413 protein-coding genes, 4 tRNA genes and 2 pseudogenes (1 of these 419 running past the window's edge) are annotated in these 451072 nt (G+C 60.7%); 208 read left to right on the top strand and 211 right to left on the bottom strand.

Annotation, left to right across the window (positions count from 1 at the left end; all coding sequences use genetic code 11):
* Nucleotides 1-31 precede the first annotated feature (31 nt).
* Both ABFB52_RS20220 and ABFB52_RS20215 read right to left on the bottom strand, forming a co-directional pair.
* A complete protein-coding gene (locus ABFB52_RS20220) occupies nucleotides 32-436 on the bottom strand; it encodes a lysozyme inhibitor LprI family protein (protein WP_007953090.1) in 405 nt (134 codons plus the stop codon).
* 58 nt (nucleotides 437-494) lie between these two features.
* Nucleotides 495-1412 carry an ADP-ribosylglycohydrolase family protein gene (locus ABFB52_RS20215; protein ID WP_129973218.1) on the bottom strand — a complete coding sequence of 306 codons (918 nt, stop codon included), beginning with the start codon at nucleotides 1410-1412 and terminating at the stop codon, nucleotides 495-497.
* A gap of 196 nt (nucleotides 1413-1608) precedes the next feature.
* Between ABFB52_RS20215 and ABFB52_RS20210 the strand changes: the two genes are divergently transcribed.
* Both ABFB52_RS20210 and ABFB52_RS20205 read left to right on the top strand, forming a co-directional pair.
* Nucleotides 1609-2097 (top strand): SRPBCC family protein, encoded by a 489-nt coding sequence (locus ABFB52_RS20210; protein WP_039772808.1) that lies wholly within the window; start codon nucleotides 1609-1611, stop codon nucleotides 2095-2097.
* Nucleotides 2090-2905 (top strand): aminoglycoside phosphotransferase family protein, encoded by an 816-nt coding sequence (locus tag ABFB52_RS20205; protein WP_129973219.1) that lies wholly within the window; start codon nucleotides 2090-2092, stop codon nucleotides 2903-2905. The genes ABFB52_RS20210 and ABFB52_RS20205 overlap by 8 nt, the downstream gene beginning before the upstream one ends.
* 289 nt (nucleotides 2906-3194) lie before the next feature.
* On the opposite strand, the gene acnA is transcribed toward ABFB52_RS20205, so the two are convergent.
* Entirely contained in the window at nucleotides 3195-5936 is a 2742-nt protein-coding gene (gene acnA, locus ABFB52_RS20200; RefSeq protein ID WP_129973220.1) for an aconitate hydratase AcnA, read from the bottom strand.
* Nucleotides 5937-6158: 222 nt separating this feature from the next.
* Here acnA and rlmM point away from each other — a divergent pair, with 222 nt between their 5' ends.
* Complete coding sequence (gene rlmM / locus ABFB52_RS20195) at nucleotides 6159-7232, top strand: 23S rRNA (cytidine(2498)-2'-O)-methyltransferase RlmM (RefSeq protein WP_129973221.1); 1074 nt, start codon at nucleotides 6159-6161, stop codon at nucleotides 7230-7232.
* 65 nt (nucleotides 7233-7297) lie between these two features.
* Nucleotides 7298-7549, top strand: a complete 252-nt coding sequence (gene tusA, locus ABFB52_RS20190; RefSeq protein WP_011335204.1) for a sulfurtransferase TusA — start codon at nucleotides 7298-7300, stop codon at nucleotides 7547-7549.
* Nucleotides 7550-7599: 50 nt separating this feature from the next.
* Here tusA and ABFB52_RS20185 read toward each other — a convergent pair whose 3' ends face one another.
* Nucleotides 7600-9009, bottom strand: coding sequence for an MATE family efflux transporter (locus tag ABFB52_RS20185; protein ID WP_129973222.1), 1410 nt, complete (start codon nucleotides 9007-9009; stop codon nucleotides 7600-7602).
* A 180-nt stretch (nucleotides 9010-9189) separates the two neighbouring features.
* On the opposite strand from ABFB52_RS20185, the gene pdxB reads away from it, so the two are divergent.
* The gene (gene pdxB / locus ABFB52_RS20180; RefSeq protein WP_129973223.1) at nucleotides 9190-10332 is read left to right on the top strand and encodes a 4-phosphoerythronate dehydrogenase PdxB; all 1143 of its coding nucleotides are present in this window, start codon (nucleotides 9190-9192) and stop codon (nucleotides 10330-10332) included.
* 57 nt (nucleotides 10333-10389) lie between these two features.
* Here pdxB and ABFB52_RS20175 read toward each other — a convergent pair whose 3' ends face one another.
* Nucleotides 10390-10569, bottom strand: a complete 180-nt coding sequence (locus ABFB52_RS20175; protein WP_102688099.1) for a PA1571 family protein — start codon at nucleotides 10567-10569, stop codon at nucleotides 10390-10392.
* Nucleotides 10570-10828: 259 nt separating this feature from the next.
* Here ABFB52_RS20175 and ABFB52_RS20170 point away from each other — a divergent pair, with 259 nt between their 5' ends.
* Entirely contained in the window at nucleotides 10829-12622 is a 1794-nt protein-coding gene (locus ABFB52_RS20170; protein WP_165369540.1) for an ABC transporter transmembrane domain-containing protein, read from the top strand.
* 105 nt (nucleotides 12623-12727) lie between these two features.
* On the opposite strand, the gene ABFB52_RS20165 is transcribed toward ABFB52_RS20170, so the two are convergent.
* Entirely contained in the window at nucleotides 12728-14656 is a 1929-nt protein-coding gene (locus ABFB52_RS20165) for a transglycosylase SLT domain-containing protein (protein ID WP_007953066.1), read from the bottom strand.
* Nucleotides 14657-14871: 215 nt separating this feature from the next.
* On the opposite strand from ABFB52_RS20165, the gene ABFB52_RS20160 reads away from it, so the two are divergent.
* On the top strand, nucleotides 14872-16794 hold the full coding sequence (locus ABFB52_RS20160) for an ATP-binding cassette domain-containing protein (protein ID WP_064381114.1): 1923 nt from the start codon (nucleotides 14872-14874) through the stop codon (nucleotides 16792-16794).
* A gap of 76 nt (nucleotides 16795-16870) precedes the next feature.
* Here ABFB52_RS20160 and ABFB52_RS20155 read toward each other — a convergent pair whose 3' ends face one another.
* Entirely contained in the window at nucleotides 16871-17308 is a 438-nt protein-coding gene (locus ABFB52_RS20155) for a universal stress protein (RefSeq protein ID WP_011335197.1), read from the bottom strand.
* A gap of 103 nt (nucleotides 17309-17411) precedes the next feature.
* Here ABFB52_RS20155 and ABFB52_RS20150 point away from each other — a divergent pair, with 103 nt between their 5' ends.
* The 7 genes from ABFB52_RS20150 (at nucleotide 17412) to ABFB52_RS20120 (ending at nucleotide 25859) form a co-directional block, all read left to right on the top strand.
* Nucleotides 17412-17849, top strand: coding sequence for a hypothetical protein (locus ABFB52_RS20150; RefSeq protein WP_129973225.1), 438 nt, complete (start codon nucleotides 17412-17414; stop codon nucleotides 17847-17849).
* A gap of 540 nt (nucleotides 17850-18389) precedes the next feature.
* Nucleotides 18390-20537 carry a fatty acid oxidation complex subunit alpha FadB gene (gene fadB / locus ABFB52_RS20145; protein ID WP_129973226.1) on the top strand — a complete coding sequence of 716 codons (2148 nt, stop codon included), beginning with the start codon at nucleotides 18390-18392 and terminating at the stop codon, nucleotides 20535-20537.
* 29 nt (nucleotides 20538-20566) lie between these two features.
* Nucleotides 20567-21742, top strand: coding sequence for an acetyl-CoA C-acyltransferase FadA (gene fadA, locus ABFB52_RS20140; RefSeq protein ID WP_007953060.1), 1176 nt, complete (start codon nucleotides 20567-20569; stop codon nucleotides 21740-21742).
* A 99-nt stretch (nucleotides 21743-21841) separates the two neighbouring features.
* Nucleotides 21842-22078 (top strand): DUF1653 domain-containing protein, encoded by a 237-nt coding sequence (locus tag ABFB52_RS20135; RefSeq protein ID WP_007953059.1) that lies wholly within the window; start codon nucleotides 21842-21844, stop codon nucleotides 22076-22078.
* A gap of 114 nt (nucleotides 22079-22192) precedes the next feature.
* A complete protein-coding gene (topA, locus tag ABFB52_RS20130; protein ID WP_007953057.1) occupies nucleotides 22193-24823 on the top strand; it encodes a type I DNA topoisomerase in 2631 nt (876 codons plus the stop codon).
* Between the two features lie 171 nt (nucleotides 24824-24994).
* Nucleotides 24995-25519 carry a DUF6586 family protein gene (locus ABFB52_RS20125; RefSeq protein WP_085748342.1) on the top strand — a complete coding sequence of 175 codons (525 nt, stop codon included), beginning with the start codon at nucleotides 24995-24997 and terminating at the stop codon, nucleotides 25517-25519.
* A gap of 106 nt (nucleotides 25520-25625) precedes the next feature.
* Nucleotides 25626-25859 (top strand): hypothetical protein, encoded by a 234-nt coding sequence (locus ABFB52_RS20120; protein WP_007953047.1) that lies wholly within the window; start codon nucleotides 25626-25628, stop codon nucleotides 25857-25859.
* A gap of 86 nt (nucleotides 25860-25945) precedes the next feature.
* Here the strand turns inward: ABFB52_RS20120 and sulA are convergent, their stop codons facing one another.
* Both sulA and lexA read right to left on the bottom strand, forming a co-directional pair.
* Nucleotides 25946-26419 (bottom strand): SOS-induced cell division inhibitor SulA, encoded by a 474-nt coding sequence (sulA, locus tag ABFB52_RS20115; protein WP_085748343.1) that lies wholly within the window; start codon nucleotides 26417-26419, stop codon nucleotides 25946-25948.
* Between the two features lie 10 nt (nucleotides 26420-26429).
* Entirely contained in the window at nucleotides 26430-27038 is a 609-nt protein-coding gene (gene lexA, locus ABFB52_RS20110; protein ID WP_007953044.1) for a transcriptional repressor LexA, read from the bottom strand.
* Nucleotides 27039-27268: 230 nt separating this feature from the next.
* On the opposite strand from lexA, the gene psrA reads away from it, so the two are divergent.
* From psrA to ABFB52_RS20095, 3 genes are all read left to right on the top strand, one after another.
* Nucleotides 27269-27976 (top strand): transcriptional regulator PsrA, encoded by a 708-nt coding sequence (gene psrA / locus ABFB52_RS20105; RefSeq protein WP_085613122.1) that lies wholly within the window; start codon nucleotides 27269-27271, stop codon nucleotides 27974-27976.
* Nucleotides 27977-28146: 170 nt separating this feature from the next.
* Nucleotides 28147-29145 carry a beta-N-acetylhexosaminidase gene (nagZ, locus tag ABFB52_RS20100; RefSeq protein WP_178082625.1) on the top strand — a complete coding sequence of 333 codons (999 nt, stop codon included), beginning with the start codon at nucleotides 28147-28149 and terminating at the stop codon, nucleotides 29143-29145.
* 13 nt (nucleotides 29146-29158) lie between these two features.
* Nucleotides 29159-29896 carry an S-methyl-5'-thioinosine phosphorylase gene (locus tag ABFB52_RS20095; RefSeq protein WP_129973228.1) on the top strand — a complete coding sequence of 246 codons (738 nt, stop codon included), beginning with the start codon at nucleotides 29159-29161 and terminating at the stop codon, nucleotides 29894-29896.
* A 41-nt stretch (nucleotides 29897-29937) separates the two neighbouring features.
* Here the strand turns inward: ABFB52_RS20095 and ABFB52_RS20090 are convergent, their stop codons facing one another.
* The 3 genes from ABFB52_RS20090 to mfd are packed head-to-tail and all read right to left on the bottom strand — an operon-like array spanning nucleotide 29938 to nucleotide 36666.
* On the bottom strand, nucleotides 29938-32628 hold the full coding sequence (locus ABFB52_RS20090; protein WP_129973229.1) for a DEAD/DEAH box helicase: 2691 nt from the start codon (nucleotides 32626-32628) through the stop codon (nucleotides 29938-29940).
* 11 nt (nucleotides 32629-32639) lie between these two features.
* Nucleotides 32640-33206, bottom strand: coding sequence for a CsiV family protein (locus tag ABFB52_RS20085; protein ID WP_007953029.1), 567 nt, complete (start codon nucleotides 33204-33206; stop codon nucleotides 32640-32642).
* A 10-nt stretch (nucleotides 33207-33216) separates the two neighbouring features.
* Nucleotides 33217-36666 carry a transcription-repair coupling factor gene (gene mfd / locus ABFB52_RS20080; protein ID WP_129973230.1) on the bottom strand — a complete coding sequence of 1150 codons (3450 nt, stop codon included), beginning with the start codon at nucleotides 36664-36666 and terminating at the stop codon, nucleotides 33217-33219.
* 354 nt (nucleotides 36667-37020) lie between these two features.
* Here mfd and ABFB52_RS20075 point away from each other — a divergent pair, with 354 nt between their 5' ends.
* Entirely contained in the window at nucleotides 37021-38484 is a 1464-nt protein-coding gene (locus ABFB52_RS20075) for a glyceraldehyde-3-phosphate dehydrogenase (RefSeq protein WP_007953026.1), read from the top strand.
* 65 nt (nucleotides 38485-38549) lie between these two features.
* On the opposite strand, the gene ABFB52_RS20070 is transcribed toward ABFB52_RS20075, so the two are convergent.
* Entirely contained in the window at nucleotides 38550-39842 is a 1293-nt protein-coding gene (locus ABFB52_RS20070; protein ID WP_085654378.1) for an MFS transporter, read from the bottom strand.
* A gap of 53 nt (nucleotides 39843-39895) precedes the next feature.
* On the opposite strand from ABFB52_RS20070, the gene ABFB52_RS20065 reads away from it, so the two are divergent.
* Both ABFB52_RS20065 and sthA read left to right on the top strand, forming a co-directional pair.
* The gene (locus ABFB52_RS20065; protein WP_256656675.1) at nucleotides 39896-40945 is read left to right on the top strand and encodes an FAD:protein FMN transferase; all 1050 of its coding nucleotides are present in this window, start codon (nucleotides 39896-39898) and stop codon (nucleotides 40943-40945) included.
* A 197-nt stretch (nucleotides 40946-41142) separates the two neighbouring features.
* A complete protein-coding gene (gene sthA / locus ABFB52_RS20060) occupies nucleotides 41143-42537 on the top strand; it encodes a Si-specific NAD(P)(+) transhydrogenase (protein WP_007953019.1) in 1395 nt (464 codons plus the stop codon).
* Between the two features lie 42 nt (nucleotides 42538-42579).
* On the opposite strand, the gene ABFB52_RS20055 is transcribed toward sthA, so the two are convergent.
* Nucleotides 42580-43302: a glycerophosphodiester phosphodiesterase gene (locus ABFB52_RS20055; RefSeq protein ID WP_007953017.1), complete on the bottom strand. Its 723-nt coding sequence runs from the start codon at nucleotides 43300-43302 to the stop codon at nucleotides 42580-42582.
* 14 nt (nucleotides 43303-43316) lie between these two features.
* On the bottom strand, nucleotides 43317-43898 hold the full coding sequence (locus ABFB52_RS20050; RefSeq protein ID WP_129973231.1) for a PilZ domain-containing protein: 582 nt from the start codon (nucleotides 43896-43898) through the stop codon (nucleotides 43317-43319).
* 94 nt (nucleotides 43899-43992) lie between these two features.
* Here ABFB52_RS20050 and ABFB52_RS20045 point away from each other — a divergent pair, with 94 nt between their 5' ends.
* The 3 genes from ABFB52_RS20045 to ABFB52_RS20035 all read left to right on the top strand — a co-directional run bounded on the left by ABFB52_RS20045 (nucleotide 43993) and on the right by ABFB52_RS20035 (nucleotide 47242).
* The gene (locus ABFB52_RS20045) at nucleotides 43993-45243 is read left to right on the top strand and encodes a lipoprotein-releasing ABC transporter permease subunit (RefSeq protein WP_039772786.1); all 1251 of its coding nucleotides are present in this window, start codon (nucleotides 43993-43995) and stop codon (nucleotides 45241-45243) included.
* A gap of 7 nt (nucleotides 45244-45250) precedes the next feature.
* Nucleotides 45251-45934: a lipoprotein-releasing ABC transporter ATP-binding protein LolD gene (gene lolD / locus ABFB52_RS20040; RefSeq protein WP_162831788.1), complete on the top strand. Its 684-nt coding sequence runs from the start codon at nucleotides 45251-45253 to the stop codon at nucleotides 45932-45934.
* A gap of 63 nt (nucleotides 45935-45997) precedes the next feature.
* Entirely contained in the window at nucleotides 45998-47242 is a 1245-nt protein-coding gene (locus tag ABFB52_RS20035) for a lipoprotein-releasing ABC transporter permease subunit (RefSeq protein ID WP_011335181.1), read from the top strand.
* Between the two features lie 119 nt (nucleotides 47243-47361).
* On the opposite strand, the gene ABFB52_RS20030 is transcribed toward ABFB52_RS20035, so the two are convergent.
* Together ABFB52_RS20030 and ABFB52_RS20025 are read right to left on the bottom strand one after the other, a co-directional pair.
* Complete coding sequence (locus ABFB52_RS20030) at nucleotides 47362-48699, bottom strand: heavy metal sensor histidine kinase (RefSeq protein WP_129973232.1); 1338 nt, start codon at nucleotides 48697-48699, stop codon at nucleotides 47362-47364.
* Entirely contained in the window at nucleotides 48699-49379 is a 681-nt protein-coding gene (locus ABFB52_RS20025; RefSeq protein ID WP_007951608.1) for a heavy metal response regulator transcription factor, read from the bottom strand. Before ABFB52_RS20025 ends, ABFB52_RS20030 begins: the two co-directional genes overlap by 1 nt.
* 154 nt (nucleotides 49380-49533) lie before the next feature.
* Here ABFB52_RS20025 and ABFB52_RS20020 point away from each other — a divergent pair, with 154 nt between their 5' ends.
* Nucleotides 49534-50067 carry a cupredoxin family protein gene (locus ABFB52_RS20020; protein ID WP_007951609.1) on the top strand — a complete coding sequence of 178 codons (534 nt, stop codon included), beginning with the start codon at nucleotides 49534-49536 and terminating at the stop codon, nucleotides 50065-50067.
* Between the two features lie 61 nt (nucleotides 50068-50128).
* The gene (gene queF / locus ABFB52_RS20015; protein WP_085608218.1) at nucleotides 50129-50959 is read left to right on the top strand and encodes an NADPH-dependent 7-cyano-7-deazaguanine reductase QueF; all 831 of its coding nucleotides are present in this window, start codon (nucleotides 50129-50131) and stop codon (nucleotides 50957-50959) included.
* 63 nt (nucleotides 50960-51022) lie between these two features.
* Here the strand turns inward: queF and ABFB52_RS20010 are convergent, their stop codons facing one another.
* Together ABFB52_RS20010 and ABFB52_RS20005 are read right to left on the bottom strand one after the other, a co-directional pair.
* Nucleotides 51023-51286: a DUF4404 family protein gene (locus ABFB52_RS20010; protein WP_039772780.1), complete on the bottom strand. Its 264-nt coding sequence runs from the start codon at nucleotides 51284-51286 to the stop codon at nucleotides 51023-51025.
* Between the two features lie 108 nt (nucleotides 51287-51394).
* Nucleotides 51395-52015, bottom strand: coding sequence for an HAD family phosphatase (locus ABFB52_RS20005; protein WP_129973233.1), 621 nt, complete (start codon nucleotides 52013-52015; stop codon nucleotides 51395-51397).
* Between the two features lie 186 nt (nucleotides 52016-52201).
* Here ABFB52_RS20005 and ABFB52_RS20000 point away from each other — a divergent pair, with 186 nt between their 5' ends.
* From ABFB52_RS20000 to rssC, 3 genes are all read left to right on the top strand, one after another.
* Nucleotides 52202-52891 (top strand): VacJ family lipoprotein, encoded by a 690-nt coding sequence (locus ABFB52_RS20000; RefSeq protein WP_085748352.1) that lies wholly within the window; start codon nucleotides 52202-52204, stop codon nucleotides 52889-52891.
* Between the two features lie 322 nt (nucleotides 52892-53213).
* The gene (rssB, locus tag ABFB52_RS19995) at nucleotides 53214-54395 is read left to right on the top strand and encodes a two-component system response regulator RssB (protein ID WP_129973234.1); all 1182 of its coding nucleotides are present in this window, start codon (nucleotides 53214-53216) and stop codon (nucleotides 54393-54395) included.
* Nucleotides 54395-54877, top strand: coding sequence for an anti-sigma factor antagonist RssC (gene rssC / locus ABFB52_RS19990; RefSeq protein WP_003226553.1), 483 nt, complete (start codon nucleotides 54395-54397; stop codon nucleotides 54875-54877). Before rssB ends, rssC begins: the two co-directional genes overlap by 1 nt.
* 73 nt (nucleotides 54878-54950) lie before the next feature.
* Here the strand turns inward: rssC and tal are convergent, their stop codons facing one another.
* Together tal and ABFB52_RS19980 are read right to left on the bottom strand one after the other, a co-directional pair.
* On the bottom strand, nucleotides 54951-55877 hold the full coding sequence (gene tal, locus ABFB52_RS19985) for a transaldolase (RefSeq protein WP_129973235.1): 927 nt from the start codon (nucleotides 55875-55877) through the stop codon (nucleotides 54951-54953).
* A 188-nt stretch (nucleotides 55878-56065) separates the two neighbouring features.
* Nucleotides 56066-57010 (bottom strand): glycosyl hydrolase family 5, encoded by a 945-nt coding sequence (locus ABFB52_RS19980; RefSeq protein WP_129973236.1) that lies wholly within the window; start codon nucleotides 57008-57010, stop codon nucleotides 56066-56068.
* Nucleotides 57011-57300: 290 nt separating this feature from the next.
* Here ABFB52_RS19980 and ABFB52_RS19975 point away from each other — a divergent pair, with 290 nt between their 5' ends.
* The 8 genes from ABFB52_RS19975 to ABFB52_RS19940 are packed head-to-tail and all read left to right on the top strand — an operon-like array spanning nucleotide 57301 to nucleotide 66787.
* Nucleotides 57301-57741 (top strand): low molecular weight protein-tyrosine-phosphatase, encoded by a 441-nt coding sequence (locus tag ABFB52_RS19975; RefSeq protein ID WP_129973237.1) that lies wholly within the window; start codon nucleotides 57301-57303, stop codon nucleotides 57739-57741.
* A 38-nt stretch (nucleotides 57742-57779) separates the two neighbouring features.
* The gene (locus tag ABFB52_RS19970) at nucleotides 57780-60002 is read left to right on the top strand and encodes a polysaccharide biosynthesis tyrosine autokinase (protein ID WP_129973238.1); all 2223 of its coding nucleotides are present in this window, start codon (nucleotides 57780-57782) and stop codon (nucleotides 60000-60002) included.
* 41 nt (nucleotides 60003-60043) lie between these two features.
* The gene (locus tag ABFB52_RS19965; RefSeq protein WP_129973239.1) at nucleotides 60044-61120 is read left to right on the top strand and encodes a glycosyltransferase; all 1077 of its coding nucleotides are present in this window, start codon (nucleotides 60044-60046) and stop codon (nucleotides 61118-61120) included.
* A gap of 14 nt (nucleotides 61121-61134) precedes the next feature.
* The gene (locus ABFB52_RS19960) at nucleotides 61135-62247 is read left to right on the top strand and encodes a polysaccharide pyruvyl transferase family protein (RefSeq protein ID WP_007951622.1); all 1113 of its coding nucleotides are present in this window, start codon (nucleotides 61135-61137) and stop codon (nucleotides 62245-62247) included.
* Entirely contained in the window at nucleotides 62244-63476 is a 1233-nt protein-coding gene (locus ABFB52_RS19955; protein ID WP_129973240.1) for a polysaccharide biosynthesis C-terminal domain-containing protein, read from the top strand. Before ABFB52_RS19960 ends, ABFB52_RS19955 begins: the two co-directional genes overlap by 4 nt.
* Nucleotides 63467-64570: a hypothetical protein gene (locus tag ABFB52_RS19950; RefSeq protein ID WP_011335164.1), complete on the top strand. Its 1104-nt coding sequence runs from the start codon at nucleotides 63467-63469 to the stop codon at nucleotides 64568-64570. Before ABFB52_RS19955 ends, ABFB52_RS19950 begins: the two co-directional genes overlap by 10 nt.
* A 12-nt stretch (nucleotides 64571-64582) precedes the next feature.
* Nucleotides 64583-65626 carry an acyltransferase gene (locus ABFB52_RS19945; RefSeq protein WP_129973241.1) on the top strand — a complete coding sequence of 348 codons (1044 nt, stop codon included), beginning with the start codon at nucleotides 64583-64585 and terminating at the stop codon, nucleotides 65624-65626.
* A 12-nt stretch (nucleotides 65627-65638) separates the two neighbouring features.
* Complete coding sequence (locus ABFB52_RS19940; RefSeq protein ID WP_085748360.1) at nucleotides 65639-66787, top strand: SGNH/GDSL hydrolase family protein; 1149 nt, start codon at nucleotides 65639-65641, stop codon at nucleotides 66785-66787.
* A gap of 3 nt (nucleotides 66788-66790) precedes the next feature.
* Here the strand turns inward: ABFB52_RS19940 and ABFB52_RS19935 are convergent, their stop codons facing one another.
* Nucleotides 66791-67198: a mannose-1-phosphate guanylyltransferase gene (locus ABFB52_RS19935; RefSeq protein ID WP_085748361.1), complete on the bottom strand. Its 408-nt coding sequence runs from the start codon at nucleotides 67196-67198 to the stop codon at nucleotides 66791-66793.
* 47 nt (nucleotides 67199-67245) lie between these two features.
* Nucleotides 67246-68079: a UTP--glucose-1-phosphate uridylyltransferase GalU gene (gene galU, locus ABFB52_RS19930; RefSeq protein WP_085613139.1), complete on the bottom strand. Its 834-nt coding sequence runs from the start codon at nucleotides 68077-68079 to the stop codon at nucleotides 67246-67248.
* Nucleotides 68080-68459: 380 nt separating this feature from the next.
* On the opposite strand from galU, the gene galE reads away from it, so the two are divergent.
* The 6 genes from galE to ABFB52_RS19900 all read left to right on the top strand — a co-directional run bounded on the left by galE (nucleotide 68460) and on the right by ABFB52_RS19900 (nucleotide 74658).
* Nucleotides 68460-69476, top strand: coding sequence for a UDP-glucose 4-epimerase GalE (gene galE / locus ABFB52_RS19925; protein WP_039772766.1), 1017 nt, complete (start codon nucleotides 68460-68462; stop codon nucleotides 69474-69476).
* A gap of 226 nt (nucleotides 69477-69702) precedes the next feature.
* On the top strand, nucleotides 69703-69939 hold the full coding sequence (locus ABFB52_RS19920; RefSeq protein ID WP_003226528.1) for a hypothetical protein: 237 nt from the start codon (nucleotides 69703-69705) through the stop codon (nucleotides 69937-69939).
* A 90-nt stretch (nucleotides 69940-70029) separates the two neighbouring features.
* The gene (locus ABFB52_RS19915) at nucleotides 70030-71145 is read left to right on the top strand and encodes a polysaccharide biosynthesis/export family protein (RefSeq protein ID WP_172829496.1); all 1116 of its coding nucleotides are present in this window, start codon (nucleotides 70030-70032) and stop codon (nucleotides 71143-71145) included.
* A gap of 11 nt (nucleotides 71146-71156) precedes the next feature.
* On the top strand, nucleotides 71157-71822 hold the full coding sequence (locus ABFB52_RS19910) for a YjbF family lipoprotein (RefSeq protein ID WP_129973242.1): 666 nt from the start codon (nucleotides 71157-71159) through the stop codon (nucleotides 71820-71822).
* Between the two features lie 29 nt (nucleotides 71823-71851).
* Nucleotides 71852-72583, top strand: a complete 732-nt coding sequence (locus tag ABFB52_RS19905) for a capsule biosynthesis GfcC family protein (protein WP_064381057.1) — start codon at nucleotides 71852-71854, stop codon at nucleotides 72581-72583.
* Complete coding sequence (locus ABFB52_RS19900; protein WP_129973243.1) at nucleotides 72580-74658, top strand: YjbH domain-containing protein; 2079 nt, start codon at nucleotides 72580-72582, stop codon at nucleotides 74656-74658. The genes ABFB52_RS19905 and ABFB52_RS19900 overlap by 4 nt, the downstream gene beginning before the upstream one ends.
* Before the next feature lie 363 nt (nucleotides 74659-75021).
* Here the strand turns inward: ABFB52_RS19900 and ABFB52_RS19895 are convergent, their stop codons facing one another.
* From ABFB52_RS19895 to ABFB52_RS19885, 3 genes are all read right to left on the bottom strand, one after another.
* Nucleotides 75022-76416, bottom strand: a complete 1395-nt coding sequence (locus tag ABFB52_RS19895) for an undecaprenyl-phosphate glucose phosphotransferase (RefSeq protein WP_129973244.1) — start codon at nucleotides 76414-76416, stop codon at nucleotides 75022-75024.
* A gap of 382 nt (nucleotides 76417-76798) precedes the next feature.
* Nucleotides 76799-77458 (bottom strand): helix-turn-helix domain-containing protein, encoded by a 660-nt coding sequence (locus ABFB52_RS19890; protein ID WP_129973245.1) that lies wholly within the window; start codon nucleotides 77456-77458, stop codon nucleotides 76799-76801.
* A gap of 290 nt (nucleotides 77459-77748) precedes the next feature.
* The gene (locus ABFB52_RS19885) at nucleotides 77749-78489 is read right to left on the bottom strand and encodes a winged helix-turn-helix domain-containing protein (protein ID WP_102688122.1); all 741 of its coding nucleotides are present in this window, start codon (nucleotides 78487-78489) and stop codon (nucleotides 77749-77751) included.
* 506 nt (nucleotides 78490-78995) lie between these two features.
* On the opposite strand from ABFB52_RS19885, the gene ABFB52_RS19880 reads away from it, so the two are divergent.
* Nucleotides 78996-79829, top strand: coding sequence for an undecaprenyl-diphosphate phosphatase (locus tag ABFB52_RS19880; RefSeq protein WP_129973246.1), 834 nt, complete (start codon nucleotides 78996-78998; stop codon nucleotides 79827-79829).
* Here ABFB52_RS19880 and ABFB52_RS19875 read toward each other — a convergent pair whose 3' ends face one another.
* Complete coding sequence (locus tag ABFB52_RS19875; protein ID WP_129973247.1) at nucleotides 79830-80201, bottom strand: DUF2388 domain-containing protein; 372 nt, start codon at nucleotides 80199-80201, stop codon at nucleotides 79830-79832.
* Between the two features lie 84 nt (nucleotides 80202-80285).
* The gene (gene dusA / locus ABFB52_RS19870; RefSeq protein ID WP_346836102.1) at nucleotides 80286-81281 is read right to left on the bottom strand and encodes a tRNA dihydrouridine(20/20a) synthase DusA; all 996 of its coding nucleotides are present in this window, start codon (nucleotides 81279-81281) and stop codon (nucleotides 80286-80288) included.
* Between the two features lie 171 nt (nucleotides 81282-81452).
* Between dusA and ABFB52_RS19865 the strand changes: the two are divergent.
* The 3 genes and pseudogenes from ABFB52_RS19865 to ABFB52_RS19855 all read left to right on the top strand — a co-directional run.
* Nucleotides 81453-81659, top strand: a pseudogene (locus ABFB52_RS19865) (tyrosine-type recombinase/integrase); the annotation flags it as partial.
* Between the two features lie 60 nt (nucleotides 81660-81719).
* On the top strand, nucleotides 81720-82634 hold the full coding sequence (locus ABFB52_RS19860) for an endonuclease/exonuclease/phosphatase family protein (RefSeq protein ID WP_129974282.1): 915 nt from the start codon (nucleotides 81720-81722) through the stop codon (nucleotides 82632-82634).
* A 1-nt stretch (nucleotide 82635) separates the two neighbouring features.
* Nucleotides 82636-83700 carry a transcriptional regulator gene (locus tag ABFB52_RS19855; protein ID WP_346836101.1) on the top strand — a complete coding sequence of 355 codons (1065 nt, stop codon included), beginning with the start codon at nucleotides 82636-82638 and terminating at the stop codon, nucleotides 83698-83700.
* A gap of 389 nt (nucleotides 83701-84089) precedes the next feature.
* On the opposite strand, the gene ABFB52_RS19850 is transcribed toward ABFB52_RS19855, so the two are convergent.
* The 4 genes from ABFB52_RS19850 to ABFB52_RS19835 form a co-directional block, all read right to left on the bottom strand.
* Nucleotides 84090-85214 (bottom strand): DUF4238 domain-containing protein, encoded by a 1125-nt coding sequence (locus ABFB52_RS19850; protein WP_129974281.1) that lies wholly within the window; start codon nucleotides 85212-85214, stop codon nucleotides 84090-84092.
* A 184-nt stretch (nucleotides 85215-85398) separates the two neighbouring features.
* Nucleotides 85399-85761 (bottom strand): hypothetical protein, encoded by a 363-nt coding sequence (locus tag ABFB52_RS19845; RefSeq protein ID WP_129974280.1) that lies wholly within the window; start codon nucleotides 85759-85761, stop codon nucleotides 85399-85401.
* Nucleotides 85746-86528, bottom strand: a complete 783-nt coding sequence (locus tag ABFB52_RS19840) for a hypothetical protein (RefSeq protein WP_129974279.1) — start codon at nucleotides 86526-86528, stop codon at nucleotides 85746-85748. The genes ABFB52_RS19845 and ABFB52_RS19840 overlap by 16 nt, the downstream gene beginning before the upstream one ends.
* Nucleotides 86529-86537: 9 nt before the next feature.
* The gene (locus ABFB52_RS19835; RefSeq protein WP_129974278.1) at nucleotides 86538-87083 is read right to left on the bottom strand and encodes a PAAR domain-containing protein; all 546 of its coding nucleotides are present in this window, start codon (nucleotides 87081-87083) and stop codon (nucleotides 86538-86540) included.
* A 465-nt stretch (nucleotides 87084-87548) separates the two neighbouring features.
* Here ABFB52_RS19835 and ABFB52_RS19830 point away from each other — a divergent pair, with 465 nt between their 5' ends.
* Both ABFB52_RS19830 and ABFB52_RS19825 read left to right on the top strand, forming a co-directional pair.
* Nucleotides 87549-87908 (top strand): DUF6124 family protein, encoded by a 360-nt coding sequence (locus ABFB52_RS19830; RefSeq protein ID WP_007955862.1) that lies wholly within the window; start codon nucleotides 87549-87551, stop codon nucleotides 87906-87908.
* Nucleotides 87909-88060: 152 nt separating this feature from the next.
* On the top strand, nucleotides 88061-88270 hold the full coding sequence (locus ABFB52_RS19825; protein WP_129974277.1) for a hypothetical protein: 210 nt from the start codon (nucleotides 88061-88063) through the stop codon (nucleotides 88268-88270).
* A gap of 3 nt (nucleotides 88271-88273) precedes the next feature.
* On the opposite strand, the gene ABFB52_RS19820 is transcribed toward ABFB52_RS19825, so the two are convergent.
* The 6 genes from ABFB52_RS19820 to ABFB52_RS19795 all read right to left on the bottom strand — a co-directional run bounded on the left by ABFB52_RS19820 (nucleotide 88274) and on the right by ABFB52_RS19795 (nucleotide 93549).
* On the bottom strand, nucleotides 88274-89065 hold the full coding sequence (locus tag ABFB52_RS19820) for a transporter substrate-binding domain-containing protein (RefSeq protein WP_178082645.1): 792 nt from the start codon (nucleotides 89063-89065) through the stop codon (nucleotides 88274-88276).
* A 59-nt stretch (nucleotides 89066-89124) separates the two neighbouring features.
* Nucleotides 89125-89988 carry a copper homeostasis membrane protein CopD gene (gene copD / locus ABFB52_RS19815; RefSeq protein WP_129974275.1) on the bottom strand — a complete coding sequence of 288 codons (864 nt, stop codon included), beginning with the start codon at nucleotides 89986-89988 and terminating at the stop codon, nucleotides 89125-89127.
* A gap of 3 nt (nucleotides 89989-89991) precedes the next feature.
* A complete protein-coding gene (gene copC, locus ABFB52_RS19810; protein WP_129974274.1) occupies nucleotides 89992-90366 on the bottom strand; it encodes a copper homeostasis periplasmic binding protein CopC in 375 nt (124 codons plus the stop codon).
* A gap of 31 nt (nucleotides 90367-90397) precedes the next feature.
* Nucleotides 90398-91255 (bottom strand): copper resistance protein B, encoded by an 858-nt coding sequence (locus ABFB52_RS19805; RefSeq protein WP_129974273.1) that lies wholly within the window; start codon nucleotides 91253-91255, stop codon nucleotides 90398-90400.
* Between the two features lie 11 nt (nucleotides 91256-91266).
* Nucleotides 91267-92970 carry a copper resistance system multicopper oxidase gene (locus tag ABFB52_RS19800; RefSeq protein WP_129974272.1) on the bottom strand — a complete coding sequence of 568 codons (1704 nt, stop codon included), beginning with the start codon at nucleotides 92968-92970 and terminating at the stop codon, nucleotides 91267-91269.
* A gap of 96 nt (nucleotides 92971-93066) precedes the next feature.
* Nucleotides 93067-93549: a hypothetical protein gene (locus ABFB52_RS19795; RefSeq protein ID WP_129974271.1), complete on the bottom strand. Its 483-nt coding sequence runs from the start codon at nucleotides 93547-93549 to the stop codon at nucleotides 93067-93069.
* A gap of 165 nt (nucleotides 93550-93714) precedes the next feature.
* On the opposite strand from ABFB52_RS19795, the gene ABFB52_RS19790 reads away from it, so the two are divergent.
* Complete coding sequence (locus ABFB52_RS19790; protein WP_011335138.1) at nucleotides 93715-94374, top strand: ribonuclease T2; 660 nt, start codon at nucleotides 93715-93717, stop codon at nucleotides 94372-94374.
* A gap of 137 nt (nucleotides 94375-94511) precedes the next feature.
* A complete protein-coding gene (locus tag ABFB52_RS19785) occupies nucleotides 94512-95108 on the top strand; it encodes a hypothetical protein (protein ID WP_256656695.1) in 597 nt (198 codons plus the stop codon).
* Nucleotides 95109-95130: 22 nt separating this feature from the next.
* Here the strand turns inward: ABFB52_RS19785 and ABFB52_RS19780 are convergent, their stop codons facing one another.
* A complete protein-coding gene (locus ABFB52_RS19780; protein ID WP_240869106.1) occupies nucleotides 95131-95988 on the bottom strand; it encodes a LysR substrate-binding domain-containing protein in 858 nt (285 codons plus the stop codon).
* A gap of 109 nt (nucleotides 95989-96097) precedes the next feature.
* Between ABFB52_RS19780 and ABFB52_RS19775 the strand changes: the two genes are divergently transcribed.
* The 3 genes from ABFB52_RS19775 to ABFB52_RS19765 all read left to right on the top strand — a co-directional run bounded on the left by ABFB52_RS19775 (nucleotide 96098) and on the right by ABFB52_RS19765 (nucleotide 99350).
* The gene (locus ABFB52_RS19775) at nucleotides 96098-96805 is read left to right on the top strand and encodes a haloacid dehalogenase type II (protein ID WP_129974219.1); all 708 of its coding nucleotides are present in this window, start codon (nucleotides 96098-96100) and stop codon (nucleotides 96803-96805) included.
* A 12-nt stretch (nucleotides 96806-96817) separates the two neighbouring features.
* Nucleotides 96818-97591: an aldolase gene (locus ABFB52_RS19770; protein ID WP_129974220.1), complete on the top strand. Its 774-nt coding sequence runs from the start codon at nucleotides 96818-96820 to the stop codon at nucleotides 97589-97591.
* Nucleotides 97592-97778: 187 nt separating this feature from the next.
* A complete protein-coding gene (locus ABFB52_RS19765; RefSeq protein ID WP_129974221.1) occupies nucleotides 97779-99350 on the top strand; it encodes a GGDEF domain-containing protein in 1572 nt (523 codons plus the stop codon).
* A gap of 60 nt (nucleotides 99351-99410) precedes the next feature.
* On the opposite strand, the gene ABFB52_RS19760 is transcribed toward ABFB52_RS19765, so the two are convergent.
* From ABFB52_RS19760 to ABFB52_RS19745, 4 genes are all read right to left on the bottom strand, one after another.
* A complete protein-coding gene (locus ABFB52_RS19760; protein WP_102688574.1) occupies nucleotides 99411-99701 on the bottom strand; it encodes a hypothetical protein in 291 nt (96 codons plus the stop codon).
* Between the two features lie 78 nt (nucleotides 99702-99779).
* Complete coding sequence (locus ABFB52_RS19755) at nucleotides 99780-102209, bottom strand: TonB-dependent receptor (protein WP_129974222.1); 2430 nt, start codon at nucleotides 102207-102209, stop codon at nucleotides 99780-99782.
* Between the two features lie 99 nt (nucleotides 102210-102308).
* Nucleotides 102309-103268: a FecR domain-containing protein gene (locus ABFB52_RS19750; protein WP_129974223.1), complete on the bottom strand. Its 960-nt coding sequence runs from the start codon at nucleotides 103266-103268 to the stop codon at nucleotides 102309-102311.
* Nucleotides 103268-103774 carry a sigma-70 family RNA polymerase sigma factor gene (locus ABFB52_RS19745; RefSeq protein ID WP_129974224.1) on the bottom strand — a complete coding sequence of 169 codons (507 nt, stop codon included), beginning with the start codon at nucleotides 103772-103774 and terminating at the stop codon, nucleotides 103268-103270. Before ABFB52_RS19745 ends, ABFB52_RS19750 begins: the two co-directional genes overlap by 1 nt.
* 240 nt (nucleotides 103775-104014) lie before the next feature.
* Between ABFB52_RS19745 and ABFB52_RS19740 the strand changes: the two genes are divergently transcribed.
* Complete coding sequence (locus ABFB52_RS19740) at nucleotides 104015-104455, top strand: carboxymuconolactone decarboxylase family protein (RefSeq protein ID WP_129974225.1); 441 nt, start codon at nucleotides 104015-104017, stop codon at nucleotides 104453-104455.
* 4 nt (nucleotides 104456-104459) lie between these two features.
* On the opposite strand, the gene ABFB52_RS19735 is transcribed toward ABFB52_RS19740, so the two are convergent.
* Nucleotides 104460-106052, bottom strand: a complete 1593-nt coding sequence (locus ABFB52_RS19735; RefSeq protein ID WP_102718684.1) for a DHA2 family efflux MFS transporter permease subunit — start codon at nucleotides 106050-106052, stop codon at nucleotides 104460-104462.
* Nucleotides 106049-107170: an HlyD family secretion protein gene (locus ABFB52_RS19730; RefSeq protein WP_064380928.1), complete on the bottom strand. Its 1122-nt coding sequence runs from the start codon at nucleotides 107168-107170 to the stop codon at nucleotides 106049-106051. Before ABFB52_RS19730 ends, ABFB52_RS19735 begins: the two co-directional genes overlap by 4 nt.
* Before the next feature lie 237 nt (nucleotides 107171-107407).
* Between ABFB52_RS19730 and ABFB52_RS19725 the strand changes: the two genes are divergently transcribed.
* The 4 genes from ABFB52_RS19725 to ABFB52_RS19710 all read left to right on the top strand — a co-directional run bounded on the left by ABFB52_RS19725 (nucleotide 107408) and on the right by ABFB52_RS19710 (nucleotide 115197).
* Nucleotides 107408-109135: a ShlB/FhaC/HecB family hemolysin secretion/activation protein gene (locus tag ABFB52_RS19725; RefSeq protein ID WP_129974226.1), complete on the top strand. Its 1728-nt coding sequence runs from the start codon at nucleotides 107408-107410 to the stop codon at nucleotides 109133-109135.
* A 94-nt stretch (nucleotides 109136-109229) separates the two neighbouring features.
* Nucleotides 109230-113699 carry a hemagglutinin repeat-containing protein gene (locus tag ABFB52_RS19720; RefSeq protein WP_346836100.1) on the top strand — a complete coding sequence of 1490 codons (4470 nt, stop codon included), beginning with the start codon at nucleotides 109230-109232 and terminating at the stop codon, nucleotides 113697-113699.
* Between the two features lie 145 nt (nucleotides 113700-113844).
* The gene (locus ABFB52_RS19715) at nucleotides 113845-114579 is read left to right on the top strand and encodes a class II aldolase and adducin N-terminal domain-containing protein (protein ID WP_102718688.1); all 735 of its coding nucleotides are present in this window, start codon (nucleotides 113845-113847) and stop codon (nucleotides 114577-114579) included.
* A gap of 222 nt (nucleotides 114580-114801) precedes the next feature.
* Nucleotides 114802-115197, top strand: a complete 396-nt coding sequence (locus ABFB52_RS19710) for a hypothetical protein (RefSeq protein WP_085748557.1) — start codon at nucleotides 114802-114804, stop codon at nucleotides 115195-115197.
* A gap of 91 nt (nucleotides 115198-115288) precedes the next feature.
* Here the strand turns inward: ABFB52_RS19710 and ABFB52_RS19705 are convergent, their stop codons facing one another.
* From ABFB52_RS19705 to ABFB52_RS19695, 3 genes are read right to left on the bottom strand one after another with little or no spacing between them, the layout of a single operon-like run.
* On the bottom strand, nucleotides 115289-116311 hold the full coding sequence (locus ABFB52_RS19705) for a GlxA family transcriptional regulator (RefSeq protein WP_102718698.1): 1023 nt from the start codon (nucleotides 116309-116311) through the stop codon (nucleotides 115289-115291).
* A gap of 13 nt (nucleotides 116312-116324) precedes the next feature.
* On the bottom strand, nucleotides 116325-117986 hold the full coding sequence (locus ABFB52_RS19700; RefSeq protein ID WP_129974284.1) for a choline dehydrogenase: 1662 nt from the start codon (nucleotides 117984-117986) through the stop codon (nucleotides 116325-116327).
* Between the two features lie 39 nt (nucleotides 117987-118025).
* On the bottom strand, nucleotides 118026-119195 hold the full coding sequence (locus tag ABFB52_RS19695) for an aromatic ring-hydroxylating dioxygenase subunit alpha (protein ID WP_129974285.1): 1170 nt from the start codon (nucleotides 119193-119195) through the stop codon (nucleotides 118026-118028).
* 180 nt (nucleotides 119196-119375) lie between these two features.
* Here ABFB52_RS19695 and ABFB52_RS19690 point away from each other — a divergent pair, with 180 nt between their 5' ends.
* From ABFB52_RS19690 to ABFB52_RS19675, 4 genes are all read left to right on the top strand, one after another.
* A complete protein-coding gene (locus ABFB52_RS19690; RefSeq protein WP_129974286.1) occupies nucleotides 119376-120089 on the top strand; it encodes a class I SAM-dependent methyltransferase in 714 nt (237 codons plus the stop codon).
* A gap of 109 nt (nucleotides 120090-120198) precedes the next feature.
* Complete coding sequence (locus tag ABFB52_RS19685; RefSeq protein WP_102718692.1) at nucleotides 120199-120699, top strand: sigma-70 family RNA polymerase sigma factor; 501 nt, start codon at nucleotides 120199-120201, stop codon at nucleotides 120697-120699.
* A gap of 40 nt (nucleotides 120700-120739) precedes the next feature.
* On the top strand, nucleotides 120740-121723 hold the full coding sequence (locus ABFB52_RS19680; protein ID WP_102718693.1) for a FecR family protein: 984 nt from the start codon (nucleotides 120740-120742) through the stop codon (nucleotides 121721-121723).
* Nucleotides 121724-121821: 98 nt separating this feature from the next.
* Nucleotides 121822-124245, top strand: coding sequence for a TonB-dependent receptor (locus ABFB52_RS19675; protein ID WP_102718694.1), 2424 nt, complete (start codon nucleotides 121822-121824; stop codon nucleotides 124243-124245).
* A 44-nt stretch (nucleotides 124246-124289) separates the two neighbouring features.
* Here ABFB52_RS19675 and ABFB52_RS19670 read toward each other — a convergent pair whose 3' ends face one another.
* The 6 genes from ABFB52_RS19670 to tssI (ABFB52_RS19645) form a co-directional block, all read right to left on the bottom strand.
* Nucleotides 124290-125441: an MFS transporter gene (locus ABFB52_RS19670; protein ID WP_085613177.1), complete on the bottom strand. Its 1152-nt coding sequence runs from the start codon at nucleotides 125439-125441 to the stop codon at nucleotides 124290-124292.
* A 110-nt stretch (nucleotides 125442-125551) separates the two neighbouring features.
* Nucleotides 125552-126658: a hypothetical protein gene (locus ABFB52_RS19665; RefSeq protein WP_346836099.1), complete on the bottom strand. Its 1107-nt coding sequence runs from the start codon at nucleotides 126656-126658 to the stop codon at nucleotides 125552-125554.
* A 45-nt stretch (nucleotides 126659-126703) separates the two neighbouring features.
* A complete protein-coding gene (locus tag ABFB52_RS19660) occupies nucleotides 126704-127810 on the bottom strand; it encodes a hypothetical protein (protein ID WP_346836098.1) in 1107 nt (368 codons plus the stop codon).
* A gap of 45 nt (nucleotides 127811-127855) precedes the next feature.
* Entirely contained in the window at nucleotides 127856-128962 is a 1107-nt protein-coding gene (locus ABFB52_RS19655; RefSeq protein WP_346836097.1) for a hypothetical protein, read from the bottom strand.
* Nucleotides 128959-132207, bottom strand: coding sequence for a phospholipase D-like domain-containing protein (locus ABFB52_RS19650; RefSeq protein ID WP_305955810.1), 3249 nt, complete (start codon nucleotides 132205-132207; stop codon nucleotides 128959-128961). The genes ABFB52_RS19655 and ABFB52_RS19650 overlap by 4 nt, the downstream gene beginning before the upstream one ends.
* A gap of 2 nt (nucleotides 132208-132209) precedes the next feature.
* A complete protein-coding gene (gene tssI / locus ABFB52_RS19645; RefSeq protein ID WP_346836096.1) occupies nucleotides 132210-134639 on the bottom strand; it encodes a type VI secretion system tip protein TssI/VgrG in 2430 nt (809 codons plus the stop codon).
* A gap of 269 nt (nucleotides 134640-134908) precedes the next feature.
* Here tssI (ABFB52_RS19645) and ABFB52_RS19640 point away from each other — a divergent pair, with 269 nt between their 5' ends.
* Nucleotides 134909-135901 (top strand): diaminopimelate epimerase, encoded by a 993-nt coding sequence (locus ABFB52_RS19640; RefSeq protein WP_102688662.1) that lies wholly within the window; start codon nucleotides 134909-134911, stop codon nucleotides 135899-135901.
* A 143-nt stretch (nucleotides 135902-136044) separates the two neighbouring features.
* Here ABFB52_RS19640 and codA read toward each other — a convergent pair whose 3' ends face one another.
* From codA to ABFB52_RS19615, 5 genes are all read right to left on the bottom strand, one after another.
* Nucleotides 136045-137286 (bottom strand): cytosine deaminase, encoded by a 1242-nt coding sequence (gene codA / locus ABFB52_RS19635; RefSeq protein WP_102688663.1) that lies wholly within the window; start codon nucleotides 137284-137286, stop codon nucleotides 136045-136047.
* A 13-nt stretch (nucleotides 137287-137299) separates the two neighbouring features.
* Complete coding sequence (gene codB / locus ABFB52_RS19630; RefSeq protein ID WP_102688664.1) at nucleotides 137300-138571, bottom strand: cytosine permease; 1272 nt, start codon at nucleotides 138569-138571, stop codon at nucleotides 137300-137302.
* A gap of 172 nt (nucleotides 138572-138743) precedes the next feature.
* Nucleotides 138744-139556: an alpha/beta hydrolase gene (locus ABFB52_RS19625; protein ID WP_102688665.1), complete on the bottom strand. Its 813-nt coding sequence runs from the start codon at nucleotides 139554-139556 to the stop codon at nucleotides 138744-138746.
* A gap of 85 nt (nucleotides 139557-139641) precedes the next feature.
* Nucleotides 139642-139998, bottom strand: a complete 357-nt coding sequence (gene queD / locus ABFB52_RS19620) for a 6-carboxytetrahydropterin synthase QueD (RefSeq protein WP_007955941.1) — start codon at nucleotides 139996-139998, stop codon at nucleotides 139642-139644.
* An 86-nt stretch (nucleotides 139999-140084) separates the two neighbouring features.
* Complete coding sequence (locus tag ABFB52_RS19615) at nucleotides 140085-141164, bottom strand: patatin-like phospholipase family protein (protein ID WP_129974348.1); 1080 nt, start codon at nucleotides 141162-141164, stop codon at nucleotides 140085-140087.
* 146 nt (nucleotides 141165-141310) lie between these two features.
* Here ABFB52_RS19615 and ABFB52_RS19610 point away from each other — a divergent pair, with 146 nt between their 5' ends.
* Genes ABFB52_RS19610 through ABFB52_RS19595 form a run of 4 tightly spaced genes read left to right on the top strand, consistent with a single transcriptional unit; the run spans nucleotide 141311 to nucleotide 143912 of the window.
* Nucleotides 141311-141619 (top strand): PepSY domain-containing protein, encoded by a 309-nt coding sequence (locus ABFB52_RS19610; protein ID WP_011335107.1) that lies wholly within the window; start codon nucleotides 141311-141313, stop codon nucleotides 141617-141619.
* On the top strand, nucleotides 141619-141930 hold the full coding sequence (locus ABFB52_RS19605; protein WP_039770259.1) for a PepSY domain-containing protein: 312 nt from the start codon (nucleotides 141619-141621) through the stop codon (nucleotides 141928-141930). Before ABFB52_RS19610 ends, ABFB52_RS19605 begins: the two co-directional genes overlap by 1 nt.
* 3 nt (nucleotides 141931-141933) lie before the next feature.
* Nucleotides 141934-142602, top strand: coding sequence for a response regulator transcription factor (locus tag ABFB52_RS19600; protein ID WP_011335105.1), 669 nt, complete (start codon nucleotides 141934-141936; stop codon nucleotides 142600-142602).
* Nucleotides 142599-143912 (top strand): sensor histidine kinase, encoded by a 1314-nt coding sequence (locus tag ABFB52_RS19595; protein ID WP_346836095.1) that lies wholly within the window; start codon nucleotides 142599-142601, stop codon nucleotides 143910-143912. Before ABFB52_RS19600 ends, ABFB52_RS19595 begins: the two co-directional genes overlap by 4 nt.
* Before the next feature lie 204 nt (nucleotides 143913-144116).
* On the opposite strand, the gene ABFB52_RS19590 is transcribed toward ABFB52_RS19595, so the two are convergent.
* On the bottom strand, nucleotides 144117-146264 hold the full coding sequence (locus ABFB52_RS19590) for a methyl-accepting chemotaxis protein (protein ID WP_346836094.1): 2148 nt from the start codon (nucleotides 146262-146264) through the stop codon (nucleotides 144117-144119).
* Nucleotides 146265-146578: 314 nt separating this feature from the next.
* Between ABFB52_RS19590 and ABFB52_RS19585 the strand changes: the two genes are divergently transcribed.
* Together ABFB52_RS19585 and ABFB52_RS19580 are read left to right on the top strand one after the other, a co-directional pair.
* Nucleotides 146579-147895: a Na+/H+ antiporter NhaC family protein gene (locus tag ABFB52_RS19585; RefSeq protein ID WP_102687106.1), complete on the top strand. Its 1317-nt coding sequence runs from the start codon at nucleotides 146579-146581 to the stop codon at nucleotides 147893-147895.
* A 212-nt stretch (nucleotides 147896-148107) separates the two neighbouring features.
* Nucleotides 148108-149790, top strand: a complete 1683-nt coding sequence (locus tag ABFB52_RS19580; RefSeq protein ID WP_064380901.1) for a methyl-accepting chemotaxis protein — start codon at nucleotides 148108-148110, stop codon at nucleotides 149788-149790.
* Nucleotides 149791-150000: 210 nt separating this feature from the next.
* Here the strand turns inward: ABFB52_RS19580 and ABFB52_RS19575 are convergent, their stop codons facing one another.
* Complete coding sequence (locus ABFB52_RS19575; protein WP_129974361.1) at nucleotides 150001-150936, bottom strand: LysR family transcriptional regulator; 936 nt, start codon at nucleotides 150934-150936, stop codon at nucleotides 150001-150003.
* A gap of 111 nt (nucleotides 150937-151047) precedes the next feature.
* Between ABFB52_RS19575 and ABFB52_RS19570 the strand changes: the two genes are divergently transcribed.
* From ABFB52_RS19570 to ABFB52_RS19560, 3 genes are all read left to right on the top strand, one after another.
* The gene (locus tag ABFB52_RS19570) at nucleotides 151048-151536 is read left to right on the top strand and encodes a DMT family transporter (protein ID WP_039770247.1); all 489 of its coding nucleotides are present in this window, start codon (nucleotides 151048-151050) and stop codon (nucleotides 151534-151536) included.
* 3 nt (nucleotides 151537-151539) lie between these two features.
* On the top strand, nucleotides 151540-151995 hold the full coding sequence (locus tag ABFB52_RS19565) for a DMT family transporter (protein WP_085686889.1): 456 nt from the start codon (nucleotides 151540-151542) through the stop codon (nucleotides 151993-151995).
* A gap of 384 nt (nucleotides 151996-152379) precedes the next feature.
* Nucleotides 152380-152547 carry a metallothionein gene (locus ABFB52_RS19560; RefSeq protein ID WP_074689145.1) on the top strand — a complete coding sequence of 56 codons (168 nt, stop codon included), beginning with the start codon at nucleotides 152380-152382 and terminating at the stop codon, nucleotides 152545-152547.
* Between the two features lie 24 nt (nucleotides 152548-152571).
* Here the strand turns inward: ABFB52_RS19560 and ABFB52_RS19555 are convergent, their stop codons facing one another.
* Both ABFB52_RS19555 and ABFB52_RS19550 read right to left on the bottom strand, forming a co-directional pair.
* Complete coding sequence (locus tag ABFB52_RS19555) at nucleotides 152572-152844, bottom strand: hypothetical protein (protein ID WP_085745874.1); 273 nt, start codon at nucleotides 152842-152844, stop codon at nucleotides 152572-152574.
* 38 nt (nucleotides 152845-152882) lie between these two features.
* Entirely contained in the window at nucleotides 152883-153110 is a 228-nt protein-coding gene (locus tag ABFB52_RS19550; RefSeq protein ID WP_011335095.1) for a DUF6555 family protein, read from the bottom strand.
* A gap of 137 nt (nucleotides 153111-153247) precedes the next feature.
* Here ABFB52_RS19550 and ABFB52_RS19545 point away from each other — a divergent pair, with 137 nt between their 5' ends.
* The 3 genes from ABFB52_RS19545 (at nucleotide 153248) to ABFB52_RS19535 (ending at nucleotide 155287) form a co-directional block, all read left to right on the top strand.
* Nucleotides 153248-154036 carry a helix-turn-helix transcriptional regulator gene (locus ABFB52_RS19545; protein ID WP_085745875.1) on the top strand — a complete coding sequence of 263 codons (789 nt, stop codon included), beginning with the start codon at nucleotides 153248-153250 and terminating at the stop codon, nucleotides 154034-154036.
* Between the two features lie 89 nt (nucleotides 154037-154125).
* On the top strand, nucleotides 154126-154299 hold the full coding sequence (locus ABFB52_RS19540; RefSeq protein ID WP_007958996.1) for a DUF1427 family protein: 174 nt from the start codon (nucleotides 154126-154128) through the stop codon (nucleotides 154297-154299).
* A gap of 31 nt (nucleotides 154300-154330) precedes the next feature.
* Nucleotides 154331-155287, top strand: coding sequence for a zinc-binding alcohol dehydrogenase family protein (locus ABFB52_RS19535; RefSeq protein ID WP_129974359.1), 957 nt, complete (start codon nucleotides 154331-154333; stop codon nucleotides 155285-155287).
* A gap of 139 nt (nucleotides 155288-155426) precedes the next feature.
* Here the strand turns inward: ABFB52_RS19535 and ABFB52_RS19530 are convergent, their stop codons facing one another.
* Both ABFB52_RS19530 and ABFB52_RS19525 read right to left on the bottom strand, forming a co-directional pair.
* Nucleotides 155427-155804: a DUF6124 family protein gene (locus ABFB52_RS19530; protein WP_129974358.1), complete on the bottom strand. Its 378-nt coding sequence runs from the start codon at nucleotides 155802-155804 to the stop codon at nucleotides 155427-155429.
* Between the two features lie 487 nt (nucleotides 155805-156291).
* Nucleotides 156292-157251 carry a nucleoside-specific channel-forming protein Tsx gene (locus ABFB52_RS19525; protein ID WP_085745877.1) on the bottom strand — a complete coding sequence of 320 codons (960 nt, stop codon included), beginning with the start codon at nucleotides 157249-157251 and terminating at the stop codon, nucleotides 156292-156294.
* A gap of 410 nt (nucleotides 157252-157661) precedes the next feature.
* On the opposite strand from ABFB52_RS19525, the gene ABFB52_RS19520 reads away from it, so the two are divergent.
* The 3 genes from ABFB52_RS19520 (at nucleotide 157662) to mnmH (ending at nucleotide 170422) form a co-directional block, all read left to right on the top strand.
* Entirely contained in the window at nucleotides 157662-168185 is a 10524-nt protein-coding gene (locus ABFB52_RS19520; RefSeq protein WP_346836093.1) for an autotransporter-associated beta strand repeat-containing protein, read from the top strand.
* 99 nt (nucleotides 168186-168284) lie between these two features.
* A complete protein-coding gene (gene selD, locus ABFB52_RS19515) occupies nucleotides 168285-169319 on the top strand; it encodes a selenide, water dikinase SelD (protein WP_129974238.1) in 1035 nt (344 codons plus the stop codon).
* Nucleotides 169319-170422, top strand: coding sequence for a tRNA 2-selenouridine(34) synthase MnmH (mnmH, locus tag ABFB52_RS19510; RefSeq protein ID WP_129974239.1), 1104 nt, complete (start codon nucleotides 169319-169321; stop codon nucleotides 170420-170422). Before selD ends, mnmH begins: the two co-directional genes overlap by 1 nt.
* Nucleotides 170423-170449: 27 nt before the next feature.
* On the opposite strand, the gene ABFB52_RS19505 is transcribed toward mnmH, so the two are convergent.
* A complete protein-coding gene (locus ABFB52_RS19505) occupies nucleotides 170450-171124 on the bottom strand; it encodes a histidine phosphatase family protein (protein ID WP_085745881.1) in 675 nt (224 codons plus the stop codon).
* 295 nt (nucleotides 171125-171419) lie between these two features.
* On the opposite strand from ABFB52_RS19505, the gene ABFB52_RS19500 reads away from it, so the two are divergent.
* The gene (locus ABFB52_RS19500; protein ID WP_039770231.1) at nucleotides 171420-172118 is read left to right on the top strand and encodes a glutathione binding-like protein; all 699 of its coding nucleotides are present in this window, start codon (nucleotides 171420-171422) and stop codon (nucleotides 172116-172118) included.
* A 142-nt stretch (nucleotides 172119-172260) separates the two neighbouring features.
* Nucleotides 172261-173235: a porphobilinogen synthase gene (hemB, locus tag ABFB52_RS19495; protein WP_085648205.1), complete on the top strand. Its 975-nt coding sequence runs from the start codon at nucleotides 172261-172263 to the stop codon at nucleotides 173233-173235.
* A gap of 4 nt (nucleotides 173236-173239) precedes the next feature.
* Here the strand turns inward: hemB and ABFB52_RS19490 are convergent, their stop codons facing one another.
* Nucleotides 173240-174775, bottom strand: coding sequence for an FAD-dependent oxidoreductase (locus ABFB52_RS19490; RefSeq protein ID WP_129974240.1), 1536 nt, complete (start codon nucleotides 174773-174775; stop codon nucleotides 173240-173242).
* Nucleotides 174776-174969: 194 nt separating this feature from the next.
* Between ABFB52_RS19490 and ABFB52_RS19485 the strand changes: the two genes are divergently transcribed.
* The gene (locus ABFB52_RS19485; protein ID WP_129974241.1) at nucleotides 174970-176058 is read left to right on the top strand and encodes a DUF1615 domain-containing protein; all 1089 of its coding nucleotides are present in this window, start codon (nucleotides 174970-174972) and stop codon (nucleotides 176056-176058) included.
* A 78-nt stretch (nucleotides 176059-176136) separates the two neighbouring features.
* On the opposite strand, the gene ABFB52_RS19480 is transcribed toward ABFB52_RS19485, so the two are convergent.
* The 12 genes from ABFB52_RS19480 to ABFB52_RS19425 all read right to left on the bottom strand — a co-directional run bounded on the left by ABFB52_RS19480 (nucleotide 176137) and on the right by ABFB52_RS19425 (nucleotide 189182).
* A complete protein-coding gene (locus ABFB52_RS19480) occupies nucleotides 176137-176577 on the bottom strand; it encodes a hypothetical protein (protein ID WP_011335081.1) in 441 nt (146 codons plus the stop codon).
* Between the two features lie 113 nt (nucleotides 176578-176690).
* Complete coding sequence (locus ABFB52_RS19475) at nucleotides 176691-177386, bottom strand: anti-sigma factor (protein ID WP_129974303.1); 696 nt, start codon at nucleotides 177384-177386, stop codon at nucleotides 176691-176693.
* On the bottom strand, nucleotides 177383-177916 hold the full coding sequence (locus ABFB52_RS19470) for a sigma-70 family RNA polymerase sigma factor (protein ID WP_178082648.1): 534 nt from the start codon (nucleotides 177914-177916) through the stop codon (nucleotides 177383-177385). Before ABFB52_RS19470 ends, ABFB52_RS19475 begins: the two co-directional genes overlap by 4 nt.
* Before the next feature lie 42 nt (nucleotides 177917-177958).
* Complete coding sequence (locus tag ABFB52_RS19465) at nucleotides 177959-178480, bottom strand: DUF3455 domain-containing protein (protein ID WP_064597927.1); 522 nt, start codon at nucleotides 178478-178480, stop codon at nucleotides 177959-177961.
* 119 nt (nucleotides 178481-178599) lie between these two features.
* Nucleotides 178600-180213 carry an ABC transporter ATP-binding protein gene (locus tag ABFB52_RS19460; protein ID WP_129974301.1) on the bottom strand — a complete coding sequence of 538 codons (1614 nt, stop codon included), beginning with the start codon at nucleotides 180211-180213 and terminating at the stop codon, nucleotides 178600-178602.
* Nucleotides 180214-180227: 14 nt separating this feature from the next.
* Nucleotides 180228-181250: an ABC transporter permease gene (locus ABFB52_RS19455; protein WP_129974300.1), complete on the bottom strand. Its 1023-nt coding sequence runs from the start codon at nucleotides 181248-181250 to the stop codon at nucleotides 180228-180230.
* Entirely contained in the window at nucleotides 181250-182314 is a 1065-nt protein-coding gene (gene yejB / locus ABFB52_RS19450; protein ID WP_011335075.1) for a microcin C ABC transporter permease YejB, read from the bottom strand. The genes ABFB52_RS19455 and yejB overlap by 1 nt, the downstream gene beginning before the upstream one ends.
* A 1-nt stretch (nucleotide 182315) precedes the next feature.
* Entirely contained in the window at nucleotides 182316-184187 is a 1872-nt protein-coding gene (locus tag ABFB52_RS19445) for an extracellular solute-binding protein (protein WP_129974299.1), read from the bottom strand.
* A gap of 110 nt (nucleotides 184188-184297) precedes the next feature.
* Nucleotides 184298-187003, bottom strand: coding sequence for a TonB-dependent receptor (locus ABFB52_RS19440; protein WP_165369576.1), 2706 nt, complete (start codon nucleotides 187001-187003; stop codon nucleotides 184298-184300).
* Nucleotides 187004-187211: 208 nt separating this feature from the next.
* Nucleotides 187212-187613 carry a biopolymer transporter ExbD gene (locus ABFB52_RS19435; RefSeq protein ID WP_011335072.1) on the bottom strand — a complete coding sequence of 134 codons (402 nt, stop codon included), beginning with the start codon at nucleotides 187611-187613 and terminating at the stop codon, nucleotides 187212-187214.
* On the bottom strand, nucleotides 187613-188317 hold the full coding sequence (locus ABFB52_RS19430) for a MotA/TolQ/ExbB proton channel family protein (protein WP_085608298.1): 705 nt from the start codon (nucleotides 188315-188317) through the stop codon (nucleotides 187613-187615). Before ABFB52_RS19430 ends, ABFB52_RS19435 begins: the two co-directional genes overlap by 1 nt.
* Nucleotides 188318-188366: 49 nt before the next feature.
* Nucleotides 188367-189182, bottom strand: coding sequence for a TonB family protein (locus tag ABFB52_RS19425; protein ID WP_346836092.1), 816 nt, complete (start codon nucleotides 189180-189182; stop codon nucleotides 188367-188369).
* A 1078-nt stretch (nucleotides 189183-190260) separates the two neighbouring features.
* Between ABFB52_RS19425 and ABFB52_RS19420 the strand changes: the two genes are divergently transcribed.
* Nucleotides 190261-190884: a glutathione S-transferase N-terminal domain-containing protein gene (locus tag ABFB52_RS19420; protein ID WP_102717061.1), complete on the top strand. Its 624-nt coding sequence runs from the start codon at nucleotides 190261-190263 to the stop codon at nucleotides 190882-190884.
* Here ABFB52_RS19420 and ABFB52_RS19415 read toward each other — a convergent pair whose 3' ends face one another.
* The gene (locus ABFB52_RS19415) at nucleotides 190885-191325 is read right to left on the bottom strand and encodes a CBS domain-containing protein (protein WP_064380861.1); all 441 of its coding nucleotides are present in this window, start codon (nucleotides 191323-191325) and stop codon (nucleotides 190885-190887) included. It lies immediately after the preceding gene.
* A gap of 189 nt (nucleotides 191326-191514) precedes the next feature.
* On the opposite strand from ABFB52_RS19415, the gene ABFB52_RS19410 reads away from it, so the two are divergent.
* Nucleotides 191515-193875 (top strand): DNA polymerase II, encoded by a 2361-nt coding sequence (locus ABFB52_RS19410; protein WP_165369566.1) that lies wholly within the window; start codon nucleotides 191515-191517, stop codon nucleotides 193873-193875.
* On the opposite strand, the gene ABFB52_RS19405 is transcribed toward ABFB52_RS19410, so the two are convergent.
* The 3 genes from ABFB52_RS19405 to ABFB52_RS19395 all read right to left on the bottom strand — a co-directional run bounded on the left by ABFB52_RS19405 (nucleotide 193840) and on the right by ABFB52_RS19395 (nucleotide 196400).
* Nucleotides 193840-194310, bottom strand: coding sequence for a DUF1810 domain-containing protein (locus tag ABFB52_RS19405; RefSeq protein ID WP_129973741.1), 471 nt, complete (start codon nucleotides 194308-194310; stop codon nucleotides 193840-193842). The two genes, ABFB52_RS19410 and ABFB52_RS19405, sit on opposite strands and share 36 nt — an antisense overlap.
* Before the next feature lie 29 nt (nucleotides 194311-194339).
* Nucleotides 194340-195161 carry an aldo/keto reductase gene (locus ABFB52_RS19400; protein WP_129973742.1) on the bottom strand — a complete coding sequence of 274 codons (822 nt, stop codon included), beginning with the start codon at nucleotides 195159-195161 and terminating at the stop codon, nucleotides 194340-194342.
* A 90-nt stretch (nucleotides 195162-195251) separates the two neighbouring features.
* Nucleotides 195252-196400: an aldose epimerase family protein gene (locus ABFB52_RS19395; protein ID WP_102687119.1), complete on the bottom strand. Its 1149-nt coding sequence runs from the start codon at nucleotides 196398-196400 to the stop codon at nucleotides 195252-195254.
* Between the two features lie 247 nt (nucleotides 196401-196647).
* Here ABFB52_RS19395 and ABFB52_RS19390 point away from each other — a divergent pair, with 247 nt between their 5' ends.
* The 3 genes from ABFB52_RS19390 to ABFB52_RS19380 all read left to right on the top strand — a co-directional run bounded on the left by ABFB52_RS19390 (nucleotide 196648) and on the right by ABFB52_RS19380 (nucleotide 199584).
* The gene (locus tag ABFB52_RS19390) at nucleotides 196648-197397 is read left to right on the top strand and encodes a hypothetical protein (RefSeq protein WP_085746262.1); all 750 of its coding nucleotides are present in this window, start codon (nucleotides 196648-196650) and stop codon (nucleotides 197395-197397) included.
* An 81-nt stretch (nucleotides 197398-197478) separates the two neighbouring features.
* A complete protein-coding gene (locus tag ABFB52_RS19385; protein ID WP_102687120.1) occupies nucleotides 197479-198693 on the top strand; it encodes an MFS transporter in 1215 nt (404 codons plus the stop codon).
* Between the two features lie 105 nt (nucleotides 198694-198798).
* Complete coding sequence (locus ABFB52_RS19380) at nucleotides 198799-199584, top strand: sulfite exporter TauE/SafE family protein (RefSeq protein WP_011335062.1); 786 nt, start codon at nucleotides 198799-198801, stop codon at nucleotides 199582-199584.
* Here ABFB52_RS19380 and ABFB52_RS19375 read toward each other — a convergent pair.
* Nucleotides 199566-200042, bottom strand: coding sequence for a GNAT family N-acetyltransferase (locus ABFB52_RS19375; protein WP_085745894.1), 477 nt, complete (start codon nucleotides 200040-200042; stop codon nucleotides 199566-199568). The genes ABFB52_RS19380 and ABFB52_RS19375 overlap by 19 nt on opposite strands.
* A 210-nt stretch (nucleotides 200043-200252) precedes the next feature.
* Between ABFB52_RS19375 and ABFB52_RS19370 the strand changes: the two genes are divergently transcribed.
* Entirely contained in the window at nucleotides 200253-200819 is a 567-nt protein-coding gene (locus ABFB52_RS19370) for a DUF4174 domain-containing protein (RefSeq protein WP_129973756.1), read from the top strand.
* 171 nt (nucleotides 200820-200990) lie between these two features.
* Here the strand turns inward: ABFB52_RS19370 and ABFB52_RS19365 are convergent, their stop codons facing one another.
* Complete coding sequence (locus ABFB52_RS19365) at nucleotides 200991-202139, bottom strand: AAA family ATPase (RefSeq protein ID WP_085745895.1); 1149 nt, start codon at nucleotides 202137-202139, stop codon at nucleotides 200991-200993.
* 480 nt (nucleotides 202140-202619) lie between these two features.
* Between ABFB52_RS19365 and ABFB52_RS19360 the strand changes: the two genes are divergently transcribed.
* Complete coding sequence (locus tag ABFB52_RS19360) at nucleotides 202620-202952, top strand: hypothetical protein (RefSeq protein WP_240870179.1); 333 nt, start codon at nucleotides 202620-202622, stop codon at nucleotides 202950-202952.
* Nucleotides 202953-203014: 62 nt separating this feature from the next.
* Here the strand turns inward: ABFB52_RS19360 and ampC are convergent, their stop codons facing one another.
* Complete coding sequence (gene ampC, locus ABFB52_RS19355) at nucleotides 203015-204181, bottom strand: class C beta-lactamase (protein WP_129973743.1); 1167 nt, start codon at nucleotides 204179-204181, stop codon at nucleotides 203015-203017.
* Nucleotides 204182-204341: 160 nt separating this feature from the next.
* On the opposite strand from ampC, the gene ABFB52_RS19350 reads away from it, so the two are divergent.
* Nucleotides 204342-205217, top strand: a complete 876-nt coding sequence (locus tag ABFB52_RS19350) for a LysR family transcriptional regulator (protein WP_129973744.1) — start codon at nucleotides 204342-204344, stop codon at nucleotides 205215-205217.
* On the opposite strand, the gene gudD is transcribed toward ABFB52_RS19350, so the two are convergent.
* Both gudD and ABFB52_RS19340 read right to left on the bottom strand, forming a co-directional pair.
* On the bottom strand, nucleotides 205214-206557 hold the full coding sequence (gene gudD / locus ABFB52_RS19345; protein ID WP_085608310.1) for a glucarate dehydratase: 1344 nt from the start codon (nucleotides 206555-206557) through the stop codon (nucleotides 205214-205216). The two genes, ABFB52_RS19350 and gudD, sit on opposite strands and share 4 nt — an antisense overlap.
* 14 nt (nucleotides 206558-206571) lie before the next feature.
* Complete coding sequence (locus tag ABFB52_RS19340) at nucleotides 206572-207918, bottom strand: MFS transporter (RefSeq protein ID WP_129973745.1); 1347 nt, start codon at nucleotides 207916-207918, stop codon at nucleotides 206572-206574.
* 365 nt (nucleotides 207919-208283) lie between these two features.
* Here ABFB52_RS19340 and ABFB52_RS19335 point away from each other — a divergent pair, with 365 nt between their 5' ends.
* A complete protein-coding gene (locus ABFB52_RS19335; RefSeq protein WP_129973746.1) occupies nucleotides 208284-208997 on the top strand; it encodes a FadR/GntR family transcriptional regulator in 714 nt (237 codons plus the stop codon).
* Nucleotides 208998-209025: 28 nt separating this feature from the next.
* Here ABFB52_RS19335 and yegQ read toward each other — a convergent pair whose 3' ends face one another.
* Nucleotides 209026-210354, bottom strand: a complete 1329-nt coding sequence (gene yegQ / locus ABFB52_RS19330) for a tRNA 5-hydroxyuridine modification protein YegQ (protein ID WP_129973747.1) — start codon at nucleotides 210352-210354, stop codon at nucleotides 209026-209028.
* A 156-nt stretch (nucleotides 210355-210510) separates the two neighbouring features.
* Here yegQ and ABFB52_RS19325 point away from each other — a divergent pair, with 156 nt between their 5' ends.
* Nucleotides 210511-211572: an AI-2E family transporter gene (locus ABFB52_RS19325; protein WP_085745902.1), complete on the top strand. Its 1062-nt coding sequence runs from the start codon at nucleotides 210511-210513 to the stop codon at nucleotides 211570-211572.
* Here the strand turns inward: ABFB52_RS19325 and ABFB52_RS19320 are convergent.
* From ABFB52_RS19320 to ABFB52_RS19310, 3 genes are all read right to left on the bottom strand, one after another.
* Nucleotides 211569-211751: a hypothetical protein gene (locus tag ABFB52_RS19320; RefSeq protein WP_085745903.1), complete on the bottom strand. Its 183-nt coding sequence runs from the start codon at nucleotides 211749-211751 to the stop codon at nucleotides 211569-211571. The genes ABFB52_RS19325 and ABFB52_RS19320 overlap by 4 nt on opposite strands.
* Nucleotides 211752-211853: 102 nt before the next feature.
* Nucleotides 211854-212048: a hypothetical protein gene (locus ABFB52_RS19315; protein WP_007951579.1), complete on the bottom strand. Its 195-nt coding sequence runs from the start codon at nucleotides 212046-212048 to the stop codon at nucleotides 211854-211856.
* 257 nt (nucleotides 212049-212305) lie between these two features.
* Nucleotides 212306-212656 carry a hypothetical protein gene (locus tag ABFB52_RS19310; protein WP_007951578.1) on the bottom strand — a complete coding sequence of 117 codons (351 nt, stop codon included), beginning with the start codon at nucleotides 212654-212656 and terminating at the stop codon, nucleotides 212306-212308.
* 254 nt (nucleotides 212657-212910) lie between these two features.
* On the opposite strand from ABFB52_RS19310, the gene ABFB52_RS19305 reads away from it, so the two are divergent.
* Together ABFB52_RS19305 and ABFB52_RS19300 are read left to right on the top strand one after the other, a co-directional pair.
* A complete protein-coding gene (locus tag ABFB52_RS19305; RefSeq protein ID WP_129973748.1) occupies nucleotides 212911-213729 on the top strand; it encodes a shikimate 5-dehydrogenase in 819 nt (272 codons plus the stop codon).
* 97 nt (nucleotides 213730-213826) lie between these two features.
* Nucleotides 213827-214345, top strand: a complete 519-nt coding sequence (locus tag ABFB52_RS19300) for a cupin domain-containing protein (protein ID WP_129973749.1) — start codon at nucleotides 213827-213829, stop codon at nucleotides 214343-214345.
* 16 nt (nucleotides 214346-214361) lie between these two features.
* On the opposite strand, the gene ABFB52_RS19295 is transcribed toward ABFB52_RS19300, so the two are convergent.
* On the bottom strand, nucleotides 214362-215012 hold the full coding sequence (locus ABFB52_RS19295) for a DUF480 domain-containing protein (protein ID WP_085745907.1): 651 nt from the start codon (nucleotides 215010-215012) through the stop codon (nucleotides 214362-214364).
* A gap of 126 nt (nucleotides 215013-215138) precedes the next feature.
* Between ABFB52_RS19295 and ABFB52_RS19290 the strand changes: the two genes are divergently transcribed.
* Nucleotides 215139-215648, top strand: a complete 510-nt coding sequence (locus ABFB52_RS19290; RefSeq protein ID WP_011335046.1) for a DUF1993 domain-containing protein — start codon at nucleotides 215139-215141, stop codon at nucleotides 215646-215648.
* Between the two features lie 65 nt (nucleotides 215649-215713).
* Here the strand turns inward: ABFB52_RS19290 and sstT are convergent, their stop codons facing one another.
* Entirely contained in the window at nucleotides 215714-216946 is a 1233-nt protein-coding gene (gene sstT / locus ABFB52_RS19285) for a serine/threonine transporter SstT (protein WP_085745908.1), read from the bottom strand.
* Nucleotides 216947-217281: 335 nt separating this feature from the next.
* Between sstT and ABFB52_RS19280 the strand changes: the two genes are divergently transcribed.
* The gene (locus ABFB52_RS19280) at nucleotides 217282-218442 is read left to right on the top strand and encodes an MFS transporter (RefSeq protein ID WP_007951570.1); all 1161 of its coding nucleotides are present in this window, start codon (nucleotides 217282-217284) and stop codon (nucleotides 218440-218442) included.
* On the opposite strand, the gene nhaR is transcribed toward ABFB52_RS19280, so the two are convergent.
* Nucleotides 218439-219338, bottom strand: coding sequence for a transcriptional activator NhaR (nhaR, locus tag ABFB52_RS19275; RefSeq protein WP_007951569.1), 900 nt, complete (start codon nucleotides 219336-219338; stop codon nucleotides 218439-218441). The genes ABFB52_RS19280 and nhaR overlap by 4 nt on opposite strands.
* A 146-nt stretch (nucleotides 219339-219484) precedes the next feature.
* Here nhaR and ABFB52_RS19270 point away from each other — a divergent pair, with 146 nt between their 5' ends.
* Nucleotides 219485-219724 (top strand): hypothetical protein, encoded by a 240-nt coding sequence (locus tag ABFB52_RS19270; protein WP_007951568.1) that lies wholly within the window; start codon nucleotides 219485-219487, stop codon nucleotides 219722-219724.
* 29 nt (nucleotides 219725-219753) lie between these two features.
* Nucleotides 219754-220503, top strand: a complete 750-nt coding sequence (locus ABFB52_RS19265; protein WP_085745910.1) for a TerC family protein — start codon at nucleotides 219754-219756, stop codon at nucleotides 220501-220503.
* Nucleotides 220504-220577: 74 nt separating this feature from the next.
* Here the strand turns inward: ABFB52_RS19265 and ABFB52_RS19260 are convergent, their stop codons facing one another.
* Complete coding sequence (locus ABFB52_RS19260; protein ID WP_007951566.1) at nucleotides 220578-220745, bottom strand: hypothetical protein; 168 nt, start codon at nucleotides 220743-220745, stop codon at nucleotides 220578-220580.
* A gap of 231 nt (nucleotides 220746-220976) precedes the next feature.
* Here ABFB52_RS19260 and ABFB52_RS19255 point away from each other — a divergent pair, with 231 nt between their 5' ends.
* From ABFB52_RS19255 to ABFB52_RS19245, 3 genes are all read left to right on the top strand, one after another.
* Nucleotides 220977-221648 carry a peptidase C39 family protein gene (locus ABFB52_RS19255; RefSeq protein WP_129973750.1) on the top strand — a complete coding sequence of 224 codons (672 nt, stop codon included), beginning with the start codon at nucleotides 220977-220979 and terminating at the stop codon, nucleotides 221646-221648.
* A gap of 94 nt (nucleotides 221649-221742) precedes the next feature.
* Nucleotides 221743-221949: a DUF6021 family protein gene (locus tag ABFB52_RS19250; RefSeq protein ID WP_064380821.1), complete on the top strand. Its 207-nt coding sequence runs from the start codon at nucleotides 221743-221745 to the stop codon at nucleotides 221947-221949.
* A gap of 12 nt (nucleotides 221950-221961) precedes the next feature.
* Nucleotides 221962-222168 (top strand): hypothetical protein, encoded by a 207-nt coding sequence (locus tag ABFB52_RS19245; protein WP_085745912.1) that lies wholly within the window; start codon nucleotides 221962-221964, stop codon nucleotides 222166-222168.
* A 52-nt stretch (nucleotides 222169-222220) separates the two neighbouring features.
* Here ABFB52_RS19245 and pbpG read toward each other — a convergent pair whose 3' ends face one another.
* Both pbpG and folD read right to left on the bottom strand, forming a co-directional pair.
* Nucleotides 222221-223159: a D-alanyl-D-alanine endopeptidase gene (pbpG, locus tag ABFB52_RS19240; protein ID WP_007951562.1), complete on the bottom strand. Its 939-nt coding sequence runs from the start codon at nucleotides 223157-223159 to the stop codon at nucleotides 222221-222223.
* A gap of 229 nt (nucleotides 223160-223388) precedes the next feature.
* Nucleotides 223389-224243: a bifunctional methylenetetrahydrofolate dehydrogenase/methenyltetrahydrofolate cyclohydrolase FolD gene (gene folD / locus ABFB52_RS19235; protein ID WP_085608325.1), complete on the bottom strand. Its 855-nt coding sequence runs from the start codon at nucleotides 224241-224243 to the stop codon at nucleotides 223389-223391.
* A 274-nt stretch (nucleotides 224244-224517) separates the two neighbouring features.
* On the opposite strand from folD, the gene ABFB52_RS19230 reads away from it, so the two are divergent.
* The 10 genes from ABFB52_RS19230 (at nucleotide 224518) to ABFB52_RS19185 (ending at nucleotide 233916) form a co-directional block, all read left to right on the top strand.
* Nucleotides 224518-224594 (top strand) — tRNA-Arg (locus ABFB52_RS19230).
* A 32-nt stretch (nucleotides 224595-224626) separates the two neighbouring features.
* Nucleotides 224627-224702 (top strand) — tRNA-His (locus tag ABFB52_RS19225).
* 58 nt (nucleotides 224703-224760) lie between these two features.
* A tRNA-Leu gene (locus ABFB52_RS19220) sits at nucleotides 224761-224845 on the top strand.
* Nucleotides 224846-224921: 76 nt separating this feature from the next.
* Nucleotides 224922-224997 (top strand) — tRNA-His (locus ABFB52_RS19215).
* A gap of 400 nt (nucleotides 224998-225397) precedes the next feature.
* Nucleotides 225398-226708: a trigger factor gene (gene tig, locus ABFB52_RS19210; protein ID WP_011335037.1), complete on the top strand. Its 1311-nt coding sequence runs from the start codon at nucleotides 225398-225400 to the stop codon at nucleotides 226706-226708.
* Nucleotides 226709-226800: 92 nt separating this feature from the next.
* The gene (clpP, locus tag ABFB52_RS19205) at nucleotides 226801-227436 is read left to right on the top strand and encodes an ATP-dependent Clp endopeptidase proteolytic subunit ClpP (protein WP_007951559.1); all 636 of its coding nucleotides are present in this window, start codon (nucleotides 226801-226803) and stop codon (nucleotides 227434-227436) included.
* A 112-nt stretch (nucleotides 227437-227548) separates the two neighbouring features.
* The gene (gene clpX / locus ABFB52_RS19200; protein WP_007951558.1) at nucleotides 227549-228832 is read left to right on the top strand and encodes an ATP-dependent Clp protease ATP-binding subunit ClpX; all 1284 of its coding nucleotides are present in this window, start codon (nucleotides 227549-227551) and stop codon (nucleotides 228830-228832) included.
* 163 nt (nucleotides 228833-228995) lie between these two features.
* Complete coding sequence (gene lon / locus ABFB52_RS19195; RefSeq protein WP_007951557.1) at nucleotides 228996-231392, top strand: endopeptidase La; 2397 nt, start codon at nucleotides 228996-228998, stop codon at nucleotides 231390-231392.
* Nucleotides 231393-231540: 148 nt separating this feature from the next.
* Nucleotides 231541-231813 (top strand): HU family DNA-binding protein, encoded by a 273-nt coding sequence (locus tag ABFB52_RS19190; protein WP_002552737.1) that lies wholly within the window; start codon nucleotides 231541-231543, stop codon nucleotides 231811-231813.
* A 231-nt stretch (nucleotides 231814-232044) separates the two neighbouring features.
* A complete protein-coding gene (locus ABFB52_RS19185; RefSeq protein ID WP_129973751.1) occupies nucleotides 232045-233916 on the top strand; it encodes a SurA N-terminal domain-containing protein in 1872 nt (623 codons plus the stop codon).
* 60 nt (nucleotides 233917-233976) lie between these two features.
* Here the strand turns inward: ABFB52_RS19185 and ABFB52_RS19180 are convergent, their stop codons facing one another.
* Nucleotides 233977-235182: an MFS transporter gene (locus tag ABFB52_RS19180; RefSeq protein WP_129973752.1), complete on the bottom strand. Its 1206-nt coding sequence runs from the start codon at nucleotides 235180-235182 to the stop codon at nucleotides 233977-233979.
* Between the two features lie 122 nt (nucleotides 235183-235304).
* Between ABFB52_RS19180 and ABFB52_RS19175 the strand changes: the two genes are divergently transcribed.
* Together ABFB52_RS19175 and ABFB52_RS19170 are read left to right on the top strand one after the other, a co-directional pair.
* Nucleotides 235305-236204 carry a LysR family transcriptional regulator gene (locus ABFB52_RS19175; RefSeq protein ID WP_085745917.1) on the top strand — a complete coding sequence of 300 codons (900 nt, stop codon included), beginning with the start codon at nucleotides 235305-235307 and terminating at the stop codon, nucleotides 236202-236204.
* 92 nt (nucleotides 236205-236296) lie between these two features.
* Nucleotides 236297-237154: a DUF2242 domain-containing protein gene (locus ABFB52_RS19170; protein ID WP_129973753.1), complete on the top strand. Its 858-nt coding sequence runs from the start codon at nucleotides 236297-236299 to the stop codon at nucleotides 237152-237154.
* A gap of 320 nt (nucleotides 237155-237474) precedes the next feature.
* Here the strand turns inward: ABFB52_RS19170 and ABFB52_RS19165 are convergent, their stop codons facing one another.
* Together ABFB52_RS19165 and ABFB52_RS19160 are read right to left on the bottom strand one after the other, a co-directional pair.
* Entirely contained in the window at nucleotides 237475-238515 is a 1041-nt protein-coding gene (locus ABFB52_RS19165) for an AraC family transcriptional regulator (protein WP_102687139.1), read from the bottom strand.
* 3 nt (nucleotides 238516-238518) lie between these two features.
* Nucleotides 238519-239643, bottom strand: coding sequence for a nitrilase-related carbon-nitrogen hydrolase (locus tag ABFB52_RS19160; protein ID WP_102687140.1), 1125 nt, complete (start codon nucleotides 239641-239643; stop codon nucleotides 238519-238521).
* Nucleotides 239644-239847: 204 nt separating this feature from the next.
* Here ABFB52_RS19160 and ABFB52_RS19155 point away from each other — a divergent pair, with 204 nt between their 5' ends.
* A complete protein-coding gene (locus ABFB52_RS19155) occupies nucleotides 239848-241887 on the top strand; it encodes an NADPH-dependent 2,4-dienoyl-CoA reductase (RefSeq protein WP_085745920.1) in 2040 nt (679 codons plus the stop codon).
* 41 nt (nucleotides 241888-241928) lie between these two features.
* Nucleotides 241929-242837 (top strand): 1-aminocyclopropane-1-carboxylate deaminase, encoded by a 909-nt coding sequence (locus ABFB52_RS19150; protein WP_129973754.1) that lies wholly within the window; start codon nucleotides 241929-241931, stop codon nucleotides 242835-242837.
* Here ABFB52_RS19150 and ABFB52_RS19145 read toward each other — a convergent pair.
* The 3 genes from ABFB52_RS19145 to ABFB52_RS19135 form a co-directional block, all read right to left on the bottom strand.
* Nucleotides 242834-243388 carry a cytochrome b gene (locus ABFB52_RS19145; RefSeq protein WP_102687142.1) on the bottom strand — a complete coding sequence of 185 codons (555 nt, stop codon included), beginning with the start codon at nucleotides 243386-243388 and terminating at the stop codon, nucleotides 242834-242836. The two genes, ABFB52_RS19150 and ABFB52_RS19145, sit on opposite strands and share 4 nt — an antisense overlap.
* A gap of 196 nt (nucleotides 243389-243584) precedes the next feature.
* Nucleotides 243585-244412 carry a phosphonoacetaldehyde hydrolase gene (phnX, locus tag ABFB52_RS19140; RefSeq protein WP_085745923.1) on the bottom strand — a complete coding sequence of 276 codons (828 nt, stop codon included), beginning with the start codon at nucleotides 244410-244412 and terminating at the stop codon, nucleotides 243585-243587.
* Nucleotides 244413-244483: 71 nt separating this feature from the next.
* Nucleotides 244484-245593 carry a 2-aminoethylphosphonate--pyruvate transaminase gene (locus ABFB52_RS19135; RefSeq protein ID WP_129973755.1) on the bottom strand — a complete coding sequence of 370 codons (1110 nt, stop codon included), beginning with the start codon at nucleotides 245591-245593 and terminating at the stop codon, nucleotides 244484-244486.
* A 113-nt stretch (nucleotides 245594-245706) separates the two neighbouring features.
* Between ABFB52_RS19135 and ABFB52_RS19130 the strand changes: the two genes are divergently transcribed.
* Nucleotides 245707-246567, top strand: a complete 861-nt coding sequence (locus ABFB52_RS19130; protein WP_102717039.1) for a LysR substrate-binding domain-containing protein — start codon at nucleotides 245707-245709, stop codon at nucleotides 246565-246567.
* Here the strand turns inward: ABFB52_RS19130 and ABFB52_RS19125 are convergent.
* Nucleotides 246537-247436: a LysR family transcriptional regulator gene (locus ABFB52_RS19125; protein WP_007951543.1), complete on the bottom strand. Its 900-nt coding sequence runs from the start codon at nucleotides 247434-247436 to the stop codon at nucleotides 246537-246539. The genes ABFB52_RS19130 and ABFB52_RS19125 overlap by 31 nt on opposite strands.
* A gap of 289 nt (nucleotides 247437-247725) precedes the next feature.
* On the opposite strand from ABFB52_RS19125, the gene ABFB52_RS19120 reads away from it, so the two are divergent.
* The gene (locus ABFB52_RS19120) at nucleotides 247726-249051 is read left to right on the top strand and encodes an MFS transporter (RefSeq protein WP_007951542.1); all 1326 of its coding nucleotides are present in this window, start codon (nucleotides 247726-247728) and stop codon (nucleotides 249049-249051) included.
* Between the two features lie 73 nt (nucleotides 249052-249124).
* The gene (locus ABFB52_RS19115) at nucleotides 249125-250516 is read left to right on the top strand and encodes an FAD-dependent oxidoreductase (RefSeq protein WP_129972676.1); all 1392 of its coding nucleotides are present in this window, start codon (nucleotides 249125-249127) and stop codon (nucleotides 250514-250516) included.
* Nucleotides 250517-250519: 3 nt separating this feature from the next.
* Here the strand turns inward: ABFB52_RS19115 and tssI (ABFB52_RS19110) are convergent, their stop codons facing one another.
* Entirely contained in the window at nucleotides 250520-251926 is a 1407-nt protein-coding gene (gene tssI / locus ABFB52_RS19110; RefSeq protein WP_129972677.1) for a type VI secretion system tip protein TssI/VgrG, read from the bottom strand.
* Between the two features lie 220 nt (nucleotides 251927-252146).
* Between tssI (ABFB52_RS19110) and ABFB52_RS19105 the strand changes: the two genes are divergently transcribed.
* A complete protein-coding gene (locus tag ABFB52_RS19105) occupies nucleotides 252147-252851 on the top strand; it encodes a YebC/PmpR family DNA-binding transcriptional regulator (protein ID WP_007951538.1) in 705 nt (234 codons plus the stop codon).
* A 132-nt stretch (nucleotides 252852-252983) separates the two neighbouring features.
* On the opposite strand, the gene ABFB52_RS19100 is transcribed toward ABFB52_RS19105, so the two are convergent.
* Nucleotides 252984-254294 (bottom strand): leucine-rich repeat-containing protein kinase family protein, encoded by a 1311-nt coding sequence (locus ABFB52_RS19100; protein ID WP_085745928.1) that lies wholly within the window; start codon nucleotides 254292-254294, stop codon nucleotides 252984-252986.
* A 61-nt stretch (nucleotides 254295-254355) separates the two neighbouring features.
* On the bottom strand, nucleotides 254356-255489 hold the full coding sequence (gene zapE / locus ABFB52_RS19095; protein ID WP_129972678.1) for a cell division protein ZapE: 1134 nt from the start codon (nucleotides 255487-255489) through the stop codon (nucleotides 254356-254358).
* Nucleotides 255490-255775: 286 nt separating this feature from the next.
* Here zapE and ABFB52_RS19090 point away from each other — a divergent pair, with 286 nt between their 5' ends.
* The 7 genes from ABFB52_RS19090 (at nucleotide 255776) to ABFB52_RS19060 (ending at nucleotide 262198) form a co-directional block, all read left to right on the top strand.
* Nucleotides 255776-256285 carry a spore coat U domain-containing protein gene (locus tag ABFB52_RS19090; protein ID WP_129972731.1) on the top strand — a complete coding sequence of 170 codons (510 nt, stop codon included), beginning with the start codon at nucleotides 255776-255778 and terminating at the stop codon, nucleotides 256283-256285.
* Between the two features lie 100 nt (nucleotides 256286-256385).
* Nucleotides 256386-256919 carry a spore coat U domain-containing protein gene (locus ABFB52_RS19085; protein WP_085745931.1) on the top strand — a complete coding sequence of 178 codons (534 nt, stop codon included), beginning with the start codon at nucleotides 256386-256388 and terminating at the stop codon, nucleotides 256917-256919.
* Nucleotides 256920-256939: 20 nt separating this feature from the next.
* Nucleotides 256940-257476 (top strand): spore coat protein U domain-containing protein, encoded by a 537-nt coding sequence (locus ABFB52_RS19080; protein WP_007951533.1) that lies wholly within the window; start codon nucleotides 256940-256942, stop codon nucleotides 257474-257476.
* A 4-nt stretch (nucleotides 257477-257480) separates the two neighbouring features.
* Nucleotides 257481-257981, top strand: a complete 501-nt coding sequence (locus ABFB52_RS19075) for a spore coat U domain-containing protein (protein ID WP_085745932.1) — start codon at nucleotides 257481-257483, stop codon at nucleotides 257979-257981.
* Nucleotides 257982-258005: 24 nt separating this feature from the next.
* On the top strand, nucleotides 258006-258788 hold the full coding sequence (locus tag ABFB52_RS19070; protein WP_085745933.1) for a molecular chaperone: 783 nt from the start codon (nucleotides 258006-258008) through the stop codon (nucleotides 258786-258788).
* A gap of 84 nt (nucleotides 258789-258872) precedes the next feature.
* Nucleotides 258873-261230: a fimbria/pilus outer membrane usher protein gene (locus ABFB52_RS19065; RefSeq protein ID WP_129972679.1), complete on the top strand. Its 2358-nt coding sequence runs from the start codon at nucleotides 258873-258875 to the stop codon at nucleotides 261228-261230.
* On the top strand, nucleotides 261227-262198 hold the full coding sequence (locus ABFB52_RS19060; RefSeq protein WP_129972680.1) for a spore coat U domain-containing protein: 972 nt from the start codon (nucleotides 261227-261229) through the stop codon (nucleotides 262196-262198). The genes ABFB52_RS19065 and ABFB52_RS19060 overlap by 4 nt, the downstream gene beginning before the upstream one ends.
* A gap of 5 nt (nucleotides 262199-262203) precedes the next feature.
* Here ABFB52_RS19060 and ABFB52_RS19055 read toward each other — a convergent pair whose 3' ends face one another.
* Nucleotides 262204-262956, bottom strand: a complete 753-nt coding sequence (locus ABFB52_RS19055; protein WP_129972681.1) for an anti-sigma factor — start codon at nucleotides 262954-262956, stop codon at nucleotides 262204-262206.
* The gene (locus ABFB52_RS19050) at nucleotides 262953-263459 is read right to left on the bottom strand and encodes a sigma-70 family RNA polymerase sigma factor (RefSeq protein ID WP_129972682.1); all 507 of its coding nucleotides are present in this window, start codon (nucleotides 263457-263459) and stop codon (nucleotides 262953-262955) included. Before ABFB52_RS19050 ends, ABFB52_RS19055 begins: the two co-directional genes overlap by 4 nt.
* 257 nt (nucleotides 263460-263716) lie before the next feature.
* Here ABFB52_RS19050 and ABFB52_RS19045 point away from each other — a divergent pair, with 257 nt between their 5' ends.
* From ABFB52_RS19045 to ABFB52_RS19025, 5 genes are all read left to right on the top strand, one after another.
* Nucleotides 263717-265291 carry an amino acid adenylation domain-containing protein gene (locus tag ABFB52_RS19045; protein WP_346836091.1) on the top strand — a complete coding sequence of 525 codons (1575 nt, stop codon included), beginning with the start codon at nucleotides 263717-263719 and terminating at the stop codon, nucleotides 265289-265291.
* Nucleotides 265288-266622, top strand: a complete 1335-nt coding sequence (locus tag ABFB52_RS19040; protein ID WP_085745939.1) for a hypothetical protein — start codon at nucleotides 265288-265290, stop codon at nucleotides 266620-266622. The genes ABFB52_RS19045 and ABFB52_RS19040 overlap by 4 nt, the downstream gene beginning before the upstream one ends.
* A gap of 48 nt (nucleotides 266623-266670) precedes the next feature.
* Nucleotides 266671-267435, top strand: coding sequence for an enoyl-CoA hydratase-related protein (locus ABFB52_RS19035; RefSeq protein WP_129972684.1), 765 nt, complete (start codon nucleotides 266671-266673; stop codon nucleotides 267433-267435).
* A 120-nt stretch (nucleotides 267436-267555) separates the two neighbouring features.
* Nucleotides 267556-268650, top strand: coding sequence for a catalase family peroxidase (locus ABFB52_RS19030; RefSeq protein WP_129972685.1), 1095 nt, complete (start codon nucleotides 267556-267558; stop codon nucleotides 268648-268650).
* Nucleotides 268647-269192: a cytochrome b gene (locus ABFB52_RS19025; RefSeq protein WP_011335009.1), complete on the top strand. Its 546-nt coding sequence runs from the start codon at nucleotides 268647-268649 to the stop codon at nucleotides 269190-269192. Before ABFB52_RS19030 ends, ABFB52_RS19025 begins: the two co-directional genes overlap by 4 nt.
* A gap of 7 nt (nucleotides 269193-269199) precedes the next feature.
* On the opposite strand, the gene ABFB52_RS19020 is transcribed toward ABFB52_RS19025, so the two are convergent.
* Both ABFB52_RS19020 and ABFB52_RS19015 read right to left on the bottom strand, forming a co-directional pair.
* Entirely contained in the window at nucleotides 269200-270408 is a 1209-nt protein-coding gene (locus ABFB52_RS19020; protein WP_129972686.1) for an MFS transporter, read from the bottom strand.
* A 146-nt stretch (nucleotides 270409-270554) separates the two neighbouring features.
* Complete coding sequence (locus tag ABFB52_RS19015; RefSeq protein ID WP_129972687.1) at nucleotides 270555-271706, bottom strand: M14-type cytosolic carboxypeptidase; 1152 nt, start codon at nucleotides 271704-271706, stop codon at nucleotides 270555-270557.
* A gap of 97 nt (nucleotides 271707-271803) precedes the next feature.
* On the opposite strand from ABFB52_RS19015, the gene ABFB52_RS19010 reads away from it, so the two are divergent.
* Nucleotides 271804-272022 (top strand): hypothetical protein, encoded by a 219-nt coding sequence (locus tag ABFB52_RS19010; protein ID WP_129972688.1) that lies wholly within the window; start codon nucleotides 271804-271806, stop codon nucleotides 272020-272022.
* Between the two features lie 163 nt (nucleotides 272023-272185).
* Here the strand turns inward: ABFB52_RS19010 and ABFB52_RS19005 are convergent, their stop codons facing one another.
* Entirely contained in the window at nucleotides 272186-272524 is a 339-nt protein-coding gene (locus tag ABFB52_RS19005) for a DUF3077 domain-containing protein (RefSeq protein WP_039767517.1), read from the bottom strand.
* A gap of 129 nt (nucleotides 272525-272653) precedes the next feature.
* Between ABFB52_RS19005 and ABFB52_RS19000 the strand changes: the two genes are divergently transcribed.
* Nucleotides 272654-273310, top strand: coding sequence for a LexA family transcriptional regulator (locus ABFB52_RS19000; protein ID WP_129972689.1), 657 nt, complete (start codon nucleotides 272654-272656; stop codon nucleotides 273308-273310).
* A 39-nt stretch (nucleotides 273311-273349) separates the two neighbouring features.
* Here the strand turns inward: ABFB52_RS19000 and ABFB52_RS18995 are convergent, their stop codons facing one another.
* From ABFB52_RS18995 to ABFB52_RS18980, 4 genes are read right to left on the bottom strand one after another with little or no spacing between them, the layout of a single operon-like run.
* Nucleotides 273350-275299: an acetyl/propionyl/methylcrotonyl-CoA carboxylase subunit alpha gene (locus ABFB52_RS18995; protein WP_129972690.1), complete on the bottom strand. Its 1950-nt coding sequence runs from the start codon at nucleotides 275297-275299 to the stop codon at nucleotides 273350-273352.
* Nucleotides 275299-276114 carry a gamma-carboxygeranoyl-CoA hydratase gene (locus ABFB52_RS18990; protein WP_129972691.1) on the bottom strand — a complete coding sequence of 272 codons (816 nt, stop codon included), beginning with the start codon at nucleotides 276112-276114 and terminating at the stop codon, nucleotides 275299-275301. Before ABFB52_RS18990 ends, ABFB52_RS18995 begins: the two co-directional genes overlap by 1 nt.
* Nucleotides 276115-276127: 13 nt before the next feature.
* Nucleotides 276128-277735 (bottom strand): carboxyl transferase domain-containing protein, encoded by a 1608-nt coding sequence (locus tag ABFB52_RS18985; protein WP_129972692.1) that lies wholly within the window; start codon nucleotides 277733-277735, stop codon nucleotides 276128-276130.
* Between the two features lie 12 nt (nucleotides 277736-277747).
* Entirely contained in the window at nucleotides 277748-278911 is a 1164-nt protein-coding gene (locus ABFB52_RS18980) for an isovaleryl-CoA dehydrogenase (protein ID WP_129972693.1), read from the bottom strand.
* 201 nt (nucleotides 278912-279112) lie between these two features.
* On the opposite strand from ABFB52_RS18980, the gene ABFB52_RS18975 reads away from it, so the two are divergent.
* Entirely contained in the window at nucleotides 279113-280810 is a 1698-nt protein-coding gene (locus ABFB52_RS18975) for an AMP-binding protein (protein WP_129972694.1), read from the top strand.
* A 51-nt stretch (nucleotides 280811-280861) separates the two neighbouring features.
* Here ABFB52_RS18975 and ABFB52_RS18970 read toward each other — a convergent pair whose 3' ends face one another.
* The 5 genes from ABFB52_RS18970 to ABFB52_RS18950 all read right to left on the bottom strand — a co-directional run bounded on the left by ABFB52_RS18970 (nucleotide 280862) and on the right by ABFB52_RS18950 (nucleotide 285074).
* Nucleotides 280862-281221, bottom strand: a complete 360-nt coding sequence (locus tag ABFB52_RS18970; protein WP_096822298.1) for a DUF6124 family protein — start codon at nucleotides 281219-281221, stop codon at nucleotides 280862-280864.
* Nucleotides 281222-281309: 88 nt separating this feature from the next.
* Nucleotides 281310-281675 carry a DUF6124 family protein gene (locus tag ABFB52_RS18965; RefSeq protein WP_102687163.1) on the bottom strand — a complete coding sequence of 122 codons (366 nt, stop codon included), beginning with the start codon at nucleotides 281673-281675 and terminating at the stop codon, nucleotides 281310-281312.
* 1068 nt (nucleotides 281676-282743) lie between these two features.
* Complete coding sequence (locus tag ABFB52_RS18960) at nucleotides 282744-283643, bottom strand: hydroxymethylglutaryl-CoA lyase (protein WP_129972695.1); 900 nt, start codon at nucleotides 283641-283643, stop codon at nucleotides 282744-282746.
* 29 nt (nucleotides 283644-283672) lie between these two features.
* Nucleotides 283673-284074 carry a MerR family DNA-binding transcriptional regulator gene (locus tag ABFB52_RS18955; protein ID WP_039767497.1) on the bottom strand — a complete coding sequence of 134 codons (402 nt, stop codon included), beginning with the start codon at nucleotides 284072-284074 and terminating at the stop codon, nucleotides 283673-283675.
* 55 nt (nucleotides 284075-284129) lie between these two features.
* Complete coding sequence (locus ABFB52_RS18950) at nucleotides 284130-285074, bottom strand: LysR family transcriptional regulator (RefSeq protein ID WP_011334997.1); 945 nt, start codon at nucleotides 285072-285074, stop codon at nucleotides 284130-284132.
* Nucleotides 285075-285250: 176 nt separating this feature from the next.
* Here ABFB52_RS18950 and ABFB52_RS18945 point away from each other — a divergent pair, with 176 nt between their 5' ends.
* On the top strand, nucleotides 285251-286480 hold the full coding sequence (locus ABFB52_RS18945) for an acyl-CoA dehydrogenase (protein ID WP_129972696.1): 1230 nt from the start codon (nucleotides 285251-285253) through the stop codon (nucleotides 286478-286480).
* A gap of 180 nt (nucleotides 286481-286660) precedes the next feature.
* Here ABFB52_RS18945 and ABFB52_RS18940 read toward each other — a convergent pair whose 3' ends face one another.
* Complete coding sequence (locus tag ABFB52_RS18940; protein WP_129972697.1) at nucleotides 286661-287995, bottom strand: phosphate ABC transporter substrate-binding/OmpA family protein; 1335 nt, start codon at nucleotides 287993-287995, stop codon at nucleotides 286661-286663.
* A 115-nt stretch (nucleotides 287996-288110) separates the two neighbouring features.
* Entirely contained in the window at nucleotides 288111-288923 is an 813-nt protein-coding gene (gene xthA, locus ABFB52_RS18935) for an exodeoxyribonuclease III (RefSeq protein WP_085667520.1), read from the bottom strand.
* 174 nt (nucleotides 288924-289097) lie between these two features.
* Between xthA and ABFB52_RS18930 the strand changes: the two genes are divergently transcribed.
* The 8 genes from ABFB52_RS18930 (at nucleotide 289098) to ABFB52_RS18895 (ending at nucleotide 301748) form a co-directional block, all read left to right on the top strand.
* Entirely contained in the window at nucleotides 289098-289748 is a 651-nt protein-coding gene (locus tag ABFB52_RS18930) for a GNAT family N-acetyltransferase (RefSeq protein WP_007951503.1), read from the top strand.
* Nucleotides 289749-289814: 66 nt separating this feature from the next.
* Nucleotides 289815-291542, top strand: coding sequence for an autotransporter assembly complex family protein (locus tag ABFB52_RS18925; RefSeq protein ID WP_085745954.1), 1728 nt, complete (start codon nucleotides 289815-289817; stop codon nucleotides 291540-291542).
* Complete coding sequence (locus ABFB52_RS18920; protein ID WP_129972698.1) at nucleotides 291539-295213, top strand: translocation/assembly module TamB domain-containing protein; 3675 nt, start codon at nucleotides 291539-291541, stop codon at nucleotides 295211-295213. Before ABFB52_RS18925 ends, ABFB52_RS18920 begins: the two co-directional genes overlap by 4 nt.
* A 118-nt stretch (nucleotides 295214-295331) precedes the next feature.
* Entirely contained in the window at nucleotides 295332-296654 is a 1323-nt protein-coding gene (locus ABFB52_RS18915) for a hypothetical protein (protein WP_346836090.1), read from the top strand.
* A 237-nt stretch (nucleotides 296655-296891) separates the two neighbouring features.
* Nucleotides 296892-297374, top strand: a complete 483-nt coding sequence (locus ABFB52_RS18910) for a MarR family transcriptional regulator (RefSeq protein ID WP_085608360.1) — start codon at nucleotides 296892-296894, stop codon at nucleotides 297372-297374.
* Nucleotides 297364-298833 carry an efflux transporter outer membrane subunit gene (locus ABFB52_RS18905; protein WP_102687171.1) on the top strand — a complete coding sequence of 490 codons (1470 nt, stop codon included), beginning with the start codon at nucleotides 297364-297366 and terminating at the stop codon, nucleotides 298831-298833. The genes ABFB52_RS18910 and ABFB52_RS18905 overlap by 11 nt, the downstream gene beginning before the upstream one ends.
* 15 nt (nucleotides 298834-298848) lie before the next feature.
* Nucleotides 298849-300051 carry an efflux RND transporter periplasmic adaptor subunit gene (locus tag ABFB52_RS18900; RefSeq protein WP_129972700.1) on the top strand — a complete coding sequence of 401 codons (1203 nt, stop codon included), beginning with the start codon at nucleotides 298849-298851 and terminating at the stop codon, nucleotides 300049-300051.
* A gap of 167 nt (nucleotides 300052-300218) precedes the next feature.
* Nucleotides 300219-301748, top strand: coding sequence for a DHA2 family efflux MFS transporter permease subunit (locus tag ABFB52_RS18895; RefSeq protein ID WP_102717016.1), 1530 nt, complete (start codon nucleotides 300219-300221; stop codon nucleotides 301746-301748).
* A 222-nt stretch (nucleotides 301749-301970) separates the two neighbouring features.
* Here ABFB52_RS18895 and lpxH read toward each other — a convergent pair whose 3' ends face one another.
* Nucleotides 301971-302717 carry a UDP-2,3-diacylglucosamine diphosphatase gene (lpxH, locus tag ABFB52_RS18890; protein WP_085745960.1) on the bottom strand — a complete coding sequence of 249 codons (747 nt, stop codon included), beginning with the start codon at nucleotides 302715-302717 and terminating at the stop codon, nucleotides 301971-301973.
* On the bottom strand, nucleotides 302714-303220 hold the full coding sequence (locus ABFB52_RS18885; RefSeq protein WP_129972701.1) for a peptidylprolyl isomerase: 507 nt from the start codon (nucleotides 303218-303220) through the stop codon (nucleotides 302714-302716). Before ABFB52_RS18885 ends, lpxH begins: the two co-directional genes overlap by 4 nt.
* Nucleotides 303221-303472: 252 nt before the next feature.
* On the opposite strand from ABFB52_RS18885, the gene ABFB52_RS18880 reads away from it, so the two are divergent.
* The 3 genes from ABFB52_RS18880 (at nucleotide 303473) to ABFB52_RS18870 (ending at nucleotide 308127) form a co-directional block, all read left to right on the top strand.
* Nucleotides 303473-305173, top strand: coding sequence for a glutamine--tRNA ligase/YqeY domain fusion protein (locus ABFB52_RS18880; RefSeq protein ID WP_129972702.1), 1701 nt, complete (start codon nucleotides 303473-303475; stop codon nucleotides 305171-305173).
* A gap of 20 nt (nucleotides 305174-305193) precedes the next feature.
* The gene (cysS, locus tag ABFB52_RS18875; RefSeq protein WP_085690018.1) at nucleotides 305194-306576 is read left to right on the top strand and encodes a cysteine--tRNA ligase; all 1383 of its coding nucleotides are present in this window, start codon (nucleotides 305194-305196) and stop codon (nucleotides 306574-306576) included.
* Nucleotides 306577-306915: 339 nt separating this feature from the next.
* Nucleotides 306916-308127 (top strand): MFS transporter, encoded by a 1212-nt coding sequence (locus tag ABFB52_RS18870; protein ID WP_129972703.1) that lies wholly within the window; start codon nucleotides 306916-306918, stop codon nucleotides 308125-308127.
* A 16-nt stretch (nucleotides 308128-308143) separates the two neighbouring features.
* On the opposite strand, the gene ABFB52_RS18865 is transcribed toward ABFB52_RS18870, so the two are convergent.
* Nucleotides 308144-309994, bottom strand: a complete 1851-nt coding sequence (locus tag ABFB52_RS18865) for a sigma-54-dependent Fis family transcriptional regulator (protein ID WP_129972704.1) — start codon at nucleotides 309992-309994, stop codon at nucleotides 308144-308146.
* Between the two features lie 270 nt (nucleotides 309995-310264).
* On the opposite strand from ABFB52_RS18865, the gene ABFB52_RS18860 reads away from it, so the two are divergent.
* The 6 genes from ABFB52_RS18860 to ABFB52_RS18835 are packed head-to-tail and all read left to right on the top strand — an operon-like array spanning nucleotide 310265 to nucleotide 316217.
* Complete coding sequence (locus ABFB52_RS18860; protein WP_007951489.1) at nucleotides 310265-311359, top strand: ABC transporter ATP-binding protein; 1095 nt, start codon at nucleotides 310265-310267, stop codon at nucleotides 311357-311359.
* Complete coding sequence (locus ABFB52_RS18855) at nucleotides 311359-312471, top strand: ABC transporter ATP-binding protein (protein ID WP_085745965.1); 1113 nt, start codon at nucleotides 311359-311361, stop codon at nucleotides 312469-312471. Before ABFB52_RS18860 ends, ABFB52_RS18855 begins: the two co-directional genes overlap by 1 nt.
* Nucleotides 312468-313334 carry a sugar ABC transporter permease gene (locus ABFB52_RS18850; protein WP_007951487.1) on the top strand — a complete coding sequence of 289 codons (867 nt, stop codon included), beginning with the start codon at nucleotides 312468-312470 and terminating at the stop codon, nucleotides 313332-313334. The genes ABFB52_RS18855 and ABFB52_RS18850 overlap by 4 nt, the downstream gene beginning before the upstream one ends.
* Before the next feature lie 9 nt (nucleotides 313335-313343).
* Nucleotides 313344-314144, top strand: coding sequence for a carbohydrate ABC transporter permease (locus ABFB52_RS18845; protein ID WP_127798748.1), 801 nt, complete (start codon nucleotides 313344-313346; stop codon nucleotides 314142-314144).
* Nucleotides 314145-314154: 10 nt separating this feature from the next.
* The gene (locus tag ABFB52_RS18840; protein ID WP_039767461.1) at nucleotides 314155-314427 is read left to right on the top strand and encodes a DUF2160 domain-containing protein; all 273 of its coding nucleotides are present in this window, start codon (nucleotides 314155-314157) and stop codon (nucleotides 314425-314427) included.
* 47 nt (nucleotides 314428-314474) lie between these two features.
* Nucleotides 314475-316217: an ABC transporter substrate-binding protein gene (locus tag ABFB52_RS18835; protein ID WP_007951484.1), complete on the top strand. Its 1743-nt coding sequence runs from the start codon at nucleotides 314475-314477 to the stop codon at nucleotides 316215-316217.
* A gap of 42 nt (nucleotides 316218-316259) precedes the next feature.
* On the opposite strand, the gene ABFB52_RS18830 is transcribed toward ABFB52_RS18835, so the two are convergent.
* The 6 genes from ABFB52_RS18830 to ABFB52_RS18805 form a co-directional block, all read right to left on the bottom strand.
* Nucleotides 316260-317138 (bottom strand): alpha/beta fold hydrolase, encoded by an 879-nt coding sequence (locus ABFB52_RS18830; RefSeq protein WP_129972705.1) that lies wholly within the window; start codon nucleotides 317136-317138, stop codon nucleotides 316260-316262.
* Nucleotides 317135-318085, bottom strand: coding sequence for a class I SAM-dependent methyltransferase (locus tag ABFB52_RS18825; RefSeq protein ID WP_129972706.1), 951 nt, complete (start codon nucleotides 318083-318085; stop codon nucleotides 317135-317137). Before ABFB52_RS18825 ends, ABFB52_RS18830 begins: the two co-directional genes overlap by 4 nt.
* Nucleotides 318082-319305 (bottom strand): YcaO-like family protein, encoded by a 1224-nt coding sequence (locus ABFB52_RS18820; RefSeq protein ID WP_129972707.1) that lies wholly within the window; start codon nucleotides 319303-319305, stop codon nucleotides 318082-318084. The genes ABFB52_RS18825 and ABFB52_RS18820 overlap by 4 nt, the downstream gene beginning before the upstream one ends.
* A gap of 50 nt (nucleotides 319306-319355) precedes the next feature.
* Nucleotides 319356-319484, bottom strand: a complete 129-nt coding sequence (locus ABFB52_RS18815; protein WP_007951477.1) for a hypothetical protein — start codon at nucleotides 319482-319484, stop codon at nucleotides 319356-319358.
* A gap of 372 nt (nucleotides 319485-319856) precedes the next feature.
* Nucleotides 319857-321266, bottom strand: a complete 1410-nt coding sequence (locus tag ABFB52_RS18810; protein WP_129972708.1) for a heavy metal sensor histidine kinase — start codon at nucleotides 321264-321266, stop codon at nucleotides 319857-319859.
* Nucleotides 321263-321937 (bottom strand): heavy metal response regulator transcription factor, encoded by a 675-nt coding sequence (locus tag ABFB52_RS18805; protein WP_007951475.1) that lies wholly within the window; start codon nucleotides 321935-321937, stop codon nucleotides 321263-321265. Before ABFB52_RS18805 ends, ABFB52_RS18810 begins: the two co-directional genes overlap by 4 nt.
* Before the next feature lie 408 nt (nucleotides 321938-322345).
* Here ABFB52_RS18805 and ABFB52_RS18800 point away from each other — a divergent pair, with 408 nt between their 5' ends.
* The 5 genes from ABFB52_RS18800 (at nucleotide 322346) to ABFB52_RS18780 (ending at nucleotide 328738) form a co-directional block, all read left to right on the top strand.
* Nucleotides 322346-323593 (top strand): TolC family protein, encoded by a 1248-nt coding sequence (locus ABFB52_RS18800; protein WP_129972709.1) that lies wholly within the window; start codon nucleotides 322346-322348, stop codon nucleotides 323591-323593.
* A 49-nt stretch (nucleotides 323594-323642) separates the two neighbouring features.
* Nucleotides 323643-324836: an efflux RND transporter periplasmic adaptor subunit gene (locus tag ABFB52_RS18795; protein ID WP_129972710.1), complete on the top strand. Its 1194-nt coding sequence runs from the start codon at nucleotides 323643-323645 to the stop codon at nucleotides 324834-324836.
* Between the two features lie 15 nt (nucleotides 324837-324851).
* The gene (locus ABFB52_RS18790) at nucleotides 324852-328004 is read left to right on the top strand and encodes a CusA/CzcA family heavy metal efflux RND transporter (protein WP_129972711.1); all 3153 of its coding nucleotides are present in this window, start codon (nucleotides 324852-324854) and stop codon (nucleotides 328002-328004) included.
* 134 nt (nucleotides 328005-328138) lie between these two features.
* Nucleotides 328139-328339, top strand: a complete 201-nt coding sequence (locus ABFB52_RS18785) for a co-regulatory protein PtrA N-terminal domain-containing protein (RefSeq protein WP_102717003.1) — start codon at nucleotides 328139-328141, stop codon at nucleotides 328337-328339.
* Nucleotides 328340-328405: 66 nt separating this feature from the next.
* A complete protein-coding gene (locus ABFB52_RS18780) occupies nucleotides 328406-328738 on the top strand; it encodes a DUF2790 domain-containing protein (protein WP_102687960.1) in 333 nt (110 codons plus the stop codon).
* An 85-nt stretch (nucleotides 328739-328823) separates the two neighbouring features.
* Here ABFB52_RS18780 and ABFB52_RS18775 read toward each other — a convergent pair whose 3' ends face one another.
* The 25 genes from ABFB52_RS18775 to ABFB52_RS18655 all read right to left on the bottom strand — a co-directional run bounded on the left by ABFB52_RS18775 (nucleotide 328824) and on the right by ABFB52_RS18655 (nucleotide 358119).
* Entirely contained in the window at nucleotides 328824-330005 is a 1182-nt protein-coding gene (locus tag ABFB52_RS18775; protein ID WP_085745976.1) for an acyltransferase, read from the bottom strand.
* Nucleotides 330006-330186: 181 nt separating this feature from the next.
* Nucleotides 330187-331512 carry an OprD family porin gene (locus ABFB52_RS18770; protein WP_129972712.1) on the bottom strand — a complete coding sequence of 442 codons (1326 nt, stop codon included), beginning with the start codon at nucleotides 331510-331512 and terminating at the stop codon, nucleotides 330187-330189.
* Nucleotides 331513-331727: 215 nt separating this feature from the next.
* Nucleotides 331728-331913 (bottom strand): hypothetical protein, encoded by a 186-nt coding sequence (locus tag ABFB52_RS18765; protein ID WP_102687963.1) that lies wholly within the window; start codon nucleotides 331911-331913, stop codon nucleotides 331728-331730.
* A 193-nt stretch (nucleotides 331914-332106) separates the two neighbouring features.
* Nucleotides 332107-333570: an NADH-quinone oxidoreductase subunit NuoN gene (gene nuoN / locus ABFB52_RS18760; RefSeq protein WP_011334964.1), complete on the bottom strand. Its 1464-nt coding sequence runs from the start codon at nucleotides 333568-333570 to the stop codon at nucleotides 332107-332109.
* 7 nt (nucleotides 333571-333577) lie between these two features.
* Nucleotides 333578-335110 (bottom strand): NADH-quinone oxidoreductase subunit M, encoded by a 1533-nt coding sequence (nuoM, locus tag ABFB52_RS18755; protein ID WP_011334963.1) that lies wholly within the window; start codon nucleotides 335108-335110, stop codon nucleotides 333578-333580.
* Nucleotides 335111-335149: 39 nt separating this feature from the next.
* Entirely contained in the window at nucleotides 335150-337003 is a 1854-nt protein-coding gene (gene nuoL, locus ABFB52_RS18750; protein ID WP_007951463.1) for an NADH-quinone oxidoreductase subunit L, read from the bottom strand.
* On the bottom strand, nucleotides 337000-337308 hold the full coding sequence (gene nuoK / locus ABFB52_RS18745) for an NADH-quinone oxidoreductase subunit NuoK (RefSeq protein ID WP_003180046.1): 309 nt from the start codon (nucleotides 337306-337308) through the stop codon (nucleotides 337000-337002). The genes nuoL and nuoK overlap by 4 nt, the downstream gene beginning before the upstream one ends.
* A gap of 3 nt (nucleotides 337309-337311) precedes the next feature.
* Nucleotides 337312-337812, bottom strand: coding sequence for an NADH-quinone oxidoreductase subunit J (gene nuoJ, locus ABFB52_RS18740; RefSeq protein ID WP_007951462.1), 501 nt, complete (start codon nucleotides 337810-337812; stop codon nucleotides 337312-337314).
* Between the two features lie 9 nt (nucleotides 337813-337821).
* A complete protein-coding gene (gene nuoI / locus ABFB52_RS18735; protein ID WP_007951461.1) occupies nucleotides 337822-338370 on the bottom strand; it encodes an NADH-quinone oxidoreductase subunit NuoI in 549 nt (182 codons plus the stop codon).
* A gap of 11 nt (nucleotides 338371-338381) precedes the next feature.
* A complete protein-coding gene (nuoH, locus tag ABFB52_RS18730; RefSeq protein ID WP_007951460.1) occupies nucleotides 338382-339389 on the bottom strand; it encodes an NADH-quinone oxidoreductase subunit NuoH in 1008 nt (335 codons plus the stop codon).
* A complete protein-coding gene (gene nuoG, locus ABFB52_RS18725; RefSeq protein ID WP_085745979.1) occupies nucleotides 339386-342100 on the bottom strand; it encodes an NADH-quinone oxidoreductase subunit NuoG in 2715 nt (904 codons plus the stop codon). The genes nuoH and nuoG overlap by 4 nt, the downstream gene beginning before the upstream one ends.
* Nucleotides 342101-342237: 137 nt before the next feature.
* On the bottom strand, nucleotides 342238-343593 hold the full coding sequence (nuoF, locus tag ABFB52_RS18720) for an NADH-quinone oxidoreductase subunit NuoF (protein WP_085745980.1): 1356 nt from the start codon (nucleotides 343591-343593) through the stop codon (nucleotides 342238-342240).
* On the bottom strand, nucleotides 343590-344087 hold the full coding sequence (gene nuoE / locus ABFB52_RS18715; protein ID WP_003223804.1) for an NADH-quinone oxidoreductase subunit NuoE: 498 nt from the start codon (nucleotides 344085-344087) through the stop codon (nucleotides 343590-343592). The genes nuoF and nuoE overlap by 4 nt, the downstream gene beginning before the upstream one ends.
* Before the next feature lie 2 nt (nucleotides 344088-344089).
* Entirely contained in the window at nucleotides 344090-345874 is a 1785-nt protein-coding gene (gene nuoC, locus ABFB52_RS18710; protein WP_129972713.1) for an NADH-quinone oxidoreductase subunit C/D, read from the bottom strand.
* Nucleotides 345875-345943: 69 nt separating this feature from the next.
* Nucleotides 345944-346618 carry an NADH-quinone oxidoreductase subunit B gene (locus ABFB52_RS18705; protein WP_007951456.1) on the bottom strand — a complete coding sequence of 225 codons (675 nt, stop codon included), beginning with the start codon at nucleotides 346616-346618 and terminating at the stop codon, nucleotides 345944-345946.
* A gap of 10 nt (nucleotides 346619-346628) precedes the next feature.
* The gene (locus ABFB52_RS18700) at nucleotides 346629-347042 is read right to left on the bottom strand and encodes an NADH-quinone oxidoreductase subunit A (protein ID WP_003223812.1); all 414 of its coding nucleotides are present in this window, start codon (nucleotides 347040-347042) and stop codon (nucleotides 346629-346631) included.
* A gap of 547 nt (nucleotides 347043-347589) precedes the next feature.
* On the bottom strand, nucleotides 347590-348915 hold the full coding sequence (gene aceA / locus ABFB52_RS18695; protein ID WP_007951455.1) for an isocitrate lyase: 1326 nt from the start codon (nucleotides 348913-348915) through the stop codon (nucleotides 347590-347592).
* A 476-nt stretch (nucleotides 348916-349391) separates the two neighbouring features.
* Nucleotides 349392-350144, bottom strand: a complete 753-nt coding sequence (locus ABFB52_RS18690; RefSeq protein ID WP_007951453.1) for a secretin N-terminal domain-containing protein — start codon at nucleotides 350142-350144, stop codon at nucleotides 349392-349394.
* A 242-nt stretch (nucleotides 350145-350386) separates the two neighbouring features.
* Nucleotides 350387-350812: a GNAT family N-acetyltransferase gene (locus ABFB52_RS18685; protein ID WP_129972714.1), complete on the bottom strand. Its 426-nt coding sequence runs from the start codon at nucleotides 350810-350812 to the stop codon at nucleotides 350387-350389.
* Nucleotides 350805-351980 (bottom strand): cupin domain-containing protein, encoded by a 1176-nt coding sequence (locus tag ABFB52_RS18680; RefSeq protein WP_007951451.1) that lies wholly within the window; start codon nucleotides 351978-351980, stop codon nucleotides 350805-350807. Before ABFB52_RS18680 ends, ABFB52_RS18685 begins: the two co-directional genes overlap by 8 nt.
* A gap of 86 nt (nucleotides 351981-352066) precedes the next feature.
* On the bottom strand, nucleotides 352067-353437 hold the full coding sequence (gene purB / locus ABFB52_RS18675) for an adenylosuccinate lyase (RefSeq protein ID WP_039767413.1): 1371 nt from the start codon (nucleotides 353435-353437) through the stop codon (nucleotides 352067-352069).
* A gap of 127 nt (nucleotides 353438-353564) precedes the next feature.
* Complete coding sequence (gene hflD / locus ABFB52_RS18670) at nucleotides 353565-354188, bottom strand: high frequency lysogenization protein HflD (RefSeq protein WP_039767411.1); 624 nt, start codon at nucleotides 354186-354188, stop codon at nucleotides 353565-353567.
* Complete coding sequence (gene mnmA / locus ABFB52_RS18665; protein ID WP_085745984.1) at nucleotides 354185-355309, bottom strand: tRNA 2-thiouridine(34) synthase MnmA; 1125 nt, start codon at nucleotides 355307-355309, stop codon at nucleotides 354185-354187. The genes hflD and mnmA overlap by 4 nt, the downstream gene beginning before the upstream one ends.
* Before the next feature lie 59 nt (nucleotides 355310-355368).
* Nucleotides 355369-355815 (bottom strand): NUDIX hydrolase, encoded by a 447-nt coding sequence (locus ABFB52_RS18660; protein ID WP_102687967.1) that lies wholly within the window; start codon nucleotides 355813-355815, stop codon nucleotides 355369-355371.
* A gap of 78 nt (nucleotides 355816-355893) precedes the next feature.
* Nucleotides 355894-358119, bottom strand: coding sequence for an NADP-dependent isocitrate dehydrogenase (locus ABFB52_RS18655; protein WP_102687968.1), 2226 nt, complete (start codon nucleotides 358117-358119; stop codon nucleotides 355894-355896).
* Nucleotides 358120-358600: 481 nt separating this feature from the next.
* Between ABFB52_RS18655 and icd the strand changes: the two genes are divergently transcribed.
* Nucleotides 358601-359857 carry an NADP-dependent isocitrate dehydrogenase gene (gene icd, locus ABFB52_RS18650; RefSeq protein ID WP_129972715.1) on the top strand — a complete coding sequence of 419 codons (1257 nt, stop codon included), beginning with the start codon at nucleotides 358601-358603 and terminating at the stop codon, nucleotides 359855-359857.
* Between the two features lie 79 nt (nucleotides 359858-359936).
* Here the strand turns inward: icd and ABFB52_RS18645 are convergent, their stop codons facing one another.
* Nucleotides 359937-360218, bottom strand: a complete 282-nt coding sequence (locus ABFB52_RS18645) for a cold shock domain-containing protein (protein ID WP_085745987.1) — start codon at nucleotides 360216-360218, stop codon at nucleotides 359937-359939.
* A gap of 224 nt (nucleotides 360219-360442) precedes the next feature.
* Between ABFB52_RS18645 and clpS the strand changes: the two genes are divergently transcribed.
* Both clpS and clpA read left to right on the top strand, forming a co-directional pair.
* The gene (gene clpS / locus ABFB52_RS18640) at nucleotides 360443-360826 is read left to right on the top strand and encodes an ATP-dependent Clp protease adapter ClpS (protein ID WP_011334948.1); all 384 of its coding nucleotides are present in this window, start codon (nucleotides 360443-360445) and stop codon (nucleotides 360824-360826) included.
* A gap of 30 nt (nucleotides 360827-360856) precedes the next feature.
* The gene (gene clpA / locus ABFB52_RS18635; RefSeq protein WP_007951436.1) at nucleotides 360857-363127 is read left to right on the top strand and encodes an ATP-dependent Clp protease ATP-binding subunit ClpA; all 2271 of its coding nucleotides are present in this window, start codon (nucleotides 360857-360859) and stop codon (nucleotides 363125-363127) included.
* Between the two features lie 962 nt (nucleotides 363128-364089).
* On the opposite strand, the gene infA is transcribed toward clpA, so the two are convergent.
* From infA to aat, 3 genes are all read right to left on the bottom strand, one after another.
* Nucleotides 364090-364308 (bottom strand): translation initiation factor IF-1, encoded by a 219-nt coding sequence (gene infA, locus ABFB52_RS18630; protein ID WP_002553999.1) that lies wholly within the window; start codon nucleotides 364306-364308, stop codon nucleotides 364090-364092.
* A 112-nt stretch (nucleotides 364309-364420) separates the two neighbouring features.
* Nucleotides 364421-365128, bottom strand: coding sequence for an arginyltransferase (locus tag ABFB52_RS18625; RefSeq protein ID WP_102718731.1), 708 nt, complete (start codon nucleotides 365126-365128; stop codon nucleotides 364421-364423).
* 58 nt (nucleotides 365129-365186) lie between these two features.
* Nucleotides 365187-365867: a leucyl/phenylalanyl-tRNA--protein transferase gene (gene aat, locus ABFB52_RS18620; RefSeq protein WP_085745989.1), complete on the bottom strand. Its 681-nt coding sequence runs from the start codon at nucleotides 365865-365867 to the stop codon at nucleotides 365187-365189.
* Nucleotides 365868-366389: 522 nt separating this feature from the next.
* On the opposite strand from aat, the gene ABFB52_RS18615 reads away from it, so the two are divergent.
* The 6 genes from ABFB52_RS18615 (at nucleotide 366390) to cysG (ending at nucleotide 373909) form a co-directional block, all read left to right on the top strand.
* Nucleotides 366390-368798, top strand: coding sequence for a DNA translocase FtsK (locus ABFB52_RS18615; protein ID WP_045121862.1), 2409 nt, complete (start codon nucleotides 366390-366392; stop codon nucleotides 368796-368798).
* Between the two features lie 78 nt (nucleotides 368799-368876).
* A complete protein-coding gene (lolA, locus tag ABFB52_RS18610) occupies nucleotides 368877-369497 on the top strand; it encodes an outer membrane lipoprotein chaperone LolA (protein ID WP_007958184.1) in 621 nt (206 codons plus the stop codon).
* Between the two features lie 24 nt (nucleotides 369498-369521).
* Nucleotides 369522-370844, top strand: a complete 1323-nt coding sequence (locus ABFB52_RS18605; RefSeq protein WP_129972717.1) for a replication-associated recombination protein A — start codon at nucleotides 369522-369524, stop codon at nucleotides 370842-370844.
* A complete protein-coding gene (gene crcB / locus ABFB52_RS18600; protein ID WP_007958188.1) occupies nucleotides 370844-371218 on the top strand; it encodes a fluoride efflux transporter CrcB in 375 nt (124 codons plus the stop codon). The genes ABFB52_RS18605 and crcB overlap by 1 nt, the downstream gene beginning before the upstream one ends.
* 15 nt (nucleotides 371219-371233) lie before the next feature.
* Nucleotides 371234-372514, top strand: coding sequence for a serine--tRNA ligase (gene serS, locus ABFB52_RS18595; RefSeq protein ID WP_074688938.1), 1281 nt, complete (start codon nucleotides 371234-371236; stop codon nucleotides 372512-372514).
* A complete protein-coding gene (cysG, locus tag ABFB52_RS18590; protein ID WP_129972718.1) occupies nucleotides 372515-373909 on the top strand; it encodes a siroheme synthase CysG in 1395 nt (464 codons plus the stop codon).
* A gap of 45 nt (nucleotides 373910-373954) precedes the next feature.
* On the opposite strand, the gene ABFB52_RS18585 is transcribed toward cysG, so the two are convergent.
* The 8 genes from ABFB52_RS18585 to ABFB52_RS18550 all read right to left on the bottom strand — a co-directional run bounded on the left by ABFB52_RS18585 (nucleotide 373955) and on the right by ABFB52_RS18550 (nucleotide 378577).
* Complete coding sequence (locus ABFB52_RS18585) at nucleotides 373955-374956, bottom strand: glutathione S-transferase family protein (protein ID WP_129972719.1); 1002 nt, start codon at nucleotides 374954-374956, stop codon at nucleotides 373955-373957.
* A 91-nt stretch (nucleotides 374957-375047) separates the two neighbouring features.
* Nucleotides 375048-376049, bottom strand: a complete 1002-nt coding sequence (locus tag ABFB52_RS18580; RefSeq protein ID WP_129972720.1) for a glycosyl transferase family protein — start codon at nucleotides 376047-376049, stop codon at nucleotides 375048-375050.
* Nucleotides 376046-376381: a TusE/DsrC/DsvC family sulfur relay protein gene (locus ABFB52_RS18575; RefSeq protein ID WP_007958196.1), complete on the bottom strand. Its 336-nt coding sequence runs from the start codon at nucleotides 376379-376381 to the stop codon at nucleotides 376046-376048. The genes ABFB52_RS18580 and ABFB52_RS18575 overlap by 4 nt, the downstream gene beginning before the upstream one ends.
* The gene (gene tusB, locus ABFB52_RS18570) at nucleotides 376378-376671 is read right to left on the bottom strand and encodes a sulfurtransferase complex subunit TusB (protein WP_129972721.1); all 294 of its coding nucleotides are present in this window, start codon (nucleotides 376669-376671) and stop codon (nucleotides 376378-376380) included. The genes ABFB52_RS18575 and tusB overlap by 4 nt, the downstream gene beginning before the upstream one ends.
* Nucleotides 376671-377027, bottom strand: a complete 357-nt coding sequence (gene tusC / locus ABFB52_RS18565; protein WP_129972722.1) for a sulfurtransferase complex subunit TusC — start codon at nucleotides 377025-377027, stop codon at nucleotides 376671-376673. The genes tusB and tusC overlap by 1 nt, the downstream gene beginning before the upstream one ends.
* A gap of 1 nt (nucleotide 377028) precedes the next feature.
* The gene (tusD, locus tag ABFB52_RS18560) at nucleotides 377029-377421 is read right to left on the bottom strand and encodes a sulfurtransferase complex subunit TusD (RefSeq protein WP_074689306.1); all 393 of its coding nucleotides are present in this window, start codon (nucleotides 377419-377421) and stop codon (nucleotides 377029-377031) included.
* A gap of 100 nt (nucleotides 377422-377521) precedes the next feature.
* The gene (locus ABFB52_RS18555; protein WP_007958213.1) at nucleotides 377522-378223 is read right to left on the bottom strand and encodes a YoaK family protein; all 702 of its coding nucleotides are present in this window, start codon (nucleotides 378221-378223) and stop codon (nucleotides 377522-377524) included.
* 24 nt (nucleotides 378224-378247) lie between these two features.
* On the bottom strand, nucleotides 378248-378577 hold the full coding sequence (locus ABFB52_RS18550) for a DUF6388 family protein (protein WP_007958215.1): 330 nt from the start codon (nucleotides 378575-378577) through the stop codon (nucleotides 378248-378250).
* Nucleotides 378578-378712: 135 nt separating this feature from the next.
* Between ABFB52_RS18550 and ABFB52_RS18545 the strand changes: the two genes are divergently transcribed.
* The gene (locus tag ABFB52_RS18545) at nucleotides 378713-379063 is read left to right on the top strand and encodes a hypothetical protein (RefSeq protein ID WP_007958217.1); all 351 of its coding nucleotides are present in this window, start codon (nucleotides 378713-378715) and stop codon (nucleotides 379061-379063) included.
* 62 nt (nucleotides 379064-379125) lie between these two features.
* On the opposite strand, the gene ABFB52_RS18540 is transcribed toward ABFB52_RS18545, so the two are convergent.
* Nucleotides 379126-379551, bottom strand: a complete 426-nt coding sequence (locus ABFB52_RS18540) for a GNAT family N-acetyltransferase (RefSeq protein ID WP_102687824.1) — start codon at nucleotides 379549-379551, stop codon at nucleotides 379126-379128.
* A gap of 137 nt (nucleotides 379552-379688) precedes the next feature.
* Between ABFB52_RS18540 and ABFB52_RS18535 the strand changes: the two genes are divergently transcribed.
* The 4 genes and pseudogenes from ABFB52_RS18535 (at nucleotide 379689) to ABFB52_RS18520 (ending at nucleotide 382786) form a co-directional block, all read left to right on the top strand.
* On the top strand, nucleotides 379689-380126 hold the full coding sequence (locus tag ABFB52_RS18535) for a hemerythrin domain-containing protein (protein ID WP_007958228.1): 438 nt from the start codon (nucleotides 379689-379691) through the stop codon (nucleotides 380124-380126).
* A gap of 223 nt (nucleotides 380127-380349) precedes the next feature.
* The gene (locus ABFB52_RS18530; RefSeq protein ID WP_007958235.1) at nucleotides 380350-380985 is read left to right on the top strand and encodes a lytic polysaccharide monooxygenase auxiliary activity family 9 protein; all 636 of its coding nucleotides are present in this window, start codon (nucleotides 380350-380352) and stop codon (nucleotides 380983-380985) included.
* 40 nt (nucleotides 380986-381025) lie between these two features.
* Nucleotides 381026-382027: pseudogene (locus ABFB52_RS18525) on the top strand (chitinase); the annotation flags it as partial.
* A 168-nt stretch (nucleotides 382028-382195) separates the two neighbouring features.
* The gene (locus tag ABFB52_RS18520) at nucleotides 382196-382786 is read left to right on the top strand and encodes an NUDIX domain-containing protein (RefSeq protein WP_064380653.1); all 591 of its coding nucleotides are present in this window, start codon (nucleotides 382196-382198) and stop codon (nucleotides 382784-382786) included.
* On the opposite strand, the gene ABFB52_RS18515 is transcribed toward ABFB52_RS18520, so the two are convergent.
* Nucleotides 382783-383298, bottom strand: coding sequence for a methylated-DNA--[protein]-cysteine S-methyltransferase (locus ABFB52_RS18515; protein WP_011334927.1), 516 nt, complete (start codon nucleotides 383296-383298; stop codon nucleotides 382783-382785). The genes ABFB52_RS18520 and ABFB52_RS18515 overlap by 4 nt on opposite strands.
* A gap of 136 nt (nucleotides 383299-383434) precedes the next feature.
* Between ABFB52_RS18515 and ggt the strand changes: the two genes are divergently transcribed.
* From ggt to ABFB52_RS18500, 3 genes are all read left to right on the top strand, one after another.
* On the top strand, nucleotides 383435-385162 hold the full coding sequence (gene ggt, locus ABFB52_RS18510) for a gamma-glutamyltransferase (protein WP_129972724.1): 1728 nt from the start codon (nucleotides 383435-383437) through the stop codon (nucleotides 385160-385162).
* 66 nt (nucleotides 385163-385228) lie between these two features.
* On the top strand, nucleotides 385229-385762 hold the full coding sequence (locus ABFB52_RS18505; RefSeq protein ID WP_102687820.1) for a cysteine hydrolase family protein: 534 nt from the start codon (nucleotides 385229-385231) through the stop codon (nucleotides 385760-385762).
* A 109-nt stretch (nucleotides 385763-385871) separates the two neighbouring features.
* Nucleotides 385872-386891, top strand: a complete 1020-nt coding sequence (locus ABFB52_RS18500; protein WP_129972725.1) for a hypothetical protein — start codon at nucleotides 385872-385874, stop codon at nucleotides 386889-386891.
* Between the two features lie 4 nt (nucleotides 386892-386895).
* Here ABFB52_RS18500 and ABFB52_RS18495 read toward each other — a convergent pair whose 3' ends face one another.
* On the bottom strand, nucleotides 386896-387537 hold the full coding sequence (locus ABFB52_RS18495) for a TetR/AcrR family transcriptional regulator (RefSeq protein WP_129972732.1): 642 nt from the start codon (nucleotides 387535-387537) through the stop codon (nucleotides 386896-386898).
* Nucleotides 387538-387661: 124 nt separating this feature from the next.
* Here ABFB52_RS18495 and ABFB52_RS18490 point away from each other — a divergent pair, with 124 nt between their 5' ends.
* Complete coding sequence (locus tag ABFB52_RS18490; RefSeq protein WP_129972726.1) at nucleotides 387662-388120, top strand: GNAT family N-acetyltransferase; 459 nt, start codon at nucleotides 387662-387664, stop codon at nucleotides 388118-388120.
* 7 nt (nucleotides 388121-388127) lie between these two features.
* On the opposite strand, the gene ABFB52_RS18485 is transcribed toward ABFB52_RS18490, so the two are convergent.
* Entirely contained in the window at nucleotides 388128-388427 is a 300-nt protein-coding gene (locus tag ABFB52_RS18485; protein WP_085746267.1) for a hypothetical protein, read from the bottom strand.
* A gap of 174 nt (nucleotides 388428-388601) precedes the next feature.
* On the opposite strand from ABFB52_RS18485, the gene ABFB52_RS18480 reads away from it, so the two are divergent.
* Nucleotides 388602-390047, top strand: coding sequence for a SulP family inorganic anion transporter (locus ABFB52_RS18480; RefSeq protein ID WP_085613247.1), 1446 nt, complete (start codon nucleotides 388602-388604; stop codon nucleotides 390045-390047).
* Nucleotides 390048-390066: 19 nt separating this feature from the next.
* On the opposite strand, the gene ABFB52_RS18475 is transcribed toward ABFB52_RS18480, so the two are convergent.
* The gene (locus ABFB52_RS18475) at nucleotides 390067-390585 is read right to left on the bottom strand and encodes a peroxidase-related enzyme (RefSeq protein WP_085746004.1); all 519 of its coding nucleotides are present in this window, start codon (nucleotides 390583-390585) and stop codon (nucleotides 390067-390069) included.
* A 134-nt stretch (nucleotides 390586-390719) separates the two neighbouring features.
* Between ABFB52_RS18475 and ABFB52_RS18470 the strand changes: the two genes are divergently transcribed.
* Complete coding sequence (locus ABFB52_RS18470) at nucleotides 390720-391541, top strand: AraC family transcriptional regulator (protein WP_102687815.1); 822 nt, start codon at nucleotides 390720-390722, stop codon at nucleotides 391539-391541.
* Between the two features lie 3 nt (nucleotides 391542-391544).
* On the opposite strand, the gene ABFB52_RS18465 is transcribed toward ABFB52_RS18470, so the two are convergent.
* Complete coding sequence (locus ABFB52_RS18465; protein ID WP_085746006.1) at nucleotides 391545-392438, bottom strand: DMT family transporter; 894 nt, start codon at nucleotides 392436-392438, stop codon at nucleotides 391545-391547.
* A gap of 89 nt (nucleotides 392439-392527) precedes the next feature.
* Here ABFB52_RS18465 and ABFB52_RS18460 point away from each other — a divergent pair, with 89 nt between their 5' ends.
* Both ABFB52_RS18460 and ABFB52_RS18455 read left to right on the top strand, forming a co-directional pair.
* Complete coding sequence (locus tag ABFB52_RS18460; protein ID WP_129972727.1) at nucleotides 392528-393859, top strand: PLP-dependent aminotransferase family protein; 1332 nt, start codon at nucleotides 392528-392530, stop codon at nucleotides 393857-393859.
* A gap of 54 nt (nucleotides 393860-393913) precedes the next feature.
* The gene (locus ABFB52_RS18455; protein ID WP_129972733.1) at nucleotides 393914-394300 is read left to right on the top strand and encodes a cytochrome c family protein; all 387 of its coding nucleotides are present in this window, start codon (nucleotides 393914-393916) and stop codon (nucleotides 394298-394300) included.
* Between the two features lie 124 nt (nucleotides 394301-394424).
* On the opposite strand, the gene ABFB52_RS18450 is transcribed toward ABFB52_RS18455, so the two are convergent.
* Nucleotides 394425-396104 carry a diguanylate cyclase gene (locus tag ABFB52_RS18450; protein ID WP_129972728.1) on the bottom strand — a complete coding sequence of 560 codons (1680 nt, stop codon included), beginning with the start codon at nucleotides 396102-396104 and terminating at the stop codon, nucleotides 394425-394427.
* A gap of 174 nt (nucleotides 396105-396278) precedes the next feature.
* Between ABFB52_RS18450 and ABFB52_RS18445 the strand changes: the two genes are divergently transcribed.
* Both ABFB52_RS18445 and ABFB52_RS18440 read left to right on the top strand, forming a co-directional pair.
* Complete coding sequence (locus ABFB52_RS18445) at nucleotides 396279-396614, top strand: hypothetical protein (protein ID WP_039767351.1); 336 nt, start codon at nucleotides 396279-396281, stop codon at nucleotides 396612-396614.
* A 104-nt stretch (nucleotides 396615-396718) separates the two neighbouring features.
* The gene (locus tag ABFB52_RS18440) at nucleotides 396719-398026 is read left to right on the top strand and encodes a PD-(D/E)XK nuclease family protein (protein ID WP_085746011.1); all 1308 of its coding nucleotides are present in this window, start codon (nucleotides 396719-396721) and stop codon (nucleotides 398024-398026) included.
* Between the two features lie 85 nt (nucleotides 398027-398111).
* Here the strand turns inward: ABFB52_RS18440 and ABFB52_RS18435 are convergent, their stop codons facing one another.
* From ABFB52_RS18435 to ABFB52_RS18415, 5 genes are all read right to left on the bottom strand, one after another.
* Nucleotides 398112-398513, bottom strand: a complete 402-nt coding sequence (locus ABFB52_RS18435) for a hypothetical protein (protein ID WP_129972729.1) — start codon at nucleotides 398511-398513, stop codon at nucleotides 398112-398114.
* A gap of 115 nt (nucleotides 398514-398628) precedes the next feature.
* Nucleotides 398629-398946, bottom strand: a complete 318-nt coding sequence (locus tag ABFB52_RS18430) for a hypothetical protein (protein WP_129972730.1) — start codon at nucleotides 398944-398946, stop codon at nucleotides 398629-398631.
* Nucleotides 398947-399035: 89 nt separating this feature from the next.
* A complete protein-coding gene (locus tag ABFB52_RS18425; protein ID WP_085746014.1) occupies nucleotides 399036-399437 on the bottom strand; it encodes a hypothetical protein in 402 nt (133 codons plus the stop codon).
* A 113-nt stretch (nucleotides 399438-399550) separates the two neighbouring features.
* Nucleotides 399551-399952, bottom strand: a complete 402-nt coding sequence (locus ABFB52_RS18420; RefSeq protein WP_346836089.1) for a hypothetical protein — start codon at nucleotides 399950-399952, stop codon at nucleotides 399551-399553.
* 125 nt (nucleotides 399953-400077) lie between these two features.
* Nucleotides 400078-400644 (bottom strand): chorismate mutase, encoded by a 567-nt coding sequence (locus tag ABFB52_RS18415; RefSeq protein WP_085746016.1) that lies wholly within the window; start codon nucleotides 400642-400644, stop codon nucleotides 400078-400080.
* A gap of 147 nt (nucleotides 400645-400791) precedes the next feature.
* Between ABFB52_RS18415 and ABFB52_RS18410 the strand changes: the two genes are divergently transcribed.
* Together ABFB52_RS18410 and ABFB52_RS18405 are read left to right on the top strand one after the other, a co-directional pair.
* Nucleotides 400792-402147 (top strand): MATE family efflux transporter, encoded by a 1356-nt coding sequence (locus ABFB52_RS18410; protein ID WP_085746017.1) that lies wholly within the window; start codon nucleotides 400792-400794, stop codon nucleotides 402145-402147.
* A gap of 91 nt (nucleotides 402148-402238) precedes the next feature.
* A complete protein-coding gene (locus tag ABFB52_RS18405; protein WP_085746018.1) occupies nucleotides 402239-402796 on the top strand; it encodes a YceI family protein in 558 nt (185 codons plus the stop codon).
* 6 nt (nucleotides 402797-402802) lie between these two features.
* Here ABFB52_RS18405 and ABFB52_RS18400 read toward each other — a convergent pair whose 3' ends face one another.
* Entirely contained in the window at nucleotides 402803-403030 is a 228-nt protein-coding gene (locus ABFB52_RS18400; RefSeq protein ID WP_085746019.1) for a YXWGXW repeat-containing protein, read from the bottom strand.
* A 183-nt stretch (nucleotides 403031-403213) separates the two neighbouring features.
* Between ABFB52_RS18400 and ABFB52_RS18395 the strand changes: the two genes are divergently transcribed.
* Nucleotides 403214-403900 carry a GNAT family N-acetyltransferase gene (locus ABFB52_RS18395; protein WP_085746020.1) on the top strand — a complete coding sequence of 229 codons (687 nt, stop codon included), beginning with the start codon at nucleotides 403214-403216 and terminating at the stop codon, nucleotides 403898-403900.
* Nucleotides 403901-403971: 71 nt separating this feature from the next.
* On the opposite strand, the gene ABFB52_RS18390 is transcribed toward ABFB52_RS18395, so the two are convergent.
* Nucleotides 403972-404412, bottom strand: coding sequence for a hotdog fold domain-containing protein (locus ABFB52_RS18390; RefSeq protein WP_011334899.1), 441 nt, complete (start codon nucleotides 404410-404412; stop codon nucleotides 403972-403974).
* A gap of 156 nt (nucleotides 404413-404568) precedes the next feature.
* Between ABFB52_RS18390 and ABFB52_RS18385 the strand changes: the two genes are divergently transcribed.
* On the top strand, nucleotides 404569-405195 hold the full coding sequence (locus ABFB52_RS18385; RefSeq protein ID WP_085746022.1) for a TetR/AcrR family transcriptional regulator: 627 nt from the start codon (nucleotides 404569-404571) through the stop codon (nucleotides 405193-405195).
* Nucleotides 405196-405388: 193 nt separating this feature from the next.
* Here ABFB52_RS18385 and ABFB52_RS18380 read toward each other — a convergent pair whose 3' ends face one another.
* Complete coding sequence (locus tag ABFB52_RS18380) at nucleotides 405389-406021, bottom strand: TetR/AcrR family transcriptional regulator (RefSeq protein WP_129974114.1); 633 nt, start codon at nucleotides 406019-406021, stop codon at nucleotides 405389-405391.
* A gap of 114 nt (nucleotides 406022-406135) precedes the next feature.
* Here ABFB52_RS18380 and ABFB52_RS18375 point away from each other — a divergent pair, with 114 nt between their 5' ends.
* The gene (locus ABFB52_RS18375) at nucleotides 406136-406720 is read left to right on the top strand and encodes an NAD(P)H-dependent oxidoreductase (RefSeq protein ID WP_102687805.1); all 585 of its coding nucleotides are present in this window, start codon (nucleotides 406136-406138) and stop codon (nucleotides 406718-406720) included.
* A 3-nt stretch (nucleotides 406721-406723) separates the two neighbouring features.
* Here the strand turns inward: ABFB52_RS18375 and ABFB52_RS18370 are convergent, their stop codons facing one another.
* Nucleotides 406724-407842 carry a P1 family peptidase gene (locus ABFB52_RS18370; RefSeq protein ID WP_129974115.1) on the bottom strand — a complete coding sequence of 373 codons (1119 nt, stop codon included), beginning with the start codon at nucleotides 407840-407842 and terminating at the stop codon, nucleotides 406724-406726.
* A gap of 38 nt (nucleotides 407843-407880) precedes the next feature.
* Nucleotides 407881-408984, bottom strand: a complete 1104-nt coding sequence (locus ABFB52_RS18365; protein ID WP_129974116.1) for a polyamine ABC transporter substrate-binding protein — start codon at nucleotides 408982-408984, stop codon at nucleotides 407881-407883.
* Between the two features lie 112 nt (nucleotides 408985-409096).
* Between ABFB52_RS18365 and ABFB52_RS18360 the strand changes: the two genes are divergently transcribed.
* The gene (locus ABFB52_RS18360) at nucleotides 409097-409870 is read left to right on the top strand and encodes a helix-turn-helix transcriptional regulator (RefSeq protein ID WP_129974117.1); all 774 of its coding nucleotides are present in this window, start codon (nucleotides 409097-409099) and stop codon (nucleotides 409868-409870) included.
* A gap of 5 nt (nucleotides 409871-409875) precedes the next feature.
* Here ABFB52_RS18360 and ABFB52_RS18355 read toward each other — a convergent pair whose 3' ends face one another.
* On the bottom strand, nucleotides 409876-410817 hold the full coding sequence (locus ABFB52_RS18355) for a class I SAM-dependent methyltransferase (protein WP_129974118.1): 942 nt from the start codon (nucleotides 410815-410817) through the stop codon (nucleotides 409876-409878).
* Nucleotides 410818-411005: 188 nt separating this feature from the next.
* On the opposite strand from ABFB52_RS18355, the gene ABFB52_RS18350 reads away from it, so the two are divergent.
* Both ABFB52_RS18350 and ABFB52_RS18345 read left to right on the top strand, forming a co-directional pair.
* Nucleotides 411006-411419, top strand: a complete 414-nt coding sequence (locus ABFB52_RS18350) for a response regulator (RefSeq protein WP_085746029.1) — start codon at nucleotides 411006-411008, stop codon at nucleotides 411417-411419.
* Between the two features lie 63 nt (nucleotides 411420-411482).
* Complete coding sequence (locus ABFB52_RS18345; protein ID WP_129974119.1) at nucleotides 411483-412151, top strand: HAD family hydrolase; 669 nt, start codon at nucleotides 411483-411485, stop codon at nucleotides 412149-412151.
* On the opposite strand, the gene ABFB52_RS18340 is transcribed toward ABFB52_RS18345, so the two are convergent.
* Nucleotides 412145-412804 (bottom strand): isoprenylcysteine carboxylmethyltransferase family protein, encoded by a 660-nt coding sequence (locus ABFB52_RS18340; RefSeq protein WP_085654273.1) that lies wholly within the window; start codon nucleotides 412802-412804, stop codon nucleotides 412145-412147. The genes ABFB52_RS18345 and ABFB52_RS18340 overlap by 7 nt on opposite strands.
* 132 nt (nucleotides 412805-412936) lie before the next feature.
* Here ABFB52_RS18340 and ABFB52_RS18335 point away from each other — a divergent pair, with 132 nt between their 5' ends.
* Complete coding sequence (locus ABFB52_RS18335; protein WP_129974120.1) at nucleotides 412937-413854, top strand: pyridoxal-phosphate dependent enzyme; 918 nt, start codon at nucleotides 412937-412939, stop codon at nucleotides 413852-413854.
* 418 nt (nucleotides 413855-414272) lie between these two features.
* Here the strand turns inward: ABFB52_RS18335 and ABFB52_RS18330 are convergent, their stop codons facing one another.
* Together ABFB52_RS18330 and ABFB52_RS18325 are read right to left on the bottom strand one after the other, a co-directional pair.
* Nucleotides 414273-414644 (bottom strand): endonuclease domain-containing protein, encoded by a 372-nt coding sequence (locus tag ABFB52_RS18330; protein ID WP_129974121.1) that lies wholly within the window; start codon nucleotides 414642-414644, stop codon nucleotides 414273-414275.
* A 174-nt stretch (nucleotides 414645-414818) separates the two neighbouring features.
* Complete coding sequence (locus ABFB52_RS18325; RefSeq protein WP_129974122.1) at nucleotides 414819-415715, bottom strand: LysR substrate-binding domain-containing protein; 897 nt, start codon at nucleotides 415713-415715, stop codon at nucleotides 414819-414821.
* Between the two features lie 112 nt (nucleotides 415716-415827).
* Between ABFB52_RS18325 and ABFB52_RS18320 the strand changes: the two genes are divergently transcribed.
* The 3 genes from ABFB52_RS18320 to ABFB52_RS18310 are packed head-to-tail and all read left to right on the top strand — an operon-like array spanning nucleotide 415828 to nucleotide 418080.
* Nucleotides 415828-416850, top strand: coding sequence for an aldo/keto reductase (locus ABFB52_RS18320; protein WP_129974123.1), 1023 nt, complete (start codon nucleotides 415828-415830; stop codon nucleotides 416848-416850).
* Nucleotides 416847-417644: an SDR family oxidoreductase gene (locus ABFB52_RS18315; RefSeq protein WP_007952959.1), complete on the top strand. Its 798-nt coding sequence runs from the start codon at nucleotides 416847-416849 to the stop codon at nucleotides 417642-417644. Before ABFB52_RS18320 ends, ABFB52_RS18315 begins: the two co-directional genes overlap by 4 nt.
* 25 nt (nucleotides 417645-417669) lie before the next feature.
* Nucleotides 417670-418080 (top strand): SRPBCC family protein, encoded by a 411-nt coding sequence (locus ABFB52_RS18310; protein WP_129974124.1) that lies wholly within the window; start codon nucleotides 417670-417672, stop codon nucleotides 418078-418080.
* 124 nt (nucleotides 418081-418204) lie between these two features.
* Here the strand turns inward: ABFB52_RS18310 and ABFB52_RS18305 are convergent, their stop codons facing one another.
* Together ABFB52_RS18305 and ABFB52_RS18300 are read right to left on the bottom strand one after the other, a co-directional pair.
* The gene (locus ABFB52_RS18305; protein ID WP_129974125.1) at nucleotides 418205-419599 is read right to left on the bottom strand and encodes a HAMP domain-containing sensor histidine kinase; all 1395 of its coding nucleotides are present in this window, start codon (nucleotides 419597-419599) and stop codon (nucleotides 418205-418207) included.
* Nucleotides 419577-420260, bottom strand: a complete 684-nt coding sequence (locus ABFB52_RS18300) for a response regulator transcription factor (protein WP_007952956.1) — start codon at nucleotides 420258-420260, stop codon at nucleotides 419577-419579. The genes ABFB52_RS18305 and ABFB52_RS18300 overlap by 23 nt, the downstream gene beginning before the upstream one ends.
* Nucleotides 420261-420557: 297 nt before the next feature.
* Between ABFB52_RS18300 and ABFB52_RS18295 the strand changes: the two genes are divergently transcribed.
* The 4 genes from ABFB52_RS18295 to hcnC all read left to right on the top strand — a co-directional run bounded on the left by ABFB52_RS18295 (nucleotide 420558) and on the right by hcnC (nucleotide 424874).
* Complete coding sequence (locus ABFB52_RS18295; protein WP_102687794.1) at nucleotides 420558-421496, top strand: hypothetical protein; 939 nt, start codon at nucleotides 420558-420560, stop codon at nucleotides 421494-421496.
* A gap of 405 nt (nucleotides 421497-421901) precedes the next feature.
* Nucleotides 421902-422216, top strand: coding sequence for a cyanide-forming glycine dehydrogenase subunit HcnA (gene hcnA, locus ABFB52_RS18290; RefSeq protein ID WP_102687833.1), 315 nt, complete (start codon nucleotides 421902-421904; stop codon nucleotides 422214-422216).
* On the top strand, nucleotides 422213-423622 hold the full coding sequence (gene hcnB / locus ABFB52_RS18285) for a cyanide-forming glycine dehydrogenase subunit HcnB (protein WP_129974126.1): 1410 nt from the start codon (nucleotides 422213-422215) through the stop codon (nucleotides 423620-423622). The genes hcnA and hcnB overlap by 4 nt, the downstream gene beginning before the upstream one ends.
* Complete coding sequence (hcnC, locus tag ABFB52_RS18280) at nucleotides 423615-424874, top strand: cyanide-forming glycine dehydrogenase subunit HcnC (RefSeq protein WP_129974127.1); 1260 nt, start codon at nucleotides 423615-423617, stop codon at nucleotides 424872-424874. The genes hcnB and hcnC overlap by 8 nt, the downstream gene beginning before the upstream one ends.
* A gap of 154 nt (nucleotides 424875-425028) precedes the next feature.
* On the opposite strand, the gene ABFB52_RS18275 is transcribed toward hcnC, so the two are convergent.
* Nucleotides 425029-426837 carry a monovalent cation:proton antiporter-2 (CPA2) family protein gene (locus ABFB52_RS18275; protein WP_064380587.1) on the bottom strand — a complete coding sequence of 603 codons (1809 nt, stop codon included), beginning with the start codon at nucleotides 426835-426837 and terminating at the stop codon, nucleotides 425029-425031.
* A gap of 163 nt (nucleotides 426838-427000) precedes the next feature.
* Between ABFB52_RS18275 and ABFB52_RS18270 the strand changes: the two genes are divergently transcribed.
* Entirely contained in the window at nucleotides 427001-427915 is a 915-nt protein-coding gene (locus tag ABFB52_RS18270; RefSeq protein WP_039767273.1) for a LysR family transcriptional regulator, read from the top strand.
* Here ABFB52_RS18270 and ABFB52_RS18265 read toward each other — a convergent pair.
* The 5 genes from ABFB52_RS18265 to ABFB52_RS18245 form a co-directional block, all read right to left on the bottom strand.
* Nucleotides 427905-428675 carry a substrate-binding domain-containing protein gene (locus ABFB52_RS18265; RefSeq protein ID WP_085613216.1) on the bottom strand — a complete coding sequence of 257 codons (771 nt, stop codon included), beginning with the start codon at nucleotides 428673-428675 and terminating at the stop codon, nucleotides 427905-427907. The genes ABFB52_RS18270 and ABFB52_RS18265 overlap by 11 nt on opposite strands.
* A gap of 10 nt (nucleotides 428676-428685) precedes the next feature.
* The gene (locus ABFB52_RS18260) at nucleotides 428686-429978 is read right to left on the bottom strand and encodes an MFS transporter (RefSeq protein ID WP_129973987.1); all 1293 of its coding nucleotides are present in this window, start codon (nucleotides 429976-429978) and stop codon (nucleotides 428686-428688) included.
* Nucleotides 429979-430121: 143 nt separating this feature from the next.
* Nucleotides 430122-431183, bottom strand: coding sequence for a M48 family metallopeptidase (locus ABFB52_RS18255; protein ID WP_129973988.1), 1062 nt, complete (start codon nucleotides 431181-431183; stop codon nucleotides 430122-430124).
* A 28-nt stretch (nucleotides 431184-431211) separates the two neighbouring features.
* A complete protein-coding gene (locus tag ABFB52_RS18250) occupies nucleotides 431212-432258 on the bottom strand; it encodes a M48 family metallopeptidase (RefSeq protein ID WP_129973989.1) in 1047 nt (348 codons plus the stop codon).
* Nucleotides 432259-432282: 24 nt separating this feature from the next.
* On the bottom strand, nucleotides 432283-432879 hold the full coding sequence (locus tag ABFB52_RS18245) for a LemA family protein (protein ID WP_102687787.1): 597 nt from the start codon (nucleotides 432877-432879) through the stop codon (nucleotides 432283-432285).
* A gap of 204 nt (nucleotides 432880-433083) precedes the next feature.
* Between ABFB52_RS18245 and ABFB52_RS18240 the strand changes: the two genes are divergently transcribed.
* Together ABFB52_RS18240 and ABFB52_RS18235 are read left to right on the top strand one after the other, a co-directional pair.
* Nucleotides 433084-433392 carry an RcnB family protein gene (locus ABFB52_RS18240; RefSeq protein WP_064597595.1) on the top strand — a complete coding sequence of 103 codons (309 nt, stop codon included), beginning with the start codon at nucleotides 433084-433086 and terminating at the stop codon, nucleotides 433390-433392.
* 100 nt (nucleotides 433393-433492) lie between these two features.
* A complete protein-coding gene (locus tag ABFB52_RS18235; RefSeq protein WP_129973990.1) occupies nucleotides 433493-433957 on the top strand; it encodes a hypothetical protein in 465 nt (154 codons plus the stop codon).
* A gap of 3 nt (nucleotides 433958-433960) precedes the next feature.
* Here ABFB52_RS18235 and ABFB52_RS18230 read toward each other — a convergent pair whose 3' ends face one another.
* Entirely contained in the window at nucleotides 433961-435037 is a 1077-nt protein-coding gene (locus ABFB52_RS18230) for a sensor domain-containing diguanylate cyclase (protein WP_129973991.1), read from the bottom strand.
* A 141-nt stretch (nucleotides 435038-435178) separates the two neighbouring features.
* On the opposite strand from ABFB52_RS18230, the gene ABFB52_RS18225 reads away from it, so the two are divergent.
* Nucleotides 435179-435517, top strand: a complete 339-nt coding sequence (locus ABFB52_RS18225) for an FKBP-type peptidyl-prolyl cis-trans isomerase (RefSeq protein WP_064380576.1) — start codon at nucleotides 435179-435181, stop codon at nucleotides 435515-435517.
* A gap of 72 nt (nucleotides 435518-435589) precedes the next feature.
* Here the strand turns inward: ABFB52_RS18225 and ABFB52_RS18220 are convergent, their stop codons facing one another.
* The 4 genes from ABFB52_RS18220 to ABFB52_RS18205 all read right to left on the bottom strand — a co-directional run bounded on the left by ABFB52_RS18220 (nucleotide 435590) and on the right by ABFB52_RS18205 (nucleotide 436948).
* Nucleotides 435590-435898: a hypothetical protein gene (locus tag ABFB52_RS18220; RefSeq protein ID WP_240664954.1), complete on the bottom strand. Its 309-nt coding sequence runs from the start codon at nucleotides 435896-435898 to the stop codon at nucleotides 435590-435592.
* A gap of 27 nt (nucleotides 435899-435925) precedes the next feature.
* Nucleotides 435926-436165, bottom strand: coding sequence for a pyocin S6 family toxin immunity protein (locus tag ABFB52_RS18215; protein WP_011334842.1), 240 nt, complete (start codon nucleotides 436163-436165; stop codon nucleotides 435926-435928).
* A 119-nt stretch (nucleotides 436166-436284) separates the two neighbouring features.
* Nucleotides 436285-436566: a hypothetical protein gene (locus ABFB52_RS18210; RefSeq protein WP_129973992.1), complete on the bottom strand. Its 282-nt coding sequence runs from the start codon at nucleotides 436564-436566 to the stop codon at nucleotides 436285-436287.
* A 10-nt stretch (nucleotides 436567-436576) separates the two neighbouring features.
* A complete protein-coding gene (locus ABFB52_RS18205) occupies nucleotides 436577-436948 on the bottom strand; it encodes a DUF6124 family protein (RefSeq protein ID WP_129973993.1) in 372 nt (123 codons plus the stop codon).
* 585 nt (nucleotides 436949-437533) lie between these two features.
* On the opposite strand from ABFB52_RS18205, the gene ABFB52_RS18200 reads away from it, so the two are divergent.
* The 4 genes from ABFB52_RS18200 to dmeF all read left to right on the top strand — a co-directional run bounded on the left by ABFB52_RS18200 (nucleotide 437534) and on the right by dmeF (nucleotide 439574).
* Nucleotides 437534-437857, top strand: a complete 324-nt coding sequence (locus ABFB52_RS18200; protein ID WP_102687780.1) for a type II toxin-antitoxin system RelE/ParE family toxin — start codon at nucleotides 437534-437536, stop codon at nucleotides 437855-437857.
* Between the two features lie 3 nt (nucleotides 437858-437860).
* A complete protein-coding gene (locus ABFB52_RS18195) occupies nucleotides 437861-438172 on the top strand; it encodes an XRE family transcriptional regulator (RefSeq protein ID WP_096822566.1) in 312 nt (103 codons plus the stop codon).
* A 182-nt stretch (nucleotides 438173-438354) separates the two neighbouring features.
* Nucleotides 438355-438630, top strand: coding sequence for a metal/formaldehyde-sensitive transcriptional repressor (locus tag ABFB52_RS18190; protein WP_085746055.1), 276 nt, complete (start codon nucleotides 438355-438357; stop codon nucleotides 438628-438630).
* A gap of 11 nt (nucleotides 438631-438641) precedes the next feature.
* The gene (gene dmeF, locus ABFB52_RS18185; RefSeq protein WP_041475578.1) at nucleotides 438642-439574 is read left to right on the top strand and encodes a CDF family Co(II)/Ni(II) efflux transporter DmeF; all 933 of its coding nucleotides are present in this window, start codon (nucleotides 438642-438644) and stop codon (nucleotides 439572-439574) included.
* On the opposite strand, the gene ABFB52_RS18180 is transcribed toward dmeF, so the two are convergent.
* Nucleotides 439571-440671 carry a cytochrome P450 gene (locus ABFB52_RS18180; RefSeq protein ID WP_129973994.1) on the bottom strand — a complete coding sequence of 367 codons (1101 nt, stop codon included), beginning with the start codon at nucleotides 440669-440671 and terminating at the stop codon, nucleotides 439571-439573. The two genes, dmeF and ABFB52_RS18180, sit on opposite strands and share 4 nt — an antisense overlap.
* A 79-nt stretch (nucleotides 440672-440750) precedes the next feature.
* Between ABFB52_RS18180 and ABFB52_RS18175 the strand changes: the two genes are divergently transcribed.
* Nucleotides 440751-441512: a helix-turn-helix transcriptional regulator gene (locus ABFB52_RS18175; protein ID WP_085746057.1), complete on the top strand. Its 762-nt coding sequence runs from the start codon at nucleotides 440751-440753 to the stop codon at nucleotides 441510-441512.
* Here the strand turns inward: ABFB52_RS18175 and ABFB52_RS18170 are convergent.
* Complete coding sequence (locus ABFB52_RS18170) at nucleotides 441509-442252, bottom strand: SDR family oxidoreductase (RefSeq protein ID WP_085746058.1); 744 nt, start codon at nucleotides 442250-442252, stop codon at nucleotides 441509-441511. The genes ABFB52_RS18175 and ABFB52_RS18170 overlap by 4 nt on opposite strands.
* A gap of 261 nt (nucleotides 442253-442513) precedes the next feature.
* On the opposite strand from ABFB52_RS18170, the gene ABFB52_RS18165 reads away from it, so the two are divergent.
* Nucleotides 442514-443731, top strand: a complete 1218-nt coding sequence (locus ABFB52_RS18165) for a putative DNA modification/repair radical SAM protein (protein ID WP_129973995.1) — start codon at nucleotides 442514-442516, stop codon at nucleotides 443729-443731.
* Nucleotides 443731-444570 carry a TIGR03915 family putative DNA repair protein gene (locus tag ABFB52_RS18160; protein ID WP_064380563.1) on the top strand — a complete coding sequence of 280 codons (840 nt, stop codon included), beginning with the start codon at nucleotides 443731-443733 and terminating at the stop codon, nucleotides 444568-444570. Before ABFB52_RS18165 ends, ABFB52_RS18160 begins: the two co-directional genes overlap by 1 nt.
* Nucleotides 444571-444622: 52 nt before the next feature.
* Here ABFB52_RS18160 and ABFB52_RS18155 read toward each other — a convergent pair whose 3' ends face one another.
* The 5 genes from ABFB52_RS18155 to ABFB52_RS18135 form a co-directional block, all read right to left on the bottom strand.
* On the bottom strand, nucleotides 444623-445642 hold the full coding sequence (locus tag ABFB52_RS18155; RefSeq protein ID WP_011334831.1) for a branched-chain amino acid aminotransferase: 1020 nt from the start codon (nucleotides 445640-445642) through the stop codon (nucleotides 444623-444625).
* A gap of 236 nt (nucleotides 445643-445878) precedes the next feature.
* Nucleotides 445879-447252, bottom strand: a complete 1374-nt coding sequence (gene lpdA, locus ABFB52_RS18150) for a dihydrolipoyl dehydrogenase (protein WP_129973996.1) — start codon at nucleotides 447250-447252, stop codon at nucleotides 445879-445881.
* A gap of 4 nt (nucleotides 447253-447256) precedes the next feature.
* Nucleotides 447257-448537, bottom strand: a complete 1281-nt coding sequence (locus ABFB52_RS18145; protein ID WP_129973997.1) for a dihydrolipoamide acetyltransferase family protein — start codon at nucleotides 448535-448537, stop codon at nucleotides 447257-447259.
* The gene (locus ABFB52_RS18140; RefSeq protein WP_007952909.1) at nucleotides 448538-449596 is read right to left on the bottom strand and encodes an alpha-ketoacid dehydrogenase subunit beta; all 1059 of its coding nucleotides are present in this window, start codon (nucleotides 449594-449596) and stop codon (nucleotides 448538-448540) included.
* 1 nt (nucleotide 449597) lies between these two features.
* Nucleotides 449598-450833, bottom strand: coding sequence for a 3-methyl-2-oxobutanoate dehydrogenase (2-methylpropanoyl-transferring) subunit alpha (locus tag ABFB52_RS18135; RefSeq protein ID WP_007952906.1), 1236 nt, complete (start codon nucleotides 450831-450833; stop codon nucleotides 449598-449600).
* A 185-nt stretch (nucleotides 450834-451018) separates the two neighbouring features.
* On the opposite strand from ABFB52_RS18135, the gene bkdR reads away from it, so the two are divergent.
* On the top strand, nucleotides 451019-451072 hold the 5' portion of the coding sequence (gene bkdR / locus ABFB52_RS18130) for a Bkd operon transcriptional regulator BkdR (RefSeq protein WP_085602691.1). The gene runs 435 nt beyond the window's last position; the window shows 54 of its 489 coding nt (coding positions 1-54); it begins with the start codon at nucleotides 451019-451021; its stop codon lies off the right edge, out of view.

Genomic DNA, 451072 nt, shown 5'->3' with positions numbered 1-451072 from the left:
CGCGAAGGGGCTCTCTAAACCGCCCCGAAAATCAGGCCCCGGGCACTGGGCAGCTCATGTCACCTTCTTCGCATTTCAAATACTGTTTGAGCGCCTCGGTTCGCGTTTTTGTCACCGAGGCGATGCAATTGTTGTAGATCAACGGATAAACACTCCCGCCTGCCACGCCGGATGCCGAAAACTTGCACTCGGCATCGCGAAAGCCGATCCACGCCCGTTGCGCGCTCACCAGCAGTTTTTTGCCATCAGGGTTGTCCTTCAACCGAGCAGTGATCTGCTGATAAACCGTGTTCAACTCCTTGTCCGCCGCCTTGTTTTCCTGCGCAGCGCACTGATTCATCGTCGCCTGATCGCTGGCATTGGCGCAGTCCACGGCAGCGTGAGCAACAGAAGTGAAAAGAAAGGGTGTCAGGGCCAGAAGCAGACGTGGGGACATGAGTCATCTCGCTTTGGTGAATGAACGTGCCGGGCAGTTTAGCGACTTCGTGGCGCCATCAGGATTTATGCTGCCTCGATGCGTTGAGTAACCGCTCCGCTGTCGCGGCAATTTCCTCTCCGTCATGCAGTTTTTCCAGCCACCCTGACGGTATTCCCTGCACGCCGTAATAGGCGCCGGCCAACTGGCCGACGATGGCGGCCGTGGTGTCCGCGTCATCGCCCAGATTCGCCGCTTGCAGGACGGCCGCGGCAAAGCTGTCGGTGTGCTGGAAGCACCATAACGCCGCTTCCAGGGATCCGACGCAGTAACCACTGCCGCGAATGTCGCGCTCGGTTTTGTGCAGGTACTCGCCCCGGGCAATCGCCGCCACCTTGGGCTGACTGAAGGCTGTTTGCGGCAGGGTGCGCAGTTGCGCTTTCGATGCGCCTTCCAGGGCCTTGCCAAGCAGTTCGGCAAACAGCTGGCAACATTCGATGGCCTCGGGCGCCGCGTGGGTGGTGCGTGAACTGTCGGCGGCGAATCGCCCGGATTTCCGGGCATCGGGGAAATAAAACAGCACCACGGGCACCAGTCGCATCAACGAGCCATTGCCGGCGCTGTAGGGATCGGTGGAACCGGCAAACGGCTCTCCGGTGTGTTGATAGCGATCCAGCGCCTGACTCACGGTCATGCCGATATCGAAACATTCGCCGGTCGAACTCAGATAGCCCCATTGCCACCAGTTCAGATAGCGGCCCATCTGGTCAGCGGCATCGAAGCCGTTTTTGTTCAGCAGACTTTCCGCCAGGCACAACGCCATCGAGGTGTCGTCGGTCCATTGGCCGGGCTTCAGGCGAAACGGCCCGCCACCGACCATGTCGGTCAGGGGCTGGAAGCTGCCGCGCGGCTGGAATTCGACGGTGGTTCCCACGGCATCGCCGCAGGCCAGGCCGAGGAGGGCGCCACGGTAACGTTCGGGGAGAGAAGGCTGCATGATGACGTCCTTGTGTCGTTCAGTTCGCTGCGAACGTTATCAGTTTCGCAGCGCTGATCCGTGCGCATTCTGACGAACCGGCGCCGCAAAATACTGCCGGATATTTCAATCAGACCTGACCGTTGCACCGGATTGATACAACTTCGGATTGGACATGTGGTCATACAAGCCTACTGTTCAAAACAGGAGGTGACGTATGAAACCAGTACCCAACAGCTTTGAACGTAAAATCATGCTCAGGTCGCCGCGCTCCCATGTCTGGCGCGCCCTGGTCGATGCCGAAGCGTTCGGCCAGTGGTTCGGCGTTGCGCTGGAGGGCCGGCGGTTTATCGCTGGCGAATGGACGCAGGGGCAGGTCACATACCCCGGTTATGAACATGTGCTCTGGAACGTGCTGGTGGAGCGGGTCGAGCCGCAGCAGCTGTTCTCCTTCCGCTGGCATCCGTATGCGGTGAACCCGAAAATCGACTATTCCCAGGAACCGACCACCCTGGTCAGATTCGAACTGCAGGACTACGAGAACGGCACATTGCTGAAAGTCTCCGAGTCAGGTTTTGCGCACATTCCCGACGTGCGCCAGAAAGAGGCGTACTACATGGACAGTCGGGGCTGGGAGGAACAGTTGAGTCGACTTGAGCACTTCCTCGCGGAGAGTGACCGGGCCCGCGAGCGTGAAGGTGGCTGATCTCGACCTGTTCACGCCGTGGCTGGAACGCTGGGCGCTGGCGCCGGACGGCGAGCCGATCATCACCCCGGGCAGCCGTCTGTTGCCGGTGCGTCAGGGCGATGTGCCAGCAATGCTGAAAGTCGCGGTGGACGACGAAGAAAAGTACGGCAACCTGCTGATGACCTGGTGGGACGGCGACGGCGCCGCCCGGGTGCTCGCCCATCACGACGAAGGCCTGTTGCTGGAGCGGGCGATGGGCCAGCGTTCGTTGATGCACATGGCGCTCAACGGCGAGGACGACGAGGCCACGCGGGTCATGTGCCGATCCTTGGCCCGGCTGCACGCACCGCGTCTGACGCCGCCACCGCCGTTAGTGGAACTGACGCCTTGGTTCGCTTCATTACGAGTGGCCGCAGCCCGATACGGCGGCCCATATGCCGATTGCCTGCAAACCGCCCAGGCCTTGCTTGCCGAATCGCAGGATGTGGTGGTGTTGCACGGCGACATGCACCACGACAACGTCCTCGATTTCGGCCCACGGGGCTGGCTGGCCATCGACCCCAAGCGGGTGCAGGGCGAGCGCGGTTATGACTATGCCAACCTGATCTGCAACCCGGAATTGCCCACCGCCACCGACCCCGAGCGCTTTCGGAGACAAGTCGACGTGATCTGCGAAGCAGCGGGAATCGAGCGAAAACGCCTGCTGCAATGGGTACTGGCGTTCGCCGGACTGTCTGCCGCATGGTTTCTGGAGGATGACGAGCAAACTGCGGCAAAAGGGCAGCTGAAAGTCGCGCAGCTGGCGGCTTCTGCGCTCGATGCCTGACACGTCTAAGGGTTTTCGGAAGGCCCGCTATAGCGAATGTCTTACACGCGATGGTAGCTATTTCGACTATTGCCGATTGGATCCACAGCGTAATCTAGCCTCATCAACTGAAGCACAGGGAGTGTTTCAGGATCACGGATGATCGACCATTAGCAAGGATCGCTGCCGACAGGGAGTCGATAATGGTCTTGGGAAAAACCCGCTTCGGCGGGTTTTTTTTCGTCCACAGGAAAGTGCCGTGCCCAAACAGAAACACCGCCAATTGGCGGTGTTTCTGCATCTGCAGGTTTTACGAGGCGATCAACTGGCGCAACACGTAATGCAGGATCCCGCCGGACTTGAAGTACTCCACCTCGTTCAGGGTGTCGATGCGACACAGCACTTCGATTTTCTCCTGACGCCCGTCTTCACGGGTGATAACCAGGGTCAGGTTCATCCGTGGCGTCAACTCGACACCGCTCAGCCCCTGAATATCCAGGGTTTCCTTGCCGGTAAGGTTCAGGCTTTTGCGGTTCTGATCCAGCTTGAACTGCAATGGCAGCACGCCCATGCCCACCAGATTGGAACGGTGGATGCGCTCGAAGCTTTCGGCGATCACCGCTTTCACCCCCAGCAGATTGGTGCCCTTGGCCGCCCAGTCGCGGCTGGAACCGGTGCCGTATTCTTGCCCGGCAATCACCACCAGCGGCGTGCCTGAGGCCTGATAGCGCATGGCTGCGTCGTAGATCGCCAGTTTCTCGCCGGTCGGAATGTAGATCGTGTTGCCACCTTCTTCGCCGCCGAGCATTTCGTTGCGGATACGGATGTTGGCGAAGGTGCCGCGCATCATCACTTCGTGATTGCCCCGGCGCGAACCGTAGGAGTTGAAGTCCCGTGGCTCGACGCCTTGTTCGCGCAGGTAACGCCCGGCCGGGCTGTCGGCCTTGATGTTGCCGGCGGGGGAGATGTGGTCGGTGGTCACCGAATCGCCCAACAGCGCCAGCACTCGCGCACCTTTCACATCGGCAATCACCGGCAATGGCCCGGCAATGTCGTCGAAGAACGGCGGGTGCTGGATGTAAGTCGAATCCGCCTGCCAGACGTAGGTCGCGGCTTGCGGCACTTCGATGGCTTGCCACTGCTCGTCACCGGCGAACACTTCGGCGTATTCCTTGTGGAACATTGCGGTGTTGACCTGATTCACCGCGTCGGCGATTTCCTTGCTGCTCGGCCAGATGTCACGCAGGTAAACCGGATTGCCCTGCGGGTCATTGCCCAGCGGTTCGCTGCTGATGTCGGTGCGCACACTGCCCGCCAAGGCGTAAGCGACCACCAGCGGCGGCGAGGCCAGCCAGTTGGTTTTCACCAGCGGATGCACCCGACCTTCGAAGTTGCGGTTGCCGGACAGCACCGAAGCCACGGTCAGGTCGGCTTTCTGAATGGCTTTTTCGATCGGTTCCGGCAGCGGCCCGGAGTTGCCGATGCAAGTGGTGCAGCCGTAACCGACCAGCGAAAAACCGAGCTGATCGAGGTACTGAGTCAATCCGGCGGCCTTGTAGTAATCGGTGACGACTTTCGAACCCGGTGCCAGTGAGCTCTTCACCCACGGCTTGCGGGTCAGGCCCTTTTCCACGGCTTTTTTCGCCAGCAGGCCGGCGGCCATCATCACGCTGGGGTTGGAGGTGTTGGTGCAGGAGGTGATCGCGGCAATCACCACGGCGCCGTTTTTCAGGCGATAGGTGTGGCCGTCGTACTCGTAGTCCGTTTCGCCGACCAGATCGGCATTGCCCACCGCCACGCCACCGCCGCCTTCGCTTTCCAGGCGTCCTTCTTCCTTGCTGGTAGGTTTGAATTGCAAGTCGAGGAAGTCACTGAACGCCTGGCCGACATTCGGCAGCGAGACACGGTCTTGCGGACGTTTAGGCCCGGCGAGGCTGGCTTCGACGCTGCCCATGTCCAGCGCCAGACTGTCGGTGAACACTGGTTCCTGACCGGGCAGGCGCCACAGTCCCTGAGCTTTGGTGTAGGCTTCGACCAGCTTCACCACTTCCGGCGGACGGCCGGACAGGCGCAGGTAGTCCAAGGTCACGTCATCCACCGGGAAGAAGCCGCAGGTCGCGCCATATTCCGGGGCCATGTTGGCGATGGTCGCGCGGTCGGCCAGCGGCAGGTCGGCGAGGCCGTCCCCATAGAACTCGACGAATTTGCCGACCACGCCTTTCTTGCGCAGCATCTGGGTCACGGTCAGCACCAGGTCGGTGGCGGTGATGCCTTCCTTGAGCTTGCCGGTGAGTTTGAAGCCGATCACTTCGGGAATCAGCATCGACACCGGTTGCCCGAGCATCGCCGCTTCCGCCTCGATCCCGCCGACGCCCCAACCGAGTACGCCGAGGCCGTTGATCATGGTGGTGTGGGAGTCGGTGCCGACCAGCGTGTCGGGGAAGGCATAGGTGCGGCCGTCTTCGTCCTTGGTCCACACCGTTCGTCCGAGGTATTCGAGGTTGACCTGGTGGCAGATCCCGGTGCCCGGCGGCACCACGCTGAAATTGTCGAACGCACTCTGGCCCCAGCGCAGGAAGGCGTAGCGTTCGCCGTTGCGCTGCATTTCGATGTCGACGTTCTGTTCGAAGGCGCTGGCACTGGCGAATTTGTCGACCATCACCGAGTGGTCGATCACCAGATCCACCGGCGACAGCGGGTTGATTCGTTGCGGATCACCGCCGGCCTTGGCCATAGCGGCGCGCATCGCGGCCAGATCGACCACGGCGGGAACGCCGGTAAAGTCCTGCATCAGCACGCGGGCAGGGCGGTACTGGATTTCGCGATCGGAGCGGCGCTCCTTGAGCCACGCGGCAATGGCCTTGAGGTCGGCGCCGGTGACGGTTTTTTCATCCTCCCAGCGCAGCAGGTTTTCCAGCAGGACTTTCAGCGACATCGGCAACCTGTCGAGATCGCCCAGGCTTTTGGCAGCATCCGGCAGGCTGAAATAGTGGTAAGTCTTGTCATCGACTTTGAGGGTTTTCAGAGAATTCAGACTATCGAGGGACGGCATTACGATCACTCCTTTGAATCCGCACGGCTACGGATTGAGGGGACGGGCAGAGCTATCAACGTAGCCCTGTTTTCAGTAGCTGGCTAATAACTGGACTCTATGGACAGAACCAAGGTTCCGACATGGGCTATCATGCGCCGGTTTTCGTGACAGGCTTTGCTTCAATGCAGGGTCTGGGCATCGCGCAGGGGATGAATGATCGCCCTCTGCCCAGGAGTAAGAATGAACACCCTATTCATGCATTGCCGGCCAGGCTTCGAAGGCGAAGTCTGTTCGGAGATTTCCGACCTCGCCGCCCAACTCAACGTGGCCGGCTATGCCAAGGCCAAACCGGCCACCGCTTGCGCCGAGTTCGTCTGCACCGAAGAAGACGGTGCCGAGCGCCTGATGCGCGGTCAGCGTTTCGCCGAGCTGATCTTCCCGCGCCAGTGGGCGCGCGGGTTTTTCATCGATCTGCCGGAAACCGACCGCATCAGCGTGATCCTCGCGCACATGGCTGAATTCCCGGTGTGTGGCAGCCTGTGGCTGGAAGTCGTCGATACCAACGACGGCAAGGAACTGTCGAACTTTTGCAAGAAGTTCGAAGGCCCGCTGCGCAAGGCGCTGACCGGCGCCGGCAAACTGGTGGAGGACGCCAGCAAGCCGCGTCTGCTGCTGACCTTCAAAAGCGGTCGTGAGGTGTTCCTCGGTCTGGCCGATGCCGGTAACTCGGCGATGTGGCCGATGGGCATTCCTCGTCTGAAGTTCCCGCGCGAGGCGCCGAGCCGTTCGACCCTGAAGCTGGAAGAGGCCTGGCACCACTTCATCCCCCGCGATCAGTGGGACGATCGCCTGCACAGCGATATGACCGGCGTCGACCTCGGCGCGGCGCCGGGCGGCTGGACCTGGCAACTGGTCAATCGCGGCATGCTGGTGACCGCCATCGACAACGGCCCGATGGCCGAAAGCCTGATGGACACCGGTCTGGTGAAGCACTTGATGGCTGACGGCTTCACCTTCAAGCCCAAGCAACCGGTGGACTGGATGGTCTGCGACATCGTCGAGAAGCCGGCGCGCAATGCCGCGATGCTCGAAGAGTGGATCGGCGAGGGGCATTGCCGGGAAGCGGTGGTCAACCTCAAGTTGCCGATGAAGCAGCGTTACGCCGAAGTGAAGCGCCTGCTCGAACGCATCGCCGACGGTTTCAAGGCCCGCGGGATCAAGGTCGACATCGGCTGCAAGCAGCTTTACCACGACCGCGAGGAAGTGACCTGCCATTTGCGCCGCCATGACGTGAAGAAAACCAAAGCCCGCTGAGCGCGCGACAGGTGACCGAACACCCGGCATTGGGCGACAATGCCGGCCAGTTTCAGGAGTGAATCATGAGTGAAATGATCAATACGCCGGTCGACGGCACCCTCGACGCTACGGGCCTCAACTGCCCGGAGCCGGTGATGATGCTGCACCAGCACATCCGTGACCTGGTGCCCGGCGGCCTGCTCAAGGTGATCGCCACCGACCCGTCGACCCGTCGCGACATCCCCAAGTTCTGCGTGTTTCTCGACCATGAACTGGTGGGGCAGCACGAAGAAGCCGGGACCTATCTGTACTGGATTCGCAAGAAGTCCGGTTGATCGGAAGGCAAAAAAAAGACCTGCATGTGCAGGTCTTTTTTTATGGCCGGTCAGCCCATCGAACGGCTGATGCGAATGCGTTTGCGTGCACTGCGCGTCAGGCGGATCGACAGCATCAGCGCCGCGCAGCTCAGGCCGACGATCAGGCCTTCCCACAAGCCGCTCGGGCCGCGTGGCTCGCCGAGCCAGTCGGTCAGGCCGAGGGCGTAACCTACCGGCAGGCCGATGCCCCAATAGGCGAACAGGGTCAGAATCATCGTCACGCGAGTGTCCTGATAACCGCGCAGGGCGCCGGCGGCGGTGACCTGAATCGCGTCGGAAAACTGGAACAGCGCCGAATACACGATCAGCATCGCCGCGATGTGAATCACCATCGGGTCAGAGGTATAGATCGCCGCAATGTGCTCGCGCAACAGCAGCATCATGCTCGCCGACAGGCAGGCGTAAGCCAGTGCAGTGCCCATGCCGACGCCCGCTGCGAATCGCGCTTCACGGGGTTCTTCACGGCCGAGGGCCTGGCCGACCCGCACGGTCACCGCCATGCCCAGCGAATACGGAATCATGAACACCAGCGAGCTGACGTTCAGCGCGATCTGGTGCCCGGCCACCACCGTGGCGCCGAGGCTGCCGATCAGCAGCGCGATCACTGCGAAAATGCTCGACTCGGCAAACACCGCGACGCCGATCGGCAGACCGATGGCCAGCAAACGCTTGATCACTGCCCATTGCGGCCAGTCGAAACGGCTGAACAGTTCGCTCGACTTGTAGGCCGGCGCCCAGCGCTCGTAACCGGCCAGACCCAGCGCCATCACCCACATCACGATGGCCGTGGCCCAGCCGCAACCGACGCCGCCCATGGCCGGAACGCCGAAGTGACCATAAATGAACACGTAGTTGAGCGGAATGTTCAGCGCCAGCCCACACAGGCCCAGCACCATCGCCGGCCGCGTGCGGCCGAGGCCATCACTGGTGCAGCGCAGCACATGGTAGAAGGCAACGGCTGGCAGACCGCTGGCGATGCCGTGCAGGTACTGCATGCACGGGCCGATCAGCTCCGGATCGACTTTCATCAGGTGCAGGATCGGTTCCGCGCTGAACAGCATGGTGGTCGCCATCAGTCCGACTACCAGAGCCAGCCACAGGGCCTGACGCACGATCGGGCCGATTTCGCTGTGAGTGCCGGCGCCGAAGCGCTGAGCGACTTTCGGCGTGGTGGCCAACAGGGTGCCGGTCATCAGCAGGAACACCGGCACCCAGATCGAGTTGCCCAGCGCCACGGCCGCGAGATCCTTCGGCCCGACGCGCCCGGCCATCACCGCATCGACGAAGCCCATGGCGGTGGTCGCCAGTTGCGCGATCATGATCGGCAGGGCCAGGCCGAGCAGATTCTTCAGCTCCAGGCGAACCCGGGCAGGGCGGTTGAGGGAAACGGCAGCGGGGCGGTCAGTCACGGAATTCACAGGCAAAGCGTCCACAGGGGTTGATGCGCAAGGCCGGGCATTCTACGCCGCTGACGTTGTGGTCAGGAAAAATCCTCTGTTGCGGATTTGTAATCGCCTTCGACCGATCAAGAAAGAACAGCCTGCTGGCTCATCGCAGTCCCAGCGCCTACACTGCCGATCCGCCCAAGGAGCCCCGCCATGCTGATTGTTGCCGACGAAAATATCCCGCTGCTCGATGCCTTTTTTGCCGGTTTCGGTGAGATTCGCCGGGTACCGGGCCGTTCCATCGACCGGGCCACGGTCGAACAGGCCGATGTATTGCTGGTGCGCTCGGTGACCAACGTCAACCGCGCACTGCTTGAAGGCAGCAAGGTGCGTTTTGTCGGCACCTGCACCATCGGCACCGATCATCTGGATCTCGATTACTTCAATGAGGCCGGGATCACCTGGTCCAGCGCGCCCGGCTGCAATGCCCGGGGCGTGGTTGATTACGTACTCGGCAGTCTGATGACCCTGGCTGAAATCGAAGGTGTCGATTTGCGTGAGCGCACTTACGGTGTGATCGGCGCCGGTGAGGTCGGCGGTCGCCTGATCAAGGTGCTCAAAGGCCTGGGCTGGAACGTGAAAGTCTGTGACCCGCCGCGTCAGGCGGCCGAGGGCGGCGACTATGTCAGCCTGGAGCAGATCATCGCGCAGTGCGACGTGATCAGCCTGCACACCCCGCTGACCCGCAGCGGCGACGGGGCGACCTGGCATTTGTTCGACGAGCAGCGTTTGCAGCAGCTCAAGCCCGGCGCCTGGCTGATCAACGCGGCTCGCGGTCCGGTGGTGGATAACTCCGCGCTGCGCGAAGTGCTGCTGGAGCGTGAAGACTTGCAAGCGGTGCTCGATGTCTGGGAAGCCGAGCCGCAAGTCGATGTCGCGCTGGCCGAACTCTGCGTGCTGGCAACGCCGCACATTGCCGGTTACAGCCTCGACGGCAAACAGCGCGGCACCGCGCAGATCTATCAGGCGTACTGCGAATTTATCGGTGAGCCCGCCAGCATTCAGCTCGGTGATCTGCTGCCGGCACCATGGTTGTCGGAAGTTTCCCTGCATGCCGACAGCGATCCGGCCTGGGCGCTGGCGATGTTGTGCCGTGGCGTGTACGACCCGCGCCGGGACGATGCGGATTTCCGTCGCACGCTGCTGGGCAGCGTCGGTGAGCAACGTGCCGCGTTTGATTTGCTGCGCAAACAGTATCCGTCGCGACGCGAGATCGAAGGTTTGAAAGTGCGGATCGACGGTGATTCGCCGGCCTTGCGCCAGATCGTGACCGCGTTGGGCGCTGTGGCCGTATAAACAGCGGGCAGAAAAAACCCGGCCTGCAGGGGCCGGGTCAGGAAGACGGTGGCGATATCACTCTTGTTCGGCAGGCTTGACCAATCGCTTCTCCAGTTCGCGGCAGGCGTCCTGGATCATGTCTTCAGTGATTGGCACTTCGCGCCCATCCTTATCGATGATCGAGCAACCCAGAGGTTGGCCGGGCTTGGTGCGGATCACTTCAATTTTGTCATCGCTGCTGTTTTGCAAGGACATGGCCTGTCTCCTCATCAGGTTGTGTGCCTAGATTAAAACCGTCAGGTGACCAGGCTGTGACAACTCCCTGCGGTCGGTCCGGAACGGCATCTCCACTCAAACAGAAATGACCGTCTGTCTCAACCCGGACCTTAGACCAATAGCATCTAGGGAGTAGTCGGACCGGTCATATTTAACCTGACTCATTGTGATTTACAGAGTTCCACCCCATTTGAGTCTGTAGGCTGGCCCTATCCATCAGCACACGACGTGAATCTGAATGATCCCGATGCTTTCCTCGCGCCACCGCCGGGCCTTGCGCCTGACCAGTCATTTCCTTGCTCCTTATCGCTGGCCGGCCTTCGGCGCACTGCTCGCGCTGATCGTCACGGCCGGCATTACCCTGTCGATGGGGCAGGGCATCAAGTTGCTGGTCGATCAAGGCTTCATGACCCAGTCGCCGCACCTGCTCAATCAATCCATAGGCCTGTTCATGCTTTTGGTATTCGGCCTGGCGGTCGGCACGTTTGCGCGGTTTTATCTGGTGTCGTGGATCGGTGAGCGCGTGGTGGCGGACATCCGTCGACAGGTATTCAACCATCTGGTGTACCTGCATCCCGGGTTTTACGAGGACAACCGCAGCTCGGAAATCCAGTCGCGGCTGACCGCTGACACCACGCTGCTGCAATCGGTGATCGGCTCGTCGCTGTCGCTGTTCCTGCGCAATTTGCTGATGGTCATCGGCGGTGTGGTGCTGCTGTTCATCACCAACCCCAAGCTCACCAGCATCGTGGTGATCGCACTGCCGCTGGTGATTGCGCCGATCCTGATTTTCGGCCGCCGCGTGCGTAACCTCTCTCGGCTGAGTCAGGACCGGATCGCCGACATTGGCAGCTATGTTTCGGAGACTCTTGGCCAGATCAAGACCGTACAGGCCTACAACCATCAGGTGCAGGATGAAGAGCGTTTCGCCAGTACTGTCGAGCAGGCGTTCGAAACCGCGCGCAAACGGATTTTCCAGCGGGCCTGGCTGATCACCCTGGTGATCGTGCTGGTGCTCGGCGCCGTCGCGGTGATGTTGTGGGTCGGCGGCATGGACGTAATTGCGGGGCGGATTTCTGCGGGTGAACTGGCGGCGTTCGTGTTCTACAGCCTGATCGTCGGCAGTGCGTTTGGCACGTTGAGTGAGGTCATCGGTGAATTGCAGCGAGCAGCCGGCGCCGCCGAGCGCATCGCCGAACTGCTGCGTTCGGAGAACATCATCCAGCCACCGACCACGGGATTGGTGACGTTGCCGGGGCGGGTCAAAGGCGAGCTGGAATTGCAGGATGTGCGTTTTTCCTACCCTTCGCGTCCCGAAAGCCTCGCCGTCGATGGCTTGAGTCTGACGATCAACGCCGGCGAAACCCTCGCGCTCGTAGGGCCGTCCGGCGCGGGCAAGTCCACGGTGTATGACTTGTTGCTGCGTTTCTACGATCCCCGGGAAGGGCAAATCCTTATTGATGGCGTGCCGCTGACGAGCCTTGATCCGCTGGACCTACGTCGTTGCTTCGCGCTGGTCTCGCAAACTCCGGCGCTGTTCTTCGGCAGTGTCGAAGAAAACATCCGTTATGGCTGCCCGACCGCCACGCTGGAGCAGGTGCGGGAAGCTGCGAAAATTGCCCACGCCCACGACTTCATCGAACAGATGCCCGACGGCTACCAGACCCACCTGGGCGACGGCGGTCTTGGCCTGTCAGGCGGCCAACGCCAGCGCCTGGCCATCGCCCGGGCGCTGTTGGTTGATGCACCGATCCTGTTGCTCGACGAAGCCACCAGCGCCCTCGACGCCCAGAGCGAACACCTGATCCAGCAAGCGCTGCCGAGCCTGATGCAAAACCGCACCACACTGGTCATTGCCCACCGGTTGGCCACGGTGAAAAACGCCGACCGGATCGCGGTGATGGATCAGGGCAAACTGGTTGCGATCGGCACGCATCAGGAGCTGATTGCGAGTAATCCGTTGTATGCGCGGTTGGCGGCGTTGCAGTTCAGTGATGGTCATCAGGCTTCGACCGACCAAGTAACCGACTAAGTAGCCGACCATGTAACCGACCCAGTAGAGCGCTATAAAAAATGCCCGCATCTCTCGATGCGGGCATTTTTGTTTACGTCGATCTATCGGCGAAACACGCCCCGATCACTGATCGTCGAAATACCGCTCATGCCAATCCACCAGCGGTTGCGGCGAATTGAGTTTCTGGCCGTAGATCACCGAGTAGGACAGCACGTTCTGCACGTACTGGCGGGTTTCGTCGAACGGGATGCTTTCCACCCACACGTCGAAGCTCAGGTGGTCGGCGCCACGCAGCCACTGGCGCACGCGGCCGGGGCCGGCGTTGTAGGCGGCGGAGGCGAGCACGCGGTTACCGTTGAACTGGCTGTGCACCTGGCTGAGGTAAGCGGCGCCGAGCTGGATGTTTTTATCCGGATCGAGCACCTGCTGTGGCGAGGCCAATGGAATGCTGAACTTGCGCGCGGTTTCCTTGGCGGTGCCGGGCATCAGTTGCATCAGGCCGCTGGCGCCGACGCTGGAGCGGGCGTCGTCCATGAATGCACTTTCCTGACGGGTGATGGCGAACACCCAGCTCGAATGCAGGCCGCGCACCTTGGCTTCGCGCACCAGAGTGTCGCGGTGGGCCATCGGGAAGCGGATGTCCAGATCATCCCAGTACTGCGCCTGACTGATGGTGCGGATGGCCGGGAAATACCATTTCAGGTCGTAGGCCAGTTTCGCCTGGGCAACCATTTCGTCGCGGCTGAAATGCCGGCTGACGTGATACCACTCGCGGCGGCCGTCGACGATCTGCCCACGGGCGTGGAACTCCAGCGCACGACGCACGCCTGGGGTGTTGCGCACCTTGTTGATCAGCGCCTGACTGAGCACCAGCGGCTTGTTGTTCAGCGAGTACGGCGATTGTGAGCGGTCAGCGGCGAGGAAACCATAGAAATCCCGTTCCCGCGACAGATTTTTGTACAGCGTCTGCGCTTCCGGGTTTTGCGGTTGTGCCAGTTCCAGACTGCGGGCCTGCCAGTAGCGCCAGCGGTTGGTGGTGGCCAGATCCTGCGGCAGACGGCGGGTCAGTTGATAGGCGTCGTCCCAGCGCGCCAGGCGCAGCAGCAGTCGCAGGCGCCATTCGGACACGGTGTTGTCGCGCAGTTCCGGGTCGTACTTGGTCATCACGTCCAGCGCGCGGCTGTCGAAACGCCGAGCGAGGGTCAGGCCGATTTCCCGGGCGATCGCGACTTTTTCATCCCGTGAGAAATGCATGCTGCTGGCATAACCGTCGAGCAGGGCCATGGCCTTGTCCGGGTCCTGACGCGCGAGGCGGCGCAGACCGAGGCTGACCACGTCCGACATCGGTTCATCGGCCGGCGTGAAACGCGACGGCTGATTGAGCAGTTCCGGTTTCTGCGCCACGTCCACCAGCAGGCGGCCGCGCGGGGCGAGGGTGGTCAGGCCGTTGACCAGGCTGTTGGCCAGTGGGTAGTTGCGGTGCTGGGCGGCGAGTTTGGCGCGTTCCCAGCGTTTCTGTTCGGTCAACTGACCTTCGGCGGCCCACATGCCGAACAGCGCATCGCAGGCGGCGGGCTGGGATTTGCCGGTCAGCCAAAGCTTCTCGGCATTGGCGTAGCCCTCGGCCTTCTTGTTGTGGCTGATCTGGTACTGCGCGTTCAGGCAGTCGAGTTCGGTGAAATTCAGCTTAGGGTCGTAATACTTGACGAACGTCGCCCAGTCGCCGCGATCAGCCAGCCAGCGCAGCCAACGCAACTTCATCCAGTTGGCCTGGGGCAGGTCACCGTGTTCGGCGAGGAATTTTTCGATCTCCGCGTTGCTCGCGGTTTTCAGCCGGGCGGTCAGCTCGTCGTAAGCCAGGTATGGCTCCAGAGGATAATCAGCCAGAGCCTGGCTGTAACGGAAATACGGGCCGGTGTCGCCCTTGGCCAGGGCGCGTTTGGCTTCATCGTAATACTGGCGTTGGGTGGACAGGTCCACCGCCTGGGCGGATTGAACGGCAGCGGCGGAAAGCAGCAAACATGACAAAACACTGAAGAGGCGACTGCGCATGAGACATCCGGGCAGAGAAATCATGACAAGTGCCGGCCCAAAACCCGCACTGAATTGTCTGTAGCTTAGCCTTTTGCCAGCAGGGGGCGAAAGCTTTGCCGGCCTTGCAGCACAAGTTCGCAACAATTGTTGTGCAGAGTGCGTCAGCGGCGAAATTGCCGGCCTGCTCGGGCCCCGATTCAGGTAGAATGCGCGCCCGGTTTTTGGAGAAGCTCATGACCCTGCTCAAATTCAGCGATGTGTCCCTTGCATTCGGCGCGATGCCGTTGTTGGACAAGGTGTCCTGGCAGATCGCCCGTGGTGAGCGGGTGTGCATCATCGGCCGCAACGGCACTGGCAAATCCAGCATGATGAAACTGGTCAAGGGCGACCAGAAGCCTGATGACGGCTCGGTGTGGCGTGCCCCCGGTCTGAAAATCGGTGAATTGCCGCAAGAATTGCCGGTGGCCGACGAGCGGACTGTGTTCGACGTGGTTGCCGAAGGCCTCGATGGCGTTGGCGCCTTGCTCGCCGAATACCATCACCTGAGCCAGAACATCGTCACCGACGCCGATCTGGACAAGCTGATGCACGTCCAGCACGACCTCGAAGCCCGCGATGGCTGGCGCTTGCAGACTCTGGTCGACAGCACCCTGAGCCGCCTGCAACTGCCGGCCGACAAGACCCTCGCCGAACTGTCCGGCGGCTGGCGTCGTCGTGTGCTGCTGGCGCAGGCGCTGGTGTCCGAGCCGGATCTGCTGCTGCTCGACGAGCCGACCAACCACCTGGACATCGGTGCGATTGCCTGGCTTGAAGAAGCGCTGAAGGATTTCCAGGGCGCCGTGCTGTTCATCACGCACGACCGTTCCTTCCTGCAAAACCTCGCCACCCGCATCCTCGAACTGGATCGCGGTGGCCTGATCGACTGGAACGGCGACTACGCCAGTTTCCTCGTCCATAAAGAAGCCGCACTGGCCGCCGAAGAAACCGCCAACGCGCTGTTCGACAAGCGTCTGGCCCAGGAAGAAGTGTGGATTCGCCAGGGCATCAAGGCCCGTCGCACCCGTAACGAAGGCCGCGTACGTGCGCTGAAAGCATTGCGCGTGGAGCGCAGCGAGCGTCGCGAGCGCACCGGCAAGGCCAACATCCAGCTGGAAACAGCGGAGAAGTCCGGCAAGCAGGTGATGGTGCTGGATAACGTGAGCTTCGCGCATCCTGGCGGTCCGTTCCTGATCCGTGATTTCTCCATGGTGCTGCAGCGTGGCGACCGGATCGGTCTGCTCGGCGCCAACGGTACCGGCAAGACCACCCTGCTGAAACTGATGCTCAGCGGTCTGCAACCGACCAGCGGCAAAGTGGAAGAGGGCACCAGGATCGACGTGGCCTACTTCGACCAGTTGCGTCATCAGCTGGATCTGGAAAAGACCGTGATCGATAACGTCGCCGAAGGTCGCGACTTCATTGATATCGACGGCCAGAGCCGCCACGTGCTGAGCTACCTCGGCGACTTCCTGTTCAGCCCGCAGCGTGCCCGCACGCCGGTGAAGGCGTTGTCCGGTGGCGAGCGTGCGCGTCTGTTGCTGGCCAAATTGTTCAGCAAGCCGGCGAACCTGCTGGTACTCGACGAACCGACCAACGACCTCGATGTGGAAACCCTCGAGCTGCTCGAAGAAGTGCTGCTGACTTTCAACGGCACTGTGCTGATGGTCAGCCACGACCGGGCATTCCTCGACAACGTGGTCACCAGCACCCTGGTCTTCGAAGGTGAAGGCAAGGTTCGCGAATACGTCGGTGGCTATCAGGACTGGATCCGTCAGGGCGGCTCGCCGCGTCTGCTGGGCGTGACCGAAAGCAAGTCCGGCAAGGCCGACCTGAACTCGGCGGTGGTCACTGCCGAACCGGCTCCGGTTGCCGCGCCGGTTGCTGCGGCACCGGCTGCGAAGAAGAAGTTGAGCTACAAGCTTCAGCGCGAGCTGGAAGCGCTGCCGGGCGACATCGACGCTAAAGAACAGCAGATTGCTGCTGTCGAGGCTGAAATGGCCGAGGCCGGCTTCTATCAGCGTCCGCCGGCCGAGACGGCCAAGGTGATCGCTTCTCTGGAGCAGTTGCAGGCCGAGCTGGATGCACTGGTGGAGCGTTGGGCCGAGCTGGACGCCTGATTGTTTCAAGGCATGAAAAAGCCCGGCGTCCAGTGATGGGCGTCGGGCTTTTTTAGCTTTTCACAAGTGCCTGGGATCAGCGCTTGACCAGATGCACCGCCAGCACATCGCAAGGTGCGCCGTGCAGCACGTCGTTGGCGGTCGAGCCCAGCAACAGCGCCAGACCATGCCGGCCATGGCTGCCGACCACGATCAGGTCGCATTGCTGTTCCTTGGCGAAATGGTGGATTTCCTGACGCGGCTGGCCGTAGGTCAGGTGGCAGTTGGCGCCTTCGAGCTCGGTGTACTTGTGCTTCAGGCGTTCAAGGCGTTCCTTGGCCTGATCGAATTGCTGTTGTTGCAGTTGTGACAGATCCATCGGTACGTCACCGCCGAAGGCCATGGCCATCGGTTCGACGATATGCACCAGCGACAGCTTGGCGCCATTGCTCACCGACAGCTCTCGGGCGCGGTGGATCACAGGGTCGCACTCTTCGGTCAGATCTACGGCGACCAGGATATGGTGGTAGGGCATGAGGTGCTCCTCGTGAGGGATCAATATTGTTAAGTATGGCTGGTTTCAAGCGCATTGGTTCCAAAGTGACGCAATGGGCTCATGACAAAACGGGAGTAGAGATATGACGGTCTGGCTGGTGGTGTCAATCCTGCTGGTGGTGTTGAGTCCGCTGGCGTGGTTGCGTCCGTCACGTGCACAGAGTGGCCGGATAGCCTTGCGCACTGAGGCCCGACGTATCGGTCTGGCCATGCAGCTGGCGCCTCAGGAGTGGCCGCACTGGATGTCTCAGGAGCCGCCAAACCCGTGCGCTCAATACCATCGGCCACGCCGAGGCAAGCAGCCGGCGTGCTGGACGTATTGGCAGAAATCCCCGGGGGTTTGGGTGAATCAGTGGCAGGAAGTCTGTGACGATCCGCTGTTGCTCAATCATTTCGAAAAATTGCCGGGCAACGTTTTCAAGGTCGACGCCGACAAGCAGATGATCGCCCTCTATTGGGGCGAGAAGGGGGATGCGTCGGTTTTGCTGGATATTGATGCCACGCTGAAAGCGCTGGCATGACTTGCGGACTTTTCGCGCTGCAACGGTGCGAAACGTCCGGCAGACGCGCAATAAAAAGCCCGACATGATTCATCGGGCGGGGTTGGCCAGGCAGGCCGGAAATTCTTTTTGGCGTTGAACCGACGTCATCCGGTCAGCAAATCTGCGCCTGTTTTCCTTCGTAGTCCAGCCAGCGTAGCCTGTTAAACAAGGGTTGCGGTGAATTAGGGCGACTTTTCTAACTATTAATCTTATGAATGCCCTCACATGCAAGCGTGTGTGGCCGGGCTGCGTCCTACAGAAATGACCGCAAAGTCGAATTTCAACCCGTATTTGGGGCGATTGACAATTGTCGGAAATTCCGTGAAGGTGGCGTACCCAAATCAAACGGGCGTATGAATTGAGCGTTTGTATTGCAGACTGCTCCTACAGAATCCCGACTATCGCGTTGGCGGGTGTGCCGGGTGGATGAGTGTCAGCATCGACGAAAAAACGTCCTGCCGAGCCATTTGCCTGCGTCCGACGTGTACTGTTCAGCTTCCATATCGTGGAGATCAGTTGATGATTTACGAAGGTAAAGCCATCACGGTTAAAGCTCTTGAAAGTGGCATCGTCGAATTGAAATTCGACCTCAAGGGTGAGTCCGTCAACAAGTTCAACCGTCTTACCCTGAACGAACTGCGTCAGGCCGTAGACACCATCAAGGCAGATGCTTCGATCAAGGGCGTGATCGTCAGCAGTGGCAAGGACGTGTTCATCGTCGGCGCCGACATCACCGAATTTGTCGACAACTTCAAGCTGCCGGATGCCGAGCTGGTTGCTGGCAATCTCGAAGCCAACAAGATCTTCAGCGATTTCGAAGACCTCAACGTTCCGACCGTCGCCGCGATCAACGGCATCGCCCTGGGCGGCGGTCTGGAAATGTGCCTGGCAGCGGACTACCGCGTCATGTCGACCAAGGCCAAGATCGGTCTGCCGGAAGTCAAACTGGGCATCTACCCGGGCTTCGGCGGTACTGTGCGTCTGCCGCGCCTGATCGGTGCCGACAACGCCATCGAGTGGATCGCCGCCGGCAAGGAAAACCGTCCTGAAGACGCGCTGAAAGTCGGCGCCGTCGATGCCGTGGTTGCCCCTGAAAAACTGCAGGATGCCGCCCTTGAGCTGATCAAGCGCGCCGTCTCCGGCGAGTTCGACTACAAGGCCAAGCGCCAGCCTAAGCTGGAAAAGCTCAAGCTGAACGCCATTGAACAAATGATGGCTTTCGAAACCGCCAAAGGTTTCGTGGCTGGCCAGGCCGGCCCGAACTACCCGGCCCCGGTTGAAGCGATCAAGACCATCCAGAAAGCCGCGAACTTCGGTCGTGACAAGGCGCTGGAAGTCGAAGCCGCAGGTTTCGTGAAACTGGCCAAGACCTCTGCCGCGCAGAGCTTGATCGGTCTGTTCCTGAACGATCAGGAACTGAAGAAAAAGGCCAAGGCCTACGACGAAATCGCCAAGGACGTGAAGCAGGCTGCCGTACTGGGCGCCGGCATCATGGGTGGCGGTATCGCCTATCAGTCGGCTTCCAAAGGTACGCCGATCCTGATGAAGGACATCAACGAGCACGGCATCGAGCAAGGTCTGGCTGAAGCCGCCAAGCTGCTGGTCGGTCGCGTTGATAAAGGCCGCATGACCGCCGCGAAAATGGCTGAAGTGCTCAACGGCATTCGTCCTACGCTGTCCTACGGCGATTTCGGTCACGTCGACCTGGTCGTTGAGGCCGTGGTCGAGAACCCGAAAGTCAAGCAAGCCGTTCTGGCGGAAGTCGAAGACAAGGTCAAAGAGGACACCATCCTCGCGTCCAACACCTCGACCATTTCCATCAGCCTGCTGGCCAAGGCCCTCAAGCGTCCGGAAAACTTTGTCGGCATGCACTTCTTCAACCCGGTGCACATGATGCCGCTGGTGGAAGTGATCCGTGGCGAGAAGTCCAGCGAGCTGGCCATCGCCACCACCGTTGCCTACGCCAAGAAAATGGGCAAGAACCCGATCGTCGTCAACGACTGCCCGGGCTTCCTGGTCAACCGCGTACTGTTCCCGTACTTCGGCGGTTTCGCCAAACTGGTCAGCGCCGGTGTGGACTTCGTCCGTATCGACAAGAACATGGAAAAATTCGGCTGGCCGATGGGCCCGGCGTACCTGATGGACGTGGTCGGCATCGACACCGGCCACCACGGTCGCGACGTAATGGCTGAAGGCTTCCCGGACCGGATGAAGGACGACCGTCGTTCGGCCATCGACGTGCTTTACGAAGCCAAGCGTCTGGGTCAGAAGAACGGCAAGGGTTTCTACGCCTACGAGGCCGACAAGAAAGGCAAGCAGAAGAAAGTCGCCGATCCGTCGGTACTGGAAGTGCTCAAGCCGATCGTCTACGAGCAGCGCGAAGTCACTGACGAAGACATCATCAACTGGATGATGATCCCGCTGTGCCTGGAAACCGTGCGTTGCCTGGAAGACGGCATCGTCGAAACCGCCGCCGAAGCCGACATGGGTCTGGTCTACGGTATTGGTTTCCCTCCATTCCGTGGCGGTGCGCTGCGCTACATCGACTCGATCGGTGTTGCCGAGTTCGTTGCCCTGGCCGACCAGTACGCTGATTTGGGCGCGCTGTACCACCCGACCGCGAAGCTGCGCGAAATGGCCAAGAACGGCCAGAGCTTCTTCGGTTAAGCGCCCCCAACTAGAGTGAGAGTGAACTTATGAGCTTGAATCCTAGAGACGTCGTGATTGTCGACTTCGGTCGTACTCCGATGGGCCGCTCCAAGGGCGGCATGCACCGCAACACCCGCGCCGAAGACATGTCGGCGCACCTGATCAGCAAACTGCTGGAACGCAACACCAAGGTCGATCCTGCCGAAGTCGAGGACGTGATCTGGGGCTGCGTCAACCAGACCCTGGAGCAAGGCTGGAACATCGCGCGCATGGCGTCGCTGATGACCCAGATCCCTCACACCTCGGCCGGCCAGACCGTCAGCCGTCTGTGCGGCTCGTCGATGAGCGCGCTGCACACTGCTGCGCAAGCGATCATGACCGGTAACGGTGACGTGTTCGTGGTTGGCGGCGTCGAGCATATGGGTCACGTAAGCATGATGCACGGTGTCGATCCGAACCCGCACATGTCCCTGTACGCGGCGAAAGCCTCGGGCATGATGGGCCTGACCGCTGAAATGCTGGGCAAAATGCACGGCATCACCCGCGAACAGCAGGACGCCTTTGGCGTGCGTTCCCACCAGTTGGCCCACAAGGCGACTGTGGAAGGCAAGTTCAAGGACGAAATCATCCCGATGCAGGGTTACGACGAGAACGGTTTCCTGAAAACCTTCGACTACGACGAAACCATTCGTCCGGAAACCACCCTGGAAAGTCTGGCGGCTCTGAAGCCGGCGTTCAATCCAAAGGGCGGCACCGTAACGGCCGGTACTTCGTCGCAGATCACCGATGGTGCTTCGTGCATGATCGTGATGTCGGCACAGCGTGCGCAAGACCTGGGCATCCAGCCTCTGGCCGTGATTCGCTCGATGGCGGTAGCGGGTGTGGACCCGGCCATCATGGGCTATGGTCCGGTACCGGCTACTCAGAAAGCACTGAAACGTGCCGGCCTGGGTATCAACGATATCGACTTCTTCGAGCTCAATGAAGCGTTCGCCGCACAGGCCCTGCCAGTGCTGAAAGACCTGAAAGTGCTCGACAAGATGAATGAGAAGGTTAACCTGCACGGCGGCGCGATCGCCCTGGGTCACCCGTTCGGTTGCTCCGGTGCCCGTATTTCCGGCACTTTGCTGAACGTGATGAAGCAGAATGGCGGCACCTTCGGGGTGGCCACCATGTGCATTGGCCTCGGCCAAGGCATCTCCACCGTCTTCGAACGCGTTTAAGCGTCTCGTCGATGGAAGCCGGGGCCAAGTGCCCCGGTTTTTGTTTTTGCGGATTTATTTTTGTTTTTATTTTGAAAAAATTTGAGTGAGGGCCGAAGCATGCCGATACAACCTGGGCTCTACCAACATTACAAAGGTCCGCAGTACCGCGTATTCAGTGTTGCGCGGCATTCCGAGACCGAAGAAGAAGTGGTCTTTTACCAAGCCCTGTATGGCGATTACGGCTTTTGGGTGCGTCCCTTGAGCATGTTCCTGGAGTCCGTCGAGGTTGACGGGGAGCAGGTCCCACGCTTTGCTTTGGTGCAAGCCGAACCGAGCCTTTTTTCGAAGCCGTAAGGCGAGTGCGCGCAAAACCCTGCGCTTGACCTCACCTTGTAGCCACTATATATAGCGGTGCCGCGTCAGGCGCCAACCGCCTTTCACTTCTAGAATTCAGGAATTTTCTGATCCATGGGCAAATCGCTGGTCATTGTGGAATCCCCGGCTAAGGCCAAGACCATCAACAAGTATCTGGGCAACCAATACGTGGTGAAGTCGAGTATCGGCCATATCCGAGACCTGCCCACCAGCGGTTCGGCTAGCGCCAGCAAGGAGCCTGCCGCCAAGCGCGGCAAGGCTGCTGCGGGCGAAGCGCCAGCGCTGTCGCCGAAAGAGAAGGCGCGCAAGCAGCTGGTCTCGCGCATGGGTGTCGATCCCGAGCATGGCTGGAAAGCCAAGTACGAGATCCTCCCGGGCAAGGAAAAGGTCATCGAAGAGCTGCGCCGGCTCGCCAAGGATGCTGACACCATCTATCTCGCAACCGACTTGGATCGCGAGGGGGAAGCCATTGCCTGGCACCTGCGCGAAGCCATCGGTGGTGACGACAGCCGCTACAAGCGCGTGGTGTTCAACGAAATCACCAAGAAGGCGATTCAGGAAGCCTTCTCGGAGCCGGGCGAACTCGACATTGATCGAGTGAACGCGCAGCAGGCCCGTCGTTTCCTCGACCGCGTCGTCGGCTACATGGTCTCGCCGCTGCTGTGGGCCAAGATCGCTCGTGGCCTGTCTGCCGGTCGCGTGCAATCGGTTGCCGTGAAACTGGTGGTGGAGCGTGAGCGTGAGATTCGTGCGTTCAACCCGGAAGAGTACTGGGAAGTGCATGCCGATCTCGGCACCGCCAAAGGCTCGACCGTGCGTTTCGAAGTCGCTCGCGAGAAAGGCGAAGCCTTCAAGCCGCTGAACGAAGCCCAAGCCACCGCCGCGCTGGAGAAGCTCAAGTCCTCCAGCTACAGCATCGTCAAGCGTGAAGACAAGCCGACCAGCAGCAAGCCGTCGGCACCGTTCATCACCTCCACGCTGCAACAGGCCGCGAGCAACCGCCTGGGCTTCGGTGTGAAGAAAACCATGATGATGGCCCAGCGTCTCTACGAAGCCGGCTACATCACTTATATGCGTACCGACTCGACCAACCTCTCGGCTGATGCCGTGGCGATGGCGCGCGATTACATCGAAACCGAATTCGGCAAGAAGTACCTGCCAGAGTCGCCGAACGTCTACAGCAGCAAGGAAGGCGCACAAGAGGCTCACGAAGCGATTCGCCCTTCCGACGCCAACACCACGCCAGCCAAGCTGGCCGGCATGGAGCGCGACGCTGAGCGCCTCTACGAGCTGATCTGGCGCCAGTTCCTGGCTTGCCAAATGCTGCCGGCGCAATACCTGTCGACCACCGTCAGCGTCGCTGCCGGCGACTTCGAGCTGCGCGCCAAGGGTCGCATTCTGAAGTTCGACGGTTACACCCGCGTGCTGCCGCAAATCACCAAGCCTGGCGATGACGACGTTTTGCCCGACATGGCGCAGGGCGACGTGATGAAGCTGATCAAGCTCGATCCGTCCCAGCACTTCACCAAGCCGCCGGCCCGTTATTCGGAAGCCAGCCTGGTGAAGGAAATGGAAAAGCGCGGCATCGGTCGTCCTTCGACCTACGCAGCGATCATCTCGACCATTCAGGATCGCGGCTACGTGACCCTGCACAACCGTCGTTTCTATTCGGAAAAGATGGGCGACATCGTTACCGAGCGTCTGTCGGAAAGCTTCTCGAATCTCATGGACTACGGCTTCACCGCCGGCATGGAAGAGAATCTCGATGACGTGGCTCAGGGCGAGCGCGACTGGAAAAACGTGCTGGACGAGTTCTACGGCGACTTCAAGAAAAAACTCGAAGTGGCGGAGAATCCGGAAGCCGGCATGCGTGCCAACCAGCCGGTGATGACCGATATTCCATGCACCACTTGCGGCCGTCCAATGCAGATCCGTACTGCATCGACCGGCGTGTTCCTCGGCTGCTCGGGCTACAGCCTGCCGCCGAAAGAGCGCTGCAAGGCCACCGTCAACCTGGTGCCGGGCGACGAAATCGCGGCGGATGACGAGGGTGAGTCGGAATCCCTGGTACTGCGCGGCAAGCATCGCTGCCCGATCTGCAGCACAGCGATGGACGCCTACCTGCTCGACGAGAAGCGCAAGCTGCACATCTGCGGTAACAACCCTGATTGCGCCGGCTACGAAATCGAAGAAGGCAGCTACCGCATCAAGGGCTACGAAGGTCCGAGCCTGGAATGCGACAAGTGCGGCAGCGAGATGCAGCTCAAGACCGGCCGTTTCGGCAAGTTCTTCGGTTGCACCAACCCGACGTGCAAGAACACCCGCAAGCTGCTGAAGAGCGGTGATGCGGCGCCGCCGAAGATGGATCCGGTGAAGATGCCTGAGCTGAAATGCGAGAAGGTCAACGACACCTACATCCTGCGTGACGGTGCGTCCGGCCTGTTCCTGGCGGCCAGTCAGTTCCCGAAAAACCGCGAGACCCGTGCTCCGCTGGTGATCGAGATTCTGCCGCACAAGGACGAGATCGATCCGAAGTATCACTTCCTGTGTGAAGCGCCGCAGAAGGATCCGGATGGTCTGCCAGCCGTGATCCGCTACAGCCGCAAGACCAAGGAGCAATACGTTCAGACCGAAGTCGACGGCAAGCCGACAGGCTGGAAAGCGTTCTTTGACGGTGGCAAGTGGACGGTTGAAGACAAGCGTCCGGCGAAAGCCAAGGCTTGAGCAGGCGTTGATCTGAAGGTGTCCTGACTGGGCATCTTCAACACAAAAGGCCGCATGACAACCTTCGGGTTTTCATGCGGCCTTTTTGTTTAATGCTTGCGGTCGGATCGGCTGATCCATGACACTGTCCGGCCTGTGTGAAGCAATTATTTCGTTGTGGAGAGTGCCGACATGGCCCACGAGCTCTATACCCGTACCAATCAGAAGATCTATTTCGCGGGTTTGTCGCTGGAAGCGCTGGCCAGGGCCGAAGAGGGGCGGGCGATGAATTCGCTGGCGCTGATTCAGGCCGGGCGCGAATCCGCACTGTTTCATCTCTACGGTGCGTTGTTGGGGCTGTGTCATGAAATCGCCGGCTTCTACCGTCTGCCGCAAGCCAATGCGTCGCGGGCGGAAGCCTTGCTGACCCGCGAAGTGCTGGAGTCGATTGCCATTCCAGAGCTGGCGGAAATGATTGAGCTGGCAGGCAACCCGGAGACTTGGCTGGCTAAATTGCTGGCTGCGCACTCGGCGCTGTTTCAGCCACCACGGGTGCCACACAAACCGAAGGGCGATGTGACGCAGCCGTTGATTCAGACCGTGAATCTGGATGAAGAAGAGGTGGTTGAAGAGCTGAGCCGCGAAGAGCTCGAGAGCTGGCGGCAGAACCTCAAAGGGCTGGCGATTCGCTTCCGTGAAGGCTTGAACGAGTGCTGAGGAACTTTGGACTGGCGGCGACGAGAGGCGTGCTGCTGGTCAAGATCCCGAGCGAAGCCTGAATGATGTCTATATAATCCCTGCCTTTCGTGGAGAACAGACCTATATGCCAACGTCCTTTCTAGAAATTGTCGAGCTACCAGACGGCCGAATCGAACTGCGCAGAGCCGAGGACGAGGGTTCTCTGGTGACTCTGGATTTCTCCGAGGATGCCAAGGCGTTTCTGCAGGGCCAGCACGTTGAAATTGCCAAGGCGATGTTGAGCGTCGGCGTGCAAATGGCGGGGCGTATGGTTGAAGGCGAATTCGATAAGGATGAGGGGCCGCGGGTTCTTCATTGATCCGCTGTCTGTCAGTTACTGCTCCAGATCGGCTTCTCTATCCCTGGAGAAGCCCTGCGCTTTACATGGCGCGCATTGTTGCTGAATCACCCCAAACGAATGTTCAGGCTTTGAGCGTCCCCGGTGCGGGCGGCGCTGATCAGCTGTTGCCGTGACCCTGCGCTCAGTGTGTTCAGCCACGTGACGACCGTGTGGCTGCGGCCCAGGCGTAATGCTTCGCAGGCCAGTTGCTGGGCGCTTTGAGCGCCGCGCGGTTGTAACAGCAGGATGCGTTCGCGATTCAATCCTGCGTCCCGTAACCAGGTCTGGGTCAGGCTGGCAGGCGGTGCAATCAGGGTCAGCCAGCGTGCGTCCTGATCCTCGCTCAGTTCGCGAAGAATCGGTGCCAGCAGGCTCAGGCAGTTCCCGGTCGCGCCGCGCAGTGACAGCTCGCTGAACGCTTCAGGTTCGGTATTCCACGGACGCTCGACGACATCTTTGAGGATGGGGGCGAGGGGCTGCGCCAGAAATGCCTCGAACAACGGCAGTTGTGTTTGCTGAGGTACGTGTGGGAACTGCATAAAGCCTCCTTTAGCGGCGGATTACGCCGACACTCAAGCCTTCGATCACCAGTTCCTGGTCTTTCAGGTTGACTTCGATAGGGGCGAACTCGGGGTTTTCGGCAATCAGCCAGACTTTGCTGCCGTCACGCTTGAAGCGTTTGACGGTAACTTCGTCGCCGATCCGCGCAACCACGATCTGACCGTTGCGCGCCTCGCGGGTGGTGTGAACCGCCAGCAGGTCGCCGTCGAAAATGCCGATGTCCTTCATGCTCATGCCGTGGACGCGCAACAGATAGTCGGCGCGTGGATGGAAGAAGGCGGGGTTGATGTTGCAGGACTCTTCGATGTGCTGCTGGGCGAGAATCGGCGCGCCGGCAGCCACTCGACCGATGATCGGCAGGGTGGATTCGTCGACCTTGGCTTCGAAGCCTGGGATGCGAATGCCGCGAGAGGCACCGGGAGTCATCTCGATTGCGCCTTTGCGAGCGAGCGCCTTGAGGTGCTCTTCGGCCGCGTTGGGCGATTTGAAACCCAGTTCCTGAGCGATTTCCGCACGGGTCGGCGGGTAGCCGTTGTCTTCGAGGCAGCGTTTGATAAAGGCCAGAATCTCGGCTTGGCGTGGCGTCAGCTTAAGCATATTGATCGCTCTGTCTTTTTATACAGTGACTGGGATTATATACAGTGAAGCAGTCTTGGCAATGATCGTTTTTTGCCATGCCGCCGGACGGTCAGTGACGACGCTGATTAATGTGGCGTCCTTGTTGTGGTTAAATAACTGACCGACCATTCCCAAAACGAACTGGCAGGCTTGACAAGGCATAGGCTGAAACGTATGTTTCAAACAAGTGTTTGTCAGGCGGAGTAGCCATGGCCCAGTCGGAAACCGTTGAACGCATTCTTGATGCTGCAGAACAGCTGTTCGCGGAAAAAGGTTTCGCTGAAACCTCATTGCGTCTGATCACCAGCAAGGCAGGGGTCAACCTCGCTGCGGTGAACTATCACTTCGGCTCGAAGAAGGCGCTGATCCAGGCGGTTTTCTCGCGCTTCCTCGGTCCGTTCTGCATCAGCCTCGACAAAGAGCTGGAGCGCCGCCAGGCCAAGCCAGAGAACAAGCCTTCGCTCGAAGAGCTGCTGGAAATCCTCGTCGAGCAAGCGCTGGTGGTTCAGCCACGCAGCGGCAACGATCTGTCGATTTTCATGCGCCTGCTGGGTTTGGCGTTCAGTCAGAGCCAGGGACACTTGCGTCGTTATCTGGAAGACATGTACGGCAAAGTATTCCGCCGCTACATGTTGTTGGTGAACGAAGCTGCACCGCGCATTCCTCCGATCGAACTGTTCTGGCGCGTGCACTTTATGCTCGGCGCTGCGGCGTTCAGCATGTCGGGTATCAAGGCCCTGCGCGCGATTGCCGAGACCGATTTCGGTGTCAACACCTCCATCGAACAGGTGATGCGTCTGATGGTGCCATTCCTGGCAGCCGGCATGCGTGCCGAAACCGGCGTCACCGACACGGCCATGGCCACCGCGCAGTTGCGACCACGCAGCAAGTCCGCACCGGTACCTGCCAAGGTTTAACCGTCCATGGGTGGGCGCGGCAGCTGACATCCGCTAAGCTAGCCGCCCATGTCGACTCTCGTTCTGAACCCGTTTCTCATTGAAATCACCGACCCGCCGGGCAATGCCTCAGGTGGTGATTTCGTGGGCGACGGGTTTTTCGTTTTCAAGGAATCTCTATGACTGCTGGCCTGCAAGGCTCGTTGATGGTGGACGTCGCCGGTACCTGGCTGACGGCCGAAGATCGCCAATTGTTGCGCCAGCCCGAAGTGGGCGGCCTGATCATTTTTGCCCGCAACATTGAGCATCCACGTCAGGTGCGCGAGCTGAGCGCGGCGATCCGTGCCATTCGTCCGGATTTGCTGCTGGCGGTGGATCAGGAAGGCGGTCGCGTCCAGCGTCTGCGTCAGGGCTTCGTCCGTTTGCCGGCCATGCGCGCCATCGCTGATAACCCGAACGCCGAGTATCTGGCCGAGCAATGCGGCTGGATCATGGCCACCGAAGTGCTGGCGGTCGGACTCGACCTGAGCTTCGCGCCGGTGCTGGATCTGGATTACCAGCGCAGTGCCGTCGTCGGCACCCGTTCGTTCGAAGGCGACCCGGAACGCGCCGCGCTACTCGCCGGCGCATTCATCAAAGGCATGAACAGCGCCGGCATGGCCGCCACCGGCAAGCATTTTCCCGGCCATGGCTGGGCGGAAGCCGACTCCCACGTCGCGATCCCCAACGACGAGCGCAGCCTCGAAGAGATCCGCGCCAACGACCTGGTGCCGTTCGCCAGACTCAGCAAGCAACTGGCCGCGGTCATGCCGGCTCACGTGATTTATCCGCAAGTCGACACACAACCTGCCGGTTTCTCCCGGCGCTGGCTGCAGGACATCCTGCGTGGCGAGTTGCAGTTCGACGGCGTGATCTTCAGCGATGATCTGTCGATGGCCGGCGCCCACGTGGTCGGCGACGCCGCCAGCCGTATCGAAGCGGCACTCAGTGCCGGTTGCGACATGGGCCTGGTGTGCAACGACCGCGCAGCTGCCGAGCTGGCCCTGAGTGCCGCGCAGCGCATGAAGGTCAAGCCGTCGCCGCGCATCGCACGCATGCGCGGTCAGGCATTCGCCAATACCGAATACCGTCAGGAGCCGCGCTGGCTGACCGCTGTCGGCGCGCTCAAAGACGCTCAACTGATCGATTAAGGATTTTTTCGCTATGACGGTTTACGCAATCATCGGCGGCACCGGCCTGACCCAGCTGGAAGGCCTGAGCATTCGTCAGTCGCTGGCGGTGGATACGCCTTACGGGGCGCCATCGGCCGAAGTCCAGATTGGCGAATACGCCGGCAAGGAAGTGCTGTTCCTCGCTCGTCACGGTCATCCGCATCGCTTCCCGCCGCACAAGGTCAACTACCGCGCCAACCTGTGGGCGTTGAAGCAGGCCGGGGCCGAAGCGATCATTGCGGTCAACGCCGTGGGCGGGATTCATCCTGCAATGGGCACCGGACATTTCTGCGTGCCGCATCAGATCGTGGACTACACCAGCGGTCGCGAGCACACCTATTTCGCCGATGATCTGGAACATGTCACACACATCGACTTCAGCTTTCCCTACAGCGAACCGCTGCGTCAGCAATTGATTGCTGCGTTGGCCGCCGAAGGTTGCGAGTACAGCGATCAGGGCGTTTACGCCTGCACACAGGGCCCGCGTCTGGAAACCGTGGCCGAGATCGTGCGTCTGGAGCGTGACGGCTGCGACATCGTCGGCATGACCGGCATGCCGGAAGCGGCGCTGGCCCGTGAGCTGGATCTGGATTACGCCTGCCTGTCTCTGGTGGTGAACCCGGCGGCGGGCAAGACCACTGAAGTGATCACCATGACCGAGATCGAGCAGGCATTGCACGATGGCATGGGCAAGGTGAAGTCGACGCTGGCGCGCGTACTCAAGGGCTGATTCTGGCTCCGCAATGACTTGAATGAAAAGCGCTGAGGATCTCAGCGCTTTTCAAACTTGTCCGGCAACGGCGCAAACAGTGCCTCGATATCATCACTCTGCAGCTTCCAGTCCCCGGCCTTGCGCCCATCCAGCACGCCGGCCGCCAGGTCGGACTTTTCCTTCTGCAGATGCTGAATTTTCTCCTCGACCGTGCCCCGGGCAATCATCTTGTAGACAAACACCGGCTTCTCCTGACCAATACGATACGCGCGGTCGGTTGCCTGATTCTCGGTCGCCGGGTTCCACCACGGGTCGTAGTGAATCACCGTGTCCGCTTCCGTCAGGTTCAGGCCCACACCGCCAGCTTTCAGGCTGATGAGAAAGATCTGACGCTTGCCGCTCTGGAATTCCTTCACCGGTGTCCGCCGATCACGGGTCTGTCCCGTCAACAGCGCATAGGCGACGTTGCGTTTTTTCAGTTCGTCCTCGATCAGTGACAGCATCGAAGTGAACTGCGAGAACAGCAGAATCCGCCGGCCTTCCTCAAACAACTCCTCGAGCATTTCCATCAGGCTGTCGAGCTTGCCCGATGTGCTGCCGCGAGCGGGCAGGGTGGCGTCATTGACCAGGCGCAAATCGCAACAGACCTGACGCAGCTTGAGCAGCGCCTCGAGGATGATGATTTGGCTGCGGGCCACGCCTTTGCGGGTGATCTCGTCGCGAACCTTTTTATCCATGGCCAGGCGCATGGTTTCGTACACGTCGCGCTCGGCTTCGTTGAGCTCGACCCAATGAATGATTTCGGTTTTCGGCGGCAGCTCGGTCGCAACCTGCTCCTTGGTGCGGCGCAGCAGGAACGGTTTGATCCGACCGTTGAGGTGCTGAAGTCTGACTTCGCTGGCGCGTTTTTCAATCGGCACGCGGTAATCGGCGTTGAAGCTTTTGACGTCGCCGAGCCAGCCGGGCAGCAAGAAGTGAAACAGTGACCACAGTTCACCCAGATGGTTTTCCAGCGGCGTCCCGCTCAGACATAGGCGCTGACGCGCATTGAGTTCACGGGCAGCCTGGGCGGCTTTGCTGTTCGGGTTCTTGATGTACTGCGCTTCGTCGAGCACCAGTACGTGCAGCGGCTGCTGGGCCAGACGCTCGACATCCTTGGGCAGCAGCGCATAGGTCGTGAGGATCAGGTCGTAGTCGGCCAGATGCTCGAAATGCTTTTTACGGCTGGCACCGTACAGTGCGACAACCTTGAGCTGTGGCGTGAAGTGCGCCGCTTCGTCGAGCCAGTTGGGAATCAGGCTGGTGGGCATTACCACCATGCACGGCCGATCCAGACGCCCGGCGTTCTTTTCGCTGAGAATATGCGCCAGTGTCTGTAGGGTTTTGCCCAGGCCCATGTCGTCCGCGAGAATCCCGCCGACTTCAAGTTGTCGCAGCGACTGCATCCAGCTCAAGCCTTCGAGCTGATAAGGACGCAGCGTCGCATTCAACCCCTTCGGTGCTTTGGCACTGTAATCGCGGATATCACGCAAGCGCTGGGCGAAGCTGCGAATCTGCTCGCCACCCTCCCACAGCAGCGGAATACCTTCCAGCGAATTCAGGCGCGTGGCGTCGGCCTTGCTCAGGCGCAGGGTGGTTTCGCCCGGCTCCTGCAGATAGAACTCGCCAAGGGTCGCCAGTACCGGTTTCAGCCGGCCGAGGGGCAGGGCGACTTGCAATGGTCCGTGCTCGCTGTTGCGTTGCGGGATGTTCACCAGAATCAGCTCATCGTCGCGACGGCGGGCGAGACGTTCCGGATTAAGTATTTCCGTGTGCGAGCGCATCAGGTTGAGCAGGATCGGCAGCAGGCTCAGGCGCTCACCGTTGACGATGATCCCCAGCTCCAGATCGAACCAGTCGCGTTCCGGCGTCTGCTCGACAGTGGCGTACCAGTCGTCGACGGCGGTCAGGTCGAAACCGAATTCATCGTCGACCAACAGCTCCCAGCCTTGGGTGCGCAGTTTCGGCAGATCGTTGAGGGTGAACGTCAGCCACGCGCTGTCGTTGACCATCTCGTAGAGTTCGCCGGCGCTTTCCGGCAGGGCCTTGCTCTGCCGGGTGGCGATGCGGAAGCCGAGAATTCGCAGCTGCTCGCGGTAGCTTTGTTCGACGTCCGGGTGGCGTTTGACCCGCAAGGTCTGGGCTTCCTGGCGAATCAGAATGTCGCTGTTCTTCTGGCCGCTGACGTATTCGTCGAGATAGCTGAAGGACAGCGCCGCACGGTGCTGGATGTAGCGCTGCATCTTGCCGTTGCGCGGTTCGAACGCGCTGAATTCGACGCTGGCCAGCCACAGGCGCGGTACCGGTTGCACATTGTCCACCAGCACTTGCGGTGGCGCCTTCGGGCTGCGGTTTTCCAGGACGGCCTGGAGTTTTTCCAGCAGTTCGGCGTCTTTGGCGGCGGCGGGGTATTCGAGGGTTTCCTGCACTTGCAGCAATACCGCCGCACAGTGTTTGCAGTTGCTGTGGACTGGGCAGGTGCAGGTGGCGTCGACCATCAGCAGCGTGCCTTTGGCTGACTCGCGCAGATGAATCGTCTGACGGTAGACGTTACCGCCAGAGCCTTCGCAGCTGGCGGTAATGGTCGCGTCGCCGACCTGTACGAATCGCACCCGGTTTTCCAGCGCGTAGCGGCGGCCACGTTCCAGGCTTTGTTCCTTGAATCGGCTGACCCAGGAGGAGGCCAGCGGTTTACTCAGTGGCGGGGGCATAAGGACTTCGATCAGTCCGGAACGACTTCAGGCGCTTCCCGAGGCGCGGGCGCCGTCAGTGAAGTGATCTTGATCAGCAGGGCCAGATGACCGTTGTCGAGGTAGTTGAGTTGGCCGTTCTTGGTGTGGCTGTCCTGTTTCAGGCGCTCGCTGGCGGTGACCATGCCGTTGGCGTCGATCTGATTGACCCAGAAGTCGGCGTTCACGTCGGTGAAGCGCCCGAGCTTCATTTCAATCGTGCCTTCGATGGGGAACTGGCCGAATTGCTCCTGACCTTCGCTGACTGCAACCTTCGCCGGTGTCTCGCCCAGCGTCTGTTGCCAGGCTTTGTGCATCAGCACGCTGTACTCGCCGCTGGCGGTGAGTTTGGTCACAACATCGTTCAGCGCCGGGGTGCGTTTGCTGTCATCGCCCAAACGCTGAGCGCCAGCCGCCCAGTCTTCCGGTGCAGCGCGGCTGACAATCGCCGGCACGGCGTTCTGGCGTACCAGAATCATTTCGACCTGATAGAGGTCATCGGCAAACGCCGTAGGTGCCACCAGAGTCAGTAGCAAAGTCAGAGAGCGAAACAGGCGCATGCGGCGTCCTTCAAGCAGTTTTCGGGATGAGGCGCTCGAACAGCGCCTCCACAGTATTAAAGCGCTCTTCCGGGCGCTCCATCGGCACCTGGAACTTGAACATCGTGGCGCCTTCGAATTTGTAGCGTTTTGGCTGGCTCTGGATCAGTTTGATCAGGGTCATCGGATCGACCGGCGTCTGCGCCGCGAACTCGATGCGCCCACCTTGCGGGCCGCCATCGACTTTCTTGATGCCCAGCTGTTCTGCCTGCAATTTCAGCGCCGTGATGCGCACCAGATTCTTGGTCGGCTCCGGCAGCAGACCGAAGCGGTCGATCATCTCCACTTGCAGATCTTTCAGACCTTCCTCGTCGGTGGCCGAAGCGATGCGCTTGTACAGGATCAGGCGTGCATGCACGTCCGGCAGATAATCTTCCGGAATCAGCGCCGGCACCCGCAGGTTGACCTCCGGGCCACCGCCGAGCGGTTGATCGAGGTTCGGCTGTTCGCCCTTGCGGATCGATTTCACCGCGCGCTCGAGCATTTCCATGTACAGCGTGAAACCCACGGCCTGAATCTGACCGCTCTGGCCGTCGCCCAGCAGTTCGCCGGCGCCACGGATTTCCAGGTCGTTGGTGGCCAGCACGAAGCCAGCGCCCAGATCCTGAGTATTGGCAATCGCCTCCAGGCGTTTTTCCGCATCGCCAGTGATTTGCTGGCGCGGCGGGGTCAGCAGGTAGGCGTAAGCCTGGTGGTGACTACGACCAACGCGACCGCGCAACTGGTGCAACTGCGCAAGACCGAACTTGTCGGCACGCTCGATGATGATGGTGTTGGCGCTCGGCACGTCGATGCCGGTCTCGATGATGGTCGAGGCAATCAGCACGTTGAAGCGCTTGTGGTAGAAGTCGCTCATCACCTGTTCGAGTTCGCGCTCGCGCATCTGCCCGTGGCCGATACCGATCCGCGCTTCCGGCACCAGTTCGGCCAGGTCGGCGGCGCACTTCTCGATGGTCTTCACGTCGTTGTGCAGGTAATAGACTTGACCGCCGCGCAACAGCTCACGCAGCAAGGCTTCTTTGACCGTGCTCTTGTTCTGCTCCATGACGAAGGTGCGCACCGACAGGCGTCGTGCTGGCGGTGTAGCGATGATCGACAGGTCGCGCATGCCCGAGACCGCCATGTTCAGCGTGCGCGGAATCGGCGTGGCGGTCAGTGTAAGAATGTCGACTTCGCTGCGCAGGGCCTTGAGCTGTTCCTTCTGACGGACACCGAAACGGTGCTCTTCGTCGATGATTACCAGCCCGAGGTTTTTGATTTTGACGTCGTCCTGCAGCAGCTTGTGCGTGCCGATGACGATGTCGATATTGCCTTCGGCCAGTTGGGCCACCGCAGCGTTCACTTCTTTGGCCGACTTGAAGCGGCTCATCACTTCCACGGTCACCGGCCAGTCGGCGAAACGGTCGCGGAAGCTGTTGTAATGCTGCTGGGCGAGCAGGGTGGTCGGCACCAGGATCGCCACTTGTTTGCCGCCGTGTACGGCGATGAACGCGGCGCGCATGGCGACTTCGGTCTTGCCGAAACCGACGTCGCCGCAGACCAGGCGATCCATCGGTTTCGGCGAAAGCATGTCCTCGCGCACGGCTTCGATAGTGGATTGCTGGTCCGGGGTTTCTTCGAACGGGAAACCGGCGCTGAAGGTTGCGTAATCGGCCTTCGGATCAGCAAACGCATAACCTTCGCGGGCGGCGCGACGGGCGTAGATGTCGAGCAATTCGGCAGCCACGTCACGCACTTGCTCGGCGGCCTTGCGCTTGGCTTTCTGCCAGGTCTCGGAGCCGAGGCGGTGCAACGGAGCCAGCGCATCGTCGCTGCCGGTGTAACGGGCGATCAAATGCAGGTTGGCCACCGGCACGTAAAGCTTGGCGTTCTCGGCGTATTCGAGGGTCAGGAATTCGGCGGCCTGATTGTCGATTTCCAGAATCGTCAGGCCGAGATAGCGACCGACGCCGTGGTCGATGTGCACCACCGGCGCGCCTTCGCGCAGCTCGGTGAGGTTCTTGATCACCGCATCGTTGTTGGCGTCGGCGCGTTTTTCGCGGCGGCGACGCTGCATCACGCGCTGGCCGAACAGCGGACTTTCCGCGACCAGTGCCAGCGCCGGGTCGTCGAGCATCAGGCCTTCGTCGAGCGGGGCGATGGTGATCGCCAGGCGATCCTTGCTCGCGACAAAGTCCGGCCAGCTGTCGACGGTTTTCGGTCGCAGCTTCAGGCGATCCAGCAGCTCCAGCAGCACTTCGCGACGACCGGCGGATTCGGCGGTAAACAGCACGCGTCCGGGAAATTCGTCGAGGAATGCCGAGAGCGCGGCCAGCGGCTGGGTAGCCTTGGCTTCGATCGCCAGATTCGGCAGCGCCTGCGCCGGGAAGCGTTCGCGGCCGGCACCGGTTTCAACGTCCTGCTGGCTGGCGACCACACGCGGCCAGTTCTTCAGGCGGGCAAAGCAGTCTTCCACCGGCAGGAACAGTTCGGCCGGCGGCAATAAAGGACGCGAAGGATCGACGCGGCGCTCTTCATAACGATTGCGTACGTCGTTCCAGAAGTTTTCCGCCGCCTGCTCGATGCCCGGCAGCGAAAACACTTGGGTGTCCTGTGGCAGGTAATCAAACAGGGTCGAGGTTTCTTCGAAGAACAGCGGCAGGTAGTACTCGATACCCGCCGGCGTGATGCCGCTGCTCAGGTCCTGAAAGATCGGGCAGCGACGGAAGTCGACGTCGAAACGCTCGCGAAAGCGCGCCTTGAAGCGGGTGACCGCGTCTTTCTGCAGCGGGAATTCCTTGGCCGGCAGCAGCTTGACCGAATCGACCTTGTCGATGGAACGCTGGTTTTCCGGATCAAAGGTGCGCAGAGTTTCGATTTCGTCGTCGAACAGATCGATGCGATAGGGCAGTTTGCTGCCCATCGGGAACAGGTCGATCAGTGCGCCACGCACCGTGAACTCGCCGTGCTCGTAGACCGTGTCGACGTAGCGATAGCCACTGGCTTCGAGCCGCGAGCGCATTTGCTCGACATCGAGTTTCTGCCCGACATCCAGTACCAGGCTGCTGCCGAGCAGGAATTTGGTCGGCGCCAGACGATGCAGGGCGGTGGTGATTGGCACCACCAGCACGCCATGTTCCAGCTCCGGCAGTCTATAAAGGCTGGCGATGCGCTGGGAGATGATGTCCTGGTGCGGCGAAAACAGGTCGTAGGGCAGGGTTTCCCAGTCGGGGAAATGCAGCACCGGCAAATCCGGGGCGAAGAAGCTCAGCTCCTGCTCCAGCCGTTCGGCACTTTGGCTGTCGGCGGTCAAAAGCAGCGTGAAGCGCTTGGCAGCGCTGGCAGCCTCGGCAATCGCCAGGCTCAGGGCGGCACCGGGGAGGTTGCCCCAGTGCTGTTTACCTGCCGCGGCAGGGAGAAGCGGTAGACGCAGAACAGGCACGGAAGGTTGAGCTCCAGGCGTTGCGACAAAGTCGGTAATTGTAGCGGCGTCCGGTGCCGCCTGTCAGTTGCAGGATGCGTCTATCTGCGCTGTTTCGAAAAAATGTAGTGGTAACCATAAAAACCAGCGCTTTTTTTACGGTTATGTAGTGCCAAATGTTGGTGGTGTTACGGAGGGTTACAGACATCGTCTAACAGTCGTCGAAAAAATGGCTGCGCTGGAAGCCCCGGTTTTACTGGGCTGGCGGGGAGCGTTATTTTTTTGGACGGATTTTTGTTACCGATTGCGCGACAAGCGCGCATTGCTACAAGAGGTTCTCGGCGGCATAATGTAGCCCCTTTTTTCTGCCCCTACATGTGGAAGGTTACCGTGACTCAGAAGCCCGACCAGTGTCTTGGTGAATGGATCGACCGTGAAGCACTCGCAGAAGCGATGATTCCGCTTATCGGTCAGCTCTACCGCAACAACAACGTGGTGAGCTCGATCTATGGCCGCAGCCTGATCAACCAGTCTGTCATCGCGATTCTCAAAGCTCACCGCTTTGCTCGCCACCGTTCTGCCGACGACAGCGAACTCTCCGTCCACGAAACATTCCCACTGCTCAAGGCCATGAGCGAGCTCAAGCTCGGCGCGGCCTCGGTAGATCTGGGCAAGCTGGCGTACAAATTCCGCAACGAAGGCAACGGTCGTACCGCCGAGCAGTTCGTTCGCGAAGAAATGGCTGACGTGGTTGGCCAGCAAAACGCTTCGGCACGCAAGGGCACCGACGTTGTTCTGTACGGCTTCGGTCGTATTGGCCGTCTGCTGGCGCGTATCCTGATCGAGAAAACCGGTGGCGGCGACGGCCTGCGTCTGCGTGCCATCGTGGTGCGCAAGGGCGCCGAAAACGACCTGACCAAACGCGCCAGCCTGCTGCGTCGCGATTCGGTACATGGTTCGTTCAACGGCACCATCACCATCGATGAAGAAAACAACACCATCACCGCCAACGGCAACCTGATCCAGGTTATCTACGCGAAGAACCCTACCGAAGTGGATTACACCCAGTACGGCATCAAAGATGCGCTGCTGGTGGACAACACCGGTGTATGGCGTGATGCCGATGGCCTGGGCCAGCACTTGCAGTGCCCGGGTATCGACCGCGTTGTTCTGACCGCGCCTGGCAAAGGCAAGCTGAAGAACATCGTTCACGGTATCAACCACAACGAAATCACTGCTGACGACAAGATCGTGTCCGCCGCTTCCTGCACCACCAACGCCATCGTGCCGGTGCTGAAAGCCGTGAATGACAAGTTCGGCATCATCAACGGTCACGTCGAAACCGTTCACTCGTACACCAACGACCAGAACCTGATCGACAACTTCCACAAGGGCGATCGCCGTGGCCGTAGCGCCGCGCTGAACATGGTGATCACCGAGACCGGTGCTGCCACCGCTGCTGCCAAGGCCCTGCCTGAGCTGGCCGGCAAGCTGACCGGTAACGCGATCCGTGTTCCGACGCCGAACGTGTCGATGGCCATTCTCAACCTGAACCTTGAGAAAGCCGCCTCTCGTGAAGAGATGAACGAGTACCTGCGCTACATGGCGCTGCACTCCGATCTGCACAAGCAAATCGACTTCGTCAACTCGCAGGAAGTGGTTTCGACCGACTTCGTGGGCTCGCGCCACGCCGGTGTGGTCGATGCTGAAGCGACCATCGTTCAAGACAACCGCGTTGTTCTGTACGTCTGGTACGACAACGAGTTCGGCTACAGCTGCCAGGTGATCCGCGTGATGGAAGACATGGCCGGTGTAAACCCGCCAGCGTTCCCGCGCTAAGCTTTAGCTGCAAATGAAAACGCCCCGACTTAGGTCGGGGCGTTTTTGTTTGTGCGCGATTTGTCTCAGCGGGGGATGGCGGCTTGTGCCGTGCGCAGTTCGTGCCTGTTGCCACGGAACAGCACCAGCGTAGCGATCAGGCCCAATACGGCTGCGCCACTGAGCCAGATCCCCGGTGCCGCCTTGTTGTCCAGCACATGGATCAGGTAAGTGCAGGCCGCCGGCGTAAAGCCACCGAAGGTTGCGGTCGCCAGGCTGTAGGCCAGCGAGAAACCGGTCGTACGAACTTCCACCGGCATGATCTCGGTGAGGGCAACCACCATCGCCCCGTTGTACGAGCCGTACAGGAACGACAGCCACAACTCGACGATCAGCAAGTGGCTGAAGCTCGGGTTCGCCACCAGCCACGACAGTGCCGGGTAAGCGGTCAGGATCGCCAGAATCGTCGCCGCCAACAGTAGGGGTTTACGTCCAACCTTGTCGGACACCGCGCCCATCACCGGCAGCCAGAAGAAGTTCGACAGACCGATGCACACGGTCACCAGCAACGCATCGAAGTCCGACAGGTGCAGTTCCGCCTTGCCGAACGTCGGGGTGTAGGCGGTGATAAGGTAGAACGACACCGTCGTCATGACCACCAGCGCCATGCCGGCGATGACGATGCCAAAGTTCTGACCGATCGAACGGACGATTTCCTGCAGGGTAGGGCGATGTTTGCGCGCCTGGAACTCCGGGGTTTCCTCCAGCGAGCGGCGGATGACGAAGATCACCGGGACGATCATGCAGCCGATCAGGAACGGCACGCGCCAGCCCCATTCTCCCATCTGTTCCGGGCTCAGCCAGTGGTTGAGGCCGACACCGAGCAGCCCGGCGAATACCACCGCCGCTTGCTGGCTGGCTGACTGCCAACTGACGAAAAAGCCCTTGCGGCCGGGCGTGGCGATTTCCGCCAGATACACCGACACACCGCCCAATTCCACGCCGGCCGAGAAGCCTTGCAGCAATCGGCCGAACAGCACGATCAACGGCGCGGCAACCCCAAGGGTGGCGTAGCCCGGCACGCAGGCAATCAGCACGGTGCCGGCCGCCATCAGGGCCAACGTGATGATCAGGCCCTGGCGGCGGCCGTGACGGTCGATGTAGGCGCCGAGAAAAATCGCCCCCAACGGACGCATCAGGAAGCCGGCGCCGAAAGTGGCCAGGGAAAGCATCAGGGACGCGAAGGCGCTGTCGGTGGGAAAGAAGGTCTTGGCAATGGCCGTGGCGTAGAAGCCGTAGACCATGAAGTCGAACATCTCGAGAAAGTTGCCGCTGACAACGCGAAAAATCGCCTTGCCTTTGCCGGTCGTGGAGGACATGGGTAGGTACTCACTCTAAATCTTGTAAGAAAGCGTTGCGCTCGTAGCCCATAATGGCCGGCGCGGTTTTGCGGGGAGATGAAGAATTGTTAACTGGACGGTGGGGAATTCTCGTGCTGCTGGGCTGGGTTTTGGCCGGCTGTGGCAACGGCGATTCCCTTGAGACTTTCGGTGGCCCGACGATGGGCAGCACCTATTTGATCAAGTACGTGCGCCACGCCAATCTGCCTGCCCCGCAGGAGGTGCGTGTCGAAGTGGAAAAAATCCTCGCGGACGTCGACCGGCAAATGTCGACTTACCGCGCAGACACCGACATCTCGCGCTTCAATGCATTGCCGGCTGATCGCTGTCAGATCATGCCCGCACCGATCCTTGAATTGATCCACGTGGGCGAGCAGCTGTCGCAACAAAGCGAAGGCTCCTACGACCTCACGGTTGAGCCGCTGATGAATCTATGGGGATTCGGCCCGCAAGGGCGTGAAGAAAAAGTCCCGGATGCGGCGGCGCTGGCCGAAGTGCGGCAGCGGGTCGGCCATCAGCACCTGCGCATCGACGGCGATCGCTTGTGCAAGGACGCGGCGGTCGAGGTGGATTTCAACAGCATCGCCGCCGGTTACGCGGTCGACACCATTGCCACGCGGCTCGAGGCCCTGGGCATTCATGATTACCTTGCCGAAGCCACCGGCGAGCTCAAGGCGTCCGGAAAAAAGCTTGATGGTTCGCCATGGCGTATCGCTCTGGAAGAACCGCGTGACGATCAGCAGGTGGCAGAGCGAGTCATCAATGTCGATGGCTATGGCCTGTCCACGTCCGGCGACTACCGCAACTATTTTCAGCAAGATGGCCGGCGCTATTCCCACACCTTCGATGCCCGGACCGGTGCGCCGGTCCTACACGATCTGGCGTCGGTCACGGTAATTCATCCTTCAGCGCTGATGGCCGATGGACTATCGACGCTGTTGCTGATTCTCGGGCCTGAAAGGGCCTGGGACTATGCGGAAAAACACGACATTGGTGCATTCTTTGTGATTCGTGCCGATACAGGTTTCGTCACACGCACCAGTCACGCTTTCGAACGGCTCAGTGGCGCAAAAGTTGACTGAGAACAGTACGAAAGCTGGCGTTGTAGTGCAGGCAAAAGTAGCCTACGACGCGACCAAGGGTTAATGTGCGCGGCGTTGACGCTTCTATAGACTGTGTCCGGGTTTTCTACTGGCCCCCAATTGTTCCTTCGCGCCGTCGTTCGGCGTGATTTAGCCGCCGGTGCTGCTGGCACCGCGGCCTGTTCTGAGGAGTACGCATGGCTGTCTACAACTACGACGTGGTGGTGCTGGGTTCCGGCCCGGCGGGAGAAGGCGCGGCAATGAACGCCGCCAAAGCAGGGCGCAAGGTGGCGATGGTCGACAGCCGTCGCCAGGTCGGCGGCAACTGCACCCACCTGGGCACCATCCCGTCCAAGGCCCTGCGTCACTCGGTGCGGCAGATCATGCAGTTCAACACCAACCCGATGTTCCGTGCGATCGGCGAGCCGCGCTGGTTCTCCTTCCCGGACGTGTTGAAAAGCGCCGAGAAAGTCATTTCCAAACAAGTCGCTTCGCGTACCGGCTACTACGCCCGTAACCGCGTCGACGTGTTCTTCGGTACCGGCAGCTTCGCCGACGAGCAAACCATCGAAGTGGTCTGCGCCAACGGCGTGGTCGAGAAACTGGTGGCCAAGCACATCATCATCGCCACCGGTTCGCGTCCTTATCGCCCGGCGGACATCGATTTCCACCACCCGCGTATCTACGATAGCGACACCATCCTCAGCCTCGGCCACACCCCGCGCAAACTGATCGTTTACGGCGCCGGCGTGATCGGCTGTGAATACGCTTCGATCTTCAGCGGTCTGGGTGTGCTGGTCGAACTGGTGGACAACCGCGGTCAGCTGCTGAGCTTCCTCGACTCGGAAATCTCCCAGGCGTTGAGCTACCACTTCAGCAACAACAACATCACCGTGCGTCACAACGAAGAGTATGACCGCGTCGAAGGCGTGGACAACGGCGTGATCCTGCACCTGAAGTCCGGCAAGAAGATCAAGGCCGACGCCTTGCTCTGGTGCAACGGCCGTACCGGTAACACCGACCAGCTGGGTCTGGAAAACATCGGGGTCAAGGTCAACAGCCGTGGTCAGATCGAAGTCGACGAGAACTACCGCACCTGCGTGCAGAACATCTATGGCGCCGGTGACGTGATCGGCTGGCCGAGCCTGGCCAGTGCCGCCCACGACCAGGGCCGTTCGGCCGCCGGCAGCATCGTCGACAATGGCAGCTGGCGTTTCGTGAATGACGTGCCGACCGGCATCTACACCATTCCGGAGATCAGCTCGATCGGCAAGAACGAGCAGGAGCTGACCCAGGCCAAAGTGCCGTACGAAGTGGGCAAGGCGTTCTTCAAGAGCATGGCGCGTGCACAGATCGCCGGCGAGCCGCAAGGCATGCTGAAGATCCTGTTCCACCGTGAAACCCTGGAAGTGCTGGGCGTTCACTGCTTCGGTTATCAGGCGTCGGAGATCGTGCACATCGGTCAGGCGATCATGAACCAGCCGGGCGAACTGAATACCCTGAAGTACTTCGTCAACACGACGTTCAACTACCCGACCATGGCCGAAGCCTATCGGGTAGCGGCGTACGACGGCCTCAATCGGCTTTTTTGACGGGCTCCGGCCGGTGGCCTGAGCCGGCCGGGGAGACCGATTTCAGCAATTCCCGAGGGTGGCAGTGGCCAAACCGGGAAAGTCTGTAATCAGGCTGTCAACGCCGAAGTCGGCGAGTCTGCGCATCAGCGCAGGCTCGTTGACGGTCCACACCGACACATGCAGCCCCTGACGCTGCGCCTTTTGCAGGCGTTCCGGCGTACACAGCGTCCAGTTCAACGCCAGAATCTCGCAACCGTAACTTTGCGCGACCTTCAATGGGTCGAGCCAGGCATATTCGGCCACCAGGCCGCGTGACACGTCGGGCACCAGATCCAGCGCAGCCTTCAATACTTCCCGCGAACTCGAGGTGATTGTCACCTTGTCGAGCAGCCCGTGTCTGACCGCCATTTCACGGATCGCCAGCACGGTGGTCGCGGCGCGGGTGCGCGAAGCGCTTTTGACTTCCAGCTGCCAGTGCTCGAAATCGCACTTTTCGAACAGTTCTTCCAGGGTCGGAATCGGGCATGGCTTGATCCAGCCCGGGCCGCCCTTGCGCGCGTCGTAGGTCACAAGATCGGCGGCGGTGTGCTCGACCACCTTGCCGCGCCGGTCGGTGGTGCGCTTGAGGGTCGGGTCGTGGATGACCATCAGCTCGCCGTCCTTGGACAGGTGCAGGTCCAGCTCGCAGCGGCGCACGCCGTGCTTGAGACATTCCTGAAAACTGCTCAGGGTGTTTTCCGGTGCTTCGCCCTTGGCGCCGCGGTGGCCGTAGATAAGGGTCACGGTTCTTCCTTAATTTAGATGCCTGATTCGTTCTGTTCGCGGGCCAGACGTCGTTCCTGGGCCTGCTTCTGCAAGATATAGCGGGCGAGCAACTGGCGCTGGGCGTCGGTCAGGTGTTCGAACTCGGTGCCGACGTCGTAGCCGTCGCCCTTGCGGTCGCAATGGGTGACGCGTGCGCGCAGCAACAGGCCAAGCGCCTGGGGCATCAGCACCAGTTTCATCGACAGGTGGGCGCCGGTGGCGATCGGGGTCGGGTGCTGGAAGTCGATGCCGCCCTCGGAAATGATCACCGGTTGCGGCTCGCCGATATGGCCGAGCACGGTCAGGGCGACCACCTGGCTGAGCAGGTCGATGCGTTTGTTCTGGGATTTCAGGAACGCCGCGATGGCGCGGTCGCGTTCGCTGATCTGGCGCAGCAGGTGCTGCGACTCGAATTCGCTCAGGTGCAATTCGCTGAGCAGGTTGAATAGTGGAGAAGCATCCTGCAACACTTCCTGGCCTGCGGCTTCGGGAGCGGACAGGGGCCGAATTTCCAGTGCGATCGTGTCCTCGATACGGTAGTATTCGCGGCGATCTTCTTCATCTAATGTCGACATGGCGAACCCATGGTAGCGGCGGTGGTCTGAGTGTAAAGCTGGTTATCGACCCCCGCCACAAGGACGTTCCTTTTCCCTCCGAACAAGCCCCGACATGTTCAGACCTCTCTTCGTATTTATCGGCACGCGTTATACCCGTGCAAAGCGTCGCAATCATTTTGTGTCATTCATTTCCCTGACTTCGATGATCGGGCTCGCCCTTGGCGTGGTCGTGATGATCGTGGTGCTGTCGGTGATGAACGGCTTCGATCATGAGATGCGCACCCGCGTGCTGGGCATGGTGCCCCACGCGACCATCGAGTCCGGTGAAGCCATCAACGACTGGCCGAGCCTGGCCGCCAAGGTCAAGCAGAACCCGCAGGTGGCGGCCGTTGCGCCGTTTACCCAGATGCAGGGATTGCTGACCAACAACGGCCAGGTGTCCAAGGTGTTGCTCAATGCCATCGATCCGGCGCTGGAACGCAACGTCTCGATCATCGACAACTTCATGAAGCAGGGCAAACTCGACGATCTGACGCCGGGCAGCTTCGGCATCGTGATCGGCGACAAGGCCGCGACCAAGCTCGGCGTGGGCCTCGGTGACAAGATCACCTTCGTCGCGCCGGAGGTCAGCGTGACCCCGGCCGGGATGTTCCCGCGCATGAAACGCTTCACCGTGGTCGGCATCTTCCATGTCGGCGCCGGTGAACTCGACGGTTACCTGGGCGTCACCAACCTGCAGGATCTGGCGAAGATGCACCGCTGGAAGCCTGATCAGGTACAGGGCCTGCGCCTGAAGTTCGACGATCTGTTCCAGGCGCCGCGTGAGGCGTGGAACATCGCCCAACGCCTCGGCGAAGACCGTTACTACGCCCGCGACTGGACCCGTACCCACGGCAATCTGTATCAGGCGATCCGCATGGAAAAAGCCATGATTGGCCTGCTGTTGCTGCTGATCGTCGCCGTGGCCGCGTTCAACATCATTTCCACGCTGGTGATGGTGGTGAACGACAAGAAGGGCGACATCGCCATTCTGCGCACACTGGGCGCTACGCCGGGTACGATCATGCGCACGTTCATGGTGCAGGGCACGGTGATCGGCGTGGTCGGCACGGCCATCGGCGCCGTGGTCGGGATCTTCGCCGCGCTCAATGTCAGCGCCGCGATTTCGGCCCTCGAAGGCGTGATCGGACACAAATTCCTCAACGCCGATGTGTATTTCATCGATTACCTGCCGTCGCAGGTGCAGAGCCAGGACGTGGTCATGGTCTGCGCCGCTGCGTTGGTCCTGAGTTTCCTCGCCACCCTGTATCCAGCCTGGCGTGCCGCGCGCACCCAGCCGGCGGAGGCGCTACGTTATGAGTGAGTCGGGCATGAGTGAAAAAGCAATCTTGAGCTGCCGCAACCTGGGTAAATCCTACGAGGAAGGCCCGGAGTCGGTGGAAGTGCTGGCCAACCTGCAACTGGAATTGCATCCGGGTGAGCGGGTGGCGATCGTCGGCAAATCCGGTTCGGGCAAAAGTACCTTGCTCAACCTGCTGGGCGGTCTCGACACGCCGACCAAGGGCGGTGTCTGGCTCGACGGTGAAGAGCTGTCGGCGCTGAGCGAAAAGAAGCGTGGCCTGCTGCGTAACCGCGCCCTCGGGTTCGTGTACCAGTTCCACCACCTGCTGCCGGAATTCACCGCGCTGGAAAACGTCTGCATGCCGCTGCTGATCGGCAAGACCGCGATCCCGGAAGCACGTCAGCGTGCCACGGCGTTGCTGGAGCGAGTGGGTCTGGGCCATCGCCTGGAACACAAGCCGGCAGAACTGTCCGGTGGCGAACGTCAGCGCGTGGCCATCGCCCGTGCGCTGGTGAACAATCCAGGGCTGGTGATGCTCGACGAGCCGACCGGCAACCTCGACTCCCACACCGCCGAAGGCATTCAGGATCTGATGCTGGAACTCAGCACTTCGATGCGCACGGCGTTTCTGGTGGTGACTCACGACATGAACCTGGCTCGCCAGATGGACCGCGTCCTGCAATTGCAGGAAGGTTGCCTGACCCCCATCTGACGGCTTGAAACCCGGTGCCTGAAAAGGCATCGGGTCTTTTATTTTTATACGGTGCCCCAGCGAATGTTCAGACCGTTATCGATCTTTATCGGCACGCGCTATACCCGCGCCAAGCGCCGCAATCGCTTTGTTTCGTTCATATCGATGACCTCGATGATCGGCCTCGCCCTCGGCGTGCTGGCGATGATCGTGGTGCTGTCGGTGATGAACGGCTTCCAGCGCGAAATGAGCTCGCGCATCCTCGGCATGGTGCCTCACGCGACCATCGTCGGCGTCAAGCCGATCGACGACTGGCAGCCAGTGGCCGCCGCTGCGATGAAGAACCCGGAAGTGACCGCCGCCGTGCCGTTCACCGAGATGGAAGGCATGCTGTCCTACAAGGGCATGATGCAGCCGATCCAGATCAGCGGCGTCGACCCGGCTCAGGAAGGCAAGGTGTCGATCGTTGCCCAGCACATTGTTCAGGGCCGTCTCGATGCCTTGAAGCCTGGTGAATTCGGCGTAGTGCTGGGTGAAATCACTGCCCGGCGTTTCCGCCTCAACGTCGGCGACAAGATTACCCTGATCGTGCCGGAAGTCAGCACCGCACCGGGCGGCATCACCCCGCGCATGCAGCGCCTGAACGTGGTCGGCGTGTTCAAGGTCGGTGCCGAACTCGACGGTTCCATGGGCCTGATCCACGTCTCCGACGCCGCGACCATGCAGCACTGGGAGCCGAATCAGGTGCAGAGCGTGCGTCTGGCGGTGAAGGATCTGTACGCCGCGCCGAAGGTTTCGTCGGACATCGCCAGCGGCCTCGGCGCCGACTTCAAGGCTGACGACTGGACCCACACCCAGGGCAGCCTGTTCAGCGCGATGAAGATGGAAAAAACCATGATCGGCCTGTTGCTGCTGATGATCGTCGCGGTGGCGGCGTTCAACATCATCGCGACCCTGATCATGGTGGTAAACGACAAGGGCGCGGACATCGCGATCCTGCGCACTATCGGCGCCACACCACGGCAGATCATGGCGATCTTCATGGTGCAGGGCACGGTGATCGGCATCGTCGGCACCATCATCGGTGGCGTGCTGGGCGTGATTGCTGCGCTGAATGTCAGTGAGATGGTGGGCTGGGTCGAGCGAGTGACCGGGCAGCACATCTTCAGTTCGGACGTTTATTTCGTCAGCAACCTGCCATCGGAATTGCAGGGCGGCGACGTGCTGTTGATCTGCTCGGCGGGCTTCATCCTCAGCTTCCTGGCCACCGTTTACCCGGCCTGGCGAGCGGCGAAGATCGAACCGGCGCACGCGTTGCGCTATTCGTAAGTTCACGCGATGCTCGTTCCCACGCTCCGCGTGGGAATGCATCAACGGACGCTCCGCGTTCGGCTCTTAAGGGGCGCAGAGCGCCCCGGGCTGCATTCCCACGCAGAGCGTGGGAACGATCAGCTTCGAGGCAACTCAATCACAAACCGCGTCCAGCCCTGAGCCGATTCGCAATGAATCTGCCCGCCATGGGCCCGGATGATCGACTGAGTAATCGCCAGCCCCAATCCCGCATGCTCGCTGCTGCCTTCCTGGCGCGCCGGATCCGCCCGGTAGAAGCGGTCGAACAAGCGCGGCAGCAACTCAGCAGAAATCCCTTCGCCACTGTTCTCCACCGTCACGCTCAAGGATTTCGCCTGCTCGGCTACCCGCACGCATACTTCGCCGTTAGCAGGGGTAAAGCGCAACGCGTTATCCAGCAGGTTCGACAGCGCCCGACGCAACATCGCGCGATCCCCTGCAAACCGCCCATAACCGTCACGGCTCAGGCTGACCTGAGCGTCTTCGGCCAGCGGCGCAAAAAACTCCAGCAACGCATCGGCTTCTTCCGCCAGCTCCAGCGGTTCACGCTTGGGCACCAGCAAACCGTGGTCGGCCTTGGCCAGATAAAGCATGTCGTTGACCAGTTGCGCCATCCATTGCAGCTCTTCCAGGTTGCTGTGCAGCGCTTCGCGATAGTCTTCGAGGGGGCGAGGGCGGGTGAGAGTGACCTGCGTGTGGGTCAGCAGGTTCGACAATGGGGTGCGCAGCTCATGGGCGATGTCGGCGGAGAACGCTGACAGTCGCTGAAAGGAGTCATCGAGGCGTCCGAGCATGGCGTTGAAGCTGTGGGCCAGTTCCGCGAGTTCTGCGGGCATCCGCGCTTCCGGCAGTCGGGCATTCAGCGATTGCGCCGAAATCCCACGGGCCACCGCACTCATGCGGCGTAACGGGCGAAGACCGCTGCGGGCCGCCCAGGCGCCGAGCAGCGCAGTAGCCAGCGCCGACAGGCCGACGGTCAGCCAGATCAGATGCTGCATGCGTTGCAGAAAGTGTTGGTGGTGGGTGATGTCAAGCAGCAAGGTCAATTGCGGGGAATCCGGTTTTTCCGGTTCAAGCGCGGCGTTGAGCAGGCGATAGTCGGTGCCGTTGTCGCTGATGGTGGCCAGACCGGGTTGCTGCGGCAGATTCGCCGGCGTATGCAACGAACGGCCGAACCAGCGTTGTCCCTCAGGGCTGCTGATGCGCAGCGAGACATCGCCCTGTTGGCTCAACTCATCGGTGATGTGCGCGGCGTCGCTACCACTCAGCAGTGTCTGACGTACGCTGAGCAGTTTTCCTTCGAGCAGTTGCTGGTCGAGCTCGATGAAGTGACCCTCGCTGGCCCGATTGAAAACGACCCCGGCGACCAGCGAAACCACGGCGGTGCAGCCGGCGAACAACAGCGCCAGCCGACCGCTCAAGGACAGTCGGCGCATCAGTCGGCACGCTCTTCAAGGACGTAACCCATGCCGCGTACGGTGTGAATCAGCTTGTGGGGGAAGTCGTCATCAATCTTCAGACGCAGTCGACGAATCGCCACTTCGATCACATTGGTGTCGCTGTCGAAGTTCATATCCCAGACCTGCGAGGCGATCAGCGATTTGGGCAGCACTTCGCCCTGGCGGCGCAGAAGCATTTCCAGCAGGGCGAACTCTTTGGCGGTGAGGTCGATGCGTTGACCGCTGCGTTCGACCCGGCGGCGGATCAGGTCCAGACTCAGATCGGCCAGGCGCAGGCTGGTTTCCTGGGGCGTGGAGCTGCCGCGACGCAACAGGCTGCGCACCCGGGCCAGCAATTCGGAGAAGGCGAACGGTTTGACCAGGTAGTCGTCGGCGCCCAGTTCGAGGCCGTGAACCCGGTCTTCAACGGTGTCCTTGGCGGTCAAAAACAGGATCGGCGTTTCCAGACCGGCGCTGCGCACCGCTTGCAGAATCTGCCAGCCATTGCGACCGGGCAGCATCACGTCGAGGATCAGCAGCGCATAGTCGCCGCTCAACGCCAATTGCTGGCCGGTGGTGCCGTCGGCCACCAGTTCGGTGTTGAAACCGGCCTCGGTCAGGCCCTGGCGCAGGTACTGGCCGGTTTTGGGTTGGTCTTCGACGATCAGCAGTTTCATGGGCGACTCGGGTTGCGGGAACGAGGACGTTATACCGTGGGCAAACGCGGTGAGCGCCAACCTGACAAAGTTGTAATCTGCCTGTCAGGTCGCTGCCAGCGCAGGCGGGCTAGAGTTTCCCACAGGCTGAACCTTGAATTGTTGGAGTACGACTATGTTTTTGCGCAACCGTCTGGCCCTTGCCGCGTGTCTGCTGGCGCTCAGTTCGCCGCTGTGGGCATCGCCGGCGCACACCTATGACTTCGGCCAGCCGGCCCCGGCGGCCAAGGCCACCCGCAGCATTGAAGTGGTGATGGGCGACATGAGCTTCGATCCGAAGGCGATCGAGATCAAGGCCGGTGAGACCGTTCGTTTTGTGCTGGTGAATAAAGGCCAGTTGCTGCACGAATTCAACCTCGGCGACGCGGCGATGCATGCAAAACATCAGCAGGAAATGTTACAGATGCAGCAAAGCGGCATGCTCACGCCGACCGGCATGAAGGAAATGTCCCACGACATGGCGGGCATGGATCACGGCTCGATGGGCCACGGCATGAAGCATGACGACCCCAACAGTGTGCTGGTGGAGCCCGGTAAAACCGCCGAGTTGACCTGGACCTTCAGCAAAGCGGTGAACCTGGAGTTTGCCTGCAACATTCCCGGGCATTACCAGGCCGGAATGGTCGGCAAACTGACTGTCAGTCAGTAAGCACTCAAAGGCGGGAGCAAAGGCTGGTAGAATCCGCTGATTCTTCAGTCAGGTTTCCGCCATGCATCCCGCAGCCGAACATTCGCCGCTGGGCAAATCCAGCGAATACATCGCCACGTACACGCCGTCCCTGCTGTTCCCGATCCCGCGCACCGCGAAATGGGCCGAGCTGGGCCTGACCGCCGAAACCCTGCCGTATAAAGGCGTGGATTTCTGGAACTGCTTCGAACTGTCGTGGCTGCTGCCGTCGGGCAAACCGGTGGTGGCGATCGGTGAATTCAGCATTCCGGCGGATTCGCCGAACATCATTGAATCCAAGTCGTTCAAGCTCTACCTGAACTCGCTGAACCAGACGCCTTTCGCCGACATCGCGAGCCTTGAAGCGACGCTGGTCAAGGACTTGTCCGCTGCTGCCGGCAAACCGGTGGGCGTGCGGGTTCGCAGCTTGAAAGACGTCGAAGCCGAAGGCGTCGTGGCGTTGCCGGGTGTGTGCATCGACGATCTGGACATCAGCGTCAGCAACTACGAACACCCGCGTCCTGAACTGCTGCGCTGCGACGATTCGCGCGTGGTGGAGGAGAGCGTGCACAGCCATCTGCTCAAATCCAATTGCCCGGTGACCAGCCAGCCGGACTGGGGCAGCGTGGTGGTGGAATACCGTGGCGCGGCGCTGGATCACGCCAGCCTGCTGGAATACATCGTCAGCTTCCGTCAGCACTCGGACTTCCACGAGCAATGCGTGGAGCGGATCTTCCTCGACCTGCAGCGCCTGCTGAAGCCGGAAAAACTCACGGTGTTCGCGCGTTATGTGCGCCGGGGCGGGCTGGACATCAACCCTTATCGCAGCACTGAAAGCGTGCAACTGCCGAACCATCGTCTGGTTCGTCAGTAACCCGCCTCGCGGACATGAAAAAGCCCTGCCAGTGATGGCAGGGCTTTTTTGCATTCGCAGGTTTCAGATGCCCATGCTGACCAGGGAATTCATGATGTTGCGCAGTGTGCCGGCGATGGTGGGGTGATCAACTTCAAAGCGCTCAACGGCCAAGTTTACGCCATCGGCAATGTTGGAGTCCTTGGTTTTGGTTTCCAGTTCAAGTTCCAGTTCGATCTGTTCCATCAGGGCATGTAGATCAGCGCGCTCGGCTTCGGTCAGCGGAGGATTTTGATCCAGTTGCTCGCGCAGGGCATTGAGCTGTTTCTGCAGTTCTTGAGCGGGCATGGTTGTTTCCTTTTATCGAGAGGCACTGGCATAGACCGCAGCCGTGCGCCAAAGGTCTATGGCTCTCCTTAAGACTAATCCACTCTGGGCCAACCTGCATGATCCCGGTCAGGGCTTTTCGCCTTTGAGACGGCGCAGGCTGATGTCCGCCAGACAAGTGTCGAGTTCGCCCAGATGATCGATCACCGAGTGCACGCCGAGGCCGAACAGCTGCACCGTCGCCTTGCCGCGCAGCTGTTCGCGCTCCTTCTGGCTCAGGGCTTGCCATTCGCCCGGCGCCAGGCCGCACAGCGAGCCGCACGACGCCAGGCCAATGGTCCAAAGCCCCGCGTTCAGACCCGATTGCAGCAGGCGCGGTTCGCCGCTGACCAGCACGCAACCGTCGAGGCGATCGACATTCAAGCCCATCAACGCTTGCCAGCAGGCATTGGGCGCCGGCCACGGATTGATTGTTGCCGAATGTTGCGACGGTTTGATCCAGTCAGGCAGCGCCGATGACAGGACTTGAGTGCAGGCCGTCGACAGTTCATCGAGCCAGGCACAGGGGATTTGCTGGCGTTGCAGGCTGCTCAGGCTGTCGAGGGCGCCGGGTGTGACGTCGGCGTGTTCCGGGCCGACGCTGGCGTGATGACGGGCGCGGGCGCCGAAGTCCACCAGACAGCCGCTGAGTCCGAACAGCACGGCGGTCAGCGTCGGTGCCGCGAGGGGCAAGGCTTCGGCTTGAGGCATGGAAAACGTCCCTGAAATAGCGATCAGGCTAGGCAATGTCGGTGACAATTGCATGACAGGCCAATGGCGAAGCGTCCTACAGTGGGTTTCACCGGGGGAACTGCCTAAAGCGCCGTTTCCGTCTTATACTGACGCACTAATCGCCGCGGCCCAGGTGCTGCGTCCGTACTATCCAAGGAGTTTTCTATGCGCTGGAGCCATCCTCTTGCTCAGCTTTGTGTATGTGCCAGCGTGACGCTGGTGCCGTTCGCCGCTCAGGCTGCAACGGAAGAAGACCCTTGGGAAAGCGTCAACCGTCCGATCTTCCAGTTCAACGATTTCGTCGACACCTATGCGCTGAAGCCTCTGGCGCAGGGGTACGAATTTGTTACTCCGCAATTCCTGGAAGACGGCATCCACAACATGTTCCGCAACGTCGGTGATGTCACCAACCTGGCGAACAACATTCTTCAGGCAAAACCGGCCGCCGCTGGCGTCGACACCGCGCGCCTTATCTTCAACACCACTTTTGGTCTGCTCGGTTTCTTCGACGTCGGCACCAAAATGGGCCTGAACCGCAGCGACGAAGACTTCGGCCAGACCCTCGGCTACTGGGGCGTCGGCAGCGGCCCTTACGTGATGCTGCCGCTGATGGGCCCGAGCACCCTGCGCGACGCGCCGTCCAAGTACGTCGACAGCTTCACCGGCCCGTACCGCTACATCAACGATGTGCCGGTGCGTAACTCGATTTTCGGCCTGAACATCGTCGACACCCGCGCCAGCCTGCTGTCGAGCGAGAAGCTGATCAGCGGCGACAAGTACACCTTCATCCGCAACGCCTACCTGCAGAACCGCGAGTTCAAGGTCAAGGACGGGCAGGTTGAAGACGATTTCTGATCTCGATTGATCAGTAAAAAAGGGCGACCGCGAGGTCGCCTTTTTTGTGGGCGCGTCCAATGATTGGGTTACGGTTGAAGCCGTTCTTATAACTGCGAGTGATTTGACAAACAAAGTCTCCAAGCGACCATCGGCGCATGCTTGAAACGCTCGAAGGATGGGAGTACCGTCTGCGCCTTAGAAGGGCACCTCTGGTGCAACCGTGTGCGGGGCAAACGCTCCGAAGCGGTGCAGCAGAGAGGCTAGAAAGCGAATCCAGTAGTCTGCGCCGGGCCGTTGCCCCGCCTGCTACGCCAACCTAATTCTGGCGCCGTTTGCCCACATGCCAAAAACCAGTGCCACGCTGCTGATAATCGATGATGACGAAGTAGTGCGCGCGAGCCTCGCGGCCTATTTGGAAGACAGTGGTTTCAGCGTCTTGCAGGCCAGTAACGGCCAGCAGGGTCTTCAGGTATTCGAGCAAGACACGCCCGACTTGGTCATCTGCGATCTGCGCATGCCGCAGATGGGCGGTCTCGAACTCATCCGTCAGGTCACTGAGCGGTCACCGCAGACTCCGGTGATCGTTGTCTCGGGCGCCGGCGTGATGAACGACGCGGTCGAGGCCCTGCGCCTGGGCGCGGCGGACTACCTGATCAAGCCTCTCGAAGATCTGGCCGTGCTCGAGCACTCCGTGCGCCGGGCCCTGGATCGTGCGCGTCTGCTGCTGGAAAACCAGCGCTACCGCGAGAAACTGGAAAAGGCCAACCGCGAACTCGAAGCCAGCCTGAACCTGCTCCAGGAAGACCAGAACGCCGGTCGCCAGGTGCAGATGAACATGCTGCCGGAAAGTCCATGGGCCATCGACGAATTCAGGTTTGCGCACCAGATCATCCCGTCGCTGTACCTGTCGGGTGATTTTGTCGACTACTTCCGGGTCGACGAGCGCCGGGTAGCGTTCTATCTGGCGGATGTATCGGGTCATGGCGCCTCTTCGGCGTTCGTCACCGTGCTGCTGAAGTTCATGACTACGCGCCTGCTGTTCGAATCCAAGCGCAACGGCACGCTGCCGGAATTCAAGCCTTCGGAAGTCCTCGGTCATATCAACCGGGGGCTGATCAGTTGTAAGCTGGGTAAACACGTCACAATGGTCGGTGGAGTCATCGACGAGGAGACCGGTTTGTTGACCTATAGCATCGGCGGCCATCTGCCGTTGCCTGTGTTGTACACGCCTGACAGTGTTCGCTACCTCGAGGGGCGCGGTCTGCCCGTGGGGCTTTTCAATGAAGCCACCTACGAAGACCACGTGCTCGAACTGCCACCGACGTTCAGCCTGACGCTGATGTCTGATGGCATTCTGGATCTTTTGCCAGAGCCCACACTCAAAGAGAAAGAAGCCACTTTACCGCAAAAGGTGAAGTCGGCGGGCGGCAGCCTGGATGGTCTGCGGCAGGTTTTTGGATTGGCCACGCTAGGGGAGATGCCGGATGATATCGCCCTGTTGGTGTTGAGCAGGAATCTTTAATGAGTACCGGTAGAATCCAGTTCGCCGAGCAGGATGGCACCTTCGTCCTGAAGTTCGTCGGTGAAGTTCGCCTGACCCTGTGTTCGGCGTTGGATGCGACTATTGAAAAAATCTTCACCGCGCTGAATTTCAACGCGATCGTGATCGATTTGACCGAAACCCGCAGCATCGACAGCACCACCTTGGGCCTGTTGGCCAAGCTGTCGATCCTGTCGCGGCAGAAGGTCGGCCTGCTGCCGACCGTGGTCACCACCCACGAGGACATCACCCGTCTGTTGCAGTCGATGGGTTTCGAGCAGGTGTTCAATATCGTCAACCATCCCGTGCCGTGCCCGGAATGCCTCGATGACCTGCCGGATCAGGATCAGTCGGAAGAGGTGGTGCGGATCAAGGTGCTCGAAGCGCACAAGATCCTCATGGGCCTGAACGACTCCAACCGCGAAGCCTTCCATGACCTGGTGAATGCCCTCGAACGGCACTGATCAGCCAGAACGCGAGGCACAAAAAAGGGCGAACCTGTGAGGGTTCGCCCTTTTTGCGTTTGCGCTTCGCCGATTACAGCTTGGCTTGCAGCAGCGCCTCGAGTTTTTCCTGGTCGCGGGCAAACTGACGGATGCCTTCGGCCAGTTTTTCGGTGGCCATCGCGTCTTCGTTGGACAGCCAGCGGAATTGCGCTTCGTTGAGGCTCAGGCGCGCTTCGCCAGCATGGCCTGGAGCGAGTTTGCGCTCCAGCTTGCCGGTGTCGGCCGCCAGTTTCTCGATCAGGTCCGGACTGATGGTCAGGCGGTCGCAGCCGGCCAGTTGCTCGATCTGACTCAGATTGCGGAAGCTCGCGCCCATGACCACGGTCTTGTAGTCATTGGCCTTGTAGTAGTTGTAGATGCGCGTCACGGACTGCACGCCCGGATCGTCGGCACCGGTGTAGTCGTTGCCGTTGGCCTTCTTGTACCAGTCGTAGATGCGGCCCACGAACGGCGAGATCAGGAACACGCCGGCATCGGCGCAGGCAGCGGCCTGAGCGAAGGAGAACAGCAGGGTCAGGTTGGTCTGGATGCCTTCCTTCTCGAGGATCTCGGCAGCGCGGATGCCTTCCCAGGTCGAGGCGATCTTGATCAGTACGCGGTCACGGCCAACGCCGGCCTTGTCGTACAGCTCGATCAGGCGGTGGGCGCGTTTGAGCACTGCGTCCTGGTCGAACGACAGGCGCGCATCCACTTCAGTGGAAATGCGGCCGGGAATGACCTTGAGGATTTCCTGACCGACCGCGACGCCGAAACGGTCGCTGGCCAGGCCGACATCGCCCTTGCAGTCGCCGACGCTGGCGTTCAGCAGTTCAGCGTAAGCCGGGATAGCCGCTGCCTTGAGCAGCAGGGAAGGGTTGGTGGTGGCGTCGACCGGTTTGACCCGGGCAATCGCTTCGAAGTCGCCGGTGTCGGCCACGACGGTGGTGAACTGTTTGAGTTGTTCCAGCTTGGAAGTCATGAGCGTGCTCTGTCCTATGGGTCTGGTGACATTACCCGAGCGTCGACAGCCACTCAAGGGCATGTCGGCGTATCGAGCGCCCCGGCGGCAACAACCTGAAAACGGCTGTTTGAAAGGCGGGGCGCGTTATCGATCAATACGATGCCAAAAAGAACCACAGGTTCAAAGCAACCGACCCGCTGTACGGCTTAATCGGCGTTCAAATGCGTCGAGACCGCCGCCTGTGCCGGTTTCGGCTGGCCATCGGAGGTCAGCAGGCCGAAATTCTTCTCCCGGTCGTTGCTGCCCGACTCGCTGTTCTTCCATTCGTAAATCGACGTCAGCGGGATGTTGAGTTTTTTAACATCGGCGATGAACGCAGAGATTTTACTGGCTTGCCCTTCCGGCCCGCCGTTGGAGGAGAGCGCCGAGACGCCCCACTCACTGATGACCCCCGGCAGGCGGAAGTTTTGCTGGATGAAGGTTTGCGCGTTGCTGATCTGGGTCGCGGTCATGCCGTAGGGGTGATAGGAAATGGCGTCCAGGCATTCAGGATACGCGCCGAGGATGCTGTTTAGTGCCACGGTCGAGGCGGAGCCGGCCGTCGGCGGGCGGGCGAAACCGAATCCCACCAGGGGCGTCGATTGCGGCTTGCCTTGCAGCGTCTTGCACATGGCCGTCATGAACGGCACGAAGGTGTTTTTGAAGTCTCCGGTGGGCCAGTAGGTGTCGAGATCCGGCTCGTTCCAGATTTCGATCCCCACCAGTTGTGTGCTCCATGCTTGCTCAAGCCCGCTCACCGCGTTGGCGAACGCTTCACCGGCGGTTGTCAGGTCGCCGGTCAACGGCTTGGTGGCGCGCACAGTCATCAAGACTGGTAATCCGGCGGCTCGCGCCGCCGCGAACGCATCGCTGATCTGTTTCTGATAGGCCTTGGCGCCGAGGCTGTCGCTCCACACGCCGAAGCGCACGAAACTGAATCCCGCCGCCTTGATCTGCTCGGCGTCGGCCGGGGTGAAGTTCTGGATCTTGACCTGAACGCCGATGGTTCTGGCGGGCAGTGACGGGAACAACGTGCTGGCGTGAACCTGCGCGGTAGCACTGAGCATCAACAGGGCGGCGGCACCAAGATGTTTGAGATGTGCTGATTTCATGTCTGCTCTCCTGATGAGAATGACATCTAGCCAATTGTTATCTCGTTGCCTGTATTTCGATGACGAAGAGGGCGCGAAGTGCACGAATGTTATTTTTTGTCGGAAAACTTTCGCCTGAAAATCACAGTTATTTTTAGTCCGGTAATTCTGGTTGGGGGACTTTTAGAGGCCGTGGTACTTAATGCATCGGTATTAAGGGTGAATCTATTTCCGAGTGAAGGAAGGTCTTGCGGGTTCATTCGAATGTGCAAGGCATGTTGGCCGATTGACATTACACGGGAAAGTAAACCTTGTTCAAAAAGATTCTTGTCGTTTGCGTAGGCAATATCTGCCGAAGTCCGACAGCGGAACTTCTGTTGCGCAATGCACTGACACCCTCGGCGATCAGCGTGACCTCCGCAGGCCTGTCTGCACGGGTCGGCGAAGGCATGGAGTCGACCGCGCGCCGAGTGCTGGAAGACCGTGGGCACAGTGCCGAAGGGTTCACGGCGCGGCAACTGACAGCGGACATCGTCAATGAATCAGACCTGATTCTGGTCATGGAAAAACAACATGTTAATCAAGTACTGAAGATTGCCTCTCACGCCAGGGGCAAAGTGTTTCTGCTGGGCAAGTGGCAGAGCGAACGAGAAATACAGGACCCGTATCGTCAGGGGCAAGCCGCTTTTATTCATGCCCATGCATTGATTGAAGATGCTGTTAGCTCATGGGCGCAACGCCTGGCGCGTTGATGAATATTCTTCAGTTCAGTGAATGGTAAGAAAGACTTATGCAGTTACCGTCAGTAATCGGCACCCGCGACAACGATCAAGACAGTATTGATCTTCTCGGCATCTTCGGCAGCCTGATCGATCAGAAGTGGTTGATCGGTGCGTTCACCGGCGCGTTCATGATGACCGGTGTGGCCTATGCGATCTTGGCCACGCCGGTGTATCTGGCCAACGCGCTGGTACAGGTCGAACCGAAAAAGAACGACATGCTCGGTTTTTCCGACCTCAACAGCATGCTCGGCGGGCAATCGCCGTCGGTGACCGAAATCGGCATCATCAAATCCCGCGCGGTGATCGGCAAAACGGTCGACGATCTGCGCCTGGACATCGACGTCACCCCCAACACCTTCCCGCTGATCGGCGGCTTTCTTTCCCGGCGTTATCGCGGTGAGACCGAACTCAGCGTCGCGCCGCCGCGTTTTGGTCTGAGCAGCTACGCCTGGGGCGGTGAACGCCTGGAGTTTGCCAAGCTCAATCTGCCCAAGGAACTGCTGGGCAAGAAACTCACCCTGATTGCCGGCGAACAACATCGCTTTCAGCTGTTGGACGACAACGACAACCTGCTGGTCGACGGCGTGGCGGGCGAAGCCTTTGCGCAGGACGGCGTAGAAGGGCAGGTCGCGCAACTGTTGGCCAATCCCGGAACCCGTTTCGAAGTGGTGCGCAACCCACGAATCGTGACCATCCAGGGTTATCAGGACGCGCTGGACATCTCCGAGCAAGGCAAGGAGTCCGGCATCATCCGTCTGGCCTTGGCCAGCAGCGACGCCGCCGAAGCGGTGAAGATCCTCAACAAGATCGCCTCGCTGTACGTCGATCAGAACGTGCGCCGCACCTCCGCCGAAGCGGCGCAAAGCCTGGCCTTCCTGCAAAGCCAGTTGCCGCAGGTCAAACGCGATCTGGCCAAGGCCAGCGATGCGCTCAACGCCTACCAGACCCACGGCAAGACCGTGAACATCTCGCTGGAAACCCAATCGGTGCTCGGCCAGTCCGTGGCGCTCGAAACGCGGATTTCCGAGCTGAAACTGCAACAGGCGGAGATGGATCGCAAGTTCACCAAACAGCACCCGGCCTACCGCGCGCTGATGACCCAGATCGGTGAATTGACCCAGCAGCAGCGTTCGCTGGAAGGCAAGGTGCAGGACCTGCCGGCCACGCAGCAGGAACTGCTCAACCTGACCCGCGATGTCGAAGTCGCTTCGCAGATCTACACCCAGTTGCTCAACAAATCCCAGGAGCTGGACATCATTCGCGCCGGTGCCGTGGGTAACGTGCGCCTGGTGGATACGGCGGACGTCGACCTGACCAGCCCGGTCAAACCGAAAAAAGCCCTGATCGTGCTGATCGCCACCTTCCTCGGCGCCTTCGTCGGCGTGGCGCTGGTGCTGTTGCGTAAATCCCTGAGCAAGGGTCTGGAAGGGCCGGAAGCCATCGAGCAGCTTGGCTTGCCGGTCTACGCGTCGATTCCCTACAGCGCCCTGCAACAGGAAGAGGACAGCAAAAAAGTCCGGGCCAAAGTCGCGGCGGACACGCCGGCGTATCTGCTGGCCCTGCGCAACCCGACGGACCTGTCCATCGAATCGATCCGTAGCCTGCGCACCTGCCTGCACTTCGCCGCACTGGATTCGACCAACAACCGCATCATGATTTCCGGCCCGAGCCCGCAGGTCGGCAAGACCTTCGTCTCTTCCAACCTCGCGGCGGTCATGGCCCAGAGCGGGCAGCGCGTGGTGCTGATCGACGCCGACATGCGCAAGGGGCATCTGCACAAGACGCTGAACACGCCGATCACCAACGGCTTGTCGGATCTGCTGGTCAAGCGCTGCACCCTCGATCAGGCGATCAACAAGGTCGAGGTCGACAACCTGCACTTCATCAGCCGTGGCCAGGTTCCGCCCAACCCTTCCGAACTGTTGATGCACGCCAATTTCCGCGAACTGCTGGCGCAACTCAGCGAGCGCTATGACGTGGTGATCATCGACACGCCACCGCTGCTGGCCGTGACCGATGCGGCGATTGTCGGTCGCGAAGCCGGCATCAGCCTGATCGTCGCGCGGTTCGGGGTGAACCCGGCCAAGGAAATCGAAATGACGATCCGTCGTTTCGCCCAGAACGGTATCGAGTTGAAGGGCGCGGTGTTCAACGGCGTCGAGAAGCGTGCGGCCAGCTATTACGGCAACGGCAGCTATTACAACTACGAATACGCGTCCGACCAGTCCTGAAATTCAGCGACGGTCCTTACAGGCATGAAAGTGGGTGGGTTGTGAAAAAAATACTGCACGTGGCGGAAACGATCAAAGGTGGGGTGGCGACGGTCATCCGCACGATTTCGGCGGCTCCCGAAGACGGGCGCTATGAGCTGGTGTATCTGGTCCCGCTCGATCAGAAGAAAGAACTGCACGGCATCGATGCACAGCAGATCCGCACCTTCGCCCGAAGCGGGCGGAATGTGCCGTCGCTGCTGCGTTTTGCCTGGCAACTGGCGCGGGTCCTGCTCAAGGAAAAACCCGATGTGGTGCATCTGCACAGCACCTTTTCCGGGGTGATCGGCCGTTGCGTGTGCGTGCTCCTGCGGCCGTGGCGCAAGCCGAAGATCGTCTACTGCCCCCATGCGTTTTCGTTCCTGATGGAAAGCTCGCCGATCAAGCAGAAAGTCTATGCGTGGATCGAGCGGGTGCTGCAGAAGGTCACGGACAAGATCATCTGCGTCAGCCAGTTCGAGCTGGACAAGGCCGCGAAATTTGGCATCGAGCGCCAGCGCATGACGCTGATCTACAACGGCATCGATCACAAGAATGACGAACGCAAGGCCAACGATCCGGCACCGATTCATCTGCTGTTTGTCGGTCGCCTCGACTACCAGAAAGGCTTCGACGTGTTGCTCAAGGCCTACAGCGAAGCAAAACGCAGCGACCTGAAACTGACGGTGGTGGGCAGTGCGGTGAACGAGGACGTCGTCGAATGTCCGCCGCTGGACGGGGTGGAATACCTGCCTTGGGTGACGCCAACCGAGGTTCACGCGCTGTATCAGAAAGCCGATGCGCTGATCGTCCCGAGCCGCTGGGAAGGTTTTGCGATGGTGCCGCTGGAAGGCATGGCGCTGGGCCTGCCGGTGATCGCCAGCGACTGCACGTCGTTGCCCGAGCTGGTCACCCATGGCGTGTCCGGTTACGTGTTTCCTGCCGGCGATCACCAGGCGCTGGCCGATCGGCTGAAGAAAATCCAGAAGCCTGCGTTGTCGGCCCTCGGCATCGAAGGTCGGCGCATCGTCCGCGAGCGTTTCAGCGCCGCGTTGATGATCCGCCAGACCTACGACGTGTATTCCGCTCCCTCTTATTAAGTAGAACTCCGCTCATGAACGTAACGATTTTGCATGGCTACAGTGCCTCCAACTCCGGCGATGGTCTGCTGGTCGATCTGGCCATTGCGCTGGTGCAGCGCAACTTTGGCGAAGACACCGCGATCAGCGTCGTGGCTTCCGATCCGGACTCTTTCAAGTACCTGCCGCACCCGCGCTTTGATGCGCCGGTGATGGCGGCCAAGGGCCTGGGCCGGGTCAAAGAAGCGGTGTTCCTCAATCAGTCCTACGCAGGGCTGGCGGATCTGCTGAAAAAGACCGATCTGATCGTCGGCGTCGGCGGCGGCTACATGCGTTCGAAGAGTGCCTTCGAGCACATCAAGCTGAAACTCGGCCACGCCAAGCAGCTGGAAACCGCGATCCTCAGCAAAGTGCCGTCGGTGTACCTGCCGCAAAGCATCGGGCCGTTCCACGGCGACAGCGACAAGATTGTCGGCCACTACGCCAGCGCCGACGCGGTGTTCGTGCGCGATAACCGGTCCTCGGCGCTGTTCGATGCTTGCGAGAATGTCTACCGCGCGCCGGACCTCGCGGTGCAGGCGCTGGCCGGCAAGATCCTTCAGCAACCCAAGTTCACCCGCTGCGCCTCGACGCCGGCCACCGTATGCGTGGTGCTGCGCAAGCCGCCGGCGTGGAGCAAGGAAAAGAAACTCGCCTACGTGGCCAACCTGAAAGTGCTGCTGCAGCGCCTGAAGAACAAAAGCAAAGTGGTCTGCGCCGTACAGAGCGCCGTGCGCGGTAACGATGACGGCGCGTTCTATCGCGAACTGGGCATCACCGAAGACCTGCTGCCGTTGAAGGCAACGCTGGCCAAATACCAACCGGACCTTGTGATTTCCGTACGCCTGCACGGCGCGATCGAATCGCTGCTCTCGGGTGTGCCGGCGTATCACATCAGCTACGAACGCAAAGGCTTCGGCGCCTATCAGGACATGGGCGTCGAGGACTGGGTCATCAACGGCGGCGACATCAATGTCGACACCATCATCGACACAGTTTACGCGCCTGACGCGCTGTCGAATTTCGGCAAACGCCTGACCGACACCTGCCGCGAGATTGAGGCGAAAACCGTGGCCATGGACGACATCATCAAGGGCGTCATTCGATGATATTCCGGCTGTTGCTGCGGGGCGGGGCACTGGGCGCGAAGTTCTTGCTGGTGCTCGCCATCACCCATTACCTCGGTTACGAGGCGCTGGGTTTTTACGGCGTAGTGGTCGCGGCGTCGTTGATCGCGTCGAAGTTCTACAGCGTCGGTTTCAGTTCCGAAATCAATCGGCTGATCAGCGTGGGCGGCAGTTCGCGCCGGGTCGTGGACAAGGTGCTGCTGCTGTACCTGGCCGTGGGGCTGGCGTTGTCGGTGCTGACGGTGCTGATTTATTCATTGTTCCAGTCGGTGGAAGCGACCACCGCGCTGATCGCCTGCGTGACGCTGGTGCTGCTCACTGAACACTTGTCGTTCGAGATCAACTCGTTCGTGTTTTCCGCGCAGAAAGCCACGGCGGGTGCGCTGCTGTTTTTCATCAAGACCGGGCTCTGGGCGCTGCTGGCCGTGGGCGGGATGGCGCTCGGCTGGGTGTCCGCAATCGCCAGCGTGCTGTGGCTGTGGGTTATCGCCAACGTGCTGGTGATCGTCGCCGGTTACCTGATTGTGGTGAATGTTCATCGCGGGCGGGAAGAGGGAACCTTGGCGACGGCGGCGGTTTGGAAAGCCGGATTGCCGTTTTACCTCGGCACTGGCCTGATCGCGCTGAGTCAGTACGCCGAGCGCTTTCTGATCATCGACCTCGAACCCTACGCCAGCCTCGGTAAATACGTGTACGCGTGGTCGGCGGCCAACACCTTGCAGGCGCTGTCCTACGCTGTGGTGGCGGTGGTCGGCATTCCGCTGCTCGCCAAGCGTTATCAGGCCGATCAGCAACCGTTCACAGTCCGGCAGTTATTCGTGAATAAATGGGTCGCACGTTCGCTGGCGGTGTCGGCGGCAGTCGCGGTGGGGATTTATCTGTTCTTCAACGTGGTGCTCGATTACGTCGCCACCAGCGTTCCGCGTCCGGACAACGGCATCCTCGGCGTGCTGATTTTCTCCTTCGCCCTGCGCGCCATTGGCGACATCGTCTGGGGCGGCCTGATCGCCTCGAAAAACAGTCGGGTGTCCCTCGCCAGCGCGGCCATTTGTCTGTTGGTTTCAGTGCCGGTCAGTTACCTGCTGATCAAGCATTATTCGATCTACGGCGCGGCCTGGGGCAACGTCTTTGCGATCATCGTGCAGCTCGCCGTGATTGCGCTGCTGACTCGTGCCACGCGCGCGAAAAAGGCTGTCGTGTCATGGGCCTGAAACTGCCGTGCATCGAGTTTCGCGGCCGCCGTCTCGATTCCTCGCTGTCGTTCCTGATCCTGTTCACCGGGCTGTTTCTGTCCGTGGCGATGCCGCTGCTGGTGCCGCGCGATCCGGGCCCGGATGCGATGACCCTGTGGTCGTCCTATGCCCGGGCCGACAACTGTAATTTCTGGAACCCGTTCTCGCCGGATCGCTCGTCCTACGAGTGTTCGGCATTCCTGCTGCGGCCCACCGGGATCAACCTGACCAACGCCTGGGCCTACGGGATGTTCTGCAATTTTTTCCTCACGGCGATTCCCGTGGTGGTGTTCCGGCGCATGCCGCTGACCATCTTCGGAACCCTGTGCCTGTGGGGCATCGTGCGTTCGTTTTTCCTGGAAAACCTGACCAAGGAAATCATCGTGTCGGTGGCGGTCTTGAGCATTCTGTTCAGCTCGTTGACGCGTAAATATCGCGGCGGATTCTTCCTCTCGGCGGTGATCTATGGCGTGCTGATCCGGCCTTACTGGATTCTGTTTTCGCTGTCCTGGGTCGGCGTCTGCGTGATGAAAAAATACGTCTCGCGCACGACCTTCTTCCTGATGCTGTTCCTGTTCTACCTGGCGGTTGCGATGGCGATCCAGCTGGCGCTGGGCTTTCCGGTGTCGTCGATTCGCGCCAGCAACAACGAACTGCGTACGGCGGGCGAGGAGGGCTCCAAATCGCTGATCGTCTCGTGGCTCAGCGGCAGTGACTTCGTCTCGCAGGCCCTGGACTCGATGATCATTTTCTTCCGGTTGTCGTTCCCCGTTGAGCTGATCCTGCTGTCCGGGCCGGGTCAGGTGATCTTCGTGGCGTTGATGATCATGACTGCGCTCCTGCTGTTCAAAGTCATCACCTCGACCGATTACAAGGGCGCGCCTATCCAGACCAAACCCAAGGAACTGATCGCGATTCCGCTGGCGTTCCTGCTGGTCCAGGGCTTGTTCGAACCGGACTTCGGCTCGTTCGCCCGGCACTTTTCGATGGTGGTGCCGGTGTTGTTTGTGGGCCTGGGTCTGATGCTGCGGGCGAACAAACCGGTGAAGGTTGAATCAAGAATTCTGAATTGAGGCGGGTGCTTTATGTCGAGCAAGAAAAAGTCCCTGGAGATTGAAACCCTGCGCGGCCTGGCGTGCCTGTTGCTGGTGCTCTATCACGTGATCGGGCCGTTGGGCGGTGGTTTGAAAATCGACATCGGCTCGCCGTTCCGGGTGATCGCCGATTCGATGGTGTACGTGCGCATGCCGCTGTTCACCTTCATCTCCGGCTACATCTATTCCCTCTACAAGATTCGCGGCAATGACTTTTCCGCGTTCTTCAGCGGCAAGGTGCGGCGCCTGATCGTGCCGCTGTTTTGCGTGGGTGTGCCGTTCTCGGTGTTGCAGGCGGTGGGGCCGGGCGTGAACAAGGACGTCAGCGTGATGGATGCGTTGTTGTCGTTCTACGTGCCGATCAACCACTTCTGGTTTCTGCAGGCGGTGTTCATCATTTTCATGTTCGTCGGCCTGCTGGAATGGCGCGGGTTGCTGCGTACACCGACGCGCCTGTACCTGTTGTTCGCCTTCTCGGCGGCGGTGTTCCTGTTGCCGCCGTTTCCCGTGGATGCGTTCGGCATCAACGGGGCGATTTATCTGCTGCCGTTCTTCGTGGCGGGCATGATCGGCCAGGAGAAAGTCAGCGAGCTGAAGCAGACGTTCAAGGTGATCGGTCCGCTGGTGTTTGTGCTGATCTCGCTGACGCTGCTGTACGTGGCGTCGGTGGACCGCGAGCTGATCGTCGACCGCCGCAGCCTGATCGGCCTGGCGGTGGGCTGCGTGTCGTGCATTGCGTTGCTGTCGAGTGACATGCGCTCGAAGGCGCTGACCTGGCTCGGCGGTTACTCCTATGCGATTTTCCTGTTTCATGTGCTGTTCGCCGCCACGTCGCGCTCGATCCTCGGCCGCTTGGGCGTGAAAGACGAAAGCGTGCTGGTGTTCTGCGGTTTGACGTGTGGTTTGCTCGGGCCTGTGGTGTTGTCGATGATTTTCAGTCGGTTCAACTTCACTTCAGTGTTGTTTCTCGGCGAACGTGCGGCGACGAAAAAGAAACCGGCGGCGACCATCGCTCCGGTGGCGCAGACCCGATGAAGGAAGCGATTCATGCTGGCTGTTGATGAGGTGCCGCCGGTGGCGGCGTCGGTGGTGCAGGTCGGCGACGCTCGCGAGCGGTTTGGCCAGTGGCGCGAAGGCAAGGCCGGCAAGGTGTTGTCGATCTCGGTGATCGGTGACAGCTACAGCGCCGGGCAGGATTTCTACCTGAACAAACTGGTGCAACGGGTGGCCGGGGAGGTCGGGTTTGCCGGGCCGGGTTATGTCGGTTTCAACCACGGCGCAGCGCTCGGCGGCACGCATTTCAAGTACACCCGCAGCAGCGAAAAATACTTCGGCGGCGACTGGCAGGTCTCCGGCCTCGGCCAGGCCAGCCCCGACAGCCGCACGGTGACCGGCCACCCCGGCGCCTGGCTGCAAGTCGAGGCCAGCCCGACGCCTGCCATCAACACCGCAGTCACCCAGGCGAAACTGCTTTACCTCGGCAACGGTGAGTCCAGTGAGTTGCGTTATCGCTGGTCACCCTCCGCCGACTGGCAGCCGTTGAAACTCGCGGGCGAGGGCGTACAGGAAGTCCCGCTGTCCGCTACGTCGGCCGCCACCGACTGGGCCTTCAGACTGGAAGTGCTGAAGGGCGCGCCGACCCTGTTCGGCCTGTGGCTGAGCAACGATCAGGACGGGGTTCGGGTATCGAAACTGGCCGCGTCCGGCGCGGCATCTGCTGATTTCTATCACGACGATGCGCGCTGGCAGGCGCAGTGGAAAGCCGTGGTGTCGAAGATCCCCGCAGACATTTACCTGATCATGCTCGGTGGCAACGACCAGGGTTTTGGCGTAAAGCCCGAGCAGTATCTGCATAACGTTCAGGGTCTGGTCGGCATGCTCCGCGAGATTCAACCGGCGGCAAGCATCAACCTGATCCTGCGTCAGGACACCACCCGCTCCAGCGCCTATCCGATGTCGGCTTATGCGCAGGTCATCGAGCCCTGGGCCCGTGAGCAGCGTCTGGGTTACGCCAATCTGCAATGCGCGTTCGGCACCGACGTCAAACGCTACGCCGCAGCGATGATCGGGCCGGACAAGATTCATCCGGTGCCGGCCACGGGCGGGCGGGTGATTGCCGATTACTTCTATCGTTGGGTCGTGGGCGGACAGCAAAAAGTCTCGCCACAGGACAGCTGTGGCGAGACTTCGAAGTAGCCGTCAGTTGTCGAACAGATCCAGATGGCTCAGCAGCTCTGCGGTTTTCTGCGGCATCAACTGCGTCACGCAACGGGTTTCCACGTTGACGATGATCGCCGGGTCGTTGCAGCAAATCCGCACGCGAAAACGCCAGTCGCTGAAAATCACTTTCAGGCCGTCGCGGTCATCGACCTCCAGCGCCTGTTCGCCGTAGATCCGTTTCAGGTGGGCGAGCAGGGGATACGGATCACGCATCGGTCGGCGTATGTCCCCGGACGACGGAAACACGCCGAGGCGGTCGACCAGCAGCAGGGTGCCCAGCCACGGGCCATTGGCGCTGGGCAATGGCTGATGGCGGGATAACCAGCTCATCACCCCGAGGTTGTCCACCTCACGTTCAATCTCTGCGGAATGTTGTGCAATGTTCATGGTTGCCTCGTTGGATGTGCGTGCGGCGATGAATCAGTGAGGGCCGCTCAGCGGCCCTTCAGATAGACGTTGTCGTAGCAGAAGTTGGTTGCCTGCAGGTAACCTTCGGCGTCGCCGCAGTCGAAGCGCAGACCTTTGAATTTGTAGGCCAGCACGCAACCGTTCTGCGCCTGTTTCATCAAGGCGTCGGTGATCTGGATTTCGCCGCCCTTGCCCGGCTCGGTGTCGGCGATCAGGTCGAAGATGTCCGGCGTGAGGATGTAGCGGCCGATGATCGCCAGGTTCGACGGTGCGTCTTGCGGGGCCGGTTTTTCCACCATGTGGTTGACCCGGTAGATGCCCTCGGAAATCGCCTCGCCGGCGATCACTCCGTACTTGTGGGTCTGGTCGCGCGGGACTTCCTGGATGGCGACGATCGAGCAGCGGAATTTCCTGTACAGCTCGATCATCTGCGTCAGTACGCCGTCGCCTTCGAGGTTCAGGCACAGGTCGTCCGCCAGCACCACGGCGAAGGGCTCGTCGCCGATCAACGGGCGGCCGCTGAGAATCGCGTGGCCCAGGCCTTTCATTTCCACCTGACGGGTGTAGGAGAACGTGCAGGTGTCGATCAGCTCGCGAGTGCCGGCCAGGAACTTCTCTTTCTCGGTGCCACGAATCTGGTGCTCGAGTTCGTAGCTGATGTCGAAGTGGTCTTCCAGTGCGCGCTTGCCCCGGCCGGTGACGATGGCCATGTGTTGCAGGCCGGCGTCCCGTGCTTCTTCAACGGCGTATTCGATCAACGGCTTGTTGACGATCGGCAGCATTTCCTTGGGCATGGCTTTGGTGGCCGGCAAGAAACGCGTGCCATAACCGGCAGCGGGGAACAAACATTTACGGATCATAAAAGTTTCCTGGTCATTCATGGCGCACTGCCATCGTTTATTGCAATAACGAAAGGTTGCAAGTTATTGAAGCTGTACTTTAATACCTGACTCGGGAGATGAGTGGCAAATAGCAATGAGTGTAAAACACGACAATGTTATGAGATGTCGGTTTGACACTTATTGGTTATTTTTAGTCGGCATCCGTTGATAGTGATGAATGCGCGGGAGTGCTAATAAGTACCAGGCAATACAGTTTGGCTTGTAAAAATATTTATAGCCAGTGATTGAACTGTTTTTGTTTCTGGTTGTTGTCGCGTTGTTTGTGTGAATCAAGACACACATTAAACAAACAGCGCTTGACACGCGAGTTGGCACTTTTCCCACTTATGGACCGCGCTATGAAGATTCTGGTAACGGGTGGCGCCGGCTATATCGGCTCGCACACCACACTTGCACTACTTGAAGCAGGTTATGAAGTTGTAGTTCTGGATAATCTTTGCAACAGCAGCGACGCCGCCTTGCACGCGGTGGAAGCCATTTGCGGCAAAAGTGCGCTGATGATTCGCGGGGATGTCTGTGACCGGGCCCTGCTGGACCGGATTTTCCAGCAGCACGCCATCGATGCCGTGCTGCATTTCGCCGGGCTCAAGGCCGTGGGCGAGAGCGTGCGCAAGCCGCTCGAATACTACGAAACCAACGTCAGCGGCAGCATCACGCTGTGCCAGGCGATGGCAGCGGCGGGAGTGTTCCGGCTGGTGTTCAGCTCGTCTGCCACGGTCTACGGCGAGCCGGCGCAGATGCCGATCCGCGAGGATTTCCCGACCGGCACTCCGACCAATCCCTACGGCCAGTCCAAGCTGATCGTCGAGAACGTGCTGCGCGACCTGTGCCAGTCCGAACCGCGCTGGAGCATTGCGCTGCTGCGCTACTTCAACCCGATCGGCGCGCATCACAGCGGCCAGATGGGCGAAGACCCCAACGGCATTCCGAACAATCTGGTGCCTTACATCAGCCAGGTGGCGGTCGGCAGCCTCAAGGAGTTGTCGATCTTCGGCGACGATTACCCGACGGTCGACGGTACCGGCGTGCGTGATTACATCCATGTAGTGGATCTGGCGGACGGGCACCTGAAAGCCCTGCAAACCATCGCCGACCGTACCGGCATTCATACCTGGAACCTCGGCACCGGCGACGGCTACAGCGTGTTGCAGGTGCTGCGGGCCTTCGAGCAGGCCTGCGGGCAGCCGGTGCCTTACCGGGTAATGCCACGGCGTTCCGGGGATATTGCCGAGAGCTGGGCCGACGCCTCGAAAGCGGCGAAGGAACTCGGCTGGAAAGCCACACGCAACTTGCAGGACATGGTCACCGACACCTGGCGCTGGCAATCGAATCATCCCCGGGGTTATCAGGGATGATGGCGTTTTAGTGCAATGTTAGTTTCAGTCAGGTTGTTAGATATCGTCGGGAAATTAGACTGGCAATGCCTTTTGCAAGTCCGTAGATATAAACCTGCCGTTCGACTTTTATCAGTTGTGTAAGACTGTGAAAGAACAACGGATCTTGTTCGCGCTTTTTGCGACTTGAACTCTACCACCTCTAACGAACACCCGATGTTAGGTGCGATGTTAGAAAGGAGTTGATATGAAGAAAGTGATGGCGATCGCCCTGTTGACGATGTTGAGCAACTGGGCCTCCGCAGCTGAAGCGCCGCTTACAGCAGTGACCAATGTATCTGGCAGTGTCGCGGCTTCTACAGCGCCTGCTGCCAGTACTGCCATGGTCGCCAGTGCTGTAGCGGCGTCCAACAGTGGTGGAAGTGCCAACGGCGGTACAACGGGTACCACCGGTACCACGGGTACAACCGGCACGCACAACTAACTGAAGTATCTGTTGGTGCAGTACAGGGTCGCCCGACGAAAGTCGGGTGACTTTGTTTTTGGATTCGCCCTTGAATAGCGTAGTGCCATTATGACCCGTCGTTTTTCTCTTTTATTGTTGGCAAGTATCGCTTTGCAAGGTTGCATGTTCTCCCCCGGCCAGTACCTGAGCACCAGTAGCATCACGCGCCAGGGCGCCAGCGAAAGCAGCCGGGTCGAGCTCATTCCGATCACCCCCAAGCTCATCGCCATGAACCGCGCCACGTACAAGCGTGAGTCGGTGCCGGCGGAGTTGTTGGCGACCCCGGCCGAATACCGCATCGGCAGCAACGATGTGCTGTACATCACGGTCTGGGATCACCCCGAGCTGACCGCCCCCTCGGGTGCGCAACAGCAGATCGACGCCAACGGCCGTCTGGTGCGCTCCGACGGCACCTTGTACTACCCGTACATCAAGGAAGTCCAGGCCGCCGGCAAAACCATCCAGCAGCTGCGTTCGGACATCGAGCAACGTCTCTCGGCGTTCATTGCCGAGCCGCAAGTGGATGTTGCGGTGCTGCGTTTCGCCAGCCAGAAAGTCGTGGTCTCGGGCGCCGTCACCAAGGCCGGCCCCCAGGCGATTTCGACCAACCCGCTGAGCGTGGTCGAAGCCCTCGGTTCGGCCGGTGTCGATACCAACAATGCCGACTTGTCCGGGCTGATGCTGACGCGCAACGGGCGGGTCTATCCGCTCAATCTCGACGCGCTCAATCAGCAGGATTCCGAATTGCAGAACGTCTACCTCAAGGGAGGCGATCAACTGTATCTGCCGTACAACGACAACAAGCGCATCTACGTGATGGGCGAGGTCAACCAGCCCCGTGCGCTGAGCTTCAAGACCGCCACCATGAACCTGTCCGACGTGCTCGGGTCGGTCGGCGGCTTGAGCCAGACCACCTCCAACGGCAACGCCGTGTACGTGATTCGCGGGGTGGAAAACCTCGACGTGGAGCCGGCGAAAATCTATCAGCTGGAAGCCGAGTCGCCGACCGCCATGGCGCTCGCCTCGCACTTCGAAGTGCGGCCTCAGGACGTGGTCTACGTCGGGCCTGCCAACGTGACTCGCTGGAATCGCCTGATCAGCCAGTTGGTGCCGTCGGCATCGATTGTCGGGACCGGGGCTTCCGCTGCGAAGAACTGGAGCGAATACAGTAACAACAGCAAATAAGGCCGCCGACTGTGAAAACGTTGAAAGTGGGCGTGTGCCTGATGGCGGCCGTGTTGCTCAGTGGCTGCAATCCGCTGATGAGCGCTTCGTTGAACAACCTCAAGTCCGCCGTCATCGGGCCGGATGAACTGGACGTGTCGGCGGAGCAGGTCGCGGGGGTCAAGTATCCCCAACTCAAACTGACCACGCCGTCCGGCTCCGGGGTGCTGGCGCTGGTGCGCGAGCGCGAGGACCTGCAGTTCTGGGTCGCCTCCGGCAAGCAGGTGCTGCTGATGCGCGACGGCCTGGCCATGCGCACTGTCGGCCTGGGCGTGGAGGGCGATCTCGACGGCACGCGCCTGTCCGATGACTCGCCGTTCAAACAGGGCCTGCATCGCATCACCGACGGCTACACCAGCCGCCGCTGGATCGACCTCTACAAGGGCCAGGAAGTCGGGATCATCGTCAACAGCCGCTTCTCCCGAAAATCCCTGGAAACCCTCGACATTCTCGACAAGGAATACTCCGTGCTGCGTGTCGATGAGCAGATTGACGCGCCGGCCATCGGCCTGCGCGCAACCAACCGTTACTGGGTCGATCCGGTGGACGGTTTCATTGTGCAGAGTGAACAGCAACTGACCTCGCAGTTGCGGGTCAGGATCGTGCAGCTGACCCCTGACCGCAGGCATCTGCCGTGAAGCGGCTCAGAGCGCTGTCGGCGTGTTTGATGTTACTCACTGGGATCAGCGAGGCAGCGGTTATCGTCAGCGGTGATGTCGCCAACCCGGGCCCGATCGAATTGCCGGCGGGCGGACGTTTGCGCGATGTGATCGGTGAGGCCGTGCCGAATGCCGAAGGCTACTGGCTGGCGGGCGTTCTGCTGCGTCAGTCGTTGCTGGAAGAACAGACGCGACTCAAGGTCGGCGTGCTGTTCGATCTGGACGTGCTGCAGCGCATGGCCATGCTGTTTGACAAGCCGAGTCGAGCGGCGCTGGCCCAGCGACTGGCCGAGCAGGTCCGGCAGATGCCGGTGACCGGGCGGCAGATCGCCGATCTCGATCCGGTGGCGGTGGAAGTCGGCTTCGCCCGCAACATCCGCCTCGACGATGGCGATCAACTGATCTACCCGAAACGGGTCGACGAAGTCGAAGTGCTGGGCGCCGTCGCCGAGCCGTGCCGTTTGCCTTATCAGCCGTTGCAGGAGGCCCGCGAATACCTGCAGGGCTGCACGTTGCTGACGGCGGACGCCGATGCCGACTATCTGTGGCTGATCCAGCCCAACGGCGAATCGCGGCGGGTCGGCATCGCCCACTGGAACCGCGAGAGCGGGCAGATGCCCGTGGCCGGCAGCAAGATTCTGGTGCCGGTGAAAAACGATGATCTGGATCCGCCTGTCCCTGAACTGAATCAGCAGTTGGCCGAATTGATTGCCACGCAGTTGGCTGAGGTGGTTCGTTGAATTTGCGTTTTGCAGCTGTGTTGTTATTGCCATGTGGCCTGGTGCATGCCGAGCCACGGATCACCCAGAATGATTTTGGCGGCGTCGGTCTGTTGCAGACCCCGACCGCGCGCATGTCGCCCGCCGGTGAGTTGAGCGTCAACGCCAACCGCACCGAACCGTACAGCCGATACAGCGTTTCGTTGCAGCCGCTCGACTGGCTGGAAGGTTCGTTTCGCTACACCGCCATCACCAACCGTCCCTACGGTTCCGAAGCGCTGAGCGGCAGCCAGAGCTATAAGGACAAGGCGGTCGACGCCAAGGTCCGGCTGTGGCAGGAAAGCCACTGGGCGCCGGAAGTGGCGCTGGGCTTTCGAGACATCGGCGGTACCGGTCTGTTTGCCAGTGAATTCTTCGTCGCAAACAAGCGCTGGGACAATTTCGATTTCAGCGCCGGCATCGCCTGGGGTTACATCGGTAATCGCGGCGATGTCGACAACCCGTTGGGTTCGATCAGTGACCGCTTCAACACCCGCCCTGACCTGGAGGGCACCGGTGACGTCAACGCCGGCTCGTACTTTCGCGGCAAGCCGTCGTTTTTCGGCGGTGTGAGTTACCAGACGCCCTGGGACCGTCTCAGCCTGAAGCTCGAATACGAAGGCAACGACTACAAGCACGAGCCCAAGGACAACATCATCAAGCAGGACTCGCCGATCAACCTCGGTGCGGTGTTCAAGGTGACCGATTCCGTCGATGTGAGTGCGGCCTGGGAGCGCGGCAACACGGCGATGTTCGGCATCACGTTCCACACCAATTTCGTCAGCCGCAAGGCCCCGGCCAAGACCTTCGACCCACCGGCCGAACCGCTGCCGGCGAAGGCGCCGAGCACGACGATGGAAGAGGTCAATTGGGCCGACGTGTCGCGCCGTTTGCAGCAGAACGCTGGCTACAAGGTCGAGCGCATCACCCAGCGCGATTCCGAACTGATCGTGTACGGCGAGCAGCAGCGCTATTTCCATTCGCCCAAAGCCGTCGGCCGCGCGAGCCGGATTCTCGACAACAGCGTCAACGACGACATCGACTGGTTCACCGTGGTCAACAAGCGCTACGACCTGCCGCTGGAGGAAACCAGCGTGCCCCGGCAGACCTTCCGCGAAGTGATCAACAACGAAGAACCGCTGGAATCGCTGCACCGCACCACCGAGATCAATCCGGCGATGCCGCGCAACGAGAAAACCCTCTACACCGAAGCGCCGCAGCACTTCAATTACGGCGTCGGCCTGGGCTTCAAACAGAACGTCGGCGGCCCCGATGGTTTGCTCTATCAGTTCACGGCGGATCTGGATGCCGAGTACCGCTTCAACCGCAACACCTGGTGGAACGGTTTGCTCAGTCAGAACCTGATCAACAACTTCGACAAATTCACCTACGACGCCCCCAGCGGCCTGCCGCGCGTGCGCACCGACTTGCGTCAGTACCTGACCACGTCGGACACCACCATGCCGCTGTTTCAGGTCAGCCACGCCGAGCAACTGGACAAGGATCTGTACGGCATGGTCTACGGCGGTTATCTGGAATCGATGTTCGCCGGGGTCGGGGGCGAGGTGCTGTTTCGCCCGACCGGCAAGCGCTGGTCGATCGGTGCGGATCTGAACTACGTGCGTCAGCGTGAATTCGACCAGGGTTTCGGTTTGCGCGATTACTCGGTCTGGACCGGCCACATCACCGGCTACACCGACCTGCCGTTCGACACGCTGGCCGCGGTCAGCGTCGGCCGTTATCTGGCGGGCGACTTTGGCGGCACGGTGGACATCTCCCGCGAGTTCTTCAACGGCGTGCGCTTTGGCGCCTGGGCGACGATCACCACTGCCGGCAGCGCCGAGTATGGCGAGGGTAGTTTCGACAAGGGGCTGTACCTGTCGATTCCGTTCGACGAAATGATGAGCATGTCGACCATGCGCCGCGCCAACCTGGTGTGGGCTCCGCTGACCCGTGACGGTGGCGCGCGGCTTAATCGCAGCTTCCAGCTGCACTCCATGACGGATAGTCGGGAAGGGGACATGTTCTACCGCAACTTCGGGAAGATTACTGAGTAGGTTCCGAAGAGCGGGAAGAAAAAGCGGGAGCCCGATGGCTCCCGTTTTTGTTTGTGGTGAAGGGGGATCTTGATCCAGCCATGATTGCGGTGGGAGTCGGTGTATTCCAGGTTCAAACCTGATGTTGAATGAACCGGCGCCTTCGCGGGCAAGCCCGCTCCCACAGGTTAGTGGGTGAGGTCGCAATCTTCAGCATTTCCCTAATCCCTGTGGGAGCGGGCTTGCCCGCGATGGCGTCTGTTCAGCCGACATCAAAACATCAGACTCTCCTTGGCCGCAGAGCCCTCCGCCAACCCCCAAATCCCGCCCACAAAAAAGGGGACTTTCGTCCCCTTGCGGTGTTGCCTTCTCAAGCCCTGCGTCTCAGTAAATATCCTTCGACAACAGGGTGAACGGCGTCTTCACCAGAATTTTCAGATCCAGCCACAGCGACCAGTTGTTGATGTACTTCAGGTCGATCTCGACACGCTTTTCCATTTTGTCGAGGGTGTCTGTCTCGCCCCGGCAACCGCTGATCTGCGCCAGGCCAGTGATGCCCGGTTTGATTCGGTGGCGGGCCATGTAGGCGAGGATCTTGCCCGAGTAGTAGTTGTTGTGCGCCACCGCGTGCGGACGTGGGCCGACCAGTGCCATGTGCCCTTGCAGCACGTTGAACAGTTGCGGCAGCTCATCCAGCGAAGTGCGACGGATGAAGCGACCGACCGCGGTAATGCGCGAATCGTTGCGGCTGGCCTGCTTGACGTCACGGTCATCGTGAACGCGCATCGAGCGGAATTTCCAGACCTTGATCACCTTGCCGTTCCAGCCATGGCGATCCTGCTTGAAGAACACCGGGCCCGGCGAGTTGAGTTTCACCGCCAGGGCCACGGCCAGCAGCACCGGGCTCAACAGGATGATGGCCAGCAGGGCGACGGTTTTTTCCACCAGGCTTTTGCTCAGCGCTGCGGTCGGGCGGCTGGTCAACGGGCTTTCGTTGAGGTAGATCGCCGGCAGGCCATCCACGACTTTCACCGAGTGGTTGAGCAGTGTCAGGCTGTTCAGATCCGGCACCCAGACCACGTCAACGTTGGCATCCAGCAAGTCCACATACATCGCCTCGATCTTGGCGGCTTCCGACAGCGGCAGCGTGATGTACAGGCGGCGGATGTCGTGGTTCTGGATCAGCTCGAGCAGTTCGTCCTGAGCGCCGACAACGCGCGGGGCGTCCGCTTCCAGCGACGCGGTATCGCCGTTGCTGACCAGACCAACCAGCGGCAGGTTTTCGTGCTGGCTCAACTTCTTCGCCAGGCCCAGAGCCAGTTCGCCGGTGCCGACGATCAGGGTCTTGTGTTCGCTTTTGCGCGAACGCTGGTAGAACTTCGAAAACGCATGCAGCGGTGCGTACAGCAGCGCCTGACCGAGGAAACCGTATACCGCCCACTCAAGGATGACCTGGCGAGAGAACAGCGCATCGGCCTTGCAGATGAAGGCGATGAACGCCAGCCCGGCCATGGTCATGAACCAGCCCATGAACAGTCGACCCAGCCCGGTCAAATAATTGTCTCGCTTTCGATACGCGCCGCTGAAGGTATAAGCCGGCACCGAGGCCAGTACCGCCAGGATCGTGCACATCCGATAGTAGAACTCGACGGTGCCAGTGTGCTGTTCGGCCAGTATGAACAACAGGGAAACAATGAAACTCTGTGCCAGCGCCCATTGGCCCCAAAAGGTCAGTCCCTTGAGGCCGGTGTTTCGATTGATACGAAGAGAAAGATCCATACGATATCCCCAAAAGACGTCCGTTCAGGTTTCGACAGTAGAAAACCGAGTTGTTAAGCAGACTTGTTATTGTTGTTTGAGTCAGTGTCCTGAGGTAACAACGCCGGAATGCGGAACTGTCGTCAGTCAATAGACTAAGTTATTGCCGGGGATGCTGTCTGACGAGTTCTAACAAGATGGCACAGTGCCAACTTATTTAAATTTACAATATTCAAACGTTAGAAAAGGTCGAAAGGCAGGGGGTGAATAATCAATATTGTGTTTGCTATCGTAGGTGGGGTCAGGAGGCGGGTATAACCAGGGAGGGGTGAAACCAAACAGAGTGCTTTTTTATTTTTGTAATCGCACTTGTATCTGTTTGTCTTGTAGTGAGGGATGTTGTTTAGGCAACAACTTCCTGGATCAGGCAATAACCGCGATTGCGCACGGCACGAAACAATCGTTCACCGTTGCTGGCGTTCTTGAATTTGTCTTGAAGACGGCTCAGGCACATTTCCAGTCCCCGGTATTGCTCCGGCTCGCGGCCGATGCTGAGGATCAGATCGTCGCGACTGACAACACGATCTTCATGGTGCAGCATCTTGCGCACCAGTGCGGTTTCAAGCCCGGTGAGACTGATCTCGACGCCTTCTTTCGTCAATGCACCCTGATCATTGTCCAGATGCCAGGCTTCGGTGCAGGGCGCGTCGGATTCGATCGTTCGGGAAGTGTCAGTAGGGTTTTCGGACATGGCCGTGGAATTGTGAAATGAATGCGCCGATTGTGCTGCCAGCCATTCCGATTCGAGGGTGGCCAATATGCGCTGGGTATCATGTTCAATGCTGGGTGCGACATGCTTCCTTGTGCCGCGTGGGTAAGTGAACTCCATCAGCATCGGAGTGGAAGAGGGCGAAGCAACACCTTCAATAAACATTTGTGCCTGAGACGTGCCAAACGAATTGAAACGCTCACTGGAGAGAATGCTCTCGAGTTCGCGTTGCGACGCTGAGCTGTTAGTCACGACAACAAAGTATTTTCTTGGGAGGGTCGTGCTGGTTTCCATGTCTCTCTCCTAAAGTACACACCAAATTTGGCGAAAAAATAATGGCAGGCGAGCAATGTTTTCCTCGGAATTAATCGATCAGGCAGGGTCTGGGCCCAAAGATGGCCTCGATAAGTTCCACTCGGTCTGCGTTAGAGTAATGGTTTATTGTTATGTTTAAGTGTTGCAGCGCTCATGCAATTGACAGCTTTTTATTAGATATGTGACGCGGTTAAAACTATGAGAAAGCGGATGTTTGAAGCGTTGCATCAGACGTTCCCTCGTATGCTGCAAAAGAGTGTTTCCCTGAATCAAGGAGTTGAGATCAACCCTCTCATCAGACGATAGCCATACCCGCGAATGCTCTGTATGGCGTTCGTACCGTACACGTCCTTGATTTTCCCACGCAAGCGGCTGATGGATTTTTCCAGCGCCCGAGGGTCGTAGAATTGGGTGTTCAGCCCCATGATGCTGGCGATTTCATCGTGGCTGAGAATGTGATTGCCGGTCTGCGCAAAGGCTTGCAGGATCTTCATTTCGGCAAAGGAGATATCGAGTTTCTTGCTGGTGTCCGAGAGGCAGATGCGGGTGGGGTCCAGCACCAGATTGATATCGCGTTGCCATTCTTCGCTGTCGAAGAACTCACCCAGCAGTTCCGCGCTTTCATCGGACAAGGTATTGAGTTTGATACAGAAGTCGGCACCGGCCAGGAAGTACTTGATCTTGTTGTGGGCGCCGCGACCTGTGATCACTGCACAAATAATCGGCTTCAAGTTGTCGTTGCGCAGGTTTTCCACCAGGGCAAGGTTATCTTCGAGTGCCTGAGGGCTGTCGATGATAATGAAGATCGCCCGATACAGGCCGTGATATTCGTTGTGCTGATATGAACTAATGTAGGCGTCGGCTTCAACAGCCACACCGCTCTGCACATGCTTTGCGATTAGCGCGCTAAAGTGTTCAGCCACGCCACGGGTACGACCCAGGGTGAGAACACCTGGTTCGTCGCTTGTGCGGCGCGGGCTTCTAGTCGCTAAGTTACCTGTGAGCATCATGCATTGACTCGAAAAGGTGCTGACATCGGGATGTTAAAGCACCGGTTCTCATCTGTGACTGACAATTGGTAACATTTGGACGAATTTTAGACGTGGCTCCCGAGTTTTCTAACAATAATTAAGCGATTCAAGCTTTTAGTTGATTTTTTCGGGGCTGTGAACTAACGGAATTGAGGCCGTTAGATGGTGGCAATATGGAATGGTGCCACTATTTTGTAATTATCGCGAGCTGTTTTTATGTCCCTTGGCCATCACTCAACTGCCTACGTATCAGAGCAGTGTGAGGTGGGTCACATTTTAGGGGCAGGCCTGTCTTTTGGCTATAACGTCGACAAGTTCACACACGGACGTTTATTAACATGCCTTGAGTGTGGCTTTTGATAAGACATATTCTCCGTCCCCGAGTCGGGCAATGGGTGTGCATCTGCCAATTGTTTTACTTCAGATACTCAATGCCTGAATGCATTTAACAGGGCGCCCGCAAAGAGCGTTCTGACGGAGGATTAATGGATTTACTGACCTTGTTCAAGGTGCTGATTCTTGGGGCGGTAGAAGGCCTGACCGAGTTCCTGCCCATTTCCAGTACGGGCCACCAGATTATCGTTGCCGACTTGCTGGAGTTCGGCGGTGAACGCGCCATGGCGTTCAACATCATTATTCAACTGGGTGCCATTCTGGCCGTGGTCTGGGAGTTTCGCCCGAAGATCTTCGAGATCGTCAAAGGCCTGCCGACCCAAAGTAATGCCCAGCGTTTTACCCGCAATTTGCTGATCGCCTTTTTCCCGGCGGTCATTCTCGGCGTGTTATTCGCCGACACGATTCATGAATACCTGTTCAACCCGATCACCGTTGCCGTTGCATTGGTCGTGGGCGGCATCTTGATGTTGTGGGCCGAGCAGCGGGATCATGTAGTGAGTGTCGACCATGTGGACGACATGAAGTGGGCCGACGCGCTGAAGATCGGTTGCGTACAGTGCCTGGCGATGATTCCAGGCACGTCGCGCTCCGGTTCCACCATCATCGGCGGTCTGCTGTTCGGCCTGTCACGCAAGGCCGCCACGGAGTTCTCGTTCTTTCTGGCGATGCCGACCATGGTCGGCGCCGCGGTGTATTCCGGCTACAAGTACCGCGAACTGTTCCAGAGCGGCGACCTGCCAGTCTTCGCCCTGGGCTTCGTCGTAGCGTTCATCTTCGCGATGATCGCCGTGCGCGGCCTGCTGAAGTTCATTGCGAACCACAGCTACGCCACTTTCGCTTGGTATCGGATCGGCTTCGGCTTGCTGATCCTTGCCACCTGGCAGTTCGGCTGGGTGAACTGGACGGCGGCCGCAGCCGCCTGATCATTGACTGCTGATCAGTGCGGCGACGGCGAGGTCATTCAATTCAGAGTCGGGCGAATCCTGACGAAACCGCTGCAAGGCTGACGTGAAATACGCAGCCTTCAGCATGCCGTCGCTGGCTAGATAAAGCCGCGCGTCTTCCAGCTCCTCGGGGGAGTAAACGCGTTTATGGCTGTCGGTGGTTTCTTGCGAGGCTGTAAAAGGAGTGAGCAGCAGGGAAGCAAGCGAGAAACCAGACAACTTGGTCACCTCCCATGGCGTATCGGTGTTACCCAGACACAGCCCGTCGCAGTGGGCCTGGGCATTAGGCGTGGCGCAAAACAAGGCAAGGAGGGTGCAACGCTTGAAACCAGAGAAATTCAACGCGGGCATAAACAAAAGACATCCTGTCAGTACATCAAAAGAATTACATCAGCGGGCAACAGTCAGTCGTTGCCCGCATATTCAAAGCATCGATCAACGACCCGCCAGCAACTCCGCCGCCTGATCCAGCAACGCCAGCGGATCCTTGGCCTTGTGGATATCCACCGACAACAACTGACGAAACTTGCGCGCCCCCGGAAACCCGGTGCCCAGGCCCAGCACATGCCGGGTGATGTGATGCATCGCGCCGCCGGCCAGCAAATGCTCGGCTATATAAGGCCGCAACTGCGCCAGCGCCTCGGCCCGGCTGATCACCGGCGCGGCACTGCCGAATAACTGCTGATCCACCTCGGCCAGCAGATAAGGATTGTGATACGCCTCGCGCCCCAGCATCACGCCGTCAAAGGTCTGCAAATGCTCATGGCAGGCCTCCATCGTCTTGATCCCGCCGTTCAGAATGAACTCCAACTCCGGAAAATCCGCCTTCAACCGCGCCGCCACGTCATAACGCAACGGCGGAATGTCCCGGTTCTCCTTCGGCGACAACCCCTCCAGAATCGCAATCCGCGCATGCACCGTAAAACTCGTGCACCCGGCATCCCGCACCGTGCCGACGAAATCGCACAGCTGCTCATAACTGTCCCGCCCATTGATCCCGATCCGATGCTTCACCGTCACCGGAATCGACACCGCATCACGCATCGCCTTCACACAATCCGCCACCAACTGCGGATGCCCCATCAGGCACGCCCCGATCATATTGTTCTGCACCCGATCACTCGGGCAGCCAACGTTCAGATTCACCTCGTCGTAACCGTGTTCCTGCGCCATACGCGCGCAAGCGGCCAGGTCCAGCGGGACGCTACCACCCAACTGCAACGCCAGCGGATGCTCGGCTTCGTTGTGACGCAGGAAACGCTCGTGATCGCCGTTGAGCAGAGCGCCGGTGGTGACCATTTCGGTGTAGAGCAGGGCGTTTTTCGACAGGATGCGTAGGAAGTACCGGCAGTGACGGTCAGTCCAATCCATCATCGGCGCGACGGAGAAACGGCGGGAAAGTGGGGCGGGTGTGGCGGAGATTGGGGGCATTGGGGGTACGGAATCGGTGTGGCTGGGAGGTGGGGGAGTTTATCAGGAATGGCCGGGAGGGGCTTGGGGAGGACCTGAACGCTGTGCTGACGGGGTTTGGTGCCTGAAAAGGGGCACTGATACATAAATCAGTCCCCAGTCTTCCCAGTCTTCCGGGCCAGTCCGCTATTGGGCATTGAAGATCTTCATTTCCATGATCTGCGGCATGAAAGGGTGAGCCGGCTGTTCGAGATGGACTGAGATATTCCCAGAGTTTCGAATGCCTCGGGTCATCGAGACTGGAACTCGTTACGACGTTACACCCATCTGCGCAGGCAAGGTGATAAATATAATAAATGGTTATGGCTAGAAAAAAATCTGTCCGGGAGCTATAAGTAAATGATTGCGCTTTTGAGTGAGAAAAGTTTGCCCGGAAACTTGATGTCTTGAAGGTGATAAATGGAGTTAAAAATTGCGTGGTGGAACACGGGGATGTCTCCGCCGACGACCAAAAAAAGTGCTAAAGGCAAGAGGGAGGCTAAAGGTTTTTTAACCGTGCTGCGGCATCTGCTTGTTGAGGATGAGATTGACTTGCTAGGCTTGTGTGAGGTCAGCCTGGTAGAAATATCCGCAATAAGTTTGCTGCTTGAAGGATTTGAAGAGAAGAATTTAAAAGTTGTTTCTCTTTATAGCGTTAGTGGTAATAGTGTTAATGATTTCTGCGTCATAATAAATGAGCGGAAAGTTGAGTACTTGGATCATCAATTTGTGAATAGGCGAGATGAGGCGCGCGTATTTTATAAGGCGGGGGTTAAAGTTAGGTTTCGCGTTTGTAATGAGTCGGTTTTTACTGTTTATTTGTCGCACTGGCAAAGTCGGCGTTCGGTGCCAGAGAAGCCGCATAGGGCGGAATTAGGAAGCGCCCTGAGGTCATCAATAAATGCGGTGTTTGAAATGGGAGGAGATAATTCCCACATTGTACTTATGGGAGATTTCAATGATGATCCGTACGAAGACTCAATGACGCATCATCTGAAGGCAACCCGTGATAAGAGTTTCGTTTTGGCGAATAAGCGCGTGTTGTATAATCCATTCTGGAGAGAAATGGGAGCCTTGATCCCCTATGTACACACTGATCGGCCATTATGGAATTACCCCTATGGCACCTGCTATTATAAGCAAGGCAAAGAAATGACCTATTGGAAAACGTTCGATCAGATGTTGTTTTCTTCATCGTTTTTTGGTCAGGGTAACTGGCATCTTTCGGAGGGGGCAACTAAAATTTACTCTCTAATTGAATTTGGGCGTTATTTTGATGATTGGAGTGTTGTTTCTGATCATTTGCCGGTTTCAACGAAGCTCATGAGGGTTTGACATGTTTGATTTCGTGGGAGCATTTAAGCGAGGCATTAAAGCCGCAAAGGAGCTTAATAAGTATCAATTAGAGATTGACGAGGTTTTCTTCGAACTTGCAGGTAAGTTTTTGGAGGCGACAGAAGGTGAGTTTGTTATAGAGCGTTTGAGCTCGTACGTATCAGGTGTTTCGGCGGCTTTAGATGTTTTGACTGGAACTCCACCTGTCTCGCAGGTGCAAACTAGTGGGGCGATTTTCATACGATCTACGAACGATGCTAATAAAAAGGCGAAGATTGCCAATTGGATTAAGCACCCTAAAGGTTTTACTTTTGTGCTGCAATTTGAGCAGCGTGAAATAATATCGAAGAGCAAGGTTGAGTTGGGTGCTGCATTGGAAGAGCTCTTGAGTGCTCCTGTTGTAGGTAAAACATATTTGAGTTTGCTGAACTCATCTCTAACTGATCGCAAAGAAAAAGAAGTTGTCAAAGGTCGTCCACTTAGAGTGGTGAAAGGGAGTGCAGTAGCAGCGGCAAAGCCCGGGGCAGTCTGGGCTGCGGCGAAACCAGCAGCGAAACCTGCGGCAGCCAAGGTAGCGGCTAAATCAGCAGCAAAACCTGCGGCAGCCAAGGTAGCGGCTAAATCAGCAGCAAAACCTGCGGCAGCCAAGGTAGCGGCTAAGCCAACAGTAAAACCTGCGGCAGCCAAGGTAGCGGCTCAGCCAACAGTAAAACCTGCGGCATCCAAGGTAGCGGCTAAATCAGCAGCAAAACCTGCGGCAGCCAAGGTAGCGGCTAAGCCAACAGCAAAACCTGCGGCATCCAAGGCCACGGCTAAGCCAGCAGCAAAACCTGCGGCAGGCAAGGCAGAGGCTAATTCAGCAGCAAAACCTGCGGCACCCAAGGCCGCACTTAAGCCGACAGCGAAAAAACCTGCGGCAGTCAAGCCACCAACTGCGCCTAGAGCAATCAAGCCAGCAGCTCCAAGCCCTGCATCAGCTGCGGTGCCAAATGCTGACGCGTTGGGTGACGGCGTAAATGAAGTGAAGCCCGGAAACCCTCAAAGTGAGCTTAATCCAGGGCTCTAAATGATCTGCATTGAGCCCATCAAGCTACGGCATTCTTATTTAGATGAAGGGTCAAATAAGGGGCGTAAGCCCCTTATTTATGCTGCACGCCCCATGAACAATAGGGGGACAGATCTATTCAATCCGGAGGCGATGGCTTTGGGCCTTGTCCGGGAACGGGGCAACTGGTGGGATCGGTGGTGCGGGCGGCTGGCTTTGACATGTGTGACGTCCTGTCAACGGATTTGGGACAAAAGGGACGGGACAAAAGCGGAACAAAAGGACAAAAGGGACAGATTTATTTGTTATTGACTTCTAGGTGATAAATAAATCTCTCCCCATTTTGTTGTGTTTTTTTATTTGTGCTAGTCTTGTAAGGGCTGCTCTTGTTAAGGGTCGATGATCGCATTTTAATTTTGTCCGTTTCTTAAGAACTCAAAAAAGCTTACGTGTTTTTTACTGTCTTTCAAATGTTTACGGTATTCGTTATCAAGTTGCATTAGAGCGGGGCTTCTCACAATTAATGCGGGGTGGGAAGTTTGTTTTGAAAGATTTTTTATTAAGCTAAGTGCTTTCTCTAGTATTTTTATGCATGCTAGAGACATGTTTGTTTTGTTCGACTGTTTAGATGATACCCATAGTTCTGAGCGATGTGTGCTTGTTTCCCAGTTAGGGTGAGTGGAGATTTTGGTTTTGTTAGTCGGGCGCAAAGTAATAGCGGACTTTAGGGTGGAGATTTGTGATTTTTGCGCATCTGAGAAATATATATTTTCGCTGGCGTTAACGAATTGTAGTAGGTTTAGGCTGTCCATGTCGTGCTGCTCAGTTATATGGGTGGTGTTTGATCTGCGATCCCCAGTCTTATAACATTCAGAGTCGTAGTAATATAATAGGATTGATGGCGATATAGGTAGGAAGATTTGTAGGCCTTTGCACGCAAGGCCGATGGCGCTCATGTAAGGAAGCTTTTCAAATAGTTGGTTGTAAAGAACTGCTGGGTTGTCAGATGTTATAAACTCTGTCCCTTCCTTTGCAATTAATATTTTGCACTTTAAGTCTAGAATAAGATGTAGGCCGGAGGTCGCGGTGGCTACTGAAAATGCACCGGCTTCGGTTATGGAGACTTTTAATTTTTCAATGTCGCTTTGGTTTAGAGATTTGTTCGCAGAAAGTAATTTTTTTGCAAATTTGTCAGTCATCTCATTTAGAGCATCTACTGCGTAGGTGGTTCTGCTGTGCTGAATTAAGACAAAAAGCATTAGGCGCATATGTTCTATTGTGAAAGGGCGGGGAGGTATTTTTTCTTTTATTATTGATCTAAATATTCTTGCGGCGACGCCTTCGATTCCGCCTAATGCTTTTTCGACTTTGTCGTCTTTTCCATAGAGATAGTCTTTGTAACACTGATTTTTGAGGTTTGCCTGGGAGATGGTTTTGTTGTGGGTAATGTTGAAAATGTTTATCGATAGATTGTTTTGTGAGAAGTTTTTTAAATAGAATTTAGGGACGTAATGATGTTTTTTATTTGCGGGCATAGGGAGGGCCTTGAGTGTTTTAAGTTTTTTATGGTGTTGTTGCGCTAGTGTTGACGGTTTTTTTGCTGGGTGATAATTGCCTCGATCGAACGGGGGGCAGATTGATTTTAAAATCAAAAGGAGACAGATTTATTTGTTTTGAGTGATGAATATATCTGTCCTCATTTTTTTACTGTTGAGTTGGCTATTTGTTTGTGCTTTTTAAGATTTCCTTCCAAATATAGCGATAGCTGTAACGAAGCCAAAGAATCTTCAGTTTGTCAAAATTTCGCCGCACCTTACTTCGTTGACGAGCTCGCAGTTCTTTTTCAATCTCGTCCAACAACCACTCATCTTTGAACCCCGTCCAAATTGGCGGCACTGGTGTCTCAAGATTGCCAAAGCACACCGGAGCCACTTCTGAATATAGTATGTCTTCAACAATTTTCAGATCGTAGGGTTTAATTCGCTCCGCGATGTATGCATAGTCGACTTCGTTGTCAACGAAGGCTTCAGCCAATGCTATCTGGATTTTGGCTTTATCTTCCGGAGTTAAAATACTTCCCAATGGGAAAGCTCCTCTAATTCTTCGTCAAAAGTATCCGCAACTACGCTTCCGGCAATGCCACCTGCCATGCTACCTATTAAAACCACAGCCACTGCGCATGCTGGTGCTGCTGGGCCGCAAATTGCGCTAACACCCAGGCCCGCAAGGAATCCGCCGGCGGCTCCCGCGCCAAGGATTGTTGCTTGTCGCGCGCTTTCTTTTACTTTGTTGTCAGCGTTCAGAATCTCGTAGGTAGCAAGGGCGGCAGTCATGATGATTCCAACCTTGCCCATGACGGTCATGATTTTTGTACCGGCTGTAAATTTGGCGTTGTCTCGGCCCGATCCTTCAAGGGCTTTATAAAGAATTTCTTTTTGCTGGGTCTTTGAAAGTTCGTTGTAATTTTTGTTGAAGCCGGTTCGAGATTTTTCATCAAGAATATCTGCGTGCGTTTTTCCGCCTTTTTTCTTTTTCTCGGCAACGGCTACGCCTTGGGCGGAGGTGAACTTACGATGTTCAAACATAATTTTGTTGCGCATTTCATTGCTGAATTTTGTACCGTCTTCAACGGTGATATTGCCAGCTCTAACGTCTGCCAATACCTGTTGCGCCATTCGTTTGATATTGCGCTGGTAGCTGGCGCGGACGCGTTCGTCTTTGATCGCGTCGATCGAAAAGCGTGTGGCAGCGCCTTCCATGCCCGCGATTGCCATTTCGAGTGGAGACTGGCTTAGGGTGTGCTCACTCTTGACAACATAAGAGCCGGTTACGAGGTACGGTTCGGTCATGAGAAGTCCTTATCCCAAGATATCTTTAAGCAGTGCATCAATGCTTGATGTAGTGCAGGTGTTTTCGTGCTCTGCAAATTCGAGCGTATGGCACATTTTGCCGGTTGGGTTGGCAAATCGGACTGTGTTATTTGAGTCGAAGGATCCAGTCATTGATGACCCGTCATCAAAGTGCGCGGTGCATGTGAATCCTTGATAGCTCTCAGAAGCTGGGATCTTAAAAGCGATCCAGTTCCCATGAATGATCATCGGCGTCGGTGGCGTAAACGGCGCAGGTGTATGTGAGTCGCCGATAATCACCGTTCCTGATCCTCCGATCACAACGTCTCCATGTGAACCGACTGTGCCAACCAGCGCGGCATTTTTGCCGTTGATGAATACAGTGCTGGATACGGCGGAGGCCAGTGCGCTGCCACAGGTACAGGTGTCGTCTTTTCGGGCGGCGGCGAGTCCGTCGAAGAATACGTCGGGGGATCCGGAGGCAATGGCTTTGGGGCCGTGTCCGGGGATGGGGCAACTGGTGGGATCGGTGATGCGTGCAGCGGGCTTTGCCATGTTTGACTCCCTGTCAACGGATTAGCTGGCACCGACTGTATCAGAGTTGCTTTGGTGGTTGCCTCACGGCGACGTGCCCGGTGTTGGTTATCCATCTAAACAGCAAAATCTGAGTGTGTTTAAACGAAGCTCTCTGACACTACTTTCGGCCCTACGCATCCTTGCGCCACCCCCTACACCTAAGACAGAATCCGCCGGCTTGTGCGTCTAGCACGCGGGTTTTATCGTCTCTACGTCACTGCAAACCAGTGATCGGGTTTGGTAGCCCGCTTCGTTCTAGACTCATGGCGTCACCGTGTGCAGCCCTTTTTCAGGGCTCGGATTTCATGGTGGTCATGCGTGGGGCTCATTCGTGGGCGCCGGGTTCTAGTGCGACCGGTCTACCAACCCGCGTATGGCCGCCACCCAACGTTTGGTAGCGAAGGGTGATGGTTCCTTTTGGTAATCGCGCTAGAGGATTCATCCATGTTCAAACCAACACCCAACCCACCAGAAACCGATCCAGTCTCCCCCTACAAATTCCCCGATTCACGAACCCTGAACGAAGCCGCCGAACGCGCCCTCGATCACTACCTCACCCCACAGCAACGGATCATGGGCAGCCACACCCAACATGACCCGATGTACTTCGCCAACCCGGCCTACGACACCGAATCCCTGCTCGCCAATGCCAGCGAATCCTTGGGTTCAGCCTCCGAAATGCTCAATAACTTCGCCGCCACCCTGGAACCCGCCCACCGCAAAACCGCCATCGGCATTGCGCAGTTGGTGATGTTGGGGTCTTTGGCGGTGAATCAGGCGCTGGATAACGTCGAGCCGAAGTAGATTCGGGCAACCCTTTGCGGTGGAGGGTTGATCGTCAGGCGTGGGTTCAACCTGAACCCACGCTGAAAACCCCACAAGTTTCATCTTCCCGCCACCCGCACAGGCCTACGATCCCTCTACAAGATCCCGACCCCACCCGAGCGCCACACACCATGAACAATCCACTCAAAGCGCTGTTGATCGTCGCCACCGTCTCGGTTTTAAGCGCCTGCTCCGGCTCCGGTGGCTTGACCACCACCAGTTGTTTCTCCAGTGACTGTCAGTCGCTGCAGGCGCGGAACGTGAATACGTTGAAGTTCGGCGGGAGCAATATCGGTAACAGTTTCAACCAGTACAGCTCCGGCCTGATGCATGACGATTGAGGGTTACTGGGCCGCGGGTACGGCGATCCATTCGCTCAGGACTTTCTGGTATTTGCCGGTGACTTTGCTCAGGTGCAGCCACTGGTCGACGTAGAGTTTCCAGCTGATGTCGTCGCGCGGCAGCAGGTAGGCTTTTTCGCCGTATTGCATGAACTGGCTCGGGTTGACGGCGCACAGGCCGGGTTTGAGTTTCTGCTGATAGAGGGCTTCGGAGGCGTCGGTGATCATCACGTCGGCCTTGTTGTCGAGCAGTTGTTCGAAGATGGTCACGTTGTCGTGCAACGCCAGTTGCGCCTTGGGCAGGAAGGCGTGGACGAAGGCTTCGTTGGTGCCGCCGGCGGGTTCGACCAGGCGTACGTTCGGCTGGTTGATCTGGTCGATGGTCTGGTATTTGGACTGGTCGGCGCAGCGCACCAGCGGGATTTTGCCGTCGACGTCGAGGGTGTTGCTGAAGAAGGCTTTTTTCTGGCGTTCGAGGGTCACCGAGATGCCGCCGACGCCGATGTCGCATTTTCCGGCCTGCATGTCCGGCATCAGGGTTTTCCAAGTGGTCTGCACCCATTCGACCTTGACGCCGAGGCTGTCGGCCAGGGATTGCGCCATGGCGATGTCGATGCCTTCGAATCCGCCGTCCGGGCGTTTGAAGGTGTAGGGCTTGTAGTCGCCGGTGGTGCAGACGCGCAACTGGCCTTGTTGCTGAATGGTGTCGAGGTGCGAGGCCGGTTCTTGTGCCTGGGCGGCGCCGGCCATGGCCAGCAGGCCGCAGAAGATCATCGTGCTTTTTGGAATTGTCATGGAGATCGGGCTTGTGCAGTGGGAGTGCAGGCCAGTGTAGTGAATGCGTTTGCCGGGTGTCACCCCGGTTCCGGGCTCAACGTGCCCAGCCACGCCACCAGTCCCACGATCAACAGCGCAATCACCAGCTCCAATGCCACGCTGCGGCGAAGGGCGTTTGCCGCGACTTGATGCTGGCCCGCGCGCAACGATTGCTCGAGCAACGGCCCGAGGTGGAAGCGGTTCAACGCGGCCAGCACCAGCATGCCCCCAAACAACGCAACCTTGATCGCCAGCAGAATCCCGTAGGTGCCGAGCAGGACTTCGCCCAGTGTCGGGCCGACGATGAACAGGTAATTCGCCACGCCGGTGACCGAGAGGATCAGCACAATCGCCGCGCCGACTCCTTCGAAGCGTTTGACGGAATCCGCCAGCGAACGAATGCGCACTTCGCTTAATAGAGCGTCGAGCCGCGCCATCAAGATCAGCGCGAGCATCGCGCCCAGCCACGCACCCGCCGCGAGCAGGTGCAGGATGTCGCTGAGCAGGTGCCACGCGTTATCCATCGCCCCGTGTCCGCTCCAGGCCAGGGAGGCGAGGGCGACGGCGCCGGCCATCGATGTCAGCCACAACCCCGGCCAGATCACCACGGCGATCAGCGCAATCATCCGCAGCGTCCACGCCAGCCCGACGTCGGTTTCCAGCACCATCATTTGCAGGTGCGGCCACAGCGCCGCGAACTCAGTTTCGCCACTCATGGCGCGGGTCATCAGCACCAGTCCCGCCACTGACAGTAGCGCCCCGATCAACGCCATCCCGCGCAGCATCGGCCGAAACCGCAGCACCGCGTCAACGCTGTACAGCCCGAACAACGCCAGTCCGAACAACAACAGCAAATCCACATACAGCGCCAGACGCAGGAGGATGTTGATCAGTTCAGCCATCGCTCACTTCACTTTGAACGTGACGTTGCCGGTGATCGGGTGCGTGTCCGACGACACTGCGCGCCATTCGACCTTGTACGTGCCGGCGGGTAGCGGTGCGAGCGGGGTGACGAGCATGGTTTTCGGGTCGCCGCCAGCGCTGACTTTGGCCTTCATCGGCATCGGCGAATGAGCCATGCCGGGCATTTCGGTCATCACCAGTTTGGCGCCGGAGAACTGGGTCAGCAGATCCTCCGAAAACCGCAGTTCGATCTTGCCGGGCGCCGCGCCGTCGGCACCTTCGGCCGGGGTCGACGACAGCAGTTTCGGATGGGCCTGGGCCAGGGTGCTCAGGAGCAAACCGCTGGCGAGGACGAGGGAGATTTTCAATGTGCGCATGCAAGACCTCTGGGTTGTTTTTTGATGGGATTCAGAACCACAGCCGCACGCCGAGGACGAGTCGCGCTTCGCTGCGATCCTCCCCTTCTTCCCGTGCGTAATCGGCGGTGTGGCCGTAGGTGCGGTTCCAGGTCACGCCGATGTAGGGCGCGAATTCGCGGCGGATTTCATAGCGCAGGCGCAGCCCGGCTTCGGTGTTCGCGAGGCCTGAGCCGATCCCGCGTTGCGGGTCGTTTTTGCCGTAGACGTTGAGTTCGGCGGTCGGCTGAAGGATCAGGCGATTGGTCAGCAGGATGTCGTAGTCGCCCTCCAGCCGCACCGCGCTCTGGCCGTTTTCGCCGAGGAACGCCGTGGCTTCGGCTTCGAAGTTGTACAACGCCATGCCCTGCAGACCGAACGCTGCCCAGGTTTGCGGGGCGCCGGGTTTGAAGTCCTGACGCACGCCGCTGACCACGTCCCACCAAGGTGAAATCGCATGACCCCACAGCGCCTGGATTTCCGCGTCTTCGGTCTTGCCGTTGCTGCGCTCGCCCTCGGAGCGCAACCACAGCCGATCGATGTCGCCGCCGATCCAGCCGGACAAATCCCAGGCCAGGGTGCTGGCATCGTCGGCGTCCTGCCATTCGAGTTTGTCGGCGAGGAAGTACGTGTTGATGGCGCTGTCGTGCACCTGATGCCCGGCGTGGCTGGTGAACACGGCGGCGCGGTCGGCGTCGGTCAGTGCCGGGATCGGTGTGCGGCTTTCGGTCGGCGCGGCGGGCTGCATCATGCCGTCGTCCATGCTTTGCATATCGCCCATCTGGCTGTGATCCATGCCCTGCATGTCGCTGGCGGCGAATGCCGGAGCCATCGACAGGAGCGACAACGAAAACGCGGCAAATCGGGTCATGGTCGGCGTCCTCATTCTTCCACCCGCACTTCGCGGAACATGCCCATTTCCATGTGGTACAGGAGATGGCAGTGATAGGCCCAACGGCCAAGCGCATCGGCAGTCACGCGATAACTGCGGCGCGTGCCGGGCGGCATGTCGATGGTGTGTTTACGCACCTGGAAATCGCCGTTTTCGTCTTCCAGATCGCTCCACATGCCGTGCAGATGAATGGGGTGGGTCATCATCGTGTCGTTGACCAGCACCAGGCGGATCCGCTCGCCGTACTTCAACAGCAGAGGCTCGGCGTCGGAGAACTTGATGCCGTTGAACGACCAGGCGAATTTCTCCATGTGGCCGGTGAGGTGCAGCTCGAGGGTGCGGCTCGGGTCGCGGCCGTCCGGGTCTTCGAAGGTGCTGCGCAGGTCGGCGTAGGTCAGCACGCGGCGACCGTTGTTGCGCAGGCCGAGGCCGGGGTCGTCGAGTTTCGGCGCGGTGGTCATGGCTTGCATGTCTACCAGCGGGTTGTCCTTTTCGCTGTCGGGGTGCGACTGCATCGGGCCCATGTTCATGCTCGAGTGATCCATGCCGCTCATGTCCATCGAACCATGATCCATGCCGCCCATACCCATGTCGTCCATGGTCACCAGCGGTCGCGGATCAAGCGCCGGCACCGGGGCCGACAAACCGGCGCGGGTGGCGAGGGTGCCTCGGGCGTAACCGGTGCGGTCCATGGCCTGGGCGAACAGGGTATAGGCGTCGGCGGCGGGTTCGACGATCACGTCATAGGTTTCCGCCACGGCGATGCGCAACTCGTCGACGTTGACCGGTTTGACGTGCAGGCCGTCGGCGGCGACCACGGTCATTTTCAAGCCGGGGATGCGCACGTCGAAGTAGGTCATGGCCGAACCGTTGATCAGCCGCAGACGCAGCTTTTCGCCGGGACGGAACAGGCCGGTCCAGTTGGTATCCGGGGCGTGGCCGTTCATCAGGAAGGTGTACGTGGCGCCGCTGACGTCGGCGATGTCGGTGGGATTCATGTTCATCTGCGCCCACATCGTGCGATCGGCGACGGTGGCGCCCCAGCCTTTTTCGCCGACGTCGTGGATGAAGTCGCCGACGGTGCGCTTGTGGAAGTTGTAGTAGTCGGACTGCTTTTTCAGGGTCTTCATCAGGCTGGCCGGGTCTTCGTCGGTCCAGTCGCTGAGCATCACCACGTAGTCGCGGTCGTACTGGAACGGCTCCGGTTCCCGGGCGTCGATCACCAGCGGCCCGTAGACCCCGGCCTGTTCCTGCAAGCCGGAATGGCTGTGATACCAGTAGGTGCCGTGCTGGCGGACCTTGAACTGATAGACGTAAACGCCACCCGGCTCGATGCCCTTGAAACTCAGGCCCGGCACGCCGTCCATGTTGGCCGGCAGCAGAATGCCGTGCCAGTGGATCGAGGTGCTGTCCTTGAGCCGGTTGCGCACCCGCAGCGTCACGGTATCGCCTTCGCGCCAGCGCAGCAGCGGGCCGGGCAGGCTGCCGTTGATGGTCTGGGCGGTGCGGTGCTGGCCGGTGAAGTTGACCGGGGTTTCGCCGATGAACAGCTCGAAGTCGGTGCCGCTTAACTCGTTGACCTGGCCGGGGCTATTCAAGGCCCAGACCGGCGTGCGCCACAGGCCGAGGCCGCCGAGCAGACCGCTGGCGGCGAGGCCTTTGACGAAGGTGCGTCTTGAGGTGGTGGAAGGCATGCGCTGGAAGTCCCCGATTGACTAATGACGGGGGAGGCTAACCAGCGGCAGCTTTCAGCTGGCTGAGGCGCGGATTACAGTTGTGTCAGGTTCAACCTACAGACCGAGCCCTTCCTGGACTACCAACAGCAGGTTGTTTTCCGTCAACGCAATCGCATCCAGCTGTTGCCCGGTCTCGAGCGTCTGCAACCACCAATGGCTTTCGCCGTGCTCATCGACCGTGCGCAGCAGCGATGCTTCGCGCCCCGGCAGGACGATTTGCACGCGCCCTGCGCCGTCTTCGGTGAAGCGGGCGATGGGGTCGAATGTCAGGCTGTGGTGGTTGGCTTCGATGATCAACTGGTCGATGGCGTAGTCGTGGGTCTCGCCGTCCGGTGAACTTTCGCAAACATGGGTAGGATTTCGCCGAATCTTCAGGCCTACCTCGGTGACCGGTTGCAACCAGCCTTCGATTCGGTGATACAAGGTGTAGACCTGAGCCGGCCAGCAATCTATCTCCAGTTCGGCGCAGGTGATTTCGTCAGCATGGGTGTGCCGGGTTTGTTTGAGTTTCGCGGCGAGTTCGTCTGCTTTACTCATGTCGGTTCCCTGTGGTGATTTCAACATCATCGTAGTCCTTTCAAAGTAATGCAGGTTTTGCCCTGCGTCATGCGCTTGCAACACGGGCATGACTCAATCAGCGTCTGGCCAAGTGATGGTCAGACCACAGAAACCACGGACGCACGCGTCCCAAGGAACGGGAACATGAAAAAGCTTTTTACAATTATGGCGCTGATTGCGCTGACGGTCGGTAGCATCGGCCTGAGTTCGGCACGCCAGTCGTCCGCCAGCAAGGCGGAATCGGTGGCGGGGGTATTCGATTACTACTTGCTGACGTTGTCCTGGTCGCCGACCTTTTGCCTGACCCACAAGGACGACCCGCAATGCACCGGCAAGGGTTACGGTTTTGTCCTGCATGGCCTCTGGCCGCAATACGCCAAGGGCGGCTGGCCGGAGTCCTGCCCGCCGCTGACTAACCTGTCGGCCGCCGAAACGGCCAAAGGCCTGACGCTGTTCCCGACCAAAAAACTGCTCGATCACGAATGGAGCAAGCACGGCACTTGCAGCGGCCTCGGCGCGATGGGCTATCTGGACGAAGCGGACAAAGCGGTGGGCGCGGTGAAAATCCCGCAAGAGTTGCAACCGTTCAGTAGCTCTTATTACTTCGAAGCGCAGGAAATTGCCGACCTGTTCCGCAGGAGCAATCCGGGCATCCCGTCAGACGGCATCGCCGTGATCTGCAACGGCCCGGAACTCTCGGAAGTGCGCGTGTGCATGGGCAAGGACCTGCAATTCGGCGCCTGCGGCAAGGGCGTGAAAACCCAGTGCCGGGCGGGGGATATCCGGGTGCCGCCATCGCGATAACGCAATCGGTTACTGGCCATAAAAAACAGGCGCCTTTTCAGGCGCCTGTTTTTTTGCAATCGGGTTTGATCAATGGAAGGACTTTGTTCATGCTGCGCGCCCCATGGATGATGACGCGATACTGCAAGGAGCTTTTCATGAGCGGAAAACCCGCTGCCCGAGTGACCGACCCGACGGCTTGCCCATTGCCGGGGCATGGCACCAGCAGCGGTAAGAAAACCTTATTGCTTCTTCTATTGACCATCTTGTGTTCAGCCTGCGCTAAAAACCATACGGTCCAGCCTGCAAATCTCAATTTTCTGACGATAGAGAGAGAACCCAGCAGCCTGTATTACGAAATTTACTACGCCTCTGATGTAAACCTTTTGGATCTGTTTGGGAGAGGAATGAGGGAAGGCGCCGCTTCGACAATGTTGGAGTGTGCACTGGGTGACGATCAGGACTTCTCTATCACTAACCGATTCAGATATTCGGCGTACGGACTGATTGATGTAGATGAGACCAACAAAGCCGGCGGGAAATACAACTACGTGACGAGTGCAACTTTAAGGCAAACCGTAAATAACGGTTCAACTCAGGAATTTCTTTCAATTCAGGAGTTGAATGGCCTGTTGTCCGGAAAGCTCCAGGTCCCCTGCAAAGTCGTCATTACCGCCTGGGGCTACAAACCCTACTACTCAAACACCATGAACCTCCCGGTCGCCGACCTGCTGCGCGAAGTCAACAAGCCCTGAGTTCAGCGCCATTCGGGGGGGATCAAGCAAATCCCCCCGCATCCACCCCCAATTCCCCCCGCAGAAACTCCACCAAACCCCGCTGCAATCCACTCAACACCCCTTCGCGGCTGACCAGCGCCAGCTCCGTCGGCGGCAATGGCGGCAAGTCCGTGCACACCCGATGCTCCGGCAACACCGCCGACGCCGGCAGCACCGAAACGCCGAGCCCTGAGGCCACCGCCGCTTGAATGCCGGTCAGACTGTGGCTGCCGAAGGCCACCCGCCAGGGGCGTTGCGCCACGTCGAGCAGGCGAATCGCCCGTTGCCGGTACAGGCAGCCTTGGGGAAACAGCGCCAGCGGCAACACGCCTCCGGAAGAATCGAACTCCACGCCTTTGACCCACACCAGTCTTTCCGGCCAGGTCGCCCAGGCGGGGCCGCTGTCGGGTTCGCGTTTGATCAGGGCGATGTCGATTTCGCCGCTGTCGAGGCGTTGGCGCAGGTCGAGGCTCATGCCGCTGACGGTTTCCAGTCGCGCTTGCGGGTGGCTGCGGGTGAAGCCGGCGAGGATCAGCGCCATGCGTCGGGCGTCGAAGTCTTCCGGCATGCCGATGCGCAGGATTTCCAGATCCAGATCGCTGGCCAGGGCTTCGCTGGCCTCGGCCGACAAGGCCAGCAGGCGGCGGGCGTAATGAATCAGCAGTTCGCCGTGCTCGGTGACGCTGACGTTCAGCCCGGTGCGGTCGCGCAACAGCAGCGCGTGGCCGACCAGGTCTTCGAGTTTGCGTACCTGTTGGCTGACCGTGGATTGGGTGCGGTGGACGCGTTCGGCGGCGCGGGTGAAGCTGCCTTCATCGACCACGCAGACGAAGGTTTTCAGCAGTTCCAGATCCAGCATGGCGGCGGCCTCGATATTTGTTTGGCAACTGACGGTCGGCTATTTATTTAATTTCACACTATCACCCCGAGTTCATAAGCTGAAGCCCTCACTTGCAGAGGAATTCCCCATGACCTTGATCAACACACCGCGCCCGCAATGGCTGACATTCGATTGCTACGGCACCTTGATTCAATGGGACGAAGGCCTGCGCGCCGTGGCTGGGCGGATCCTGAGCGAGAAGGGCGAACACCGGGTCGACGCCGGGCGCCTGATCGAGGTTTATGACCGCCACGAACATCGCCTGGAACAGACGCCACCGCACCGCTCGTTTCGCGAACTCAGCACTCTCGGCCTGCAACTGGCCCTGGAAGAACTGGGCCTGGCGAGTGCCAGCGAAGACAGTCAGCGCCTGGCCGCCGCGATTCCGCAGATGCCGCCGTTTCCCGAAGTCGTCGAGACCCTCGCGCAGCTCAAGGCCAAGGGTTTCAAGCTGTGCATCGTCTCCAACACCGATGACGACATCATCGCCGGCAACGTCGCTCAACTCGGTGGCCACATCGACCGGGTGATCACCGCGCAACAGGCCGGCGCCTACAAACCGGCGCCGCGGCTGTTCGACTACGCTCATGAGCAATTGGGCGTCAGCCGCGATCAGGTGGTGCACATCTGCGCCAGCCCGATGCTCGATCACACGGCGGCCCGCGACATGCATTTTCGCTGTGTATGGATCGATCGAGGGACCGGTCGTCAGTTGCTGCCGGACTATCGGCCCGACGCGATCCTCAACACGCTGGACGAAGTGCTGCCGCTGTTCGCGTCCCTTGGCTGGTCATAAAGGAGTTTCGCCATGGCCCATACCCTGACCGGCAGCGCCCGACCCACGCGTTGCGCCTCGTTGAACCTCGACAGCGAAGCCATCATCAGTGCTCGCCAAGAGCTGGCGGCGTGCTTTCAACTGGCGGCGCTGCACGGGCTGGAGGAGGGGATCTGTAATCACTTTTCGGCGATGTTGCCGGGCCACGATGACCTGTTTCTGGTCAATCCGTACGGCCATGCGTTTTCCGAAGTGACCGCGCACAACCTGCTGATCTGCGACTTCGCCGGCAACGTGGTGGACGGCGAGGGTCAGCCGGAAGCGACCGCTTTCTATATTCACGCGCGCCTGCACCATCGGCTGCCCCGAGTGAAGGTCGCGTTCCATACCCACATGCCGAACGCGACGGCGTTGTGCCTGCTGGAGGGGCCACCGCTGTTATGGCTGAGTCAGACCGCGCTGAAGTTCTACGGGCGCACGGCAGTGGACGAGCATTACAACGGGCTGGCGCTGGATGAGCGCGAAGGCGACCGGATTGCCGGGGTGATGGGCGAGGCCGACATTCTGTTCCTGAAAAATCACGGGGTGATTGTCGCGGCGCCGACCATCGCCGAAGCCTGGGACGACCTGTATTACCTGGAACGTGCCGCGAGAGTGCAACTATTGGCAATGGCCACGCAACGGGTGTTGAAACCGGTACCGCACGCGGTGGCGCAACGGGCGTACGAGCAGATGCGCGAGGGCGATCCGGAAAGTGCGCGGGCGCATCTGCACAGTGCGATGCGGCGGTTGGCGAGCCTGGGGTAAAAGCGAGGAAAACGGGCAGGCAAAAATAATTCGCGCCGCAGGTCATCCAATTGCCCTGCGCGCCGATAGCAACTGGGTCGGGATCGTAGCGGGGGCACTTGGTTGCCCCACACAACCCGGTGGGCTACGCTCACGAAAACAAGGGTTTCGGGCTTTTGCCCCTGTCGTACCTGCCCAGGACACGCTTTTGCCTATCCCCATTCACGATCCGAACCAAGCCCCCGGCGGCACCCTCAAGCGTTTGCCCCTGCGCAAGGCGGCGGTGTTGTTCATAGTGGCTGTGTGTCTGAGCCTGTCCGGCCTGTTGTATTTGCAGATCGAACAGTCGCGGCGCCAGGATCTGGCCAACGCACAGGTGTCGTCGGCCAACCTGACCCGGGCCATGGCACAGCAGGCTGAAGACACTTTTCTGGCAGCGGATCTGGTGTTGACCAGCCTGGTCGACTGGGTTCAGGACGATGGTTATGGCGCGGCGCAGAAGCCACGTTTGCAGAAAACCCTCGCGCGGCGGGTGCAGCAACTCGAGCAGTTGCACGGCATGTTTCTGTTCGACCGCGAAGGGCAGTGGGTGATTACCTCATTCGCGGATCTGCCGCGCGGCAATGGCGTGGCGGATCGCGAGTACTTCAAGTTTCACCAGCAGAACGTGTCGGGTGTGGCGCACATCGGCCCGGCGATCCGCAGCCGCGAAAACGGCGAGTGGATCATCCCGATCTCGAAACGGGTCAACGACCGCGCCGGCAATTTCCAGGGCGTGTTGCTGGCCGGGATCAAGATGTCGTACTTCGACAAGTTCTTCAAAAGCTTCAGCCTGGACGACAACGGCACCATGTTCCTCGGCCTGACCGACGGCACCTTGCTCGCTCGGCGACCGTTCGACGAGGCCCTTATCGGCACCTCGCTGGCCAAGGGCGAGATCTACCAGAAGTTGCTGCCCAATGCGTCCGCCGGCACTGCGATGATCGATTCGGTGGTCGATGGTGTGACGCGTCTTTATGGTTACCGACAGCTGGAAAGCTACCCGTTGGTGGTCGCGGCGTCTTCGTCCCGGGACACGATCCTCCAGGGCTGGTATGACCGGGCGTTCCAGTCCAGCGTGATCGTGGCGCTGGTGATGCTCGGCGTGGGGCTGTTTGGCTGGGTGTTCATTCATCAGGTGCGCGATGGCGAGCGGATCGAGAAAAACCTGCGCAAGGCCCAGCGGACGCTGGAGCAGATCGCCACCCACGACAGTCTGACCGGGCTGGCCAACCGGCGTCTGTTCGAGCGCTCGCTGGAGGTGGAGTTTGCCCGGGGCGCGCGGCAGTCGAGCCCGGTCAGCCTGATCATGCTCGATATCGATTTCTTCAAAAGCTACAACGATGCCTACGGCCACGTGGCCGGCGACCATTGCCTGACGCAGGTCGCGCAGGTGGTGAAGAACTGCTGCCAGCGCAAGTCCGATCTGGCGGTGCGCTATGGCGGTGAGGAATTCGCGGTGTTGCTGCCGGACACCGACATCAACGGCGCGCTGGCGATTGCCGGGCAGATCCGCCGCAGCGTCATGGACAAACACATCACCCACAGCGGCTCGCCCACCGGTTATCTGACGGTGAGCCTGGGTTGCTATGCATTTATTCCGCTGGGCAACGACAGCCCGGAGCTGTTCATCCAGCGCGCGGATGCAGCGCTGTATCAGGCCAAGAACGCCGGCCGCAATCGCGCGGCCGTGTTGTCGATGGACGTCGGTTTCGGCGAATTGCTACGTTCGGATCGCTGACAAAAAACGGTAGGGTTCAGACACAGGCCATGGCGTTTACCACGGCCTGCTCTTGTTCGTTCAGCCGCCAGTGCCACCGCCGGCACCGCCCGTGCCGCCACCGGCCGAACCGGTGCCACCTCCCGCTCCCGAACCCGAACCGCTGGCGCCGCCGTTGGTGCCGGTGCCGCCCCCCGCGCCGCTGCCGCCGGACGGCGAGCCCGGCGTGTTGTCGGGCGGCATTTGTGAACCACTGGTGGAGCCGGATTTGGTGCCCGTGGCATCGGCGCCGTCGTTGGCGGCGAATGTCGCGGCTGAGCCTGTGGCCAGCAGGCCGATCAACAACAGCGAGGTGAGTTTGCGCGTCATCATGGTCTGTCTCCGGAAAGGGGATTTACCTGATATTGGTCAGACGCGCCGAACCCTTGGTGCCGGCCGGATGACGAGCGGTCAGAAGTCCACGGTGGCCGAAACCTTCAGCGTACGCGGCGTGCCCTGGGTCAGGTAACCGCCGTTGGCCGAGGCCCAATAGGCTTCGTTGGCGACGTTCTCCAGATTGGCCCGCAGGGTGATCTGCTTTTCATCCAGTTTGAAGGCATAACGCGAGCCCAGATCGAAGCGGTTCCACGCCGGAATGCTCTGGGTGTTCGCGGCGTTCAGGTACTGGCCGCCGGTGCGCAACATCCGCGCGCTGAGGGCGGCGCCTTCGAGCCCCGGAATGTCCCAGTCGGCGCCGAGGTTGAACTGGAAGCGCGGCACCCCGACGGCGCGGTTGCCGTCATTCACGCCGTTGCTGCTGCCTTCCAGTTCAGTCTTCATCACGGTTGCGCCGCTGAGCAGGCGCAGGCCGTCGAGCGGTTCGCCGTAGACGTTGAGTTCCACGCCTTTGTTGGTCTGCTGGCCGTCGACCCGGAAGATTCCGTCCTGGGTGTAGCTCGACGGTTGCTCGATGCGATAGACGCCGAGGTTGGCGCCGTAGCTGCCCATGTCCAGGCGCACGCCGGCCTCGATCTGCTTGCTGCGCACCGGGGCGAAGGTTTCGTCGCGGTTGACCGCCGTGGTCGGCGGCGTCGGGCCCTTGGCCAGGCCTTCGATGCGGTTGGCGTAGAACGACACGTGTTCCCACGGCTTGATCACCAGGCCGTAGACCGGGGTGGTGATCGACTCTTCATAGCTCGAAGTGCGGGCGCCGGTGGCGGTGCTCCAGCCGTCGACTTTCAGTGCCTGGCGACGCACGCCGAGGGTCAGCAGGATGCGGTCATCGACGAAGCCGAGGGTGTCGGAAATCGCCTCGCTGCGCAGGATGTTCTTGCCGGTGATGCGCGGGTCGTTGATGTCGCTGGCAAACGAGGTAGGTGCTGGGCGCGGTTTGTCGGTGACGTTGTACAGGTTGGTGCTGTAGCGCCCGGCGGTGCCAATGGTTTCGAACGCCGAGCGCTGCTCGCCCCAGATGCCCGCCCAGCCGAGGTTCAACTGGTGCGTGACGGGGCCGGTGTCGAAGCGGCCGTTGAGCCCGGCCATGGCGCTCTGGTTGTCCTCGTCGTGGGGTGAATAGAGCATGCCGCCACGGGCGTTGCCGTTGAGGTCGGTAACGGTCAGCGACGAATAAACCCCGTTCTCGCGGGTGTGCTTGGCGCCGCCGGACACATAGGCGGTCCAGTTGTCGTTCAGGTCATATTCGGCGCGGGCCATGCCGAAGGTGTCTTCGAGTTGCGAATAGCTCCAGCTCTGGGCGTAGCTGGCGTTGGCGTGCGGCACCTTGGGGGCTTTTGTCAGGTTCGAATCGACATAGACCACCGAGCGGCCCTGGTTGATGACCTGCTTCTGATAGCCGAAATCGGTCGAGACCCGCAGGCGATCGCCGCGATAATCCAGGCCGACGCTGAACAGCGACGAGCGCTGGTCTTCGTCATCGACGGCAGTATCGCCTTCGCGCTGCATCAGGTTGACCCGCGCGCCGAAGCGGTTGTCCTCGCCAAAACGCTGGCCCAGATCCAGATGCCCGCCGACCCGACCGTCGGCGCTGTAATCGAGGGTGACGCTGCGGGTCGGCGTGTCCATCGCGCGTTTGGGTTGCAGGTTGATCCCGCCCCCGATGCCGCTGCCGCTCGGGGTCACGCCGTTGACGAAGGCGTTCGGGCCCTTGAACAGTTCGACCCGGTCCAGCGCTTCGACGGCAATGATCTGCCGGGGCAGCACGCCATAGAGACCGTTATAGGAAATGTCATCGGAGGCCAGCGGCAGGCCGCGGATCATGAACATCTGCGAGAAGTTGCCGAAGCCGTTGGACTGGCGCACCGAGGCATCGTTGAGCAACACATCGCCAACGGTCTGGGCCTGTTGGTCGGCCATGGTCTTGGCGGTGTAGCTGGTGACGCTGAAGGGCAGGTCGTTGACCTCCTGGTTGCCGAGCATGCCGATCTGCGCGCGCCGCGCGACCTGTTCGCCGCCGTAGGTATCGCCGCTGTCGTCGCGCAGGGCGCTGACGTTGGTGGCGCCCAGTTCCAGCGCGCCGTCCGCCGCGACTTTCGGGGCCACGGTGTAACCGTTGTGGCCGGTGCTGATCAGCTCGAAACCGCTGCCTTCCAGCAACCGGGCAAAACCGCTCTGCGCGGTGTAACTGCCTTGCAGGCCGGGGCTCTGGCGATTGCCCAGTTGCGCCGGATCGAACGACAGCGGCACGCCGACGCTGACCGCAAATTGCGCCAGCACATGGCTGAGCAGGCCGGGGCCGATGTTGACGGTGCGGCTGGCGCTTTCACTGACGCTGTCGGCGGCGTGGGCGGCGCTCGGCAGCAGTGCGCTGAAGGCCAGGGCCAGGCTCAGGTTCAGGGCCTTGAGCGCAAACGTGGCGGGGCGGGGCGATGGCATTGCGGTCATTCGGTGTTCCTGTCGGGGGCGTGGAATTGAAAGGTCTATCCACTCACCGGACGAGACGCGAAAAGGTATCAGTGAATACGGAAAATATTTTCCGAGGGCTCAGACACGCGGTTCCACCGACAGCCAATAGCGGGTCAGGCTGTTGATGTTCAGCGGCAGGGTATCGCTGAGCAAACGCAGGCTGGCGTCGGTGTCGCGCAGGGAAAACGCCCCGGACACGCGCATCGCCGCCACGTCCGAATGACAGCGCAGCACGCCCCGGCGATAGCGGCTCAGCTCTCCGAGCAATTCGTCCAGACGCATGTTGCTGGCCAGCAGCATGCCTTTGTCCCAGGCCAGGGACGCGGTGTCGAAGGTTTCGGCGCTGTCGAAGCTGTTGAGTTTGAAGCGCTGACGCTCACCGGCCTGGAGAATCGCACTGTGCTTGAGCAGTTGCGGGGTGATCTGAACCTGGCCTTCAAGCACCGACACCTGACTGCGCGAACCCTCGGTGCGCACGCAGAATCGCGTGCCCAGCGCGCGGGCCACACCCTGCGGGGTTTCGACAATGAACGGACGGGCGCTGGCGTCTGCGGCGGTGTTGATCAGCACTTCGCCGTTGAGCAGCAGGACGCGACGCTCCACCGGGCTGAAAGCGATGTCCACGGCGCTGTCGGTGTTGAGCACCAGTTGGGTGCCGTCCGGCAATTGCAGGTTCTTTTGTTCGCCGACGGCGGTGCGCTGGTCGGCGGTCCATTGCTGCCACGGTACATGCTGCGAGGCGATGCCCAGCGGCCCGGCCATCAACAGCAGGCCGAGGCGGGTAAGGGTCTGACGACGGCTCAGGCCTTCTTTGCGGGACGCGCGTTTCAAGGTCTGGATCGCGACGTTGGCCGGCACGCTGCGTAAATCCCCCAACAGCGCTTCGGCCCGTTGCCAGGCCATGGCGTGCTCGGCGCTGCGGCTGCGCCATTGGGCGATGGCCTGATGGTCGGACGGGGTGGCGGTGCCGGAATGCAGTTGCACCAGCCAGTCGGCGGCTTCGCCGAGAATCTGCGGGTTGATCATCGACGAATTCATCAGGCGACACTCAGGCAGGCAATGAACGCGGCACGCATGTGCCGTTTGACGGTGATCAGCGAAACCCCCAGGCGTGTGGCGATCTGCGCGTAGGTCAGGCCTTCGATCTGCGACAGCAGGAAGGTCTCGCGGGTCTGTTCCGGCAGTTCGCGCAGCAGCGCTTCGATGCGCCACAGGGTTTCGAGAATCAGGTAGCGGGTTTCCGGCGACGGCACTTCGGCGGCGGGCAGGTGCGCGATGGTTTCGAGATACGCGCGCTCCAGGTCCTGGCGCCGCCAGCGGTCGATCACCAGACCTTTGGCGATGTGCGTCAACAGCGCCCGGGGCTCGCTGCCCAACGGCTTGATCACCTGACGGGTGAGCAGGCGCAAAAATGTGTCGTGCGCCAGGTCGGCCGCATCGCAGCGGTTGCCCAGCTTGCGTTGAAGCCAGCCCTGCAGCCACCCGTGGTGTTCGCTGTAGAGCGTCTGGACTTGCTGATTCAACGGCTGATCGAGGGACGACATGGAGGGCAGGTACTCGTTTCGGGCGTCCGTTGCCAGAGATGCATTCGAGAGTGCGATTAGGGTGCAATTAAGAATTGATCGCATTCTAGTGGCGCGCAACGAGTGATGGCAATTGTCCTTTCACACTTTCTTTTCTGACACCAACGCAGTGGCCTACCCATCTTCCGGGAGATTGGCTATTTGCCGGTCCGGGCGCCGGGACTAACGTAGCCCCACATTCACTTGCCCCGGAGATCCCCGATGAAACCTCGTATCGATTTCTACACCGCGTCCCCCGATGCCCTGAAAGCGATGATTGCCCTGGAAACCGCCGTCTCGAAACTGCCGCTGGAAAAGACCCTGATCGAACTGGTCAAGCTGCGCGCTTCGCAGATCAACGGCTGCGCGTTCTGCATCGACATGCACACCGCCGACGCGATCAAGGGCGGCGAAACCCCGCGCCGGTTGTTCGCCGTGACCGCATGGCGTGAAGCGCCGTTCTTCACCGAACGTGAACGCGCCGCGCTGCTGTGGACCGAATCCCTGACCCAACTGAGCCTGACCCACGCCCCGGACGAAGACTACGAAGTTGTCGCTGCGCAGTTCTCGCCCCAGGAAATGGTCGACCTGACGGTCGCGATCAGCACCATCAACAGCTGGAACCGTCTGGGCGTGGGCTTCCGTAAAACCCCACAGGCCTGATCGATCAATGTGCATCGGCACTCGGCGCGGCCGGTGGTTGCACCTTGCGCATCAAGGGCACCATCGCCGTGGCGATGCCGAAGCACACCATGATCATCAGGAACGTGTCGCCGTAGGTTTGCGTCTGCGCTTCACGGTAGGTCAGCAGCCATAGCTGACGCAGGCTGGCGGTGAGGCCGACATCGCCGCTCTGACCCAACGCGGCAAAGTTGCCGCCGACCTGGGCCAGCCACTGATTCACCGCTTCGTTGCTGCTGTTCAGATGCTCCGCCAACCGGGTGAAGTGCAGGTTGGTACGGTCGTTGAGAATGGTCGCGCACGCGGCAATCCCGATTGCACCGCCCAGGTTTCGCATCAGGTTGAACAGGCCCGACGCATGCTTGAGCCGCGCCGGTGCCAGGCCACCCAACGTCAACGTTACCGCCGGCGGCACCGCCAGTTGCTGGGCGATTCCGCGCAGGGCTTGCGGCAGCAGCAATTCTCCGGCGCCCCAGTCATGGGTGATCGGACTGAATTCCCACATCGACAACGCGAACAACGCCAGGCCCGCCATCATGATCCAGCGCAGATCGATGCGATTGGCCAGAAAGGCGTACAGCGGAATCGCCATGATCTGGAACACCCCGGTGGAGAAAACCGCCAGACCAATGTCCAGCGCGCCGTACCCGCGCACCCGGCCGAGAAACAGCGGCGTCAGGTAAATCGTCGCGAACAGGCCGATCCCGGTGACGAAGGAAAAGAAGCAGCCGAGGGCGAAGTTGCGATCCTTGAGCGCGCGCAGGTCGACGATCGGATTAGCCACGTGCAGCGTGCGGCCGATGAAGGCCAGCCCTGCGAGTCCACTGATCCACGCGGTGGTCAGGATGGTCTGATCGCTGAACCAGTTCCAGCGCGGGCCCTCTTCGAGGGTGTATTCCAGGCAGCCGAGAAACAGCGCCAGAAACACCATGCTCAAATAGTCCGCGCCCTTGAGCAGCGACAACTCCGGCTGATCGATCTTGACCAGCATCGGCACCGCCACGGCGACGAAAATTCCCGGCACCAGATTGATGTAGAACAGCCAGTGCCAGGAGGAAATGTCGGTGATCCAGCCGCCGATCACTGGGCCTAATGTTGGCGCCAGCGAAGCCACGGCGCCGATGGTGGCAGCGGCGATTACCCGCTGTTTGCCGGTGAAGAAAAAGAACGCCGTGGTGAACACCAGCGGAATCATCGACCCGCCGAGAAACCCTTGCAGCGCGCGAAAGGCGATCATGCTCTGGATGTTCCAGGCGATGCCGCAGAGCAGGCTGGCGAGGGTGAAGCCGACCGCCGAGGCGCAGAACAGCCAGCGCGTCGAAAACACCCGCGACAGCCAGCCCGACAACGGGATCACGATGATTTCTGCGATCAGGTAACTGGTCTGCACCCACGCCGTTTCATCGGTGCCGGCGGACAACCCGCCGCCGATATCGCGCAGCGAGGCCGAGACGATCTGGATGTCCAGCAGCGCGATGAACATGCCGATGCACATGGTGGCGAAGGCGAACACTTTGGTCGCCGTCGCCATGTCGGCGGCATTGAATGGCTGCGCGGAGGCGGTGAGGGCGGTGCTCATGGCGCGCTGGCCACGGCGGTGGTTTCAGGTTGGGCACGGGTGTCGACTTCAGCCGTCACCGACAGGCCCGGACGCAGGTGGCCGAGCACGCCATCGGCCGGGTCGAGCAGAATCCGCACCGGCACGCGCTGGACGATTTTGGTGAAGTTGCCGGTGGCGTTTTCCGGCGGCAGCACACTGAACTGCGAACCGGTGGCCGGGGCGAGGCTGTCGAGGCGACCGTGGAATTCCTGGCCGGACAACACGTCAGCACGGATGCTCACGCGCTGGCCGGGTTTCATCCGCGCCAGTTGATCTTCCTTGAAATTGGCATCGACCCACAGACCACTGGCCGGCACCACCGACAACTGTTGCGAACCGGCCTGCGCATAGGCGCCGACCCGCGCGCGGCGGTTGCCGATCACGCCGTCGACCGGGGCGCGCAGTTCGGTGTAGCCGAGGTTGAGTTGCGCCAGATCCCGTTCGGCCCGGGCTTGCTGGAGGGCGGCGCGGGCCTGTTGTTTCTGGGTTTCGATCACGGTGAGCTGGCGCTGCGCGGCCAGCAGTTCGGCCTGGGCCTTGGCGCTCAAGGCTTGCGCGGTCTTGAAGGTGGCGTCGGCCCGTTGCGCGCTTTCTACCGAGACCGCGTTGGTGGTCACCAGACGTTTGTAGCGCGCGTTGTCATCCCGCGAACGAGCGGTTTCAGCGCTGGCGGCATCGATACCGGCACGGGCCTGACCGATCACCGCTTGCTGCAGTTGTTCGGTGGCGTCGAGGTTGGCCAGCAGCGCTTCTTCGGCGGCGACCGCGCCTTCGGCTTTGGCCAGATTGGCGCGGTAGTCGCGGGCATCGAGGCGGATCAGCACGTCGCCGGCCTTCACCTTCTGGTTGTCGCTGACCAGTACTTCCTCGATGTAACCGGCGACTTTCGGTCCGATCACCGTCACGTCGCCGCCGATGTAGGCATCGTCGGTTTCCTCGAGAAATCGCCCCGTGCCCCACCAATGCACGGCGTACAGGCCGGCGAACACCAGCGCGGCCAAACCCGCAGTGGGCAACAGCAGGCGTTTGAGCAGGGGAGGTTTGGGAGCACTGACCGGAGCGGCGAGATCGGGTTCTACGGTGGGCATGCTGGTCATGGCGTAATACCTGAAGAAGCGGAATGGCTATTACGACCGTAATATGACGCGAGTAATATTTTGTGGCAATTGATTTTTTCCGCCGATCGTCAGATGAAGACTGTCGAAAGAAGAAGCTGACCATTTGTTTAAGAAATGTAAGCGCCGTAGGAAGCGTCTTGCAATTGTGTAGGAAGGCTCTGACTATCACCGCTATTGATGGGGTGGCATTAAGCCAGTTGATTGCAAGGATGTTGAGTGCCGTATTCGCTTTGCGCTGTTTCTCGTAGTCGTTCCCTGCCGCGCCCGCTGTTGTCGGCCTTGTTGTTGAGTCTGTGTGCGCCCAGCGTTCTCGCCGCCGAAACTCCAGCCCCTGGCCAGGAAGTGCTGCGCCAGCAACAACTGCAACAGCGCGATCTGCAACAGCTGCAACTCGAACAGCGCAAGCGGCAACTGGAGCGCGGCGCGTTCGGCCCGACGCCTGCCACTCCGGCCATTCCTGAGTCGATCAAACCCGATGAGCGCTGCTGGCCCTTGAGCGGTACGCGTATCGGTGGTGTCACGCTGATCGGCAAAGACAAACTCAACGCCCGGATCAAACCGCTGCTGGCGCCGTGCATGGGCGTCGGCCAGATCAACCATCTGCTGGCGACCATTACCGCGCTGTACGTGGAGAAGGGCTACATCGCCAGTCGGCCTTACCTGAGCAGCGCGCCGGTAGCCGGGCAATCGCTGGATATCCTGATCGACGAAGGCTACATCGAGTCCATCGAACTGGCCGACCAGAGCCTGCCGGTGTCCCTCGGCGGTGCATTCCCGGGCATGCTCGGCAAGCCGCTGAACCTGCGGGATCTGGAGCAGGGTCTGGATCAGTTGAACCGCCTGCGCTCGCTCGATCTTACCGCCGACATCGCCCCCGGCAGCCAGCCCGGTGCGTCGAAAATCATCTTGCGATCGCGCACCTCGGGGCAGTCGCGCTGGAGCTTGGGCCTGGGCGTGGACAACCTCGGCAGCGCCAGTACCGGTCGTGATCGCGACACACTGAGCCTGACCCTCGATAGCCCGCTCGAACTCAACGACCTGTTGAGCCTCAGCGCCAGCGACACCCTCAATCAGGGCGACCGCTACAGCCGCAACGCCAGCCTCTATTACGCGATTCCCTACGGTTACTGGACGTTCAGCACTTTCGCCAGCCACGCCGAATACCGCGCGCCGTTCAAGCTCAGCACGCTGACTTTTCACAGCACCGGCATCACCGATCAACTCAGCCTGCGCGCCGACCGGGTGTTGTGGCGCGACCAGAGCCATCAGCTCAGCGCCAATCTGCAACTGGCGCACAAGGATGTCGACAGCTATCTGGAAAGCGTCCGCCTCGGCATCCAGAGCCCGACCCTGACCGTGGCCGAGGCCGGGCTCAATCTGTTCTGGCTCGACCGCGCGGTGTGGAACCTCGACGTCAATTACGCCCAGGGTTTGCGCTGGCTGGGCGCCGACGACGATGCCGATCGTCAGGTCAAAAACCTGCCCAAGGCACAGTTTCGCAAGTACCGCGCCGGCCTCAGCCAGTGGCGCAACGGCCAGCTCGGCGCGCAAGCCTGGCAATGGCAGAGCCAGCTCAATTTGCAGTACAGCCCGGATCCGCTGCCAGCCATCGAACAGTTGCTCGGCACCGACGATTCCGCTGTGCGCGGTTATCGGGTCAGCAGTGCGTCCGGTGCCAGCGGCGCGATCTGGCGCAACACTCTGCGCCTGCCGCTGCGCACCGATTTGCCAGTGCAGCTCACCCCGCGTGTCGGCCTCGACCACGGCTGGATCAAGGCCGATCACGGCGCCCCGGTTCAACGCCTGAGCGGCGCCAGCATCGGCCTCAATCTGGGCTGGAAAAACCTGCAAGTGGACGTCGATTATCAACGCAGCCTGAACACCCCGACCGGCCTGCACCGCGAGCCTGAAACCTGGCTGATGCGGGTCGGATTACAGATATGAACGTCAGTGAACAACAGCCATCGGACCTGAGCGCGACAGCCGTGGCCTTCAACTCAACGCGCAACGTGATGCCGCACTACATGGAGAGTTTTTTATGCCAATGAATACCTTTGCGTTTCATCTTTCCCCACGGGGCAAACTGCGTTGGGCCATCGCCAGCCTGTTCCTGGTCGCTCACCTGCCGGGCGCCATGGCCGGCGGCGTGGTGGTCGCGCCCGGCCCCGGCGGCACCGCGCAACTGCAGACCCAGGGCGGCGTCCCGATCGTCAACATCGTCGCGCCCAACGGCTCGGGGCTTTCGCATAACCAATTCCTCGACTACAACGTCGACCGACAGGGCCTGGTGTTGAACAACGCCTTGCAGGCCGGGCAATCGCAGCTCGCCGGGCAACTGGCGGCCAACCCGCAATTGCAGGGCCAGGCCGCGAGCGTGATCCTCAACGAAGTGATCAGCCGCAACCCTTCGGCCATCAACGGCGCCCAGGAAATCTTCGGTCGCGCCGCCGACTACGTACTCGCCAACCCGAACGGCATTTCGGTGAATGGCGGCAGTTTCATCAACACGCCGAACGCCAATCTGGTGGTCGGCCGGCCCGAGCTGAACGACGGCAAGCTGCAAGCCCTGAGCACCCGCGACGCCACCGGTCAGTTGCAGATCCAGGGCGGCGGGCTGCGTAACGGTGAAGGCTCGATCAACCTGATCGCGCCGCGCATCGACAGCCAGGGCGCAATCAGGGCTCGCGATCAACTGAACCTCACCGTCGGGCGCAATCAGATCGACTACGCCAGCGGCCAGGTGAAAGCCGTGGACCCGGCGGGCAACACCACCGATCAACGGATCGACGCCAGCCTGTTCGGCGCGATGCAGGCCGGGCGCATCAACATCGTCAGCACCGCTGAAGGCGCGGGCGTGAAGGTCGGCGCGGTGCAAGTCGCAGGACGTGACGGCGTGCAGATTCGTTCGGCGGGCGACTTGAGCGTCAGCGGTCAGGCGATTCCGGACAGCCTCGACGTGACCCGCGCCGGCATCCGCAGCAGCCAGGGCGACGTCGGCCTGCACAGCGGCAAGGACCTGACGCTGGCCGCCGCCGACGTCAGCGGTCGCGACGTGAAGGTCGATGCCAAGCGCAATCTGACCCTGACCACCGTCGAAAGCCGCAAGCTTCAGGAACAGCGCGAAAACTGGAACAACAGCACCATCGGCATCACCTGGGAAACTTACGAGCGCACCAAGACCGACAGCGATTCGCGCCAGCACGGCAGCCAGATCGTCGCCAGCCGCGACGCGCAACTCTCGTCCGGCAAAGACACCGAACTGAAAGCCGCCAAGGTCGACGCGAAGAACAACCTCAGCGTGCAAAGCGGCGGCGATCTGCGCCTGACCGCCGCCACTGAAAGCCACACCCAGACCGATCAGGGCAAGCACCGCAAACACCTGTGGAAAGCCGATTGGGACAGCAGCAGCGAAGAGCAGCGCAGCATCACCAGCCAGCTGAAGGCCGGCAACATTGCCCTGCAAACCGCCGCACTGTTGCGCTCCGAAGGCGCTGAATTGAACAGCGCCGGCGATCTGCAACTGGCCGGCAAACAGGTGGAAATCACCGCCGCGACCCGCACCAACCGCAGCAGCGACAACCGCTATTCCGGTGACCTGGTCGGCGGCGGTTTCTTCGGCAAGACCGGCGACGCCGACAAGGGCCAGACCCAGCATCAGGGCAGCAAGGTCAACGCGGCCGGCAAACTGGTGGTCAAGGCTGACGACGTACGCATCAGCGGCAGCCAGGTGCGCGGCGCCAAGGACGCGAGCGTGATCAGCGACAACGGTTCGCTGACCATCGACGGCGTGCAGGACACTTCGCACAGCAACAACCACGACAAGGACAGCAAGTTCTTCGGCATCACCAAGGACGAGTCCCGGCAGAACAGCAAGGACAGCACCACGGTGCGCAGCGAGCTGGCTTCCGACAGCAACCTCAAGCTCAAGAGCGCCAAGGACATCGAACTCGCTGGTTCTACGGTCAAGGCCGGCGGTTCGCTGACGGCGGATGCGGCGGGTGATGTGAAGGTGCATTCGACACAGAACACCCACGACAGCAGCAACAGCACGCAGACCCGTGGTTTCGACGCTTACGCCAAGGAGCAGACGGCGGAGCAGTATCGCGCCGGCGTGCATTACGAAGACAAGGCGCAAACCGTCACCGCCAACGACGTCACCCAGCAGGGCTCCAGCCTCAGCGGCGGCACCGTGCAAGTGAAGGCGGGCGGAGACGTGACGCTCAAGGGCGCCGAGGTGAAATCCACCGCCGGCGACACGACACTGAGCGGCAAGAACGTCTCGCTGCTGGCCGAGCAGGACAGCCACAGCACCTCGACCGAAACCCGCAGCACCGGCGGCGGGTTCTACTACACCGGCGGCCTCGACCGCGCCGGCAGCGGCGTGGATTTCTCGCACAGCACTTCGCAGGACACCACCGGCAAAACCACCGCGCAAACCACCGGCGTGCAGAGCAGCCGCAGCCTGAACATCAACGCTGACAAACTCGCCACCGAGGGCGCGCAACTGAAGGCCGGCAACGGCCTGAACGTCGCCGCTAACCAAGTGGACAACCGTGCCGCCAGCAACACCGAAAGCAGCACTCACAGCGAGAGCAACTGGTCGGCGGACATCGGCGCCAACGTCGAGTACAAAGACATCGCCCGGCCGATTGCCGGTGCGGTGAAAGACGTGCTCGGCGGCAAGGTGCCGGACAAGGACGCACTGACCAATCTCGGTCAGCCGAACGTCGGTATCGACGTGGCAATCGGTCATGCCAGCGCCGATAAAACCGAGCAAGGCAGCAACGCTGTGGTCAGCCGGTTCGACGGCAAGACCGTGGACGTGAAGGTCGGCGGCACGCTGCACGACCAGGGCACCCAGTACAACGCCAGCGCCGGCAAAGTGAACATCGGCGCCGACAAACTGGTGGCCGATGCCGCGAACAACACCCACAGCAGCACCGAAAAAACGGTGGATGCCAAGGTCGACGTGCGCGTCTACACCAAGACTGGTGAAGACGTGAACGTGGCCGGCAGCGGCGCGGGTGGCAGCAGCCAGTCGAGCAAGGATAGCTCTACGGCGGTGGTTGGCGGTTACGCTGGCAATCAGGGCGTGAGCATCAATGTCGGCGGCGATGCACAGTTCGAAGGCAGCCGTTTCGATGGCGGGCAGGGCGGTGTCAGCGTCAAGACCGGCGGTGATCTGGCGCTGAATCAGGCCAACGACCGTCAGAGCAGCGACAGCTCCAGCCTGCGTGGCAACGGTTCGCTGACCGTCGGCACTTTGCCGGGCACCGACGGCACCAATGTCGATCTCGGCGCCGGGTTCCAGCTCGATCACAAAGACAACCAGACCGCCGACAGCCAGGCCCACGTAGCCAGTATCAATGGCAACGGCCCGGTGCAATTGAGCAGCGGCGGCAATCAGGTGCAGCAGGGCACGAAGATCGACAGCGTTGGTGCTATCGACCTGAAAGCCGACGGCAAACTCGACCTGCAAGCGGCCACCGACTCGCACGTCGCCACCGGCAGCAATCTCGGCGGCGGCCTGACGGCCGGCGGCAGCAAAACCAGCAGCGAGAAGAGCCGCGATCAGGGCGGCAACCTCAGCGGTAATTTCAACATCGGTCGGGTCAACGAGAACACCCAGACCCTCAGCGGTGGCCAGCTTAACAGCCAGAACGGCATCGCCCTGAGCGGCAATTCGGTGCACCTGCAAGGCACTCAGGTCGGCGCGCCGAACGTCAGCATCGATGCGCAGAAGGGCGGTTTCGTTCAGGAATCCGCGCAGTCCAGCGACAACCGCAACAACTGGAACGTAGCGCTGAACGCCGGCGGCAATCTGAGCAAAAGCACACCGACCACCGCCGATGAAAAAGTCAGCAGCGATCACGGCTTCAATGCCGGGGCCAAAGTCGGCGTGGATTACCTGCAAGGCACCACCCAGCAGAATAGCCAGATCAAGGCTGACACCGTGGTGTTGAACAGCGCCGGTGATGCGAGCCTGAGCGGCGCGCGGATTGATGCGCGCAACGTCAGCGGCAATGTGGCGGGTGATCTGTCGGTCGAAAGCCGTCAGGACTCCAGCACTCACGCCAAGGTCGACGTGGATCTGAGCCTGACCGCCAAGAAAACCCCGGCCGGCGACAAGGGCAAACTCGCGGGCACCGACTACAAGCCAACGCTGAAAGCCGGAGGCGAATACGCGCACAAGGACAGCGTCAAACAGGCCTCCGGCATCAGCGCTGGTCAGGGTGTGAATCTCACCGTCGGCGGCGCTACCCAGCTGACCGGTGCGCGGATTTCCGCCACCGAAGGCAAGGTCGATCTGGGTGGTTCGAAGGTCAGCAGCACTGACCTGAGTAACCTCGACTACGGCGTAAAAGCCGGCCTGGATCTGCCGCACAAAACTGAAGAAAACGCACCGAAGGTTTCCCTTGAAAACGGCAACCTGAAAGTCGGCCCGGTGACCCTGAGCGGTCATCTGGACAGTCAGCCCCTGCAAGCCGGGATCGACGAAAAAGGCTGATTTACCGTCAGTGAAACCGGCGGGAGCGAGCGTGCTCGCTCCCGTTTCTGATGGACACCCGGCTCAAAACGGCAGCCACTGTCGTTTCCCGTCAAGTCGATGAAAGCATGCGCTCTACACTCGGGTGAAACCGGGAGGCCGCGCCATGCACGACAACGTCGAACACCTGAGAATCCAGCTGGCCTGCGCCCTGCGCTGGGCTGCGCGTTTGAACCTGCACGAATCCATCGCCAATCACTTCAGCGTGGCCACTTCGCAGGACGGTCGCGAGTTTCTGATCAACCCCTACGGCAAACACTTCTCGCGGATCCGTGCTAGTGATCTGCTGTTGCTCAATGCCGACGATCCGTCCAGTCTCGACTGCCCGGACTCCCCGGACAAAACCGCGTGGGCCTTGCACAGTGCCTTGCACCGCAACCAGCCCCAGGCCCGTTGCATCCTCCATACCCACAGCAGATACGCGACGACGCTAGCATGCCTGAAGGACTCGCGCCTGCCACCGATCGAGCAGAACAGCATGCGGTTTTTCGAGCGGGTGGCGATTGACGAAGGATTCGATGGCATGGGTCTTGGGGAAGAGGCGGAGCGGGTGAGCAGGCTGCTCGGTGACAAGCCGATCCTGCTGATGGGCAATCATGGATTGCTGGTCGCGGCGCCGAGCGTGGCCCAGGCGTTTGATGATCTGTATTACTTCGAGCGGGCGTGCGAGGTGTACATCACCGCACTGGCAACCGGGCGGGAATTGCGCGTGGCCAGCGATGAAGTGGCGCGCAAGACGTGTCGGCAATGGCTGGATTATCCGGGGTTTGCGGATAAGCATTTCAATGCATTGATGGGCATCCTCGACGAAGAGGAACCGGTCTATCGCCAGCTGAATTAGCGATGGGTTCTCGGATGGCTGATCCAGAACCCGCGCGGATTCGTGCCACAGTGAAATTGAGTTTGGCTGGAAAGAACAAATTGTTATAGCGAATGGGTATTGAATGACTGTCAGTTCTGACAGTGTGCAAAAAGCTGATAAGGGACGACGATTGGCTTGAGGCGCGTGGTTTCAATTTAACCTGTGCGAGCATCAAACCAATCAATTCATGGAGCAACAGAAATGGCTGATATTCATTTTAAAGACTTGTTTAACGGTGTGATTAACTGCAGCTCAAAACCTCAAATTAACGGCATTTCGGTAGAAGTGGGGGCGTTGTCAAATGAGGCGAAAGTGGGTGACGAGTTCATCGGCAAATTTCAGGGATGCAGTGATTCCGAAGGTGAGGTACCCATCCAGGGCGCTTCGACATCATTGAGCCGAAATGTAACACGGGCTGACATCGAGAATGGCTCCGTTGATTGCTTTAAGGAATGGAACAAAATCAAACTCATTGGAAATGGCTCGGTTCGTTATAACTACCTGATCAATGGCGTAATGGGGAACACTGCATCGGTAGTGGTCCGGTTAATGAATTCAAGTGGTCAATCGTGCGACGAGGTCCGAACGCACAACTGAACGTCCGAGTTTCAACAATGCCTGCCTGTTGCAGGCATTTTTTTGCCAGCAAGGCTTGCGCAACGTCACGGGTGAATGGCCGCTCTTCGTTTCAAGGTGCCTTGCTCAACGGCTGGCGCATCACCGGCGCGCTCCATGCCTGACGCCGATCCTCGCTCGGCGGGCAGCCAAAGCGTGCGCGGTAGGTGCGGGAGAAATGCTCCAGTGAGCCAAACCCGGAACACGCCGCCACCTGGGCCACGCTCATCTGCGTCTGTTGCAACAGGTTGTGCGCCCGGGCCAGGCGCAGGGTGATGTAGTACTTGAGCGGCGAGAGCCCGGTCTGATGCTTGAACTGGCGCTCGAGTTGACGACGTGACAGGCCGACTTCGCTGGCAATTGCTTCGCAGTCCAGCGGTTCTTCCAGAGCCTTTTCCATCAGTTGCACGGCACGGCGGATCTTGTTGCCGTACATCCCGCTGTTGCCCAGACCGCCGTCGAGCTGATTGTCCGCCGGGGCGCGCATCTGGCCCATCAGCAGGTGCAGGCCGATTTCCCGGGCCAGATCAGGATCGATGCGCTGGCCGATCCAGCCCAGCAGCATGTCGAGAATGGTAGTCGCGCCGGCGCAGGTCAGGCGCTGGCGTTCGAGGGTGTAGAGCTGCGGTCGGGCGCGGACCTTGGGGTAACTCTCCTGAAAACCCTGCAGGTTGTCCCAATGCACCGCCGCTTCGTAGCCGTCGAGCACACCAGCGGCGGCCAGCAGTTCGGTGCCGGTTTCCACGCCGATCAAGACCGCGCCGAACAGCGCCTGCTTGCGCAGCCAACTCTTGAGCGCCGGATTGCGGCTGTGTTGATGCACCTCGAAACTGGCCAGTACCACGCAGGCGTCGAAGGCCTGCTCGTTGTTCAAGCCAGCTTCGGCGATGCTCGCCTGACCGTTGCTGGCCGTCACCGGGCCCGGCTGCAACGACAGCAACGTCCACTCGAACAGCGTGCGCTGGCTCAACCAGTTGGCGATGGCCAGCGGTTCGAGCACTGCCGCCAGACCGAAATTGGAAAACGCCGGCAGCAACAGCACCGCCACTCGCAGCGGTGCTTCATTGCGCGGTACAGCTTCAGCGGATCGGGTCATCGCCATCTCTGCTTCATCGTTGTTCGGTCTGCCAGTGCGGGTTGATCCACACCGGTACATCGAGGGCTGGCAACGGCGTGAGGTTACGGATCAGGTCGCTGGCCTTTTCCGCGATCATCACCGTCGGTGCGTTAGTGTTGCCGCTGACGATCGCCGGCATGATCGACGCGTCCACCACCCGCAAGCCGTCGAGGCCATGCACTCGCAGTTGCGGATCGACCACCGCTTCAGGGTCGCCCGCCGGCCCCATCTTGCAGGTGCCGCTGGCATGGTAGCCGGTTTCCGTAACCTGCCGCGCCCAGGCATCGAGTTCGGCGTCGGTCTGCACCGAACGGCCCGGCACCAGCTCTTCGCCCTTGAACGGCGCCATCGCCGGTTGCTCGATGATTTCCCGCACCAGCCGAGCGCCGGCGCGCATGTCGGCACGGTCCTGCGCGGTCTTCAGGTAGTTGAACAGAATCCTCGGCGGCCGCCGCGGTTCGGCGCTGTGCAGGGTCACGCTGCCCAGGCTGGTGGGGCGCATCAGGTCGATGTGGATCTGGAACGCGTGGGTCGGCACCAGCTCGACGCTGCCCGGTTGCACCGCCAGCGGCATGAAGGTCAGTTGCAGGTCCGGGTGTTCGACACCGGCTCGGGAACGCAGGAACGCACCGGCCTCGAAGTGATTGCTCGCCGCCAGGCCGTCGTGACGGACGAACCAGCGCGCGCCAATCCACCATTTACCCGGCGCGGTGGTCCAGCGATACAGCGACACCGGTTGTTTGCAGCGAAATTGCACCACCGCGTCCGGGTGATCGTTGAGGCGTTTACCGACGCCGGGCAGGTCGTGCACGACGCCGATCCCGAGGTCACGCAGTTCCGCCGCCGGGCCGACGCCCGAGAGCAACAGCAACTGCGGCGAATTGATCGCCCCGGCCGTCAGCAACACTTCCCGGCGAGCGCGGACGGTGTTCGTTTCGCCGTTCTGTTCATAATCAATCCCGACCGCTCGCCGGCCCTCGAACAGAATGCGTAGCACCAACGCATCGGTGACCACGCGCACATTGCCCCGAGCCAGTGCTTCGCTCAGATAACCGCGCGAAGCGCTCCAGCGCCGACCGTTGCGTGTAGTGCGATCCACCGGGCCGAAGGCTTCCTGACGATAGCCGTTCAAGTCCTCGCTGACGCCATAACCGGCCTCGGCCCCGGCCGCGATGAACGCCGCGCACAATGGTGTTTCTACATCGCCGGGAGTGACGTGCAAATGGCCGTCGCCGCCGCGATAGTCATCGCCACCGCCGGCGTGAGTCTGCGCTCGCTTGAAGTACGGCAGTACCTCGCGATAGCTCCAGCCAACGCAGCCTTGCTCGGCCCAGCCGTCGTAATCCCGGGCATGGCCACGGATGTAGACCATGCCGTTGATCGACGATGAACCGCCGAGGGTGCGGCCTCTCGGCGTGCCGATTCGGCGGCCGTCGAGGTACGGCTCGGGCTCCGACTGATAACTCCAGTTATAGCGCGACCCACCCACCACAAGGCCCACGGCGGACGGCATGTCGATCGTCCAGCTCTTATCCTCGGGCCCGGCCTCCAGTAGCAGGATGCGCACGTTAGGGTCTTCGCTCAGGCGATTGGCTAATACGCAACCGGCCGAGCCGGCGCCCACGATCAAGTAATCAAACCCGGTTTCGTCCATGGTTTGCTCCGTTCAGACAAATGACGAGGGAAGGGCGGATCAGTCCACGCAATGGCCGTGAATACCGTTGAACACCAGACGATGAAAGTGATGCACCAGATGCTCGCTTTCATTGCTGCGCTGGGCGTCGATCATGTAGCGGCCCTGGTCGTAACCGAGCGAGCGCAGGCCCTTTTGCACCGAGATGTTCAGGGCGATGTCTTCGGGGCCGATGTCTCCGTTCATCCACTTCATGCACGCCGTGCTGACGGCGGCGGTTTCGGGGTTGCTGGAGTAGTAACCGAAGCGCAGCAGCGAGCGCTCGGCGTCGAGCGGAATCATGATGAACGAGCCGAGAAGCTCGGAGAACGGGAAGGTGTAGAAGGTGTTGTTCGGCCACAGGCCGATGTTGAAGAAACATTCCTGCGGGTTCAGTTCGCTTTTCAGCGGCACGCCATAGGCCTCGGTCGCCGACAGATTGGCCGGTGCGGCGTAGGTCCACCAGTTGTCGCGTTTGATCAACTGGTAACCCTTGAAATCGATCAGCCGGGCGAGGTCGATGTGGCACGGGCCGGACAGCTTGAAGTGATAGCCCTCGATGGAATTGTCCATGATCACTTTCCAGTTGGCCGGCACGATCACGTCTTGTTCCTCGATCAGATGCATGTCGGCCAGGTCTGGAAACACCCGGCGCATTTCTTCGTCGGCACCGGGGAACAGATCCCGCAGCGACGGCGCATTCGGATCGAGGTTGAAGTAGACGAAGCCGCCGAGTTCTTCCGTGCGCACCTGTGGAATGTTGAACTGCGCCAGCTCGAAATTCTTCATCCGCTCGCAACGCGGCGCACCGCGCAGGCTGCCGTCCATTTCATAGCACCACGAGTGATAGGCGCAGCGCACCACGCCGCCGGTAGTGCCACGGCGTTCTTCGAGCAGGCGATTGCCGCGATGCTGGCAGACGTTGTGAAAACCATGGATCTGCCCCTGCCGATTCTTCGCCACCACCACGCTCTGGTCGAACAGATCCGTGACGACGAACTGCCCCGGCTCGGCGAACTCACTGACATGCCCGGCGACATGCCAGGCCCTCATGAAAATGTTGTCGCGCTCGGCACGGAACAGGCTGTCGTCGTAGAAATAACGCGAGGGCAGGGTGAAGGCCTGCTCCGGATCCTGCTGATCCCAGGCGTCGACCGGACTGTGCTGCTTGCGGGTCTGGAAACTGTGCATGAGGCGATCTCCACGGCGTGTTGTTGTGGGATCTAATCTAGGGTGCGGCGTGAGGGTGGGGTTGATGGATTGCGACCAGTTGATGGGTGGAATGATCAATCTCAGGCTGTATCGGGGAGGTCTTGACAGCCCTGCGATAATGAAACTTCACCGCGATCATGACGCAGAGGAAGGTTTTCCATGGACAATCAAGCACTCAAGGCCTTGTTCGACCAGCAGTCCGCCGTCTATGACAAACAGTGGAGCGGCATTGCGCCCCTTCGTGATGCCCTGTATCTGCTGCTGGATTCAGTGTTCGCGGGCCTGCCGGAGAATGCCCGGATACTCTGCGTCGGCGTGGGCACCGGTGTGGAAATGGCCCATCTGGCGCAGCAGTTTCCCGGCTGGCAATTCACCGCAGTCGACCCTTCGGGCGCCATGCTCGACGTGTGCCGTCAGCGAGCGACAGAGGGCGGTTTTCTCTCCCGCTGCCATTTTCACGAAGGCTACCTCGATACGCTGACGGATGAATCCGGTTACGACGGCGCAACCTGTTTTCTGGTGTCGCAGTTTTTGCTCGACCCTCAGGTGCGTATCGACTTTTTCCGTGAGATTGCCCGTCGTCTGGTACCGGGTGGGATTCTGGCGAATGCTGATCTGGCCTCGGATACTCAATCCCCGGCCTATGAAGCATTGCTGCGTCACTGGATGACGCTGATGGCTTCGGCCCAGGTGCCGCCGCAAATGCTCGAACGAGCGCGCACGGCGTATGCCCGGGATGTGGCGATTCTGCCGGTGCCGCAGGTCGCCAGTCTGATCGAGTCGGCCGGGTTCGAGGCGCCGGTCCAGTTCTTTCAGGCGGGTCTGATGCACGGGTGGTTCTGCCCGCGCAAGGCAGGGATTGCCGCGGGTTAGAGCGCCGGATTGATAGAAGGAAACAGCTTCGTCGGCATTCCCGAGGAATCCATTGCTTCAGCTTAATAGGAAGCATTACTATTCACGCCCCTTTCTTCAGCACGCCGCAATGATCCCCATGCTGCCCCGCAGACCCGGCTTTCTCGAGCATTACGAAGAGTTGATCGGCACCTGGACCCGTCGCCTGCGCAATCGCTCGCAGGCCGAGGATCTGGCGCACGACACCTTTGTGCGGGTGCTCGAATCCGATTCGTCGGCGGTGCAGCAACCCCGGGCGTATTTGCATCAGACCGCGCGCAACATTGCGGTGGACGGCTATCGGCGTGAGGACCGGCGGGGCGCCATGGAGTCGGAGGCGATCGATCTCAGTGAGTCGCCGAGCGGCGATCCGGAGCATTACATGCATGCGATCCAGCTGGCCGATTCCATCGAACGTGCGCTCACGGAGCTTCCGGTCAACTGCCGACGGATTTTCGTCTGGCAGAAGATCGAAGGCCTGACCCAGGCGGAAATCGCCGAGCGCCTGGGCCTGTCCAAGAACATGGTGGAAAAGTATATGATCCGCACCCTGCGGCATCTGCGTGATCGCCTGGACGGGGCGCAATCATGAGCCGCGGCGTCTTTTCATCCCCAGCCAAACAGGACATTCCATGATGGATACTCGTGATTGCGCGTGCGGGCAAACAACGGTGCGCGATGACGCGGCACGCTGGTTTGTGCGTTTGCAGGAGCCGGCCGTCAGTGCCGACGAACAGCAGCGCTTCGACGCGTGGCTGAACGAACATCCCCAGCACCGTGACGAATTCCAGTTGCTCCAGGGCTTGTGGACGGCGGCGGATCTGCTGCCGGCGCCACGCCTCAAAGCTTTGTGCGAAACCCCGCCGGCGCGGCGCGAACGCCGTCCGTTGTTGCGTTATGCCGTGGCGGCCAGCGTGGTCGCGGTGGCGCTCGGGCTCGGTCTGTTCAGTGGCTTGAATCATCCGGCGGGTTACAGCGCTGAATTCGCCACGGTGCTGGGCGAGCGCAAGCATGTCGCGCTGCCGGACGGTTCGGTGATCGACCTCAACAGCCGCAGCCGTCTGCAGGTGCGTTTCGAGAAGGATCGGCGGCTCATCGAATTGACCGAAGGCGAGGCGATGTTCAGCGTCGAGCACGATACTTCTCGCCCGTTCGTGGTCGAGGCCGGCAGCGGCAAGGTCACGGTGACTGGCACTCGTTTCGATGTGCGCCGCGATGTGACGCAGACCCGGGTCGCGGTGGAGCAGGGCACGGTCAGGGTGCAGGGTCGTGGTGCGGCCGATGCCGATTTCATCAGCCTCACTGCCGGCCTCGGCACGCGGATCGATGCACAGGGCAAAGTAACGCCGGCCTACGCGGTCAACCCGGCGGAGCTGACAGCCTGGCGCAGTGGCAAACTGGTGTTCAACAACGCCAGCCTCAGCGAAGTCGCCGAGGAAGTGTCGCGTTATCGCGACAAGCCGCTGAAGGTCTCTAACCCCGCCGTGGCCAATTTGCGCCTGACCAGCGTGTTCAAATCCGACAATACCGATGCCTTGCTCAGGGCCTTGCCGAGCATCCTTCCAGTGGCCGTGCGCACTCTTGCCGACGGCAGCCAGGAAATAATTTCAAAATAAAATTCAGGTTTTTTTCGAGTTCGTCGTCTTCCTGTTCAACTGCAACTGGTTTGCATTAACAGCCGCACACTCTTGCGATCCACAGGACTCCGTTCGACGTGAAAACCTCCACCGCCAAAAACAAAAAATCCCCTTGGTTACCGCTGGCGCTCGCACTGGCGGTCAACGCCCCCGTACCGATGGCCCTCGCCGCCGAAGCCATTCACATCCGCGCACAGCCGTTGGGTCAGGCCCTGAGTGAACTGGGCCAGCAAACCTCGTTGCAGGTGTTTTTCAGCCCGGACCTGGTCGCCGGCAAACAAGCGCCGGCCGTGGATGGCAATCTTTCTCCGGAGCAGGCCCTGCGCCAATTGCTGCAAGGCAGCGGTCTGGATTATCAGATCAATGAAGGTTCGGTGACCTTGTCCCCAGCCCCGACTTCCGCCGCCAACGGCCCGCTGGAACTAGGCGTGACCGACATCAAAGTGGTCGGAGACTGGCTCGGCGACGCCGACGCCGCCGTGGTGCAGAACCACCCCGGCGCGCGCACGGTGATTCGCCGTGAAGCGATGGTCGAGCAGGGCGCGATGAACGTCGGCGACGTGCTGCGCCGCGTGCCGGGCGTGCAGGTGCAGGAAGCCAACGGCACCGGCGGCAGCGATATTTCGCTGAACGTCGGCGTACGGGGTTTGACGTCGCGCCTGTCGCCACGCTCGACCGTATTGATTGATGGCGTGCCGGCCGCGTTCGCCCCGTACGGTCAGCCACAACTGTCGATGGCGCCGATTTCTTCCGGCAACCTCGACAGCATCGACGTGGTCCGTGGTGCCGGCTCCGTGCGTTACGGACCGCAGAACGTCGGCGGCGTGATCAACTTCGTGACCCGCGCGATCCCGGAAAAAACCACCGGTGAAATCGGCACCACCCTGGAAACCTCGCAGCACGGTGGCTGGAAACACATCGACACCGCGTTCCTCGGCGGCACTGCCGACAACGGCATCGGCATGGCGCTGTTGTACTCGGGCGTCAACGGCAACGGTTACCGCGAGCGCAACAATGGCAACGACATCGACGACGTGATCCTCAAGACCCACTGGGCACCGACCGATCAGGACGATTTCAGCCTCAACTTCCACTACTACGACGCCAGCGCCGACATGCCCGGTGGCCTGACGCAAAAGCAGTACGACGACAAACCGTTCCAGTCCGACCGCGACTACGACGGCTTCAGCGGCCGCCGCAAGGACGTGTCGTTCAAGTGGATCCGGCAGATCGACGAGCGCACCCAGGCAGAAGTGCTGACCTACTATTCCGACAGCTTTCGCGGCAGCACCATCGCCGCCCGCGATCAGAAAACCCTCAGCTCGTTCCCGCGCTCCTACTACACGTTGGGTATCGAGCCGCGTGTTTCGCGTGTGTTTGACGTCGGCCCGACCACCCAGGAAGTCAGCGTCGGTTACCGTTACTTGAAAGAGGCGATGCACGAGCAGTCGAGCCGCCTGGCGCTGGTCAACAACGAGCCGGTGGTCACCAAGACCTCCGACGGTCATGTGTTCCAGGACCGTACCGGCGGCACCGAGGCCAACTCGGTCTACATCGACAACAAGATCGACGTCGGCAACTGGACCGTGACCCCGGGCATTCGCTTCGAACACATCAGCACCGACTGGCATGATCGCGCTGTGCTCGACACCGCCGGCAAACCCGTCCCCGAGAAAAACCGCAGCATCGAAAGCAACGAGCCGTTGCCGGCCCTGAGCGTGATGTATCACCTGTCCGATGCGTGGAAACTGTTCGCCAACTACGAGACGTCGTTCGGCAGCCTGCAATATTTCCAGCTCGGCCAGGGCGGCTCGGGTGACCAGACCGCCAATGGCCTGGAACCGGAGAAAGCCAAGACTTACGAAATCGGCACGCGCTACAACGATGACGTGTGGGGCGGTGAAGTGACGCTGTTCTACATCGACTTCGATGATGAACTGCAATACATCAGCAACGACGTGGGCTGGACCAACCTCGGCGCGACCAAGCACCAGGGGATCGAGGCTTCGGTGCATTACGATATGGCGGCGCTCGATCCACGCCTCGACGGCCTGACCGCCAACGCCGGTTTCACTTATACCCGCGCGACCTATGAAGGCGAAATCCCGGGCTTCAAGGGCCGCGACCTGCCGTTCTACTCGCGTCAGGTGGCCACCGTCGGCCTGCGTTATGACATCAACCGCTGGACCTACAACATCGACGGTTTCGCCCAGTCCAAACAGCGCTCGCCGGGCACCGGCGTGAATGCTGACGGCAGCTTCAATGGCAACTACATCACCGAAGGCACGGCGGACGGGCAGTACGGCGACATTCCGGGCTACGTGACCTGGAACGTGCGCGGCGGCTATGACTTCGGTGCACAGCTGTCGAACCTGAAGCTCGGCGCCGGGGTGAAAAACATCTTCGACAAGCAGTACTTCACCCGCTCCAGCGACAACAACTCGGGGATCTACGTGGGCACGCCGCGGACGTTCTTCGTGCAGGCCAGCGTCGGTTTCTGATCTGCACTGATCGTTCCCGCGTCTCGACGTGGGAACGATCCAGCTCAGACCTTCAGCGCTTTCCCGCCAATCGCCACCGCCACCAGCAACGTCGCCATCAGCCCGAAGGCGAAACTCAAACTGCTGGCATGGGCGACAAAGCCGATCACCGCCGGCCCTGCCAGAATCCCTGCATAACCCAGCGTGGTAATTGCCGGCACGGCGATGCTTTCCGGCATCACCGTCTGTTTGCCCACCGCCGTGTACAGCACCGGCACGATATTCGAACAGCCGGCACCGACCAGCGCATAGCCCAGCAGCGCGGCTTGCCAGCTCGGGGCGAACGTCGCCAGAAACAATCCCGCCGCTGCCAGTAGTCCGCCAAACAGAATGATCCGGGTTGCGCCCAGTGCGCGGACGATCCGGTCACCGGTCAAACGGCCGGCCGTCATGGTCAACGCGAACGCTGCGTAACCCAGCCCGGCATAGGCGGTGTCGATCCCGCGTTCCTGCGCCAGGAACACCGCGCTCCAGTCCAGCGCCGCGCCTTCGGTAAGGAACACGATGAAGCACATGCCGCCGATGAACAGCACGATTCCGTGGGGCACTGCGAACGCCGGGCCCGAGCTCTCACTGCCGTAAGGCAACATGTGCGGCACCGCCTTGAACAGCGCCGCGATCAGCACCACGACCACCACCAGCATCGCCGCCAGTGGCGACAACCCGAGACCGAGCAGGGCGCTCACACCCGCCGCGCCGACGATCCCGCCGAGGCTGAACAGGCCGTGGAACCCCGACATCATGTTCTTGCCGCTGGCCCGCTCGACGATTACCGCTTGCAGGTTCACCGTCGAGTCCACCGTGCCCAGTCCGGCGCCGAACATGAACAACGTGGCGATCAACGCCGGAATCGACGACACCGTCGCCAGCAACGGCAACGCCGCGCAGATCAGCAGCGTGCCGCCGGTAGCCACTTTTCTGCAGCCAAATCGCGTGGCCAGAATCCCCGCCAGCGGCATCGCCAGAATCGAACCGACGCCCAGGCACAGCAACAGCAACCCCAACGTGCCTTCATCGAGCCCGGCCCGCGCCTTGGCGTACGGCACCAACGGCGCCCACGCGGCGATGCCGAGCCCGGCAATGAAGAAAGCGATGCGCGTGGACATCTGTTGCAGACGTCCGGGTGCGAGGGGTGGCGGGGTGTTGATGGCAGTCATGAAACGTCCTTGGTCTTGCGGTCAATGGCGTGATGCAGGGCAACATCGTTGCACATCAGTCCATGGGCCGCGACCTTGAGTTCCCGATTCGGCTGATCGGTGACAGCGTTTCACTGCTCACGGATGCTTTGCGTCAACTTCAAAAAGCGCGGAACGACCGCCTCGGGCGGTGGCACCAGATCTTTCAGGCCGTCGGTGCCTTTCTGGAAAGTGAACATCTGCGCTGCGATCAGCGGGCTCGCGAGACCGCCGACATGGGCGATGGCGGACCAGGCGCGATCCTGTTCGGTGGTTTCCGGGCGCGGATCCAGACGCCAGCCTTCGAGGGTGGTCATGCGATCGCCGATGTAGAACTTCTCCGTGATCTTCGACTTTTTCCAGATTTCGGCGTCGTAACCGGGGCGGTAGTCGGTGTCGTAGGTGCCGTCGGTGGGTTTGGCGTGGTTGCCGAGTGAGGCGTTGATCAGGCTCATGATGACGTTGGGCGTGCTGGTGAAGCGCAGGCTGTTCTTGACACTGAAACCGGTTTTGCCGTCGTCATGGATAAATCCGTAGGGCATACAGACGCCGGGGCCTTCGGGCACTTGATAGAGGTCGCGGGCTTCGAAGCGCGCGGCAAGGTCCTTGATCCGTTGTGCGGAGTTTTCGGCGGGTTTGTTCATGTTGAAGTAGAACACCCGGTTGTTGCGCCAGAGCAGGAATTCGTAGGGGATATTTTCGCCGCCCATGACGTAGGAGTCGGGGATACCTAGATCGTGTTCGTATTTTTTTACTTTGGGTATTTGCTCTTCCAGTTTTTTGATTTGTTCCTCCTGCTTTTTCACTTGGTCACGGGAATAGTTCATCTCCTTGATCGATACCAAAAGGTCCTTGTTGGTTTCAAGCTTGTCCTCGAGGCGCTTTTTGTAGAGTTCGGTTTCGTGAACGATGGCGTTGCGTTGTCTTTCAAAATTTTCACGTGTCGTGGCATCGCTGACTCTGATGGTGAGTTCGTCAAAGTCATAACTAACGTAGTCGCCCACCGCATGCACATTCTTGGAAAATACGTGTCCTCCTGCACCTTTCATGTTGCTACGTTCGATAGCAAACGTTGCCCACTCGAATGCTTCCGGTGACTCGAATCTGGTACGTCCCAGGCATTCGTGCAGGGCAGGTTCTGCAAGTGCTGACTGACTGCCCAGCAGCAGAACTGCGAAGGAAAAGAAGATTCGGTTCATGAACTGTACTTACTTTGATGGGGCTTCATGTTCACGACCCGACTCTCACTGCTCACGGATACTTTGCGTCAACTTCAAAAAGCGCGGAATAACCGTTTCGGGCGGTGGCACCAGATCTTTCAGGCCGTCGGTGCCTTTCTGGAAAGTGAACATCTGCGCTGCGATCAGCGGGCTCGCGAGACCACCGACATGGGCGATGGCGAACCAGGCGCGATCCTGTTCGGTGGTTTCCGGACGAGGGTCAAGACGCCAGCCTTCGAGGGTGGTCATGCGATCGCCGATGTAGAACTTCTCCATGATCTTCGACTTTTTCCAGATTTCGGCGTCGTAGCCGGGGCGGTAGTCGGTGTCGTAGGTGCCGTCGGTGGGTTTGGCGTGGTTGCCGAGTGAGGCATTGATAAGGCTCATGATGACGTTGGGCGTGCTGGTAAAGCGCAGGCTGTTCTTGACGTTGAAACCGGTTTTGCCGTCGTCATGGATAAATCCGTAGGGCATACAGACGCCGGGGCCTTCGGGCACTTGATAGAGGTCGCGGGCTTCGAAGCGCGCGGCAAGGTCCTTGATCCGTTGTGCGGAGTTTTCGGCGGGTTTGTTCATGTTGAAGTAGAACACCCGGTTGTTGCGCCAGAGCAGGAATTCGTAGGGGATATTTTCGCCGCCCATGACGTAGGAGTCGGGGATACCTAGATCGTGTTCGTATTTTTTTACTTTGGGTATTTGCTCTTCCAGTTTTTTGATTTGTTCCTCCTGCTTTTTCACTTGGTCACGGGAATAGTTCATCTCCTTGATCGATACCAAAAGGTCCTTGTTGGTTTCAAGCTTGTCCTCGAGGCGCTTTTTGTAGAGTTCGGTTTCGTGAACGATGGCGTTGCGTTGTCTTTCAAAATTTTCACGTGTCGTGGCATCGCTGACTCTGATGGTGAGTTCGTCAAAGTCATAACTAACGTAGTCGCCCACCGCATGCACATTCTTGGAAAATACGTGTCCTCCTGCACCTTTCATGTTGCTACGTTCGATAGCAAACGTTGCCCACTCGAATGCTTCCGGTGACTCGAATCTGGTACGTCCCAGGCATTCGTGCAGGGCAGGTTCTGCAAGTGCTGACTGACTGCCCAGCAGCAGAACTGCGAAGGAAAAGAAGATTCGGTTCATGAACTGTACTTACTTTGATGGGGCTTCATGTTCACGACCCGACTCTCACTGCTCACGGATACTTTGCGTCAACTTCAAAAAGCGCGGAATAACCGTTTCGGGCGGTGGCACCAGATCTTTCAGGCCGTCGGTGCCTTTCTGGAAAGTGAACATCTGCGCTGCGATCAGCGGGCTCGCGAGACCACCGACATGGGCGATGGCGAACCAGGCGCGATCCTGTTCGGTGGTTTCCGGACGAGGGTCAAGACGCCAGCCTTCGAGGGTGGTCATGCGATCGCCGATGTAGAACTTCTCCATGATCTTCGACTTTTTCCAGATTTCGGCGTCGTAGCCGGGGCGGTAGTCGGTGTCGTAGGTGCCACGGGTTGGTTTGGTCGGATCGTTTTGCGAGGCATTGATCAAACTCATGATCACGTTCGGAGTGCTGGTAAAGCGCAGGCTGTTCTTGACACTGAAACCGGTTTTGCCGTCGTCATGGATAAAGCCGTAAGGCATACAGACGCCGGGGCCTTCGGGTACTTCATAGAGGTCGCGGGCTTCGAAGCGGGCGGCAAGGTCCTTGATCCGTTGTGCGGAGTTTTCGGCGGGTTTGTTCATGTTGAAGTAGAACACCCGGTTGTTGCGCCAGAGCAGGAATTCGTAGGGCGTTTCCTTGCTGCCCAGAACGTGGGAATCGGGGATGCCCAGGTCGTGTTCATAGGTTTTGGTCTGTCGTATCTGGTCTTCCAGTTTGGTGATTTCGTTTTCGTGGTTTTTGACGATGTCGGCGCTGTATTTCATTCGCTTGATCGTTTCCAGCAGACGCTCATTGGTTTTGAGATCTTCCTCTAAGTTTTTTTTATAGAGTTCGGTTTCATGGATGATGGCATTACGTTCCCTGTCGAAATTTTCACGGGTCGTAATATCGCTGACTCTGATGGTCAGATCGTCGTAGTTGTAACTAACGAAGTCGCTCACTGCGTGAACATTTTTCGAAAAAACATGGCCGCCGGCACTTTTCATGTTGCTGCGTTCGATCGCGAAGGTTGCCCACTCAAACTTTTCTGGCGACTGGAATCGCATGCGTCCCAAGCACTCTTGCAGCTTGGATTCAGCCCAAGCTGACTGAGCGCCAAGCAGCAGGCTGGTGAAGGCAATGATGACTCGTATCATGAATTGTGCTCATTTGAATGGGGCGTCTTGCTCGCGCTTGCGATGCGAACATCGTTCTTCTTATCGTCATGGTGAGCAATGATCGTCAGGTTCAATCCCGAATCGTTATTCTCACCTTTTGTCCAGTTGATAGGTAACGCCGTGATGAATCCTTGAATCCCGATAGGGGCGGGATACGTTTTTACTCCAGCCAAGGTCTTGCTTTCCCAAAAACCTTGTTCATGGGGCAATGGGTTCGATATCTGGCCGCCTTGATCGAGATACAAAGTTGAGCGATATGTCCAGGTTGGCCAGATTGGGGCTGGAAATCCGCTCTGGTACATTTGGATCGTGGATGATTCGATTACTTGTAATCGACTGAAATTTCGCGGGATAAAGCTGAAGGCAAGTTCATAAGCTTTGGTGTTGTCAGCAGCCTGATTCTGGATCGCTCTCCAGGTCTTTTCAGCAGCAGGCTGATCGAGAACTTCGTCCGAAACAGAAAAGTGAGCCACAGGGCCATTTTGCTTCGCCTGACTCATTCCGAAGTGCTTCTTCCACAAATCCTTGCGCAACTTATTGATTGTCTTCCCTACCTTCTGGTTGTGTTTGCCGTCCAGCTTGGCGTCAGTCGATTCGCTATCGCGCACAATGACTGCCAGCTCAGAGTCACGTGTCCCGCATTGACTGCGGTCATTGATGTTGGCGCTGCCGAGAATCGCTACACGATCATCCGCGATCAACAACTTGCTGTGCACGTAGATCTGTTCAGTGACCACGCGATCGCCAAGCGTATCCCAAGTGCGCAGGTTGAGCAGGGTCAAATATTTTGACCAGTCCTGTTGGGCGTAGACGGGCTTTTTGTTGGTATCCACCCGCTCAATAATCTTCCCGGCCTCTTCCTTGCTCGCCCCGCGATCCATCATGTCCTTCATCGCCATGTGCCGTTGAATGCGTTTGACCAGACTCTGTTCGCCAAACACCAGACTTTGCATGGTCAGGTGAACCTGGTGCATGAGGTTCAGCACGTTCAGCGCACCTTCCGGATGCACCGGCAAAATCAGGTACACGTGAAACGGACGGTTTTCGGCAATCGCCCGGCCGATGCGGTCGGCCAGCGCCTTGCCGATGGTGTTGGTGAGCTTCTGTTCTTTCCCCAGTTTCTGTGTCAGCCAGCCCTGTGCGTTGGTCTGCCAGATCGTCAGAAAACTTTTGAGGAAGGTGCGGGCCTCTTCGCCGGGTTCCTTGCTGATGGCGTTGACTTCTTTCCAGTCGATCTGGGTGAAGTCCTGGTCTTCCATCGCTTCACGCAGTTTGATCCGGGCGACGAAATTCTCGTTCAAGGTGGACGGGTCGCGCAGGCTGGCCATCGGGCCGGACAGTGGCCGGCCTTCCGCCAGTTCGCCCTCGTCACCGAAGTCGGTCTGGAAGAACTGGTTCTCGATGTAGATGAAGTGCTGGGCACTGGAAATGGTCTGCAGCATGGCGCGCAGGCAGTTGTCCTGGACCCCGCCCACGTTGAAACCCTCGGGCAGCGGCAGGTTGACCCTGGCCATGTCTCGACCCTTGGCTTCCTGAGTGGTCATCGCGGCTGAAGCGCTGCGCAGCACTTGCACGCTGACTCCGCCTTGCGCTGTCTGCGGTGGCGTCGGCAGGGTCGGGGCCTGATCGATCCAGACCGGTTTGGGCATGGGCAGCTTCAGGTTGATCTGATTGTTGAGATCCAGGTGATGGGGCAGGCCGGCGTCCCTGACCAGCGTGTTGACCCACTCCATCAGGGCGACGATGACCGTGGTTTTTTCCAGGCTCTTGATCTCGGCGATGTAAGCCTGTTGGCCGTTCCAGCGGTCGATGAAGTTGCGCGACAGGTCGTACACCGACGGCCCTTCGATGCGGCTATGAACGTCCTGCCACGGCATGCGCGGCTGATCCTTGTCTAGCCGGCTGTAATCTGCCGAAGCCAGCGGCTGCGGTTGGTGTTTGAGATATTCAAAGGGCTCCCGGTGATTGGCCACGCGGTCTTGCAGCAACGCGTAAAAGTGCCCGAGCAATGAAGTGGTCAATTGGCCGATGTTGTTCAGCCAACCCATTTTCTCTGCGGGCATCGCGTCGTAACCCTTGTCGCAGAACATCGCGACAAGGCGGCCGAGATCGGTCGAGTTCGTCCAGTTGTTGATCAGCTCGTAACTCTTCAGACGCACGGAAGCCTGCAAATTGCCGGCGCTGGTTTCGACTTCGCGAATCCACACTTGAGCCTGGCCTTTGAGCGGTTCGGCCAGCGGCAGGCGCGTCCAGTTGTGTTTGATCAGCGCGGTGATATTGCGGATGGCCGCGTCGGTCAGATATTCCCTGGGCCTGGCCAAAGGATCGATGGAGGACACGGACTCCTTCAGACTTTTGCCAGCCTTCATTGCCCGGTCCAGAACGGGCAGTGGGGGACTTGCGAAGAAGTTCTGAATCGCCGCGATGGCGTTGATCACGCTGGCGCGACGGGGCAACGCCAGTTTGATGTTGGTGTTTTCTGTGCCGACGGTCGTTTCGGCCAGTGGTTTGGACAGGTCGAACAGCGTGCCCAGCAGCAGACCGGCTCGACTGACGTGCTTGTTCATGTCCATCCAGCCCAGATGCGGGATCCCCGGGTTATACGCATCGTTACCCTGGCGGTCGACGGCGCTGAGGCTGAAGTTGTTGTCATCTCGACGACCGTAGGCCAGGTCGATACCGCCGACATAGCCGATCTTGTTGTCGATCACCACGCACTTTTGGTGATGGGAAAATGTCGAGCCCAGACCCTTCATGTCGCTTTGCTGGATGGCCGGGGTGCAGAAGGCGCGCGGCACTTTCAGCCCGGCGTTGAGCTGGAAAACCGCGAGCATGGTTTCGAAGTCATGAGTGCCGACGCTTGCCGCCGGGCTCAGCCACGGCATGACAAAGACTTTCAGTGTCGGGTGCGCCTGGAGGGAGTTGTACAAGCACTCCCACAAGGTCTGCTTGCCGTCCAGGGTCACATCGTAGTTGACCTGCCAGCCAGTGATGAAAATCGAGGTTTCGGCCTTGGCGATTTTCTTGGCCAGATCCTTGTAGTAATCCTCGCCAGTGGTGAAAAAACGTACCTGGTTGCCACTGCGCTTCGGCGCGAAGGCGGACTTGTCCTGTATGAAAAAGTCCGGCGCGTTGACGGCGGGCAGCGCTTTGCAGGCGGCCGTGTTGATCTGGCTGACTTCCTTGTGGCGAACGCCGTTGTAGGGGGTAGCGGAATCCGTCATGGTCATTCGTCCGTGCTGTGCAGGCGGCTGTACAAGTCGCCGTCGGTGAGCAAGTCCTGCTTGCTGCGTTCGTTGCTGGCGGTGTTGATGGTGCGGTGGTGGGTGCTGTCATGAAAGTCGAGGGCAGCGAGAGCGAAGCGCTCCTTGTCCGCATCCGCCGGTTCGTCATGCAGGGCCACGGGCACGCGTTGCCCCGGATAGCACAGCCACAACGGGCCGGCTTCGGCATAAGCTTTGGAGAGTTTCAGGCGTTGCGGTTCGTCGATATTGACGCGTCCGTTCTCGTCGGTCTGACCTTCGAGCAACGGTTGATCCACGCCGTCCTGGACGATCTGCCAGAGGGTGTGGGCCAGCGGGAAACCTTCATCGCCGGGCACATCGGTCAGGGTAATGTCGAAGAAGTATTCCCGTGGCTCGGGCTTGGTCGGCAATACGCCCGGTTGCGCGGGCGCCATGAGATTGCCGGCCTTGGCCGACGGCGCAGGGATCGGCAACAGCGGCATCAGGATCGCAATCCCGGAACCTGTTCCCGCCGAACCACCGGCATTGATCTTCACCACCGGCCCGACCACCGTGATGCCGCCGCCATCGAGTTTGATGAAGCTGCCACCCGCCTGGAGGGTCAGTTCGCTGCCGGCCTCGATGACCATTTTGTCCCCGGCCTTGAGGTGGATTTCCTTGCCTGCACTGGTCAACTGAGCGGTGCCGAGTTTGATGTGCTGGTCCTGGTTAACGGTCAGGTGATCGCTGGCTTTCACTTCCACTTTGCGATCGGAAATCGTGGTGCGGTGTTCTTCAGCCTTCAGCTCGGTGTAGGTGTTCTTCACCACAGTGTCGTGACGTTCATTCCCAACGCGGATCTTCTGGTCGTGTTCGACGTTTTCATCCCAGTCGCGCTGGGCGTGGATGAAGATTTGTTCGGCGCCTTTTTTGTCTTCGATGCGCAGTTCGTTGTAGCCACCGCCGCCCGGGGAGCTGAGGGTTTTGAAGACGCTGCGGGTTTTGTTCGCCGGCAGGGCGTACGGCACCGGGTTTTCCTTGTGGTACAGGCAGCCGGTGACGAGGGGCTGGTCGGGGTCGCCTTCGAGGAAGGTGACGAGGACTTCCATGCCGATGCGCGGGATGGAGATGGCGCCGTAGCGGTCGCCGGCCCAGGAGCTGGAGACGCGCAGCCAGCAGCTGGTCTTGTCGTCGGCCTGGCCTTCGCGGTCCCAGTGGAATTGCACCTTGATGCGGCCGTACTGGTCGCAGTGGATTTCTTCGCCTTTGGGGCCGGTGACCATCGCGGTCTGGCTGCCGAGCACGCGGGGTTTCGGGTGTTCGAGCGCGGGGCGGTAGAACACGTCCCACGGGGTGGCGAGGAAGGTGTTGCGGTAGCCCTGGTGGAAGTCATCCTTGTTGTCGGTGGTGTCGCTGGTTACCGACTCTTCGAGGACTTGCGGTTGTTTGCCTTCGTGGAAGATTTCGGTGAGCAGCCACAGGTCGTTCCACTCGCTGCGCGGGTGGTCGGACATTTCCATGAAGTGGCCGCTGACCAGTCTGGTCTGGTCGCCGCGACCTTCGGCCTGACGGTAGTCGGCGCGGTGGCGTTCGAGGGCGCGCTGGCTGAGGAACTTGCCGCGGGCGCGGTCGATGAAGCGGCCGGGGTAGTCGTAGTCTTCCAGATCCGGTTCAGCGTCTTTGCTATCAAGAGCGCCGTCCGGTTTGTACGCGGCCTCCATTTGCAGGCGCGGTTTCTCGAAGTCGTAATCGCGGCGGGTGGTGCGGCTGGTACGGGTTTCCAGGCGCAGCTTGAAGCCTTTGATCACCGGTTCTTCGGCGACCATGCCGCTGCCTTGCACGTACGCGGTCGGTTGGCCGAGGTTCGGGAAAACCGTCTGGTCATCGCCGAACACCAGCAGGTGGCCTTTCTGGCTGTGCTGGAAGTGGTAGTGAATGCCTTCTTCTTCGCACAGGCGCTGGACGAAGTGCAGATCGGTTTCGTCGTACTGCACGCAGTAGTCGCGATCCGGGCACGGCTGGCTGAGCTGGAAGCTGTAGGCGTTGCCCTTGATGCCGTGCTCGTCGAGGATCAGCGCGATGATTTTCGGCGCCGACATCTGCTGGTAGATGCGCTGGTTGGTGCGGTGATGCAGGTATTGCAGCTGCGGCACCAGCGAGACTTTGTAGCGGGTCAGGCGCTTGCCGGCATCGCCCTGGGCGACGCGGTAGATCTGGCCGTGGATGCCCGAGCCCTGCGGATCGAGGGCGAGGAACGCCTGTTTGTGCAGGAGTTTTTCCAGGTCCAGATCCGGGTTTTCGCTGACCAGTTCCAGGTCGAAACGAAACGGCTGGCTGATGCCTTCGGTGCCGGTGAACGACAGCACTTGCAGGTCGCAAACGTAGTCCTCAACGGTCAGGCTGAAGTGCGTTTCGTTGGCTGGACTGAACATTTGACGCTCCTTGAGGTGAAACTGAATCTCCTGAAAGTTCTAACCTCGGCGAAAGCCTGATCCAGAACCGAGTCGGATCATAAAGGCTTAAAGTTGCGCAAAAAGTTGCGCACATGCCCTGAAAGCCGCGGTTCATAAGGCCTGTTCGAAGTTGCTACGAGATGTTTCTTGGCAAAGTGATATCACTTTTGCTGATATTTCCACGTGATTGTGGATCCCGTCAGGCGATAGAGTGGAGCGCTGACAGCAACCTGAACGCAGGAAACGAGATGGCAACGTTTTACGATGCGCGCGGCAATATCTACGGCGTGGTTTCACCCCTACAGGTACGTGAGGCGGGCATCGACCTGCCGGCCAACGCACAAGAGGCGGCGTCATCCAGAGCCATCTGGAGCGAGCAGACCATCGCGACATTCTGCCAATGGCCTGATTCAATCCGGCCCGCCGGAGCCAGGCATCATCGCAGCGATGGCTTGCTGATCGGCCCTTTTCAGTCCTTGGCACCCTTTGATCTGCTGATCGTCAACACCGACGGCACGCTGGCTGAACGCAGCGGCAACGGTCTGACGATTTTTTCTCAGGCACTGCTTGAGCAGGGGCTGATGCCAGAGCAGGGCGCATCGTTGCAGGTGCATCACGACAAACAGGATGCGCAGTCGCCCGTGCCGATCTCGGTCAAGCCGGCTGAGGTCGCGGGCGTGCAGGGCTTCTGGCTGGATCTCGGGCAACCCGGATTCGGCCCGGCAGCCGTCAGTGCGCTCGGCGTTGAACCGGTGCCGTTCAATGGTGTGGAAATCAGCCGTGTTCGACCGTTGGCGCAACTCGATCCCGGCTGGGCACACAGTCAGTTCGTGAGAATCGGCAATCCGCACTGCGTGACGCTGCTGGAGGACGAGGCGGCATTGCCGAGCAACGAACAGATGCTTGAGTCGCCGCTGGCGGACAGTCTGACCGCCATCGCCTTCGCCGTGCCCACCGGCGCCGGCCAGCCGTGCCCGGCCGGGGTAAACCTGCAATGGGCGATACGTGCTGGCGATCAACGCATTGTGGCGCGGGTATTCGAACGGGGCGAAGGCCCGACCGCCTCATCCGGCACCAGCGCCAGTGCAGTGGCAAGCGCGGCGTGGCGGGTGGGCTGGGTGTCTGCGGGAGAAGTGCAGGTGGTGATGCCCGGCGGAACCGCGCCGATCCTGCTGGAGGAGCGCGACGGAGAACTGCTGCGAGTGCGCCTGTTCGGCACGGCGCACACGACAGAAAAGTGAAGTCCCTTTCATGATCGTCCCCCCGGGAACGATGGATCCCTTGGGCTTTACTGTGAGCCGGTTCGAGGCGGTTGTCGCCTGTCAGATCTGACAGGCTGGCTCTTTCGATTCGCGATAAAACCGGCGCGAGCAATAACCGCCACTCAACCCTCCACGAACTCCACCACCGGCATCTGCCGCTTCATCAGCACCTCGCCATTGCGGATCGAGTACAGCGGCAGGCCCTGGCTGCGGATCACTTCGTAGTCGCTGTCCGCCGACAGGATCAGCAAGTTGGCCGGGCGGCCCTGTTCCAGACCGTAGCGTTCGCCAAGGTGCATGGCCTTGGCGCTGTTGTCGGTGACCAGATCCAGCGCGCTCTGCAGGTTGCGATAACCGAGCATGTGGCAGATGTGCAGGCCGGCTTCGAGTACCCGCAGGATGTTGCCGTTGCCCAGCGGATACCACGGATCGACGATCGAATCCTGACCGAAACAGACGTTCATCCCGGCTTCGAGCAGCTCGTTGACGCGGGTCACGCCCCGGCGTTTCGGGAAGTTGTCGAAGCGCCCTTGCAGGTGAATGCTTTCGGTCGGGCAGGAGACAAAACTGATCCCCGAATGCCCGAGCAGGCGGAACAGTTTGGCGCAGTAGGCGTTGTCGTAGGAGCCCATCGCCGTGGTGTGGCTGGCGGTCACGAGGGCGCCCATGTCGCGGCTGCGGGCCTCTTCGGCCAGCACTTCGAGGAAGCGCGAATGCGGGTCGTCGGTTTCGTCGCAGTGCACGTCCACTAGGCAGCCGGTGCGCTCGGCCAGATCCATCAGGAACTTCACCGAGCTGACGCCCTGGTCGCGGGTGTACTCGAAATGCGGAATCCCGCCGACCACGTCAGCGCCCATGCGGATCGCTTCTTCCATCAGCTCGCGCCCGTTGCGGAACGATTCGATGCCTTCCTGAGGGAACGCGACGATCTGCAGGTCGATCAGGTGACGGCTTTCCTCGCGCACTTCGAGCATCGCCTTGAGCGCGGTGAGTTGCGGGTCGGTGACGTCGACGTGGGTGCGCACGTGCTGAATGCCGTGGGCGGCGAGGGTCTGAATGGTTTTCTTCGCCCGGGTCTTGGTGTCTTCCTGGGTGATGGTGACCTTGCGCTCGCCCCAGCACTCGATGCCTTCGAACAGCGTACCGCTCATGTTCCAGCGCGGCTCGCCGGCGGTCAGGGTGGCGTCGAGGTGAATGTGCGGCTCGACGAAGGGCGGCACCACCAGGTTGCCGCCGGCGTCGAGGTCGTCGGGGCCCAGGGTCGGCGCTTCGGTCTGGCGCGCGATGCTGCGGATCAGGCCGTCTTCGAGGTGCAATTCGTGCAGACCTTCCTGGTTGCGCAGTCGGGCGTTGATGATGTGCATCGGGCGAATCCTTTTATAGATCTTGTAGAGGGGCGGCCGCGTTGCGGGCGCCGAGCAGGCCGGTCACTGCGATATACGTTAACGCGGCAACGGCGATGCCGACCAGCGGCGCGACCCACGGCGAGCCGAACGCCGCGACGGTACCGGCCGCGTAAGCCGCGAGCCCCGGCCAGTTGAACGCCGGTAACCGTGCGTCGGCCAGACGCGGATAACGCCCGCGCCAGCGGTAGAAAAAGTCCGCCATGATCACGCCGCCAATCGGCGGGATCACCGTGCCGAGCAGGATCAGATAAGGCACCAGCATGTCGTACATGCCCAGCAACGCGAGCGCGGTGCCGATCACGGCGCCGGCCAGGGTCACGGTCTTGCGGCGACCGGTGCGCAGCAGGTTGCAGCCGGCGACGGCGAAGTTGTAGATGGTGTTGTCCTGGGTACTCCAGATGTTCAGCAACAGCATCGCCATCGCCGCCATGGCGAAGCCCTGCAACAGCAGCACTTCGACCACGTCGGGCTGTTGATAGACGATCGCACCATAGGCACCGATCAGCACCATCAGGCCGTTGCCGATGAAAAAACCGATCAGACTGGCCAGCACCGCGACCCGTGCCGAACGGGAAAAACGCGTCCAGTTGGTGGCCTGGGTCGCGCCGCTGACGAAGGTACCGAATACCAGCGTGATGGCGGTCGACCAGTCCAGCGAACCGCTGGGCACGACGCTGAGCAAACCGTCGAGGCCGCCGACTTTCACGGTCGCGACCCACATCGACAGCATCAGCAGCAACATCATCGCCGGCACCGCGATGTACGACAGAATCTCCAGCCCGCGATAACCGACATACGCCGTGGCGCAGAACACCAGGCCGAACAGCACCATCAGCCCCAGCACCGTGGCTTCGTTCAAATCGAAATACTTGCCGAGCACCACCGCCGCCGTCGCGGTGCCCCAGGCGTACCAGCCGATCTGGGTGAACCCGAGGATCAGGTCGCTGAGCTTGCTGCCGACTTCGCCAAAACAGAAGCGCCCCATCAGCACCGAATTCAGCCCGCTTTTGAAGGCGATGTAACCCAGGCCTGCGGCGTACACGCCGAGCAGCAGGTTGCCGATGATGATGACGGCGAGCATTTCGCCGAAGTTGAACGCCACGCCGAGCTTGCCGCCGGCAAACATGGTTGCGGTGAAGAAGGTGAAGCCCAGCAGCACCATCGCCGTGGAGGCCAGGCCTTTGCGCGCGTGCATCGGCACTTCACTGAGGGGGTAATCGTTGCCGGGATCGTTTTGCGTCATGGGGCGTTCCTTGCTGGAAAGGGGAGGACGCGAAGTGGTTGCAGCGGTCGTGCCAAACGCAATGTTGCGGGTATTTATAGACGAGGCACGGATGATCGGCGCGAAAGCAGTGCATCGGGCGCCGCACCGAACCATGTGGGAGCAGCTGTTCCCACAGGGTCACGGGATTGGATCAGAGGAACCGCAGCAGCGCGGCGACTATGGCTTCAGGCGCATCTTCCTGCACCAGATGCCCGGCATTCGGGACCGGATGAAACTGCGATCCCGGAATCATCTTGTGCAACTCACGCCCGCGTTCGATGGGGATCCACTGATCCTCTTCGCCCCAGAGAATCTGCACCGGGCAACGGATCGTCGGGTACAGCGGCTGCGCCTCCAGCGTGTAGCGCTGATCCATCTGCGCGATCTGCCGGTAGAACGCCGCTTGCCCCGGATCGCCCAGCCACGGCTGGACGTAGGGCGCCAGTTCATCGTCGGGAATATCCCGCTGGATCGCCCCGCGAATATAGGTCGGCACAATGGCGCGCTGGATGTAATCCGGCAGGCCGCCGAACGCCGCTTCATGCTGGCGCACGTGCTGCACGAACGGCGAACCCCAGGGTGTCAGCGCGACTGGGTCGATCAGGGTCAGGCTGCGGTAATCCTTGCCGTTGAGCAGGTGCGCGCGCAGCACGGTGGCGCCGCCGAAGTCGTGGGCGACCACGTCCGGGCGTTGCAGATTCCAGTGATCGAGCAACTGCGCAAGCAATTCGTTCTGCACGCCGAGGGAGACATCGGCGTCCGGTTGCTCGGATTGGCCGTAGCCCAGCAGATCGAAGTAATGCACCCGATGCGTGGCGAAAAAGTGCGGCGCGATGCGGTGCCACACGTAAGACGAGAAGGGCGTGCCGTGCACGAACACCAGCGGCGGGCCGTCGCCGCGCACCCCGTGGCGAATCTGTCGCCCGTTGAAATCAAAGATCTGATCCAGCAGCCAGTCCCTCATGGGCCTGTCCTCTTGGCGGGTTCGAGCCAAAAAGCATAGGCGTAAAAAAACCACCGGTCTCGGTGGTTTTTTTGTGTCGCGGGAATTACTCGCCGCGATAGATGCAACCGCTGGTGCAGGTCTCGTGGATGCGGATCGCACTGAGTTCCGGCAGCAGGGGCTTCAATTCATTCCAGATGAATTTGGCCAGCACTTCGCTGGTCGGGTTCTCGAGGCCCGGAATGTCGTTGAGGTAGTTGTGGTCCAGACGCTCGTACAACGGCTTGAAAATCGCTTTGATCTCGGAGAAATCACGGATCCAGCCGGTGTGCGGATCGAGGTCGCCGCTCAGGTGAATCGCCACTTTGAACGAGTGACCGTGCAGGCGTCCGCACTTGTGGCCGTCCGGTACGTGGGGCAGGCGGTGGGCGGATTCGAACGTAAATTCCTTGAAGATTTCCACAGTGATTTCAGCTCTGTTCAGATGGCGTTCGCCGCAGCGAATTCGGGCAGGCGGCGAGTTTATCAGCTTGTTCCCGGCTGTGCTGACTAAAGGGTCAGCAAGCGCTCGGCGAGGCGACCATTGGCAGTCAGTTCAAGGAACTCATCACCCAATCGGCGACTTTCGTCCATCGCCGCGCGCCAGTATTTCTGCCGGCTCGGCGCATCGCCCATGAAGCGTTTGAAGTCGTTACGGTCGGGGAGTTTGCCGTAGGGCAGGCGCGCCAGGTATTCCTTCGATGGCGCCAGCAACAGCACGTCCTGCAAACGCTCGACCGAAGCTTTGCGCCACGGCAGGGTCTTGTCGAACCAGCCCGGAATCACCCGGTCGGTGAAGTGCGGATACAGCACGATGCCGTCGCCGCTGTAGGGCAGGTCGAGGTGATAGTCCAGCAGACCGCCGTCGCGGAACGTGCCGGCACCGGCGCCCGGCAGGTCGCGCACGCCTTCCATGACCATCGGGATCGAACCGGACGCCAGCAGCGCCTGACGCAGGTTGCCGGCATCGAGGGCGACGAAACGTGACGGGAAGTCATTCAGCGCATGCACCGGCGGCGCCAGGCGCGGGTCGTGGATGATCAGCCGTTCGAAGTGCCGCGACAGCCGCGCACGACCCCGCAGGTTGTCGGCGATCACCGAGCCCAGCGCCAGCCCGAGCCGGCCGCGATGGTCGTCCGCCAGCCCGCCGTGGCTTTTGACCACCATGATGTTCAAGCGGTAATGGGCGTTGGTCAGAAGGCTGGTGTCGCGGCCGTCGAGCAGGTCATCGAGCATTCGCTGCGAACTGCGGCTGACGTCGCCGATGGTCACGCCTTTGTTGAAGTTCTGCTCGGTGTACAGATGACCGAGGCGGCGGATGCCTTCGGCGGCGTCCGGCAGACAAGCGCTGGCGAAGCGCCAGGAACCCACCGACGCACCGATCAGCGAACGCTCGCGCGGCGCCGCCGGCAGCCACTCGCCGAACAACGCCAGATCCAGCCCTTGAATCCCCAGCGCCTTTGGCCCGCCGGCAGCACCGGGCAGGGTGCCGACGTCGGCGGCGCTCAGGCCTTGGGCACGAATACGCGCCATGGCCCTGGGGCCGGCCTTGAGGGTGAGGGCAGGGAACTTGATGTGAATGGCGGTCATACCGGTCTCGATCGTTAGCAAGCGAAAGATTATAAGCACATGTTGCCGTGGCTGCAGGAGCAGGCCCAATGATGGCCATTCAGTTTCAGTTAAGTTCGCACCGTTAAGGTGCCGACCGTAGCGACACATAAAAATACGGAGACACCATGAAAACCCTGACTGCCCTGACCCTCGCCTCGATCATCGGCCTCGCCGCCAGCACCGTTCACGCCCGCGATCTCGGCCCGGATGAAGCCCTGCGCCTGCGCGACGCTGGTACTATCGTCTCCTTCGAGAAGCTCAACGCCACCGCGCTGGCCAAACACCCGGGTTCGACGATCACCGACACCGAGCTGGAAGAACAGTACGGCAAGTACATCTACCAGATCGAACTGCGTGATCCGCAGGGGCTGGAATGGGATCTGGAACTGGATGCGGTGAGCGGGCAAGTGCTCAAGGATCATCAGGATACGTAATGAAGGTTAATGTTCGCGCCACCCGCCGTACGGCATTGGCGCTGGTGATGTTTTGCTCGACGGCGATGGCCCGCGACCTGGGGCCCGACGAAGCCCTCAATCTGCGCAAGCAGGGCGTGATCCTGCCGCTGGAGCAAGTGCTGCAGCAGGCGATGGATCGTTATCCCGGCGCGAAACTGCTGGAAGTCGAGCTGGAAGAAAAACACGACGTCTACATTTATGAAGTCGAGTTGCTGACCGTCGAAGGTGTGGCCCGCGAGCTGCACCTGAAGGCCGACACCGGTGAACTCGTGAAAGACAAGGAAGATTGACCGATGCGCTTGCTTCTGGTGGAAGACCACGTACCGCTGGCTGACGAACTGCTCGCCGGCCTGCAACGTCAGGGCTACGCGGTGGACTGGCTGGCGGACGGGCGCGATGCGGTCTATCAGGGCAGCAGCGAGCCCTACGACCTGATCGTCCTCGACCTCGGTCTGCCCGGCGTGCCGGGGCTTGAGGTGCTGGCGCAATGGCGCGCCGGCGGTCTGACGATTCCGGTGCTGATCCTTACCGCCCGTGATTCCTGGGCCGAGCGCATCGAAGGCCTGAAGGCCGGTGCCGACGATTACCTGACCAAACCTTTCCACCCGGAAGAACTGTATTTGCGCATCCAGTCGCTGCTGCGCCGTTCCAAGGGCCAGGCCAACCAGCCGACGCTCAAGGCCGCCGGTCTGCACCTGGACGAGGGCCGTCAGTGTGTCGTGCGCGACGGTGCCGATATTCAGCTGACCGCCGCCGAATTCCGTCTGTTGCGCTACTTCATGCTGCACCCGGAGCAGATCCTCTCCAAAAGCCACCTCGCCGAACACCTCTACGACGGCGAGACCGAGCGCGATTCCAACGTGCTGGAAGTCCACGTCAATCACCTGCGGCGCAAGCTCGGCAAGAGCGTGATCGAAACCCGTCGCGGCCAGGGTTATCTGTTTGGCGGACAGGCTTCGTGAGATCGATCCAGCGCCGCTTGAGCCTGGGGTTGATCAGTGTGCTGGTGGTCGTCGGCGTGCTGCTGGCGCAAACCAGTCTGTGGTTGTTCGAAGTCGGATTGCAGCGCTATCTCGAAGCCGGCTTGCGTAACGACAGCGAGAGCCTGCTGGTGGCGCTGGTTCGCGGCCCGCAAGGCTTGCAGCTGGATGAGCGGCACTTGTCGCCAGCCTACCAGCGACCGTTTTCCGGGCATTACTTCCGCATCGATTTCGCCGACAGCCATTGGCGCTCCCGCTCGTTGTGGGATCAGGATCTGCCGCTGCTCGAACGCTCCGGCCTGCACAGCAACCTGCAACTGGGGCCGGACGGCCAGCAATTGCTGGTGCTGCGTTCGGACTATCGACGGCTCGGCCAGTCGATTTCCATCAGCGTGGCCCAGGATTACACGCCGGTGCGCGAGAGCTTCCAGCGCATGCGCCAGATCGGTCTCGGCCTCGGGCTGGCCGGGTTGCTGCTGATTCTGTTGCTGCAACGCCTGACCGTGCGCCGCGCGTTGCGTCCGCTGGAAAAGGCTCGTGAACAGATCGCCCAGTTGCAGCAGGGCCAGCGTTCACAACTCGATGAACAAGTACCGGCGGAACTGGAGCCGCTGGTGGCGCAGATCAACCATTTGCTGGCGCACACCGAAGACAGCCTCAAGCGCTCGCGCAATGCCCTGGGCAATCTCGGGCACGCGCTGAAAACCCCGTTGGCGGTGCTGCTCAGTCTGGCATCGAGTGAAAGGCTCGACGCGCATCCGGAACTGCGCAAGATTCTCAAGGAACAACTGGAGCAGGTTCAGCAACGGCTGAACCGCGAGCTCAACCGTGCGCGGCTCTCTGGCGATGCGTTGCCGGGAGCGCTGTTCGATTGCGACGCCGAGCTACCGGGGCTGCTGTCGACGTTGAACATGATCCATGGCGAGCATCTGGAGTTGAGTTACGTGGCACCGCCGGGCCTGCAATTGCCGTGGGATCGTGAGGATCTGCTGGAACTGCTTGGCAACCTGCTGGACAACGCTTGCAAATGGGCGGATGCCGAGGTGCGGTTGAGCGTGGTCGAAACGGCCGAAGGTTTTGTGCTGAGCGTGGAGGATGACGGGCCGGGGATTCCCGAGGCGCAGCGGGCTCAGGTGTTCAGCCGGGGAGCGCGGCTGGATGAGCAGACCCATGGGCATGGGTTGGGGCTGGGGATTGTGCGGGATATTGTCGAGACGTGGGGTGGGGTTTTGGTGTTGGGCGAAAGCGAGTGGGGTGGGTTGAACGTGGAGATTCAGTTGCCTCGGCGGTAGCCTTTAAAAGCCCCCTCACCCTAACCCTCTCCCGGAGGGAGAGGGGACTGACCGAGGCGGATGTATGGGATACATCGACCTGAAAGTCCTGAGTCGAACTCAGGTTTTGAACACCTTGGAGATCTGCTCCCTTTCCCCCTCGCCCCCTGGGGGAGAGGGCTGGGGTGAGGGGGATCGATTTAACTGACACCCCACATTCAAGAATCAAACCCGAAACTGATCCATCAAACTCTGCTGCTGATTCGCCAGGCTATTGAGCGACTGACTCACCCGCGCCGATTCATTCGCCTGTCCCGAGAGCGACTCCGTCACATCACGAATCGTCGCCACGTTGTTGTTGATCTCTTCGGCCACCGCGCTCTGCTCTTCGGCAGCGCTGGCGATCTGCAGGTTCATGTCGCTGATCACCGTCACCGCATCGCCGATCTGACGCAGCGCGGTCACGGCCTGGCCGACCTGTTCGACGCTGCCCTGGGCCTGACGATGGCTGTTGCCCATCGAGCCGACCACGTCCTGGGTGCCGTTCTGCAATTGCTCGATGACCTGACGGGTTTCTTCCACCGACTCTTGGGTGCGGCGGGCGAGGTTGCGCACTTCGTCGGCGACCACCGCAAAACCGCGTCCGGCTTCACCGGCGCGGGCGGCTTCGATGGCGGCGTTGAGAGCCAGCAGGTTGGTCTGTTCGGCGATGGCGCGGATGGTTTCCAGCACGGTGCCGATTTTCTCGCTGTTGGCGGCCAGGCCTTCGACCTGCACCATCGCTGCGCTCATGTCGGCGGCGAGGGTGTCGATGCTGGCGGTGGTGCGGTCGATCACGGTCAGGCCCTGACGGGTGGCGCGGTCGGCATCCTTGGCGGCTTCGGCGGCTTGCGCGGCGCTGCGGGCCACGTCTTGGGCGGTGGCGCTCATTTCGTGGGACGCGGTGGCGACCTGATCGACCTGACGGTATTGCTGCTCCATGCCGGCGCTGGTCTGAGTGGCGATGGCCGAAGACTGATCGGCAGTGTTGCGCGCGTCCTGCACCGAGCGTTTCACCTCGGCGATGATCGGTTGCAGCTTGTCGAGGAAGCGGTTGAACCAGCCAGCCAGTTGACCGAGCTCGTCCTTCTTGTCGTAGGCCAGACGGCGGGTCAGGTCGCCTTCGCCGCTGGCGATGTCTTCCAGCATATGGGCCACGCCGAGGATCGGTTTGGTCACGCTGCGGGCCATCAGCCACACCAGCAGCAGGCCGATCAGCGCGGCGAGCACGCCCAGGCTCAGTTCGATGAGGGTGCCCGAGGTGTTGCTGGCATCCAGTTGCTGCTTGAGCGCTTCGGCGCGGCTGACCAGCACTTTCTCCGGCACATCGAGCAGCACGCCCCACGACGGGCCGCCGGGAATCGGCTGGAACGGCGACAGCACTTTCAGTTGCGCGTTGCTGTGCAGGCTGCTGACGGTGTGGCTCGAAGCGAGCAGGCGCAGCAGCTCGGCGCCGCTGGTGGTGTCCACGGCATCCAGGCGCTGGCTGAGTTTATTGGCATCCGGGCTGTAACCGGCGAGCAGGCCGGCGGGGCTGATGATGCTCACGGCGGTCTGGCCGTCGTAGAGCTTCTTGCTGGCGCTCTGGCTGATCGCTTGCAGGCTGTTGAGGTTGATATCCACCGACAGCGACGCGATGACTTTGCCGTTGACCATCAGCGGGAACACGATGCTGGTCATCAGCACCTTTTGCCCGTCGATCACATAGAAGTAGGGTTCGATCACGCACGGCTTGAGCGTGGTGCGCGGGCAGGTGAACCAGGCGTTGGCGGCCTGGCCGGTGGGGCCGGTGCTGGTGTCGGTCATGTCGCTTTCCGGCAGGGCCATCGAGGTCACCTTACCCGGGGTCGGCTGCGACCAGTACAGGGCGAAGCGGCCCTTGTCGTTGCTGCCGAGTTCTGCCTGGCCGGCAAACAGTTCGTCCTTGCCGTCCAGCGCGTTGGCTTCGAACACCAGCGACAGGCCGAGCAGATCCGGATTGGCCTGCAGCGCCGATTTCACCTGACGGGTCATGTCCTCGCGCAAGTCGAAGGCATCGAGGAAGCGCTTCTCGGCCTGTTCGCGCAGGAACAGCACCTGACGCGAGAACCCGTGGCCATATTGATAGGCGTCCATGAACTGCTGGCGAATGCCCGCTGCCTGGACTTCGCCCTGGGATTCGATGCGGGCCTGGGCCGATTCGGTGAGCATTTCCATGCTCGAAGCTTTCACCAGTTCGGAACTGTGCTCCATGCGATACAGCGAAAGACCCACCAACAGGGTCACGATACCGGCCAGGCAGAGCCCGGCGAGCAGGGTGATTTTCCATTGAATGGAAAGTTGTCTGAGTGACATGGAAACGTCCTTATTCGATAAATATCTGAGACTTTGCACTGTAACGGCCGCGGTTCGGCTTTCTTTATGGCGTAAATGCAATAGGGCGAATTGACGCATGTTGTGGCGGATATGCCTTGTTCAGCGGATTGATCATGGAAAGTTACACAGTGTTGCGACCAGTCGCTTTGACACTGCGCCCGCGCTGCGGCACAGTGCGCGCCCTTCTAATAAGACCCTCTATGCAAATCCGCTGGCGACCCTCGTGGCTTGTCGGCCGGACTCATCCTGTCTGGCGGTGAATGGCTTTACCGTCGTGTTTTCGAGGTAGTGAAATGAATGCAGTGATTGCTGCGGTCGGCGTCATGCTGATCCTCAGCCTGTCCCGGGTGCATGTGGTGATCGCGTTGATCGTCGGTGCGCTGGTTGGTGGCCTGACCGGTGGTCTGGGCATCGACGCCACGCTCAAGGCCTTCAACAGTGGCCTGGGTGGCGGGGCGACAGTGGCGTTGTCCTACGCGTTGCTCGGCGCTTTCGCCGTGGCGATTGCCAAGTCCGGTCTGGCCCACGCGCTGGCCGACAAGGCTCTGGCGATGGTCGACCGCCAGCATGCGACCGGTGGCGGCAGCGTCAAATGGATGCTGATCGGCCTGCTGTGGGTGGTGGCGATCGCGTCGCAGAACATCCTGCCGATTCATATTGCGTTCATTCCGCTGCTGGTGCCGCCGCTTTTATATGTACTGACCAAGCTGCAACTGGACCGCCGGTTGATCGCCTGCGTCATGACCTTCGGCCTGATCACGCCGTACATGTTCCTGCCGGTTGGCTTCGGCAACATTTTCCTCAACGAGATCCTGCTGGCCAACGTTGCCCGCAGTGGCGTGGACATCAGCGGGATCAACGTCACCCATGCCATGGGGATTCCGGCGCTGGGCATGCTGGTGGGGCTGGGCATCGCCTTTATCAGTTACCGCAAGAAGCGCGTATACGACCTGGGAAAAATCGAGCAGGTCGAGCAGGTGGCAGTGCAGTACAACCCGCGCAGTCTGTTGATCGCCGGTGTCGCCATTGCCGCAGCTTTCATTATTCAGTTGCTGCTGGATTCGATGATTATCGGGGCGCTGGCCGGTTTCCTGATCTTTTCGGCGTCGGGCATCGTCAAATGGCGCGAGACGGATGACCTGTTTACCGAAGGCATGAAGATGATGGCGATGATCGGCTTCATCATGATCGCCGCTTCCGGATTCGCCGAAGTGATGAAGGCCACTGGCGAGGTGCAGACGCTGGTCGAGTCTTCGGCGTCGTGGATCAACCACAGCAAGGGCATCGGTGCGTTGCTGATGCTGCTGGTCGGTCTTCTGGTGACCATGGGCATAGGCTCGTCGTTTTCCACGGTGCCGATTCTGGCGGCGATTTTCGTGCCGCTGTGCGTGCAACTGGGTTTCAGCCCGATTGCCATTGTCTGCATCGTCGGCACGGCCGGGGCCTTGGGCGATGCCGGTTCGCCCGCGTCAGACTCGACCCTTGGCCCGACCTCCGGTCTGAACATCGACGGCCAGCACCACCACATCTGGGACACCGTTGTTCCGACCTTCCTGCACTACAACCTGCCGCTGCTGGCGTTTGGCTGGGTGGCTGCGATGGTCCTTTAACTCCCGTGATCGTTCCCACGCTCTGCGTGGGAATGCAGCCCGGGACGCTCCGCGTCCCAAAGCGTGACGCAGAGCGTCACAAGAGGCATTCCCACGCAGAGCGTGGGAACGATCGGCGTCGAGGTGTCGTTCTCAAGCTGCAGCTCAACTTTTGGTTACGCGTGCCGTTAAAGCCTTTAACCACGCCAATAAAACCAAAAGAGTGAGCCCCCATGCGCCTGAGTCTCAAGGCTAAAGTCCTGTCCCTTGCCGTCCTTCCGGTGCTGCTCTTTGCGCTGGTGATCAGCCTGACCACGCTGTTCATCCTTCAGGAACAGGCGCGCAATGAAGTCCAGCAGACCCGCGAACGCCTGCTCGGCGACGCCAAAGCCACGCTGGCCAGTTACGTCGCCGTGGCCATGACCACCATCAAACCGTTGTACGACGCCGCCGCTCCCGGTGACGCCGAGGCGCGGGCGCAGGTGATCAAGCTGCTGTCGAGCATCAAGTACGGCAAGGACGGCTACTTCTTCGGCTACGACTCCGAGACCGTGCGCCTGTTCAAGGCCAACGACCCCGAAGGCGTGGGCAAAAGCTTCAAGGACAACCGCGACCCGAATGGCGTTTACGTCAACCGCGATCTGGTGAAAGTGGCGAAGGACGGCACCCATTACCTGCAATACAGCTCGCCGCTGCCGGGCAACGCGCAAGTGCTGGTGCCGAAACTCGGTTACACCGAATACCTGGCGAAGTGGGACATGGCGGTCGGTACGTCGGTCAACCTCGATGGCATCGAAGCGCAAGTAGCGGTGGTCGAGGCCAAGGTGCAGGAGCGCATGCAGGGCGTGGTGCTGAGCATCGTCGGTGTGGCGGTGGTGGTGCTGCTGGTGATCGCGGCAGCGGGGATGTTGCTGGCCAACACCATCCTGCGACCGCTGACCCTGATGAAAGCCAACCTCGATGACATCGCGGCGGGCGAGGGTGATCTGACCCGGCGCTTGACCATCACCAGCCAGGACGAACTCGGCGAACTGGCCGGCTCGTTTAACCGTTTCGTCGACAAGATCCACGGCCTGGTGCGGCAGATCACCGAAATGACGTCGCAACTGACCGGTTTGGTGACGCAGGTATCGGATCAGGCTCAGCGCTCCGATCAGGCCATGGAGCGTCAGCGCCACGAAACCGATCAGGTCGCCACGGCGATCAATGAAATGTCCGCCGCCGCCCAGGAAGTCGCCAAGAGCGCACAGAACGCCGCCGTCGCCGCGCAGCAGACCGACGAAGAGGGCCAGACCGCCAAGCGTGTGGTGGCCGGCAGCATCAAGCAGATTCATGCGCTGGTGGACGACATCCGCAGCAGCGGCGTGTCCCTCGACAGCCTGCAGCAGGACGTGTCGTCGATTGTCGGCGTGCTCGGGGTGATTCGCTCGATTGCCGAACAGACCAACCTGCTGGCACTCAACGCCGCCATCGAAGCCGCCCGGGCCGGCGAGGCCGGGCGCGGGTTTGCGGTGGTAGCGGATGAAGTGCGGGCGCTGGCTTCGCGCACGCAGATCAGTACGCAGGAAATTCAGGGGATGATCGACCGCTTGCAGGCGGGGACGCAGTCGGCGGTTGAAGCGATGCGCCGTTCCAGCGAGGCGGGTGACGGCACGTCGGCGCAGGCCAATCAGGCGGGGGCTTCGCTGGATGCGATGGCGGATCTGATTGCGACCATCAACTCGATGAACGCGCAGATTGCCAGTGCCGCTGAAGAGCAGACGGCGGTGGCGGAAGAGATCAACCGCAGCGTGCACCAGATTGCGGTGGCGGTGGATAACGTGGCGGATGAGACCCAGTTGGGGGCGCAGACTTCGCGGAGTCTCGCGGAGTTGGGGCAGCGGCTTGGGAAGTTGGTGGGGCAGTTCCGGATCTGACCCCCAAAGGCCCCCTCACCCTAACCCTCTCCCGGAGGGAGAGGGGACTGACCGCAGTGTCTTGCGTCATACATCGACCTGAAAAATCGTGTCGATTATGGATTCACAGCCGATCGCTCATGTCGGCGTATCTCTCGAATATCCCCCGTTCGGTTCCCTCTCCCTCCGGGAGAGGGCTAGGGTGAGGGCCGGCTTTTGACTTTGGCGAGCTCAGGGCCTGTCCCAGTAGGGGACTTCGCCAAAGCACTCGATAAAAAAGTCGATGACCGTCCGCACCTTCACCGACAACCGCCGGCTCCCCGGCCACAGCACCGAAATCTGCTGCGGCTCGACACTGTTCGACACCTGATAATCCCCCAACACCGGCACCAGCGTGCCCTCGCGCACCGCCTCGCCGATCAGCCATGACGGAAACATCACCAGCCCCAGCCCTTGCACAGCGGCCTGGGTCAACGTGTCCGCATGGTTGCCGGTAATCGGGCCCTTGACTGCATAGGGTGTCCACTCGCCCTGACCCTGACGGAAGAACCAGCGCTGCTGACCGGTCGCGCCCTTGTAGGCCAGGCACTGGTGGCGGGCGAGGTCTTCGGGATGCCGGGGCGTGCCGAAACGCTTGAGATACGCGGGACTGGCCGCGACCTGAAACCGGTGCGGCGCGAGGATCCGCGCCTGCATGCTTGAGTCGTGCAGCGGGCCGATGCGAAACAGCAGATCGGCGCCTTCCTGCAGCGGATCGATGTAGTGGTCGGTCTGCTGGATATCCAGTTGCAGCTTCGGATAGCGCTCGCACAAACCGCCGAGCCATGGCGTCAGGTGGCGCTGGCCGAACACCACCGGGGCGTTTATCCGCACCAGGCCGGTCGGCTCGCTTTGCTGTTCCTGCAACGCCTGTTCGGCCTCTTCCAGTTGTACCAGCACCAGCCGGGCGTGGTGGCCGAGCATGCGCCCGGCCTCGGTCGGCGTGACCGCGCGGGTGTGGCGGTAGAGCAGTTGCTGGTTCAGCGCCTGCTCCATCAACTGGATCTGCCGGGAAATCGAGGAGGGCGCCACGCCCTCGCGGCGGGCGACTTCGGAAAAACTGCCGTGGTCGAGCACCGCCACAAACAGCCTTAAAGCCTTGAATCCCAGTTCGTTGAGCCCGTGCATCGTCTGTCCTGCTGTGCGAGTTGCGCAAAAGTGTTGTCCGGATGCTCCCATTTATCGCACAGCTGCGCCAGCCGATAATCCGCGCCATCGTTTCCTTCAGAGGTTTTTCAGATGCAGTCGTTTGATGAAGTGAGTGCCGCGCCGGCGCCGGTAGCGCGGCCTGGTTTGCGTTTGTTGCTGTTGCCGCTGGTGATTCTGGCTGGCATGGGTTTGTCGGTGGAGGCGGGGTTGCTGGGGCCGTTGGGTGAGCAGGTCGGGCATTTGTGGGCGACCTTGAGCATCTTCGGGGTGGGCTCGGCGATTCTGTTTTTGTTGTTGCTGTTTGCGGGGCCGCAGAAGGGGCCGGCGCTGACCGATCTGCCGCGCTGGCAGTTGATCGGCGGTTTTCTGGGGCCGATGTATGTGGTGGTGTTGACGCTGGCGACGCCGCATATCGGGATTGCGATGACGATGATTGCGATTTTGTCGGGGCAGGTTGGCAAGAGTGTGTTGATTGACCATTTCGGTTGGTTTGGGGCTACGCGCAAGAAGGTCAATGCTGAGCGGTGGCTGGCGTTGGGGTTGATTGTCGCGGCTTTGGTTTTGATTGCGCGGGGGTGAGTGATGAGTCTGGTTATTTTGTTGGCGGTGGTGGTGTTGGCCGGTGCGGTGTTGAGTGTGCAGGCGGCGATCAATGGGCGGTTGGGGGAGACCGTTGGGGTGTTGCGCAGCAGTTTGTTGACGTTTGTCGTCGGCGCTGTTTCTACGGGGTTGTTGATTTTGTTTTTTGAGCCTGCTCAGGCGGTGAGTTTGCTGGAGGTGCCGAAGTGGCAGTTGAGCGGGGCGCTGTTTGGGGTGGTTTATATGATGGTGATGGTGGGGGCGGTGCCTCGGGTGGGGACGGCTGTGGCGACGGTGGCGGTGATTGTCGGGCAGTTGGGGATGGGGATGTTGATTGATAATTTTGGGTGGTTGGGGAATCCGGCGATTGAGCTGTCTTCTAGTCGAGTTTTGGCGATGGTTTGTCTCGGGTTGGCGCTGGTTTTCATGTATCGCAGTAGCGTGCGGCAGGCTGATTGATTGAGTGAATATCCGTTTCTTCGGGGGTGGCTGCTTATGGTTCCGCCCTTACGGCGGGTCACTTTTTCCAAACGCCGAAAAAGTAACCAAAAAGGCTTTACCCTGACGTACGGCCCTCGCTGTGGCTCGGGTTCCTTCGCTCCGGGATTGATCCGGGGGCATCGCCTACGGTTTGCTTCGCTGCACCTCCTCTCGATGCATGCGGCTGCGCCGCACGGTCGCTGCGCTCCCACCCCCGGATCAATCCCTCCACTCAGCCTGCCGACGGGCGTTGCGATCAAAAGCGGTACTTGAGCTAACGCTCATCGTGGTCAGCACCTTCTACACTGGTAGCACGGCTTGTTCTTTCGGCCTCAGACAACCACCACCGAAGGAGTCTGTTCCATGGCAGATAGAAAATGCGATTGTCCGGGATGTCGTTGTACGATCAAGGAGGGTGAGCATTCTTATGTGGCGCACGGGAAGCATTATTGCTGTGAGGCCTGTGCGCATCATCACAAGAGTGGTGAGGAGTGTTCGGGCAAGGGGTGTCAGTGTGCGCATCCCAAGTAATCCTAGGTATTGAAAAAGTGGAGCCTAGTCGGGCTCCACTTCCAGTTTCAGGCTGTCGTCGTCCAGGCGTTCGGTGTGGCGGACGTTGCCTTGCAGGCGGCGGCCTTCGACGTTGACGACGATGGTTTTGGCCTTTTCGAGGTCTTCCGGCAAGGGGGCCGGGACGCGCAGGGCGAAGCGGTAGGGGTCGTTTTCGACGGGTTCCAGGCCAACCGGGCAGTCGACGCTTTTGGTGATGCGGCCAAAGAGGGTGTCCAGGCCGTAGTCCAGGTGCGCCGGGCTGTTGATGGTTGTCATGTGTAATCCCCCGAAATAGTCCCCGCCTGCGCGCAAGCTTAGCTTGCCGGTCGCCATGTGACGTTTTCCACGCCGAATTTTTCTGCCATCGGCTTGCTGGTCTTCTGCACTTTCTCCCGGCCGAAACGCGGGATGCGGCCGACCCCTGCGTCGCAGCTTGCCCAGTGCCACGCCTCGGTGTTGTCCATTTTGTCCGAGCGGATAATGAACGACTTTGGCGCGCCGTGAAGGGTGTAATCGATGACGTACAGTTTTGCGTTGTTCATAAAGCCCATCTTCCTCCCTGTGGTAATAGAAGGATCGCTGGGCTCCGGGAAAATTCACTCGGATTGTCCGACGGTATCTATCAATGGCAAGGGACGAGGCGCACTGGTTACCATGGCGCTCTCACCAACCCCGATGAATGCTCGCCATGGCCCTCGCTGCGCCCCCTGATTTGAGTGATACCGATGTGCCGGTGCAGCCGCTGGCGCGCACCTATCCGCGTGGGTTGTTTATCGAGCCGCACGAGCATGTGTGGGGGCAGTTGCTGTATGCGATGAGCGGGGTGATGTGGGTCGAGACCCCGCACGAGGCGCTGGTGGTGCCGCCGCAGCGGGCGGTGTGGTTGCCGCCGGGGGTGCCACACGGGATTCGGGTGGTGTCGGATTTGCAGATGCGCAATATCTACTTGCGCCCGGCGCTGGCGGCGACGCTGGATGAGACGGTGCAGGTGATCGAGGTCGGCGGGCTGCTGCGTGAGTTGATCGTCGGGCTGGTGGCGCAGGGCGACAGCGGCGATGCCGAGTACTACGAGGCACTGGTCGGGCTGGCGCTGCTGGAGCTGAAACGCGCAAGGCGTTCACAGCTGAAGATCCCGCTGCCTGACGATGCCGACCGGCGGTTGATGAGTCTGTGTCAGGCGGTGATGGCCGCGCCGTCGCTGGACATTCCTTTCGAGCAGCACGCGGAAAACGCCGGGGCCAGCGTGCGCACCCTGGCGCGGTTGTTCAAGGAAGGGTTGGGCATGGGCTTCGCCGAGTGGCGGCGGCAGGTGCAGTTGGCGACGGCGGTGGCGGAGTTGATCCAAGGTGTGCCGGTCAGCGCGATTGCCCGTGAGCTGGGTTACTCGCCGAGCAGTTTCAGCGACATGTTCCGCCGGGAACTGGGTGTCGCCCCTTCGCAATTCGATAGCGGGCCGCTTGCCGGCTGATTTGGCCGAAATTCAGAAGTCCTTGGCCGATGCCGGTCGCGACCTTTCCCTAGACTTTGCCCATTCCCTTTGTGTGGCGGAGTGATCCCATGAATTACCTGATTTCACTGGGCGTCGGTCTGGGTGTCGGCCTGCTGTATGGCGCGCTGGATGTCCGTTCTCCGGCGCCGCCGACCATTGCGCTGGTGGGCCTGCTGGGCATGCTGGCGGGCGAGCAGTTGTGGCCGATGGGCCGGCAACTGGTCAGTGGCTGGCTGTCCTGAATCCTGTCTTTTTCCTTCGGTGGAGATTTCCATGAAAGCATTGCAATTCGATAAAACCGGCGACCTGTCGTCCCTGCGCTTCGTCGAGGTGCCGACGCCGGTGCCGGACGCTGACGAGGTGCTGGTGCAGATCAGGGCTGCCGGCCTCAATCCCAGCGACGTCAAGAACGTGCTCGGGCGTTTCCCGTACACCACGCTGCCGCGTATTCCCGGTCGGGACTTTGCCGGTGTGGTGGTCGAAGGGCCGCAGGCGTTGATCGGTCAGGAGGTCTGGGGCACCGGGCGTGAGCTGGGTTTCTTCGCCGATGGCTCCCATGCGCAGTTCGTCAAACTGCCGGCCAGTGGCGTGGCGCATAAACCTTCGCACCTGAGTTTCACCCAGGCCGCCAGCCTCGGTGTGCCTTACACCACGGCGTGGGATGCGCTGGAGCGCAGTCTGGTCAGCGCCGAAACCCGTTTGCTGGTGATTGGCGGCGGGGCGGTGGCGACGGCAGCACTGGCGCTGGCCAGGGTGCGCGGCGCGCAGTTGCTGGCGGCGGCGCGGCGGCCGGAGCAGGTCAAGGACTTGCAGGCGCAGGGTTATCAGACGATTCAGCTGGATAAACCCGAGGATCTGGGTGCGCAGGTCAACGCGGTGTATCGCGGCGGCGCCGACGTGATTTTCGACACCACCGGATTCTGGCTGCCGGCCTCGGTGGCAGCATTGGCGACTTTCGGGCGGATCGCGATCATCGCTGCGCCAGTCGATGGGCATGTGCAGTTGCCGGCACTGGCCCTGTATCGCAAGGGCGGTTCGGTGGTCGGCATCAACTCGTTGCTGTATGGCGTTGAAGCCTGTGCGGCGATGCTCGAGCAGTTCGGCCGGTTCTTCGACGAAGACCTGCTGCCACTGCCGCAAGGGCTGGTGGAAGCGCCGCTGGCCGAAGGGCTGGCGCGCTATGCCGATGTGAATCAGGGCAGTGGCGACAAGGTCATCCTGATTCCCTGAGCGACACCGATGCATTAGATCGTTCCCACGCTCTGCGTGGGAATGCCTCAATGGACGCTCTGCGTCCGCTCTTTGGGACGCGGAGCGTCCCGGGCTGCATTCCCACGCAGAGCGTGGGAACGATCAGTCGATCAATCGATCAGGCTGCAGCGGACACCTCAGTCTTCACTTCCAGATTATCCAGCACCCGATTCATCGCCAGCTCACCCAGCATGATCAGTTGCGCAATCCCCGACAGCACATGCCGCTGCGGGCCATCCACCAGCCCGGCGAAGTCATTGGCCATCACCTTGGCCGAGGTCAGAGTTTCGCAGGCGTCGGCCAGCAGTTCTTCGTTGTCGATGCCGGGGGCGATGAGGTAGCGGGTGTTGTGTTTGAGCAGGGGTTTTCGGGGGAGCAGTGGATTGAGATAGTGATCGAGGGCGCGTTCGGCGGCTTCGTGGAATTTCTTGGAGTCGAGGGTTTCGTAGGGCGAGGTGGGGTCGGTTTCGGGTGGATTGGGTGTGGGTTTGATCATGGTGAAGCTCCTATAAGAGTGGAGCCGCCCGGAGCTGTCGCTAAACAGGAAGGTGGCGGCTGTACGCAGGTTAGCGAACCGGTTATAGGCACCCGGCAGACCCGAGGGTCTCCCGCATACAGCCACCATAGCGGAGTTGCAGACGTTGAGCCTGCGACAAAGCATGGAGCGCTGATGCACCTATTTATGATTCGAGTCGCTAAACCCGATCGCTGTTTTTCAGCGACCGCCAAACAATAGAACCCGCCCCCAAGGCGCACAAGCCGGCGGATTCTGGCGGATGCGTAGGCAAAGGCGCAAGGTCGCGTGGCTTTGCGGACATAATCTTCAACACTCTTCAACACTGCGTTGATTTGTGCCCGAAACGACAAAACCCGCCGTCCCGATCAAACGGGGCGGCGGGTTTGTATACCTGATGCGCTGTATTGTTCTGTAGGCGTCAACGCGAGCAGTCTCGCCAGTATGTTCAGCCTTGAAAGGGGCGGGATCAGAACTGATACCCGACCCCCGCGTAATACCCCCAGCCATTGGAACGCGCCCGGAAGTTGCCGTCGCCGAAGTTCAGCTCGCTGCCGTCCTCCCAGTTGCCGCCGTTGTGGAAGTAACGGCCGACCAAAGTGAAGCGCAAGTGGGTGAACGAGTACAGCAAGACGTTGGTCGCCACCGTGGCATTGGCGGTGCGCGCCGGGTTGTCCTTGTGGATGTCCGAGCCGAAATCGAAGTTGGTGAAGCCGATGTAGGTCAGCGAAGCGCCGTTGCTGAATTTGTCGATCGGCACGATGTACTTGAGCTGCGCGCGGTAGCCGTCCCACGAATATTCGTTGCTGGCCCCGTAGTTTTCCCACTGGTAGCGCCCGTACAGGTTGGCCGACAGATTGACCCGTGAATGGGTGTCGATGTCGGTGCCGAAGCCGCTGTACAGCGTGTTGGCGCGGTTCTCTTTGCGGCTGCCGTGGTCGTAGATCCAGTCGAACGCCACGTACCATTCCTTGAACGGCCCGATGGCCAGGCTGCGGCCGGCGAGGTAGTCGATGGAGATGCGCGGCTCGTGCTCCATGAACACCGGCGAGCCGTGATCCCACACGCCTTTGTCGTGGCTGTTGCCGATGTTGAAGATCTTCGGAATGTCGATGTAGCCGTACAGTTCGAACGGCCCCTTGCGCCCGAAGTACTCGTATTCCAGGTAGATGTCGTCGGCCGGTTGCGGGCCGAAGCTGATGTCCTTGCTGCCGATCAGCATCAGGTCCTGGTTGTACCAGTCCGACAGGTACGCGCCTTTTTTCGGCGGGCTGGCTTCGGGGCTGAGGGCTTCGCCCTGGGCGGATTCATCGGGCAGGGCGGTTTGCGCCATCGCGGAGTGACTGAGAACTCCGGTAACGCCGGCCAGTAGCAGGGAAACAGCAAAGGTGCGCACACCGCGACGACGGTGGCAGGAGAAAACGTGCATTCAAAGTCCTTTTTGCGGATCAAGGCCCGGAACCATGGGGCCTGTACGGTTTTGTAACGAAAAGGCAGTCAACAGCGACTCGCAAACGTTTGCACAAGCCGTACCAGTTTCTCAAGTGGCTGAAAAATCGATTGATTCGCGGGTTTACCTGGCGGCTAGGTCAACTCCCCTCAAAAGCGTCTGAAATAGCCCTCAAGTCCTTGCTCAGAACGGCGGGAAGTATCGACGCGGGGCCTTATCGCACAAAAGTATTAACACTATTTAACCGGTGCCCCATCGCAGGGCATCAACTAGCGTGTGTCTGGAATGGGACGGTTTATCTGATGACCGTCATACGCTTGATACGCGTGTTGGATCTTGCCGCAGTTGCACGCCTTCAAGGACGAAATCGGCCACGAAAGGAGTAACCCGTGGAAGCAAGGTTTGGTGTCGCCCTCGTTTCGCGTTTTTCCCCACTGTCCCTTGCTGTGCAACTGAGCGTCGCCGGACTCTTGTTCGGTGGTGTCAGCGAGCAGGCGTTCGCCACCTGCTCGGCGGCGGGCTCCACGATTACCTGTTCGGGCGTGCCGACCCTGCCGCTGTTTCTCAATGACTACAGCAGTGCCACCAGCGGCCTGACGGTCAACGTCAACTCGGGCGCGCAGATGAATGCGACGCTGGGCGGCAAGGTCATCAACCTGACTGGGGCCAATATCACCCTGAACAACTCCGGCACCGTCGACCCGGCCTTGCTGGGCCTGGTGTCGATCCTCAGTGGCGGTGCATTCATCGGCACCGGCGCGACCAGCACGGTCAGCGTGGTCAACAATGCCAGCGGGATCATGCGTGGCACGGGGATGTTGCTCGGCCTCAACCTGACCAGCATTGACGGCCTGGCTATCGGCGTGAACAACGCGGCGGCGGGTACCACGACCATTACCAACAACGGCACCATTACATCCACAGGGCTGTCGGTCGGCGGCATCACCCTGGCCGATACCCCGGTGGTCGGGGTGTATGGCGGCTCGCAAGTCAACATGACCAACAGTGCCAGCGGCACGATCAACGGCCGGATTGCGTTCGAGACGTCGGCAGCAGGCAACACCTTCACCAACGCCGGTAACATCACCGGCGGTGTGTCGATGGGCGCGGGCAGCACCAACACCTTCTACGCGATCACCGGTTCCAGCGTTAACGTCGGTGACGGTGTGCAAGTGTCCGTCGGCCTCGGTGGCCTGGTCGGCATCAACCTGACCTTCGCCCCGACCGGCACCATCGATGGCGGCGCGGGGGGCACCAACACGCTGATCCTGCAAAACCCGATCGGCGTCGGTGGTGGCGTCACCGGGACCGGCACCGCGTCCAGCGCGACCTACGTCAACTTCAACAACCTGACCCTCAACAGCGGCACCTGGACCTTGCAGGGGCCGTTGGTCAGCGGGGCGACCACACTCAATGGCGGTGTCGCGCAGTTCAACGACAACGCCGCGTTCGGCAGCGGTGTGCTGACGTCCAACGGCGGGATCCTCCAGGCCAGCAACGCGGGACTGTCGCTGGCCAACCAGATCAATCTGGGCGCGAGCGGCCTGACCCTGCAGGGCATCAACGGCACGACCCTCAACGGCGTGATTTCCGGTACTGGCGGCCTGACCAAGATCGGCAGCGGTCAGCTCAACCTCAACGGCATCAACACTTACACCGGCAACACTGTGCTCAACGGCGGCACAGTGCTAGTGGGTAATAACTCGGCATTCAGCACTGGCGGCATTACGGTCGGCGGCGCTTCGAGCATCTCGGCAACGACGCCGATTTCGCTGGCCAACGCGATCACGCTCAACAGCACCCTGACCGCAACCGGCACCGGAGCGCTGACCCTGGGCGGGGTGATCAGCGGTACCAGCAACCTGACCAAGACCGGCAGCGGCAGCCTGACCCTCAACGGCATCAACACCTACACCGGGAACACCAGCCTCAACGCCGGCACCTTGCGCGTCGGCAACAACAACGCCCTGGGCACCGGTGTCCTCAACACCAGCAACGGTACCAGTCTCGACAGCACCGGCAACGTGACGCTGGCCAACAACGTCGGTATCACCGGTACGTTGAACGTGCTCGGCAGCAATGCCCTGACCCTCGCCGGCGTCGTGTCCGGCACCGGGGCGATTACCAAAAGCGGCAGCGCCAGCCTGACCCTGACCGGCAACAACACCAACAGCGGCACCACCGTGCTCAATGGCGGCAGCTTGCTCGTCGGCAGCAACACCGCCCTCGGCACGGGCGCGTTGAACGCAGCGGCCGGCACTACGCTGGATGCGACCACCGCCGTGACCCTGGCCAACGCGGTGGCGCTGGCGGCGGATCTGACCATCGGCGGTACTCAGGCGCTGGGCTTGAGCGGGGTCATCAGCGGCGCCGGCAACCTGATCAAGAACGGCACCGCGAACCTGACCCTCAGCGGCAACAACACCTTCTCCGGCGGCACGGCACTGAATGCCGGGACACTGATCGTCGGCTCCAACACCGCGCTGGGCACCGGCGCGCTGACCACGGCGGCGGGCACCACCCTCGATGCCAGCACCACTGTGGCACTGAGCAACGCCGTCGCCCTCGGCGGCAACCTGAACATTGGCGGCAGCGCCAACCTGACCCTCGGCGGCGTGGTCAGCGGCAGCGGCGGGCTGACCAAGAACGGCGCGGCGAACCTGATTCTCAACGGCACCAACACGTTCCTCGGTGCTATTGCGTTGAACGCAGGCACCATTACGGCGGGCGCCAACGCTGCGCTCGGCAGTGGCAATATCACTGTCGGCGGCGCGGCGACTCTCGACAGCAATACCGCGGTGACGCTGAACAACAACGTCATTCTCAACAATAATCTGGCGATCGGCGGCAGCAATGCACTGACCCTCGGCGGCGTGATCAGCGGCGCCAGTCAATTGATCAAGAACGGCACGGCAAACCTGACCCTCAACGGCGCCAACACCTTCACCGGCGGCGCTGCACTCAACGCCGGCAGCCTGACCGTCGGCAACGGCGCGGCACTCGGCACCGGCACGCTGACCGTGGGCGGGTCGGGCGGCACGCTCAACAGCAGCGCCAACGTGACGCTGAACAACGCCATTGCCCTGAACGCCAACCTGACCGCCGGTGGCGCTAACCCGCTGACCCTCGGCGGCGTGATCAGCGGCGGCAGCAACCTGATCAAGACCGGTGCTTCGACCCTGACCCTGACCGGCAACAACACCTACACCGGCGCTACTTCGCTGAACGCCGGGACGTTGGTGGTTGGTTCCAACACCGCCCTCGGAACCGGCATTCTCAACGCCGCCAACGGCACCACACTGGATGCCAGCACAGCGGCGAGCCTGGCCAACAACGTCAACCTCGGCGGCAACGTGACCATCGGTGGCAGCAACGCGCTGACCCTCGCGGGCGTGGTCTCCGGTGTCGGCGGCCTGACCAAAAGCGGCCCGGCCGATCTGATCCTTAACGGCGCCAACACCTACTTCGGCAACACCGCGCTGAACGTCGGCAAGCTGATTGTCGGCAGCAATACCGCACTGGGCAGCGGTGTACTGAACGCAGCGGCCGGCACCACGCTGGACACCAACACCGCCGTCACTCTGGGCAATCAGGTCAACCTCGCCGGTGCGATGAACATCGATGGCAGCGCCGATCTGACCCTAACCGGAACCGTCGCTGGCGCCGGCAGCCTGGTGAAAAACGGTGCGGCTAACCTGAACCTCAACGGCACCAACACCTACGCCGGCGGCACCACGCTGAACGCCGGTACGCTGACGGTCGGCAATAGCTCGGCGCTCGGCACCGGCGCCTTGACCGTCGGCGGTGCGGCCACCCTCGACAGCAGTTCGCCGCTGGTCAGCCTGACTAACGCGGTCGTGTTGAATGCGGCCCTGAGCGTTGGCGGCACACAGAACCTGACCCTCGGCGGCGTGCTCAGTGGCACCGGCCAACTGGTCAAGAACGGCAGCGCCAACCTGACCGTAAACGGCACCAACACCTTCAGCGGCGGCACCACCCTCAACGCCGGCACCCTGACCCTCGGCGCGCCCGGCGCATTGGGCAGCGGCACGCTCACCGTCGGTGGCGCCGCGACGCTGGACAACAGCAGCGCTTTCACCCTCGGCAACAACATCACCCTCGATGCCGGGCTGACCCTGGCCGGCAACAACGGCCTGACTCTCAGCGGCGTGATCGACGGCGCCGGCAGCCTGACCAAGACCGGCCTGGACGACCTGACCCTCAGCGGCAACAACACCTTCACCGGTGCGCTGAACATTGCCGCCGGCAGCGTCACCACCGTGAGCAGCGGGGCGCTGGGCAACACCTCCGGCGCCAACGTCAGCGCCGGCGCCAGCCTCAATCTGGGCAGCAACGCCAGCCTCAACGGCCTGAGCGGCAGCGGCAGCGTGCAGATCGGCGGCGGCAACACATTGACCGTGGGCGGGGTCAGCAGCACCAGCACCTTCGACGGCGACCTCAGCGGCAACGGCGGCCTGACCAAGGTCGGCACCGGCACCCTGAACCTGACCGGGATCAACGGCATCGTCGGCAACACCGCCGTCAACGGCGGCACCCTGAACCTCAGCGGTTCGCTGGCCAGTGCCCAGGTCAACGTCAATACCGGCGCCACCCTCACTGGTAACGGTTCGGCGCTCGGCGCGATGACCATCAACAGCGGCGGTCACCTGGCCCTGTCGTCGGGTAATACACTCTCGGCCGGATCATTGACGCTCGCAGCCGGCAGCAATGTCGATGCGGCGCTGGGGACGCCATCGACCACGTCACTGATGAACGTCGGCGGCAACCTCACCCTCGACGGTAATCTCAACGTCACCGATGCCGGTGGTTTCGGCGTCGGTGTGTATCGTCTGTTCAACTACACCGGTGCCCTGACCAATCTGGGCCTGGACGTTGCCAGCGTGCCGGTCGGTTATGGGCTGGGCGATCTGGTGGTGCAGACCGGGGTCGCCAATCAGATCAACATTCAGGTTTCGGCGCCGAATTCGGACATTCGTTACTGGGACGGCAGCCAGACCATCGCCAACGGTACTGTCGATGGCGGCAGCGGTACCTGGAACGGCGCCGGCACCAACTGGACCGACGCCAATGGTCTGGTCAATCAGACCTGGGCCGGCGACTTCGCGGTGTTCCAGGGCACGGCCGGCACGGTATCGGTCAATGGCACGCAACTGTTCACCGGCATGCAGTTCCTCACCGATGGCTACAACGTGGTCAACGGCACCTCGGGACTGCTGACCGCCGTCAACGGTGCCGGCGGCACCACGGCGATGCGCGTTGATCCCGGCGTGACCGCCACGGTCGGCGTGAACATCAACGGCAGTGGCATTCTCAATAAACTCGACAGCGGCACCCTGGTGCTCAATGGCGCCAACAGCTACACCGGCGGCACGCAACTCGATGGCGGCAAAATCGTGGTCGGCAACAACACCGCGCTGGGCAGCGGTGCGTTGATCGCCAATGCCGGCACGCAACTGGACAGCAACACCGCCGTGACCCTGGCCAACGCAACCACGCTCAACGGCAACCTGACGATCCTTGGCAGCAACGCGCTGACCCTCAACGGTGTGATCAACGGTACCGGTGGGCTGATCAAGAATGGCGCGGCCAACCTGACCCTTGGCGGCAACAACGCCTTCCTCGGGCCGGTGGCACTGAACGCGGGCGGTCTGATTCTGGCGTCGAACAGCGCGCTGGGCTCGGCCACCCTGAACGCGGCGAACGGCACTACCCTGGATGCCAGCAGTGCTGTCACGGCGGGTAACGCGATCAACCTGGCGGGCAACCTCGGTATCGTCGGCAGCAACGATCTGACACTCAGCGGTGCGATCAACGGCGCCGGCAGCCTGACCAAGAACGGCGCGGCCAACCTGATCCTGAGCGGGGCCAACAACTTCCTCGGCGGCGTCACCCTCAACGCCGGCACCCTGACCGCCGGCAGCAACGGCGCTCTCGGTCTGGGCAACCTGACCGTGGCCGGCGCTTCAGCGCTGGACAGCAACACTTCGGTGTCGCTGGGCAACAACGTAGTGCTCAACGCTAACCTGACCAACACCGGCACCAGCGACGTAGCGCTCGGCGGCGTGGTCAGCGGCACCGGCGGTCTGATCAAGAACGGCGCCTCCAATCTGACCCTCAACGGCATCAACACCTATAGCGGCGGCACCACGCTGAACGCCGGCACCGTGACCCTCGGCACCTCGGCAGGCCTGGGCTCCGGCGCAGTGACCGTGGCGGGCGCTTCGACCCTCGACACCACGGCGCCGCTGGTGCTGGCCAACAACCTCAACGTCAATGCTAACCTGAGCGTGGCCGGCAACAACAACCTGACTCTCGGTGGCGTGATCGCCGGGGCGGGCACCCTGACCAAGAACGGTCTGGCCGACCTGACGCTGTCCGGCAACAACACCTTCAGCGGCACCTTCGACGTGCAATCCGGCAGCCTGACCACCCTGGGCAACTCGGCACTGGGCAGCAATGCCGGGGTCAATCTCGGCGCTGCGGCGACCCTCAATCTCGGCGGCTCCGGCAGCCTCGCCAGCCTGACCGGCAGCGGCACCGCACTGATCGGCGGCGGCAACACGCTGAGCATCGGCGGCAACAACGCCAGCAGCATTTTCGGCGGTGTGCTCACCGGCACCGGCGAACTGAGCAAACTCGGCACCGGCACGCTGACCCTGACCGGCCTCAACAGCCTGACCGGCAACACCACGGTCAACGCCGGCACCCTGAACGTCAGCGGCTCGCTGGACAGCGCCAGTGTGCTGGTCAACAGCGGCGGCACCCTGACCGGCGGCGGCTCGCTCGGTGGAGCCGTGACCGTGGCGGATGGCGGTCATCTGGCCGGCGCCACCGGCAGCACCCTGTCGGTGAATTCGCTGGTGTTCAACGCCAACTCCAACTTCGATGTCGGCCTCGGCACACCGGTGTCCGGTGGCGGTAACCCGCTGGTCAACGTCGGCGGCAACCTGACGCTCGACGGTACCCTCAACGTCAGCGACATCGGCGGCTTCGGCAGCGGCGTGTACCGGTTGATCAACTACACCGGCGGCCTGACCGACAACGGCATGCTGATCGGCACCGTGCCGGGCAGTGTCACCCCGGGCGATCTGACCCTGCAGACCGCGCTGGCCAACCAGATCAACCTGCTGGTCACCGCACCGGGCGTTACCGTGCAGTTCTGGGACGGCAATCAACTCGTTGCCAACGGTTCGGTGGATGGCGGCAGCGGCACCTGGGGCACCGGCACCACCAACTGGACCGACGTCAACGGCACCACCAATCAGGCCTGGACCAACAGCTTCGCGGTATTCCAGGGCACGGCGGGCACCGTCACGGTGAACGGCGCGCAAACCATCACCGGCATGCAGTTCGTCACCGATGGCTACAGCCTGCAGAACGGCACGGCCGGTTCGCTGAATCTGGTCAACGGGTCGCTGGGCAATGCCACCGTGCGGGTCGATCCGAACGTCACCGCCACCGTGGGCGTGGCGCTCAACGGCGCCGGCACACTGGGCAAATACGACACCGGCACCCTGGTGCTCAACGCCGCCAACGGCTACACCGGCGGCACCGCGCTCAATGGCGGCAAAATCGTGGTCGGCAACAACTCAGCCCTCGGCACCGGCGTGTTGACCGCCGCCAACGGCACGGCGCTGGACAGCAACGCAGCGGTCAGTCTGGCCAACGCCGTGGTGCTCAACGGCGGACTCACCGTCGCCGGCTCCAACGCATTGACCCTCGACGGTGTCGTCAGCGGCAGCGGCAGTCTGATCAAGACTGGCGCCTCAAGCCTGACTCTCAACGGTAGCAATACTTACAGCGGCGGTACTCAACTGTCCGGCGGCTCGCTGATCCTGGGCAACAACAGCGCGATCAGCAGCGGCGCTCTCAGCGTGCTGGGCAACGGCACCCTCGACAGTACCTCTGCGCTGCAACTGGCCAATGCCATCAACCTGGGTGCGGAATTGACCCTGGCCGGCAACCAGAACACCACGCTGATCGGTGCAATCACCGGCAGCGGCAGTCTGGTGAAAAACGGCAGTGGCGACCTCGTCCTTAGCGGTGCCAATACCTACAGCGGCGGTACGACGCTGAACGGCGGCAGCACCCGTGGCGACACCAGCAGCCTGCAAGGCGCCATCGCCAACAACGCGACGCTGACCTTCGAGCAGAACAGCGACGGCAGCTACACCGGCAACCTGACGGGCGTCGGCACACTCAACAAAACCGGTACCGGCGCCTTGCTGCTGACCGGCAACAACACCTTTACCGGCAACACCGCGGTGCAGGCCGGTTCGCTGAACGTCAACGGTGTGTTCAACAGTGCCAGCGTCAACGTTGCCAGTGGGGCGGCGATCGGCGGCAGCGGCGTGTTCGCAGGCGCCGTGCAACTGGCCAACGGTGCGACGCTGACGGGCGGCGGCGCTGCAACGCCGTTGTCGGTCGGTTCGCTGGCGTTGTCGTCGGGCACCAACCTGGACTTCACCCTCGGCTCGGCCGCCAGTTCCACCACAGTGGTCAACGTCGCCGGCAACCTGACCCTCGACGGCACGCTGAACATCAGCAATGCCGGCGGCTTCGGCACCGGGGTCTATCAACTGTTCAGCTACGGCGGCAGCCTGACCGACAACGGTCTGGTCTACGGCAGCCTGCCGGTGTCGGCGGCCAACCTGACCCTGCAGACCGCGCTGGCCAATCAGGTCAACCTGCTGGTGCAGAACACCCCGGGTGAAGTGCAGTTCTGGAACGGCGGCACCACCAACCCGGACGGCAGCATCGGTGGCGGCAGCGGCGTGTGGGGGCCGGGCACCAACTGGACCGATCCGAGCGGTACTCAGGCGTTGGCGTCGAACGGTCAGTTCGCCGTGTTCGGCGGGCAGAGCGGCACAGTCACGGTGCAAGGCAATCAGAACTTCACCGGGTTGCAGTTCCTCTCCAGCGGCTACAGCCTGGTTCCAGGCGCTGGCGGTACGCTGACACCGGTCAACGGCCCGGGTGGCAGCCTCGCTCCGGTGCGGGTGAATGCCGGTGGCAGCGCGGAAATTTCCGCACCGCTGGTGGGCAGTGGCGGTATCGAGAAACTGGATTCCGGCACTCTGGTCCTCAGCGGCGCCAACACCTACAGCGGCGGGACCACGGTCAGCGGCGGTACGCTGATCGGTAATACCACCAGCCTGCAGGGCAACATCCTCAACAACGCCTCGCTGGTGTTCCAGCAGAACGCCAACGGCCAGTTCAACGGACGCCTCAGCGGTGTCGGCGCCCTGGCCAAACGCGGTGCCGCGCGCTTGCTGCTGACCGGTGATCAACCCTTCAGCGGCACCGTGGCGGTGGATCAGGGCGTGCTGCAAGTCGGCAGCCGTGCGGCGCGGGCGTCCCTCGCCGGCCAGGTCACCGTGGCCAATGGCGCGGGCCTGAGCGGTAATGGTAGCGTCGGGTCGGTGGTCAACCATGGCGTGGTGGCTTCCGGTGGCGAGGACGGCACCTTGAGTGTCGCCGGCAACCTGACCAACGCCGCCGACGGTGTGCTGGCCCTGACTGTCAGCTCGCCGACCGCCACTCCGCTGGCCGTCGGTGGTACCGCGACTCTGAGCGGTGGTCTGCAGGTCAACAGCCTGGCACCGTTCACCGGCAATACCGTGTACTCGCTGATCACCGCCGGTGGCGGGGTGACCGGCACCTTCAGCGCCGCCGACCTGCCGCAATACGCGTTCCTCAATACTGCGCTGGTGTACGACGCTAACGCGGTGAACCTGGTGGTCAGCCGCAACGGCAACTCGTTCGTCGACGTTGCCGCCACCCGCAACCAGCGCAATACCGCTTCGGCGTTGATGCGCAACGGTGCGGCGGGCGCTGCGTTGCAGAACGAAATCATCAACCTCAGCGTGGCGGGCGCACGTAACGCCTTCGACAGCCTGTCGGGGGAAATCCATGCCAGTACCGCCAGCGCAGTTCTCGAGGATTCGCGCTACGTACGGGACGCGGTCAACGACCGTATGCGCCAGCCATCGTGCAGTGCACCGGATGATCCACGCCGCGCCCTGGCCCCGAGCGACAACCAGCTGAGCAGCAACGGCTGCCACGGCGAAATGGTCGGCTGGGCCCGCGCGCTCGGCGCCTGGGGCGAGTCGGACGGCGACAGCAACAGCGCGAAACTGGATCGCAACCTGAGCGGTTTCATGCTCGGCACCGACAAGCAGCTCGACGACCAATGGCGCGTCGGCATGGCCGCCGGCTACACCCGCAGCGATCTGGATGCCCATGATCGTCGTTCGAATGCCACGGTCGAGAGCTACCACCTGGCGGCGTACCTCAACTCGCAATTCGATGCCTTGGCGGTGCGCCTCGGTGCGGCGTACAGCTGGCATGACATCGAGACCAAACGCGACGTCAGCGTCGGCGCCTACAACGATCGGTTGAAGGCCAATTACGACGCCCGCAGCGCCCAAGTGTTCGGTGAAGTCGGCTATGCCATCGAAGCGGCCGGGATTGCCCTGGAGCCGTTCGCCGGCCTGGCGTACGTCAACTATGACAGCGACAAGGCCAAGGAGAAAGGCGGAGTGGGGCGCCTGCGCGCCGAGTCCGATCAGGACATCACCTTCTCGACCCTGGGCGTGCGCGCCGGCAAGGTCATCACCCTGGCCAACGGCGGGCAGTTCACCCCGCGCGCGGCTCTCGGCTGGCGGCATGCCTTCGGCGACACCAAACCTGACGCCGACCTGACCTTCATCGACGGCGGCGCCTCGTTCAACACCCAGGGCGTGCCGATTGCCAAGGACAGCGCGGTGGTCGAAGCAGGCGTGGACTTCCAGATCAGCCCGACCGGCAAACTCGGCATCGGTTATTCGGGGCAGCTGTCGAACGAGAGCAACGACCATGCGATGACCATCAGCTTCAGCCTTGGGTTCTGATTCAGGAGCGAAGCACTTCAGCCGCCCGTAAGGGCGGCTTTTTTTTGCCCGCCGACCCCTCTGCTAAAATCCCTCCCACTGCCTCCCGGAGACTGCCCCATGACCGAGCCCATCCGTCTGACCCAATACAGCCACGGCGCCGGCTGTGGCTGCAAGATTTCGCCCAAGGTGCTGGAGGTGATTCTGGCCGGCAGCGGGGCGCAGAACCTTGATCCGAAACTGTGGGTCGGCAACGCGTCGCGCGATGATGCGGCGGTGTATGAGATCGATGCCGAGCGCGGGGTGGTGTCGACCACGGATTTCTTCATGCCGATCGTCGACGACCCGTTCGACTTCGGTCGCATCGCCGCCACCAACGCCATCAGTGACATCTACGCCATGGGCGGCGATCCGTTGATGGCGATTGCGATCCTCGGCTGGCCGGTCAACGTGCTGGCGCCGGAAGTGGCGCGAGACGTGATTCGCGGCGGACGTGCGGTGTGCGATGCGGCGGGGATTCCGCTGGCCGGCGGGCATTCGATCGATGCACCGGAGCCGATCTTCGGTCTGGCCGTCACCGGGCTGGTGGAAAAGCGCTTCATGAAACGCAACGACACCGCCACCGCCGGTTGCCTGCTGTACCTGACCAAACCGTTGGGCATCGGCATCCTCACCACCGCCGAGAAGAAGGGCAAGCTGCGCCCCGACGACATCGGCGAGGCCCGGGACTGGATGTGTACGCTGAACAAGCCCGGCAGCCGTTTCGGCAAACTGGCCGGGGTCACTGCCATGACCGACGTCACCGGCTTCGGGCTGCTCGGGCATCTGGTGGAAATGGCCGACGGCAGTCACCTGACGGCGCGCATTTTTTATGACCGGGTACCGCGTCTGGCGAGTGTCGAGTATTACCTCGAGCAGGGCTGCGTACCGGGCGGCACCCTGCGTAATTTCGACAGTTATTCGGGCCGCGTCGGGCGGGTGCAGGAATTGCACAAGCGGGTGCTGTGCGACCCGCAGACCAGCGGCGGATTGCTGGTGGCCGTGACCCCCGAAGGCAATGCCGAATTCCTCGCCGTCGCTGCCGAACTCGGCCTCGCGCTTGAGCCGATCGGTGAGTTGATCGGGCGACAGAGCCACGCGGTCGAGGTGAATTGATGTCCATCGACGTCACCGACTACCGCGACATCTTCCTCAACGACCGGCCGCTGATGGACGCCCGTGCGCCGGTCGAGTTTCACAAGGGCGCGTTTCCCGGGGCGCTCAATCTGCCGCTGATGAACGACATCGAGCGGCAGCGGGTCGGCACTTGCTACAAGCATCACGGTCAGCAGGCCGCCATCGAGCTGGGCCATCAATTGGTGTCCGGCGCGGTCAAGGCCGAGCGTCTGCAAGCGTGGGCGGAATTTGCCCAGGCGCATCCCGACGGGTTTCTTTATTGCTTTCGTGGCGGCCTGCGCTCGCAGATCGTCCAGCAGTGGCTCAAGACAGAAGCCGGCATCGATTACCCGCGTATCGGCGGTGGCTACAAGGCGCTGCGGGGTTTTCTGATCGACACGCTCGAATCCGCCCAGGCCGACTGTGATTTCGTGTTGCTGGGCGGCATGACCGGCACCGGCAAGACCGAAGTGCTGGTGCAACTGCGCAACAGTGTGGATCTGGAAGGCCATGCCAATCACCGGGGCTCGAGTTTCGGCAAGCGCGCCACCGGTCAGCCGTCGAACATCGATTTCGAGAACCGGCTGGCCATCGACTTCCTGAAAAAACGTGCGGCCGGCATCGATCAGTTTGTGCTGGAGGATGAGAGCCGGGTGGTGGGCAGCTGTGCGCTGCCGCTGTCGCTGTATCAGGGCATGCAGCAATACCCGATGGTCTGGCTGGAAGATCGTTTCGAGCAGCGCGTCGAGCGGATCCTGCGCGATTACGTGGTGGATTTGTCCGCCGAATTTCAGGCAGTGCATGGGGACGAGGGTTTCGGGCGGTTTTCCGAGCGGTTGCTGGACAGCCTCGACAACGTGCACAAGCGCCTGGGCGGCGAACGGCATCGACGGATGCGGGTGTGGATGGAAGAGGCGCTGGCGGAGCAGAGCCGCAGCGGGGCGGTGGATTTGCACCGCGCGTGGATCGAGGGTTTGCTGCGCGAGTATTACGACCCGATGTATGTGTTCCAGCGCGAGAAGAAGGGCGGGCGGATCGAATTTGCCGGGGAGCGGCAGGCCGTTATCGAATATTTGCGTCAGCGAATCAAACCCCAGGCCTGACGGGGCCCGAGCGGGCCCCGGGCAAACTCAGGTCGGACAGCTTTCCTGGCCGTTATCCAGCCCCTGTTTGTAGCTGTGGCTCTGCAGGCTGGCCTTGCCGTTGTGCCAGGTCAGGGTCAGCACGTACAGCGAGTCGTAATCGCTGGATTCCCAATCTTCGGTGATCTTCTGCTTCTCGCCGACGGCCTTGCCCGCGACCTTGTTGATCAGCTCCGGCAGGTAGCCGTGGGACCACGCGGTGTAAATGGTCGAGTTGTGGTACTTGTCGTCGGTCAGTTCCCGGGCCAGGTCGCTGGTGTCGTTGGCCGAGAACTCGATGTTCACCGGCAGGCCGAGCTTGATCGCCGCCGGGCTGATGGTCATCAGCGGGCGGATGTAGCTGTAGGAGTTGTCCAGCTCGCCTTCCTCGACATTGCGCGTCGGGTTGGCGGCGAACACATAGTCGGCCTTGCCGAATTTTTCCGGTAGCAGGGTCGACAGGTCGATCGCCCGGTTCAGGCCCTGGCAGTTGAGCTGGCCGAGACCACCGGCGGGTTTCTCGGCATGGCGCAGGAACACCAGGGTCTGGGTGCCGTCCACCGGTTGCGCACGGCTTTCGCTGGATTCCAGCGACAGGAACAGCGCGCTGACTGCCAGCAGGGTGGGCAGGGCCACATACGCGCGATGTTTGAAGCGGTTGGCGACTTTCATCAAGTTCGTCATGGGATAAGGCGTCTTCAGTCTGTTCGGTTAAGGCTGACAAACCTCTGCACCGGTGCGTGGGCGCCGGGTGTTTTCCCTGTCATCACTGGCTTGCTTGGAGCCCCCTGAGGCCCGTTTGGTTCGATTCGGTTACGTGCGCGGCACTTTAGCGTTCAACCTGCGCTATTGAAGGGAAGGTTAACCACAGGATGTTGCGGATTTAAGTAAGCCGGCGGGCGAGGGCGTAAAGAACCCGAGCCAGAGCGCTGATCGTGGATTATGCTCAGGCCTTTCATTTTGTGACTGGATGCTACACATGACTGATCTGTCCGCGTTCCCGATCACCCAGAAATGGCCGGCGCAGTACCCTGACTGGATTCAGCTCTATTCCCTGCCGACCCCCAACGGCGTCAAGGTCTCGATCATGCTCGAAGAGATCGGCCTGCCCTACGAGCCGCACCGCGTGGGCTTCGACACCAATGACCAGATGTCTCCGGAATTCCTCTCTCTGAACCCGAACAACAAGATCCCGGCGATCCTCGACCCCCACGGTCCCGAGGACAAACCGCTGCCGTTGTTCGAATCCGGCGCGATCCTGATCTACCTCGCCGACAAGAGCGGCCAGTTGCTGGCCCAGGAAGGCGCGCTGCGCTACGAAACCATTCAGTGGCTGATGTTCCAGATGGGCGGTATCGGCCCGATGTTCGGCCAGCTCGGTTTCTTCAACAAATTCGCCGGCAAGGACTACGAAGACAAGCGTCCCCGTGACCGCTACGTCGAAGAAAGCCGCCGCCTGCTCAGCGTCCTCAACACCCGCCTGGAAGGCCGCGACTGGATCATGGGCGAGCGCTACACCATCGCCGACATCGCCACGTTCCCGTGGGTGCGCAACCTGATCGGTTTCTACGAAGCCGGCGATCTGGTCGGCATCAACAACTTCCCGAACGTCACCCGGGTGCTGGAGCGCTTCCTGGCGCGGCCGGCCGTTGTGCGCGGCCTGACCATTCCTTCCTGACCCTGTTGCAGCCGGGTGCGCAGATTGTTGCGTGCCCGGTAATGCACTGTTGATTGATCCAGGTTTGTACCCCGTCCCTCGCAAGGCATAAGCTTCGCCCCCTACGACTTTCGTCTCATCCGCTGTTTTCAGGAAAGGCCCCATGTCCAGTCAGTTCCCCGAAGCACGTCCACGCCGTCTGCGCCGCAATGCGAGCCTGCGCAGCCTGTTCCAGGAAACCGAGTTTTCCCTCAACGATCTGGTGCTGCCGATCTTCGTCGAAGAAGAGATCGACGACTTCGTGCCGATCAAGAGCATGCCCGGCGTGATGCGTATTCCCGAGCGCAAACTGGCCGGCGAAATCGAGCGTTACGCCCGGGCCGGGATCAAGTCGGTGATGACGTTTGGCGTGTCTCATCACCTGGACGCCAACGGCAGCGACACCTGGCGTGAGAACGGTCTGGTGTCGCGCATGTCGCGGATCGCCAAGGACGCCGTGCCGGAAATGATCGTGATGTCCGACACCTGCTTCTGCGAGTACACCGATCACGGCCATTGCGGCGTGATGCACAACCATGAAGTCGACAACGACCAGACCCTGATCAACCTCGGCAAGCAAGCGGTAGCGGCAGCCCGTGCCGGTGCCGACGTGATCGCGCCGTCGGCGGCGATGGATGGCCAGGTGCGGGCGATTCGCCGGGCACTGGACGACGCCGGCTTCACGCAGATTCCGATCATGGCCTACTCGACCAAATTCGCCTCGGCGCTCTACGGCCCGTTCCGCGAGGCCGGCGGCAGCGCGCTGAAGGGCGATCGCAAAAGCTATCAGATGAACCCGATGAACCGCCGCGAAGCCCTGCGCGAATCGTTGCTTGACGAGCAGGAAGGCGCCGACGCGCTGATGGTCAAACCGGCCGGCGCGTACCTGGACATCATCCGCGACATCCGCGAAGCCTCGAACCTGCCGCTGGCGGCGTATCAGGTCAGCGGCGAGTACGCGATGATCAAGTTCGGCGCCCAGGCCGGGGCCATCGACGAAGATCGCGTGGTGCGCGAAAGCCTCGGTGCGATCAAGCGCGCGGGCGCGGATCTGATCTTCACCTACTTTGCGATGGACCTGGCCCTGGCCGGGATCTGATCCTTCAGGGACAACTGAAAAACGGCCGGATCCCGTGATCACGGAAATACCGTTCGATCACCTTCGGATCCGCGCTGTTGTCGGCAATCGCCACGTAGGTATCCGGGCGCAGCAGGTAAAAGCCGTTGCGCCCCAAGCCCGCCGTTTCAAATGCCGGGCGCCAGTCGAACACGTGCAGCGGCAAGTGATGTTCATTGCACCAGGCGATCATCTCGTCGCTGGTGTCGCCGTACACATGCACCTGCCAGCACGGGTGGCGCAACGGCTCGTAATTGTCCCCCTCGCCATCATGGGCCCACGGCAAGCGGTCACCGCCGTGGACATGCCCGGCCACGCCTTCGCTCAATGCCATGCCCCGATAGTTGACGGTGATTTGCGACACCGTGCGAAACAGGAATTCGCGGCTGGTCTCGAACGCGGCCATTTTCGGAATCAGGAACGGTGCCAGTCGCGTGCGCAACAGATCGGCCATGCGGCCTTCGGCGGTGACGAAGCTGAAAACTTTGTCGGTGGTCGACACCAGTCGCCGGGCGAAGGCGATGCGTTCGGTTTCGTAGCTGTCGAGCAGTTTGGGCGTGGCCGCGCCGCCGAGCACTGCCGCGAGTTTCCACGCCAGATTGATCGCATCGCCGATGCCGGTGTTCATGCCCTGACCGCCGGCCGGGCTGTGTACGTGCGCCGCATCGCCGAGCAGAAACGCCCGGCCTTTGCGAAAGTGATCCGCCACCCGATGATGCACTCGGTAGGTGGAGAACCAGTTGACGTCCTCGATGTGCACGTTCAGATGTTCGATGGCGCGATTGCTGACATCCGAGAATTCCAGGGTTTCGGCGCGATCCGCACGTTCGTCGCGCACGGTGCCGATCAACCGCGCACGGCCTTCGCCGGCCAGCGGGAACACCGCCAGAAAGTCCGCCTCATCCAGATCCAGATGCAACTCGCCGTTGAGCGCCGGGCCGCTGGCCCGCACATCGGCGACGTAGAAAATCTGCTGATAAGTGCCGCCGGGAAAACCGGTGTCGAGGGTTTTGCGCACGACCGAACGGGCGCCGTCACACCCGGCCAGATAGCAGGCCTGGCAGATTTCCTGCTCGCCATCCGGCAGGCGCAAATGCGCGGTAAGGCCGTCGCCGTTTTCGGTGAAACTCTCCAGCGTCGTGTTGCGCTCGACGGTCACGTCGTAGTCTTCGAGGCGGTCGATCAGCAGCCGCTCGTGTTCGTCCTGCGGGTACATCTCCAGAAAGGCATAGGGCGTCAGGCCTTCACCGATCCGGTTCAGCGGCAGCTGCGCCACGGGTTTGCCCTTGACCCAGAAATTCGCCGCGGCCACCCGGTGACCGTTGCGCACCACCGCGTCGGCCAGATCCAGTTGCCGGTACAGCTCAAGGGTGCGCGCCTGCACCGCCAGCGCCCGCGACGTGGTGCCCGGAGCGGAAGCCTTGTCGATGATGCGCACGCGCACGCCCAGTTTGCTCAGCCACAGGGCCAGCACCAGTCCGGTGGGGCCTGCGCCGATGATCAGAACATCACTGCGGTTCATGGTCTGTCCTCCTCGCGTGTCCTGATCCAAGACTTGCCACTGAGTGTGCAGCAGCAAGTATGGATCAGACGGCGAGGGCGGCCAGTCGGCCTGCCAAACGGGGCGATGGAACAGCGCCGCCGGCCCGCAGTCCTATCCTGCACCCTGCGATTGAGCGTAGGGTTAACCCGGCTCAACGGACTGGATGAAGCGTTATGCACACCCCTCGATTAATCGTCAGCCTCGCCGCGCTGCTGGTACTGGCCGGTTGCGCCGGTCAACGCAGCGAAGAACCGGCGCCGCGCCCGCCCGCCGAGGTCAAGGCGCAGATCGTGCGCCTGCTGCCGGCAAAAACCGTCGACCGTCAGGGCTGGGCCACTGACATCTACGCGGCGTTCGCCGCCCAGGGCATCAGCCCGACCACACAGAATCTGTGTTCGGTGCTGGCCGTCGCCGAGCAGGAATCCACCTTTCAGGTCGATCCGCCGGTGCCCGGACTGGGCAAGATCGCCCGTGATGAAATCGACCGCCGCGCCGCCAAGGTGCATATCCCGAGCCTGTTGATCAGCGGCGCCTTGCAGGTGCGTTCGCCCAACGGCAAGACCTACAGCGAACGCCTGAGCGCCGCCCGCAGCGAAAAGGAATTGAGCGCGATTTTCGACGACTTCATCGGTTCGGTGCCGATGGGCCGTACGCTGTTCAGCGGTTTCAACCCGGTGCACACCGGCGGGCCGATGCAGGTCAGCATCGAATTCGCCGAGAAGCATGCCAAAGACTATCCGTACCCGGTGGACGGGACGATTCGCCGCGAGGTGTTCAGCCGTCGCGGCGGGATGTATTTCGGCATCGCCCATTTGCTCGGTTATCCGGTGAGTTACCGCGAACCTTTGTACCGCTTCGCCGATTTCAACGCCGGCTGGTACGCCAGTCGCAACGCGGCGTTTCAGAACGCGGTCAGCCGGGCGTCGGGCATTCCGCTGGCGCTGGATGGCGACCTGATCCGCCCGGGCGCGATCATGCCGGGCAGCACGGAACTGGCGGTGCGCACCCTCGGCAAATCCCTGGGCATGCGCAATCCGGTGATCCGCGATCAACTGGAGAAGGGCGATAGCCTGGCTTTCGAGGAGACCAAACTGTATCAACGGGTCTTCGAGCTGGCGGAGCGTGCGGAAGGCAAGTCATTGCCCCGTGCGGTGCTGCCGGGCATCGTGCTGCAGAGCCCGAAGATCACCCGCAAGCTGACCACGGCGTGGTTTGCCAAACGGGTCGACGAGCGTTATCGGCGCTGCATGGCCAAGGGCTGAGGACGATCAAAAGGGAATAAAAAAACCCGGCTGACGGGAGCCGGGTTTTTTCTGGGTTGTTGCGATCAAGCCATTCATTCAGGCAACGCGGCGTTCGATCAGACGATCCGAACCACCTTCGGCAACACGGCGTTCGATCAGACGATCCGAACCACCTTCGGCAACACGGCGTTCGATCAGACGGTCCGAACCACCTTCGGCAACGCGGCGTTCGATCAGACGGTCCGAACCACCTTCGGCAACGCGACGTTCAATCAGACGATCCGAGCCACCTTCAGCAACGCGACGTTCAATCAGACGATCCGAACCACCTTCGGCAACGCGGCGTTCGATCAGACGATCCGAGCCACCTTCGGCAACGCGACGCTCGATCAGACGATCCGAACCACCTTCGGCAACGCGACGTTCGATCAGACGATCCGAACCGCCTTCGGCGATCATGGTGTGGGCAGGTTTGGCGGCAAATGCGTTGAAGGCCAGAACCGAGAGGGCAATGCTGAGGATGACTTGGCGTTTCATGATGGTGTGCTCCGGGGGTGTTGTTTGTTTGGTATGGAGCCGATGTTACGCCCGGGATTTTTTAAGAGAACTTCATTGACGTGATGGTGAACATCGACGCCGATGATGGTTTGTCACAGCACCTTCACTGCGCGGCCGATTGCCTGGATCGGCCCGGTAGGTTTGCCGATCGGCGAACCGGTGGCGCCTTCCAGCGTCAGCTCGAACAACTGGTTCGGTTGCAGCGGCGGCAGCTTGTCCAGCGGGATCGACAGCGCCTGGCCCGGTTTGACCAGCCCCAGCGACACCGGACCCTGCCAGCCGTCGGCCTTGGTCCAGAACTCCAGCGCCTTGTCGGCCGGCACCTCGACCACGCCCAGCGGAATCAACTGGATCTCCCGTGGACTGCTGGCCTGTATCACCCAGCCCGGCGCCTTATCCTGCGGGGCGACCAGCACCACCAGAAAGCTCGGTTTCGGTGTGGTCTGGGTCAACAGGATCGAACCCAGCAACAAAGTCGCGGCCAACCCGGCAGCGCTCAATCCGCGCCACAGCGACAGGCGATTCCACCATGAAATCTCGGGCGCCACTTTATGGGCGAGTTGCCCGACACTGCGTTCGATGCGCTGCCACAGCTGCGGCGAGGGCTGATGCGCCGGGGCGAGGTCGGTCAGCTCCAGCAGACGCCGCTCCCAGGCATCCACCGCCGTTTGCAGCTCGGGCTCGTTGGGCAAGCGTCGTTGCACTTCGGCGCGCTCTTGGGCCGAGAGGGTGCCAAGCACGTATTCGCTGGCCAGTTCATCGCGTTCCTGCGCCGATTCGGTGGTCATCCCATGCACTCCCGCAACGCATTGAGGCTGCGTTTGATCCAGGCTTTGACGGTGCCCAGCGGCGTGTCGAGGCGTTGGGCGATCTGCGCGTGGCTGTAACCGTCGACGTAGGCGTGAAGGATGCAGCGGCGGCGTTGCGGTTCCAGTTGATGCAGGCAGCGATGGATGCGGGTCGATTGCGCCAGCGCATCGAAGTCGTCATCAATCGCCAGAGATTCGTTGCTGTCGTTCAACGGCGTTTCCCGGTCGTGATTGCGCAACACATTCAACGCCAGATGGCGGGTCACGCTGAACATCCAGCCCCGGGCCGAACCGCGCGCCGGATCGAAACCCGCCGCGCCGGCCCAGATCTTGATGAATGCGTCGTGAACGATGTCTTCGGCCAGCGCCGTGTCGCGCACCAGACGTCGGGCCACACCGAGCAGCCGCGAGCTTTCCTGCACATACAATTCGCGCAGGGCCCCGCGCTCGCCGCGGGCACAGGCGGCGAGGCGGGCTTCGTAATCGAACGCGGTTTCGGGTAATGGCATGTCCTGCAATCTAGCAAGCATCGAGCAAACGTCCAGTCAGGCTCAGTTCGCGGCCCAGAAAATGTAGTCGGCCTGGTACTTCACCACTTCCTGTTTGCCCTTGTTCGCCGCCGTGCATTCGCTGCCCGGCGCCACGCCGCCCTTGAGCGCGACGCGCTGGATGTAGCTCACGCCGCTCATCGCGCCTTTGCCCTCGGCGGGGTTGGCCTTGACCAATTGATAGGGCAGGTTGCCCGGGCTCGACGGCGCGACGGCCAATTGCGTGCCGGTGACTTTCGAGCCGTCCTTTGCCTGCCAGGTGGCGGGCGGGCCGAAGTAGGTGCCGACCTGTTTGCCGCTGCGATCGTTGAGCACCGCTTTGGGGCCGACGAACACCCACTCGGTCTGGCCGGCGGCATTGGCCTTGTCCCGGCATTCGTAGGTGATCTCGCCGACCCCGGTGGTTTCCATCGCGATCTTGTGACCGTCCGGCACCTTGATCGCATCGGGATAACTGCTTTGGGCAAAGCTTGTCGAGGCGACGGCGAGCAAACCGGTGAAGCCGATCAGTTGGGTGATGTTCATCAGTGTTTCTCCGAAAAAGGGTAAACCGCTGACAGCCGAAAGGGGGCTGTTACAGGGACTACCCGTGACGGAGGCGTTTGGATGCAATGGCCGGAAAATAAATCTGAAAGCACTGAAGGTCAGATTGCTGGAACCCGCTCACCCCCGGTTTTTGCCAATGCCAGGCCGGAGGCTTTCAGCAGTTCCTGGGTATAGACATGCTGCGGCGCCGCAAAAATCTGGCGCGACGCTCCCTGTTCCACCACCTTGCCGTCCTTGATCACCATCAAATCGTGCGCCAGTGCATGCACCACCGCCAGGTCATGGCTGATGAACAGGTACGTCAAGCCATGGCGGATCTGCAACTGCCGCAATAATTCCACCACCTGTTTCTGCACCGTGCGGTCCAGCGCCGAGGTCGGTTCGTCGAGCAGAATCAGCGCCGGTTCCAGCACCAGCGCCCGGGCGATGGAAATGCGCTGGCGCTGGCCACCGGAGAACTCGTGGGGATAGCGATGGCGGCTCTGCGGATCGAGGCCGACTTCCTCCAGCACGCGGATCACCGCCGCTTCGCGTTCTTCGGCCGTGCCGATGCCGTGGGTCAGCAGGCCTTCGGCGATGATCTGCTGCACCGACATCCGTGGGCTGAGGCTGCCGAACGGGTCTTGGAACACCACCTGAATCTGCCGGCGCAACGGGCGCATCAAGCGCTGATTGAGCAGGCTCAAATGCTTGTTGCCGAAGCGAATCTCGCCCTCGGATTCCACCAGCCGCAGAATCGCCTGGCCCAGCGTCGACTTGCCCGAGCCGGACTCGCCGACAATCCCCAGGGTCTTGCCCCGTTGCAGACGGAAACTCACGCCGTCCACGGCCTTGATGTATTCCTGGGTGCGGCTGAACAACGACTTGGGCAGCGGGAACCAGACTTTTAGATCATCCACTTCCAGCAGATTGTGATCGTAGCGACTCGGCACCGGTGCGCCGGACGGTTCCGCCTCGATCAGCAGGCGGCTGTAAGGATGCTGCGGGGTGCGGAACAGCGTTGCGCAGTCGGCCTGTTCGACGATTTCCCCGTGGCGCATCACGCACACCCGTTGGGCGATGCGTCTCACCAGATTGAGGTCGTGACTGATCAGCAGCAGCGACATGCCGAGGCGTTGCTGCAACTCGATCAGCAGCTCGAGAATCTTCTGCTGCACGGTCACGTCCAGCGCCGTGGTCGGTTCGTCGGCGATCAGCAATTGCGGCTCGTTGGCCAGCGCCATGGCGATCATCACCCGTTGCCGCTGGCCACCGGAGAGCTGGTGCGGATAGGCCTTCAAGCGCTGCAACGGCTGGCGAATGCCCACCAACTCCAGCAGCTCCAGCGTGCGCTGGCGTGCGGCGCGACCCTTGAGCCCCTTGTGGATCTCCAGCACTTCGCTGATCTGCTTTTCCACCGTGTGCAGCGGGTTCAGCGAGGTCATCGGCTCCTGGAAAATCATCGCGATGCGGTTGCCGCGCAAGCCGCGCATCTGCTGCTCGCTGGCATGCAGCAAGTCCACGCCGTTGTAGCGGATGCTGCCCGTGCTGCTGACCGTTTTGCCCGGCAGCAAACGCAGGATCGAGTGGGCCGTCACCGACTTGCCCGAGCCGGATTCGCCGACCAGTGCCAGGCACTCGCCACGGCGGATGTCGAGGTTCACGCCGTGCACCACTTCGTGCCCGGCGAAGGCGACGCGCAGGTCGCGGATTTCAATCAGGTTGTCGGTCATTTCAGCTCCGGGGATCAGGATCGCGGATCGAACGCGTCACGGCAGGCTTCGCCGATAAACACCAGCAGGGACAGAATCAGCGCCAGGGCAAAAAACGCCGTCAGCCCCAACCACGGCGCTTGCAGATTGCGCTTGGCCTGGCCGATCAGTTCGCCCAGCGATGCGGTGCCGGCGGGCATGCCGAAGCCGAGAAAATCCAGCGCGGTGAGGGTGGCGATGGCGCCGGTCAGAATGAACGGCAGGTAGGTCAGGGTGGAGGTCATGGCGTTGGGCAGAATGTGCCGGCGCATCAGCTCGCTGTCCGTCAGGCCCAGCGCCCGCGCGGCCTTGACGTATTCCAGGCTGCGCCCGCGCAGGAACTCGGCGCGCACCACGTCCACCAGTGCCAGCCAGGAAAACAGCGCCATGATCCCCAGCAGCCACCAGAAACTCGGCGAGACGAACCCCGACAAAATGATCAGCAGGTACAGCACCGGCAATCCCGACCAGATCTCCAGCACCCGCTGCCCGAGCAAGTCGACCCAGCCGCCGTAATAACCCTGCAACGCCCCGGCGACGATGCCGATCAGCGCACTGACGGCGGTGAGAATCAGCGCAAACAGGATCGAAATCCGCGTGCCGAAAATCACCCGCGCCAACACGTCCCGGGCCTGATCGTCGGTGCCCAGCCAGTTGCTGGAGGACGGCGGACTCGGCGCCGGTTCAGTTAGGTCGTAATTGACCGTGTCGTAGCTGAACGGGATCGGCGGGAACAGCATCCAGCCGCCCTGATCCTCGATCAGTTTGTGTACGTAATTGCTCGCGTAATCCGGCTGGAACGGCAGTTCGCCGCCGAAATCGGTTTCCTGATACTCGCTGAGGATCGGGAAGTAAAAGGCGTTGTGGTAGCGGATTACCAGCGGCTTGTCGTTGGCGATCAGTTCGCCGCCGAGGCAGATCAGGCACAGCCCGATGAACAGCCACAGCGACCAGCGCCCGCGACGGTTGGCCTTGAATTGGGCGATGCGCCGCCGGCCCAGAGGGGAGAGTGTGAACATCAGGCAGTCCTCGCCGAGAAGTCGATGCGCGGGTCGAGCAGGGTGTAGCAGAGGTCGCCGATCAGCTTGATCAACAGGCCGAACAGGGTGAACAGGAACAGCGTGCCGAACACCACCGGGTAGTCCCGCGACACCGCCGCTTCGTAGCTCATGCGCCCGAGGCCGTCGAGGTTGAAGATGGTTTCGATCAGCAGGGAGCCGGCGAAAAACACCTCGATCAACGCCGACGGCACACCGGCGACCACCAGCAGCATCGCGTTGCGAAACACATGGCCGTAGAGCACGCGTCTTTCGGTCAGGCCCTTGGCGCGCGCGGTGATCACATACTGGCGGCTGATCTCGTTGAGGAAGCTGTTCTTGGTCAGGATCGTCAGCGTCGCAAAACCGCCGATCACCAGCGCCGTCACCGGCAACACCAGGTGCCAGAGGTAGTCGCCGACCTTGCCCCACAGGCTCAGGCTGTCGAAATTGTCCGAAACCAGCCCCTGCACCGGAAACCAGTTGACGTAGCTGCCCCCGGCGAACACCACGATCAACAGGATCGCGAACAGAAACGCCGGCATCGCGTAACCGACGATGATCGCCGTGCTGCTCCAGACATCGAATGCGCTGCCGTTTTTGATCGCCTTGCGAATGCCCAGCGGGATCGAAATCAGGTAGGTGATCAAGGTCGCCCACAGGCCGAGGGACAGCGACACCGGCAGCTTCTGCACGATCAGATCCGTCACTTTCGCACCGCGAAAGAAACTGCTGCCCAGGTCCAGTTGCGCGTAGTTTTTCAGCATCAGCCACAGGCGTTCGTGCATCGGTTTGTCGAAGCCGTAGTGGTGCTTGATCTCTTCGATCAGCGCCGGGTCCAGGCCTCGGCTGCTGCGCCCGGCACCGCCGATGGCGGTTACCTCGCTGGCGCCGCCCATGCTGTGCCCGCCGAAACCTTGCAGGCGGGCGATGGCCTGTTCCACCGGGCCGCCGGGCGCGGCCTGCACGATGACGAAGTTGACCACCAGAATGCACAGCAGCGTCGGGATGATCAGTAACAGACGTCGACTCAGATAACGCCACATGTCACTGGCCCCCCGCGAGCTGGCGCAGGGCGCTCATCTGCTGATTGGTCAGCGGCTTGGCCGAGACCTCCCACCAGGTATCGAGGCCTTCGCTGTAAATCGGCTGCACCGGTGGCCTGCCGAAGCGGTTCTGAAACACCGTCGGCGTGCCTTTGGAGTAGTAGTTGGGAATCATGTAGTCACCCCATTGCAGCACCCGGTCTAGGGCGCGGGCGTAACGCACCATAGCGTCGCGGGTATTGGCCTGGACCAGGCCGTCGATCAGCCGGTCCACCGCCGGGTCCGCCAGCACCATCGAATTGGAACTGCCGACCTGCGTGGCGCTCTGCGAGGCATACAGGCTGTACAACTCGCGGCCCGGCGAGACGATCGGATCGCCGCTGCGCGGGAAACTGGTGACGATCATGTCGTAGTCCCGGGCGTTGAGCCGGTTGATGTACTGCGCTGAATCGATACGCCGCAGATTCAGGGTGATGCCGATCTGCGCCAGGGTGCGTTTGTACGGCAGCAGCATGCGGTCGAAACCGCCCTGGCCGTCGAGGAAGGTGAATTCGAAGGGCTCGCCGGCGGCGTTCACCAGCCGGTTGTTTTTCGGCGTCCATCCGGCTTCGGCCAGCAGCTTCAGGGCCTGCAACTGCTTGTCGCGGATGTAGCCGCTGCCATCGGTTTTCGGCGCCTGATAGACCCGGCTGAAAACCTCGTCCGGAATCTGTCCGCGCAGCGGTTCGAGGATCGCCAGTTCGCCGGCGTCGGGCAGGGCGGTGGCGGCCATTTCACTCTTCGGCCAGTAGCTGTTCTGGCGCACGTAGAAGCCGCGCATCATCTGCTTGTTGGTCCACTCGAAATCCCACAGCAGGCTCAGCGCCTGACGCACGCGGCGATCCTTGAACAACGGGTTCTGCAGGTTGAACACGAAACCCTGAGCGCTGGTCGGTTTGTCCGGGGCGAGAATCGCCTGTTGCAGGCGACCGTCACGCAGGGCCGGGCTGTCGTAGCCGACCACGTAACCGGACGAGGAAAACTCGCGGTTGTAGTCGAACGCCCCGGCCTGCAGCAGTTGTCGGGCGACGTCGGTGTCGCCATAGAAATTCACGGTCAGGCTGTCGAAGTTGTACATCCCGCGACTGACCGGCAGGTCTTTGCCCCACCACTGCGGGTCACGCTGGAAACTGATGCTGCGTCCGGCGTCGACCTTGCTCACCCGGTACGGGCCGCTGCCCAGCGGAGGCTCGAAGCCGCCGCCGTTGGCGAAGTCGCGGGTCTTCCACCAGTGCTCGGGCACCGGCCGCAACGACGCCAGATCCAGCGCCAGGGTACGGTTGAGGTTGTTCTTGAAGGTGAAGCGAATCTGCCGCGGGCCTTCGATCAGCACGTCCTGCACGTCGGCGTATTGCTGGCGATAACTCAGGCTGCCCTTGGTCATCAACAGTTCGAAGGTGTAGCGCACGTCCTCGGCGGTGATCGGCGTGCCATCGGCGAAACGCGCCTCGGGATTCAGGTTGAAACGCACCCACAGACCGCCGGGATCGCGCTCCATGGATTGCGCCACCAGACCGTAGACGGTGTAGGGCTCGTCCAGCGAACGGAACGCCAGCGGCGAATACACCCAGTCGTTGACCTGCACCACGGAAATGCCCTGATCGGCATACGGGGTGATGTAGTTGTACTGACCGATCTCCATCGAAGCGCGGCTGAGCGAGCCGCCCTTGGGGGCATCGGGATTGACGAAATCGAAGTGCTGGAAACTGGCGGGGTATTTAGGCGCCTCGCCGTACACCGTCATCGCGTAGCTGCCGCCGGCCAGCGCAGATGACGCGTTGCACAGCAGCGCGCTGCCGAGCAGCAGGCCGGCCATGTTGCGCATGAATGTCATGAAGTCGTTCCTCTGAGCCGGAAAAACCCGAAGCGGCGGCAGGCCGCTGCGGGATGCGAATTCGCAAGGGGAAGGGGCCGGCCGGAGTCTTGCGCGGCCCCGACCGGGACTCAGAAGTGGTACGTCATGCGCGCAAACAGCGTGCGGCCCAGCGGATCGGTGTAGCGCGGGTCATAACCGCTCTGGAAGTTGTAGGCCTGGTTGGAGAACGGCGGATCGCGGTCGAACAGGTTCTTCACCCCGGCATCGACGTCCAGCACCTTGTCGAAGGTGTAGCCGGCCGACAGGTCCCACACCGAATACGACGCGACCCGCGCGTTGGTCTCGCGGTCGTAGTCGTTGTAGCCGGTGGTGAAGCGGTTGGTCAGCGCCGCGCGGGCTGCACCGAAGGTCCAGGAACCGGTCAGGTTGTGTTTCCAGCGGGCAATCACACCGTCGCCCTTGAAGTCGCCGACCTTGTCGGTGAACGGGCCCTTGATGGTGCTCTGGAAGTCGTACTCGTCGACATAGGTGCCTTGCAGGCCCAGGCCGAATTGACCGTACGGCGTGTTCGGGAAGCGATAGTCCAGCGACACATCGACGCCGTTGGTTTCGACGATGCCGAGGTTGGCGTTGCCGGTGACGATGTAGTTGAGCGTGCCGTCGGCGTTGCGCACGAAGCGGTCAGGGTAGCTGCCGGCCTGATCGAACACGGTGGATTCCGGGAACGGCTGGATCTGGTTGGAGATGTGAATCCACCAGAAATCCAGGCCCACGGACAGATTGCTGACCGGCTGATAGACGAAGCCCAGCGTCACGTTGCGCGCCTTCTCCGGGGCCAGGTCTTCGTTGCCGCCGATCTGGTTGAGGAACTGCTGACCGCAATCACGCCCGCCGTTGCCGCCCGGTTGCACCACGCCGCCGGTACACAGCACCGGGTCGTTGTAGTAGCCCTGGGTGAAGGTGATGCTGCGCGGCGAATACAACTCATACAGCGACGGTGCGCGGAAGCCTTCGCTGTAGGCGCCGCGCACCACCAGCTCCTTGAGCGGCTGATAACGGAACGAATATTTCGGGTTGGTGGTGCTGCCGAAGTCGCTGTATCTGTCGTGACGCACCGCAGCGGACAATTCCAGGCTGTCGAGCACCGGCACGTTGATTTCCGCGTAGGCGGCTTTCACGCTGCGGTCGCCTTCGACGCTGCCGGCCGGGTCAATGCCCAGGCTCTGGATGTCGCCGGCGAAGGCTTCGAAGTCCTGGTGGAATTTCTCTTTGCGGTACTCGCCGCCCAGCGCCAGACCCGACGGGCCGGCACCGAACCAGTCACCGATCTCGCGGCTGATCCGCCCGTCGAAACCGGCGACCCGACCGACCGCCGTGGAATAGGCGCCGTGGTACGCGGCCTGATCGATGTATTGCTGACCGGCGCTGGTCTGCGGGCCAAACGGGTTGAGCAGACCGCTGGCCAGACCGTCGATCATCGCCTGATCGCTGACGTAGCCGCTGGTGACGCTGGAGACGATCTTGTTCTGGTTGTACGAGGCGCCGACGTTGTAATCCCAGCCGCCCACCAGACCGTCGAAGCTCAGCAGAAAGCGCTGGCTGGTGTTCTGGTCTTTCGATTCGCGCGGGCCGGCGGCGGTTTCGCGCCAGTTCACGTCCACCGGTTGCGTCGGATCGAGGGCGAAACCGGTGGGCGCCGGGGTGATGCCGTTGCCGGGGTAGTAGGGCGAGGACGAATCCAGGCTCAGGCCGGTCAATGGCGCTGGGCCAATAGCGGTGGCGTTGTTGTTGCGCGACCAGAAGTATTCGAGGTTGACGTTGTGGTCGTCGGCCAGTTTGCCGGTGGTCTTGCCGAAGAACGACGTTTTCTCGGTCTGCGGCACCAGGTCGATGTATTCGCGGGTGCTGAAGCGGCAGAGGCCGTCGCGGGCCACCAGGTTGGGGCCGTTGCAATTGCTGTTGGCCAGCGGGTTGGTGGCGTTGCCGTTCTGGCTGTAGTTGCCGGGGAACGCAGTGCCGGAGGTCTGGTCCAGGCCACGGCCGGGCACATAGTCGCGGGCGAAGGAGCGGTCGTTGGCGTCGAGGTTCTGCTGCTTGTTGTAGTTGAACACGCCGAGCACGTTGAAGCGGTCCTGCTCCAGATCGCCGTAGCCCCAACTGGCGCTCATGTCCTTGGTCGCACCGCCGCCACTGTGGGTCGGGGTTTCGCCGCCGAGGGTGAGTTGGCCGTCGGTCATGGATTTCTTGGTGATGAAGTTGATCACGCCGCCGATGGCGTCGGTACCGTACAGGGCCGAGGCGCCGTCGCGCAGCACTTCCACGCGCTCGATCGCGGCAAACGGGATCATGTTCAGATCCACCGCGCCGCCGGCCGAGTTGGTGCCCGACAGGGCGTTGTTGGCCAGTCGGCGACCGTTGAGCAGCACCAGCGTTTTGTTCGCGCCGATGCCGCGCATGTCGGCGAACGATGCACCGCCGGTGGCCGCGCCGACCGAGCCTGCACTGTTGTTGATCGACTGGCTGCCGGTGATGCGCTGCACCAGTTCGGCGGTGGTGGTCACGCCCTGTTTGCGCAGTTCATCGGCCTTGAGCACGGTGATCGGCACCGCCGTTTCCGCGTCGACCCGACGGATCGCCGAACCGGTCACTTCGACTCGTTGCAGTTGCGTGGTCGGCGCGACCACCGCAGCGGCGGCCGGGACGCTGTTGTCGTCCTCGGCAGCCTGAACCCCGGCGCCCATCCCCATGGCCACCAGGTACAACGGAACGAAACGGTGGCGGGAAATCGTCGCCACCAAGGGTTTGAGCGTGAAGCGTGGAGTGTTCATCAGCATGGTTGTTTCCGACTTTGTTAGACGTTTATCGAAATGGCCTTGTGAGCCCTCTTTGCACGGAGCACGGTGGTGCCGCGCCGCGAAAACCACTTTCTTCAAGCAAGCCGATCCCCTCCGAAGACGCGCTGCGTTTTTTCGGTCGGCCGATTGCGACGGGATTCAACGAACGGTGTCGGGCGCGTCCCTCACTGCGCGCCCGGCACCGCCGTCAGCGGGTGGTCATTACCGATATCTTGGTGATGCCCGAGCGCTCGATGGACGCCATGGCTTTGGCGACCTGGCCGTAATTCACGGCGGAGTCGGCCTGCAGCTGCACGCGTACGTCGGCATCTTTGGCCTTGACCTCCTTGAGGCTGGCCTCCAGTGATTCCGGCGCCAGCTCGGTCTTGGCCAGGAAGAACTTGCCGTCCTGATCGACGCTGACCACCACCGGGTCTTTCTTTTCGGCGGGAGCGACGGCGTCGGTTTTTGGCAGGTTGACCTTGATCGCGTTGGTCATCAGCGGTGCGGTGACGATGAACACCACCAGCAGCACGAGCATCACGTCCACCAGCGGCGTGACGTTCATTTCGCTGAGCACTTCATCGCTGTCTTGAGTGGAAAAGGACATCAGCTGGCCTCCCGCACGGCGGCCGTGGATTTGGCGATGGCCTGGCGGCTGATGGAGAAAGCGCTGCGCGAGGCGAGGGCGTCGAAGTCGTGGGCGAAGTCATCCATGTCCGCCGAGGCCAGTTTCAGGCGCCGCAGGAAGAAGTTGTAAATCAGCACTGCCGGCACCGCGACGGCAATCCCCACACCGGTGGCGATCAGCGCGTGGCCGATCGGCCCGGCCACGGTTTCCAGGCTGGCCGAACCGCTGGCGCCGATGCTTTGCAGGGCTTCCATGATTCCCCACACGGTGCCGAACAGACCGATGAACGGCGCGGTGCTGCCGATACTGGCGAGGATCGCCTGGCCGTTTTCCAGCGAGCGACGTTCCTTCTGGATCTGCTGGCGCAGGTTGCGCTCCAGTCGGTCGGAACGGTTGATGGTGTGTGCCAGTTGCTGGGTGGTGCGCGGGGACTCTTCCACCAGCAAGGCTTCAAAACCGCTGCTGGCGATCCGCGCCAGCGAGCCCGGATACTGGCTGGCGTGTTCGGCGGCGGTGAGCAGATCCGGCGCGCCCCAGAAGGCTTTGCTGAACTGCTTGTTCTGGGTTTTCTGGCGCAAGTATTGCGCCGACTTGACCAGCAGGATCGCCCAGCTGACCACGGAAAACAGCACCAGCCCCCAGAGCACGCCGGGGACAATCATCGAAGACAGAGAATCGTTCATGGCTACACCTCGCTTGCGTTAATCGGTTGTGAGTTCGGTTGTCGCGCCGTCATTGCGGCAATTTGAAATCGATGGTCTGGGTGGCGAAGCCGTCGATCGGTGTGTCGCCGCGCTTGGCCGGTATGAACTTCCAGGCCTTCACCGCCGCGACCGCCGCGTCATCCAGTTGCGGCTTGCCGCTGGATTTGGTCACCGTCACCGAACCGGCGCGACCGTTGGCCAGCACCTGAATCCGCAGCACCACGCTGCCTTCCCAGTTGCGCCGCAGGGCCAGCGACGGGTATTCCGGCGGCGGGTTGCCGAGGCTGGCGAGGCCGGAAATCGCCGCCGACTCTTTCACCGGGCCCGGTGCCGCCGCAGGTGCAGGAGGCGCACTCGGGGTGGCCGGAGCGGCAGGCGCTGCCGGTTGCGCAGGGGCGGGCGGCGCTTTCGGCGGCTCGGCCTTTTTCACCGGTTTGGGTTTCTCGACCGGTTTCGGTTTTTCGATCGGCTTGGGTTTCTCCACCGGTTTGGGCGGCGGCTTGACCGCGTCCTCGTCTTCCACCGGTTGTTCCGGTTCGGGCGGTGGCGGTGGTGGGGGCGGCTCCGGTGTCGGCGGGGCCGGCGGTGTCGGGCTGGTGAGCTCGACGGTCATTTCCGGAATTTCCGGTGGCGTCGGCAGCGGTTCGGCCCGCGCCTGCTGGAAAAACCACCAGGCGCCGCCGTGTATCAACGCCGACACCGCCACCAGCAACAGCATCTGTTGTTTGTTCAGGCCGCCGGGCTGCGAAGTGTTGGCCTTAAACACGGGCCGGCCCGCAACCGACGGGAGCGGCGCTTCCCGCAAGGGCCCCGGCGGACTTCTGTGCTTTACCGCATCGTTCATTAAAGCTCCCTCGGGTGGATGAAGGGCAATAAGGTGCCGTTCGAACAACACAGCGTTGTTCGAGTGAGTGGTCGCAACTTTCATACAGGTGTGTAGAAGCCGATAGTTGAACTATCTATTGAACAGGGCTTGTGCAGCTTATTGCTTCAGTAACGTCGACTTCGATGGTTCATTGATCCGGTCCGTGGCTGTTCTTTTATAAGTGAGTGTGCAATTGAGTGGCGAACATCGTTCTTGCCCTCATGGTTGATGCAATAGCAACCGCTGTGCCAAACAGTAAACAAATGTGTAGCGGTTATTTCACGGATGATACGTATGTCGCATTTATATAAGTTTCATCAGGCACGCCGGTTTTCATGGGCGCATAACCTCCCGACGGCCCTGTTTGCAGGGCTTTTTCAAAGGCGAGACAGGCCTGGCGCGGTATCGCGCTGTTCAGCGAGATAGAGCGGCTGTTCTCGTGTCGGCCAGGACGCGTGATGGTGCGTGGCGGACTGATTTGGTGCGGGTCAGTGTTTTAGCGGGTCACAGGCGATGTTCCTTGTTTTTGTCTAAATAAAATCGGCTCTGGATAATGATTGATAGTGCAGTTTTGGTGCGCTTTGGACATTAACGCCGAACAGCAAAAGTTGTATCGGTGTGCTGTCTGAAAGTTATTGTCGAACAATGTGTTGTTGCATTCATTAATGCAGCGCGCACGCAATGACTTTCTGCGTGCTATTTAAAAAATAAATAGTGCAGGCGTTCAGGTAATAAAAGGAATGCACGGACAGTTCGCAGGACGAACACGGCGCAGGTACAGGGGCACGGAGAGAAGAGTGTGGCGCAGCAGATGAAGATTCACGCGGTGAACTCCTTGTTGCCAGCTCGGATACGCGAACTTTTGGTTCGGTATCGCACCTTACAAGAACGCGGATAGCGTTCGCTGATTGCTCTTGGTGCGGGATGGGCACCGCCAGCGCTGTTTTGCGAAATCAGGGATTCGCAAGCTGCCGATGAATGCGCAATCCGTGCCAAATTCGATACAACAGCTATAAATAGGGCCAGGCAGGATGCCTTTCGCAGTGGAGGAGGGGATATGTATCAGCTCTACGGACATCGCAATTCAGGGGCGGCGGCCATCGAGGCGGCGCTCGAGCTGTGTCAGGTGGCTTACCGCTTCATCGATATCGAGGCCAGCGCGGAAGCGGCGCAGGAGCTGGCGCGGCTCAATCCGCTCAAACAGATCCCGACCCTGCAACTGCCGAACGGCAGTGTCATCACCGAAAGTGCGGCGATCCTGATTCATCTGGGGCAAAGCTTTGCGCAATCCGGCCTGCTGCCGGCCAACGGCGCTGACCGCGATCAGGCGATTCGGGGCCTGGTGTACATCGTCAGCAATTGCTATGCGGCCATCGGGATTATTGATTACCCGGAACGCTGGCTGGTGATGCCGGACGAGGCCTCGCGGCAGAATTTGATGGCGGGGGCGCGGGAACGACTGCACTGGAGCTGGGAGGTGTTTGCCGATCAGTTCTCGGCCGAGCTGTACCTGGACGATGAAACACCGGGCGCACTGGATGTGCTGGCGGCGGTGGTCACGCGCTGGGCCGGTGCCCGCGAACACCTGCGCCAGGCCCGACCCGGTTTCCATGCGTGGCTGCAGCGCATCGACCGACACCCGGTGCTGGCGCCGGTCTTTGCGCGGCATTGGCCCGGCTGATCACTCCCCGCGAATGTACTGCTCCAGCTGTTTGATCAGCTCGGCCTGTTCGGCAATCGCTTCCTTGACCAGGTCGCCGATCGACAGCAGGCCGATCAGTTTGCCGTTCTCCACCACCGGCAAGTGACGCAGGCGTTTGTCGGACATGATGCCAAGGCAAGTGTCGACGGTCTGGTGGGTGTCCACCGTGATCACGTTCGCCACCATGATGTCGCGCACCGGCGTGCCCACCGAGGAGCGCCCGTGCAGCACCAGTTTGCGCGCGTAATCACGCTCGCTGATGATGCCCACCACTTTGTCGTCTTCCACCACGAGCAGGGCGCCGACGTTTTTCTCGGCCATTTTCATCAGCGCTTCGAGCACCATGTGATCGGGTTTGATCTGGTGCACTTCCTGATTTTTCGGATCTTTGAGCTTGAGCAGCTGGGCGACGGTTTTCATGGCGGTTACTCAGGTGTTGTCGTTGTTCTCCAAGCATCGTAGACGCAGGCGCGCAGGGCAAGGCCGCAAAACGGCAGATAACACGCAAAAAACGTCATTTGACCGGGTTTTTCATGGCGAGGCCTTTGTCACGGGTGGCGGCAATGCCGCGTAGAATGCCCGTCTGAATCAATTCCTGAGGTTGCAGTGGTGGATTTACAGCAGGGCTTCGTCCTGACCCGGCATTGGCGCGACACCCCGGCCGGCACCGAAGTCGAGTTCTGGCTGGCGACCGACGCCGGGCCGCGCCGTGTGCGCCTGCCGCATCAGCCGTCGGTGGCATTCATCCCTGCGGCGCAGCGCGAGCAGGCCGAGCGGGTGCTGGCGGACGAAAAGAACGTCGAACTGCGCCCCCTGGCCTTGCAGGATTTCGAGCATCGCCCGGTGCTCGGTCTGTATTGCCAGCAGCACGGTCAGTTGATGCGTCTGGAGACCGCGCTCAACCGCCACAGTGTCGACGTCTTCGAAGCCGATGTGCGACCGCCCGAGCGCTACCTGATGGAGCGTTTCATCACCGCGCCCGTCTGGTTCAGCGGCACGCCCGACGCCGACGGTGTGTTGCTCGACGCCCACCTCAAGCCTGCGCCTGACTATCGTCCGCAACTGCGGCTGGTCTCGCTGGACATCGAAACCACCGAGCAGGGCGAGCTGTATTCCATCGCGCTGGAAGGCTGCGGCGAACGGCAGGTGTACATGCTCGGCGCACCAAACGGCGATGACAGCCTTGTCGACTTCGACCTCGAGTACTGTGAATCGCGCACCCTGATCCTCAAGAAGCTTAATGACTGGTTTGCCCGCCACGACCCCGACGCCATCATCGGCTGGAATCTTGTGCAGTTCGACCTGCGCATCCTTCACGAACACGCCCGGCGTCTCGGCGTGCCGCTCAAGCTCGGGCGTGGCGGCGAGGAAATGCAGTGGCGCGAACACGGCAGCCGCAATCACTACTTCGCTGCAGCGGCGGGACGGTTGATCATCGACGGCATCGAATCCCTGCGTTCGGCGACCTGGAGCTTTCCCTCGTTCAGCCTGGAAAACGTCGCCCAGACTTTGCTTGGCGAAGGCAAATCCATCGACAACCCGTACCAGCGCATGGACGAGATCAACCGCATGTTCGCCGAGGACAAACCGGCGCTGGCCAAATACAACCTCAAGGACTGCGAACTGGTCACGCGGATCTTTGCCAAGACCGAGTTGCTGAAGTTTTTGCTGGAGCGCGCCAGCGTCACCGGCCTGCCGGCGGATCGCAGCGGCGGCTCGGTGGCGGCATTCACGCATTTGTACATGCCGCTGATGCACCGTCAGGGTTTTGTAGCGCCTAACCTCGGCACCAATCCTCCGCAGGCCAGCCCCGGCGGGTTTGTCATGGACTCGCAGCCGGGGTTGTACGAATCGGTGCTGGTGCTCGACTACAAGAGTCTTTATCCGTCGATCATCCGCACCTTTCTGATCGACCCGGTGGGGTTGATCGAAGGCTTGCAGCATCCGGATGACAGCGACTCGGTGCCGGGTTTTCGCGGCGCTCGTTTCTCTCGCACCCGGCATTGCCTGCCGTCCATCGTCGCCCGGGTCGCCGAGGGCCGCGAGACCGCCAAGCGCGAACACAATGCGCCGTTGTCCCAGGCGCTGAAGATCATCATGAACGCCTTCTACGGCGTGCTCGGCTCCAGCGGTTGCCGGTTTTTCGATACGCGGCTGGCGTCATCGATCACCCTGCGCGGCCACGAAATCATGCTGCGCACCCGACAGCTGATCGAGGCTCAGGGGCATGCGGTGATTTATGGCGATACCGACTCGACCTTCGTCTGGCTGCGTCGCCCCCACGGTCAGGAAGAAGCGGCGACCATTGGCCGGGCGCTGGTTGCGCACGTCAACGACTGGTGGCGCGAGCATGTGCGTGAGCAATACGGACTGGAAAGCGCCCTCGAATTGCAGTTCGAAACCCACTACAAGCGCTTCCTGATGCCGACCATCCGTGGCGCGGAAGAGGGCAGCAAAAAGCGCTACGCCGGTCTGGTGACCCGCGCCGACGGCAGCGAAGAAATGGTCTACAAAGGCCTGGAAACCGTGCGCACTGACTGGTCGCTGCTGGCCCGGCAATTTCAGCAGGAACTGTACGAGCGGATCTTCCAGCGCAAGCCGTATCAGGATTACGTGCGCGAGTACGTGCGCAAGACGTTGGCCGGCGCGTTCGACGAACGACTGGTTTACCGCAAGCGCCTGCGCCGCACCCTCGACGACTACGAACGCAACGTGCCGCCCCACGTGCGCGCCGCACGGCTGGCGGACGATTACAACGCGCAGCACGGTCGCCCGCGCCAGTACCAGAACGGCGGCTGGATCAGCTACGTCATCACCCTGGCCGGGCCCGAACCGCTGGAAGTGCGCCGCGCGGCCATCGACTACGACCACTACATCACCCGCCAGCTGCAACCGGTGGCGGATGCGATCCTGCCGTTTGTCGACGACGATTTCTCAACCCTGATCGGGGGACAACTGGGCCTGTTTTGAGTCCAGCAGTTGCAGGGTCCATTCGTCCTGAATGCCGTGGAAGTAACGCTCCAGCGCCTGATGCCAGAGGCTGTCGTCGTCGGCGAACTGGGCGAACAGGGTCATCGATGAGTGGAATTTCAGGTCGTCCGGATGGCCGAAGATCTCGGCAATCGAACGCTGCCGCACATTCAGTACAAGCTGCGCACACGTGCGCAGCCGGGCGCCGAGCAGCTCATGGGCCAGATAGGCCTTGGCCTCACCGGCCGAGCCGATGGCGAACCGCCGCGACATCTCGCTGCCCCCGAGCCCGGCGAACTGGGGGAACACAAACCACATCCAGTGGCTGCGCTTGCGGCCCTCGCCGAGCTCGCGCTGGACCCGTTCGAACACCGGGTCTTGGGCGAGCACGAAGCGTTGCAGATCGAACGGGTCTTCCTGATCAGTGCTTCTCATGGCGAAGCCCTCTGTCAGTCGGCGGTGGCTCAGACCATGGCCAGCCGCTGCTTGCGTTTTGGCGCCTGAAACACCTGGTCCAACGCCGCCAGATCCCCGGCCTCGAGTTGCAGCTGCGCGGCTTGTGCATTGAGCTGCACGTGTTCCGGGCGCACGGCCTTGGGAATCGCAATCACCCCATCCTGACGCAGAATCCACGCCAGCGAAACCTGTGCCGGGGTCACGCCGTGACGAGCGGCAATCTGTTTCAGCACCGGCTCGGCAAGCATGGCGCCGCCCTGGCCGATCGGGCAGTACGCCATTAGCGGCATGCGCTGTTGCTGGCACCACGGCAGCAGGTCGAATTCGATGCCGCGTTCTTCCAGGTTGTACAGCACCTGATTGGTCGCGCAGACCGAACTCGACAGTTCCTCAAGATCATCGACATCGAAGTTCGACACGCCCCAGCGACCGATCTTGCCGTCCTCGCGCAGACGCTCGAAGGCTTCGACGGTTTCTTCCAGCGGATACTGGCCGCGCCAATGCAGCAAATAGAGGTCGATGTAATCGGTGTCGAGCCGGCGCAGACTGCGCTCGCAAGCCTGGGGAATGCCTTTGCGGCTGGCGTTGTGCGGGTAGACCTTGCTCACCAGAAACACTTGATCGCGCAGGCCGGCGATGGCTTCGCCGACCACGCTTTCGGCACCGCCCTCGGCGTACATTTCGGCGGTGTCGATCAGGGTCATGCCCAGCTCGATGCCGCTGCGCAGGGCCGCGACTTCACGCTTGCGCGCCGAGCGGTCTTCGCCCATGCGCCAGGTGCCCTGGCCAATCACCGGAACCTGCACGCCAGCCAATTCGAGGGTACGCATTCAAACCTCCTTTCTGAAACGGTCGATACCTTGGGTGGGCAGCAGGATAGCCCACGGGTTCCGTCCGGTTCCAGAAAGGAGGCCAGGTGCTTACTTGGCGGAGAACTTCAACACCACGCTCTGGGTGTAGGTCTGGCCGGGATCGAGGCGGGTACTCGGGAAGTTCGGCTGGTTCGGCGAATCCGGATAGTGCTGAGTCTCCAGGGTGAACGCGCCCCAGTGCGGATAGACCTTGCCACCTTTGCCCTTGACCGTGCCGTCGAGGAAGTTGCTGGTGTAGAACTGCACGCCCGGTTCGTTGGTGAACAGCTGCAAGTGGCGACCGGATTGTGGGTCGCTGACTTCGGCGGCGAGTTTATTGACGTCACCCTTGGTGTCCAGCGCCCAGTTGAAATCGAAACCGCCCTGTTTTTCTTCGGCGAATTTCAACTGCGGATGGTCGGCCTTGATGTGCTGGCCGATGGCGGTCGGTTTGGTGAAGTCCATCGGTGTGCCGGCCACGGGCGCCAGTTCGCCGGTCGGGATCAGCTTGGCGGTGACCGGGGTGTAGTGACTGGCGTGCAGGGTGGCGACTTGCTTGAGGATGTCGCCATTGCCGGCGCCGGCAAGGTTGAAGTAGCTGTGGTTGGTCAGGTTGAGCACAGTGGGTTTGTCGGTGCTGGCCTTGTAGTCGATGCGCAGCTCGTTGCTGTCGGTGAGGCTGTAGGTCACTTCAGTGGTGAGGTTGCCGGGGAAACCCATTTCGCCATCCGCCGACAGGTAGGTCAGGGTCACGCCGACCGAATCCTTGTCCTTGGTTTCCTTCGCCTTCCAGACCTTTTTGTCGAAGCCCTGAGTGCCGCCATGCAAGGCGTTGGTCTTGTCGTTCTGCGGCACTTGATAGCGCTTGCCGTCGAGTTCGAAGGCGCCGTCGGCCAGGCGATTGCCGAAGCGGCCGATGGTCGCGCCGAAGTACGCGGTGCCTTTCTGGTAACCCTGCACATCGTCGAAACCGAGGACGATGTCGTCGAGCTTGCCGTGTTTGTCCGGCACCTGCAGCGCCTGCAAGGTCGCGCCGTAGGTGATGACGGTGGCTTGCATGCCGTGGCTGTTGCGCAGGATGTATTGTTCGACCGGCGTGCCGTCATTGGTTTTGCCGAAGGCTTTGTGTTCGCTGGACAGACCGGCGGCCTGGGCGGTGAGGGTGGCGATCATCAGGGACAGTCCGAGGCCGCAGAGTGAGTGTCGGGATTGAAGCATGGGTTGACCTTCCTTTTTGTTGTTGTTTTGAAAATCTTTAAATAGTCATGCTAATTAATGGATGAGTGGGAATTTATAGCGGATTAAACGATTAATGCAAAAATAAAGTCGGACTTAATGCCTTAAGCAGTTAGCGCCGAAGGTCGGGAATCCACGCCGGCACTGCACTTTTGCGAAATCCCCGGCTCTATCCATGGCCAGGGTGCGGTGACTTCCGCCGCACAGGAACGTGTCCGTCAAAGAATTCATGCCGAGAGTTTTGCACCCCATCGCTGCATTCATTTATCGCCCGTGCCTGCTGCTGGCCTGCCTGTCGACGCTGTTGCTCGGCGGTTGCAGCCATCAGGACGGCAACAATTTCATCACCCAGATGCGCGAGGGCAGGCCTCAGGAATTTCTCCAGACCAGCGTCGATCGCATGGCCACACTGGCGATGCGCGACAACCTCGACAGCCTCTATCGCTTGATGGGCAAGTTGTACCTGCGCAACCCGGACGAGCTGCGCAAATCCGGGTTCCTCGACGTCAAGACCGCGGTCAAACAAGTGCGGCTGGCCATCGAGCAGCAACAGCCTTTGCCGACCCTCGGCGGCAAAAAAGACCTGGCGGCGCTGAGCTATGCCATGAGCCCGGAGTTCCTCGGCGACCGGGTCGGCGCATTCATCTATGCGATCGGCAGCATGCTGGTCACCGCTCACGGCAATCGCACCGAGTTTTACATGACCGATGCGATCAACCCGACCTTCGTCAACAACGCCGCGCGCAACATCGAGAAAGCCACGTGGATCCTCGCCCAGCGGCAGAACAAGGAAGGCCAGCCGCTGCTGTTTTCCAACGAAATTTCCGAGGAGGGCAGCAACCTGAGTTTCGCCACGGAGTTCGGTAAAGTCGTGGCGCGTCTGGATCTGCTGACCCAGATGCTCGACGAGCGCTACCGGCGCATTGGCCTGAATTACGCCCAGAGCCTGCTGTTTTTGAATTTTTTGCCAGTGCAGTGAGCCAAGTCGGTTAGAGTGGCGGACGATCGTGTTTGTATACAATCCGTCGTCCGATTTGACTCAAAGGGAGCTGCACCTGTCATGACCGACCCCGCAAGCGCCGATTACACGAGCCTGGAACGTGCCACCCGCACCGACAAAATGCCTTACGCCGCGTTGTTGGCGTTTGCCATGACCGGCTTCATCGCCATCCTCACCGAAACCCTGCCGGCCGGTTTGTTGCCGCAGATCGGTGCCGGCCTGAACGTCAGTGAAGTGCTGGCCGGGCAACTGGTGACGCTGTATGCGCTGGGCTCGATTGTCGCGGCGATTCCGCTGACGGTCGCCACCCGTGGCTGGGGGCGCAAACGGGTGCTGCTGATGACGGTCGGCGGGTTTCTGCTGTTCAACACCATCACCACGTTTTCCAGCCATTACGGTTTGACCCTGGCCTCGCGGTTTCTGGCCGGGATGGCGGCGGGGCTGTCGTGGGGGATCATGGCCGGTTACGCGCGCGGGATCGTGCCGGTGCATCAGCAGGGGCGGGCGCTGGCGATTGCCATGCTTGGCACGCCGGTGGCGTTGTCGCTGGGCACGCCGGCCGGCACCTGGCTGGGCAATGTGATCGGCTGGCGCGCCTCGTTCGGGATCATGTCGGCATTGGCGCTGGTGCTGGCGGCGTGGATCGTCATCGCGGTGCCGGATCGTCCGGGTCAGGCCCGCGCCGAGCGTTTGCCGCTGATGCAGTCGCTGCGTTTGCCCGGCGTGCGCCCGGTGCTGTTCGTAGTGCTGACCTGGATGCTTGGCCACAACATTCTCTACACCTACATCGCGCCGTTTCTGACGCAAGCCGGTCTCGGCGAGCGGGTCGATCTGGTACTGCTGGTCTTCGGTCTGTGCTCGCTGCTGGGGATCTGGATTATCGGCCTGCTGGTGGATCGCTGGCTGCGCGGGCTGGCGCTGATCAGCCTCGCGGTGTTTGCCGTGACCGCACTGGTGCTGGCACTGGTCGCGCCGTCGCCTTGGCTGATTTATGCGTGCATGGCGGTGTGGGGCCTGTCGTTCGGTGGCTCGGCGACGTTGCTGCTGACTGCCGCAGCGGACTCCGCCGGAGAACATGTGGATGTGGTGCAAGCGATGCTCACCACTTCGTGGAACGTGGCGATTGCCGGCGGCGGATTGTTCGGTGGTTTGCTGCTGGACCGGGCAGGGGCGATGTCGTTTCCGTGGGCGTTGCTGATCCTGTCGCTGATCGCACTGGCCACGGTCTGGCTGAACAGCACTCACAGTTTCAAACCGGGCCGACGACAGCACTGATGCTGAAGAAATGGCATAACGATAGATCCTATCGATATAGGGCGTTATAAGAAAACTGGTTATCCTGCGGGCCGGATTTTTCCTGTGGTTTGTCTGGACGTCTTAATGGAATTGGCAAATTTCGGCCTGGTGATTGCCGGGCTGGTCGTGGGGTTCATCGTCGGTATGACCGGTGTCGGCGGCGGTTCGTTGATGACGCCGATCCTGCTGTGGTTCGGTATCAATCCGGCCACGGCGGTGGGCACGGATCTGCTGTACGCAGCCATCACCAAATCCAGCGGCGTGCTGGTCCACAGGAAGAACAAGAACATCGACTGGGCCATCACCGGCTGGCTGACCCTGGGCAGTGTCCCGGCGGTGGCGATGACCTTGTGGTTCCTCAGCACCCTGCACACCGCACCGGACGCGATGAACGCCATCATCAAGCAGGCCCTGGGCTTCGTGCTGTTCGCCACGGCGCTGGCGATTCTGTTCAAGAAGCGCCTGCTGGAATTCGCCCACAAACGTGCCGGCGGCAACTACAACCCGAGCGGCGCGCGCCTGAATGTCATGACCGTGATCACCGGTCTGATCCTCGGCACCATGGTCGCCCTGACGTCCATCGGCGCCGGCGCTCTCGGCACCGTCGCGCTGTTCATCCTCTATCCGCTGCTGCCGACCCGTCGTCTGGTCGGCACCGAAATCGCCCACGCCGTACCGCTGACCCTGGTCGCCGGCCTCGGCCACGCGAGCATGGGCAACATGGACTGGGGCGTGCTGGGCTTTCTGCTGGTCGGCTCGCTGCCGGGCATCTGGCTCGGCAGCCACCTGACCGGCCGCGTCTCCGATGAACTGCTGCGCCCGTGCCTCGCGACGATGCTGGTGTTGATCGGTTACAAGCTGGCGTTCTGATCGAGCGCGCGCTTCATCACCGTCACCGGCAATCCGTCGTACTCCGTTTCTTCCAGCACCTCCCAACCCAGCCGCGCATACAGCGACTGCGCGGCATCGGTGTACAGGTACAACTGCGGCACGCCCAGTGCGGCAGCTTCCTCGACGATGCGGTTGACCAGTTGCGAGGCGATGCCGCGACCACGCTGTTCGGCCTTCACGTAGACCCCGGCCAGCCACGGCGTCAGTTGCGGACGGGTGTCCATGTCGCGGTCGATCAGCAGCGCACCGCCGAGCAGTTTTCCGTCTTCGATCGCCACCACCACGCTGGGAATCGCACCTTTGCCGCAGGCGGCGCGCATACGTTCGGTGCGGCTGGCGAGGGTGTCTTCGGGTTTGTATTGGCCCCATTCCTTGAAGTTGAGTTCGGCCAGTTCCTCGATCAGTTGCGGGTGATGGCAGAGGTAGTCGATGTGCATGCGCGTTGAACTCCATTTCACAGGTTGAACAGCCACCCTAATGCGGTCATAAAAGGTAATCAAATGCGCGACATGATCGCGCCCGACCGGTTGCGCAAAATCGGTGCTGACCTAAGCTTTGGGCAAGGCGAAACACTTTTGCCGGGCAGCCCCCGGAACAATCGCCGCGATGCGCAATCATTAGAGCGTGGATATCAAAAGGAGATGCGCATGCTCATCAGGTCACTGACCCTGACACTCTTGCTGGCGATTGCCGGCCCCCTGTTCGCCGCCGACGGCGATTCCCCTCTGGACGTCGACAAGGGCATCAACCGCCCGGTGATCGTGATCGCTTCCAGTACGGTCGATTCTTATTGGGTCAGCCTGAAAAAAGCGCTGGACGACCCGGCCAACAAACAAGGCATCGCCGACCGCAAGATCAAGGTTTACACCATCCTGAGCATGAGCGGACAGGTCGATGGCAAAAGCCTCGAGCAGCAGCAAACCATGGCGCTGCTGCGCTCGCTGAAGCTGGGCGCCGGGGCGTATCCGAAAGTCTTCCTGGTGGGCAAGGATGGCGAGACCAAACTGACGGCTTCGGGGGAGGAAACCGCGGCGGTCGATTTGAAGAAGATCTTCGACACGATTGATGCGCTGCCTGCCGCCGAGAAAGAAACTACTTCCACCGTGGTCACCGCCCCGGCCGCTGCAGAACCGGCGCCGGCCAAGGGCGCGAAAGGGACAAAACCGGCGAAGCCGAACAAACCGGCCAAGCCGCCGGAAATGCCGGATGATTGATTGAGGCAGGCTCTGAATAAAAATGGCGAACGTTATCAAGCGTTCGCCATTTTTTTTGCCCTCGGTGTTTTGATCTGAAGATGACCGCAGGCGGTCATGGAGGACAATCCAACACTGTTCTGCGATGCAGGTTCCTATGGTTTTGATCCGCATCTGACTGGCATCGAGTTTTCAAAGGCTATTGCGCTCGTAGAGCTCGTCGTCATTCAGCACGTAAACCAGAGCATCTTTTGCTTCGCTAACGATCAAGGGAGACTGGGTCGTCAGCACGAATTGGCAGTTCGGAAATGTTTTGCTCAATTGCTGGATAAAGTTGAGCTGCCATTCCGGATGCAGATGAAGGTCCACCTCATCGATGAGGACGATGCCTTCGCCGTGGAGCGGATTGTCCAGTGACGGGTTCATCATGGCCAGTCGGCGGGCGATGTCACCGATCAGCGCCAGCATCGATTTTTCGCCTTGCGACAATTGGGCGACACTGAAAGTGACGCGGTCCTTGTCGATCGCCATGTGCAGGCGAGGTTGTCGCTGTATTCGCAGGTTGGTGAAGCCCGGCATGAAGGCCGTGATGGCGCAGCGGACGGCCGTCAGTTGGGAGTCACGGGACGAAGCTTTGAGCTCGGATAACGTCTTCCAGGCTTCGCTTTCAGGACCAAACTTTTGAGCTATTTCGTTCAATGCGGAATCGGAAATACCGGACTCGTTTTCGCTGTCTTCGCGCTCTCGAAACCATTCAAAGAAGCCACGAAAGTCGGTGCTGTGTTTCTGTGAGTCGTCGTAGCCCGCCAGTTGATCGAAGGTTTGTCCGCTTTTGATTTTCAGCGGGATTTCGAGAACCGATCGCTCCACCGGATAGTAGGCGATCAGGGGGAGTGAGGCGTTGTCATCGGCTGTCAGCAGGGCGCGGTAGTGATCGGCGAGCAGATTTACGTCTTCCAGGGAGCTGCTCAGAGCCGTTTTCCCTTCCTGCTTGCTGTGTAACATACCCCATACAAATACATCGTCTTCTTCATCGGGATCAGACTCGGGATTGACTCGCGGATGTGCAGGTTCTGCTACCGCGATCGAAACGATGGCAGCCGGGGTCCCGTTGCGAATATCGTCTTCTGCAATATGGCTGCCATTGCCTTTATGGGTGCGAATTCTTGCTATCAACCAGCTCAGGCAGGTGATGAGCGCTTTCAGCAGGGTGGTTTTACCGGCGCCGTTGATTCCCACGAACACGGTAACGTTGGAATGGGATCCGTCGACAGGAGCCAAATGAACGGTGATGTCATTGAACCGACCTACATTCGTGAGTTTGAGGCTGTCGATCTTCATTCATTCCCCTCTGTGTTTCAGTCGGTCAGGTGCTTGGCGAACGTCATTTCATCCGCGATAACCCGGCAATGCGGTGCAGTTTAGATGCATCTCTTTCAGCCGGTCACCTTTGAAAATCATTGCTGAATGTGCCCGGAAATTTACGCGGCAACACCCTTCAAATCCGTCGGAAGTTTCCTTCAAACCGCAGCGGCGTTGGTGAACTGGTGGCTTGAGTCGTACGCCGATAATCTCATTGGGCCGCTGCAAAATCAGCGGTCGGATGTGGAAGTCCGGGGATGACAGGGAAGCGTATGTGCGCCTGTGACCACATGTTGGTATTTTTTATGCCACCATCGTTGTTTATGGCAGCTATGCGCAGGAGCACTTTCAAGTGCACCGGGTTTCTCTGACCCCGGACTTCCACACCTGCGCAAAGCTGCCACCCTCTCGTGGAAGGGAGTTCGGCAGTTTCTCTCTTAATGTCAGAGGTATTCACACATGAAAAAAACAGATCCAAACAGGCCGGAAACTCCCACGAATTCAGATTCCCCCGAACACATCTCCAACCCCAAACCCCGCTACATCCCCATCACCGGCATCGACTGCCCGATTCCCTGTCTCCTGATCGACCGAGAAGCCCCGTTAGACGTACTCCACGGCACCGCCGCCTACCGCTTGCGCTGCGTGACTCAACTGCTGGAAACACTTTCATTGAGCGACGGCACCGGCCACGACGCTTTGCTGCTGCAGGACTTCGCCCGGGTGCTTGCGATCCCGCTGCGCGACAGTTGCGATCTGATGGATGTACTGGGCTGGAAGCTACAGGCGTAGTTTTTCAAACCCCCAAACAAAAACGGGCGACCTTCTCAGGTCGCCCGTTTTTTATGGCGTGATTACCGGGTCAATTCACCCAGAATCCTGTGCGCAATCTTCACCCGCTCTCCATTCGGGTAATTGCGGTTCGCCAGAATCACGATACCGACTTTCTTCGACGGCACGAACGCGACATACGCGCCGTAGCCAGCGGTGGAGCCAGTCTTGTTCAGCAGTACGTTCGCCGGTTCAGGCTGTGGCGGATTCAGCCATTTGACCTTGTGCGGTTCCATGGCCATTGGCGTCGAGTTGCCGTCCAGCAGGCGGTCGAGGCTGATCGGGTAGGTGTAGCGTTCCCAGCCCAGGCCCTGGGTCATGTCGCCGACGGTGTAGTAGCCGGTGTGGGTGAGGGCGATGGCTTTTTGCAGGGGGGTCTCGAGTTTGGCGGTATCGAGGTTGGCTTCGACGTATTGCAGCAGGTCGGCGGCGCTGGTTTTCACGCCGTAGGCCTCAGCGTCCAGTGCACCGGGGCTGACTCGAATCGGTTTGTTGTTCTTGTCATAGCCTTGGGCGTAGAGCTTTTGTTCAGACGCCGGCACTGATAGGAAGGTGTGCTTGAGCCCGAGTTTCGGCAGCAGGGTTTCGGTCATGACCTGATTGAATGGCTGACCGAGGCTTTTTGCGGCCAGGTAACCGAACAGACCGATGCTTGGGTTGGAATACAGGCGATGGCTGCCGGCCGGAAAGGTCGGTTTCCACTGTTGGTAATAGCCGAGCACTTTGTCGGCGGAATCCGCGGCGTTCGGGAATTGCAGCGGCAGGCCGCCGGCGCTGTAGGTGCCCAGTTGCAGCAGGCTGATGTGGTCGAAGGCGCTGCCTTTCAGTTCGGGCCAGTGCTGGCTGGCCTTGTCGGAGAACTCCAGTTTGCCGCTGGCCTGGGCGTAGGCGGCGAGGGTTGCGGTGAAGGTTTTGCTCACCGAGCCGATTTCGAACAGGGTGTTTTCATTCACCGCTTGCCCGGTGCTTTTGTCAGCGACACCGTAGTTAAAGTAATGTGCCTTGCCGTCGACGGTCACGGCCACGGCCAGCCCCGCAATGTCCTGTTGTTGCATGACCGGGGTCACGGTGGCCTTGACCAGCGCCTGCAGCTGATCGTCGGTTTGCGGGGCGGCCAGGCAGGTGGCGGCGCTGAAAAAAAGTCCGAAAGCGCTGTAGGACTTGAGTTTGTTCAGGTTGATCGAAGACATGCGTGAACCACTCTCCATGAGTGTTGATGGTGTTATCCCGCTACACTGCGAGCGTTTTCCGTCGGGCCGGCTGATCGGCGCCGCCAAATCTAGGCAGTCCGGCGTCTTTCGACAAACGATGAAAACTCGGATGAGCCATTAGAAAAATTTGGGACCTGGCATGATTCGACCTCAATTGCCCTTGAATGCATTACGCGCCTTTGAAGCTTCTGCGCGTCACCTGAGCTTCACCCGTGCGGCGGTGGAGTTGTGTGTAACTCAGGCGGCCGTCAGCCATCAGGTCAAAAGCCTGGAAGCGCAACTCGGCGTGATCCTGTTCAAACGCCTGCCCCGTGGGTTGATGCTGACCGGCGAGGGCGAAACCCTGCTGCCGGTGCTGACCACGTCGTTCGATCATATCGCGCAGATGCTCGAGCGTCTGGCGGGCGGGCAATATCGGGAAATGCTCACGGTCGGTGCGGTAGGCACCTTCGCGGTGGGCTGGTTGTTGCCGAGGCTGGCGGACTTTCAGGCGAAACATCCGCTCATAGATTTGCGGCTGTCGACCAACAACAATCGGGTGGACGTCGCCGCCGAGGGGCTGGATTACGCGATCCGGTTCGGCGCCGGAGCGTGGCACGGTATCGAGGCGACCCGTTTGCTGGAGGCGCCGTTGTCGGTGCTCTGCGTGCCGGAAATCGCCCGGCAATTGCACACGCCGGGGGATCTTTTGCAGCAGCGTTTGTTGCGTTCCTATCGCACCGATGAGTGGCCGGAATGGTTTCACGCGGCCGGTCTGGCGACCCATGCCGCGCCGCCCCAGAGCATCGTGTTCGACTCGTCGCTGGCGATGATGGAGGCGGCGTTGCAGGGTGGCGGGGTGGCACTGGCGCCGCCGTTGATGTTTGCCCGGCAACTGGCGGCGGACCTGATCCGCCAACCCTTTGCCATCGAAATCACCACCGGCAGCTACTGGCTGACGCGCTTGCAGTCACGGCCTGAGACGTCGGTGATGGCGGCGTTCAGACACTGGTTGCTGGAGGCTGCGCAGGCTTAGCGCACCAGGCACGGCTTCTTGTTATCAAACGTCCAGCCCGGAATCAGAAACTGCATCGCCACGCTGTCATCCCGCGCGCCGAGCCCCATGCCTTTATAGAGTTCGTGGGCCTTGGCCACCTGATCCATGTCCAGCTCGACGCCTAGCCCCGGTTTCTTCGGCACTTGCACGCAGCCGTCGACGATTTGCAGCGGTGCCTTGGTCAGGCGCTGGCCGTCCTGCCAGATCCAGTGGGTGTCGATGGCGGTGATGTCGCCCGGTGCGGCGGCCGCGACGTGGGTGAACATCGCCAGGGAAATGTCGAAGTGGTTGTTGGAGTGCGAGCCCCAGGTCAGGCCCCATTCGTGGCACATCTGCGCCACGCGCACCGAACCCTGCATGGTCCAGAAATGCGGGTCGGCCAGCGGGATGTCCACCGACTGCAACTGGATTGCGTGACCCATTTCGCGCCAGTCGGTGGCGATCATGTTGGTGGCGGTTTTCAGCCCGGTGGCGCGGCGAAATTCAGCCATCACTTCACGGCCCGAATAGCCGTTTTCCGCACCGCACGGGTCTTCGGCGTAGGCCAGCACATGATGCTGGTCGCGGCACAGACGGATCGCTTCTTTCAATGACCACGCACCGTTCGGATCGAGGGTAATGCGGGCGTCGGGGAAGCGTTCGGCCAGTGCGGTCACCGCTTCGATTTCCGCATCGCCGCTGAGCACGCCGCCCTTGAGCTTGAAGTCCTTGAAGCCATAACGCGCGTGGGCAGCCTCGGCCAGGCGCACCACGGCGTCGGCGGTCATGGCTTTCTCGTGACGCACGCGGAACCAGTCATTGTCGGCATCCGGTTCGCTGCGGTAGGCGAGGTCGGTTTCCCGACGATCGCCCACGTAGAACAGGTAACCGAGCATCTTCACTTCATCACGCTGCTGGCCTTCGCCGAGCAATGCTGCCACCGGCACGTCGAGATGCTGGCCAAGCAGGTCGAGCAGGGCGGCTTCGAGCCCGGTGACCGCGTGAATGGTGATGCGCAGGTCGAAGGTTTGCAGGCCACGGCCACCGGCATCGCGGTCAGCGAAGGTCTGGCGTACCTGGTTGAGGATCTTCTGATACGTGCCGATCGGGCTGCCGACCACCAGACTGCGGGCGTCCTCCAACGTCTGGCGGATGCGTTCGCCGCCGGGTACTTCGCCGACGCCGGTGTGGCCGGCGTTGTCCTTGAGAATGACGATGTTGCGGGTGAAAAACGGCCCGTGGGCGCCGCTCAGGTTGAGCAGCATGCCGTCGTGGCCGGCCACCGGAATGACTTGCATCTCGGTGATGATCGGGGCTTTGGCGATGTCGTGTGCGGTCATTTGGGATTGTCCTTTCAAGCGTGTTTTGGCGCGGCATCGGCCACGACGACGTCAGGTGCGGATTTGGGTGTCATACGGGCGGCGAACACGATGATCGCGGCAATGATCGAGGTCGCGGCCAGGCCATAGAGGCCGCCCTGGATCGAGCCGGTGTGTTGTTCCAGCAAGCCGAACGTGGTCGGAGCGACGAAACCGCCGAGGTTGCCCACCGAGTTGATCAGCGCGATCACGGCAGCGGCGATCCGCGCATCGAGATAGGCCTGCGGGATCGGCCAGAACAGCGACGACGCGGATTTGAAACCCAGTGCGGCAAAGCAGATCGCGACGAAGGCAAAGATCGGCCCGCCGGTGGTGGACATGAACATCCCCGCAGCGGCGATCAGCAATGCAGTGGCGACCCACGCCTGCTGGTGTTTCCACTTCGCCGAGAATGAGGCGAACGCATACATGCCGATGATCGACAGCAGCCACGGAATCGAGTTGAACAGGCCGACCTGGAAGTCGCTCATCTCGCCCATCTTCTTGATGATGCTCGGCAGCCAGAACGTCGCGGCGTAGATGGTCAATTGAATGAAGAAGTAGATCAGGCAGAACAGGATGATCTGGCGATCCTTGAGCAGTTTGCCCAGCGACGGCCGGATCGGGGTCGCGGCTTCGCGGGCTTTCTGTTCATCGTCGATCGCTTTGACCAGCGCATCCTGCTCGGCGCGGGTCAGCCATTTCGCATCGTGGGGTTTGGCGTCGAGCCAGAACCAGACGAATACGCACAGGCCAACCGAGAACATCCCTTCAATGAAATACATCCACTGCCAGCCGTGCATGCCCAGACCTTCGATCTGCAACAGCAGACCGGACAACGGGCCGGAAATCAGCGAGGCCACGGCCGAACCGCTGAGGAAGATCGCAATCGCCTTGCCGCGCTCGGCCCCCGGCAACCAGCGGGTGAAGTAGTAGATCACCCCGGGAAAGAATCCGGCCTCGGCCACGCCCAACAGAAATCGCAGGATGTAGAAGTGGGTTTCGTTCTGGATGAACGCCATGCCGGCGGCCACCAGGCCCCAGGTGAGCATGATGCGGGTCAGCCAGATTCGCGCGCCGACCTTTTGCAGCAGCATGTTGGAGGGGACCTCGAACAGCGCGTAACCGATGAAGAACAGTCCGGCACCGAAACCGTAGGCCGCGGCACCGATGCCGAGGTCGTGTTCCATGTGGGTGCGGACGAAGCCGATGTTCACCCGGTCAATGTAATTAACGATGAACATGATGACGAACAGCGGCAGGACGTGGCGTTTGACTTTGGCAATGGCGGAGGACAGCACGGAATCGGCGCCCTCGTTCATCCCGGCAATGGATGATTTCACTTGGTTTTCTCCCACTCGTTATTTTTATGCGGGGTGTGGCTGGGTGCTGCGTTGTTGATAGACATCATACAACTAGATTTTTTTGTCCTACAAGCGGGTGTGCTCAATCAAATTTGTCTACGGGAGGCGGTTTTTATGCTTTTTAAGATTTAAAGTGCCTTGTTTGTTGGCTTTGGTAAGGGTTGTATTAAATATGGCAGAGCATTCTATGCCAGTGATCGTGAGGCGATTGTTCGGCGCAGTGGAAAATTTTCTAGCTAAAATCGAGTGTTGTCATACAAGTTGAGCCCCGAAATTCATAGGAGCTCATACAAGTCATCGCCGCCAGTGCTACGATCGGTTTGCCTCGATCACCGGAACCGACCATGCAAGAAGACCTCGACGCTCCCGCTCGTAAACGCGCGCACAACCTGGCCCATGATCTGGTGGAAAAACTCACCCAGAGCATCCTGCTCGGCCAGATGTTGCCCGGTGACAAGTTGCCGTCGGAAAACTCGATCGTTCAGGAACACGGCGTCAGTCGCACCGTGGTGCGTGAGGCGATTTCAAAATTGCAGGCGTCGGGGCTGGTGGAGACGCGGCACGGGATCGGCACCTTCGTGATCGAGCGCGCTCAGGAGCAGGGGCTACGGCTGAATGTCGACACCGCGCTGGGCGTGCGCAGCATTCTCGAATTGCGCATGGGGCTGGAGACGCAAGCGGCGGCGCTGGCCGCGCAGCGCCGAACCGAGCAACAACTGGGGCAGATGCGTCAGGCGCTGGACGACTATCAGCGTCTATTGGCCAACAACGACAGTTGCGTGGAGGCCGACCGGCGCTTCCACCTGCTGATTGCCGAAGCCACCGGCAATGTCTGCTTCACCGAAATCATGCAGCACCTGGGCAGCGCAATGATCCCGCGCACCCGGGTCAACGCGGCCGAGCGCGGGGCGGTGGATTTGAGCAAGCTCGGGCAACTGGCGAATCTGGAGCATGAGGCGATCCTTAACGCGATCAAGCGTCAGGATCCGGATGCGGCGCGTGCGGCGATGTGGCTGCACCTGACCAACAGTCGCGACCGGTTTTCAGCCACGAACTGAAGCCGCTGGTCCGTTCGATAGCACGAGCCTAAACAGCGCCGATATCGCGCATCAACAAGCCGAAGCGCAAATCCACCGCATCCGGAATCGGCAGATACACCGTATGCCCGTCCCCCGGCGCCACGTCGATGGCTTCACCTTTCAGGTTCTGCAGTTCATGCAGATCAAAATGGAAGTTGCCCTTGGGCGTCATCAGTTCCAGATGATCGCCCAGTGCGAAGCGGTTTTTCACCTTGACCTCGGCCAGTCGATCCCGGCGCTCGCCGGTCAGTTCACCCACAAACTGCTGACGCTCCGACACTGAGCTGCCGTTCTGATAGTTCTGGTATTCGTCATGCACATGGCGGCGCAGGAAACCTTCGGTGTAGCCGCGCTGGGCGAGGGATTCCAGATCGGTCATCAGGCTGCGGTTGAATTCGCGACCGGCCACCGCATCGTCGATGGCGCGGCGATAGACCTGGGTGGTACGTGCGCAATAGAAGTGCGATTTTGTCCGGCCTTCGATCTTCAGTGAGTGCACGCCCATGCGGGTCAGCCGTTCGACGTGCTGCACCGCGCGCAGGTCCTTGGCGTTCATGATGTAGGTGCCGTGTTCGTCTTCGAATGCCGGCATCATCTCGCCGGGACGGTTGGCTTCCTGCAACAGGAACACCTGATCGGTGGGAGCGCCGAAGCCGAGGGTCGGTTGCGGTTCGAAGGTCTGCACGATCTCGCCGAGCTGGTTTTCAGTGGCCTCCTGCGCCGAATATTTCCAGCGGCAGGCATTGGTGCAGGTGCCCTGATTGGCGTCGCGCTTGTTCATGTAACCCGAGAGCAGGCAGCGGCCGGAATAGGCCATGCACAGCGCGCCGTGGACGAACACTTCCAGCTCCATGCCCGGCACTTGCTCGCGGATTTCGCCAATCTCTTCCAGCGACAGTTCTCGGGACAGGATGATCCGGCTCAGTCCTTGTTGCTGCCAGAACTCGACACTCGCCCAGTTCACCGTGTTGGCCTGCACCGACAGGTGGATTGGCATGTGCGGAAAGTGTCGGCGTACCAGCATGATCAGTCCGGGGTCGGACATGATCAGCGCATCCGGCGCCATCTCGATCACCGGCGCCAGGTCCTTGAGGAAGGTCTTGAGCTTGGCGTTGTGCGGCGCGATGTTGACCACCACGTAGAAGCGCTTGCCCTGGGCCTGGGCTTCACGGATGCCGAGCGCGAGATTGGCGTGATCGAACTCGTTGTTGCGCACCCGCAGGCTGTAGCGCGGCTGGCCGGCATACACTGCATCGGCCCCGTAGGCGAAGGCGTAGCGCATGTTTTTCAGGGTGCCGGCGGGGGCGAGCAGTTCGGGGGTGAAGGAGGTCGTCATGGCGGCGTCGGTCGCAAAAGCGCGGCAGGGTAGAGCAGTTGCGCCGAGGGTTTATTGATCTGGATCTATGCTCCATGAAGAAACAGGGCACTCGTGCTGACGCTGGTTGACTAAACGGGACGGGCGCGGGTGGCGCCTGACTGACCTGGACCGGACATGAACCAAAAGAGTCTGCAATTCAAATCCCTCACCGTGCTGCTGTTTCTGGTGACGGTCGCTTTTATCTGGATCCTGCTGCCGTTCTACGGCGCGGTGTTCTGGGCGGTGATCCTCGGCATCCTGTTCGCACCGATGCAGCGCCAGTTGCAACTGAAATTCGGCTGGCAACGCAATCTCACATCGCTGTGTACTTTGAGCATCTGCCTGGTGATCGCGATCCTGCCGGTGATCGTCATCAGCGTGCTGCTGGTGCAGGAAGGGGCGACGCTTTACGACAATATCGAGAGCGGCAAGCTCGATATCGGCGCCTATCTGGCGCAGTTCAAGCACAGCCTGCCGCCGTACTTTCAACACTTGCTCGACCGCTTCGGCATGGGTGAACTCAATGCCTTGCGCGAGAAGATCGTCAAGGCTTCCATGCAGGGCAGTCAGGTGCTGGCAAGCCAGGCTTTCAGTTTCGGCCAGGGCACGTTCGAATTCGTGGTGAGTTTTTTCATCATGTTGTACCTGTTGTTTTTCTTCCTGCGCGACGGCGCCGAACTGGCGCGCAAGGTGCGCACGGCGATACCGCTCGAGGAGCATCACAAACGTCGTTTGCAGCTGAAATTCAATCGGGTGGTGCGCGCGACGGTGAAGGGCAATCTGCTGGTGGCGATCACGCAGGGTGCGCTGGGCGGTGCGATTTTCTGGTTTCTCGACATTCCCAGCTCATTGCTCTGGGCGGTGCTGATGGCGTTTCTGTCGTTGCTGCCGGCGGTGGGGGCGGGAATTGTCTGGGTACCGGTCGCGGCGTACTTTCTGCTCAGCGGGATGATCTGGCAGGGGGTGGTGCTGGGGTTGTTCGGGGTATTCGTGATCGGTCTGGTGGATAACCTGTTGCGCCCGATCCTGGTGGGCAAGGACACCCGGATGCCGGACTACATGATCCTGATCTCGACCCTGGGCGGATTGGCCGTCTTCGGGCTCAACGGCTTTGTGATCGGGCCGCTGATCGCGGCCCTGTTCATGTCGAGCTGGGCGCTGTTCATCGAGAGCAAACCGAAAGTGCAGCTGCCTTAGGCCTTGAACGGATCGTTGACCAGTTGCTGCGACAGTGCCTGGGCGGCCGGCAAGGATGTGAGCGGGCCGCTGACCGGCTCGCCGTCGCGAACCAGATACCAACAGGCGAGCAAGCCCAGCTCTCTGAGCGATGCGGGAACGGCGCTGCCGATAACGGACATGATTTGAACCTGAGCCATGAGAAGTACCTCCATCAATCTATGGAGCTACCTTAGGGAATTGGCCTTTTCAGGAACAATCAACGCTTTCGATAGTGGTCATTGACGCCAGTGAGGACTGGCTCAATCCACCACTTGATCGAGCATGTGCACAATCTCGTGTTCGTTGAGAAAACCCTTGCGCACCAGGTTTTCCGCCAGCAGCGAGAGAAACTTCGCCGTGCGGTGGCCTTCCAGGTGCTTGAGTTCGGTCAGGGCGTTGTAGACCTTGCTCGAGGTGCATAAACCGACGATGCGGTGCGGATTCTGTGTAGGCATTCAAGTCGTCCTTGTTGTTATCAACCTGTTGTTTGCGGACGGATTCAGAGTGCGGTTCCGTCATGACAAATAGATGACCGTTTGTGTTTTGCCCCCGACGGTCGAGTCCATCATGCCGACTTTAGCGGTTGAAACTGTCCTCACAGCGACCTTGGCGAGATTTTTTCAGACCTTGGCCGACGGACGGTTGGCTTTTATGCGGCAATAATATGCGCGCAATAAAAAGCCCCGCTCTCAAGCGGGGCTTCGTGTGCCGGTTACCAGCGCGGGCCACCGTAGTAGTGTGGCCGGCCGTAATAACCGCGCGGCGGGCCGTAATAGACCGGGGCCGGTTGGACGTAGACCGGTTGCTGCACATAAACCGGGGCCGGCTGATAGTAGACCGGTGGCGGCGGTTGCTGCACGTAGACCGGTGCCGGTTGAGCGTAAACAGGCTGTTGGACGTACACCGGCCGATCCTGGTTGATGAGCGCCGAGCCGATGATGGCCGAGCCGACGATCGCACCAAATACCGCCGGGCCCTGCCAGCCACCGCCGTGGGCTTCTGCCTGACCCGTGATCGCGAATGCACCAATCAACAAGGCCACGATGGGGAGTTTACGAATCATGATAATTCCTCGGTTCTTCGACCCGGCGTCCGAACCTGCAACAGGCTCGGGATGGCGCGGGGATACTTCTAAGACAGCAACATTTTGAAAAACAGCACGGCCGCTAGGTAAATTTTGTGTAAGGTCTGTACCGGTTTATTTACCGGACTTCTGCCATCGGCTGTGATGCCCGGAACAGACCGCCTTATGATCGTTCAGAACCCGATGGCCTGGCTAATCCCGTCCATCCGAAAGTGCATTCGAAGGAGCCTCCCATGCAGATGAACCCCAACAAAGACACCCAATTGTGCATGTCCCTGTCTGGGCGTCCCGGGAATTTCGGTCTGCGTTTTCATAACCATTTGTATGAACAACTGGGCCTGAATTTCTACTACAAGGCATTCAGCAGCCAGGACCTGCCCGGTGCGGTCGGCGGGATCCGCGCGCTGGGAATTCGCGGTTGCGGCGTATCGATGCCGTTCAAGGAAGCGAGTATTGCGCTGGTCGATGAACTGGATGCTTCGGCGGCGGCGATCCAGTCGATCAACACCATCGTCAACACCAACGGCCATCTCAAGGCCTACAACACCGATTACATCGCCATCGCTCAGTTGCTGGAAACCCACGCGGTGCCGAAGGGCTCGACCTTTGCCCTGCGTGGCAGCGGCGGCATGGCCAAGGCTGTGGCGAGTGCCTTGCGCGATGGCGGTTACAAAAACGGTTTGATCGTGGCCCGCAACGAGCGCGCCGGCCGTGCGCTGGCGGATTCACTCGGGTATCGCTGGCAGGCGGAACTGGGTGACGAGCGCCCGCAGATGTTGATCAACGTGACTCCGGTCGGGATGGATGGCGGTCCGGAAGCGGGTCAGCTTTCTTTTGACGTGGATGTGATCAAGTCTGCCGACACCGTGTTCGATGTGGTGGCGATCCCCTCGGAAACCCCGCTGATCGTGCGCGGTCGTGCCGAAGGCAAAAAAGTGATCACCGGGCTGGAAGTGATCGCGATCCAGGCGCTTGAGCAGTTCGTGCTGTACACCGGCGTGCGGCCGACGGTCGAGCAGTTCGATGCGGCGGTGGCGTTTGCCCGTAGCTGATGGAGCCTGAGCAACGGCATATCCGCCCGGATTTGCCGTTGCCTATACTGCCGGATCAGCAAGTACAGACTTGCTCATCACAAAAGCCGAGGTTTGCATGCATCCGCCCATTCTCAACCTGAATGACGTCGAACTCGAACCGCTTCCCGAAGCCCTGTCCCCCGAGGGCGAAACCGCCGGACGTTATCAGCAACGGTTCGCCCGGGTCGGTCAGCAACTGGGCGCGCAGAAACTCGGTTACCGCTTGTATGCGTTGCCGCCGGGCATGCGCGGCAGTCCGTTTCACAGTCATCGGGTCAATGAGGAAATGTTTTACGTGGTGGCCGGGGAAGGGGAGGTGCGCCTCGGCGCCGAACGTTTCCCGATCCGCGCCGGTGACGTGGTCGCCTGTCCGCCGGGCGGCCCGGAAGCCGCGCATCAGATCATCAATACCAGTGCTGCGGAGCTGCGCTATCTGGCGGTCAGCACCCAGCAGCAACCGGAAATCTGCGAGTACCCGGATTCGAACAAATACGCGGTGATGGACAACTTCAGCGTCGATGCCGAAGGCAATGCCTCGGGATTCGTCGCGGTGGCGCGGCAGGCGGACGGGGTGGATTACTGGGACGGCGAATAACGCCGCCCCGGTGCGCTTATTCTTCGAGGCGGGCCAGACGCTCTTCCAGTGCCGCAATCCGCGCCTCCAGCTCTTCGATGCGCTCCACTGACACGCCGCTGGCAGCCCCGCGATCACTCGGGTTCTGGCGCGCCGCGATAATCGCCTCGATGTCCGCAGGATCGCCCAGCGCGTGGGTGTAGCGATCTTCGCGCTGGCCGGCCTGACGCGGAATCAATACCGCCAGCTCCCGGGCGATCAGGCGCTCCAGCTGATGCACCACTTGTTCTGAATCTTCGAACTCATGCATGCGACCGCTGCGGGTCAGCAGTTCGTTGACGGTCTGCGGGCCGCGCAGGAACATCAACCCGGTCAGGATCAATTGCGCCGGCACCAGCTCCAGCGCCTTGTCGACCTTGTGCTCCCAGCGGTCGGCGCGACTGCCCATCACCAGTTTGGCGAAACCGCGGCTTTCGAGAGCGCGCAGGCTCTGGCCGACCTGACCCTGGGTCAGGTTCATCACCGGTTCCCGGCTGGTTTTCTGGTTGCAGGCCAGCACCAGCGCGTTGAGGGTCAACGGGTAGGTTTCCGGGCTGGTGGCCTGTTTCTCGATCAACGAGCCCAGAATGCGGATTTCCGTGGCGTTGAGCCGTGGTTCGTCGGAGCGGGTTTCAAATTCGGTGGTCATCGCGCGTTCCCTCTGCAGTCGAAGGCGCCTAGCCTAATCCTTGCTGGATAAAAGACAAGCCGCGCCGCCCTGCGAGCATGGCTATAATCGCCCCCACGATTCAACCAGCCACCACGTGAGACTGCCATGACCATTTCCCTGTACGCCGCATCCGTCCCGGTTTTCCAACAAATGCTCAACGCCCTGAGCGATGTGCTGAAAAAGGCTGAAGCCCACGCCACCGAGAAAAACATCGACCCGAACGCCTTCCTGCAAGCGCGTCTGTACCCGGACATGTTCCCGCTGGTGCGTCAGGTGCAGATCGCCGTGGACTTCGCCAAAGGTGTGTCCTCGCGTCTGGCCGAAATCGAAATCCCGAAATATGACGACACCGAAACCACCTTCGCCGAGCTGCAAGCGCTGATCGCCAAGGTTCTGGCCTTCATCGGCGAGATCAAGCCAGAGCAGATCAATGGCAAGGAAGGCATCGAGATTGTGACTCGTCCGGGCACCCCGAAAGAGAAGCGCTTCAGTGGCCAGGCTTACCTGCTGAGCTACGGCCTGCCGCAGTTCTTCTTCCACGTCACCACCACCTACGCACTGCTGCGTCACAACGGTGTGGAAGTGGGCAAGCGCGATTACATGGGCGCGTTCTAAAACGCTGCGCAATAAAAAGCCCGCCAAGGTTTGCGCCTTGGCGGGCTTTTTGTTGCGTCGGTTTTTTATGCCGGGCGCTGGGTTTTCTGCTCTTCGCCCAGGCACGCGGCGGCGGTGAACAGCACGTCGGTGGAGGAGTTCAGCGCCGTCTCGGCCGAATCCTGCAGCACGCCGATGATGAAACCGACGGCCACCACCTGCATGGCGATTTCGCTCGGGATGCCGAACAGGCTGCACGCCAGCGGGATCAGCAGCAGCGAACCACCGGCCACGCCCGAGGCACCGCAGGCGCAGATCGCAGCGACGACGCTGAGCAGGATCGCGGTCGGGATGTCCACGGCAATGCCCAGGGTGTGCACGGCAGCGAGGGTCAGCACGGTGATGGTGATCGCCGCGCCTGCCATGTTGATGGTGGCGCCGAGCGGGATCGATACCGAGTAGGTGTCTTCATGCAGGCCCAGACGCTTGCTCAATTCCAGGTTGACCGGAATGTTCGCCGCCGAGCTGCGGGTGAAAAACGCGGTGATGCCGCTTTCACGCAGGCACTGAAGCGTCAGTGGATAAGGGTTGCGACGCAGCTTCCAGAACACGATCAGCGGGTTCATCACCAGCGCCACGAACAGCATGCAGCCGAGCAGCACTGCCAGCAGATGCGCATAACCGATCAATGCACCAAATCCGGAGGTGGCCAGGGTCGATGCCACCAGGCCGAAAATACCCAGCGGCGCAAAACGGATCACGACCCGGACAATCACTGTCACGCCATTGGACAGATCGCCCAGCACTTCGCGGGTGGTGTCGCCGGCGTGCCGGATCGCCACGCCCATGCCGATGGCCCAGGCCAGAATGCCGATGAAGTTGGCGTTCATCAGCGCGCTCACCGGGTTGTCGACCACGCTCAGCAACAGGCTTTGCAGCACTTCACTGATGCCGCCCGGCGCGCTCACCGCAATGTTGTCGGTGGACAGCACCAGATGCGACGGGAACATCATGCTGGCAATCACCGCGACCACGGCGGCGGCGAAGGTGCCCAGCAGATACAGGAACAGGATCGGCCGGATGTGGGTTTCCTGGCCGTGCTTGTGGTTGGCGATCGAGGCCATGACCAGCACGAACACCAGGATAGGCGCCACGGCTTTCAGGGCCGAGACGAACACTTTGCCGATGAAGGCTGTGCCTTTGGCCGCTTCCGGCGCGAACAGCGCAAGGGCGATGCCGGCAATCAGGCCGATCAGGATCTGGGTGACCAGGCTGAGGCTTTTAAGACGTTGCAATAGAGAAGGGGATGAAGCGGTCATAACGGCATCTCTGTTTTTATAGGGTGCAAGGTTACGTGATCCGGGCGATTGATCGGGGGCAGGCCACGGACACAAACCGAAAGGACTGACGCGCCAGCCACACCGTTAAACGGGTGGTTGAACAGGGTGTACGTTTTGCAGGGCGCGGACTTTATCACAGCGTCGTCCGGATCCTTCAGACCTGTGACGATCTGCCACCGGATCGATCTACAAGTTAGACAGGTTTGTGCAAGTCACCCGGGAAACACTCTGTTAAGATTGCGCATCCTTATTTTCAAGTTCTGCCAGCGGGCCTTCGGGTCAGCGCTGGTGTCGTCGTTTTGCTGGAGTTCCTCATGCTGTTGCCCATCCTTCTGTTGTCCGCCGCCGGGTTCACGGTGCTGACCACGGAGTTCGTCATCGTCGGCCTGTTGCCGGCGATTGCTCGCGACCTGGCCGTCACCATCCCGCAGGCCGGGCTGCTGGTGACTCTATTCGCTTTCACCGTGGCAATGTTCGGTCCTTTCTTGACCGCATATTTCGCCCGTTTCGAGCGCCGCAAACTGTTCATCACCATCCTGATCATGTTCGGTCTGGCCAATACCGTCGCGGCATTGGCGCCGAACATCTGGGTCATGGCGATTGCCCGACTGATCCCGGCGCTGGGGCTGCCGGTGTTCTGGGCGCTGGCCAGTGAAACGGCGGTGGACATCGTCGGCCCGGACTTCGCCGGTCGCGCGATCGCCAAGATCGGCTTCGGCATCGTCTGCGCCACCGTGTTCGGCATTCCGGTCGGCACGCTGATTTCCGATGCGTTCGGCTGGCGCAGTGCGTTCGCCATTCTGGCGGTGATCGCGTTCGCCAAGGCGCTGCTGCTGTTTGTCTATCTGCCGAAAACCAGTCTGCACCAGCATCAGGTCAGTTTCGCTTCGCAGTTCAAGATCCTGCGCAGCCCGCTGATGCTGGGCCATGTGCTGCTGTCGATCCTGGTGTTCAGCGGCATGTTCACCGCCTACACCTATCTGGCGGACATCCTCGAGCGTCTGGCCGGCTTCAATGGCACCGTGGTCGGCTGGTGCCTGATGGGCTTTGGCGCGGTCGGTCTGATCGGCAACTCGTTGGGTGGTCGTGCGGTGGATCGTCATCCGCTGATGGCCTCGGTGATGTTCTGCGCGTTCATGATCCCGGGGATGGTGGCGCTGGTGCCGAACATCAATTCGTCGCTGGGTCTGGCGGCGGCGATGGGCATCTGGGGCGTGACTCAGGCGGCGCTGTTTCTGGTCAGTCACGTGCGCTTGATGAAAGCCGCACCGGAAGCGCCGGCCTTCGCCGCGTCGCTGAACATTGCCGGGGCCAACCTCGGGATTGGTCTGGGCGCGATCATTGGCGGTCGAGTGATCGACAGCGCCGGCCTCGGCTTTGTGGGCTTCGCCGCTGCCGGGTTCATTCTGCTGTCGATTTTCCTCGCCATGGTGTTGATGGTGCTCAAGCCGCGCGACGTCTGCGCTCCGGCTTAAAACGCTGTAAACAGCTCGCGTCGGGCACCTTCGGTAATCGCTTTGATGCCGGGGTGCTTGACCTTGCGCTCCACCGAGATCGCGTAGAACGACTCGCTCACCGCGTCGGTCTGGCCGATCAACTCGACGCCGTACTGGCGCTTCACCTCATCGGCAATCACGCTCGGGCCAATGAAAATCCCGCTGCCGGATTGGCCGAACGCCTGCATCAAAGCGCTGTCATCGAACTCCCCGACAATCCTTGGCTGAATCTGCTGCTCGGCGAACCAGCGCTGCAAACGGCTGCGCACCACGGTTTCCGCGCCGGGGATCAACAGTGGTGCACCGTGCAGGCTGCGCGGGAAATCCTGTCCGTATTGCGCTGCCAGTTCGGCGGTGGCGAAGAAACTGATCCCGCATTCCCCGAGTTTCTGGCTGTAGCCCTTGATGTCCAGGTGCGAGGGCATCGGGCTGTCGGAGATCACCAGGTCCAGACGCTGGATCGCCAGATCCGCCAGCAGGCGTTCGAGTTTGTCTTCGCGGCAGGTGATGCGCAGTGGCTCGCTCAATTCCATGGTCGGCGCGATCAGGCGATAGACGATGGATTTGGGCACCACATCCGCCACGCCGACCCGGAACAGGATCTGCTGTTCATTGGGCTGGGCGCGCAGCATCAGCTCCAGTTCGCCGCCGAGCTGGAACATTTGCTCGGCGTAGGGCAGGGCCTGGCGCCCGGCCTCGGTGAGCTCCAGTTGCCGGCCGACCCGTTGAAACAACTCGATGCCATAGGTCTGTTCGAGCAGGGAAATCTGCCCGCTGATGGTCTGCGGCGTCAGGTTCAGTTGCTCGCAGGCGCGCACGATGCTGCCGGTCTTGGCCACCACCCAGAAGTAATGCAGTTGTCGGTAATTGAGCATGGGGTTCGGTCCGTCAAATACAGTTCGTATAAATCGAAGTATAGCCGCTAAAAATACGAATTTTCCTGAAGTGTTTGTCTCCCTAGAATGCCCAGCCATCGACGGCCGGTCTGTACGGCGCTGTCTGTTCTATCGAGGGAAGCAGCATGAAACTAAAAACTACGGCGTTGTTGATCGCGTCTTTACTGGTACTGGCCGGTTGCGACCAGGCCGAAAAGAGCGCCCAGCAACTGATGGGGCAGGCGGCTGAAGCGGCCAAGCAAGCCATCGACGACACGCATAAAGCTGCCGAAGAGGCGCTCAGCGATGCCACCGGCAATCTGATCAGCAAGAAAGAACCGAAAGACGACGAAGAAAAATCCGAATCGTCCTCCCAGGAAATCTAAACCGTCTTACACAGAGTCAGGACTGACCCATGGAATATCTGTTAGAACTCGCCGCCAGCCCGACCGCCTGGATTGCCTTGGCCACACTGGTGGTGATGGAGATCGTGCTTGGCATCGATAACCTGATCTTTATCTCGATCCTGACCAACAAATTGCCCGAGCAGTACCGGCAGAAGGCTCGCCGTCTGGGGATCGGCATGGCGCTGATCATGCGTCTGGCCTTGTTGAGCACCATCGCGTTCATCGTTCAGCTGACCGCGCCGGTCATCGAGATTCTCGGCCACGCGTTCTCCTGGAAGGACATGATCCTGATCGCCGGCGGCCTGTTCCTGTTGTGGAAAGCCACCACGGAAATCCATCACAGCATGGACCCGGCACCGGAAGATCCGAAGACCGCGACGTCGAAGGTGACTCTGGGCTTCGCCGCCGCCATCGGGCAGATCCTGATGCTGGACATGGTGTTCTCGATCGACAGCATCATTACCGCTGTCGGCATGACCGAACACTTGCCGATCATGGTGATTGCAGTTGTTGTCTCGGTATTGGTGATGCTGTTTGCGGCTGATCCGCTGGCCAAGTTCATCAACGACAACCCGACGGTGGTGATGCTGGCTCTGGGCTTCCTGATCATGATCGGCATGACGCTGATCGCCGAAGGCTTCGGCGCCCACGTACCAAAAGGTTATGTGTATGCCGCCATGGCGTTCTCGGCTGCGATTGAAGTGCTGAACATGATGTCGCGCCGTGCCAAGCAGAAGAAACTGACTGCCGAAGCGTAAACGCTGGAAAACCAAAGGCCGCCTGAACTCGCGAGAGTCCAGGCGGCCTTTTTGTTTGTGTCGGTTACGGAAAGTCAGTGCGCGGTGGCGTGACGGGCGTCGTGTTTCTCGATCTTCCTGGTCGGTGCAGGTTGTACCGGGTGGTGATGGCGGCGGGAAATCCGCAACACGCCCCACAGCATGGCGGCGGCAACGGCCAGCCAGCCGGCAATCAGCATTACGATGGTCATGGTCAGGCTCATCTGTGCCTCCTCTTTGCCCTGCGTCGGGCGCTCTTTCTTTGGCTCTTGTCTGAGTGACAGTCTAGTCGCTGGCGTGTTTCAGGCTATTGACCAAAGGTCGGTGGTGACCAATCAGTTCGCTCTATGCAACCGATGCATCTGCCGCTTTGGGCTATACCGCAGCGTGGCGCCGTCCTATGATCCTCGACCAAGCCGGAACACGATGACCGGTAACTGATCAAGAGAGTGACGATGGTGCAGCTATTTTCCCGGATTCGCGCGGCGCTGCTGGTGGCCGGTTGCGTGACAGCATTGGTGGGGTGTGCGGGCAGTGTGGCGCCAGAGGTCAAGCGCCTGCCGGAGCGGGTCGAGCTCAGCGGCACCTTCTATCGCGGTGAGGCCTATCAAAGTGGGCCGCAAGTGCTGGCCAGCCTACTGTCGCAGCAGGGCATCGTGATCACGCCGGGTCTGCTGGAAAAACCGCTGCACTTGCCGGGCGCCGAGGACAAGTTGCAACAGAATTTACAGGACCTCGCACGTGAATACGGCATGGTCGTGTATCCGCTGGACAGCAATCTGCCGGCGCTGCTGACTCAAGTGGCGGCCGGGTATCCGGTGATGGTGCGTTTCAGCGAGGGATCGGCGTTTTGGGCGGAGCCGCGTTACGCGATCCTGTCCGGCTACGATCGTCTGAAACAGAAAGTGTTGCTGCGCGCGGGGATGAATCGCCGTGAATTGATGAGCTTCAGCTCGTTCGAGGCGGCCCTCGAAAAATCTGGTGGCTGGGCGGTGTTGATCCAGAAGCCGACGCAGGTTCCGGCGGCGGTCGATCAACAGCGCTGGCTCAAGGCCGCCGATGCACTGGCGCAAGCCGGGCAGGAGCGGGAAGCGGCGCAGGCGAGAAAGGCGCTGGCACAGCACTGAGGTTCCGTTCGTCGCTTGTCGGGCACCCTGGCGGGGGATGCGCTTCTGAACTGTAGCGTCCCGTGTTTTACGGGCCTGGTATCAGGAGATGAACATGGCAATCCCCAATTCACCCAGCGGGCCACATTCTTCCGAGCATGGCAGTGGCGACGACTTGGGTTTCGATCCGGACTCGCCTGACCTGGACGATCCGCAAGTCGATCCCATTGGCCCGGCGAAGGCGCCGAAGGATGTGCAACCGGGCGATGATCCCAAGCGTCCGGCCAAGCCTTACGATCCCTTGGCTGATCTCAAGCCTTGAAGCGAGGTGCGTATGAGTACCGATTCGAGTTTCGACGACCACAAACCTGACAGTGTGCCCACCACCCCTGAGCCGGAAGTTGATCCGGTGCTGGATCCGGACAGCCCCATGCGCGATCCGCTGGCGCGTCCGGCGGTGGTCACGCCAGAGCATTCCCGCGACTCGAGTGCCGGTGACGGCATTCCCGATGACGACAAGATGCCGTTGCCCAACGACTGACTGCATAAATGAAAAAGCCCCGATGATTCGGGGCTTTTTCATGGGTGACGGATTACTTGGAGGCTTCGATCACTCCGCTCTGGCGACTCTTGAGGTTTTTGTCGGCCTTGTATTGCTGAGCCACGGCCGGGACGTTGGCACTCTTGCCGGTTTCCACCCAGCTGCGGATGCGGCTGGCATCGGCGAAGTGGGTGTATTTGCCGAACGCGTCGAGAATCACCAGGGCTACCGGACGGTTGGCCATGCGGGTCACCAGCACCAGGCAGTGACCGGCCGGGTTGGTGAAGCCGGTTTTGGTGATGCGGATATCCCAGTCAGCCTTGTTGACCAGGTGATCTGTGTTGCGGAAACCCAGGGTGTAATTGGGTTTGCGGAACGAGACGGTCTTTTCCTTGGTGGTGGTCAGCTCGATGAGCAGCGGCTGTTTGTGCGCAGCCACCAGCAACTTGCTCAGGTCGCGAGCGGTGGAAACGTTGCGCTCGGACAGGCCGGTGGGTTCCACAAAGTGGGTGCTGGTCATGCCCAGCGCCTTGGCCTTGGCGTTCATTGCGGCGATGAATGCAGCGTAACCGCCCGGGTAGTGGTGAGCCAGGCTGGCGGCGGCGCGGTTTTCCGAGGACATCAGGGCAATCAGCAGCATCTCGCGGCGGGGCAGTTCGCTTCGCAGTTTGACGCGGGAAAACACGCCTTTCATTTCCGGTGTGCGGCTGATGTCGACGTCAATCCATTCGTCCATGTTCTGGTGCGCTTCAACCACTACCAAACCGGTCATCAACTTGCTCACGGAAGCGATGGGCACCACCACGTCCGGGTTGCTGGAATAAATGACTTTGTTGGTCTGCAGATCCATCAGCAGGGCGCTGCCGGAGGCGATCTTCAATTGCGAAGCGTCTCGAGGGGCAGCGGTGGTTTCGGCGGCGTTGACCGTTGGCGTGAGGAGCGTGCCTGAAAATGCAAAAACCAGGCTCAGGATGGACAGACGAATATTCACGCGGGCGAACTCATGAAGGTTGGAAATGCCGTATTTTGTAACGGCCTGTGTCGTAAAAACGACGCATTTTAGGAGTATGGCTGAAGAACTGTCGATGGTTGTTTGAAGGGCATGAAAAAGTCGTGAAAAGCCCTGTAAAAATAGGGGTTTCCGGCGAACGGTAAAGGTTTTTTCGAGGGCATGAAAAACCCCGCACAAGGCGGGGTTCTCGGAGTGTGGAAAACGCGACTCAGGCGTGCAGGGTTTCTGCCGCGTAGAGGGTGTTTTCCAGCAGGCAGGCGCGGGTCATCGGACCGACGCCGCCCGGGACCGGAGTGATCCAGCCAGCGCGGGGCAGGGCGGTTTCATAAACGACGTCACCGACCAGTTTGCCGTCGTCCTGACGGTTGATGCCGACGTCGATCACGATCGCGCCTTCCTTGATCCACTCGCCCTTGACCAGGCCCGGCTTGCCGGCGGCCACGACCACCAGATCGGCGCGGCCGACGTGGCCGGCCAGATCCTTGGTGAAGCGGTGGGTGACGGTCACGGTGCAACCGGCCAGCAGCAGTTCCATCGCCATCGGGCGACCGACGATGTTGGAAGCGCCGACAACGACTGCGTCCATCCCGTACAGATCGGCACCGGTGCTTTCCAGCAGGGTCATGATGCCCTTCGGGGTGCACGGGCGCAGCAGCGGAATGCGCTGGGCCAGACGGCCGACGTTATAAGGATGGAAACCGTCGACGTCCTTGTCCGGGCGGATGCGCTCCAGCAGTTTGGAGGCATCCAGGTGCTCCGGCAGGGGAAGTTGAAGCAGAACGCCGTCGATTGCCGGGTCGTCGTTCAGTCGATCGATCAGATCGGTCAGCGCTTCTTGAGTGGTTTCGGAAGGCAGGTCGTAGGCTTGAGAGAGGAAGCCGACCTCTTCACAGTCTTTACGCTTGTGCGAGACATAAACCTGAGAGGCAGGATCGCTGCCGACCAGGATCACCGCGAGGCCGGGAGTGCGCAAGCCTTGCTCGCGACGTTCGGCTACCCGTTGGGCGATCTGCTGGCGCAGGCTGGCGGCGATTGATTTGCCGTCGATTAGTTGTGCAGTCATTGCGCGTGATTAACCATCGAGAGGGGAAAAAAAGAGAACGCATTCTCGCATGTCAAACGGTGAGGGCAAAGGCGCTTGGTCAGCAAATTCCCCTAAGCCCTTTAATTAAATGAATTTTTTTCAAAAAGGATTTGACGACCTTCAGGTCGCTCTATACTATTCGTCGCACTTGTCGGGCACAGCCTAGCACTGGTTAAGAAGGTCGAGCGAAATCAACGTTTTGCGAGACTGGAAAGCACTTAGTTTGTAGTCCTCCAAGGGTACAGCTAACAAGGCGCCCGTAGCTCAGCTGGATAGAGCATCCGCCTTCTAAGCGGATGGTCGCAGGTTCGAGTCCTGCCGGGTGCGCCATTAGGCAGCATTGGCACAAGTAACGCGATATGGTGGGCGTAGCTCAGTTGGTAGAGCACGGGATTGTGACTCCCGTTGTCGTGGGTTCGATCCCCATCGTCCACCCCATATTTCGAAAGGCGCCAGATGTAACAGTCTGGCGCCTTTGCTTTAAAAAGCTTCATCCGCGGATGTGGTGGAATTGGTAGACACACTGGATTTAGGTTCCAGCGCCGCGAGGCGTAAGAGTTCGAGTCTCTTCATCCGCACCAATCAAAGCTTCATTCATGCCGTTGGCCGGGTGAAGTTCTACAAAGAAGTTGTTTGGCTTCTTTGGCACGCAATATGGTGGGCGTAGCTCAGTTGGTAGAGCACGGGATTGTGACTCCCGTTGTCGTGGGTTCGATCCCCATCGTCCACCCCATATTCCGAAAGGCGCCAGATTTAACAGTCTGGCGCCTTTTTTGTTTTACGGTTTCGGATTTTGGCGGCTGCAGGTTTCGGGTCGCAGGGCAGGGTGCTTCGTCGTATCAATGTTGCTCGATGATGCTGCGCTGCCTGCCGGTCTTGCTTGCGAGGTCGGCTGTCAGGGAGATGATTCAACCGCCTCTATATATAGAAGAGGTTGGCGCAGAGCCCTGGCTTGAATTGGCTGTATTTGCTAACAGGGCGAGGCGCAACCGTTTGTCCCCGCCTTCAAATGGCCTGCTGTTTTTTTACCCGTTTTCAGTAGGGTGACTTCTTGAGTTTGACCTACTAGAATGCTTGCCCTTGATTCTTGGGTCGGAAACGGCCGGCTAACGTCTGTGCAACGAGGAATATCCATGCAAGTTTCTGTTGAAAATACTACTGCTCTTGAGCGCCGCATGAGCATCACCGTGCCGGCTGAGCGCATCGAGACTCAGGTCAACAAGCGTCTGCAGCAGACTGCCCAAAAGGCCAAGATTGCTGGCTTCCGTCCAGGCAAAGTGCCAATGAGCGAAATCAAGCGCCGTTTCGGTGCTGATGCGCGCCAGGAAGCGATCGGCGACGTGATCCAGTCCTCCTTCTACGAAGCTGTGGTTGAGCAGAAGCTGAACCCGGCCGGTTCGCCGTCGATCGAGCCTAAGTCGCTCGAAGCTGGCAAGGACCTGGAATACGTAGCCGTATTCGAAGTGTTCCCCGAGTTCACCGTTGCCGGCTTCGAAGGCATCACCGTCGAGCGCCTGAGCGCTGACGTGGCTGACGCCGATCTGGACAAGATGCTGGACATCCTGCGCAAGCAGAACACCCGTTTTGAAGTAGCCGATCGCGCTGCCCAGAACGAAGACCAGCTGAACATCGATTTCGTTGGCAAGGTTGACGGCGAAGTGTTCGCTGGCGGTTCCGCCAAGGGCACTCAGCTGGTACTGGGTTCCGGCCGCATGATCCCTGGCTTCGAAGAAGGCCTGGTTGGTGCTAAAGCCGGCGAAGAGCGCGTTCTGAACCTGACCTTCCCAGAGGACTATCAGAACCTGGACCTGGCTGGCAAAACCGCCGAGTTCACCGTGACTGTAAATACCGTTTCCGAGCCAAAACTGCCTGAGCTGAACGAAGAGTTCTTCGCTCAATTCGGCATCAAGGAAAGCGGCATCGACGGTTTCCGCACCGAAGTTCGCAAGAACATGGAGCGTGAACTGCGTCAGGCGATCAAATCCAAGGTCAAGAATCAGGTAATGGACGGTCTGCTGGCCACCAACCCGATCGAAGTGCCTAAGGCTCTGCTGTCCAACGAAGTTGATCGTCTGCGCGTGCAGGCTGTTCAGCAGTTCGGTGGCAACATCAAGCCAGACCAACTGCCGGCCGAGCTGTTCGAAGAACAAGCCAAGCGTCGCGTTGTACTGGGTCTGATCGTTGCTGAAGTGGTCAAGCAGTTCGACCTGAAGCCAGACGAAGCCCGCGTTCGCGAAATGATTCAGGAAATGGCTTCGGCTTACCAAGAGCCTGAGCAGGTCGTGTCCTGGTACTACAAGAACGAGCAGCAACTGAACGAAGTCCGTTCGGTTGTGCTGGAAGAACAAGTTGTGGATACTGTTCTGCAGAAAGCTAGCGTGACCGACAAATCGGTCTCTTACGAAGAAGCGGTCAAGCCGGTAGAAGCTCCAAAAGCCGACTGATTGTTTTTGCGTTAGAAGCACACACCATAAGCCAGCCTTCGAGCTGGCTTATGCGTATTCAAGACATGACTATTTGGGAGTGACTGCAGAGCATGTTCCGTAATTCCTATATTCAGCAGAACTCTGATATCCAGGCCGCCGGCGGCCTGGTCCCGATGGTTGTCGAGCAATCTGCTCGTGGCGAGCGCGCCTATGACATCTACTCGCGTCTTCTCAAGGAACGAGTGATCTTTCTGGTGGGTCCTGTAGAGGACTACATGGCCAACCTGATTTGCGCGCAATTGCTGTTCCTTGAAGCGGAAAACCCGGACAAGGACATCCATCTTTACATCAACTCCCCGGGCGGTTCGGTGACAGCGGGCATGTCGATCTACGACACCATGCAGTTCATCAAGCCAAACGTATCGACTACCTGTATCGGTCAGGCGTGCAGCATGGGCGCATTCCTGCTGACGGCCGGTGCACCTGGCAAGCGTTTCTGCCTGCCGAACTCGCGCGTGATGATTCACCAGCCACTGGGCGGTTTCCAGGGCCAGGCATCGGACATCGAAATCCATGCCAAGGAAATCCTCTTCATCCGCGAGCGTCTGAACACGCTGATGGCCAAGCACAGCGGCCGTACGCTTGAAGAAATCGAGCGCGACACCAACCGCGACAACTTCATGAGTGCAGAAGCTGCGAAGGAATATGGTCTGATCGACGAAGTGATCAACCAGCGCCCAGCTTAAAATAAGCAGCTCAAAATAGGCTTGGTCGGCGCGTCTGATCAGCGGCGGGCTTGAAAAAGCCCGCAATAGCCTTCATCTTGTGTTGCAAGCCTATCGGATTTGGATCGAACGAATGACTGACACCCGCAACGGCGAGGACAACGGCAAGCTGCTCTATTGCTCCTTCTGTGGCAAAAGCCAGCATGAAGTGCGCAAATTGATTGCCGGCCCCTCGGTCTTTATCTGCGACGAGTGCGTCGACCTGTGCAATGACATCATCCGCGAGGAGGTGCAGGAAGCACAGGCCGAAAGCAGCGCGCATAAATTGCCTTCGCCTAAAGAAATCAGCGGCATCCTTGATCAGTATGTAATTGGTCAGGAACGTGCCAAAAAGGTTCTGGCAGTAGCGGTGTACAACCACTACAAGCGTCTGAACCAGCGTGACAAAAAGGCTGACGACGTCGAACTCGGCAAGAGCAACATCCTGCTGATCGGCCCGACAGGCTCCGGTAAAACCCTGCTGGCCGAAACCCTGGCCCGCTTGCTGAACGTTCCGTTCACCATCGCCGACGCAACCACCCTCACCGAGGCGGGTTATGTGGGTGAAGACGTCGAGAACATCATTCAGAAGCTGCTGCAGAAGTGTGATTACGACGTAGAGAAAGCCCAGATGGGCATTGTCTACATCGACGAAATCGACAAGATTTCCCGCAAGTCCGACAACCCGTCGATTACCCGGGACGTTTCCGGGGAAGGCGTGCAGCAGGCCTTGCTCAAACTGATCGAAGGCACGGTCGCTTCGGTTCCGCCGCAAGGTGGCCGCAAGCATCCGCAGCAGGAATTCCTTCAGGTTGATACCCGTAACATCCTGTTCATCTGCGGTGGCGCATTCTCCGGTCTGGAGAAGGTCATTCAGAACCGTTCCACCAAGGGTGGCATCGGTTTCAACGCAGAAGTGCGCAGCAAGGAAGAAGGCAAGAAAGTCGGTGAGTCCCTGCGTGAAGTCGAGCCTGACGACCTGGTCAAGTTCGGTCTGATCCCGGAATTTGTCGGTCGTCTGCCGGTCCTCGCGACGCTGGACGAGCTGGATGAGGCTGCGCTGATGCAGATTCTCACCGAGCCGAAAAATGCCCTGACCAAACAGTATGCCAAGCTGTTCGAGATGGAAGGCGTGGATCTGGAATTCCGTTCCGACGCGCTGAAATCGGTCGCCAAGCGTGCCCTGGAGCGTAAAACCGGTGCCCGTGGCCTGCGTTCGATTCTCGAAGGTGTGCTGCTCGACACGATGTATGAAATCCCCTCGCAGTCCGAGGTGAGCAAAGTCGTGATCGATGAAAGCGTGATCGAAGGCAAGTCCAAGCCACTGTATATCTACGAAAACAGTGAGCCGGCTGCCAAGGCTGCACCGGACGCGTAAGCGCCCGGTCTGCCGGAACAAAGAAGGGGCCTTCGGGCCTCTTTTTTTTTATGTCGTTTTTTACATCCGCTTTGCGCTTGTTTTTTTTCAAGGCAGCCCCCATCTTGGTTTCAAGCTTAATTCCATCTGATTACGGCCATATGGCCGCCGTAGAGGCGAAATCATGAAGACCACCATCGAATTGCCTCTCCTGCCATTGCGTGATGTCGTTGTGTATCCGCACATGGTTATCCCGCTGTTCGTGGGGCGCGAGAAATCCATCGAAGCCCTCGAGGCCGCGATGACGGGCGACAAGCAGATCCTGCTGCTGGCCCAGAGAAACCCGGCTGACGACGATCCCGGTGAAGAAGCTCTCTATCGCGTAGGTACCATCGCTACTGTTCTGCAGCTGCTCAAGCTGCCTGACGGCACCGTCAAGGTTCTGGTCGAGGGCGAGCAGCGTGGCGCTGTCGAGCGCTTCAGCGAAGTCGATGGCCACTGCCGTGCCGAAGTCTCGCTGATCGACGAAGTCGACGCCGCCGAGCGCGAATCCGAAGTGTTCGTGCGCAGCCTGCTGTCGCAGTTCGAACAATATGTGCAGCTGGGCAAGAAAGTCCCGGCTGAAGTCCTGTCGTCGCTCAACAGCATCGACGAGCCTGGCCGCCTGGTAGACACCATGGCCGCGCACATGGCGCTGAAGATCGAGCAGAAGCAGGAAATCCTCGAAATCATCGATTTGTCGGCCCGGGTCGAGCACGTTCTGGCCTTGCTGGACGCCGAGATCGACCTGCTGCAAGTCGAAAAACGCATTCGTGGCCGCGTCAAAAAGCAAATGGAGCGCAGTCAGCGCGAGTACTACCTGAACGAGCAGATGAAGGCCATTCAGAAGGAGCTCGGCGACAGCGACGAAGGCCACAACGAAATCGAAGACCTGAAAAAGCGTATCGACGCTGCCGGTCTGCCGAAAGATGCCCTGGCCAAGGCCACTGCCGAGTTGAACAAGCTCAAGCAGATGTCGCCGATGTCTGCCGAAGCCACCGTGGTGCGCTCGTACATCGACTGGCTGGTTCAGGTGCCGTGGAAGGCTCAGAGCAAGGTGCGTCTGGACCTGGCCCGTGCCGAAGACATTCTCGACGCCGATCACTACGGCCTCGAAGAGGTCAAGGAACGCATCCTTGAATACCTCGCCGTGCAGAAGCGCGTGAAGAAAATCCGTGGCCCGGTGTTGTGCCTGGTCGGTCCTCCGGGCGTGGGTAAAACCTCGCTGGCCGAGTCGATCGCCCATGCCACCAACCGCAAATTCGTGCGCATGGCCCTCGGTGGCGTGCGTGATGAAGCGGAAATCCGTGGTCACCGTCGGACTTACATCGGTTCGATGCCAGGAAGATTGATTCAAAAGATGACAAAAGTGGGTGTGCGCAACCCGCTGTTCCTGCTCGATGAAATCGACAAAATGGGCAGCGACATGCGTGGCGACCCGGCGTCGGCGTTGCTGGAAGTGCTCGATCCTGAGCAGAACCACAACTTCAACGACCACTATCTGGAAGTCGATTACGACCTTTCGGATGTGATGTTCCTGTGCACCTCGAACTCGATGAACATTCCGCCGGCGCTGCTGGACCGGATGGAAGTGATCCGTCTGCCGGGTTACACCGAAGACGAGAAGATCAACATTGCGGTCAAGTACCTGTCGCCGAAGCAGATTGCAGCCAACGGCCTGAAGAAGGGCGAGCTGGAATTCGACGAAGAAGCGATCCGCGACATCATCCGTTACTACACCCGCGAAGCCGGTGTGCGTGGCCTCGAGCGGCAGATTGCCAAGGTCTGCCGCAAGGCGGTCAAAGAGCACGCGCTGGAAAAACGCTTCTCGGTAAAAGTGACAGCTGATCTGCTGGAGCATTTCCTCGGCGTTCGCAAGTTCCGATACGGTCTGGCCGAGCAACAGGATCAGATCGGTCAAGTGACCGGCCTGGCCTGGACTCAGGTGGGCGGCGAACTGCTGACCATCGAAGCCGCCGTAGTGCCGGGTAAAGGTCAACTGATCAAGACCGGTTCGCTGGGTGACGTAATGGTCGAATCGATCACTGCGGCCCTGACCGTGGTACGCAGCCGTGCCAAGAGCCTGGGCATTCCGCTGGACTTCCACGAGAAGCGTGACACGCACATCCACATGCCGGAAGGCGCTACGCCGAAAGACGGCCCGAGCGCCGGTGTAGGCATGTGTACTGCGCTGGTGTCGGCTTTGACGGGTATTCCTGTGCGCGCCGATGTTGCCATGACCGGCGAGATCACCCTGCGTGGTCAAGTCCTTGCCATTGGCGGTCTGAAGGAAAAACTGCTGGCCGCTCACCGTGGCGGAATCAAGACAGTGATTATTCCGGAAGAGAACGTGCGCGATCTGAAGGAGATTCCTGACAATATCAAGCAGGATCTGCAGATCAAACCGGTTAAATGGATTGACGAGGTCCTGCAAATTGCGCTGCAATACGCGCCGGAGCCCTTGCCGGATGTGGCTCCGGAGATAGTTGCCAAGGACGAAAAACGTGAGTCTGACTCTAAGGAAAGAATTAGCACGCATTAATACGCTTTTGCCTGGGGGGCTTCCTTGACAGCTTTTTAGAGCCCTTGTTATAAAGCGGCTCTTAAGTGTCTGTAGGCCATTCAGCACTCGTTTTTGCTTTCACCAAAAAACTTAGAATCATACTCAAATAGATATAAGGGGACTTAGAGTGAACAAGTCGGAACTGATTGATGCTATCGCTGCATCCGCTGATATCCCGAAAGCTGCTGCTGGCCGTGCGCTGGACGCTGTAATCGAATCCGTCACTGGCGCTCTCAAGGCTGGCGACTCCGTTGTTCTGGTTGGTTTCGGTACTTTCTCCGTGACTGATCGTCCAGCTCGCATTGGTCGTAACCCACAGACCGGCAAGACTCTGGAAATCGCGGCAGCCAAAAAGCCAGGTTTCAAAGCCGGTAAAGCCCTGAAAGAAGCCGTCAACTAAGTTTGATTCAGGTTTTTACCCATCCGGGTCGGGGTCATGCCTGACTTGGCAGCGGAGCGGTAGAGCAGGCGGTTGGAATAGCTGCCTGTCACACCGGGATCGAGGGTTCGAGCCCTGTCCGCTCCGCCAGTTACGAGAAGGCGCATCCTCGGATGCGCCTTTCTTCTATCCGGATTCTACCCACGCTCCACGGTTGCCTAATTTTGAAGTTCAACCGTTTCTGGGGGACGCATGCTGCAGAATATCAGGGACAATTCACAAGGCTGGATTGCCAAGACCATTATCGGAGTCATCGTTGCACTGATGGCTCTGACCGGTTTCGACGCCATTTTCCAGGCCACGACTCACAAGAATGAGGCGGCCAAGGTCAACGGTGAAGAAATCAGCCAGAACGAGCTGAGCCAGGCGGTGGATATGCAACGCCGTCAGCTGATGCAACAACTGGGCAAGGACTTCGACGCTTCCTTGCTGGACGAAAAAATGCTGCGCGAATCGGCCCTCAAGGGTCTGATCGATCGCAAGCTGCTGCTGCAAGGCGCAGAACAATCGAAATTCGCTTTCTCCGAAGCGGCCCTGGATCAAGTGATCCTGCAGACGCCTGAATTTCAGGTCGACGGCAAGTTCAGCTCCGACCGTTTCGATCAGGTGATCCGTCAACTGGGCTACAGCCGCATGCAGTTCCGCCAGATGCTGGCTCAGGAAATGCTGATCGGCCAACTGCGCGCCGGTGTGGCAGGCAGCGGTTTCGTGACCGATGCTCAGGTGCTGGCCTTCGCCCGTCTGGAAAAACAGACCCGCGATTTCGCCACGCTGAACATCAAGGCTGACCCTTCGGCCGTGAAGCTGACCGATGACGAGGTCAAGGCTTACTACGACGAGCACGCCAAGGAATTCATGACCCCGGATCAAGTGGTCATCGATTACCTGGAGCTGAAGAAGGCTTCGTTCTTCGATCAGGTCGCCGTCAAGGACGAAGACCTGCAGGCGGCGTATCAGAAAGAGATCGCCAACCTGTCGGAACAGCGTCGTGCTGCGCACATTCTGATCGAAGTCAACGACAAGACCACCGAAGCTCAGGCCAAGGCGAAGATCGAAGAAGTCCAGGCGCGTCTGGCCAAGGGCGAGAAATTCGAAGCGCTGGCCAAGGAGTTCTCGCAGGATCCGGGTTCGGCCAACAACGGCGGTGACCTGGGTTATGCCGGTCCTGGCGTTTACGATCCGGCCTTCGAGAAAGCCCTGTACTCGCTGAACAAGGATCAGGTGTCCGAGCCGGTTCGCACCGACTTCGGTTTCCACCTGATCAAGCTGCTGGGTGTCGAGGCGCCTGAAGTGCCGACGCTGGCCAGCCTGAAAGACAAGCTGACCCGCGAGCTGAAAACCCAGCAAGTCGAGCAGCGTTTCGTCGAGGCGACCAAGCAACTGGAAGACTCTTCGTTCGAAGCATCCGACCTGGCCCAGCCAGCGCAGGACCTGAAACTGACCGTGCACACCTCCAAGCCGTTTGGCCGTGAAGGTGGCGAAGGCGTTGCAGCCAACCGTGCCGTTGTGACTGCTGCGTTCAGCACCGAAGTGCTGGAAGAGGGTGCCAACAGCACCGCCATCGAGCTGGATCCGGAAACCGTGATCGTGCTGCGCGCCAAGGAGCACCTGAAGCCTGCTCAATTGCCGCTGGAAAGCGTGGCCACCGCCATTCGCGCCCAGTTGACCAAAGAGCACGCCAGCGCGGCTGCCAAGACCAAGGCGGAGCAACTGATCGCCAGTCTGCGTGATGGCAAGAACCCGCTGGACAAGGCGGTGGACGGTCAGAGCTGGAAAGTTACCGAAGCAGCAAACCGCGCTCAGGAAGGCGTTGATCCGGCGGTGCTGCAAGCGTTGTTCCGCATGCCGAAACCGGCCGCGAAGGACAAGCCGACCTTCACCAGCGTTACGCTGGCGGACGGCAGCCTGACCATCGTGCGCCTGAACGGTGTGAACGAAGCGGCGGCTCCGACCGATGAAGAGAAAGCGCAATACCGTCGCTTCCTCGCATCGCGCGTGGGCCAGCAAGACTTCGCGGCGTACCGCAAACAGCTGGAAGCCGAAGCCGACATCAAGCGTTTCTGATGCCTGGCTGAGCCGCAAGACCCGAGCCCCGGATGCAAATCCGGGGCTTTTTTATGCACGCTATCCGGCGTTCGGGAAATCATGGCTCCGGGCATTGGTGGTCGCATACAGAGTCAGCAGCAACAGACCCGCGACAATCCACGGGTAACTCCCGACGCCCAGGTTGTTCAGCAGCAGACCGCCCGCAAGCCCGCCGCCGGCAATGCCGACATTCCATAGAGTCACCAGCATCGATTGCGCGGTATCGGCAGCCTCCTTGGCAGTTTTCGCCAGGGCTGTCTGCAACAGCGAGGGCATCGCGCCGAACGCCAGACCCCAGACGGCGGTGGCGGTGTAGACCACGCCCGGCGATTCGCGCCACAGGCCCAGTGCGATCGCTGACAGCAGGAACAGCATTGCACTGACCAGCGCCAACTGACGCAGCCAGCGATCAATCAGACTGCCGACGATCCACAGGCTCAGTACTGACGCCAGGCCGAATACCAGCAACACTCGGTCGATTTCTCCGCCAAGTCCCGATGGCTCCAGAAATGGCGCGATGTAGGTGTACAGCAGGTTGTGCGCGACGACGTAGGACAAGGTTACAAACAACACGGATCGCACGCCCGGCAGGGTAAACACCTGGCGCAGTGGCAGGCGTTTGCCGGCGCGTTCACCGGCGAAGTCCGGTACTTGCCAACGCACCCAGATCACCAGCAGCACGGTCAGCCCGGTCATGATCGCGAAGCTCAGGCGCCAGCCGACCGCCGTGCCCAGCAGCGTCCCGGCCGGAATGCCCAGCGACAGCGCAAGGGGTGCCCCGAGCATGGCCACCGTAATGGCCCGGCCTTGCAAGTGGGGTGCGACCATCCGGCTTGCGTAGCCGGCCAGCAACGCCCACAGCAGCCCCGCGAATACGCCCGCGATCAAGCGTGCAATCAGGGTCAGCCAGTACAGCTCCGACAGCGCAGTGATGCTGTTGGCAATGGCGAACCCACCAATGGCCGACAGCAGCAGCGGGCGTCGACGCCAACCCCGGGTGGCAATGGTGAGTGGAATGGCCGCCAGCATCGAACCAATGGCGTACAGCGTGACCAGTTGCCCGATCAGGGCCTGAGAGACATCAAGCCCCGCGCTCATCTGTGGCAACAGGCCGGCGGGCATCGCCTCGGTCAGCACGGTGATAAATCCGGCGGTGGCCAGTGCGAGCAATGCACCCAGCGGTAATCGTTCTGCGGGCTCGACGGTGCCGGCGAGCGTGGGGGAAGTGAGTGGCGCATCGTTCATGGGCGGGTTTCCATTTTGCCAAAGGAGACGAAGGCCATAGGGTAGGGCGCTGCACATTCGGGAAAAACAGGTTAGGGTTCCGAACATCTCGGACAAGAATGTCGTGAATCAGGGAGGGATAAATGGACAGCCTGGGCAGTATTTCGGTGTTCGTGCAGGTGGCGGAAACCCGCAGTTTTACCGAGGCCGGTCGCTTGCAGGGCGTGTCTTCGTCGGCGGTCGGCAAAAGCATCGCCCGCCTGGAGGCACGGCTCAATGTGCGGTTGTTTCACCGCACCACTCGCAGCATCACGCTGACCAGCGAAGGCGCGCTGTTTCTTGAACGTTGCCGCAAGATCCTCGCGGAGGTCGAAGCGGCTGAATTTGAAATGTGCGATGCCGCAGCGGCGCCTCACGGCAAGTTGCGGGTCAGCCTGCCGCAGGTGCATGACCTGGTGATGCCGGTCATGAACGAGTTCATGGCGCTGTATCCGCAGATCGAGCTGGATCTGGACCTGACCGATCGCATGGTGGATGTGGTGGACGAAGGTTTCGATGCGGTGATCCGAACGGGTAAACCGCGAGACTCGCGACTGATGGCACGACCGTTGGGCGAGTTTCATATGGTGTTGGTGGCCAGTCCCGCGTATCTGCGCGAGTGCGGCGAACCTCAGACCCCGGCCGAACTGACGCAGCACGCCTGCCTGCGCCATACGTTTCACGCCACGGGCAAACTGGAGTCCTGGCCGCTCAAACGCGAGGAGGGCGCGCCCGAGCCGACCCTGCCGACACGTCTGGTCAGTACCTCGATCGAAGCCGTGCGGCATGCGGCGCTGGCGGGCATGGGCATCGCCTGTCTGCCGGACTTCATGATCCATGAATCTCAGCAACAGGGTCGCCTGCAGCGCGTACTGGAGGAGCATCTGCAGCACGTCGGGCAGTTCTGGGTTTTGTGGCCGTCGAGCCGGCACGCAACTGCCAAATTGCGGGTGTTCATCGATCATTTATCGGCGCGACTTTTTCCTGTCGCTCATGACCGGTAGAGTTGTAACTGTTTTAAGACACTAATCCATACGCCGCGGGGCAGCGATCTGTTGCACAATACGCCCCGGACCGTTTTCCCTCAGGATGTTTAATGTTGAATTCTATTCCCGTGCGTTTCATCGGGTTGGCGTTGTTGCTGACCGCCGCTGCCGGCTGCTCCAAGGACAAGCCCATCTACGAGCATGAGAATTTCGACGACTCCGGCACCTTTTCGCGCAATTACCCGGTGACCGACACCGCCAGTTGCGAAGCGGCCCGCCGAGCGTTGCTCAGCCAGGGCTACATCATTACCAGCAATGACCCGAAACTGGTCAGCGGGCACAAGAGCTTCCAGCAGACCGGCGAAACCCACCTGGAGATCAGCTTCAACGTGGTGTGCGCCGATGATGGCAGCGCCGGCCATCACGCCACCGTGTTCGCCAACGCCCTGCAGGACCGCTACGCACTGAAGAAGACCAACAACTCGGCCAGCCTCGGTGTCGGAGTGTTGGGTTCGGTGTCGATGCCGATCGGCTCGTCTGACGATTCGATGGTCAAGGTCGCCAGCGAAACCGTGTCGTCGCAGAAGTTCTACGAGCGTTTCTTCACGCTGGTCGAGCTGTTCCTGCCGGCCGATGCGAAGAAAACCGCGCACATCACCGAGAAACCGAAGACCGACCTGGGTGTGCCGGAAGCCAAGGCGACGCCGGCTCCGCTGGCTCCAGCCCCTGCGGCTGAACCGACCCCGGCCCCAGCGCCGGCCGCTGAGCCCGCTGCGGCACCAGCGCCTGCAGAAGCGGCCCCTGCCAGCTCCGAACCTGTAGCACCGCCGGCCGAAGCTGCACCGATCACCCCGGCGCCAGTTGCCGAGCCTGCGCCTGCGACGGAAACCATCACGCCGCCGGCCAACCCGACGGACATGCCGCCGCCCTCCGAGCCGATTCCGGCCATGCCTGCCTCCGGTCAGTAAGCTTTACGCCACGCCTCCGACCTCTGTCGGACGCGTGGCGTTTTGTTATCTCCCTTGAGCTTCTTCCTGCCAGCCCTGTCGAAAAATTTCCCGCGATAAATTCCTGACCGCCTGCTACGTTTATTTCATGAAGGACGCGTTTCATTTTTCCTTCACACGGGCACTTTATGCTCGAGGCACTGGTCATTTGTTCCAGGCCATTTCAAGCAAGCAGTAGGGGGATTACGCAATGGATGACTATCAAGAAGAACTGCTCGAATTCCAGGCCTTTGAGCTGGATTCACCAGAGCCTGCGGAAGACGCCACCGAGCTGTGAGGCGTCAGCCTGTCTTGCGGTGACTGCGGCGAAATTCGCCCGGTGTCTGGCCGTTCCAGCGCTTGAAGGCGCGCTGGAAAGCTTCGGCCGAGGCAAAGCCCAGCAGGTAGGCAATTTCACCGAATGCCAGTTCGGTGTCGCGGATGTAGGTCATCGCCAGATCACGGCGGGTGTCATTGAGGATCGCGCGAAACTGCGTGCCTTCCTCGGCCAGCTTTCGCCGTAACGTCCAGGTCGGCAGCTTCAGGCGTGCCGCCACTTCTTCCAGGTCCGGTTCCCGGCCGCCATTGAGCAATGGCCCGAGCAATTGCGTGATGCGTTCACGCAGGCTGCGGGTGCGGGTCAATTGCTCCAGTTCCCGTTCGCACAGACCGAGCAAATGTTTCCAGGTGCTGGGGCAATGCTCCGGGTTGCGTTGGGCCAGGCTGGTGAGGCTCAGACGCAATTGATTGTGTTCGGCGCCGAACTGTATCGGGCAATCGCCCAGCACCGCATAAGCGTCGCGATAATCCGGGCTATCGAATTCGATCTCGATCCGCTCGGTGCGCAAGGGCTCGGGGCTGACGCTGGACAACTGCTGCAGCCAGCCGGCGATGATCGAATCCACCACAAAGCGGTTGTAGGCGTTGTACGGGCTGATCGAGTAGAAGCGCAGCCACGCACCGCTGGCGTCTTCGTGGAAACTCGACTGGCCGCGATAGTTGGAGCCGTACAAGGGTTCGAAGCGAGTCAGGCAGCGAGCGGCTTCGCGCACGGTTGGCGCCTGCGCGGCGGTCACACCGGCCAGCCCGGCCTGACTCAGGCGACTGAGCCGGCCCATGCGCAAACCCAGTGCCGGATCGCCGGTAAGCTGAATCGCGCCATGCCCCAGGCGCATGTAGCGCGGGATCGACAGGCGCGCCCCGGCTTCGGCCAGTCGTGCGGCATCCAGGCCGTACTGCTCGAGCAATGGCAGCGGATCGACGTCATGGCTGCGCACGGCATCGGCCAGGCTGTGGACGAAGCCCACCGACAGATCCCCGAGACGCATGGGCTGCGGTTTCATGGGTTACAACCAGAGGTTCAGCAGGCGCGCGCCACGGGCTTCGCTGTCAGCGAATTGCTGGCCGTTGCTGCTGAGGAAACTTTGCCCGGAACTCGGTTTGTCCCAGAACTGCCCGCGCAGAAACACACTCATGCCGGCCAGCGCCTTGCTGGCCGACGGTTGCGCGGTCAGGGTCAATTGGTGCCAGGCCTGGCCCTCGCTGACGGCTCCCGGTTTCAGGCTGACCGAGTCCGGCACGCTCAAGCCTTTGTAACCCTTCCACGGTTGATCCCACACGCCATGACCTGTGATCAGCGCCGGGACCGCAATCAGTTGCGCGCCTTGCTCATCCAGTTTGCGGTAGTTGTCCGGATACCAGCTGTCTCTGCCGATGAGCACGCCGAGGCGCCCGGCCGGGGTATCGACCACATTGATCCGGGAAGCCTCGCCGGAGCTGTCGTCCTGATCGAAGATCGGGCGCATCTGCCGTTGTGGCTGGCCGAGCGGGGCACCGTCGCGGCCAAACACTACGGTGCTGTTGTACAGCTCACCACTGCCGGTCTTGAGCCGGCCATCGATGATGTTCGGTTCAGGCAATACGATCGAGCCGGCCACCAGGGTGATGTGGAATTCCTTGGCCAGGCCACCGAACAGCGCCTGATAGTTCTTGGCCATGTCCCGGGATTTCATCCGCAGGTGCGCGTCATCCAGACGGCTGCTGCCCTTGGCGGCGAGCCAGGCGCGAGCAAATTGCACCGGATTGCTCGCGGCCAGCCAGTTCATCGCTTCGGCGAGGGTGGCGGCCTGGTACAGCTCGTCTTTCTCGCCGCTGATCATCAGCCAGGTGCCGACATGCTCGGGCAGGATGACCACGGTTTTATCATTCAACAGCCCCTGATCCTGCGCCTGCTGCAAATAGGCGGCGAGCTTGCGGTGCAGGCGTTCGGGGCTTTGGTAGTCGGTGGGGAACAGCTCGGGCTGGATGCCCAGCAGGTTGCCGCGATCGGCGGGCGTGCCCTGATCGACCGCCAGTTTGATCCGCAGGTCCGACAGGTAATGACCGGCCGGGCGGTCAGCCGCCCACATGGCGTAGAAGGTGAGCGCGGCGATGAGCGCCATGGAAAAAGTCAGGTACAGAAGTTTGCGCATGAAATCCAACAACAACCGGGTACAGGGTGTGCGGACAGGGTAGGGCGCCAGCCCCGGCTTGCCAAGGGGCGCTGCGCATTTGGATCAATAACTTGTCAGTTTCGGTCATTGAGTGACAGCGATGCGACTCCTAATCTGTCGAGCATGACTGACGGGGGACGCAGAGCTCCCGCATTTTCCGTGATCGCTGCTGTGGAGTTAACGATGACCGCCACTCAATACCCGCACCTGTTGGCCCCGCTGGACCTGGGATTCACCACGCTGCGCAACCGCACCCTGATGGGCTCGATGCACACCGGCCTTGAAGAGAAGCCGGGTGGTTTCGAACGCATGGCGGCGTATTTTGCCGAGCGTGCCCGTGGCGGTGTCGGCCTGATGGTCACCGGCGGTATCGGCCCGAACGACGAGGGCGGTGTGTACTCCGGCGCAGCCAAGCTGACCACCGAGGAAGAAGCGCTCAAGCACCGCATAGTCACTCGCGCTGTGCATGATGCGGGCGGCAAGATCTGCATGCAGATCCTCCACGCCGGCCGTTATGCCTACAGCCCGAAACAGGTCGCGCCGAGCGCCATCCAGGCGCCGATCAACCCGTTCAAGCCCAAAGAGCTGGACGAGGAAGGCATCGAGAAGCAGATCAGCGATTTCGTCACCTGCTCGGTACTGGCCCAGACCGCCGAGTACGACGGCGTGGAAATCATGGGCTCGGAAGGTTATTTCATTAACCAGTTCCTCGCCGCCCACACCAACCACCGCACCGACCGTTGGGGCGGCAGCTACGAAAACCGCATGCGCCTGCCGGTGGAAATCGTACGCCGCGTACGTGAAGCGGTCGGCCCGAACTTCATCATCATCTTCCGTCTGTCGATGCTCGATCTGGTGGAAGGCGGCAGCACCTGGGAAGAAATCGTCACCCTGGCCAAAGCCATCGAGCAGGCCGGCGCGACCCTCATCAACACCGGTATCGGCTGGCACGAAGCGCGGATCCCGACCATCGCCACCAAAGTGCCGCGTGCGGCGTTCAGCAAGGTCACCGCCAAGCTGCGTGGCTCGGTGAGTATTCCGCTGATCACCACCAACCGTATCAACACCCCGGAAGTCGCCGAGCAGATCCTCGCCGAAGGCGATGCCGACATGGTCTCGATGGCGCGGCCGTTCCTCGCCGATCCGGACTTCGTCAACAAGGCAGCTGAAGGCCGCGCCGACGAAATTAACACCTGCATTGGTTGCAACCAGGCCTGCCTCGATCACACCTTCGGCGGCAAGCTCACCAGTTGCCTGGTCAACCCGCGTGCCTGCCACGAGACCGAACTCAACTACCTGCCGGTCAAGCAGATCAAGAAGATCGCCGTGGTCGGTGCCGGTCCTGCCGGTCTGTCCGCTGCCACCGTGGCCGCCGAGCGCGGGCATCAGGTGACCTTGTTTGATTCGGCCAGCGAAATCGGTGGCCAGTTCAACGTCGCGAAACGTGTGCCGGGCAAGGAAGAGTTCTACGAAACCCTGCGCTACTTCAAACGCAAACTGCAGACCACCAACGTCGAGGTGTGCCTGAACACCCGCGTCGACGTGGCGAAACTGGTCGAGGGCGGTTACGACGAAGTCATCCTGGCGACCGGCATTGCGCCGCGTCTGCCGGCGATTCCGGGTGTCGAGAACGCCAAGGTGCTGAGCTACCTGGATGTGTTGCTTGAGCGCAAACCGGTCGGCAAGCGTGTGGCGGTGATCGGTGCCGGCGGTATCGGTTTTGACGTCTCGGAATTCCTCGTCCATGAAGGCGTGGCCACCAGTCAGGATCGCGCCGCGTTCTGGAAAGAGTGGGGCATCGACACGAATCTGGAAGCCCGTGGTGGCGTGGCCGGGATCAAGGCTGCACCGCACGCACCGGCGCGCGACGTGTTCCTGCTGCAACGCAAGAAATCCAAGGTCGGCGACGGTCTGGGCAAGACCACCGGCTGGATTCACCGCACCGGTCTCAAGAACAAGCAGGTGCAGATGCTCAACAGCGTCGAATACCTGAAGATCGACGACGAAGGCCTGCACATCCGCATCGGCGAAACCGGCGAGCCGCAAGTGCTGCCGGTGGACAACATCGTCATCTGCGCCGGCCAGGATCCGCTGCGCGAGCTGCACGACGGTCTGGTCGAAGCCGGGCAGAACGTGCACCTGATCGGCGGCGCCGATGTGGCGGCCGAACTGGATGCCAAACGTGCGATCAATCAGGGTTCGCGTCTGGCCGCCGAGCTCTGATCCACCCTAGAATGCCGGCTCTTTGCACAGAGCCGGCCTTTATGTTTCTGCCTCCCACCGACTGGCTACCTCAAGCCCCCCTCGAAGCGCTTCATCTGGACTGGCTCACCGCCGCCGGCATTGAAGTCGCGATCCTGCGTCTCGACCGGATCGATCCGCTGATCAGCGGCAACAAGTGGTTCAAACTCGTCGAACATCTCAAAGCCGCCGACCGCGCGGGCGCCGAAGGCATCATCAGCCTGGGCGGTGCGCACTCCAATCATCTGCATGCACTGGCGGCTGCGGGCAAGCGTCTGGGATTCGCAACGGTCGGGCTGTTGCGCGGGCATCCGCAGGACACGCCGACGGTCAGGGATCTGCAGGATTTCGGCATGCAGCTGCACTGGCTCGGTTACGGCGGCTATAGGGCGCGGCACGAGCCGGGGTTCTGGCAGCCGTGGCTTGCGCAGTATCCGACGCTGCATCCGGTGCCTGAAGGGGGCGGCGGGTTGCCGGGCGCGCAGGGCTGCGCGGCACTGAAGGATCAGGTCAGTCAACAACTCGGCAAGCTCGGCTGGGACGACTACCACGGTTGGTGGCTGGCCTGCGGCACGGGCACCACGCTCGCGGGATTGGTGTTGGCCGAGGCCGGACAACATGCGGTGTACGGCGCAATGGCCGTGCCCGACGATCACGGCGTCGCGGCGAATGTCGAGGCGATTGTCGGTGAGGCCGGGCACTACGAGCTGATCGACGCCAGTCGTGGCGGTTTCGCCAAGGTCAATCCGGCGTTGCTTGAATTCATCGCGCAAACCGAACAGGCCAGCGGCATTCCCCTCGAACCGCTGTACACCGGCAAGGCCTTGCTGGCGCTCAAACAACAGATCGAGACGGGCCGCTTTGCCCGGGGTTCACGCTTGATCTTCGTCCACACCGGCGGCTTGCAGGGCCGGCGCGGATTCGACGGTTAACCCTGGCTGCGCTTGGGCATCATCCGCAGCAACGTGTTATCACGCACCACGTAATGGTGATAGATCCCCGCCAGCGCATGCAGGCCGATCAGCCAGTAGCCGATGGTGCTGATCAGCACATGCCAGTGCTCGACGTCTTTGGCGAACACCTTGTCTTCATTCACCAGCAACGGCAGGTCGAAACCGTAGAACATCACCTGATGACCTTCGGCGCTGGTGATCAGCCAGCCGAGAATCGGCATGCTGATCATGAACAGGTACAAGGCCCAATGCATCAAGCGTGCGAGGGTGGTTTGCCACTGTGGCGAGGCCGGGAAGATTTTCGGTGCCGGGCCCAGGCTGCGGGCAAACAGGCGAAACCAGACCAGCACGAACACGGTCAGCCCGAGCATGTAATGCACTTCGCGGATCAGCGTGCGACCGCCACTGCCCTTGGGAAACAGCCCGCGCAATTCCATGCTGGCGTACACCAGCACCAACAGCACCAGCATCAGCCAGTGCAACAGGATCGACACGGTGCTGTAACGGGATTCGGAATTTGTCCACGGCATACGGCGTTCCTCACGGTTCAGGGCTCAAGCGTGCCGTTCTGCGACGGCATGCCTTAACTGTAACCCCCTTTGGCGCGTTTGCCCGAGGCTAAAAAAGCTTTCACTGAGCTGAGTCAGCGATTTGACTGAAAACGCCCATGAAAAAACGCCAGTGTCGGGCAGACACTGGCGTTTTTGTTTGCGGCAGACGGCGCTATCAGCTGCTTTGCGGCATCTCGCCGTTGGCCAGGCGCTTGTTGATGTCGGCAATCACTTCCGGCAGATCGGTGATGGTGTCGATCATGTAGTGCGGGCGCGAACCTTCGAACAGCGCGTGAATGCGCTTGCGCTCACTGGCCAAGGCGTCGCTGCCCAGTGCGCGATAGCCTTCGTAATCCAGGCCCAGCGCGTTGCCGGAGCAGATCAGCGCCACGGTCCACATGCCGGCGCGACGGCCTTCGAGAATGCCCGGCACGGTGTCGTCGATCTTCACGCAGGCGGCGACATCGTCGATGCCCAGCGCAATCACGTTGGCCAGCGCCTGGGCTGGCCATGGGCGGCCGTTCGGCACTTCGTCGGTGGCGACGACGTGGTCGGCGACGTAGCCGTTGGTGGCGGCGAGTGCCACAACCTTGTCCATCACCTGCTTCGGATAACCCGAGCAGGAACCGATCTTGATCCCTTGCTGACGCAGGTTGGCGATGGTCTCCAGCGCGCCGGGGATCAGCGCCGAATGCTCGGCGATTTTCTCGATCTGCAGCGGCATGAAACGGTTGTAGATCGCGGTGACGTCATCGTCGGTCGGGGTGCGGCCGAACGCCTTGCGATAGCGCTCGGCAACCTGCGGCTGATCGCACAGGGTGCGGATGTGATCCCACTTGCCCATGCCCATCGGGCCACGGGCCTCTTCGATGGAAACCTGGACGTCGAACTCGGCGAAGGCTTCGACGAAGATCTGGGTCGGTGCGAAAGAACCGAAGTCGACCACGGTGCCGGCCCAGTCGAGGATGGCGGCTTGCAGCTGGGTTGGGTTGTTGTAGTTCATGGCAAAAATTCCTGTGATAACACGCAATTCGGAGTTCGCTGTCCCTGTGGGAGCGGGCTTTGAGGTGTGGTTTAAATCTCTAATACTTCCATCTCGCGCAGCACTTCACCCACCGCCGCGACGGCTTCGCGCATCTGCGCCGGGGTGACGTGGCCGATGCAGCCGACGCGGAAGGTTTCGACCTGGGTCAGCTTGCCGGGGTAGAGGATGTAACCCTTGGCCTTGACCCGTTCGTAGAAGTCCTTGAACTGGTAGCGCGGATCTTTCGGTGCGTGGAAGGTCGCGATGATCGGCGCCTGAATCGCAGCAGGCAGGAAGCTGCGCAAGCCGAGTTTGCCCATCTCTTCCATCAGTGCCTGGCAGTTGGCGGCGTAACGCGCATGCCGCGCCGGCAGGCCGCCTTCTTCGTTGTATTGCAGCAGGGCTTCATGCAACGCGGCGACCACGTGGGTCGGCGGGGTGAAGCGCCATTGGCCGGTCTTTTTCATGTAGCTGTGCTGGTCGAACAGGTCCATCGCCAGCGAATGCGAATTGCCGGCGGCTGCGGCCAGAGATTCCTTGCGGGCAAACACGAAGCCCATGCCCGGCACGCCTTCCAGGCATTTGCCGGACGCGGCGATCAGCGCATCGAACGGGACTTTCTGCGCATCCACCGGCAAGGCGCCAAAGGAACTCATGGCATCGATGATCAGGTGTTTGCCGTGTTGCTCGACAACCTGGGCGATCTCCGGCAGCGGATTAAGAATGCCGGTGCTGGTTTCGCAATGGATCAGCGCGACGTGGGTAATGTCGCTGTCGGCGCGCAGCAGGCGGTCGACGTCAGCGGCAGTGGTCGGTTCGTCTTCAGCGGTTTCAAAGGTGCTGAACGAGCGGCCAAGCACTTCGCAGATTTTCGCCAGACGCTTGCCATAGGCGCCGTTGATCAGCACCAGCACCTTGCCGTCGCGGGGGACGAGGGTGCCGATCGCGGCTTCGACAGCGAAGGTGCCGCTGCCCTGCAAAGGTACGCAGTGATGGCTGTCGGCGCCGTTGAGGATCGCCAGCAGTTGTTCGCACAGGCTGGCGGTCAGTTGGTTGAAGCGGTCATCCCATGAACCCCAGTCGACCATCATCGCCTGGCGGGTGCGGGCCGAGGTGGTCAACGGGCCGGGAGTGAGCAGGATGGGTGCGGCAGTACTCATTCGTGTGTCCTCGCGATAGCGCTGTGGGATGAAGCTACGGGGCCTACGTTGCAATTCGGCGGATCATCAATCAAATTGTTTGTTGTTATGCCAGCCATCAGTGAGGGTTATTCATGAACCTGTTCCAGCTCCGCGCCTTCGACGCCGTGGCCCGGGAAGGCAGCTTCACCCGTGCCGCCGCACGCTTGTTCATCAGCCAGCCGGCGGTCACCGGGCACATCAAGGCGCTGGAGGAGCATTACCAGATCACGCTGTTGCGACGGACGGCGCGCCGGGTCGAGCTGACAGAAGAGGGCATCAAACTGGCGGCGATCACCCGGGCGATGTTCGGTATGGCCGAAGAGGCGCAGGCGCTGCTTGAGGCTAATCGGCAATTGCTGACCGGACGCCTTGAGGTGGCGGCGGACGGTCCGCACATGGTCATGCCGATGCTTGCCAGCCTGCGGGCGTGTTATCCGGGGATTACGGTGAATCTGCGGTTGGGCAATGCTCAGGAAACGTTGGCGGCGTTGTTGTCCGAGCATGCCGATGTGGCGGTGCTGACCGAGGTCGAGCCACGCAAGGGCCTGCATCTGCAAGCGCTGAGTGAATCGCGGATTTGCGCGCTGGTGCCGGCCGCGCATCCGTGGGCGACGCGTTCCGGCGAGGTCAGGCTCAAGGAGCTGGATCAGGTGATCATGGTGTTGCGCGAGCCGAGTTCGATTACCCGGCGCACGTTTGATCAGGCCTGTGCGCAGGCGTCGGTCAACCCACGGGTGTTGCTGGAACTGGACAGTCGCGAGGCGGTGACGGAAGCGGTGGCGGCTGAGTTGGGGGTTGGGGTGGTGTCATCGGTGGAGGTCAGTCATGACCCCCGTGTCGTCGCAATTCCCATCGCGGGAGAAGGGCTGGTGAACCGGCACATGATTGGCTGCGTGGAGCGGCGGCGAGAGTTGCGGTTGATTCAGGCGTTTTTCGGGTTGGCGCCGGTCTGAACAAGACTTTCGCGAACCATCTCGAGAAATGTCGCCACTACCCGCCGCGAACTCTGCTCGCGCAGGCACACCAGTGTCTCCGTCAATCGGCGGGTGCAATCGGTGATCGGCAGCGCGCAAACCCGTGAGTCCGCACCAAACTCCGCCGCCGACACCACACCCACGCCAATCCCCACCACCACTGCCTCCCGCGCCGCTTCCCGGCCTTCGACCTGAATCGCCGGGCGGATGCGGAAACCGGCGCGGGCCATTTCTTCTTCCAGGGTCTGGCGGGTGACCGAGCCGTGTTCGCGCAGCACCAGCGGCGTGTCGTCCAGATCCTCCAGGCAGATCGATTCACGCTCGGCCCATGGATGATGGCGCGAGACGAACGCCACCATCGGATCGTTGCGCAGCGGCACGCACAGCAGGCGTTCATCGCTGACATCGCGCCCGAGCAACGCCAGATCAGCCTGATAGTTGAACAGTCGAAACAGCGATTCATCGGTGTTACCGGTCTCGATCTTCACGCTGATCCCCGGATAGCGCTCACAAAACCGGGCAATCTGCGGCAGCACATGCACCGGTGCATCCACCGCCAGAATCAGGCTGCCGGTCTGCAAGGCCTGAGATTCCTGCAGCAACTCTTGGGCTTCGGCCTCGACCACGAACAAGCGCTGGGTGATCGCCAGCAAGCGTTCGCCCAGATCCGTCAGGCGCACCGAGCGCTTGTTGCGATGGAACAGCAACACACCGAAGCGTTCTTCCAGCTTGCGCACCTGGTCGGAAATCGCCGGTTGCGTCAGATAAAGCCGCTCGGCGGCCTTGGTGAAGCTTCCGTGCACGGCCACGGCGTGAAAGGCTTTGAGCTGCGCGTGCGAAACCGACATGGCTGATTCCTCGTTTACAGGCGATGTTCAGTAACAAGCTGAGCTTATGTGTGAAATACGATAAATCGATTTTATTTATTAAACAGTAATTGCTTTGATCGGCTCACGCCAACGCTGACTGCCCGGTCGGGCAGCGACGCTGGCCATGAGCCTGTGCGTGCAACACCAGGACTCATCTGACCGGTATCGCCGAAGGGACGGGGTGATATCGCAGTGCTCAACAATAAAAAACACAGGCGTTTACTCATCGATTCTGCCGGCACACTCACACCCTGAGGTCAGAACCACAATGAACAAGCACATCGGCACCATTGCGCGTTGGCGCATGCAGATCTTCGCTGTCACCTGGCTCGCTTACGCCGCGTTCTATTTCACCCGCAAAGCCTTTTCGGTGGCCAAACTGGGCATCGCCGAAGACCCCAGCTTCACCCTCGACAAAATGGCCATGGCCAACCTCGACGCGATTTACCTGGCGGCCTACGCCATCGGCCAGTTCACCTGGGGCATGCTCGCCGACCGCTTCGGCCCACGGGTCGTGGTGCTTGGCGGTTTGCTGATTTCCGCTGCGGCAGCGCTGGTGATGGGCAGCTTCGCCACCTTGCCGATCTTCGCTACCTGCATGCTGATTCAGGGGCTGGCACAGTCCACCGGCTGGTCGGGGCTGTGCAAGAACCTCGGCAGTTTCTTTCCTTCCGAACAACGCGGGCGAGTGCTCGGGTTGTGGAGTTCCTGTTATGCATTCGGCGGTCTGGTGGCCTCGCCGTTCGCCGGTTGGTGGGCCTACACGCTGATTGGTTCGTGGCACGCGGCGTTCATTTCCAGCGCCGCAGTGGTCGCGGTGGTGGCGGTGTTGTTCTTCATCTTCCAGCGCGACAAACCGGAAGACGTCGGCCTGCCCGCCGTAGAGCCAGAGCCGGTCATCAGCGCCGAGGAAGCCGAAGCCAACAGCAAACTCAGCGTGTGGGAACCGCTCAAGGAAATCCTGCGCAACCGTACGGTGCTGGTACTCGGGCTGGCGTATTTCCTGCTGAAACCGGCGCGTTACGCGATTCTGCTGTGGGGCCCGGTGATCGTGTTCGAACAGATGCCCTCGGTCGGCAAGGTCGGCGCGGCGATCATCCCCACGGCGTTTGAACTGGCCGGTCTGCTGGGTCCGATCATGATTGGCCTGGCCTCGGACAAACTGTTCGGTGCCCGACGCATGCCGGCCTGCGTGTTGAGTCTGCTGGCGCTGACCGTGACCCTTGCGCTGTTCATGGGCGCCTTGCACACCGGCAGCGTGATGCTGGTGGTCGCACTGTTGTTCGTCATGGGCCTGACCCTGTACGGCCCGGACTCGATGATCAGCGGCGCGGCTGCGATCGATTTCGGCAAGGCCAAGGCTGGCGCCACGGCGGCGGGATTCGTCAACGGCTGTGGCTCGGTCGGTGCGGTGCTCGGAGGTTTGCTGCCGGGCTACTTCGACTCGGTGACGGTGTTCATCGTGTTCGCCGGTTGTGCGCTGTTCTCGGCGCTGGTGCTGATTCCACACTGGAACAGCCGCCCGGTCGGCGTCATGGAGCCACGTGCCTACGTGCCCAATCGTGCCCTGACCATCAAACCCCTGCGTAACTGAATAAACCCTGCCTCGCGGCCTGCTGCGGCACTCGCGGCAGGCTGTGCCGTGGCCGACTGACTGGAGAACTTTCATGAGACCGTTTTGGCTGGAGCAGGCTTTGCAGCTCGACACCTCCGAACCTTGCCCGCCGTTGCAAGGCGACGTGCGCACCGACGTGTGCATCGTCGGCGGCGGTTACACCGGGTTGTGGACGGCGATCATGCTCAAGCAGCAGAACCCCGAACTCGATGTGGTGCTGATCGAAGCCGACATCTGCGGCGCCGGCGCCAGTGGGCGTAACGGCGGTTGTGCGTTGTCGTGGTCGGCGAAGTATTTCACCCTCGAGCGGCTGTTCGGCGTCGAAGAGGCGGTGCGGCTGGTCAAGGAGTCGGAGCGCAGCATCCACGCCATCGGCGAGTTCTGCGAGCAGTACGGCGTCGATGCCGATTACCGACTCGATGGCACGCTTTACACCGCCACCAACCGCGCGCAATGCGGCTCGACCGATGCGGTGATTGCGGCGCTCGAGCGCAATGGCATCAACTCGTTTACCCAACGGCCGGTCGCCGATGTACAGCGCATGGCCGGTTCGGCAAAACATCTGGAAGGCTGGTTCTCGCCGGCCGCCGCCAGTGTGCAGCCGGGCAAACTGGTGCGCGGCTTGCGCCGGGTGGCGTTGCAACTGGGCGTGCGGATTCATGAAGGCACGGCGATGACCGGGCTGGAAGAGGGCCGTCCGGCTCGTATTCACACGGCGAACGGCTGCGTGACCGCCGACCGCGTGGTGCTGGCGATGAACGCGTGGATGGCCCGTGCTTTTCCGCAGTTCGAGCGTAGCGTGGCGATCGTTTCCAGCGACATGCTGATCACCGAACCGCGTCCGGATCTGCTGCAGGAAATCGGTTTGACCAGCGGTGTCACCGTGCTCGACTCGCGGATTTTCGTGCATTACTACCACAACACCCCGGACGGCCGGATCATGCTCGGCAAGGGTGGCAATACCTTCGCTTACGGCGGGCGGATGCTGCCGGTGTTCGACCAGCCATCGCCCTATACCGGATTGCTCAAGCGCAGTCTTGATGACTTCTTCCCGGCGTTCGCCGATGTGAAAGTCGACGCAACCTGGAACGGCCCTTCGGATCGCTCGGTCACCGGCCTGCCGTTCTTCGGCCGGATGAGTGCCAGCGGCAACGTGTTCTATGGTTTCGGCTATTCCGGCAGTGGCGTCGGGCCGTGCCACATGGGCGGGCAGATTCTCGCCTCGCTGGTGCAGGGCCTCGACAACCCGTGGACGCGCTCGCCGCTGGTCAATGGGCCGCTGGGCTATTTTCCGCCGGAACCGATCCGCTACCTCGGCTCGCTGATGGTGCGCAACGCCATTCGCCGCAAGGAGCGCGCCGAGGATCACGGTCGGCGGCCCCGGCACCTCGATGTGCGTCTGGCGAAATTTGCGGCGGCGGCGGGCAAGGCCGACAAAGGTTGATCGTCAGCGCGGCGGGGCGGAGCGGTTGAGCAGCCAGTCGAGCAAGAGGTCGTCGTCGGGCTCGGTTTCTTTCGGCTGTGCCGGTCGGGGTCGGCGGACGTCGAGGCAGAGGATCGGCCGGTCGGGATCGCTGTCGAGAAAACTCACCCAGACCTCGCTGCCGGCGCAGGGCAGATCTTCCCGAGGCAGGCCGCCGCCGACGTGGGGCATGACCACTGGCAACCACAGTCCTTCGCTGGCGGTGGCATCAGGTTGGTCAGGCCATAACCGCACGGCGATCCGTCCCTGATCGTCCACCTGCGCCGGTTGCCCCGGCGCGCCAAGCACTTGCGCCGGCTGATACCCCGGAATGCCCGGGCGCGGTTGTTTCGGCGGCGGGCGAAACGGGGTCGACCAGGGCAGCGCGGTGAAGTCGTTGTGATAGCGACGAACCGTCGGCACGGGATCGAGAATCGAAGGTTGCTGGCCCTGATGACGCAAATCGGTGATCAGCCACTGCTCGTTGAACGCGTTTACCGGGTGCTCCATGACTTGCAACAGACGCCCGCTGAGCAGTCGCGGACAATCGCTGCGGCCCTGAATCGAGCGCGACCGGCAGCGTTGGCGTTCCAGCAGTCGACGACTGCGCTGGGCCGCGTGACGTTGTGCAGTCGGCAGAAATCCCGGTGGGGCGACGGGACTGCCCAGCGTGTGATTGGCGGCCTCCTGGCCCGTAATCGAATGCCCTCGCTCACGCACGCCGGCAGGAATCTGAGGCAGCACCGCCTCATGGCGCTGGAACAGGCTGCTGAGGCCGGTTGCCGGCGCATCGATCTGCGTGTTGAAAGCAATCGCCGTCGGTTGCTGCGGCAGGCTCAGACTGTCATCGGCGAACACCACCACATGGCCGTCCGGCTGATGTTCGAAGTGATAGTGGATGCCTTCCTCCTCACAAAGCCGTTGCACAAAGGCCAGATCGGTTTCCTCGTACTGAATGCAGAACGGCCGCGGCGGGTAGTGGCCGACGGTCATCTCGATCCGGTAGCTGTGGGCAGGCAGGTGATGTTCGCTGAGCAGTTGCTCAAGGATGGCCGGCACGTTCAGTTGCGTGAAGACCCGGCGTACGGGATGTTGCTCCAGCGCTTGCAGATGCGGCATCAGCACCAGTTGATAGGCGATCCGGTGCGTCGCGCGGTGTTCACAACTGGCACTTTGGATGATGCCGTGAATCCCGTGGTCGTCATCCAGGTGCAGAAACGCCGCCTGATGCAGCAGCGTGCCGGGTGACCAGGCGGGCGCCAAACCCATGACTTCGATTTCAAACCGAAAGGGCTGATTCAGCGCTTCATGACCGCTGAAGCGCAGGACCGGCAGGCTTATCCCGCCTTCGGCCAGGGTCAGCGAAAACGGACTTTCCTTGTCATTGAGCATTCGGGCGGGCTCTGTTCAGGCAATACGGGCCACAGAGGGTACGAAAACACGACGTTGAATGGACGTGGCAAACCGGTTTTTCAGAATCGCCCTACAAGGCGCGTAGAAGATGTCGATGCGCATCGGAATTTTTGGTCGATTGCCGACTTTAGGCCGTATAAACTTGGCGCCATGCGTCGGCCAATAGATGTCTCGGCGCCACAGATCAAGAGAGTGAGTAATGGGCGCACAGTGGAAGGTTAAACACAAAGAAGCGGCAGCCAACGCCAAGGGCAAGATCTTCGGCAAACTGGTGAAGGAAATCACCATTGCTGCGCGTAACGGTGCCGATACCGCCACCAACGCACACCTGCGTCTGGTGGTCGAACAGGCCAAGAAAGCCTCGATGCCCAAGGAAACCCTGGACCGCGCCATCAAGAAGGGTGCTGGCCTGCTGGGCGAAACCGTTCAATACCATCGCGTGACCTACGAAGGTTTCGCACCGCATCAGGTGCCGCTGATCGTCGAGTGCGTGACCGACAACATCAACCGCACCGTGGCGGAAATCCGCGTGGCGTTCCGCAAGGGCCAACTGGGTGCTTCCGGTTCCGTTGCCTGGGACTTCAACCATGTCGGCATGATCGAAGCGTCGCCGGACACCCCGGACGCCGATCCTGAGATGGCCGCGATCGAAGCCGGCGCCCAGGATTTCGAGCCGGGCGAAGAGGGCGCGACCCTGTTCCTGACCGACCCGACTGATCTGGACTCGGTGCAGAAAGCCCTGCCGGAACAAGGCTTCACCGTGCTGTCGGCCAAACTGGGCTACCAGCCGAAGAACCCGGTCAGCGGCCTGAGCGACGAGCAGATGGCTGAAGTCGAGGCGTTCCTCGAAGGCCTGGACAACCATGACGACGTGCAGGACATGTTCGTCGGTCTGGCCGGCTGATTTTTCGAGTCAGTAACACCGCAATCGCGAGCAGGCTCGCTCCCACACTTGATCAGTGTTGTTCCCCTTTACAGGGGTGATACAAGTCGATCGTGGGAGCGAGCCCGCTCGCGATTGACCGCGCAGCGGTCATTACTGTTGCAGCACCTCAACGATCTCGCCAAACCCCGGCCGCGCCAGCACTTGCGGCTGACAGCAGCGCTGTTCCAGGGCTTCCAGCACCTGTCGCTGTTCATCGCTCAACCCCGAGTCGATGCGCGCCAGCAGTTCCCCCAGCAGAATCCCGAACGCCCGCACTTCGAGGCGTTGCAGTGCACGGGTTTCAGGCGTGTCCGCCGTGGCATGGAACGACGCCGCACCAAAATCCCCCAGCAGACAGTCGCCCTGATCGTTCAACAGAATGTTGTGTCCGTAGAGATCACCGTGGGTGATGCCGTGACGATGCAGATGCCCGGCGACCGACGCAATGCCCCGGGCGATGCGCAGGGCAACATCGGCACTGAAACGGCAATCCTCGGCATACACATCCCGTGAACAGGACGCCAGGCTCGGCAACCCGGCGAGGTTGCGGTAACTCGGATCGATCAACTGCATCACCAGGCCTTGCTGGTCATCGGGATGCTGGTCGATGCGGCCTTCGACGCGGATCAGGTTCGGGTGCAGCCCGGCGGTGATGCACGCGTTCATTTCATGCAGCGGCGAGCCGTCGCTGGTCATCTCGCCCTTGTACAACTTGACCGCCACTGGCGTGGCCGGCTGATTCGCGGGCAGCCACTGCGCCCGGTAAATGACCCCGGAAGCGCCTTCGCCCAGCCGTTGCTCCAGCTGCAGCGCCGACCAGTCGATCAGGGGCGCTTTGTCGAGGGCGGCGGCATCGGCTTCGGTTTCCAGCGGATTGCCGGCGTAGGCCAGCCAGGTCAGGCTCGGCAGGGTCAACAGCCATTGCGGCAACTCGGTCAACTGATTGGCGGCGATGCGGATCAGCTCCAGCCGATGGCACTGACTCAGTGACGGCGGCAGGGTGCGCAGGCGATTGCCGGCAAGCATGAGTTTTTGCAGCAACGGGCGCTCGCCCAGTTCCGTGGGCAGGGTTTCGATGGCGTTGTCGGTCAAGATCAGCCAGCGCAACTGCGGCGGCAGCGCCGCGCCGGGTATCTGAGTGATGCGGTTGGCCTTGAACCCGATCATCGTCAGCGCCTGGCACTGACCCAGGCACGCCGGCAATTGGGTGAACTGATTGTCGGAGCAGAACAGCACACGCAGGCGCGTCAGACGATGCAAGTCGTCCGGCAGGCTGCTCAGGGCGTTGCCGCTCAGATTGAGCACTTCCAGCGTGTCAGCCAGGTTGAAAATCTCCGGCGGAAATTCACTCAGGCCTTCGGCCAGATCCAGCCGGGTGATGCCCGACAGCTCGCCAGCGCGCAGTTGTGCAAGGGTGTGCATGAAAAGGATCGCTTTCGAGAAGGCGCGGGGCGCCGGAAATGGGCCGCATGATAACGGCAAATCAGCCCTGTTCGTGCACTTCGCGCAATTGCCCGAGCCGGCTGCGGGTGCGGGCCAGATCGATGGCCTGGCCGCCGAGGCTTTCGTGTAAGGGGAGTTGGCCGAGCAGGGTCAGGTGTTTGTCCTGGTCGTAGAGCACGTCGATCAGGTTGATAAAGCGCTGCTGGGCGGCGATCGAACATTCGCCCAGCTCCGGCAGTTCGTCGATGATCCAGTGGTCGAAGCGTCGACACAGTTCCAGATAATCCATCACCGCCGTGGGCTGTTCGCAGAGGTCGTTGAAGGTGAAACCGATGCGCCGGTCTTCGCACAGCCGCGCCTGCAAATGCCGGCTGCCGACCGCCAGAGGCAACGGCGTGGCGTCGAGTGGCGGCAGGTTCAAGGCGAGGCGCTGCGCCGGGGTGGCCGGCCAGACGTAATGGCCCTGGGTGAACATTTGATGCGCATGCCGGCGCGCCTGGGTGCGGTAATCGTGCGGGCTACCGACTTCCATGACCTGCATGCGCGCATTGATCAGGTCGATTACCGGTTTGAACCGCGCGTGGTACAGCGGGTTGGGCAGCAAACCTTCGGGCGGGTAGTTGGAGGTCACCAGCAACAGGATTCCGCGCTTGAACAGCGCCTTGAACAGACGGGTGATGAGCATCGCATCGCCGATGTCATGTACATGAAATTCATCGAAACACAGCACCCTACAGTCCGTCAGCAACGCGTCGAGGGTGACGGCGAGGGCGTCATCGCAATCGCGGTTCTCGAACATGCCCTGATGCAACTGGGCAAAGAACCCGTGGAAGTGCAGGCGGCGTTTTTGCTGGATCGGCAGCGCCTGGAAAAATCCATCCAGCAGCCAGCTCTTGCCGCGCCCGACCGCTCCGTGCAGATACAGACTGGGCGGGGTTTTCGCAGGGGTGCCAAACAACAGGCCGGCCTGATGGGCCATGCAGTCGATGACCCGCTGCTGACTGTGGCTGAGGGTGTAGCCCTGGCCATGGGCCTTTTGCCGGAAATAGTCACGCACCGATTGCGCGCTGGCGGCGCACTGGCCCGCGTTTGTAACGGAGCGTTTGCCGAAGAAATGGCGCAAGGCTGACCAGCGCTGGGTCAGACGCGAACGGTCGGGCGGTCGGGCGGGCACAGCAATCACTCCGTCATCATCGGGCCGGCTCCCGCGAGCGCGGCGGGGTAGTTTAACCAGACGGGTAGTTTTGCTTCCACTGCGCCTTATCGTTTTTCCGCAGAGCAATCTGCGGCGTGTACAGGATTTTTCAACGCTTTAAATCGACGTGTTGCCAACCTTTCGAAACAAATCCCGGCGGCTGACTGGATCCAATCGACTGGCGCAATCGGCGTCCGTTGCTAACCTGAAACACTGTAACGACAGAGACGCTGTCGCCATCAAGGAACGGGCGGTGAATGCAGGGATGGTCTGGGCATTGCTGGGCGGACTCGCGATACCGGTTCACGCCGCCGACCTTCAGGTCGAGGTGCGGGTCGATGTGCAGCGCGGTTGCCAGTTGATCGGCCAGCAACGCGAGGCCGGTATCGAGCAACTGGGCGTGCTCGATTTCGGCACCACGGCGCGGCTCGACGACCGGGACGGGCCACTCGGTGCGGCGCTGACCAATTCGCGTCTGCCACGCCTGGAATGCAACCCGGACACCCCGTACCAGTTGCGCGTCGATGGCGGCCTGCACGGTGGCATTGGCGAGGTGCGTTATATGGCGGGAGAGGCCGGCAGCAAGCCGATTCCTTATCGCCTGTATCAGGACCCTGCGCGGCGGGTGCCGCTGGTGGTGGATGTGCCGGTCAGTGGCCGGGTGCCGGACAGCGGCACGGTGGACTTGCCGTTATACGGGCGGATCGAGCGGATGGCGGAGGTGCCACGGGTCAGCCGGTATTCGGATCTGGTGAAGGTGACGGTCACCTGGTGATCGCGGAGTTTTTCAGCCATTCGGTGGGGCCGGGTGGTGCAGGGAAGGGCGTTCAATGACGAGCGCAGTGGTCGAGTAATCCTGAAGGAGTAGGGGCTCAATGATGGGCAGACACGGGCGGGTAATCGCCGCAGCCACATTGCTGTTGTTCACCGAGACCGCGGCAGCGGCAGTCAGTGGGCAGATCCTTGCGCGGCTGACGCTGATTGCCGGCTGCGAGGTGACCAACGCTACCAGCCCCGCCAGCCCGGTGGATGGGCTGGGCTCTCTCGATTTCGGCCAGCAGGGCCCGACCTGGAACGCACCGATCAAGGCCAGTCTCAGCGAAGCGGGCAGCGGCCAGCTGAATGTCGCCTGCAATCCTTCGGTCACCGGGTTTACCGTGACCATCGACGGTGGCGCCCATGGCGACGGCACCACACGCCGCCTGAGCAACGGGCGCCAGACGCTCCCTTACCAGCTGTTCCTCGATGCCTCGGGCAGCCAGAGCTACAGCATCGGTCAACAACACAATTTCGCTGTCACCAGCGGCGCACAGATACCCATCCCGGTATTTGGCTCGGTGGTGGCGAACACCCGTGCGGTACCGGCCGGTGTCTATACCGACACCCTGACGGTGACGCTCGACTGGTAACCCCGTAGAGGACGGACACCATGCGTACGATTGCATCAAGGATAGGTTTGTCGTTGCTCGGCCTGACGCTCGCTTCCAGCGTCAATGCCGCCACCACGGTCACCGGCCAGATCACCTCCAGCCTGATCCTGATCAGCAGTTGCCAGGTCAACGGTTCCGGCGGTTCTACCGGGCTGAACTTCGGTGCGTTGAACTTCGGCACCGCCAACAGCCTGTTCACCACGGCCACCGGGCAGGTGCTGGGCGGCGGGGGCGGGGCGTTGTCGATCCTGTGCTCGGCCGGCACCACGCCGACGGTCAAGGTCCGCGCCGGCGCCCATGACGGGCTCTCGCCGGGTGGTACCCGCGCGTTGTACGACGGGGTTGCCAACTATGTGCCGTACGATCTGTACACCGACGCCGGGCACTCGCAATTGCTGGCCATCGACGGGGTGATCAACCTCGCCGCCAGTACCGGTGTGGCGCAGACCGTGAACATCTACGGTCAGGCGGTGGGCAAGGCCGGGCTGCCGGCGGGCACCTACACCGACACGATTTCCGTTGAACTGACGTTCTAGTGTCATGGGCCGACATCGCTGTGCGGCGCTGCTTCTGCTGTGTGCGGGCAGCTTGCCGCTGCCGTTGGCGGCGGTGACCAGCCAGAGTTTTCAGGTCAGTGCCACGGTGACACCGGGTTGTCTGGTGGTGGGGGGCGTATCGAACTATGGCGGGCTGAATTTCGGTTCGCGTTCGGCGCTGGCTACCGGCACGGTGCAGGTCGCGTTGACCGGTGGCGTCACGCTGCAATGCACGCCGGGGGTGGCGCTGAACATGACGGTCGATGGCGGCCAGTACAACAGCGGCGGGCGACGCATGCAGATCAGTGGAGGCAGCGCGAAGGTGGCGTATGCGCTGTTTCGCGATGCGGCGTACAGCCAGAGCCTGGGCATCGGCCAGAGTGTGGCAGTGGCCTACAGCGATGCGAACAACATCAGTCTGCCGATCTACGGTCAGGTGCAATTGCCGGGCAATCAGCCCGGGGGGACATACAGCGATGTGTTGCAGGTGCAGCTGTCGTGGTGATGTGAAATGACAAGGAGCAGGTTTATGGGGTTTTTCACGTCACGCTATTCGTCCGTTTGTTGCGCCGTGCTGGCGCTGGTCATGTTCGGGACGCTCAAGGCCCAGGCCGCCAGTTCGGTGCTGATCTGGCCGATCGATCCGGTGCTGGAGGCCGATCAGCAGGCCAGTGCGCTGTGGCTGGAAAATCGCGGCACGGAAACCGCCAACCTGCAGATCCGCGTGTTCGGCTGGAGCCAGAGCGGTTTCGAAGAGCAATACCGCAATCAGCGCGAGGTGATCGGCAGCCCGCCGGTGGCGAAGATCGAGCCGGGCCAGAAGCAACTGGTGCGCCTGACCCGCACCAAGGACGTGCCGCCAGGCCAGGAACTGGCGTACCGGATCATCATCGATGAAATCCCCTCGGCTCAGCCCCCCGTTGCCGAAGACGGCAAGACCGCTGCGGCGATTCGCTTCCAGATGCGCTACTCGGTGCCGCTGTTCGCCTATGGCGCGGGTTTGTGGAGCAAGGAAGACAGCGCCCGTCAACGTGACCCCAAGGGCATCGGCCTGCCGCAACTGAGCTGGCGCACGGTGGCGGTGGAGGGGCGTCCTTATGTGGAAGTGCGCAATCAGGGCGCGGTTCATGCGCGACTGACCGACGTGGCCATAAAGCAGGGCAGCCAAAGCAAGCCGCTGGCCGAGGGATTGCTCGGCTACGTATTGCCCGGCGCGGTAATGCGCTGGCCGGCACCGGGACCGGTGACGGGAGAGCTGGCCGGGCGGATCAATGGCGCGGCGAAGGTGCAGAGCATTCCGCCGGCGCGATAGCCGTAGCGAGTCATGTCGAAGTGATCAGGCTTCGGCGCCAGCGGTTTCAGGAGGAATCAGTCCATTGACGGACGTAACACGCTAATGAGTCCAGGATGGGCTCGACGTATTCAGCGTCCGTTGTGGCTCATGACCGGCGCGTGGTGCCTGATGTTCATTCATCCATCCGGGGCCGGCGAATTGCCGCCGCCTCCCAGCGGCATGGAGGCCGTCAGCGATGCACAGTTGTTTCTGGAACTGGTGGTCAACCAGATGAATACCGGCCGGGTGGTGGCGGTGGAGCAGCGCGGCGGGCGCCTGTTCCTGCCGGCCAGCGTATTGCGCGACACCGGCATGAAGCTGCCGGAAGAGGCGGGTACCGAAGTCGATCTCGACGGCCTGCCGGGCCTGCACAGCGATTACGACAGCGTCAGCCAGCGACTGCTGCTCGACGTGCCACCGGACTGGCTGCCGGAGCAGTTCATCGGCAACCGTGAAGTCTATCCGCGCACCCCGGCGCTGAGCAGTTTCGGCGCGTTGTTCAACTATGACCTGTACCTCAATGACACCGACGACGCCGGCACCTATCTGGCGGCGTGGAACGAAGTGCGGGTGTTCGACAGTTGGGGCACGTTGTCGAGCACCGGGCAATATCGCCGTACGTTGTCGGGGGATGCGGTCAGCACGCTGGACAACGGCTATCTGCGTTACGACACCACCTGGCGCTACTCCGATGATGAGCGGATGCTGACCTACGAGGCCGGGGACCTGGTCAGCGGCGCCTTGCCCTGGAGCAGTTCGGTGCGGCTGGGCGGCGTGCAATTCTCGAGGGATTTTGCGGTGCGCCCGGATCTGGTGACCTATCCGCTGCCGCAGTTCGCCGGGGAAGCGGCGGTGCCGTCCTCGGTGGATCTGTTCATCAACGGCTACAAATCCAGCAGCACCGACCTGCAACCGGGGCCGTACACCCTGACCAACATTCCGTTTATCAACGGCGCGGGTGAGGCGGTGGTGGTGACCACCGATGCGCTGGGCCGGCAGGTGTCGACCACGGTGCCGTTCTATGTCACCAGCAGCCTGCTGCAAAAGGGCCTGAGCGATTTTTCGGTGGCCGCCGGTACGCTACGCCGGGATTACGGCCTGAAGGATTTCAGCTATGGGCCGGGCGTCACCTCGGGCAGTTTGCGTTATGGCGTCAGCGACACCTTTACTCTGGAGAGTCACGCCGAGGCGGCGGATACTCTGACGCTCGGCGGGCTGGGCGGTAACTTGCGGCTGGGCAATTTCGGGGTGCTCAACAGCGCGATCAGCCAGAGTCGTTTCGACGGCGATGGCGGTCAGCAATTGAGCCTCGGTTATCAATACAGCGGCCAACGCTACAGCTTTTCCTATCAGCGTTTGCAACGCCGCGACCGTTACGCCGACCTGACCGTGGTCGACAGCCCTTACACCACACTCAGCAAGCGCAGTGAGCAGGCGACCCTGAGCCTCAATCTCGAACGCTGGGGCAGTCTCGGCGTCGGGTATTTTGACATTCGTGCGGCAGACGAAACGCGCACACGGTTGCTCAACCTGAGTTGGAGCAAACCGCTGTGGCGCAACAGCAGTTTCTACCTGTCGGCCAACCGCGAAATCGGCGACAGCAACTGGGCGGTGCAGGCGCAACTGGTGATTCCGTTCGACCTGCGCGGCAGCCTGGCCATCAGCAGCGAACGCAGCAAGACCGGGCAGACGCAGCAGCGGGTCAACTACAGCCGCGCCGTACCGTCCGAGGGCGGGGTGGGCTTCAATCTCGGCTACGCCAAGGGCGACGGCGCCGATTACCGCCAGGCCGACCTGACCTGGCGCCTGCAATCGGTGCAATTGCAGGCGGGCGTCTACGGCACGTCCGACGCCGAAACCCGTTGGGCCGATGCCAGCGGTTCGCTGGTGTGGATGGATGATCAAGTGTTCGCTGCCAATCGCATCGACGATGCGTTCGTGGTGGTCAGCACCGACGGCTACGCGGACATTCCGGTGCGTTACGAGAACCAGCAGGTCGGCCAGACCGACCGTAACGGCCACTTGCTGGTGCCGTGGAGCAGCGCCTATTACCGCGGCAAGTACGAAATCGATCCGCTGAACCTTCCGGCCAACGTACGCAGCCCGAATGTCGAACAGCGTGTAGCGGTGCGCCGGGGCAGTGGCTATCTGCTGGAGTTTCCGCTGAGCCGGGTGATCGCCGCGAGTATCGTGCTGGTGGACGCGCAACAAAAGGAATTGCCGCTGGGCAGCGGCGTGCTGCACGAGCAGAGCGGTACGCGGACGGTGGTCGGCTGGGATGGGCTGGTCTATCTGGAAAATCTTCAGGCGCAGAATTCGCTGCGGGTGACTCTCGCGGACGGCAAGACCTGCAAGGCGCAATTCAGCGTCGACCTGCAGCAGGATGAAGTGCCGCTGATCGGCCCGCTGGTGTGCCAATGATCCGGGCGCGGTTTGTTTTGTGGCTGCTGTTGCTGTTGCCGGGACTGGCGCAGGCGCTGTGTTCGGTGGTCACCACCACACCGGCCGGGTTCGGGAACATCAGTTCGATCGCCGTGCGCACCACCTCGCAACCCAGTTCTACCCTGAACGGAGGCTTGAGTTGCACCGGTTCGCTGCTGTCTCTGTTGACCAACAATGACCATTTCTGGGCCACCGTTACCTCGACCCAGAGCGGTTTGCTCGGCCCCACCGGCGACGTGATCGGTTACACGGTCTACGCCAACAACAGCACCAGTTACCCGCTGACGCGCGGTACCGCCTATGATTTTGCCCGCAACGGTATCATCGATGCCTTGGGATTATTGGGCGGTACGGTGCCGAAAACCGTTCCGCTCTATTTCGGGACCACCATCGGCAGCAATGTGGCGGCTGGGATATATACCGAAACCCTGAGCATTTTCTGGAACTGGAATTATTGCTCGGGCATCGGTGTCGGCGGGCTTTGCCTGGGCCGCGACATCAACAGCGGTACCACGACACTGACGGTCAACCTGACGGTGTCCAACGACTGCACCATCACTGCCCCGAACATCGCTTTCGGCAGCGCGCCGGTGGTCAGCGCGTTCACCCCGGTGACCGGGCAGACCATCAACCTCGCCTGCACCAAGGGCAGTGCCTACACCGTGGGGCTGAACGACGGGCAGAATGCGCTGAGTGTCGGCGGACGGCGGCGGATGATTTCCGGCAGCAACTATCTGGCCTACGACATTTTCAAGAGCGCCGGGACCACCCGTTGGGGCAGTGTCGGTGCGGCCCGTCGGGCCAGCAGCGATGCCGAGGTCAACCCCGGCAACGGGCTGGGCACCGGCAGCCAGATCTTCAATTACAACGCGAAAATCTACACCGACCAGACCACACCACCCGCTGGGACCTATCTGGACAATGTGGTGCTGGATGTGGGGTTCTGAACCGGCTAGAAACTCACGGATTGCTTGAGCATTTTCGCCGCCGGGGTATCGGTCGGGCTGACCATTGCGTAGTTGTAGCCCTTGCCGGACCAGTACTCGGCCTGCAGATCCCCGTCCTGGCGGCTGCCCCGGGGCAGAAAGGTATTTTTAGGTCCCGGTGGGCGCACGTAGAAACTGACCTTGTGCCCGCTCTGGTCTTCATACATCACCATCGCCGCCGGGCCTTCATCGGTGCTCAGCAGACGGCCGCTGACCGGTGCAAAACCGGCCGACGTCAGGTCCGGCAGGCGATTGGCCTGAGTGAAATAACGGTCGAGCCAACGCTGGATATCGCCGTCACCATCGACCTTGTAGTCCGCCGGCAGAAGCCCTTGCTGGGCGATCAAACGGTACGCCTGCAAGGCATCCGTCATCGGTGCCGGGGGATGAAACACAGTCATGTCCCGGGCCTTCCAGCCTCCGACACCGCCGAGGCTGACGGCAATCAGCAGCACCGCCGCGCTGGCCCACTGGCGGCGTGACTGGCGTTTGAGGCGCTGACGGATCAGCGCCGGATCAAGGTCAGGATTGGCCGGTTGTTGCAAGGCACCGCCGAGGGCGGCGCGCAGGTGCTGGGCGTCCTGTTGCCAGGCGCGAACCTGCGCCGCTTCGTCCGGATGGCTGGCGAGCCAGGTTTCCAGCACATGCCGGTCGGCCTCGCTGAGCTGGTGGTCGACGTAGGCGTGCAGGTCACGTTCGTTGGGGGGCAGACTGATCATTTGAGTATCCGCAAGGAAGGGCTGCTGATTTCCCCGTCGCTGAGCTGGCGCAGGGCCTGGCGAGCACGGGACAGGCGCGACATCACGGTGCCGGTGGGGACGTCGAGAATCTCGGCGACCTCCTTATAAGTCAAGCCTTCCACCGACACCATCAGCAGCAGCGCGCGCTGTTCGGTGGGCAGTCGGTCGAAGGCCTGCAGGGTCGATTGGGCAATCACGGTACGTTCCACCGAGGGCTCGGCGTCGTCGCGGCCGGTGAAGAATTCGAGCATCCGCGCATAACGCCGCGAACGCCGATGCGCATCGAGGAATTGCCGGTACAGGATCGAAAACAGCCAGGCCCGCAGATCGCCGTCGGCGCGTTTGTCGCCCCAACCCGACAGCGCCCGCTCGAGGCTGGCTTGCACCAGGTCGTCGGCGCTGCTGCTGTTGCGTGTCAACGACAGCGCGAAGCGGCGCAATCTGGGGATCAGATCGCGTAATTGCTCGTCGAGTGTATTCATGACAGGGACATGCTCTGGGCCAGAAGCGCGGTAGTGGTAGGAAAGACGCCTCTCGACACAGCTTATTCCATTCCAGGAGTTGAAAGATTTCATTACTGGCGACGTAGGAAAGTTCGCCGCGTTCTGTAGTGCGTGTAATGGATTCAAATCTCCCGGCTCAACCCGTCCGACAAGCGCAAGCAGCCATCGATGTCGCCAACAGGCAATCGATGGACGAAGCGGCTGAAACGATGATTTGAGCAAAAGGGATGTTTGAGATGCATGCAATCGTAATGAATACCCCAGCCACACCGAGTGCAGTACCTGACTGGCGGACATTCGGCTGCGGCCCGGTGGCCGAGCCCGAGTTCTCGTTGATCCACCGTGCGATCAAAGCGCGGGCGGCGACTCATCCGCAGCATGTGGCCGCGCGTTTTCAGGGGCAGAGCCTTACCTATGGCGAATTGAACCGCCAGGCCAACCGGTTGGCCAGATTGTTGTCGAGTCATGGCGTAGCCCCGGGCGATCACGTGGCGCTGTTTGTCGAACGTTCGATCCCGATGCTGGTGGGCATGCTCGCGACCCTGAAGGTGGGCGCTGCCTATATTCCCCAGCATGTCGGCATCACCCCGGCCACGCAGTTGAGCCACATCATGTCGATTGCTTCGACGCGGGTGGTGTTGACGCTTTCAACACTGGCCCACGGGATTCCGCTGACGACCGGGCAGCATTGCATTCATCTGGATACGTTCATCGACACGCCGGGCTTGGCCGCCGATGACGTGAATGTGGGGGCGAACATTTCGTCACCGGATGCCCTGTGTTTTGTGCTGTTTACGTCCGGCACGACCGGTCAGCCCAACGGTGTCAGGGTGACCCAACGCAATGTCTGCAACATTCTGCTGACCGGCCCCGGCAATCTCGGCATGGGGCCGGGCATGAACGTCGGGCAGATTCTCAATATCGCCTTTGACATGGCCGCCTGGGAAATCCTCGGGTGCCTGGCCCATGGCGCGACGCTGCTGATCCGGGGCAAGGACATTGCCGAAACCGCCGAGCAGTGTGACGTGCTGATCGCGACCCCATCGATTCTCGCCACGCTGGATCCGGAGCGCTGCAGTCAGGTGAAGGTGGTGGCCCTGGCCGGCGAACCGTGCCCGCAGCCCCTGGCTGATCGCTGGGCGTCCTTTTGCGATTTCTACAATGCTTGCGGCCCCACAGAAACCACTATCGTCAACACCATGCAGCATTACCGAGGCACGGGCCCGTTGACGATCGGCACGCCAACGCCCAACAACACCGTGTATGTGCTGGATGAAACGGGCCAACTGTGCGCGCCGGGTGAGCAGGGCGAAATGTGGGCCGGTGGCGACTGTGTGACGGCCGGGTATCTGGGCAATCCTGCCCTGACTGCCGAGCGTTACCGCCTCGATCCGTTTCTGGGACAGGGCCGCATGATGTTTCGCACCCGTGACCTGGGGCGCTGGACTGCTGACGGCGAACTGGAACACTTGGGCCGGGTGGACGATCAGGTGAAAGTCCGGGGCTTTCGCGTTGAGCTGGACTCGGTGTCGGCTGCGCTGGAGTCTGCACCGGGCTGCGAGCGCGCGGTGACCTTGAAGTTCGATAACCGTCATCTGGTGGCTTTCGTCTTTCCTGCATCCACGGACACCGATGTGGCGCGACGCCGTTGCGAGGAGCGTCTGGCCTATTACTGCGTGCCTTCGATGATTCTGCCGGTGGATGACATCCCGCTGACTTCAAGGGGCAAGGTCGACAAACGCTTGTTGCTTGAGCGGGCACAGGCGCATCAGGCGCAGCTCGCTGCCGCCCGGCAGGAGGCGGGGCAATGAGTCAGGTCGACGACGCTTTTGCCCTGCCACCGCGACGTCCGCTCTGGCGGCGCCTGGGAACGCTGCCGCTGTTTTCACATTACAACCGCCTGGTTGCGCTGGTGTTGCTGGCGAACCTCGGGGCGCTGGTGTACGGGATCACCGTCGGACAGTGGTGGTCGGCCTCGGAGGTTGCGTTGGAGGCATTGTCGCAGCTGGTGTTGGCGAACCTGTCGATGGCGATCCTGATTCGTCAGCAATACTTGATCAATCTGCTGTTCTGGCTGGCGACCCGGGCTCCCACGTGTTGGCCGCTGGCGATTCGTCGCTCGCTGGCCAAGGTTTATCACTTCGGCGGTTTGCACAGTGGCGGGGCGATGGCCGCGATTGTCTGGTTCGTTGCGCTGCTCGGCTCGATGATCTGGCAAAGGACCGACGGGGCAGGTGGGGTTTCGCTGACGCTGCTGGCCATCAGCGCCGCGCTTCTGGGGTTGTTGCTGCTGATGGCGATCATGGCGTTGCCGGGGATTCGCTCACGGTTTCACAACGCTTTCGAACGCACCCATCGGTTCGCCGGTTGGGCGGCGCTGCTGCTGTTCTGGGGCATGACGCTGGTGTTTGCCCGGGATCGTCATCCTGGCGCCGACTTGGCGCAAGTACTGTTGACGTCCGTTTCATTCTGGATGCTGCCGCTCCTGACACTCAGCATTGCCTTGCCCTGGCTGCGCCTGCGCAAGGTGCCAGTGACGCTGGTCAAACCGTCGTCGCATGCGGTGATTGCCCGGTTCAATCACCACACACCGTTCGCCGGATCCTCTACCGCAATCAGTCGCCATCCGCTGTGGGAATGGCACTCGTTTGCCAACATTCCTGCACCGGACGAACAGGGTTTTCGCCTGATCATTTCCCGTGCCGGCGACTGGACCGGTGAACTGATCGAGCAGCCGCCGAGCCATGTCTGGGTCAAGGGCATCACCACGGCAGGCGTCGCCCATATCGAAACCCTGTTCAAGTCAGTGGTGTACGTCGCCACCGGCAGTGGCATTGGGCCGGTGCTGCCGCATCTGCTGGCGCGGCAGGTGCCGATCCACCTGATCTGGTCCACCCGCAGCCCGCGCGAGACCTATGGTGATGCGCTGGTGGAGGAAATCCTGCAGGCACAACCCGATGCCCATATCTGGGACACCGACCGGTTGGGCAAGCCGGATCTGGTGGCGCTGGCGTATGCCGCCGTTCGAACCCACGGCGCGGAAGCGGTGATCTGTATTTCCAATCAGAAGCTGACCGAGCGAGTAGTCGAGGAAATGGAGTCCCGGGGTATTCCGGCCTACGGCGCGATCTGGGATTCCTGACGGCGCGTCGGTGTTTTTCCACTCACTCCGCTATTCAAAGAGATTGCGATGAACCTATTGATTGAACGACACGGCCCCGTGGTACTGATCCGCCTCAACCGCCCGCACGCACGAAATGCGCTGGATACATCACTGATGCGCGAATTGCTGGAGGCCTTGCAACCGCTGGACAGTGATCCGGGTGTCGGATGTTTCCTCATCACCGGTACCCGGGATTATTTCGCTGCCGGAGCCGACATCAAGGAGATGTACGAAAAGTCCTGCCTGGAAATGATCGAGGAAGACCATTTCGCCGGCTGGGATGCGTTTGCCGCTCTGCGCACGCCAAAAGTCGCGGCGGTGGCGGGCTTCGCATTCGGAGGAGGATGTGAATTGGCAATGATGTGCGACGTGATCGTGGCGGCCGAGTCCGCGAAGTTCGCATTGCCGGAAATCACTCTGGGGGTGATGCCGGGCATGGGCGGTACGCAACGCCTGACCCGGTTGATTGGCCGCGCAAAAGCCATGGACATGATACTGACCGGTCGCACACTGTCCGCCCGTGAGGCCGAACAGGCAGGGTTGGTGTCGCGTGTGACAGACGCCGATCACCTGTTGGAGCAGGCCATGGACATTGCACAGCGCATCGGCGGATTTCCCCGCACGGCGACACGGGCTGCCCGGGAAGCGGTGGACCGGGCGTCAGAGTCGGGATTACGCGAGGGCATTCTGTTTGAACGACGCTCGTTTCACGGCCTGTTCGCGACACCTGGACAGAAGGAGGGCATGCAGGCGTTTCTGGAAAAACGCGCGCCGCGTTTCGATCAGATTTAGCCGGCCGCGATTGGACTCCGACGCCACTCCATGAAAGAAACTACAGTTCAGAGGGAATAATCCTACGAGGCGTGCGTCTCATAGCACCTTTCCCTATGGCCGATGGCCCTGGAGTCTTTCATGGTTGATCGCAGCTCACCGCCCGGCGGGCCTCAACGCCCGCCACTGAGTGCCGCGAACCTGGTGTTGCGTCTTGGCGGAATCGCCGTAGTGGTCGCAGCCCTGGCCGGGGCGTTTGCCTACGTCCATGGTTCATTTGACCCACAACGCCTGACGCCAAAAGCGTTGGTCGATGTGCTGGAAAAGAACAACGGCGTGCATCCCGGCTTTCGCCGCAATCACGCCAAAGGTGTTTGCGTGATCGGACATTTCGAGAGCAGCGGCGAGGCTCGCGCGTATTCTGTCGCGCAAGTGTTCAATGAGCCGCGCACGCCGGTGGTCGGGCGCTTTGCGTTGCCAGCCGGCAGTCCGTATGCGCCGGACAGCGCCGTACCGATCCGCAGTCTGGCGCTGCGTTTCACTCAGGCAAACGGCCAGCAGTGGCGCACCGGGATGAACAGCATGCCGGTGTTCCCGGTCGGCACGCCCGAGGCGTTCTATCAGTTGCAGCAGGCGCAATCGCCGGATCCTGCCACCGGTAAACCGGATCCGACCAAAGTGCCGGCATTTTTTGCCTCACACCCGGAAGCCGTACCGTTTCTGACCTGGATAAAAACCGCCAAACCGTCGGCCAGTTACGCGACGGAAACCTACAACAGCGTCAACGCGTTCTATCTGGTGGATGCCAGCGGCAAGAAGCAAGCGGTGCGCTGGAGCATGACGCCTCTGGCCCAGGACGCTGCCGGTGCGACTGCGCCTGAAGGTAGCGATTTCCTTGAGAAAGACTTGGTGCAGCGCCTGGCCGAAGGGCCGCTGCGTTATCAGTTGAACATCACCTTGGCCAATGCCGACGATCCGGTGAACGATGCGAGCAAGACCTGGCCTCCCGGTCGCAAGGTGTTGAACGCCGGCACCCTGGTGCTGGAAAAGACCCAGCCGCAACTCAGCGGCGAATGCCGTGACATCAACTACGATCCGCTGGTGCTGCCGGCCGGCATTCAGGGTTCCGACGATCCGTTGCTGGCCGCGCGTTCGGCCGGTTACGCCGATTCCTACCTGCGTCGCACCAGCGAAGTCAGCCAACTGCCAACCGGCAAAAAGGAGGCTCGCCCATGAGCACGCAACCGACTCATTTCAATCCGCTGGCGCGCTTGCTGCACTGGCTGATGGCGTTGATGATCATCGCGATGTTGTTCATCGGCGCCGGCATGGTGACCTCGGTGTCGGCGCGGCATGAATGGTTGATCAATCTGCACAAACCATTGGGCATCGCGATACTCGCTTTGGTGATCGTGCGCATTCTGGTGCGACTGGGCACTCGCCAGCCGCCGCTGCCGGCGGATCTGCCGGGCTGGCAGGTGATGGCGGCCAAGGCCTCTCATCTGTTGTTGTATGCGCTGATGTTGGTGTTGCCGCTGCTGGGCTGGGCGATGATCAGCGCGGCGGGGGATCCGGTGATGCTCGGCACGTCCCTGCAATTGCCGTCGATCGTGCCGGCGGATGCGCAGGTATTTGCGTTGCTGCGCAAGGCTCACGGGTATCTGGCGTATCTGCTGTTCCTGACCGTGCTGCTGCATTTGGCGGCGGCGCTGTTCCATGGCTGGGTGCGCCGCGACGAGGTGCTCGACAGCATGCTGCGGGGACGCAATCGCGGTTGATCGTGTGTCAGTCCGACGTGGCGAGGGCGCAAGCCGCCTCGCCACGTTTCCGGGTGGCCAGCGTTCGCCACCAGTACAGCAACGCGACCATATTGATTGCGGCACCCAACCCGCAGACGCCCGGCCATCCTGCCCAGGCGTACATGGCCGTCGAGGCGATTGAGCCCAAGGCGCTGCCAATTGAATAAAACAGCATGTAACCGGCGGTCAGTCGGCTCTGCGCCTCTGGGCGGACGCTGTAGATCATGCTCTGGCTGGTGACGTGCACGGCCTGCAAGCCCAGATCCAGAGTGATGACGCCAAGCAGTAGTGCCCATAATGAAGTTTGGGTGAGTGCGATCGGCAACCACGAGCCCAGCATCAGCAGCAGCGACAGACCGCTAACCCATTGCCCCCATCCTCGATCCGCCAGGTGTCCGGCTCTGGCGGCGGCGAGTGCACCCGCCGCGCCGGCGAGTCCGAACAATCCGATCTCACTGTGGGAAAGCGACAGGGGCGGGGCGGCCAGCGGCAACACCATCGGCGTCCACAGCACCATGGCGCTGGCGAAGGTGAGCAGGGCGAGGATCGCCCGTTGGCGCAGCACCGGTTCTTCACGAAACAGGCTGAACACTGAGGCGATCAATGCCACGTAATGCGTGGTCGGTCGTGCTTCTTCCTCCTTGGGCAACACCCGAAACAGCAACACAGCCATCACCAGTGTCAATCCCGCTGACAGCAGATAGATCGAGCGCCAGCCGGCCAGATCAGCCATGCCGCCGGCCACCGTGCGCGCCAGCAGAATGCCGACGACGATGCCGCTGGTGATCACGCCGACCACCTTGCCACGTTGCGCAGGGACGGCAAGGGTCGCGGCGTAGGCGACCAGAACCTGGGTGACCACGGCCAGCAGGCCGGTCAGGGTGACGCCGATCAGTAGCCAGGCGCTGTTCGAGGCCAGAGCGATCATCAGCAAGGCTGCGGCGGACAACAGCGTTTGCGTGACGATCAGCCGCCGGCGGTTGAGCAGATCGCCGAGGGGTACGAGCAATAACAGTCCGAAGCCGTAACCGACCTGAGTCAAGGTCATGACGATGCCGATGCTGCCCGGCGACATCTCGAAGGCTTCGGCCATCGCATCCAGCAGCGGCTGGGCGTAATACACGTTGCCCACCGCGAGGCCGCAAGCGATGGCGAAGAGCAGCACGACACCTTTATCGAGTGTTGCAGTTCTCATGTCCCGGTTCCTTTCAGGTTTCAAGTTGAAACTTGAATGACGGTAAGTAATCCGGTTTTGATTTGCAACCTGATTGAGTAAAAGTCGGCGCAAAAAAAAGATCGCAGACAGGCTGCGATCTTTTTTGAAGCGAAACTCAGGGGCGATCAGCGCAGGGTGTCGACCATGTCCGCGATGGTGGTCAGCACGTCCTTGCCCAGTTGCTTCGAGCGCTTGCCCGACCAGCCGGTGAGCGGATTCGGCGCATCATCGTGATCCTTGAACGGCATTTCCAGGGTCAGCGACAGGCAGTCGAACTTCTGGCCGACGCTGTTGCAGGCCAGGGTCATGTTGGCCTGGCCCGGTTCATCGCGGGTGTAGCCGTACTTGGTCTGGAAATCTTTGGTGGTGTGCTTCAGGTGGCTGCGGAAGTGTTCTTCGAGTTTCTCGATCCGCAGGGTGTAACCCGGATTGCCTTCGCAGCCGGCGGTGAACACGTGGGGAATTTCTTCGTCGCCGTGTACGTCGAGGAACAGATCGACGCCGTACTTTTCCATTTGCTGTTGTACGAAAAGTACTTCGGGGCTGACTTCCTGACTGGCGTTCTGCCAGGCGCGGTTCAGGTCCTGGCCCATGGCGTTGGTGCGCAGGTGACCGTGGAAGGCGCCGTCCGGGTTCATGTTCGGCACCAGGTACAGATCGGCGCTGGCCAGCAGTTTGTTCAGCACTGGATCGTCATGATGTTCCAGGCGTTCGATCACGCCTTCCATGAACCACTCGGCCATGTGCTCGCCGGGATGCTGCTGGGCGATGATCCAGATCTTGCGGCGACCTTCGGCGCCAGTGCCTTTGCGCAGCAGTTGAATGTCGCGGCCTTCGACGCTTTTGCCAGTGGCCAGCAGTTCGGTGCCGGCCTTGGTCAGCGCCTGCTCGATCAGCCAGTCATGACGGCCACGGCTGTAGGGCTCGAAGTAGGCGAACCAGGCGTGGGTCTGCTCGGCTTCGAGGCAGAAGCGCAGGCTGTCGCCTTCGAATTGGGTCGGAATGCGGAACCAGTTGACGTGATCGTAAGAGGCGACCGCCTGATAGCCGGTCCAGGCTTTGTTGTAGGAGGACTGACTGGCGTTGACCAGACGGAACCAGTGTTCCTGATGAACGTGCAGGCCGCTGGCCTTGAAGTGGAACCACTGGAAATGGCCGCTGCGGGTATCTGGCCGAATTGCCAGAACCGGGTTGAGCGGATTGCTGATGTCGATGACTTGGATGTTGCCGCTGTCGAAGTTGGCGCTGATGTCGAACGAAGATTTGGCCACGGTCATAATCGGTTCCTGAATATGATTTTTATGGCGGCTACTTTACACGCAAGACAGGGGTGAAACCGAGGGAAATTGCGGGTTGTGGCGGGGGGCGTCTTCCGTGACGCGGATGCAGCTTAGTGGCTGTGCGATTGATTCTCAAGTGCTAATTGGCATTACTTTGCCCCAATGCGGCCGGGGTCCGCTTGCCAAGCAATATTCTTTTGATATCATCCGCGCCATTGAATTTGCGGCACCTACAGACTTCATTAGCCTGAAGACACAAGCCAGAAAACTGGCAAAAAAAAGACCCGGCAAAAAGCCGGGTCAAAAACCGTGATTAGCCTGATGAGGAGATAGTCCAGAAGACCGACCTAAGGTCTCTGGTCCATCGACTGATCTTGCGACCAGTTGCTTGCAATAATAATCATTATCATTTGCAAGTCAAATGTTTTTATCTGCGCGATTGGAAAGTTCTTTCCTGTCCGTCCGAACTCCCGTCTTCAGCGAACCGCGCCATCGAGCGAGTGATCGACCATCGCTCGTGCCATGTCCACCATGTGCACGACTGAAAACGCCAGATCCCGATTGACGCCCTGTAAGCCATCCGCAGCCTTGAACGCCGTGGCTGCTGCGCATCGCAGCAGGTCGGAGGCGTGGACCAGGGATTCTTCGCCACTCAGATTGCTGTTCACGCCGAAGAAGCGTTCCTCTGCATCCGGTTCTGACACAGCTGGTTTCAAGTAATAGTCCAACGCCCGTTGCGCAGCGGCACACCCTTGCGGGGAGGTGAAGGTTGTGTCCATTTGCAGGTCGGGCAAGTCTTTGCTGGTGATATTCATGGGGAAAGGTCACTCCTTGGTCGATTCAAATCCGTGACCCAAGAATAGTACTATCAGTATTTGTGACCAGAATTTAAATACTACAATATGTGTTTTGCCGGCCGCAGGCGTCCACGTATGGTGCCGCACATGGATAAATGGATTGAGTTGGTCAAGGCCAAAATGAGTGAACTCAACGTCACTCAAGTCGAACTCGGCGAGCGCGTCGGCATGTCTCAGGGCGGTATCGGCCATTGGCTGAACAAGCGCCGCGAGCCCGGCATCACGCAGATGAACCGCGTGCTGAAAGCGCTGGGTATGGAGTATCTCGAAGTCGCGGTGGTGATTCGTGAGCCGCAGGTCGATGCGGATGACGAAATGCCTCTGGCGCAGAAGTACAACCCTTACTTTCGCTATCCGGTCAGCGAGTGGAATACGCCGGTCGAGGCCCGCGAGAGCCAGCCAGCGTATTCGAGTGCCAAGGACAAGCGACGTTTCGAACTGACGGATTACCACGCCCGTGGCCCGGCGTTCTGGCTGACGGTGACGGGTAACGCGATGACCGCACCGACCGGGCAGAGCATCGGCGAAGGGATGATGATCCTGGTGGATCCGGCGCTGGAAGCCGAGCCGGGCAAACTGGTGATCGCCCAGTGGCCGGACAGCGACGAGGCGATTTTCCGCAAGCTGATCGAGGAGGGCGGCCAGCGTTACCTGGTGCCGCTCAATCCGACCTGGCCGAAAGCCTTGTTGACCGAAGAGTGCCGAATCATCGGCGTCGTGGTTCAGGCAACGGCCAAATACTAGTCAGATCGATCCTCGCGAAGCGTAGGATCGATCCACCTTTCAAGCTTCCTCCAACTCGACCAGTGCGCTGCCTTCGCTGACCATTTCGCCTTCCTGGCAATACAGCGCCTTGATCACGCCGGCATGGGGCGCGCGGATGCTGTGCTCCATCTTCATCGCTTCCAGCACCACCAGTTGCGCGCCGGCTTCAACCGCTTGCCCGGCCTCCACCAACACTCGAACGATGCTGCCGTTCATCGGCGCAGTCAGACCGCCCTGATGGCTGTGACTGGCTTCGACAGCGCTGATCGGGTCATACGTTTCAACGCGTCGCAACTCGCCGTCCCATTGCAGAAACAGAACCTCTCCACGACGAATCGCCCGCAGCTGCCGACGCAGCCCGTCGTGCTCGAGTATCAGTTGTTCACCGATCAGTTTTGCACTGCCGCCAGCACCGAGCGTCAACGCCCGATCCTGCCCCTCGCAACTCAAATGAAGTGCGATTTCACGAGGCAACCCCGCGCGCAAACCACTGTGTAGCGCCCAAGGCGAAGCCGGATCATCCGCCCGAGCTGTCTCCGGCAGGCTCTGCGCAAAAGCCTGCGCCGCCGCATTCCAAAATTCATCGCTCAGCGCAGCAGGTGTTGGCAGCAACTGATCCTGATAACGCGGAATGAACCCGGTATCCAGTTCCGCCGCCGCAAACGCCGGATGCCCGATGATCCGCCGCAGGAAGTTGATGTTGGTCTTCAACCCGCCAATCGCAAACTCGTCGAGCATGCTCAGCAGCCGTAAACGCGCCTGCTCACGATCTTCGCCCCAGGCAATCAGCTTGCCGAGCATCGGGTCATAGAACGGCGAAATCTCATCGCCTTCCTCAACACCGCTGTCCACACGGCGCCCCGGTCCTGCGGCGGATTCTCGATACAGATCCAGACGCCCGGTCGCCGGCAGAAAATCATTCGACGGATCTTCCGCATACAACCGCACTTCAATTGCATGCCCGTTCAGCGGCACTTGATCCTGAGTGATCGGCAACGCTTCGCCACGGGCGACGCGAATCTGCCAGGCCACCAGATCGAGCCCGGTGATGGCTTCGGTGACCGGGTGTTCGACCTGCAGTCGCGTGTTCATCTCCATGAAGAAAAACTCGCCGCGAGCGTCCAGCAGAAACTCCACCGTGCCGGCGCCGACGTAGCCGATGGCCTGCGCCGAACGCACCGCCGCTTCGCCCATCGCTCGACGCAGTTCCGGGCTCAAACCCGGTGCCGGCGCTTCTTCGACGACCTTCTGGTGCCGGCGCTGGATCGAGCAGTCGCGCTCGTTCAGGTACAGGCAATTGCCATGCTGATCGGCGAATACCTGGATTTCCACGTGGCGCGGCTTGAGCAGGTATTTTTCCACCAGCATCCGCGAATCGCCGAACGATGACTGCGCTTCACGCTGGGCCGAGGCCAGCGCTTCAGCCAACTGGCTGACGTCCTCGACAACTTTCATACCTTTACCGCCACCGCCAGCGGTGGCCTTGAGCAGCACTGGATAACCAATGCGCTCGCAAGCATCGCGGAAGGTGTCCAGATCCTGAGCTTCGCCGTGATATCCCGGAACCAGCGGCACGCCAGCAGTTTCCATCAGGGCCTTGGCGGCGGATTTGCTGCCCATCGCGTCGATGGCCGAGGCGGGCGGGCCAAGGAAAATCAGGCCGGCGGCTTCAATGGCGCGAGCAAAACCAGCGTTCTCCGACAGAAAGCCATAACCCGGATGAATCGCCTGAGCGCCGCTGGCCTTGGCCGCTGCGATCAATTTATCGATTTGCAGATAGCTGTCGGCCGCTTTGCTGCCGCCCAGATCGACGCGGATATCCGCTTCACGGCTGTGCCGCGCTTCACGGTCGGTGGCGCTGTGCACGGCGACGGTGGTCAGGCCCAGCGCCTTGGCGGTACGCATGACCCGGCAAGCGATTTCGCCACGGTTGGCCACCAGCAGGGTGGTGAGAACAGGTGCGCTCATCAACGCGGCTCCTTGGTGGTGGTTGCGGCTTGCCAGCTCGGTGGACGTTTCTCCAAAAACGCCCGCAGACCTTCCTGGCCTTCCGGGCTGACACGGATGCGGGCGATGGCGTTCTCGGTGTAACGGCGCAGGGCCGGGGTCAGCGCGCCGTTGCCGACCTCACGCAGCAGATCCTTGCTGGCGCGCATGGCGGCGGGGCTGTTGAGCAGGAGGTTGTCGATCCATTGCTCGACTTTCTGTTCAAGTTCGGTTGCCGGATAGCTTTCCGATAACAAACCGATTTCCCGCGCCCGCTGCCCGCCGAATCGCTCAGCCGTCAGCGCATAACGCCGCGCCGCGCGCTCGCCGATGGCTTGCACCACAAACGGACTGATCACCGCCGGCGCCAGGCCAATACGTACTTCCGACAGGCAGAACTGCGCATCATCGGCGCCAATCGCCATGTCGCAGCAACTGATCAGACCCAGCGCGCCGCCGAACGCCGCGCCTTGCACCACGGCCACGGTCGGGATTTTCAGTTTGGCGAGGTTGTACATCAGCTCCGCCAGTTCCCGGGCGTCGTCGAGGTTGGAGTGGTAATCGAGTTCGGCCGATTGCTGCATCCAGGCCAGATCCGCGCCAGCGCTGAAGTGTTTGCCGCGTCCGCGTACCAGTAAAAAGCGCAGGCTGGCATCGCTGGCGACCTTGTCCAGCGCCAGGATCAGTTCGCGGATCATCTCGGCGTTGAACGCGTTGTTCTTTTCTTCGCGGCTCAGCCACAGGGTTGCGAAACCCCGTGGATCGCTGTGCAATTCGAGGGTGTTGAAGTCGCTCATGAGGTTCTCCCGATCACATCCGGAACACGCCGAAGCGGCTCGGTTCGATAGGTGCGTTCAACGACGCGGACAAGGCCAGGGCCAGCACATCGCGGGTCTGCGCCGGGTCGATGACACCGTCGTCCCACAGCCGTGCGCTGGAGTAGTAGGGGTGACCCTGCTCTTCGTACTGGTCGAGAATCGGTTGCTTGATCTCGCTTTCCTGTTCCGCACTGAACGCCTGACCGCTGCGTTCGGCCTGCTCGCGCTTGACCTGAACCAGCACGCCGGCCGCCTGTTCGGCGCCCATCACGCCGATCCGAGCGTTCGGCCACATCCACAGGAAGCGCGGATCGTAGGCCCGCCCGCACATGCCGTAGTTGCCTGCGCCGAAGCTGCCGCCGATGATCACGGTGAATTTTGGCACCTTGGCGCACGCCACGGCGGTCACCAGTTTGGCGCCGTGTTTGGCGATGCCGCCGGCTTCGTATTTCTGGCCGACCATGAAGCCGGTGATGTTCTGCAGGAACAGCAGCGGGATGCCGCGCTGGCAGGCCAGTTCTATGAAGTGCGCGCCTTTTTGCGCGGCTTCGGCGAACAGGATGCCGTTGTTGGCGAGGATCGCGATCGGGTAGCCGTGCAGATGAGCGAAACCGCACACCAGCGTCGTACCGAACAAAGCCTTGAATTCATCGAACACCGAACCGTCGACCAGTCGCGCAATAACTTCGCGCACATCGAACGGCTGCTTGGCGTCCGCCGAAACCACGCCGTACAACTCATCGCTGGCGTACAGCGGCGCAATCGGCGTGCGCTGCTGCACTTCGCCAAGCTTGCGCCAGTTGAGGTTGGCGACGCTGCGGCGGGCGAGGGCGAGGGCGTGCTCATCGCTTTCGGCGTAATGGTCGGCGACCCCGGAAATCCTGCAGTGCACATCGGCCCCGCCGAGATCTTCGGCGCTGACCACTTCACCGGTCGCGGCTTTCACCAAGGGCGGGCCGGCGAGGAAGATCGTCGCCTGATTGCGCACCATGATCGCTTCGTCGGCCATCGCCGGCACATAGGCGCCGCCGGCGGTGCAGGAACCCATGACCACGGCAATCTGCGGAATGCCCATGGCGCTCATGTTGGCCTGGTTGAAGAAGATCCGCCCGAAGTGCTCGCGATCCGGAAACACTTCGTCCTGACGCGGCAGGTTGGCGCCGCCCGAGTCCACCAGATAGATGCACGGCAGGCGATTCTGCTGGGCGATCGTCTGGGCACGCAGGTGTTTCTTCACGGTCAGCGGGTAGTACGAGCCGCCTTTCACCGTCGCGTCGTTGGCGACGATCATGCATTCGACGCCTTCCACGCGGCCAATGCCGGCAATCACGCCAGCGGCCGGCACGTCTTCGCCATACACGGCGTGTGCAGCCAACTGGCTGATTTCCAGAAACGGCGAGCCCGGATCGAGGAGGCGGTTGATGCGTTCACGCGGCAGCAGTTTGCCGCGCGAGGTGTGACGTTCCTGAGCTTTCGCGCCGCCGCCCTGAGCCACTTGGGCGAGCAGGGTGTGCAGGGCGTCGACTTGTTCGAGCATCGCCGCGCTGTTGGTGGCGAACTCCGCTGAACGGGGGTTGAGCTGGGTATGCAGGATAGCCATGGACAGCTCCGTTTAGCGGGTTTCGTTGAACAGTTCGCGACCGATCAGCATGCGACGGATCTCACTGGTACCAGCACCGATTTCGTACAGCTTGGCGTCACGCAGCAGACGACCGGCCGGGAATTCGTTGATGTAGCCGTTGCCGCCAAGAATCTGGATCGCATCCAGGGCCATTTGCGTGGCGCGTTCGGCGGTGTAGAGGATCACGCCGGCAGCGTCCTTGCGGGTGGTTTCGTTGCGCTCGCAGGCCTGGGCCACGGCGTAAAGGTAAGCGCGGCTGGCGTTGAGTTGGGTGTACATGTCGGCGACTTTGCCCTGGATCAGCTGGAATTCGCCGATGCTCTGGCCGAACTGCTTGCGGTCATGGATGTACGGCACGATCAGGTCCATGCACGACTGCATGATCCCGGTCGGGCCACCGGACAGCACGACGCGCTCGTAATCGAGGCCGCTCATCAGCACTTTCACGCCGCCGTTGAGCACGCCGAGGATGTTTTCCTCCGGTACTTCGACATCATCGAAGAACAGCTCGCAGGTGTTGGAGCCGCGCATGCCGAGCTTGTCGAACTTGTTGCTGCGGCTGAAGCCTTTCCAGTCACGCTCGACGATGAATGCGGTGATGCCGTGCGGGCCTTTTTCCAGGTCGGTCTTGGCGTATATCACGTAGGTGTTGGCGTCTGGGCCGTTGGTTATCCAGGTCTTGCTGCCATTGAGGACGTAGCGGTCGCCGCGTTTATCGGCGCGCAATTTCATCGAGACCACGTCGGAACCGGCGTTCGGCTCGCTCATCGCCAGAGCGCCGACGTGTTCGCCGCTGATCAGCTTCGGCAGGTATTTGGTTTTCTGTTCGTGGTTGCCATTGCGGTTGATCTGGTTGACGCAGAGATTGGAGTGGGCGCCGTAGGACAACGCCACGGAAGCCGATCCACGGCTGATTTCTTCCATCGCCACCACGTGCGCCAGGTAGCCCAGACCAGCGCCGCCGTACTCTTCCGGCACGGTGATCCCGAGCAGGCCCATGTCACCAAACTTGCACCACAGATCGGCAGGGAACAGGTTGTCGCTGTCGATCTGCGCGGCACGGGGGGCGATCTCCTTGGCGACAAAGGACTGAACCTGATCGCGCAGCATGTCGATGGTTTCGCCGAGGGCAAAGTTCAGGGATGGGTAGCTCATGGGTCACCTTTTGGCTTTTTTGTAGGGTGGGGAGAAGGGCGTTTCAGTTCTCACCTTTACGTTAACGTAAGCCTGTGACGAATGGCTGTCAATCACCCTTTACGTTAACGTCAACTTGAGCGAGAGTAGAGCCAGTTCTGAATGGTCGGAGCTGCCGCAGCTCCGTTCCAACACCCACTAATAAAGACAATAGGGGTCGTCATGGATCAACCCAGTGCAAACCCGCAGCGCAGCTATACCCGTGGTTCCCAGAGCAAAGCCTTGCTGGCGATGACCATCGGGCAGAAGTTCGACGAGACCGTCGCGCAGTACCCGGACGGCGAGGCGCTGGTGGTGCGCCATCAGCAGCTGCGTTACACCTGGCGGCAACTGGCCGACGCGGTAGACGTGCATGCCAGAGCGCTGCTGGCGTTGGGTTTGCAGACCGGTGACCGACTTGGCATCTGGGCGCCGAACTGCGCGCAGTGGTGCATCGCTCAGTTCGCCACCGCGAAGCTCGGCGTAATCCTGGTCAACATCAACCCGGCCTACCGCAGCTCCGAACTCGAATACGTGCTCAAGCAATCCGGCTGCCAATGGTTGGTCTGCGCCGGGGCGTTCAAGAGCTCCAACTATCACGGCATGTTGCAAGGCTTGCTGCCGGAACTGGCCGAGCAATCCATCGGCGAACTGCGCAGCGAGCGCCTGCCGGAGTTGCGCGGCTTGATCAGCCTCGATCCGCAGCCGCCTTCGGGTTTTCTCCCGTGGTCGCAACTGGCCGATCTGGCCGCCAGTGTCTCGCCAGCACAATTGCGTGAACGCAGCGACAGCCTGCACTTCGATCAGCCCGTCAACATTCAGTACACCTCCGGCACCACCGGTTTCCCCAAGGGCGCGACCCTCAGTCACTACAACATCCTCAACAACGGTTACATGGTCGGCGAAAGTCTCGGCCTGACCGCTGCTGATCGCCTGGTGATCCCGGTGCCTCTGTATCACTGCTTCGGCATGGTCATGGGCAACCTCGGCTGCATCACCCACGGCAGCACCATGATTTACCCCAACGATGCCTTCGATCCGCTGCTGACCCTGAGCACCGTCGCCGAAGAAAAAGCTACCGCGCTGTACGGCGTGCCGACCATGTTCATCGCCATGCTCGATCAGCCACAACGTGCCGAATTCGACCTGTCGACCCTGCGCACCGGGATCATGGCCGGCGCGACTTGCCCGATCGAAGTGATGCGACGGGTCATCAGCGAGATGCACATGAGCGAAGTGCAGATCGCCTACGGCATGACCGAAACCAGCCCCGTGTCCCTGCAGACCGGGCCATCGGACGAGCTGGAACTGCGTGTCACCACCGTCGGACGTACCCAGCCGCAACTCGAAAGTAAAATCATCGACGAGGCCGGCAACCCGGTGCCACGCGGCACCATCGGCGAACTGTGCACCCGTGGCTACAGCGTGATGCTCGGCTACTGGAACAACCCGCAGGCCACCGCCGAAGCCATCGACGCGGCAGGCTGGATGCACACCGGCGACCTGGCGAGCATGAACGACGAGGGTTACGTGTGCATCGCCGGCCGCAACAAGGACATGATCATCCGTGGCGGCGAAAACATTTACCCGCGTGAACTGGAAGAGTTCTTCTTCACCCACCCGGCGGTGGCGGACGTGCAGGTGATCGGCATTCCATGCTCGCGTTACGGCGAGGAAATCGTCGCCTGGATCAAATTCCACCCCGGCCACAGCGCGACCGAACAAGAGCTGCAAGCGTGGTGCAAGGAGCGCATCGCCCACTTCAAGACGCCGCGTCATTTCAAGTTCGTCGAGGAATTTCCGATGACGGTGACCGGCAAGATCCAGAAATTCCGGATGCGTGAGATCAGTATCGAGGAGTTGCGTAGTAACGAGGGCTGACGATTAGAGCTTTCGAAGCCAAGGCGCGGACCCTGGCTTCGAAAGCAGCGCTTATTGCTTTACTTCTACATTTTCCAACGCCTGATTCACCGCCAACTCCCCCAACATCACCACTTGCGCAATGCCCAGCAGAGTCTTGCGGTTCGGCCCTTCCAGCAGGCCGGCAAAGTCACCGAGCATGACCGTGGCTGAAGCCAGGGATTCGCAGGCGTTGGCCAGCAAGGACTCCGTGTCGGTTTGCGGGTTGACCATGAACATGTCGTTGGGGGTGTAAGGCGTGGCCATAATCTGGGCTGCGGGGGTCAAGTAATAGTCGAGGGCGCGTTCGGCGGCGTCGTGGAGCTTTCTTGAATCGGGAAATTCGTAGGGGGACACCGGATCTTCTAACGGTGGAATGACGGTCTTGGACATCAGCTGGAACTCCGGAAAAGAGTCGCTTGAGGATTTTTATCGACGGCTGCCAGGCAGTGAGGGGACAAGCCCCTCACCGGGGCGGCAACTACCGCGAGACGTGATGGTTGTCCAGCACACGATTGACCAGCAGCTCACTCAGCATGATGACCTGCTGCAGTATCTGCATCGCCTTGCGCTGCGACGGATCGACGGTGTTGCCGAGATCCCGGGCCATGTCACTGGCCGACGACAGCGTTTCGCACGCTTCGACCAGCAGCGTTTCGTCATCCATCGTTGGATTGACCAGGTAGATCTTGCCCGGCTTGCGCGATGGCTTGGACGTCTTCTGCGCCCCAGGATCGAGGTAATGATTGATCGCCCGCTCGGTTGCCGATTTTATGTTTTCGGCTTCCAGTGCGGCGTCGTAGGGGATTGAATCGGTATCTGGTGGGTTTGGTGTGGCTTTGAACATACGTGTAACTCCTATCGCAGATCTCAAGGAGCCATCACCCACGCTACCAAACGATGGGTGGCGGCCATACGCGGGTTGGTAGACCGGCTGCAATAGGAACCCGGCGCTCACGAATGAGCCCCACGCATGACCACCATAAAACAGAGCCCCCAAAAGGGCCTGCATACGGTGTTGCCATACAGCTATTACAGACGGGCTACCAAACCCGATCACTGTTTTTCAGTGACAGGGAAACGATATAGCCCACCCCATAGCCGCGTAAGCCGGCGGATTCTGGCGTACGCGTAGGCAACGACGCAAGGTGTTGTAGCCCTTATGGCGTAACGGTTCGTGTACTTTAAACGCGCATGCGGCGTCGTGTTTACACACAGCGAAAGCCGTGAACCCACCGTGTTTTTGTTGGGATTACTTGTATGTGGGGCTGGATGTTGAGGCACGGCATCAATTGCCTTATTGAGATCATGCCGAGTAAGCGCTTGCAGGAAGATCGAGATGGGGGGAGTTCCGTCGCGGACAATTTCAGAACACCAGACAGCACAAAGGGGAGCCGAAGCTCCCCTTTAATTTTGTCGTCGCGTGCTCTTTTTTATTATTGAGGGGCGGTCTGTTGTTGTTTTTGGCAACCGTGGCCCTTTACCGCTGTTTTTTGGCGACCCCCATCCGGGGTCAAGAGCAAACGTATTTTTTTGAGCGCTGATCTGCTTTCTCGTCTAGCGATCCAACCGATTCGGGAGCTACCTGAAGGTAGTTTTATTGTTCTCTGCCCGGTTGCGGGTCATTCCAAGGAATACCCTGAAAAGCACACCTTCTCCAAAAAAATCTGTTAGCTGCGTCTCTGCCGTGTTGTTTTTGTTATGTCAGAGTCGGTACGTCTTATTTTTATTGGTTTGCTGCTTTTTATTCTTGTTATGCCATAGAGATAGCAGAAGCCGTGCCAACTTTTTAAAACCCTTGTAAATCAAGGGCTTGAGATTTTTGAAGGATTTATCCTTCAGGCAAAACCAGACAATTTGTTTCCGTGTTACTCGCTTGTGCCCACGTTTCGCGCTCGGCGGTAACACCATCCCCTCACTGTGCGCTGCGAGCCTTGGCCACGCGCGAACCGGTCGGGCGGCCCAGCACGGAGCTGATCTGCTGGCCGGCGGCAATCAAGGCGTCGAGGTCGATACCGGTCTCGATGCCCAGGCCGTTGAGCAGGTACACCACGTCTTCGGTGGCGACGTTACCGCTGGCGCCCTTGGCGTACGGGCAGCCGCCGAGGCCGGCGATCGAGCTGTCGAACACCGCGATGCCTTCCAGCAGGCTGGCGTAGATGTTTGCCATGGCCTGGCCGTAGGTGTCGTGGAAGTGGCCGGCGAGTTTCTCTCGCGGCACCTGCTTCGAGACCACTTCGAACAGCCGGCGGGTGGCGCCCGCAGTGCCGGTGCCGATGGTGTCACCCAGCGACACTTCGTAGCAGCCCATCGCGTACAGCTCGCGGGCGACCATGGCCACTTGTTCCGGGGCGACCTCGCCTTCATAAGGGCAGCCGAGCACGCAGGACACGTAACCGCGCACGGTAACGCCGTGCTGTTTCGCCGATTCCATGATCGGCGCGAACCGCGCCAGGCTTTCGCTGATCGAGCAATTGATGTTGCGCTGCGAGAACGCTTCGGACGCAGCGGCAAACACCGCGACTTCCTTGACCCCGGCGGCCAGCGCATCCTCAAAACCGCGCAGGTTCGGCGCCAGCGCGCCATAGGTCACGCCGGGCTTGCGCTGGATCTGCGCGAATACATCAGCGGAACCGGCCATCTGCGGCACCCACTTGGGCGAAACGAAACTGCCGACTTCTATATAGCCGAGGCCGGCGGCGCTCAGCGCGTCGACCAGTTGCACCTTGTCGGCGACGCTGATTGGCTGGGCTTCGTTCTGCAGGCCGTCACGGGGGCCGACTTCAATCAGGCGTACTTGGGAGGGGAGGGACATGGCGTTGACCTGTTGTAATTGTCGGGAGGCTACTGCGCGACTTGCTGACTCTTGAGCGTCTGCTCCAGCGCCTGCACACAGCGTTCTTCGGCGGTGTCGAGTTCCAGCTTCATCTGTTCGATGTCCAGCAGTTGCTGTTCAAGCTGTGCCCGGCGCTCGCTGATTTTCGCCAGCATGCTGTTGAGTTGTTTGGTGTTACCGCTGGAAGGGTCATAGAGCTCGATCAGCTCGCGGCACTCGGCCAGGGAAAAACCGATACGCTTGCCCCGCAGGATCAGCTTCAGGCTGACCTTGTCGCGTGGCGAATAGATGCGTTCCTGGCCTCGGCGCTCAGGGCTGAGCAGGCCTTGTTCTTCATAAAAGCGGATCGCCCGGGTGGTGATGTCCAGCTCGCGGGCGAGGTCGGAAATGCTGTAGGTCTGGCTGCTCATGAAAGCGCTCGAAGAAGGGTCTTGGCGCTAAGCTAATGGCAGGTTGACGTTTACGTCAAGTAGCGGGCGCCTGCAGCTTGTCGAGCTTCTTCTCGTGCGCTGTCACTTGCTGGCACAACTCGATCATCTGCTCGCGCATCCAGCGGTTGGCCGGGTCCTGATCGGTGCTTTCGTGCCAGTACAAATGGGTTTCCACCGGCGGCACATCGTTGACCGGCAGATTGAACGCATGCAGGTCATGGCGCCGGGCGAAACGCTCCGGCACGGTCATCACCATGTCGGTCTGCTGCAACACCTGGGACGCCATCAAGTAGTGCTGCGAGCGCAGGGCGATCTTGCGCTGGATGCCCATCTTGCCCAGCGCCAGATCGACATGGCCCAGACCACTGCGCCGGCTGGAAATATGAATGTGGGTCAGCGACAGGTAATCGTCGAGGGTGAATTTTTCCTTGGTCGCCAGCGGATGACCCTTGCGCATGGCGCAGACGTAACGGTCTTCCATCAGCTTGACGTGGCGCACCTGTGGGTCGGTGTTGAGCGGCGCGTCCACGGCGAAATCGAGACGCCCGGCGGCCAGTTCCTTGGTGGTTTCCCGGCGCTTGGACAGGAAGCTTTCGATGATCACCGTCGGCGCCAGGCGACGCAGGCGCTGGAACAGTGGCGGCAGAATCACCGCCTCAGTCAGGTCGGTCATGCTGATGCGGTAAGTCTTGACTGCTTGCGAGGGGTTGAAAATGCGGCTTTCCTGAACCGAAACCCGCAACAGCGACAGCGCGTTGCGCACCGGGCCGATGATGTTCTGCGCCATGGGCGTCGGCACCATGCCCTGGGCGGTGCGTACGAAGAGCGGGTCGTTGAAGGTCTCGCGCAACCGCGCCAAAGCGTTGGACACCGCTGGCTGGGTAATGCCGACAATCTGCCCGGCGCGGGTCAGGTTGGCTTCGGTGTAGATCGCGTCGAAGACGATGAAAAGGTTGAGGTCGACCTTGCTCAGATTCATTACGCGGCTCTCTTGTTATAGGTGAATGGCGCGGGTCAGGGCGGCCAGGAAAATCAATCAATCATATATCGGTGATGAATGTTTATACACGCCGAGAATAGGCTAGGTAAATTATCAACGCTGTTCTAGCATCGATTGCATGACTTAAACAACCTGCCGAAAAAAGGTAATTGCTCATGGATTTCGCTTATTCGCCCAAGGTGCAAGAACTGCGTGAGCGCGTGACCGCGTTCATGGACACTTACGTTTACCCGGCCGAAGCCGTGTTCGAACGCCAGGTCGCAGAAGGCGATCGCTGGCAGCCGACGACGATCATGGAAGAACTCAAGGCCAAGGCAAAGGCTGAAGGGCTGTGGAATTTGTTTCTGCCTGAGTCGGAGCTGGGTGCTGGCCTGACCAACCTCGAATACGCGCCGTTGGCGGAAATCATGGGCCGTTCGCTGCTCGGGCCCGAGCCGTTCAACTGCTCGGCGCCGGACACCGGCAACATGGAAGTGCTGGTGCGTTACGCCAACGAAGAACAGAAACAGCGCTGGCTCGAACCGCTGCTGCGCGGTGAGATCCGCTCGGCGTTCGCCATGACCGAACCGGACGTTGCGTCCTCCGACGCCACCAACATGGCCGCCCGCGCCGTGCGCGATGGCGACGAGTGGGTCATCAACGGCAAGAAATGGTGGACCTCCGGCGCTTGCGATCCGCGCTGCAAGATCCTGATCTTCATGGGCCTGAGCAATCCCGATGCCCCGCGCCATGCCCAGCACTCGATGATCCTGGTGCCGGTCGACACCCCCGGCGTGAAGATCGTCCGTCCGCTGCCGGTGTTCGGTTACGACGATGCACCCCACGGTCACGCCGAAGTGCTGTTCGACAACGTGCGGGTGCCGTACGAAAACGTCCTGCTCGGTGAAGGACGCGGCTTCGAAATTGCTCAAGGTCGCCTTGGCCCAGGCCGGATTCACCACTGCATGCGTTCGATCGGCATGGCCGAGCGTGCACTGGAACTGATGTGCAAACGTTCGGTGAGCCGTACTGCATTCGGCAAACCGCTGGCGCGTCTGGGCGGTAACGTCGACAAGATCGCCGACTCGCGGATGGAAATCGACATGGCACGCCTGCTGACCCTGAAAGCGGCGTACATGATGGACACCGTGGGTAACAAAGTCGCCAAGAGCGAGATCGCGCAGATCAAGGTCGTGGCGCCGAACGTCGCGTTGCGGGTGATCGACCGGGCGATCCAGATTCATGGCGGGGCAGGGGTGTCGAACGACTTCCCGCTGGCCTACATGTACGCCATGCAACGCACCCTGCGCCTGGCCGACGGCCCGGACGAAGTGCACCGCGCGGCGATCGGCAAGTTCGAGATCGGCAAGTACGTGCCGAAGGAAATGCTGCGTAGCGAGCGCTGATTACAGACATTCCGCGTCAGCCCTGATCGTTCCCACACTCTGCGTGGTAACGCAGCCATGGACGCTCTGCGTCCACTGTGACGCGGAGCGTCACGGTATGCATTCCCACGCAGAGCGTGGGAACGATCAGCGTACTGCGTGGGAGCGATCACGGCTCTGCGTGGGAACGATCGGGGAGGTTCAGTAAACCCAAACCTCAACCCGCCGATTCTTGATCCTGCCTTCATCCCCGCTGTTGGTCGCCACCGGCATCAGCGCGCCAAACCCGCGCACCTCGCGCAATACCACGCCGTTTTTCACCAGCTCCCTGCGTACCGCCATCGCCCGCAGCTTCGACAGCAAATCCGCTCGCGCCGGGTCGTCCTTGGCGTCGCCGAATCCCACCAGTGTTACCGCGCGGTCGGTCTTGTCGTGGTGCTTTATATAGTCGAAAACCCGGGCCAGATCCTGGCGGGCCTTGTTGTCGAGGCTGGCGCTGCCTTCTTCGAAACGGAAGTTCACGGTCAGACGCTGGGCGTGGCGGCTGAGGGATTGATAACCCTCGGGCATCAGCGCATTCGGCGTGACGGCGATGGCCTGCACGGTCTGGGCGATAAAACCGTTGGCCGCGACAATCGCCTGGCCCTGACGACTCTGCGCAAAGTCCACCAGAGCTTGCGCCCATGGATTCTGATTGTCGGGCGGCAAATAGAAAAACAAGCGCCGAGACAGCGGATAGTCTTCGGTAGCGATCAAACTGGCCAGTGGCAGCATCGCCAGGGATTGCCCGTCGACAATCGCCACGGCTTTGGCCTGACGCACATAGGGCAGGCCGATGAAACCGATGGCCTGCGGGTCGGCGCTGACGGCGTCGGACAACTGCTCGCTGGATTCAAACCGTTTCGCGGCATTGCTCAGGGATTTCCCACGACGGCTGAGGACAAGTTCCTTGAAGGTGTCGTAGGTGCCGGACTGATCATCCCGCGCATATAAATGAATCGTCCCACCCTTGCCGCCGATGTCTTCCCACGTCTTCGCCTCGCCACTGAAGATTCGCGCCAGTTGTTCGGTGTTCAATTGATTCAGCGGATTGTCGGGATGAAGGATGATCGCCAGGCCATCGATGGCGATGACCTGCTCGGCGTCGGGGCTTTTCAGATCGCCCCGGGCTTGCAGGTTCAGCAGTTCGCTGTCCTTGATCGGGCGCGAGGAGGCGGCCAGATCGGCGCTGGCGTTCTTGAGTGCAGTGAAACCGGTGCTCGAACCGTGGGCGGCGATCTCCACCACGACCCTCTGGCCTTGGGCCGTCAGGCCGACGACCCGCTGTTCGTTGGCGGTGTCCGGGGTTTCGCTGTGGACTTTCAACAGCCCCTGATCTTGCAACAGGCCTTCCACCAGCGCTGGGCCGAGCGCCGCGCCGATGGTGTTGGAACCCTGGATGCGCAATACCGGGCCGTTCTCGGGAATGGGCAACGCCGCAAACCCAACCTGCAGCCAGGCGCTCAGGAGAAAGATGAACAGAACACGCAGGGTCATGCCGGCACCGATTGCAGCCAAGGGGATTGCCGGGGAGATTAAGTCAGTGAGGTTGCTGAAAGATGACAGGGCAGAAGATCACAACTTCTGGCTGTGATCTTCTGCTTCAAGCGGGTCAGCTCAATTCCAGCCAGATCGGCGCATGGTCCGAAGGCTTTTCCATCCCGCGCAGTTCATAGTCGACGCCGGCGGCTTTCACCCGTGGCAGCAAACCGTGGGACGCCAGAATCACATCGATGCGCAGGCCACGTTTCGGCTCGTCTTCAAACCCGCGGCTGCGGTAGTCGAACCAGCTGAACGTGTCGGTCACGTCCGGGTTCAGGTGACGGAAACTGTCGGTCAGGCCCCAGTTTTTCAGGCGAGCCATCCACTCGCGCTCTTCCGGCAGGAAGCTGCATTTGCCGGTTTTCAGCCAGCGCTTCATGTTGTCCGGGCCGATGCCGATGTCGCTGTCTTCCGGAGAGATGTTGACGTCACCCATCACCACCAGCGGCTGTTCGTTGTGGAACTGGCTTTCCAGCAGGGCTTGCAGATCGCTGTAGAAGCGTTGCTTGGCGGGGAATTTGGTCGGGTGGTCGCGGCTTTCGCCCTGTGGGAAATAGCCGTTCATGATCGTCACCGGCACGCCGTTGGCGTCGGCGAACGTGCCCCAGATAAAGCGTCGCTGCGCGTCTTCTTCATCGGTGGCAAAGCCCTTGTGCACAGCAATCGGTTCCTGGCGCGAGAGCAGGGCGACACCGTAATGGCCTTTCTGGCCGTGGAAATACACGTGATAACCCAGGGCCCGCACTTCTTCCAGCGGGAACTGGTCGTCGTGGACCTTGGTTTCCTGCAGGCCGATGACGTCCGGCTGATGCTTTTCGATCAGCGCCGCCAGCTGATGCGGACGGGCCCGCAGTCCGTTGATGTTGAAGGAAACGATCTTCATGGTCGGCAGTCCTGGCAAAAGGGCGATGCTAGCTGACATGTAGGATCTGGGCCAGCGTGGCGGTAGTCCATATGCGCTGCTAATGTCTTTCGGGTGTGGGAACGATCCCTTCAGCCCAAGGCTCGTATAACAAGAACGGGGCCTGTTGAGTCCCGTCCAGGGAGAATCACCGTCATGCCTGAAACCCAAACCGCCATCGCCGACATCCACATGCTCGACCGCGGCTATTCCCGGGAAGCGCGATCCCTTCTTTATCAGGCTTACCGCCACGAGCCGACCTTCGCTTACCTGTTCGAAGCCGAGCGTCCGGGTTACGAACAACGGGTGCGCGCCACGGTACGGGAGCTGGTCAAACAGCATTTTTTGCAGGATCTGCCCGCCATCGGCCTGTTAGTCAACGATCGCCTGATCGGTATCGCCCTGATTGCACCGCCGCAACGGCGTCTGGGTGTTACCGAGAGTTGGGCCTGGCGTTTGCGCATGGTGCTGAGCACCGGTTTCCGTTGCACCCGGCGTTATCTGGAGTATCACGCTGCCGTTGAAGCCTGCGTGCCGACCGACTCGGTGCACATGCTGCCGCTGCTCGGCGTGCATCCGCAATTTCAAGGCAAACACTTCGGCGAACAGCTGCTGCAAGCGGTGCACAACTGGTGCGCGGTGGACGAAAGCTCCCAAGGCGTGATCCTCGACACCGGCAACCCGCGTTACCTGGAGTTCTACAAGCGTCAGGGGTACGAGGAAATCGGTGAAGTGGCCGTCGGCCCGGTGCGCGAGCACGTGTTTTTCCACGCCAACCCACAGGTGTTACAAACAGCAACGGGATGACCGTCGAACTTTTGGGGGAATTTCCTGTTCTATCACGCTCCCAAGCCCGTGATAGCATCCGCGCCTATGAAGTTTCCAGGAAGATTTACCAGTGGCGTGCTCATGCTGTTAACCAGCTGCGCGGCGCTGGCGCAAAGTGAATTGGATGTGCGGATCAAACCGTCCAACGATGAACTCAAAGCCAATATAGAAGGCTATATCGGCAGCCTCGGCGATCGTGACGAAGAAGCCTTGCAGCGCTTCAGTCGCGGCGCCGAAGAGCAGGCGCGCAAGGCCGCCCAGGCCTTGGGTTATTACCAGCCGCAGATCGAAAGCGACGTCAAGGGCGGTGAAAAACCGCGTCTGGTGCTGAACATCGATCCCGGCGAGCCGATTCGCCTGCGCAACGTGACCGTGCGTGTTGACGGCCCGGCGGCCTCTCTCAAATCCTTTCGAGTCCCGAAAAGTGACGTGCTCAAGCCCGGCGCGGTGCTCAACCATGGGCGTTACGAAGACGCCAAGCGTTTGATCCAGAACCAGGCGTCGCGCTATGGCTTCTTCAGTGGCCGTTTCACCAGCCAGAAATTGATGGTCGATCCCCGCGCCGGAGTCGCCGACGTGGAATTGATCTACGAAAGCGGCCCGCGTTACGCGCTGGGCAAGGTCAGCTTCGAAGGCGACACCCCGTTCGACGAAGACCTGCTGCAACGCATGGTGCCGTTCAAGGCCGGCGAGCCGTATGACTCCGAGCTGATCGCCGAACTCAACCGCGACCTGCAATCGAGCGGCTATTTCGAAGGCGTGCGGGTCGACGCCGCGCCGACCGCCGCCAAAAACGACGTGATCCCGGTGGACGTCAAACTCGACACCCGCAAGCCGCGCACCATGGGCCTGGGTCTTGGTTATTCCACTGACGTCGGCCCGCGAATCAAGGCCAACTGGACCCGCCATTGGGTCAACCCGCAGGGCGACAGTTATGGCTGGGAGGCCGAACTGTCGGCGCCACGGCAAAACGTCGGCCTGTTCTACGACATCCCGCTGGACCCGCCGTTGACCGACAAACTGCGCTGGGCCGGCGGTTATCAATATGAAGACATCGACGGCTCCGACACCTTGAGCAAGCTGCTGACCTTCGGCCCGGAGTGGCACAGCAAATTGCCGAGCGGTTGGCAGCGGGTGATCTCGCTGAAATGGCAGCGCGAGGAATACCAGCTCGGCGACGACTCCGGCCTGAGCACCTTGCTGATGCCCGGTGTCAGCTATTCCTACCTCAAGAGCGACAACCGCATCGATCCGCACAATGGCTATCGCCTGACCTTCGAAAGCAAGGTTGCGAAAGAAGGCCTAGGCTCGGACAACAACCTGGTTTACGGCACGGCGCTGGTCAAAGGCCTGACCACCGTGTTCGACAAGCACCGCTTGCTCGGCCGGATACAGGTCGGCGGCAGCGCCACCAACGGCTACAAGTCGGTGCCGCCTTCACTGCGCTTCTTCGCCGGTGGCGATCAGAGCGTGCGTGGTTACGACTATCAGAGCCTGTCGCCGGAAAACTCCGAGGGCGACCGCATCGGCGGGCGCTACATGGTGGCCGGCAGCGTCGAATATCAATACTCGATCGCCGAGAAGTGGCGCGTGGCGACTTTCGTCGATCAGGGCAACTCCTTCAACAAACTCGAACTGCCGAACCTCAAGACCGGGGTCGGTATCGGTGTGCGCTGGGTTTCGCCGGTGGGGCCGATCCGCCTCGACCTGGCTCATGCGCTCGACGACGATGGCGGCATCCGGCTGCACTTTTCCATGGGGCCTGAGCTGTGAAGCGTGGTTTGAAAATATCGGCGCTGGCGCTGTTGTCGCTGGTGCTGCTGATTGTATTGAGCATTACCGCTGTGCTCGGAACGCAGGCCGGCAGCCGTGGGGTGCTGGGTCTGGTGCCGGGCCTGAGCGTCGACAATTTCCAGGGTCGCCTCGGCGGGCAGTGGAGCGCCGATCATCTGCTGTGGCAGCAGGACACTAGCCGCGTCGAACTGAGCAAACCGATCTTCGAATGGTCGCCGCTGTGCCTGACGCGCATGACGTTGTGCATCCAACAGCTCAAGGCCGATACCGTCGGCCTGCAATTCCCGCCGAGCGAAGAAGTCACTGAAAGCGGTCCGATCACACTTCCTGATCTGCAATTGCCCGTGGCCATCGAGCTGGGCGACGTGCAGGTCGGCAGCCTGTTGTTCAACGGCAGCGAAGAGTTGAAAGGCCTGCAACTGGCGGCGCACTGGACCGCCAAGGGCATGCAGATCGACAGCGTGAAACTGCAACGCGACGAGTTGAGCCTGAACCTGTCCGGCCTGTTGCAACCGACCGGCAACTGGCCGCTGAACATCACCGGTGATCTGACCTTGCCGTCGCCGGCACCCGAACCGTGGACGCTGGCGCTGAAAGTCTACGGCGACCTGCTGAAAACCCTCAACCTGCACGCCGACAGCCGTGGCTACCTCGACGGCCAGTTGAGCGGCGAGCTGCAACCGCTGGTAGAAGACCTGCCGGCCAAAGTGCGGATCACCTCGGAGGCTTTCAAGCCGAGCGCCGATCTGCCGGATACCCTGCAATTCAATCAACTGGTATTGACCGGCGAAGGCGACCTGAAGAACGGTTACCAATTGCTCGGCAATGCGACACTGCCTGCCGAAAAAGGCCCGGTGGCGTTGCTGCTCAAAGGCAAGGTCGACGCCAAAGGCGCGCAGATTGCCGGCCTCGACCTGACGGCCAGCGACAAGCAAAGCCTCAAGCTCACCGGCAATGTCGACTGGAGCAAAGGCCTCAGCGCCCAGGCCAATATCAACTGGCTGGATTTTCCCTGGCACCGGCTCTATCCGGAGATCGACGAGCCGCAGGTCACGTTGCGTACCTTCACCGGCGAAGTCTCCTACACCGACGGTCAGTACCTCGGTAATTTTGCCGCCGCTGCAGATGGTCCGGCGGGGGCGTTCAGCCTGAGCAGTCCGTTCAGTGGCAACCTCAAGCAGATCTTCCTGCCGCAACTGAAACTCGAAGCCGGGCAGGGCAAGGCCGAAGGCCATGTGAACGTGCAGTTCGCCGATGGCATCGCCTGGGACACCGCGCTGGAACTGTCGGCGCTCAACCCGGCCTATTGGGTCGCGGAGCTGCCGGGCACCCTGGCCGGTCCGTTGAAGAGCAAAGGCGAAATGAAAAATGAACGCCTGAGCCTGAATGCCGACCTCGATCTGAAGGGCAAACTGCGCGGGCAACCGGCGATCCTGCAAGCCAAGGCTGACGGCGCTGGCGAGCAGTGGAATCTGAATACTCTGCAAATCCGTCTCGGCGACAACAGCATCAACGGCAAGGGCAGCCTGCAACAGAAGCTCAACGGGCAGATCGACATCAAACTGGCGCGTCTGGCCCAGCTCTGGCCGCAACTGCGCGGGCAGATCAACGGTCGGGTCGATGTCGCCGGTACGCTCAAGGCGCCGCAGGGCAAGCTCGGCCTGCAAGGTTCGCAACTGGCGTTCCAGGACAACCGCCTGCAAAGTCTCAACCTCGATGCCACCCTCGACAGCGCGCAACGGGCGAAAATCGATCTGAAGGGCAGCGGCATCCAGGCCGGCGACACGTCGCTGGGCACCCTGACCGCCAGCGCCCAGGGCGATATCAAAAACCAGAAACTCAACCTCGACCTGCTCGGGCCGAAGCTCAAACTGGCGTTGGGTCTGGACGGCAATCTGGACAAGGGCAACTGGCGCGGGCGTCTGGCCAGCGGCGACATTCAGGCCGGCGGCCAAGACTGGAAGCTGCAAAACCCGGCCAAACTCGAACGTCTGGCCGACGGCAAGATCAACTTTGGCGCCCATTGCTGGATGTCCGGCAATGCCAGCCTGTGCGGTGAAGATCAACGCCTTATGCCGGAGCCGAAGCTGCGTTATCACCTCAAGCAGTTCCCGATCGAAAGCCTGGCGCAGTGGTTGCCGAAGGATTTCGCCTGGCAGGGCAAGCTCAACGCCGACCTGCAACTGGACCTGCCGGCCAGCGGCCCGAACGGCCAGATCAGCGTTGATGCCAGCGGCGGCACCTTGCGCATGAAGGAAAAGGATCAGTGGGTCGACTTCCCGTACCAGACCCTCAAGCTCACCAGCAAACTCACGCCCAAGCGCATCGACACTGATCTCAACTTCGTCGGCGGCAAGCTCGGTGAATTGATGGTGCAGGCGCAGATCAATCCGCTGCCGGCGAGCAAACCGGTCAGCGGCTCGTTCCGCCTCAGCGGACTCGATCTGTCGGTGGCACGGCCGTTTGTGCCGATGGTCGAGAAACTCACCGGGCGCCTGAACGGCAGCGGCACGATTTCCGGCGGGCTGCTCGCGCCGCTGGTCAACGGCACCGTGCAGCTTAGCGACGGCGAAGTGTCCGGGCCGGAGTTGCTGATCGAGCTGCAAGCGTTGCAACTGCAAGCGGTAATCGCCGGTGAAGCCGTGCAATTGAACGGCGGCTGGAAAAGCGGCAAGAGCGGGCAGGGCAGTCTGAACGGCAACATCGCCTGGGGTCAGGCGCTGGTGGTGGATCTGGCGCTCAAGGGCACGCAATTGCCGGTTACGGTCGAGCCCTACGCGAAACTGGAAGTAGCGCCGGACCTGAAGATTTCCATGGCCGGCGATGAGCTGGCGATTGCCGGCAAGGTGCTGGTACCGAAAGGCGAAATCACCGTGCGCGAACTGCCGCCATCGACGGTGAAAGTCTCCGATGACACGATCATCGTCGGCGCGCAGACCGAAGAGGGCAAGCCGCCGCTGGCGATGAAAATGGACATCGACGTGGTGGTCGGCCAGGACAAGTTGAGCTTCGCCGGGTTCGGCCTGACCGCCAACCTGCAAGGCCAGGTGCACATCGGCGACAACATGGACACCCGTGGCGAGCTGTGGCTCAACGACGGACGCTACCGCGCTTATGGTCAGCGCCTGACGGTGCGTCGCGCGCGTCTGCTGTTTGCCGGGCCGATCGATCAGCCGTATCTGGACATCGAAGCGATCCGCCAGACCGATGATGTGATCGCCGGCATCCGCCTGAGCGGCAGCGCCGAGCAGCCAACGACGCAGATCTTCTCGGAACCGGCGATGAGCCAAGAGCAGGCGCTGTCCTATCTGGTACTGGGGCGTCCGCTGAGCACCACCGGCGAGGACAACAACATGCTCGCGCAGGCGGCGCTCGGTCTGGGTCTGATGGGCAGTTCCGGGGTCACCAGCAGTCTGGCCAGTGATTTGGGCATTCAGGACTTCCAGCTCGACACCCAGGGCAGCGGCAACACCACCAGCGTGGTGGCCAGCGGCAACATCTCGGAAAAACTCAGCCTGCGTTACGGCGTCGGCGTGTTCGAGCCGGCCAACACCATCGCCTTGCGCTACAAGCTGAGCAAGAAGGTATACCTCGAAGCCGCCAGCGGCGTGGCCAGTTCGCTGGACATCTTCTACAAGCGGGATTTCTAGCCCGCGTTCCCCCTGGCCGGATCGTGTCACCACGATCCGGCTTTTTTCTGGATGTATTAGACTGACCGCAGCTTGAAGGGCGCCGTTTGCGGCTGCCCGAAACGCCCCGGGGGCGCCAATGGTTCGTTTGAGTATGGTCTTGCTCGGTCACGATTTTGTACGCCGGCGCTGGTCAGCCCTGGCATTGACCGGCGTTGTCTGGGGCGCGGCCGGAGTGGCCATCTTCATCGATGCGCTGGACGGCGTTCTGTATTTTCCGCTGCATGTGTTCGGCTATCTGTTGTTGCTCGAAGCCCTGATCATTCTGCTGGTGCCGGCCCCGAAAACCGGCACAGCGGCGGTTTTGCGCAAGGCTCGCGGTCTGGCGTTTCTGCTGCTGGGGCTGCTGATCGTCGACCGACAGCATGCTGCCGGTGTGATTCTCGCGGTGCTGTTCGGTGCGGCTTTTCTGCTCGATGGCGGTTTTCGACTGGCGGCTGCGGTGGTGGTGCGCTTTGTCGGTTGGCGAATGTCACTGCTGGTGGCGCTGTTCGAGATCGGTTTTGGCGTGTTCATCCTCGAACCGTATCCGAGCCTCTACAAGGGGACGGTGCCGTTCTGCATCGGCATGAGCATCTTTCTTTCGGGCTGTGCCTTGTTGCAGCAGGCATGGCGGTTCAAGAACAGACCGTCGCCGGTGACGCCTTCCCCGGTCCATGCCCCTGCATGCAACAGCGCAATGGTGATCCATGTCTGGACACCCAGCGGTACGGTTGAAGACACCCTGGTGCGCAACCGCTTCCTCAATCGTTATATCGCGGCGGTCGATATCAACGGCGTCATCTCTGCCGGCCACGCGGCACTGGAATGTGGGCCGGACATTTACATCAGCCATTACCCGCTGGACGATATCGATCGCTCGGCGGGGGATTTCGTGCGGTTGCTGCGAGCTACGCCGAACAACGACGTGGTGGGGCGGTTTCTGCCGGACTATGCGAGCGAAGTGGCCGACTGGTGCCCGTCGTCGGTTCAGGTCAGCTTCGCGCACTACGACGCCGCGCGGCTTCAGGCGTTCTGGGCGGCCTATCGACAGACCACCACCTACAACCTCACCAGCCGTAATTGTTCGAGTGCTGTCGCGCACAGCCTTGAGGCAGCCCTTGAAGGCGCGATGAACCGGGGGCATTCGAGCATGCTGGATTTCGCCCGGGTCATCATCAGTCCCGAATTCTGGGTCGCGGCCCAAGTGCGCAAGCGCGCCGAGGCCATGGCCTGGACACCCGGCCTGGTGCTTGATTATGCGCGGGCGTTGCATGCCGCCATCGAGCCGGCACCGCCGGGCTGGCACGGCATTTACGCGGGAGCCAGGCGCGCCTGCGGTTATGTGGCAACTGCGTTGCGTGGGCGTGAAGTCCATCCCCTTCAGCCACCACCGATGAATCATCCCTCCGACAAATCCTGACGGGCTCTGCACCGAGTTGCTGCCATCGCGAGCAGGCTCGCCCCACATTGATCCGTGTGTGCGTGAGATCCCCTGTGGGAGCGAGCCCGCTCGCGATGGCGTCTGCACGGACGACAGAAAAACCCAGTCCACTGGTCAACTAATTACAAAGCAACCTAACTATTACGTTGACATTCGCTGCCTAGGCAGTAACATCTCGACATACATTCACTGCCTAGGCAGTTATTAGGTGAGCACATGAAGCATTTCACCCCAGATGAATTCAAGCATTGCCATCTCGGCCTGTTGCTCGGCCGTGCCGCTTTACTCAAGGACAAGATCATCGACACCCACATGGAACCCCACGGCATCACCGCCGCGCAGTTCAAGGTGTTGATCATCATGGCCCAGTTCGGCGTCGACACCCCGGCCGAGCTGTGCCGGCACCTGTCGCTGGACAGCGGTTCGATGACTCGCATGCTCGATCGTCTGGAGCAGAAAGGTTTCCTGGTTCGCCAACGCAGTGAAGGCGATCGCCGTCAGGTGCAACTCAAACTCACCGAGCAGGGCCAGCAACTGGCCGATCGCCTGCCGCACATCGGCGCCGACGCCATGAATGAACTCGCCGGCGCCGTGACCCCGGACGAGTTGAAAACCCTGGAATACATCCTCAAGAAAATTTTGCTGGCAGCCGGTGACCCGATCACCATCCAGCGGTTAGGTGAACACAATGAGCGGTAAAACCTTGCGCAGCAGCCTGACACTGGTGCTGTCGGCGATGATCCTCGCCGGTTGCGCCAACTACAGTGGCCTCGATACCCAGGGTACCAGCCTCGATGCGAAAACCCTGCAAACCGGGCAATCGCTCAACGGCGTCACCCTGTCCCAGGCCGCGTGGCCGAAGAGCGACTGGTGGACCAGCCTCGGCGATCCGCAGCTCGACGGTCTGATCCGCGAAGCCCTGAAAGACAGCCCGGACATGCAGATCGCCGACGCCCGCGCCCATCAGGCCAGCGCCGCCGCGTACGCCGCCGATGCCGAGCGTTATCCAACCCTCGACGCCAGCGCCGGCATCAGCCGTTCGCGTCTGGCCCGGGATCAGGATCCGCTGGGGCAGGGCGGGGCTTACTCCACCGTGCGCAACATCAGCGCCGGCTTCAATTACAACTTCGACCTGTGGGGCGGTCAGCGTGACGCCTGGGAAGCCGCACTCGGTCAGGCCCGCGCCGCCGAAGTCGACCGTCAGGCCGCGCAACTGACCCTCGCCGCCGACGTGGCCCGGGCCTACAGCGATCTCGGTCAGGCGCACATCGTTTATGACCTGGCCAACGAAGACCTCAAACGCACCAAACAGATGCTCGACCTGAGCCAGCGCCGCCTGAGTTCCGGGATCGACAGCCAGTACCAGTTCCAGCAGACCCAAAGCCTGGAAGCCAGCTCCGAAGCCAGCCTGATCGACGCTGAAAAGCGCCTGAACAGCGCCAAAATCGCCCTGGCCGTATTGCTCGGCAAAGGCCCGGATCGCGGTAACGAAATCGCTCGGCCGAAAGTCCTGCAAGCCAGCGCTGTCGCACTGCCATCGGTGCTTCCCGCCGAACTGCTGGGCCGTCGCCCGGATCTGGTCGCCGCGCGCTGGCGTGTCGAGGCGGCGAGCAAGGACATCGATTCGGCCAAGACCCGCTTCTATCCCAACTTGAACCTGTCGGCTTCGGCCGGTGCCGAATCCTTGTTGGGGGACGCGATGTTCGGTTCCGCCAGTCGCTTCTTCAACATTGCCCCGACGATTTCGGTGCCGATCTTCGATGGCGGACGCCTGCGCGCCAACCTCGATGCCCGTGACGCCGATTACGACCTCGCCGTGGCGCAGTACAACAAAAGCCTGGTGAAAGCCCTGGGCGATGTCAGCGACACGATCAACCAGTTGCGCGACATCGGCCGGCAGATCGGCGCCCAGCAGCACGCGACCGAGATTGCCCAGGACTCTTACAACACCGTCGTCCAGCGTTACGGTTCCGGCATCGGCAACTACCTGGACGTGCTCAGCATCGAGCAGCAATTGCTGCAGGCCCAGCGTCAGCTGGCCAACCTGAATGCCGAGCAGATCGACCTGTCGATTCAACTGATGCAAGCGCTGGGCGGCGGCTTCCAGGGGCAAACCCTGACCGCAGCCAACGCCACCCCAGCCACGCCGCACAACTAATTCAAGGTACTTGTCATGGCCACTGCCGAAAACACACAAGCTCAAGACAACGCCCAGGACACTGGCAATCCGCGCAAACGCAAAGTGATGCTGCTGGTGCTGGCCGTTGTGGTTGCCCTCGCCGGTGCCGGCGTCTGGGCGTATCACGAATTCATCGGGCGCTGGAGCGAAAGCACCGACGACGCCTACGTCAACGGCAACGTGGTGGAAATCACCCCGCTGGTGACCGGCACCGTGGTCAGCATCGGTGCCGACGATGGCGATCTGGTGCATGAAGGCCAGGTGCTGATCAACTTCGACCCGAACGACGCCGAAGTCGGCCTGCAAAGTGCCAAGGCCAATCTGGCCCGCACCGTGCGTCAGGTGCGCGGCTTGTACAGCAACGTCGACGGCATGAAGGCCCAGGTCAATGCGCAACAGGCCGAAGTGCAAAAAGCCCAGGACAACTTCAACCGCCGGAAAAACCTCGCGGCCGGCGGGGCGATTTCCCAGGAAGAACTGTCCCACGCCCGCGATGACCTGACCTCGGCGCAGAACGCCCTGGCCAATGCCAAACAGCAGCTGAAAACCACCAGTGCGCTGGTCGATGACACTGTGGTCTCGTCGCACCCGGACGTGATGGCCGCCGCCGCGCAACTGCGTCAGGCCTACCTGACCAACGCACGCGGCACCTTGATCGCGCCGGTCACCGGTTATGTCGCCAAGCGCACCGTGCAACTTGGCCAGCGTGTGCAGCCGGGCACCGCGCTGATGGCGGTGATCCCGCTGGATCAGCTGTGGATCGACGCCAACTTCAAGGAAACCCAGCTGCGTGACATGCGCATCGGCCAACCGGTGGAGATCGAGTCGGACATCTACGGCAGCGACGTCAAGTTCAGCGGCACCATCGACAGTCTTGGCGCGGGCACCGGCAGCGCGTTCGCCCTGTTGCCGGCGCAGAACGCCACCGGTAACTGGATCAAGATCGTGCAACGTGTGCCGGTACGGATTCACGTCAACGCCGAAGAGCTGGCCAAACACCCGCTGCGCGTCGGTCTGTCGACCAATGTCGAGGTCAACCTGCACGACCAGAGCGGTCCGGTACTGGCCCAGCAACCGCCGCAAAAGGCCTCGTTCAGCACCAACGTCTACGACCGCCAACTGGCCGAAGCCGACGCGATGATCACCCAGTTGATCCACGACAACAGCGCGGCGGTCAGCAAGACCGCGCAACGCTGATCCCATCCTGCGGGAGCGAGCTTGCTCCGGGCGGTGTTCCGACGATGGCGATTTTCAATTCAACAGTTTTGTTGGCTGAACCGCCGTCTTCGCGAGCAGGCTCGCTCCCACAAGGGCGGCTGCGTCATTAACGGACGCAGCGTCAATCAGGTTCCAAAGGATTCGCGATGAGCAATAACGCCTCTTTTACGCCGCCCAGCCTGTTGCTCAGCACCATCGGCCTGTCGCTGGCGACCTTCATGCAGGTGCTCGACACCACGATCGCCAACGTGGCGTTGCCGACCATTTCCGGCAACCTCGGCGTGAGTTCGGAGCAGGGCACCTGGGTCATCACCTCGTTCGCCGTGAGCAACGCCATCGCGCTGCCGCTCACCGGCTGGCTGAGCCGTCGCTTTGGCGAGGTGAAGCTGTTTCTGTGGGCCACCATTCTGTTCGTGCTGGCCTCGTTCCTCTGCGGTATTTCCACGTCTATGCCGGAACTGATCGGCTTTCGCGTGTTGCAAGGCCTGGTGGCCGGGCCGTTGTACCCGATGACCCAGACACTGCTGATTGCGGTGTATCCGCCGGCGAGGCGGGGCATGGCCCTGGCGTTGCTGGCGATGGTCACGGTGGTGGCGCCGATTGCCGGGCCGATCCTCGGCGGCTGGATCACCGACAGTTACAGCTGGCCGTGGATTTTCTTCATCAACGTGCCGATCGGGATCTTCGCGGTGATGGTGGTGCGCCAGCAGCTGGCCAAACGCCCGGTGGTCACCAGCCATCAGCCGATGGATTACGTCGGGCTGATCACGCTGATCATCGGTGTGGGCGCGCTGCAGGTGATCCTAGACAAGGGCAATGACCTGGACTGGTTCGAGTCGAACTTCATCATCATCGGCGCGGCAATTTCGGTGATCGCGCTGGCGGTGTTCGTGATCTGGGAAATGACCGACCAGCATCCGGTGGTCAACCTGCGGCTGTTTGCCTATCGCAACTTCCGCATCGGCACGCTGGTGCTGGTGCTGGGTTATGCCGGATTCTTCGGCATCAACCTGATCCTGCCGCAGTGGTTGCAGACCCAGATGGGCTACACCGCGACCTGGGCCGGTCTGGCGGTGGCACCGATCGGCATTCTGCCGGTGCTGCTGTCGCCGTTTGTCGGCAAGTACGCGCACAAGTTCGACCTGCGTCTGCTGGCCGGGTTGGCGTTCCTGGCGATCGGCCTGAGCTGCTTCATGCGTGCCGAGTTCACCAACGAGGTGGACTTCCAGCACATCGCCCTGGTGCAGTTGTTCATGGGGATTGGTGTGGCGCTGTTCTTCATGCCGACCTTGAGCATTCTGATGTCGGACCTGCCGCCGAGCCAGATTGCCGATGGCGCTGGTCTGGCGACGTTCCTGCGGACACTGGGCGGCAGCTTTGCGGCGTCGTTGACCACCTGGATCTGGATTCGCCGGGCGGATCAGCATCATGCGTATATGAGCGAAAGCATCAGCACTTATGAGCCGGCGACTCGCGAGACTTTGCATTCGCTGGGTGGTGCGAGCCAATCGGCCTATGCGCAGATGGATCAGATCCTCACCAGTCAGGCGTACATGCTCTCCACAGTGGATTACTTCACGCTGCTGGGCTGGGGGTTCATGGGGTTGATTCTGATTGTGTGGCTGGCCAAGCCGCCATTCGCAGCCAAGGCAGGGCCGGCGGCTTCCGGGCACTAAGATCAAGAGCTTTCCCTCACCCTAACCCTCTCCCGGAGGGAGAGGGGACTGACCGAGGTGGATATTCGGGTTACACCGACCTGAAAGTCCGAGTTGAACTCAGGCCTTGAAGTGCAGACTTGCGAAACAGAGTCGAGCTCAGATTCTGAAAACTACGAATATCGGCTCCCTTTCCCCCTCGCCCCCTTGGGGGAGAGGGCTGGGGTGAGGGGGTAGCGATCTTCAGCCGTGCGGCAATGCCAACGGTGGCGCAAAATCAAACGGCGCCAACGCAAACCCGTTCTCATCCACCTGTAACGCCCAACCCTGACGATCCCAATCCCCCAGCACAATCCGCTTCGCCGCCTGATCGCCGATCTGCAACTTGTGGATCGCCGGGCGATGGGTGTGCCCGTGAACCAGGGTTTTCACCCCGTATTCCTGCATGATCCGCGGAATTTCCTCCGGCGTGACATCGACGATGTCATTGGCCTTCATCCGCGTCTGTGCCCGGCTTTCGCTGCGCAACTTGCGCGCCAGCTTGTGTCGGGTGCGCAAGGGCAGGTGGCGCAGGATGAACAGGCTCAGCGGGTTGCGCAGGTAGCGGCGCAGCTTCATATAGGCTTCGTCGCGGGTGCACAGGCTGTCGCCGTGCATCAGCAGCACCGGTTCGCCGTAAAACTGCACGACACTCGGGTCCTTCAACAGCGTGCAGCCGGCCTGCTTGCAGAAGGCCTTGCCGAGCATGAAGTCGCGATTGCCGTGCATCAGAAAAATGGCCGTGCCGCTGTCGCTGAGTTCGCGCAGGGCCTGGCAGATGGAACGCTGGAAGGGGGTCATGGCGTCGTCGCCAATCCACGCTTCGAAGAAGTCGCCCAGAATGTACAGCGCACTCGCCGAGCGGGCGCGTCCGGCGAGCAAATCCAGAAACGCCCGGGTAATGTCCGGGCGCTCCTCTTCCAGATGCAAGTCTGAAATCAGCAATATCACGCTTCGATGATCTCGGCTTTCTCGATGATCACGTCGTCTGCTGGTACGTCCTGGTGGCCTGCCTTGGACGTGGTGGAAACGCCTTCGATCTTGTCGACAACGTCGGTGCCCGCAACCACTTTACCGAACACGGCATAACCCCAGCCCTGAGCGGTCTTGGAGGTGTGGTTGAGGAAGCTGTTGTCGGTGGCGTTGATGAAGAACTGTGCCGAGGCCGAATGCGGATCCATGGTGCGAGCCATGGCCAGGGTGTACTTCTCGTTCTTCAGGCCGTTGTCGGCTTCGTTCTGGATGCTCGGGCTCTTGTCTTTCTTTTCTTTCATGCCTGGCTCGAAACCGCCGCCCTGGATCATGAAACCTTTGATGACGCGGTGGAACACGACGTTTTCGTAGTGACCCTTTTTCACGTACTCGATGAAGTTGGCCACGGTGATCGGGGCTTTTTCAGCGTTCAGTTCGATGAGGATGTCACCGAAGTTGGTGGTCAGTTTTACTTGAGTCATGATCGCTACTCTTTATAAGGAATTCGTGGGTATTGGGACATTTGCGCCCTTTACCGGTTCAGCCCGTGAGGGCCAAGGTGCGCAGTTTAGCGTGACAGGCGCGAATTTCGAGGCTGTTTTTCCAAATCCCTGCGATTAAATGCACTCCTTTATAGGGCCTGCTCTGTCAGCCCCTTGACAGCATCGGCTATGATAGCGGCTTTGTTTTGTCTGGCCCCCTCTGCGGCCGCGCACATGTAAGTCAAGGATCCTATGAGCAAGCCCACTGTCGACCCTACCTCGAATGCCAAGTCCGGCCCTGCCGTGCCGGTCAATTTCCTGCGGCCGATCATCCAGGCAGACCTGGACTCGGGCAAGCACACGCAGATCGTCACCCGTTTCCCGCCTGAGCCCAACGGCTACCTGCACATCGGCCACGCCAAGTCGATCTGTGTGAACTTCGGCCTGGCCCAGGAGTTCGGCGGCGTCACTCACCTGCGTTTCGACGACACCAACCCGGCCAAGGAAGACCAGGAATACATCGACGCGATCGAAAGCGACGTCAAATGGCTGGGCTTCGAATGGTCCGGCGAAGTGCGCTACGCCTCGCAATACTTCGACCAGTTGCACGACTGGGCCGTCGAGCTGATCAAGGCCGGCAAGGCCTACGTCGACGACCTGACGCCCGAGCAAGCCAAGGAATACCGCGGCAGCCTGACCGAGCCTGGCAAGAACAGCCCGTTCCGCGACCGTTCGGTGGAAGAGAACCTGGACTGGTTCGCCCGCATGCGCGCCGGCGAGTTCCCGGATGGTGCCCGCGTACTGCGTGCCAAGATCGACATGGCCTCGCCAAACATGAACCTGCGCGACCCGATCATGTACCGCATCCGCCACGCCCATCACCACCAGACCGGTGACAAGTGGTGCATCTACCCGAACTACGACTTCACCCACGGTCAGTCGGACGCCATCGAAGGCATCACCCACTCGATCTGCACCCTGGAGTTCGAAAGCCATCGTCCGCTGTACGAGTGGTTTCTCGACGCACTGCCAGTGCCGGCGCACCCGCGTCAGTACGAGTTCAGCCGTCTGAACCTCAACTACACCATCACCAGCAAGCGCAAGCTCAAGCAACTGGTTGACGAGAAACACGTCAACGGCTGGGACGATCCGCGCATGTCCACGCTGTCGGGCTTCCGCCGTCGTGGCTACACCCCGGCCTCGATCCGCAATTTCTGCGAGATGATCGGCACCAACCGTTCCGACGGCGTGGTCGACTTCGGCATGCTCGAGTTCAGCATCCGTCAGGACCTGGACGCGAACGCCCCGCGCGCCATGTGCGTGCTGCGTCCGTTGAAAGTCGTGATCACCAACTACCCGGAAGATCAGGTCGAGAACCTCGAACTGCCGCGTCATCCGCAGAAAGAAGAACTCGGCGTGCGCAAGCTGCCGTTCGCCCGTGAAATCTACATCGACCGCGATGACTTCATGGAAGAGCCGCCAAAGGGCTACAAGCGCCTGGAGCCGAACGGCGAAGTGCGTCTGCGCGGCAGCTACGTGATCCGTGCCGACGAAGCGATCAAGGGCGCCGACGGCAACATCGTCGAGCTGCGTTGCTCGTACGATCCGGACACCCTGGGCAAGAACCCTGAAGGCCGCAAGGTCAAGGGCGTGATCCACTGGGTGCCGGCCGCTGCCAGCATCGAGTGCGAAGTGCGTCTGTACGATCGCCTGTTCCGTTCTCCGAACCCGGAGAAGGCCGAAGACAGCGCGAGTTTCCTGGACAACATCAACCCTGACTCACTGCAAGTGCTGACCGGTTGTCGTGCCGAGCCTTCGCTGGGCAATGCACAGCCGGAAGACCGTTTCCAGTTCGAGCGCGAAGGCTACTTCGTCGCGGATATCAAGGACTCGAAACCAGGTCAGCCGGTATTCAACCGTACCGTGACCCTGCGCGATTCGTGGGGCCAGTGATCAAGTCTTAAGGAAACACCGTGCTTACGATCTACAACACGCTCACCAAGAGCAAAGAAGTCTTCAAGCCGCTGGATGGCAACAAGGTGCGCATGTATGTCTGCGGGATGACCGTGTACGACTACTGCCACCTGGGCCATGGCCGCAGCATGGTCGCGTTCGACCTGGTGACCCGCTGGTTGCGGTTCAGCGGTTATGACCTGACCTACGTGCGCAACATCACCGACATCGACGACAAGATCATCAACCGGGCCAACGAGAACGGCGAGTCGTTCGAAGCGTTGACCGAGCGCATGATCGCCGCGATGCACGAAGACGAAGCGCGCCTGAACATCAAGAAGCCGGACATGGAGCCGCGCGCCACGGATCACATCCCTGGCATGCACGCGATGATCCAGACCCTGATCGACAAGGGTTACGCCTACGCCCCGGGCAATGGCGACGTGTACTACCGCGTCGGCAAGTTCATGGGCTACGGCAAGCTCTCGCGCAAGAAGATCGAAGACCTGCGCATCGGTGCGCGGATCGAGGTCGACGAAGCGAAGGAAGATCCGCTGGACTTCGTGCTGTGGAAAGGCGTCAAACCGGGCGAGCCGAGCTGGGAATCGCCGTGGGGCGCAGGGCGTCCGGGCTGGCACATCGAGTGCTCGGTGATGTCCACCTGCTGCCTCGGTGAGACCTTCGACATTCATGGCGGCGGCAGCGATCTCGAGTTCCCGCACCACGAAAACGAAATCGCCCAGAGCGAAGCGGCCACCGGCAAGACCTACGCCAACGCGTGGATGCATTGCGGCATGATCCGGATCAATGGCGAGAAGATGTCCAAGTCCTTGAACAACTTCTTCACCATTCGCGACGTGCTCGACAAGTACCACCCGGAAGTCGTGCGTTACCTGCTGGTGTCGAGCCACTACCGCAGCGCGATCAACTACTCGGAAGACAACCTCAAGGACGCCAAGGGCGCACTGGAGCGTTTCTACCACGCGTTGAAAGGCCTGCCGAACGTGGCGCCGGCGGGCGGCGAAGCGTTCGTCGAGCGTTTCACCACGGTGATGAACGACGACTTCGGCACGCCGGAAGCCTGCGCGGTGCTGTTCGAGATGGTGCGTGAGATCAACCGTCTGCGCGAGAGCGATCTCGATGCAGCGGCCGGTCTGGCAGCGCGCCTGAAAGAACTGGCCAGCGTTCTGGGTGTGTTGCAGCTCGAAGCCGATGACTTCCTGCAGGCCGGCGCCGAAGGGCGTGTCGATGCAGCTGAAGTCGAGGCGCTGATCGCTGCGCGTCTGGCGGCACGTGCCGGCAAGGACTGGGCCGAATCCGACCGCATCCGCGACCAGCTCACCGCCATGGGCGTGGTGCTGGAAGACGGCAAGGGCGGCACGACCTGGCGTCTGGCTGACTGATTGCTGCGCCTGCTACAAACAAAACCCGCCTTGTGCGGGTTTTTGTTTGGCTGCGAGAAGAGCCCCTCACCCTAACCCTCTCCCAGAGGGAGAGGGGACTGAATGGGGGATATTCAAGAAATACGCCGACCTGAAAGGTTTTCTCCGAATCCATAATCGACGCAATCTCTCAGGTCGATGTAGAACGCCAGACACCTCGGTCGGCTCCCTCTCCCTCCGGGCGGTCCGACGTTTCGGGAGGGCTGGGGTGAGGGATTGCTTTTGACGTTCGCGTAGGTCTTGATGTCGGCAACGCGCTCAGCCGGATGCTGAGCGGCGACGATTCGGAATGAAGACATCATGGCAAACCACTATCGCGAACTCCTGACAACCCCCGGCGCAACCGGGTTGGTGCTCGCGAGCTCCATCGCCCGACTGCCCCAGGCAATGATCGGCATCGGCATCATCACCATGCTGGTGCAGCAGACCGGCGTTTACTGGCTGGCCGGCGCAGTCGCCGGTACGTTTACCCTGGCCAATGCGCTGCTCGGCCCGCGCATCTCGAAACAGGTTGATCAGTATGGCCAGAGTCGCGTGCTGCCCGTCGTCACGGTGTTCAGCATCGTCATGTTGCTGGCGCTGATTGTGGCCGTGCACCTGAGGGCGCCCGCTGCGTTGTTTTTTGTACTGGCGGCACTGGCGGGGACAATGCCGAGCATGCCGTCGATGATCCGCGCACGCTGGACGCAGCTGTTTCGTGGCAAGCCGCAGCTGCACACCGCTTTCTCGCTGGACACAGTCCTCACCGAACTGGCCTACATCATCGGCCCACCCCTGGCGATCGGTTTGAGCGTGAGTTTCTTCGCGGAAGCCGGGCCGCTGGTGGCGGTAGGGCTGCTGGCCGTCGGCGTGACGGCGTTTCTCATGCAGCGTCAGACCGAACCGAAAGTGGTGGCCAGCAACCGGAAAAACAGTGGTTCAACCCTGCTGATTCCCGGCGTTCGCACCATTGTTCTGGCGCTGCTGGCGATGGGGGTTATTGGCGGGTCGATCGATGTCGCCGTTGTGGCCTTTGCCAATGCGCAAGGCTGGCCATCGGCTGCCACCTTCATTCTTGCCGCCTATGCATTCGGCTCGCTGGTGGCGGGTCTGACCTTCGGCGCGTTGCGGGTTTCGCTGGCGATTGAAAAACAGTTCTTTATCGGGATCCTGGTCACGGCAGTCACCGGCGTATTGCCGGTGTTCTCACCGGACGTTTATGTCCTGTCCGCGATGCTGTTTATCGCCGGCATCTCGTTCGCGCCGACCATGGTTGTAGTCATGAAGCTGGGGACGATCATCATCCCGGCAGCGAGGATGACCGAAGGCCTGACATGGATGACCACCGGAATCAGCATCGGCGTGGCGCTCGGCGGCATGCTGGCGGGGCTGGTAATTGATGCCTGGGTCGCACGGGCAGGGTTCGGCGTTGCGATAGCCGCAGGTTTGATGATGATGGTTGTAGTGTTGATGGGCCTGCGGACGTTGGCGGCGGCATCGGCTGCGCCTGTTGAGCCAGCCGTTTCGGTCTGATCCGCTATGAAGGCGCTCAGCTCTCAAGCTGCCGCAATCGCTTGTACAGCGTATTGCGGCTCACCCCCAATCGTCGCGCCAGGTGGGAAATATTCCCGCCGGCCAGTTGCAACTCCCGGTTCAAAGCCTCGGCATCGTTCAGATCGATGCCCAGCGGCTCGGCCACTTCCACCGGCTCCATCTCCAGATCGACAAAAAAGTCGTCCGGCAAATGCTCGGGTCGAATCGGTTGTTCCTCGGCCATCGCCAGCGCCACCTGCATCACACTGCTGACTTGGCGCAGATTACCCGGCCACGGGTGTCGTTCAAACAAGTCCAGCACCTCGCGACTCAATCCCGCCCACTGCGATGGCTCGCGATGCTGTTCCCACAACCGCTTGAACAGCGCCTGCTTGTCACTGCGCTCGCGTAGCGGTGGCAATTCCAGAGTCAAGCCGCCAATGCGGTAGTACAAGTCCTCGCGGAAGCGCCCCAGTTGCACCTGTTCCCTGAGCGAACGGTTGGTGGCGGAAATGATCCGCAGATCCACCGGAAACAGCTCGCTGCTGCCCACCGGTTGCACGCAACGCTCCTGCAACACCCGCAACAGGCGGGCCTGGGTCGGCAGCGGCATGTCGCCGATTTCGTCGAGGAACAGCGTGCCCTTGTCGGCCTTGCGGATCAGTCCGATGCTGCCTTTCTGGTTGGCGCCGGTAAACGCGCCTTTCTCGTAGCCGAACAGCTCGGACTCCACCAGTTCGGCGGGGATCGCCGCGCAGTTGACGGCAATGAACGCCTGTTTGCTGCGGGAGCTGGCCTGGTGCAGGGCCTTGACGAAGACTTCCTTGCCGACCCCGGTTTCCCCGTGAATCAGCAGCGGAATGTCCTTTTCCAGCAGGCGTTCGGCCTGGCGCACGGCTTTCTCCACGCGACTGTCGCCGAAGTGCAAAGTGCTCAGGCTGATGGCCGTAGGTACGACGACTTTCGGTTCAGTGGCTCTGGTTTCAGCAAAGACCCGCGCCTGAACCGGTGCCTGTTTAGGTCTTTTCAACAAACACTGGAAACGATTGCGCCCGGAGGTCTGCAAGGCGAACGGCAAACCGTCTGGCTGATTGATCAACTCCAGCAACGACACCTTGAACAGACTTTCAACGCTGACCCGCGACAAGCGCACACCCAGCAGATTGTCGGCCCGACGGTTGGCCGATAGCACCTGACCGCTCTCATCAAAGATCAGCAGCCCGGCCCACTGGCTGTCGAGGTTGTTCAACCCGGTGTTGAAGGTCAGTTGAAAGTGCTGGCCATGGAACAGGTTGAGGATCAGCCGGTTCTCCACGGTCTGGCTCATCATCTTGACCATGCCGAGGGTGTGCGACGGTGGCAGATAGCTGTCGCTGGACACATCGAGTACGGCGATGACCTTGCGCTCGGCATCGAAAATCGGTGCGGCGGAACCGGTCATGAAACGGTTGGCCTTGAGAAAGTGTTCATCGTGTTCAATGTGCACCGCCTGCTCGCAGGCCAGCGCCGTGCCGATGGCGTTGGTGCCGCTGGCGCGCTCGACCCAACTGGCGCCGGCCTGAAAACCGCGCGCCAGATTCGGCTCGATAAAGCGCTGGGTGCCCCAGGACGTCAGCACCTGGCCTTGATTGTCGGCCAGCATGATCAGGCAGTTGGAGTTGCTCAGGATGTTCTCGTAATACGGCAGCACTTCCTGGTGAGTGGTCTGCACCAGCGAATGATGACGGTCGAGCAACTGCGCGATGCCGGCAGCGGGCAACTGATCGAAGGCCGGGGCGCTTTGATGATTGAGACCAAAGGCGCGGCAACGGGACCAGGAGTCCTGGACGATGGCGTCATGGGAAAGCGGCGGGGCAGGTGCGGCCATGATTGGCAGTCTCTGAAGGGTGCCTTGTTGTTTTTGTTATGGCTCGTTCGACGAGCAAAAAGCATCCATAGAGTGTTGTTCACTATTGTTCATTGTCAATCGCCCGACTGTTCAATTGTTCAGTCGCGACTGTTCACTTGTGTTCAGCTACGAACCCCGGTTTGCGTGGCCTCCAGCGAATTTTCCGGTAAATCAACAGCTTGCCGTTTCTGGCACGAATGTCGCTCTACAGGACAGGTCGCTTGACTCCAATAATAAAAAGGCCGAGCCATGTCACTCACCCTGGAGCACGTCAGCCGTACCGTCGAGGGCCAGACCTGGATCGACGATGCGAGCCTGAAATTCGAACCTGGATCCTTCAACGTTTTGCTCGGGCGCACGCTGTCCGGTAAAACCAGTCTGATGCGCCTGATGGCCGGTCTGGACAAGCCCGACAGCGGCCGCATCCTGATGAACGGCGTCGACGTCACCCAGCGCCCGGTACGTCTGCGCAACGTGTCGATGGTCTATCAGCAGTTCATCAATTACCCGACCATGACGGTGTTCGAGAACATCGCGTCGCCGCTGCGCCAGGCCGGGATCTCCAACGAGCAGATTCAGAGCAAGGTGCAGGAAACCGCGAAGATGCTGCGCATCGAGAAGTTTCTGAAGCGCTATCCGCTGGAGCTGTCCGGCGGTCAGCAACAGCGCACGGCCATGGCCCGGGCACTGGTCAAGGATGCCGAACTGATTCTGTTCGACGAGCCGCTGGTCAACCTCGACTACAAACTGCGCGAAGAGCTGCGCCAGGAAATGCGCGAGCTGTTCAAGGCGCGCCACACCATCGCCATCTACGCCACCACCGAGCCCAACGAAGCGCTGGCGCTGGGCGGCACCACCACCATTCTTCATGAAGGCCGGGTGATCCAGAGCGGCCCCTCGACCGAGGTCTATCACCAGCCACAAACGGTGCTGGCCGCTGAATTGTTCTCCGAACCGCCGATCAACCTGATGCCGGGGCGCATCGCCGGCAACGAAGTGAGTTTCGCCAACTTCGTGCACTTTCCGTTGAACGTCGACCTGCGGCCGGTGGGCGAGGGCGAGTTCCGCTTTGGTGTTCGCCCGAGCCACATCTCATTGGTGCCGAGCAACGACGACGACCTGGAACTGGCGGTGACCGTCGAGGTGGCGGAAATCAGCGGTTCGGAAACCTTCCTCCACGTGCGCAACGAGCATTTCCTGCTGGTGCTGCATTTGCCGGGGGTTCACGAATACGACGTCGATGCGCCGATCCGCATCTATATCCCGACTCATAAACTGTTTGTGTTCGATGCGCAGGGCCGTCTGGTGCAGGCACCGGGCCGGCGCGTCGCGAGGGTTGCCTGATGGCCGAAATCCGTTTGCAGCACCTCGCCCACAGCTACAGCAAAACCCCGAGCGGGCCTGAGGATTACGCGATCCGCGAGATGGACCACATCTGGGAGCAGGGCGGCGCCTATGCCTTGCTCGGTCCGTCGGGTTGCGGCAAGTCGACCTTGCTCAACATCATTTCCGGTCTGCTCAGCCCGTCCCAGGGTCATGTGCTGTTCGACGGCAAAGCGGTCAACGACCTGACCCCGGAAAAGCGCAACATCGCGCAGGTTTTCCAGTTCCCGGTGGTCTACGACACCATGACCGTGTTCGACAACCTGGCCTTTCCCTTGCGCAATCAGGGCCTGGCCGAAGCGAAAGTACACAGCAAGGTGCAGGAAATCGCCGAAGTCCTCGACCTGCAGAACCTGTTGAGCAAAAAGGCGCGCAACCTTACTGCCGACGAAAAACAGAAAGTTTCCATGGGCCGTGGCCTGGTGCGCGATGACGTGTCGGCGATCCTCTTCGATGAGCCGCTGACGGTGATCGACCCGCACCTGAAATGGAAACTGCGGCGCAAGCTCAAGCAGATCCACGAGCAATTCAACATCACCATGGTCTACGTCACCCACGATCAACTGGAGGCGTCGACCTTCGCCGACAAGATCGCAGTGATGTATGGCGGTCAGATTGTCCAGTTCGGCACGCCACGGGAATTGTTCGAGCGGCCGAGCCACACCTTTGTCGGCTACTTCATCGGCAGCCCGGGGATGAACCTGATCGAAGTGCAGCCGCAACCGGGCGGGGTCGGTTTCAATTCGACTCATCTGCCGCTCTCCGACGGCTTGCAGCGCCATATCGAACACGGTCAGTGGAAAAATCTGAAGGTCGGCATCCGTCCCGAGTTCGTTCACGTGTGGGACGAGCCGTTCGATGACGCGATGCAGGCGCGGGTCGTACATGTCGAAGACCTCGGCACCTACAAGATCATGACCCTGGATCTGGACGGCGCGCCGCTGAAAGTGCGTCTGGCCGAGGACAAACCGGTGCCGCAGGGCACGGCCTACATCAGTTTTCCGGCGCAGTGGCTGATGGTCTATGCCGACGAGTTTCTGCTGGATGCCACCGACAGCGAGGTACAGCCATGAACAAGGTGCAGAACAACAAAGCCTGGTGGCTGGTGTTGCCGGTGTTCCTGCTGGTGGCGTTCAGTGCGGTGATCCCGATGATGACCGTGGTCAACTATTCGGTGCAGGACATCTTCGACCAGTCCAGCCGCTACTTCGTCGGTGCCGACTGGTACAAGCAGGTGCTGCTAGATCCGCGTCTGCACGACTCGTTGCTGCGCCAGTTCATCTACTCGGCGTGTGTGTTGCTGATCGAAATCCCCCTCGGCATCGCCATTGCGCTGACCATGCCGACCAAGGGCCGTTGGTCGTCGGTGGTGCTGATCGTGCTGGCGATTCCGCTGCTGATTCCATGGAACGTGGTCGGCACCATCTGGCAGATTTTCGGCCGCGCCGACATCGGCCTGCTCGGTTCAAGCCTCAACGCCATGGGCATCAGCTACAACTACGCGGCCAACACCATGGACGCCTGGGTCACCGTGCTGGTGATGGACGTCTGGCACTGGACTTCGCTGGTGGCGCTGTTGTGTTTCTCCGGGCTGCGGGCGATTCCCGACGTGTACTACCAGGCCGCACGCATCGACCGGGCCTCGGCCTGGGCCGTGTTCCGCCATATTCAGTTGCCCAAGTTGAAGAGCGTGCTGCTGATCGCGGTGATGCTGCGCTTCATGGACAGCTTCATGATCTACACCGAGCCGTTCGTGCTCACCGGCGGCGGGCCGGGTAACTCGACGACCTTCCTGAGTCAGACCCTGACCCAGATGGCCGTAGGCCAATTCGACCTGGGGCCGGCGGCGGCATTCTCGCTGGTGTACTTCCTGATCATCCTTCTGGTGTCCTGGCTGTTCTACACCGCCATGACCCACAACGATGCCAACCGCTGAGGCCCGGCCATGAGCAAAAGAAAGCTGATCCCCCTGCTGCTCTACATCCTGTTCCTGCTGGTGCCGATCTACTGGCTGCTGAACATGTCGTTCAAGAGCAACACCGAAATCCTCGGCGGACTGACCCTTTTCCCACAGGATTTCACGCTGGCGAACTACAAGGTGATCTTCACCGACCCGAGTTGGTACACCGGCTATATCAACTCGCTGTACTACGTCAGTCTGAATACGATCATTTCCCTGAGCGTGGCGCTGCCGGCGGCCTACGCGTTTTCGCGCTATCGCTTTCTTGGCGACAAACACCTGTTCTTCTGGCTGCTGACCAACCGCATGGCGCCGCCGGCGGTATTCCTGCTGCCGTTCTTCCAGCTGTACTCATCGATTGGCCTGTTCGACACCCACATTGCCGTGGCGCTGGCGCACTGCCTGTTCAACGTGCCGCTGGCGGTGTGGATCCTCGAAGGCTTCATGTCCGGGGTGCCGAAGGAAATCGACGAAACCGCCTACATCGACGGCTACAGTTTTCCCAAGTTCTTCGTGAAGATCTTCATACCGCTGATCGGCTCCGGCATCGGTGTGACGGCGTTTTTCTGCTTCATGTTTTCCTGGGTCGAACTGCTGCTGGCGCGCACGCTGACCTCGGTGAACGCCAAACCGATCGCGGCGGTGATGACGCGCACGGTGTCGGCGTCCGGCATTGACTGGGGCGTACTGGCGGCGGCGGGGGTGTTGACTATCCTCCCCGGCATGCTGGTGATCTGGTTCGTTCGCAACCACGTGGCCAAGGGCTTTGCCCTGGGCCGGGTCTGAGGAACTGATGATGGAATGGATGAGCTGGACCGTCCCGACGGCGGCGTTTTTCATCGTGATCGGGTTGATCCTGGTGGGCATGACCACCTGGGAATTGCGCTCGCCGAGCATCTTGCGGCGAGGGTTTCTGCCGATTGCCACCACCCGTGGCGATCGCTTGTTCATCGGTCTTCTCGGCAGCGCCTACCTGCATCTGCTGGTAATCGGCGTGACCGACTGGAGCATCTGGGTAGCGTCCGCGTTGTCCCTGGTGTGGCTGTTGGCTGTGATGCGTTGGGGCTAGTCGAATCGCTCGGCAATCTTGCTCCGAAAACCTAACAGGAGGTCTCTATGTTCGATAAGAAAAATAAGCTGCGACATAGCATTTCATTGGCAGCCATGCTGGCACTCAGCGGTTTGAGCGCGTCCGCCTGGGCCGACGCCTACGAAGATGCCGCAAAAAAATGGATCGGCAGCGAGTTCAAGCCGTCGACCCTGACGGCCGAGCAGCAACTCGAAGAACTGAAGTGGTTCATCAAGGCGGCCGAACCGTTTCGCGGGATGGACATCAAGGTCGTCTCGGAAACCCTGACCACCCACGAATATGAATCCAAGGTGCTGGCCAAGGCCTTCAGTGAAATCACCGGCATCAAGCTGACCCACGACTTGTTGCAGGAAGGCGACGTCGTGGAAAAAATGCAGACGGTGATGCAGTCGGACAAGAACATCTATGACGGCTGGGTCAACGACTCGGACCTGATCGGTACGCACTTTCGCTACGGCAAGACCGAATCGATCACCGACCTGATGGCCAACGAAGGCAAGAACTTCACCTCGCCGACCCTCGACATCAAGGACTTCATCGGCATCTCTTTCACCACCGCGCCGGACGGCAAGATCTATCAATTGCCCGACCAGCAGTTCGCCAACCTGTACTGGTTCCGCGCCGACTGGTTCGAACGCGCCGACCTGAAAGCCAAGTTCAAGGAAAAGTACGGCTATGAACTGGGCGTGCCGGTGAACTGGTCGGCCTATGAAGACATCGCCAAATTCTTCAGCGAAGACGTCAAGGAAATCGACGGCAAGCGTATCTACGGGCATATGGACTACGGCAAGAAAGACCCGTCCCTGGGCTGGCGCTTCACCGATGCCTGGTTCTCCATGGCCGGTGGCGGCGACAAGGGCATTCCCAACGGCTTGCCGGTGGACGAGTGGGGGATTCGTGTAGAGGATTGCCACCCGGTCGGCTCCAGCGTGACCCGCGGCGGCGACACCAACGGCCCGGCGGCGGTGTTCGCCACCACCAAATACGTCGACTGGCTGAAAAAGTACGCGCCACCGGAAGCGGCGGGCATGACCTTCTCCGAGTCCGGCCCGGTACCGTCCCAGGGCAACATCGCCCAGCAGATCTTCTGGTACACCGCGTTCACCGCCGACATGACCAAACCGGGCCTGCCGGTGGTCAACGCCGACGGCACGCCGAAATGGCGTATGGCGCCGTCGCCGCGTGGACCGTACTGGGAAGAGGGGATGAAACTCGGTTATCAGGACGTGGGCTCGTGGACCTTCATGAAATCCACGCCTGAGAAACAGAAACTCGCGGCCTGGCTGTACGCGCAGTTCGTGACCTCGAAAACCGTTTCGTTGAAGAAAACCATCGTCGGCCTGACGCCGATTCGTGAATCGGACATCAACTCGCAAGCGATGACCGATCTGGCACCGAAACTCGGTGGTCTGGTCGAGTTCTACCGCAGCCCGGCCCGCGTGCAATGGACCCCGACCGGCACCAACGTGCCGGACTACCCACGCCTGGCGCAACTGTGGTGGAGCCACATCGCTGAGGCCGCCAGCGGCGAGAAGACCCCGCAACAGGCCCTCGACGGTCTGGCCAAGGATCAGGACGCGATCATGACCCGTCTGGAACGGTCCAAGGCCCAAGCGGTGTGCGCACCGAAAATGAACCCCGAGCGCGACGCGCAATACTGGTTCGACCAACCGGGCGCACCAAAACCGAAGCTGGCCAACGAGAAGCCGAAGGGCGAAACCGTGAGCTACAACGAACTGCTCAAGTCGTGGGAGGCGGCACGCAAGTAAGCGCTTTTGCGGGACGGAACGGCACCTTCGGGTGCCGTTTTTTTAGCCCTCGATTTCACGTTTCACCGCCCGGCGCACCGCTTTAAGGAGGGCGTTTTCAAAGGCGTTGTGCCCGGCGTGCAGCAGCCGGCAGTGGATGTTCATGCGTTGCCTGAGCCAGCGCACGCTGGCCATGCCATGGGTATCGCGGATGCCCTGGATTAGCAGGGTGTTGTCATCGAGGGTCAGGTCTTCATCCTTTGGCGTGAAGCAGTAGTTCTGCAGGTGGTAATGCAGTTCCAGACGAATCGCGAGCACGGCTTCCTGATCGACGAAACGCTCCAGCGTGTCGGGGCAAATCGCCTGCCCTGTGCGACGTAGAACAGCGTTCAACCATTCGATGGCGGCGCGGCGTTGTTGCAATGGACAGCCTTCGCCGAGGATCCGGTAGATGTCCCTGGCACGGTGGCTGGGCGACATTTGAGGCGATTGCGCCAGCCCGTCATTGAGTACCTGATCGTAGGCCCGGACATTGTCGGCAAACGGCACGAATACCGAGACCAGCGTAGTTTTCAGCAGGTGCTGCGGATAGCGCTGTTGGTACTGGATCGCCAGCCAGCTACCCCATGACACCCCCAGCACGCTGATTTTTTCGAAGCCGAAATGCTGGCGCAGGGCATCGATGTCTTCGACACACTGCCCGGTAGTGTTATCCCGAAGTTCGCCGTAGGGCGTCGAGCGTCCGCAACCTCGTTGATCAAACAGGATGATGTCGAACCGGCCCGTGTCGAAGAACTGCAAATGGTGGCGGCTGATACGCCCGCCGGGACCACCATGGATAAAAAACACCGGTTCGTGTCCCGGAACACCATGCCGTTCCCAATAGAGTTGATGGCCGTCGCCGGTCGGGTAATAACCTCGGCTGTGCAGGGAAAAACTCATGGCGCCGGAACCGTCAGACGATAGAACTGGAACAGCTCGACCTGCCCGGGCCGTGCCGCGACGCTGGATTCAAGTTTCAGGTGGTGGAGGGAGGCGAGCCAGGTGACCGAAATCAACACCGGGGTGTGCCCGAAAACGAGGATCGTGCCGCCGGGCTTGACGCAGCGGATCAGCGATTCGAATGCGGCCTGGGCATCCCGTCGGGTCAAGACTTCGGCGTTGAGGAACCGCAGGACCAAGACATCGCAGCGAATCCCGGAATCGAAAGCTTCACTCGCCTCCAGCACGTCGAATTCGATGGATGTTCCGCTGTGCCAGCGCCTGGCGTGTTCGATCATCGAGGCCGAACGGTCACTGCCCAGGCACAGACAGTCGGGCAGGGCGCGGGCGAGGTGGGCGATGAACGCGCCGGTCGAACAGGCCGGGTCGTAAATCAGCGCGCCTTTTTCAGTGATGGCCTGGAGCAGCCCGGCGCAGTATTCGCGCAAGTGGTGTTCGTCAGTGTTCAGCTGTTCGGCCAGTGATTCGTTGCATTGCCAGAAGTCTGCCGGGCAGACCGCTTCCCGGCCCGCCTCATCCAGCAGCGGAAAGGGAAACAGGACCTCGCTGTCAGCCTGATGCAAGGCGTGCTCGAAGAACTGCGCTTTGTCTGCGGGGGAGACCGTCCGATAGCCGATCGACAACCCGTCATCACCCCACAATGAGTGGAGGTGCGGGCCAAACAACATGTCGGGTTTGAGCGCACTGCCGGCCTGCCACCGGAAATGCCGGTCACGCTGCAGGAGCTTGCGGCCGACCCAGAGCTCATCGTTCACCCGCAGGAAAAAAACGTGGTGCAGTCCGCTGCCTCGTGGTTCGAGGAAGTGGCCAACCGTGCCGTTCTCGTTGAGGTAAAGGCGCATCGAACGGGCCAGTGTCAGTTCCCGGGTGCGATCGAGTCGGTTCATACGGCTGGCCTCTCCAGCGTACGGCCTCGGGCTTGCGGAATGACGACGTTGCCGCTGGAGACCACGAAGAAGCGTTCCAGTCCGGGGATCACCACGTTGAGCAGGGTGGTGCCGAGCTCGGTTCGCTGCAGGATGGCGGCCCCCAGCGTACGGCCATGAATCCGCAGGTCTTGAGTCAGCAAGTACAGTTGGTTTTCCACCGACAGGTATTTAGCGGAATCCGGCAGTCTGATTTCGTGTTGAACGCAGCGATGCAGGAGCGTCTGCGGATCGAACTGCGCACAGCGCAGCAGTCGCGGGAAGGGCTGCAGATTGCGCAGCGCATTGTTCAGCGTCTGTCGGTATTCGGGTTCGGCGGCGCTGAGTTGCAATTGCACCAGTTCAGTGAGCGCCCGCCACGCCGCGTGGCGCGGGTCGAGGGAGCTGCCACTGCCGAATACCTGTGGGTGAGCGCCCGGCTTCGTGGTGAGGGCCAGAAAAGTCCGGGTCGTGAACTCGGTGCTGATATCCACCAGCACGATTTCGCCGTCGATCTCCTGTTCGGCATCGGCCCACAGACGACCGAGTTCGTCGCTTTCAGTGAGACGCGCCACCCGCCGCAGTGGTGGATGATTTTCGTAGTAAAAATGGTTGAGCAAAAACAACGACACGGCGTCGCGCTCGATGCATTCGTTGGCGGCGTGCAGCATCGCTTCGTTGTAAGTGGCGCCAATCGCGGTGCCGCTGTTGCTGGCGTAGCGCTGCACGGCGCGGTAGTCCGCCATATCCGGTGACGAGGGCAAACGTGAACCGTTCGGCGAGGTCAGCGCCACCGGATAGGAAAACCGGTCATGCCACGGCGGACAGACATAGGTCCGGCAGGTGATGCGCACGTTTTGCTGGCAAGTGAGCCTGTGCAGAAGCGAGTCATCGGCAAACACCGGCGTGTCTTTGAAATAGCGTTCCGTCTCGTGGTGAACATCGTAGGTACAGAGCTCATCCGTCCAATAGTGCTCGAGCGCTTCATAGAGCGCGCCCAGGTGCGCCTGATCCGCATAGCCCTTGCCGGAGCCACGGGCATGACGGTTGTCGCTGCCATGCAGACTGGCCTGAACGGCAACCACTTTGCTGCCGAGGGTGCGGGTGTGTGGTGTGAGGCCCAGGCGTGAAAGTTCGGTGTGAATACGCCGTTCTGCCTGAGCGGCCGTGAGCTCACGCTCAGCCAACGTTGTCTTGTCCATGATTCCCTTCCTGGAAAGCCCGCGAGGGCGCAGGGCCCCCGCGGGTTCTGTCACTCGGCGTTGAGTTCCGCCTGTTCTTCCTCGGTCAGTTGCAGCGCTTCGATCTGCTCTGGCGAGGGTGCTTCCTGCTCTTCCAGTTCATCGATAGGGTTTGCGTTCAAGCTGCCCATGTAGCCCATGATGTTGCTCCTTGGTTGTTGTTTGGGAGTGCTGTTGCAAGCACGAACCGAATCTAAAAGGGCGGTGAGGGCGGGGTCAAAAATGTCCGGACGTTTCCAGCTGCGGGTTTCAGCGGTGTCGAAATACGTACTGATAAAACGTGAATTGACGCCGGGCGGATGTGTTTCTGGGGGGCAGCACTGCGTGGCAACGGGCGAACCATGCGAAAGGAGTCAGCGGTTTGAGGCGTTCTGTCGTGTGCCGCTGTCGGACGTTTCAGCGCGGGGACGACGCAAATTCGTACTGAAGGATTTACGGAGATGGATGCAGCACTTGTGCGGTGATTTTTCCCATGAGGTTTGAGAAAACACCGCACAAATCGGCTTGACGGTTCAGTGCCGTTCCCGGTGCATCACAGGAAACACCAGACTGAACACGGTCATCGCCCCCGGACGGCTTTGAACCTGCGCGGAGCCCTGATGCAAGGTCATGATCGAATGCACGATGGCCAGCCCCAGCCCGGTACTGCCCTGTGAACGGGTGCGACTGCTGTCGACCCGGTAAAAACGGTCGAACAGATACGGCAGGTGCTGCGCTTCGATGCCTGTGCCGGGATTGCTCACCCGCAGCGACACCTCGTTCGGCGTTTGTTCGATGAACAGCGAAACGGTCTTGCCGGACGGGCAGTGGCGCAGGGCATTGGACAGCAGATTGGAAATCGCTCGCTGAATCATCAGCCGGTCGCCCGATACCTGAGCGCTGCCGATGACCTTCAGATCGATCTGTTTGTCCTGTGCCGTCAGGAAAAACAGATCCGCCACTTTGAACGCCTCTTCCTCCAGCGCAATCGGCTCGAACGAGGTGTGTGCCGCAGGCTGGCTCGCCTGGGCCAGGAACAGCATGTCCGAAACAATCCGCGCGACCCGCTCCAGCTCCTCGGTGCAGGACACCAGAACGTTGGTGTATTCCTCGACCGAGCGCTCTCGCGACAGCGTCACTTGGGCCTTGCCCATCAGGTTGTTGATCGGCGTGCGCAGTTCGTGGGCCAGGTCATCGGAGAACTGCGACAACTGCTGCACGCCGCTGTCCAGTCGATCGAGCATGACGTTGATGCCCTGCGCCAGTTCGCTGAGTTCCTGGGGCATGTTCAGCACCGACAACCGGTGATCGAGATCCTGCGTCGTCACTCGTGCCGCCACTTTGCGAAACTCCCGAAGCGGGGCCAGCCCTCGTTGCACCGCCCCCCATGCGGTCAGGCCGATGAATACCAGCAGCAATGGCAAAGCCATCAACGTCGAGCGCAAATAAGCACTGAGCAGAGCCTGATCGTGGGCGTTATCCATCGACAGCAGCACCGGTACGTTGCTGCCGTCCTTGAGGCGAATCAGCTTGGAGACGGTGAGAAACTTCGCGCCTTCAGCATCGGCGCTGTCGGTGTGGGTCAACTGATCGGTGGTCGCCCGAACTGCCTTCAGTTCAATCCGTGGATCGGTCAGGCCCGAGCCGGACTTGAGCAGCGGGGTGCGCAGGTTGTTCAGGTCGTAAATGGTCAGGGTCAGGTTGTCATGCCCCATGACCTGATCGAGCAGAATGTGCGGCTTGGCGCTGATCTCGCCGGTGTCGAAGTACAGCGTCAGGCTGTGCTCGACCTGTTCCAGCTTCTTTTCCAGGCTGTCCCGGGACAACGCATTGAGTTCATGGGTGAGTGCGAAGTAGGCAAGAATCGCCAGGAAAACCACCAGCAGCGCACCCAGGATGCTCACGGTCAGCCCCAGTCGCAGCGACAGACTGGCCGGCTTCATTCCCGGGCCTCCAGCACATAGCCGACACCGCGCAGGGTGTGGATCAGTTTGCTGTCGAACGGGTCGTCGATCTTCGCCCGCAAGCGACGGATCGAAACTTCGACCACGTTGGTGTCGCAGTCGAAATTCATGTCCCACACCAGCGAGATGATCTGGGTGCGGGTCAGCACTTCGCCGGACTGGCGCATCAGCAGGTGCAGCAGGGCGAACTCCTTGGTGGTCAGGTCGATGCGCTGCGTGCCTCGAAACGCCCGGTGACGGCCCGGATCGAGTTCCAGATCGGCGACCTTGAGCACCTGCGGCACCGGGATGTTTTCGCTACGGCGCATCAACGTGCGTACCCGCGCCAGCAGTTCCGGAAACTCGAACGGCTTGACCAGATAATCATCGGCGCCCAGATCCAGACCGCGGATCTTGTCCGCCAGCCGCCCGCGTGCGGTGAGCATCATCACCCGGGTGGAGTGGGTGCGACGCAGTTGTTCCAGCACGCTCCAGCCGTCGAGTTCCGGCAGGTTCACATCGAGAATGATCAGGTCATAAACCTGTTGTTGCGCCAGGTGCAAACCATCCGCGCCATTGACGGCGTGATCAACGATATAACCACTTTCGGTCAGGCCCTGATGCAAGTATTCGGCAGCTTTAAGCTCGTCCTCGACGACAAGGATTCGCATGATGTTTCACCACTTTTGATGAATGGGTATTTAAGTAAGTGAGTCTGGAAGTTGCAGTTTTTGCAGGGACTTCCTGACGGACTTTTTAACTGGATGGCGTGCACGGTAAAGGCTGTAGTGACTACAGAGTCAACGCCTGAGCCCTTTAAATCGGCCATCCGCGACAGCCTGTCGCAGCGAAATGGTCGGTTTTTGATGACTTCCATTTCGGCAAGTGCTGTTCGGCGGATAACTAACGCGTATTTGTTTCTATCTATTGCAATAAAGCCATTCGAACTTCGAATCCTAGAGCAAAACAACTTCGATAAACCGTGGATAACGGATTTGTAATGTTCACGTCACCTTGTCGATAAGTTCAAAACCCTACCGTGGCGCCATCAACGATTCTTGATTGAAGGAAGCCTTCCATTGCCCGGTTTAATTGAACTGACGGCGCGATCACGCCTGAAAAAAACCGCCAGCGGCCTTTTGTTGCTGGCTTGTACCAGCCTAGCCAGTGCATCGACCCTGACGCTGGATCAGGCGCTGCAAACCGCCTTCGCCGGCAACCCGGATCTCGCCGCCGCGCAGTGGGAAATCGGCATTGCCGAAGGCGACCGCAAACAGGCCGGGCTGATCCCGAATCCCGAAGTGTCGTGGGAGGCCGAAGACACCCGGCGCGAATCGCGCACCACCACGGTGATGCTCAGCCAGCCGATCGAGCTGGGCGGCAAGCGTGGCGCGCGGATTGAAGTAGCGAGTCGTGCGCAGGATGCCGCCGGCATCGAGCTGGAGCGCAAGCGCAACGCACTGCGCGCCGACGTGCTTCAAGCGTTCAACGGTGCGCAAACCGCGCAGCAACGTTTGCAACTGGCCCGGCAGTCGCTGCAGCTCGCCGAGCACGGTTTGCGTGTGGCACAGGGGCGGATCGAGGCGGGCAAGTCGTCGCCGGTCGAAGGCACGCGGGCGCAAGTGCAGCTTTCGGAAGTGCGCCTGGAATTGAGCCGCGCCGAGCGCGATCAGGCCAATGCGTACCAGCAGTTGGCACAGGTCATGGGCGCACCGTTGCCGACGTCGACTACGGTGCAGACCGCGACTCAAAGCCTGCCCAGCGTACCGCTGCCCACCCGTTTGCTTGAACGCTTGAATGAGACGGCGGAGCTGCGCCTGGCCAGGTTGCAGATCGACCAGCGCGAGGCGTCGCTGGGGCTGGAAAAGTCCCAGCGGATTCCCGATCTCACCGTCAGCGTCGGCAGCCAATACAGCGAAGCCGAGCGCGAGCGGGTCAACGTGGTGGGGCTGTCGATGCCGATTCCGCTGTTCAACCGCAATCAGGGCAACGTGCTGGCGGCGGCGCGGCGTACCGATCAGGCGCGTGACCTGCGCAACGCCACCGAACTGCGTTTGCGCACGGAAATCCAGACCACGCTGGCGCAATGGCAGACCGCCAACGGCGAAATCCAGGCATTTGACAGGACCATCCTGCCCGCCGCGCAAAGTGCGGTGGACAGCGCCACTCGCGGTTTCGAAATGGGCAAGTTCGGCTTCCTCGACGTACTCGATGCCCAGCGCACATTGATCGCCGCTCGCAGCCAATACATGCAGGCGGTGAGCGAGGCGACCGACGCCCGGGTCCGCATCGAACGCATCTTCGGCGACCTCAGCGCCAACCCTTGAATTTCAACTTTCTGATCACTGCGCGATGGTTTGGCGCAGAGGAGTTTCCATGGACAAAAAACTGATCGTGGTCGCTGCGGCGACGTTGGCGCTGGGCATTGGCCTCGGCGTGATGTGGAGCGGCAATGCGTCCATCGATGCGCATGCCGATGAAGCGGCGGAACACGCCGATCACGCCGAAGAAGGCGCCGCCGCTGACGGCGAGCACGCCGGAGAAGGGCACATCGAATTGACTGCCGAGCAGATCGCGGCGGCGGGGATTCAACTGGCCGCCGCCCAGGCGCATAGCTTCAGCCTCGGCCTGTCGTTCCCCGGTGAAGTGCGTTTTGACGAAGACCGCACCGCGCATGTGGTGCCGCGCGTGCCGGGCGTGGTCGAGTCGGTGTCGGTCAATCTCGGGCAGTCGGTGAAAAAGGGCCAGTTGCTGGCGGTGATCGCCAGTCAGCAGATTTCCGATCAGCGCAGCGAGCAGGCAGCCGCGCAACGCCGCTTGGCCCTGGCCCGCACGACGTTCGAGCGCGAGAAGAAACTGTGGCAGGACAAGATCTCCGCCGAACAGGATTTCCTCCAGGCACGTCAGGCCCTGGAGGAAGCCGAAATTGCCGTGAGCAATGCCCGGCAAAAGATCAGCGTGCTCAGTGGCAGTGTGGTCGCCACCGGTGGCAATCGCTATGAACTGCGGGCGCCGTTCGACGGTGTGGTAGTGGAAAAGCACCTGACGCCGGGCGAGGTGGTCGATGAAACCACGGCGGCGTTCACGCTCTCGGATTTGTCGCGGGTGTGGGTCACCTTCGGCGTGTCGCCGAAGGATTTGAACAAGGTGCAAGTGGGCAAACCCGTCACCGTCAGCGCGGCGGAGTTGAACGCCGAAGTCAGCGGCACCGTGGCTTACGTCGGCAGCCTGCTCGGCGAACAGACCCGCACCGCGACCGTGCGCGTTACCCTGGAAAACCCGCAAGGTTCGTGGCGACCCGGCCTGTTTGTCACCGCGCTGGTCGCCACCGACAGCCGTCAGGCCAAAGTCGCCGTACCGGAAACCGCAGTCCAGACCGTCGAGGACAAACCCACGGTCTTCGTCCGCACAGAAGATGGCTTCAAGGCCCAAGCGGTAGAGCTGGGCAGTCGCGCGGCGGGGCAAGTGGAAGTCACCGCCGGACTGGAGCCTGGCGTGCAAGTCGCGAGCGCCGGCAGCTTCGTCCTCAAATCGGAGCTGGGCAAAGCCTCGGCCGAGCACAGTCATTAATCGCGGAAGACTCCCATGTTCGAACGCCTGATCCAGTTTGCCATCGAGCAGCGCATCATCGTGCTGCTCGCCGTTCTGCTCATGGCCGGCCTCGGCATCGCCAGTTATCAGAAGCTGCCGATCGACGCCGTGCCCGATATCACCAATGTCCAGGTACAGATCAACACCGGCGCGGCCGGGTTCTCGCCGCTGGAAACCGAGCAGCGCATCACCTTTCCGATTGAAACCGCGATGGCCGGCCTGCCGGCGCTGGAGCAGACGCGCTCGCTGTCGCGTTCGGGGTTGTCCCAGGTCACGGTGATCTTCAAGGACGGCACCGATCTGTTCTTTGCGCGGCAATTGGTCAACGAACGATTACAGTCGGCCAAGGAGCAGTTGCCCGAAGGCGTGGAAGCGGTGATGGGGCCGATTTCCACCGGTCTCGGCGAGATCTTCTTATGGACGGTCGAGACCAAGGAAGGCGCGCTGAAAGATGACGGCACGCCCTACACGCCGACCGACTTGCGGGTGATCCAGGACTGGATCATCAAGCCGCAACTGCGCAACGTCCCCGGCGTGGCCGAGATCAACACCATCGGCGGTTTTGCCAAGGAGTACCAGATTGCGCCCGACCCGAAAAAACTCGCGGCCTATAAACTGACCCTCACCGATCTGGTGACGGCGCTGGAGCGCAACAACGCCAACGTCGGCGCCGGCTACATCGAGCGCAGCGGCGAGCAATTGCTGATTCGCGCGCCGGGCCAGGTGGCGAGCACCGAGGACATCGCCAACATCGTCATGGCCAACGTCGACGGCACGCCGATCCGGATCAAGAACGTCGCCACCGTGGACATCGGCCGCGAACTGCGCAGCGGCGCCGCCACGGAAAATGGCCGCGAAGTGGTGCTCGGCACGGTGTTCATGTTGATCGGTGAAAACAGTCGCACGGTTTCCCAGGCCGTCGCCGCGAAGCTCGAACAGATCAACAAATCGTTGCCCGCCGGCGTGATCGCGGTGCCGGTGTACGACCGCACGCATCTGGTCGACAAGGCCATCGCCACGGTGAAGAAGAACCTCGTCGAAGGCGCGATTCTGGTGATCGCTATCCTGTTTCTGTTCCTCGGCAATATCCGCGCTGCGCTGATCACGGCGATGGTGATTCCGCTGTCGATGTTGTTCACCTTCACCGGCATGTTCAGCAACAAGGTCAGCGCCAACCTGATGAGCCTCGGCGCGCTGGACTTCGGGATCATTGTCGACGGCGCGGTGGTAATCGTTGAAAACACCCTGCGCCGACTGGCCCATGCGCAGCAGCATCACGGGCGTCTGCTGACGCGATCCGAGCGTTTCCATGAAGTGTTTGCGGCAGCGAAAGAGGCGCGGCGACCGCTGATTTTCGGCCAGTTGATCATTATGGTCGTGTATCTGCCGATCTTCGCTCTGAGCGGCGTCGAGGGAAAAATGTTCCACCCGATGGCGTTCACCGTGGTCATCGCGTTGCTCGGCGCCATGCTCTTGTCCGTGACCTTTGTGCCGGCGGCGATTGCGTTGTTCGTGACCGGCAAGGTCAAGGAAGAAGAGGGCGTGGTGATGCGTGGTGCACGTCGCGTGTATGCACCGGCGCTGGCCTGGGTGATGTCGCATCGTGCTGTTGCCGTGGGTGCGGCGCTGGGCGTGATCGTCCTCAGTGGCGTGGTCACCAGCCGCATGGGCAGCGAGTTTGTGCCGAGTCTCAGCGAAGGCGATTTTGCCTTGCAGGCGTTGCGCGTGCCGGGCACCAGCCTGACGCAATCGGTGGATATGCAGCAGCGGCTGGAAACGTTGATCCTCAATAAAGTGCCGGAAGTCGAGCGCGTGTTCGCCCGCACCGGTACTGCGGAAATCGCCTCTGACCCGATGCCGCCGAACATCTCCGACAGCTACGTGATGCTCAAGCCCAAAGAGCAATGGCCTGACCCGGGCAAGTCCCGCGAAACCCTGATGGCCGAACTGCAACAGGCCGCGGCGACGCTGCCGGGCAGCAACTATGAACTGTCGCAGCCGATCCAGTTGCGCTTTAACGAACTGATCTCCGGCGTGCGCAGCGACGTGGCGGTCAAGGTGTTCGGCGATGACATGGACGTGCTCAACGCCACGGCGGCGAAGATTGCCGCCGCGATGCAGAAGGTCGACGGTGCGTCCGAGGTCAAGGTCGAGCAAACCACCGGTCTGCCGGTGCTGACCATCAACATCGACCGCGACAAGGCTGCGCGTTACGGGCTCAACGTCGGTGATGTGCAGGACACCATCGCGGTGGCCGTCGGCGGGCAGAAGGCCGGGACGTTGTATGAAGGTGACCGTCGATTCGACATGGTGGTGCGGTTGTCCGACGCCATGCGCAAGGACATCGACGGGTTGTCGGCGCTGCTGATTCCGGTGCCAGCGGCGGGTGGTGATGCTTCCAGTCAGATCGGTTTCATTGCGCTGAAGGACGTTGCCAGCCTCGATCTGGTGCTGGGGCCGAATCAGGTCAGCCGCGAAAACGGTAAGCGCCTGGTGATCGTCAGCGCCAACGTACGTGGGCGCGACATCGGTTCTTTCGTCGCCGAGGCGGGCGAGGTGATCGAGCGCGACGTGCAGGTGCCGGCGGGTTACTGGACCACCTGGGGCGGGCAGTTCGAGCAACTGCAATCAGCGGCCAAGCGCTTGCAGATCGTGGTGCCGGTGGCGTTGCTGCTGGTGTTCGGGCTGCTGTTCATGATGTTCAACAACCTCAAGGACGGCTTGCTGGTGTTCACCGGGATTCCGTTTGCGCTGACCGGCGGGGTCATGGCGTTGTGGCTTCGGGACATTCCGCTGTCGATCTCGGCGGGCGTCGGGTTTATCGCGCTGTCCGGTGTGGCGGTGCTCAACGGGCTGGTGATGATCGCGTTCATTCGCAACTTGCGGGAGGAAGGCCGGTCGTTGTCCGAAGCGATCCATGAAGGCGCGCTGACGCGATTGCGCCCGGTGTTGATGACGGCGCTGGTGGCGTCTTTAGGCTTCATTCCGATGGCTCTTGCGACCGGCACCGGGGCCGAGGTGCAGCGACCGCTGGCGACGGTGGTGATTGGCGGGATCCTGTCCTCGACCATTCTCACGCTGCTGATCCTGCCAGCGCTGTATCAGCTGGCGCATCGTCGGGACGAGGAAGCGCTTACGGCTGCCTAGTCACTTTTTACCTCAACAACAGGCCCGCCATTGCGGGCCTTTCTACATGACGGATATGTAATTTCGGCGCCACCGTCACGAAAGGTTCGGATTGTTACCTTGATCCCGTCAGTGACTTGAATGAGGAATCAATGATGAAACTTGCACAGATTGGCGCGTTTGCCGTGGCTCTGATGATGTCTTCGCTGGTGTTGGCCGAAGGTGGCGGGGATCGCACCTTCGACCGAATGATGACCGCCAACGACCGTTCCATGGAGCTATATGTCGCCAGGGAAAAGGCCCGCGACCCGGTTGTCGTCAATGAGAAGAAAGACGACACCACCAAGGACCTTTAAAAACGCCGCGCTGGAACAAGCCTGTCGTCCGAATTCCGATGCCGGGCTTTTTTGGAGGAATTGAACATGAAGTGGATCAAGTGGATGACCTTCGCCGGCGCCATGGCGATGTCTGTGAATGTGCTGGCCGAAGGCGGTGGTGATCGAACCTTCGAGCGAGCGTTCAGCGCCAACGCCAAGGCCATGGAGCAATACGCGGCCGAACGGGGCAAGGCGGCGCCCGTGGTGAAGGATTACGAATACGGAATGAAGCTTGATGTGGTGAAAATCGTCAGCGTTGTGAAGCCCCAGCCCGCTTGCGCCGTCGTCCCCACTGCGATGACCTATGAGGATTCGAACGGGCAGCTCAATACGCTCAAGTACAGCGTGGCGGGTGCTTGCCGAAACAGCGGCAGCTGATGCTGCGCACTTTCACGGTGTGCACCCGGCCATTGTGGTCATGCGCGGAAGACCTTGGCGTCTGCCGCGCTTTTGCGTTTGCGGGTTATTTGACTGGCAATGGCTCAGCAGTCGCGCCGGCAGTTACCGCAGGCGCTTCATGGCTCAGTTTGCGGCGGGCAATCTCTGCTCCACGCTGGCGCAGGGGCGTTTCGATAAAGCGGTAATTGAGCTCGCTCAGCACTACCAGCAAAACCAGAGACGTCGCTAACAGCTCAAGGGTAAAACGCCCGTCCAGGGGCACGCCCTGACTGGCGGCCACACGGGTCCAGATCTCTGTACTCAGGTGATTGGTGAAGACGTGAATCACGTAGAGTCCATAGGATCGCGAGCCGGCCCACTGCATGAAACCGCGCATGAAGGCCGGGCAGTAGATGTAACCCTTCTCGTAACTCGCCAGCCAGACAATCAGCACCGCGACGAGCGCGACCATGCCGACGGCAATCGGCATGGCTATCAGTTGTATGGCGACAGCACCCAGCATGTAGAGCAGAAACAGCGTGCAAAACATGGATCTGGTCGAACTCTGCCCCAGCTCACGCGGTTCGATCTGCCGATAGAGGCGGGTTCGGGTAAACAGGCACAGGAGAATTCCCCAGAGCATTGCGTCCAGGCGGAAGTACGTGAGGATGCTCATGGGGTGGCCGAAAGGATTTCGATCCACACCAAACTGCAAGGCAATGAGCGCGAACAGGACGATGACGCGCCAGCGTGGCGACGTTATGAACAGCAGAAAAAACGGAAAGACGAAGTAGAACTGCTCCTCCAGCGCCAGGCTCCAGTATTGGGGGCTGGAACCCAGCAGTGATTGGTAATGAGCGATGTTGCCAGTGAATGTTGCTACGGCAGTGAAACTGCGCAGATTGTCGTACCACGAGCCGAAGGCGTTCGACTGGTTGAACACAATGGAAAACAACAGCGGGAGGAGAATCCAGAGCCACGCAGTGGGCAACAGCCGGTAGGCGCGCCGTAGCCAGAAACAAGCGGCGGCCAGCCCCGGCTGGCCTTGCGCGCGGTGTTTGTCGAAATAGTCCAGATAGGCCTTGCTCACCACGAAACCGGAAATGCAGAAGAACAGATCGACCCCGGTCCAGGGCATGAAGACAGAAAAGATCCTCAGCAGCGTATCGGCGTGAAACGGCAGCATCATGTTGACGTGGCTCAAGAGGGTCATGGCGACGGCCGCGCCTCTCAAGTATTCGATTTCCAGGTTTTTACGCGCGCTCATCGATCCCTCGTTGTTCTTGTTTTTCAGCGCTGGCGAAGATGGCAGGTGACCGCTTGTCCGGTCAAGAAATCGATCTGTTATTTGCGGAACAAAAAAAAGCGCCCCGAAGGACGCCAAAGGATTCACCTCTTACCAAAGGAGCAAGGAGCTTCTAAAGGTGAATGGGCATTGCTCGTAAAACTCAGAGAATCGCCAGCGGGTATTCGACGATCACCCGTACCTCATCCAGGTCCGACTCAAATGCCGTGGCTCTGGTCGTGGCCTGGCGCAGGCGCAGCGACAGGTCTTTCATCGAACCGCTCTGCACCACGTATTTGACTTCGATGTCACGCTCCCAGCGCTTCTGGTCGGTCAGTGGATTGCTGTCGGCATCGCGGCGCATGTACACGGCGTTGGCGTTGGAGTAATCGGCGTCGGTGCCGCGTGCATAACGGGTCATGAACGACAGGCCGGGCACGCCGTAGGGGGTCATGTCGAGGTCGTAGCGCACCATCCACGAACGCTCTTTCGGCGAGTTGAAGTCGCTGTACTGGATCGAGTTGTCGAGGAAGATCGAGTCGGACTGGCGCAGGTAGTCGAAGTCGTCGTTGCCGTTGTTGCGCTGGTGGGAAAGGGCGACGGAATGCGCGCCGAATTTCACGCCGACGCGGCCGCTCCAGATGTTGTTGTCGAACTCGCCGAGCAATTGTTTGCCCTCGTCGACCGCCTTGTAGTAATTCAGGCCGCCGAACAGCGACAGGTCATCCGACAGCGGATACGTCCAGGCGGTGCCGGCGTAGTACTGGTTCCAGGCATCTTTGAGGCGGCTGGAGTACAGGCTGAAACTCAGGTTTTTGTTCAGCGCGTAATCGCCGCCGCCGTAAGCGATCCACGGCGAGTTGACCGGGCCGGCATAGAAGGTCGCGAAGTTCTCGCGCAGGTCGCTGGACACCGGTTGACTCATCGCATGCAACCGGCCGCCCTGGATCGACAGGCCTTCGACGCTGTTGTTGGTCGCGGTCACACCGCGAAAGCTTTCCGGCAGCAATCGCGAATCACCTGCCGCGACCACCGGGTTGGCCGGGAACACATCACCGACTTTCACCACCGTATCGAAGGCCCGCACTTTGGCGGCGCCGCCGACCTTGGTGTATTCGTCCCGTGCTTCACCGTCGCTGTTGACCGGCAACACATCGAACGAACTGCGGCCACCGTTGCGGCCGTCGCCGGTGTCGAGCTTCAGGCCGATCATCGCAAATGCATCCACCCCGACCCCGACGGTGCCCTGGGTGAAACCGGATTCGAACTTACCGATGATGCCGTGGGCCCAGGCTTCGGAGTATCCATTGCCGGTAGGGCTGGACTGACCGTTGCGGTGATCACGGTTGAAGTAAAGGTTACGGTTGAGCACCGTCAGGCTGCTGCCTTCGATAAACCCTTCGGGTTTTTCTTCTGCAAACACCGAGGACGGTCCGGCGCCGACGACCACTGCCAGAGCGGCCATCGATATTTTTGTGTTGTTAACCATCAATCACTCCTTGGGTTCGGCAGAACGGGAACGAGCTTCGGCGTGGGTTTTATTGTTCGACGGACAAGGGGCCCGCCGGCATGGTCGCCGGGTGACATCGTTGCAGGCTGCAGATAACGCGGAGGTGATTGGGGAATTACAATTTTGTCAGGTGGGGCGGGCGAAACTCACACACAGGGTGGGTCTGATCGTTCCATGTATGCAAATGTTCGTTTCTACCGTTCGAAGCTATCCAGCACGTCTTCTGGCAGAGAGGTATCGATGTCATTGGGAAGTGTGAGTTGGCCCTTCATGGTTCCGATCCGTTGGGCGCGCGTTTTTTTCAAGGTGACTTTGTCTTTGCGTTCTTCGGCTAACGCCTTTAGGCCGTCCATCAACTCTGAAAAAATATCTCGCTTCATGGTTTCTGGATCTCCACTTGATGGGTGACTTTCGAATTTAACGGCATAGGCCAACTGCGTGATGTCAGCCGTTGCTCATCGTTTTGAAGGCAAATTCCTAAAAAGGGGAGGGCGTTGAAAATCAAAATCCCACAAAAACAAAAACGGCACCCGAAGGTGCCGTTTCTGTTTCTAGCCAACTATCGCTGAGCGATCAGCCCGCCAGGCCCGATTGCTGAACCAGGGTCAGCAGCGGTTGTGGGTAGACGCCGAGGAAGAACGCAACCACAGCGATCGCCAGCAGCATCACGCCGCCTGCTTTCTGTTCCCAGTGCAGTTGGGCGTCGTGGCGGCGCAGGTTCGGTTCGATCAGGTACAGGGTGACCATCACGCGCAGGTAGTAGAACACGCCGATGGCGCTGCCCAGAACCAGGGAACCTACCAGCCACCATTGGTGCGACTCGACACCGGTAGCGATGATGTAGAACTTGCCGATGAAGCCAGCAGTCAGCGGGATACCGGCCAGGGACAGCATCATCACGGTCAGTACGGCGGTCAGGTACGGACGGCGCCAGAACAGGCCGCGGTACTCGTACAGCGCGTCTGCGTCACGGCCGTTGTACGGGGAGGACATCAGGGTGATCACGCCGAAGGCGCCGAGGCTGGTGATCACGTAGGTGACCAGGTACACGCCGATGGCTTCCACCGCCAGACCCTTGCTCGCCACCAGTGCGATCAGCAGGTAGCCGAAGTGCGCGATGGAGGAGTAACCGAGCAGACGCTTGAGGTTGCTCTGGGTCAGGGCCAGCAGGTTACCGAACAGGATCGAAGCGATGGCGATGATGGTCAGCACGTTGCTCAGTACGCCACTGCTTGCGGCAGGGGAGATCTGGAACAGACGAACCATGACCGCGAACACAGCCACTTTCGACGCGGTGGCGAGGAACGCGGCCACCGGTGCCGGAGCACCTTCGTACACGTCCGGCGTCCACAAGTGGAACGGTACCAGCGACAGCTTGAACGCCAGACCGATCAGCATCATGCCCAGGCCCAGTTGTGCCAGCGAGCTTGGCAAGCCGGTCGCGGCCAGGGCCTGACCGATACCGACGAAGCTCAGCGAACCCGAGTCTGCGTACAGCAGCGCCATACCGAACAGCAGGAACGCGGAACCGGCGGCCGACAGCACCATGTACTTGATGCCGGCTTCCAGCGAACGCTTGTTGAAGAAGGCGTAGGCCACCAGACCGTAGACCGGCACCGACAGCAGTTCCAGACCGATGAACAGGCCGGCCAGGTGCTGCGCGCTGACCAGAACCAGGCCACCGGCGGCGGCCATCAGGATCAGCAGGTACAGTTCTTCACGGTTGCCCGGGTAACCCGAACCGCCATCGCCGAGGTAGGCGTGGGCGAGGGTGACGCAAGCGAGGGTGGCGACCAGGATCAGCGCCATGTACAGGCAGGCAAAGGTGTCGATCTGCAGCAATGGAGTCACGGCCAGAGGCGCGACTTTCAGCGCTGGCAGGATCGACAGCAAGGCCAGGTTCAGACCTGCCACCGAAATCAGGAAGGTCTGCGAGTGGTTGCGGCGCCAGGCGATTGCCAGCATCACCACGATAATGGTGAGGCTGGTGATCAACAGTGGCGCAAGCGCAATAAAGTGTTGAATCGTGAATTCCATAGCGCTCTTACCGGGCCGAAGCGAGTTGAGTGAAGGCGGTGCCGAGCCACTGCTGCACGCCATGCATCGTGGCGGCAGAAGTGTCGAGGAACGGTTGCGGGTAGACGCCGAGGTAAATCAGCAGTACCGCAAGGCCCAGCACCATGATCAGTTCGCGACCGTCCATGCCGTGCAGGATCGAATCCGATTTGGACGGACCAAAGTAAGCGCGGTGGATCATGATCAGCGAGTAGACCGAACCGAACACCAGACCGGAGGTGGCAATCGCGGTGATCCATGGAGCACTGGCGAACGTACCGATCAGGATCAGGAACTCGCCGACGAAGTTACCGGTACCCGGCAGACCCAGAGAGGCGGCTGCGAAGAACAGGCTGATCGCCGGCAGGTAAGCGATACGCGACCACAGACCGCCCATCTCACGCATGTCACGAGTATGCAGACGCTCGTACAGCTGACCGCTGAGGATAAACAGTGCCGCCGCCGACAGACCGTGCGCCAGCATCTGGATCACGGCACCTTGCAGCGCCAGTTGGCTGCCGGAGTAGATGCCGATCAGTACGAAGCCCATGTGGGAAACGGACGAGAAGGCGATCAGACGCTTGATGTCGGTTTGCGCGAAAGCGAGGAACGCACCGTAGAAGATCCCGATCAGACCGAGGGTCATGGCGATCGGCGCGAATTCGGCCGAGGCGTTCGGGAACAGCGGCAGGGCGAAACGCAGCAGACCGTAGGCCGCGGTTTTCAGCAAGATACCGGCGAGGTCGACGGAACCTGCAGTCGGCGCCTGGGCGTGAGCGTCAGGCAGCCAGGAGTGAAACGGAACCACTGGCAGCTTGACCGCGAAGGCGATGAAGAAGCCGAGCATCAGAATGTACTCGGTGGTCATCGACATCTTGGTCTTCAACAGATCGGCGTAGTTGAAGGTGATCACGCCGGTGCTGTTGTAGTTGACCAGGACCAGACCGAGGATCGCCACCAGCATGATCAGGCCGGAAGCCTGAGTGAAGATGAAGAACTTGGTCGCGGCGTAGATACGGGTTTTCTTGCCGTCCGAAGAACTGTGACCCCAGAGCGCGATGAGGAAGTACATCGGCACCAGCATCATTTCCCAGAAGAAGAAGAACATGAACAGGTCGAGGGCCAGGAACACGCCGACAACGCCGCCCAGGATCCACATCAGGTTCAGGTGGAAGAAGCCAACGTGACGTTGAATCTCTTTCCACGAGCAGAGTACCGACAGGATACCCAGCAGACCGGTCAGCAGGATCATCAGCAGCGACAGGCCGTCGAGGGCCAGGTGCACGTTGATGCCGAAGCGCTGGATCCAGACGTGCTTGAACTCAAGCGCCCAGGTCGGATCGGCGCCAGGCGCCGGAGCAAATGAATAGTCACCGTGGGCCCACAGCCAGAGGCCGAGGGCGAGTTCCAGGGTCATGGTCAACAGCGCAATCCAGCGGGGGAGGGTGGCGCCGAAGCGCTCACCCAGCCAGCACAGCAGGCCGCCGATGAAGGGGATCAGGATTAGCCAAGGCAGAATCATGACGGGCTCGTTTCCTTTCGCAAATTCGCAAGGTTCATATCAGACCGCTACCAGCACGACAGCGCCGATGACCAACACGGCACCAGCAGCCATCGAAGCAGCGTACCAACGCAGTTGACCGGTTTCGGTACGGCTCAGGGCGGTGTGACCACCCTTGGCCATGCGCGGGATCAGACCGATGGTCTGGTCGAGCGGGTCTTTGCGCAGCATGTGGCTGATCGCAAGGTACGGCTTCACGAACAGTTTGTCGTAGATCCAGTCGAAGCCCCAGGCAGCGAACCACCAGGCCGAAAGGAGACGGCCGATGCCGCTGTTGGCAATCGCGGTCACGAAGCGACGCTTGCCGAGGAACAGCAGGGCCGCCAGCAGGATACCGGCCAGGGCGATGGCGCCCGAAGCGATTTCCAGACTGTGCTTGGCTTCGCCACCGGCATGGCCAACGCTCTCGGGCAGTACGCCGTGCAGCGGTGGAACGATCATGGCGCCGACGAAGGTCGACAGCACGATCAGCACCGACAGCGGCAGCCAGTGAGCGATGCCGTGACCGGCGTGGGCTTCGGTCTTGGCTTCACCATGGAACGCGATGAAGATCAGGCGGAAGGTGTAAAGCGACGTCATGAATGCGCCGACCAGACCTGCGTAAAGCAGACCGTGGTTGCCGCTGGCGAACGCTTCCCAGAGGATTTCGTCCTTGGAGTAGAAACCTGCAGTCACCAGTGGCAGGGCGGCCAGAGCGGCACCACCGACGATGAAGCTGGCGTAGGCCAGCGGCAGTTTCTTCCACAGGCCGCCCATCTTGAAGATGTTCTGCTCGTGGTGGCAGGCAACGATCACCGCACCGGAGGCAAGGAACAGCAGGGCCTTGAAGAAGGCGTGGGTCATCAGGTGGAAGATCGCGCCTTCCCAGGCGCCAACGCCCAGCGCCAGGAACATGTAGCCGATCTGGCTCATGGTCGAGTAGGCGAGGATACGTTTGATGTCGGTTTGCACCAGTGCTGCAAAACCGGCCAGTACCAGGGTCACACCACCCACGATGCCGACCAGGTGCAGGATGTCCGGCGCCAAGGCGAACAGACCGTGGGTACGGGCGATCAGGTAGACACCGGCAGTCACCATGGTTGCGGCGTGGATCAGTGCCGAAACCGGGGTAGGACCGGCCATCGCGTCCGCCAGCCAGGTCTGCAGCGGCAGTTGCGCCGATTTACCGACCGCACCACCCAGCAGCATCAGGGTCGCCAGCACGATCCAGAAATCGCCGACCTTGAAGTGCTCAGGCGCCTTCACCAGCAGTTCCTGGACGTTCAGCGTGCCCAGTTGCTGGAACAGGATGAACAGGCCGATCGCCATGAACACGTCGCCGATACGGGTGACGATGAAGGCTTTGAGTGCGGCGTTACCGTTGTTGCGGTTGCTGTAGTAGAAGCCGATCAACAGGTACGAGCACAGGCCCACGCCTTCCCAACCGAAGTAGATGAACAGCAGGTTATCGCCCAGGATCAGGAACAGCATGCTGGCGATGAACAGGTTGGTGTACGAGAAGAAGCGCGAGTAACCGTCTTCGCCACGCATGTACCACGATGCAAACAGGTGGATCAGGAAGCCGACACCAACGACCACACCGAGCATGGTCACGGACAGACCATCCAGGTACAGCGCGAAGTTAGGCTGGAAACCTTCCACCGACATCCAGCGCCACAGCACCTGGGTGTAGACGCCACCTTCCGGTGGCGCGACGTTGAATTGCCAGATCACGTAGGCCGCGACGATGGCAGACAGGCCGATGGAGCCGACACCGATCAGCGCCGACAGGTTTTCCGAGAAGCGGCCGCGCGAGAACGACAGCAACAGGAACCCGATCAGAGGGAATACGAAAGTCAGAAAGAGTAGGTTCATCCGCGCATCTCACTGGCAGCGTCGATATCGAGCGTGTGGAAGCGGCGATACAGTTGCAGCAGGATCGCCAGGCCAATACTGGCTTCGGCGGCTGCAAGGCTGATCACCAGGATGAACATGATCTGTCCATCCGGTTGCGCCCAGCGGGCGCCCGCAACGATGAAGGCCAGTGCAGAGGCGTTCATCATCACTTCCAGACTCATCAACACGAACAAAATGTTGCGGCGGACCATCAGGCCGACCAGACCAAGGCAGAACAGGATGCCGGCGACGGCCAATCCATGTTCGAGAGGGATAGCAGGCATGTCTTACTCCTTCGCCTCGTTACGGCCCAAATGGAACGCCGTGACGGCTGCAGCGAGCAGCAGCATCGAGGCGAGTTCGACCACCAGCAGATACGGACCGAACAGGCTGATGCCCACGGCTTTTGCATCGACGGTGGTGTGGCCGATGGCCTGACCGCTCTGGTGAGCGAACAGCACATACAGCAGTTCGGCCAGCAGCAGGGCGGCGAGAATGACCGGCCCCGCCCAGATCCCGGGCTTGAGCCAGGTGCGTTCCTGCTGAACCGAGGCCGGGCCCAGGTTCAGCATCATCACCACGAACACGAACAGCACCATGATGGCGCCAGCGTAGGCGATCACTTCCAGCACGCCGGCGAACGGAGCGCCGAGTGCGAAGAAGGTCATGGCCACGGCGATCAACGAAATGATCAGGTAGAGCAGGGCGTGCACAGGATTGGTGTTGGTGACCACACGCAGTGTGGACACAACAGCGATACCCGATGCGAAATAGAAAGCGAATTCCATCGTTCTTCCTTAAGGCAGCAAGCTCTTCACGTTGATCGGCTCGGCTTCGTTTTGTGCGGCGCCTTTCGGCTTGCCCGCAACGGCCATACCTGCAACACGATAGAAGTTGTAATCAGGGTTTTTGCCGGGGCCGGAGATCAGCAGATCTTCTTTCTCGTACACCAGGTCCTGACGTTTGAACTCGGCCATCTCGAAATCCGGGGTCAGCTGGATCGCGGTGGTCGGGCAGGCTTCCTCGCAGAGACCGCAGAAAATGCAGCGCGAGAAGTTGATACGGAAGAAGTCCGGGTACCAGCGACCGTCTTCGGTTTCAGCTTTCTGCAGCGAGATGCAACCCACCGGGCAAGCCACGGCGCACAGGTTGCAGGCTACGCAGCGTTCTTCGCCATCGGGGTCACGGGTCAGGACGATGCGACCACGGTAGCGTGGTGGCAGGTAGACCGGCTCTTCCGGGTATTGCAGGGTGTCGCGCTTGCGAAAGCCATGGCCGAAGACCATGACCAGGCTGCGCAACTGGGTACCGGTACCCTTAACGATGTCGCCAATATATTTGAACATGGGTCAAATCCTCACTGAACCGCAACCGCAGGCGTGTTCCACAACACGATTGCAGCGGTCACCAGCAAATTGATCAGGGTCAGTGGCAGGCAGAATTTCCAGCTGAAATCCATCACCTGGTCATAACGCGGACGCGGGATGGAAGCGCGCAGCAGGATGAACAGCATGATGAAGAACGCGGTCTTCAGTGCGAACCAGACGAAGGACAGTTGCGGCAGGATGCCGAACGGACCGTGCCAGCCACCGAAGAACAGGGTGACCAGCAGCGCCGAGATCAGGATGATGCCGATGTATTCACCGACGAAGAACATGCCCCATTTCATACCGGCGTATTCAATGTGGTAACCGTCGGCCAGTTCCTGTTCCGCTTCCGGCTGGTCGAACGGGTGACGGTGAGTCACGGCCACGCCAGCGATGAAGAAGGTACAGAAGCCGAAGAACTGCGGAATGATGAACCACAGGTTCTGCGCCTGGTACTCGACGATGTCGCGCATGTTGAACGAGCCGACCTGCACCACGATGCCCATCAGGGCCAGGCCCATGAACACTTCGTAGGACACGGTCTGCGCCGAGGCACGCAAGCTGCCCAGCAGGGCGAACTTGTTGTTACTCGACCAGCCGGCGAACAGCACCGCGTAGACCGACAGACCGGCCATGGCGAAGAAGAACAGCAGGCCGATGTTCAGATCCGCCACGCCCCAGGTCGGGGTGATCGGGATGATCGCGAAAGCGATCAGCAGGGCGGACATGGCCACGACCGGTGCCAGGGTGAAAATCACCTTGTCGGCAAACGGCGGGGTCCAGTCTTCCTTGAAGAACATCTTCAGCATGTCGGCCGCGATCTGGAACATGCCGAACGGGCCAACGCGGTTCGGACCGTAACGGTCCTGCCACCAGCCCAGCAGGCGACGTTCGACAAAGCTGAGCAACGCGCCTGCGACCACCACGGCCAGCAGGATCACGATGGCCTTGATGACCGTCAGGATCACATCGATCACTTCAGGGGTGAACCAGGTCATTGCGCTGCCTCCTGCAGACCATCAACGGTTTGGCCGAAAATCGCCGGCGGAATGCCTGCCAGACCAGCCGGCAGTGCAACCAGGCCAGCGCCCAGCTCTTCATTGATGCGCAGCGGCAGACGCAGGGTCTGGCCGGCAACATTGAGGCTCAGCAATGCGCCGTCGTTGACGCCCAGACGGTCCGCTTCGGACTTGGCCAGTGCTACGTAGGCGGCCGGGATGCGTTCCTGGACCGGAGCGGCTTTCGACGAGTTCTCGTCGCTGCCGAACAGGTGGTAGAACGGCACGGCTTGCCAGGTGCCCTGGGCCGGGTTGAACGCGCGCGGAACACTGGCGAACCAGTTCAGCGAATCACCGGTGCTCTCGATCAGGCGGGTGCCCGGATCGCCAGCGCGCAGGTGACCACCGACTTCGTCCTGGAACTTGTTCCAGGCTTGCGGCGAGTTCCAGCCCGGCGACCAGGCGAACGGCACTTGCTGACGCGGTTCGGCGGAGCCCGAGTAACCTTCCATCGAGAAGGCGAACGCGGTGTCCTTGTCTTGCGGGGTGCGTGGTTCGTGAACGCTGATGTCGGCGCGCATCGCGGTGCGACCGGAGTAACGCAGCGGCTCACGCGCCAGTTTCAGACCCTTGATGCGGAACGAGGCGGACGGAGCGGCGTCGACGATGCGCGCCAGTTGCGGCGTGCTCGAAGCAACGGCAGCGGTCACGTGGTCGAGTTGCGTCCAGTCGATCGGCTGGTTCAGCAGGGTGGCGCGCAGGGCGTGCAGCCAGCGCCAGCCTTCGTGGACCAGAATGCTCGCGTCCATGTATTGCGGGTCGAAAACCTGGAAGAAGCGCTGGGCGCGACCTTCCTGGCTGACCAGCGTACCGTCGCCTTCAGCGAAGCTGGCGGCTGGCAGAACCAGATGCGCGCGATCGCTGGTGGCGGTCTTCTGATGGTCGGCAACGATCACTACTTTCGCAGCGTTCAGTGCCGCATCGACCTTGGCCTTGGCGGTGCGGGTGTACAGATCGTTTTCCAGCACGACGATGGCGTCGGCCTTGCCGTCGATGACCGCTTGCAGCGCGGCATCAACCGATTCGCCACCGAGCATGGCCAGGCCGAGGCTGTTGGCTTCCGGCACGATCAGGCTGATCGAACCGTTCTTCTCGCGCAGCTTCAGGGCCTTGGCGATGTTCGCAGCGGCTTCGATCAAGGCTTTGGAGCCCAGCGAAGTACCGGCGATGATCAGTGGACGCTTGGCCGCGAGCAGTGCGTCGGCGATGCGCTTGGCCAGTTCCAGGGCTTCGGCGTCCAGACCTTCAACGGCAGGGGCGCTGGCGTCCAGGGCGTGAGCCACGGCGAAACCGATGCGGGCCAGATCGTCCGGAGCGGCGTGTACGCATTCTTCGGCGATGTCGTCGAGCTTGGTTTCAGCCAGGCTGGCGATGAACAGCGGGTTCAGCTCGTGCTGACCGATGTTCTTCACGGCGGCGTCGAGCCAAGGCTGGACGCGCATGGCTTCGGCCATGTCTTCGGCCTTGCCTTTTACCGACTGACGCAGGGCCAGGGCCATGCGGGCAGCGGTCTGGGTCAGGTCTTCACCGAGGATGAACACGGCGTCGTGGTCTTCGATGTCGCGCATGTTCGGCACTGGCAGCGGGCTGTCTTTCAGCACTTGCAGGACCAGACGGATGCGTTCCAGCTCGGAGGCTTCGATACCGGAGTAGAAGTGCTCGGCGCCGACCAGTTCACGCAACGCGTAGTTGCTTTCCAGGCTGGCACGCGGCGAACCGATACCGACGATGTTGCGACCGCGCAGCAGGTCAGCGGCTTTGTCCAGCGCAGCATCCAGGCCAAGCTTGGTGCCGTCGGCCAGCAGCGGCTGACGTGGACGGTCGGTGCGGTTGACGTAGCCATAACCGAAACGGCCACGGTCGCACAGGAAGTACTGGTTCACCGAACCGTTGTAACGGTTTTCGATGCGACGCAGTTCGCCGTAACGCTCGCCCGGGGAGATGTTGCAACCGCTCGAGCAGCCATGGCAGATGCTCGGCGAGAACTGCATGTCCCACTTGCGGTTGTAGCGCTCGGAGTGAGTCTTGTCGGTGAACACACCGGTCGGGCAGACCTCGGTGAGGTTGCCGGAGAACTCGCTTTCGAGGGTGCCGTCTTCAACGCGACCGAAGTACACGTTGTCGTGGGCGCCAAATACACCGAGGTCGGTGCCGCCGGCGTAATCCTTATAGAAACGCACGCAGCGGTAGCAGGCGATGCAGCGGTTCATTTCGTGGGAAATGAACGGGCCCAGTTGCTGGTTCTGGTGGGTACGTTTGGTGAAGCGATAACGGCGCTCGTTGTGGCCGGTCATCACGGTCATGTCTTGCAGGTGGCAGTGACCGCCTTCCTCGCACACAGGGCAGTCGTGCGGGTGGTTGGTCATCAGCCATTCAACAACACTGGCGCGAAACGCCTTGGATTCTTCATCGTCGATGGAGATCCAAGTGTTGTCGGTGGCAGGGGTCATGCAGGACATGACGATGCGACCACGGGTGTCGTTCTCGTCGGTGTACTGCTTGACCGCGCACTGGCGGCAGGCCCCGACGCTACCAAGCGCGGGGTGCCAGCAGAAATAAGGGATGTCGAGGCCCAGCGACAGACATGCCTGTAACAGGTTGTCTGCCCCGTCGACTTCGAGCGCTTTGCCGTCTACGTGGATAGTGGCCATGGTTCAAAGGTCTTCGTTGGCCCGGTGTCAGCGGGCGTGGCTAATGGAATCTTGTTATCCGTCCGAATCCAGTCAGCCCCGAAAGGCGTCATCGGACGAAAGGCGAAGGGCACGGACCCTTCGCCTTTTCTAAGCGTTTACGCGCCGACTACGATCGGCTTCGCCAGAGGCGGGACGGTGGCGCTTGCAGGCGCGATACCGGCTTCGAACTCTGGACGGAAGTATTTGATGGCACTGCCCAACGGCTCCACGGCACCCGGTGCGTGAGCACAGAAGGTCTTGCCCGGGCCGAGGAAGTTGACCAGACCCAGCAGGGTCTCGATGTCGCCTGGCTGGCCGCGACCTTGTTCGATCGCCATCAAGAGCTTGACGCTCCATGGCAAACCATCACGGCACGGGGTGCAGAAGCCGCAGGATTCGCGAGCGAAGAACTGCTCCATGTTGCGCAGCAGGGACACCATGTTGACGCTGTCGTCCACCGCCATGGCCAGGCCGGTACCCATACGGGTGCCCACTTTGGCGATGCCGCCGGCGTACATTTGTGCGTCGAGGTGTTCCGGCAACAGGAAACCGGTACCGGCGCCGCCTGGCTGCCAGGCTTTCAGCTTGAAGCCGTCGCGCATGCCGCCGGCGTAGTCTTCGAACAGTTCGCGACCGGTCACGCCGAATGGCAGTTCCCAAAGGCCAGGGTTCTTGACCTTGCCGGAGAAGCCCATGAGCTTGGTGCCCATGTCTTCGCTGCCGTCGCGGGCCAACGATTTGTACCAGTCCACGCCGTCGGCAATGATCGCCGGCACGTTGCACAGGGTTTCAACGTTGTTCACGCAGGTCGGCTTGCCCCACACGCCAACGGCGGCAGGGAAGGGTGGTTTGGAGCGCGGGTTGGCGCGGCGACCTTCGAGGGAGTTGATCAGTGCGGTTTCTTCACCGCAGATGTAACGCCCGGCGCCGGTGTGGACGAACAGCTCGAAATCGAAGCCGCTGCCCAGGATGTTCTTGCCCAGCAGGCCGGCAGCCTTGGCTTCTTCCACGGCACGGTTCAGGTGCTTGGCAGCGGTGGTGTACTCGCCACGCAGGAAGATGTAGCCACGGTAGGTTTTCAGCGCGCGGGCGCTGATCAGCATGCCTTCGATCAGCAGATGGGGCAGTTGCTCCATCAGCATGCGGTCTTTCCAGGTGTTCGGCTCCATTTCATCCGCGTTGCACAGCAGGTAGCGGATGTTGATGGATTCGTCTTTTGGCATCAGGCCCCACTTCACGCCAGTGGGGAAGCCTGCACCGCCGCGACCCTTGAGGCCGGCGTCTTTCACGGTCTGGACGATGGCGTCCTGATCCATGTCGGCGAAGGCCTTGCGCGCAGCGGCGTAACCGTTCTTGGCCTGGTACTCGTCGAGCCACACGGCTTCGCCGTCGTCACGCAGGCGCCAGGTCAGCGGGTGAGTCTCGGCCGAACGCTGGATGCGGTTGGCCGGGCCGAAAGAAGTCAGGGTCATACGTAGCCCTCGAGCAGTTTGGCGACGCCGGCAGGCTGGACATCGCCAAAGGTGTCGTCATCGATCATCAGCGCCGGTGCCTTGTCGCAGTTGCCGAGGCAGCAGACCGGCAGCAGAGTGAAGCGACCGTCGGCAGTGGTCTGACCCAGGCCGATACCCAGGTTGTTCTGGATTTCGCTGACCACCGACTCGTGGCCGCCGATGTAGCAGACCATGCTGTCGCAGACGCGAATGATGTGACGGCCGACCGGCTGACGGAAGATCTGGCTGTAGAACGTGGCCACGCCTTCAACGTCGCTGGCCGGGATGCCAAGGATCTCGCCGATGGCGTACAGGGCGCCGTCCGGCACCCAGCCGCGTTCCTTCTGAACGATCTTCAGGGCTTCGATCGACGCCGCGCGCGGGTCTTCGTAGTGATGCAGCTCGTGCTCGATGGCCGAGCGCTCGGTTTCACTCAAGGTGAAACGGTCTGTCTGGATAAGCGTGCTGTTCATGCTTAGCGGTCCACGTCGGCCATAACGAAATCGATACTACCCAGGTACGCAATCAGGTCCGCGACCATGCTGCCTTTGATCACCGAAGGGATCTGTTGCAGATGCGGGAAGCTCGGAGTACGGATCCGGGTACGGTAGCTCATGGTGCCGCCGTCGCTCGTCAGGTAATAACTGTTGATGCCCTTGGTCGCTTCGATCATCTGGAAGGATTCGTTGGCCGGCATGACCGGGCCCCACGAAACCTGCAGGAAGTGCGTGATCAGGGTTTCGATGTGCTGCAGCGTGCGCTCTTTCGGCGGCGGCGTGGTCAGCGGGTGATCCGCCTTGTACGGGCCTTCCGGCATGTTGCGCAGGCATTGGTCGATGATCTTGACGCTCTGGCGCATCTCTTCGACGCGAACCATGCAGCGGTCGTAGGCATCGCCGTTGGCAGCCAGCGGTACTTCGAATTCGAAGTTCTCGTAGCCGGAGTACGGACGCGCTTTACGCAGGTCGAAATCGCAACCCGTGGAACGCAGGCCGGCACCGGTGACGCCCCATTCCAGGGCCTCTTTGGTGTTGTACTGGGCAACGCCGATGGTACGACCCTTGAGGATGCTGTTCTGCAGGGCGGCCTTGGTGTATTCGTCGAGGCGCTTTGGCAGCCATTCAACGAAGTCTTTCACCAGTTTTTCCCAGCCGCGCGGCAGGTCGTGGGCGACGCCACCGATGCGGTACCAGGCCGGGTGCAGACGGAAACCGGTGATGGCTTCGATCACCGTGTACGCCTTCTGGCGGTCGGTGAAGGTGAAGAACACCGGAGTCATGGCGCCGACGTCCTGGATGTAGGTACCCAGGAACAGCAGGTGGCTGGTGATCCGGAAGAACTCGGCCATCATGATGCGGATGACGTCGACCTTCTCTGGCACCTTGATGCCGGCCAGCTTCTCGACCGAGAGCACGTACGGCAGGTTGTTCATCACGCCGCCGAGGTAGTCGATACGGTCGGTGTAAGGAATGAAGCTGTGCCAGGACTGACGCTCGGCCATCTTCTCGGCACCACGGTGGTGGTAACCGATGTCCGGAACGCAGTCGACGATCTCTTCACCGTCCAGTTGCAGGATGATGCGGAACGCACCGTGAGCCGAAGGATGGTTCGGGCCCAGGTTGAGGAACATGTAGTCCTCGTTCGCCCCGGAACGCTTCATGCCCCAGTCTTCAGGACGGAAACGCGCGGCTTCTTCCTCAAGCTGTTGCTTGGCCAGGTTCAGGCTGAACGGATCGAATTCGGTGGCGCGCGCCGGGAAGTCCTTGCGCAGCGGGTGACCTTCCCAGGTCGGCGGCATCATGATGCGCGACAGGTGCGGGTGACCTTTGAAGTCGATGCCGTACATGTCCCAGACTTCACGCTCGTACCAGTTGGCGTTCGGCCAGATGCTGGTGACGGTCGGCAAGCTGAGGTCGCTCTCGGACAAGGCGACCTTGATCATCACGTCACTATTACGTTCCAGCGACATGAGGTGATAGAACACGGTGAAATCGGCACCGCTCGGCAGCCCTTGACGCTTGGTGCGCAGACGCTCGTCCACGCCGTGCAGGTCATAGAGCATGACGTACGGCTTGGGCAGGTTGCGCAGGAAGGTCAGGACTTCGACGAATCTGGCGCGAGCCACCCACAGCACCGGCATGCCGGTGCGGGTCGGCTGAGCGGTGAACGCTTCGGCGCCAAAACGGTTGTTCAGTTCGACGACCACATCCTGGTCGTCTGCCTTATAAGGCGGGATGTACAGAGCACTGCCTGTAGTCATGGTTATTTTTTCGCTTTCGGTCAACGTAAAGAATGAAGCCAGCTTCTCGTTTCTTTGAAACAGACTGGATCAGACTTCGTCAGGGCTGCGCAGGTTGGTGACTGCGATTCGCTGTTCGCGGCGCTGTTCCTTCTGCGAAGGCATGTCGGCGCGATAAACGCCTTGATCGCCAACGACCCAGGAAAGTGGGCGACGCTCCTGGCCAATGGATTCCTGCAACAGCATCAAGCCTTGCAGAAATGCTTCTGGACGGGGCGGGCAGCCAGGTACGTAGACGTCAACGGGCAGGAACTTGTCCACCCCCTGAACCACGGAGTAGATGTCGTACATGCCGCCGGAGTTGGCGCACGAACCCATCGAGATCACCCACTTGGGCTCGAGCATCTGCTCGTACAGGCGCTGAATGATCGGCGCCATCTTGATGAAGCAGGTCCCGGCGATAACCATGAAGTCGGCCTGACGCGGTGATGCCCGGATAACTTCGGCGCCGAAGCGCGCGATGTCGTGGGGCGCCGTGAAGGCGGTGGTCATTTCCACGTAGCAGCACGACAGACCGAAGTTGTACGGCCACAGGGAGTTCTTACGTCCCCAGTTGACCGCGCCACTCAGCACGTCTTCCAGCTTGCCCATGAAAATGTTTTTGTGGACTTGATCTTCTAACGGATCGGAAACGGTTTCCCGCTGGCCGATCGGATACTGCTCGTTAGGAGCATCGGGGTCGATTCTGGTGAGATTGTATTGCATTGCCAAAGCCTCATTGTTTCAGCTTCGCCTGCCGCTTGCGACGAGCTTCCGGAGCCCAGTCAAGGGCGCCCACTCGGAACAGGTAGACAAGACCTGCCAACAGAATTGCTATGAAAACGAGAGCTTCGACGAATCCGGTCCAGCCGCTTTCGCGGACGGACACAGACCATGCAAAGAGAAAGAGGGCTTCGATATCGAAGATCACGAACAGCATCGCGACCAGATAGAATTTGGCTGAGAGCCGCAAGCGGGCGCCACCGGTAGGTAGCATGCCGGACTCGAACGGTTCGTTTTTGCTGCGGCCCCAGGCTTTTGACCCGAGGAGGCTGGAGACGCCGAGCATGAAGGCACACAGGCCGACTACACCCAGAAGGAAAATGGCAAAGCCCCAGTTGTGGGCCATGAGTCCTGTCGCTTCGGGCATGCTGGAAATCCTTAACAGAGAGCAAAGGTCTCTGAGCTTGATAAAGAAATAAGGCAGTGACGATATGTCGCAGCAATCAATCGCGCTGATTTTATGGCTAAACACCCTGCAAGTAAAATTCCTATAGCGAAATTATTTATTGGAATAAGGACATAGCGCGCCTCGAAGGGCCCGCAGCCCATGCGTTGCGGGCATTAGCCGGAATTTCACGAATTATGTTTTGTAGGAAATGTAACGAACATAGTTGCCGCTAAATGATAATTGATATCGTTTGGAGTGGTTTGGTAACTGTTTAACGGGTCAGTAGTTGGGAAGTTGTCTTATATGCGCGTTACTGCAAGTAGCGGCGGCGCCCGTTTTAGCCGATTTTTGCGATGCGGATACCGCTCTGGATCAATGTTTTGCCTGACAGGTTGTGCCAATTCCTGAGGCGCCCGGAAAACCGCAGGCAAAAAAAACGCCCCGAACCAGTCGGGGCGTCAGTTTTTCGGCAATGCGGTTAGCTTTCTATACGGTCCGCAAAGGCCGTTCGCTCAGGCGAAGTCGATCAGTGGAACTGTTCTTCTTCGGTCGAACCGGTCAGCGCGGTCACCGAGGACGTGCCGCCCTGGATCACGGTGGTCATGTCGTCGAAGTAGCCAGTGCCCACTTCCTGCTGGTGAGCCACGAAGGTGTAACCCTTGGCGGCGTCAGCGAATTCCTGCTCTTGCAGCTTCACGTAGGCGGTCATGTCGTTGCGGGCGTAGTCGTGCGCCAGGTTGAACATGCTGTGCCACATGTTGTGAATGCCGGCCAGGGTGATGAACTGGTGCTTGTAACCCATGGCGGACAGTTCGCGCTGGAACTTGGCGATGGTCGCGTCGTCCAGGTTTTTCTTCCAGTTGAAGGAAGGCGAGCAGTTGTACGACAGGATCTGGTCCGGATATTCCTTTTTGATCGCTTCAGCGAAACGACGGGCTTCGTCCAGGTCCGGCTTGGCGGTTTCGCACCAGATCAGGTCGGCGTACGGCGCGTAGGCCAGGCCGCGGGCGATTGCCTGGTCCAGGCCTGCACGAACCTTGTAGAAACCTTCCTGAGTACGGGTGCCAGTCACGAACGGCTGGTCGTACGGGTCGCAGTCGGACGTCAGCAGGTCGGCAGCGTTGGCGTCGGTACGGGCCAGGATGATGGTCGGTACACCGGCAACGTCGGCAGCCAGACGAGCAGCGGTCAGCTTCTGTACGGCTTCCTGGGTTGGAACCAGAACCTTGCCGCCCATGTGGCCGCATTTCTTCACGGAAGCCAGCTGGTCTTCGAAGTGAACGCCAGCGGCGCCTGCTTCGATCATGCTCTTCATCAGCTCGTAGGCGTTCAGCACGCCGCCGAAACCGGCTTCGGCGTCAGCCACGATTGGCGCGAAGTAGTCGATGTAGCCATCGTCGCCCGGGTTCTTGCCGGCTTTCCACTGGATCTGGTCGGCACGACGGAACGAGTTGTTGATGCGCTTGACCACGGTTGGAACCGAGTCCACCGGGTACAGCGACTGGTCCGGGTACATCGATTCGGCGGAGTTGTTATCCGCAGCGACTTGCCAGCCCGACAGGTAGATCGCCTGGATACCGGCTTTGACCTGCTGCACAGCTTGGCCGCCGGTCAGGGCGCCCATGCAGTTGACGAAATCTTTCTCTGGGCGGAAGGACGGCTTGGCACCCTGGGTGACCAGGTTCCACAGTTTTTCGGCGCCCATTTTTGCAAAGGTGTGCTCTGGTTGAACCGAGCCACGCAGACGGACGACGTCAGCAGCGGAGTAATTGCGAGTCACGCCTTTCCAGCGCGGGTTTTCAGCCCAGTCTTTTTCAAGGGCTGCAATTTGCTGTTCGCGTGTCAGTGCCATGGAGATAAACCTCGTCGCGTCTTTATGAAAAGTTGTTCTGCGGTGGAAAATTCCTTGCGCTCGCTGACCAGAAGCTTAGGTGGTCAGGTCGGGTTCGGCGGGGCAGGCGACGGGATGAACGATGGGCTCGAGGGGAAGTGAGCAGGTAAAGGCGAACTGGCGGGCGCATTCGGGCGTCGTGGGCCTTTATACGAACTACAGTGTAAAGCCGGGTTACCTAATTACGCTTCCGTCCCTCGGGACAACTTCGTTCCAGTCGGCAACCTCGTCAAACACACCTTGTGGGCGGTACAGACACGAAACGGCTCGCGGGGATGGTTGCGAGCATCGCTTCGAAGGCCCTTGCCAGGGCCTCTGATTAGCGGGAGCGAGGCCATCATGCCTTCGCTTTTTTGGCTCGTCAAACGTTTTGTAGTGCTTTTTTTCAAGCACTACATCTTTCGTCTAATACGACTAATCAGTCAGTTTTCGGTGCTTTAGTCCAACGTGTCGACTTTCACCCGCAACGTCATGTCATCCCGGCCTTGAGTCGAGTAGCTGCGGGCCAGGCCCTGTTTGTCGGCCTGAGTCTGGCGATTTACGCCAGCGAGGGTGATCCACTCGCCCAGACGCCCGGTGACAGTTGTGTCGGTGCTTTGCACGTTCACTACATCGGGACGTTCCTGGCTCATGCGGTCACGGTTGGTACTGATGGCCAGGTGAACGGTTTCGCCGGTGACGCTGGCGGTGACATAAAACCCTTGGGTGACGTTGCGATATTGAGTCTGGCTGCTGTAATCGCCGTAGGAGTTGGTCTGGCTGCTGGTGATCGGCACGCTTTGGCCAACCTGGATCAGCGCCGGTGCGCCTTCGCTGGCCTGGATCTGCTGAATGCCGCCGTCACGGCTGGCAGTGCTGCGACTGATGATGCGGGTTTGCGCGCCATTGACCGAATAGCCTTCATCGCCACGACCGTTGTTTTCGTTGGTGTCGACCGTGATCAGCAGGCGCTTGGGCGCGGTGTCGAGTTGCGAGAGCAGGTCCTTGAGTTCTTCGATCTTGCCGGGTTCAGCCTTGACGATCAGTTGGTTGCCATAGGCGCTGACCTGGCCGTCCTTGCCGATGAAGTCTTGAGCCACCGGCAGCATGTCGGCGCTGGTGTGGTATTTGAGGGGCACGATTTCTGTGGCTGCCATCACCGAAAAACTGCAGCCGAGCAGCAGGGTGGTGAGCAGGGTGCGTAGGGACATGTCCGTTATCTCCGCTTTCGAAAGGCTTGATATTGCCAGTTTGTCGGCCCGGGGTGGGGCAAGTTGAATCCTAGACAGCAAAACGCCCCGGCATCGTGAGATGGCGGGGCGTTTTACGTGATCGTTCCCACGCTCCGCGTGGGAATGCAGCCAGTGACGCTCTGCGTCACATGCCGCAAGGGACGCGGAGCGTCCCGAGAGGCATTCCCACGCAGAGCGTGGGAACGATCGGCGCCTCGGTCTTAAGCTGAGTGACGAACCATATCGACATGCGGAATCCCGGCTTCGAGGAATTCCTCGCTGACCAGGTTGAAACCCAGGCGCTCATAGAACGCCGTGGCCTGTACCTGGGCGCTGAGCATCTGCTGCTTCAGGCCGCGTGCTTCCGCTTCGGCAATCACCGTTTGCATCAGCGCATCGCCGACCTTCAGGCCGCGCCAGTCCTTCAGCACCGAAACCCGGCCGACATGCCCGTCGGGCAAGAGGCGGGCGGTGCCGATCGGAAAGTCGCCTTCGAAAGCCAGGAAATGCACCGCCGTGGCGTCATCAGCGTCCCACTCAAGCTCGGGTGGAACCGATTGTTCGGCAATGAACACCGTTTCGCGAATGCGGCGGATCTCGGCGTTGTCCTTTTGCCAGTCTGCAACACGTACGCGAATCTTATTCATCGTCGGCGAACCCCAGGCTTCCCTGTTTGACCAGTTCGCACAGCAGGCCGCGACCGTCTTCGTCGCTCAGCCAGTCACCGAGATTGTCTGTGTGCAGGGCGTCGGCAGAGCAGATCAGCTTCAGCAGTTCGCGCAGCTTGCCCGGCAGGTAACGGCTCTGACCGCTGGCGAACAGCAGCAGATCGTCATCGACGTCCGACCACGCCAGACGCGCGCTCGGGTTGCGGATCAGGATGGCACCGTCTTCGAGCGCGCCGAGGAGGTCTTCTTCCTCGACTTCTTCCGGGCCGACCACCAGCTCTGGATAACGCGGCTCGGTCATGTACTGGCCGAACCAGGTCAGCAGCAGGCGTTCGTCGCTCATGTGTTCGGCGAGCAGCGCTTTCAGGCGGCCGAGTGCATCGTGCTGGATCTGATGTGGATCATCGCTGACCGGCTTGGCGTCGGCGTCGGTGTAGCGCTCTTCGTCAGTCAGGAACTGGCTGAGGAAGTCGGTGAAGTGGGTCAGCACTTCAGCGGCGCTCGGTGCGCGGAAGCCGACCGAGTATGTCATGCAGTCATCGACGGCAACGCCGCAGTGAGCCAGGCGCGGCGGCAGGTAGAGCATGTCGCCCGGTTCCAGGACCCACTCTTCGGTCTCGTGGAATTCGGCGAGGATGCGCAGATCCGCGTGTTGCAGCAGCGGGCTTTCGGAGTCGCACATCTGGCCGATTTTCCAGTTGCGCTTGCCGTGGCCTTGCAGCAGGAACACGTCGTAGTTGTCGAAGTGCGGACCGACGCTGCCACCCGGAGCGGCGAAGCTGATCATCACGTCGTCGACGCGCCAGCTCGGCAGGAAGCGGAAGTTCTCCAGCAGCTCGCTGACTTCCGGCACGAACTGATCGACCGCCTGCACCAGCAGGGTCCACTCGCGCTCCGGCAGTTTGCTGAATTCGTCTTCGGCGAACGGGCCGCGACGCAGTTCCCAAGGGCGCTCGCCGTGCTCGATCACCAGGCGCGATTCGACTTCTTCTTCCAGGGCCAGGCCGGCGAGTTCGTCGGCGTCGATCGGGCTTTCGAAATCAGGAATCGCCTGACGGATCAGCAGTGGTTTTTTCTGCCAGTAATCGCGCATGAATTCGCGCGCCGTAAGACCACCCAGAAGTTGAAGAGGAATATCGGGATTCATATGTAACCTATTGAAAAAAAGCATTTTTCAGACGGGAATAAAAACGCCCGGCGCGGCCGGGCGTCTCAAACGGGTCAAGCAGTCGATCAGATGCGTTTGGCTTGCGCTACAGCGTTTCCGATGTAGTTGGCCGGCGTCAGTTGCTTGAGCTCGGCTTTCGCAGCGGCCGGCATGTCCAGGCCATCGATGAAAGTCTGCAGCGCTTCAGGGCTGATGCCCTTGCCGCGAGTCAGTTCTTTCAGCTTCTCGTACGGATTTTCGATGTTGTAGCGGCGCATCACGGTCTGGATCGGCTCGGCCAGGACTTCCCAGCAAGCGTCCAGATCGGCAGCGATCTTGTCAGCGTTCAGCTCGAGCTTGCTGATGCCTTTGAGGCTCGCTTCGTACGCGATCACGCTGTGGGCGAAGCCGACACCGAGGTTACGCAGCACGGTGGAGTCGGTCAGGTCACGCTGCCAGCGGGAGATTGGCAGTTTGCTCGCCAGGTGCTGGAACAGTGCGTTGGCGATGCCCAGGTTGCCTTCGGAGTTTTCGAAGTCGATCGGGTTGACCTTGTGCGGCATGGTCGACGAACCGATTTCGCCGGCGATGGTGCGCTGCTTGAAGTAACCGAGGGAGATGTAGCCCCAGATGTCACGGTCGAAGTCGATCAGGATGGTGTTGAAGCGCGCAATGGCGTCGAACAGCTCGGCGATGTAGTCGTGCGGCTCGATCTGCGTGGTGTACGGGTTGAAGCCCAGGCCCAGCTCGTCTTCGATGAAGGCGCGGGCGTTGGCTTCCCAGTCGATCTGCGGGTAGGCCGACAGGTGAGCGTTGTAGTTGCCGACAGCGCCGTTGATCTTGCCCAGCAGCGGAACGGCAGCGACCTGAGCGATCTGGCGCTCGAGACGGTAAACCACGTTCGCCAGCTCTTTACCCAGGGTGGTCGGCGAAGCCGGCTGACCGTGGGTGCGCGACAGCATCGGCACGTCGGCGAAGCGGATGGCCAGTTCGCGGATGGCGTTGGCGGTCTGGCGCATCAGCGGCAGCATCACGTCGTCACGGCCTTCGCGCAGCATCAGGGCGTGGGACAGGTTGTTGATGTCCTCGCTGGTGCAGGCGAAGTGGATGAATTCGCTGACCTTGGCCAGCTCAGGCAGCTTGGCCGCTTGCTCTTTGAGCAGGTATTCGATCGCTTTTACGTCGTGGTTGGTGGTGCGCTCGATCTCTTTCACGCGCTCGGCGTGCTCCAGCGAGAAGTTTTCGGCCAGTTCATTCAGAACGGCGTTGGCTTCGGCGGAGAAGGCTGGCACTTCCGGGATGCCGGCGTGAGCCGCCAGGCGCTGGAGCCAGCGCACTTCAACCAGAACGCGGGCACGGATCAGACCGTACTCGCTGAAAATTGGGCGCAGGGCCTGGGTTTTGCCGGCGTAGCGGCCGTCAACAGGGGAAACCGCAGTGAGCGAAGAGAGCTGCATGGGGTGTTCTCGGACAGTCGGGCAACGAAATGGGGCGCGTATCATACATGAAAAAATCCGCCGGTCCGTCGCCAACTGACCGGCGTATTACGCGTTACAGACTACAAAGCTTTTATTGCGCGGCGATTTACTCGCTGCGCATCAACGGATACAGCTCTTTGAGCAATTTGCGTCGGCTGACGACCAGCTGCCAGCGGTGACCGCCGAGCTGACGCCACAGGCGTGCCGAACGAATGCCGGCGAGCAGCAGAGCGCGAATCTTCGAGGCGTTGCTCGGCTGCTGCAGATTGCGCATGTCGCCATGCACCTGAATGCGCTGGCGCAGCGTGCTCAGTGTGTCCTGATACAGCGCACCGCAGGCCGCGATCACATTTTCGTGGGCCGGGCCGAAATGCTCGACCTGCGACTGGATCTGCGGCAAGCGCTTGCCGATCACGTCGAGCATGTCGTTGCGCTTGGCCAGTTGTCGCTCAAGGCCAAGCATCGACAGGGCGTAGCGCAGCGGTTCGCGTTGCAAGGTGCTTGGGTCGCGCTCGAGGGCGCCGATCAGCGCGCGGTAACCCTCGCGCAGGTTGATATCGTCGCCGCCGTAAACATCCAGGGTATCTTTCGGGTCGCGAACCAGCAGGCTGCCGAGCATGCAGCTCAGGCCGGCCTCGTTGGTCTGGCCGGTCTTGGCGATCCGGTCGACCAGCACGGCGGCGAGAAACACGCCGCCCAGAGCGGTCAATTGCTCCTGAGTCGGGCTCATGCCTGGCCGCTCCACGGCTCGGCGACTTCGATCACGCCGCCACCGAGGCAGACTTCACCGTCATAGAACACCACCGACTGGCCCGGCGTGACCGCGCGCTGCGGCTCGTCGAACACGGCGCGATAGCCGGTTTCGGTTTTCTCAAGGGTGCAGGCCTGATCGCTCTGGCGATAACGAACCTTGGCAGTCAGGCGCAGCGGCTGGCTTAGATCGATCGGGTTGACCCAATAGATTTCCGAAGCGAGCAGGGCGCTGGAGAACAGCCACGGATGGTTGTTGCCCTGACCGACGATCAGCTCGTTGGTGTCCAGATCCTTGCGCAGCACGTACCACGGCTCGTCGCCGGCGTCTTTCAGGCCGCCGATGCCCAGGCCCTGACGCTGGCCGATGGTGTGGTACATCAAGCCGTGGTGACGGCCGATGACTTCGCCTTCGGTGGTCTTGATCTCGCCCGGTTGTGCCGGCAGGTATTGCTTGAGGAAATCGCTGAAGCGACGCTCGCCGATGAAGCAGATCCCGGTGGAATCCTTCTTCTTGGCGGTCGCCAGCTCGTATTTCTCGGCAATCGCGCGGACTTCCGGTTTTTCCAGCTCGCCGACCGGGAACAGGGTCTTGGCGATCTGTTCGCCGCCGACGGCGTGCAGGAAGTAGCTCTGATCCTTGTTCGGATCCAGGCCCTTGAGCAGCTCGGTGCGGCCATCGATATCGCGGCGGCGCACGTAGTGGCCGGTGGCGATCAGGTCAGCGCCGAGCATCATGGCGTAGTCGAGGAACGCCTTGAACTTGATCTCGCGGTTGCACAGGATATCCGGGTTCGGCGTGCGGCCGGCCTTGTATTCGGCCAGGAAGTGCTCGAACACGTTGTCCCAGTACTCGGCGGCGAAGTTGGCGGTGTGCAGCTTGATACCGATCTTGTCGCACACGGCCTGGGCATCCGCCAGGTCGTCCATGGCGGTGCAGTATTCCGTTCCGTCGTCTTCTTCCCAGTTCTTCATGAACAGGCCTTCCACTTCATAGCCCTGCTCGATCAGCAGGAGAGCGGAAACGGAAGAGTCCACGCCGCCGGACATGCCGACAATGACGCGCTTCTTGGATGTGTCAGAAGGGGCTGGATCACGCATAGGGATTCAATGAGTGTCTTGAAAAAGGACGCGATTCTATCAGGCTCACGGCCTCAAGGCTAAAGGGAAGGGCGGATCAGTTCGAGGCCGAAGCGATTGCCGGCCAGATAATCATCGATGCAACGGATGATCAGCTCGCTGCGCCAGTTGTCGCGCTGGGCCAATAATTCGTCGCGGGTCAGCCACTTGGCGCCGACGATGCCGTCGTCGAGTTGATAATCCGGGTGATGTTTCACGGCTTTGGCGCTGAAGCACACGCGCTGGTAAGTCACGCCGTTGCTCGGGGCGGTGTAAAGATAAATGCCGACCACGGCGGTGGGTTCGACGTCCCAGCCGGTTTCTTCGAGGGTTTCGCGCACGGCGGCTTCGATCAGGGTTTCTTCCGGATCCAGATGACCGGCGGGCTGATTGAGCACGTTACGCCCGGCCTTGTGTTCCTCGACCATCAAAAAACGCCCGTTGTCCTCGACGATGGTGGCGACGGTGATGTGGGGGAGCCATTGCATTGATTGAATCTCCTGAGCGATAGGCAGAAACACAAACCCCGGCGCAAGGCCGGGGTCTGTGATGTTCCCTTTACAACCTTATACCAGCGCAGCGATGGCCGCGTTGAGGGTTGCGCTTGGGCGCATGGCCTTGCTGATCAGCTCGGCATTGGCGTGGTAGTAACCGCCGATGTCCACTGGCTTGCCTTGAACGGCGTTGAGCTCGGCAACGATGGTCGCTTCGTTCTCGGTCAGGGTCTTGGCCAGAGTCGCGAACTGCGCTTGCAGTGCAGTGTCTTCGGTCTGGGCGGCCAGGGCTTGTGCCCAGTACATTGCCAGGTAGAAGTGGCTGCCGCGGTTGTCGATGTTGCCGACTTTACGCGATGGCGACTTGTTGTTGTCGAGGAACTGGCCAGTGGCCTGGTCCAGGGTCTTGGACAGAACCAGCGCTTTCGGGTTGTTGTAGTTCACACCCAGGTGCTCGAGAGACGCGGCCAGGGCCAGGAATTCACCCAGCGAATCCCAGCGCAGGAAGTTCTCTTCGACCAGTTGCTGCACGTGCTTCGGAGCCGAACCGCCGGCGCCGGTTTCGAACAGGCCACCGCCGTTCATCAGCGGCACGATCGACAGCATCTTGGCGCTGGTGCCCAGTTCCATGATCGGGAACAGGTCGGTCAGGTAGTCACGCAGTACGTTGCCGGTCACCGAAATGGTGTCCTTGCCTTCGCGGGTGCGCTGCAGGGTGTATTTCATGGCATCGACCGGCGCCATGATCTGGATGTCCAGACCAGCGGTGTCGTGATCCTTCAGGTAAGCCTGAACCTTCTCGATCACCACGCCGTCGTGGGCGCGCATCGGGTCCAGCCAGAAAATGGCTGGCGTTGCGCTTGCACGAGCACGGTTGACGGCCAGTTTGACCCAGTCCTGGATCGGCGCGTCTTTGGTCTGGCACATGCGGAAGATGTCGCCGGCTTCAACAGCCTGTTCCATCAGCAGGGTGCCTTTGCTGTCGGTTACGCGAACCACGCCGTCGGCCTTGATCTGGAAGGTCTTGTCGTGGGAACCGTACTCTTCAGCCTTTTTAGCCATCAGGCCAACGTTTGGCACGCTGCCCATGGTGGTCGGATCGAAAGCGCCATTGGCTTTGCAATCTTCGATCACGGCCTGGTAGATGGTGGCGTAGCAGCGATCCGGGATCACAGCCTTGGTGTCGTGCAGCTGGCCGTCGGTGCCCCACATCTTGCCGGAGTCACGGATCATGGCCGGCATCGAGGCGTCGACGATAACGTCGCTCGGCACGTGCAGGTTGGTGATGCCTTTGTCGGAGTTGACCATCGCCAGCGAAGGACGAACGGCGTAGACCGCCTGCACGTCGGCTTCGATCTGGGCTTGTTGTTCGGCCGGCAGGGATTTGATGCGGGCGTACAGGTCGCCGATGCCGTTGTTCAGGTTGAAGCCGATCTCGGCCAGCACGTCGGCGTGCTTGGTCAGGGCGTCGTTGTAGAACTCGGCAACGATCTGGCCGAACATGATCGGGTCGGAGACCTTCATCATGGTGGCTTTCAGGTGAACCGACAGCAGCACGCCTTGTTGCTTGGCGCTGTCGATTTCAGCGGCGATGAACGCGCGCAGAGCCTTTTTGCTCATCACGGAGCAGTCGAGGATCTCGCCCGCCTGAACGGTGGTTTTTTCTTTCAGGGCGGTGGTGGTGCCGTCTTGGGCGACCAGCTCGATTTTCACGGTGTCAGCGGCGTCGATCAGGGCCGCTTTTTCGCTGCCGTAGAAATCGCCGGTGCTCATGTGAGCGACGTGGGACTTGGAGTCCTTGGCCCAGGCGCCCATTTTGTGTGGGTGCTTGCGAGCGTAGTTCTTGACCGACAACGGCGCGCGACGGTCGGAGTTGCCTTCACGCAGAACCGGGTTCACGGCGCTGCCCTTGACCTTGTCGTAGCGCGCCTTGGCGTCTTTGTCGGCGTCGCTGGTCACGGTTTCCGGGTAGTCCGGCAGGTTGTAGCCCTGGGCCTGCAGTTCTTTGATCGCGGCTTGCAGTTGCGGAACCGAGGCGCTGATGTTCGGCAGCTTGATGATGTTGGCTTCAGGCGTAACGGCCAGGTCGCCCAGTTCGGCGAGGTGGTCGGCTACGGCTTTGTCGCCCAGTTGCTCGGGGAAGCTGGCCAGAATACGTGCTGCAAGAGAGATATCGCGGGTTTCCACGGCGATATCGGCCGAGGCGGTGTAAGCCTCGATGATCGGCAGCAGGGAATAGGTGGCGAGGGCTGGAGCTTCGTCGGTGAAGGTATAGATGATCTTCGAGCGGGTGGGCATATTCGGATTAACTCTCTCTTCTTTGCTAAAGCGTGCGCAGAAACTCGAGGGGCGCCGGGTAAGCGCGTTCGTTCAAAGTCATCCATGAACCGAATGTCGAGAATCTTCGCGGTGATGTTGGGTGCATCAGTAGAGCGTCAAGCAGTCGGACTGCGGTAACAACCCGACCAATCAGGCGGAAAGTCTCGTGCTAGAGAGGCCAGCCGTCGTGACCCTTTGGTCAGCGGGCGGCATTATACATAGGTAGCTGGCAATCTGCCGATGGTTCATATGCAACGATTCTCGTCCATTGGTCTAAAGGTCGCAGGCCGGGGTGGGGCGTAGAGTCGCCGTGAATGCTTGAGATTGGCGCTTTTCCCTTTGCTTTCAGGCTTGTACGAACCGAGATGTGGTCGCGCCCGGAACAGAGGGTTTGCGTGTTGATTTAACTGGGTTACGCTCGAACCAAGCCAGATGTTCAATCCAAACAATGGAGTTCAGCATGGGTTACAAGAAGATTCAGGTTCCAGCCGTCGGCGACAAAATCACCGTCAACGCAGACCATTCTCTCAATGTCCCTGATAACCCGATCATTCCCTTCATCGAAGGTGACGGCATTGGCGTCGACGTCAGCCCTGTGATGATCAAAGTGGTTGATGCTGCCGTAGAGAAAGCCTACGGGGGCAAGCGCAAGATTTCCTGGATGGAGGTTTATGCTGGCGAAAAAGCAACTCAAGTCTATGACCAGGACACCTGGCTGCCCCAGGAAACCCTGGACGCGGTCAAGGATTACGTGGTTTCCATCAAGGGCCCGCTGACCACCCCGGTCGGTGGCGGCATCCGCTCCCTCAACGTTGCCCTGCGCCAACAGCTCGATCTCTATGTCTGCCTGCGCCCTGTGGTGTGGTTCGAAGGCGTGCCAAGCCCGGTGAAAAAGCCTGGCGACGTCGACATGGTGATCTTCCGCGAGAACTCCGAAGACATTTATGCCGGTATCGAATGGAAAGCCGGCTCCCCTGAGGCCACCAAGGTCATCAAGTTCCTGAAAGAAGAAATGGGCGTCACCAAGATCCGTTTCGACCAGGATTGCGGCATCGGCATCAAGCCGGTTTCGAAAGAAGGCACCAAGCGTCTGGTGCGCAAGGCCCTGCAATACGTGGTGGACAACGACCGCAAGTCGCTGACCATCGTGCACAAGGGCAACATCATGAAATTCACCGAAGGTGCCTTCAAGGACTGGGGCTACGAGGTGGCGAAGGAAGAATTCGGCGCCGAGCTGCTCGATGGCGGCCCATGGATGAAATTCAAGAACCCGAAAACCGGCCGCGAAGTCGTCGTCAAGGACGCCATCGCCGACGCCATGCTCCAGCAGATCCTGCTGCGTCCGGCCGAATACGATGTGATCGCCACCCTCAACCTCAATGGTGACTACCTGTCCGATGCGCTGGCGGCGGAAGTGGGCGGTATCGGTATCGCGCCGGGCGCCAACCTGTCCGACACCGTGGCCATGTTCGAGGCGACCCACGGTACTGCGCCGAAATATGCCGGCAAGGACCAGGTCAACCCGGGTTCGGTGATTCTGTCGGCGGAGATGATGCTGCGCCACCTGGGCTGGACCGAGGCGGCCGACCTGATCATCAAGGGCACCAATGGCGCCATCAAGGCCAAGACCGTGACCTACGACTTCGAACGTCTGATGGAAGGCGCCACGCTGGTGTCTTCTTCGAGCTTCGGTGAAGCGCTGATCAAGCACATGTAAGAACGGCAGCTGCAACGAAACCGCCCGGCTCGAGTGATCGAGCCGGGCGGTTTGTTTTCTGGCAGGTGTTCGGGTTGCTTCAGCTGGTCACTGATTGGTGATGAGCGGCTGCCGAGGCGGCATCTTTTGCGGCTTCGACATTCTTGATTTCTGTAGCGTGAAGGCCTTTGGGGCCTTGTACGATCACGAATTCGACGATTTGCCCGGCTTTGAGGGTTTTGTACCCGTCCATCTTGATGGCGGAAAAATGGGCAAAGAAATCGATATCCTTGCCGTCCTCGTCCTTCCCCTCGCGGGATTCGGTATTGATGAAGCCGAACCCCTTGGCATTGTTGAACCATTTCACCTTGCCGACAGCCATGCTCAAATCCCTCTGCAACAGTCTCCATCGCTGGAGTATCATCCAATTCATCCGCAGTCGAATCCGTTAAAAAGATTGACTCCGCGGATCTTTTTTCCCCACTGTGGGTTCTATTGGTTGTAACACCGTTTTCCCGATAGTCAAGGTGACCGGGCAGTCGGAGTTGAAAACGTGTCAAGCCGCCCCCACCACTGTATTTGCACAACTGACGAACCTTTCTTTCCATGCATGCAATCAGCCAGATTCGACTAACATTCAATCAGGATCGCCCGCTTCTCCAAAAGGATCTTCCACAGGAGCACGACGACGATTCGGCAGGCGTTGCTGTTCAGGAAGCAAAGCCTGCGTTACAGGCGCCGCCGATGTACAAGGTGGTTTTGTTTAATGATGACTACACACCGATGGATTTCGTCGTCGAAGTGCTCGAGGTGTTTTTTAACCTGAATCGCGAGCTGGCGACCAAGGTCATGCTGGCCGTCCACACAGAAGGGCGGGCAGTATGTGGAGTGTTTACCCGCGACATCGCCGAGACAAAGGCCATGCAGGTCAACCAGTACGCCAGGGAAAGCCAGCATCCGCTACTCTGTGAAATCGAGAAGGACGGTTAATCGCCGACCACTTGGGTATGAGGTGAAGCTATGTTAAACCGCGAGCTCGAAGTCACCCTCAATCTTGCCTTCAAGGAGGCACGTTCGAAACGTCATGAATTCATGACCGTCGAACACCTGCTGCTGGCCCTATTGGACAATGAGGCTGCCGCCACCGTATTGCGTGCCTGCGGCGCAAACCTCGACAAACTCAAGCACGACCTGCAGGAGTTCATCGACTCCACCACGCCACTGATCCCCGTCCATGACGAGGATCGCGAAACCCAGCCAACCCTGGGCTTCCAGCGTGTGCTGCAACGTGCTGTCTTTCATGTGCAGAGCTCGGGCAAACGCGAAGTGACCGGCGCCAACGTGCTGGTTGCAATCTTCAGTGAGCAAGAGAGTCAGGCGGTGTTCCTGCTGAAACAGCAGAGCGTTGCACGCATTGATGTCGTCAACTATATCGCCCACGGCATTTCCAAAGTGCCGGGGCATGGCGATCACTCTGAAGGTGAACAAGATATGCAGGACGACGAGGGCGGTGAGTCTTCTTCTTCAGGCAATCCGCTGGACGCTTACGCCAGCAACCTCAACGAACTCGCACGCCAGGGCCGGATCGATCCGCTGGTCGGGCGTGAAACGGAAGTCGAGCGTGTCGCGCAGATTCTCGCGCGCCGTCGCAAGAACAATCCGCTGCTGGTAGGCGAGGCTGGCGTGGGTAAAACCGCGATTGCCGAAGGCCTGGCCAAACGTATTGTCGACAACCAGGTGCCGGACCTGCTGGCCAACAGCGTCGTTTATTCCCTCGATCTGGGCGCTCTGCTCGCGGGCACCAAGTATCGCGGTGACTTCGAGAAGCGCTTCAAGGCGCTGCTCAACGAACTGAAAAAACGTCCGCAGGCGATCCTGTTCATCGACGAAATCCACACCATCATCGGTGCGGGTGCTGCGTCCGGTGGCGTCATGGATGCCTCGAACCTGCTCAAACCGCTGCTGTCGTCTGGCGACATTCGCTGCATCGGCTCGACCACGTTCCAGGAATTCCGTGGCATCTTCGAAAAAGACCGTGCCCTGGCGCGTCGCTTCCAGAAGGTCGATGTCGTCGAGCCGTCGGTGGAAGACACCATCGGTATCCTGCGCGGCCTGAAAGGGCGTTTCGAACAGCACCACAACATCGAATACAGCGATGAGTCGCTGCGCGCCGCTGCGGAACTGGCTTCGCGCTACATCAATGACCGGCACATGCCGGACAAGGCCATCGACGTGATCGACGAGGCGGGCGCCTACCAGCGTCTGCAGCCGGTCGAGAAGCGTGTGAAACGCATCGAAGTGCCTGAGGTCGAGGACATCGTTGCGAAAATCGCGCGGATTCCGCCGAAGCACGTCACCAGCTCCGACAAGGAACTGCTGCGTAACCTCGAGCGTGACTTGAAGCTGACGGTGTTCGGTCAGGACGCGGCGATCGATTCGCTGTCGACTGCGATCAAGCTGTCTCGTGCCGGGCTCAAGTCGCCTGACAAGCCTGTCGGTTCGTTCCTGTTCGCAGGGCCGACCGGTGTTGGTAAAACCGAAGCCGCGCGTCAATTGGCCAAGGCGTTGGGGATCGAACTGGTGCGCTTCGACATGTCCGAGTACATGGAGCGTCACACCGTATCGCGTCTGATCGGTGCGCCTCCGGGGTATGTCGGTTTCGACCAGGGCGGTCTGTTGACCGAAGCGATCACCAAGCAGCCGCATTGCGTATTGCTGCTCGATGAAATCGAGAAGGCGCATCCGGAAGTCTTCAACCTGCTGCTGCAGGTGATGGACCACGGTACGCTGACCGACAACAACGGGCGCAAGGCGGATTTCCGCAATGTGATCGTGATCATGACCACCAACGCCGGTGCTGAGACGGCGGCACGTGCTTCGATCGGTTTCACCCATCAGGACCACTCGTCTGATGCGATGGAAGTGATCAAGAAGAGCTTTACGCCGGAATTCCGCAACCGTCTGGATACCATCATTCAGTTTGGTCGCCTCAGTCATGAGGTCATCAAAAGTGTGGTGGACAAGTTCCTCACCGAACTTCAGGCGCAGCTGGAAGACAAGCGTGTGCTTCTGGAAGTTACCGATGCGGCGCGCAGCTGGCTGGCGGCCGGTGGTTACGATTCGGCCATGGGCGCTCGTCCGATGGCGCGTCTGATCCAGGACAAGATCAAGCGTCCGCTGGCGGAGGAGATTCTGTTTGGCGAGCTGGCCGAGCATGGTGGTGTGGTTCACATCGACATCAAGGATGGTGAGTTGACGTTTGACTTCGAGACCACTGCAGAAATGGCCTGACGGCTGGTAAGTGAAAAGGCGCCTTCGGGCGCCTTTTTATTGTCTGCGGTTTTTATTTTGTGGGCATATCCGTTGCTTCGGGAGCTGCCGCTGGCGGTTTCGCCCTTACGGCGAGTCACCTTTTCCAAACGCCGAAAAGGTAACCCAAAAGGCTTCAACCCTGACGTACGGCCCTCGCTGTGGCTCGGGTTCCTTCGCTCCGGGATTGATCCGGGGGCATCGCCTACGGTTTGCTTCGCTGCACCTCCTCTCGATGCATGCGGCTGCGCCGCACGGTCGCTGCGCTCCCACCCCCGGATCAATCCCTCCACTCAGCCTGCCGACGGGCCCTGCGATCAAAAGTGGTACTCGAGCTAACGCTCATCGTTTTGAGTGGAGAGGAGCGGGGCGTGTTCGGCTTTGGTTTTGTGGTGGGTTTACCCCTCACCCCAGCCCTCTCCCTGAGGAGAGGGAGCCGATTTGTGGGCTTTTCAAAACTTGAGTTCGACTCGGTATTGCACGTCGGCGTAGCTCTGCCATACACCTCGATCAGTTCCCTCTCCCTACGGGCGGTCCGACGTTTCGGGAGGGCTAGGGTGAGGGGCTCTTGATCTGGCTCTTGATCTGCTTTTGATCTTTAGTCCCTTCGGCAGGCCGAGCGGAGGTGTCCATCAGGGGGTAGGCGCGCAGCGCCGTGCGGCGAAGCCGCATACATCGAGAGGAGGTGCAGCGAAGCAAACCGTAGGCGATGCCCCCTGGTGGACACCGTAGCGAGGGAACACTGAGCCTAAGCGAAGTGCCGTACGCCGGGGCAAAAGCCTTTTGGTTCCTTTTTGGCGTTTGAAAAAGGGACTCGCTGTAAGAGCGAAACCATAAGAAGCCGTTACCGCAGCAACGGATATACACTCAAAACTCAAGCGCAAACCCAAAACCCAGACAAACAAAAACGCCCGGCAAATGCCGGGCGTCTTGTATCGACTTGATTAGCGAGCGCGGTAAGTAATACGCCCTTTGCTCAAGTCATAGGGCGTCAGCTCGACGCGCACTTTGTCACCGGTAAGAATACGAATGTAGTTCTTGCGCATCTTGCCGGAAATATGCGCGGTTACGACGTGCCCATTTTCCAACTCCACACGAAACATGGTGTTGGGCAGGGTGTCGACGACAGTGCCTTCCATTTCGAAGCTGTCTTCTTTCGACATGCAGTAAAGCCCTCGGTATCCAATGAATGGCCCGGTGCAACTGCGCCAGGCAAAAGCGGCGTGCATTGTGCCCGAAAAATGGGGTTTACGCCAAGGGGTTTAGGGTTTGCGTTTAGTTCAGGACGACCCAGCGCTGATTGATCAGCAGTTCGATAGGCCGATATTGGGTCTTGTAGTTCATCTTTTTGCAGTTTTTGATCCAGTAACCCAGATACACCGCCTCAAGCCCCAGCCGCTGGGCTTCGGCGATTTGCCAGAGGATTGCGTAACGGCCCAGGCTGCGGCGTTCCTCCGTCGGCTCGTAAAAGGTGTAGACCGCCGACAGGCCGTTGGGCAGCAGATCGGTCACGGCAACTGCCAGCAACCGTCCGTCGAGCCGGAACTCGTAGAACCGTGAGAAGGGCAGGTCGCGTACCAGAAAGGTCGAGAATTGATCGCGGCTCGGCGGGTACATGTCGCCATCCGCGTGGCGCTGTTCGATGTAGCGCTGATAGAGGTCGAAGTACTCTTCGCTGAACGCCGGCTTGACCGGGCGCACCTGCAAATCGATGTTGCGCTTGAAGATGCGTTTCTGCTGACGGTTGGGGTTGAACTGAGCGACAGGAATGCGCGCAGGCACGCAGGCATTGCAGTTCTGGCAATGCGGGCGGTACAGATGGTCGCCGCTGCGACGAAAGCCCATTTCTGACAGGTCTGCGTAGACATGCACATCCATGGGCTGGCTCGGGTCGAGAAACAGGGTCGTCGCCTGTTCCTCGGGCAGATAACTGCAAGAGTGAGGCTGAGTGGCATAAAACTTCAACCGCGCCAACTCGGTCATGATCAACCCTCAAGGGTAAGCTGGTGAATTAAGTGTAAGCCACGCGCGCAAAAGTCGCTCAGCAAACCCAGGTCGCATGATTGGGTTGATCGAGGTGTCGGGCCAGATAGTCGGCGAATGCAGAACGGGAAATTGCCCGGGCGCCAAGGCTTTGCAGATGATCGGTAGGCATCTGGCAGTCAATCAATACGAAACCCGCCTGTTTCAGATGTTGCACCAGCGTCGCAAAACCGTACTTGGACGCGTTGTCCGCGCGGCTGAACATCGACTCGCCGAAGAACAGCTGCCCCATCGCCAGGCCGTACAGGCCGCCGACCAGTTCGCCCTCATCCCAGACTTCCACCGAGTGAGCAAAACCGCGCCGATGCAATTCGATATAGGCGTCCTGCATCGCCTCGGTGATCCAGGTGCCGTCGGCGTATTCCCTGGGAGCGGCGCAGGCGTGGATCACGGCGTCGAAATCCTGATCGAAGGTCACTTGATAACGCTGTTGGCGCATCAATTTGCCGAGGCTGCGCGAGACGTGCAGTTCGTCGGGAAAAAGCACGGTACGCGGATCCGGCGACCACCAGAGAATCGGCTGGCCTTCGGAAAACCATGGAAAGCAGCCGTGACGATAAGCCTGGATCAAACGATCGGCGGACAGGTCGCCACCGGCCGCCAGCAATCCGTTGGGATCGCGCATGGCCTTTTCCAGTGGCGGGAAAGTCAGTGAATTGCGTTGTAACCAAGTCAGCATGGCGTCCAGGCTTGCAGAAGGGGAGGGCGGTGGGCGCTGGGCCCGAGGTAAAGTGTGCCGGGAAATGACGCGAATGTCCTCCACTGAGGTGCTGTGTTTTGACCTCTGCAACTTGAGCATCCGAATGCGGTCGTAATCGGGCGTTGCACCGGTGCGGGCAAGGTTGCCGATGCCAATGTGTTGCACTCAGGGGAAATGAGGCGCGAATGCTTCGCTACGTTCATCAAATACACCTCATAAGCCTTTGTCACAAAAGGTAATGCATGCTCAAATTGAACGCCGGGTGTTGTGCGTTTGGCTATGCTTGAACCTGGGGCCTGGAAGCATGGCATCGAACGCGCAAACCCGTACAATGCCGGGCTGTTACAGAATATTCGCCGCGTGCCGTGTTTATAAAAGGCGGGGCGCAGTGTTAAAAGTAGTCTCCGTTGCGCCCGTCAATTTTTTTACCTGCCTGGATTGGGCAGTTTTTTATCGTCATTCAATAGATGGACGCGCCTCTGGCGCAGGAAAAGAAGCGTTTTGAAGAAATCCACGGAAGCACCAAAAACAGTCGTTCCGCTCTGGCGTCAACAGTTGCACTACCGGCTCAAGGAAGGTGCATTGATTGCCATCGGTGCCTTGTGCCTGTTCCTGATGATGGCGTTGCTGACCTACGGCAAGGATGATCCGGGCTGGAGCCACAACAGCAAGATCGACGACGTGCAGAACTTCGGCGGTCCGGCCGGTTCCTACAGCGCCGACATCCTGTTCATGGTGCTGGGTTATTTCGCCTACATCTTCCCGTTGCTGCTGGCGATCAAGGCGTATCAGATCTTCCGTCAGCGTCACGAGCCGTGGCAGTGGAGCGGCTGGCTGTTCTCCTGGCGCCTGATCGGCCTGGTGTTTCTGGTGTTGTCCGGCGCTGCGCTGGCACACATTCATTTCCATGCCGCCACCGGTCTGCCGGCTGGTGCCGGTGGTGCGCTGGGCGAAAGCCTTGGTGATCTGGCCCGTAATGCCCTGAACATTCAGGGCAGCACGTTGCTGTTCATCGCACTGTTCCTGTTCGGCCTGACGGTGTTCACTGACCTGTCGTGGTTCAAGGTGATGGACATCACCGGCAAGATCACCCTCGACCTGTTCGAACTGTTCCAGGGCGCGGTCAACCGCTGGTGGTCGGCGCGCACCGAGCGCAAGCAACTGGTCGCGCAACTGCGTGAAGTCGACGATCGCGTGCACGACGTGGTTGCACCGACAGTCACCGACAAGCGCGAGCAGGCCAAGGTCAAGGAGCGTCTGATCGAGCGCGAACAGGCTCTGAGCAAGCACATGTCCGAGCGCGAGAAACAGGTTCCGCCGGTCATCGCCCCGGCCCCGGTCAAGGCGCCGGAGCCAAGCAAGCGCGTGCAGAAAGAGAAGCAGGTGCCGTTGTTCGTCGACAGCGCCGTGGAAGGCACCTTGCCGCCGATCTCGATTCTCGACCCGGCTGAAAAGAAACAACTCAATTATTCGCCCGAATCCCTGGCGGCGGTCGGCCACTTGCTGGAGATCAAGCTCAAGGAGTTCGGCGTCGAAGTCACCGTGGATTCGATTCACCCCGGTCCGGTCATTACCCGTTACGAAATCCAGCCTGCTGCCGGCGTGAAGGTCAGTCGTATCGCCAACCTGGCGAAAGACCTTGCACGTTCGCTGGCCGTGACCAGTGTGCGGGTGGTGGAAGTGATTCCGGGCAAGACCACGGTCGGTATCGAAATTCCTAACGAAGACCGGCAGATCGTGCGCTTCTCCGAAGTGCTGTCGACGCCTGAGTACGACAACTTCAAATCGCCTGTCACCCTGGCTCTGGGCCACGACATCGGCGGCAAGCCGGTCATCACTGACCTGGCGAAGATGCCGCACCTGTTGGTGGCCGGTACCACCGGTTCCGGTAAGTCGGTGGGCGTGAACGCGATGATCCTGTCGATCCTGTTCAAGTCCGGCCCGGACGACGCCAAGCTGATCATGATCGACCCGAAAATGCTCGAGCTGTCGATCTACGAAGGCATTCCGCACCTGCTGTGCCCGGTCGTGACCGACATGAAGGACGCCGCCAACGCCCTGCGCTGGAGCGTGGCCGAGATGGAGCGTCGCTACAAGCTGATGGCGAAGATGGGCGTGCGAAACCTGTCCGGCTTCAACGCCAAGGTCAAGGAAGCCCAGGACGCCGGCGAGCCCCTGAGCGATCCGCTGTACAAACGCGAAAGCATCCACGATGAAGCGCCGCTGCTGCAGAAGCTGCCGACCATCGTCGTGGTCGTGGACGAATTCGCCGACATGATGATGATCGTCGGCAAGAAGGTAGAAGAACTGATCGCCCGTATCGCCCAGAAGGCGCGTGCGGCCGGTATTCACCTGATTCTTGCGACTCAACGACCTTCGGTGGACGTGATCACCGGTCTGATCAAGGCCAACATCCCGACACGGATGGCGTTCCAGGTATCGAGCAAGATCGACTCCCGGACCATCATCGACCAGGGCGGCGCCGAACAACTGCTCGGTCACGGTGACATGCTTTACATGCCGCCGGGCACCAGCCTGCCGATCCGGGTTCACGGCGCCTTCGTGTCCGACGATGAAGTTCACCGGGTGGTGGAAGCCTGGAAGCTGCGCGGTGCGCCGGAATACAACGACGACATCCTCAACGGTGTCGAAGAGGCGGGCAGTGGTTTCGAAGGCAGCAGCGGCGGCGGTGACGGCGACGATCCGGAAGCTGACGCGCTGTACGACGAAGCCGTGCAGTTCGTGCTGGAAAGCCGTCGCGCCTCCATCTCCGCTGTACAGCGCAAGCTGAAGATCGGCTACAACCGTGCCGCGCGCATGATCGAAGCCATGGAAATGGCCGGGGTCGTGACGTCGATGAACACCAACGGTTCCCGCGAAGTACTGGCCCCTGGCCCGGTACGCGACTGATTCGATACCCTGATCCAAATGCAATGGACGGTGCATGAAGCGCCGTCCACTTTCCCACGAGTATTCAAGAGGACTCCCATGCGTCTTATCCGCATGTTGCTGCCGGTACTGGCTCTGACCACCCTCACGGCTCACGCCGATGACAAGGATGTGGCTCGCCTGACCCAATTGCTCGAAACATCCAAGACCCTGACCGCCAACTTCTCCCAGCTGACCCTCGACGGCAGCGGCACCCAGTTGCAGGAAACCACCGGCGACATGACCCTGCAGCGTCCGGGCCTGTTCTACTGGCACACCAATGCGCCAGCCGAGCAGACCATGGTGTCCGACGGCAAGAAGGTCACCCTGTGGGATCCGGATCTGGAACAGGCCACCATCAAGAAGCTCGATGAACGTCTGACCCAGACCCCGGCCCTGTTACTGTCCGGCGACGTGTCGAAGATCAGCCAGAGCTTCGACATCAGCGCGAAAGAGGCGGGTGGCGTGATCGACTTCACCCTGAAGCCGAAAACCAAGGACACCCTGTTCGACAGCCTGCGCTTGTCGTTCCGCAACGGTCTGGTCAATGACATGCAACTGATCGACAGCGTCGGCCAGCGCACCAACATCCTGTTTACCGGTGTGAAGGCCAACGAAGCGGTCCCGGCATCGAAGTTCAAGTTCGACATCCCGAAGGGTGCCGACGTGATCCAGGAATAAACACAGAGGTTTCAACGGTACGTGATGGATCTGTTTCGCAGTGCACCGATTGCCCAGCCACTGGCCGCCCGTTTGCGGGCGACCAATCTGGATGAGTACGTCGGTCAGGAACACGTGCTCGCTCGCGGCAAGCCTTTGCGCGAAGCGCTGGAGCAGGGTGCCCTGCACTCGATGATCTTCTGGGGCCCGCCGGGCGTGGGCAAAACCACCCTGGCGCGGTTGCTGGCGGAAGTCTCGGATGCGCATTTCGAAACGGTCTCGGCGGTGTTGGCCGGCGTCAAGGAGATCCGTCAGGCGGTGGAAATCGCCAAGCAGCAGGCCGGCCAGTACGGCAAGCGCACGATCCTGTTTGTCGATGAAGTGCACCGCTTCAACAAGTCTCAACAGGACGCCTTCCTGCCGTACGTTGAAGACGGCACGCTGATCTTCATTGGCGCCACCACTGAAAACCCTTCTTTCGAACTGAACAACGCATTGCTGTCGCGGGCGCGGGTCTACGTACTCAGGAGCCTCGACGAAGCGGCGTTGCGCAAACTGGTGCATCGCGCGCTCACTGAAGAGCGTGGTCTGGGCAAGCGACATCTGACCCTCAGCGATGAAGGCTTCCAGATGCTGCTGTCCGCCGCCGACGGTGATGGCCGGCGCCTGCTGAACCTGCTGGAAAACGCCTCGGACCTGGCCGAAGACAACAGCGAGATGGGCACCGAGCTGCTGCAAAGCCTGCTCGGCGACACTCGCCGGCGTTTCGACAAGGGCGGTGAAGCGTTCTACGACCAGATTTCCGCGCTGCACAAATCGGTCCGCGGCTCCAATCCGGACGGCGCGCTGTACTGGTTTGCGCGAATGATCGACGGCGGCTGCGATCCGCTGTACCTGGCCCGGCGCGTGGTGCGCATGGCCAGCGAAGACATCGGTAACGCCGACCCGCGCGCACTGAGCCTGTGCCTGGCGGCGTGGGAAGTGCAGGAGCGACTTGGCAGCCCGGAAGGTGAGTTGGCAGTGGCTCAAGCTATTACGTATCTGGCTTGTGCACCGAAAAGCAACGCGGTGTACATGGGCTTCAAGACCGCGCTGCGCGCCGCCGCCGAACACGGCTCGCTGGAAGTGCCGCTGCACCTGCGCAATGCGCCGACCAAATTGATGAAGCAATTGGGTTATGGCGACGAATACCGTTACGCCCACGACGAACCGGACGCCTATGCAGCCGGCGAAGACTATTTCCCGGAAGAACTCGACCCGATTCCCTTCTACCAACCGGTGCCGCGCGGCCTGGAGTTGAAGATCGGCGAAAAGCTCAACCACCTCGCCCAACTTGATCGTTTAAGCCCCCGGCAGCGGAGAAAATAGTGGTTCCATTGATCGTTGCAGTCTCCGTCGGCGGGATTGCCGGCACCCTGTTGCGCTTCGCCACCGGCAATTGGGTCAACGCCAATTGGCCGCGGCACTTCTATACCGCGACGCTGGCCGTTAATATCGTGGGCTGTCTGCTGATTGGCGTGTTGTACGGCCTGTTTTTGATACGCCCGGAAGTACCGATCGAGGTACGTGCCGGGTTGATGGTCGGCTTCCTCGGGGGGCTGACGACTTTTTCATCCTTTTCACTGGATACGGTGCGCCTGCTGGAAAGCGGGCAAGTGCCGCTGGCCCTGGGCTATGCGGCCATCAGCGTATTCGGCGGGCTGCTCGCGACCTGGGCCGGCCTGTCCCTGACCAAACTTTGATAACGAGAAACCGACATGCTCGATTCCAAACTGTTACGTAGCAACCTCCAGGACGTAGCGGACCGCCTGGCTTCCCGTGGCTTTGCCCTGGATGTCGCGCGCATCGAAGCGCTGGAAGAACAGCGCAAGACCGTCCAGACCCGCACCGAAGCACTGCAGGCTGAGCGTAACGCGCGCTCCAAATCCATCGGTCAGGCCAAGCAGCGCGGCGAAGACATCGCGCCGCTGATGGCGGACGTCGAGCGCATGGCGGGCGAACTGAGTGCCGGTAAAGTCGAGCTGGACGCGATCCAGACCGAACTGGATTCGATCCTGCTGGGTATTCCGAACCTGCCGCACGAATCGGTACCGGTCGGCGAAGACGAAGACGGCAACGTCGAAGTACGCCGCTGGGGCACTCCGACCGCTTTCGACTTCCCGGTTCAGGACCACGTGGCCCTGGGCGAGAAGTTCGGCTGGCTCGATTTCGAAACCGCCGCCAAGCTGTCCGGCGCACGTTTCGCCCTGCTGCGTGGCCCGATTGCCCGTCTGCACCGCGCACTGGCGCAGTTCATGATCAACCTGCACGTCACCGAGCATGGCTACGAAGAGGCTTACACGCCTTATCTGGTTCAGGCCCCGGCGCTGCAAGGCACCGGTCAACTGCCGAAGTTCGAAGAGGACCTGTTTAAGATCGCGCGCGAAGGCGAAGCCGATCTGTACCTGATCCCGACCGCCGAAGTGTCGCTGACCAACATCGTGGCCGGTGAAATCGTCGATTCGAAACAGCTGCCGATCAAGTTTGTTGCCCACACTCCGTGCTTCCGCAGCGAAGCCGGCGCGTCGGGTCGTGACACTCGCGGCATGATCCGTCAGCACCAGTTCGACAAGGTCGAGATGGTCCAGATCGTCGAGCCATCGAAGTCGATGGAAGCGCTGGAAAGCCTGACCGCCAATGCCGAGAAAGTCCTGCAACTGCTGGAGCTGCCTTACCGCACTCTGGCGCTGTGCACCGGCGACATGGGCTTCAGCGCGGTCAAGACGTACGACCTGGAAGTGTGGATCCCGAGCCAGGACAAGTACCGTGAAATCTCGTCGTGCTCCAACTGCGGCGACTTCCAGGCCCGCCGCATGCAGGCGCGTTTCCGCAACCCGGAAACCGGCAAGCCTGAGCTGGTGCACACCTTGAACGGTTCCGGTCTGGCGGTCGGTCGTACCCTGGTTGCCGTGCTGGAAAACTACCAGCAGGCCGACGGTTCGATCCGTGTGCCGGACGTGCTGAAGCCGTACATGGGTGGCCTTGAGGTCATCGGCTAAATGAAATATCTGCCGCTGTTTCACAACCTGCGCGGCAGTCGTGTGTTGGTTGTCGGTGGGGGGGAGATTGCCTTGCGCAAGTCCCGCCTGCTGGCCGATGCCGGTGCGCTGCTGCGGGTGGTCGCACCTGAAATCGAAGCGCAACTGCGCGAACTGGTTGCCGCCAGCGGTGGCGAATGCCTGCTGCGTGGCTACGCCGAAGCGGATCTGGACGGTTGCGGGCTGATCATTGCCGCCACCGACGACGAAGCGTTGAACGCGCAAGTTTCCGCCGATGCTCATCGGCGCTGCGTGCCGGTCAACGTCGTCGATGCTCCGGCGTTGTGCAGCGTGATTTTTCCGGCAATCGTCGATCGCTCACCGCTGATCATCGCGGTCTCCAGCGGCGGCGATGCGCCGGTGCTGGCCCGGCTGATCCGCGCCAAGATCGAAACCTGGATTCCCTCGACCTACGGCCATCTGGCCGGTCTGGCCGCGCGGTTTCGCGATCAGGTCAAAGGCCTGTTTCCCGATGTGCAGCAACGTCGCGGTTTTTGGGAAGACGTGTTCCAGGGGCCGATTGCTGATCGGCAACTGGCAGGACAGGGCGCCGAAGCCGAACGTTTGCTGCAAGCCAAGATTGACGGCGAAGCCATGGTTACGACCGGTGAGGTGTATCTGGTGGGCGCAGGGCCGGGTGATCCGGATCTGCTGACCTTCCGCGCCTTGCGCCTGATGCAGCAAGCCGATGTGGTGCTGTACGACCGCTTGGTGGCTCCGGCGATTCTTGAGCTGTGCCGCCGCGATGCCGAGCGTGTCTACGTCGGCAAACGTCGCGCCGATCACGCCGTGCCGCAGGATCAGATCAACCAGCAACTGGTGGATCTGGCCAAGGCCGGCAAGCGTGTGGTGCGGTTGAAGGGCGGGGATCCGTTCATCTTCGGCCGTGGCGGCGAAGAGATCGAAGAACTTGCAGCCCATGGCATTCCGTTCCAGGTGGTGCCGGGCATCACGGCGGCCAGCGGTTGCGCGGCGTATGCCGGGATTCCGCTGACTCATCGCGATTACGCGCAGTCGGTGCGTTTCGTTACCGGTCACCTGAAGGACGGTTCCACCGATCTGCCGTGGGCCGACCTCGTCTCGCCGGCGCAGACGCTGGTGTTCTACATGGGCCTGGTGGGGTTGCCGGTCATCTGCGAGCAGTTGATCAAGCATGGTCGCGCAGCTGAAACGCCGGCCGCGCTGATCCAGCAGGGCACCACGGTCAATCAGCGGGTCTTTACCGGCACGCTGGCCGACCTGCCGCGTCTGGTGGCGGAGCATGAAGTGCATGCGCCGACGCTGGTGATCGTCGGCGAAGTGGTGCAACTGCGCGAGAAACTGGCGTGGTTCGAGGGCGCTCAGGGTCAAATCTGACGACTCTGAAGGGATCGTTCCCACGCGGTGGGAACGATCCTGCTTTCAACCTCTGCGCCAAACCCCTTTCCCGCCCAACCGGTCCCGGTCATGGGCAACAGTGAAATCCTGCTCCGGCCCCTTCGGTACAACCCCGGTCGGGTTGATGGTCTTGTGGCTGCCGTAGTAGTGATTCTTGATGTGCTGGAAATCCACGGTCTCGGCAACGCCCGGCCACTGGTACATCTCACGCAGCCAGTTCGACAGATTCGGATAATCGCTGATCCGCCGCAGATTGCATTTGAAGTGCCCGTGGTACACCGCGTCGAAACGAATCAGCGTGGTGAACAAGCGCACGTCCGCCTCGGTCAGGTATTCGCCCGTCAGATAACGGTTGGCGTCCAGCACTTGCTCCAGATGATCCAGTTCGGCAAACACATCATCGAAGGCTTCTTCATAGGCATTTTGCGAGGTGGCGAACCCGGCGCGATACACGCCGTTGTTCACGGCAGGGTAGATCCGCTCGTTCAGCGCATCGATTTCGCTGCGTAACGGTGCCGGGTAGAAGTCCAGATCGTTGCCGGTCAAGTCATCGAACGCACTGTTGAACATGCGGATGATCTCCGCCGATTCGTTGCTGACGATGCGCTTGAGCTTCTTGTCCCACAGCACCGGCACGGTGACGCGGCCGGTGTAGTCGGCGGTGTCGGCGGTGTAGCGCTGGTGCATGAAGTCGAAGTGGTCGAGTTTGTCGCCGGTCGAACCGAGGTTCTGATCGAAGGTCCAGCCGTTTTCCAGCATCAGCCAGCTGACGACGGAAACGTCGATCAGGCTTTCCAGGCCTTTGAGCTTGCGCAGGATCAGCGTGCGATGAGCCCATGGACAGGCGAGAGAGACATAAAGGTGGTAACGCCCGGCTTCGGCAGCAAAACCACCTTCACCACTCGGGCCCGGCTCGCCGTTGCGAGTGACCCAGTTGCGGCGCTGCGCCTGTTCGCGCTGGAACGCGCCGTCCTTGCTGCTTTCGTACCACTTGTCCTGCCAGCGGCCGTCGACGAGTAAACCCATGATCAAGACTCCAGAAACCAATAATCGTTGGAGCCGAGTCTATTCCGATGAGTTCGAACAAAAAGCGCAAAGATCGGGCGTTAATGATCGGTTAAATCGATTTGTCCCGCGCGGCCCAGTATTGCTCGGCGGTTTCGAAAGCCTGTTCACGGCTCTGGCCGAGGCCGCGCAGCGCCAACGCCATGGTCGAGATCAGCGCCATTTGCGGATAGCTGTCGACCACATCGCCACGCCAGACGGCCTTCAAATGCTCGATATCCAGCGAACCCGGTTTGACATGACGTTGCGCCGACAACTGCGGCCATTCCTCGTCCCAGCTCTCGCCGCCAGTGGTGCCGTACAGATGGCTGTCGGCATCCGGGTTGATCTCGATTTCGCCGCCGTCGCCCTTGATCACGATCGCCGTGTCGCCGAGCAGACCGCTGGCATCGCGGTGCACCGCTTGATAGCCGGGGTGGAAAATACTCTGCAAACCGCAACGTGCGCCCAATGGATTGAGAATCCGCGCCAGCGAGTGGATCGGCGAGCGCAGGCCGAGGGTGTTGCGCAGATCGATCATCCGTTGCAGCTGCGGCGCCCAGTCCACCAGCGGCATGAACGCCAGGTCACCGTTATCCAGCGCCGCGCCGACCTGTTGCCAGTTGCGGCACAGCGGAATGTTCAGCTCATTGAGCAATTGTTCGGAGTACAAGCGCCCGGCGGTGTGCGCGCCGCCGCCGTGCATGAAAATACGCACGCCGTGCTGCGCCAGGCACTTGGCCGCCAGCAGATACCACGGCAGGTGACGCTTCTTGCCAGCGTAGGTCGGCCAGTCCAGATCGACCTTCAGCGCTGGCGCCTGCAAACGTTCGCGCAGCGCCTCGGTGAATCCAGCCATTTCCTCAGCGCTTTCTTCCTTGTGCCGCAGCAACATCAGGAACGCGCCGAGCTGGGTTTCTTCGACCGCTTCGTCGAGCACCATGCCCATGGCTTCCCGGGCTTCCTCGCGGGTCAGGTCGCGGGCACCGCGCTTGCCCTTGCCGAGGATGCGCACGAACTGGGCGAATGGATGCTCGGCGGGCGTTTCGAGGGTCAGCGCTGGATAGTCGGTCATAGGCAATTCGTCGGTTTGGGCAGGCCCGCCAGTTTCGCGGCGAGTTTGGCAGGGGTGCCTTTGAAAAGTCGGTTCAGGTGCAGGCTGTTGCCTTTCTCCGCGCCGAGCTTGAGCGCGGTGTACTTGATCAGCGGCCGGGTGGCCGGTGACAGCTGGAATTCGGCGTAGAAGCTGCGCAGCAATTCGAGGACTTCCCAGTGTTCCGGGCTCAGTTCGATGTCTTCGGCAGCGGCGAGGGCGCTGGCGACTTCGGCCGACCAGTCGTTGAGGTCGACCAGAAAGCCGTCCTTGTCCAGTTCAATGGCGCGGGCGCCGACGGTCAGCGCATTCATAGCCAGCTGTTGACCTTGTCGTGGTGGATCGACAGCTCGACGAAGGCCGGGTAATCGATGGCTTCGGCCCAGTCCGGAATCTGCACGGCACGGGCTTGCGCGTCTTCGGCCAGCACGAACAATTTCACCTTGCGTGATTCCAGCGCACTGAACGGCGCAGTGGCGGGTTGCAGCGCATAAACGGCATCGCCCGACAGCAACAGCGCATCGGCAGAACCGAGCAGTCGCAGGCAACTGGTCAGGCGTTCGTCGCCGAACGGGGAATGGGACAACACATGCAAAGTCGACATCAGAGGGTGATCACCTGGTCGTAACGGTCAATAAGGGCGGTGATTTCATCGGCGGCCAAGGGCTGTGCCTCGTCCAGCGAACGATCGCCGAGGCCGCGAACACTGGCGCTGTCGGTGCAGTAGAACAGCTCTTCGACGCCGAACATCGGCAGCGCTTGCAGGTTGGCGCTCAGGTCTTTCTGTTGCAGGGCCTTGGCGTTTTGCCCGGCGGCCAGTTGCAACACGCCGTCGTCGAGAAACAGCAGACCGATCGGCAGATCGAAGGCGCCACCGGCGAGCACGATGTCCAGCGCTTCGCGGGCACCGGGGCCGGACCACGGCGATTGACGGCTGATAATCAGAAGGGATTTGGCCATGTCATGCGCCTCCGAAACAGATGAGGCGGTCGGCATCCTGCACCGCGTCATGCAACTGGCCGAGGCCGGACAACTCCCACGGCGCGCTGACGGCCACGGCGTCACGCTGATAACGCCCGGCTTCCTCGGCATTCAACACGCCACGGCGCAGGGCGGCGGCGATGCACACCACGCCGTCGAGGTTTTGTTCGCTGATGAAGGTTCGCCACTGCTTGGGCAGATCCAGTTCGTCCTGCGGCGTGACCACGGCGTCGGACGCGTTGTGGACGCCGTCCTGATAGAAAAACAGCCGGACAATCTCATGCCCGCCGGCCAGCGCGGCCTGAGCAAACAGCAGGGCGCGGCGCGAGGAGGGCGCATGGGCGGCGGAAAACAGCGCAATGGCGAACTTCATGACGGACTCGATCAGCAAAACTGCGGCCATGATAAAGCTTTCTCGGCGGGGCGGCGAAGCGGATGTTTCCCGCGCCCGTCTCGATGCGAGCAGGTGTCCTTCAGCGTGGCATGTAGCCCAGTTGCCAGCGCCGCGGAATCTTCAGGGTCAGCAGCCCCAGTACGGCGGCGAACAGACCGCTGACCAACATCGCCTTGAGTCCCAGATGATGTTCCAGCACCGCCCCCAGAATGGCGCCGACCAGCATCCCGCTCCACGGCACCAGTTGCACCCGCCAGCCACTTCGCCGTTCGCCGAGCACCCACCGGCCCAATCCTCGACCGAATCGGGACAGGGCGCCGGTGACGTACGTCAGCCCGACCGGCAGACCGTTCACTTCTTCCACCGCTGCGTTGAGCATGCCCATCGCAATGATCGCTGCCAGCAGGGCCGGCAGTTGCGTGTCAAAGGGCCAGGCTGCCAAACAGAGCAGAGCGGCGATGGATAGCAGCAACGGCAGCGCCCGCCGACCACCCAGCCGGCTGACCACGACTCCGAGGGCATTGCCGACAATGAACGTCGCGACCAGCAGGATCAGCCTTAACGTCAGTGCGCTGTCGCCATCGCTGATCGCCACCGCCAGCCGCGTGGTGTTGCCGCTCATGAAGGAAACGAAATCGCCGCTGGCCATGAAACCTATGGCGTCGGTCATGCCGGCCAGTACCGAAAGGCTGGCAACCAGCGCCAGCCCCACACGGCCGCGCCATTTCTGTATATGAAGATGTCCGGGGCTGGCGCGGTGGGTCGAGGTGGAAGGCAGCATCGAGGCAGCGTCCTTGAGCGGGGTTTACGGTTCTATGCCATACAGATCGCAATATTCCAGCCAGTCCATGCCGGCCATTTCCGCCACTTCGCGATGCACTTCCAGGCGTTGCGCCTGATACTCCTCGGGCGTCGCGGCGGTGAGTTGCAGCGTCAGTTCCCAGGCGAACAAACCCTGGCTTTCGGCCTCGGCTTCGAAGGCTTCGTGCAGACGTTCTTCGCGGTACTGCGCCTGGGTTTCGCCCTTGGCCTGGGCCAGCAGCGGGTTGAGGTGGTCAAGGGCTTCGCGCAGTTCCGGGCGCGCATCGAGAAACAGTTTCAGGGCCTGTTCGTGTCGCTGGTCAGTAGGCGCCATGGGCTTTCCTTGTAAGGCTGATGACCGTTAATGTGCCGCAGCGGCCGGCATGTGTCGCGCTCTAAATGCAGTAAAGCAGAACGATTTTTGGCGTTGCGGTGATACAGTCCGCTTTTTTCCGAATGAGCGAATGCAATGCGAATGCTGATGGTAGCGCTGGCGGCAACCCTGCTGGCCGGTTGCGCGGGTTCGGCGATGGAAGACGCCCGCACGCAAACCCCTTACAAGACCCTGAATTCGGACAAACCCGAAAAAGTCGTGGCCCAGTGCGTGCAATTCGCCTGGCAGGACGAAGCGGTGTTCGGTGTGGACGCGGCGGCGTATCTGCAACCGGGCAAGAAGGGCGGTTCGACGGTCTATACGCGCTCGGCGGAGTCGTTTGTCGACTTGACCACGGATGCGTCCGGCACGGTTTTGAATTACTACGCGCAGAAGGATGATTTTGTGGCCAAGCGCCGCTTGGCAGCGCTGGCGACCTGTCTGTAACGGGCAGTTGAATGCGTTGAAATTTGCGACCCTCGCCAGCCTGCGGGCGAGGGTCGCTGAATTCAATCAATCAAACGCTTCTGGAAGAAGTGCCGCTTGTGCCCCAGCGGATAATCCACAATCTCGCCACACTCGGTATACCCCAGTTTTTTGTAGAACCCGGGCGCCTGAAAATCAAAGGTATCGAGCCAGATCCCCACGCAGTCTTTTTCCCGAGCGAATTCCTCGACCATGTTCATCAGCTTCGAGCCGATGCCCTGTCCCCGGCCTTCTTCCGGCACCGCCAGCAACTCGATAAACAGCCACCGATAGAACGTGTGCCCATAAAGGCCACCAAGGATCGCGTCGTTATCGTTGCGCACCAGCAACGCGACCGGTTCGTACAGCGAAGGCCCGGCTTTGGCGATGTTGTGGGCACGCAGGGGCGCCAGGATGGCTGCGCGCTGTTCTTCGGTAGGGTCCTGTGACAGCTCGATCCGCAACGTCATGTTGTCTTCCTTGTAGTAATGAATCGGCAGCCTAGCGCGCCGCAGCCGATTGAAGCAATCGCTTGGAACCGTCGCTGCTGCGCCGGGGTCTAGCCCTTTAGGGCGTCCATCCGGAACGCGTTTGCCTGGGAGATTCCATGAACATTTTCGAAGCCCTGCGTGAAAGCCACGATCGTCAGCGGACCTACGCGAAATCGTTGATCAAGACCAGCGGTGACACCCCGGAAAGGGTCGAGGCCTACAAGCAACTCAAGGCTGAGCTTCAGGCTCACGAAACGGCCGAAGAGCGCCATTTCTATATCCCGCTGATGGAGTTCGACAACGGTGTCGACCTCAGCCGCCATGCCATCGCCGAGCACCATGAAATGGACGAAATGATGGAGGAACTCGACGAGACCGAGATGTCCAGCCCGGCCTGGCTGGCCACCGCGAAAAAGCTCTCGGAGAAGGTCCATCACCACCTGCAGGAAGAGGAGCAGAAATTCTTCCAGATGGCCGGCAAGCTGCTCGACGACAAGCAAAAGGAACAGCTCGCCGGGCAGTATCAAAAGGAGTTCGAGGCGCAGCTTCCCTGAGCCGGTGAATGCAGGTTTTTGTAATGACGCGGTGTAGTCTTTTTGCCATGCGACGGGTGAGCGTCGTCGCAATGTACTGTGTTTATATACAGTGTTTTCGGCGTTTTTCGAGTTTCGTCGAGGCAGACTGCGACAAAACCGCCGATGGACAAAAAATCCCCCTCCGTTAGCTTGAAGGCCTCTCCTCGGACAGGAGAGTTCTTAAATCAACGGAGTGAAAAACATGAACCAACCACAAGCTCAAACCCAACTGCGACACGGTCGCGTCATTTCCCCTGCAAGCCGCGGCGCGGTGGCCATCGAGCAAGGATTGCTCGGCGGCTGGCAGGTCAATGAAATGGAAGGCGGCAAGAACTTCCCGGCACTCGCGGCCGGTCCGTTCCCGGCGCCCTTCGAAAGCGACAACCCGAGCGTCGTACCGCCGGCTGACGGCTATATTCTCAGTGGCGGCAAGAACGACGCACGTGACTGTGTGAACTTCACCGCAGAAGAAATGAGCAAGAAACTCGGGCGTCCGTTCTCCTGGCCGCTGCTCAATGTCACCCCCGGCCAGACCCTTGAGGTCAAATGGGAGTACACCGCGCCGCACACCACCCGCGGTTATCGCTGGCTGATCACCAAGGATGGCTGGGACCCGAAACAACGCATCACCCGAGCGCAACTGGAGGCGCAACCGTTCGCCGAGGATTTCTATCCGCAAGTGCCGTACTACAGTCATTCGGCGGAATTGAAAGCCAAGGTCAACCACGCCGTGAAACTTCCGGGCAACAAGCAGGGACATCACGTCATCGTCCTGATGTGGATCGTCGCCAACACCGGCAACGCCTTCTATCAGGCCTTCGATGTGGACTTCAAATAAGCCCGCAACGTCAAACCCACACGTTCTGAAGGATTAGAACATGTCAAACATCGACTTCACCCTATTGAAAAACCAGGCCAGCGACGCGGCGTCGCTGATACCGAGCCTTGCCGGCAAGAAGATCCTCATGGGCTTCTGGCACAACTGGCCGGCCGGCCCGAGCGACGGTTACCAGCGCGGTCAGTTCGCCAACATCGCCCTGGAAAACGTGCCGAAGGAATACAACGTGGTCGCGGTAGCCTTCATGAAGGGCAGCGGGATTCCGACCTTCAAGCCGTTCAACGTCTCCGATGCCGAGTTCCGCCGTCAGGTCGGCGTGCTCAACAGTCAGGGGCGGGCCGTGCTGATTTCCCTGGGCGGTGCCGATGCGCACATCGAGTTGCGCGCTGGTCAGGAGCAACCGCTGGCCAATGAAATCATCCGTCTGGTGGAAACCTACGGCTTCGACGGCCTGGACATCGATCTTGAACAGAGCGCGATTGATTTCGCTGCCAACAAGACCGTCCTGCCGGCCGCGCTGAAACTGGTCAAGGATCACTACGCAGGCCAGGGCAAACATTTCATCATCAGCATGGCACCGGAGTTTCCGTACCTGACCGCCTCCGGCAAATACGTCGGTTACCTGCAGGCGCTGGAAGGCTACTACGACTTCATCGCTCCGCAGTTCTACAACCAGGGTGGCGACGGGGTCTGGGTGCCGGAAGCCAATAACGGCAACGGGGCGTGGATCGCCCAGAACAACGACGCGATGAAAGAGGACTTCCTCTATTACCTGACCGAGAGCCTGGTGACCGGTACTCGCGGCTTCACCAGGATCCCGGCAGACAAGTTCGTCATCGGCCTGCCGTCCAACGTCGATGCCGCTGCCACCGGTTATGTGATCGACAAGACCGTGGTCGGCAACGCGATGAAACGCCTGGCGGTCAAAGGGCATCCGATCAAGGGCCTGATGACCTGGTCGGTGAACTGGGACAATGGCACCAGCAAGGATCGCGTGCCGTACAGCTGGGAATTCAGTCGGCGTTATGGACCGCTGATTCACGGGGCGCCGTCTGCGGCCCAGGGCGCTGATGCAGCAACGGTAAACGTGGCTCATCAGTAGTCAATGAAGGAAAAGCCCGGTAGCGCTGCCGGGCTTTTTTTTCGTCGGCGGTTCGCATCATTTCACCTACCATGGCCATCTTCCGATGACAAAAAAGGATCAGGCGTCATGTCCAACACAGCCGAGCGGGTCAACATCGTCGATACCCAGGTGTTGTCCCACGACTGGTATCTGCTCAAGAAAATCACCTTCGACTATCACCGTAACAACGGTGACTGGCAGCGTCAGACGCGCGAGGTCTACGACCGTGGCAATGGCGCGGCGATCCTGCTGTTCAACCGCGAGCAACGCACCGTGGTGCTGACCCGGCAGTTCCGCCTGCCGGTGTTCGTCAACGGTCACGACGGTTTGCTGATTGAAGTGGCGGCCGGACTGCTCGAAGGCGCGGCGCCGGAGCAGCGCATACGCGACGAGGCGGAGGAGGAAACCGGTTATCGCGTGCATGACGTGAAGAAGGTGTTCGAGGCTTACATGAGTCCGGGTTCGGTGACCGAGAAGTTGCACTTTTTCATTGCCGAGTACGATGCTTCGTCAAAGGTCAGTGAAGGGGGCGGTCTGGAAGAGGAAACAGAAGAACTTGAAGTGCTGGAGTGGCGTTTCGACGACGCGCTGGCGGCGTTCCAGCGGGGTGAAATCTGCGATGCCAAGACCATCATGCTGTTGCAGTATGCGGCGATGAATAACCTGTTTGGCGGTTAGAACAAGTCACCGGTTTTACCGATGTCTGACCACTGGCCACCTTCCAGGGTCAGCAGACGCTCCTTGGCTTCCAGGCCTCCGGCAAAACCGGTCAGTTTGCCTGAGGCGCCGATGACCCGATGGCACGGCGCAATGATCGAGATCGGATTGCGCCCGTTCGCCGCGCCGACGGCGCGCACCGCACTCGGGTGGCCGATCTGTTCGGCGATCTGGCTGTAGGTGCGGGTTTCGCCAAACGGAATGGTCAGCAGCGCGGCCCAGACCTTTTTCTGGAACTCGGTGCCGGCAAAGTCCAGCTCCAGATCGAACGCGTTTCGCGTTCCTGCAAAATATTCTTCCAGCTGTCGCGCGGTTTTCATCAACACCGGATTGTCCGGTGCTTCGCTCATCGGTCCCAGTCGCACTCGGTTCGGTTTGTCGTTTTCCCAGAGGATGGCGGCCAGACGTGAGCCGTTCGCGACCAGCTTCAACTCGCCGACGGGCGAGGGCAGGGTGATGAACGTATAGGCCATGGGAAAAACTCCGGGACGGGGGTGAAAACTGCGCCCAGCATACTGCCGGATCAGGGAGGCGCAAACCGTAATCGCGACCATACTGGCTGATGCTCTTGAAGCGCTTTCCTACCTTATAAAAAGAAGAGACCGACTCATGAAGTACGAACCTTTTGCCAAATCGCTGATGGCGACCTCATTGGCGCTCAGCTGCCTCATGGCTCACGCCGCCTCGGTTGCCCCGGTCGCCGCCGAAAACGGCATGGTGGTCACCGCCCAGCACCTGGCCACTCACGTGGGTGTCGACGTATTGAAAAGTGGCGGCAACGCGGTGGATGCGGCGGTCGCCGTGGGTTATGCACTGGCGGTGGTTTACCCGGCGGCGGGCAACCTCGGTGGTGGTGGTTTCATGACCATTCAACTGGCGGACGGGCGCAAGACCTTCCTCGACTTCCGCGAAAAAGCCCCGCTGGCCGCGACGGCCAACATGTACCTCGACAAGGACGGCAACGTCATTCCGGACCTGAGTACCCGTGGCCACCTCGCGGTCGGCGTTCCGGGCACTGTGTCCGGCATGGAGCTGGCGCTGAGCAAGTACGGCACCAAACCGCGCAAGGAAATGATCGCCCCGGCCATCAAACTGGCGGAAGACGGGTTCGAGCTGGAACAGGGTGACGTCGAGCTGCTGGAATACGCCACTGACGTGTTTAAGAAGGACATCAAGGATTCCGGTGCGATCTTCCTGAGCAACGGTGAGCCGATGCAAGTCGGGCAGAAACTGGTGCAGAAGGACCTGGGCAAAACCCTGCGCACTATCTCGGAAAAAGGCGTCGACGGCTTCTATAAAGGCTGGGTGGCCGACGCCATCGTCACGTCCAGTCAGGCCAACAAGGGCATCATCACCCAGGCCGACCTCGACAAATACAAGACCCGCGAACTGGCCCCGGTGGAGTGCGACTATCGCGGCTATCACGTCGTATCGGCACCGCCGCCAAGCTCCGGCGGGGTGGTGATCTGTCAGATCATGAACATTCTCGAAGGATATCCGATGAAGGATCTGGGCTTCCATTCGGCCCAGGGCATGCACTATCAGATCGAGGCGATGCGCCACGCCTATGTGGATCGCAACAGCTATCTGGGCGACCCGGATTTCGTGAAGAACCCGATCGAACACCTGCTGGACAAGAATTACGCGACCAAGCTGCGTAACGCGATCCAGCCGCAGAAGGCCGGTGTGTCGGCGGAACTCAAACCCGGCGTCGCGCCTCATGAAGGTAGCAACACCACGCACTATTCGATCGTCGACAAGTGGGGCAACGCTGTATCGGTCACCTACACCCTCAACGACTGGTTCGGCGCGGGCGTGATGGCGAGCAAGACCGGGGTGATCCTCAACGATGAAATGGACGACTTCACCTCCAAGGTCGGCGTGCCGAACATGTACGGCTTGGTGCAGGGCGAAGCCAACGCCATCGCTCCCGGCAAGGCACCGCTGTCTTCGATGAGCCCGACCATCGTCACCAAGGACGGCAAGGTGGTGATGGTGGTCGGTACGCCGGGTGGCAGTCGCATCATCACCGCGACCCTGCTGACCATGCTCAACGTCATCGACTACGGCATGGGCCTGCAGGAAGCGGTCGATGCGCCGCGCTTCCACCAGCAGTGGATGCCGGAGGAAACCAACCTCGAAGACTTCGCCGCCAGCCCCGACACGAAGAAGATTCTCGAGAGCTGGGGCCACAAGTTTGCGGGCCCGCAGGACGCCAACCACATCGCCGCGATTCTGGTCGGTGCACCGTCGTTGGGTGGCAAACCGGTCGGCAAGAACCGCTTCTACGGCGCCAACGATCCACGGCGCAACACCGGGTTGTCATTGGGTTACTGAGCAGAGTAAAAAGGGGGCGGGCACACGTCCGCCCCTGTCTCAAGGACCGATCAAGGAAGGCTCACCATGACCACCGCATTGCTGATCATCGATGTCCAGCGCGCCCTGTGCACAGGCGAATACGAGTGCCACGACGCAAAACGGGTAATCGACACCATCAACGGCCTCAGCGCCCGCGCTCGCAAGTCGGGCATTCCGGTGGTGCTGATCCAGCACAACGAAAAGGATAGCCCGTTCGCTCACGGTGCCGAAGGCTGGCAACTGGCTGACGGCCTGGTCACCGCGCCCGGCGATCTGCGCGTCGACAAGACCGCCAACGACTCGTTCTACCAGACCAATCTGCAGAAACTGATCCCCCGGGAAGACTTCGACCGCCTGGTGATCTGTGGCATGCAAACCGATTACTGCGTCAACGCCACCGTGCGCCAGGCCCATCAACTTGGCTACGACGTGGAGCTGGCGGCCGACGCCCATACGACGGTCGACAACGGCAACATGAGCGCCGAAGACATCATCGCCGAACACAACAAGGACTGGGCGCACCTGACCGGTTCCGTGGCGCGGATCGATGTTAAGCCGGCGACCGAGATCACATTCTGATGCTTGCTTGTACAAGAGCCCGGTTGCCCGCGAGCAAGCAGTGAAAAATCCAGAGCATCGATAGCCCGGGCCCGGCATACTGCCGCCGCCTCAGGAATGGAATCCGTCGATGCTCGTTTTCAATCTCCGTCACGCTTTGCTGCTGACGTCTTTCGTATTTGCTACCGCCTCCCACGCTGCCAGTTTTGACTGTGCTGGCGCTTCCAGCCCGGTTGAAAAAGCCGTTTGTGCGGATCCGTATACCTCGAGTCTCGATGAGAAACTCGGGGCGCTCTGGCGGACAACGTTGGCGCAGGTGGCTGACCCGCAAGCGCTCAAGGCCGATCAAAGAGCATGGTTGAAGAACCGCAGCCTTTGTGGCGCTGACCCGGCGTGCTTGGCTCGTGAATATCTGATGCGCCTGACTGAGCTGAAATATGCACCCAGAACGTTCTCATGGGATGCCACCTGGCAGTTGATTCCTCACGGGGTGAACTCGGCATCCGAAGTGATCATCAAGCGTCAGGACGCCACACACGTCCGCTTTGGGATTTCAGCACAGGAGGGCGCCAACTCTGGTGAACTGGAAGGTGTTGCTGTGTTGAACGGTGATGAAGCCCGTTTCGAAGAGGGTAGTTGCACGCTTGTTTTTCGAGCGATCAATGGTGTACTGGACGTCACACAGAATGGCGATGACGTTGATTGCAGTGCCGGTATGGGTTTCTTTTACTCAGGTCGTTATGTGGCGGCTGACAAACCACTTTCGATGAATTACAACCTGTTGAGCCTTGGACTTGCTCGTACGCAGCAAGAGGATCAGGCGATGCATAAACTGCTCAACGGTGATTATCAGACGCTGGTGGACCGTACGAGTACCATGACCGTCGGCGACCCGGCGGTTGACGTGCCTGATGCAGAGGTCATCGAGATGTGGGTGCGCGGACTGGGCAATATGAACGCGGCCATTCTGATGCGTGCGGCCAGTCACCGTTTCTGGGTGCTGATGTTGGTATCTGATAAAGAGGGCCGCACGCGAGCCCGTTACTACGCCAATGTACCGGAATGGAAAAAGCGCCTGCCTGCTCAGTTCCAGGCATGGTACGAGCGGATGGAAGGCGACCGCGCACTGCCGCTGGATTTCATGCCCTGACGCTTCAAGTCGTAAACAGCACGCCGCGGATTTCCTCCGCCCGCGGCGCCACCACCCCCTCCAATACCAACCGTGTAATCGTCTCCGCCGCCACCGCATAATCCTCATCCTGCGGCACCTCCCGTCCGGTGATGCGCCCCATCTGCCAGCCAATGTTGGTGTAGGTGCGCGTCGCCGACCAGATGAACAGCATCAGATGCTCGGGATCCACCGGCGCCAGCAGCCCGCGGTCGATCCAGCTGCGCAGGCACTCGACATTGCGCCGGGCTTCGCCGTGCAGCAGGTCGCGGCATTCGTCGGGCAACTGGCTGCCGCCGAGCAGCAACTCACCACTGAAAACCTTGGCGATTGCCGGATGCTCGCGGGCGATGCGGATGCGGGCGGCAACGTAGGCGCGCAGGCCAATCAGTGGGTCGTCGCTTTCGCGCAGCACCGCCGAGGCTTCCAGCAACGGTTCGACAAAGCCGAGCAGCACTTTGCCGTAGAGGTTTTCCTTGCTCTGGAAGTAGTAATAAAGATTGGCCTTGGGCACACCGGCGCGGGCGGCGATGTCGCGGGTCTGGGTCGCGTCGAAGCCGTTGGCGGCGAATTCTTCACTGGCGGCGGCCAGGATCAGTTGCTGGTTGCGTGCGCGGATGCTACTCATGGACGGCATGGAGGGTCTGGCCATTTCGGGTTCGCAATATACAAAACTATATAGCGATTAAGCCAGCGAACTCGCTCCTCAGCGCTATGCTGGTTTCAATTTCAGTAACCTCAGGAAAGTGACAATGACCCTTCAGGCACTGCGCGCCACGACGATTCACCTCGACGCGGTGGCGAAGCTGTTCGACGGCTATCGCGGTTTTTATGGCCAGCCGTCAAATCTCAAGCAATCGCGGGCCTTCATCGCCGAACGCATGGCCGGCAATGAATCGGCGATTTTTCTGGTTGAGGATGAAAGCGGTGAGGCGCTTGGATTCGTCCAGCTATACCCGACGTTTTCTTCGATAGACGCCCATCGCACCTGGCTGCTCAGCGATCTGTTCACTACGCCAGCCGCCCGGGGCCGTGGAGTGGGGCGATTATTGATGAACACCGCCCGCGACTTTGCCATCGAAACCGGCGCCAAGGGCCTGGTGCTGGAAACCGCCACCGACAATTTCACAGCCCAGGGTTTGTACGAATCACTCGGTTGGATACGTGACACTGGCTATTACACCTACCTGCTGGACTTGCGGCAGGGGTGATCCGGTCTCAGCCGACCTGAGCCAGCAACCGCTCGATCTGCGCCAGCTCCCAGGTGCTGAGCAGGCTGACCGGGTCGGTGCCGAAACGCTGAGTCGTGTCGAGTCGCCACACCCGATCTTCCGGGCAGCGGCATTGCAGGCAGTGGTGCAGGCGCTGACCGTCAAAGTCGAGCAACAGCTGCCAGCCGTCGATCTCGACCGAGATCTGGCCGGGCCCGGATTCCTGCGCAATACGCTGTAGCGCGCAAACCTCCAACGCCGCATCGCGCAAGCGCTGGCAGACTTCGCGAGTGGATAGCGGTGACATGTTCAAACCCGTTGATCGATGAAGCGCGCAAGCATAGAGCGCCAACCCGTTCCTGTCAGCGATTGCTAGCCCACGCCGGTGCATTTGCGTAACATCCGCAACCCTCTTTTTCCGCGGCGCTCTTTTGCGCCAATGCATGCGGCCGCGCCTGTCGGCCGCTCTGTCAGGTAAGCCATGAAACCGATTCGTCTGCGCGCCGATGTCCTGGCCGGACTCACCACCTCGTTTGCCCTGTTGCCCGAATGCATTGCGTTTGCGCTGGTGGCCCACCTCAATCCGCTGATGGGCCTGTACGGCGCCTTCATCATTTGCACGCTGACCGCGCTGTTCGGTGGCCGGCCGGGCATGGTGTCCGGAGCGGCCGGTTCGATGGCGGTGGTGATCGTCGCGTTGGTGGTGCAACACGGTGTGCAATATCTGTTAGCGACGGTGTTGCTCGGTGGCTTGATCATGATGGCGTTCGGGCTGCTGCGGCTGGGCAAACTGGTGCGCATGGTGCCGCACCCGGTGATGCTCGGGTTCGTCAACGGTCTGGCGATCATCATCGCGCTGGCGCAACTGGAGCATTTCAAGAGCGGTGAACAGTGGCTCAGCGGCACGCCGTTGTACCTGATGACCGGGCTGGTGCTGCTGACCATGGCCATCGTATATATATTGCCGCGCCTGACCCGCGCCGTGCCGCCGGCGCTGGTGGCGATTCTCGGCGTCGGTTTGCTGGTTTACCTGCTCGGCCTGCCGACCCGCACCCTCGGCGACATGGCGCACATCGCCGGCGGCTTGCCGACCTTCGCGCTGCCGGACATCCCGTGGACGCTGGACACCCTGCGCATCATCGCGCCTTACGCGATTCTGATGGCGCTGGTCGGCCTGCTGGAAACCCTGCTGACCCTCAACCTCACCGACGAAATCACCGAAACCCGTGGCTATCCGGATCGCGAATGCGTGGCGTTGGGTGCGGCAAACGTAGTCTCCGGTGCCTTCGGCGGCATGGGTGGTTGCGCGATGATCGGTCAGACCGTGATCAACCTCAGTTCCGGCGGGCGCGGGCGTTTGTCCGGGGTGGTGGCCGGGGTTTTGATTCTGCTGTTCATTCTGTTTCTGTCGCCGCTGATCGAGCGGATTCCGCTGGCGGCGCTGGTGGGCGTGATGTTCGTGGTGTCGCAGCAGACGTTTGCCTGGGCCTCGTTGCGGGTGCTGAACAAAGTGCCGCTCAACGATGTGCTGGTGATCATCGCGGTAACCACCATCACGGTGTTCACCGATCTGGCCACGGCGGTGCTGTGCGGGATCATCATTGCCGCGCTGAATTTTGCCTGGCAGCAAGCGCGCGAGCTGTACGCAGATGAACATCTGGAAGCGGACGGCAGCAAACTCTATCGCCTGCACGGTACGCTGTTCTTTGCCTCGACCACGCCGTTCCTCAATCAGTTCGACCCGGCCAGTGACCCGCAACGGGTGACGCTGGATTGCCGGCACCTGAGCTTTGTCGATTACTCGGCCATCGCCGCGCTGAAAACCCTGCGCGAACGTTATGCCAAGGCGGGCAAGCAGTTGCAGGTGTTTCATCTGTCCGAGCGCTGCAAGAAGTTGCTGAAACGCGCCGGGGTCGATCACGACTGAGATCGACCCCGATCACTGGTCAGGCATCGATGGCGGGGAAGTCGATATCGGTCAGCGCCACGTTGTTCAGGTAGTTGGTGAGGGTTTGCGCGGCGACGACGGCGATCACTTCGATGATCTTCTTGTCGTCGATGCCGGCAGCGCGGGCGGCGGCAATCTGCTCATCGTTCAGATGACCACGGGTTTCGGTCAGTTGATGGGCGAGGGTGGCAAAAGCATTCAACCGACCGTGACGCGCTTCGATGATTTCTTCTGCTGCCAGCCCGGCCTTGCTGGCGAACAGGGTGTGCGCCGCCAGGCAATAGTCGCAACCGTTGACTTGCGAGGTGGCCAGATACACCGCCTCTTTTTCCTTGGCGCTCAGTGAGGTCTTGCCCAGAGTGGCGGAGATTTGCACGTAGGCATCCAGCGCGACAGGTGCGACGGCGAGGGTCTTGAACAGGTTGGGCAGGAAGCCGATTTTTTTCTGCACGCCTTCGAGTGTCGGGCGAGTGGCGTCGGTGGCGGTTTCGAGGCTGAGAGGGGCGATGCGGCTCATGGTGATTCTCCGAAATTCCGGTGCGAAGTGCGCCGGGGATGGAGTGAATGCTACGGAGCGCGGCTGGTGCTTTGGGTGCAAATCGTCGAGGATATGCGACAGATCGTCCAAACCTGTCCTTGCGAGAATCAGTCATGGATCGCCTTTCTACGTTGCTCAGCCACTTCGGCGTCAATGCCGGCACCTTCCACAGCGGCACGTTCTGCGGGGTGAGCGCCTACGGCGGCGATCAGGTGTGCGGGCATGTGCACCTGTTGCAGGCGGGGGAGCTGTTGCTCAAACCCGGGAGTGATCCTGAAATTTCGCTCAACGAACCGACCCTGATCTTTTTCCCCCGTCCCATGGCCCATCGCTTGTTCGCCGATGAAGGCATGGGCACGCAACTGGTGTGCGCTTCGCTGACCTTCGACGGCGGTGCGGGCAATGCTTTGGCGGCAGCGCTGCCGGATTATCTGGTGCTGAAACTCGCCGACCTCCCGGAAATGGCCAACACCCTGGAGTGGCTGTTCAAAGAAGCTTTCGACGGACACTGCGGGCGCGAAGCGGTGATGGACCGATTGTTCGAATTGCTGGTGATTCTGTTGTTGCGCCATTTAATCAGCAGTCGCAACCAGCAGCCGGGCATGATGGCCGGGCTGGCCGATCCGAAGATTTCCCGAGCCTTGAACCTGATGCACGACCAACCGGCCAAGGCCTGGAGCGTCGCCGAGCTGGCGAGTGCCGCCAATCTGTCCCGCGCCGGTTTCGCCGAACACTTCCGGCGGGTGGTGGGGCAGACGCCGGTGGATTATCTGGTGAGCTGGCGGATCAGCCTCGCGCAGAAACGCCTGCGTGAGGGACGGCCGATTGCGTTGATCGCCGAAGAGGTCGGTTATGAAAGTCCGTCGGCGCTGGCCCGGGCGTTTCGGCGCAAGACCGGACTCAGCCCGCGAGAATGGAAATCCGGCGCGAGCTGAAAACTATTTGGCGAATTTCTTCGCCCCGGCCACGCACAGGATCACCCCCAGCGTCACCACCAGCATGCTCACGCTGACATGTTCATGCAGCAAGGTCGCGGCCAGTGCCAGGCCGAAAAACGGCTGCAGCAATTGCAGCTGCCCGACCGCCGCAATCCCGCCCTGAGCCAGCCCGCGATACCAGAACACAAAACCGATCAGCATGCTGAACAGCGAAACGTACGCGAGGCAAACCCACGCCGACACGCTGATACCGCTGAACGAGGCGGGCGCCAGCCATACGCTCAGCACGGCCATCACCGGCAACGACAGTACCAGCGCCCAACAGATCACCTGCCAGCCGCCGAGGGTGCGCGACAGTTTTGCGCCTTCGGCGTAACCGAGGCCGCAGGCGAGGATCGCTGCCAGCATCAGCAGATCACCGGTGGGCGAGGCGGTCAGGCCTTGTGAGATAGCAAAACCGACCACCAGCGAACTGCCCAACACCGAAAAAATCCAGAACACCGGACGCGGCCGCTCACCGCCGCGCAGCACGCCGAAAATCGCCGTCGCCAGCGGCAGCAGCCCTACAAACACAATGGAATGCGCCGACGTCACGTATTGCAGCGCCAGGGCCGTTAACAACGGGAAACCCACAACCACGCCCAGCGCGACGATCAGCAACGACAACCACTGATCCCGCGCCGGACGCCGTTCGCGAAACAGCCACAACAGGCACAACGCCAGGGCGCCGGCGATGGTCGCGCGGATGACGGTGAGAAACACCGGGTCGAATTCCAGCACCGCCAGCCGCGTGGCAGGCAGCGAGCCGCTGAAGATCACGACGCCGATAAAGCCATTGATCCAGCCGCTGGTTTTTTCCAGGGCCGGGGTGCCGAGTTGGGTGGTTCGTTCCATACGCATTGCGCTCAGTGGTGGGTTGCGTTGAAACAATCCTAGGGACGAGAATCAGTACAATCAAAGAATTGTCATGGATACAGCCCGACATGCCGCGCTCCCGTTACAAGACCCTCGTCGACACCTATGCCGCCGACATTCGCTCCGGTCGCCTTTTGCCCGGCACTCGCTTACCGACTCACCGGCAACTGGCAGCGAACGAAGGGCTGGCGCTGGTCACCGCCTCGCGCGTATACGCCGAGATTGAGGCCATGGGCCTGGTCAGCGGCGAAGCCGGGCGCGGCACGTTTGTGCGGGAAACGTCGTTGTTGCCGGGGCAGGGGATTGACCAGAAGGACGTCGCGGTCGGCATGATCGATCTGAACTTCAACTACCCGTCATTGCCGGGGCAGGCCGAGCTGCTGCGCACCGCGTTGCGGCAACTGGCGCTGTCCGGCGACCTCGAGGCGCTGCTGCGCTATCAGCCCCACGCCGGTCGCCAGCATGAACGGGCCTCGGTGGCGCGGCACCTGCAAACACGGGGTTTGAGTGTCGACGCCGAGCAGGTGTTGATCGTCAACGGCGCCCAGCAAGGGCTGGCGGTAACGCTGATGGCGCTGCTCAAACCCGGTGATGTGATCGCCGCCGACGCCTTGACCTACTCCGGATTCAAAGTACTGGCCGAAGCGCTGCACCTGGAAGTGGTGGCGATTCCCGTCAATGAGCAGGGCCCCGATCTGGCGGCCCTCGACAAACTCTGCCGCCAACGACCGGTGCGTGCCGTGTACAGCATGCCGACCCTGCACAATCCATTGGGCTGGGTAATGCCTCTGGCACAGCGCGAGGATTTGATCGCGATTGCCCGCCGGCATGATCTGACGATCATCGAAGACGCGGCCTACGCCTTTCTGGTCGATAACCCGCCGCCCCCGTTGGCCGATCTCGCGCCGGAACGCACGGTCTACGTGTCGGGCCTGTCGAAAAACATCGCCACCGGCCTGCGTGTCGGCTTCATTGCCGCGCCGGTCGAGCAGGTGGCGGCGCTGGAGCGGATCATCCGCGCCACCACCTGGAACACCCCCGGCGTGATGACCGCCATCGCCTGCGGCTGGCTCGACGACGGCACCGTCACCTTCCTCGAAGCACAAAAGCGCAGCGACGCCCAAGCCCGGCAAGCACTGGCTGCTCAGATCCTCGAAGGTCTCCCGACCGTCAGCCATCCCTCTTCGTATTTCCTTTGGTTGCCGCTGCCGGAAGATGTGCGGGCCGACCACATCGTGGTCGAGTTGATGCACGAGCAGGTTTCCGTCACCACCGCAGAACCCTTCACCGTGTCCACCCATGTGCCGCACGCGATTCGCCTGGCGCTGGGATCGGTGGACATGCTTGTCCTGCGTCAAGCCTTGCTCAAAGTTCGTCAGGTCGTGGGCGCCTACCTGTAGCGCAACTGCCGCGCACGATTACCCTTGGCGCCGCCGAAGATCTGGAATTCCCCGATGAAAAACGCTGCATTAACGCTCGCCCTGATCCTCAACGCAGGCCTGCTCAGCACGCCAGCACTGGCTGCCGGTGACGCCGAGGCCGGCGCCAAAATCTTCCCGCGCCTGTGCGGCGGCTGCCACCAGGTCGGCGAATCCGCCCGCCCGGGTTTCGGCCCGGAACTCAACGGCATCATCGGCCGCCCGGCGGGGACGTCGGCGAATTACGTGTATTCCGACGCGATGAAAAACTCCGGCCTGACCTGGGATCGTGAAACGCTGACGAACTATCTGAAGGATCCGAAGGGCGTGGTGCCGGGGACGCGGATGATCTTTTGGGGGCTGAGTGATGAAGAGAAGATCGATAATTTGTTGGCGTATCTTCAGACGTTTTCTCAGCAATGAAGCGTCTGTGCGGGAGCTGCGCAATGCAGTTCCCGTTCACTGTGAAGAACTGCCAGCAGCGATTGCCCGGTTGATGACACGGTTCTGGACCCGATTGAAGACCAACACCTGATTCAATCGCGGGTCAGCCGAGTCCGTTAACTTCGGTGAGTGACGTCTGGCAGGCTACGCGATTACGACCCTCGGCTTTCGCCTGATACAACTGTTGATCAGCACGTTTGAGCAGTGCTGTCGGAGCGTTGTCGGCCGGGTCGGCCAGGCCGACACCGATGCTGACCGTCACCGCGCCGGCCGCTGGAAAGGTCGCCTCGGCAATCGCTGACCGAATCTTCTCGGCGACGATATCAGGCGTATCGGGCTTGGCGATTTCCGGCAGCAGCACCGCAAATTCTTCGCCTCCGTAACGGGCGACAAAATCCGTGCTCCGGATGCTGATCTGGATCAGCTGCGCCAATTGCTGCAGTACGTCGTCGCCGGCTGCATGGCCGTGAGTGTCGTTGATGTGCTTGAAGTGATCGGCATCAATCAGAAGCAATGCAAACGGCCGCCCGGTACGACGAAACAACAGGCTGTATTCGGTGAGTTTTTCGTCGAAGCGGCGACGGTTGTAGACACCGGTCAAGCCATCGTGGGTAGCGAGGTTCAGCAACTCGGCGTTGGCCAGGGTCAGGGCCGCCGTGCGTTGGGCGACGGTGGCTTCGAGCGAAGCGTTGGTCTCTTGCAGCTCACGCTCCTTGGCAAGCAGCGACTGGGTCATGGCATCGATGGACTGGCCGAGCTGGGCAATTTCCCGCACGGGATGCCGGAGCGGAAAGTCCGCACCAGGCTGGTTGTTCTGCACTTTTTGGGCTGAACGCGCGAGGTGCTCGATGGGTCGGCTCAGGTACAGCGCCAGGTAATACGCAACCAGTCCGAATGCCACGGCGGCGAAAACCCCCAGCAACAGCAATTTATAAAACAGCAGTCGCGCCGGTTGCAGCGCAGTGTCCAGTGGTTGACGCACGGCAATCGACCACGACAGCGCGGTGCCCGTAGGCGTCGGCACAGTCACCTCGCTGGTCAGGTACCCGTTGCCGACGACCCAGCCCGGGGACTTCTGATCCTTGGCCGGCATTTGTTGACCAACCAGCGCTTCCGGGTACAGCACCTTGCCGTCGTGATCGATGATCAGCGCTTCGATATCCGGCTCCGCCCCCTTGTGCGACATCGCTGCCGATTCGACGATGTGCGTGACCCAGCTCCAGTGCGCATGGGCGCCGAGCACACCGATCACCTGCCCATCGGCGTTGCGGATGGGCGCGGCGAAGTCGATGAAGCGCAGTGGCTCGCCGTTGGGCAGACCCGGCAACAGTTTCGCCAACAAAACGGCTTCGTGCGGATCGCCGGTGTATTCCCCGCGCAGACCGGCCTGAAACCATGGGCGCTGTAGCACGACCTGACCTACCAGCAAACCGTTGACTGCCTGATGCACACGCCCCTGAGCATCGGTCACCCCCATCCACGCATATTCGGAGCGGGCTTCGGTGCGCAGCTGCATCGATTTGAGAATTGCCGGATTGTCCAGATCGCCGCGTTCCAGATGCGGCGCCCGGCTGAGCAGATAGACCTCCAGTTGCCGCTCGCGCAACTGCTCGCCCAGCAGTGTCGCCGCCGACCGCGCGGTACTCAGCAGCGCATTGCCGCTGGCGCGTTTCATTTGCTCAGTGGCGATATCACCGACGTAAAAGCCCACGCTCAATAGCGTCAGCAGAGACAAACCGGCAAACCAAAGGGTCAGGTGGCTGCGCAGACTGGCTTTGAGCATGGAGAAATGTCTGTTTTTATTGAAGTGGCGCCATGGTATGCGACATCGCGGACGGGCTGCCAGCAAGGCGTTTAATGAAAGTCTGCCGAGGCCGATATCAATGAGCCACTGCGTTCGGTAAAGTGTGCGCCGCCCGAGAGACGGATCCCGGGCGTTTTCCCATGGAGTCTCGCAGTGAAATACCTCAGCAAAGTAGTCGCCGCCGCACTGTTCGGTGTGGTTCTGGCAGGTTGCACCGGCACCCCGATGAACACCAGACATTACGACAGCAGCCAATACACCGTGATTGGCCACAGCGAAGCCACTGCCACCGGCCTGATGCTGTTCGGCGTGATCCCGATCCGGCAGAACAGCCGTTTCGTCCGTGCGCAAGAGGCCGCCATCCAGGCCAAGGGCGGCGATGCCATGATCAACACTCAGATTCAGGAAAACTGGTTCTGGGCATGGGTCCTGAGCGGCTACACCACCAAGGTCTCCGGTGACGTGGTCAAACTGAAAACCGTGCAATAAGCACCGGTTGGACGTGAAAAAGCCCGGCTGATCAGGCCGGGCTTTTTGTGAGCGTTACGATGTGAACACGCTCTTGTCATGAGAAAAAAGGGAATAGGGCAGGTATGGAAGCGCAAGAGTTATATTCTTTTTTACGTGATCCTCGGTTGCTCAAGTTAATTGAGTTGAACAAGATTACCGACGATATGTTTGAAGTTTTGAAGCTGTATGAAAATCAGAACTCCCGAATGTTGGAGTGGTGCATGACTCCGAATGAGGGGCATTCGCAGGGTGATGCGGTGATTAAAGATTTTCTTGAAGCTGCTCATGCCGCCAGTGATGATTGCATTCGGGATAATAAGAAGTTCTTTGCAAAGTGGACGCCCGGAAAGATACGCACAACCAGTTTTGGTGCTGCTTTTTTAACTCGTGAACTTCATATAAAGACGAACGGTGGGGCCGATAGTGGCAGGCTTGACCTGTTTCTTTTGGATCCGCTAAATAAGATATTGATAACCATTGAAAATAAAGTTAAATCTTCTTTGACCTCGGTACAGCTTGATAAATACGTGCAGGCTGTGAAGGGGGAGTTAGGAAAAAATAAAACATTTGCTGGCTATGATTTTGCTTTCGTCGTGTTGGATAAAGATCTGGATGCATATTCTGAAGCACACTTGGCTAGTCTAGGCAATCGGTGGGCACTCTTAGATTATCAATGGCTGGAAGCTTCTGCCAATAGGGCTAGGTTTCAGGTGGATCGGGGAAATGCATCGGCGCAGTTGTTGGCATCTTATTGTCAAAGTGTAACGAAGTGGGAAAGCCCGGTAAATACGGAGATTTCGGAACTGTCTTCAGATATTGTATTGGCTCATCCTAGTGTTATCGGTGCATTAAGGGAGTTGAAAGGACATTCCATTACACGTTGGGTAGCAAATTCCTTAGATGGAGTGCTTGGTGAACTAATCTTGTTTCGTGCGCAAAATAGAACGGTTTGTGAACGATTACTCAATATTCGTGGCGTAGCCAGTATGCTGCCAAGCATCATCAAAGCTATCCCTTCGCTGACGCCGGATTGTATCGAAGAGGGTAGTTACTGGATTTGTCTTATGCCGCCAAAATTTCAGTCGGTAATGAGCGGTGGAAGCTGGGCGGTTTTTCTTGAACTCTACCGCGTGACAAAAGCTTCTACAAAGTCTGCGCCGGTATTTAATGTGCGTTTGGTCTGGCGTCGGAGCGAGTTTGATAGTTCAAAATGTAGTGAGTTGGAACTGCGAACAATCTTTGATAAGGATTTTCCTGGTTTGAAGAAGTTTGCTTCTTCAGACACACGGAGAGTTTTGATTGCTAAGCATGTATCCTCTGTTGAGTCGATAAAGCACCTCGTGAGGTCGATAGAGATTTTAGAGAAGGGTATTGATCAATATCGTATGTGAGTCATAGGCACAGCCGTTGTAGCGAAACATAAAGCCCGGCTGATCAGGCCGGGCTTTATGTTTGTACAGCGGTGGAACACTTGACTCATGCGACGCGGCGTCCGATCAGGCGATCCGCACCACCTTCTGTCACACGGCGTTCTTGCAGACGATCCGAACCACCTTCAGCCACACGGCGTTCGATCAGACGATCAGCGCCACCTTCGGCAACGCGGCGTTCGATCAGACGATCAGCGCCACCTTCAGCCACGCGACGTTCGATCAAACGATCAGCGCCACCTTCAGCCACGCGACGTTCGATCAAACGATCAGCACCACCTTCAGCCACACGACGTTCGATTAAACGATCCGAACCACCCTCGGCCAAACGACTTTCAATCAACCGATCCGAACCGCCTTCGGCGATCATGGTGTGGGCGGGTTTGGCTGCAAAAGCGTTGACTGCAAGAACCGAGAAAGCGATGCCGAGAAGGATTTGGCGTTTCATGATCGTGTGCTCCAGGGGTGTTGTTTGTTTGGTATGGAGCCGATGTTACGCCGCGGATTTTTTATGAGAACTTCATTGAACTGATGGTGACTATCGACGCCAGCAATGAATGCCGTTATCGCGGCATGTGTTTGATTTCATTGGCCAGCTCGTAGGCTTGCTCACGGAGTTCGGCAAATTTTACATTCAGTTCGCCATAGCCGCGCTTCCAGGCAAATGCACCGTTGATGCTGGTTTGTCCGAGCACGACATCATTGAAGGACCCCATCCCGCCATAGGCCGAGAGCAGCCACGTGATTCCGGAATAATCGGAGTCCAGCAATCGTGCGCGAGCTTTTCGCATCCACGCGCTCCAGTGCGCTTCTCCGTCGCTTTCCAAAACACTGATTAGCTCATTCAGTACCTTGATCAGCGTTTCGGTTTTCGGGCCCATGTTCAATGAGTGCTCCTTTTGATGAGGCGTAGATACTCAACCAGTGACGGCTTCAAGACTCCGAAGAGTGAGCGTTGCGCAAAGAGCGATCAAACAAGCTGACGCTTCACGTCCAACGCGATCGAGGCAAAGCCTTTACCTTTGCCCGGATTAGATGTCGAAGTATTTTGCATCGATGAGACGTCCTCCCAGCGATCCACGGACTCAATGTGTTCATGGGAGGCGTCCGTATCGATTTCAAATGCGATGAAACATTCGTTTTGATCCAGCAAAAGTCCGAACAGGCGAGGCATGCCGGGAAAGTCGATTTCCAGTTCCAGCACGATGGACGAAGACCAATCGATGCCTTGGGATTCTCCGTACCGAGTCAAGGCGACAGGCACACCCCGTTTGCGCCATTCACTGACGCAAAGCATCAAACGATGCGCAACGACTGCGTTTTGCTCCTGCACGTTGAGCTGTTTTTTCTTCAGTAGTCGTTCAATGTCCATGGGAAACCTGAAATTCGCAGCGTCGGACTGGGAGCTTACCCAGCAAACGCAAAAAACGCGCGCAAAGAAAAGCCCGGCTGATCAGGCCGGGCTTTTCTATATGCGCAGCTTACTTATGCAACACGACGTTCGATCAAACGATCAGCGCCACCTTCAGCCACACGGCGTTCGATCAAACGATCAGCGCCACCTTCAGCCACACGGCGTTCGATCAAACGATCAGCGCCACCTTCAGCCACACGGCGTTCGATCAGACGATCCGAACCACCTTCAGCCACACGGCGTTCGATCAGACGATCCGAACCACCTTCAGCCACGCGACGTTCGATCAGACGATCAGCGCCACCTTCAGCAACACGGCGTTCGATCAAACGATCCGAACCACCCTCGGCCAAGCGACTTTCAATCAACCGATCCGAACCGCCTTCGGCGATCATGGTGTGGGCGGGTTTGGCTGCAAAAGCGTTGACTGCAAGAACCGAGAAAGCGATGCCGAGAAGGATTTGGCGTTTCATGATCGTGTGCTCCGGGGTGTTGTTTGTTTGGTATGGAGCCGATGTTACGCCGCGGATTTTTTTAGAGAACTTCATTGAGTCGATGGTGACTATCGACGCCAGCAATGAATGCCAGGACCCTTGTTCTAGGGCACCAGCGGCCGAATGCACAGCTCTCCGGTGGCGCGGGTCAGGGCCAGATCATGCAGCGCATCACGGGTCAGGCCGGTACGCGCCTTGGCCAGCCACGCCGGGCAGTTCGGATCGTGACGGTAGGGTGTGAAGTCGGCGTATTGCTGCAGCAGACGGGTTTGCAACTCGTCCAGACGCGGGCGAATCTGCTTGCCCAGATCCGGTCGCGGCGTGTCCGGCGCGGCACCGGCCGCTTGCCATTGTGCGAGCAAACCGTACTGCACCAGTTTGTTGGCCTCCATCTGCGCGGCAATCAATTGCGCGACGTCTTCCGGATCGAGCTTGCGTTCGGCAGCCAGCTTGCGGGCGTTGTCGATCACCTGCGCCTCACGGGGACTGTCCTGGATCGGCTTGCCGCTGTCCCATTTGGTCAGGGCGACGAGGTCGCCGATGTTCAGGCGTTCGTTCAGGGTGTTCACCAATCCTTGCACCACTTCGGGCGAGCGCGCGGGGCCAGCGTGGACGCTCGTCGCCAGAGCGGTCAATAAGGTGCAACTCAGCAGAAACGGGGAACGGCGCATGGGAGGGATTCACTTCCTGTCGTGATGGAGAGGCTTTGCAGATTGGTCGGGGTGCAGATTACGAAGTTTTAATGCAAACGGGTACGACCTGAACCGCATTGCATACCTTAGACTCTGTCATCAGCTCCCACCCGAGACGGACCCTCAATGCAAACCCCCGCTCAATCCCCCCTCTGGAAAACCTACCTGCTGTTCCTGGCCCCGATGGTGCTGTCGAACTTCCTGCAATCGATGTCGGGCACGGTCAACAGCATCTACATCGGCCAGATGCTCGGCACGCAGGCGCTGGCGGCGGTGTCCGGGATGTTTCCGATCATCTTTTTCTTCATTGCGCTGGTCATCGGTCTGGGCGCCGGGGCAGGGGTGCTGATCGGTCAGGCGTGGGGGGCGCGTGAGTCGCATATGGTCAAGGCGATTGCCGGTGCGACGTTGTTGCTGGGGGTGTTGATCGGGCTGGTGGCGGCGGTGCTGGGCAGTGTGTTTGCGCGTGAGGCATTGCAGGGTTTGGGCACGCCGGCGGATGTGCTGGATGATGCGGTGGCCTATGCCCGGGTGATGATGTGGACCTTGCCGGTTGTGCTGGTGTACGTGTTGTTCACCCAGTTGTTGCGCGGGGTGAGTGACACGCTGTCGCCGATGCTGGCGCTGTTGCTGTCGACCGTGGTCGGGCTCGCGCTGACCCCGGCGTTCATTCGCGGCTGGTTCGGCTTGCCGCAACTGGGGATTCAAAGCGCGGCGTTCGCCGGTCTGGCCGGTACGCTGGCGGCGATGGCGTGGCTGTCATGGAGCCTGATCCGCAAGGGCCATCCGCTGGCGCCGGATCGCGAGTTCTTCGCGGCGCTGCGACTGGACGGCGCGATTCTCGGCAAGGTGTTGCGCATCGGTCTGCCGACCGGGGTGCAGATGATCGTGCTGTCGCTGTCGGAGCTGGTGATTCTGGCGCTGGTCAACCAGCACGGCTCGCAGGCGACGGCGGCCTATGGCGCGGTGACGCAGATCGTCAACTACGTGCAGTTTCCGGCGCTGTCGATTGCGATCACCGCGTCGATCCTCGGCGCTCAGGCGATCGGTGCCGGACGGCTGGAGCGGATGGGGCCGATCCTGCGCACCGGGTTGTGGATCAATGTGTGCCTGACGGGTGGTTTGATCCTGGCGGGTTACCTGTTGTCGCACTGGTTGCTCGGGCTGTTCCTGACCGAAGACTCGACCCGGGAGATGGCCGAGCATCTGTTGCACATCATGTTGTGGAGCCTGTTGATCTTCGGTTTCCAGGCGATCATCGGCGGCATCATGCGCGCCAGCGGTACGGTGCTGGTGCCGGTGGGCGTGGCGATCATCTGTGTGCTCGGCGTGCAGTTGCCGGCGGCCTACTGGCTGGACGGGCAGTTCGGTTTGCAGGGCGTGTGGATGGCGTTCCCGATCGCGTATCTGGGGATGCTGGTGTTGCAGACGCTGTATTACACACGGGTCTGGAAGCATCAGAAGATCGAGCGGCTGGTGTGACGAAGCGTTTAGGGTCGACATTGGCGGGGCTGGCGCAAGTGACGGATGTTTGCTTAAGTCATTCGAGCCCCATCGGGCACCGGAGCATTGCATGTCGATTCGATTGTTGTTGGCGGCCGCGTCTTGCCTGACCTTCATCCCTGCTGCGAATGCGGTGGAGTACACCCGGGTCAACACCACCGCCAGCCAGATCAGTTTCACTTACAGCCAGATGGGCTCGCAGATGTACGGCACCTTCGGCAAGTTCGACGCGATGCTGGATTTCGACAGCGACAACCTGGCCAGCGCCCGCACCACGCTGCACATCGACCTGACCAGCATCGACGCCGGCAGTGAAGATGCCAACACCGAGTTAGTGAAACCGGCGTGGTTCGACACCAATAAATTCCCGGTGGCGGTGTTCGAATCGACCCGCTTCAGCCCGGCCGGCGACAACCGTTATCTGGTCGACGGCCACCTCACCCTCAAAGGCATCACCCGTGAGGTGCAGGTGCCGGTGCAACTCAAACCCGACAGCAGCATCGGCATTTTCGACGGCGAACTGGTACTCAAGCGCGACGAGTTCGGCCTTGGCGCGGGGGAGTGGGCGGACACCGTGGTGTCCAAGGACATCGACATCAAGTTCAAGGTCGTTGCCCCCGCGCAGTGAAGGGCCTCAATACGCCCGCCAATGTCCCGGCATCCAGCGCCATTGGTTGCCGGCCCAGCGGTAATGCCCGGCGACCCAGTGATAACCCGGCGCAGGCATGACCGGAACCACTTCGACGATCGGTGGTGGCCGATGCGGGCGAACCGGTTCGACGACACAGCCCGACAGGGTGATCGCCACCAGCGCGGCAGCGAGCAAGCATTTCATTGTTTTCGCGCAACGCAGAACGTTCATGGCAGCTCCTCAAGGCGTGCGTCGGAAAATGAACGCAGCTGAAAAATTGGACGCCAAATCGGCGAAAGATCCGTTCTCGGGCAGATGAAATTTTTGTCAGGCTTGCACAGGGTATGATGTCGCGGTTCGCCGGTCGCTCAACCTACCCGGCAACTTGTGTTTTACCGCCGGAGTTCCCCCGCCATGCCCCGCATCACCCACTACAAATCCCCATGCCCCGAAGGCGTCAACAGTCAGATCCTGCAGATGGTGGTCGACAACCTGACCGACATCAGTGCCATCGGCCTCGGCCCGAGCAACCTGTTGTACAACGTCTATCAGTACGCGGTCGGCTACGAGGTGCATCTGTATCTGGAGGCGTTGAACGGCGAGAAGGGCACTGAGGTGGAACTGCTGGTGGCCACCGATGACGATGATCCGGAGCAGGTGATCGGCTTCCTGTTGTACCTGCCGGTGCAGGGTGATTGGGAGGCGTGCAACGTGGCCTATCTGGCAGTGCGCGAGGGGCATCGACGTCAGGGCGTAGCCCGTTCGCTGATCGCGGACATGGTGGCGCGTTACCCCCATGCCGAGCTGACCTGCAGCGTCGGCAAGGTGCCGTATTTCGAGGCGCTGGGCTTTGAAGTGCTGGGCCAACTGGAGACGCAGGTGCTGATGAGCACCCGGCACTATCGCAGCAACGGGCTGCGCGGTTTTATCGACACGACGCCGATCTACCGTTCGCTGGAAGTGCAGCAGATCCACACCTACTTGCTGCAAAAGCACGGCAAGCGGGCAATGCTCGATGCCGAGAAACAGCGCGACCGGCATCTGGATCAGGTCACTCGCCGCACCGAAGAATTTGTTCGTCAGCGTCTGACCGTTCACTGATCCCTTCCCTTTGAAACGACGAAAGCCCTTGTTGCGATCAGCGCAGCAAGGGCTTTTTTGTGCCGGTGATTTCAGGACAGTTTCACGTTCATGGTGATCCGCGCCGTGAACACTTTCTTGCCTTCGGCGTCGTGGACATCCACCGGCACGATCTTGTCGCCTTCGGTCTGCCAGTCCAGTCCTTCGCCGTTGGCCACGGCGGTCACGTCGGTCTTGGCCTTGGCCAGGTATTCGACGGTCATGCCTTTTGGAATCCAGCGCGCGCCGGCGGGAATCGACACGTCGGTCATCATCCCGGCCGCCAATTCGGCAGCGTTGCACAGGGCGATTGCGTGCACGGTACCGAGGTGGTTGGTGATCTCGCGGCGAAACGGCACTTGCACCTGCGCCGAACCTGCCCGCAACTCGGTCACCAGCGGATTGATGGTGCTGAAGTACGGCGCGACCTGGCAGGCCATTTGGCTGAATGCCTGGGAACCGACGCTGTTGAACATGCTGAGAAACTGACTCATGGATGAAGCCTCGCAGTAAATGGATTTACAGAATCATGTTCCGTTACAGAATATTGTTCTGTAACGGAACGGTATTCTGTCCGCGGGAAATCTGTCAACCTGTGCGTGTTTCGATCATCGGCACGGATGTGCCCTTTACCCGGATTTTCAAGGCTCATGGACACCGCAGATCTACTCGAACGCAGCTACCCCGGCCGCCGCGCCGAACTCAAGCGCGACATCTTTCGCAAGGCCCTGCGCCTCTTCAACGAGCAGGGCATCGAGGCCACTACCATCGAAATGATCCGTGCCGAGTGCGACACCAGTGTCGGGGCGATCTACCACCATTTCGGCAACAAGGAAGGGCTGGTGGCCGCGCTGTTCTTCACCGCGCTGGAGGATCAGGCGCGCCTGCGCGACGCCTATCTGGCTGACGCGACGACCACCGAAGAGGGCGTGCAGGCGTTGGTCTACAGCTATGTGGATTGGGTCGAGAACCAACCGGAATGGGCGCGGTTCCAGTATCACGCGCGTTATGCCGTGACCCGGGGGCCGCACAAGGATGAACTGGCCGAGCGCAACAAGACCCGCAATCTGGGCCTGCGTACCTGGCTGGCCGAGTCCGGGCGCGTGGCTGAGCTCAATGAATGCCCGGCGGAACTGCTGCCATCGCTGATCGTCGGTCAGGCCGACAGCTATTGCCGCGCGTGGTTGTCCGGGCGAGTGCAGGGCAGTCCGAAGGCTTATCGCGAATTGCTGGCCCAGGCCACGTGGCGTTCGATCCGCCGCGAACCCGAACGCTGATTTTCAGAGACAAAAAAAGAGCCTCAAGACTCTTTGATGGGGAGGAAGTAGAGCCCGCGAGGCTCAAGATGCGCATGAAGCCAGGTGCGGGCTTGATTGGGGTTCAGAGCACCCGCACCTACGCAACGGCTTGGCGGACCAAGCGACTGCGTAGTTCCATCGTAGGAAGGTGGGCTGATGCGCTCAAGTACCGTCAGTCACCTGCCTGGGTAGCGCGTGCGGCGGCTCTTTCGACCATCGCAATGATGGTTGCCAACAGCTCGTCACGGGCCTGTTCGGCGCTGATTTCGTCGGTGGCGGCTGCTTGCGACAGGGCTTCGGCGGCACCGAGCATGGCGCGTAATCCTGCCTGAGCGATCTCTGCTCCGTCAGCGAAAGGCGAGAGCACGCTGCGGCACTTCTCCAGAAAGATCGCCTCGTATTCGCGCTTGATCCTCTCCAGTTCCGGCGTGCTTGCCAAGGCGGCAATCACTCCCGGAATCTCGTTGCCCTGGGTCAGCACGCAATCGACATACGCCGTCGCAATCACTGTCGCAGTGCCGCTCAAGGTCGCTTCGGCATTGGCCAGCGCCGCGTCCATCAGCGCCGTCTGGCGCCGGTCGAAATCCTGATACAGCGCCGCGAGCAGACCGGCGCGGGTGGTGAAATGGTCGTAGACCACCGGTTTGGTCACGCCGGCCTTTTCCGCCAGATAGCCGAGGGTCAGGGCATCGGTGCCTTCTTCGCGAATCAGTTGCCAAGCCATGTCGAGCAACTGGCGCTGGCGGTCTTCCCGTGACAGGCGTCGACGGGGTTGTGCGGGTTCTGGGATTTCAGTGGTTGACATCGCTTATATACCAAACGTAACTTACTGAAGATAACTTACTAGTAGTAGATTACCAATCGTAGCTTTTCGCAAGGGTAAGCCCTTGGTCAGCAATCACCAACCGGAGATTTCCCCATGCACGCATTGATTGTTGTCGATCACGATGATCCACGTTCGCTGACCCACGCGTTGGCGCAGCAGATTGCCAAAGGCCTGTCGGAAAGCGATCCCTCCAACACCTTCGAAATCGCCGACCTGCACGCCGAAGAATTTGATCCGCGCTTTGGCGTGGCCGACTGGGCGGTGCATCACCGCGAATCCGCGCCACCGCAAGACGTACTGGACGAGCAGGCGCGCATCGACCGAGCCGATGCGCTGGTGCTGGTTTATCCGGTGTTCTGGTGGTCGATGCCGGCGCTGCTCAAGGGCTGGATCGACCGGGTGTTCAGCAATGGCTGGGCGTACGATTTCGACGGCGACAAGACGCTGAAAAAACTTGGACGATTGCGCGTACACCTGGTCGGACTCGGCGGAGCGGATGTGCGCACTTACGAGCGCCACGGCTACGGCGCGGCGATGAAGACGCAGATCGATCACGGGATTTTCGATTACTGCGGGGCGACGGTGGCGGGCTCGGCATTGTTGCTGGAGTCCGAGTCGAGCGATCCGGCGATGCAGTTGCAGGCGGCGCGCGAACTCGGACTTGGGTTGTTCCGCTGAATGTCAGCGAGCGCCCGGCCAGCCGGCTTTTTCGAGAGCTGCGAGCAGGGTCCCGGCATCCAGCCCCGGCACCGAATGCCCGTTGCCTTCGGTGCTGTCGCTGGCCAGCAGGGCGTTGATGATCGCCTCTTCAACCGCCTCGGTCGCCGCCAGGAACAACTCGCTGATGTGATCGTTGTTCACCATCTGCAAGCCGTCGCAAGTCGACGCGCCTTTGCCTTCGTAAGCGGCGGGCGGGATATGACCGTTGCCGGTGGCGAAGGCGATGAAGATGTCGCCGCTATGATCCTCATTGCCACCGCCAGTACGCGCCAGACCGAGGCTCGCCCGTTGCGCCAGTCGCGTGCATTGATGCGGTAACAGCGGTGCATCGGTGGCGAGGGCCACTACGATCGAGCCCATGCCCGGATGTGGCAACGAAGCGCGCAGGAACGGCGAATCCACCTGTTCCATATATCGCCCGACCGGGTAGCCATCGACCCGCAATTCGCTGCGAATCCCGTGGTTGGCCTGGACGATGGCACCCACTGTCCAGCCACCCTGAGCCTTGCTCAAGCGGCGTGATGCGGTGCCGATCCCGCCCTTGAATTCATGACAGATCATGCCGCTGCCACCGCCCACCGCGCCTTCCTGCACCGGGCCGTCAACGGCATTGCTCATCGCTTCGGCCACATGCTTGGGCTTCACATGAAAGCCGTTGATGTCGTTGAGCAAGCCATCGAAGGTTTCCAGCACCACCGGCATGTTCCAGTAGAGCCGACCGTCGTCCGGTTGCTGCGCGCGATCCAGTTCGATCAAGGCATCGCGCACCACGCCGAGGCTGTGAGTGTTGGTGAAGGCGATCGGACTGGTCAGCAGGCCGGCTTCGCGAATCCACTCCAGTCCTGTGGCGTCACCGTTGCCGTTGAGTACGTGGACGCCGGCGAAACACGGTTGTGCGTTGGTCGAACCGGCGCGTGGTTCGATCAGGGTGACGCCGCTGCAAATGTCACGACCGCTGGCAGTGCGGCCGCGTACGTTGCTATGGCCGATTCGTACGCCGGGTACGTCGGTGATGGCGTTGAGCGGGCCGGGTTGCATTTGACCGATGCGGATATGGAGATCGCGGGCACGTGGTTTCATTGATGTTCTCTCTGTTGAAGGCAGTGATTCGAGGGCTTTTATTGACCGTTCTTGACCTTGCTCCACACCCGCGTACGCACCCGTTCGGTGGCTTTGGGCAAGGGTTCGAGGGTGTACAACGTGGCCATCGCCGTGGCTGACGGGTACACCGCAGGATTGTCGCGGGTGGCCTGGGCAACCAGCGCCGTGGCGGCGCGATTGCCGTTGGGGTAGGACAGGTGATCGCTGACCGGCGCAATCACATCGGGCCGCAGCAGGTAGTCGATGAACGCGAGACCCTGAGCCGGATGCGGTGCGTCCTTGAGCAAGACCAGTGTGTCGAACCACACCGGCGCACCTTCCTTCGGCAGGCTGTACTGAATCTTCACGCCGTTGCCGGCCTGCTCGGCGGTGGTCCTGGCTTCGAGCATCGCGCCGGACCAGCCGACCGCCACGCAGATGTTGCCGTTGGACAGATCACTGATGAATTTCGAGGAGTTGAAGTAGGCAATGTGCGGGCGCAGTTTCAGCAGCAGCGCTTCGGCTTTCTGATAGTCCTCGGCGTTGGTGCTGTTCGGCGGCAGGCCGAGATAATGCAGCGCGACCGGGAGCATTTCCGACGGCGAATCGAGCATCGCCACACCGCATTCGCCGAGCTTGGCCAGGTTCTCTTCCTTGAACACCAGGTCCCACGAATCCACCGGGGCCTTGTCGCCCAGCATGGCGCGCACCTTGTCGACGTTGTAGCCGATGCCGTTGGTGCCCCACAGATAAGGTACGGCGTACTGGTTGCCGGGGTCGTTATTGGCCAGTTTGTTCAGCAGGTCGTTGTCGAGGTTCTTCCAGCCGGGCAGTTGGTCGCGGGGCAGCGGGGCGAGGGCGCCGGCCTTGATCAGGGTCGGCAGGCTGAAATTGCTCGCCACCACCACGTCGTAGCCGCTGCGGCTGGTCATCAGTTTGCCTTCCAGGACTTCGGCGCTGTCGAAGGTGTCGTAGACCGGTTCGATACCGCTGTCACGCTTGAAATCATGCAGGGTGTTCGGGCCGATGTAGTCGTACCAGTTATAGACATGCACGCTCGGCGCATCGGCTGCCTGCGCACTCAGCGCCGCGGACAAAATGCCCATCAGACCCAGGTTGATATACCCACGATGACCACGCATGATGCGGCACTCCTGGCCTGTTGGCAGGCCGGTGATGAACAGGAGTGGTCAGCCTATCGGGCGGGCCGCGCCGCACCCATTCCCATCATGGGTTACTCAAAAGGGGTAGAGCGTGGACGCGTTGCTGCAGGAATTGCCGGTGCACCAGAGCCTGGCGCGGGTGTTCGCCACGGTCGGTCAGGACGGTTTCTGGCGGGCGCTGGTCGATACGCTGCGGTTGCTGGTGCCGTTGGACAATGCGCTGGTGGCGGTGATGCAGACGGGGCGCCCGCCGCAATTGCTGATCGACTTCGACAGCCAGGGTCGCGCCGACGAGCAGGAAGAACTGGCCGGTTACTGTGCCGGCATGTACCTGCTCGATCCGTTCTATCAGGCCGCCTGCGCCGGGATCGCCGATGGTTTGCACAGCCTCGCGTCGGTTGCGCCGGACCAGTTTCTGCACAGCGAGTACTACCAGAGTTACTTCCGCTCGGTGGTCGGCGCAGATGAGCTGCAATTTCTGGTCAACCTCGACGACGGCGTGCTCGGATTGTCGATGGGCCGTTCGACGGCGTTCAGTTTGCAGGAGCAGGGGCGCCTGCTCTGCGTGCGGGATTGGGTGCTGTCAGCGATGCGTCGGCATGTGCAGTTGATGCCGCCGCAAGGTGCGGCGGTCGAGGCGCCGGTCGGCGATATTGCGGCGCTGCTCGACCGCTTCGACGCCCGTCTGACCGCGCGCGAGATCGATACGGCGCGTCTGATTCTCCAGGGCTTTTCCAGCAAGGCCATCGCCCAGCACATGAACATTTCGCCGGAGACCGTGAAGGTGCACCGGCGCAATCTCTATCACAAGCTCAACGTCACCGGGCATGGCGAGTTGTTTGCGCTGGTGTTGCGGCCGCGCTGAGCGGGTCAGCCGATCTGCTTGAACAGCAGCGCCTTCAGACCGCTTTCCGGGTCGATATCCGGAAACTCCGGCGGATTTTCCAGCCGCTGCTCGAAGCGCAGGCTCGGCGCTTCCTGGGTCACGCCGTCGATCAGGAAGTCGGAGCCGAACGAAGGGTCGTTCATGCACGCCAGCACGCTGCCTTGGGCAGTCAGCAATTCCGGCAGACGACGCAGCACGCGCTGGTAATCCTTGGTCAGCAGAAAACTGCCTTTCTGAAACGACGGCGGGTCGATGATCACCAGATCATAAGGGCCGCTGTTGATCACCTTGCCCCAGGACTTGAACAGGTCGTGGCCGAGGAAACTCACCTTGCTCAGGTCATGCCCGTTCAGCCGGTGATTGTCGCGGCCCCGGCTCAGCGCGGCGCGGGACATGTCGAGGTTGACCACATGGCTGGCGCCGCCCTCGATGGCCGCCACCGAAAAGCCGCAGGTGTAGGCGAACAGGTTCAGTACCCGTTTGCCCGCCGCCTGTTCGCGCACCCAGTTGCGGCCGTAGCGCATGTCGAGGAACAGCCCGGTGTTCTGCTTGCGGCCCAGATCCACCCGATATTTCAGCCCGCCCTCGACGATGGTCATTTCGTCGATCTCTTCACCCAATACCCATTCGGCGGTGCTCTGCGGCAGGTAACGGTGCTGGATCAACAAAGTGTGGGCGCCGGACTGCTGCCATGGCTCCGAACCGGTGATTTCCAGCAGCAGGCGCTTGAGGTCGTCCAGCTGCGAAGCCTCGGGCTCCTTGAACAGCGACACCAGCACGACGCCTTGCAGCCAGTCCACGGTGACTTGCTCCAGCCCCAGCCAGCAACGCCCGCGCCCATGGAACAGGCGCCGGGTTTCGGCGGGTGCCGACGTCAGCGCGGTGAGCAGGTGGGCGTGGAGAACGGCGAGGGCTTGAGGGTTCATCAATCAGGATCGGCCAGCAAAAGGGCGCGCATTTTAACCGCAATTACGCGGCGGCGACTGCCCGTTGACCCAGTGTTATCGAAAAGACCTGTATCAAAAATGAATTTCTGTAGAAGGTGCTGCTCATACCTGATAAGCAGCGGATTCAAGCCGCTAAATCGTTCATGCAATTCAGGGAGTGCCAGTTCATGTGTCCAATTTCGACGTCGAGCGCGCACCTTCCTGGCGGATTGATTCTGGTAGTCGAGGACGATCCGTTGATTCTGGAGTTTCTGTGCGAAATTCTTCAGGAGGAAGGTTTCAAGGTCGAACCGCAGACCAGTGCCGATGCGGCTTCGCAATACCTGGAAGAGCACGCGCCGGAAGTCGCGCTGCTGCTCACCGACATCACCATGCCCGGCACCCTCAACGGGGCGGACCTGGCCAATCTGGTCGGCGAGCGCTGGCCGGACAAACCGGTGATGGTCATGTCCGGTTATGAAACGCCGGAAACCTCGGGCGTGAAGCATCCGGTGGCGTTCATCAAGAAGCCGTGGGCCATCGGCCAGTTGCTCGACTGTGTTGACGGTGCGTTCAAATCCAAGGCGCCGCGTCTGCACTGAAGCGTCCCGCAAGTGCTACATTGCCGGGCATCGTTGCCCGGCCCCTTGCGAGGAAGTGATCTTTTGTCTTCTCACGATGCTGTTTTCAACCGCGCGTTCGGCGCGTTCCTGTTCGACATGGACGGCACCGTCCTCAACTCCATCGCCGCCGCCGAGCGGATCTGGTCCGCCTGGGCCGTGCGCCACGGGGTGAACGTCGAAACGTTCCTGCCGACCATCCACGGCGTGCGCGCCATCGACACCATCACGCGTTTGAACCTGCCGGGCGTGGACGCCGAAGCGCAAGCGGCGTTCATCACCGAGGCGGAAATCGAAGACGTCGAAGGCATCGTCGAGATCCCCGGCGCGGCAGCGTTTCTCAAATCGTTGCCGGCGGATCGCTGGGCCATGGTGACCTCGGCGCCACGGGATCTGGCATTGCGGCGGATGGCGGCGGCGGGTATTCCGGAGCCTGCGGTGATGATCACCGCTGAAGACGTGACCGCCGGCAAACCGGATCCGGCCGGTTATCGACTGGCCGCCAAACGCTTGGGCCTGGAACCGGCGGACTGCCTGATTTTCGAAGACGCCACTGTCGGCATTCAGGCCGCTGAAGCCGCCGGTGCGCCGTTGATGATCATCACCACGACTCACCAGCATCCTCTGGAAACCGTACACGCGACCATCACCAGTTACCGCGACATTGCGCTGAGCATCGACAGCGACGGCCAGTTGCGCCTGCAACGTCAATAAACTCCGGGCACCAAGCGCCAGCTGCGGGCGCAATAGGCGTCGTATTCGGCACCGAACTGCGTGCGCAGCAGGGCCTCTTCGGAGTGGATGCGGGCGATCAGCGGGATCAGCGTCAGCGCCGCGAGCAACAGGCCGACCACCGAGCGAAACGCCAGCGCCCAACCGATCGCATTGATCACCAGCCCCAGATAACTGGGGTTGCGCAGATGCCGGTAGATGCCTTCGGTGACCAACCGGTGCCCCGGCTGAATCGCCACCAGCCCGCTGAACCGATGGCCGAGCACAAACACCGGCCACAAGCGCAATCCACCCCCAACGATAAACAGCAACGCGCCCAGCCAACGGGTACCTTCGCGGCCGATGGTCCAGAAACCGATGCGGTCGCAGTAAGCCGGCAGAAAGGCACTGACCAGTCCGATCACGGCAAACGCCGGAATCACCCAGCGATTGGCCCGGTCCTCGCGTTCGCCGGTACTCAGGTTCACTTCCGTAAAGAGCGAAGCCACCACCATGGCCAGCGTGGCCAGTGCCACCACGACCAGAGCGCCGTGAGAAAAGAACACCGCCACGCCACCGATGCCCCACATCGCCAGGCCCAGATAGGCGAGGGTGGCGAGCACTGCGACCACGGTCATTTGCGCAGACATTTTCATAAGCACCTCACGGCTGTTCCGTTCAGTGTAGATCCCGGCACGATCCCCGGCGTTTAGCTGGTGGCAGGGGCGTGGACTAAACTTCAGGCAGAGACGTTCCGATCATCCGAGCCGCCGCTTCGCGAGTCCGCCATGCTGCACATCCGCACGCCGCTGATCCTCCATCCGACCCTGTCGACCGCTTCCCGGCGCATCTGGCTGAAGCTGGAAAACCTGCAACCGTGCGGCTCGTTCAAGCTGCGCGGGATGGGCTTGTTGTGCAGTCAGGCAGCGGCGCAGGGCAAGCGCAAGGTCGTGTGTCCGTCCGGCGGCAATGCCGGACTGGCCACGGCGGTGGCCGCCGTCAGCCTGGGCCTGCAAGCCTGCATCGTGGTGCCGCACACCACACCGGAAGCGACCCGCGCGCGTATTCGCCGCACCGGCGCGGAGGTTATCGTCCACGGCAAAGTCTGGGACGAGGCCAACCAGCGAGCGCGGGAACTGGCCAGCGCGGCAGACACCGAATACGTGCCGGCCTTCGACCACCCGGTACTGTGGGAAGGGCACAGCACGATGGTCGACGAAATCCTCGACGACTGCCCGCAGGTCGATACTGTGGTCACGTCGGTCGGCGGCGGTGGTTTGCTGGCGGGAATTCTCACCGGGCTGCTACGGCATGATCGCCGAGACTGCCGCATCATCACCTGCGAAACTACAGGCGCTGCCTCGTTCGCCGCCGCCGTCCAGGCTGGCCATCCGGTGCGTCTGAGCCGTATCGACAGCGTCGCCACCTCCCTCGGCGCCGCCCAGGTGGCGGCTTGGCCGGTAGAGCATATCGGCGAGTTCGATCATGAGTGTCTGGTGCTGTCAGATGACGACGCGATCATGGGCGTGGTGCGTTATGCCAGTGATCTGCGGCAGTTGGTGGAGCCGGCGTGCGGGGTTTCGCTGGCGGTGGCGTATCTCGACCATCCGACGCTGGCGGGGGCGCATGATGTGGTGGTCATTGTTTGTGGCGGGGTGAGTATCAGTGCGCAGCTGGTGGCGGGGTGGGCGCGGTTGGGATCTTGAATGCTCATGGATTCCGTGTCGACCGCTGGCCCTCACCCCAGCCCTCTCCCGGAGGGAGAGGGGGCCGACCGAGGTGTCTTGAGAGGTACATCGACCTGATGCACCGAGTCGATTATGGATTCCAAGCATTGGCCTGAGACACAGATTCGATTATGGGTTCCGGGACTGTCGTGCATTCTGCGTCGACCGTTGGCCCTCACCCCAGCCCTCTCCCCGGGGGAGAGGGAGCCGACCGAGGTGTCTTAAGAGGTACATCGACCTGAAAAACCGAGTCCATTATGGATTCCAAGCATCGACCTGAAAAACCGAGTCGATTATGGATTCACCGCAGATTTTTCAGGTCGATGTATTCCGACAATATCCCCCGATCGGCTCCCTCTCCCTCCGGGAGAGGGCTGGGGTGAGGGCGCTTTTCGGATCAGGATCGCGCTCTCAAAACCTCCGCAACCCGCACAATCTGCTCCAGCACATCCCCCATCTGCCGAATCACCTCCAGATTGCTGAACCGCACCACCTCAATCCCCAGCCGCTGAAGATAAACCGTACGCCGCCGGTCATGAATTTCTCCCGCCTCCTCAAAATGCTGCCCCCCATCCAGCTCCACCGCCAGCTTCAATTCCACACAATAGAAATCCAGCACAAACGGCGGAACCGGCGCCTGCCGGCGAAATTTCAGCCCCGCCACCTGCCGCGCCCGCAGCTTCTGCCAGAGCAGTTGTTCGCAATCCGTCTGGGAGGTGCGCAAGTGGCGGGCAAACTGGCGTTGTTCGAAAGTAGGGCGATTTTGCATGCTTCACGTCCTTGTGAAGTGGGATGAAAAAGTCACTGTAGACCAAGCCAACCCTCAGTGCCGGATCAACCTGGTTATAGATTCACACCAGATTTTTCAGGTCGATTTATCGCGTCAATATCCCTCGATAGGTCCCCTCTCCCTACGGGCGGTCCGACGTTTCGGGAGGGCTATTCAGGCGGCGGAAATATCGGACCCGGTCAACACTTTACGAAACGTCTCCACCAACGGCCGTAAATTGACTCGGTGCCAAGCCGCCCACAACGGCGTGGTGAACGCCAGCCACGGCACTTCCCGCAGCACCACGCCCGGCGGTGCGTTATGGCTCAGGCCTTTCTGGATCATCGCGATCCCCAGCCCCGAAGCGACCAGCCCCAACGCGGTAAACGGCTCGGTGGCCTGCATCCGTACATCCGGGGTGAAGCCCGCGCGAATGCAGGCGCTGACGAACTCATCGTCAGCGCCTTGGCGAGGCTGCACGCCGATCCATTCCTGATCGGCCAGATCCGCCGGGGTCAGCGAGGGCAGTTGGTTGAGAGGGTGATGTTCGGGCAGCGCCAGCAGCATCGGGTCGTCCAGTACCTGAAAGCCCAGCAGGTCCGGGTCGTCGATCGTCGGCGGTTCACTGACCAGCGCGATATCGAGGCTACGCTGACGCAGGCCTTCCAGTTGTTCGGCGGAACTCAGGTTGTACAGCGCGACATGCACGTTGGGCCGGTCGACCCGCAGCACGCGCAAGGCGTTGGGCAAGACCCCGGCGTGCATCGCGTTCTCGATGTAGCCGATGCACAGGCCGCCTTCTTCGCCACGGCCCAGGCGTTTGCCGAGAGATTCCAGGCGGTTGGCGTGGGTCAGCAGGGCGCGGGTTTCGGCGAGAAAGGTCTGGCCGTCGCGGGTCAGGCGGATGCGCTGCTGGCTGCGTTCGAACAGGGTCAGGCCCAAGCGCTCTTCCAGCTGGGCGATCTGTCGGCTCAGGGGCGACTGGGAAATGTGCAGGCGCTCGGCGGCGCGGCCGACGTGTTCTTCCTCGGCGACGGCGACGAAGTAGCGCAATTGGCGGATGTCGATCATGTCAGACCTTCAGGGACTCAAGTGCTGCGGATTATGTCTTGGACGGTCTGAGTGGCGCAATCTAGGATCTGCTCAACGGTCAACACCGACCACGAACTACGAGGACAGCATCATGAGCTTGAAAGACAAACTTCCCGGCCAACTCGGCTTCGGCACCGCGCCGCTGGGCAACATGTTCCGCGCCATTCCTGAGGAAGAAGCCCAGGCCACCGTGCACGCGGCGTGGGATGCCGGCGTGCGTTACTTCGACACCGCGCCGTTCTACGGCTCGGGCCTGTCGGAAATCCGCCTCGGCGAAGCACTGTCCCGCTACAAACGCGACGAATATGTGCTCAGCACCAAGGTCGGCCGGGTGATTCTCGATGAAGTCGAAGACGCCGCCGCCCGGGATCTGGGCGAGAAAAGCGGGGTGTTCGAGCACGGTCGCCCGAACAAGATCGTCAACGACTACAGCGCCGACGCCACCTTGCGTTCGATCGAAGACAGCCTCAAGCGTCTGAAAACCGATCGCCTCGACATCGTCTGGGTCCACGATATCGCTCAGGATTTCTACGGCGACCAATGGCTCGAGTATTTCAATCAGGCACGCACCGGCGCCTTCAAAGTCCTGACCCGCCTGCGTGAAGAAGGCGTGATCAAGGGCTGGGGCCTGGGCGTGAACAAGGTTGAACCGTGCGAGTTGACGCTGGACCTGACCGAGGCGCAGCCTGACGGCTTCCTGTTGGCCGGCCGCTACACCTTGCTCGACCACGACCGCGCTCTGCAGCGCTTGATGGATTCGGCCCGGGCGCAGAACGTTGAAATCGTGGTCGGCGGCCCATACAGCTCGGGGATTCTGGCCGGTGGCGCGCACTTCGAATACCAGAAAGCCAGTCCTGAAATCGTTGCCAGAGTCGAGCAGATCAAACGCATCGCTGCCGCCTACGGCGTCGATGTCAAAGCGGCTGCACTACAATTCTCGCTGGCCAATCCGGCCGTGGCGGCAGTGATTCCCGGCGCGAGCAAACCGGGGCGCATCGCTGAAGATGTGGCGGCGCTGTCGGCGGTCATTCCGGCCGGTTTCTGGCAGGCCATGCGTGAAGCGAAACTGGTGTCCGAACGTGCACCATTACCCATCGACGAGGTGAAAGCATGAAGATCGATCTGAGCGGAAAACTGGCGATTGTCAGCGGCAGCACGGCGGGCATCGGTTTGGGCATCAGCCAGTCGCTGGCCGAGGCGGGCGCCACGGTGGTGGTGATCGGTCGCGACGCGGCCAAGGTCGAGCAGGCGCTGGCAAGCATTCGAGACAAGGTGCCGGGCGCGCAACTGCGGGGTCTGACGGCGGATCTGGGCACGGCCGAAGGCGCGCAGAAACTGTTCGCCGCCGAACCGAAAGCCGACATCCTGGTGAACAACCTCGGCATCTACAACGCCGTGGATTTCTTCGACGCGCCGGACGATGAGTGGACGCGCTTCTATGAAATCAACGTGATCTCCGGCGTGCGCCTGTCGCGGCATTACGTGCCGGCGATGGTCGAGCAGGGCTGGGGGCGGGTGATCTTCCTGTCTTCGGAATCCGGCGTGGCCACCCCGGCCGACATGATCAACTACGGCGTGACCAAAAGCGCCAACCTCGCGGTGTCCCATGGCCTTGCCAAACGCCTGGCGGGCACCGGGGTTACGGTCAACGCGATCCTCCCGGGGCCGACCTTCACCGACGGTGTCGAAGAAATGCTCAAGGATGCCGCCGCCGAATCTGGGCGCAGCCTGCGGGACGAGGCTGACGCCTTTGTGCGCCGGGCCCGTCCGAGCTCGATCATCCAGCGCGTGGCGGATGTCGAAGAGGTCGCGCACCTGGTTACCTACATCGCTTCACCGCTGTCTTCGGCCACCACCGGCGCCGCTTTGCGGGTCGATGGCGGCGTGGTCGACAGCCTGACTATCTGAACTTATCGAGAGAGACTTTTTATTTATGGCAACAGCATCAGCAACGATCGACATCCCGGCTTCGGCCGATCAGGTCTGGCAATTGATTGGCGGCTTCAACACCTTGCCGGACTGGCTGCCGTTCATTCCCAACAGCGAACTGAGCGAAGGCGGGCGTGTGCGCACCCTGCAAACCGCTGACGGTGGCGTGGTGGTCGAGCGTCTGGAAACGTTCGATAACGCGGGCAAAACCTACAGCTATTCGATTCTGCAGGCACCGTTTCCGGCCACCGATTATCTGGCGACGATTCGTGTTGAGCCCCAAGGGCAGGGCGCGAAGGTGACGTGGTCGGGACGCTTCACGGCCAAGGGCGTGACTGATGAGGAAGTGGTGGCGCTGTTTAGAGGGATCTATCAGGGCGGGCTCGAAGCGCTGCGCGCCAACTACCCCGCCTGAGTTTCTGCAAGAACCCCTTGTGGGAGCTAGCCTGCTAGCGATAACGGTCGATCATTCAACTATTCATTGACTGACACGCCGTCATCGCCAGCAGGCTGGTTCCCACATGGGGAATACATGAAGTTCAAGACTGTGAAATCAGACTCTGCCGACAATCCAGCACCAGCTTCGCCCCGCCCAGATCGCTGCGTCCCACCTCAAGGCTGAACCCATGCAGGTTGACGATCGCCGCGACGATCGACAGTCCCAGACCAAAGCCGTTCTGCAATTGCCCGCCCTCGGCGCGGTAGAACCGCTGGAACACCGCCTCCCGTTCCGACTCGGGAATGCCGGGCCCGGAGTCATGCACTTCGATCCGCGTATGCCCCGCATCATTGACCCCGCGCAACACCACCGTGCCACCGGCCGGGGTGAACTTGATCGAGTTGCTCAACAGGTTCGCCAGCGCTTCAAACAGCAACGCCCGATCGCCGTTCAGCATCGGCAGCGTTTCAGGCATGTTCAGCTCGAAACGCAGCTCGTCGTCTTCGGCCAGCGGCAGATAGAACTCGTGCAGTTCCTGCAGCAACAACACCGGATCAAGCTCGACAAACCCCGAGCGCCGCTGACGATCCTCAAGCTCGGAAATCCTCAGCAACCCGCGAAACCGCGCCATCAGCGTATCGGCCTCGGCCAGCACCAGATCCAGTTGCACCGCTTCCGGCGAGCCTTCGCCGGCCTGCTGCTGCATGCGATACAACTGCGCGCGCAAGCGGGTCAGCGGGGTGCGCAGGTCATGGGCGATGTTGTCGCACACGCCTTTGACTTCGTTCATCAAGCGCTCGATGCGATCGAGCATGGCATTGACGATGGCGGCGAGCATGTCCAGCTCATCTCGGCGATTGGACAGTGGCAAACGGTGGGTCAGATCGCCGGCGACAATCGACTGGGCGCTGGCCTGGATCGCCCGGATCCGCCGCAGCGGCCGACGACGCAGCAGATGCCAGCCGATGATCCCCGGCACAATCGTCAGCGACACGCCCCAGAGCAGCGCATGCAGAATGATCTTCGTCACCGCGAACAGCGAGCCGTTGTCACGCAGCAGCACCAGCCAGCGACCGTCGCGGGTCGGGGTGGCTACCGCGTCGCAGCTGTCGGCGGGCAGGGTCGGGTCGTCGGAGTCGGCGCATTCGCTGAGCATGTGGATCTTGCCGTCCAGCGGCAGGCCCTCGGGGATCCTCTGCAACGCGCCACCCAGGTAACGGTGCTGAGCGTCGAACAGACCGTAGGCGTCGATGCCACGAATGTCGAACGTCATGCTGGCGGCGAGCGCGTCTTCCAGCTGATCGCCGCGAAAGTGCGAAAACAGATGCTGACGTTGCATCAGCGAATGTTTGGCCAGATTGTCGAGATAACCGGACACCTCGAAGTACATGACACCCATGAGGATCGCGCTCCAGGCCACGAACAACGAACTGTACAGCGCCAGCAAGCGGCTGCTGGAGGAGCGCCAACCGTCAGACGGGTTCGGCAATGACATAACCCGAGCCTCGCACCGTGCGGATCAGCGGGACATTGCCCGGCGGGTCGATCTTCTTGCGCAGGCGGCCGATGTGCACGTCGATCAGGTTAGTGCCGGGGTCGAAGTGATAGCCCCAGACTTCCTCGAAAATCATCATCCGCGACAGGATCTGGCCGCTGTTGCGCATCAGGAATTCCAGCAATTTGTACTCGGTCGGCAACAATGTCAGCACCTGCTCGGCGCGTCGGGCTTCGTGGCTGATCAGGTCGAGTTGCAGGTCCGCCACCTGCAACGTGGTCGGCTGGGCGCCGTTGCTGTTCTGGCGACGCAGCAACACTTCGACCCGGGCGGCCATTTCATCGGTGGCGAACGGTTTGGTCAGGTAGTCATCGCCGCCGGCGCGCAAGCCGCGAACGCGCTCGTCGACATCGGAGAGGGCGCTGATCATCAGGATCGGCGTGGCCACGCCCATGGTGCGCAGGGTGGTGACGATGGCCAGGCCATCAAGCTCCGGCAGCATGCGGTCGAGGGTGATCAGGTCGTAGTTGCCGCTGACGGCGCGGTCCAGGCCTTCACGGCCGTTGTCGACCCAGTCCACGTCGAGGCCGTGGCTGCTCAGTTCGGCGACAATTTCCCGGGCGGTCACGGCGTCGTCTTCGATGGTGAGGATGCGAGTCATGGTGGGCCTGCTGGTCTGTTCAAACGCAATGGCAGCATTTTGCCAAGATTTTGCGCCGGCGCTTTAAATTAACTTTCATGTTTTAGCGGATACAAACGCCACGGCCGGGCTTTTGTGCCAATGCATAAAACCCGCTGTTATCGACCCGTTGTTGCAATTTGCATGGTCTTAGGAAGTTCAGACTTTTTAAGCTATTGAATTCAAACGATTTATTTAATGTGGGCGACTGGCACGGTCACTGCAATTCCTCTGTTGACGAGTTGTAACACCATTTTTCATGCCTGGAGCACTACAACAATGAATAGATCCTCTGATGGGTTTTATCCTGCCTACGAAGGAGAGTCGAGCAACGTCTCGGGGGTGTCCTGGGGCGCGATCTTCGCAGGGGCTGCCGCTGCGGCGGCACTGTCGCTGATTCTCGTGCTGCTGGGCTTCGGTCTGGGCTTCTCCGCCGTTTCACCGTGGGCCGGGGAGGGCGTCAGCGCCAAGGGCCTGGGCATTTCCACCATTATCTGGCTGGCGGCCACGCAAATCATCGCTTCGGGGCTCGGCGGCTACATTGCTGGTCGCTTGCGAGTGAAGTGGGCCAACATGCACGGTGACGAGGTGTATTTCCGCGACACCGCCCATGGCTTCCTTTCCTGGTGTGTCGCGACGCTGGTCACCGCAACGCTGGTGGTCGGCTCGGTCAGCAGCATCGTCAGCGGTGGCGTGCAGGCCGGTGCGAGTGTTGTCGGCGGCGCTGCCGGTGCCATGACGCAAGCGGCCGGCACAGCGGCCGGCAACACCGACAGTGACCAGTACGGCTACTTCGTCGACAGCCTGTTCCGCGACGATCGTCCCGCCGCCGTCAGCGATGACGCCGCCCGTGGCACCGTAACCCGGATCTTCGCCCAAAGCCTGGCCAACGGTCAGCTCAGCGCCGAAGACCGTACCTACCTCGCACAACTGGTCGCTCAGCGTACCAACCTGACCCAGGCCGACGCCGAACGTCGGGTCGATGAAATCTACGCCCGTACCCAGAAAGCCATCGCCGACGCCAAGCTGAAAGCGCAACAAGCCGCCGACACCGCCGCCAAAGTCGCTGCCTGGACCACGCTGTGGATGTTCATCGCACTGTTGGCCGGTGCGTTCTTCGCCAGCCTCTCGGCCACCTTCGGCGGTCGTCGCCGGGATGCGGTCGAGTACGTCGAAGTCGAAACCTACACCACGACCACGCTGCCGCCAGTCCGTTAATCAAGGAGAACCACCATGCGCTCACTACTGCTGTTTTTCCTCGGTGTTCCAATCCCGATCATCATCCTGATCGCCCTGTTCGTGCACTGATTCCTTGAGGCACATGCCTTGGCCGCTTCCACCTTCGGGTTGAAGCGGCTTTTTGCTTTCTGCGCGGGGCCGAAGGCGCAGAACCGACCAGTCATTTCCATGGCCTGGATCAATATTCGTCGGCGCAATATCCCCTACCGTGAAATTTCCAGGCCCTTGCCGCTGGATCGACTACATTGCTTGCGCGCACTTTGCTGCGCGAGCGGAACCAACCTGCCGGCCCGATAGAGAGATAACACCCGACGTGCCGGCGAGGTGTAGTGCAGCAAGGAGCTGTTTCAACCTCACCTGAACCTTTCACGGATGATCATTGCAATGCACTGCCTAGAAAGAACCTTCGATATCCAGCCTTTGGCGCAGGCGGATATGACTGTCCACATCAACGGCCAGCCGGTCACCGCCGCCATCGGCGAAACCGTGCTCAGCGTCATTCAGTCCCTCGGCGTGCGCCAGGTCGCGCGCAACGATCACAACCAGATCAGCGGTGCCTATTGCGGCATGGGCGTGTGCCAGTGCTGCCTGGTGAAAATCAACGGCCGGCACAAGCGTCGAGCCTGCCAGACCGTGGTGCGCGACGGCATGCTGATCGAGACCCAGGTCAACCGCATTCACGGGCAGGAGGTGGTATGAGCCAGAATCCGGTGATCGTAGGGGGTGGCCCGGCGGGAATGGCCGCGGCCATCGAACTGGCCCTGCACGGGGTGCGCTGCACCTTGCTCGAAGAAGCATCGCGCCTGGGTGGCGTGGTCTATCGCGGGCCGCTGCGTGACGGCGTGCAGCTGGATTATCTGGGGCCGCGCTATTCCGAGGCGTTGGGCAAACTGCACGGTGATTTTCAGGAGCAGTCCGGGCTGATCGACGTGCGCCTCAACCACCGCGTGGTCGGCGCCGAAGGCACGCGCTCGCTGGTGGTGCTGGACGGCGACGAGCGACTGCACGAAATCGAATACCCGCAGTTGCTGCTGGCCGCCGGTTGCCATGAACGCAGCGTGCCGTTTCCAGGCTGGACGCTGCCCGGCGTGATCATGCTCGGCGGCCTGCAATTGCAGATCAAAAGCGGCGTGGTCAAACCGCAGGGGCCGGTGGTGATCGCCGGTACCGGGCCGCTGTTGCCGCTGGTGGCGACTCAGTTGCATGCGTCGGGTGTGAGCGTGGCCGGGGTCTACGAGGCCTGCGCGTTCGGCAAGATCGCCAAGGAAAGTCTGGCACTGCTGAACAAGCCGCAACTGTTCCTCGATGGCTTGAGCATGCTCGCTTATCTGAAACTGCATGGCATCCCGATGAACTACGGCTGGGGCGTGGTCGAAGCGCACGGCGAAGGCGAACTGAAAAGCGTCAGCGTGGCGCCGTACTCGGCAACGTGGGAGCCGGACATGAGTCGCGTCGAACGCTTCGAGGCGAAGACACTCGCGGTCGGCTACGGCTTCATTCCGCGCACGCAACTGAGTCAGCAAATGGGCCTGGATCACGGCTTCAGCGACGACGGTTACCTGCGCGCCAATGCCAATATCTGGCAGCAAAGCAGCGAGCCCCACGTGCATCTGGCCGGTGACATGGGCGGGATTCGCGGCGGTGAAGCGGCGATGCTGGCCGGCAAGATCGCGGCGACCTCGATCCTGCTGCAACGCGGCGTGCTGGAAGAAGAGCTGGCGCGAGTCCGTCGCGACCGTTATCTGGGCAAACTCAAAGCCATCGTGCGCTTCCGCGCGGCGGTGGATCGCTACACCGAACGCGGCGTCGGGCAAACCGCATTGCCGGCTGCCGACACGGTGATCTGCCGTTGCGAACACGCGACCCGCGCCGACATCGACCGCGCGCTGGAGCAGGGCGTGCAAGACATCGCCAGCCTGAAAATGCGCACCCGCGTAAGCATGGGCGACTGTCAGGGGCGGATGTGCGTCGGCTATTGCAGTGACCGCTTGCGACAGGCCACCGGGCGCAAGGATGTCGGCTGGCTGCGGCCGCGTTTCCCGATTGATCCGATTCCTTTTTCCGCGTTCCAGTCCCTCGGCACGGAGGCCGTTTCCCATGAGTAAGTTCTATGACGTGGTCATCGCCGGCGGCGGTGTGATCGGCGCGTCCATCGCCTACCAATTGTCCAAGCGCAAAGGCCTCAAGGTTGCGCTGATCGACGCCAAGCGCCCGGGCAACGCGACCCGCGCTTCGGCCGGTGGTTTGTGGGCGATTGGCGAGTCGGTGGGATTGGGTTGCGGGGTGATTTTCTTCCGCATGATGTCGGCCAACCGCAAGCGCGAAACCCAGGGCGCGGCGGTGGCGGTTGACTCCAGCACACCGCACATCCTGCCTCCGTCGTTTTTCGATTTCGCCTTGCAGTCCAACGCGCTGTACCCGGCGCTGCACCGCGAGCTGCGTGACAATCACGGGATGGATTTCAAGTTCGAAAAGACCGGGCTCAAATTCGTGATCTATGACGATGAAGACCGGTTGTACGCCGAGCACATCGTCGGCTGCATTCCGCACCTGGCCGATCAGGTGCGCTGGCTGGATCAGGCGGCATTGCGCGAGTCAGAGCCGAGCGTCAGCCATGAAGCGCGCGGGGCGCTGGAGTTTCTCTGCGACCACCAGGTCAGCCCGTTCCGCCTGGCCGACGCCTACACCGAAGGTGCCCGGCAGAATGGCGTGGACATGTACGTCAACACCAACATCACCGGCGTGCTGCATCACGGCTCGCGGGTGACTGGCGTACAGACGGCCGAAGCCGGGGTGTTTCACTGCAAGACCCTGATCAACGCAGCGGGTGCGTGGGCAGCGGACTTGAGCGAGTGGGCCACGGGCATCCGTATTCCGGTGAAACCGGTGAAAGGCCAGATCCTGCTGACCGAACGTCTGCCGAAAATCCTCAACGGTTGCCTGACCACCAGCGATTGCTACATGGCGCAGAAGGACAACGGCGAAATCCTGATCGGCAGCACCACCGAGGACAAGGGCTTCGACGTCACCACCACCTGGCCGGAAATCGCCGGGCTGGTGCAGGGCGCGGTGCGTTGTTTGCCGGAACTGGCGGACATCAACCTCAAACGCACCTGGGCCGGGTTGCGGCCGGGCTCGCCGGACGAATTGCCGATTCTCGGGCCGATGGCCGGGGTGGAGGGGTATCTCAACGCCTGCGGGCATTTCCGCACCGGGGTGCTGACGTCGGCGATCACCGGGGTGTTGCTGGACAAGCTGGTCAACGATGAACCGCTGCCGCTGGACATCACGCCGTTTCTGGCGGACCGGTTTGAAGTGGTGCCGGCCAAAGAAGAGAGGGAGCTGGAGATAGCCTGAGCCTGCTGGCTCCCATCTGATCGTTCCCACGCTCCGCGTGGGAATGCCTCAAGGGACGCTCCGCGTTCCAGCTCTGGAAGGGACGCGGAGCGTCCTGGGCTGCATTCCCACGCGGACGGTTCGACGTCTCGACGTGGGAACGATCAGCAAGAACTCAGGACTTGCCCGATTGTTCTTCCAGTTGATCCGACTCGAACAGCCGGGCCAGTTCCGCCCGCGCTTCCTGGGCGGTCTGCAGCACTTTGGCCGCGTCGTCGTACACCGCGTGTTGAGCTTCCAGCACCTGTTCGTCATGGTGCTTGAAGCGCTTGATCCGCGCATCGGCCTGAGCCTGGGTCAAGCCAAGGCCAACCAGGGTGCGGCGGCTCATTTCCAGACTTGAGTAATAGGTCTCCCGGATCGGATCGGCCCCCACATCCACCAACCGATGAACATGCTGCCGGTTACGCGCCCGGGCGATGATCTTCATGTCTGGGTAGAGCTTGCGCACGATCTCGGCGGTCTTGATGTTGGTTTCCGGATCATCTGTGGCAATCACGAAGTACTCCGCTTCACCGACCTTGGCCGCACTGAGGATTTCCGGACGCATCGGGTCACCGTAGAACACCGGTACGCCACCAAAACTGCGCGACAGTTCGATGGTTTCCACCGAGGTGTCCAGCGCCACGAACTTGATGTTCTGCGCCCGCAGGATCCGCGCCACGATCTGCCCCATACGGCCCATGCCGGCGATCACTACCCGTGGGGATTCGGTCTCGATCTGGCGGAATTTCTCCGGCACTTCCACCGGCTGCACCTTCGGGCTGACCAGCCGTGCGCAGACCAGCAGCAACAGCGGCGTGACGGCCATCGACAGGGTGATGGTCAGCACCAGCAGGTCGTACAGACGTGGTTCAAACAGGCCTTGATCGCGGCCAATCTTGAACACTACGAAAGCAAACTCACCGCCTGCCGCCAGCACGATGCCGAGGCGAATCGCGCTGACCTTGTTCAATCCACCCGCCAGACGCCCGACCACAAACAGCAGCGGCAACTTCAGGGCGATCAGCAACAGCGTCAACCCCAGCACCGTGATCGGCGCGCTGAGCAGCAGGCTGAGGTTGGCGCCCATGCCGACGCTGATGAAAAACAGCCCCAGCAGCAGGCCCTTGAATGGCTCGATCTGCGCTTCCAGCTCATGGCGATATTCCGAATCCGCCAGCAGTAACCCGGCGAGAAACGCGCCCAACGCCATCGACACACCGACCATGTCCATCAGCCACGCGGTGCCGATTACCACCAGCAACGCAGTGGCGGTAGACACCTCCGGCAGACCGGTTTTCGCCACGATGCGGAACACCGGACGCAGCAGATAACGTCCGCCGATCACCACCACCGCGATGCCGCCGAGCACCTGCAAACTGTGGCGCACGTCGTCGGCGGTGCTGGTGTGGTGATCGACCCCCGCGAGCATCGGCACCAGCGCGATCAGCGGGATCGCGGCGATGTCCTGGAACAGCAGAATCGCAAACGCCAACCGCCCGTGGGGGCTGGTCAGTTCCTTGCGCTCGGCGAGGCTTTGCAGGCCGAATGCGGTGGACGACAGCGCCAGGCCCAGGCCCAAGACAATCGCGCTGTTCAACGGCTGACCGAACACCGACAACGCCAGCACCCCGATCACCGAACCGGTCAGCAGCACCTGCGCCAGACCCACGCCGAACACTGATTTGCGCATCACCCACAACCGTCGAGGCGACAGCTCCAGACCGATGATGAACAGCAGCAACACCACGCCCAGTTCCGAGATATGGCTGACGCTTTGCGGATTGCCGATCAGGCCCAGCACCGACGGGCCGATGATCACCCCGGCGAACAGATAACCGAGCACCGCGCCCAGTTGCAGACGCTTGGCCAGGGGAACGGTGAGCACGGCGGCGAAGAGAAAGACGACGGCGGCTTGCAACAGATTGCCTTCATGGGGCATGAGCGGAACTCCAGTAACGCGGTACGGCGGGGGGCGACAAGGATAAAGGCTGAAATGATTGCAGATCCAGCGCAGAGCCTGATTGAGCAGATGTGCTTCTGTAATAATTTGCATCAATTGGTTACATTTATAGCCTCAGCGAATCAATTCCTTCGAGTCTTTCATGGCCATCAACTTCGACCTCAACGACCTGCAAGCCTTTCGCGCGGTGGTCGAGCAGGGCAGTTTCCGCAAGGCCGCCGACACCGTGCGCCTGTCGCAACCGGCCCTGAGCCGGCGCATCGAAAAGCTCGAAGACGCCCTCGGCGTGAAGCTGTTCGAACGCACCACGCGCAAGGTCAGCCTGACCCAGGCCGGACGCGGTTTCATGCCCAGCGTCGAACGCTTGCTCGACGATCTGGACGTCGCGTTGCTCGGCATCAGCGAAGTCGCCTCGAATCGGCAGGGCCACGTAACCGTCGCTTGCGTGCCGTCGGCGGCGTATTACTTCATGCCGAGCGTGGTCGCGCGTTATCACCAGCAGTTTCCGCGCATCAAAGTCAAAGTCCTCGATTCCAGCGCCCACGACGTGCTGAGCGCGGTGGTCAATGGCGAGGCGGATTTCGGTCTGAGTTTCATGGGCACCCAGGAGGCGGGCGTGGATTTCGAACCGCTGGTGCAGGAGAGCTACGTCGTTGCCTGTCGCCGCGATCATCCGCTGGCGGGGCGCAGCAGCGTGACCTGGGACGAGTTCTACCGGCAGGATTACATCTCGCTCGACAAGACTTCCGGCAACCGTTTTCTGCTGGACCAGGCGCTGGCCAAAGTGGTGCCGCAGCGCCCGAGCATCTGCGAGACGCGGCATGTGACGACCATGATCGGTCTGGTGGAAGCGGGGTTGGGGGTGGCAGCGGTGCCGCTGATGGCGATGCCGGCGGCGGATCATCCGATCCTGACGCGGGTGCCGCTGACCGAGCCGCAAGTGATGCGCAGCGTCGGCATCATCAAGCGCCGGGGTCGTACGCTGACCCCGGCGGCACTGGAACTGGAGCGGCTGGTGGTGGAAATGAAAGTCCAGCCGCCGACGGTCAGCGCTTGACCGAATCCAGCCCGGTGGCCTGCACGTCGGCCTGGGCAGCGGGGGCGGCCAGATAAGCGAGCAACGCCTTGGCTTCCTGCGGATGCTGCGCACCCACCGGAATCCCCGCTGCAAACCGCGTTACCGACTGCACCGATTCAGGAATCTTCGCCACAAAACTCACCCCCGGCACCGGCAGCAATTCGCTGACCTGCTGGAAGCCCAGTTGATAGTCGCCAGTGGCGACCACCGAGCCGACCGGGATTTTCGGGATCATCTTCGCCTTGGGTTTCAGCTGATCTTCGATTCCGAGTTTCTTGAACAGTTGCTGCTCGATGTACACGCCGCTGGCGCTGTCGGAGTAGGCCACCGACTGGGCGTCGAGCAGGGTTTTCTTCAGGGCGTCGACGTTGCTGATGTCCGGTTTCGGCGCGCCTTCGCGCACCACCAGGCCGATCCGCGAATCCGCCAGCTCCACACGCGAAGCCGGGTCGACCTTGCCTTGCTTGATCAGATCATCGAGGGCGTAGCCGACCATGATCACCACGTCGGCCTTTTCACCACGGGCGAGGCGATTGGGGATTGCCTCCGGCGCCTTGCCCATCGACGGGCCGAGTTGGGTGTCCAGCGTGTTGCCGGTGGCGGCGGCGAATTTCGGCCCGAGGATCTTGTAGGCGGCGGTGAAACCGCCGGAAGTCATGACCCGCAGTTCTTCGGCCTGGGCCGCAACGTTGAACGCAAGACCGGCGAGCAGGGCGGTAACGGTAAACAGTTTTTTCATGGTGATGTTCTCAGGCAGTAACAGGTTGCAGACGACCGCCGGCCCGGCGATACAGATAAAGCGTCGCGCACAATGCGCAGAGCGCGCCGATGCTCATCCAGTAACCCGGTGCGGCTTTGTCGCCGGTGTACTGGATCAGGAAGGTCGACATCGCTGGAGTGAATCCGCCGAACACGGCAGTGGCGAGGCTGTAAGCCAGGGAGAAACCGGCCACTCGCACTTCCACCGGCATGATCTCGGTCAGCGCCGGAATCATCGCGCCGTTGTACAGGCCGTAGATAAACGACAGCCACAACAGCGACAGCAGCATGTGACTGAAGCTCGGCGCCTGCACCAGGTACGACAGCGCTGGATACGTGGTGGTCAGCGCCAGCAGCGCCATGGCGATCAGCACTGGACGGCGGCCGACGCGATCGGACAACGCCCCGCCAATCGGCAGCCAGAAGAAGTTGGAAACACCCACCAGCAGCGTCACCAGCAACGCATCCGATGTGCTCAGGTGCAGCACGGTTTTGCCGAAGGTCGGCGCGTACACAGTGATCAAGTAAAACGCGGTGGTGGTCAGGGCGACCATCAGCATCCCGCCCAGTACCACGCCCCAGTTCTGGCCGAGGGTGCGGAACACTTCCTTCATGCTCGGACGGTGTTTACGGGCGGCGAACTCCTCGGTTTCCGCCAGATTGCGTCGCAGAAAGAAGATGAACGGCACGATCATGCAGCCGACGAAAAACGGAATACGCCAGCCCCAATCGGCGACCGCTTCCGGCGCCATCCATTGGTTCAAGCCGTAACCGAGCGCGGCGGCGACGACGATGGCCACCTGCTGACTGGCCGACTGCCAGGCGGTGAAAAAGCCTTTGCGACCGGGCGTGGCGATTTCGGAGAGATACACCGAAACCCCGCCCAGTTCCGCACCGGCGGAGAAGCCTTGCAACAGCCTTCCGATCAACACCAGCGCCGGGGCGAACAGACCGATGGTTTCGTATCCGGGCACCAGCACAATCAAGATCGTGCCGCTGGCCATGATCGACAGGGTGACGATCAGACCTTTGCGCCGACCGACGTCATCGATGTACGCGCCGAGCACGATGGCCCCCAGCGGACGCATCAAAAAGCCTGCGCCGAACACTGCGAAAGTCATCATCAGGGACGCGAACTCACTGCTCGCCGGAAAGAACACCGCCGCGATCTGCGTGGCATAGAAACCGAACAGAAAGAAGTCGAACTGTTCGAGGAAGTTACCCGAGGTCACCCGGAAAATGGCGCCGGCCCGCGAGCCGCCGTGTGGGATTGAGGCTGTCATAGAAAAGTACTCCACCGCTTTTATGACGTGCGCGACGGGGAGGCGGCGCACGGTTTTTATTGGGGCGGATAGTGGCGCGCAGGGATCGATTTGTTAATTGCATTGTTGGCATGGATTGATGTGCTATGCAGATCAATGGCGTGCTATGGCAGCTGTTTTGGCGTCGCTGCCTGTACGGTTCTGGCTACCATCGAGTCTTGCGCTGGTGCGGCGATGTTCACAAAAGTCCCGTCCCAGTCAGGGTCTATCCTGCGAATGCGTTCACGCAGATCCGGATGGCCCGAGAGCAGAAGAGAGCTGGAAGTGCCAGGGCCGAAAAACAGGTGGCTGAACTCGGCGGCACGGGCGGCCTTGAGGGTCGAGCCCATTTTATACCCGCCGATTTTCTTCAGTGCCCCGACGATACTGTCGGGGTTGCGGGTGTATTGCACGGCGGTCGCATCGGCCAGGAATTCGCGTTGCCGGCTGACTGCAGCCTTGATCAGGTTGCCGAAGAACGTCCCGGAGAATCCGACAATGCACAGCGCAGTGCCAAACATGCTGACCAGAATGGTCGGTTGCTTACGATTGGCAGATGAATGTGGTGTGTCCTCAAGACCGCGCAAGAGATGGTTTCCCGCCAACCCGATCACCATGATCCCATGGACGATCGCTACCAGTTGAGTGTTCAGGCGCATGTCGCCGTTATAGATATGGCTGAATTCGTGGGCGATCACACCTTGCAGTTCATCGCGTGACAAAAGACTTATCGCACCTTGAGTGACGCCAATCACTGCATCCTGAGGAGCGAGGCCGGCAGCAAATGCATTGATGCCCAGATCTGGCAGCAGATACACGGGAGGGACTGCGGTGCCGGACGCCAAGGCCATTTCCTCCACTACGTTGACCAGGCGGCGCTCTTCCAGAGTCCGCGCGTCATGGTTGATCAGACGACCACCCAAACGGCGCGCGACCACTTTGCCGCCCCCTTTCAGTTCGATGTATTTGACCAGCCCGCCGAGCAACACAACACCCGTTACCAGCGCTGCAATGATCGCGAAAAACTGCCAGTTTTCCGCAAGATCCTCGAGCGTTTTGCCGTACGAGATCGGCAGAATCAGTAGCATGAAGGACACAAGAACCAAGCCGAGTACGGCGAGAAACATCAGGATCACGAGCTGCACCGAGCGACGTTTGGCCCGGCACTGTTGTTCAAAGAAATTCATCTAGCCATCCGTGGACGTGGAGTCTGAATCAATCCGCCGTTGCCGCCATCTGATCAGGCAACGGTTTGCCCGCTGCGGCAGCCGTCGTAAAACTCCCGTCCCACTGCGGATCGATCCGACGAATCCGCACGCTCAGATCAGGGTGGGTCGCAAACATCCGGCTCAGCCAACCTGATCCGCCGGTGCTGAAAAACAAATGACTGAACTCGGCGGCACGGGGCGATCTGATTACCGAGCCTTGTGCATGGGCGCCGATTTTTTTCAGGGCACCGACAATGCTTTGCGGATTGCGCGTGTACTGCACCGCGCTGGCATCAGCGAGGAACTCATGCTGACGACTGACTGCGGCCTTGATCAGATTGCCGTACAGATTCCCGATAAACCCGGCCACGCACAACGCGGCACCGAGTGCAAAAACCACCAGCATCAATCGCACGTCGCGTTTGTCGCGCTTGAGCAGGCTGGCCATTATGTAAGTGCCAGCCAGCCCCAGCATCAACAGGCCGTGCACCACTGCCACCAATTGCGTGTTTAGGCGCATGTCACCGTTGAAAATGTGGCTGAATTCGTGGGCGATCACCCCTTGCAGTTCTTCCCGGGTCAGCAGCGTCACCGCGCCACGGGTCACACCAATGGCCGCGTCCTCCGGTGTAAATCCGGCCGCGAAGGCGTTGATGCTTTCGTCCGGTAACAGATACACCGCCGGCATGCAGGTGCCGGAGGCAATCGCCATTTCTTCGACGACGTTCATCAACCGCTGCTCGTCCAGGGTACGCACATTGCCATTAAGCAGGCGGCCACCCAGTTTCTCCGCGACGACCTTGCCGCCCGCCCGCAGTTGCCGATATTTCAGCAGACCGCCAATCACCACGATGCTGCTGATGAACGATGCGATAACGGCCATTGCCAGAAACGCGTCCGCCAGCGTGCCAGTCCCGCTCAGGTAATCCTCAAAACCATTGAAGACGAAGGGCAGGCTGGTCATCCCGATCAGCATGACAATCGCCAGAATCATCATGCACACCAGCCGTTGCGTCTGGTTTCGGGCCTGGGTTTGTCGTTCGAAAAAGTTCATCGGGCCATCCATGGAGAGCAGCAATCAGAAAGAAACGTTGGGCGCGGTCTTGATGGCCAGCGTATCGGCAAACTTCAACGGAACCGCATCCTCGCGATGGCCAAAACTGGCCGCCAGCAGCACCGCCGGAAAGCTCTGCTTGAGCGTGTTGTAGGCCATCACCGCATCGTTGAACGCCTGCCGCGCGAAACTCACCTTGTTTTCGGTGCTGCTCAGCTCTTCGCTCAGTTGTTGCATGTTCTGCGAGGCCTTGAGTTCCGGATAAGCCTCCAGCGTCAGGTTCAAGCGACCCACCGCGCTGCTGAGTGCGCTGTCCGCCCGCCCCAATTGCGCGATGTTCTGGGCGCTGCCCGGTTTCGCCTGTGCAGCCTCAAGTCCGGCCACGGCGGCATTGCGTGCGGCGATCACCGCTTCAAGGGTTTCGCGCTCATGGGCCAGATAACCCTTGGCAATGCTGACCAGATTGGGGATCAGGTCATAGCGGCGTTTGAGCTGCACTTCGACCTGGGCAAATGCGTTCTTGATCTCGTTGCGCCGGGCAACAAGCTTGTTGAAAAGATTGACAGCGTAGAGCCCCAGCAGCGCAAGCAATACCAGATTGACGATGAGGTAGATCTTCACGGTGATGTCCTTATTCACTCGGCAGGGGCGCGCGATCTTATCGCAAATGGATGCCGTTGACTGTATTCGCCCGGTGGCGGACGAGCCCGGATCGCGTTCCGGGGCGCGACTACAATCTCCGGTTCAGCTTCATCAAAAAACAAGGAATGATTCCAGAGCCGCGCAGTCGGAGTTCAGGTATCACATATCTCAGGAGGTTCACCGATGAACAACAAGACCCTAATCGCCAGCCTGGCCCTCGTCGCCGGCATCGCCGGGATCAGCCCTCTCGTTCAAGCGGCGCAAACCTCGAACGACACCGTCGAACAATCACCGACCGGCAACCGCGAACTGAACGTCAACGACCGCGCCCCGGACATTTACCAGCGCAGCGAAAAAGCCATCAAAAACTGGAAACAGAAAGGCCTCAAGCAGCCGGAACCGCAGGCGCAGTGGGTACAGATCAACGATAAATACGTGATGGTGATGATCACCAACGGGACGATTGTGGCGATTCAGCCGGTGGAGCGCTGACCTCAAGCAACAATTGGCCATGGACGGTTGATTGCATTCGAGCGCCGTTCCGGTAAAACGCGAGGGGCGTTTCGAGTGACTGGATGTCAGGAGCAATAGGTTGGATAAGAAACCCCTTTACCGCAAAGAAAATACGACCACCCATAACGTCCGTCGCAACAATCCCGGCGGACATTACCGGCATCAGCGAAACACCAAGGCTGAAATCCACAACGAGGCCACACGCGGCTCGATGCATGGGATCCAGCACCGTGGCTTCGATTACACGCCCTTGTTTCGCTTTTTGCTGTCGCGTGTTGGCGGTGATTGGGACGAGATTTTCAGTGAAGCCGTGTCGCGGCTGGATCGGCAAGAGCCGGTGTTCTGGATGGTCGCTGTGCTTGAAAGTGACCGGGAAGAAATAGTGCGGCTCGGTGAATCGAGTTACTTCAATGGCCTGTATGTCGATGAACAGAAGCGCCTGCAAATCGTCAATCCCGCCCTGAAAGCCGAAGACATGACGCCCTACTGCCAATGCTGCACGCATACCTTCAATGGCGTTGTGTTCGGTACACCCGAGCGCTGAAATTCAATCAGCCCGGCCATGACTCAGCGTCTGCCCGCCGCCCAACCGATACTGATTGTTCCCACTGCGTTTGGCCTCATACATCGCCAGATCCGCAATGTGCAGCAACCGGTCCATGGTCGGTGCGTGGTCGGGGAAGACGGCGACGCCGAGGCTGGTGCCGATGTGGCGTTGGTCGTTGCCGATGGGAATGGGCGGGGACAGTTCGATGAAGATCTTCTGGCAGATGCTGCGCGCTTCGTCCTGCAGGTTCAGACCGGGGGCGAGGCCTTGCAGGATGACTACGAATTCGTCGCCGCCGATCCGTGCGACGGTGTCGCTGACCCGCAGGATGCGTTTCAGGCGCGTGGCGGTGGTGATCAGAACGCGGTCGCCGGCGGCGTGACCGTAGCGGTCGTTGATCGCTTTGAAGCCGTTGAGATCGATAAACACCAACGCCACCCGCGTCTCGGTCATGCGCGCATGTTCCAGTGCTTCCGATAGCCGTTCTTCCAGCACCAGCCGGTTGGGCAGTCCGGTCAGCGGGTCGAAGTGGGCCAGGTGCTGGAGGTAGCTGGCCGAGGCCTTTTCTTCGGTGATGTCGCGTACCACACCCATCATCTTGATCACCGCGTCGTGATCGTTGCGCACCACATTGCCGGTTTCCCGCAGCCAGCGGATTGTGCCGTCGGGCCAGACCACGCGGTACTCCTCGTCGTGGTTTTCGCCGGTCTCCAGGCATCGCAATTCCCCCGCGCGCACCCTGGCGCGGTCATCGGGGTGTACGCAGGAACAGAACAGCGCGTAGGAGGGCGTCACTTCGCCGATCTTGAAGCCGAACATGCCGAATATTGCGTCGGACCAATAGAGTCGATCCGTGTCGACTTCCCAATCCCAAGTGCCGATCCGCGCAAAATACTGGCTGCGCTTGAAGCGGTCGGCGTCGCCATCCTGACGGATGTTCTGGCCCTCGGCGGCGCGGGTGAGCAGTTCGCGATACTCGGCGAGTTGCTGACGAAGCGCGCGCACTCGGCGGATCAGAACGGCGATCACGACCAACAGCACAACGACAATGGCGAAGCTGATCCAGAGTTGAGTCATTCAAGCGTCGCTGTCATGGCGTATCGATCAGGATTGGTAGCGGGTGGCCATCATCCATCACGGCCGACGTAGGGTCAAACGGTTGCCAATGGCCGGTATTTCTGGGAAAACGGCGGCCAGCGGAACGATAGAGTGAATGTTATGAATGATGAACTGCAGATAATCGATCTTCAGACCGGAGACGGAAAAGCCGCCGTCAAAGGCGCGTTGATCACCACCCAATACACCGGTTGGCTGGAAGACGGCACCGAATTCGATTCGTCCTGGAGCCGGGGCAAGCCGTTTCAGTGCGTGATCGGCACGGGCCGGGTGATCAAGGGCTGGGATCAGGGGATCATGGGGATGCAGGTTGGCGGCAAGCGCAAACTGCTGGTGCCGGCGCATCTGGGTTATGGCGAACGGACGATGGGCAAGATTCCGCCGAATTCGAATCTGGTGTTCGAGATTGAGTTGCTGGAGGTTTTGACGCGGGAGGATTGAAGCTCGTTGGTGAGTACGTTGTGATGAGGGGCGTTCCTGATCACAACGTCCTGCATGCAAGGGCCCGATGAATCAGGTAAATGCCTCAATGTCGTCAAGCGTGTCTGCGATCACGCCTTCCAGGGAGGGGAATCTTGTCTTTGCTTCTTCCAGGGCCGCGAAGGCAATGTCTTTGTCCAGTTTGCCGTGCCTTCGAGCAATGTGGCCCAAAGCGGTAATGGCAGATGCGACAACCGACTCATTGCTGCTGGCGAAATACTTCAGGCAGGTTTGCTGAGCCCAGATTCTGTCTGATTCGTTCAAGCCAATAGAAATCAATCCAGCGACAACATTCCTTTCCACGCCGCTTTCAAGAATCCTCACTGCTTCATCGTGGTTCACTGTTGGTTCTTGATAGAAAAGACTCAACTATTCCCGAACCCCGATAAAAAGATCTAGTTCAGTTGGTAGGTGTTCATTAAGGACTGAAGCGATTTGCCGGACCTGACCGTCATTCAATAACCATTCTCCGGCCTCGCTTTCTTCTAGGCTTTCCCAACCCAGCAACGCTAAAACCGCAGCTTCTGCCTCAGGCTTCACCGTCAGTTCGAACTTCAAAGAGTCGTCCTCTTCATCACCTTTCAAAAAGCCACTTATCCATAAAAACATTAAAAGCCTCCTATATTTACTTGGGGGTTAACCTTGTTATTGGAGAGCTAGGAAAACACTGAACCCGCTGCCTCCCTTCACGGAGGCAGCGGTTTTTTTCTTGCCTTGTGCCCTGGGTGTTACGCAGCCATCGCCATCTCATCCAGCGTCGCGGCAACCGTGCCGGTCAGGCTTGGAAATCTGCGCTTTACGCTGGTGAGTGCCGGCAGCAGGCGGTTGCGGTCCAGTTCGCCATGGTCGCGGGCAATCTGGACGAGGGCGGTGAGGGCGGCGCTGACGATGGATTTCCGTTCACTCTCGAGCAGTAGCAGGCAGGCTTTCTGGGCCCATTGGCTGTCTTTCTCGTTGAGGCCGATGGAGATCAGGGCGGCGACGACGTGTGCATCGGATTTGCTTTCCATGGGGTGTTCCTCAGGTCGTGGCATCGAGAGTGTCCAGCGCCCGGTTCACGGCGAGCTCGCCACACATCACCACTTGGGCGATGCCCAGCACGGTGCTGCGGTAGGGCGGGTCCAGCAGCGCGGCGAAGTCGCCGAGCATCACGCTGGCCGAAGCCATCGACTCGCAGGCGTGGGCCAGCAGGGCATGTTGATCCAGGTCGGGGGCGACCAGGAACATGCGGCCGGGGCAGTGTTGTTTCGGGGCGGTGGGTTTCAGGTAATGGTCGAGGGCGCGCTCGGCGGCTTCGTGGAGTTTTTTTGAGTCTGTTGTGGAGTAAGGAGAGGTTGGGTCGGACTCGTTGGGTACGTCAGTTTCGGGTGGATCGGGAACGTATTTGAACATTTGCTGGGTAACCTCAAAATGAGGCTGACACGTTCTTGCGACTAAACAATAGGTGGCAGCTGTACGCAGGTTAGTCGACCAGTACCCAAGCATTACCGGCGCACCCGAAGGCGCCCTGCGCACAGCTACCATTGAGTACAGGCGTAGAGATACCTGACTGAATGACAGTTTGCGAACTTGAGAAAAAGCACCGAGCGACTAAACCCGTTCACTGACCATTCAGTGATGCGAATCAAGTTACTGGCAGGCCCCAAGCTGCACAAGCCGGCGGATTCTGGCGTAGTTGTAGGCAAAGGCGCAAGGCGATGTAGCCTCTCGGATGAGGGCAAAATGATGCTTCATTTTTCAGTCCGCCATCGCGAGCAAGCTCGCTCCCACAAGGGTTCTGCGTCGGCATATCAGGTGCGCTGGCTCGCGAATTTCTACTTTGTGATACCAAATGTCAGATAAGCCAATTCAAACTTGATTTATATCGGTTTCGATATAGTCTGCTGGTATGTGATCGCTGCCATTCCTTGCAACACACCTGTGCAACACGATTCCGTCCGGGCTATTACGCTTTTCCTTCCAACACAGGAGAAGCCAATGCCAAGACACAAGGACGTGGTATTTGTCGGGAGTGCGCTCAAGGATCTGAGAGCTTTTCCCCTCGATGCTCGCAGAGCTGCCGGATTCCAATTGGATCTGTTGCAGCAGGGTGACGAACCCTTTGACTGGCGCCCCATGAAGACCGTCGGGCGGGGCGTCAATGAAATCCGAATCACCGAGGATTCAGGAGCGTATCGAGTGTTTTATGTGGTCAACCGGCCTGACGCGATTTATGTGCTGCACGCCCTGCAAAAGACCACGCGCAAAACCGAGACGCGAGACATAGAACTGGCACGGGCCAGATACCAGGAAATAGGTTGAACCATGACGGATCATCAAAACTCTTCCCAGCGTTTCGCAAGCGTCTGGGATGCACTGGAAGACACGCCGCAGGAAGCGGCCAACATGCGCCTGCGGGCCAAGCTGATGCGCACGTTGTGCGAAACGATTCGTGCCTGGGAGCTTCCGCAGAAGGAGGCGGCCAAGCGTCTAGGCATCACCCAGCCGCGCCTCAACGACGTACTCAACGGCAAAATCGACAAGTTCTCTCTGGATGCGCTGGTCAACCTGTCGGCTGCAGCGCAACTGGACGTAGACCTCTGCTTCTCGTCGTCCTCGCCACTGCAATGGGCCTGACAGACGAGGGTTCTCAACGATCCTGCCTCTGAAACACCTTCCAGAGGCGGTTGCCGACTGACGCTCCGCCTCAATCCTTTCACGTCAAAAATTCAAGCTGCGACGGATGGTCGAAAACAGGCCTTGCCCCTCTCGATCGGAACAGCGACTATGCTCGCCATATAGGGGTAGGAGGTATAGGTATGTCGCACACGCACGAACACAAAGGCGAATTGCTCAACCGGGTCCGGCGTATTGCCGGGCAGGTTCAGGCGGTTGAACGGGCGCTGGAGTCCGAGGCCGATTGTGCCAAGACGTTGCACCTGATGGCGGCGATTCGCGGCGCGGTCAATGGCTTGATGGAGCAGTTCATCGAGGCCCACGCCCGCGAGCATGTCGCCCGTCCCGACCTTAGCGACGAAGCCCGCGCCCAGGGCGTGGAAGAGTTGCTGCTGGCCATCCGCCGATATTCCAAGTGAGCGCCGACATCATGACCCTCAAGGTTGATGACTTTTCCCACAACCACCAGTTTCTCGGTGCTTCGCACGATGAAAACGCCCGCCGCACCCTGTGGGTGGTGGTGCTGACTTTCGTGATGATGATCGGCGAAATTGCCGCCGGTTATCTCACCGGTTCCATGGCATTGCTGGCCGACGGTTTCCACATGGCGACCCACGCCGGCGCCTTGGGCATCGCGGCGGCGGCCTATGGTTTTGCCCGGCGTAACGCCAACAACCGACGCTACAGTTTCGGCACCGGCAAGGTCGGCGATCTGGCGGGTTTTGCCTCGGCGATGGTGTTGGGGCTGGTGTCGCTGGGGATTGCCGGGGAATCGGTTTTCCGTCTGTTCCAGCCAACCAGTGTGGCGTTCGGCGAAGCAACCTTGATTGCCGTGGTCGGCCTGGGCGTCAACCTGCTCAGCGCTTTTCTGCTGGCCGGTCACCACAGCCATCACGACCACGGCCATAGTCACGACCACAGCCACGATCATGGCCATCACCACCATCACGACAACAACCTGCGTTCAGCCTACGTGCACGTATTGGCGGACGCGTTGACGTCGGTGCTGGCGATTGCCGCGCTGCTGGCCGGGCGCTATCTGGGCTGGGTGTGGATGGACCCGGTGATGGGCATCGTCGGTTCCATCGTCATCGCCAAATGGGCCTGGAACCTGATGCGCGACAGCGCCGCCGTGTTGCTCGACACCACCGATGAACCCGTGGCCGAGGAGATCCGCGAACTGCTGGAAACCTCCGATGATGTGCGCATCAGCGATTTGCACGTCTGGCAGGTCGGCCCGCAGGCGCGGGCGGCGATTGTCAGTGTGGTCGCGGTGGCGGGCGTGACTGCCGACGCGATCCGTGAGCGCTTGGCGCCGGTGCATGAACTTTCGCACCTGACCATCGAATTGCGCAACGCTTAAGGCTGCACCTCGCTGAACATCGGAATTCTCCCATTCAGCGAAGGCCGGTAGTGCCATGCGAATCGCCCCGGATCGATGTCGCGGGCGAGGATTTCAGTGAGTGTGGCGCTGGCGATCGTCATTGCCAGCATCTGTCCGGGACATTGATGCCGACCGCTGCCGAACGTGAAGCTGCGGCGATTCGGGCGATCCGGCATAAAGCGATCCGGGTTTTCATTGAGTGCCGGATCGCGATTGGCCGAGGCCAGCAGCACCAGAATCACGTCACCTGCTTCCAGCCGCACGCCGTCGATTTCACAGCTGTTCGCCACAAATCGACGGGTGTTCTGTACCGAAGGATCGAAGTGCTGGACTTCAGCCAGCAACGAATCCACTGACGCCGCGCGTAATTCAGGCTGACGCTGCAACGCCACCAGCGCATTACCGATAAGCCCGGCGGTGGCTTCGAATGTCTGCGAACAGAGGCCGATCAGGTTGGCGAGCAGCACATCCTCCTCGCCGACAAAACGCTGTTGGATGTCGGCGAGAAACGGATTCGGATCCGCCAGCAATTCAATAAAGTAACCGCGCAATTGCTCCGCCGCCCGATGGGCTGCGGCCAGTTGCAGGTCATTGCTCAGTGGCGACAGACACGCCGCGAAATCCGCCGTCAGTTCACTGATGACCCGCGCCTGCGCCGGGGTGAATCCGAGCAACGATGCAACCACGCACACCGGGCCGCGAAACATGGCTTTATAGAGGCCGTCGGAATCATTGGTGATCAACCGCGCGGACACCAGAGCGCTGACTCCTTCCCGATCAAAGAGCCCCAGCGGAGGCTCAATGGCCGAACGCGGGCAACGCTGAGCTTCACCGTCATTCATACGCATCAAGAGGCCAAACACCTTGCCCGCCATGCCATCGGCGATGGCTTTGGGCACCGGCTCCTGCACCGGACGCACCCTGCAATCCGGATGCGCCAACACCGCGCACACCGCGCGGGCGCTACTGGCAATCCACAGTTTCAGTCCGTGATGAAAAGTCAGCCCGCCCGCTGCGCGCAGTTCGGCGTAGTAGGGGTAGGGATCGGCGTGAGTCGCCGCGATGATCGGGTCCATGGATCGCAACCTTGTCGGTGGGGAAAGTGTTGCTACTATCTCCAGTCCTTGAGGGCGATGATTCGTCCGGGAGCGAAATATGCACGCAGAACATCAAGACATCGGCGTCTCGCAAGTGGCTGCCGCCATCGCGGAGCCGGCGCGGACCAAAATGCTGTGCTCGCTGATGGACGGCCACGCCCGCACCGCCACCGAGCTGGCGACCCTCGCCGACGTCAGCGCCTCGACCGCCAGCGCTCACCTGGCCAAGCTCAAGGACCTGGCGCTGGTGCGCCTGCACGTGCAGGGCCGCCACCGTTATTACAGCCTCGCCGACAAGCGCGTGGCCCAGGCGCTGGAAGCGCTGATGGTGATCGGTCAGAACCCCGCACCGACCTTCAAACCGCACACGCCGGATCGCCTGCAATTCGCCCGCACCTGCTACGACCACATGGCTGGGACGCTGGCGGTGTTGTTGCATGACCGGTTACTGGAGGGTGGTTGGCTGGTGGAAACCGACGAGCAGGTTTATCGCCTCAGTGAAAGCGGGGAGGCGTTTTTTGAAGGGCTGGGCATTGAGGTCAAGGATCTGCCGACGATGCGCCGCCGCTTTGCCTGCCCGTGCCTGGACTGGAGCATGCGTCGGCCACATCTGGGCGGTTCGCTCGGGGCGGCGTTGTTGCAGGCTGCGTTGAAGCGCAAATGGGTGACGCAGGATCTGGACAGTCGGGCGCTGACGTTGACGGTGCAGGGGCGCCGAGAATTGTCATCGCGCTGGGGGCTGGTTTTGCCCGAAGCCGGGCGGGATTCGTCAGGTCGCCAGTTGGCTGATTCCACGCCCGGATCGGTGCATGCGCGTTAGCTCAAGGTGTATCCGCTGTCGACCACCCAGTCCTGACCGATGACGCCGCGTGCGCCATTGCCCAGCTGGAACAGAATGACGTCGGCCACTGCCGCAGGTTCGAGGAATTGTCCGCCCAATAGTCGTTTGTTGACGCCTTGGGCCACGTCGCCGAGCGCTTCGTCACTCAGGCCCAGCGTTGACCAGATCGGCGTTGCGGTCGGGCCGGGGGAGACACAATTGATGCGCACACCGTGGGGTGCCAGCTCGACCGCGAGGGTTCGGGCGTGGGCGATCAATGCTGCTTTTGATGCGATATAGGCGGCCAGTCCCGCGAAACTGATTCCGGCCAGAAAAGTACCGATGAACACCACTGACGCCTTGTCTGCAAGGTGCGGGCGCAGGGCGGCCAAGGTGTTAAGGGCGCCGGCGCCGTTCACTGCCCATTGGCGATCGAACGCCGAACTGTCGAGCCCGTCGGCGAGTTCTGCGATACCGGCATTGGGCACCACGAAACTCACCGGGCCCAGACTCGCAGCTTGCTCGGCCAAGGAGGCAAGGTCAGAGGCTTGAGTGACATCGCCGGGTTGCCAGACCAGTTGCTGCGTATACCGCTCAAGCAGTTCGGCCAGTGCGCCGAGTTTTCGCGACATGGCCAATACGCGCGCGCCTTGATCCAGCAGACGCTCGGTCGCGGCCAGGCCTATGCCTGAACTGGCACCGGTGACGACGGCAAGCTTGCCCTGAAAAACATGATCCATGTTCGACTCCCGTTTTGGTCTTCAGCCAAATGGCTACGGGGAGTCAGTCAATTTTCGGGCCATGCCGGACAGCCTTTGATATCAAGGGCTGCGTAGGGTTGATAGTCATTATGACGCTTGTGGGGTCGAGTCAATCTGACTGCTGCTGAGTCAAATTGACCTGACTGCTGCGGTGCGACATTCCGACGAAGAGCGGCATTGCACCTTGTGTGAGCCAATCGCTGTCTATACTGTATATGCGAACAGTATCGAGTCCGTGCCATGCAAATCATCGACAAGCTCAGCATCCTCGCCGACGCCGCCAAGTACGACGCTTCTTGTGCGAGCAGTGGCGCGCCCAAGCGCAGCTCCGAGGGCAAAAGCGGGCTGGGATCAACCGATGGCATGGGCATCTGCCACAGCTACACGCCGGACGGGCGTTGCGTGTCGCTGCTCAAGATTCTGCTGACCAACTTTTGTCTCTACGACTGCCAATACTGCGTCAACCGGCGCTCCAGTGACGTGCCGCGTGCGCGTTTCACGCCCGAGGAAGTGGTGACGCTGACCCTGGATTTCTACCGGCGCAATTGCGTCAGCGGGTTGTTTCTCAGCTCGGGGATCATTCGTTCGGCGGACTACACCATGGAGCAACTGGTGCGCGTCGCCAAGCTGCTGCGCGAAGAGCATGAGTTCCGTGGCTACATTCATCTCAAGACCATCCCTGATGCGGATCCTGCGTTGATCGAAGAGGCCGGGCGTTATGCTGACCGTTTGAGCGTCAACATCGAATTGCCCACCGATGCCAGCCTGCAAACTCTCGCGCCGGAGAAGCACATCGGCTCGATCAAGCAGGCGATGAACACCATCTACACCGGTGTGCAGACCGTGCTCAACGAACCTCGCGCACCAAAGTTCGCCCCGGCCGGGCAGAGCACGCAAATGATTGTGGGTGCCGATGACACCGACGACAGCACCATCCTGCACAGCGCACAGGCGCTCTACGGCAACTTCCGTTTGCGCCGGGTCTATTACTCGGCCTTCAGTCCGATTCCCGACAGTCCTAAAAGTGTGCCACTGGCCGCACCGCCACTGATGCGCGAGCACCGCTTGTATCAGGCGGATTTCCTGTTGCGCGGTTATGGCTATACCGCCGATGAGTTGCTCACGGGGCCGGGCAATCTGGCGTTGGACATCGACCCGAAGCTGGCCTGGGCGCTGCAGAATCGCGAGGTGTTTCCGCTGGACCTCAATCGCGCCGAACCGGCGTTGATTTCACGCATTCCCGGCATCGGCTTGCGCACCACCGAACGTCTGGTGGAACTGCGTCGGCAGCGGCGCATTCGCTACGAAGACGTGGCGCGCATGCGCTGTGTGCTGGCCAAGGCCAAGCCGTTCATCATCACCAGCGATTACCACCCGCAGCAGGCCGAGGTCACTAGCCAGATGCTTTATCAGCAGTTGCGCGACCGACCAATGCCGCAACAGATGGGGCTGTGGTGATGATCAATCTCGACTGCGACGACCTGTTCGACACCTGGCGCCAACAGGCGCGCTGGCTGCTCAGCCATGAAATCGATCCGAGTCTGGTGAGCTGGGCGTCGGAAGGGGTAAGTGATCTGTTTGCCAGTGACGTGTCAGTGCCCGAAGGGCAGGGGCCGTTTCAGGCACGGATTCCGCGTGCTTTGCTCGACACCCTGGAACAAGCATCTCGTTACCGGGGCGATCAACGCTGGAGTCTGCTGTATGAAGTGCTGTGGCGAGTCAGCCACGGTGACCGCACGGCAATGATGGCTGGCGACAAGCTGGGCAGCGAGTTGCAGCGGCGGATCAAGCAGGTGCAGCGCGAAGCCCATCATCTGCATGCGTTCGTGCGCTTCATCGAGCGCCCGCCAGAGCTGCCGGGCCCGCAATACGTCGCATGGCACGAACCGGCCCACGACATTCTGCACAGCGCCAGCGAACACTTTATCGGGCGCATGGGCCGGCATCGCTGGCTGATCGCCACGCCTCGCGACGGGGTTTATTACGATGGTGAACAACTGATCCATGAACGTCAGTGTCCGCTGGAGTGGCAGCAACTGGCGCAGAATGTCGACGATCCCCACGGTGACTTGTGGCTGACGTACTACAGCCACATCTTCAACCCGGCGCGTTTGAACGAGAAAGTCATGCAGGGGCATTTGCCGACGCGGTTCTGGAAGAACCTGCCGGAAGGAGAGCTGATTCCCGGATTGATTACCCAGGCGCGAATGGGCAAGCAGCAGAACGGACAGGCGAGCGGGATTGCCGGTCGCGCGGGCAAGCGGATTGCCATGAAGGCCACCGAGCCAAACGAATAAAAAAGCCCCCATCGATCACTCGATGGGGGCTTTTGTGCATCTGGCCGTCAGGTCAAACCTTGACGATCCAGCCTGCTGGCGCTTCGACGTCGCCAGTCTGTACGCCGGTCAGCTCTTTGTAGAGCTTCTGGGTCACAGGGCCGACTTCGGTTTCGCTGTGGAACACGTGCAGGTGGTCGTTGTAGCTGATGCCGCCGATTGGGGTGATCACCGCCGCAGTACCGCAGGCACCGGCTTCCTTGAAGTCCGACAGCTTGTCGATGAACACGTCGCCTTCGACCACTTCCAGGCCCAGACGGGACTTGGCCAGTTCGATCAGCGACAGACGGGTGATGCCTGGCAGTACCGACGGCGAGTTCGGGGTCACGAACTTGTTGTCGTGGGTGATCCCGAAGAAGTTGGCCGAACCGACTTCTTCGATCTTCTTGTGGGTCAGCGGATCCAGGTAGATGGCGTCAGCGAAGTGCGCTTTCTTGGCCTGGGAGCCCGGCATCAGGCTGGCGGCGTAGTTGCCACCGACCTTGGCGGCACCGGTGCCTTGTGGAGCGGCGCGGTCGAAGGTGGAGATCTGGAAGTTGTGCGGGGTCAGGCCGCCCTTGAAGTAGGCGCCGACCGGGATCGCGAATACCGAGAAGATGAACTCCGGTGCGGTACGCACGCCGATGTTGTCACCCACGCCGATCACGAACGGGCGCAGGTACAGCGCGCCGCCGGTGCCGTAAGGCGGGATGAAGCGCTCGTTGGCGCGAACCACTTCCTTGCACGCTTCGATGAACTGCTCGGTGGACACATGCGGCATCAGCAGGCGGGCGCAGCTGCGCTGCATGCGCGCGGCGTTCTGGTCCGGACGGAACAGGTTGATCGAGCCGTCCTTGCAACGATAGGCCTTCAGGCCTTCGAAGCATTGCTGGCCATAGTGAAGGGCAGTGGAGCCTTCGCTGATGTGCAGCACGTTGTCTTCGGTCAGGGTGCCTTTGTCCCACTCGCCATTGCGAAAGTACGACAGATAGCGTTTGTCGGTCTTGATGTAGTCAAAACCCAGCTTGTCCCAGTTGATGCTTTCGTTACCCATGACACCCTCTATCACTGAACAACCGCCGAAGCGGTTCAAGGCTTCTGACGTTTTTTTGGATGGGCACAACAATACTTCATTCTTGAGCGGTTTCGCAGCCCGAAATCTCTGCCTTTGATCGTTCCCACGCTCTGCGTGGGAATGCAGTCCGGGACGCTCTGCGTCCCAACAGCCGAACGCGGAGCGTCCGTGGAGGCATTCCCACGCGGAGCGTGGGAACGATCTGCGACCGAGCGTTACAGGTGCAACGCGTGGCCGAGGGCACGCAACGCCGCTTCCTGCACCGCTTCGCCCAGGGTCGGGTGCGCATGGATGGTGCCGCCGATGTCTTCCAGTCGCGCGCCCATTTCCAGGCTTTGCGCGAACGCAGTCGACAATTCCGATACCCCGACACCCACCGCCTGCCAGCCGACAATCACATGATTGTCCCGACGGGCGACCACCCGCACGAAGCCGGTTTTCGATTCCAGCGTCATCGCCCGGCCATTGGCCGCGAACGGGAAGTTCGACACGATGCAGTCAAGTCCCGCCGCCTTGGCCTCGTCCGGGGTCTTGCCGACGACCACCAGCTCCGGGTCGGTGAAGCACACGGCAGCAATGGCGGTCGGGTTGAATTCGCGGGTCTTGCCGCTGATCAGCTCGGCGACCATTTCGCCCTGGGCCATGGCGCGGTGGGCCAGCATCGGCTCGCCGCTCAGGTCGCCGATGGCGTAGACGTTGCGCATGCTGGTCTGGCAGCGGCTGTCGATCTTGAGCGCCGAGCCGTTCATGTCCAGGTTCAGGGCTTCAAGGTTCCAGCCCTGGGTATTGGGTTTGCGACCGACGGCCACCAGCACCTGATCGGTTTCCAGGTTCAGGGTATCGCCGTTCGGATCGCGCACCTGCAACGTGCCGTCGAAGCCCAGCACGCTGTGCTTGAGGTACAGCTTCACGCCCAGTTGCTTCAGCGCGTCGTGCACCGGTTGGGTCAGTTCGGCGTCGTAGGCCGGCAGGATGCGATCCTGCGCCTCTACCACGCTGACCTCGGCGCCGAGCTTGCGATAGGCAATGCCCAGCTCCAGACCGATGTAACCACCGCCGACCACGATCAGGCGTTTCGGAACCGACTTCGGTGCCAGCGCCTCGGTGGACGAAATGATCGGCCCGCCAATCGGCAGGATTGGCAGATTGACGCTTTTCGAACCGGTGGCCAGCACCAGATGCTCGCACTGGATGCGGGTGTCGCCGACTTCCACGGTCTTGCCGTCGATGACCTTGGCCCAGCCGTTGATGACCTGAACCTTGTTCTTCTTCAGCAGCGCGGCGACGCCGGTGGTCAGGCGATCAACGATGCCGTCCTTCCACTCGACGCTTTTAGTGATGTCGAGGGTCGGCGCCGAAACGCTGATGCCCAGTGCCGAATGCTGGTTGTGATGCTGAGTCTGGTGAAACTGTTCGGCCACATGAATCAGTGCTTTTGACGGAATGCAGCCGATGTTCAGGCAGGTGCCGCCCAGCGATTCGCCCTCGACCAGAATGGTCGGAATGCCCAGTTGCCCGGCGCGAATGGCCGTCACGTAACCGCCGGGGCCGCCGCCGATGATCAGCAGCGTGGTGTTCAGAGTTTGCATGCCATCACTCCACAAACAGGGTCGCGGGTTGTTCGAGCAAGCCACGAATGGCCTGGATGAAGAGCGCCGCGTCCATGCCGTCGACCACGCGGTGATCGAAGGAACTGGAGAGGTTCATCATCTTGCGGATCACCACCTGGCCTTTGACGACCATCGGGCGTTCGACGATTTTGTTGACGCCGACGATCGCCACTTCCGGCAGGTTCAGCACCGGGGTGCTGACGATGCCGCCGAGGGCGCCGAGGCTAGTCAGGGTGATGGTCGAGCCGGAGAGTTCATCGCGGCTGGCTTTGCCGTTGCGGGCGGCGGTGGCGAGGCGGGAGATTTCCGCCGCGCTGTCCCAGAGGCTGCGCGCTTCGGCGTGACGCACCACCGGCACCATCAGGCCGACATCGCTTTGGGTAGCGACGCCGACATGCACCGCGCCGAGGCGGGTGATGACCTGGGCTTCGTCGTCGTAACGGGCGTTCATTTGCGGGAAGTCGCGCAGGGCGACGACCAGTGCGCGCACGAGGAACGGCAGCAAGGTCAGCTTGCCACGACTCGCGCCGTGTTTTTCGTTCAGGTGGGCACGCAATTCTTCAATCGCGGTGACGTCGATTTCTTCGACATAACTGAAGTGCGCGGCACGCTGAGTGGCATCCTGCATGCGCTGGGCAATCTTGCGGCGCATGCCGATAACCTGAATCTGTTCTTCATCGTTGCGCTGAGCGTACGCGGCAGCGACCGGCGCCGAAGCGTTCGACTGACCTTGCGCCAGATAGGCGTCGAGGTCTTCGTGCAATACGCGACCGGCCGGGCCGGAACCGCGCACCAGACGCAATTGAATGCCCAGGTCCAGCGCATGCTTGCGCACGGCCGGCGAGGCGAGCGGACGCTCATCGGCTTCGCGAGCAACCATCGGGCCCTGGCAAACGGCAGCTGCCGGACGTGGTGCGGCGGGAGCAGGTTTGCTTTCAACGACAGCTTCAACTTTGGTTGCGACTGGAGTTTCTTTCGCCGCCACAGGCGCCGGTTTGTCCGACTCCTTCAGATTGCCTGCGCCTTCAACCTCGATGCTGATCAGAATACTGCCGACCGCCATCACTTCACCCGGCTGACCGCCCAGCGCAATCACCTTGCCGTGGACTGGCGACGGAATGTCGACCATTGCCTTGTCGGTCATCACATCCGCCAGCACCTGATCTTCAACGACCAGATCGCCGACCTTGACGTGCCACTGCGACAGTTCTACTTCTGCGATGCCTTCGCCGATGTCCGGCATCTTGATAACGTGCGTGCCCATTCAGACCTCCATGACCCGTTTCAGTGCCGCGCCCACTCGGGACGGCCCAGGGAAATACGCCCACTCCTGCGCGTGCGGGTAGGGGGTGTCCCAACCGGTGACGCGTTCGATCGGCGCTTCCAGGTGGTGGAAGCAATGCTCTTGCACCAGCGACACCAGTTCGGCGCCGAAACCGCAGGTGCGGGTGGCTTCGTGAACCACGACGCAACGGCCGGTTTTCTTCACGGATTTGACGATGGTTTCCAGGTCCAGCGGCCACAGGCTGCGCAGGTCGATGACTTCGGCGTCAACACCGCTTTCTTCAGCCGCAACTTGCGAGACGTAAACGGTGGTGCCGTAGGTCAGCACGGTCACGTCCTTGCCCGGACGGGTGATGGCGGCCACGTCCAGCGGCACGGTGTAGTAACCGTCCGGCACTTGCGCGGCGGGGTGTTTCGACCACGGTGTTACCGGGCGGTCGTGGTGGCCGTCGAACGGGCCGTTGTACAGGCGTTTCGGCTCGAGGAAGATCACCGGATCATCGTTTTCGATGGAGGCGATCAGCAGGCCTTTGGCGTCATACGGGTTGGAAGGCATGACCGTGCGCAGACCGCAGACCTGAGTGAACATCGCCTCGATGCTCTGGCTGTGGGTCTGGCCGCCGTAGATGCCGCCGCCGCAAGGCATGCGCAGGGTCATCGGCGCGGTGAACTCGCCGGCCGAGCGATAACGCAGGCGGGCGGCTTCGGAAATGATCTGGTCGGACGCCGGGTACACGTAGTCGGCGAACTGAATCTCGGCCACCGGACGCAAACCATAAGCGCCCATGCCCACCGCGACGCCGACGATACCGCTCTCGGAAATCGGCGCATCGAACACCCGCGAGGTGCCGTACTTGGTCTGCAGGCCTTCGGTGCAACGGAACACGCCGCCGAAGTAGCCGACGTCCTGGCCGAACACCACAACGTTGTCGTCACGCTCAAGCATCACATCCATGGCCGAGCGCAGGGCCTGGATCATGGTCATGGTGGTCGTGGTCATGGCGGTTTCCAACTGAATATTGTTGTTGTGATCGTTCATGTCAGATCCCCAACTGCTGACGCTGGCGCTTCAAGTGCTCCGGCATCTCTTTGTAGACGTCTTCGAACATGGTCGCGGCGCTTGGAATCTGGCCGCCGGCCAGGGTGCCGTACTGTTCGGCCTGTTTCTGTGCGGCGATCACTTCGGCTTCGAGCTCGGCGCTGACGGCGGCGTGCTCTTCTTCCGACCAGTGGCCGACCTTGATCAGGTGCTGTTTCAGGCGGGCAATCGGGTCGCCCAGCGGGAAGTGGCTCCAGTCGTCAGCCGGACGGTATTTGGACGGATCGTCGGAGGTCGAGTGCGGGCCGGCGCGGTAGGTGACCCATTCGATCATGGTCGGGCCGAGGTTGCGGCGAGCGCGTTCTGCAGCCCAGGCGGAGGCGGCGTAGACCGCGTAGAAATCGTTGCCATCGACCCGCAGGGAAGCGATGCCGCAACCGACGCCGCGTCCGGCGAAGGTGGTGGCTTCACCACCGGCGATGGCCTGGAAGGTCGAGATCGCCCACTGGTTGTTGACCACGTTGAGGATCACCGGCGCACGGTAAACGTGGGCGAAGGTGAGGGCGGTGTGGAAGTCCGATTCGGCGGTGGCACCATCGCCGATCCAGGCCGAGGCGATTTTGGTGTCGCCCTTGATCGCCGAGGCCATGCCCCAGCCCACGCCTTGAATGAACTGAGTGGCGAGGTTGCCGGAAATGGTGAAGAAGCCTGCGTCCTTGACCGAGTACATGATCGGCAGTTGACGGCCCTTGAGCGGATCGCGCTCGTTGGACAGCAGTTGGCAGATCAGGTCGACCAATGGCACGTCGCGAGCCATCAGAATGCTTTGCTGGCGGTAGGTCGGGAAGCACATGTCGTCGATGTTCAAGGCCAGGGCCTGGGCGCTGCCGATGGCTTCTTCGCCAAGGCTCTGCATGTAGAACGACATTTTTTTCTGACGCTGGGCGACCACCATGCGGTTGTCGTAGATCCGGGTCTTGAGCATGGCGCGCATGCCTTTGCGCAGGATCTCGACCGGCACGTTTTCAGCCCACGGGCCGAGAGCGTTGCCCTGGTCGTCGAGCACGCGGATCAGGCCACGAGCCAGGTCGGCAGTGTCGGCCGGTTCAACGTCGATGGAAGGTTTACGCACCGTGCCCGCATCGGTCAGATGCAGGTAGGAGAAATCGGTTTTGCAGCCTGGGCGGCCCGAGGGTTCAGGGACGTGCAGACGCAGCGGTTCATACGCTTGAGTCATGGCTTCTACGCTCGATCTTGTGAATTTCTTGTAGTGAGCTGGCAGTCATTCTTCGATAAAAGAAATCTTGTCCTACAACAATCATAGGCCCGGGCAAGAAGAATATTTCTCTCTGTTTCGTTGCGCTGAAGATCATTTGCAGATAGAAATTCTGCATAAACATAAAAAACAGGTGGTTTTGTCTCATGCGCAAACTGGACCGTACCGACATCGGCATTCTCAACAGCCTTCAGGAGAAC

This window comes from Pseudomonas sp. 9.2(2024) (genome assembly GCF_039695385.1).
Taxonomy (GTDB): Bacteria; Pseudomonadota; Gammaproteobacteria; order Pseudomonadales; family Pseudomonadaceae; genus Aquipseudomonas; species Aquipseudomonas paraglycinae.
Note: the sequence above shows the minus strand (reverse complement) of the source record. Positions and strands in the feature narration are given on the sequence as shown.

Bases quoted from the DNA above. Each gene is read 5' to 3' on its own strand.
- ABFB52_RS20075 (WP_007953026.1), top strand. From the start codon at position 37,021: ATGTGGAAGGTTACCGTGACTCAGAAGCCCGACCAGTGTCTTGGTGAA.
- ABFB52_RS20095 (WP_129973228.1), top strand. From the start codon at position 29,159: ATGACGGTTTACGCAATCATCGGCGGCACCGGCCTGACCCAGCTGGAA.
- ABFB52_RS19370 (WP_129973756.1), top strand. From the start codon at position 200,253: ATGCTCATCAGGTCACTGACCCTGACACTCTTGCTGGCGATTGCCGGC.
- ABFB52_RS18945 (WP_129972696.1), top strand. From the start codon at position 285,251: ATGGATTTCGCTTATTCGCCCAAGGTGCAAGAACTGCGTGAGCGCGTG.
- ABFB52_RS18520 (WP_064380653.1), top strand. From the start codon at position 382,196: ATGTCCAACACAGCCGAGCGGGTCAACATCGTCGATACCCAGGTGTTG.
- ABFB52_RS18865 (WP_129972704.1), bottom strand. From the start codon at position 309,994: ATGGCCGCACCTGCCCCGCCGCTTTCCCATGACGCCATCGTCCAGGAC.
- ABFB52_RS19850 (WP_129974281.1), bottom strand. From the start codon at position 85,214: ATGCCCGCAAATAAAAAACATCATTACGTCCCTAAATTCTATTTAAAA.
- ABFB52_RS19640 (WP_102688662.1), top strand. From the start codon at position 134,909: ATGGCAACGTTTTACGATGCGCGCGGCAATATCTACGGCGTGGTTTCA.
- ABFB52_RS18375 (WP_102687805.1), top strand. From the start codon at position 406,136: ATGCACGCATTGATTGTTGTCGATCACGATGATCCACGTTCGCTGACC.
- ABFB52_RS19830 (WP_007955862.1), top strand. From the start codon at position 87,549: ATGTTCAAACCAACACCCAACCCACCAGAAACCGATCCAGTCTCCCCC.
- ABFB52_RS19250 (WP_064380821.1), top strand. From the start codon at position 221,743: ATGGCAATCCCCAATTCACCCAGCGGGCCACATTCTTCCGAGCATGGC.
- ABFB52_RS18340 (WP_085654273.1), bottom strand. From the start codon at position 412,804: ATGAAAATGTCTGCGCAAATGACCGTGGTCGCAGTGCTCGCCACCCTC.
- ABFB52_RS18330 (WP_129974121.1), bottom strand. From the start codon at position 414,644: ATGCAAAATCGCCCTACTTTCGAACAACGCCAGTTTGCCCGCCACTTG.
- ABFB52_RS19855 (WP_346836101.1), top strand. From the start codon at position 82,636: ATGTTTGATTTCGTGGGAGCATTTAAGCGAGGCATTAAAGCCGCAAAG.
- ABFB52_RS18955 (WP_039767497.1), bottom strand. From the start codon at position 284,074: ATGAGCAGCCAGACCTACAGCATTTCCGACCTCGCCCGCGAGCTGGAC.
- ABFB52_RS19820 (WP_178082645.1), bottom strand. From the start codon at position 89,065: ATGACAATTCCAAAAAGCACGATGATCTTCTGCGGCCTGCTGGCCATG.
- ABFB52_RS19775 (WP_129974219.1), top strand. From the start codon at position 96,098: ATGACCTTGATCAACACACCGCGCCCGCAATGGCTGACATTCGATTGC.
- ABFB52_RS19160 (WP_102687140.1), bottom strand. From the start codon at position 239,643: ATGCGCAAACTTCTGTACCTGACTTTTTCCATGGCGCTCATCGCCGCG.
- gudD (WP_085608310.1), bottom strand. From the start codon at position 206,557: ATGACCGCACACGACATCGCCAAAGCCCCGATCATCACCGAGATGCAA.
- ABFB52_RS19685 (WP_102718692.1), top strand. From the start codon at position 120,199: ATGATCCCCATGCTGCCCCGCAGACCCGGCTTTCTCGAGCATTACGAA.
- ABFB52_RS19600 (WP_011335105.1), top strand. From the start codon at position 141,934: ATGCGCTTGCTTCTGGTGGAAGACCACGTACCGCTGGCTGACGAACTG.
- ABFB52_RS19470 (WP_178082648.1), bottom strand. From the start codon at position 177,916: ATGCCATTACCCGAAACCGCGTTCGATTACGAAGCCCGCCTCGCCGCC.
- ABFB52_RS18840 (WP_039767461.1), top strand. From the start codon at position 314,155: ATGGAATGGATGAGCTGGACCGTCCCGACGGCGGCGTTTTTCATCGTG.
- ABFB52_RS19440 (WP_165369576.1), bottom strand. From the start codon at position 187,003: ATGCTGATGAACACTCCACGCTTCACGCTCAAACCCTTGGTGGCGACG.
- ABFB52_RS18870 (WP_129972703.1), top strand. From the start codon at position 306,916: ATGGCAAACCACTATCGCGAACTCCTGACAACCCCCGGCGCAACCGGG.
- rlmM (WP_129973221.1), top strand. From the start codon at position 6,159: ATGAACACCCTATTCATGCATTGCCGGCCAGGCTTCGAAGGCGAAGTC.
- ABFB52_RS18495 (WP_129972732.1), bottom strand. From the start codon at position 387,537: ATGAGTAGCATCCGCGCACGCAACCAGCAACTGATCCTGGCCGCCGCC.
- ABFB52_RS18685 (WP_129972714.1), bottom strand. From the start codon at position 350,812: ATGAATAAGATTCGCGTACGTGTTGCAGACTGGCAAAAGGACAACGCC.
- ABFB52_RS19185 (WP_129973751.1), top strand. From the start codon at position 232,045: ATGCTGCAGAATATCAGGGACAATTCACAAGGCTGGATTGCCAAGACC.
- ABFB52_RS19145 (WP_102687142.1), bottom strand. From the start codon at position 243,388: ATGCCGTGGACAAATTCCGAATCCCGTTACAGCACCGTGTCGATCCTG.
- ABFB52_RS18910 (WP_085608360.1), top strand. From the start codon at position 296,892: ATGAAGCATTTCACCCCAGATGAATTCAAGCATTGCCATCTCGGCCTG.
- ABFB52_RS19430 (WP_085608298.1), bottom strand. From the start codon at position 188,317: ATGAACGATTCTCTGTCTTCGATGATTGTCCCCGGCGTGCTCTGGGGG.
- ABFB52_RS19040 (WP_085745939.1), top strand. From the start codon at position 265,288: ATGAGTCAGGTCGACGACGCTTTTGCCCTGCCACCGCGACGTCCGCTC.
- ABFB52_RS19055 (WP_129972681.1), bottom strand. From the start codon at position 262,956: ATGATCAGTCTGCCCCCCAACGAACGTGACCTGCACGCCTACGTCGAC.
- tssI (WP_129972677.1), bottom strand. From the start codon at position 251,926: ATGCTCAATGACAAGGAAAGTCCGTTTTCGCTGACCCTGGCCGAAGGC.
- nhaR (WP_007951569.1), bottom strand. From the start codon at position 219,338: ATGCTCAATTACCGACAACTGCATTACTTCTGGGTGGTGGCCAAGACC.
- ABFB52_RS19255 (WP_129973750.1), top strand. From the start codon at position 220,977: ATGGTGCAGCTATTTTCCCGGATTCGCGCGGCGCTGCTGGTGGCCGGT.
- ABFB52_RS18915 (WP_346836090.1), top strand. From the start codon at position 295,332: ATGGTTCGTTTGAGTATGGTCTTGCTCGGTCACGATTTTGTACGCCGG.
- ABFB52_RS19165 (WP_102687139.1), bottom strand. From the start codon at position 238,515: ATGAAACCGCAGCCCATGCGTCTCGGGGATCTGTCGGTGGGCTTCGTC.
- ABFB52_RS19260 (WP_007951566.1), bottom strand. From the start codon at position 220,745: ATGAGCCTGACCATGACCATCGTAATGCTGATTGCCGGCTGGCTGGCC.
- ABFB52_RS19970 (WP_129973238.1), top strand. From the start codon at position 57,780: ATGCAGTTACCGTCAGTAATCGGCACCCGCGACAACGATCAAGACAGT.
- ABFB52_RS19715 (WP_102718688.1), top strand. From the start codon at position 113,845: ATGCACGACAACGTCGAACACCTGAGAATCCAGCTGGCCTGCGCCCTG.
- ABFB52_RS18195 (WP_096822566.1), top strand. From the start codon at position 437,861: ATGACGGATCATCAAAACTCTTCCCAGCGTTTCGCAAGCGTCTGGGAT.
- ABFB52_RS20170 (WP_165369540.1), top strand. From the start codon at position 10,829: ATGATCCCGATGCTTTCCTCGCGCCACCGCCGGGCCTTGCGCCTGACC.
- pdxB (WP_129973223.1), top strand. From the start codon at position 9,190: ATGCTGATTGTTGCCGACGAAAATATCCCGCTGCTCGATGCCTTTTTT.
- clpX (WP_007951558.1), top strand. From the start codon at position 227,549: ATGACTGACACCCGCAACGGCGAGGACAACGGCAAGCTGCTCTATTGC.
- ABFB52_RS20210 (WP_039772808.1), top strand. From the start codon at position 1,609: ATGAAACCAGTACCCAACAGCTTTGAACGTAAAATCATGCTCAGGTCG.
- tssI (WP_346836096.1), bottom strand. From the start codon at position 134,639: ATGTTCAGTCCAGCCAACGAAACGCACTTCAGCCTGACCGTTGAGGAC.
- ABFB52_RS20030 (WP_129973232.1), bottom strand. From the start codon at position 48,699: ATGCGCCGACTGTCCTTGAGCGGTCGGCTGGCGCTGTTGTTCGCCGGC.
- ABFB52_RS19735 (WP_102718684.1), bottom strand. From the start codon at position 106,052: ATGAGCACCGCCCTCACCGCCTCCGCGCAGCCATTCAATGCCGCCGAC.
- ABFB52_RS18895 (WP_102717016.1), top strand. From the start codon at position 300,219: ATGAGCAATAACGCCTCTTTTACGCCGCCCAGCCTGTTGCTCAGCACC.
- ABFB52_RS18175 (WP_085746057.1), top strand. From the start codon at position 440,751: ATGCACGCAGAACATCAAGACATCGGCGTCTCGCAAGTGGCTGCCGCC.
- ABFB52_RS19720 (WP_346836100.1), top strand. From the start codon at position 109,230: ATGCCAATGAATACCTTTGCGTTTCATCTTTCCCCACGGGGCAAACTG.
- ABFB52_RS18470 (WP_102687815.1), top strand. From the start codon at position 390,720: ATGGATCGCCTTTCTACGTTGCTCAGCCACTTCGGCGTCAATGCCGGC.
- ABFB52_RS19115 (WP_129972676.1), top strand. From the start codon at position 249,125: ATGAGACCGTTTTGGCTGGAGCAGGCTTTGCAGCTCGACACCTCCGAA.
- ABFB52_RS19265 (WP_085745910.1), top strand. From the start codon at position 219,754: ATGGAATATCTGTTAGAACTCGCCGCCAGCCCGACCGCCTGGATTGCC.
- lexA (WP_007953044.1), bottom strand. From the start codon at position 27,038: ATGCTTAAGCTGACGCCACGCCAAGCCGAGATTCTGGCCTTTATCAAA.
- ABFB52_RS19335 (WP_129973746.1), top strand. From the start codon at position 208,284: ATGCAAGAAGACCTCGACGCTCCCGCTCGTAAACGCGCGCACAACCTG.
- ABFB52_RS18950 (WP_011334997.1), bottom strand. From the start codon at position 285,074: ATGAATCTGAGCAAGGTCGACCTCAACCTTTTCATCGTCTTCGACGCG.
- ABFB52_RS19920 (WP_003226528.1), top strand. From the start codon at position 69,703: ATGAAGAAAGTGATGGCGATCGCCCTGTTGACGATGTTGAGCAACTGG.
- ABFB52_RS19375 (WP_085745894.1), bottom strand. From the start codon at position 200,042: ATGCACATCGACTACCTCTGCCATCACCCGCAACTGATCGAGGAACTG.
- ABFB52_RS19480 (WP_011335081.1), bottom strand. From the start codon at position 176,577: ATGAAACGCCAAGTCATCCTCAGCATTGCCCTCTCGGTTCTGGCCTTC.
- ABFB52_RS19890 (WP_129973245.1), bottom strand. From the start codon at position 77,458: ATGGAAACCAGCACGACCCTCCCAAGAAAATACTTTGTTGTCGTGACT.
- rssC (WP_003226553.1), top strand. From the start codon at position 54,395: ATGAGTACCGGTAGAATCCAGTTCGCCGAGCAGGATGGCACCTTCGTC.
- sulA (WP_085748343.1), bottom strand. From the start codon at position 26,419: ATGCAGTTCCCACACGTACCTCAGCAAACACAACTGCCGTTGTTCGAG.
- ABFB52_RS18485 (WP_085746267.1), bottom strand. From the start codon at position 388,427: ATGTCACCGCTATCCACTCGCGAAGTCTGCCAGCGCTTGCGCGATGCG.
- tusC (WP_129972722.1), bottom strand. From the start codon at position 377,027: ATGGCCAAATCCCTTCTGATTATCAGCCGTCAATCGCCGTGGTCCGGC.
- ABFB52_RS19175 (WP_085745917.1), top strand. From the start codon at position 235,305: ATGGACAGCCTGGGCAGTATTTCGGTGTTCGTGCAGGTGGCGGAAACC.
- ABFB52_RS19840 (WP_129974279.1), bottom strand. From the start codon at position 86,528: ATGACCGAACCGTACCTCGTAACCGGCTCTTATGTTGTCAAGAGTGAG.
- nuoL (WP_007951463.1), bottom strand. From the start codon at position 337,003: ATGAACCTACTCTTTCTGACTTTCGTATTCCCTCTGATCGGGTTCCTG.
- ABFB52_RS19320 (WP_085745903.1), bottom strand. From the start codon at position 211,751: ATGGCTCAGGTTCAAATCATGTCCGTTATCGGCAGCGCCGTTCCCGCA.
- tig (WP_011335037.1), top strand. From the start codon at position 225,398: ATGCAAGTTTCTGTTGAAAATACTACTGCTCTTGAGCGCCGCATGAGC.
- ABFB52_RS18810 (WP_129972708.1), bottom strand. From the start codon at position 321,266: ATGAAGCCGGCCAGTCTGTCGCTGCGACTGGGGCTGACCGTGAGCATC.
- tusB (WP_129972721.1), bottom strand. From the start codon at position 376,671: ATGTCGACTTTGCATGTGTTGTCCCATTCCCCGTTCGGCGACGAACGC.
- ABFB52_RS18625 (WP_102718731.1), bottom strand. From the start codon at position 365,128: ATGACCGAGTTGGCGCGGTTGAAGTTTTATGCCACTCAGCCTCACTCT.
- ABFB52_RS19035 (WP_129972684.1), top strand. From the start codon at position 266,671: ATGAACCTATTGATTGAACGACACGGCCCCGTGGTACTGATCCGCCTC.
- ABFB52_RS18395 (WP_085746020.1), top strand. From the start codon at position 403,214: ATGCCCCGCATCACCCACTACAAATCCCCATGCCCCGAAGGCGTCAAC.
- ABFB52_RS18530 (WP_007958235.1), top strand. From the start codon at position 380,350: ATGAACCAACCACAAGCTCAAACCCAACTGCGACACGGTCGCGTCATT.
- ABFB52_RS18855 (WP_085745965.1), top strand. From the start codon at position 311,359: ATGGCCGAAATCCGTTTGCAGCACCTCGCCCACAGCTACAGCAAAACC.
- ampC (WP_129973743.1), bottom strand. From the start codon at position 204,181: ATGTCTTCGATCAACCTGAACAAACTCAAGTCCTACAGCGCTTTCGGA.
- folD (WP_085608325.1), bottom strand. From the start codon at position 224,243: ATGACTGCACAACTAATCGACGGCAAATCAATCGCCGCCAGCCTGCGC.
- ABFB52_RS18655 (WP_102687968.1), bottom strand. From the start codon at position 358,119: ATGCCCACCCGCTCGAAGATCATCTATACCTTCACCGACGAAGCTCCA.
- ABFB52_RS20175 (WP_102688099.1), bottom strand. From the start codon at position 10,569: ATGTCCTTGCAAAACAGCAGCGATGACAAAATTGAAGTGATCCGCACC.
- ABFB52_RS20090 (WP_129973229.1), bottom strand. From the start codon at position 32,628: ATGCCCCCGCCACTGAGTAAACCGCTGGCCTCCTCCTGGGTCAGCCGA.
- infA (WP_002553999.1), bottom strand. From the start codon at position 364,308: ATGTCGAAAGAAGACAGCTTCGAAATGGAAGGCACTGTCGTCGACACC.
- ABFB52_RS19020 (WP_129972686.1), bottom strand. From the start codon at position 270,408: ATGAGAACTGCAACACTCGATAAAGGTGTCGTGCTGCTCTTCGCCATC.
- dmeF (WP_041475578.1), top strand. From the start codon at position 438,642: ATGACCCTCAAGGTTGATGACTTTTCCCACAACCACCAGTTTCTCGGT.
- ABFB52_RS19605 (WP_039770259.1), top strand. From the start codon at position 141,619: ATGAAGGTTAATGTTCGCGCCACCCGCCGTACGGCATTGGCGCTGGTG.
- ABFB52_RS18660 (WP_102687967.1), bottom strand. From the start codon at position 355,815: ATGCAATGGCTCCCCCACATCACCGTCGCCACCATCGTCGAGGACAAC.
- hcnC (WP_129974127.1), top strand. From the start codon at position 423,615: ATGAGTAAGTTCTATGACGTGGTCATCGCCGGCGGCGGTGTGATCGGC.
- selD (WP_129974238.1), top strand. From the start codon at position 168,285: ATGACCGAGCCCATCCGTCTGACCCAATACAGCCACGGCGCCGGCTGT.
- ABFB52_RS19295 (WP_085745907.1), bottom strand. From the start codon at position 215,012: ATGACCACCGAATTTGAAACCCGCTCCGACGAACCACGGCTCAACGCC.
- ABFB52_RS19945 (WP_129973241.1), top strand. From the start codon at position 64,583: ATGTCGAGCAAGAAAAAGTCCCTGGAGATTGAAACCCTGCGCGGCCTG.
- ABFB52_RS18400 (WP_085746019.1), bottom strand. From the start codon at position 403,030: ATGAACGTTCTGCGTTGCGCGAAAACAATGAAATGCTTGCTCGCTGCC.
- ABFB52_RS19575 (WP_129974361.1), bottom strand. From the start codon at position 150,936: ATGCACGGGCTCAACGAACTGGGATTCAAGGCTTTAAGGCTGTTTGTG.
- lon (WP_007951557.1), top strand. From the start codon at position 228,996: ATGAAGACCACCATCGAATTGCCTCTCCTGCCATTGCGTGATGTCGTT.
- copD (WP_129974275.1), bottom strand. From the start codon at position 89,988: ATGGCTGAACTGATCAACATCCTCCTGCGTCTGGCGCTGTATGTGGAT.
- tusA (WP_011335204.1), top strand. From the start codon at position 7,298: ATGAGTGAAATGATCAATACGCCGGTCGACGGCACCCTCGACGCTACG.
- ABFB52_RS19580 (WP_064380901.1), top strand. From the start codon at position 148,108: ATGCGCCTGAGTCTCAAGGCTAAAGTCCTGTCCCTTGCCGTCCTTCCG.
- yejB (WP_011335075.1), bottom strand. From the start codon at position 182,314: ATGTGGCGTTATCTGAGTCGACGTCTGTTACTGATCATCCCGACGCTG.
- ABFB52_RS18790 (WP_129972711.1), top strand. From the start codon at position 324,852: ATGTTCGAACGCCTGATCCAGTTTGCCATCGAGCAGCGCATCATCGTG.
- ABFB52_RS19475 (WP_129974303.1), bottom strand. From the start codon at position 177,386: ATGACCACCGAATCGGCGCAGGAACGCGATGAACTGGCCAGCGAATAC.
- clpS (WP_011334948.1), top strand. From the start codon at position 360,443: ATGCATGCAATCAGCCAGATTCGACTAACATTCAATCAGGATCGCCCG.
- ABFB52_RS19940 (WP_085748360.1), top strand. From the start codon at position 65,639: ATGCTGGCTGTTGATGAGGTGCCGCCGGTGGCGGCGTCGGTGGTGCAG.
- ABFB52_RS18265 (WP_085613216.1), bottom strand. From the start codon at position 428,675: ATGAAAAAACTGTTTACCGTTACCGCCCTGCTCGCCGGTCTTGCGTTC.
- ABFB52_RS18275 (WP_064380587.1), bottom strand. From the start codon at position 426,837: ATGCCCCATGAAGGCAATCTGTTGCAAGCCGCCGTCGTCTTTCTCTTC.
- ABFB52_RS18205 (WP_129973993.1), bottom strand. From the start codon at position 436,948: ATGTTCAAATACGTTCCCGATCCACCCGAAACTGACGTACCCAACGAG.
- galU (WP_085613139.1), bottom strand. From the start codon at position 68,079: ATGATCCGTAAATGTTTGTTCCCCGCTGCCGGTTATGGCACGCGTTTC.
- ABFB52_RS18505 (WP_102687820.1), top strand. From the start codon at position 385,229: ATGACCACCGCATTGCTGATCATCGATGTCCAGCGCGCCCTGTGCACA.
- ABFB52_RS19895 (WP_129973244.1), bottom strand. From the start codon at position 76,416: ATGGATCTTTCTCTTCGTATCAATCGAAACACCGGCCTCAAGGGACTG.
- ABFB52_RS19005 (WP_039767517.1), bottom strand. From the start codon at position 272,524: ATGAATATCACCAGCAAAGACTTGCCCGACCTGCAAATGGACACAACC.
- ABFB52_RS18480 (WP_085613247.1), top strand. From the start codon at position 388,602: ATGAAACCGATTCGTCTGCGCGCCGATGTCCTGGCCGGACTCACCACC.
- hflD (WP_039767411.1), bottom strand. From the start codon at position 354,188: ATGAGCCCGACTCAGGAGCAATTGACCGCTCTGGGCGGCGTGTTTCTC.
- ABFB52_RS19130 (WP_102717039.1), top strand. From the start codon at position 245,707: ATGAACCTGTTCCAGCTCCGCGCCTTCGACGCCGTGGCCCGGGAAGGC.
- ABFB52_RS18305 (WP_129974125.1), bottom strand. From the start codon at position 419,599: ATGTCATTGCCGAACCCGTCTGACGGTTGGCGCTCCTCCAGCAGCCGC.
- lolA (WP_007958184.1), top strand. From the start codon at position 368,877: ATGCGTCTTATCCGCATGTTGCTGCCGGTACTGGCTCTGACCACCCTC.
- mnmA (WP_085745984.1), bottom strand. From the start codon at position 355,309: ATGCGTGATCCAGCCCCTTCTGACACATCCAAGAAGCGCGTCATTGTC.
- ABFB52_RS18315 (WP_007952959.1), top strand. From the start codon at position 416,847: ATGAAGATCGATCTGAGCGGAAAACTGGCGATTGTCAGCGGCAGCACG.
- serS (WP_074688938.1), top strand. From the start codon at position 371,234: ATGCTCGATTCCAAACTGTTACGTAGCAACCTCCAGGACGTAGCGGAC.
- ABFB52_RS19090 (WP_129972731.1), top strand. From the start codon at position 255,776: ATGGTCTGGGCATTGCTGGGCGGACTCGCGATACCGGTTCACGCCGCC.
- ABFB52_RS18310 (WP_129974124.1), top strand. From the start codon at position 417,670: ATGGCAACAGCATCAGCAACGATCGACATCCCGGCTTCGGCCGATCAG.
- ABFB52_RS19395 (WP_102687119.1), bottom strand. From the start codon at position 196,400: ATGCTTCAATCCCGACACTCACTCTGCGGCCTCGGACTGTCCCTGATG.
- aceA (WP_007951455.1), bottom strand. From the start codon at position 348,915: ATGGCACTGACACGCGAACAGCAAATTGCAGCCCTTGAAAAAGACTGG.
- clpP (WP_007951559.1), top strand. From the start codon at position 226,801: ATGTTCCGTAATTCCTATATTCAGCAGAACTCTGATATCCAGGCCGCC.
- nuoH (WP_007951460.1), bottom strand. From the start codon at position 339,389: ATGACCTGGTTCACCCCTGAAGTGATCGATGTGATCCTGACGGTCATC.
- ABFB52_RS18180 (WP_129973994.1), bottom strand. From the start codon at position 440,671: ATGGACCCGATCATCGCGGCGACTCACGCCGATCCCTACCCCTACTAC.
- ABFB52_RS18880 (WP_129972702.1), top strand. From the start codon at position 303,473: ATGAGCAAGCCCACTGTCGACCCTACCTCGAATGCCAAGTCCGGCCCT.
- ABFB52_RS19955 (WP_129973240.1), top strand. From the start codon at position 62,244: ATGATATTCCGGCTGTTGCTGCGGGGCGGGGCACTGGGCGCGAAGTTC.
- ABFB52_RS18580 (WP_129972720.1), bottom strand. From the start codon at position 376,049: ATGACCGACTATCCAGCGCTGACCCTCGAAACGCCCGCCGAGCATCCA.
- xthA (WP_085667520.1), bottom strand. From the start codon at position 288,923: ATGAAGATCGTTTCCTTCAACATCAACGGACTGCGGGCCCGTCCGCAT.
- ABFB52_RS19570 (WP_039770247.1), top strand. From the start codon at position 151,048: ATGCAGTCGTTTGATGAAGTGAGTGCCGCGCCGGCGCCGGTAGCGCGG.
- ABFB52_RS18170 (WP_085746058.1), bottom strand. From the start codon at position 442,252: ATGGATCATGTTTTTCAGGGCAAGCTTGCCGTCGTCACCGGTGCCAGT.
- ABFB52_RS18785 (WP_102717003.1), top strand. From the start codon at position 328,139: ATGAAACTTGCACAGATTGGCGCGTTTGCCGTGGCTCTGATGATGTCT.
- ABFB52_RS18575 (WP_007958196.1), bottom strand. From the start codon at position 376,381: ATGAATGCGCTGACCGTCGGCGCCCGCGCCATTGAACTGGACAAGGAC.
- ABFB52_RS19695 (WP_129974285.1), bottom strand. From the start codon at position 119,195: ATGCACAGTTTCCAGACCCGCAAGCAGCACAGTCCGGTCGACGCCTGG.
- ABFB52_RS18260 (WP_129973987.1), bottom strand. From the start codon at position 429,978: ATGACAGCCTCAATCCCACACGGCGGCTCGCGGGCCGGCGCCATTTTC.
- ABFB52_RS20025 (WP_007951608.1), bottom strand. From the start codon at position 49,379: ATGAAACTGCTGATCGTCGAAGACCAACCCAAAACCGGCCAGTACCTG.
- ABFB52_RS19650 (WP_305955810.1), bottom strand. From the start codon at position 132,207: ATGACGGATTCCGCTACCCCCTACAACGGCGTTCGCCACAAGGAAGTC.
- ABFB52_RS18320 (WP_129974123.1), top strand. From the start codon at position 415,828: ATGAGCTTGAAAGACAAACTTCCCGGCCAACTCGGCTTCGGCACCGCG.
- ABFB52_RS19655 (WP_346836097.1), bottom strand. From the start codon at position 128,962: ATGATACGAGTCATCATTGCCTTCACCAGCCTGCTGCTTGGCGCTCAG.
- ABFB52_RS18215 (WP_011334842.1), bottom strand. From the start codon at position 436,165: ATGTTTTTATGGATAAGTGGCTTTTTGAAAGGTGATGAAGAGGACGAC.
- ABFB52_RS20010 (WP_039772780.1), bottom strand. From the start codon at position 51,286: ATGCCCGCTCAAGAACTGCAGAAACAGCTCAATGCCCTGCGCGAGCAA.
- ABFB52_RS18535 (WP_007958228.1), top strand. From the start codon at position 379,689: ATGAACATTTTCGAAGCCCTGCGTGAAAGCCACGATCGTCAGCGGACC.
- ABFB52_RS20005 (WP_129973233.1), bottom strand. From the start codon at position 52,015: ATGCCTCAAGCCGAAGCCTTGCCCCTCGCGGCACCGACGCTGACCGCC.
- ABFB52_RS19045 (WP_346836091.1), top strand. From the start codon at position 263,717: ATGCATGCAATCGTAATGAATACCCCAGCCACACCGAGTGCAGTACCT.
- ABFB52_RS19050 (WP_129972682.1), bottom strand. From the start codon at position 263,459: ATGAATACACTCGACGAGCAATTACGCGATCTGATCCCCAGATTGCGC.
- ABFB52_RS18230 (WP_129973991.1), bottom strand. From the start codon at position 435,037: ATGACTCAACTCTGGATCAGCTTCGCCATTGTCGTTGTGCTGTTGGTC.
- psrA (WP_085613122.1), top strand. From the start codon at position 27,269: ATGGCCCAGTCGGAAACCGTTGAACGCATTCTTGATGCTGCAGAACAG.
- ABFB52_RS19150 (WP_129973754.1), top strand. From the start codon at position 241,929: ATGTTTCTGCCTCCCACCGACTGGCTACCTCAAGCCCCCCTCGAAGCG.
- ABFB52_RS19300 (WP_129973749.1), top strand. From the start codon at position 213,827: ATGCATCCGCCCATTCTCAACCTGAATGACGTCGAACTCGAACCGCTT.
- ABFB52_RS19455 (WP_129974300.1), bottom strand. From the start codon at position 181,250: ATGTTCACACTCTCCCCTCTGGGCCGGCGGCGCATCGCCCAATTCAAG.
- ABFB52_RS18140 (WP_007952909.1), bottom strand. From the start codon at position 449,596: ATGAACGATCACAACAACAATATTCAGTTGGAAACCGCCATGACCACG.
- ABFB52_RS18465 (WP_085746006.1), bottom strand. From the start codon at position 392,438: ATGGAACGAACCACCCAACTCGGCACCCCGGCCCTGGAAAAAACCAGC.
- ABFB52_RS18250 (WP_129973989.1), bottom strand. From the start codon at position 432,258: ATGAACTTTTTCGAACGACAAACCCAGGCCCGAAACCAGACGCAACGG.
- topA (WP_007953057.1), top strand. From the start codon at position 22,193: ATGGGCAAATCGCTGGTCATTGTGGAATCCCCGGCTAAGGCCAAGACC.
- ABFB52_RS19015 (WP_129972687.1), bottom strand. From the start codon at position 271,706: ATGACCGTGGCCAAATCTTCGTTCGACATCAGCGCCAACTTCGACAGC.
- ABFB52_RS18225 (WP_064380576.1), top strand. From the start codon at position 435,179: ATGAATGATGAACTGCAGATAATCGATCTTCAGACCGGAGACGGAAAA.
- ABFB52_RS19880 (WP_129973246.1), top strand. From the start codon at position 78,996: ATGGATTTACTGACCTTGTTCAAGGTGCTGATTCTTGGGGCGGTAGAA.
- ABFB52_RS18440 (WP_085746011.1), top strand. From the start codon at position 396,719: ATGGAAGCGCAAGAGTTATATTCTTTTTTACGTGATCCTCGGTTGCTC.
- cysG (WP_129972718.1), top strand. From the start codon at position 372,515: ATGAAATATCTGCCGCTGTTTCACAACCTGCGCGGCAGTCGTGTGTTG.
- hcnA (WP_102687833.1), top strand. From the start codon at position 421,902: ATGCACTGCCTAGAAAGAACCTTCGATATCCAGCCTTTGGCGCAGGCG.
- phnX (WP_085745923.1), bottom strand. From the start codon at position 244,412: ATGAACTACAACAACCCAACCCAGCTGCAAGCCGCCATCCTCGACTGG.
- ABFB52_RS18830 (WP_129972705.1), bottom strand. From the start codon at position 317,138: ATGAGTTTTTCCCTGCACAGCCGAGGTTATTACCCGACCGGCGACGGC.
- nuoN (WP_011334964.1), bottom strand. From the start codon at position 333,570: ATGGAATTCACGATTCAACACTTTATTGCGCTTGCGCCACTGTTGATC.
- ABFB52_RS19065 (WP_129972679.1), top strand. From the start codon at position 258,873: ATGAGTCCAGGATGGGCTCGACGTATTCAGCGTCCGTTGTGGCTCATG.
- ABFB52_RS19505 (WP_085745881.1), bottom strand. From the start codon at position 171,124: ATGACGAACTTGATGAAAGTCGCCAACCGCTTCAAACATCGCGCGTAT.
- ABFB52_RS19540 (WP_007958996.1), top strand. From the start codon at position 154,126: ATGAATTACCTGATTTCACTGGGCGTCGGTCTGGGTGTCGGCCTGCTG.
- ABFB52_RS19180 (WP_129973752.1), bottom strand. From the start codon at position 235,182: ATGAACGATGCGCCACTCACTTCCCCCACGCTCGCCGGCACCGTCGAG.
- ABFB52_RS19705 (WP_102718698.1), bottom strand. From the start codon at position 116,311: ATGACCCGATCCGCTGAAGCTGTACCGCGCAATGAAGCACCGCTGCGA.
- dusA (WP_346836102.1), bottom strand. From the start codon at position 81,281: ATGCCCCCAATCTCCGCCACACCCGCCCCACTTTCCCGCCGTTTCTCC.
- ABFB52_RS18900 (WP_129972700.1), top strand. From the start codon at position 298,849: ATGGCCACTGCCGAAAACACACAAGCTCAAGACAACGCCCAGGACACT.
- ABFB52_RS19000 (WP_129972689.1), top strand. From the start codon at position 272,654: ATGGATAAATGGATTGAGTTGGTCAAGGCCAAAATGAGTGAACTCAAC.
- nuoI (WP_007951461.1), bottom strand. From the start codon at position 338,370: ATGTTCAAATATATTGGCGACATCGTTAAGGGTACCGGTACCCAGTTG.
- ABFB52_RS18240 (WP_064597595.1), top strand. From the start codon at position 433,084: ATGAACAACAAGACCCTAATCGCCAGCCTGGCCCTCGTCGCCGGCATC.
- lpdA (WP_129973996.1), bottom strand. From the start codon at position 447,252: ATGCAAACTCTGAACACCACGCTGCTGATCATCGGCGGCGGCCCCGGC.
- ABFB52_RS18975 (WP_129972694.1), top strand. From the start codon at position 279,113: ATGGATCAACCCAGTGCAAACCCGCAGCGCAGCTATACCCGTGGTTCC.
- ABFB52_RS18775 (WP_085745976.1), bottom strand. From the start codon at position 330,005: ATGAGCGCGCGTAAAAACCTGGAAATCGAATACTTGAGAGGCGCGGCC.
- nuoG (WP_085745979.1), bottom strand. From the start codon at position 342,100: ATGGCCACTATCCACGTAGACGGCAAAGCGCTCGAAGTCGACGGGGCA.
- ABFB52_RS18925 (WP_085745954.1), top strand. From the start codon at position 289,815: ATGAAGTTTCCAGGAAGATTTACCAGTGGCGTGCTCATGCTGTTAACC.
- ABFB52_RS19075 (WP_085745932.1), top strand. From the start codon at position 257,481: ATGGGCCGACATCGCTGTGCGGCGCTGCTTCTGCTGTGTGCGGGCAGC.
- ABFB52_RS18490 (WP_129972726.1), top strand. From the start codon at position 387,662: ATGACCCTTCAGGCACTGCGCGCCACGACGATTCACCTCGACGCGGTG.
- ABFB52_RS19625 (WP_102688665.1), bottom strand. From the start codon at position 139,556: ATGAGGGACTGGCTGCTGGATCAGATCTTTGATTTCAACGGGCGACAG.
- ABFB52_RS19935 (WP_085748361.1), bottom strand. From the start codon at position 67,198: ATGAACATTGCACAACATTCCGCAGAGATTGAACGTGAGGTGGACAAC.
- ABFB52_RS19825 (WP_129974277.1), top strand. From the start codon at position 88,061: ATGAACAATCCACTCAAAGCGCTGTTGATCGTCGCCACCGTCTCGGTT.
- ABFB52_RS19800 (WP_129974272.1), bottom strand. From the start codon at position 92,970: ATGCCTTCCACCACCTCAAGACGCACCTTCGTCAAAGGCCTCGCCGCC.
- ABFB52_RS18820 (WP_129972707.1), bottom strand. From the start codon at position 319,305: ATGGACAAGACAACGTTGGCTGAGCGTGAGCTCACGGCCGCTCAGGCA.
- ABFB52_RS18160 (WP_064380563.1), top strand. From the start codon at position 443,731: ATGATCAATCTCGACTGCGACGACCTGTTCGACACCTGGCGCCAACAG.
- ABFB52_RS18845 (WP_127798748.1), top strand. From the start codon at position 313,344: ATGAGCAAAAGAAAGCTGATCCCCCTGCTGCTCTACATCCTGTTCCTG.
- ABFB52_RS19315 (WP_007951579.1), bottom strand. From the start codon at position 212,048: ATGCCTACACAGAATCCGCACCGCATCGTCGGTTTATGCACCTCGAGC.
- ABFB52_RS18540 (WP_102687824.1), bottom strand. From the start codon at position 379,551: ATGACGTTGCGGATCGAGCTGTCACAGGACCCTACCGAAGAACAGCGC.
- ABFB52_RS19760 (WP_102688574.1), bottom strand. From the start codon at position 99,701: ATGATGACGCGCAAACTCACCTCGCTGTTGTTGATCGGCCTGCTGGCC.
- ABFB52_RS18365 (WP_129974116.1), bottom strand. From the start codon at position 408,984: ATGCGTGGTCATCGTGGGTATATCAACCTGGGTCTGATGGGCATTTTG.
- ABFB52_RS18545 (WP_007958217.1), top strand. From the start codon at position 378,713: ATGCGAATGCTGATGGTAGCGCTGGCGGCAACCCTGCTGGCCGGTTGC.
- ABFB52_RS18475 (WP_085746004.1), bottom strand. From the start codon at position 390,585: ATGAGCCGCATCGCCCCTCTCAGCCTCGAAACCGCCACCGACGCCACT.
- ABFB52_RS18335 (WP_129974120.1), top strand. From the start codon at position 412,937: ATGCTGCACATCCGCACGCCGCTGATCCTCCATCCGACCCTGTCGACC.
- ABFB52_RS19500 (WP_039770231.1), top strand. From the start codon at position 171,420: ATGACTGATCTGTCCGCGTTCCCGATCACCCAGAAATGGCCGGCGCAG.
- ABFB52_RS18135 (WP_007952906.1), bottom strand. From the start codon at position 450,833: ATGACTCAAGCGTATGAACCGCTGCGTCTGCACGTCCCTGAACCCTCG.
- ABFB52_RS19740 (WP_129974225.1), top strand. From the start codon at position 104,015: ATGAAACCTCGTATCGATTTCTACACCGCGTCCCCCGATGCCCTGAAA.
- ABFB52_RS19085 (WP_085745931.1), top strand. From the start codon at position 256,386: ATGATGGGCAGACACGGGCGGGTAATCGCCGCAGCCACATTGCTGTTG.
- ABFB52_RS18430 (WP_129972730.1), bottom strand. From the start codon at position 398,946: ATGGGCCCGAAAACCGAAACGCTGATCAAGGTACTGAATGAGCTAATC.
- ABFB52_RS19610 (WP_011335107.1), top strand. From the start codon at position 141,311: ATGAAAACCCTGACTGCCCTGACCCTCGCCTCGATCATCGGCCTCGCC.
- ABFB52_RS19390 (WP_085746262.1), top strand. From the start codon at position 196,648: ATGCCGAGAGTTTTGCACCCCATCGCTGCATTCATTTATCGCCCGTGC.
- nuoM (WP_011334963.1), bottom strand. From the start codon at position 335,110: ATGATTCTGCCTTGGCTAATCCTGATCCCCTTCATCGGCGGCCTGCTG.
- ABFB52_RS18425 (WP_085746014.1), bottom strand. From the start codon at position 399,437: ATGGACATTGAACGACTACTGAAGAAAAAACAGCTCAACGTGCAGGAG.
- ABFB52_RS18270 (WP_039767273.1), top strand. From the start codon at position 427,001: ATGGCCATCAACTTCGACCTCAACGACCTGCAAGCCTTTCGCGCGGTG.
- ABFB52_RS19060 (WP_129972680.1), top strand. From the start codon at position 261,227: ATGATCCGGGCGCGGTTTGTTTTGTGGCTGCTGTTGCTGTTGCCGGGA.
- ABFB52_RS19960 (WP_007951622.1), top strand. From the start codon at position 61,135: ATGAACGTAACGATTTTGCATGGCTACAGTGCCTCCAACTCCGGCGAT.
- ABFB52_RS19915 (WP_172829496.1), top strand. From the start codon at position 70,030: ATGACCCGTCGTTTTTCTCTTTTATTGTTGGCAAGTATCGCTTTGCAA.
- ABFB52_RS20070 (WP_085654378.1), bottom strand. From the start codon at position 39,842: ATGTCCTCCACGACCGGCAAAGGCAAGGCGATTTTTCGCGTTGTCAGC.
- ABFB52_RS19950 (WP_011335164.1), top strand. From the start codon at position 63,467: ATGGGCCTGAAACTGCCGTGCATCGAGTTTCGCGGCCGCCGTCTCGAT.
- ABFB52_RS18850 (WP_007951487.1), top strand. From the start codon at position 312,468: ATGAACAAGGTGCAGAACAACAAAGCCTGGTGGCTGGTGTTGCCGGTG.
- ABFB52_RS20050 (WP_129973231.1), bottom strand. From the start codon at position 43,898: ATGTCGACATTAGATGAAGAAGATCGCCGCGAATACTACCGTATCGAG.
- ABFB52_RS18255 (WP_129973988.1), bottom strand. From the start codon at position 431,183: ATGAATTTCTTTGAACAACAGTGCCGGGCCAAACGTCGCTCGGTGCAG.
- ABFB52_RS18550 (WP_007958215.1), bottom strand. From the start codon at position 378,577: ATGGCGCCTACTGACCAGCGACACGAACAGGCCCTGAAACTGTTTCTC.
- ABFB52_RS18190 (WP_085746055.1), top strand. From the start codon at position 438,355: ATGTCGCACACGCACGAACACAAAGGCGAATTGCTCAACCGGGTCCGG.
- ABFB52_RS18825 (WP_129972706.1), bottom strand. From the start codon at position 318,085: ATGAACCGACTCGATCGCACCCGGGAACTGACACTGGCCCGTTCGATG.
- ABFB52_RS20155 (WP_011335197.1), bottom strand. From the start codon at position 17,308: ATGCCCTACCACCATATCCTGGTCGCCGTAGATCTGACCGAAGAGTGC.
- ABFB52_RS19665 (WP_346836099.1), bottom strand. From the start codon at position 126,658: ATGAACCGAATCTTCTTTTCCTTCGCAGTTCTGCTGCTGGGCAGTCAG.
- ABFB52_RS20160 (WP_064381114.1), top strand. From the start codon at position 14,872: ATGACCCTGCTCAAATTCAGCGATGTGTCCCTTGCATTCGGCGCGATG.
- ABFB52_RS19365 (WP_085745895.1), bottom strand. From the start codon at position 202,139: ATGAAGATCGACAGCCTCAAACTCACGAATGTAGGTCGGTTCAATGAC.
- ABFB52_RS19980 (WP_129973236.1), bottom strand. From the start codon at position 57,010: ATGAAATCAGCACATCTCAAACATCTTGGTGCCGCCGCCCTGTTGATG.
- codB (WP_102688664.1), bottom strand. From the start codon at position 138,571: ATGACGCAAAACGATCCCGGCAACGATTACCCCCTCAGTGAAGTGCCG.
- ABFB52_RS19750 (WP_129974223.1), bottom strand. From the start codon at position 103,268: ATGAATTCGTCGATGATCAACCCGCAGATTCTCGGCGAAGCCGCCGAC.
- ABFB52_RS20125 (WP_085748342.1), top strand. From the start codon at position 24,995: ATGGCCCACGAGCTCTATACCCGTACCAATCAGAAGATCTATTTCGCG.
- ABFB52_RS18300 (WP_007952956.1), bottom strand. From the start codon at position 420,260: ATGACTCGCATCCTCACCATCGAAGACGACGCCGTGACCGCCCGGGAA.
- ABFB52_RS19360 (WP_240870179.1), top strand. From the start codon at position 202,620: ATGAAAAAAACAGATCCAAACAGGCCGGAAACTCCCACGAATTCAGAT.
- ABFB52_RS19905 (WP_064381057.1), top strand. From the start codon at position 71,852: ATGTTACTCACTGGGATCAGCGAGGCAGCGGTTATCGTCAGCGGTGAT.
- ABFB52_RS18155 (WP_011334831.1), bottom strand. From the start codon at position 445,642: ATGGGTAACGAAAGCATCAACTGGGACAAGCTGGGTTTTGACTACATC.
- ABFB52_RS19420 (WP_102717061.1), top strand. From the start codon at position 190,261: ATGTATCAGCTCTACGGACATCGCAATTCAGGGGCGGCGGCCATCGAG.
- clpA (WP_007951436.1), top strand. From the start codon at position 360,857: ATGTTAAACCGCGAGCTCGAAGTCACCCTCAATCTTGCCTTCAAGGAG.
- rssB (WP_129973234.1), top strand. From the start codon at position 53,214: ATGCCAAAAACCAGTGCCACGCTGCTGATAATCGATGATGACGAAGTA.
- ABFB52_RS19350 (WP_129973744.1), top strand. From the start codon at position 204,342: ATGATTCGACCTCAATTGCCCTTGAATGCATTACGCGCCTTTGAAGCT.
- ABFB52_RS19135 (WP_129973755.1), bottom strand. From the start codon at position 245,593: ATGAGTACTGCCGCACCCATCCTGCTCACTCCCGGCCCGTTGACCACC.
- yegQ (WP_129973747.1), bottom strand. From the start codon at position 210,354: ATGACGACCTCCTTCACCCCCGAACTGCTCGCCCCCGCCGGCACCCTG.
- ABFB52_RS18295 (WP_102687794.1), top strand. From the start codon at position 420,558: ATGAATAGATCCTCTGATGGGTTTTATCCTGCCTACGAAGGAGAGTCG.
- sthA (WP_007953019.1), top strand. From the start codon at position 41,143: ATGGCTGTCTACAACTACGACGTGGTGGTGCTGGGTTCCGGCCCGGCG.
- ABFB52_RS20165 (WP_007953066.1), bottom strand. From the start codon at position 14,656: ATGCGCAGTCGCCTCTTCAGTGTTTTGTCATGTTTGCTGCTTTCCGCC.
- ABFB52_RS19690 (WP_129974286.1), top strand. From the start codon at position 119,376: ATGGACAATCAAGCACTCAAGGCCTTGTTCGACCAGCAGTCCGCCGTC.
- fadA (WP_007953060.1), top strand. From the start codon at position 20,567: ATGAGCTTGAATCCTAGAGACGTCGTGATTGTCGACTTCGGTCGTACT.
- ABFB52_RS19460 (WP_129974301.1), bottom strand. From the start codon at position 180,213: ATGACCGACAACCTGATTGAAATCCGCGACCTGCGCGTCGCCTTCGCC.
- icd (WP_129972715.1), top strand. From the start codon at position 358,601: ATGGGTTACAAGAAGATTCAGGTTCCAGCCGTCGGCGACAAAATCACC.
- ABFB52_RS19325 (WP_085745902.1), top strand. From the start codon at position 210,511: ATGAACCAAAAGAGTCTGCAATTCAAATCCCTCACCGTGCTGCTGTTT.
- ABFB52_RS20085 (WP_007953029.1), bottom strand. From the start codon at position 33,206: ATGCGCCTGTTTCGCTCTCTGACTTTGCTACTGACTCTGGTGGCACCT.
- lolD (WP_162831788.1), top strand. From the start codon at position 45,251: ATGAGTGAAAAAGCAATCTTGAGCTGCCGCAACCTGGGTAAATCCTAC.
- ABFB52_RS19380 (WP_011335062.1), top strand. From the start codon at position 198,799: ATGGAATTGGCAAATTTCGGCCTGGTGATTGCCGGGCTGGTCGTGGGG.
- ABFB52_RS19795 (WP_129974271.1), bottom strand. From the start codon at position 93,549: ATGAGTAAAGCAGACGAACTCGCCGCGAAACTCAAACAAACCCGGCAC.
- ABFB52_RS19770 (WP_129974220.1), top strand. From the start codon at position 96,818: ATGGCCCATACCCTGACCGGCAGCGCCCGACCCACGCGTTGCGCCTCG.
- mnmH (WP_129974239.1), top strand. From the start codon at position 169,319: ATGTCCATCGACGTCACCGACTACCGCGACATCTTCCTCAACGACCGG.
- ABFB52_RS18680 (WP_007951451.1), bottom strand. From the start codon at position 351,980: ATGAATCCCGATATTCCTCTTCAACTTCTGGGTGGTCTTACGGCGCGC.
- ABFB52_RS19270 (WP_007951568.1), top strand. From the start codon at position 219,485: ATGAAACTAAAAACTACGGCGTTGTTGATCGCGTCTTTACTGGTACTG.
- ABFB52_RS18420 (WP_346836089.1), bottom strand. From the start codon at position 399,952: ATGAAACGCCAAATCCTTCTCGGCATCGCTTTCTCGGTTCTTGCAGTC.
- ABFB52_RS19405 (WP_129973741.1), bottom strand. From the start codon at position 194,310: ATGAGAAGCACTGATCAGGAAGACCCGTTCGATCTGCAACGCTTCGTG.
- ABFB52_RS18200 (WP_102687780.1), top strand. From the start codon at position 437,534: ATGCCAAGACACAAGGACGTGGTATTTGTCGGGAGTGCGCTCAAGGAT.
- ABFB52_RS19490 (WP_129974240.1), bottom strand. From the start codon at position 174,775: ATGAACCGCAGTGATGTTCTGATCATCGGCGCAGGCCCCACCGGACTG.
- ABFB52_RS18435 (WP_129972729.1), bottom strand. From the start codon at position 398,513: ATGAAACGCCAAATCCTTCTCGGCATCGCTTTCTCGGTTCTTGCAGTC.
- ABFB52_RS18585 (WP_129972719.1), bottom strand. From the start codon at position 374,956: ATGGGTTTACTCGTCGACGGCCGCTGGCAGGACAAGTGGTACGAAAGC.
- ABFB52_RS19280 (WP_007951570.1), top strand. From the start codon at position 217,282: ATGCTGTTGCCCATCCTTCTGTTGTCCGCCGCCGGGTTCACGGTGCTG.
- aat (WP_085745989.1), bottom strand. From the start codon at position 365,867: ATGCTGACTTGGTTACAACGCAATTCACTGACTTTCCCGCCACTGGAA.
- ABFB52_RS19550 (WP_011335095.1), bottom strand. From the start codon at position 153,110: ATGAACAACGCAAAACTGTACGTCATCGATTACACCCTTCACGGCGCG.
- ABFB52_RS19535 (WP_129974359.1), top strand. From the start codon at position 154,331: ATGAAAGCATTGCAATTCGATAAAACCGGCGACCTGTCGTCCCTGCGC.
- ABFB52_RS18355 (WP_129974118.1), bottom strand. From the start codon at position 410,817: ATGAACCCTCAAGCCCTCGCCGTTCTCCACGCCCACCTGCTCACCGCG.
- ABFB52_RS18795 (WP_129972710.1), top strand. From the start codon at position 323,643: ATGGACAAAAAACTGATCGTGGTCGCTGCGGCGACGTTGGCGCTGGGC.
- ABFB52_RS19780 (WP_240869106.1), bottom strand. From the start codon at position 95,988: ATGCTGGATCTGGAACTGCTGAAAACCTTCGTCTGCGTGGTCGATGAA.
- ABFB52_RS18970 (WP_096822298.1), bottom strand. From the start codon at position 281,221: ATGTCCAAGACCGTCATTCCACCGTTAGAAGATCCGGTGTCCCCCTAC.
- ABFB52_RS19105 (WP_007951538.1), top strand. From the start codon at position 252,147: ATGGGCGCACAGTGGAAGGTTAAACACAAAGAAGCGGCAGCCAACGCC.
- ABFB52_RS18985 (WP_129972692.1), bottom strand. From the start codon at position 277,735: ATGGCTATCCTGCATACCCAGCTCAACCCCCGTTCAGCGGAGTTCGCC.
- ABFB52_RS18940 (WP_129972697.1), bottom strand. From the start codon at position 287,995: ATGACCCTGCGTGTTCTGTTCATCTTTCTCCTGAGCGCCTGGCTGCAG.
- ABFB52_RS18930 (WP_007951503.1), top strand. From the start codon at position 289,098: ATGCCTGAAACCCAAACCGCCATCGCCGACATCCACATGCTCGACCGC.
- ABFB52_RS18835 (WP_007951484.1), top strand. From the start codon at position 314,475: ATGTTCGATAAGAAAAATAAGCTGCGACATAGCATTTCATTGGCAGCC.
- ABFB52_RS19435 (WP_011335072.1), bottom strand. From the start codon at position 187,613: ATGTCCTTTTCCACTCAAGACAGCGATGAAGTGCTCAGCGAAATGAAC.
- ABFB52_RS18450 (WP_129972728.1), bottom strand. From the start codon at position 396,104: ATGCTCAAAGCCAGTCTGCGCAGCCACCTGACCCTTTGGTTTGCCGGT.
- ABFB52_RS19790 (WP_011335138.1), top strand. From the start codon at position 93,715: ATGAAAAAGCTTTTTACAATTATGGCGCTGATTGCGCTGACGGTCGGT.
- ABFB52_RS18410 (WP_085746017.1), top strand. From the start codon at position 400,792: ATGCAAACCCCCGCTCAATCCCCCCTCTGGAAAACCTACCTGCTGTTC.
- ABFB52_RS18555 (WP_007958213.1), bottom strand. From the start codon at position 378,223: ATGCTGCCTTCCACCTCGACCCACCGCGCCAGCCCCGGACATCTTCAT.
- ABFB52_RS19585 (WP_102687106.1), top strand. From the start codon at position 146,579: ATGAATGCAGTGATTGCTGCGGTCGGCGTCATGCTGATCCTCAGCCTG.
- ABFB52_RS18325 (WP_129974122.1), bottom strand. From the start codon at position 415,715: ATGATCGACATCCGCCAATTGCGCTACTTCGTCGCCGTCGCCGAGGAA.
- ABFB52_RS19425 (WP_346836092.1), bottom strand. From the start codon at position 189,182: ATGAACGATGCGGTAAAGCACAGAAGTCCGCCGGGGCCCTTGCGGGAA.
- ABFB52_RS18860 (WP_007951489.1), top strand. From the start codon at position 310,265: ATGTCACTCACCCTGGAGCACGTCAGCCGTACCGTCGAGGGCCAGACC.
- ABFB52_RS20215 (WP_129973218.1), bottom strand. From the start codon at position 1,412: ATGCAGCCTTCTCTCCCCGAACGTTACCGTGGCGCCCTCCTCGGCCTG.
- ABFB52_RS19290 (WP_011335046.1), top strand. From the start codon at position 215,139: ATGACCATTTCCCTGTACGCCGCATCCGTCCCGGTTTTCCAACAAATG.
- ABFB52_RS20020 (WP_007951609.1), top strand. From the start codon at position 49,534: ATGTTTTTGCGCAACCGTCTGGCCCTTGCCGCGTGTCTGCTGGCGCTC.
- ggt (WP_129972724.1), top strand. From the start codon at position 383,435: ATGAAGTACGAACCTTTTGCCAAATCGCTGATGGCGACCTCATTGGCG.
- ABFB52_RS20065 (WP_256656675.1), top strand. From the start codon at position 39,896: ATGGCCGGCGCGGTTTTGCGGGGAGATGAAGAATTGTTAACTGGACGG.
- ABFB52_RS19415 (WP_064380861.1), bottom strand. From the start codon at position 191,325: ATGAAAACCGTCGCCCAGCTGCTCAAGCTCAAAGATCCGAAAAATCAG.
- ABFB52_RS19385 (WP_102687120.1), top strand. From the start codon at position 197,479: ATGACCGACCCCGCAAGCGCCGATTACACGAGCCTGGAACGTGCCACC.
- ABFB52_RS19030 (WP_129972685.1), top strand. From the start codon at position 267,556: ATGGTTGATCGCAGCTCACCGCCCGGCGGGCCTCAACGCCCGCCACTG.
- nuoK (WP_003180046.1), bottom strand. From the start codon at position 337,308: ATGCCTGCTATCCCTCTCGAACATGGATTGGCCGTCGCCGGCATCCTG.
- ABFB52_RS19485 (WP_129974241.1), top strand. From the start codon at position 174,970: ATGCACACCCCTCGATTAATCGTCAGCCTCGCCGCGCTGCTGGTACTG.
- ABFB52_RS18460 (WP_129972727.1), top strand. From the start codon at position 392,528: ATGCCGCGCTCCCGTTACAAGACCCTCGTCGACACCTATGCCGCCGAC.
- ABFB52_RS18380 (WP_129974114.1), bottom strand. From the start codon at position 406,021: ATGTCAACCACTGAAATCCCAGAACCCGCACAACCCCGTCGACGCCTG.
- ABFB52_RS19785 (WP_256656695.1), top strand. From the start codon at position 94,512: ATGAGCGGAAAACCCGCTGCCCGAGTGACCGACCCGACGGCTTGCCCA.
- ABFB52_RS19670 (WP_085613177.1), bottom strand. From the start codon at position 125,441: ATGACTGCCATCAACACCCCGCCACCCCTCGCACCCGGACGTCTGCAA.
- codA (WP_102688663.1), bottom strand. From the start codon at position 137,286: ATGCACATCATCAACGCCCGACTGCGCAACCAGGAAGGTCTGCACGAA.
- ABFB52_RS18980 (WP_129972693.1), bottom strand. From the start codon at position 278,911: ATGAGCTACCCATCCCTGAACTTTGCCCTCGGCGAAACCATCGACATG.
- hemB (WP_085648205.1), top strand. From the start codon at position 172,261: ATGTCCAGTCAGTTCCCCGAAGCACGTCCACGCCGTCTGCGCCGCAAT.
- ABFB52_RS18705 (WP_007951456.1), bottom strand. From the start codon at position 346,618: ATGCAATACAATCTCACCAGAATCGACCCCGATGCTCCTAACGAGCAG.
- ABFB52_RS18990 (WP_129972691.1), bottom strand. From the start codon at position 276,114: ATGAGCGACTTCAACACCCTCGAATTGCACAGCGATCCACGGGGTTTC.
- ABFB52_RS19680 (WP_102718693.1), top strand. From the start codon at position 120,740: ATGATGGATACTCGTGATTGCGCGTGCGGGCAAACAACGGTGCGCGAT.
- ABFB52_RS19170 (WP_129973753.1), top strand. From the start codon at position 236,297: ATGTTGAATTCTATTCCCGTGCGTTTCATCGGGTTGGCGTTGTTGCTG.
- ABFB52_RS19245 (WP_085745912.1), top strand. From the start codon at position 221,962: ATGAGTACCGATTCGAGTTTCGACGACCACAAACCTGACAGTGTGCCC.
- ABFB52_RS19805 (WP_129974273.1), bottom strand. From the start codon at position 91,255: ATGACCCGATTTGCCGCGTTTTCGTTGTCGCTCCTGTCGATGGCTCCG.
- ABFB52_RS18405 (WP_085746018.1), top strand. From the start codon at position 402,239: ATGTCGATTCGATTGTTGTTGGCGGCCGCGTCTTGCCTGACCTTCATC.
- ABFB52_RS20035 (WP_011335181.1), top strand. From the start codon at position 45,998: ATGTTCAGACCGTTATCGATCTTTATCGGCACGCGCTATACCCGCGCC.
- ABFB52_RS19755 (WP_129974222.1), bottom strand. From the start codon at position 102,209: ATGACCGCAATGCCATCGCCCCGCCCCGCCACGTTTGCGCTCAAGGCC.
- ABFB52_RS18500 (WP_129972725.1), top strand. From the start codon at position 385,872: ATGCTCGTTTTCAATCTCCGTCACGCTTTGCTGCTGACGTCTTTCGTA.
- ABFB52_RS18515 (WP_011334927.1), bottom strand. From the start codon at position 383,298: ATGGCCTATACGTTCATCACCCTGCCCTCGCCCGTCGGCGAGTTGAAG.
- ABFB52_RS18780 (WP_102687960.1), top strand. From the start codon at position 328,406: ATGAAGTGGATCAAGTGGATGACCTTCGCCGGCGCCATGGCGATGTCT.
- purB (WP_039767413.1), bottom strand. From the start codon at position 353,437: ATGCAGCTCTCTTCGCTCACTGCGGTTTCCCCTGTTGACGGCCGCTAC.
- ABFB52_RS19400 (WP_129973742.1), bottom strand. From the start codon at position 195,161: ATGCGTACCCTCGAATTGGCTGGCGTGCAGGTTCCGGTGATTGGCCAG.
- ABFB52_RS18605 (WP_129972717.1), top strand. From the start codon at position 369,522: ATGGATCTGTTTCGCAGTGCACCGATTGCCCAGCCACTGGCCGCCCGT.
- ABFB52_RS19025 (WP_011335009.1), top strand. From the start codon at position 268,647: ATGAGCACGCAACCGACTCATTTCAATCCGCTGGCGCGCTTGCTGCAC.
- ABFB52_RS18390 (WP_011334899.1), bottom strand. From the start codon at position 404,412: ATGAGTCAGTTTCTCAGCATGTTCAACAGCGTCGGTTCCCAGGCATTC.
- ABFB52_RS19070 (WP_085745933.1), top strand. From the start codon at position 258,006: ATGGGGTTTTTCACGTCACGCTATTCGTCCGTTTGTTGCGCCGTGCTG.
- ABFB52_RS18145 (WP_129973997.1), bottom strand. From the start codon at position 448,537: ATGGGCACGCACGTTATCAAGATGCCGGACATCGGCGAAGGCATCGCA.
- nuoF (WP_085745980.1), bottom strand. From the start codon at position 343,593: ATGACCCTGACTTCTTTCGGCCCGGCCAACCGCATCCAGCGTTCGGCC.
- ABFB52_RS18415 (WP_085746016.1), bottom strand. From the start codon at position 400,644: ATGCGCCGTTCCCCGTTTCTGCTGAGTTGCACCTTATTGACCGCTCTG.
- ABFB52_RS18165 (WP_129973995.1), top strand. From the start codon at position 442,514: ATGCAAATCATCGACAAGCTCAGCATCCTCGCCGACGCCGCCAAGTAC.
- ABFB52_RS19700 (WP_129974284.1), bottom strand. From the start codon at position 117,986: ATGGACGAAACCGGGTTTGATTACTTGATCGTGGGCGCCGGCTCGGCC.
- ABFB52_RS18700 (WP_003223812.1), bottom strand. From the start codon at position 347,042: ATGCCCGAAGCGACAGGACTCATGGCCCACAACTGGGGCTTTGCCATT.
- ABFB52_RS19560 (WP_074689145.1), top strand. From the start codon at position 152,380: ATGGCAGATAGAAAATGCGATTGTCCGGGATGTCGTTGTACGATCAAG.
- ABFB52_RS20220 (WP_007953090.1), bottom strand. From the start codon at position 436: ATGTCCCCACGTCTGCTTCTGGCCCTGACACCCTTTCTTTTCACTTCT.
- ABFB52_RS19885 (WP_102688122.1), bottom strand. From the start codon at position 78,489: ATGATGCTCACAGGTAACTTAGCGACTAGAAGCCCGCGCCGCACAAGC.
- ABFB52_RS19445 (WP_129974299.1), bottom strand. From the start codon at position 184,187: ATGACATTCATGCGCAACATGGCCGGCCTGCTGCTCGGCAGCGCGCTG.
- ABFB52_RS18645 (WP_085745987.1), bottom strand. From the start codon at position 360,218: ATGGCTGTCGGCAAGGTGAAATGGTTCAACAATGCCAAGGGGTTCGGC.
- ABFB52_RS20000 (WP_085748352.1), top strand. From the start codon at position 52,202: ATGCGCTGGAGCCATCCTCTTGCTCAGCTTTGTGTATGTGCCAGCGTG.
- tusD (WP_074689306.1), bottom strand. From the start codon at position 377,421: ATGAAGTTCGCCATTGCGCTGTTTTCCGCCGCCCATGCGCCCTCCTCG.
- ABFB52_RS19155 (WP_085745920.1), top strand. From the start codon at position 239,848: ATGACCGCCACTCAATACCCGCACCTGTTGGCCCCGCTGGACCTGGGA.
- ABFB52_RS19615 (WP_129974348.1), bottom strand. From the start codon at position 141,164: ATGACCGCCATTCACATCAAGTTCCCTGCCCTCACCCTCAAGGCCGGC.
- ABFB52_RS19710 (WP_085748557.1), top strand. From the start codon at position 114,802: ATGGCTGATATTCATTTTAAAGACTTGTTTAACGGTGTGATTAACTGC.
- ABFB52_RS19310 (WP_007951578.1), bottom strand. From the start codon at position 212,656: ATGATTCGTAAACTCCCCATCGTGGCCTTGTTGATTGGTGCATTCGCG.
- ABFB52_RS19525 (WP_085745877.1), bottom strand. From the start codon at position 157,251: ATGCACGTTTTCTCCTGCCACCGTCGTCGCGGTGTGCGCACCTTTGCT.
- ABFB52_RS18805 (WP_007951475.1), bottom strand. From the start codon at position 321,937: ATGCGAATCCTTGTCGTCGAGGACGAGCTTAAAGCTGCCGAATACTTG.
- ABFB52_RS18370 (WP_129974115.1), bottom strand. From the start codon at position 407,842: ATGAAACCACGTGCCCGCGATCTCCATATCCGCATCGGTCAAATGCAA.
- nuoE (WP_003223804.1), bottom strand. From the start codon at position 344,087: ATGAACAGCACGCTTATCCAGACAGACCGTTTCACCTTGAGTGAAACC.
- ABFB52_RS18995 (WP_129972690.1), bottom strand. From the start codon at position 275,299: ATGAGCGCACCTGTTCTCACCACCCTGCTGGTGGCCAACCGTGGCGAA.
- ABFB52_RS19875 (WP_129973247.1), bottom strand. From the start codon at position 80,201: ATGCCCGCGTTGAATTTCTCTGGTTTCAAGCGTTGCACCCTCCTTGCC.
- ABFB52_RS19305 (WP_129973748.1), top strand. From the start codon at position 212,911: ATGCAGATGAACCCCAACAAAGACACCCAATTGTGCATGTCCCTGTCT.
- copC (WP_129974274.1), bottom strand. From the start codon at position 90,366: ATGCGCACATTGAAAATCTCCCTCGTCCTCGCCAGCGGTTTGCTCCTG.
- sstT (WP_085745908.1), bottom strand. From the start codon at position 216,946: ATGACCGCTTCATCCCCTTCTCTATTGCAACGTCTTAAAAGCCTCAGC.
- ABFB52_RS19080 (WP_007951533.1), top strand. From the start codon at position 256,940: ATGCGTACGATTGCATCAAGGATAGGTTTGTCGTTGCTCGGCCTGACG.
- ABFB52_RS18815 (WP_007951477.1), bottom strand. From the start codon at position 319,484: ATGGGCTACATGGGCAGCTTGAACGCAAACCCTATCGATGAACTGGAA.
- ABFB52_RS19530 (WP_129974358.1), bottom strand. From the start codon at position 155,804: ATGATCAAACCCACACCCAATCCACCCGAAACCGACCCCACCTCGCCC.
- acnA (WP_129973220.1), bottom strand. From the start codon at position 5,936: ATGCCGTCCCTCGATAGTCTGAATTCTCTGAAAACCCTCAAAGTCGAT.
- ABFB52_RS19745 (WP_129974224.1), bottom strand. From the start codon at position 103,774: ATGTCGTCCCTCGATCAGCCGTTGAATCAGCAAGTCCAGACGCTCTAC.
- ABFB52_RS18765 (WP_102687963.1), bottom strand. From the start codon at position 331,913: ATGAAGCGAGATATTTTTTCAGAGTTGATGGACGGCCTAAAGGCGTTA.
- ABFB52_RS20120 (WP_007953047.1), top strand. From the start codon at position 25,626: ATGCCAACGTCCTTTCTAGAAATTGTCGAGCTACCAGACGGCCGAATC.
- ABFB52_RS18385 (WP_085746022.1), top strand. From the start codon at position 404,569: ATGGACACCGCAGATCTACTCGAACGCAGCTACCCCGGCCGCCGCGCC.
- nuoC (WP_129972713.1), bottom strand. From the start codon at position 345,874: ATGACTACAGGCAGTGCTCTGTACATCCCGCCTTATAAGGCAGACGAC.
- ABFB52_RS19545 (WP_085745875.1), top strand. From the start codon at position 153,248: ATGCTCGCCATGGCCCTCGCTGCGCCCCCTGATTTGAGTGATACCGAT.
- ABFB52_RS19125 (WP_007951543.1), bottom strand. From the start codon at position 247,436: ATGTCGGTTTCGCACGCGCAGCTCAAAGCCTTTCACGCCGTGGCCGTG.
- ABFB52_RS18350 (WP_085746029.1), top strand. From the start codon at position 411,006: ATGTGTCCAATTTCGACGTCGAGCGCGCACCTTCCTGGCGGATTGATT.
- ABFB52_RS20045 (WP_039772786.1), top strand. From the start codon at position 43,993: ATGTTCAGACCTCTCTTCGTATTTATCGGCACGCGTTATACCCGTGCA.
- queF (WP_085608218.1), top strand. From the start codon at position 50,129: ATGCATCCCGCAGCCGAACATTCGCCGCTGGGCAAATCCAGCGAATAC.
- ABFB52_RS19730 (WP_064380928.1), bottom strand. From the start codon at position 107,170: ATGACCAGCATGCCCACCGTAGAACCCGATCTCGCCGCTCCGGTCAGT.
- ABFB52_RS18905 (WP_102687171.1), top strand. From the start codon at position 297,364: ATGAGCGGTAAAACCTTGCGCAGCAGCCTGACACTGGTGCTGTCGGCG.
- ABFB52_RS19835 (WP_129974278.1), bottom strand. From the start codon at position 87,083: ATGGCAAAGCCCGCTGCACGCATCACCGATCCCACCAGTTGCCCCATC.
- ABFB52_RS19120 (WP_007951542.1), top strand. From the start codon at position 247,726: ATGAACAAGCACATCGGCACCATTGCGCGTTGGCGCATGCAGATCTTC.
- ABFB52_RS19465 (WP_064597927.1), bottom strand. From the start codon at position 178,480: ATGAACATCACCCAACTGATCGGCTTCACCGGTTTGCTCGCCGTCGCC.
- ABFB52_RS19100 (WP_085745928.1), bottom strand. From the start codon at position 254,294: ATGCACACCCTTGCACAACTGCGCGCTGGCGAGCTGTCGGGCATCACC.
- ABFB52_RS18770 (WP_129972712.1), bottom strand. From the start codon at position 331,512: ATGGTTAACAACACAAAAATATCGATGGCCGCTCTGGCAGTGGTCGTC.
- ABFB52_RS18885 (WP_129972701.1), bottom strand. From the start codon at position 303,220: ATGACTCAAGTAAAACTGACCACCAACTTCGGTGACATCCTCATCGAA.
- ABFB52_RS18960 (WP_129972695.1), bottom strand. From the start codon at position 283,643: ATGTCCCTCCCCTCCCAAGTACGCCTGATTGAAGTCGGCCCCCGTGAC.
- ABFB52_RS18690 (WP_007951453.1), bottom strand. From the start codon at position 350,144: ATGTCCCTACGCACCCTGCTCACCACCCTGCTGCTCGGCTGCAGTTTT.
- tal (WP_129973235.1), bottom strand. From the start codon at position 55,877: ATGACTTCCAAGCTGGAACAACTCAAACAGTTCACCACCGTCGTGGCC.
- ABFB52_RS18210 (WP_129973992.1), bottom strand. From the start codon at position 436,566: ATGGAAAGCAAATCCGATGCACACGTCGTCGCCGCCCTGATCTCCATC.
- ABFB52_RS19565 (WP_085686889.1), top strand. From the start codon at position 151,540: ATGAGTCTGGTTATTTTGTTGGCGGTGGTGGTGTTGGCCGGTGCGGTG.
- nuoJ (WP_007951462.1), bottom strand. From the start codon at position 337,812: ATGGAATTCGCTTTCTATTTCGCATCGGGTATCGCTGTTGTGTCCACA.
- ABFB52_RS19660 (WP_346836098.1), bottom strand. From the start codon at position 127,810: ATGAACCGAATCTTCTTTTCCTTCGCAGTTCTGCTGCTGGGCAGTCAG.
- ABFB52_RS19860 (WP_129974282.1), top strand. From the start codon at position 81,720: ATGGAGTTAAAAATTGCGTGGTGGAACACGGGGATGTCTCCGCCGACG.
- ABFB52_RS19555 (WP_085745874.1), bottom strand. From the start codon at position 152,844: ATGACAACCATCAACAGCCCGGCGCACCTGGACTACGGCCTGGACACC.
- ABFB52_RS18965 (WP_102687163.1), bottom strand. From the start codon at position 281,675: ATGTTCAAAGCCACACCAAACCCACCAGATACCGATTCAATCCCCTAC.
- ABFB52_RS20135 (WP_007953059.1), top strand. From the start codon at position 21,842: ATGCCGATACAACCTGGGCTCTACCAACATTACAAAGGTCCGCAGTAC.
- galE (WP_039772766.1), top strand. From the start codon at position 68,460: ATGAAGATTCTGGTAACGGGTGGCGCCGGCTATATCGGCTCGCACACC.
- fadB (WP_129973226.1), top strand. From the start codon at position 18,390: ATGATTTACGAAGGTAAAGCCATCACGGTTAAAGCTCTTGAAAGTGGC.
- ABFB52_RS20150 (WP_129973225.1), top strand. From the start codon at position 17,412: ATGACGGTCTGGCTGGTGGTGTCAATCCTGCTGGTGGTGTTGAGTCCG.
- ABFB52_RS19590 (WP_346836094.1), bottom strand. From the start codon at position 146,264: ATGTCACTCAGACAACTTTCCATTCAATGGAAAATCACCCTGCTCGCC.
- ABFB52_RS18455 (WP_129972733.1), top strand. From the start codon at position 393,914: ATGAAAAACGCTGCATTAACGCTCGCCCTGATCCTCAACGCAGGCCTG.
- hcnB (WP_129974126.1), top strand. From the start codon at position 422,213: ATGAGCCAGAATCCGGTGATCGTAGGGGGTGGCCCGGCGGGAATGGCC.